This is a genomic window from Glutamicibacter sp. B1 (assembly GCF_039602135.1).
GTDB lineage: Bacteria > Actinomycetota > Actinomycetes > Actinomycetales > Micrococcaceae > Glutamicibacter > Glutamicibacter ectropisis.
In genome coordinates this window covers 2,638,954-3,100,326 of record NZ_CP125942.1, presented here as the reverse complement: position 1 = coordinate 3,100,326, position 461,373 = coordinate 2,638,954, and the positions used below count along the sequence as shown (strand labels likewise).

421 protein-coding genes, 2 tRNA genes, 3 pseudogenes and 3 riboswitches (2 of these 429 cut by a window edge) are annotated in these 461,373 nt (G+C 56.6%); of the genes and pseudogenes, 228 read left to right on the top strand and 198 right to left on the bottom strand.

Annotated elements, in window-relative coordinates:
- The 7 genes in view from QMQ05_RS14530 to QMQ05_RS14500 are tightly spaced (at most 40 nt apart) and all read right to left on the bottom strand, a layout consistent with a single transcriptional unit that may run on beyond the window.
- On the bottom strand, positions 1–994 hold the 5' portion of the coding sequence (locus QMQ05_RS14530; RefSeq protein ID WP_345471147.1) for an LLM class flavin-dependent oxidoreductase. It extends 53 nt beyond the left edge of the window; only the first 994 of its 1,047 coding nucleotides appear in the window; it begins with the start codon at positions 992–994; its stop codon lies off the left edge, out of view.
- A gap of 32 nt (positions 995–1,026) precedes the next feature.
- Positions 1,027–1,233 carry a tautomerase family protein gene (locus QMQ05_RS14525; RefSeq protein WP_345471144.1) on the bottom strand — a complete coding sequence of 69 codons (207 nt, stop codon included), beginning with the start codon at positions 1,231–1,233 and terminating at the stop codon, positions 1,027–1,029.
- 14 nt (positions 1,234–1,247) lie between these two features.
- Positions 1,248–2,732 (bottom strand): aldehyde dehydrogenase, encoded by a 1,485-nt coding sequence (locus QMQ05_RS14520; protein ID WP_345471142.1) that lies wholly within the window; start codon positions 2,730–2,732, stop codon positions 1,248–1,250.
- Positions 2,729–3,481, bottom strand: coding sequence for an alpha/beta fold hydrolase (locus QMQ05_RS14515; RefSeq protein WP_345471140.1), 753 nt, complete (start codon positions 3,479–3,481; stop codon positions 2,729–2,731). The genes QMQ05_RS14520 and QMQ05_RS14515 overlap by 4 nt, the downstream gene beginning before the upstream one ends.
- Positions 3,482–3,520: 39 nt before the next feature.
- Entirely contained in the window at positions 3,521–4,072 is a 552-nt protein-coding gene (locus QMQ05_RS14510; RefSeq protein WP_345471138.1) for an amino acid synthesis family protein, read from the bottom strand.
- On the bottom strand, positions 4,069–4,737 hold the full coding sequence (locus tag QMQ05_RS14505) for an amino acid synthesis family protein (protein ID WP_345471136.1): 669 nt from the start codon (positions 4,735–4,737) through the stop codon (positions 4,069–4,071). The genes QMQ05_RS14510 and QMQ05_RS14505 overlap by 4 nt, the downstream gene beginning before the upstream one ends.
- Before the next feature lie 40 nt (positions 4,738–4,777).
- On the bottom strand, positions 4,778–5,473 hold the full coding sequence (locus QMQ05_RS14500) for a GntR family transcriptional regulator (RefSeq protein WP_345471135.1): 696 nt from the start codon (positions 5,471–5,473) through the stop codon (positions 4,778–4,780).
- A 128-nt stretch (positions 5,474–5,601) separates the two neighbouring features.
- Here QMQ05_RS14500 and QMQ05_RS14495 point away from each other — a divergent pair, with 128 nt between their 5' ends.
- The 6 genes from QMQ05_RS14495 to QMQ05_RS14470 all read left to right on the top strand — a co-directional run bounded on the left by QMQ05_RS14495 (position 5,602) and on the right by QMQ05_RS14470 (position 14,738).
- Positions 5,602–6,576: a flavin reductase gene (locus QMQ05_RS14495; protein WP_345471133.1), complete on the top strand. Its 975-nt coding sequence runs from the start codon at positions 5,602–5,604 to the stop codon at positions 6,574–6,576.
- Positions 6,577–6,613: 37 nt separating this feature from the next.
- Positions 6,614–8,242, top strand: a complete 1,629-nt coding sequence (locus QMQ05_RS14490) for a BCCT family transporter (RefSeq protein ID WP_345471132.1) — start codon at positions 6,614–6,616, stop codon at positions 8,240–8,242.
- A gap of 74 nt (positions 8,243–8,316) precedes the next feature.
- Positions 8,317–9,147, top strand: a complete 831-nt coding sequence (gene fdhD / locus QMQ05_RS14485; RefSeq protein ID WP_345471131.1) for a formate dehydrogenase accessory sulfurtransferase FdhD — start codon at positions 8,317–8,319, stop codon at positions 9,145–9,147.
- A gap of 57 nt (positions 9,148–9,204) precedes the next feature.
- Positions 9,205–11,526, top strand: coding sequence for an FdhF/YdeP family oxidoreductase (locus tag QMQ05_RS14480; RefSeq protein WP_345471129.1), 2,322 nt, complete (start codon positions 9,205–9,207; stop codon positions 11,524–11,526).
- A 71-nt stretch (positions 11,527–11,597) separates the two neighbouring features.
- On the top strand, positions 11,598–13,061 hold the full coding sequence (locus QMQ05_RS14475; protein WP_345471127.1) for a nucleobase:cation symporter-2 family protein: 1,464 nt from the start codon (positions 11,598–11,600) through the stop codon (positions 13,059–13,061).
- A gap of 180 nt (positions 13,062–13,241) precedes the next feature.
- Positions 13,242–14,738: a DUF222 domain-containing protein gene (locus QMQ05_RS14470; RefSeq protein WP_345471125.1), complete on the top strand. Its 1,497-nt coding sequence runs from the start codon at positions 13,242–13,244 to the stop codon at positions 14,736–14,738.
- Between the two features lie 79 nt (positions 14,739–14,817).
- Here QMQ05_RS14470 and QMQ05_RS14465 read toward each other — a convergent pair whose 3' ends face one another.
- A complete protein-coding gene (locus QMQ05_RS14465) occupies positions 14,818–15,696 on the bottom strand; it encodes an SPFH domain-containing protein (protein WP_345471124.1) in 879 nt (292 codons plus the stop codon).
- A gap of 134 nt (positions 15,697–15,830) precedes the next feature.
- Here QMQ05_RS14465 and QMQ05_RS14460 point away from each other — a divergent pair, with 134 nt between their 5' ends.
- On the top strand, positions 15,831–16,820 hold the full coding sequence (locus tag QMQ05_RS14460; RefSeq protein WP_345471122.1) for an aldo/keto reductase: 990 nt from the start codon (positions 15,831–15,833) through the stop codon (positions 16,818–16,820).
- Positions 16,821–16,841: 21 nt separating this feature from the next.
- Here QMQ05_RS14460 and nirB read toward each other — a convergent pair whose 3' ends face one another.
- Complete coding sequence (gene nirB / locus QMQ05_RS14455; RefSeq protein WP_345471120.1) at positions 16,842–19,445, bottom strand: nitrite reductase large subunit NirB; 2,604 nt, start codon at positions 19,443–19,445, stop codon at positions 16,842–16,844.
- Positions 19,446–19,804: 359 nt separating this feature from the next.
- Between nirB and nirD the strand changes: the two genes are divergently transcribed.
- Both nirD and QMQ05_RS14445 read left to right on the top strand, forming a co-directional pair.
- Positions 19,805–20,200, top strand: coding sequence for a nitrite reductase small subunit NirD (nirD, locus tag QMQ05_RS14450; protein ID WP_345471118.1), 396 nt, complete (start codon positions 19,805–19,807; stop codon positions 20,198–20,200).
- Positions 20,197–20,325 carry a hypothetical protein gene (locus tag QMQ05_RS14445; protein ID WP_345471116.1) on the top strand — a complete coding sequence of 43 codons (129 nt, stop codon included), beginning with the start codon at positions 20,197–20,199 and terminating at the stop codon, positions 20,323–20,325. Before nirD ends, QMQ05_RS14445 begins: the two co-directional genes overlap by 4 nt.
- A gap of 86 nt (positions 20,326–20,411) precedes the next feature.
- On the opposite strand, the gene QMQ05_RS14440 is transcribed toward QMQ05_RS14445, so the two are convergent.
- From QMQ05_RS14440 to QMQ05_RS14430, 3 genes are read right to left on the bottom strand one after another with little or no spacing between them, the layout of a single operon-like run.
- Positions 20,412–21,878: an FAD-dependent oxidoreductase gene (locus tag QMQ05_RS14440; RefSeq protein WP_345471114.1), complete on the bottom strand. Its 1,467-nt coding sequence runs from the start codon at positions 21,876–21,878 to the stop codon at positions 20,412–20,414.
- Positions 21,875–23,989 (bottom strand): molybdopterin oxidoreductase family protein, encoded by a 2,115-nt coding sequence (locus tag QMQ05_RS14435; protein ID WP_345471112.1) that lies wholly within the window; start codon positions 23,987–23,989, stop codon positions 21,875–21,877. Before QMQ05_RS14435 ends, QMQ05_RS14440 begins: the two co-directional genes overlap by 4 nt.
- A gap of 1 nt (position 23,990) precedes the next feature.
- Positions 23,991–25,373 (bottom strand): MFS transporter, encoded by a 1,383-nt coding sequence (locus QMQ05_RS14430; protein ID WP_345471110.1) that lies wholly within the window; start codon positions 25,371–25,373, stop codon positions 23,991–23,993.
- A gap of 367 nt (positions 25,374–25,740) precedes the next feature.
- Between QMQ05_RS14430 and QMQ05_RS14425 the strand changes: the two genes are divergently transcribed.
- The 6 genes from QMQ05_RS14425 (at position 25,741) to QMQ05_RS14400 (ending at position 33,396) form a co-directional block, all read left to right on the top strand.
- A complete protein-coding gene (locus QMQ05_RS14425; RefSeq protein WP_345471108.1) occupies positions 25,741–26,226 on the top strand; it encodes a nucleoside deaminase in 486 nt (161 codons plus the stop codon).
- Positions 26,227–26,235: 9 nt separating this feature from the next.
- The gene (locus tag QMQ05_RS14420) at positions 26,236–27,720 is read left to right on the top strand and encodes an NCS2 family permease (RefSeq protein WP_345471106.1); all 1,485 of its coding nucleotides are present in this window, start codon (positions 26,236–26,238) and stop codon (positions 27,718–27,720) included.
- Positions 27,721–27,898: 178 nt separating this feature from the next.
- The gene (locus tag QMQ05_RS14415) at positions 27,899–29,410 is read left to right on the top strand and encodes a xanthine dehydrogenase small subunit (protein ID WP_345471104.1); all 1,512 of its coding nucleotides are present in this window, start codon (positions 27,899–27,901) and stop codon (positions 29,408–29,410) included.
- Complete coding sequence (gene xdhB / locus QMQ05_RS14410; protein ID WP_345471102.1) at positions 29,410–31,737, top strand: xanthine dehydrogenase molybdopterin binding subunit; 2,328 nt, start codon at positions 29,410–29,412, stop codon at positions 31,735–31,737. The genes QMQ05_RS14415 and xdhB overlap by 1 nt, the downstream gene beginning before the upstream one ends.
- 2 nt (positions 31,738–31,739) lie before the next feature.
- Complete coding sequence (gene xdhC, locus QMQ05_RS14405; protein ID WP_345471100.1) at positions 31,740–32,576, top strand: xanthine dehydrogenase accessory protein XdhC; 837 nt, start codon at positions 31,740–31,742, stop codon at positions 32,574–32,576.
- Between the two features lie 100 nt (positions 32,577–32,676).
- Positions 32,677–33,396 carry a hypothetical protein gene (locus tag QMQ05_RS14400; protein ID WP_345474770.1) on the top strand — a complete coding sequence of 240 codons (720 nt, stop codon included), beginning with the start codon at positions 32,677–32,679 and terminating at the stop codon, positions 33,394–33,396.
- Between the two features lie 100 nt (positions 33,397–33,496).
- Here the strand turns inward: QMQ05_RS14400 and purB are convergent, their stop codons facing one another.
- Positions 33,497–34,906 carry an adenylosuccinate lyase gene (gene purB / locus QMQ05_RS14395; RefSeq protein WP_345471098.1) on the bottom strand — a complete coding sequence of 470 codons (1,410 nt, stop codon included), beginning with the start codon at positions 34,904–34,906 and terminating at the stop codon, positions 33,497–33,499.
- Positions 34,907–35,045: 139 nt separating this feature from the next.
- Here purB and QMQ05_RS14390 point away from each other — a divergent pair, with 139 nt between their 5' ends.
- Together QMQ05_RS14390 and QMQ05_RS14385 are read left to right on the top strand one after the other, a co-directional pair.
- Positions 35,046–35,318 carry a hypothetical protein gene (locus QMQ05_RS14390; RefSeq protein WP_334121371.1) on the top strand — a complete coding sequence of 91 codons (273 nt, stop codon included), beginning with the start codon at positions 35,046–35,048 and terminating at the stop codon, positions 35,316–35,318.
- Between the two features lie 149 nt (positions 35,319–35,467).
- A complete protein-coding gene (locus QMQ05_RS14385) occupies positions 35,468–36,676 on the top strand; it encodes a hypothetical protein (protein ID WP_345471097.1) in 1,209 nt (402 codons plus the stop codon).
- A gap of 73 nt (positions 36,677–36,749) precedes the next feature.
- On the opposite strand, the gene QMQ05_RS14380 is transcribed toward QMQ05_RS14385, so the two are convergent.
- Entirely contained in the window at positions 36,750–37,136 is a 387-nt protein-coding gene (locus tag QMQ05_RS14380; protein ID WP_334121373.1) for a phage holin family protein, read from the bottom strand.
- A gap of 81 nt (positions 37,137–37,217) precedes the next feature.
- Here QMQ05_RS14380 and QMQ05_RS14375 point away from each other — a divergent pair, with 81 nt between their 5' ends.
- The 8 genes from QMQ05_RS14375 (at position 37,218) to QMQ05_RS14340 (ending at position 47,667) form a co-directional block, all read left to right on the top strand.
- Positions 37,218–38,333: a histidinol-phosphate transaminase gene (locus tag QMQ05_RS14375; protein WP_345471094.1), complete on the top strand. Its 1,116-nt coding sequence runs from the start codon at positions 37,218–37,220 to the stop codon at positions 38,331–38,333.
- Between the two features lie 121 nt (positions 38,334–38,454).
- Entirely contained in the window at positions 38,455–39,597 is a 1,143-nt protein-coding gene (gene pdhA, locus QMQ05_RS14370) for a pyruvate dehydrogenase (acetyl-transferring) E1 component subunit alpha (RefSeq protein ID WP_345471092.1), read from the top strand.
- A complete protein-coding gene (locus QMQ05_RS14365) occupies positions 39,598–40,575 on the top strand; it encodes an alpha-ketoacid dehydrogenase subunit beta (RefSeq protein ID WP_345471090.1) in 978 nt (325 codons plus the stop codon).
- 21 nt (positions 40,576–40,596) lie between these two features.
- Positions 40,597–42,012, top strand: a complete 1,416-nt coding sequence (locus tag QMQ05_RS14360; protein ID WP_345471088.1) for a dihydrolipoamide acetyltransferase family protein — start codon at positions 40,597–40,599, stop codon at positions 42,010–42,012.
- Positions 42,013–42,164: 152 nt separating this feature from the next.
- The gene (locus QMQ05_RS14355; protein WP_345471086.1) at positions 42,165–42,605 is read left to right on the top strand and encodes a carboxymuconolactone decarboxylase family protein; all 441 of its coding nucleotides are present in this window, start codon (positions 42,165–42,167) and stop codon (positions 42,603–42,605) included.
- 29 nt (positions 42,606–42,634) lie between these two features.
- Entirely contained in the window at positions 42,635–43,540 is a 906-nt protein-coding gene (locus QMQ05_RS14350; RefSeq protein ID WP_345471084.1) for a sigma factor-like helix-turn-helix DNA-binding protein, read from the top strand.
- 48 nt (positions 43,541–43,588) lie between these two features.
- Positions 43,589–45,091, top strand: coding sequence for a hypothetical protein (locus tag QMQ05_RS14345; RefSeq protein WP_345471082.1), 1,503 nt, complete (start codon positions 43,589–43,591; stop codon positions 45,089–45,091).
- A 14-nt stretch (positions 45,092–45,105) separates the two neighbouring features.
- Positions 45,106–47,667 carry a hypothetical protein gene (locus QMQ05_RS14340; protein ID WP_345471079.1) on the top strand — a complete coding sequence of 854 codons (2,562 nt, stop codon included), beginning with the start codon at positions 45,106–45,108 and terminating at the stop codon, positions 47,665–47,667.
- A 33-nt stretch (positions 47,668–47,700) separates the two neighbouring features.
- Here QMQ05_RS14340 and QMQ05_RS14335 read toward each other — a convergent pair whose 3' ends face one another.
- The 6 genes from QMQ05_RS14335 to QMQ05_RS14310 all read right to left on the bottom strand — a co-directional run bounded on the left by QMQ05_RS14335 (position 47,701) and on the right by QMQ05_RS14310 (position 55,695).
- Positions 47,701–49,758: a S9 family peptidase gene (locus QMQ05_RS14335; RefSeq protein WP_345471077.1), complete on the bottom strand. Its 2,058-nt coding sequence runs from the start codon at positions 49,756–49,758 to the stop codon at positions 47,701–47,703.
- A 144-nt stretch (positions 49,759–49,902) separates the two neighbouring features.
- Positions 49,903–51,378 (bottom strand): amino acid permease, encoded by a 1,476-nt coding sequence (locus tag QMQ05_RS14330; RefSeq protein ID WP_345471075.1) that lies wholly within the window; start codon positions 51,376–51,378, stop codon positions 49,903–49,905.
- 14 nt (positions 51,379–51,392) lie between these two features.
- A complete protein-coding gene (locus QMQ05_RS14325; protein WP_334121384.1) occupies positions 51,393–52,808 on the bottom strand; it encodes an aspartate ammonia-lyase in 1,416 nt (471 codons plus the stop codon).
- Positions 52,809–52,865: 57 nt separating this feature from the next.
- Positions 52,866–53,861 carry an asparaginase gene (locus tag QMQ05_RS14320; protein ID WP_345471073.1) on the bottom strand — a complete coding sequence of 332 codons (996 nt, stop codon included), beginning with the start codon at positions 53,859–53,861 and terminating at the stop codon, positions 52,866–52,868.
- Complete coding sequence (locus tag QMQ05_RS14315; RefSeq protein ID WP_058256495.1) at positions 53,858–54,562, bottom strand: FadR/GntR family transcriptional regulator; 705 nt, start codon at positions 54,560–54,562, stop codon at positions 53,858–53,860. Before QMQ05_RS14315 ends, QMQ05_RS14320 begins: the two co-directional genes overlap by 4 nt.
- Positions 54,563–54,744: 182 nt before the next feature.
- Positions 54,745–55,695, bottom strand: coding sequence for a beta-ketoacyl-ACP synthase III (locus QMQ05_RS14310; RefSeq protein WP_334121386.1), 951 nt, complete (start codon positions 55,693–55,695; stop codon positions 54,745–54,747).
- 247 nt (positions 55,696–55,942) lie between these two features.
- Here QMQ05_RS14310 and QMQ05_RS14305 point away from each other — a divergent pair, with 247 nt between their 5' ends.
- Positions 55,943–56,773 carry a metallophosphoesterase gene (locus QMQ05_RS14305; protein ID WP_345471071.1) on the top strand — a complete coding sequence of 277 codons (831 nt, stop codon included), beginning with the start codon at positions 55,943–55,945 and terminating at the stop codon, positions 56,771–56,773.
- 63 nt (positions 56,774–56,836) lie between these two features.
- A complete protein-coding gene (locus QMQ05_RS14300) occupies positions 56,837–57,397 on the top strand; it encodes a histidine phosphatase family protein (RefSeq protein ID WP_345471069.1) in 561 nt (186 codons plus the stop codon).
- Positions 57,398–57,498: 101 nt separating this feature from the next.
- Here QMQ05_RS14300 and QMQ05_RS14295 read toward each other — a convergent pair whose 3' ends face one another.
- The 6 genes from QMQ05_RS14295 to QMQ05_RS14270 form a co-directional block, all read right to left on the bottom strand.
- Positions 57,499–59,628 (bottom strand): hypothetical protein, encoded by a 2,130-nt coding sequence (locus tag QMQ05_RS14295; RefSeq protein WP_345471067.1) that lies wholly within the window; start codon positions 59,626–59,628, stop codon positions 57,499–57,501.
- 23 nt (positions 59,629–59,651) lie between these two features.
- Positions 59,652–60,047, bottom strand: a complete 396-nt coding sequence (locus tag QMQ05_RS14290; RefSeq protein WP_345471065.1) for a hypothetical protein — start codon at positions 60,045–60,047, stop codon at positions 59,652–59,654.
- A 250-nt stretch (positions 60,048–60,297) separates the two neighbouring features.
- Complete coding sequence (locus tag QMQ05_RS14285) at positions 60,298–61,467, bottom strand: acetyl-CoA C-acyltransferase (protein WP_345471063.1); 1,170 nt, start codon at positions 61,465–61,467, stop codon at positions 60,298–60,300.
- Entirely contained in the window at positions 61,464–62,114 is a 651-nt protein-coding gene (locus tag QMQ05_RS14280; protein WP_334121391.1) for a CoA transferase subunit B, read from the bottom strand. Before QMQ05_RS14280 ends, QMQ05_RS14285 begins: the two co-directional genes overlap by 4 nt.
- Positions 62,115–62,116: 2 nt before the next feature.
- The gene (locus QMQ05_RS14275; RefSeq protein ID WP_334121392.1) at positions 62,117–62,821 is read right to left on the bottom strand and encodes a CoA transferase subunit A; all 705 of its coding nucleotides are present in this window, start codon (positions 62,819–62,821) and stop codon (positions 62,117–62,119) included.
- Positions 62,822–62,985: 164 nt separating this feature from the next.
- Complete coding sequence (locus QMQ05_RS14270) at positions 62,986–63,441, bottom strand: VOC family protein (RefSeq protein ID WP_345471059.1); 456 nt, start codon at positions 63,439–63,441, stop codon at positions 62,986–62,988.
- A 68-nt stretch (positions 63,442–63,509) separates the two neighbouring features.
- Here QMQ05_RS14270 and QMQ05_RS14265 point away from each other — a divergent pair, with 68 nt between their 5' ends.
- From QMQ05_RS14265 to QMQ05_RS14235, 7 genes are all read left to right on the top strand, one after another.
- Positions 63,510–64,301: an IclR family transcriptional regulator gene (locus QMQ05_RS14265; RefSeq protein WP_345471057.1), complete on the top strand. Its 792-nt coding sequence runs from the start codon at positions 63,510–63,512 to the stop codon at positions 64,299–64,301.
- 105 nt (positions 64,302–64,406) lie between these two features.
- Complete coding sequence (locus QMQ05_RS14260; RefSeq protein WP_345471055.1) at positions 64,407–65,507, top strand: alanine racemase; 1,101 nt, start codon at positions 64,407–64,409, stop codon at positions 65,505–65,507.
- Positions 65,508–65,615: 108 nt separating this feature from the next.
- Positions 65,616–66,443 (top strand): phosphoribosyltransferase family protein, encoded by an 828-nt coding sequence (locus tag QMQ05_RS14255; protein WP_345471054.1) that lies wholly within the window; start codon positions 65,616–65,618, stop codon positions 66,441–66,443.
- Between the two features lie 31 nt (positions 66,444–66,474).
- Positions 66,475–68,016 (top strand): nicotinate phosphoribosyltransferase, encoded by a 1,542-nt coding sequence (locus QMQ05_RS14250; RefSeq protein ID WP_345471051.1) that lies wholly within the window; start codon positions 66,475–66,477, stop codon positions 68,014–68,016.
- A 46-nt stretch (positions 68,017–68,062) separates the two neighbouring features.
- Positions 68,063–68,683, top strand: coding sequence for an NUDIX domain-containing protein (locus tag QMQ05_RS14245; protein ID WP_345471049.1), 621 nt, complete (start codon positions 68,063–68,065; stop codon positions 68,681–68,683).
- Positions 68,684–68,744: 61 nt separating this feature from the next.
- Entirely contained in the window at positions 68,745–70,433 is a 1,689-nt protein-coding gene (locus tag QMQ05_RS14240) for a long-chain-fatty-acid--CoA ligase (RefSeq protein WP_345471048.1), read from the top strand.
- Between the two features lie 30 nt (positions 70,434–70,463).
- Entirely contained in the window at positions 70,464–71,090 is a 627-nt protein-coding gene (locus QMQ05_RS14235; protein WP_345471046.1) for a M23 family metallopeptidase, read from the top strand.
- 22 nt (positions 71,091–71,112) lie between these two features.
- Here the strand turns inward: QMQ05_RS14235 and QMQ05_RS14230 are convergent, their stop codons facing one another.
- Entirely contained in the window at positions 71,113–72,180 is a 1,068-nt protein-coding gene (locus QMQ05_RS14230) for an Lrp/AsnC family transcriptional regulator (RefSeq protein ID WP_345471044.1), read from the bottom strand.
- A 106-nt stretch (positions 72,181–72,286) separates the two neighbouring features.
- On the opposite strand from QMQ05_RS14230, the gene QMQ05_RS14225 reads away from it, so the two are divergent.
- The 3 genes from QMQ05_RS14225 (at position 72,287) to QMQ05_RS16955 (ending at position 75,190) form a co-directional block, all read left to right on the top strand.
- On the top strand, positions 72,287–73,528 hold the full coding sequence (locus QMQ05_RS14225; RefSeq protein ID WP_345471042.1) for a M20 metallopeptidase family protein: 1,242 nt from the start codon (positions 72,287–72,289) through the stop codon (positions 73,526–73,528).
- Positions 73,525–74,841: an MFS transporter gene (locus QMQ05_RS14220; protein WP_345471040.1), complete on the top strand. Its 1,317-nt coding sequence runs from the start codon at positions 73,525–73,527 to the stop codon at positions 74,839–74,841. The genes QMQ05_RS14225 and QMQ05_RS14220 overlap by 4 nt, the downstream gene beginning before the upstream one ends.
- A gap of 157 nt (positions 74,842–74,998) precedes the next feature.
- Positions 74,999–75,190 carry a helix-turn-helix transcriptional regulator gene (locus tag QMQ05_RS16955; RefSeq protein WP_350340387.1) on the top strand — a complete coding sequence of 64 codons (192 nt, stop codon included), beginning with the start codon at positions 74,999–75,001 and terminating at the stop codon, positions 75,188–75,190.
- Between the two features lie 58 nt (positions 75,191–75,248).
- Here the strand turns inward: QMQ05_RS16955 and QMQ05_RS14215 are convergent, their stop codons facing one another.
- The 5 genes from QMQ05_RS14215 to QMQ05_RS14195 form a co-directional block, all read right to left on the bottom strand.
- Positions 75,249–76,844, bottom strand: coding sequence for an ABC transporter ATP-binding protein (locus QMQ05_RS14215; RefSeq protein WP_345471037.1), 1,596 nt, complete (start codon positions 76,842–76,844; stop codon positions 75,249–75,251).
- The gene (locus QMQ05_RS14210; RefSeq protein WP_345471035.1) at positions 76,841–77,638 is read right to left on the bottom strand and encodes an ABC transporter permease; all 798 of its coding nucleotides are present in this window, start codon (positions 77,636–77,638) and stop codon (positions 76,841–76,843) included. The genes QMQ05_RS14215 and QMQ05_RS14210 overlap by 4 nt, the downstream gene beginning before the upstream one ends.
- The gene (locus tag QMQ05_RS14205) at positions 77,635–78,567 is read right to left on the bottom strand and encodes an ABC transporter permease (RefSeq protein WP_345471033.1); all 933 of its coding nucleotides are present in this window, start codon (positions 78,565–78,567) and stop codon (positions 77,635–77,637) included. Before QMQ05_RS14205 ends, QMQ05_RS14210 begins: the two co-directional genes overlap by 4 nt.
- 6 nt (positions 78,568–78,573) lie before the next feature.
- Positions 78,574–80,235, bottom strand: coding sequence for an ABC transporter substrate-binding protein (locus QMQ05_RS14200; RefSeq protein WP_345471031.1), 1,662 nt, complete (start codon positions 80,233–80,235; stop codon positions 78,574–78,576).
- Positions 80,236–80,366: 131 nt separating this feature from the next.
- Entirely contained in the window at positions 80,367–80,975 is a 609-nt protein-coding gene (locus QMQ05_RS14195) for an NAD(P)-dependent oxidoreductase (protein ID WP_058256476.1), read from the bottom strand.
- Positions 80,976–81,058: 83 nt separating this feature from the next.
- On the opposite strand from QMQ05_RS14195, the gene QMQ05_RS14190 reads away from it, so the two are divergent.
- Both QMQ05_RS14190 and QMQ05_RS14185 read left to right on the top strand, forming a co-directional pair.
- Positions 81,059–81,442 carry a winged helix-turn-helix transcriptional regulator gene (locus QMQ05_RS14190; protein ID WP_345471028.1) on the top strand — a complete coding sequence of 128 codons (384 nt, stop codon included), beginning with the start codon at positions 81,059–81,061 and terminating at the stop codon, positions 81,440–81,442.
- Positions 81,443–81,516: 74 nt separating this feature from the next.
- The gene (locus tag QMQ05_RS14185) at positions 81,517–82,653 is read left to right on the top strand and encodes an acyl-CoA dehydrogenase family protein (protein ID WP_345471027.1); all 1,137 of its coding nucleotides are present in this window, start codon (positions 81,517–81,519) and stop codon (positions 82,651–82,653) included.
- Positions 82,654–82,676: 23 nt separating this feature from the next.
- Here the strand turns inward: QMQ05_RS14185 and QMQ05_RS14180 are convergent, their stop codons facing one another.
- From QMQ05_RS14180 to QMQ05_RS14155, 6 genes are read right to left on the bottom strand one after another with little or no spacing between them, the layout of a single operon-like run.
- The gene (locus tag QMQ05_RS14180; RefSeq protein ID WP_345474768.1) at positions 82,677–83,381 is read right to left on the bottom strand and encodes an NUDIX hydrolase; all 705 of its coding nucleotides are present in this window, start codon (positions 83,379–83,381) and stop codon (positions 82,677–82,679) included.
- Between the two features lie 58 nt (positions 83,382–83,439).
- Positions 83,440–83,673, bottom strand: coding sequence for a ferredoxin (locus QMQ05_RS14175; RefSeq protein ID WP_345471026.1), 234 nt, complete (start codon positions 83,671–83,673; stop codon positions 83,440–83,442).
- A gap of 8 nt (positions 83,674–83,681) precedes the next feature.
- Complete coding sequence (locus QMQ05_RS14170) at positions 83,682–84,911, bottom strand: NADH-ubiquinone oxidoreductase-F iron-sulfur binding region domain-containing protein (protein WP_345471025.1); 1,230 nt, start codon at positions 84,909–84,911, stop codon at positions 83,682–83,684.
- The gene (locus QMQ05_RS14165; RefSeq protein WP_345471023.1) at positions 84,908–85,477 is read right to left on the bottom strand and encodes a ferric reductase-like transmembrane domain-containing protein; all 570 of its coding nucleotides are present in this window, start codon (positions 85,475–85,477) and stop codon (positions 84,908–84,910) included. Before QMQ05_RS14165 ends, QMQ05_RS14170 begins: the two co-directional genes overlap by 4 nt.
- Positions 85,470–86,405 (bottom strand): FAD:protein FMN transferase, encoded by a 936-nt coding sequence (locus tag QMQ05_RS14160; RefSeq protein WP_345471021.1) that lies wholly within the window; start codon positions 86,403–86,405, stop codon positions 85,470–85,472. Before QMQ05_RS14160 ends, QMQ05_RS14165 begins: the two co-directional genes overlap by 8 nt.
- A gap of 2 nt (positions 86,406–86,407) precedes the next feature.
- Positions 86,408–86,770, bottom strand: a complete 363-nt coding sequence (locus tag QMQ05_RS14155) for a hypothetical protein (RefSeq protein WP_345471019.1) — start codon at positions 86,768–86,770, stop codon at positions 86,408–86,410.
- 274 nt (positions 86,771–87,044) lie between these two features.
- Here QMQ05_RS14155 and QMQ05_RS14150 point away from each other — a divergent pair, with 274 nt between their 5' ends.
- The gene (locus tag QMQ05_RS14150; RefSeq protein WP_345471015.1) at positions 87,045–87,824 is read left to right on the top strand and encodes a 3-hydroxybutyrate dehydrogenase; all 780 of its coding nucleotides are present in this window, start codon (positions 87,045–87,047) and stop codon (positions 87,822–87,824) included.
- 13 nt (positions 87,825–87,837) lie between these two features.
- On the opposite strand, the gene QMQ05_RS14145 is transcribed toward QMQ05_RS14150, so the two are convergent.
- Positions 87,838–88,899: a YeiH family protein gene (locus tag QMQ05_RS14145; protein WP_345471012.1), complete on the bottom strand. Its 1,062-nt coding sequence runs from the start codon at positions 88,897–88,899 to the stop codon at positions 87,838–87,840.
- Positions 88,900–88,971: 72 nt separating this feature from the next.
- On the opposite strand from QMQ05_RS14145, the gene QMQ05_RS14140 reads away from it, so the two are divergent.
- Positions 88,972–89,898, top strand: coding sequence for a LysR family transcriptional regulator (locus QMQ05_RS14140; protein ID WP_345471011.1), 927 nt, complete (start codon positions 88,972–88,974; stop codon positions 89,896–89,898).
- A gap of 122 nt (positions 89,899–90,020) precedes the next feature.
- Here the strand turns inward: QMQ05_RS14140 and QMQ05_RS14135 are convergent, their stop codons facing one another.
- Complete coding sequence (locus QMQ05_RS14135; RefSeq protein WP_345471010.1) at positions 90,021–91,358, bottom strand: MFS transporter; 1,338 nt, start codon at positions 91,356–91,358, stop codon at positions 90,021–90,023.
- A 152-nt stretch (positions 91,359–91,510) separates the two neighbouring features.
- Between QMQ05_RS14135 and QMQ05_RS14130 the strand changes: the two genes are divergently transcribed.
- Genes QMQ05_RS14130 through QMQ05_RS14120 form a run of 3 tightly spaced genes read left to right on the top strand, consistent with a single transcriptional unit; the run spans position 91,511 to position 95,025 of the window.
- A complete protein-coding gene (locus tag QMQ05_RS14130) occupies positions 91,511–92,383 on the top strand; it encodes a shikimate dehydrogenase (RefSeq protein WP_345471009.1) in 873 nt (290 codons plus the stop codon).
- Positions 92,383–94,236: a bifunctional sugar phosphate isomerase/epimerase/4-hydroxyphenylpyruvate dioxygenase family protein gene (locus QMQ05_RS14125; RefSeq protein WP_345471007.1), complete on the top strand. Its 1,854-nt coding sequence runs from the start codon at positions 92,383–92,385 to the stop codon at positions 94,234–94,236. The genes QMQ05_RS14130 and QMQ05_RS14125 overlap by 1 nt, the downstream gene beginning before the upstream one ends.
- 18 nt (positions 94,237–94,254) lie before the next feature.
- Positions 94,255–95,025: an IclR family transcriptional regulator domain-containing protein gene (locus QMQ05_RS14120; RefSeq protein ID WP_345471004.1), complete on the top strand. Its 771-nt coding sequence runs from the start codon at positions 94,255–94,257 to the stop codon at positions 95,023–95,025.
- 15 nt (positions 95,026–95,040) lie between these two features.
- Here QMQ05_RS14120 and QMQ05_RS14115 read toward each other — a convergent pair whose 3' ends face one another.
- Both QMQ05_RS14115 and QMQ05_RS14110 read right to left on the bottom strand, forming a co-directional pair.
- Positions 95,041–96,282, bottom strand: coding sequence for a PLP-dependent aminotransferase family protein (locus tag QMQ05_RS14115; RefSeq protein WP_345471002.1), 1,242 nt, complete (start codon positions 96,280–96,282; stop codon positions 95,041–95,043).
- 223 nt (positions 96,283–96,505) lie between these two features.
- Positions 96,506–96,895, bottom strand: coding sequence for a helix-turn-helix domain-containing protein (locus QMQ05_RS14110; RefSeq protein ID WP_345471000.1), 390 nt, complete (start codon positions 96,893–96,895; stop codon positions 96,506–96,508).
- Between the two features lie 380 nt (positions 96,896–97,275).
- Between QMQ05_RS14110 and QMQ05_RS14105 the strand changes: the two genes are divergently transcribed.
- The 3 genes from QMQ05_RS14105 (at position 97,276) to QMQ05_RS14095 (ending at position 99,546) form a co-directional block, all read left to right on the top strand.
- On the top strand, positions 97,276–98,451 hold the full coding sequence (locus QMQ05_RS14105; protein ID WP_345470998.1) for an NAD(P)-dependent malic enzyme: 1,176 nt from the start codon (positions 97,276–97,278) through the stop codon (positions 98,449–98,451).
- Between the two features lie 163 nt (positions 98,452–98,614).
- Complete coding sequence (locus QMQ05_RS14100) at positions 98,615–99,079, top strand: hypothetical protein (protein WP_345470996.1); 465 nt, start codon at positions 98,615–98,617, stop codon at positions 99,077–99,079.
- Between the two features lie 65 nt (positions 99,080–99,144).
- Positions 99,145–99,546, top strand: coding sequence for a DUF4262 domain-containing protein (locus tag QMQ05_RS14095; RefSeq protein WP_345470994.1), 402 nt, complete (start codon positions 99,145–99,147; stop codon positions 99,544–99,546).
- 78 nt (positions 99,547–99,624) lie between these two features.
- Here QMQ05_RS14095 and QMQ05_RS14090 read toward each other — a convergent pair whose 3' ends face one another.
- Positions 99,625–101,136: an amino acid permease gene (locus QMQ05_RS14090; RefSeq protein ID WP_434063151.1), complete on the bottom strand. Its 1,512-nt coding sequence runs from the start codon at positions 101,134–101,136 to the stop codon at positions 99,625–99,627.
- Between the two features lie 170 nt (positions 101,137–101,306).
- Here QMQ05_RS14090 and QMQ05_RS14085 point away from each other — a divergent pair, with 170 nt between their 5' ends.
- Positions 101,307–102,152 carry an HpcH/HpaI aldolase/citrate lyase family protein gene (locus QMQ05_RS14085; RefSeq protein ID WP_058256455.1) on the top strand — a complete coding sequence of 282 codons (846 nt, stop codon included), beginning with the start codon at positions 101,307–101,309 and terminating at the stop codon, positions 102,150–102,152.
- Positions 102,153–102,288: 136 nt separating this feature from the next.
- Here QMQ05_RS14085 and QMQ05_RS14080 read toward each other — a convergent pair whose 3' ends face one another.
- The 4 genes from QMQ05_RS14080 to QMQ05_RS14065 form a co-directional block, all read right to left on the bottom strand.
- Positions 102,289–103,770: an alanine/glycine:cation symporter family protein gene (locus tag QMQ05_RS14080; protein ID WP_345470992.1), complete on the bottom strand. Its 1,482-nt coding sequence runs from the start codon at positions 103,768–103,770 to the stop codon at positions 102,289–102,291.
- Positions 103,771–103,950: 180 nt separating this feature from the next.
- Complete coding sequence (ykgO, locus tag QMQ05_RS14075; RefSeq protein ID WP_074439888.1) at positions 103,951–104,073, bottom strand: type B 50S ribosomal protein L36; 123 nt, start codon at positions 104,071–104,073, stop codon at positions 103,951–103,953.
- A complete protein-coding gene (locus tag QMQ05_RS14070) occupies positions 104,074–105,150 on the bottom strand; it encodes a GTP-binding protein (protein ID WP_345470989.1) in 1,077 nt (358 codons plus the stop codon). It abuts the gene before it with no gap.
- 100 nt (positions 105,151–105,250) lie between these two features.
- Entirely contained in the window at positions 105,251–106,108 is an 858-nt protein-coding gene (locus QMQ05_RS14065; RefSeq protein ID WP_345470987.1) for a fumarylacetoacetate hydrolase family protein, read from the bottom strand.
- Positions 106,109–106,323: 215 nt separating this feature from the next.
- On the opposite strand from QMQ05_RS14065, the gene QMQ05_RS14060 reads away from it, so the two are divergent.
- From QMQ05_RS14060 to QMQ05_RS14040, 5 genes are all read left to right on the top strand, one after another.
- Positions 106,324–106,965 carry an ABC transporter permease gene (locus QMQ05_RS14060; protein ID WP_058256451.1) on the top strand — a complete coding sequence of 214 codons (642 nt, stop codon included), beginning with the start codon at positions 106,324–106,326 and terminating at the stop codon, positions 106,963–106,965.
- 52 nt (positions 106,966–107,017) lie between these two features.
- Complete coding sequence (locus QMQ05_RS14055) at positions 107,018–108,220, top strand: ABC transporter ATP-binding protein (protein ID WP_345474766.1); 1,203 nt, start codon at positions 107,018–107,020, stop codon at positions 108,218–108,220.
- Positions 108,217–108,945, top strand: coding sequence for an ABC transporter permease (locus QMQ05_RS14050; protein WP_345470983.1), 729 nt, complete (start codon positions 108,217–108,219; stop codon positions 108,943–108,945). The genes QMQ05_RS14055 and QMQ05_RS14050 overlap by 4 nt, the downstream gene beginning before the upstream one ends.
- Entirely contained in the window at positions 108,942–109,919 is a 978-nt protein-coding gene (locus QMQ05_RS14045) for a glycine betaine ABC transporter substrate-binding protein (protein WP_345470981.1), read from the top strand. Before QMQ05_RS14050 ends, QMQ05_RS14045 begins: the two co-directional genes overlap by 4 nt.
- A 368-nt stretch (positions 109,920–110,287) precedes the next feature.
- Positions 110,288–110,836 carry a YceI family protein gene (locus QMQ05_RS14040; RefSeq protein ID WP_345470979.1) on the top strand — a complete coding sequence of 183 codons (549 nt, stop codon included), beginning with the start codon at positions 110,288–110,290 and terminating at the stop codon, positions 110,834–110,836.
- Positions 110,837–110,961: 125 nt separating this feature from the next.
- Here the strand turns inward: QMQ05_RS14040 and QMQ05_RS14035 are convergent, their stop codons facing one another.
- The gene (locus QMQ05_RS14035) at positions 110,962–111,366 is read right to left on the bottom strand and encodes a DUF4190 domain-containing protein (RefSeq protein WP_345470977.1); all 405 of its coding nucleotides are present in this window, start codon (positions 111,364–111,366) and stop codon (positions 110,962–110,964) included.
- A gap of 233 nt (positions 111,367–111,599) precedes the next feature.
- On the opposite strand from QMQ05_RS14035, the gene QMQ05_RS14030 reads away from it, so the two are divergent.
- On the top strand, positions 111,600–112,211 hold the full coding sequence (locus QMQ05_RS14030) for a LysE family translocator (RefSeq protein ID WP_345470975.1): 612 nt from the start codon (positions 111,600–111,602) through the stop codon (positions 112,209–112,211).
- Positions 112,212–112,266: 55 nt separating this feature from the next.
- Here QMQ05_RS14030 and QMQ05_RS14025 read toward each other — a convergent pair whose 3' ends face one another.
- Both QMQ05_RS14025 and QMQ05_RS14020 read right to left on the bottom strand, forming a co-directional pair.
- Positions 112,267–113,448, bottom strand: coding sequence for an MFS transporter (locus QMQ05_RS14025; protein ID WP_345470973.1), 1,182 nt, complete (start codon positions 113,446–113,448; stop codon positions 112,267–112,269).
- 34 nt (positions 113,449–113,482) lie between these two features.
- Positions 113,483–114,187, bottom strand: a complete 705-nt coding sequence (locus QMQ05_RS14020) for a metal ABC transporter ATP-binding protein (protein ID WP_345470971.1) — start codon at positions 114,185–114,187, stop codon at positions 113,483–113,485.
- 53 nt (positions 114,188–114,240) lie between these two features.
- On the opposite strand from QMQ05_RS14020, the gene aztB reads away from it, so the two are divergent.
- Genes aztB through aztD form a run of 4 tightly spaced genes read left to right on the top strand, consistent with a single transcriptional unit; the run spans position 114,241 to position 118,463 of the window.
- Positions 114,241–115,110: a zinc ABC transporter permease AztB gene (gene aztB, locus QMQ05_RS14015; RefSeq protein ID WP_345470969.1), complete on the top strand. Its 870-nt coding sequence runs from the start codon at positions 114,241–114,243 to the stop codon at positions 115,108–115,110.
- Entirely contained in the window at positions 115,107–116,354 is a 1,248-nt protein-coding gene (locus QMQ05_RS14010; protein ID WP_345470967.1) for an ABC transporter, read from the top strand. Before aztB ends, QMQ05_RS14010 begins: the two co-directional genes overlap by 4 nt.
- Positions 116,351–117,274 carry a metal ABC transporter substrate-binding protein gene (locus tag QMQ05_RS14005; RefSeq protein ID WP_345470965.1) on the top strand — a complete coding sequence of 308 codons (924 nt, stop codon included), beginning with the start codon at positions 116,351–116,353 and terminating at the stop codon, positions 117,272–117,274. Before QMQ05_RS14010 ends, QMQ05_RS14005 begins: the two co-directional genes overlap by 4 nt.
- 19 nt (positions 117,275–117,293) lie before the next feature.
- Positions 117,294–118,463 (top strand): zinc metallochaperone AztD, encoded by a 1,170-nt coding sequence (gene aztD, locus QMQ05_RS14000; RefSeq protein ID WP_345470963.1) that lies wholly within the window; start codon positions 117,294–117,296, stop codon positions 118,461–118,463.
- Between the two features lie 74 nt (positions 118,464–118,537).
- Here aztD and QMQ05_RS13995 read toward each other — a convergent pair whose 3' ends face one another.
- From QMQ05_RS13995 to QMQ05_RS13985, 3 genes are read right to left on the bottom strand one after another with little or no spacing between them, the layout of a single operon-like run.
- Positions 118,538–119,170, bottom strand: a complete 633-nt coding sequence (locus QMQ05_RS13995) for a LutC/YkgG family protein (RefSeq protein ID WP_345470961.1) — start codon at positions 119,168–119,170, stop codon at positions 118,538–118,540.
- A complete protein-coding gene (locus QMQ05_RS13990; protein ID WP_345474764.1) occupies positions 119,167–120,618 on the bottom strand; it encodes a LutB/LldF family L-lactate oxidation iron-sulfur protein in 1,452 nt (483 codons plus the stop codon). The genes QMQ05_RS13995 and QMQ05_RS13990 overlap by 4 nt, the downstream gene beginning before the upstream one ends.
- Before the next feature lie 17 nt (positions 120,619–120,635).
- Positions 120,636–121,400, bottom strand: a complete 765-nt coding sequence (locus tag QMQ05_RS13985; protein WP_334121442.1) for a (Fe-S)-binding protein — start codon at positions 121,398–121,400, stop codon at positions 120,636–120,638.
- A 147-nt stretch (positions 121,401–121,547) separates the two neighbouring features.
- Here QMQ05_RS13985 and QMQ05_RS13980 point away from each other — a divergent pair, with 147 nt between their 5' ends.
- Both QMQ05_RS13980 and QMQ05_RS13975 read left to right on the top strand, forming a co-directional pair.
- Entirely contained in the window at positions 121,548–123,224 is a 1,677-nt protein-coding gene (locus QMQ05_RS13980; protein ID WP_345470958.1) for an L-lactate permease, read from the top strand.
- Positions 123,225–123,250: 26 nt separating this feature from the next.
- On the top strand, positions 123,251–123,958 hold the full coding sequence (locus QMQ05_RS13975) for a FadR/GntR family transcriptional regulator (RefSeq protein ID WP_345470956.1): 708 nt from the start codon (positions 123,251–123,253) through the stop codon (positions 123,956–123,958).
- Between the two features lie 68 nt (positions 123,959–124,026).
- Here the strand turns inward: QMQ05_RS13975 and QMQ05_RS13970 are convergent, their stop codons facing one another.
- Positions 124,027–124,650: a TetR/AcrR family transcriptional regulator gene (locus QMQ05_RS13970; protein ID WP_345470954.1), complete on the bottom strand. Its 624-nt coding sequence runs from the start codon at positions 124,648–124,650 to the stop codon at positions 124,027–124,029.
- 146 nt (positions 124,651–124,796) lie between these two features.
- On the opposite strand from QMQ05_RS13970, the gene QMQ05_RS13965 reads away from it, so the two are divergent.
- The 5 genes from QMQ05_RS13965 to QMQ05_RS13945 all read left to right on the top strand — a co-directional run bounded on the left by QMQ05_RS13965 (position 124,797) and on the right by QMQ05_RS13945 (position 130,789).
- Positions 124,797–126,146: an MFS transporter gene (locus tag QMQ05_RS13965; RefSeq protein WP_345470952.1), complete on the top strand. Its 1,350-nt coding sequence runs from the start codon at positions 124,797–124,799 to the stop codon at positions 126,144–126,146.
- A gap of 11 nt (positions 126,147–126,157) precedes the next feature.
- Positions 126,158–126,898: a tyrosine-protein phosphatase gene (locus tag QMQ05_RS13960; protein WP_345470951.1), complete on the top strand. Its 741-nt coding sequence runs from the start codon at positions 126,158–126,160 to the stop codon at positions 126,896–126,898.
- Positions 126,855–128,714: a glycoside hydrolase family 3 protein gene (locus QMQ05_RS13955; protein ID WP_345470950.1), complete on the top strand. Its 1,860-nt coding sequence runs from the start codon at positions 126,855–126,857 to the stop codon at positions 128,712–128,714. Before QMQ05_RS13960 ends, QMQ05_RS13955 begins: the two co-directional genes overlap by 44 nt.
- A 259-nt stretch (positions 128,715–128,973) precedes the next feature.
- Positions 128,974–129,744 carry an SDR family oxidoreductase gene (locus tag QMQ05_RS13950; RefSeq protein ID WP_334121454.1) on the top strand — a complete coding sequence of 257 codons (771 nt, stop codon included), beginning with the start codon at positions 128,974–128,976 and terminating at the stop codon, positions 129,742–129,744.
- Positions 129,734–130,789: an L-idonate 5-dehydrogenase gene (locus QMQ05_RS13945; RefSeq protein WP_345470948.1), complete on the top strand. Its 1,056-nt coding sequence runs from the start codon at positions 129,734–129,736 to the stop codon at positions 130,787–130,789. Before QMQ05_RS13950 ends, QMQ05_RS13945 begins: the two co-directional genes overlap by 11 nt.
- A 73-nt stretch (positions 130,790–130,862) precedes the next feature.
- Here the strand turns inward: QMQ05_RS13945 and QMQ05_RS13940 are convergent, their stop codons facing one another.
- A complete protein-coding gene (locus QMQ05_RS13940) occupies positions 130,863–131,414 on the bottom strand; it encodes an OsmC family protein (protein ID WP_345470946.1) in 552 nt (183 codons plus the stop codon).
- 29 nt (positions 131,415–131,443) lie between these two features.
- Positions 131,444–131,564, bottom strand: a riboswitch (SAM riboswitch).
- Between the two features lie 138 nt (positions 131,565–131,702).
- On the opposite strand from QMQ05_RS13940, the gene QMQ05_RS13935 reads away from it, so the two are divergent.
- Positions 131,703–134,918, top strand: coding sequence for a DEAD/DEAH box helicase (locus QMQ05_RS13935; protein WP_345470941.1), 3,216 nt, complete (start codon positions 131,703–131,705; stop codon positions 134,916–134,918).
- Positions 134,919–134,931: 13 nt separating this feature from the next.
- Here QMQ05_RS13935 and QMQ05_RS13930 read toward each other — a convergent pair whose 3' ends face one another.
- The 3 genes from QMQ05_RS13930 to QMQ05_RS13920 form a co-directional block, all read right to left on the bottom strand.
- Positions 134,932–135,375 (bottom strand): MarR family winged helix-turn-helix transcriptional regulator, encoded by a 444-nt coding sequence (locus tag QMQ05_RS13930; protein WP_345470939.1) that lies wholly within the window; start codon positions 135,373–135,375, stop codon positions 134,932–134,934.
- Between the two features lie 94 nt (positions 135,376–135,469).
- Positions 135,470–136,462 carry an NAD(P)-dependent oxidoreductase gene (locus QMQ05_RS13925; RefSeq protein ID WP_345470937.1) on the bottom strand — a complete coding sequence of 331 codons (993 nt, stop codon included), beginning with the start codon at positions 136,460–136,462 and terminating at the stop codon, positions 135,470–135,472.
- Positions 136,456–137,778, bottom strand: a complete 1,323-nt coding sequence (locus tag QMQ05_RS13920) for an enolase C-terminal domain-like protein (RefSeq protein WP_345470935.1) — start codon at positions 137,776–137,778, stop codon at positions 136,456–136,458. Before QMQ05_RS13920 ends, QMQ05_RS13925 begins: the two co-directional genes overlap by 7 nt.
- Before the next feature lie 101 nt (positions 137,779–137,879).
- On the opposite strand from QMQ05_RS13920, the gene QMQ05_RS13915 reads away from it, so the two are divergent.
- Positions 137,880–138,830 carry a LysR family transcriptional regulator gene (locus QMQ05_RS13915; RefSeq protein WP_345470933.1) on the top strand — a complete coding sequence of 317 codons (951 nt, stop codon included), beginning with the start codon at positions 137,880–137,882 and terminating at the stop codon, positions 138,828–138,830.
- A 35-nt stretch (positions 138,831–138,865) separates the two neighbouring features.
- On the opposite strand, the gene QMQ05_RS13910 is transcribed toward QMQ05_RS13915, so the two are convergent.
- The 7 genes from QMQ05_RS13910 to QMQ05_RS13880 all read right to left on the bottom strand — a co-directional run bounded on the left by QMQ05_RS13910 (position 138,866) and on the right by QMQ05_RS13880 (position 145,825).
- The gene (locus QMQ05_RS13910) at positions 138,866–139,564 is read right to left on the bottom strand and encodes an AEC family transporter (protein WP_345474762.1); all 699 of its coding nucleotides are present in this window, start codon (positions 139,562–139,564) and stop codon (positions 138,866–138,868) included.
- Between the two features lie 8 nt (positions 139,565–139,572).
- Complete coding sequence (locus QMQ05_RS13905; RefSeq protein ID WP_345470931.1) at positions 139,573–139,797, bottom strand: AEC family transporter; 225 nt, start codon at positions 139,795–139,797, stop codon at positions 139,573–139,575.
- 17 nt (positions 139,798–139,814) lie between these two features.
- The gene (locus QMQ05_RS13900) at positions 139,815–140,756 is read right to left on the bottom strand and encodes an AEC family transporter (RefSeq protein ID WP_345470929.1); all 942 of its coding nucleotides are present in this window, start codon (positions 140,754–140,756) and stop codon (positions 139,815–139,817) included.
- Positions 140,757–140,884: 128 nt separating this feature from the next.
- Positions 140,885–142,213 (bottom strand): enolase C-terminal domain-like protein, encoded by a 1,329-nt coding sequence (locus tag QMQ05_RS13895; protein WP_345470927.1) that lies wholly within the window; start codon positions 142,211–142,213, stop codon positions 140,885–140,887.
- 3 nt (positions 142,214–142,216) lie between these two features.
- A complete protein-coding gene (locus QMQ05_RS13890; RefSeq protein WP_345470924.1) occupies positions 142,217–143,818 on the bottom strand; it encodes an aldehyde dehydrogenase (NADP(+)) in 1,602 nt (533 codons plus the stop codon).
- Between the two features lie 36 nt (positions 143,819–143,854).
- Positions 143,855–144,793, bottom strand: coding sequence for a 5-dehydro-4-deoxyglucarate dehydratase (kdgD, locus tag QMQ05_RS13885; protein WP_345470922.1), 939 nt, complete (start codon positions 144,791–144,793; stop codon positions 143,855–143,857).
- A gap of 132 nt (positions 144,794–144,925) precedes the next feature.
- Positions 144,926–145,825, bottom strand: a complete 900-nt coding sequence (locus QMQ05_RS13880) for a LysR family transcriptional regulator (RefSeq protein ID WP_345470920.1) — start codon at positions 145,823–145,825, stop codon at positions 144,926–144,928.
- Positions 145,826–145,975: 150 nt separating this feature from the next.
- Here QMQ05_RS13880 and QMQ05_RS13875 point away from each other — a divergent pair, with 150 nt between their 5' ends.
- The 5 genes from QMQ05_RS13875 (at position 145,976) to QMQ05_RS13855 (ending at position 151,334) form a co-directional block, all read left to right on the top strand.
- Complete coding sequence (locus QMQ05_RS13875; protein WP_345474760.1) at positions 145,976–146,977, top strand: tripartite tricarboxylate transporter substrate binding protein; 1,002 nt, start codon at positions 145,976–145,978, stop codon at positions 146,975–146,977.
- Positions 146,978–147,028: 51 nt separating this feature from the next.
- Complete coding sequence (locus QMQ05_RS13870; protein ID WP_058256419.1) at positions 147,029–147,601, top strand: tripartite tricarboxylate transporter TctB family protein; 573 nt, start codon at positions 147,029–147,031, stop codon at positions 147,599–147,601.
- A gap of 21 nt (positions 147,602–147,622) precedes the next feature.
- Positions 147,623–149,158, top strand: a complete 1,536-nt coding sequence (locus QMQ05_RS13865; protein ID WP_345470918.1) for a tripartite tricarboxylate transporter permease — start codon at positions 147,623–147,625, stop codon at positions 149,156–149,158.
- A complete protein-coding gene (locus QMQ05_RS13860) occupies positions 149,155–149,547 on the top strand; it encodes a universal stress protein (RefSeq protein WP_345470916.1) in 393 nt (130 codons plus the stop codon). The genes QMQ05_RS13865 and QMQ05_RS13860 overlap by 4 nt, the downstream gene beginning before the upstream one ends.
- 428 nt (positions 149,548–149,975) lie before the next feature.
- Positions 149,976–151,334 (top strand): gluconate:H+ symporter, encoded by a 1,359-nt coding sequence (locus tag QMQ05_RS13855; RefSeq protein ID WP_345470914.1) that lies wholly within the window; start codon positions 149,976–149,978, stop codon positions 151,332–151,334.
- Positions 151,335–151,443: 109 nt separating this feature from the next.
- On the opposite strand, the gene QMQ05_RS13850 is transcribed toward QMQ05_RS13855, so the two are convergent.
- From QMQ05_RS13850 to QMQ05_RS13840, 3 genes are all read right to left on the bottom strand, one after another.
- A complete protein-coding gene (locus QMQ05_RS13850; RefSeq protein ID WP_334121470.1) occupies positions 151,444–152,130 on the bottom strand; it encodes a FadR/GntR family transcriptional regulator in 687 nt (228 codons plus the stop codon).
- A 70-nt stretch (positions 152,131–152,200) separates the two neighbouring features.
- Positions 152,201–153,334 (bottom strand): L-talarate/galactarate dehydratase, encoded by a 1,134-nt coding sequence (locus QMQ05_RS13845; RefSeq protein ID WP_058256414.1) that lies wholly within the window; start codon positions 153,332–153,334, stop codon positions 152,201–152,203.
- 186 nt (positions 153,335–153,520) lie between these two features.
- Entirely contained in the window at positions 153,521–154,513 is a 993-nt protein-coding gene (locus QMQ05_RS13840) for a 2-hydroxyacid dehydrogenase (protein WP_345470910.1), read from the bottom strand.
- Positions 154,514–154,787: 274 nt separating this feature from the next.
- On the opposite strand from QMQ05_RS13840, the gene QMQ05_RS13835 reads away from it, so the two are divergent.
- The 14 genes from QMQ05_RS13835 (at position 154,788) to QMQ05_RS13770 (ending at position 167,023) form a co-directional block, all read left to right on the top strand.
- The gene (locus QMQ05_RS13835; protein WP_345470908.1) at positions 154,788–156,362 is read left to right on the top strand and encodes an ABC transporter substrate-binding protein; all 1,575 of its coding nucleotides are present in this window, start codon (positions 154,788–154,790) and stop codon (positions 156,360–156,362) included.
- A 65-nt stretch (positions 156,363–156,427) separates the two neighbouring features.
- Positions 156,428–157,426: an ABC transporter permease gene (locus QMQ05_RS13830; RefSeq protein ID WP_345470906.1), complete on the top strand. Its 999-nt coding sequence runs from the start codon at positions 156,428–156,430 to the stop codon at positions 157,424–157,426.
- A 2-nt stretch (positions 157,427–157,428) separates the two neighbouring features.
- Positions 157,429–158,418: an ABC transporter permease gene (locus tag QMQ05_RS13825; protein ID WP_345470904.1), complete on the top strand. Its 990-nt coding sequence runs from the start codon at positions 157,429–157,431 to the stop codon at positions 158,416–158,418.
- Entirely contained in the window at positions 158,418–159,479 is a 1,062-nt protein-coding gene (locus tag QMQ05_RS13820) for an ABC transporter ATP-binding protein (RefSeq protein ID WP_345470902.1), read from the top strand. Before QMQ05_RS13825 ends, QMQ05_RS13820 begins: the two co-directional genes overlap by 1 nt.
- Entirely contained in the window at positions 159,479–160,558 is a 1,080-nt protein-coding gene (locus QMQ05_RS13815; protein ID WP_345470900.1) for an ABC transporter ATP-binding protein, read from the top strand. Before QMQ05_RS13820 ends, QMQ05_RS13815 begins: the two co-directional genes overlap by 1 nt.
- Before the next feature lie 73 nt (positions 160,559–160,631).
- A complete protein-coding gene (locus tag QMQ05_RS13810; RefSeq protein ID WP_345470897.1) occupies positions 160,632–161,429 on the top strand; it encodes a dioxygenase family protein in 798 nt (265 codons plus the stop codon).
- 389 nt (positions 161,430–161,818) lie between these two features.
- The gene (locus tag QMQ05_RS13805; protein ID WP_058256408.1) at positions 161,819–162,136 is read left to right on the top strand and encodes a bifunctional 3-phenylpropionate/cinnamic acid dioxygenase ferredoxin subunit; all 318 of its coding nucleotides are present in this window, start codon (positions 161,819–161,821) and stop codon (positions 162,134–162,136) included.
- Positions 162,137–163,279 (top strand): NAD(P)/FAD-dependent oxidoreductase, encoded by a 1,143-nt coding sequence (locus tag QMQ05_RS13800; protein ID WP_345470895.1) that lies wholly within the window; start codon positions 162,137–162,139, stop codon positions 163,277–163,279.
- On the top strand, positions 163,276–164,532 hold the full coding sequence (locus tag QMQ05_RS13795) for an MFS transporter (RefSeq protein ID WP_345470893.1): 1,257 nt from the start codon (positions 163,276–163,278) through the stop codon (positions 164,530–164,532). Before QMQ05_RS13800 ends, QMQ05_RS13795 begins: the two co-directional genes overlap by 4 nt.
- A gap of 2 nt (positions 164,533–164,534) precedes the next feature.
- The gene (locus tag QMQ05_RS13790) at positions 164,535–165,047 is read left to right on the top strand and encodes a DedA family protein (RefSeq protein ID WP_345470891.1); all 513 of its coding nucleotides are present in this window, start codon (positions 164,535–164,537) and stop codon (positions 165,045–165,047) included.
- A gap of 54 nt (positions 165,048–165,101) precedes the next feature.
- Positions 165,102–165,590: an Lrp/AsnC family transcriptional regulator gene (locus QMQ05_RS13785; RefSeq protein ID WP_334121483.1), complete on the top strand. Its 489-nt coding sequence runs from the start codon at positions 165,102–165,104 to the stop codon at positions 165,588–165,590.
- A 199-nt stretch (positions 165,591–165,789) separates the two neighbouring features.
- Entirely contained in the window at positions 165,790–166,035 is a 246-nt protein-coding gene (locus QMQ05_RS13780) for a hypothetical protein (RefSeq protein WP_334121484.1), read from the top strand.
- Between the two features lie 259 nt (positions 166,036–166,294).
- The gene (locus tag QMQ05_RS13775; RefSeq protein WP_058256402.1) at positions 166,295–166,669 is read left to right on the top strand and encodes a hypothetical protein; all 375 of its coding nucleotides are present in this window, start codon (positions 166,295–166,297) and stop codon (positions 166,667–166,669) included.
- 165 nt (positions 166,670–166,834) lie between these two features.
- Positions 166,835–167,023 (top strand): hypothetical protein, encoded by a 189-nt coding sequence (locus QMQ05_RS13770; RefSeq protein WP_058256401.1) that lies wholly within the window; start codon positions 166,835–166,837, stop codon positions 167,021–167,023.
- On the opposite strand, the gene QMQ05_RS13765 is transcribed toward QMQ05_RS13770, so the two are convergent.
- Both QMQ05_RS13765 and QMQ05_RS13760 read right to left on the bottom strand, forming a co-directional pair.
- Complete coding sequence (locus QMQ05_RS13765; RefSeq protein WP_334121485.1) at positions 167,020–167,241, bottom strand: LapA family protein; 222 nt, start codon at positions 167,239–167,241, stop codon at positions 167,020–167,022. The genes QMQ05_RS13770 and QMQ05_RS13765 overlap by 4 nt on opposite strands.
- Positions 167,238–167,891, bottom strand: coding sequence for a TetR/AcrR family transcriptional regulator (locus tag QMQ05_RS13760; RefSeq protein WP_058256399.1), 654 nt, complete (start codon positions 167,889–167,891; stop codon positions 167,238–167,240). Before QMQ05_RS13760 ends, QMQ05_RS13765 begins: the two co-directional genes overlap by 4 nt.
- Positions 167,892–167,997: 106 nt before the next feature.
- Here QMQ05_RS13760 and QMQ05_RS13755 point away from each other — a divergent pair, with 106 nt between their 5' ends.
- The 5 genes from QMQ05_RS13755 to QMQ05_RS13735 all read left to right on the top strand — a co-directional run bounded on the left by QMQ05_RS13755 (position 167,998) and on the right by QMQ05_RS13735 (position 173,622).
- Positions 167,998–169,425, top strand: a complete 1,428-nt coding sequence (locus QMQ05_RS13755) for a flavin monoamine oxidase family protein (protein ID WP_345470885.1) — start codon at positions 167,998–168,000, stop codon at positions 169,423–169,425.
- A gap of 3 nt (positions 169,426–169,428) precedes the next feature.
- Positions 169,429–170,301, top strand: a complete 873-nt coding sequence (locus QMQ05_RS13750) for a universal stress protein (RefSeq protein ID WP_345470883.1) — start codon at positions 169,429–169,431, stop codon at positions 170,299–170,301.
- Between the two features lie 114 nt (positions 170,302–170,415).
- On the top strand, positions 170,416–171,939 hold the full coding sequence (locus QMQ05_RS13745) for an APC family permease (RefSeq protein ID WP_345470881.1): 1,524 nt from the start codon (positions 170,416–170,418) through the stop codon (positions 171,937–171,939).
- A gap of 76 nt (positions 171,940–172,015) precedes the next feature.
- Positions 172,016–172,420 (top strand): low molecular weight phosphatase family protein, encoded by a 405-nt coding sequence (locus tag QMQ05_RS13740; protein WP_345470879.1) that lies wholly within the window; start codon positions 172,016–172,018, stop codon positions 172,418–172,420.
- Between the two features lie 17 nt (positions 172,421–172,437).
- Positions 172,438–173,622 (top strand): MFS transporter, encoded by a 1,185-nt coding sequence (locus QMQ05_RS13735; protein ID WP_345470877.1) that lies wholly within the window; start codon positions 172,438–172,440, stop codon positions 173,620–173,622.
- A gap of 14 nt (positions 173,623–173,636) precedes the next feature.
- Here QMQ05_RS13735 and QMQ05_RS13730 read toward each other — a convergent pair whose 3' ends face one another.
- On the bottom strand, positions 173,637–174,125 hold the full coding sequence (locus QMQ05_RS13730; RefSeq protein WP_058256393.1) for an Lrp/AsnC family transcriptional regulator: 489 nt from the start codon (positions 174,123–174,125) through the stop codon (positions 173,637–173,639).
- A gap of 226 nt (positions 174,126–174,351) precedes the next feature.
- On the opposite strand from QMQ05_RS13730, the gene QMQ05_RS13725 reads away from it, so the two are divergent.
- Positions 174,352–174,558 carry a helix-turn-helix domain-containing protein gene (locus QMQ05_RS13725; RefSeq protein ID WP_060702575.1) on the top strand — a complete coding sequence of 69 codons (207 nt, stop codon included), beginning with the start codon at positions 174,352–174,354 and terminating at the stop codon, positions 174,556–174,558.
- Here QMQ05_RS13725 and QMQ05_RS13720 read toward each other — a convergent pair.
- A complete protein-coding gene (locus QMQ05_RS13720; protein WP_345470875.1) occupies positions 174,555–175,331 on the bottom strand; it encodes a MerR family transcriptional regulator in 777 nt (258 codons plus the stop codon). The genes QMQ05_RS13725 and QMQ05_RS13720 overlap by 4 nt on opposite strands.
- Before the next feature lie 539 nt (positions 175,332–175,870).
- Here QMQ05_RS13720 and QMQ05_RS13715 point away from each other — a divergent pair.
- The 6 genes from QMQ05_RS13715 (at position 175,871) to QMQ05_RS13690 (ending at position 181,166) form a co-directional block, all read left to right on the top strand.
- Complete coding sequence (locus QMQ05_RS13715; RefSeq protein ID WP_345470874.1) at positions 175,871–176,689, top strand: hypothetical protein; 819 nt, start codon at positions 175,871–175,873, stop codon at positions 176,687–176,689.
- A 66-nt stretch (positions 176,690–176,755) separates the two neighbouring features.
- Positions 176,756–177,409, top strand: coding sequence for a peptidyl-tRNA hydrolase (locus QMQ05_RS13710; protein ID WP_345470872.1), 654 nt, complete (start codon positions 176,756–176,758; stop codon positions 177,407–177,409).
- A gap of 114 nt (positions 177,410–177,523) precedes the next feature.
- Positions 177,524–178,456 (top strand): formimidoylglutamase, encoded by a 933-nt coding sequence (gene hutG / locus QMQ05_RS13705; protein WP_345470870.1) that lies wholly within the window; start codon positions 177,524–177,526, stop codon positions 178,454–178,456.
- Positions 178,457–178,651: 195 nt separating this feature from the next.
- Complete coding sequence (locus QMQ05_RS13700) at positions 178,652–179,533, top strand: metal ABC transporter substrate-binding protein (RefSeq protein WP_345474759.1); 882 nt, start codon at positions 178,652–178,654, stop codon at positions 179,531–179,533.
- On the top strand, positions 179,530–180,285 hold the full coding sequence (locus QMQ05_RS13695; protein ID WP_345470868.1) for a metal ABC transporter ATP-binding protein: 756 nt from the start codon (positions 179,530–179,532) through the stop codon (positions 180,283–180,285). Before QMQ05_RS13700 ends, QMQ05_RS13695 begins: the two co-directional genes overlap by 4 nt.
- A complete protein-coding gene (locus QMQ05_RS13690) occupies positions 180,282–181,166 on the top strand; it encodes a metal ABC transporter permease (RefSeq protein WP_334122984.1) in 885 nt (294 codons plus the stop codon). Before QMQ05_RS13695 ends, QMQ05_RS13690 begins: the two co-directional genes overlap by 4 nt.
- Positions 181,167–181,170: 4 nt before the next feature.
- Here the strand turns inward: QMQ05_RS13690 and QMQ05_RS13685 are convergent, their stop codons facing one another.
- A complete protein-coding gene (locus tag QMQ05_RS13685; protein WP_058256385.1) occupies positions 181,171–182,136 on the bottom strand; it encodes an HNH endonuclease family protein in 966 nt (321 codons plus the stop codon).
- Between the two features lie 216 nt (positions 182,137–182,352).
- Positions 182,353–183,030: a metal-dependent transcriptional regulator gene (locus QMQ05_RS13680; RefSeq protein WP_058256384.1), complete on the bottom strand. Its 678-nt coding sequence runs from the start codon at positions 183,028–183,030 to the stop codon at positions 182,353–182,355.
- A 188-nt stretch (positions 183,031–183,218) separates the two neighbouring features.
- Here QMQ05_RS13680 and QMQ05_RS13675 point away from each other — a divergent pair, with 188 nt between their 5' ends.
- On the top strand, positions 183,219–184,121 hold the full coding sequence (locus QMQ05_RS13675; protein WP_345470863.1) for a ribokinase: 903 nt from the start codon (positions 183,219–183,221) through the stop codon (positions 184,119–184,121).
- Between the two features lie 290 nt (positions 184,122–184,411).
- On the opposite strand, the gene QMQ05_RS13670 is transcribed toward QMQ05_RS13675, so the two are convergent.
- The 4 genes from QMQ05_RS13670 to QMQ05_RS13655 form a co-directional block, all read right to left on the bottom strand.
- Positions 184,412–185,368: a carbohydrate kinase family protein gene (locus QMQ05_RS13670; RefSeq protein ID WP_345470861.1), complete on the bottom strand. Its 957-nt coding sequence runs from the start codon at positions 185,366–185,368 to the stop codon at positions 184,412–184,414.
- A gap of 125 nt (positions 185,369–185,493) precedes the next feature.
- Positions 185,494–186,282 carry an ATP-binding cassette domain-containing protein gene (locus tag QMQ05_RS13665; protein ID WP_434063150.1) on the bottom strand — a complete coding sequence of 263 codons (789 nt, stop codon included), beginning with the start codon at positions 186,280–186,282 and terminating at the stop codon, positions 185,494–185,496.
- A gap of 2 nt (positions 186,283–186,284) precedes the next feature.
- On the bottom strand, positions 186,285–187,331 hold the full coding sequence (locus QMQ05_RS13660; protein ID WP_058256380.1) for an ABC transporter permease: 1,047 nt from the start codon (positions 187,329–187,331) through the stop codon (positions 186,285–186,287).
- 38 nt (positions 187,332–187,369) lie between these two features.
- Positions 187,370–188,476, bottom strand: a complete 1,107-nt coding sequence (locus QMQ05_RS13655) for a substrate-binding domain-containing protein (protein ID WP_334122987.1) — start codon at positions 188,474–188,476, stop codon at positions 187,370–187,372.
- A 156-nt stretch (positions 188,477–188,632) separates the two neighbouring features.
- On the opposite strand from QMQ05_RS13655, the gene QMQ05_RS13650 reads away from it, so the two are divergent.
- The 4 genes from QMQ05_RS13650 (at position 188,633) to QMQ05_RS13635 (ending at position 193,684) form a co-directional block, all read left to right on the top strand.
- Positions 188,633–189,631, top strand: coding sequence for a LacI family DNA-binding transcriptional regulator (locus QMQ05_RS13650; RefSeq protein ID WP_334123014.1), 999 nt, complete (start codon positions 188,633–188,635; stop codon positions 189,629–189,631).
- Positions 189,632–189,725: 94 nt separating this feature from the next.
- Positions 189,726–189,956: a putative quinol monooxygenase gene (locus QMQ05_RS13645; RefSeq protein WP_239543862.1), complete on the top strand. Its 231-nt coding sequence runs from the start codon at positions 189,726–189,728 to the stop codon at positions 189,954–189,956.
- Positions 189,957–190,145: 189 nt separating this feature from the next.
- Positions 190,146–192,761, top strand: a complete 2,616-nt coding sequence (locus QMQ05_RS13640; RefSeq protein ID WP_434063149.1) for a GH32 C-terminal domain-containing protein — start codon at positions 190,146–190,148, stop codon at positions 192,759–192,761.
- Between the two features lie 110 nt (positions 192,762–192,871).
- Positions 192,872–193,684 carry an oxygenase MpaB family protein gene (locus tag QMQ05_RS13635; protein ID WP_345470856.1) on the top strand — a complete coding sequence of 271 codons (813 nt, stop codon included), beginning with the start codon at positions 192,872–192,874 and terminating at the stop codon, positions 193,682–193,684.
- 6 nt (positions 193,685–193,690) lie between these two features.
- Here the strand turns inward: QMQ05_RS13635 and QMQ05_RS13630 are convergent, their stop codons facing one another.
- Positions 193,691–194,170, bottom strand: coding sequence for a DUF6328 family protein (locus tag QMQ05_RS13630; RefSeq protein ID WP_058256375.1), 480 nt, complete (start codon positions 194,168–194,170; stop codon positions 193,691–193,693).
- A gap of 168 nt (positions 194,171–194,338) precedes the next feature.
- On the opposite strand from QMQ05_RS13630, the gene QMQ05_RS13625 reads away from it, so the two are divergent.
- Positions 194,339–194,731: a hypothetical protein gene (locus QMQ05_RS13625; protein ID WP_345470853.1), complete on the top strand. Its 393-nt coding sequence runs from the start codon at positions 194,339–194,341 to the stop codon at positions 194,729–194,731.
- A 94-nt stretch (positions 194,732–194,825) separates the two neighbouring features.
- Here QMQ05_RS13625 and panD read toward each other — a convergent pair whose 3' ends face one another.
- The 4 genes from panD to QMQ05_RS13605 all read right to left on the bottom strand — a co-directional run bounded on the left by panD (position 194,826) and on the right by QMQ05_RS13605 (position 198,290).
- The gene (gene panD, locus QMQ05_RS13620; protein WP_058256373.1) at positions 194,826–195,248 is read right to left on the bottom strand and encodes an aspartate 1-decarboxylase; all 423 of its coding nucleotides are present in this window, start codon (positions 195,246–195,248) and stop codon (positions 194,826–194,828) included.
- Positions 195,249–195,358: 110 nt separating this feature from the next.
- The gene (hutH, locus tag QMQ05_RS13615; RefSeq protein ID WP_345470849.1) at positions 195,359–196,900 is read right to left on the bottom strand and encodes a histidine ammonia-lyase; all 1,542 of its coding nucleotides are present in this window, start codon (positions 196,898–196,900) and stop codon (positions 195,359–195,361) included.
- A 179-nt stretch (positions 196,901–197,079) separates the two neighbouring features.
- Positions 197,080–197,631 carry a DUF3060 domain-containing protein gene (locus QMQ05_RS13610; protein ID WP_058256371.1) on the bottom strand — a complete coding sequence of 184 codons (552 nt, stop codon included), beginning with the start codon at positions 197,629–197,631 and terminating at the stop codon, positions 197,080–197,082.
- 296 nt (positions 197,632–197,927) lie between these two features.
- The gene (locus QMQ05_RS13605; protein WP_345470844.1) at positions 197,928–198,290 is read right to left on the bottom strand and encodes a hypothetical protein; all 363 of its coding nucleotides are present in this window, start codon (positions 198,288–198,290) and stop codon (positions 197,928–197,930) included.
- Between the two features lie 382 nt (positions 198,291–198,672).
- Between QMQ05_RS13605 and QMQ05_RS13600 the strand changes: the two genes are divergently transcribed.
- Positions 198,673–199,182 (top strand): Dps family protein, encoded by a 510-nt coding sequence (locus QMQ05_RS13600; RefSeq protein ID WP_038990915.1) that lies wholly within the window; start codon positions 198,673–198,675, stop codon positions 199,180–199,182.
- 82 nt (positions 199,183–199,264) lie between these two features.
- Here the strand turns inward: QMQ05_RS13600 and hutU are convergent.
- A pseudogene (gene hutU, locus QMQ05_RS13595) lies at positions 199,265–200,942 on the bottom strand (urocanate hydratase).
- 198 nt (positions 200,943–201,140) lie between these two features.
- Between hutU and QMQ05_RS13590 the strand changes: the two are divergent.
- A pseudogene (locus QMQ05_RS13590) lies at positions 201,141–201,482 on the top strand (LD-carboxypeptidase); the annotation flags it as partial.
- Positions 201,483–201,533: 51 nt separating this feature from the next.
- Positions 201,534–202,169, top strand: coding sequence for a hypothetical protein (locus QMQ05_RS13585; protein ID WP_345474754.1), 636 nt, complete (start codon positions 201,534–201,536; stop codon positions 202,167–202,169).
- Between the two features lie 195 nt (positions 202,170–202,364).
- Here QMQ05_RS13585 and QMQ05_RS13580 read toward each other — a convergent pair whose 3' ends face one another.
- The 4 genes from QMQ05_RS13580 to cobA are packed head-to-tail and all read right to left on the bottom strand — an operon-like array spanning position 202,365 to position 206,248.
- Positions 202,365–203,138: an IclR family transcriptional regulator gene (locus QMQ05_RS13580; protein WP_345470841.1), complete on the bottom strand. Its 774-nt coding sequence runs from the start codon at positions 203,136–203,138 to the stop codon at positions 202,365–202,367.
- Between the two features lie 41 nt (positions 203,139–203,179).
- Entirely contained in the window at positions 203,180–204,088 is a 909-nt protein-coding gene (locus QMQ05_RS13575; protein ID WP_345470839.1) for a carbohydrate kinase family protein, read from the bottom strand.
- Positions 204,089–204,134: 46 nt separating this feature from the next.
- Complete coding sequence (locus QMQ05_RS13570) at positions 204,135–205,232, bottom strand: uroporphyrinogen-III synthase (protein WP_334123004.1); 1,098 nt, start codon at positions 205,230–205,232, stop codon at positions 204,135–204,137.
- Positions 205,229–206,248, bottom strand: coding sequence for a uroporphyrinogen-III C-methyltransferase (gene cobA, locus QMQ05_RS13565; protein ID WP_345470836.1), 1,020 nt, complete (start codon positions 206,246–206,248; stop codon positions 205,229–205,231). Before cobA ends, QMQ05_RS13570 begins: the two co-directional genes overlap by 4 nt.
- A gap of 296 nt (positions 206,249–206,544) precedes the next feature.
- Here cobA and QMQ05_RS13560 point away from each other — a divergent pair, with 296 nt between their 5' ends.
- The gene (locus QMQ05_RS13560) at positions 206,545–207,219 is read left to right on the top strand and encodes an alpha-ketoglutarate-dependent dioxygenase AlkB family protein (protein ID WP_345470834.1); all 675 of its coding nucleotides are present in this window, start codon (positions 206,545–206,547) and stop codon (positions 207,217–207,219) included.
- 24 nt (positions 207,220–207,243) lie between these two features.
- On the opposite strand, the gene QMQ05_RS13555 is transcribed toward QMQ05_RS13560, so the two are convergent.
- Positions 207,244–208,185: an endonuclease/exonuclease/phosphatase family protein gene (locus QMQ05_RS13555; RefSeq protein ID WP_345470832.1), complete on the bottom strand. Its 942-nt coding sequence runs from the start codon at positions 208,183–208,185 to the stop codon at positions 207,244–207,246.
- A gap of 143 nt (positions 208,186–208,328) precedes the next feature.
- On the opposite strand from QMQ05_RS13555, the gene QMQ05_RS13550 reads away from it, so the two are divergent.
- Entirely contained in the window at positions 208,329–209,555 is a 1,227-nt protein-coding gene (locus QMQ05_RS13550) for an MFS transporter (RefSeq protein WP_345470830.1), read from the top strand.
- Positions 209,556–209,558: 3 nt separating this feature from the next.
- On the opposite strand, the gene QMQ05_RS13545 is transcribed toward QMQ05_RS13550, so the two are convergent.
- Positions 209,559–209,984, bottom strand: coding sequence for a VOC family protein (locus QMQ05_RS13545; RefSeq protein WP_345470828.1), 426 nt, complete (start codon positions 209,982–209,984; stop codon positions 209,559–209,561).
- Between the two features lie 191 nt (positions 209,985–210,175).
- On the opposite strand from QMQ05_RS13545, the gene QMQ05_RS13540 reads away from it, so the two are divergent.
- Positions 210,176–210,251, top strand: a tRNA-Ala gene (locus tag QMQ05_RS13540).
- 97 nt (positions 210,252–210,348) lie between these two features.
- On the opposite strand, the gene QMQ05_RS13535 is transcribed toward QMQ05_RS13540, so the two are convergent.
- From QMQ05_RS13535 to QMQ05_RS13490, 10 genes are all read right to left on the bottom strand, one after another.
- Complete coding sequence (locus tag QMQ05_RS13535; protein WP_345470826.1) at positions 210,349–211,083, bottom strand: N-acyl homoserine lactonase family protein; 735 nt, start codon at positions 211,081–211,083, stop codon at positions 210,349–210,351.
- A 131-nt stretch (positions 211,084–211,214) separates the two neighbouring features.
- Positions 211,215–211,841 (bottom strand): hypothetical protein, encoded by a 627-nt coding sequence (locus QMQ05_RS13530; protein WP_345470824.1) that lies wholly within the window; start codon positions 211,839–211,841, stop codon positions 211,215–211,217.
- Between the two features lie 480 nt (positions 211,842–212,321).
- Positions 212,322–213,839, bottom strand: coding sequence for an HNH endonuclease (locus QMQ05_RS13525; protein ID WP_345470822.1), 1,518 nt, complete (start codon positions 213,837–213,839; stop codon positions 212,322–212,324).
- Positions 213,840–213,977: 138 nt separating this feature from the next.
- Positions 213,978–214,400 (bottom strand): cupin domain-containing protein, encoded by a 423-nt coding sequence (locus QMQ05_RS13520; protein ID WP_345470820.1) that lies wholly within the window; start codon positions 214,398–214,400, stop codon positions 213,978–213,980.
- Positions 214,397–215,170, bottom strand: coding sequence for an IclR family transcriptional regulator (locus QMQ05_RS13515; RefSeq protein ID WP_345470818.1), 774 nt, complete (start codon positions 215,168–215,170; stop codon positions 214,397–214,399). The genes QMQ05_RS13520 and QMQ05_RS13515 overlap by 4 nt, the downstream gene beginning before the upstream one ends.
- Before the next feature lie 31 nt (positions 215,171–215,201).
- Entirely contained in the window at positions 215,202–216,506 is a 1,305-nt protein-coding gene (locus tag QMQ05_RS13510; RefSeq protein ID WP_345470816.1) for an MFS transporter, read from the bottom strand.
- A gap of 96 nt (positions 216,507–216,602) precedes the next feature.
- Positions 216,603–217,847 (bottom strand): M24 family metallopeptidase, encoded by a 1,245-nt coding sequence (locus tag QMQ05_RS13505; protein ID WP_345470813.1) that lies wholly within the window; start codon positions 217,845–217,847, stop codon positions 216,603–216,605.
- Between the two features lie 184 nt (positions 217,848–218,031).
- The gene (locus QMQ05_RS13500; RefSeq protein ID WP_345470810.1) at positions 218,032–218,817 is read right to left on the bottom strand and encodes a creatininase; all 786 of its coding nucleotides are present in this window, start codon (positions 218,815–218,817) and stop codon (positions 218,032–218,034) included.
- 15 nt (positions 218,818–218,832) lie between these two features.
- Entirely contained in the window at positions 218,833–219,270 is a 438-nt protein-coding gene (locus QMQ05_RS13495) for a nucleoside deaminase (protein ID WP_345470808.1), read from the bottom strand.
- The gene (locus tag QMQ05_RS13490; RefSeq protein ID WP_345470806.1) at positions 219,267–220,856 is read right to left on the bottom strand and encodes a purine-cytosine permease family protein; all 1,590 of its coding nucleotides are present in this window, start codon (positions 220,854–220,856) and stop codon (positions 219,267–219,269) included. The genes QMQ05_RS13495 and QMQ05_RS13490 overlap by 4 nt, the downstream gene beginning before the upstream one ends.
- Before the next feature lie 177 nt (positions 220,857–221,033).
- Here QMQ05_RS13490 and QMQ05_RS13485 point away from each other — a divergent pair, with 177 nt between their 5' ends.
- Positions 221,034–222,500, top strand: coding sequence for a PucR family transcriptional regulator (locus QMQ05_RS13485; protein WP_345470804.1), 1,467 nt, complete (start codon positions 221,034–221,036; stop codon positions 222,498–222,500).
- A gap of 21 nt (positions 222,501–222,521) precedes the next feature.
- On the opposite strand, the gene QMQ05_RS13480 is transcribed toward QMQ05_RS13485, so the two are convergent.
- Positions 222,522–223,100, bottom strand: coding sequence for a GntR family transcriptional regulator (locus QMQ05_RS13480; protein ID WP_345474752.1), 579 nt, complete (start codon positions 223,098–223,100; stop codon positions 222,522–222,524).
- 206 nt (positions 223,101–223,306) lie between these two features.
- Here QMQ05_RS13480 and QMQ05_RS13475 point away from each other — a divergent pair, with 206 nt between their 5' ends.
- Genes QMQ05_RS13475 through QMQ05_RS13460 form a run of 4 tightly spaced genes read left to right on the top strand, consistent with a single transcriptional unit; the run spans position 223,307 to position 228,322 of the window.
- Positions 223,307–224,524 (top strand): sarcosine oxidase subunit beta family protein, encoded by a 1,218-nt coding sequence (locus QMQ05_RS13475; protein ID WP_334123722.1) that lies wholly within the window; start codon positions 223,307–223,309, stop codon positions 224,522–224,524.
- 9 nt (positions 224,525–224,533) lie between these two features.
- Positions 224,534–224,833 (top strand): sarcosine oxidase subunit delta, encoded by a 300-nt coding sequence (locus QMQ05_RS13470; RefSeq protein ID WP_345470801.1) that lies wholly within the window; start codon positions 224,534–224,536, stop codon positions 224,831–224,833.
- The gene (locus QMQ05_RS13465) at positions 224,830–227,727 is read left to right on the top strand and encodes a sarcosine oxidase subunit alpha family protein (RefSeq protein WP_345470799.1); all 2,898 of its coding nucleotides are present in this window, start codon (positions 224,830–224,832) and stop codon (positions 227,725–227,727) included. The genes QMQ05_RS13470 and QMQ05_RS13465 overlap by 4 nt, the downstream gene beginning before the upstream one ends.
- Positions 227,720–228,322, top strand: coding sequence for a sarcosine oxidase subunit gamma (locus QMQ05_RS13460; protein ID WP_345470797.1), 603 nt, complete (start codon positions 227,720–227,722; stop codon positions 228,320–228,322). The genes QMQ05_RS13465 and QMQ05_RS13460 overlap by 8 nt, the downstream gene beginning before the upstream one ends.
- A gap of 8 nt (positions 228,323–228,330) precedes the next feature.
- Here QMQ05_RS13460 and QMQ05_RS13455 read toward each other — a convergent pair whose 3' ends face one another.
- Both QMQ05_RS13455 and QMQ05_RS13450 read right to left on the bottom strand, forming a co-directional pair.
- Positions 228,331–228,561, bottom strand: a complete 231-nt coding sequence (locus QMQ05_RS13455) for a hypothetical protein (RefSeq protein ID WP_345470795.1) — start codon at positions 228,559–228,561, stop codon at positions 228,331–228,333.
- Positions 228,562–228,565: 4 nt separating this feature from the next.
- Complete coding sequence (locus tag QMQ05_RS13450; protein WP_345470793.1) at positions 228,566–229,747, bottom strand: S8 family serine peptidase; 1,182 nt, start codon at positions 229,745–229,747, stop codon at positions 228,566–228,568.
- Positions 229,748–230,101: 354 nt separating this feature from the next.
- Between QMQ05_RS13450 and QMQ05_RS13445 the strand changes: the two genes are divergently transcribed.
- Both QMQ05_RS13445 and QMQ05_RS13440 read left to right on the top strand, forming a co-directional pair.
- Positions 230,102–231,313 carry an NAD(P)/FAD-dependent oxidoreductase gene (locus QMQ05_RS13445; RefSeq protein ID WP_345470791.1) on the top strand — a complete coding sequence of 404 codons (1,212 nt, stop codon included), beginning with the start codon at positions 230,102–230,104 and terminating at the stop codon, positions 231,311–231,313.
- A 47-nt stretch (positions 231,314–231,360) separates the two neighbouring features.
- Complete coding sequence (locus QMQ05_RS13440; protein WP_345470789.1) at positions 231,361–231,789, top strand: universal stress protein; 429 nt, start codon at positions 231,361–231,363, stop codon at positions 231,787–231,789.
- Here QMQ05_RS13440 and QMQ05_RS13435 read toward each other — a convergent pair.
- Positions 231,786–232,109, bottom strand: a complete 324-nt coding sequence (locus tag QMQ05_RS13435; protein WP_345470787.1) for a CHY zinc finger protein — start codon at positions 232,107–232,109, stop codon at positions 231,786–231,788. The two genes, QMQ05_RS13440 and QMQ05_RS13435, sit on opposite strands and share 4 nt — an antisense overlap.
- A 170-nt stretch (positions 232,110–232,279) precedes the next feature.
- Between QMQ05_RS13435 and QMQ05_RS13430 the strand changes: the two genes are divergently transcribed.
- Positions 232,280–233,659, top strand: a complete 1,380-nt coding sequence (locus tag QMQ05_RS13430; RefSeq protein ID WP_345470785.1) for an MFS transporter — start codon at positions 232,280–232,282, stop codon at positions 233,657–233,659.
- Positions 233,660–233,713: 54 nt separating this feature from the next.
- Here QMQ05_RS13430 and QMQ05_RS13425 read toward each other — a convergent pair whose 3' ends face one another.
- The gene (locus tag QMQ05_RS13425; protein ID WP_345470782.1) at positions 233,714–233,989 is read right to left on the bottom strand and encodes a hypothetical protein; all 276 of its coding nucleotides are present in this window, start codon (positions 233,987–233,989) and stop codon (positions 233,714–233,716) included.
- A 146-nt stretch (positions 233,990–234,135) separates the two neighbouring features.
- Between QMQ05_RS13425 and QMQ05_RS13420 the strand changes: the two genes are divergently transcribed.
- Positions 234,136–234,684, top strand: coding sequence for a hypothetical protein (locus QMQ05_RS13420; RefSeq protein WP_345470780.1), 549 nt, complete (start codon positions 234,136–234,138; stop codon positions 234,682–234,684).
- Here QMQ05_RS13420 and QMQ05_RS13415 read toward each other — a convergent pair.
- Entirely contained in the window at positions 234,650–235,576 is a 927-nt protein-coding gene (locus tag QMQ05_RS13415; protein ID WP_345470778.1) for a LysR family transcriptional regulator, read from the bottom strand. The genes QMQ05_RS13420 and QMQ05_RS13415 overlap by 35 nt on opposite strands.
- Positions 235,577–235,715: 139 nt before the next feature.
- Between QMQ05_RS13415 and mmsB the strand changes: the two genes are divergently transcribed.
- From mmsB to QMQ05_RS13390, 5 genes are all read left to right on the top strand, one after another.
- A complete protein-coding gene (mmsB, locus tag QMQ05_RS13410; protein WP_345470776.1) occupies positions 235,716–236,639 on the top strand; it encodes a 3-hydroxyisobutyrate dehydrogenase in 924 nt (307 codons plus the stop codon).
- Positions 236,640–236,641: 2 nt separating this feature from the next.
- A complete protein-coding gene (locus QMQ05_RS13405; protein WP_345470774.1) occupies positions 236,642–237,763 on the top strand; it encodes an alcohol dehydrogenase catalytic domain-containing protein in 1,122 nt (373 codons plus the stop codon).
- A complete protein-coding gene (locus QMQ05_RS13400; protein WP_345470772.1) occupies positions 237,756–238,820 on the top strand; it encodes an ROK family transcriptional regulator in 1,065 nt (354 codons plus the stop codon). The genes QMQ05_RS13405 and QMQ05_RS13400 overlap by 8 nt, the downstream gene beginning before the upstream one ends.
- A 68-nt stretch (positions 238,821–238,888) precedes the next feature.
- Complete coding sequence (gene ppgK / locus QMQ05_RS13395) at positions 238,889–239,698, top strand: polyphosphate--glucose phosphotransferase (RefSeq protein ID WP_345470770.1); 810 nt, start codon at positions 238,889–238,891, stop codon at positions 239,696–239,698.
- Between the two features lie 6 nt (positions 239,699–239,704).
- Entirely contained in the window at positions 239,705–240,520 is an 816-nt protein-coding gene (locus tag QMQ05_RS13390) for an HAD family hydrolase (protein WP_345470768.1), read from the top strand.
- 49 nt (positions 240,521–240,569) lie between these two features.
- Here the strand turns inward: QMQ05_RS13390 and QMQ05_RS13385 are convergent, their stop codons facing one another.
- The 9 genes from QMQ05_RS13385 to QMQ05_RS13345 form a co-directional block, all read right to left on the bottom strand.
- Positions 240,570–240,893: a carboxymuconolactone decarboxylase family protein gene (locus QMQ05_RS13385; RefSeq protein WP_345470766.1), complete on the bottom strand. Its 324-nt coding sequence runs from the start codon at positions 240,891–240,893 to the stop codon at positions 240,570–240,572.
- A 9-nt stretch (positions 240,894–240,902) separates the two neighbouring features.
- On the bottom strand, positions 240,903–241,760 hold the full coding sequence (locus tag QMQ05_RS13380; RefSeq protein WP_345470764.1) for an aldo/keto reductase: 858 nt from the start codon (positions 241,758–241,760) through the stop codon (positions 240,903–240,905).
- A 2-nt stretch (positions 241,761–241,762) separates the two neighbouring features.
- A complete protein-coding gene (locus QMQ05_RS13375; RefSeq protein ID WP_345470762.1) occupies positions 241,763–242,194 on the bottom strand; it encodes a cupin domain-containing protein in 432 nt (143 codons plus the stop codon).
- A 44-nt stretch (positions 242,195–242,238) separates the two neighbouring features.
- Complete coding sequence (locus QMQ05_RS13370) at positions 242,239–242,757, bottom strand: SDR family oxidoreductase (protein ID WP_345474750.1); 519 nt, start codon at positions 242,755–242,757, stop codon at positions 242,239–242,241.
- Positions 242,758–242,760: 3 nt separating this feature from the next.
- Positions 242,761–242,904, bottom strand: coding sequence for an SDR family NAD(P)-dependent oxidoreductase (locus QMQ05_RS13365; RefSeq protein ID WP_345470760.1), 144 nt, complete (start codon positions 242,902–242,904; stop codon positions 242,761–242,763).
- Between the two features lie 141 nt (positions 242,905–243,045).
- The gene (locus QMQ05_RS13360; RefSeq protein WP_345470758.1) at positions 243,046–243,927 is read right to left on the bottom strand and encodes a helix-turn-helix transcriptional regulator; all 882 of its coding nucleotides are present in this window, start codon (positions 243,925–243,927) and stop codon (positions 243,046–243,048) included.
- 66 nt (positions 243,928–243,993) lie between these two features.
- Complete coding sequence (locus QMQ05_RS13355; RefSeq protein WP_345470756.1) at positions 243,994–245,202, bottom strand: amidohydrolase; 1,209 nt, start codon at positions 245,200–245,202, stop codon at positions 243,994–243,996.
- Positions 245,203–245,215: 13 nt separating this feature from the next.
- Entirely contained in the window at positions 245,216–245,935 is a 720-nt protein-coding gene (locus tag QMQ05_RS13350) for a hypothetical protein (protein ID WP_345470754.1), read from the bottom strand.
- Positions 245,936–245,944: 9 nt separating this feature from the next.
- Positions 245,945–246,691 (bottom strand): DUF5058 family protein, encoded by a 747-nt coding sequence (locus tag QMQ05_RS13345; protein WP_345470752.1) that lies wholly within the window; start codon positions 246,689–246,691, stop codon positions 245,945–245,947.
- A gap of 242 nt (positions 246,692–246,933) precedes the next feature.
- Here QMQ05_RS13345 and QMQ05_RS13340 point away from each other — a divergent pair, with 242 nt between their 5' ends.
- Complete coding sequence (locus QMQ05_RS13340; protein WP_345470750.1) at positions 246,934–247,899, top strand: Lrp/AsnC family transcriptional regulator; 966 nt, start codon at positions 246,934–246,936, stop codon at positions 247,897–247,899.
- A 55-nt stretch (positions 247,900–247,954) separates the two neighbouring features.
- On the opposite strand, the gene QMQ05_RS13335 is transcribed toward QMQ05_RS13340, so the two are convergent.
- Positions 247,955–248,374 carry a hypothetical protein gene (locus QMQ05_RS13335; protein WP_345470748.1) on the bottom strand — a complete coding sequence of 140 codons (420 nt, stop codon included), beginning with the start codon at positions 248,372–248,374 and terminating at the stop codon, positions 247,955–247,957.
- 361 nt (positions 248,375–248,735) lie between these two features.
- Between QMQ05_RS13335 and QMQ05_RS13330 the strand changes: the two genes are divergently transcribed.
- Entirely contained in the window at positions 248,736–251,462 is a 2,727-nt protein-coding gene (locus QMQ05_RS13330; RefSeq protein ID WP_345470746.1) for an aminotransferase class I/II-fold pyridoxal phosphate-dependent enzyme, read from the top strand.
- A 73-nt stretch (positions 251,463–251,535) separates the two neighbouring features.
- Here QMQ05_RS13330 and QMQ05_RS13325 read toward each other — a convergent pair whose 3' ends face one another.
- From QMQ05_RS13325 to QMQ05_RS13305, 5 genes and pseudogenes are all read right to left on the bottom strand, one after another.
- Positions 251,536–252,768: a serine hydrolase domain-containing protein gene (locus tag QMQ05_RS13325; protein ID WP_345470744.1), complete on the bottom strand. Its 1,233-nt coding sequence runs from the start codon at positions 252,766–252,768 to the stop codon at positions 251,536–251,538.
- On the bottom strand, positions 252,758–254,383 hold the full coding sequence (locus QMQ05_RS13320; protein ID WP_345470741.1) for a biotin carboxylase: 1,626 nt from the start codon (positions 254,381–254,383) through the stop codon (positions 252,758–252,760). The genes QMQ05_RS13325 and QMQ05_RS13320 overlap by 11 nt, the downstream gene beginning before the upstream one ends.
- 216 nt (positions 254,384–254,599) lie before the next feature.
- Positions 254,600–256,003 carry an NAD-dependent epimerase/dehydratase family protein gene (locus QMQ05_RS13315; RefSeq protein WP_345470739.1) on the bottom strand — a complete coding sequence of 468 codons (1,404 nt, stop codon included), beginning with the start codon at positions 256,001–256,003 and terminating at the stop codon, positions 254,600–254,602.
- A gap of 294 nt (positions 256,004–256,297) precedes the next feature.
- A pseudogene (locus QMQ05_RS13310) lies at positions 256,298–257,559 on the bottom strand (ISL3 family transposase).
- Between the two features lie 633 nt (positions 257,560–258,192).
- Positions 258,193–258,504: a putative quinol monooxygenase gene (locus tag QMQ05_RS13305; RefSeq protein ID WP_027020518.1), complete on the bottom strand. Its 312-nt coding sequence runs from the start codon at positions 258,502–258,504 to the stop codon at positions 258,193–258,195.
- A 107-nt stretch (positions 258,505–258,611) separates the two neighbouring features.
- On the opposite strand from QMQ05_RS13305, the gene QMQ05_RS13300 reads away from it, so the two are divergent.
- Positions 258,612–259,553 carry a GlxA family transcriptional regulator gene (locus QMQ05_RS13300; protein ID WP_345470736.1) on the top strand — a complete coding sequence of 314 codons (942 nt, stop codon included), beginning with the start codon at positions 258,612–258,614 and terminating at the stop codon, positions 259,551–259,553.
- Between the two features lie 421 nt (positions 259,554–259,974).
- Here the strand turns inward: QMQ05_RS13300 and putP are convergent, their stop codons facing one another.
- Both putP and QMQ05_RS13290 read right to left on the bottom strand, forming a co-directional pair.
- Positions 259,975–261,480, bottom strand: a complete 1,506-nt coding sequence (gene putP, locus QMQ05_RS13295; protein WP_345470734.1) for a sodium/proline symporter PutP — start codon at positions 261,478–261,480, stop codon at positions 259,975–259,977.
- A gap of 107 nt (positions 261,481–261,587) precedes the next feature.
- Positions 261,588–262,577: a LysR substrate-binding domain-containing protein gene (locus QMQ05_RS13290; protein WP_345470732.1), complete on the bottom strand. Its 990-nt coding sequence runs from the start codon at positions 262,575–262,577 to the stop codon at positions 261,588–261,590.
- Positions 262,578–262,801: 224 nt separating this feature from the next.
- On the opposite strand from QMQ05_RS13290, the gene QMQ05_RS13285 reads away from it, so the two are divergent.
- The gene (locus tag QMQ05_RS13285; protein ID WP_434063147.1) at positions 262,802–266,320 is read left to right on the top strand and encodes a proline dehydrogenase family protein; all 3,519 of its coding nucleotides are present in this window, start codon (positions 262,802–262,804) and stop codon (positions 266,318–266,320) included.
- 70 nt (positions 266,321–266,390) lie between these two features.
- On the opposite strand, the gene QMQ05_RS13280 is transcribed toward QMQ05_RS13285, so the two are convergent.
- Positions 266,391–266,990: a hypothetical protein gene (locus QMQ05_RS13280; protein ID WP_345470730.1), complete on the bottom strand. Its 600-nt coding sequence runs from the start codon at positions 266,988–266,990 to the stop codon at positions 266,391–266,393.
- A 163-nt stretch (positions 266,991–267,153) separates the two neighbouring features.
- Between QMQ05_RS13280 and QMQ05_RS13275 the strand changes: the two genes are divergently transcribed.
- Positions 267,154–267,705, top strand: a complete 552-nt coding sequence (locus QMQ05_RS13275; protein ID WP_345470728.1) for an acyl-CoA thioesterase — start codon at positions 267,154–267,156, stop codon at positions 267,703–267,705.
- A gap of 3 nt (positions 267,706–267,708) precedes the next feature.
- Here QMQ05_RS13275 and QMQ05_RS13270 read toward each other — a convergent pair whose 3' ends face one another.
- Positions 267,709–268,320: a phosphoribosylanthranilate isomerase gene (locus tag QMQ05_RS13270; RefSeq protein ID WP_345470726.1), complete on the bottom strand. Its 612-nt coding sequence runs from the start codon at positions 268,318–268,320 to the stop codon at positions 267,709–267,711.
- Positions 268,317–269,303 (bottom strand): acyl-CoA thioesterase, encoded by a 987-nt coding sequence (locus tag QMQ05_RS13265; RefSeq protein ID WP_345470724.1) that lies wholly within the window; start codon positions 269,301–269,303, stop codon positions 268,317–268,319. Before QMQ05_RS13265 ends, QMQ05_RS13270 begins: the two co-directional genes overlap by 4 nt.
- Positions 269,304–269,393: 90 nt before the next feature.
- Here QMQ05_RS13265 and QMQ05_RS13260 point away from each other — a divergent pair, with 90 nt between their 5' ends.
- The 3 genes from QMQ05_RS13260 to QMQ05_RS13250 are packed head-to-tail and all read left to right on the top strand — an operon-like array spanning position 269,394 to position 274,699.
- Positions 269,394–271,136, top strand: coding sequence for an ABC transporter ATP-binding protein/permease (locus QMQ05_RS13260; protein WP_345470722.1), 1,743 nt, complete (start codon positions 269,394–269,396; stop codon positions 271,134–271,136).
- Positions 271,133–272,893, top strand: coding sequence for an amino acid ABC transporter ATP-binding/permease protein (locus tag QMQ05_RS13255; protein ID WP_345470720.1), 1,761 nt, complete (start codon positions 271,133–271,135; stop codon positions 272,891–272,893). Before QMQ05_RS13260 ends, QMQ05_RS13255 begins: the two co-directional genes overlap by 4 nt.
- 39 nt (positions 272,894–272,932) lie before the next feature.
- Complete coding sequence (locus QMQ05_RS13250; protein ID WP_434063146.1) at positions 272,933–274,699, top strand: FMN-binding glutamate synthase family protein; 1,767 nt, start codon at positions 272,933–272,935, stop codon at positions 274,697–274,699.
- On the opposite strand, the gene QMQ05_RS13245 is transcribed toward QMQ05_RS13250, so the two are convergent.
- The 4 genes from QMQ05_RS13245 to QMQ05_RS13230 form a co-directional block, all read right to left on the bottom strand.
- Positions 274,696–275,760 carry an enoyl-CoA hydratase/isomerase family protein gene (locus tag QMQ05_RS13245; RefSeq protein WP_345470718.1) on the bottom strand — a complete coding sequence of 355 codons (1,065 nt, stop codon included), beginning with the start codon at positions 275,758–275,760 and terminating at the stop codon, positions 274,696–274,698. The genes QMQ05_RS13250 and QMQ05_RS13245 overlap by 4 nt on opposite strands.
- 53 nt (positions 275,761–275,813) lie before the next feature.
- A complete protein-coding gene (locus QMQ05_RS13240) occupies positions 275,814–276,719 on the bottom strand; it encodes a LysR family transcriptional regulator (protein ID WP_058256948.1) in 906 nt (301 codons plus the stop codon).
- Between the two features lie 46 nt (positions 276,720–276,765).
- Positions 276,766–277,026, bottom strand: coding sequence for a hypothetical protein (locus QMQ05_RS13235; protein ID WP_345470714.1), 261 nt, complete (start codon positions 277,024–277,026; stop codon positions 276,766–276,768).
- Positions 277,027–277,163: 137 nt separating this feature from the next.
- Complete coding sequence (locus tag QMQ05_RS13230; protein WP_176715434.1) at positions 277,164–277,637, bottom strand: Lrp/AsnC family transcriptional regulator; 474 nt, start codon at positions 277,635–277,637, stop codon at positions 277,164–277,166.
- 100 nt (positions 277,638–277,737) lie between these two features.
- On the opposite strand from QMQ05_RS13230, the gene QMQ05_RS13225 reads away from it, so the two are divergent.
- On the top strand, positions 277,738–279,120 hold the full coding sequence (locus tag QMQ05_RS13225) for an MFS transporter (RefSeq protein WP_345470711.1): 1,383 nt from the start codon (positions 277,738–277,740) through the stop codon (positions 279,118–279,120).
- Between the two features lie 60 nt (positions 279,121–279,180).
- Here QMQ05_RS13225 and QMQ05_RS13220 read toward each other — a convergent pair whose 3' ends face one another.
- The 3 genes from QMQ05_RS13220 to QMQ05_RS13210 form a co-directional block, all read right to left on the bottom strand.
- Positions 279,181–280,173, bottom strand: a complete 993-nt coding sequence (locus QMQ05_RS13220; protein WP_141686393.1) for an LLM class flavin-dependent oxidoreductase — start codon at positions 280,171–280,173, stop codon at positions 279,181–279,183.
- A gap of 121 nt (positions 280,174–280,294) precedes the next feature.
- A complete protein-coding gene (locus tag QMQ05_RS13215) occupies positions 280,295–280,498 on the bottom strand; it encodes a cold-shock protein (protein WP_028268826.1) in 204 nt (67 codons plus the stop codon).
- Positions 280,499–280,790: 292 nt separating this feature from the next.
- Entirely contained in the window at positions 280,791–282,308 is a 1,518-nt protein-coding gene (locus QMQ05_RS13210) for an MFS transporter (protein ID WP_345470707.1), read from the bottom strand.
- A gap of 130 nt (positions 282,309–282,438) precedes the next feature.
- On the opposite strand from QMQ05_RS13210, the gene QMQ05_RS13205 reads away from it, so the two are divergent.
- Positions 282,439–282,996 (top strand): TetR/AcrR family transcriptional regulator, encoded by a 558-nt coding sequence (locus QMQ05_RS13205; protein ID WP_345470705.1) that lies wholly within the window; start codon positions 282,439–282,441, stop codon positions 282,994–282,996.
- 14 nt (positions 282,997–283,010) lie between these two features.
- Positions 283,011–284,267 carry an MFS transporter gene (locus QMQ05_RS13200; RefSeq protein WP_345470703.1) on the top strand — a complete coding sequence of 419 codons (1,257 nt, stop codon included), beginning with the start codon at positions 283,011–283,013 and terminating at the stop codon, positions 284,265–284,267.
- A gap of 15 nt (positions 284,268–284,282) precedes the next feature.
- On the opposite strand, the gene QMQ05_RS13195 is transcribed toward QMQ05_RS13200, so the two are convergent.
- Together QMQ05_RS13195 and QMQ05_RS13190 are read right to left on the bottom strand one after the other, a co-directional pair.
- Entirely contained in the window at positions 284,283–284,939 is a 657-nt protein-coding gene (locus QMQ05_RS13195; protein WP_345470701.1) for a trimeric intracellular cation channel family protein, read from the bottom strand.
- A 62-nt stretch (positions 284,940–285,001) separates the two neighbouring features.
- Positions 285,002–285,541: a DUF1697 domain-containing protein gene (locus QMQ05_RS13190; RefSeq protein ID WP_345470699.1), complete on the bottom strand. Its 540-nt coding sequence runs from the start codon at positions 285,539–285,541 to the stop codon at positions 285,002–285,004.
- 75 nt (positions 285,542–285,616) lie between these two features.
- Between QMQ05_RS13190 and QMQ05_RS13185 the strand changes: the two genes are divergently transcribed.
- Positions 285,617–287,566 carry a S9 family peptidase gene (locus QMQ05_RS13185; protein ID WP_345470697.1) on the top strand — a complete coding sequence of 650 codons (1,950 nt, stop codon included), beginning with the start codon at positions 285,617–285,619 and terminating at the stop codon, positions 287,564–287,566.
- Between the two features lie 19 nt (positions 287,567–287,585).
- On the opposite strand, the gene QMQ05_RS13180 is transcribed toward QMQ05_RS13185, so the two are convergent.
- Both QMQ05_RS13180 and QMQ05_RS13175 read right to left on the bottom strand, forming a co-directional pair.
- Complete coding sequence (locus QMQ05_RS13180) at positions 287,586–287,987, bottom strand: RNA-binding S4 domain-containing protein (protein WP_345470695.1); 402 nt, start codon at positions 287,985–287,987, stop codon at positions 287,586–287,588.
- 40 nt (positions 287,988–288,027) lie between these two features.
- The gene (locus QMQ05_RS13175; protein WP_345470693.1) at positions 288,028–288,384 is read right to left on the bottom strand and encodes a hypothetical protein; all 357 of its coding nucleotides are present in this window, start codon (positions 288,382–288,384) and stop codon (positions 288,028–288,030) included.
- Positions 288,385–288,477: 93 nt separating this feature from the next.
- On the opposite strand from QMQ05_RS13175, the gene QMQ05_RS13170 reads away from it, so the two are divergent.
- The 3 genes from QMQ05_RS13170 (at position 288,478) to QMQ05_RS13160 (ending at position 292,353) form a co-directional block, all read left to right on the top strand.
- The gene (locus QMQ05_RS13170) at positions 288,478–290,895 is read left to right on the top strand and encodes a Tex family protein (protein WP_345470691.1); all 2,418 of its coding nucleotides are present in this window, start codon (positions 288,478–288,480) and stop codon (positions 290,893–290,895) included.
- 145 nt (positions 290,896–291,040) lie between these two features.
- Entirely contained in the window at positions 291,041–291,541 is a 501-nt protein-coding gene (locus tag QMQ05_RS13165; protein WP_334123911.1) for a ferritin, read from the top strand.
- A 125-nt stretch (positions 291,542–291,666) separates the two neighbouring features.
- Positions 291,667–292,353 carry an SH3 domain-containing protein gene (locus QMQ05_RS13160; protein WP_345470689.1) on the top strand — a complete coding sequence of 229 codons (687 nt, stop codon included), beginning with the start codon at positions 291,667–291,669 and terminating at the stop codon, positions 292,351–292,353.
- Here QMQ05_RS13160 and QMQ05_RS13155 read toward each other — a convergent pair.
- Positions 292,350–293,015, bottom strand: a complete 666-nt coding sequence (locus QMQ05_RS13155; RefSeq protein WP_345470687.1) for a response regulator transcription factor — start codon at positions 293,013–293,015, stop codon at positions 292,350–292,352. The genes QMQ05_RS13160 and QMQ05_RS13155 overlap by 4 nt on opposite strands.
- Before the next feature lie 405 nt (positions 293,016–293,420).
- On the opposite strand from QMQ05_RS13155, the gene QMQ05_RS16975 reads away from it, so the two are divergent.
- From QMQ05_RS16975 to QMQ05_RS13135, 3 genes are all read left to right on the top strand, one after another.
- A complete protein-coding gene (locus tag QMQ05_RS16975; RefSeq protein ID WP_434063145.1) occupies positions 293,421–298,514 on the top strand; it encodes a choice-of-anchor G family protein in 5,094 nt (1,697 codons plus the stop codon).
- A gap of 120 nt (positions 298,515–298,634) precedes the next feature.
- Entirely contained in the window at positions 298,635–299,390 is a 756-nt protein-coding gene (locus QMQ05_RS13140) for a DUF5819 family protein (protein ID WP_345470681.1), read from the top strand.
- Positions 299,381–300,454 carry an HTTM domain-containing protein gene (locus QMQ05_RS13135; protein WP_345470679.1) on the top strand — a complete coding sequence of 358 codons (1,074 nt, stop codon included), beginning with the start codon at positions 299,381–299,383 and terminating at the stop codon, positions 300,452–300,454. Before QMQ05_RS13140 ends, QMQ05_RS13135 begins: the two co-directional genes overlap by 10 nt.
- An 81-nt stretch (positions 300,455–300,535) precedes the next feature.
- On the opposite strand, the gene QMQ05_RS13130 is transcribed toward QMQ05_RS13135, so the two are convergent.
- The 3 genes from QMQ05_RS13130 to QMQ05_RS13120 all read right to left on the bottom strand — a co-directional run bounded on the left by QMQ05_RS13130 (position 300,536) and on the right by QMQ05_RS13120 (position 303,701).
- A complete protein-coding gene (locus tag QMQ05_RS13130; protein WP_345470677.1) occupies positions 300,536–301,918 on the bottom strand; it encodes an NAD-dependent succinate-semialdehyde dehydrogenase in 1,383 nt (460 codons plus the stop codon).
- 266 nt (positions 301,919–302,184) lie between these two features.
- Complete coding sequence (mgrA, locus tag QMQ05_RS13125; protein WP_345474744.1) at positions 302,185–303,231, bottom strand: L-glyceraldehyde 3-phosphate reductase; 1,047 nt, start codon at positions 303,229–303,231, stop codon at positions 302,185–302,187.
- A 332-nt stretch (positions 303,232–303,563) separates the two neighbouring features.
- Positions 303,564–303,701 carry a hypothetical protein gene (locus tag QMQ05_RS13120; protein WP_345470675.1) on the bottom strand — a complete coding sequence of 46 codons (138 nt, stop codon included), beginning with the start codon at positions 303,699–303,701 and terminating at the stop codon, positions 303,564–303,566.
- Between the two features lie 152 nt (positions 303,702–303,853).
- Between QMQ05_RS13120 and QMQ05_RS13115 the strand changes: the two genes are divergently transcribed.
- Positions 303,854–304,645: an alpha/beta fold hydrolase gene (locus tag QMQ05_RS13115; protein ID WP_345470673.1), complete on the top strand. Its 792-nt coding sequence runs from the start codon at positions 303,854–303,856 to the stop codon at positions 304,643–304,645.
- Entirely contained in the window at positions 304,642–307,212 is a 2,571-nt protein-coding gene (gene hrpB / locus QMQ05_RS13110) for an ATP-dependent helicase HrpB (protein WP_345470671.1), read from the top strand. The genes QMQ05_RS13115 and hrpB overlap by 4 nt, the downstream gene beginning before the upstream one ends.
- Positions 307,213–307,278: 66 nt before the next feature.
- Here the strand turns inward: hrpB and QMQ05_RS13105 are convergent, their stop codons facing one another.
- Together QMQ05_RS13105 and QMQ05_RS13100 are read right to left on the bottom strand one after the other, a co-directional pair.
- Positions 307,279–308,511, bottom strand: a complete 1,233-nt coding sequence (locus QMQ05_RS13105; protein WP_058256796.1) for an acyl-CoA dehydrogenase family protein — start codon at positions 308,509–308,511, stop codon at positions 307,279–307,281.
- Positions 308,512–308,612: 101 nt separating this feature from the next.
- Positions 308,613–309,302 (bottom strand): TetR family transcriptional regulator, encoded by a 690-nt coding sequence (locus QMQ05_RS13100; protein WP_345470668.1) that lies wholly within the window; start codon positions 309,300–309,302, stop codon positions 308,613–308,615.
- Between the two features lie 158 nt (positions 309,303–309,460).
- On the opposite strand from QMQ05_RS13100, the gene QMQ05_RS13095 reads away from it, so the two are divergent.
- Positions 309,461–309,892 carry a hypothetical protein gene (locus QMQ05_RS13095; protein ID WP_334123863.1) on the top strand — a complete coding sequence of 144 codons (432 nt, stop codon included), beginning with the start codon at positions 309,461–309,463 and terminating at the stop codon, positions 309,890–309,892.
- 104 nt (positions 309,893–309,996) lie between these two features.
- Positions 309,997–310,179, top strand: coding sequence for a hypothetical protein (locus QMQ05_RS13090; RefSeq protein ID WP_334123862.1), 183 nt, complete (start codon positions 309,997–309,999; stop codon positions 310,177–310,179).
- A gap of 101 nt (positions 310,180–310,280) precedes the next feature.
- On the opposite strand, the gene QMQ05_RS13085 is transcribed toward QMQ05_RS13090, so the two are convergent.
- Together QMQ05_RS13085 and QMQ05_RS13080 are read right to left on the bottom strand one after the other, a co-directional pair.
- The gene (locus QMQ05_RS13085; RefSeq protein WP_345470665.1) at positions 310,281–311,726 is read right to left on the bottom strand and encodes a DHA2 family efflux MFS transporter permease subunit; all 1,446 of its coding nucleotides are present in this window, start codon (positions 311,724–311,726) and stop codon (positions 310,281–310,283) included.
- A gap of 61 nt (positions 311,727–311,787) precedes the next feature.
- Complete coding sequence (locus tag QMQ05_RS13080; RefSeq protein WP_345470664.1) at positions 311,788–312,786, bottom strand: PhzF family phenazine biosynthesis protein; 999 nt, start codon at positions 312,784–312,786, stop codon at positions 311,788–311,790.
- A gap of 227 nt (positions 312,787–313,013) precedes the next feature.
- Between QMQ05_RS13080 and QMQ05_RS13075 the strand changes: the two genes are divergently transcribed.
- Positions 313,014–314,108 carry a mechanosensitive ion channel family protein gene (locus QMQ05_RS13075; protein ID WP_345470663.1) on the top strand — a complete coding sequence of 365 codons (1,095 nt, stop codon included), beginning with the start codon at positions 313,014–313,016 and terminating at the stop codon, positions 314,106–314,108.
- Positions 314,109–314,199: 91 nt separating this feature from the next.
- Here the strand turns inward: QMQ05_RS13075 and QMQ05_RS13070 are convergent, their stop codons facing one another.
- A complete protein-coding gene (locus QMQ05_RS13070) occupies positions 314,200–314,835 on the bottom strand; it encodes a YqaJ viral recombinase family protein (RefSeq protein ID WP_345470662.1) in 636 nt (211 codons plus the stop codon).
- A 73-nt stretch (positions 314,836–314,908) separates the two neighbouring features.
- Positions 314,909–315,109 (bottom strand): thioredoxin, encoded by a 201-nt coding sequence (locus QMQ05_RS13065; RefSeq protein ID WP_345470661.1) that lies wholly within the window; start codon positions 315,107–315,109, stop codon positions 314,909–314,911.
- A gap of 189 nt (positions 315,110–315,298) precedes the next feature.
- Here QMQ05_RS13065 and QMQ05_RS13060 point away from each other — a divergent pair, with 189 nt between their 5' ends.
- The 3 genes from QMQ05_RS13060 to QMQ05_RS13050 all read left to right on the top strand — a co-directional run bounded on the left by QMQ05_RS13060 (position 315,299) and on the right by QMQ05_RS13050 (position 318,624).
- On the top strand, positions 315,299–316,039 hold the full coding sequence (locus QMQ05_RS13060) for an ABC transporter ATP-binding protein (RefSeq protein ID WP_345470659.1): 741 nt from the start codon (positions 315,299–315,301) through the stop codon (positions 316,037–316,039).
- The gene (locus QMQ05_RS13055; RefSeq protein WP_345470657.1) at positions 316,036–317,361 is read left to right on the top strand and encodes an FtsX-like permease family protein; all 1,326 of its coding nucleotides are present in this window, start codon (positions 316,036–316,038) and stop codon (positions 317,359–317,361) included. The genes QMQ05_RS13060 and QMQ05_RS13055 overlap by 4 nt, the downstream gene beginning before the upstream one ends.
- A gap of 204 nt (positions 317,362–317,565) precedes the next feature.
- Positions 317,566–318,624, top strand: a complete 1,059-nt coding sequence (locus tag QMQ05_RS13050; RefSeq protein ID WP_345470655.1) for an ABC transporter substrate-binding protein — start codon at positions 317,566–317,568, stop codon at positions 318,622–318,624.
- Between the two features lie 3 nt (positions 318,625–318,627).
- On the opposite strand, the gene QMQ05_RS13045 is transcribed toward QMQ05_RS13050, so the two are convergent.
- Complete coding sequence (locus QMQ05_RS13045) at positions 318,628–319,422, bottom strand: MBL fold metallo-hydrolase (protein WP_345470653.1); 795 nt, start codon at positions 319,420–319,422, stop codon at positions 318,628–318,630.
- Between the two features lie 20 nt (positions 319,423–319,442).
- Here QMQ05_RS13045 and QMQ05_RS13040 point away from each other — a divergent pair, with 20 nt between their 5' ends.
- From QMQ05_RS13040 to QMQ05_RS13025, 4 genes are all read left to right on the top strand, one after another.
- The gene (locus tag QMQ05_RS13040) at positions 319,443–320,492 is read left to right on the top strand and encodes a FecCD family ABC transporter permease (RefSeq protein ID WP_345470651.1); all 1,050 of its coding nucleotides are present in this window, start codon (positions 319,443–319,445) and stop codon (positions 320,490–320,492) included.
- 26 nt (positions 320,493–320,518) lie between these two features.
- Positions 320,519–321,586 (top strand): FecCD family ABC transporter permease, encoded by a 1,068-nt coding sequence (locus QMQ05_RS13035; protein WP_345470649.1) that lies wholly within the window; start codon positions 320,519–320,521, stop codon positions 321,584–321,586.
- A gap of 3 nt (positions 321,587–321,589) precedes the next feature.
- Complete coding sequence (locus QMQ05_RS13030) at positions 321,590–323,494, top strand: ATP-binding cassette domain-containing protein (protein WP_345470647.1); 1,905 nt, start codon at positions 321,590–321,592, stop codon at positions 323,492–323,494.
- 149 nt (positions 323,495–323,643) lie between these two features.
- Positions 323,644–324,723, top strand: coding sequence for a tellurite resistance/C4-dicarboxylate transporter family protein (locus tag QMQ05_RS13025; protein ID WP_345470645.1), 1,080 nt, complete (start codon positions 323,644–323,646; stop codon positions 324,721–324,723).
- A 70-nt stretch (positions 324,724–324,793) separates the two neighbouring features.
- On the opposite strand, the gene QMQ05_RS13020 is transcribed toward QMQ05_RS13025, so the two are convergent.
- The gene (locus QMQ05_RS13020) at positions 324,794–325,270 is read right to left on the bottom strand and encodes a MarR family winged helix-turn-helix transcriptional regulator (RefSeq protein ID WP_345470643.1); all 477 of its coding nucleotides are present in this window, start codon (positions 325,268–325,270) and stop codon (positions 324,794–324,796) included.
- Between the two features lie 104 nt (positions 325,271–325,374).
- Here QMQ05_RS13020 and QMQ05_RS13015 point away from each other — a divergent pair, with 104 nt between their 5' ends.
- Positions 325,375–327,225, top strand: coding sequence for an ABC transporter ATP-binding protein (locus tag QMQ05_RS13015; protein WP_345470641.1), 1,851 nt, complete (start codon positions 325,375–325,377; stop codon positions 327,223–327,225).
- Here QMQ05_RS13015 and QMQ05_RS13010 read toward each other — a convergent pair.
- Positions 327,222–327,707, bottom strand: coding sequence for a MarR family winged helix-turn-helix transcriptional regulator (locus QMQ05_RS13010; RefSeq protein WP_345470639.1), 486 nt, complete (start codon positions 327,705–327,707; stop codon positions 327,222–327,224). The genes QMQ05_RS13015 and QMQ05_RS13010 overlap by 4 nt on opposite strands.
- A 204-nt stretch (positions 327,708–327,911) precedes the next feature.
- On the opposite strand from QMQ05_RS13010, the gene QMQ05_RS13005 reads away from it, so the two are divergent.
- Positions 327,912–329,021 carry a glutathione S-transferase C-terminal domain-containing protein gene (locus QMQ05_RS13005; protein WP_345470637.1) on the top strand — a complete coding sequence of 370 codons (1,110 nt, stop codon included), beginning with the start codon at positions 327,912–327,914 and terminating at the stop codon, positions 329,019–329,021.
- Positions 329,022–329,030: 9 nt separating this feature from the next.
- Here QMQ05_RS13005 and QMQ05_RS13000 read toward each other — a convergent pair whose 3' ends face one another.
- Positions 329,031–329,357: a hypothetical protein gene (locus QMQ05_RS13000; protein WP_345470635.1), complete on the bottom strand. Its 327-nt coding sequence runs from the start codon at positions 329,355–329,357 to the stop codon at positions 329,031–329,033.
- A 99-nt stretch (positions 329,358–329,456) separates the two neighbouring features.
- Here QMQ05_RS13000 and QMQ05_RS12995 point away from each other — a divergent pair, with 99 nt between their 5' ends.
- Entirely contained in the window at positions 329,457–330,362 is a 906-nt protein-coding gene (locus tag QMQ05_RS12995; protein WP_345470633.1) for an RNase H family protein, read from the top strand.
- A gap of 79 nt (positions 330,363–330,441) precedes the next feature.
- Here QMQ05_RS12995 and QMQ05_RS12990 read toward each other — a convergent pair whose 3' ends face one another.
- A complete protein-coding gene (locus QMQ05_RS12990) occupies positions 330,442–331,893 on the bottom strand; it encodes an APC family permease (protein ID WP_345470631.1) in 1,452 nt (483 codons plus the stop codon).
- A gap of 263 nt (positions 331,894–332,156) precedes the next feature.
- Here QMQ05_RS12990 and QMQ05_RS12985 point away from each other — a divergent pair, with 263 nt between their 5' ends.
- The 10 genes from QMQ05_RS12985 (at position 332,157) to QMQ05_RS12940 (ending at position 346,096) form a co-directional block, all read left to right on the top strand.
- Positions 332,157–333,317, top strand: coding sequence for a serine hydrolase domain-containing protein (locus tag QMQ05_RS12985; RefSeq protein ID WP_345470628.1), 1,161 nt, complete (start codon positions 332,157–332,159; stop codon positions 333,315–333,317).
- Positions 333,318–333,362: 45 nt separating this feature from the next.
- Positions 333,363–334,151, top strand: a complete 789-nt coding sequence (locus tag QMQ05_RS12980; protein WP_345470625.1) for an SGNH/GDSL hydrolase family protein — start codon at positions 333,363–333,365, stop codon at positions 334,149–334,151.
- Positions 334,152–334,252: 101 nt separating this feature from the next.
- Positions 334,253–334,350: riboswitch (glycine riboswitch) on the top strand.
- Positions 334,351–334,515: 165 nt separating this feature from the next.
- Positions 334,516–337,362: an aminomethyl-transferring glycine dehydrogenase gene (gcvP, locus tag QMQ05_RS12975; RefSeq protein ID WP_345470623.1), complete on the top strand. Its 2,847-nt coding sequence runs from the start codon at positions 334,516–334,518 to the stop codon at positions 337,360–337,362.
- Between the two features lie 12 nt (positions 337,363–337,374).
- Positions 337,375–338,502 carry a glycine cleavage system aminomethyltransferase GcvT gene (gcvT, locus tag QMQ05_RS12970; protein WP_345470622.1) on the top strand — a complete coding sequence of 376 codons (1,128 nt, stop codon included), beginning with the start codon at positions 337,375–337,377 and terminating at the stop codon, positions 338,500–338,502.
- 60 nt (positions 338,503–338,562) lie between these two features.
- On the top strand, positions 338,563–338,943 hold the full coding sequence (gcvH, locus tag QMQ05_RS12965) for a glycine cleavage system protein GcvH (RefSeq protein WP_345470620.1): 381 nt from the start codon (positions 338,563–338,565) through the stop codon (positions 338,941–338,943).
- Entirely contained in the window at positions 338,943–340,265 is a 1,323-nt protein-coding gene (glyA, locus tag QMQ05_RS12960) for a serine hydroxymethyltransferase (RefSeq protein WP_058256768.1), read from the top strand. Before gcvH ends, glyA begins: the two co-directional genes overlap by 1 nt.
- Before the next feature lie 187 nt (positions 340,266–340,452).
- On the top strand, positions 340,453–341,862 hold the full coding sequence (locus QMQ05_RS12955; protein WP_345470618.1) for an L-serine ammonia-lyase: 1,410 nt from the start codon (positions 340,453–340,455) through the stop codon (positions 341,860–341,862).
- A 427-nt stretch (positions 341,863–342,289) separates the two neighbouring features.
- Entirely contained in the window at positions 342,290–343,648 is a 1,359-nt protein-coding gene (gene mgtE / locus QMQ05_RS12950; RefSeq protein ID WP_345470616.1) for a magnesium transporter, read from the top strand.
- Between the two features lie 67 nt (positions 343,649–343,715).
- The gene (locus QMQ05_RS12945) at positions 343,716–344,825 is read left to right on the top strand and encodes an NADH:flavin oxidoreductase/NADH oxidase (RefSeq protein ID WP_345470614.1); all 1,110 of its coding nucleotides are present in this window, start codon (positions 343,716–343,718) and stop codon (positions 344,823–344,825) included.
- A 140-nt stretch (positions 344,826–344,965) separates the two neighbouring features.
- Positions 344,966–346,096: a hypothetical protein gene (locus QMQ05_RS12940; RefSeq protein WP_345470611.1), complete on the top strand. Its 1,131-nt coding sequence runs from the start codon at positions 344,966–344,968 to the stop codon at positions 346,094–346,096.
- Positions 346,097–346,196: 100 nt separating this feature from the next.
- Here the strand turns inward: QMQ05_RS12940 and QMQ05_RS12935 are convergent, their stop codons facing one another.
- Complete coding sequence (locus QMQ05_RS12935) at positions 346,197–347,396, bottom strand: CPBP family intramembrane glutamic endopeptidase (RefSeq protein WP_345470609.1); 1,200 nt, start codon at positions 347,394–347,396, stop codon at positions 346,197–346,199.
- A gap of 243 nt (positions 347,397–347,639) precedes the next feature.
- On the opposite strand from QMQ05_RS12935, the gene QMQ05_RS12930 reads away from it, so the two are divergent.
- The 3 genes from QMQ05_RS12930 to QMQ05_RS12920 all read left to right on the top strand — a co-directional run bounded on the left by QMQ05_RS12930 (position 347,640) and on the right by QMQ05_RS12920 (position 350,995).
- Complete coding sequence (locus QMQ05_RS12930) at positions 347,640–348,782, top strand: YibE/F family protein (protein WP_345470607.1); 1,143 nt, start codon at positions 347,640–347,642, stop codon at positions 348,780–348,782.
- Between the two features lie 69 nt (positions 348,783–348,851).
- The gene (locus QMQ05_RS12925; protein ID WP_345470605.1) at positions 348,852–349,856 is read left to right on the top strand and encodes a metal ABC transporter solute-binding protein, Zn/Mn family; all 1,005 of its coding nucleotides are present in this window, start codon (positions 348,852–348,854) and stop codon (positions 349,854–349,856) included.
- 20 nt (positions 349,857–349,876) lie between these two features.
- Positions 349,877–350,995, top strand: a complete 1,119-nt coding sequence (locus QMQ05_RS12920) for a CDP-glycerol glycerophosphotransferase family protein (protein WP_345470604.1) — start codon at positions 349,877–349,879, stop codon at positions 350,993–350,995.
- 7 nt (positions 350,996–351,002) lie between these two features.
- Here the strand turns inward: QMQ05_RS12920 and QMQ05_RS12915 are convergent, their stop codons facing one another.
- From QMQ05_RS12915 to QMQ05_RS12900, 4 genes are all read right to left on the bottom strand, one after another.
- Positions 351,003–352,493: a gamma-aminobutyraldehyde dehydrogenase gene (locus QMQ05_RS12915; RefSeq protein ID WP_345470602.1), complete on the bottom strand. Its 1,491-nt coding sequence runs from the start codon at positions 352,491–352,493 to the stop codon at positions 351,003–351,005.
- Positions 352,494–352,536: 43 nt separating this feature from the next.
- On the bottom strand, positions 352,537–353,982 hold the full coding sequence (locus tag QMQ05_RS12910) for an NAD(P)/FAD-dependent oxidoreductase (protein WP_345470600.1): 1,446 nt from the start codon (positions 353,980–353,982) through the stop codon (positions 352,537–352,539).
- 217 nt (positions 353,983–354,199) lie between these two features.
- Positions 354,200–354,577, bottom strand: a complete 378-nt coding sequence (locus QMQ05_RS12905; RefSeq protein WP_345470599.1) for a hypothetical protein — start codon at positions 354,575–354,577, stop codon at positions 354,200–354,202.
- A gap of 16 nt (positions 354,578–354,593) precedes the next feature.
- Positions 354,594–356,516 carry a primary-amine oxidase gene (locus QMQ05_RS12900; RefSeq protein WP_345470597.1) on the bottom strand — a complete coding sequence of 641 codons (1,923 nt, stop codon included), beginning with the start codon at positions 356,514–356,516 and terminating at the stop codon, positions 354,594–354,596.
- A gap of 125 nt (positions 356,517–356,641) precedes the next feature.
- Here QMQ05_RS12900 and QMQ05_RS12895 point away from each other — a divergent pair, with 125 nt between their 5' ends.
- The 4 genes from QMQ05_RS12895 to QMQ05_RS12880 all read left to right on the top strand — a co-directional run bounded on the left by QMQ05_RS12895 (position 356,642) and on the right by QMQ05_RS12880 (position 361,248).
- Positions 356,642–357,229 carry a TetR/AcrR family transcriptional regulator gene (locus tag QMQ05_RS12895; RefSeq protein WP_345470595.1) on the top strand — a complete coding sequence of 196 codons (588 nt, stop codon included), beginning with the start codon at positions 356,642–356,644 and terminating at the stop codon, positions 357,227–357,229.
- A 111-nt stretch (positions 357,230–357,340) separates the two neighbouring features.
- Positions 357,341–358,261: a helix-turn-helix domain-containing protein gene (locus QMQ05_RS12890; RefSeq protein ID WP_345470593.1), complete on the top strand. Its 921-nt coding sequence runs from the start codon at positions 357,341–357,343 to the stop codon at positions 358,259–358,261.
- 115 nt (positions 358,262–358,376) lie between these two features.
- Positions 358,377–359,807, top strand: a complete 1,431-nt coding sequence (locus QMQ05_RS12885) for an APC family permease (protein WP_345470591.1) — start codon at positions 358,377–358,379, stop codon at positions 359,805–359,807.
- Between the two features lie 28 nt (positions 359,808–359,835).
- Positions 359,836–361,248: an aldehyde dehydrogenase family protein gene (locus QMQ05_RS12880; protein ID WP_345470589.1), complete on the top strand. Its 1,413-nt coding sequence runs from the start codon at positions 359,836–359,838 to the stop codon at positions 361,246–361,248.
- Between the two features lie 75 nt (positions 361,249–361,323).
- Here QMQ05_RS12880 and arr read toward each other — a convergent pair whose 3' ends face one another.
- Complete coding sequence (gene arr, locus QMQ05_RS12875; protein ID WP_345470587.1) at positions 361,324–361,734, bottom strand: NAD(+)--rifampin ADP-ribosyltransferase; 411 nt, start codon at positions 361,732–361,734, stop codon at positions 361,324–361,326.
- 141 nt (positions 361,735–361,875) lie between these two features.
- Here arr and QMQ05_RS12870 point away from each other — a divergent pair, with 141 nt between their 5' ends.
- Entirely contained in the window at positions 361,876–362,688 is an 813-nt protein-coding gene (locus QMQ05_RS12870; protein ID WP_345470585.1) for a shikimate 5-dehydrogenase, read from the top strand.
- Between the two features lie 96 nt (positions 362,689–362,784).
- Here the strand turns inward: QMQ05_RS12870 and QMQ05_RS12865 are convergent, their stop codons facing one another.
- The 4 genes from QMQ05_RS12865 to QMQ05_RS12850 form a co-directional block, all read right to left on the bottom strand.
- Complete coding sequence (locus QMQ05_RS12865) at positions 362,785–362,952, bottom strand: hypothetical protein (RefSeq protein WP_345470583.1); 168 nt, start codon at positions 362,950–362,952, stop codon at positions 362,785–362,787.
- Between the two features lie 64 nt (positions 362,953–363,016).
- Positions 363,017–363,490, bottom strand: a complete 474-nt coding sequence (locus QMQ05_RS12860) for an HtaA domain-containing protein (RefSeq protein ID WP_058256751.1) — start codon at positions 363,488–363,490, stop codon at positions 363,017–363,019.
- A 176-nt stretch (positions 363,491–363,666) separates the two neighbouring features.
- A complete protein-coding gene (locus QMQ05_RS12855) occupies positions 363,667–365,034 on the bottom strand; it encodes an aspartate aminotransferase family protein (protein WP_345470580.1) in 1,368 nt (455 codons plus the stop codon).
- 7 nt (positions 365,035–365,041) lie between these two features.
- Positions 365,042–366,544, bottom strand: coding sequence for a CoA-acylating methylmalonate-semialdehyde dehydrogenase (locus QMQ05_RS12850; protein ID WP_345470579.1), 1,503 nt, complete (start codon positions 366,542–366,544; stop codon positions 365,042–365,044).
- Between the two features lie 134 nt (positions 366,545–366,678).
- On the opposite strand from QMQ05_RS12850, the gene QMQ05_RS12845 reads away from it, so the two are divergent.
- Positions 366,679–368,196 carry a PucR family transcriptional regulator gene (locus QMQ05_RS12845; RefSeq protein WP_345470578.1) on the top strand — a complete coding sequence of 506 codons (1,518 nt, stop codon included), beginning with the start codon at positions 366,679–366,681 and terminating at the stop codon, positions 368,194–368,196.
- A gap of 71 nt (positions 368,197–368,267) precedes the next feature.
- Positions 368,268–370,043, top strand: a complete 1,776-nt coding sequence (locus tag QMQ05_RS12840; protein WP_345470576.1) for an HNH endonuclease signature motif containing protein — start codon at positions 368,268–368,270, stop codon at positions 370,041–370,043.
- Between the two features lie 29 nt (positions 370,044–370,072).
- Here the strand turns inward: QMQ05_RS12840 and QMQ05_RS12835 are convergent, their stop codons facing one another.
- The 3 genes from QMQ05_RS12835 to QMQ05_RS12825 form a co-directional block, all read right to left on the bottom strand.
- Entirely contained in the window at positions 370,073–371,131 is a 1,059-nt protein-coding gene (locus QMQ05_RS12835) for an ImmA/IrrE family metallo-endopeptidase (protein ID WP_345470574.1), read from the bottom strand.
- A gap of 163 nt (positions 371,132–371,294) precedes the next feature.
- Positions 371,295–372,674, bottom strand: coding sequence for an aspartate aminotransferase family protein (locus QMQ05_RS12830; RefSeq protein ID WP_345470572.1), 1,380 nt, complete (start codon positions 372,672–372,674; stop codon positions 371,295–371,297).
- Entirely contained in the window at positions 372,671–373,138 is a 468-nt protein-coding gene (locus QMQ05_RS12825) for an Lrp/AsnC family transcriptional regulator (protein WP_345470570.1), read from the bottom strand. Before QMQ05_RS12825 ends, QMQ05_RS12830 begins: the two co-directional genes overlap by 4 nt.
- Positions 373,139–373,352: 214 nt before the next feature.
- On the opposite strand from QMQ05_RS12825, the gene QMQ05_RS12820 reads away from it, so the two are divergent.
- The 8 genes from QMQ05_RS12820 (at position 373,353) to rpsN (ending at position 379,135) form a co-directional block, all read left to right on the top strand.
- A complete protein-coding gene (locus QMQ05_RS12820) occupies positions 373,353–374,576 on the top strand; it encodes an ABC transporter substrate-binding protein (protein WP_345470568.1) in 1,224 nt (407 codons plus the stop codon).
- Positions 374,577–374,620: 44 nt separating this feature from the next.
- Positions 374,621–375,754 (top strand): ABC transporter ATP-binding protein, encoded by a 1,134-nt coding sequence (locus QMQ05_RS12815; protein ID WP_345470566.1) that lies wholly within the window; start codon positions 374,621–374,623, stop codon positions 375,752–375,754.
- Positions 375,751–376,653, top strand: a complete 903-nt coding sequence (locus tag QMQ05_RS12810; protein WP_345470564.1) for an ABC transporter permease — start codon at positions 375,751–375,753, stop codon at positions 376,651–376,653. Before QMQ05_RS12815 ends, QMQ05_RS12810 begins: the two co-directional genes overlap by 4 nt.
- A gap of 1 nt (position 376,654) precedes the next feature.
- On the top strand, positions 376,655–377,449 hold the full coding sequence (locus tag QMQ05_RS12805) for an ABC transporter permease (protein ID WP_345470562.1): 795 nt from the start codon (positions 376,655–376,657) through the stop codon (positions 377,447–377,449).
- Between the two features lie 139 nt (positions 377,450–377,588).
- Entirely contained in the window at positions 377,589–378,089 is a 501-nt protein-coding gene (locus QMQ05_RS12800; RefSeq protein WP_345470560.1) for a MarR family winged helix-turn-helix transcriptional regulator, read from the top strand.
- Positions 378,090–378,417: 328 nt separating this feature from the next.
- Entirely contained in the window at positions 378,418–378,654 is a 237-nt protein-coding gene (gene rpmB, locus QMQ05_RS12795; protein ID WP_022874360.1) for a 50S ribosomal protein L28, read from the top strand.
- 1 nt (position 378,655) lies between these two features.
- Positions 378,656–378,826, top strand: coding sequence for a 50S ribosomal protein L33 (gene rpmG, locus QMQ05_RS12790; RefSeq protein ID WP_022874359.1), 171 nt, complete (start codon positions 378,656–378,658; stop codon positions 378,824–378,826).
- 3 nt (positions 378,827–378,829) lie between these two features.
- Positions 378,830–379,135 (top strand): 30S ribosomal protein S14, encoded by a 306-nt coding sequence (gene rpsN, locus QMQ05_RS12785; protein WP_022874358.1) that lies wholly within the window; start codon positions 378,830–378,832, stop codon positions 379,133–379,135.
- 91 nt (positions 379,136–379,226) lie between these two features.
- Here the strand turns inward: rpsN and QMQ05_RS12780 are convergent, their stop codons facing one another.
- From QMQ05_RS12780 to QMQ05_RS12770, 3 genes are read right to left on the bottom strand one after another with little or no spacing between them, the layout of a single operon-like run.
- Positions 379,227–379,820, bottom strand: a complete 594-nt coding sequence (locus QMQ05_RS12780) for a DUF1992 domain-containing protein (RefSeq protein ID WP_345470555.1) — start codon at positions 379,818–379,820, stop codon at positions 379,227–379,229.
- On the bottom strand, positions 379,817–380,341 hold the full coding sequence (locus QMQ05_RS12775) for a GNAT family N-acetyltransferase (RefSeq protein WP_345470553.1): 525 nt from the start codon (positions 380,339–380,341) through the stop codon (positions 379,817–379,819). The genes QMQ05_RS12780 and QMQ05_RS12775 overlap by 4 nt, the downstream gene beginning before the upstream one ends.
- 15 nt (positions 380,342–380,356) lie before the next feature.
- Complete coding sequence (locus tag QMQ05_RS12770) at positions 380,357–382,276, bottom strand: FAD/NAD(P)-binding protein (protein WP_345470551.1); 1,920 nt, start codon at positions 382,274–382,276, stop codon at positions 380,357–380,359.
- A gap of 282 nt (positions 382,277–382,558) precedes the next feature.
- On the opposite strand from QMQ05_RS12770, the gene QMQ05_RS12765 reads away from it, so the two are divergent.
- From QMQ05_RS12765 to QMQ05_RS12680, 18 genes are all read left to right on the top strand, one after another.
- A complete protein-coding gene (locus QMQ05_RS12765; RefSeq protein ID WP_345470549.1) occupies positions 382,559–383,665 on the top strand; it encodes an amino acid ABC transporter permease in 1,107 nt (368 codons plus the stop codon).
- Complete coding sequence (locus QMQ05_RS12760; RefSeq protein ID WP_345470547.1) at positions 383,662–384,468, top strand: amino acid ABC transporter ATP-binding protein; 807 nt, start codon at positions 383,662–383,664, stop codon at positions 384,466–384,468. Before QMQ05_RS12765 ends, QMQ05_RS12760 begins: the two co-directional genes overlap by 4 nt.
- A 37-nt stretch (positions 384,469–384,505) precedes the next feature.
- Positions 384,506–385,471 (top strand): ABC transporter substrate-binding protein, encoded by a 966-nt coding sequence (locus QMQ05_RS12755; RefSeq protein WP_345470545.1) that lies wholly within the window; start codon positions 384,506–384,508, stop codon positions 385,469–385,471.
- Complete coding sequence (locus QMQ05_RS12750; protein ID WP_345470543.1) at positions 385,471–386,568, top strand: LLM class flavin-dependent oxidoreductase; 1,098 nt, start codon at positions 385,471–385,473, stop codon at positions 386,566–386,568. The genes QMQ05_RS12755 and QMQ05_RS12750 overlap by 1 nt, the downstream gene beginning before the upstream one ends.
- Positions 386,565–387,596, top strand: coding sequence for an LLM class flavin-dependent oxidoreductase (locus QMQ05_RS12745; RefSeq protein WP_345470541.1), 1,032 nt, complete (start codon positions 386,565–386,567; stop codon positions 387,594–387,596). The genes QMQ05_RS12750 and QMQ05_RS12745 overlap by 4 nt, the downstream gene beginning before the upstream one ends.
- Entirely contained in the window at positions 387,593–388,921 is a 1,329-nt protein-coding gene (locus QMQ05_RS12740; protein WP_345470539.1) for an LLM class flavin-dependent oxidoreductase, read from the top strand. Before QMQ05_RS12745 ends, QMQ05_RS12740 begins: the two co-directional genes overlap by 4 nt.
- Positions 388,918–389,889 (top strand): ABC transporter substrate-binding protein, encoded by a 972-nt coding sequence (locus QMQ05_RS12735; protein ID WP_345470537.1) that lies wholly within the window; start codon positions 388,918–388,920, stop codon positions 389,887–389,889. The genes QMQ05_RS12740 and QMQ05_RS12735 overlap by 4 nt, the downstream gene beginning before the upstream one ends.
- Positions 389,890–389,911: 22 nt before the next feature.
- Positions 389,912–390,907 carry an SDR family NAD(P)-dependent oxidoreductase gene (locus tag QMQ05_RS12730; protein WP_345470535.1) on the top strand — a complete coding sequence of 332 codons (996 nt, stop codon included), beginning with the start codon at positions 389,912–389,914 and terminating at the stop codon, positions 390,905–390,907.
- A gap of 174 nt (positions 390,908–391,081) precedes the next feature.
- Entirely contained in the window at positions 391,082–391,366 is a 285-nt protein-coding gene (locus tag QMQ05_RS12725; RefSeq protein ID WP_028268375.1) for an HU family DNA-binding protein, read from the top strand.
- Between the two features lie 272 nt (positions 391,367–391,638).
- Positions 391,639–391,923 (top strand): HU family DNA-binding protein, encoded by a 285-nt coding sequence (locus QMQ05_RS12720; protein WP_028268375.1) that lies wholly within the window; start codon positions 391,639–391,641, stop codon positions 391,921–391,923.
- A gap of 153 nt (positions 391,924–392,076) precedes the next feature.
- A complete protein-coding gene (locus QMQ05_RS12715; protein ID WP_345470532.1) occupies positions 392,077–392,685 on the top strand; it encodes a hypothetical protein in 609 nt (202 codons plus the stop codon).
- A gap of 44 nt (positions 392,686–392,729) precedes the next feature.
- Positions 392,730–393,335 carry a copper resistance CopC family protein gene (locus QMQ05_RS12710; protein ID WP_345470530.1) on the top strand — a complete coding sequence of 202 codons (606 nt, stop codon included), beginning with the start codon at positions 392,730–392,732 and terminating at the stop codon, positions 393,333–393,335.
- Between the two features lie 91 nt (positions 393,336–393,426).
- A complete protein-coding gene (locus QMQ05_RS12705) occupies positions 393,427–393,960 on the top strand; it encodes a copper chaperone PCu(A)C (RefSeq protein ID WP_345470528.1) in 534 nt (177 codons plus the stop codon).
- Positions 393,941–395,104, top strand: coding sequence for a Dyp-type peroxidase (locus QMQ05_RS12700; protein WP_345470526.1), 1,164 nt, complete (start codon positions 393,941–393,943; stop codon positions 395,102–395,104). Before QMQ05_RS12705 ends, QMQ05_RS12700 begins: the two co-directional genes overlap by 20 nt.
- 103 nt (positions 395,105–395,207) lie before the next feature.
- Positions 395,208–397,262: a cytochrome c oxidase assembly protein gene (locus tag QMQ05_RS12695; protein WP_345470524.1), complete on the top strand. Its 2,055-nt coding sequence runs from the start codon at positions 395,208–395,210 to the stop codon at positions 397,260–397,262.
- The gene (locus QMQ05_RS12690; protein WP_345470522.1) at positions 397,255–398,004 is read left to right on the top strand and encodes a hypothetical protein; all 750 of its coding nucleotides are present in this window, start codon (positions 397,255–397,257) and stop codon (positions 398,002–398,004) included. Before QMQ05_RS12695 ends, QMQ05_RS12690 begins: the two co-directional genes overlap by 8 nt.
- A gap of 149 nt (positions 398,005–398,153) precedes the next feature.
- Positions 398,154–400,058: an NHL domain-containing thioredoxin family protein gene (locus tag QMQ05_RS12685; protein ID WP_345470521.1), complete on the top strand. Its 1,905-nt coding sequence runs from the start codon at positions 398,154–398,156 to the stop codon at positions 400,056–400,058.
- Positions 400,059–400,174: 116 nt separating this feature from the next.
- Complete coding sequence (locus QMQ05_RS12680) at positions 400,175–401,425, top strand: MFS transporter (RefSeq protein WP_345470520.1); 1,251 nt, start codon at positions 400,175–400,177, stop codon at positions 401,423–401,425.
- Positions 401,426–401,434: 9 nt separating this feature from the next.
- On the opposite strand, the gene QMQ05_RS12675 is transcribed toward QMQ05_RS12680, so the two are convergent.
- The 8 genes from QMQ05_RS12675 to QMQ05_RS12640 all read right to left on the bottom strand — a co-directional run bounded on the left by QMQ05_RS12675 (position 401,435) and on the right by QMQ05_RS12640 (position 408,145).
- Positions 401,435–402,457: a hypothetical protein gene (locus QMQ05_RS12675; protein ID WP_345470518.1), complete on the bottom strand. Its 1,023-nt coding sequence runs from the start codon at positions 402,455–402,457 to the stop codon at positions 401,435–401,437.
- Positions 402,458–402,523: 66 nt separating this feature from the next.
- Positions 402,524–404,068 (bottom strand): helicase HerA-like domain-containing protein, encoded by a 1,545-nt coding sequence (locus QMQ05_RS12670; RefSeq protein WP_345470516.1) that lies wholly within the window; start codon positions 404,066–404,068, stop codon positions 402,524–402,526.
- Between the two features lie 18 nt (positions 404,069–404,086).
- On the bottom strand, positions 404,087–404,854 hold the full coding sequence (locus QMQ05_RS12665; protein WP_345470514.1) for an amino acid ABC transporter ATP-binding protein: 768 nt from the start codon (positions 404,852–404,854) through the stop codon (positions 404,087–404,089).
- Positions 404,841–405,506, bottom strand: a complete 666-nt coding sequence (locus tag QMQ05_RS12660; RefSeq protein WP_345470512.1) for an amino acid ABC transporter permease — start codon at positions 405,504–405,506, stop codon at positions 404,841–404,843. The genes QMQ05_RS12665 and QMQ05_RS12660 overlap by 14 nt, the downstream gene beginning before the upstream one ends.
- Before the next feature lie 83 nt (positions 405,507–405,589).
- Entirely contained in the window at positions 405,590–406,399 is an 810-nt protein-coding gene (locus QMQ05_RS12655; protein WP_176715427.1) for an amino acid ABC transporter substrate-binding protein, read from the bottom strand.
- Positions 406,400–406,486: 87 nt separating this feature from the next.
- Complete coding sequence (locus QMQ05_RS12650) at positions 406,487–407,416, bottom strand: AEC family transporter (protein ID WP_345470509.1); 930 nt, start codon at positions 407,414–407,416, stop codon at positions 406,487–406,489.
- A gap of 70 nt (positions 407,417–407,486) precedes the next feature.
- Positions 407,487–407,557: transfer RNA gene (locus tag QMQ05_RS12645), tRNA-Gly, on the bottom strand.
- A gap of 96 nt (positions 407,558–407,653) precedes the next feature.
- Positions 407,654–408,145: an SseB family protein gene (locus QMQ05_RS12640; protein ID WP_058256715.1), complete on the bottom strand. Its 492-nt coding sequence runs from the start codon at positions 408,143–408,145 to the stop codon at positions 407,654–407,656.
- Positions 408,146–408,256: 111 nt separating this feature from the next.
- On the opposite strand from QMQ05_RS12640, the gene QMQ05_RS12635 reads away from it, so the two are divergent.
- Positions 408,257–409,963: a fumarate hydratase gene (locus tag QMQ05_RS12635; RefSeq protein ID WP_058256714.1), complete on the top strand. Its 1,707-nt coding sequence runs from the start codon at positions 408,257–408,259 to the stop codon at positions 409,961–409,963.
- A gap of 176 nt (positions 409,964–410,139) precedes the next feature.
- On the top strand, positions 410,140–410,481 hold the full coding sequence (locus QMQ05_RS12630) for a hypothetical protein (RefSeq protein WP_345470506.1): 342 nt from the start codon (positions 410,140–410,142) through the stop codon (positions 410,479–410,481).
- Positions 410,482–410,491: 10 nt separating this feature from the next.
- Here the strand turns inward: QMQ05_RS12630 and QMQ05_RS12625 are convergent, their stop codons facing one another.
- Entirely contained in the window at positions 410,492–411,361 is an 870-nt protein-coding gene (locus QMQ05_RS12625; RefSeq protein WP_345470504.1) for a M15 family metallopeptidase, read from the bottom strand.
- A 215-nt stretch (positions 411,362–411,576) separates the two neighbouring features.
- Between QMQ05_RS12625 and dcd the strand changes: the two genes are divergently transcribed.
- The gene (gene dcd / locus QMQ05_RS12620; RefSeq protein ID WP_345470502.1) at positions 411,577–412,158 is read left to right on the top strand and encodes a dCTP deaminase; all 582 of its coding nucleotides are present in this window, start codon (positions 411,577–411,579) and stop codon (positions 412,156–412,158) included.
- A 66-nt stretch (positions 412,159–412,224) separates the two neighbouring features.
- Here the strand turns inward: dcd and QMQ05_RS12615 are convergent, their stop codons facing one another.
- Positions 412,225–413,529, bottom strand: coding sequence for an MFS transporter (locus tag QMQ05_RS12615; protein ID WP_345474743.1), 1,305 nt, complete (start codon positions 413,527–413,529; stop codon positions 412,225–412,227).
- A 243-nt stretch (positions 413,530–413,772) separates the two neighbouring features.
- Between QMQ05_RS12615 and QMQ05_RS12610 the strand changes: the two genes are divergently transcribed.
- Genes QMQ05_RS12610 through mnhG form a run of 6 tightly spaced genes read left to right on the top strand, consistent with a single transcriptional unit; the run spans position 413,773 to position 420,085 of the window.
- Positions 413,773–416,742 carry a Na+/H+ antiporter subunit A gene (locus QMQ05_RS12610; RefSeq protein WP_345470500.1) on the top strand — a complete coding sequence of 990 codons (2,970 nt, stop codon included), beginning with the start codon at positions 413,773–413,775 and terminating at the stop codon, positions 416,740–416,742.
- Positions 416,739–417,188: a Na(+)/H(+) antiporter subunit C gene (locus QMQ05_RS12605; protein WP_022874324.1), complete on the top strand. Its 450-nt coding sequence runs from the start codon at positions 416,739–416,741 to the stop codon at positions 417,186–417,188. Before QMQ05_RS12610 ends, QMQ05_RS12605 begins: the two co-directional genes overlap by 4 nt.
- Positions 417,185–418,786: a Na+/H+ antiporter subunit D gene (locus tag QMQ05_RS12600; RefSeq protein WP_345470497.1), complete on the top strand. Its 1,602-nt coding sequence runs from the start codon at positions 417,185–417,187 to the stop codon at positions 418,784–418,786. The genes QMQ05_RS12605 and QMQ05_RS12600 overlap by 4 nt, the downstream gene beginning before the upstream one ends.
- A gap of 8 nt (positions 418,787–418,794) precedes the next feature.
- Positions 418,795–419,430: a Na+/H+ antiporter subunit E gene (locus QMQ05_RS12595; RefSeq protein ID WP_345470495.1), complete on the top strand. Its 636-nt coding sequence runs from the start codon at positions 418,795–418,797 to the stop codon at positions 419,428–419,430.
- Complete coding sequence (locus tag QMQ05_RS12590; RefSeq protein ID WP_058256707.1) at positions 419,427–419,693, top strand: monovalent cation/H+ antiporter complex subunit F; 267 nt, start codon at positions 419,427–419,429, stop codon at positions 419,691–419,693. Before QMQ05_RS12595 ends, QMQ05_RS12590 begins: the two co-directional genes overlap by 4 nt.
- On the top strand, positions 419,693–420,085 hold the full coding sequence (gene mnhG, locus QMQ05_RS12585) for a monovalent cation/H(+) antiporter subunit G (RefSeq protein ID WP_345470493.1): 393 nt from the start codon (positions 419,693–419,695) through the stop codon (positions 420,083–420,085). Before QMQ05_RS12590 ends, mnhG begins: the two co-directional genes overlap by 1 nt.
- A gap of 63 nt (positions 420,086–420,148) precedes the next feature.
- Here the strand turns inward: mnhG and QMQ05_RS12580 are convergent, their stop codons facing one another.
- Positions 420,149–420,400 (bottom strand): DUF4235 domain-containing protein, encoded by a 252-nt coding sequence (locus QMQ05_RS12580; RefSeq protein ID WP_058256705.1) that lies wholly within the window; start codon positions 420,398–420,400, stop codon positions 420,149–420,151.
- A 73-nt stretch (positions 420,401–420,473) separates the two neighbouring features.
- A riboswitch (TPP riboswitch) is annotated at positions 420,474–420,597 on the top strand.
- A gap of 63 nt (positions 420,598–420,660) precedes the next feature.
- On the opposite strand from QMQ05_RS12580, the gene QMQ05_RS12575 reads away from it, so the two are divergent.
- Both QMQ05_RS12575 and QMQ05_RS12570 read left to right on the top strand, forming a co-directional pair.
- The gene (locus QMQ05_RS12575) at positions 420,661–421,281 is read left to right on the top strand and encodes an ECF transporter S component (protein ID WP_334121821.1); all 621 of its coding nucleotides are present in this window, start codon (positions 420,661–420,663) and stop codon (positions 421,279–421,281) included.
- Positions 421,278–423,605 carry an ATP-binding cassette domain-containing protein gene (locus QMQ05_RS12570; protein ID WP_345470490.1) on the top strand — a complete coding sequence of 776 codons (2,328 nt, stop codon included), beginning with the start codon at positions 421,278–421,280 and terminating at the stop codon, positions 423,603–423,605. Before QMQ05_RS12575 ends, QMQ05_RS12570 begins: the two co-directional genes overlap by 4 nt.
- Here QMQ05_RS12570 and QMQ05_RS12565 read toward each other — a convergent pair.
- Positions 423,602–424,477, bottom strand: coding sequence for an aminodeoxychorismate lyase (locus QMQ05_RS12565; RefSeq protein WP_345470488.1), 876 nt, complete (start codon positions 424,475–424,477; stop codon positions 423,602–423,604). The genes QMQ05_RS12570 and QMQ05_RS12565 overlap by 4 nt on opposite strands.
- A 254-nt stretch (positions 424,478–424,731) precedes the next feature.
- On the opposite strand from QMQ05_RS12565, the gene cls reads away from it, so the two are divergent.
- On the top strand, positions 424,732–426,141 hold the full coding sequence (gene cls / locus QMQ05_RS12560) for a cardiolipin synthase (protein ID WP_434063200.1): 1,410 nt from the start codon (positions 424,732–424,734) through the stop codon (positions 426,139–426,141).
- Here the strand turns inward: cls and pabB are convergent.
- The 5 genes from pabB to QMQ05_RS12535 all read right to left on the bottom strand — a co-directional run bounded on the left by pabB (position 426,128) and on the right by QMQ05_RS12535 (position 429,918).
- Entirely contained in the window at positions 426,128–427,234 is a 1,107-nt protein-coding gene (pabB, locus tag QMQ05_RS12555) for an aminodeoxychorismate synthase component I (RefSeq protein WP_345470485.1), read from the bottom strand. The two genes, cls and pabB, sit on opposite strands and share 14 nt — an antisense overlap.
- Positions 427,209–428,144, bottom strand: a complete 936-nt coding sequence (locus QMQ05_RS12550; protein WP_345470483.1) for a hypothetical protein — start codon at positions 428,142–428,144, stop codon at positions 427,209–427,211. The genes pabB and QMQ05_RS12550 overlap by 26 nt, the downstream gene beginning before the upstream one ends.
- Complete coding sequence (locus QMQ05_RS12545) at positions 428,131–428,640, bottom strand: low molecular weight protein-tyrosine-phosphatase (RefSeq protein WP_345470481.1); 510 nt, start codon at positions 428,638–428,640, stop codon at positions 428,131–428,133. Before QMQ05_RS12545 ends, QMQ05_RS12550 begins: the two co-directional genes overlap by 14 nt.
- A 91-nt stretch (positions 428,641–428,731) precedes the next feature.
- Positions 428,732–429,355 carry a LysE family transporter gene (locus tag QMQ05_RS12540; protein WP_345470479.1) on the bottom strand — a complete coding sequence of 208 codons (624 nt, stop codon included), beginning with the start codon at positions 429,353–429,355 and terminating at the stop codon, positions 428,732–428,734.
- Positions 429,352–429,918, bottom strand: coding sequence for a MarR family winged helix-turn-helix transcriptional regulator (locus QMQ05_RS12535; protein WP_345470477.1), 567 nt, complete (start codon positions 429,916–429,918; stop codon positions 429,352–429,354). The genes QMQ05_RS12540 and QMQ05_RS12535 overlap by 4 nt, the downstream gene beginning before the upstream one ends.
- A 78-nt stretch (positions 429,919–429,996) precedes the next feature.
- Between QMQ05_RS12535 and QMQ05_RS12530 the strand changes: the two genes are divergently transcribed.
- From QMQ05_RS12530 to pulA, 3 genes are all read left to right on the top strand, one after another.
- Positions 429,997–432,195, top strand: coding sequence for an MMPL family transporter (locus QMQ05_RS12530; protein WP_345470475.1), 2,199 nt, complete (start codon positions 429,997–429,999; stop codon positions 432,193–432,195).
- 227 nt (positions 432,196–432,422) lie between these two features.
- The gene (locus tag QMQ05_RS12525) at positions 432,423–434,024 is read left to right on the top strand and encodes a DEAD/DEAH box helicase (RefSeq protein WP_345470473.1); all 1,602 of its coding nucleotides are present in this window, start codon (positions 432,423–432,425) and stop codon (positions 434,022–434,024) included.
- A 403-nt stretch (positions 434,025–434,427) separates the two neighbouring features.
- Positions 434,428–440,097 carry a pullulanase-type alpha-1,6-glucosidase gene (pulA, locus tag QMQ05_RS12520; RefSeq protein WP_434063199.1) on the top strand — a complete coding sequence of 1,890 codons (5,670 nt, stop codon included), beginning with the start codon at positions 434,428–434,430 and terminating at the stop codon, positions 440,095–440,097.
- A gap of 179 nt (positions 440,098–440,276) precedes the next feature.
- Here pulA and QMQ05_RS12515 read toward each other — a convergent pair whose 3' ends face one another.
- Entirely contained in the window at positions 440,277–440,585 is a 309-nt protein-coding gene (locus tag QMQ05_RS12515; RefSeq protein ID WP_345470469.1) for a PLD nuclease N-terminal domain-containing protein, read from the bottom strand.
- Positions 440,586–440,758: 173 nt separating this feature from the next.
- Between QMQ05_RS12515 and dnaK the strand changes: the two genes are divergently transcribed.
- From dnaK to QMQ05_RS12495, 4 genes are all read left to right on the top strand, one after another.
- Entirely contained in the window at positions 440,759–442,612 is a 1,854-nt protein-coding gene (gene dnaK / locus QMQ05_RS12510) for a molecular chaperone DnaK (RefSeq protein ID WP_345470467.1), read from the top strand.
- Between the two features lie 13 nt (positions 442,613–442,625).
- Positions 442,626–443,207 (top strand): nucleotide exchange factor GrpE, encoded by a 582-nt coding sequence (locus tag QMQ05_RS12505; protein WP_334121808.1) that lies wholly within the window; start codon positions 442,626–442,628, stop codon positions 443,205–443,207.
- An 86-nt stretch (positions 443,208–443,293) separates the two neighbouring features.
- Positions 443,294–444,262 carry a DnaJ C-terminal domain-containing protein gene (locus QMQ05_RS12500; protein ID WP_345470464.1) on the top strand — a complete coding sequence of 323 codons (969 nt, stop codon included), beginning with the start codon at positions 443,294–443,296 and terminating at the stop codon, positions 444,260–444,262.
- A 177-nt stretch (positions 444,263–444,439) separates the two neighbouring features.
- A complete protein-coding gene (locus QMQ05_RS12495) occupies positions 444,440–444,808 on the top strand; it encodes a heat shock protein transcriptional repressor HspR (RefSeq protein ID WP_231733600.1) in 369 nt (122 codons plus the stop codon).
- On the opposite strand, the gene QMQ05_RS12490 is transcribed toward QMQ05_RS12495, so the two are convergent.
- Complete coding sequence (locus tag QMQ05_RS12490; RefSeq protein ID WP_345470460.1) at positions 444,805–445,431, bottom strand: GNAT family N-acetyltransferase; 627 nt, start codon at positions 445,429–445,431, stop codon at positions 444,805–444,807. The two genes, QMQ05_RS12495 and QMQ05_RS12490, sit on opposite strands and share 4 nt — an antisense overlap.
- Before the next feature lie 51 nt (positions 445,432–445,482).
- Entirely contained in the window at positions 445,483–446,340 is an 858-nt protein-coding gene (gene trmB, locus QMQ05_RS12485; protein WP_345470458.1) for a tRNA (guanosine(46)-N7)-methyltransferase TrmB, read from the bottom strand.
- A 129-nt stretch (positions 446,341–446,469) separates the two neighbouring features.
- On the opposite strand from trmB, the gene QMQ05_RS12480 reads away from it, so the two are divergent.
- Entirely contained in the window at positions 446,470–446,880 is a 411-nt protein-coding gene (locus QMQ05_RS12480; protein WP_345470456.1) for a YccF domain-containing protein, read from the top strand.
- A 185-nt stretch (positions 446,881–447,065) separates the two neighbouring features.
- Entirely contained in the window at positions 447,066–448,148 is a 1,083-nt protein-coding gene (locus QMQ05_RS12475) for a ribonuclease HI (protein WP_345470454.1), read from the top strand.
- A gap of 65 nt (positions 448,149–448,213) precedes the next feature.
- Here QMQ05_RS12475 and QMQ05_RS12470 read toward each other — a convergent pair whose 3' ends face one another.
- The 3 genes from QMQ05_RS12470 to QMQ05_RS12460 all read right to left on the bottom strand — a co-directional run bounded on the left by QMQ05_RS12470 (position 448,214) and on the right by QMQ05_RS12460 (position 450,664).
- Positions 448,214–449,398 carry a TerC/Alx family metal homeostasis membrane protein gene (locus QMQ05_RS12470; protein WP_345470452.1) on the bottom strand — a complete coding sequence of 395 codons (1,185 nt, stop codon included), beginning with the start codon at positions 449,396–449,398 and terminating at the stop codon, positions 448,214–448,216.
- A gap of 272 nt (positions 449,399–449,670) precedes the next feature.
- Positions 449,671–450,138, bottom strand: a complete 468-nt coding sequence (locus QMQ05_RS12465; protein ID WP_345470450.1) for a GNAT family N-acetyltransferase — start codon at positions 450,136–450,138, stop codon at positions 449,671–449,673.
- Positions 450,139–450,157: 19 nt separating this feature from the next.
- Positions 450,158–450,664 carry a DinB family protein gene (locus QMQ05_RS12460; RefSeq protein WP_345470448.1) on the bottom strand — a complete coding sequence of 169 codons (507 nt, stop codon included), beginning with the start codon at positions 450,662–450,664 and terminating at the stop codon, positions 450,158–450,160.
- Positions 450,665–450,832: 168 nt separating this feature from the next.
- Between QMQ05_RS12460 and clpB the strand changes: the two genes are divergently transcribed.
- Complete coding sequence (gene clpB / locus QMQ05_RS12455) at positions 450,833–453,421, top strand: ATP-dependent chaperone ClpB (RefSeq protein WP_345470446.1); 2,589 nt, start codon at positions 450,833–450,835, stop codon at positions 453,419–453,421.
- Between the two features lie 65 nt (positions 453,422–453,486).
- Here clpB and QMQ05_RS12450 read toward each other — a convergent pair whose 3' ends face one another.
- On the bottom strand, positions 453,487–454,155 hold the full coding sequence (locus QMQ05_RS12450) for a septum formation family protein (RefSeq protein WP_345470444.1): 669 nt from the start codon (positions 454,153–454,155) through the stop codon (positions 453,487–453,489).
- 221 nt (positions 454,156–454,376) lie between these two features.
- On the opposite strand from QMQ05_RS12450, the gene QMQ05_RS12445 reads away from it, so the two are divergent.
- Both QMQ05_RS12445 and QMQ05_RS12440 read left to right on the top strand, forming a co-directional pair.
- Complete coding sequence (locus tag QMQ05_RS12445; RefSeq protein WP_058255132.1) at positions 454,377–454,595, top strand: DUF3073 domain-containing protein; 219 nt, start codon at positions 454,377–454,379, stop codon at positions 454,593–454,595.
- 191 nt (positions 454,596–454,786) lie between these two features.
- The gene (locus QMQ05_RS12440; protein WP_345474742.1) at positions 454,787–455,677 is read left to right on the top strand and encodes a Sir2 family NAD-dependent protein deacetylase; all 891 of its coding nucleotides are present in this window, start codon (positions 454,787–454,789) and stop codon (positions 455,675–455,677) included.
- Positions 455,678–455,713: 36 nt separating this feature from the next.
- On the opposite strand, the gene QMQ05_RS12435 is transcribed toward QMQ05_RS12440, so the two are convergent.
- From QMQ05_RS12435 to QMQ05_RS12410, 6 genes are all read right to left on the bottom strand, one after another.
- The gene (locus tag QMQ05_RS12435) at positions 455,714–455,986 is read right to left on the bottom strand and encodes a hypothetical protein (RefSeq protein WP_345470441.1); all 273 of its coding nucleotides are present in this window, start codon (positions 455,984–455,986) and stop codon (positions 455,714–455,716) included.
- 109 nt (positions 455,987–456,095) lie between these two features.
- Positions 456,096–457,235, bottom strand: a complete 1,140-nt coding sequence (gene purM / locus QMQ05_RS12430; protein ID WP_345470439.1) for a phosphoribosylformylglycinamidine cyclo-ligase — start codon at positions 457,233–457,235, stop codon at positions 456,096–456,098.
- Positions 457,236–457,315: 80 nt separating this feature from the next.
- Complete coding sequence (gene purF / locus QMQ05_RS12425; protein WP_345470437.1) at positions 457,316–458,839, bottom strand: amidophosphoribosyltransferase; 1,524 nt, start codon at positions 458,837–458,839, stop codon at positions 457,316–457,318.
- Positions 458,840–458,943: 104 nt separating this feature from the next.
- On the bottom strand, positions 458,944–459,270 hold the full coding sequence (locus QMQ05_RS12420) for a hypothetical protein (protein ID WP_058255031.1): 327 nt from the start codon (positions 459,268–459,270) through the stop codon (positions 458,944–458,946).
- A 4-nt stretch (positions 459,271–459,274) separates the two neighbouring features.
- A complete protein-coding gene (locus QMQ05_RS12415) occupies positions 459,275–459,655 on the bottom strand; it encodes a sterol carrier family protein (protein ID WP_345470434.1) in 381 nt (126 codons plus the stop codon).
- Positions 459,656–459,736: 81 nt separating this feature from the next.
- Positions 459,737–460,711 carry an asparaginase gene (locus QMQ05_RS12410; protein WP_345470432.1) on the bottom strand — a complete coding sequence of 325 codons (975 nt, stop codon included), beginning with the start codon at positions 460,709–460,711 and terminating at the stop codon, positions 459,737–459,739.
- 136 nt (positions 460,712–460,847) lie between these two features.
- Here QMQ05_RS12410 and purD point away from each other — a divergent pair, with 136 nt between their 5' ends.
- Positions 460,848–461,373, top strand: the beginning of a protein-coding gene (gene purD / locus QMQ05_RS12405) for a phosphoribosylamine--glycine ligase (protein WP_345474740.1). Its footprint extends 761 nt past the window's final position; only the first 526 of its 1,287 coding nucleotides appear in the window; its start codon is at positions 460,848–460,850; its stop codon lies off the right edge, out of view.

The window sequence follows — 461,373 nt, the reverse complement described above, 5'->3', positions numbered from 1 at the left end:
TCTTCTCTTCATGGCTCATCGCATTGTCGCTCCAGAAGCTGTATTCGCTGACCCCGAGCTCTTCGTAGTGGCGTAGGCGATCCACCACGACCTCCGGGGTGCCGATCATGGCCGTTTGGTGCAGGGATTCGGGGGTGAATTCTTCACGACCGGCAAACTTTTCTTCGGGGCTTGGTTCGATAAAGCCGTTCACCGGCTGAACCTTGTTGCCAAAGACCGCGTCGAAGGTGCGGTAGAACTTTTGGATGCTTTCGGCCGCTGGACGCCAAGCCTCGGGCTCTTCAGCACTGTGCACATAGGTGTGGCGCAGCACCATGATGTCGGGGCGTTGCGAAATCTCAGGGTGGGCTGCGATGGCGGTCTCGTACTTTTGGACCAAGTCGTCGACTTCTTCGTCGCCCTTCATCAATGGGGTCACCATGACATGACAACCATTGGCTACCGCATAATCGTGCGATTCTGGGCTGCGGGCGGCGACCCACACCGGAATCTGCTGCTGTTGCGGCTTAGGCACCGACGTGGAGGTCGGGAACTGCCAAACGTCGCCATCATGCGCGTAGTCACCTTCCCAGAGCTTCTTCACCGCGGGAATCAGTTCCTGCATGGCCGCCCCGCCGTCGGTGGCTTTCATGCCTTCGGTCATCCGATCGAATTCATACTGATAGGCACCGCGGGCCACGCCCAATTCTGCGCGGCCGTTGCTGATGATATCGAGCAATGCCAGTTCGCCTGCTGCCCTAATGGGATTCCAGAACGGGGCGATGATGGTGCCTGCGCCCAAGCGAATGGTGGAGGTTTTGGCAGCGAGATAGGCCAGCTGGGGGATCGGGTTTGGGGAGACCGTGTACTCCATGGAGTGGTGTTCGCCGATCCAAACCGTGGAGAAGCCACCAGCTTCGGCCATTTGGGTCAGCTCAACCAGATTTTCGAAGTGTTCTTGGTGGCTGATGGTGTCGTCGTAGCGTTCCATATGGATGAACAATGAAAAGCGCATGGTGATCCTTCCTTCTTTGCTGCTGTCTTGCCTCAGGCAGTGGCCTGGGTGTTATTACGTTCGGCGATGGTTTGGTTGGTCCTGGACCAGTGCTCATGTTCGATTTCGCGCACGATCACGGTGATGTTCTCCGGTGCCGCATCAACCGTGTCTTCGGCGGCTTGATGCAGGGCAGAGATCAGGGCACGCAATTGTTGCGGGCTGCGACCCTTAGCGATAGAAACGTCGATCAATGGCATGGGTGGCTCCTTGACTAGCTACGCATCACGAAGGGATCGGCCACCGGGGATTCATCGGTATTGATCCAGACGCTCTTGAGCCGGGTGTATTCATTCATGGATTCCAGCCCATGTTCGATGCCAACGCCCGAGGACTTGAAGCCCTGACGTGGGGACATCGGCGACATGGCGCGGTAGGTGTTGACCCACACGGTGCCGGCTTCCAATTTGCGAGCCATGCGATGGGCGCGGGCCAGGTTCTGCGTCCACACCCCGGCAGCCAGTCCGTACTCGGTGTCATTGGCCATGGATAGCAGTTCGTCTTCGTGCTCGAAAGGCATGATCGCTGCGACCGGGCCGAAGATTTCCTCACGCACCACACGCATGTCATTGTTCACGTCGGTCAAGACCGTGGGGGAGAAGAAATACCCGGGCAGTTCCAAGCCCGCAGGACAGGTGCCACCGGCAAGCACCGTGGCGCCTTCATCCGCGCCGATCTTCACATAGGAGGACACCTTCTCCAGCTGGTCGGCGAAGGCCAGCGGGCCCAGCTCGGTGGAATCCGAGAGTGGGTCGCCAATAACAATGGACTTGGCGCGTTCGGTGACTCTTTCCAGCAGTTCGTCGTACACCGACTTGTGCGCAAAGACGCGGCTGCCGGCGATACAGGTCTGCCCGGCCGCTGCGTAGATTCCGGCCACCACACCCATGGCTGCGTTGGACACGTTGGCATCGTCAAAAACGATGTTCGGACTTTTACCACCCAGCTCCAAGGTGCAACCGATGAATCGGCTGGCGGCCTCGGCAGCGATCTTCGACCCGGTAGCGGTGGAACCGGTGAAGGAGATCTTGGCCAGCAGCGGATGCGAGACCAACGCGGCGCCGGCCTCGGCCCCGAAACCGGTGACCACATTGATCACTCCCGGTGGGAATCCCGCCTGGTCGGCCAACTCGGCGAGTAAGAGCACGGTGCGTGAGGTGTATTCGCTGGGTTTGATCACCACGGTATTGCCGGCGGCCAGCGCCGGGGCGATCTTCGAGGTGGTCAGGGTCAGCGGCGAATTCCATGGAGTAATCGCACCGACTACACCCAGCGCCTCGCGCTGTGTGTAGTTCAGGATCGCCGGGTTCATGCTCGGAATCTGGGAGCCCTGCACCTTGTCGGCCAACCCGGCATAGTAGTAGAGGTACTCGGGCAAGGTCGCCAGCTGGCCACGCATTTCACGTAGCAACTTGCCATTGTCCAAGGACTCGTAGCGGGCCAGCTTCTCGGAGTTCTCGCCGATCAGATCGCCCAGCCGGCGCAGCAGGTGTCCGCGAGCGGTGGCGCTCAGTGCGCTCCACGAGTCGGAAGTGAAGGCCTTGTGGGCGGCTTTGACGGCGCGGTCCACGTCTTCGGCATTGCCGCGGGCGACCTCGTAGAGCTCGTCGAGGGTTGCCGGGTTGGTGCTGGTGAAGAAACGATCTTCGCTGGGAGCGACGTGCTCGCCATTGATGAAATGCATGTAACGCTCACTCATGCGTGTTTCCCTTCGTTGTCGCTGAAAAAACTGTTCAATTCCGTGGCTAGGGCCAGGGGGTTCTCGACCGGAAGCATGTGCCGTGCGCTGGGGACGATGCGCAGCCGCGAATTAGGGATGGCTGCGGCTAGTCGGCGGGACATTTCAGGCGTCGATCCGGGATCCAGCTCGCCGGTAATCGCCAGTGTTGGCTGGGTGATCGCGGCCAGTTCCCCGGCGATCTCACGGTCACCGCGGGCGAACACCGCGTAGGCGTGCAAATAAGATTCCAGGTCGTTGCCCGCCATGATCTGGCGCGTGTCTTCGATCAGTTGCGGGTCCACCGCGCTCGCCGAAGCCGGAAACCAGCGTTCGATGGCACGGTCCACTCCCTGTGCGAAATTCGTGCCGGCAGTGGCTAGGCGTTCCTCTACCGCAGCGGCTTCTTCGACGGTGCGCTGGCATACCGAGTTGACCGCGGACAAGGTTAGTACCCGCTCGGGGGCGAAACGTGCCAGATACTGGGCGATGAGTGCTCCGAGTGAAAATCCCACCAGGTGCACCGGCTCACGGGTGTTAATGCGTTCGAGCACATCGGCGGCCATACTCGCAAGGCTCTGTGCACTGCGTAGCGGTGGGCGTGCCCCGTGCCCCGGCAGGTCCAGGGCCACTGACTCACGTCCTAGGTGCTCGCGCAGTGGCCCCCACATGCTCTGGTCCAATCCGACCCCATGCAGGAGCAGAACCGGTGGCTGCTTGGTGCTTGTCATACGTGCTTCGCTCCTTTGGGTGATGCGCAGTGCGCAGTATTACTGCTCGGTGCTCAGCGCGGCCAAACGTTCCTGCGGGCGACCACGGGTGGCGCCGGCCAGCGCGATCAGGATTTCGCCGGCGTGCGGGGCATCAGCGATCTTGACCTCGACGCTCTGGTGATGCGAACGGATCGTGGCATCGGTGAAATGCTTGAGCGGGATATCAAACTGCACCCCGGCCGGCCCACGCTTTTCCACGGCGGGCAACAAGGTCGTGGCCTTAGCCGCGTCGCGGAAGTGATTACCGAACTTCAAGGTATGGATCAACGCCGATCCATGCTCGATCTCCCCATCCAGGCCGACGATGGCCGCCTTGCCGTAGGCCTCAAGTGGGGCACCCAAAGCTTCGATCACCCGAGGGGCTAGCAACGCACCAAGATCCGAAGCGACCGCATCGATTCCTGGGTTCAGATCCTCAACAAAACCCTGGCCGGCCCAGGGATTCTCAATCACGGCGGCGACAATGGCTACACGTGCTACAGGGTCTACCGGACGTCCGCCTTCGGTGGCGATCTCTTCGACAATGGTCACTAGCTTGCGGTAGTTCATAGTTGGATTCCCTTCAATATTTCGGAAGTGATGGTGCGGTCGGTTGTTCGATCGCCGATTCGTGCATGTGGTCTGGGTCCGCTCGACGCCGCGGCAATGACGGCAATTTCTCCGGCATGCGGTGCATCGGACAAGAAGAGTTCGAGCGTCTGGTAATGGGTGCGGGTCGCCGCCGCACTCTTGTGCCACATCGGCACACGCAGCGTTTCACCGGGAACACCGCGGCCGTCGACAAAGCAGATGATCGAGCTGCCATCGAGGGCTTCGCGCAAGAGGTTGCCAAAGAACGGCGTGTGGATCAAAGCTCCGGCATGTTCCAGTTCTCCGTCGCTACCCACCAGTGCGGCCTTGCCGAAAGCCTCTACCTTGTCTGCGCCACCCAAGGCATCCAACAGACGATCTGCCAGTAACTTGGCGAGCAAGGGGGCGATCGCTTCGGTCCGTTCGGACAGATCCTGCGAGGTGCCGGTGCCGAGCCAAGGATTGGGAATCACTGCGGTGGCAATCGCGCGGGTGATGACACCTAGCTCGTGGTGCGGAACTTCTTCGACCGTGCACGAGATCTTGCGCAAACTGATAGCTTGGGCCACGTCCTGGTAGTCATCAAGCGTCGATCTGCTGCTCAAGTCAATGAGCTGCGGTGGTTGGGCCAGTGGAGCATTCATCTGCTATTCCTTTGCGTGGCTAGTGTGGGACTATGCCGGACTATCCCGGGTGTTCTTCGTCTTCTTTGAGCGCGGCCAGGGCCGCCGATTGGCTTGAAGCATTCACGTGTCTGCGCATCACCAGCTCCGCGGTCAACGGATCCTTAGAACTGATGGCGTCGATAATTGCCTGGTGCTCGTCTTGAGAGTTCTGCAAGCGCCCGGGCAGACTCAGGGTCTGCGAAACGATGCGATGGTAGGCCAGCTGGTTCATCAACAGGTCGTAGTGTTCGGACAGTTTTCTGCTGTCTGCCCCGGCGACCAGGGTGCTGTGAAACTCGTGCACCAATTGTGAATAGAGCTCGGCATCGCCGCGTTCAACCGCCTGGTGGCTGCGGGCAACATTTTCTTTGAGCTGTTCTAGCTCGGGTACCGCGCCCCGCCTGGCCAACAGGCCTGCGGCCAATCCTTCGAAGGCTTCTTTCAGCGAGAACATCTCGTGAATTTCGCGCTGGGTAGGTTTCCTGACGAAGGTGCCGACCCTGGCACGTACTTCGACCAACCCTTCGCGCTCCAGTTGTTTTAACGCTTCTCGGATGGGGGTGCGACTGACCTCAAAGTCTTGGGCCAGGGCCGTCTCAGCCAATAAGTCGCCAGGCTGAACAACCCCGGTGACGATCATTTGGCGCAGTCGGGCCAGCAGTGGCGTTTCTGGGGCGCTGGTGGTTTTTGATCCCACAGGTGAACTCTCTTGCATACAAGAACTCTAACCACAGATTTTCATGTATGCAAGAGAGTTCTTGTCAATCTGCATGAATTCGCTGAATTCAAGAGAATTTTTAAAAATGTGTTGACTGGATCACAGGCTTTGCTAGCATTTCTTGCATGCAACAAATCGTAAATTCACTTCAGCCCCTCAAAGAATCACTAGTTAGCGCTTGGGAGGTAGCCTGGGATCAGGGCCGCGTCGACGCCCTCGACGAGATCTTCCACGCAGACTTTCGACGCATCAGCAAAAAATCCAAAAATGTCAGCAGCCTCAATGAGCTCAAGACCGAGATCATGGCGGTGCGTGAAGCCTTCCCTGACCTGGTAACCACCATTGACCACCTGCTCGTGGACGAGAACGAACAGTCCATCGCGATCTTCTGGCACACCACCGGCACATTCATCAACGACCTACAGGGCGTACCGGCCACCGGCAACACCGTGGAAACCCGGGGCTCGAACCTTATTCAGATCCAGGACGGCAAAATCATCACCGAGCAGGTGACCTGGGACCAAAGCGAATTACTCGAAGATGTCGGTGTCCCCTCGCTCAAGTCAGCTTTTGAGTCCGCGGACGATGAAGTGGTCGTCGACGATCTGTCCGGCGTGCCGAAGCTCGACGAGCTCAAAGGCTTCAACCGCCAATTCATCACCGGGGTCACCGTGGTGACCACCAAGGACGAACACGGCAAACCTCGCGGGCTGGCCGCCAATTCCTACGTGTCGGTTTCGCTCGAACCACCACTGGTGCTGGTCTGTGTACAAAAGACCACCAGCACCTATGCATCGCTGTTCAAATCCACGCACCTTGGCATCAACATCATGAGCAATGGGCAACGTGACACCGTGGGCACCTTCGCTTCCAAGGGTGATGACAAGTTCGCCAACCTGGATTGGCATCAGGGGCCGAACGGCAGCCCGCTGATCGACGGTTCGGCAGCCTCCATCGAAGCAGAGATCAAAGAACGCTTCCAAGCCAAGACCCACACGGTGTTCATCGCCAAGGTCAAGCATTCCGAGGTGGCCGCCCTCGAACCCATGGTCTACAAGGCCGGACGGTTCTACGACGGTGCCGAACTAACAGCTCTATAGCCGGAAGATTCCTGAAAACCAACGAAGTGTGAGAGTCATGAGTACCGAAATCAACGAAAAGCAAGAAGGGCCGAACAAAGGCCCAACGCTCACCGGCGGCACCTTGCGTCGCGCCGCCGACAAGAACGAATCGAAACAGGTCTACAAGCGACTCCAGCGTCCGGGCAGCGTCCTGTTTATCTCGCTGTCGTTGATCGTGGTGTTTGTACTCTGGGCCGCCATCGCGCCACAGCGTCTGAACGCGCTGATGTCCGGGGCCTCCACCTGGTCGGCGCAGTACATTGGCTGGAGCTACCTGTTGGTAACGCTCGGCTGTATCGTCCTGATGCTCTTCCTGGCCTTCTCACGTTACGGAGGCATCAGGCTGGGCAAAGATGCCGATCGTCCCGAATTCACCACCTGGGCGTGGATCGCGATGATTCTCGGTGCCGTGATGGGCATTGGGCTCATTAGCTACGGCGCGGCCGAACCCATGAGCCACTTCATGGTTCCACCGCATGGTCGAGCCGAACCCGAAACCATGGATGCAGCGGTACTGGCCCTGCAATTCTCCTACTTCGACTGGGGCCCCAACGCCTGGGCGCTGTTCGGCGTCTTCGGCCTAGCCATTGCCTACTCCACACACCGCCGAGGCAATTCAGGTCTCGTCTCGGTGATGCTGCGACCGGTGCTGGGCAAATCCATGGACGGATGGCTCGGCAAGATCATTGACGTGTTCACCGTGCTGGCCACGCTTTTTGGTACGACCACCTCACTGGGCTTGGGAGCTTCACAAGTCGCCGAGGGACTGAACAGCCTCTTTGGGATCCCCACCGACCTGTTCGTCAAGATCGTGATCATTGCTGGCGTGACCATCGTCTTCACTCTTTCGGCCCTCTCCGGGGTGGGCAAGGGCATCAAATGGCTCAGTCAGGGCACCATGATCGGGGCCGCGGTGATCGGCATCTTTGTCCTGGTTTCCGGTCCCACCGGATTCATTTCCAACATCTATTTCCGTTCCATGGGGCAGTTCCTGGGCGAATTTCCTGCCGTGGCGTTGCTGACTCCCTCGGGTGTTGAAGACCTGCAGTGGATGCAGTGGTGGACCTACTTCATGATGGCCTGGTGGTTGAGCTGGGGTGCCTTCGTTGGTATTTTCTTGGCACGAATTTCCAAGGGTCGAACCATTCGTGAATTTGTCTTTGCCGTGATGGGCGTCCCGTCCCTGGTTTTCAGCGTCTGGTTCAGCATTTTTGGTGGCACCTCGATCCATCAGCAGATGAGCGGCAACTCGCAGATCGGGCAGGCGACTTTGCAAGATACGAACAGCACGTTTTTTGCCATGCTGGCCGAACTGCCCCTACCGGAAGTGACTTCCGCGTTTACGATCATCCTGGTGGTGCTGTTCTTCATTACCGGGGCGGATTCAAATACCTACGTGTTGGGAACTCTGACCTCGGGAGGCAATATGTATCCCAAGCGCCCGATACTCACGGTTTGGGGGCTGCTGACCGGTGTCTGTGCGATCGTCCTGCTGCTGGTCGGTGGTCTCGAAGCCCTACAGCAAGCTGCGATCCTCTCCGCTGTTCCCTTCACGGTCATCGTGACCTTGCTGGGGATCTCGCTGATGCGTGAGCTGCAAAGTGACACGCGCCTGCCGGTGGTCGCAACAGTGACCGAGGAATAAGTCGACACACGGTTTTTGCCAGCGGTGTGCGAGTATTGGCCAGAGTATGCAAACGCACCGCAAGGAGCAAGTTCATGGGCCGTAAGATCGTTCGCCGTCGCATTATCCGGGCAACCCGCGAGGGTGGCTGGCGGGTGCGCGAAGAAAAACTGGCCGGCGAGGAGCCGCTGGAAATCCGTTTCGGGCACACTTCCTACACCACCTCCATGCGCACCCCGGGCGACGACTTTGATATGGTCGCAGGTTTTTTGGTCGGCGAAGGGGTGATCCGTGCCTCCGAAGAACTGCTCTCGCTACGCTACTGCGCCGGCACCGACGAAGAAGGCAACCAGACCTTCAACGTGATCGAGGTGCAGCTCGGGCCCGGGGCCACACCCCCGGATCTGGCCAAGTCCCGCAATGTGGTGACCAGTTCGGCCTGTGGAATCTGTGGCACCAATTCGATCGACGAGGTGCGCAAAAAGGCCGGGTTCGCCCTGGATGCGCAGACCGGGATGATCGAGCTGGCGACCCTACTGGATCTGCCCGATACCCTACGCGAATCCCAGAAGCTGTTCTCTGCCACCGGGGGAGTGCATGCGGCGGGGCTGTTTTCCACCAGCGGTGAATTGTTGATCCTGCGCGAGGATGTGGGGCGGCATAATGCGGTAGATAAGGTGATCGGCGCGGCGCTACGTGCCGGGATGCTGCCGCTGAAGGATACGGTGTTACAGGTCTCGGGTCGGGCGTCCTTCGAACTGGTTCAAAAGGCTGCCATGGCCGGGATCGGAGTATTAACTGCGGTCAGCGCCCCCTCGTCCTTGGCTGTGGATTTGGCTGAAGAAACCGGGTTGACCTTGGCAGCCTTCTCCAGAAGTTCTAGCGTGAACATATATACACATGCGCATCGGGTCAACAGGGCGTAGCCTTGTAATATGTGATCTGGATATCAGTACCGATCGCGTTACACACAGGAGGGTCTCTTGCATCGTTCGGCACCTAAAAAGGACATCAACGAAGATGAACTGAAGGTCAGCGAGCCAGCCCATGCTGCCGCCGGGCTTAAAGCAGTCATGGTTTCCATGGAACGTGGCTTCAGCCAGGCAGGACCGTCGCGCACCCTGCGCTCGATGCTCCGGGTCAACCAGCACGGCGGCTTCGACTGCCCGGGCTGCGCCTGGCCCGAGTCCATCACCGAGCGACGCAAGCCCGCCGAATTCTGCGAAAACGGTGCCAAGGCCATCGCCGAAGAAGCCAGTGCACGCACCGTCACCCCAGAATGGTTCGCCCAGCACCCCATCGACGTGCTCAAGGACAAAACCGAATACTGGTTGGGCTCCCAGGGCCGGATCACCACCCCGATGATCATCCACGAAGGTGAAAGTCACTACCAACCCATCAGCTGGGCCGACGCATTTTCGACGATCGCCCAGCACGTGCACGCCAGCACCCCGGAAAAATGCGTGTTCTACACCTCCGGGCGCACCGCCAATGAGACCGCGTTCATGTACCAGTTGCTCGCGCGCTCGCTGGGCACGAACAACCTGCCGGACTGCTCAAATATGTGCCACGAATCCTCGGGTTCGGCGCTGAACCCGACGATCGGCATCGGCAAGGGCACCGTCTCACTGGAAGACTTCGAACACACCGAGCTGATCTTCGTGGTCGGGCAAAACCCGGGCACCAACCACCCACGCATGCTCTCCGCCCTGTCCGACGCCCGCAAACGTGGCGCCCGCATTGTGGCGGTCAACCCGCTGCCCGAGGCCGGCTTCTTCGGCTTCAAGGACCCACAGACCGTGGGTGGCATGCTCGGCAAGGCCGAACCGGTAGCCAGCGACTTCCTGCAGATCAAGGTCGGCGGCGACCTCGCGCTCTTCCAAGCCTTCGGACACCTGTTGCTGGAAGAAGAGGCCAAAAACCCCGGCAGCGTGGTCGACCACGAATTCATCAACCAGGTCACCGACGGATTCGACGCCTACCGCCAGGCACGCGCAACCCTGGACTGGGAGGCCACCGAAGAAGCCACCGGGCTGGGCCGGGCGCAAATCATCGAGATCGCGCAACTACTGATCAAATCCAAAGCGACAATCATTTGCTGGGCGCTGGGCCTGACCCAGCAGCCGCACTCGGTGCCGACACTGAAAGAAATCATCAATCTGTTGCTGCTGCAGGGCAACTTCGGCAAGCCCGGCGCCGGGGCCTGCCCGGTGCGTGGCCACTCCAACGTCCAAGGCGATCGCACCATGGGCATCTGGGAAAAACCGACCGAAAAACTGCTCGCCTCGATCGACAAAGAATTTGGCATCAGCTCACCACGAGCCCACGGCTACGACTCCACCGAAACCCTGCACGCCTTCGAAAAGGACGAGGTTGACGTATTCGTTTCCATGGGCGGAAACTTCGCGCTGGCCAATTCGGACACCGAAGCGCTGGAAGCGGGCATGCAGCGCGCCAAGCTGACCGTGCACGTTTCTACCAAGCCGAACCGTTCGCATGTGGTGCATGGCAAGACCTCGCTGATCCTGCCCACCCTGGGTCGTACCGATAAGGATGACAAGCACCCGGGCGGCCCGCAGTTCCTCTCGGTGGAAGACTCCATGTCGGTGATCAAGTCCACCCGCGGGCGGCTGACCCCGGTCTCCGATCACCTGCTGGCCGAACCGGTGATCGTCGCCCGCATGGCCCAAGCGATCCTGGGCGAGGACCACCCGATTGACTGGCGCGCCATGGCCGAAGATTACGACGTGATCCGCGACCACATCGAAAAGGTGTTGCCCGGGTTCGACGATTTCAACCGGCGCGTGCGCGATAAGAACGGTTTTGTGCTGCCCAACCCGCCGCGTGATACCCGTTCCTTCGCCACCGACATTGGCAAGGGCCGCTTTACGGTCTCCGAGTTTGAGTCCCTGCATGCACCCGAAGGTCACCTGATCTTGCAGACCATGCGCAGCCACGACCAGTACAACACCACCTTCTATGGGCTCGATGACCGGTACCGCGGTATTAAGGACGGCCGCCGGGTCATCCTGATCAACCCCGAAGACCTGGAAGCCACCGGGTTTAAGGACCGCGACCTGGTGGATGTGATCTCCACCTTCACCGGCACCGAACGCCGCGCCAATCGTTTCCGGCTGGTTTCCTACCCGACCGCCAAGGGTTGCGTGGCCGCCTACTATCCGGAGGCCAACGCGCTGGTGCACCGCGATCTGGTGGCCCGCGAATCCAATACCCCGGGCTTTAAGGCAATGATGGTGCGCTTCGTCGAACATACTCAACAACCCGGCGCAACCTTGGACTCCTAACCCAGGGGCTTGTCGGCCTCTTCGGTGGTGATGCGGGAGAATTAACAGCAACCCCACCGAAGAGGACCCCCATGAGTGCCATCAGTGCAAGACCCGAAGACGAACGCTTAAGCCCTGGCCGCACCGTGGCCTACGGCTTCCAACACGTGCTGACCATGTACGGCGGAATCATCGCCCCACCCCTGGTGATGGGCAACGCCGCCGGTATGGATACCGCCCAGGTCGGCGTGCTGGTGGCCTGCTGCCTGTTTATCGGCGGGCTGGCCACCATCCTGCAGACCCTAGGCATTCCGTTTTTTGGCGCCCAGCTTCCCCTGGTTCAGGGCACCTCCTTCTCCGGGGTCGCCACCATGATCGCGATCCTCAACGCCGACGGTGGTATGCCGGCGGTCTTTGGCGCGGTGCTCGCCGCGGGAGCGATCGGCATTGTGATCGCCCCATTCTTCGCGAAACTCCTGCGCTTCTTCCCGCCGGTGGTCACCGGCGTGGTCATCACCATCATCGGTGTCTCACTCTTCCCGGTCACCGCTGACTGGGCCATGGGCGGCTCGGCGGCCGGCGAAAACTACGGTTCGATGAAAAACATCGCGCTAGCGGCGATCACCTTGGTGATCCTGCTGGCCCTGTCCAAATCCGGGGTCCCCGCGCTTTCGCGCCTCTCAATCCTGCTCTCCATCGCCCTAGGCACGCTGGTCGCGGTCTTCATGGGCATGGCCGATTTCTCTCAGGTGCTTACCGGTGAAATTTTCGCGGTGCCGACCCCCTTCGCTTTTGGGCTGCCGATCTTTAACCTCAGCGCCATCATTTCGATGCTGATCGTCATCCTGGTGACCTACACCGAAACCACCGCTGACATGCTCGCGGTCGCCGAAGTCACCGGTTCAAAGGTGGATTCGCGCCGCATCGCCAACGGCTTGCGCGCCGACATGCTCTCCTCCACGGTCGCCCCAGTCTTCAACACTTTCACCCAGTCCGCCTTCGCGCAAAATGTCGGACTCGTCGCGATCACCGGAGTCAAGAGCCGCTTCGTGGTGGCCGCCGGCGGTGGAATCCTGGTCATCTTGGGCCTACTTCCGGTCCTCGGCCGAGTCATCGCCTCCATCCCGCAGCCGGTGCTCGGTGGCGCAGGCGTGGTGCTCTTCGGTTCGGTGGCCGCTGCCGGAATCCGCACCCTGGCCAAGGCCAAGGACGACAACTTCAATATGCTCATCATCGCGACCTCGCTGGCCTTTGGTTGTATCCCGATGGTCAAGCCTGACTTCTACGCGGCCTTCCCTAACTGGGTCGGCACCATCTTCCAATCGAGCATTTCCTCGGCGACGATCATGGCCGTTCTGCTGAACATCATCTTCAACGAGCTATCTTGGGGCCAGAAGAAAATCTCCCAGCGCACCATCTACAAGTACCAGCTCGACGCTTTGTCCGACGGCGATCACCTGATCGATGGCAAGCTCTACGATCACCAGGGTCTGGAAGTGCAAATCATCGCCGAGCAACCCGGTCAAGCCGGCGATCGGCCCATGCCTCAAGGCTGACCTCCGGCGCGTGCGCTTTCGAACTTTTCGACCTCCTAAGCGCACGCTCCATCCTGCTTTTTCAGCCTTGATCACCCCGTCAACCCGCCCCTGACCTGAAACATCAACGTGTTCTAAAAGTTATCCACCCGCAACCAAATAATCGAAGACATATTCGACTAACAGGCGTAAAATAAGAATATGTCCGAAACAACGATCCCCACACCAGAGAACCCCACCCCAGAACACCACGACGCGTTCACCGCCGTGATCAAAGGCATGGAAGCCACCCTGGCACAGATCGAAGAACACGGCACCACCAAAGAATGCTTAGCGACCATCAACCAACTCGAAAACGCGATCTCCTCCCTGCACTACCACCAAGCAGCCCTCGCCCACCAAACAGAGATCACCATCGTTCAAGAAAACACCGAACGCGGAAACTTCAAACAACTCAACCGCGGCGCCGCAGCAAACATCGCCCTCGCACGCAAAACAGACCCCCACGGTTACAGCGAATACCTAGAGAACTGTCGCATCCTCTTCAACGACACCCCACACCTGGCCGCAGCCTACAGTCGTGGGGAATTCACGGAAGCGCAAATGCGGGCCATCCTCACCCCACTAGCCCAGGTCAAAGCCCGCCGCCGCACCGAATTTGATGACCTCTACGCCCAAAACCCACACATGTTCGCCAACCTGGGCACCAAGAAAATCAGTGACAAGGTCAAAGACTTCACCCTCACCTACGCCTCGGATGATCAGTGCAAAGAGCAAAAGAGTGCGGAAGAGCAGCGTCGTATCAAGTTCACACCCCACCCGTCGACCGGGATGATGAGCATCCACGCAGAACTCCCCCTGATCGCAGGGATCGCCATGAAGAACGCGGTGAAAACCAAGTCGAAGAGTTTGAAGTCTGTGGGAGATGAACGAACCCGGGCGCAGATTGAAGCGGACTACCTCGCGAGTTTCTGCACTCACCCGGAAGCCAAAGTCCCAGTGCAGGTCAGTGTTGGGTTGATCATGACCGATAAAACCCTGTTCTTGGGTGACCGGCAGCCAGCCTACCTTGAAGGATACGGGGTGATCGCACCCCAGTACGCCAGGGAGCTACTTGCTGGTGAAGAGATCCTGAACAATATGACGTTGGCGGAAATGGCGACCACCCGGCCGCCAGCGTTCATCAACGCCCTAGAAGCCACCGCAGAACTGGTTCGCTTGTATACGGCTCCAGGGGACAAAGAACTGGTCGCGATGGATTCTAAAGCGCGGATCTTCCCGGAGAAACTCAAGAAGTTCATCAGGATGCGTGACCGAAGGTGCCGCACCCCCTTCTGTGACGGAACCATTGAAGAGATTGATCATGTGACCCAAGTGTATTTGGGTGGGCATACGTGTGTGACTAACGGGGATGGACGCTGTAAGTTCTGTAATCAGGCGAAGGAAACCCCGGGATGGCAAGAGTTTGTCCTCAGTGACGGTTTGCATAAGTTGAAGATCGCGACCGGGATGGGGCCGACGTATCATTCCACGGCGCCACCGGCGACGGGGTTCGCTCATCAACCCTATAAGCAGTGCATGAGTGAAGCGGAGTGGGTGCAGACCTTTGAGGCCTGGTTGAATCAGCCACCAGACCCAGGCAGTGAACCGCCCGGAAAAGATGATGGTCCGCCGGATGTTGAAGACCTCGCAGCATAACCATGCTCAATAGTGGGTTGGATACACGAATCGCCCCAGAAAAGACCTGGGGCGATTGGTACCAAACAGTAAAAACTACTTATTGTTTATTCTCACCGGTCATGGTGATTGGTTGAACTCCAGAATTTGGGAAACATCCAATTGGACTCTGATTAGATTCCGCGACAATATCCAAGCACTTAGAAGTCAAAGTTTCAGAAGTCAAAGACTGTTCGAGGATCTTGTTGGCTTCAGCTTCAGCAGTACTGGTCTGCTTGCGTTGTTCAGCCACGCGCGTCTTGGCGGCTTCGGCCTGAAGCTCGTTGATGCGATTCTGTGTTGGCTCATCAAAGTTAATGATCGGCAGGGTGACCGAACGGATCTCAATCTGAGTCTTCACCTTGGACTGCATCTTTTCCTGCACAGACTTGGCCAGACCTTCAAGATCCTGCCCGCCTGATGATGGTTCGGTATAGGCCAATGGATCATAGGTCGCCATGACTTCGTTCAAGGTCGCGCGGAAGTTTCGATCCACAAGATTCGACTGAATGCCCTCGAAGGTGCGGTAGTCCAGGAATACGTCCATGGCGTCATCGGTCTTGAGCTGCCACTGAATCGAAGCATCAACGTTTGCGCGACCGTTATTGCCCAGACGCACTGGGATGGCGCTGTCTGCAGAGTAGACATCGTTCTGTACTGAGCCATCGAGCTTCTCAACTTTTTCCCATGGCCACTTCAAGTGGAAACCGTTGCTTACCACCGAGGTTGGCTTACCCAGCGCAACCTTCACGCCAACGGTACGTGGCTGGACGATAGTGGTTGACATAACCGCCATGACGACCAGAGCAACAACGAAGACACCGATGCCGCCGGCTATTGTCCCGCCACGGTACTTTTCTTCTTTCTTCATTGCTTTGCCCGCAAAGGCAACGACTAAGCCGATGATGGCAATTACAAGTGCAAAAATCGTCGGAAACATGATCTCCTCGGTGTTGTGATGACACTGAATATTCTATCGAATAGATCATAAAGTGATTGGTTGAAACGCCGAATGTGTCAAGAATGCGAATACATCATCGCAGCCGATGCAGGTGACGCACTACACTCGGACGCATGCAACAACGAGAACTTGGACGAACACACCGCAATGTATCTGTCATCGGTTTGGGCACCTGGCAACTAGGTGCCGACTGGGGATCAGTCGAAGAATCTGAGGCTTTAGCGGTACTAGATTCCGCCTATGAAGCCGGAGTGAACTTCTTTGATACGGCTGACGTCTATGGCGATGGGCGCAGCGAACAGCTGATCGGCACATGGCTGAAAAACAACCCGGATGCCAAGGTCACCGTAGCCACCAAAATGGGGCGAAGAGTTGAACAGCTACCGGAAAACTACCACTTGGACGCATTTCGGGCATGGAACGATCGATCGCGTGCCAACCTTGGGGTAGACACCCTCGATCTTGTTCAACTGCACTGCCCACCAACTCCTGTGTACAGCAACGAAGCAACCTACGATGCGCTGGACACCATGGTAGATGAAGGACGCATGAGCAATTATGGCGTCTCGGTGGAAACCGTAGAGGAAGCTTTGGCCGCCATTGCTCGGCCGAATGTGGCGACGGTGCAGATCATCATTAACGCTTTTAGGCACAAACCACTGGAAGTAGTTCTTCCGGCAGCTCGCGAGGCCGGCGTCGGCATCATTGCGAGAGTTCCACTGGCAAGTGGCCTGCTGACCAACCGATACAACCTGCAGACCGAGTTTGCCAAGGACGATCACCGAAACTTCAACCGTGATGGTTCCGCGTTCGACGTAGGGGAGACCTTCTCGGGTGTTGATTACGCGACAGGTATTCAGGCGGCCGGGCAGTTCGCGCGGTTGGCGGCGGCAGAAGCCCCCGACGCGACCAGCGCTCAAGTAGCGCTCGCTTGGCTGGCAGCACAAGAGGGGATCAGCACGATCATTCCTGGTGCTCGCAACCCAGAACAGGCGCGAGCCAATGCGGCGGCGGGTGCACTGGAAATTTCCGAAGGTTTTAGCGCCTCGGTGCGCGATCTATATGATTCGATGCTGCGCGCACTGATCCACCCGCGCTGGTAACAACGCGGGTGGATCAGTGGCCTAGTGCTGCGGGGCTCCGACCGGGATGCTGGCACCTAATGCCACCGGCTCGGCGGGGCGTCGCTGGCCACGTTCGGAAACATACTCCAAATCGGTATCAGGCTGCGCGGTGTTCACGAAGGAGCGGAAACGCTTGAGCTTGACCGGATCGGCTAAGGTCGCAGCCCATTCATCCTCATAGTTGGCCACGTGCGCTTCCATCGCCGATTCCAGCTCCGCGGCCAGGCCCAGAGAATCTTCGACGACCACCTGCTTGGCGCGTTCCAAGCCTCCATCGAGGTCTTGCAACCAGTGGGCGGTGCGCTGGAGTTTGTCGGCGGTGCGGATGTAGTACATCAGGTAGCGATCGATGTACTTGAAGAGCGTGGCATCATCCAACCCGCCGGCCAACAGCTGGGCGTGGGCCGGGTTGGCGCCGCCGTTACCGCCAACGTAGAGGTTCCAACCCTCGGCGGTGGCTATCACGCCGATGTCCTTGGCGCGAGCCTCGGCGCATTCGCGGGCACACCCCGAAACGCCCATCTTGAGCTTGTGCGGTGCGCGCAGGCCACGGTAGCGCAGCTCCATCTCGATGCCCAGCGCCGTGGAATCGAGCATGCCGTAACGGCACCACGAGGAACCAACACAGGTTTTGACGTTGCGCAGCGACTTTCCGTAGGCCTGACCGGATTCGAAGCCGGCATCGACCAGCTCCCTCCAAATATCGGGGAGCTGCTCCAGGCGGGCGCCGAACATGTCGATGCGCAGGCCACCGGTGAGCTTGGTATACAGCCCGTACCTCTGGGCGACGTCGGCGATCACGGCGAGCTTCTGCGGGGTGATTTCGCCACCGGGAATGCGCGGAACTACCGAGTAGGTGCCGTCCTTTTGCATATTGGCCAGCACGCGGTCATTGGTATCCTGCGCTCCGGCCAAACCAGCGTCCATCGGGTGCACCGAGGTCTGCGAGGAAAGGATATTGGCGATCACCGGCTTGCAAATATCGCAGCCCGATCCGGTACCAAAACGCTGCATGACTTCGCCGAAGGTGTGCAGGTCGGCCACCCGGATGGCTTCGTAGAGTTCGGGGCGGGAGAAGGAAATGTGCTCGCACAGTGCGGTGGAGACTTCGGCGCCGTCCTTTTTCAGCTGCGCTTCCATCAACTTCTTGATCATCGGGACGCAGGAACCACACTGGGTGCCAGCGCGGGTGCAGGCCTTTAGACCAGAGACCGTGGTGACCGGATCCTTGCCCTCACAGCTGCCGCAGCCCGAGACAGCATCACGGATTGCGCCGGCCGAGACGTTGTTGCAAGAACACAGCACCGCGTCATCGGGCAGTTCACCTTCGGGAGCTTCGCCGCCCAGCGCGCTGAGGTAGGCACCGGGTTCGCCGGGTAGTTCGCGTCCGAGCATCGGGCGCAGCGACTGATATGGGGTGGCGTCACCAACAAAGATGCCACCGAGTAGGGTCTTTGCATCCGCGGAGACGACGAGCTTTTGGTACAGGCCGCGGGGCGCGTCGGCGTACACCACTTCCAGGGCGCCTTCGGTGCGGGCAAAGGCATCACCGAAGCTGGCCACATCCACCCCGGAGAGCTTGAGTTTGGTGGCGGTGTCAAAACCGGTGAATTCGGCTTGGCCGCCGGCGAGTTGTTCGGCGACGATCTCAGCCATGGAATTGGCTGGGGCGACCAAACCTACGCAGAGGCCTTCGAAGTTCGCGACTTCACCCACGGCCCAGATGTGCTCGATATCGGTGGCACACTGCGCGTTGATGACCACACCACCGCGCGGGCCCATGGAAAAGCGTGGGGCCTGGCTGTCGGCATCATCCAGCGCCTGGTTGTAGTTGCGGATCAGCTCGTCGCGGGGACGCACACCAATGGACACCACGACCATGTCGGCGTCGATGACCCGGTCGTCAGCCATCAGCACCCCGGTGACGGTAGTGCCTTCGCTGAGCACTTCCTTGGGGTAAACCCCGCCGTGCACGGTGAAGCCGGTCTGGGCGATCAACCGGCCCATGGCCTGACCTGCGCCCTCATCGAGCTGGGTACCCATCAGCCATTTTCCACCGTCGATCACCACGGCCTGTGCGCCCAGCGCCTGGGCGCCGGCGGCAGCTTCTAGGCCGAGCAGCCCGCCGCCGATCGTGGCAACGACTGGGGTGCGACCCAGTGTGGTTTTTAGTTCCTCAACCTTCTCGGCGATGGACCACACATCTTCTAGGGTGCGGTACACAAAGGTGTGTTCATTGCCCGGGATCGGTAGGGTGGCGGCGTTGGAACCGGTGGCCAGCACCAATTCGTCGTACTCGAAGGTGCGCTGATCTTCGGTGGTGACGGTGCGTAGTTCACTGTTGATCGCTACGGCCTTGGCACCGGTTTCTAGGGTGACATGTTCGGCTTCCCACAAGGTGGCATCGCCGAGGGTCAGATCCACGCTGCGATCGGTCAGCGCCTTGGACAGGGCCACACGATCGTAGGGGAGGTGGGCTTCTTCGGTCAGCACCGTGATGTGCAGGTTCTGTGGGGCCCGGCTGGCTAGCGACTCGGTGAAGCGGTGTGCTGCGGGGCCGCCACCAATTACCAGGATGCGACGTTCGTTGTGTGTGGTACCCATGATCAAATTCGACTTTCGCCTAGAAACGAGCAGTAGCAGGTTGTTGGCTCCAGCCTAGAAAAGCGTTTTTGCCATGCAATTTCTCTGGTGTTTCCACCGATGTAAATCTCTCCCTCACCCCGATCAGGGGCGGTGAGAGTGACGAAACATGCTGGACTCATTGCTGAAAGTCTTAGGGTGCATCGGGAGGGAGCAACGTGGAAGTTTCGCGGAATTTCCGGTGCTATTGAGGTTTCACGGACGCAGATTGTGCTGTGAGTCAGGGTTTACTGATTGGCAATCGCTCACGGTGCTGGGCGAAACAACCGGCTCCTATGCTCGGTATATCCGCCAAAACCAACCAGTAAAGGACGCCGTTCATGAGCACGCAATTGATCGAAGAGACTCTGGAAGAAACTGGGACTCTGGAAGAAACGCTGAGCTTTGCGCCGGTATGCCGGAGCGAAGAACTCGAAACCGGCTGGGGTGAAGCATTGTTGCTCGACGGGGCCCAGCTGGCCCTCTTCCGCACCGAGAGCGAGAATTTTCATGCCACCTCGCACCACTGCCCAACCAGCGGCGCGAAGGTGATGGCCCGCGGCATCCTCGGGGACACCGTTGTGGATGGTCAAGCCGTGGCCACCGTGGCCTGCCCGCTGCACAAGGAGGTTTACCGTCTGGATACCGGTGCCTGCCTGAACGCTGATTCGCCGGCCTTGCCCGTGCACAAGCTGATGGAAGTTGAAGGCCAATTGTGGATGGAGCAGATCAAATGAGTCGCGAGATTGCAGCAGGCACGGAGCACAGCGTCGTTGAACACAGTGTTGTCGAGCACGGCAACGTTGAACACAGCGCGTGGCAAGGATGGTTTGAAGTCCAGGACCAGATACTTGCAGCGTAAATACAACACCATAGTCACAAATAAGAAAGCAGGAACGAGATATCTCGTTCCTGCTTTCTTGTTCCCGGCTTGTCGTTCCAGCCTGACTAGGTGAGTGCCGGGGCCTTGGCCAGCAGTTCCTCGATCTTGGACTTGCAACCACCACAACCGGTGCCCGCGCGACACGCGTCGCCAACCTGGGCCACGGTGGTGCAACCTTCGGAGACCGCGTGGGCGACCTGGCCATAGGTAGCCCCGGAGCAACGGCACAGCTGATCGTCATCACTGGGCAGGGCCGAACTAGGATCCACGGCCGGATCATCCAAACGCAGCAGCGTGGAACGATCCTGGGGCAGGGCGGTGCCACGCTCGTAGGCGAGAATCAGTTCCGCACTGGTCAGTGGCAACCCGATGCACAGGAACCCGATAACCACCTGGGCTCGGGTGACGACCTTGAGATAACGTCCAGCGGTAGGGTCGGCAAACACGGTGGCCTGCAACTGTGGGTCGTCCCAAAAACCTGCGCTGATATCTCCGGCGGCGGCGACCTCGATGCCCTGGCCCTTGAGCATGAGCACGTCGGATGCGGAAAAATCTGGGGTCGAGCTTTGCTCCGGTGAAGATAGGTGCTGGGCCAACCAGCTGGCCTGCGCCCACCCCGGGGCGAGCAGGCCGACTGGGGGCTGCCCGGCAACCTCGGCGCAATCGCCCAGGGCATAGATGCGCTGTTCGGTATCGGCACACAAGAACTCATTGGTTTTGATGCCGCGACCTACGGCCAGTCCGCAGCCTTCGGCCAATTCGGTGCGGGCGCGCACGCCGGTGGAAATCAGCAGGGCGCCACCGGGAATCTGCCCGTGGGTGGTGGTGACCAGGGCGGTGAAGCCGACATCGTCCTTGGCGATGCCGGTGGCTTTGACCCCGGAGATCACCTGGACTCCGGCATCTTCTAGACAGCGGGTGAGGAGTTTGCCACCGTCGGAATCCACTACGCGGCCCAGGGGTGCTGGGCCGTGGTGGATCAGGGTGGGCTGGCCACCAGCGGCGGCAATGGCCAGGGCCGCTTCAATGCCCAGGATGCCGCCACCGAGGATCAGGATCCGGCGGCCCTGGGCTAGGCAGCGCGCTAGTTTGTCGGCGTCGGCGATGGTGCGCAAGGCAAAAACGCCTTCGGGTAGGGCGGTATCGGCGTGCGGATCGAAGTTCAGCCCGTTCAGGCTCGGGATCATGGCGCGGGCCCCGGTAGCAAAAATCAGCCGGTCATAGGGCACTGCGTCTCGACCTCGGATCAGCACCTGACGTCGGGCACGATCCACGCCCGTGGCCTGGGCGCCGAGGTGTAATTGAATCCCGGCCGCTCTCAGGCGCTGTTCGTCAACCATGAGTAGATGATCGAACGCGGCGGCGCCGATGGCCAGTTCGGCGAGCAACACACGGTTATAGGCCAGATGTTCTTCGGCGCTGATCACGGTGATGCGGCAGGCGCCGGCGGTGACCGAGGGCATCAGCCCTTCGATCAGTGAGGCAGCCACCGGGCCAAAACCGATGATGACAATGTGTTCAGGATGCTTCAATTTTCCCCCTTGATCGGGTTCAGGCTCACCTGAGCATGTTTGAATTCGGGCATCGCGCTAAAAGGATCCACGCTGGGGTCGGTCAGTAAGTTGGCAGTGGACGTGCGTGGGAAGTGGAAAGGCAAAAAGACGGTGTCCAGGCGCATATCGGTGCTGAGTTTGGCGCGGGCGATCGTGGTGCCACGCTGATTGGACACCTCAACGAGTTGGCCATCGCTAATCTGGTGGGCCAACGCGGTACTCGGATGAATTTCCAGGCGTACATCCGGGGAGGTGGCTGCTAGCTCATCCACCCGTCGGGTCTGCGTCCCAGATTGGTAATGCTCCAATAACCGGCCGGTGACCAGTGAGATCTTCTTCGACGGTGAGGCCACAGGGGCATACACCGCGATCAGCTGCGCCTTGCCATCTTGGTGTGCGAAACGATCGAGGAAAAGCCTGGGGGTGCCATTGCGTGCGGCCGGATCGGTACTGATGGTGCTTCCCTCGGGACAAGGCCAATAGATCTTCGCCCCTTGATCCAGTTGCTCCCAATTCACCCCCGAGTAGTCGGAAATTCCTCCGGCCGAAGCGAGTTTAAGCTCAGCAAAGACCTCGGCGGCATCGGGCGAGAAGGTGCCCGGGGCCTGCAGTCGCTGGGCCAATTCGCTGAAGATCCACAATTCGCTCTTGGCTTGCCCCGGTGGGGCGATCGCGGCACGGCGGCGCAGGATCCGACCTTCTAAGTTGGTCATGGTTCCCTCCTCTTCGGCCCACTGCAAGACCGGCAGCACCAGGTCTGCTTCGGCAGCGGTTTCGGAGAGGAAGAAGTCGGCGACCACCAAGAAGTCCAGGCGACGCAGGGCAGCAAAAATCTGGTTGGCATCCGGGGCCGAAACTACCGGGTTGGCCCCGTGAATCATGAGCATGCGAGCCCCGGTGGCGGTACCCAAAGTGTTCAGTAGTTGTACCGCGGGGATGCCCGGGCCGGGAATGATCTCAGGATCCACGCCCCAGACTTTGGCGACGTGGGCACGGTGCTCGGGATCGGCAATCTTGCGATAACCGGGCAGCTGGTCACACTTTTGACCGTGTTCGCGCCCGCCCTGTCCATTGCCCTGGCCGGTGATGGTGCCGTAGCCGCCGGCCATGGTGCCGGGCAGCCCTAAGAGCAGGGCGAGGTTGATGGCGGCGCTGACGGTATCGGTGCCATTGGCATGTTGTTCGATGCCCCGCCCGGTGAGGATATAGACGGGGTGACCACCGTTTTTCGCCTCGCGGGCGGCGTGGGCCAGAGCTCTGGCGGTGCGTCGGATTTCTTCGGCGGGCACACCGGTGATGGCCGCGGTGCGTTCTGGCCACCAAGCGGCCACCGAGGCACGCAGGGCATCAAGCCCGGTGGTACGCGCGGCCAAATAGTCGCTATCAGCCAAAGATTCAGCCAGCACCACATGAGCCAAACCGAGCAGGAGCTGCAGGTCGGTGGCCGGGGTGGGTTGGAGGTGCCAGCCAGCCCCCTCGGCGGACAACTTAGCGGTGGCCGATCGGCGCGGATCCACCACGATCAACCCGCCGCGTTCACGCACGGTATCCAGGTGGCGGACAAAGGGTGGCATGGTGTCGGCAACATTGGAGCCGAGCATCAGGATCATGGCCGCGTCATCCAGATCCGCCAGCGGAAAAGGCATACCGCGATCCAAGCCAAAAGCCTTATTGGTGCCCGCGGCCGCCGAGGACATACAAAAGCGCCCGTTGTAGTCGATCCGTGAGGTCCCCAAAGCCAGCCGGGCAAACTTGCCCAATTGGTAGGCCTTTTCGTTGGTCAGTGATCCGGAACCGAACATGGCCACCGCGTCGGCCCCGGACTCACTGCGGATGCTCAGCGCCTTTTCGGCGATCAGATCCAGTGCACGATCCCAGGTAATCGGCGCAAAACTCCCATCACTTTGGCGCAGTAGTGGGGTCTGCAGGCGCTGCGGGTGCTCTAGGAGTTTGGTGGCGCTGAATCCTTTGCGGCACAGCGCACCGCCGTTGGTTTCGAAATCTCGTCCGCTCAAGACAAGCTGTGCACCCGAGTTTTCTAGGGTGATGCCGCACTGCAGGGCGCAATAGGGGCAGTGAGTGGCGGTCATTTTAGACTCCCTGTTGGGCGAAGAGGGTCCCGCGACGTGCGTAGTTGTACCAGGTCAGCAGCATCAGGCCGAGGTAGGCGCCGATGAAGACGATAAAGGCTGGGGTGTAGGAACCCGCGCCCGACATGGACAATCCCAGTGCCTGCGGAATGAGGAAACCACCGTAGGCGCCGATCGCGGAGATCAGTCCCAAAGCCGCGGCAGCCTTGCGGGAAGCCTGCGCGCCCTCGGAACCCACACCCAGGGCGAAGACCGCTGGGATCATGCGGTAGGTAGAACCATTGCCGATGCCGGTGGTGGCGAAGAGCAACAAGAAGAGCAAGAGGAACAACCAGAAGTTAGCCAGCGGCAAGGTCAAAACCACCAGTGCGGTAATCAGCGCCATGGCGGCTAGGGCGATGACGGTGATGCGGGCTCCACCCATGCGGTCGGCGAGTTTGCCACCGTAGGGGCGGGCCAGAGAGCCAACCAATGGTCCGAGGAAGGCCAAGGTGATGGTGGCGGTACCCAAAGGCAGGTGTGAGTAGGCCGGGAAGGTATCAACGATCAGTTTCGGGAAGACCGCGGCGAAGCCGATGAATGAGCCGAAGGTCCCCACGTACAGGCAGGCGATGATCCACAGGTGCTTTTCTTTCAGGCAGGCGATCGCCCCGCGCACATCTGACTTGGCGGAGGTCAGATTGTGCATGCAACGCCAGGCACCCACCGCGGAGATGAGGATTAACGGAATCCAGATGATTCCCGCCAGTGGCAGTTGCAAGGATCCGGCGGCAAAGATGGTGATGGCGATCGGGACCAGTAACTGGGCGACGGCTGCGCCGAGGTTTCCACCGGCCGCGTTCAAACCTAGGGCCCAACCTTTCTGGGCTGCCGGGTAAAAGTGGGTGATGTTAGCCATCGAGGAGGCGAAGTTGCCTCCGCCAAAACCGGTCAGTGCAGCGAGCAGGAGCATCACAGCGAAGGGGGTGTTCGTGTTAGCTAATGCGAAAGACAGACCGACCGCCGGGATCAACAGCAGTAAGGTCGAGACGATGGTCCAGTTACGTCCGCCGAAGCGGGCCACCATAAAGGTGTAGGGAATGCGCAAGGTGGCGCCGACGAGGCTGGGCATGGAGATCAGCCAGAAAAGCTGTGAGGTGCTGTAGCTGAATCCGGCTGCTGGTAAGTAGATGACCACGATGGCAAAGAGTTGCCAAATGCTAAAGCCAAGGAACTCGGCGAAGATCGACCATTTGAGGTTTCTTCCGGCGGTGCCCTGTCCTACGGTGTGCCAGAAGTGTGGGTCTTCCGGAGCCCAGTTGTTGATCCAGCGTCCTGGGCTGATATCGAGGGCGGGTGCGGTGTCGGTGCGTGTTGGCGTTCCGGGGTCTACTTGTGAGCTCACGGCATTTCTTCCCTTCGCAGATGACTGATGCTTAGAGCATGGCAAAGCGGTATTTCGCGAAGGTGCGGAGGTTGTTGCACCGAAGGGAATTTAAACTCACGGGTGCTTTTGGCTCGGCGATAAAGATTGGTAATCCGTTGGAAACGCAAAAAATGGCTAATTATTCATAATGTGAAAAAGCAATCTCAAAATTGATTGCTTGATTCACATCACACTGCTAATCTCGTATCTGTCTATGGCGGGCACCCACCCCTGGGTCGCTATCTACCGGGCGTGCAACTGATCAATTCAGCAGTCGAGTACGGTCGGAATATCACCGGTTACCGGATGACGTATCGTGCTTGGCTACAGCATGAGGAGACACGCGATGAGCGTTCATACCACTGGCCAAGATTATCTTTCCATGGCCATTAATCTTGCCACCGAAAACGTCCACAATGCCGGAGGCCCTTTTGGCGCCGTGGTCGTGACCCCCGATGGGCAGGTTTTTGAAGGAGTCAACCGGGTCACCGCGAGCAATGATCCCTCGGCTCACGCTGAAGTGGTGGCCATCCGCACCGCGGCCGCAGCACTGGAGAACTTCGATCTGAGCGGTTGCGTGCTCTACACCAGTTGCGAACCATGCCCGATGTGTCTGGCCACCTCCCTGTGGGCCCGTATCTCCAAGGTCTACTACGCCGCCGACCGTCACGATGCCGCCAAGGCCGGCTTTGACGACGCGGTGTTCTACGAATATTTTGAAGAAAACTCCAACCGCGCCCTGATGCCCGTGCAACACTTTCGCGACGAAGCAGTTGAACACCTCAAGCCCTTTGAGGCTTGGGACCACATGGATACCCGCATCGATTACTAGGCGCTCGCCATGACAACGCTCAGCGATAAGCACGACGTTGCCACCTCCGCCCCAGAAAACGGCGGGGGTAAAAAATTACTGGACTCACTGTTCAGCATCAGCCAACGTGGGTCCACCCTCTCACGAGAAGTCCGTGGCGGACTGGTCACCTTCTTCACCATGGCCTACATCGTGATCCTCAATCCGTTGATCATCGGTGGATTCAGCCCCGAAGCGGCCCCAGTGGATGTGGCAGGAAACTATTTACCCGCGGCTTCAGTCGGGGCGATGACCTCGCTGACCGCGGCGGTAATGACCATCCTCTTCGGGCTCATCGCTAACCTTCCCTTCGCCCTGGCCGCCGGACTGGGGATGAACTCCTTCCTAGCGGTCTCGGTGGTCCAAGAAGTGACCTGGCCCGAAGCCATGGGCCTGGTGGTGATCAACGGCGTGCTGATCGTCCTATTCGGAATGACCGGCATCCGCACCGCCATCTTCCGCGCCATTCCCAAGGACCTGAAGGCAGCGATCACGGTGGGCATCGGCCTGTTCATCACCTTCATCGGTTTTGTGGACTCCGGATTTGTCACCCGCACCGAAGCCGGACCACCGGTCCAACTGGGGGAGAGCGGGTCGATCGTTTCCATCCCGACCATGATTTTTGTGCTGGGACTGTTGATCATGGGTGCGCTGGTGGCCCGTGGGGTGCAGGGCGGAATCCTGATCGGCATTGTCATCTCCACGGTGTTGGCGGTGATCGCCGAGCAGGTCTTCAAAATTGGGCCCAGTAGCGTGGCGAACCCGCACGGCTGGCACCTGAATATGCCGGTGCTGCAGGGCAATATTGTGTCGCTGCCGGATCTGTCGCTGGCCGGTCAATTTGACCTGTTCGGCTCCTTTAGCCGGATCGGGGTACTGGCCGCCACGATGCTGGTCTTCACCCTGGTCTTCACGAACTTTTTCGACGCCATGGGCACCATGACCGGCCTGGCCAAAAACGCCGGACTATCAAACAAGGACGGGACCTTCCCGCGGCTCAAGGCCGCCTTCGTCATCGAGGGTTTGAGTGCCGTGGCCGGCGGTGTGGGCTCCAGTTCATCTAATACGGTGTACGTTGATTCCGCCGCTGGCATCGGTGAAGGTGCCCGGACCGGCCTGGCCTCGATCATCACCGGGCTGTTGTTTATCGGTTCCATGTTCTTCACACCGCTCACCTCGGTGGTGCCCATGGAAGTGGCAGCCGCCGCACTGGTGTTGGTCGGAACCATGATGTGCGCGCAGATCCGGGAGATCAATTTTAAGCGGTTCTCTAGCGCCATGCCTGCCTTCCTGACGCTGATCACCATGCCGTTGACCTATTCGATCGCCAATGGCATCGGGGCCGGTTTTATTGCCTGGGTGGTGGTGAATACCGCGGCCGGACGGCACAAGAAGGTTCATCCGCTGATGTGGATCGTGGCCGTCGGCTTTTTGATCTACTTCGCCAGGGGACCGGTCGCACTCCTATTGGGATAGTGTGATCCGGGCTATATTGGAGTCCATCACGGGGAAGAAAGAGAAGCTACTCATGGGTGAATGCATCGCCTGGTCTAAGGGGCAGATCGCGCACGGACACTAAGCGCGGTTGTTTCCGCACAGTATCCACAACATTCACGATGCGCCCGAAAATTCGGGTGCAGGAGGTGTCCACGGCATGAGTGCCAACAATTCTCCCACCACTAATTCCCAACCTATCGGTTGCCATATCACCGTGAACGGCAACGAACTGGACTTTAATGGTCCACCACATTGCAACGCACTGGACTTTCTGCGCAACCAATCCCTGGTCGGCAGCAAGGAAGGTTGCGCCGAAGGTGAGTGCGGTGCCTGCGCGATCTTGGTGGCGCGCAGTGATACCGAAGGCAGCCGATGGACCTCGGTGAACGCCTGCTTGATTCCCGCCGCGGCACTGGACGGGCAAGAAGTCATCACCGCCGAGGGGCTGGGCACGGTGGATCACCTGCACCCGGTTCAGCAAGAGATGGCCGATCGCGGTGGCTCCCAGTGCGGGTATTGCACCCCGGGGTTCATCTGTTCCATGGCCGCCGAGTACTACCGGCCCGAACGCGGGAGCGGCGAGAATTCTGGCCACTATGGAGGCGAACACGAATGCGGACCCAACGGGTTTGACCTCCATGCCCTGTCCGGAAACCTCTGTCGGTGCACCGGTTATCGCCCGATTCGCGATGCCGCCAACGCACTGGGGGAGCCTGCCGCCGATGATCCGGTAGCCATTCGCCGGGCAAGTAGCGCTCCGTCGCCGGTGGCCACCGATCTGTCTGCGGCGGATACCCCCACCGGCGAGCTTGGGCGCTTCCGCCGTCCAGCCAGCCTGAACGAAGTGCTACAGATCTTGGCCGATGAACCAGAGACCACCGTGGTTGCCGGTAGCACCGACTGGGGTGTGGACGTCAATATCAAGGGCGCCCGCGCTCGCAGTGTGCTGGCCATCGACCGGCTCGAAGAGTTGCGCCAGCTGCGTTGGGAGGATGGCTTCCTTGAGCTCGGCGCGAGCCTGACCCTGAGTGAAATCGAACGCCAACTGGCCGGTCGAGTACCACTACTAGGCCAGCTCTTTGGGCAGTTTGCCTCCCGGCTGATCCGCAATTCGGCCACCATAGGAGGAAATCTCGGCACCGGTTCGCCCATCGGTGATACCCCGCCGTCCCTATTGGCCCTAGAAGCACAATTGGTGCTCACCAGCATCCACGGCCAGCGGTTGGTGGAACTGAGCGAGTACTTCACCGGATACCGGCAAACCGTGCGTGCCGCCGGCGAGCTGATCACCGCCATTAAAATTCCGCTACCACTGGCCACACATACCAGCTTCCAGAAAATCTCCAAGCGACGCTTTGACGATATTTCCTCGGTAGCCGTGGGCTACGCGCTGAACGTCGTGGACGGGAAGATCACCACCGCGCGCATCGGTTTAGGTGGGGTGGCGGCGACACCACTGAGGGCGCTGGCCACCGAGGCCATGCTGGAAGGCAAACCGTTCACGCTCGATACCATTCGTGCCGCGGCCACAGTGATGGCCGGTGAAGGAACACCCATGGATGATCACCGTGCCAGCGCGAAATATCGCACGGCCATGCTCGGCTCATCCCTGGAACGCTTTTATGCCCAACAACTAGCGGTGCAGAATTCAGAAAAGGAGACGAACTGATGAGTCAGCTCTCCCAACGACCAGCACAAGCCATTGTTGGCCAGCGTCACCGCCACGAATCGGCGGCCGCTCATGTCACCGGAACCGCCCTGTATACCGATGATTTGGCCCAACGACTCTCCGGGGTCCTGCACGCCTATCCGGTGCAATCCACCCACGCCCACGCAAAAATCCTGAACCTTGAGGTGGCCGGGGCCATGAATGTTCCCGGCGTCGTACAGGTGATCACCGCGGCCGATATTCCCGGGGTGAATGATCAGGGTGCCAAACATGATGAACCACTGTTGCCGGTCGATGAAGTGATGTTTTATGGTCAGCCGGTGGCCTGGGTGATTGGTGAAAACCTAGAAGCTGCCAAGGCCGGAGCCAAAGCAGTTTCGGTGGATTATGAACCATTGGAATCCTTGATCACGATTCACGATGCCATTGATGCCGACAGCTTTCATGGCATCCAACCGGTCATCCAAAAAGGCGACTGGGACGCCGGGTTTGAGCAGGCCACTCACGTATTTGAAGGGGACTTCGAGTTTGCCGGGCAAGAGCACTTTTATCTAGAAACACAGAATTCACTGGCGCTGATCGACGAAAGTGGGCAGGTGCTGATTCATTGTTCAACCCAGCACCCCACCGAAACACAAGACATCGTCTCGCACGTGCTCGGGGTGCCAGCTCACGAGGTCAGCGTGCAGGTCATCCGCATGGGTGGCGGGTTTGGCGGTAAAGAAATGCAACCGCATGGTTATGCCGCCGTGGCTGCTCTGGCCGCCAAATTGACCGGACGCCCGGTGAGGGTTCGACTTGACCGCACCTTGGATATGACCATGACCGGTAAGCGTCATGGCTTTTATGCCACCTGGAAGATCGGTTTTGATGATCAGGGCCGGATTCTGGCCCTGGATGCGTCACTGACCGCGGATGGCGGCTGGAGCCTAGACCTTTCTGAACCGGTACTCACCCGAGCCATGTGCCATATTGATAACGCCTACTGGATCCCCAATATTCGGGTTTCGGGTCGGGTGGCCAAATGCCATAAGACTTCGCAGACCGCGTTCCGTGGATTTGGTGGGCCACAGGGCATGTTAGTGATGGAGGATATTCTTGGTCGCGTCGCACCACAATTGGGAATTGAGGCCAGGGAACTGCGCCGACGCAACTTCTATATCGAAGGCCAAGACACCCCGTATTTCCAGCCGGTGCGTCACCCCGACCGGCTCGAAGCGGCCTGGCAGCAGGTCCTAGATTCTGCCGAGGTGGCTGACCGGGAAGCCGAGATTGCCAAGTTTAACGCGGCTAATGAATACAGCAAGCGAGCCTTGGCACTGACTCCGGTGAAGTTCGGGATCTCCTTTAACCTCACCGCGTTCAACCAAGGCGGAGCCTTGGTGCTGGTGTACAAGGATGGGTCGGTGCTGGTTAACCACGGTGGCACCGAAATGGGACAGGGACTGCACACCAAAATGTTGCAGGTAGCCGCCACTAGCCTCGGGGTTCCACTATCTCGTGTGCGTCTGGCCCCAACCCGGACCGATAAGGTACCCAATACTTCGGCGACCGCCGCAAGTTCGGGCAGCGATCTCAACGGTGGCGCCGTGAAAGATGCATGTGAGCAGATTCAGGCGCGACTGGCCCAGGTCGCTGCCGGAAAGTTCGGGGTGCCCGCCGCGGATATTCGTTTTGCTCACGGAAAAGTCAGTGCGCTGGGCAAGAGCGAAGAGCTTGAGTTCGATGATGTGGTGCGCGAAGCGTATATGCAGCGCATTCAACTTTCGGCTGCCGGATACTACCGAACCGAGGGGCTGCATTGGGATTTGGCACGCATGACCGGAAGCCCGTTTAAGTACTTTGCCTACGGTGTCGCCGCGAGCGAAGTGGAAGTGAGCAGTTTTGATGGCTCCTATGTTGTGCGCCGGGTCGACATCGTGCACGACGTGGGCGATTCCCTCTCGCCGATGATTGACCTGGGGCAGATCGAAGGTGGTTTTGTGCAGGGGACCGGCTGGCTGACCTTGGAAGACCTACGATGGGATACTTCCAACGGGCCGGGGCGCGGACGGGTCGCCACCCAAGCGGCCAGCACCTATAAGATCCCCAGCTTCTCCGAGATGCCTGAAGTCTTTAATGTTGCTCTGTTGGACAAGGCCCATGAAGAGGGAGCGGTCTACGGATCCAAGGCCGTGGGAGAGCCACCATTGATGTTGGCCTTCTCGGTCCGTGAAGCCTTGCGCCAAGCCATCGCAGCTTTTGGTGCTCAGGGGCGCTCGGTAACCTTGGCTTCGCCGGCCACTCCGGAAGCGGTGTTTTGGGCTATCGACGCGGTGCGTGAGTAATCATGGAATCGTGGATTGATACGGTTGCCAGCCTGCGCCGGAAGCGTCGCGCCGGGGTGCTGCTGACGATCACCGCGGTGCGAGGTCATGCTCCACGTGAAGCTGGGGCCAAAATGGTGATCACCGAGGACGATACCTTTGGCACGGTAGGTGGCGGCAACCTAGAAATGGTGGCTATCAACCGTGCCCGAGAAATGATTAGCCAGCGGGCCACCGGACCACAAGTGATGGAACAACGGCTGAATGACAAGGTGTCGGCCACCTATGGCCGGCAGTGCTGTGGTGGGGAAGTGAAGCTCTTGTTTGAACCCTTGCCCGTGCCAGAAACGGTGGCCATTTTTGGGCTGGGCCATGTAGGCATGGAATTGGCCCGCATTCTCGCCCGCCACCCCATTGACCTGTATCTCACGGACTCGCGCCCGGAAGCCGTCGCGGCGGCGGCATCGCTGCAGCCCAGTGTTGCTACGGTGAAGGCTCAGGTAGCGGTGATGGGTGAGCAGGTGCTGGATATCTTGCCAGAAGGTAGTCACGTGTTGATCATGACCCATGATCATGCCGAGGATTTTCACCTGTGCGATGCGGCGCTACGCCATGCTTCGCTCGGTTCCATTGGACTGATTGGATCCAAAGCTAAGTGGGTTCGTTTTCGCAAGAATTTGGGTGCTAGTGGACATGACGAGCGGCAGATTTCTCGGATTCAGTGTCCCATTGGGATCCCGGAGGTGACCGGCAAACAGCCCGCTGTGATCGCGGTGAGCGCCGCCGCGCAGTTGATGCAGTTGCTCGCGGATCCTATACCGCTCAAAACACACAGTAACGAGATACAGTTGCACGCCTAACTGCACTGGGGGAACTAAGTTCAAGGACCAAGAGTTTAACAGGATAGACGCGGGAATACAGCCTGCCGTTTCCCCTAGATGAGGAGTGACAGTCGTGTCAATGTTCAACAAATTGATCCGCAAGGGCAAACAGATGGCCAGCGAATACATGCGTGAGCAACTTAATGACGGCAGCTCCAATTCGTCGCAGAAATCACGAGGTACAACGACCGCATATTCTCAGCAACAGCATTCTGGTTATGGGAACCAGAATTACTCGAACTCAAGTTCAGCCACTGCTGGGGTCTCCCGCGAAGATCAAGTTGCGATCGAGAAGTACCGGTACATGCTACGTACCGCTCCACCACAGGATATGGAACGAGCCCATGCCGAAGCCTTCTCGCGTTTGACCCCGCAACAACGGGCGCTGTTGCGCGATGAACTTTCCGAACAATTACCGGTTGCCGAACGCCCGGTGAGCGATCAGCCCCAAGATTTGGCCCGATCCGCGACACGGGCCGAGGTATCTCGGCCTGGTTTCATGGAGCGGATTCTGAGTTCCGGTTCGTCACGCTCACGCATGGCTGGTGGTTTGGCTGCCGGCGCGGGAGGACTCGGCGTAGGTCTGCTCGCTGGCGTCGCCGGAGCTTTTATCGGCTCCGCGATTGCTGGCCCCTTGCTGGAAGGCTTCGCCGGTATCGGTGAAGAACTCGGTTCCATGGCCGAAGGGCTGGGCGATACGGTTTCTGGTGCAGGGGAGCAGATCTCCTCGGCAAGCGAGGGACTTTTTGGAGATTTCCTTGGCGGGGTCGGCTCAGATTTTGGTGACTTCGAGTTCTAAACGTCTCTTGAGCCAGTTGGTACGTGCTGGAGAACGCTAGTTTAACGTGGTGTGCCTCGGACAAAAATGTCCGAGGCACAACACGTTAAAGAGGGGTTTCTTACTTCTTCAGGTGGTCAACCAACTGCGAAGCAATGCCGTTGTAAGTGCCCGGAGTCAACGACTGCAGGCGCTGCTCGGCCTCTGCCGACAAGCCCAGCTCGCCAACAAATTCCTTCAGGCGGGCTGCATCCACGCGGTGACCGCGGGTCAGGTCCTTCAGACGCTCGTAAGGGTTGTCCATGCCTTCAACACCGGCGATAGCCTCGGCGCGCATGACCATCTGGATGGCTTCGGCGAGAACTTCCCAGTTGTGGTCCAAGTCGTCAGCCAGTACGGCTTCGGCAACGTCCAGACGATCCAGGCCCTTGGCAACGTTCGAGATCGCCAGAACCGAGTGGCCGATGGCGGTGCCGATGTTGCGCTGCGAGGAAGAGTCGGTCAGGTCGCGCTGCCAGCGGCTGGTGACCAGAGTGGCGCCGAGGGTGTCGAGCAGGCCGTTGGAGATCTCCAAGTTGGCTTCTGCATTTTCGAAGCGGATTGGGTTGACCTTGTGTGGCATGGTCGAAGAACCGGTGGCGCCTGCCACTGGGATCTGTGCGAAGTAGCCGATGGAGATGTAGCTCCACACGTCGGTGCACAGGTTGTGCAGAATGCGGTTGAAGCGGGCGATGTCTGCGTAGACCTCTGCCTGCCAGTCGTGGGATTCGATCTGGGTGGTCAGTGGGTTCCAGGTCAGGCCCAGGTGCTCGACGAAGCTACGGGAAACCTGCTGCCAATCAGCTGCTGGAACCGATGCGTAGTGAGCAGCGTAGGTGCCGGTGGCGCCGTTGATCTTGCCCAAGTATTCGGTCTTTTCAATGCGATCCAGCTGGCGGGTCAGGCGCCATGCCAGAACTGCCAGTTCCTTGCCCAGGGTGGTTGGAGTCGCTGGCTGGCCGTGGGTACGCGAAAGCATTGGAACTTCGCGGGCGTCTTCGGCCATCTTGGTCAGCTGTGCAACAAGGTCGCGGGCTGCTGGAAGCCACACGTTGTTCACGCCACCCTGTACGCCCAGTGCGTAGGAGAGGTTATTGATATCTTCCGAGGTGCAACCGAAGTGAACCAGTGGCTTGAGGTTGCCAATGCCGATAGCTTCAAGACGGTTAGCGATGTAGTACTCGACAGCCTTCACATCGTGAACGGTCACTGCTTCGATCTCTGCCAGTTCCTTCACGGAGTCTGCATTGAAGTCGGTGACGATCTTGCGCAGGGCAGCCTTCTGCTCATCGGTGAGCGGTGAGGTGCCTGGAAGAACGGAGTTGTCGGTCAAGTGGATTAGCCACTCAACTTCGACGTGAACACGATCGCGGTTCAACGCCGCTTCGGAAAGGTAATCAACTAGCGGTGCCACGGCGCTACGGTAGCGTCCGTCAAGGGCAGTCAGTGCCAGGGGTTCATTAGCAAGGGAAGTACGCGCAATCTCAGCCATACTCATATTCTTCCATCCCTTGCTCGTCATCACATCTTTTACTTCACGACGCTTTCCACATCGGGCAACAATCCAGTGCTGACTTTTTATCCGCGCGCCCATGATGAGGAACAGAATTCGAATGATGAGGAGCAGGAAAATGATGTTCTCAGCGACGTTGGACTCGGCGGCTTTTCAGCTGGACGATGCGCAAAAAACTACACGCTTTGCCATCACACAACTTGATTCCATTGGCTTGTTGACTTGGAAATCCTCGGCCGGTCGAGCGTTCTACGAGAAAGTATTGGAACTCAGCGAGTGGTTAGAAGGACTAGATCGTCAGTTGGTGGAAGCAGAAGCTTATCTCAGCGCAGCGACCCGTGAAATCCAAGAACTCGAGCTACAGATCTTGAAGCAGAAATTGGCCTCCTGACCATGGGATATGACGTCAATTACAACCAGTACGATTACGCCAAAGCGCATGAAACCTGTCAACAAGTCTCGCGCGAGATCGCTGAAGTTCGTGAGCGGGTGCTTGGTGCGCAGCGAACAGTATCCAAATGCCAAAGCGAATTATTCGCTATGAGTGCGAGCGTGGGAATGGTGGTGCGTAGTCCCAGCTTGGATGCTGTGGATAGAGAACTGCGGGTAGCCATGATGCAGGCTGGTTCTTTGGCAATCGAGAGTCAAGAGCTCACCTTGGCCATGGGGCAGGCCGGACGAAATTACGAGGCAGCCGAAAATAGGGTAGAACACCAAGTCCTTGCGTCTTCCTTGGTGCAAAAAATTGGAGAGGTTTTCCAAAGGATCAAGAACAACAAGATGCGTCCACCCACAGAGAATATGGAAACCATCCTGCGCATGTTAACGATTCTTCGTCCCGATCTGACGCTGGGATGGGGAAAGAATTTTGGGGACCAAGTTGAGCTTCAGACCAAGGAGATCACAGCCTTCATGCGGCATTTTAGTTCGCGCCGAGATACCGAGATAGTGATTACAGAGCAGGATCCCATGCAAGAAGTGAACGTGGATGGAGGAATGGAAAGCTACTTCGAATTACATCGCATGCTCGAAGATCAAGGACCTGAGGAAAACGGAAAATTCATGGTTGTGGAGGTCGATGAGAACACCTTCGCGGTCATCATTCCTGGCACTCAAGACCGAGATGGAATGAAGAATCCTTTTGATGAGTGGGGAATCTCTGATGGGTTGGGTCTTGATTCTGAGAACTATGTGGATGTCATTGCTGATGCCATCGAAGCTAGCGGCGCACAGGAGGGCGACGAGATCATCTTGTCTGGATACTCGCAGGGCGGAATCCACGTCGCGCAGCTAATGAAGAACAAATTCTTGAACCGCAAATACAAGATGAACAAGATGATCACACTAGGTTCACCCATCGGCGGGATCGAGATCCCCGACCATGTTCGAAGCCTGTCGGTTGAAGATGACAAGGACATGGTTCCGGGAACAGATGGAACCCCCAATAGAAATCGCGGAAGAAATCATTTCACGACGATCTTTGATGGGCCGCGGGAACAGGTGAAGCCGCTGCTCAAGGAGGACACCCTGTTCGGGCCACCGCACCAGCTCAAGAACTATGGGGATCATCTGCGCGAGTTAGACGAGAACCCTAAGCCTGAGATTCGTGAACACCTGCGACGGTTTCGTCTGCCGAAGACTCCACTAAAAACTCGGAAGTTCAAGATCGAACGAGTTCCGCGCAGAATGAATGAGGAACAGCGCGAAGAAACTGAGCGAAAGCTCAAGAAGATGGCTCCGCCGCACTGAGGATCGTCGAAACAATAAAAGAGCAGTTCAGTTGAACTGCTCTTTTATTGAGGCATGAAGACTCTCTGCGTTGTTAGTCCCTGTCGCTCTTGACGAACAGGCCCAAAACGGCCGAGACAATCGAGATGATGATGGTGCCGGCAATGGCGTCCCACCAGAAGCTCTGAATAGAAAGCTCAATCGGGGTGAAGCTGGTCAGCCATGAAGTGAGTAGGAGCATCAGGGCGTTGATCACGATTGTGAACAATCCCAGAGTCAGACAGGTGATTGGCAAAGAAAAGAACTTGACGATAGGACGTACCAAGGCGTTGACCAAACCGAAGATGACTGCCACAACGATGTACGCAACAGCCGTACTTGCTGCGCCGTCGCCGACAGCATGAATCTGTAGACCGGGAACGATCCAAACAGCCGCTGCGAGGGCCAATGCATTAATGATGACTCTAATGAGGAAGCTCATGCTCTAACTCTGTCATAAAAAGCTGAGATAGGAATGTGGAACGGATGTAGCCAGCCCGCAAATCAGGGATACGCTTTAGACATGACTGAGAATCCGGTGACCCAAGACCAGGTGCAGCCACGCCCCGTCGTTGCACGTTTGCCAAAATACGCTGCAGGCAAGCCGCCAGCACCTGTAGAAGGTATTACTGCCTACAAGCTGTCATCGAATGAGATCCCTTTCGGGCCTCTGGATACTGTGCATCAGGCGGTAGTTGAGCAAAGCAGCTTGAACCGCTACCCAGATCCGCTCTCGTCGAAATTGCGTGAAGCACTTTCTGATTATTTGGACGTACCTGCCGAAGACATTGTCACGGGGGCTGGTTCACTGGGTGCCTTGACGCAGATCCTGACCACGTTCGCTGGGCAGAATGAAGACGGGATCCAAGACGAAGTGATCTACGCGTGGCGTTCCTTCGAGGCGTATCCCATTCTGGTTCAGTCTGCCGGGGCGCTCCCGGTGGAGATTCCAGTGTTGGAGGATGGGCGTCATGACCTTGAAGCGATGATCGCGGCGGTGAATGAAAACACTTCTGTGATCTTGCTGTGCACCCCGAACAACCCCACCGGGCCCATCTTGACTCAGGCTGAAGTTGATGACTTCTTGGCTCGGGTGCCTAAGAACGTCCTGGTGGTTCTCGATGAGGCCTACATCGAATTCGTGCGTGACGAAAAGTCGGTGGACGGTGTTCATACCTATAACGAACATGAGAATGTCGTGCTGCTCCGGACCTTTTCCAAGGCCCACGGATTGGCGAACCTGCGCGTGGGCTATTCGGTCGCGCATCCTGCGATTACCAATCATCTTCGCGTGATGGCAACGCCATTTGCTGTTTCTAGTATTGCCGAGGACGCCGCGGTAGCTTCGCTCTCGCAGATTGATCGTGTGCTTGAACGTGTTGATTCATTGGTCCAAGAACGTGAGCGCGTGGTCGCTGCGCTGACGGAGCAGGGGTGGAAGATCCCGCAGACGCAGGCGAACTTCGTTTGGTTGCCGCTCGGGGAGAAGACTTCCGAGTTCGTTGAACAGGCAAATGCGGTGGCGCTTTCGGTGCGCGGGTTTGCCAATGAAGGTGTGCGAGTATCCATCGGTGAAGTGGAAGCGAATGATCGATTCATTGAACTGTGCAAGGAATCACTGCATTTGGCGCAGAGCTGATTGGGGCTGTTATCTCGCGTTTTAGCAGTGAATGGCTATAGGCTTAGAAATTAGACAAGCCGTATATGTCCCGTGCGGAATGTATTCCGTGTGGGGCATATTTATGATCAAAGGAAGATATATGACGCGTGCTGCGACTCAGGCGACGGAGTCTGATCTAATTCAGATCTTGACTCCGGACGGCCAGCGTCACTCCCACGAAACGTATGATGCGTATCTGGGTGACGTTGATGATCAAATGCTCCGCGGTTTCTACCGTGACATGGCATTGACCCGCCGATTCGACCAAGAAGCCACAGCACTGCAACGTCAGGGTCAGCTGTGTCTCTGGGTTCCCTTGCGTGGCCAAGAGGCAGCACAGATCGGATCGGGGCGAGCAACCCGCCCGAATGACTACATCTTCCCGACCTATCGTGAGCATGGTGTGGCGCTGACTCGCGATGTCTCTTTCTCTGAGATGCTTCGTCTCTTCCGCGGTATCTCCGGTGGAGGTTGGGATCCACGGGAGAATAACTTCCACATGTACACCATGGTGTTGGCCGCCCAGATGCCACATGCTGCCGGCTATGCCATGGCGCTGAACATGGAACAGCACGGCTGGGACCAAGAACGTCGCGCTGCCGAGGGCAATGCGGTCGTGGCCTATTTCGGCGACGGTTCATCCACCGAAGGCGAAACCCACGAGTCGATGGTCTTCGCCAGCTCCTTTGAAGCGCCCGTAGTGTACTTCTGCCAGAACAACCAGTGGGCCATCTCGGTACCATTCGAGGTCCAGTCCAAGGTGCCACTAGTAAAGCGTGCAGCCGGCTACGGCATGCCGGGCATTCGCGTTGATGGCAATGATGTTTTAGCCGTTCTGGCTGTGACACGTTGGGCGCTGGAACACGCGCGCAGTGGCAAGGGGCCGGTCCTGATCGAAGCGGTGACATACCGCTTGGGTGCGCACACTACCGCGGATGATCCCACCAAGTACCGCATGAGCGAAGAAGAGAAGCAATGGGCGCTGAAGGACCCGTTGATCCGTCTCGAAACCTACCTGCGCGATAACAACCTTGTTGACGACGCATTCTTTGAACAGCTCGCAGAAGATGCCGACGCGATGGCAGCCAAAGTCCGTGAGGACGCCATGGCATTCCCGGTACCACCTCTAGCCAAGTCCTTTGAACAGGTGTACGCAGAAGCGCACCCGCTGATCAAGGAAGAGCTGGCATGGCATTTGGAATATGAAGCAGGATTCGCGGATGCGGCCGAGGGAGAGCAGTAAATGACCACCACAATGACCCTGGCCAAGGCCCTCAACACCGGCCTGGACAAGATCCTGGAATCCAACGACAAGTCGCTGCTCATGGGTGAAGACATCGGACGTCTCGGTGGCGTCTACCGCATCACCGATGGACTGATCGACAAGTACGGCTCCCACCGAGTCATCGATTCACCCTTGGGCGAAGCCGGCATCGTTGGTACCGCAGTGGGCATGGCGCTGCGCGGATTCAGCCCACTGGTAGAGATCCAGTTTGATGGCTTCGTTTTCCCAGCCTTCAGCCAGATCACCACCCAGCTGGCCAAAATGCATGCCCGCTCGGAAGGACGCTTGACCGCACCGGTAGTCATCCGTATTCCATATGGTGGCGGCATCGGTTCCATTGAGCACCACTCGGAATCGCCCGAAGCACTCTTCGCCCACACCGCAGGCCTGCGCATCATCACTCCGTCCAATGCACACGACGCCTACTGGATGATCCAACAGGCAGCTACCTGCCAGGACCCAGTGATCTTCTTTGAACCCAAGCGCCGCTACTGGCTCAAGGGCGAAGTTGATACCGAGAACCCAGCCTTGGACGCGTTCAAGGCACAGGTAGTTCGACCGGGTACCGATGCGACCATCGTGGCCTACGGTCCGCTGGTTCCCATCGCCCTGGCTGCGGCAGATGCCGCGTTGGAAGATGGACGAAGCATCGAAGTGATCGACTTGCGTTCAATCTCCCCGATCGACTTCGACACCATCACCGAGTCGGTGCTGAAGACCGGCCGACTGATCGTTACCCATGAGGCCCCAACCTTTGGTGGCATCGGCGGAGAAATCGCGGCCCGAATCACCGAGCGAGCTTTCCTTTCCTTGGAAGCTCCGGTACTTCGTGTGGGTGGATTCCACATGCCATACCCGGTATCCAAGGTGGAGTCCCAGTACCTGCCTGATATCGACAAGTTGCTCGAAGCCCTCGACCGGTCATTCGCTTACTAAAGCGGAACCCAAGGAGTAGAAATGACTGTTTTTAACCTCCCCGATGTGGGCGAAGGCCTGACCGAAGCGGATATTGCCTCGTGGAAAGTCCAGGTGGGTGATACCGTCGAGGTCAACCAGATCTTCGTCGAGATTGAAACCGCAAAGTCGCTGGTTGAGCTGCCTTGCCCATTCGCCGGCGTCGTCACCGAACTTCATGCTGCCGAAGGTGACACCGTCCTGGTGGATCACCCGCTGATTAGCATCGACCAAGAAGGTAACGCCGAGCCTCCCACCGGTGTGCCTGAACCGGTAGAAGCATTGAATACCGCAGCGCCACAGGCCTCGGAAGAGCCTGGCCCACTGGTTGGTTCCGGCCCCACCGCGGATTCGTCGGTGCGTCGGGCGCGCACCAGCCGCCCGGCTCCGTCAGCGGCCGGCGCCCGTACCGCAGCGGTACGAACTTCCGGTGCTGCCTTGGCCGACAGCATTACCCGCCGTGCCCAGTCTTTGGGGACCGTGGTTCGCGAAGAAGTTGACCGTCGTAAGCCTGCGGTGGCGAACTTTGTGGACCGGGTACTAGCCAAGCCACCAGTACGCCGTCTAGCCAAGGAACTGGGCATCGACATTAATGATGTTGTCGGTACCGGAACTCAAGGCGAGATCACTCGCGACGACGTGAACAGCTACCAGGCTCAGCGCGAAGCCGAACATGCTGCAGCACCAACGTACTGGGCTCACGGACAGCTGTCCGATGCCCGAGTGGAGCGCACCCCGGTGCGTGGTGTCCGCAAGGCGACCGCTAAGGCGATGGTTGACTCGGCATTCACCGCACCGCACGTGTCCATCTTTGTTGATGTGGATGCTAGCCGCACCATGGAGTACGTACAGCGTCTGAAAAAGTCCCGCGACTTCGAAGGCATCAAGGTCTCTCCACTGCTGGTGTTGGCTCGTGCCGTCATTTGGGCTGCCGCCCGCAACCCATCGGTGAACGCGAGCTGGGTAGAAACCGAGAACGGTGCGGAAATCCATCAGAAGCGCTTCATGAATCTGGGCATCGCCGCGGCCACGCCTCGTGGCCTGTTGGTTCCAAACATCAAGGACGCCCAGAACCTAAACATGAAGGAACTGGCCATTGCACTGAATGATTTGGCTACCACCGCTCGTGCAGGCAAGACTCGTCCCGAAGATATGCGTGATGGCTCGTTGAGCATTACAAATATCGGTGCACTGGGGATCGACACCGGTACCCCAATCATCAACCCGGGCGAGGTCGCCATCGTCGCTTTCGGCACGATTCGCCAGAAACCGTGGGTCGTTGATGGCGAAGTGGTTCCACGCTGGATCACCACCCTGGGCGGTTCCTTCGACCACCGTGTGGTGGATGGGGACCTTTCCGCCCGCTTCATGGCCGATGTGGCATCGATCTTGCAAGAACCAGCCATGTTGCTTGACTAGCAATTGTTGCTCGACTAGCAGTGAACGCTGACACCCCGAGGGAAAACTTTTCAAAAAGTTTCCCTCGGGGTGTCACAGTTTAAGCCCCTGAAACGACGTACTAAGTGAGGGCACAAACGTGCCTTGAACTTCAACAACAGGGGAGCGATGTTATGCGCATGAACTTGAGCAAGACCCACAAGAAGGGCTACGCAGCAGTCTTAGGACTGGAAGCCTACGCCAGTTCTTCGGTGCCTAAAGAACTCTACGAGCTGGTCAAACTACGTGCTTCGATCCTCAATGGATGCTCTTTCTGTACCGACATGCATTCGCATGACGCGATGAAAATGGGCATCCCAGCCGCCAAGCTCTTCGCAGTGGCTGCCTACAACGATTCTCCACTGTTCAGCGATGCGGAACGTGCTGCCCTGCGGCTGACCGATGAAGTGACGCGACTGGATGCCGCGCGCGGGGTTAGCGATGAGGTATTCAACGACGCGGCCGAAGAATTCAGCGAAGAAGAAGTCGGAAACCTGATCTTGGCCATTGCCACCATCAACGTCTGGAACCGCATTGCCATCACCACTCAGCTTGAACCACCAGTACGCGGGTAATGCCACACGCTGCTGATACGATCGGGCGCGTGGACGAACCAGAAACGGGCAGTGCGTTGGAGCAGTGGCTTGAGGCCAAGCCCCGGCTGACGATGCTGGCCTACAACATGCTTGGCGTGTGGGCTCAAGCCGAAGACGTGGTTGCCGCAGTAGGCGAGCAAGTCGTCAAACTTGAGCCCCATCAGGTTGCCAACGTGCAGAATTGGCCTGGGTATCTGACCACGCTAACGACGCGTCGCTCTATTGATGTACTGCGCTCAGCACAGCATCAACGCACCGAATATGTTGGTTCCTGGTTGCCTGAACCGGTGGATCAACGGACACTGCCCGAAGATTCGGCGGTTAATGATGCGATGCTGCGACTCGGAGTCCTACTACTACTCGAAGAGCTTTCGGCCCCGGCACGTGCCGCGTATGTACTGCATCATGCGTTAGGTTATTCAGCCACCGAAATCGCGCCAGTACTTGAAACCTCACCTGCTGCGGTACGGCAACTACTGAGTCGTGCGGCTAAAAAGCTACGCCAGGCCCAGAATCCACAGCATGATGTATCGAGTGTTTCGTCGATTCTGACGCAGATTGTTCAGGCCATACATCGTGCTGACCTGGACGCAGTCGTCAGCTTGCTGGCCCAAGATTCGGTGCTGTACTCCGACGGTGGAGGTAAGGTTCGTGCCGCACTTAATCCGGTTTATGGCGCACAACGTATTGCTCGATTCATGATTGGCGTGGAGCGTAAGAACCCGGACCGGCAGGTATTTATCGGCCAGGTTAACGGCGAACCGGCTTTGCTTTTTGCTAGGGACGGCCGAGACGACGTGCTCGTCATTGACATGTCTGGCGGGGCAATCCAACGGATATTGCAGGTCTCGAACCCTGATAAATTAGGCAAAATTGGCAGTGAATGGACGCTACTACCGATCGAGAGTTGCTGATGCCGAGGCGCGATAGTTAATCAACACTGTGTTGATACAGTAGGTTCCATGATTTTCAGCAGCCTTGGTCCATCACTTCGCCGCGTAGTTTTGATGGCTGGCGCCGTGGCACTCGCTGGAACCATGAGCCTTGGTTTGGCGGGTGATCCAGCACAGGGCGCGCTCTTGGCGCCTTCTGCTGAATCTCAAGAACCGGTATATCCTTCAGCTTCGCCCAGTGGCGAATCAGAAGATCAAGACAGCATCTTGATTCCTTCGGTGACTTCCCAAGAAGGAAAATTCTATTTAGCTGTCTCCGACGCCGCTATTGATGACATAGATTCACAAAAGATCATGGACGCGGTCCGTGAAGCAGTGGACGGGCAAAACGCAAAAATACTTCTCGGCGTCGACAAGAAGCCCAATAATCTCAAGGGCGCTAGCCAGCTGGTGCGTGGCATGCTGCTGTTTGGTGACAGCGACGCCATGAGCGATGACTGGCTGGAGAACGGAAAAACCAAGGGATACGTCGGTGAAGGATGGATTGCCATCGGCGTGATGCTCCCCGAAACCGTAGGGGGAGAGACTGAAGTCTATGTGGATCCCGGACGCAACGTAAAAGAAACCGAAACTGGGAGCAAAGATCGGATCCTAGAGGCTGGCGCAACGGACTTTGTTGCCGGAAACTACACCTCAGGAATCAGCGCCGTGGCGGTCTCCGCCACCGATAATCTGCGCACGCCAATGGACAAGAAGATCGTCATCAGCATCGTTGTGGGTGTGCTGGTGTTGATTGTTGCGGTGATCGTATTTTTCGCACTCCGGCAAAAGCGTCGACTGTCGCAACAGGTCGCGGCACAAAAGCGCACCAATCAGGCCGAAGGCTGGGAATCGACGATTCGCCAGGATCTCAACGCACTTCGTCGCATCCCCACGAATAGATTCGGGGTAGCAGAAAAGTACCAGAGTTCCAGGGCGCTACAAGAGATTCAGTTGGAAAAGGAGCGGGTCCTTGCTGAGCACGATGGAGCCGAGGACACTCTCATCTTGAGCGCAGATGAGCCGCATATTTCGCAGGCACAGGCGCAACGCCTTGAGCAAGAAGCTGAACATCTTGCTCTGTTGCGTCGGGCGGTTGAGCTGAGTCGTGCGTTGAGCGGTACTCAGAACAATTCCGTGAAGTCGTGGAACCAGATCATGGAGCAGCACCGCGGTGGATTGGAATTGTTGGTGCAGTTCCTTGACTTGGACGGAGCTTCGCAATTAGAAGTTTCCCCGCGTATTCGTACCGTACTGGTGACCCACACCGATGCGCTGGACCAGTTGCGTCAACGCACCAAATCAAATCCTGATTCAGGGCAAGCCAGTGAGCTATTGGAAGAGCTGTGGGTGCTACGTGAAGAGTTAGATTCACTCATTGATGGCGCACTGACACAGACTGGCAAGGCGCGGGTGAAACTAGATGCGAAGCTACAAGCCCAATTGGCTGCGTTCTTGCCAGCCGCTGGTGCTAAACCCAATGACCCACTTTCGGTGCTCCGAACCTTCGCCCCGGAAAGCGGGAAGAACTAATGGCGCTGCGGATAATGCACGACTCGACGGGCCGACGCTTGCGCCGCCCCATTCATTGGACGGCTTTTGTTGCCCTTGTCCTGGCCGTGGTCACTACCCTTCTTGGCATCCGCGCGGTGTTCGCTGTGCATGCGGCCAGCGTTCCAAAACCCTATGAAGTGAAAGTTCTTATCCAGGGGAAGCAAAACTTCAATATCACTCAAGAACGCGTTGATGCTGAACTGGCAGAGCATCCGGTACGTTCTTCGCAACCGCTCACCGTGATCCTCGAAGATCGTTGGCTCACTGGGGACGAGCTGCTACGCGGCCAGGTACCCGATGGGCAGATCATCATCTCCTCCAAGTTGGACAACCTTGATCCGAATATCCAAGACGTTCAAGAGCGTTTTAGTGGGGTCGGGTTGGCCGAAAACCTCACCAGTAGCAAAGAAGAGCATACTGATCTACGTTTCGGCATAGAGCATGCCTTCATCAAAAATGTGTCTGTAGGACACGGTGCCAAGGCAGTGGTCGCCGCTGCGCAAACAGCATCTGTGGTGCTGGATAAAACGGTGACCAGTTCGGTGATGTTCTGGTTCTCCGTGGTGGCCCTGAGCGCTATGCTGACCGCTGCTTTCCTTGCTTCGGCCCTGCGTTTCCGTTCCCGGTGGGAGTCTCGGCATCGTCGTTTGGTCGTGGCTCAGCGTAAGTTAGCCCGCGTAGTCCTGGACTTGGAGGCGTTGGAAGCAACGTATACCGCCACCGAAAAATCCAAGCGTCCCGAGGGATTCACCAAGGCTTGGACTGAACTGCAACGGCTTTCGCTCGCAGCCGCTCGCGTGGAAGATCCCTTGGTCAGTGACTTATTTGATCGCCAGCGGTGCTTGAGCAAGAACACCGGGAAGCAACTGACAGCTTTTGAAGCCACTGCCCGTAAGCTGACTTCACTAGCTGACAGCCTCATGGGTGCCGGATCAGTGCATGCGAAACTTGTTGGCACCGGGTCCACCTTCGACAAGCTCAGTAGCCCGATCAATGACGCAGCTACTGAACTGCTCATTCGCCTCGAAGACGCACCGGGCCGGATGGTATCGGGGGCAGATCTAGCTGAGCTTCGTCGCGCATTGGGAAGCCTATTGGATGCCGCCCAAGGCGAATCGAAACAGGCCAATGCCGTTCAGACGTGGAGCAGCGCCGAAAAACAATTGGCGGATATCACCGCGCGGGTGATTCGTGAATTGCGTCGTTACCCGCACGGCAAGCGCCCGCCCATCCCTGAGGTGACAGCGGAACATAACCAATTGCGTTCTTCCCTAGGGCTGCCACCATTGTCGCAAAAGGGTGCGTTGTATCAATTGCACGTGGCCAACTCCATGGCTCGTTCGATACTTGGTGACACGCTCGAAACTGACCAGAAGCAACCGCCAGCGGTAAAGAAAGCACCGGTGGACACGCAGTTTTGGGCCAAGATTTTTGGCACTCGCGCTGCGGGAAACGACGAACCGGGCAAGCTAGGTCGGATCAAAATTATTGGTCTGTTAGCGGTGTTACTGTGTGCCAGCCTAATTGCCTCCGGGATCATTGTCTCCTCGGTGACGAAGAAACCTCGAGCTACCTATGATGGGTCCGGCCAGGGCATGATCTTGGAGATAGATGACAAGTCTGGCTTGGTTGATGAGTCCGAAATTCGCCGCTATATGGAAGAAGATTTTGACGTTGAACAGCACCTGCTGGTTGCCGTTCGCGATGCGGAATCCTACCTAGAACTGCAGAACCGAGAAGGCTCAGAATTCCGAGAATCGACTCCACAAAGTGTGCAGCAAACGATTTGGCGCATCAAGAACGAATATAAGGACCGCTTAGATCCGGACAGCGCGGAACTTCCTGAAGATCTGACGATTATTCCGTTGCTGATTACCGATGAAGGTCAGGGCATTATGCCGGGACTTATTTCGGGCGCTGTCATCAGTGGGAAAGCCTCGTGGGGATCAACCACTGGTTGGGAGTATGGCAGCATTTTTGAATCTTCCTACCCTTCGATGGAAGTGGCTAAGGCTGCCGAAGATTTCGCGACGGTACTCAAGCGCGCCGGGTACGAAGAGCCGGATTACAACGCGGCATTGCTGTTCTGGATCCTTACGTTCATGTTCTTCTTCACCGTGCTGAATCTCGTCCAACTCATCAAGTACCTGCTGGGCGCAAGTTTGCGTTTGAACCGATTCTCGCGTGGTTCTCGGGCGCTGGGCCAGGCCCGGCGACAATTGGAACAGTTGGCACTGGGGCTGGAGGATTCGCAGATCAATGCGGTGGCCGTGTTGGGAGCTTCCGAGTCCGGGCGTGCAGATGAAGCTGGGCAGCGCCTGTTTGAACGTGCGCTGATGATGGCGTGGCGTGAAGCTGAGGAACTGTCCACGATGAGTCTGTCCCAGCGATTGAGTTCCGATTTTGGTGCGCGCACTGCGCATTTGCAACGGCTGGTGGCATTGCTCGATGAACGTGATGCGGATGTAGCTAAGCGCGCCAAGGACTTGGTGCTTGCCAGTCGTGGGGCTGGCGGGGATGCCCCGAAGCCAGTGAAGTTGCCGGGAGAACAATAACCTCGTCCCGGCAACTTAGCTGGTTGTCTTTACTTAGCCCAGAAGCTCCGGCAACTCTTCTGGAGCGTTGCCGAGGACCTTCTGGGAGAGGAACTCGGTGACCACTTGGTACCAGATCTTCGCGTGCTGCGGGCTGAGAATCCAGTGGTTCTCATCCGGGAAGTACAAGAACTGGTGTTCGGTGCTGCCGTCTTCCTTCTGCGGCAAACCGGAATCGGCGAGCAGTTCGTACCACAGGCGCAGTCCTTCTCCGATAGGCACACGGTAGTCTTTATCCCCGTGGATGACCAGCATCGGAGTGACGATATTGCCTATCGAATGATGTGGCGAATTTGCCTCACGCATTTCGGGGCTCATTTCGCGAGTCCAGTAGAAGGCTGCATCCGTGGTTTTGCCAAAGCCTTCTAAAGCCCACAAACTGGCGTGGGTGACAATAGCCTTGAAGCGGTCGGTATGTCCCGCCACCCAGTTGGCCATGTACCCACCGAAGGATCCACCCATCGCTGCAGTGCGGGTTTCATCGATGTCATCACGGGCTTCGGTCGCATCGGTGATGGACATGAGATCAGTAAACGGTTCTTGGCCCCAGCGTCCCCAGCCACGCTGGATGAAGTCCTGACCGTAGCCGGTTGAGAGGGCGGGGTCAGGTAAGAGGACCGCATAGCCTTGGGCAACTAATAGCCATGGGCTCCAACGCCAGCTCCAAGCGTTCCAGGATCCTAGCGGTCCGCCGTGGATCCACAGCAACAATGGTGCCTTGTTCTGGTCCGATGCCGATTCTGGTAAGGCTAGCCAAGCCCGGACTGTGGAACCATCTTCTGCAGTGGTGCTCACTTCGGTGAGGGTTCCGGGCAGCTCTGGGCGCTCTGTCGGGGAGAGCAGTTCGGTCAGCTCGCTGTAGTCTCCAGCTTCGAGTTCGTGCACATGAGTCAGGTTGACCGCCACCGGTTCAGCTGGGTACAGGTAGCTTGAGCGCAGTGCGTAGGCGGTGCGTGAATCACTACTGATGGTGACATCGGTGAAGCTGCCTTCGCCAGTAAGGCGGGTGATCTTGTCGTTGTAGAGGCTTAGGTGGAAGATCGGAGAATGTCCGTTGTCATCCGCGGTGAGCAACAGTGAACGGCCGTTGGGAACCCATTGAATATCGTTGACCCACCGGTCCCATCCGGCAGCGATCTGGTGGGTGGAGCCATCGGCTAGATGCATCAACCATAGTTCAAAGACCGGCGCTGTTTCCGCGGTTGAACGGTGCCAGCGAGCATAAACAAGTTCTTTGGAGTCTGGGCTGATCTTGCCCAGCGTGTATTCGTAGGTGTCATCCGGGGCTAACAGCAGATCTTGGGCACCGGTGTGTAGGTCGATGCGCATTAGGCCCGGGGCCATGGAAGCGCGGCCTTCAAGAACCTGCCATTCGGTGATCAGAAAGTCGCCGTTGGGTGCGACATCAAAGGCGGATTCTTCCAGATTGGCGCCAATGCCTACGGTCAGGTCCGTAAGTTCGGTGCGGGTAGCGTCGTGGGTTTCGGGGATTGAACCGACGTAGAAATGCGGGGTGGAAGGGCCAAGGTCGTGGTCCCAGAAACGCACGGGGTATCCGGTGTGGAGAATTGCCGAGACCTTCTTGTCCTTACGCGCGGTGCGCAGTTTTTCTTCGGCTTCAAGATCCTTGGCGCGACTGTGTCCGCTGGTGCGCAAGACAATGGTGTGCGGGGACTGCTCGCAGACGCGGAGGGATTGCACACCTGCCGGATGGGAGATGATCGGGCGCGCTTCACCTCCTTGAGCGGGAAGTAACCAACCTTCGGGCTTCGCGTCGTCTTTGCTTGAGCGTTTGGCGACGAACAGCAGGTCGCCGCTGGCAGTGAACTGGGGTTGGGATTCTCCCTGTTCTCCGAAGGTGAGCCTGCGTGCTGGGGTCTGGCCCTTGGGATCGATGGACCACAGCGCACTGTCGTAGCTAGTTTCATCTTCTGAGAGGGTGCTCAAGGTGGTGACCAGGCGCGTTCCATCGGGGGATAGCGCTAGACCACCGAGCCGTGGCATCGAGATGTACGAATCTAATTTATGAAATGAATGCTTAGAGTGTTCCACTTCACATATCTTGCCACTGATGGGCGTGTGAAACTACTGGAATTCGAAAATTACGTTGGACGACAAGTCAAAAAGTACCGGCCGGAAACACAACAAGAAGTTGCGATTCCGGCCGGTCTGGGATTGTCTGCGATCAATTCCTATTTATTGGTCCGCCGAGGCCTTCGCGTTCATGCGAGCCTGAGCCAGCTCATTGATCCGGCCACGGCACAGGTACCAGCCGCCGATGATCATCGGGATGATGATGACCAGGGACGCGATGGTCCAGGTGCCTACCGGGTTATCGAAGGCCATCATGATGAGCACCATGACTAAGAAGGCCAGGGTGACCCAACCGGAAATCGGTGCCAGCGGCATGCGGAAGCTTGGACGCTCCTGCTCACCACGCTTGGCCGACTTCACCAAAGCCATCTGGCACAGCACGATCATGCCCCACGAGGCGATGATGCCAATGGCTGCAAAGTTCAACACGATCTCGAAGGCAGCCGCAGGAACGACCGCGTTCAGTATCACGCCGAGCACTGCCACCACGGCAGTGATCACGATGCCACCGTAAGGAACGCCAGCCTTGTTCATGCGTCCGGCGAAGCGTGGAGCCGAGCCGTTCAACGACATCGAGCGCATGATGCGCCCGGTGGAGTACAAACCAGCGTTCAACGATGACAGCGCTGCGGTGAGCACCACCAGGTTCATGATGACATCCATGCCCTGCACGCCGATGGAACCAAAGAAGGTCACAAACGGTGACTCACCGGAGCTGTAAGCGCTGTAAGGCAACAGCAAGGAGAGCAGTACCAGCGAACCAACATAGAACACGGCAATACGGATGATGACGGTGTTGATAGCCTTCGGCATCACCTTTTCAGGGTTCTTCGCTTCACCGGCAGCGGTGCCGATCAGCTCGATGGACGCGTAGGAGAAGACCACACCCTGCATTAGAACCAGCACCGGCATCAACCCATTGGGCAACAACCCACCGTGATCAGTGATCAGCGAGAAGCCAACCTCGTGACCCTCAACCGGGGTGCCGAAGACGACGAAGTAACAACCGATAATCAAGAAGGCGACCAGCGCCACGACCTTGATCAACGCGAACCAGAACTCCATTTCGCCAAAGGCCTTCACCGAAATCAGGTTCATGGTCAGCACCACGGCCAGGGCCAGCAAGGCCCAGATCCACTGTGGCACCGCGTCGATCCACGCTACGTATTTGCCGAAGAAGCCCATGTAGAGGGCCACCGCGGTGATATCTACGATCGCGGTCATCACCCAGTTCAGCCAGTACAGCCAACCGGTGGCAAAGGCTGCCTTCTCGCCGTAAAACTCGCGAGCGTAGGAGACAAAGGAACCGGTGGATGGGCGGTGCATGACCAATTCACCGAGCGCACGCAGAATCAAGAAGGCAAAAAAGCCGCAAACTGCGTAGCTGATGACAATGCCGGGGCCGGCCTCGGCCAAGCGGCCACCGGCACCCATGAACAGGCCGGTACCGATGGCGCCACCGATGGCGATCATCTGCATCTGACGTGATGACAGGCCCTTGTGGTAATCATTGTCGCCGGCAGTGAGCGCGGCGTCAGGCACATGTGCCGCTGTGGCATGCGGGGTGGAATTATCCATAGGATTCCTTGGATCTAGTCGGAGAGGTTTGCGAGGCGCTCTGGGGAGAGCAACTCATTGAGGTCTTGGGCAGAGAGCAGCCCGCGTTCGAGCACTAGCTCGGCGACTCCGCGCCCGGTGTGCAAGGCTTCGAGGGCCACCGACGTGGAGGCCGCATAGCCGAGGCGTGGGTTCAGCGCGGTCACCAGGCCGATGGAGTTCTCCACCTCACGGCGTAGCGCTTGCTCATCAACGGTGATGCCGTCGATGCACTTTTCGGCCAGGGTCAAACAACCATTGGTCAGGTGCTTGAGCGAAAGGCCGATAGAGTGAACGATCACCGGTTCAAAGGCGTTCAGCTGTAGCTGTCCACCCTCGGCGGCCATGGTCACGGTCAAATCGTGGCCTACCACCTGGTAAGCGATCTGGTTAACAACTTCCGGGATCACCGGGTTGACCTTGCCAGGCATGATCGAAGAACCGGACTGCACGGCAGGTAGCTGAATGTCATTCAGGCCCGCACGTGGACCGGAAGACAGCAGGCGCAAGTCATTACAGATCTTCGAAATCTTCAGTGCCACACGCTTGAGCACACCGGAAAGGTGCACAAAGGCTCCTACATCACTGGTGGCTTCGATCAGATCGGGGCTGGTGGTCAGCGGCAGGCCGGTCAGTTCGCGTAGGTGAGCGCAGGCGGCCGCGGCGTAGCCGGCTGGTGCGTTCAGGCCGGTGCCGATCGCGGTGGCACCGAGGTTGATTTCGGTGACCAGGCTCAGCGACTCTGCCAGGCGTGCCCGATCCTCACCTAGGGTCACGGCCCAACCACGGAACTCCTGACCGACGGTCATTGGCACAGCATCCTGCAGCTGGGTGCGGCCCATCTTCACAACGGTGCGGAACTCTTTGGCCTTGGCATTGCAAGAATCTTCCAACACCTGCATCGCGGCCAGCAGTGGCTGGGTAGCGAAATGGGTGGCGATGTTCACCGCGGTCGGGTACGCATCATTGGTGGACTGCGACAGGTTCACATGGTCGTTGGGGTGCAGGTACTGGTACTCACCCTTGTTGTGGCCCATGATTTCCAGTGCGAGGTTGGCGATGACCTCGTTGGCGTTCATATTGGTGCTGGTGCCAGCACCGCCCTGAATCGGATCCAGGATGAACTGGTCGTGCAGGGAGCCTTGGGCGATGGACTCGCAGGCCTGGTCAATGGCCCGTGCGCGATCGGCATCGAGCAGGCCCAGATCATGGTTGGCACGGGCCGCTGCCTGCTTCACGCGCGCCAGTGCGCGGATCAGGTGCGGGTTGCCAGCCAGGGTGTTTTCGGTGATGTTGAAGTTATTTTTAGCGCGCAGGGTGTGCACGCCCCAATAAGCTTCCACAGGGATATCGAGGTCGCCAATCAGATCATGCTCGCTACGCGTTTCGCCGCTGAGCAAGGTTTCAGACATGGTGGATTGATCTCCAAAGGTAGTTGTTTGATGTGGTTGTTTGATGAAAACTGAAATCTAAAGGGCTGTCAGTACGCCCACTGGCGCACCGCCGCCCAACGCTGGGCTGCTGGCCAATTCGATAAGGGCTGCCGGCGCGGAATCGCCGAGGTGCTCTGTCAAAAGCTTGACGGTGATTGGCATGCGTGCCCGATCGCCGCCGTCGGCAATCTTGACGGCCAGTGCGGTGCCATCGGGCAGGGCCACGGCCTGGATGCCTTCAAATCCGTCCTTGGCTACCGCACCCGGGATGGCCCGCATCAGCGCGGTGACGTCGCGGCCCTCGCCGGCCACCAGCTCAGGGTAGGTGGACATGGCTGCTGCCACGCGGGCCTCAGGGGTGCCGGGTTGAGCGGTCGCCAGGCGGGCGAAGCCGCGGGCGAGGCCGTGCAGGCTGATCAGGTAGACCGGGGTGCCACAACCATCGGTGCTCACCCCGCTGATCTTTTCGCCGGTCAACTCTTCTACGGTGTCGGCCAGCAGCTGCAGCAGACGCTCGTCTTGCAGGTAGTTGGCGGTGTCCCAGCCCTTGAGCTCACTCAGTGCAGCTAAGGCGGCATGCTTGCCCGAGCAGTTCTGTGCCAGTTGGGTCGCGGTGCCACCGGCTGCCAGGAAGTCTGCCCGTTCGGCCACGCCATAGGGTAGATCGGTGGAGTTGCGTAGTGCGGTTTCATCCAGGTTGGCGGCGGCCAGGGTGGAGGTGGCCACCTGCTGGTGGATCGGTGCACCTGAGTGGCTGGCCGAGGCCAGCGCCAGCTGCTGATCGTTCAGTTCTAGTCCGGCGCGCAGCATGCCTACCGCGAACAATGGCTTGAGAGCCGAGCGGGGGTAGTAGGCGGCTTGGGGATCGCCCAACGAGGCACGTACAACACCTTGAGCATCGAGCAAGACCGCAGAGCCGTAGTGGATGGATTCCACGGCAGCGCCCCGAGTGGCTACGACCAAAGGTTCATGCTTTGGGAGTACCGGGGATTCCAGCGGGTTGCTTTGTGGCTGGGTTGGCGCGGGGTTCACTTATTGCTCCTGACGATGGTGGATACTGCCTGTTGTACTGCGGAAAGGTGATCGCTCATGGCTTGATTGGCGGCTTGTGGATCTTGTGCCTCGATGGCCCGGTAGATTTCCAGATGTTCGTCGTTGGACGGGTTGCGACGCCCGGCGACGAGGTTCACGGTTTCGGACTGGCGGGCCATGGCCTCACGGATGTCGGCCACCACTTTGGTGAAGACCGAGTTGCCGCTGGCTTGGGCGATGGCTGCGTGGAAGGCAGCGTCGAGTTCGACCCAGGCCGCCGCATCATCTTCGGCGGCCATTTGCTCGATCAGCCCGCTGATGCGCTCCAAGTCCTCGGTGGTACGCCGGGTGGCCGCGAGTGTGGCGGCTGGAATTTCGATGTGCGGGCGAGCCTCGAGCAGGTCATCGGAGGAGAAAGAGCCCAGTTTGAGTTCACGGGTGGGCCGGTGTGAAATGACGAAGGTGCCCCGGCCAGTTTCGGTGCGGGTTAGTCCCAGTGCGGCGCAGGAGCGTAGTGCTTCGCGGATGACCGAACGGCTGACCTGGTAGTCGGCGGCGAGGGCGGCTTCTGAGCCGAGTTTGCTCCCGAGCGGGATTTCCTGGGCTTCGATGGCAAGGCGGAGTGCGTGGAATACGGCTTCGGCAGCTGAGCGTCGTTGGATCGGCTGCTGTCCGGGTGTCCAGCTGTCTGACAGGTTCACGACTACAAGTGTGCGGGTGTGATGCACCCAACGTCAAGTCGAAAAATGCTGTGAGTGGGAACACTCAGGTCAGTGGAGCAGTCTTGATCCAAAGCGGCGCCTAGTCCGGAGCGGAGAGTTGCCCGTAAAACACACAATGGGTGCCACCGGCAACGCCGGTGGCACCCATTGTGGTGAATAACTTACGGGATCGTGATGATCTGACCGGCGTAGGCCAGACCGCCACCGAAAGCGAAGAGTAGGGTCTTGGAACCCGATGGCAATGGCTCATCGGAAGCCATCATCTTCGAGAGAGCCAAAGGCACCGACGCTGCCGACGTGTTGCCGGAGTACACCACGTCGGTCGCGACGCGGGCATTCGGAGCACCGATCTTGGCAGCCAGTGGCTCGATGATGCGAAGGTTAGCCTGGTGCAGCACAATGGCGTCCAGTTCCTCTGGCTTCATGCCAGCGCGGTCAATGATCGTCGAGGCGATCTTAGGAAGCTGGGTCACGGTCCAGCGGTACACGCTCTGACCGTTCTGTGCGAACTTCATATCGTTTTCGGATTCAATGCGCACCGCATCAGACAGTGAAGGAACCGAGCCCCACACTACTGGGGAGATGCCATTTTCTTCCGACGCGGTAATGATGAATGCGCCAGCACCGTCTGCGGTCAGAACGCAGGTGGTGCGGTCGGTGAAGTCAGTGTAATCGGTGAGCATTTCGGAACCGATGACCAGAGCGTTCTTTGCGCTGCCGGCAGCAATAGCTCCCTGCGCCAGGCCAACTGCGTGGGCGAAGCCAGCACAGGCAACGTTCACGTCGAGGGCGGCCGGGCCCTGCTCCATGCCCAAAGCGTTGGCAACACGAGCTGCCATGTTAGGGGAGCGGTCGGTCGCGGTGCAGGTAGCAACGATGATCATGTCGATATCGCTGGCTTCGATGTCGGCGGCGTTGCCCAGTGCCATCGTCGCGGCCTTGATAGCCATGGAATCTACAGTCTCAACACCCGTGCCCCAACGACGTTCCTCGATGCCGACGCGTCGGGTGATCCATTCATCGCTGGTTTCCACCAACTTTTCCAGCTCGGTGTTGGGGACGATGCGCTCTGGCTGGAAGTGGCCAAAAGCGACGACTTTGCTGCCCGTCATGGATATAGCTCCTATGTGGATTCAAATCTGCTCTTCTAAGGGTAGTCGTTTTGAGTGCTACTCGCTGTTCATATACCGCAGATTGCATTTATTGCGGGCAAGATCCCACATTCTTGCCCATTTTCGTTCGGTAATCGAGAAACGGAGATTCCATAAGACTTCACATCCGGTCGGTTCCTTGTTCACCTACTGGTTAGAACCGGGAAGTTCAATGAAATGAATAGCAGCAGACCGCGGGGAGGGATCGATGAAGCCACTAACAATCATTCATCTGAGCGACACGCATCTGCGCCCTGAAGGTCAGCTGCTCCATGGAAATATCGACTCCTGGGGGCGAACGGCCCAGGCCCTGCGAGCAGCAAAAAACTTCTCACCGGATGCCATCGTGGTGACCGGAGATATTGCAGACCGGGGCGCGCCGATCCATCCAGTAGCCGCCGCGATGTTCAACGATATCCAAGAAGAATTTGGATGCCCGGTGATCAGTATTCCGGGCAATCATGATCCTTCGGGAAGTGTTGGACCAGAGTTTAATACCCAACGTTTATCGACCGGGCCCTACCCAGCAAATACCGTGCATGAGATCGTGGGCTTGCGGATTATTGGGCTGGACAGCGCGGGCTTTCAACTGGCGCAAGGCGAGGTGGATGAGGCGCAGCTATCGTGGTTGCGATCATTGCTCACCGTGCCAGCACCGCTGGGATCACTCTTGCTGTTACACCACCCGCCGGTGGAAGCTACCAGTTCGGTACGAGCCGGACGAGGCCTCAAAGATCCGATGGCCTTGGCAGCAATCACCGCTGGTACCGACATTCGTGCGATCCTCTGCGGGCACTACCACCAGGCCACAACAAGCCTGTTGATCAATACTCCGGTGTTTATGGCACCGGCAGGTTCCTACAACATGAATCCTTTTGCTCCCGATGAAATCCTCGCAGAATCCGGATCAGGATTTGCGGTACTTCAACTGGGGCAAGACGCAATGAATTGGTTCGTTGCTTATAGCGACCAAGTCATGAGCACAACACAGGGTGCAGGGCACCCAAGATCGGTGCGCGGCCAACAGACCGCCAACTGATTAATAGCAAAACTTCGCACCCAAGATCAGGATCTTGCGGTGCACGCATGAAAGAAGAAGACGATGAGTGAACAGAAAATTGTATTAGTCCGCCATGGCCAAACCGAATGGAACAAGGCTGGCCGCTTGCACGGACGCAGTGACCTGCCGATGAATGACACCGGCGTGCGCCAAGCTCAACAGCTGGCAATTGACCTGTCAATTCAGGGACCATGGGCAGCGGTATATTCTTCCCCGTTGTTCCGTGCACTGCAGACAGCACAAATTATCGCCAACGGTATTGGCACCCGTGCATTGTATGAGAATCCCGAACTTATGGAGCAGGACTTTGGTGACTGGGAAGGCAAGCTGGTGGGGCATCCGGCCGATGAACAGCGCCAACTGAACATTGCTTCTGGAGAAACCGAACAGCATCTGGTTGAACGTGCAGTCAACGCGTTGTTCAAGATTTGCCAGCAGCATCCGGGCGGGAACGTTCTGGTGGTCAGCCATGGAGCACTGATCAGCTCCGTGCTCAGCGCATTGACCGAAGAAGCAGATCCGCGGGTTGCTAACGGAAGCTACCGTGAACTGGATTCGCAGTTACTTATCAACTACGTCTCCCGCGAACCGCTCTGGCACTAATATTCGCTAACTAATGAACCCGTTGGCCCCCGCAATGCGAGGGGTCAACGGGTTCATTAGTTGGACATGTGACTAGCTATATCTGCCAGTCGGAATCGTGTTTACCACCAGGTTGATCCGGTGACGGTCACGGTCGGCTTCCCATCGCTCCAATCAATGGTTCCCGAGAAGCTACGATCGAATTCCTCTTCGCTGTAGTCGATGTATTCGGTGTCATTACGCTGATACTTGAACGTCGCCTCGGAGCTCTTGAAAGAGTCCATGCCTTCAAGAGTTACCTCCGATGCTTGGGTCTTCACGGAGAAGGACTTCAAATCCTTATCCTGAAGCTCGCTGGGGCACCCCTCATTCAGGTTAGTTGGCACCGTGACGCAGGCAGTTGCAAACTCGTGCACCGCATCCAGTGCGAGTTCTGAAAGCTTGCCGGTCACCGTGGTGGTCAGCGTGACCGCTGCTTCCATATCATCGGGATGGTTAGCACGCAGTTCTTGAGCATCGACCTGAAGGTAATCAGTGTTTGCCGCCGAAACGGTGTAAATGCCGGGATAGACGTAGAAGTCACCACTGAAAGAAGAGCCAGAATCACCAAAGTAGGACTCTGCTTCAGAAAGGTGAACCGCTGACTTTCCAACGGTGACATCCGAAACCTGATCGGCGGAGATCTTCACTGGTACTAGTAGCGGTTCATTCAGATCCCACGTATCAAGCAAACCGTATTCTTTGTCCCCGCGGTCCACGGTGAAGACCTTCTCATGCTGTTCGCCATTGATGGCGTAAGTGGCTCGCACCGATGCGCCATGATTTGCCTTCGACAGCTGCTTAACATCGATGACTTCCAGACGCTGCTTGGCACCAGCCAGCACGTCATCGGTGAGTAGGGCACGCGACGCATTGTCGATTCCAGGATCCACCATTTCTGCTGCTTTTTCAGCCTTGCCGTCAGCAAGAAGATCGAGGTACTGCTCAACCTGTGCCTCGGGCTTGCGCTGAGAATTCAGGTAAGCCACCGCACCAAATCCCAGACCAACGAGAACTGCCAAGCCTAGAACACCAAAGCCAACAGCCTTGGCTTTCTTCTTGGAGGATTCTGAGGCAGGCTGAAGCGCCGGAGCCTCATTGACAGCCGTGGATGCTGAAGCGGTAGCCGAAGCTGCAGGCAGCACGGTGGTGTTCTGCTCGGCAGTAGCCGTCGGCATGGTTGTGGTGGGAGCAGCTTCGGGTGCGCGGGTTGCCTCAGTGGTAGGGGTCGTCGCCGGTACCACCGGAGCCTGAGACTGGCCAGAGATCCAGCGTTCTGCAGCGGGCTTGCCACCCAAAATTCCAAGGAGCGCCGGAGCATATCGGTAAACCTGAATCGGCAGAATTTCTGCGAGTACTGAAACGATCGCAGCACCGATGGCCAAGAAAATCACGGAGTACCAAGTGATGCCAAATGAAACACCTGCTGACATCTCACCCATTCCATTTGCGGTGATGTTGCCACCCAAAGATATGCTCGTCAGCCACGCAAGAATCATCCACAGAACCAAGGAGATGACTGGCAATTGCCAGGTTCGTTGCCAATTGATGCGTTCGGTACGAGTGCGCTGCACGCCGATCCTAATAGCAACCGCAAGAATCAATACAACGGTGAGAACGAGCAGCCAAGCACCCTTGCCATCGGCGAAATCCCATAGTCGATAGACCGAGGTGGGGATGGAATCTCCAGTGAATTCTTCCAACGCGGAGGCTACGCCAGAAACATTAGGAGCTAGAGCCCCGAGGAAAGCCAATGCTCCGAGGTAGGTGCCCAGGGTTCCCAACAAAGGGATCAACATGAGCGAGAAACTCCACGGCATGTCTTCGTCTTTATTGACTAGTGCCACGATGATCCCGACTACGGCAAAGAGTGTCAGTACGCTGACAATCAGGGTGATTGATTCGCGGGCCCCGTTCATTAACGGTGATTCGGAGCCGACGCGTTGCGGTGCCGTTGCAATGAATTGCGAGAAGAAAACGGTCAAGAGAACTGTAAAGAAGACGCCAGCATATCGTGGCGAAATTGTTGCGCTCAAGAAGCCCATTGACTCCATGGACAATTTGCCAAAGAGGGAAATAATCAAGAGGGCCAGTGCAATGACCATTGCGTGCAGCCCGGAGGTTACTGCGGCACTCTTCCAGCCACCCTTACGCACCCCACGGTTGAGCTTGCGCACCAGCAGGTAGTTCACCGCGCAAATGGCGAGAATCACAGTTATAGAAACCAGCGATAGTGCTAGCTGTGCTTCCCCGGAGAATCCAAATCCTCCGCCGGCACCAAAAATTTTAGGCCGCCGCCGAGCACTGCGCTGAAGAGCAGAATAAAAGCCTTGAACGAATTGATTTGGGAGGCCAGGCCCAAATCCGAGTCGGAGTAGCTACTGGTGCTGGAGCCGTTAGCCGAACTAGCCAGCGGAATCAGGAAACACAGGGCAAGGACGACACCGATAACGGCGATGCTCGCTGCTTGGAATCCGAGTAGTTTGAGGCTGGCTGGAGACTTGAGTTCCAGGACCGCATCCGTCAACTTTTTCAGCTGAGGATTTTGCCCAGCGGCGGGCAAGGACGTAGAGGGAGGTTTTGGAGGCGTTTGTGGCGCCTTTGATTCTTCCGGTTGTTGCAAATTATCCAAGGTTGTTCCTGACGTGGTGCGATGATGAATGTTTATTGGCTAAATTTTTCAATTTAATGTCGATCGAGTTGAAATTTGGCCTACAAATTTCATATCACAGAAGCAGGACAGGATGGCTGGGAGCTCGAAACTATGACGGGAATCAGTCCCGGAAATGATGCCTTTGTTACGTCAAGAACTCTGGGCATAAAAAGGCCGGGACCAGTCTCCGATGAGGAGCGCTGATCCCGGCGAGGATGCCGGTAGGTAATTAGAGTGAGCGAAGCACGACCGAGGTGCCCTGACCGCCACCACCACAAATACCAATGGCGCCGAGCGATCCTGCAGGCATCTGCTCTAACTGGCGAGCCAGAGTTCCAATAATGCGTGCACCCGAAGCGCCGATGGGGTGGCCCAAGGCGGTAGCTCCACCGTGGGGGTTCACGATTTCTTCATCCAGACCCAGTACCTTTGCCGACTGAACAACCACCGCGGCAAAGGCTTCATTGATTTCTACCGCCTTCAAGTCTTCGGCCTTAGCGCCGGCCTTTTGCAGTGCGGCGGCGATGGCGTTCGATGGTTGCTCGTGCAAAGTGCGGTCTGGGCCAGCGACAAACGCATGTGAGAGAACTTCAGCCAGCGCGGTGAGCCCCAAGCGTTCGATCGCAGCATCGCTGGCCAGAACCAGAGCCGCGGCACCGTCGGTGATTTGTGAGGAGTTTCCGGCGGTAATGCTGCCATCCTTAGCGAATGCAGGACGCAGTGCGGATAGAGAATCAACGGTAGTTGAATCGCGAATTCCATCGTCTTCGGAATACGTAGTCTCACCCTTACGAGTGGTAATGGTGAAAGGAGCAATCTCTCCTGCTGTGAAATCACGAGATGCCGCAGCGCGCTGATGCGAGGCAGCTGCCACCTTGTCCTGCTCCTCGCGGGTGAGTGATAACTTCACGTTGTGCTCTTCGGTGGAAACGCCCATTGAACGTTTCTCCGCGGCATCGGTCAAACCGTCGTATTCCAAGGTGTCAATCAATTCAATGGCACCGTATTTTGTTCCGGCTCGCGCACGCTGGACGTGCGGGGCCAAGGACATTGATTCTTGCCCGATAGCCACAACGATTTCGGCTTCGCCACTATTGATGAGTCGGGTGCCGGCAACCACGGCTTCCGCGCCAGAAAGGCACACTGCGTTGAGGGTGATCGCTGGAACGTTCAGTGGAATGCCTGCCCCGACGGCCGACTGTCGGGCAGGGTTCTGACCTGCACCACCTTGAAGCACTTGGCCTGCGAAGACGTGCTGGACCTCGGTCGGGTCAACGCCAGCACGCTCCAGGGCCGCCTTGGCAGCATGAGCACCGAGCTCAGTGGCTGGAACGCTGGCGAACACGCCATTAAATTTCACAAATGGCGTGCGGGCGTAGCCTACGATTTTGACGCTCATGCTTTCAGATCCTCCAGGATGTCGATGGCAAATTCTGCTGCCGTGATTTCTTTAATGGTTTCTACACTTTCGCCCGGGGCCACAGCACGCAAAGTGAGCTGTCCTTGTTCAATGTCGAACACGGCGCGATCGGTAATGATTCGGTCGACAACACCAACACCGGTGAGCGGCAAGTCGCAGGATTCTACAATCTTGCTCGTACCGTCTTTGGCGGTGTGGTCGGTGAGGACGATGACTCGGGGAGTGCCGGCAACAAGGTCCATGGCGCCGCCCATGCCTTTGACGAGCTTGCCAGGGATGGTCCAGTTGGCCAGATCCCCATTGGCGGCCACCTGTAGGGCACCGAGGATAGCGGTTTGCACGTGACCGCCACGGATCATGCCGAAGGAGGTCGCTGAATCAAAGAAGCTACCGCCAGGCAGAATGGTCACCGTCTGCTTGCCAGCGTTGATCAGGTCAGCGTCCTCGTCCCCTTCATAGGGGAAGGGGCCCATGCCAAGTAGTCCGTTTTCGCTTTGTAGCTTCACCGAAACGCCCTCGGGAAGGTTGTTAGCTACAAGGGTGGGGATGCCGATTCCGAGGTTCACATACTGACCGTCGGTTAGTTCACTGGCGGCGATGGCCGCCATCTCATCACGGGTCCACATCTCTAGGCCTCCTGACGGCTACGTACGGTGCGTTGTTCGATGTCCTTGACAGCATCGGCCTGCACCAGAGTTTGTACAAAAATGCCCGGGGTCTCAACCAAAGACGGATCGAGGTAGTCATCAAGGATGTGCTCGGCTTCAGCGAAAGTGTGCCGACCAGACATGGCCACCAGTGGGTTGAAGTTTTTAGAAGTCATCCGATAGCGCAGGTTGCCTTCGGTATCGGCCTGGTAAGCCTTAACCAAGGCGATGTCTGCAAAAATGCCGCGCTCTAAGATGGCCGGTTTGCCGTTGAATTCCATGACTTCTTTGCCTTCAGCCACCGGGGTGCCAACACCGGTTGGAGTGAAGAAAGCGGGGATGCCTACGCCGCCGGCACGCAAGCGTTCAGCGAGGGTTCCTTGAGGACAGAATTCCACGTCCAAGTCCCCATCGAGGAACTGTTGCGCGAATAGTTTGTTCTCACCTACATAGGAAGCCAAAACCTTGGAAACCTGTCGGTTTTCCAAGAGCAGGCCTAAACCTTTGCCATCGACGCCCATATTGTTGGACACGATGGTGAGGTTGGTAGCTTTTGAATCTCTCACGGCGGTGATCAGCCTGTTGGGGATCCCGGAGAGGCCAAAGCCTCCTACGGCGATGGTCATGCCATCTTTGATCACTGCGGCTAGTTCAGCTGCCGCGTCATCTCGAAACTTCGTTGTCATCGATATCTCCCTGCGTCCACTATGTGGAGTGCGGATGTGTCTTACTCCCAAGGTACGTAGTCGCAGATGAGCATTCAATAGTGATCAGGGCTTTGCCTGTGTATTGGTCGGATGGTGAAGAAAATTCTAGATAGCGTCCATAATATGAACGCTTCTGCCTTCATCTAAACGACGTCAAATTCATTGCCTTCAGGATCCGACATGCACACCGCAAAATGATCCATTTCGGCTCGATCCATCACGTGACGAATTTGCGCACCCAGAGCTACCAAACGCTCAGACTCCTGTGAGACTCGTGCCTTCCGCGTTTCAAAATCGACCCCTCGACCACCGCCCACACGAAGGTCAATGTGGAGTCGATTCTTGATGCTCTTTCGCTCCGGAACCTGCTGGAACCACCAGCGTGGGCCGTGTCCAAGTGGATCGATGATGGACTCTGGTAGTTCTCCCGCTTCTGGTTCCAGCTCTTCGGCCGGCACTCCCATGGCTTGCCAATATGTGTGCCACGTTGCATGCGGGGCTGGAGGTGGCTCAGGAATGTAGTGCAAGGCTTGGGACCAGAACGCCACCATCGTTTGCGGATCTGTACAGTCAACGACCAATTGCCAAGAAGTATCCATGCCCCACAGTATGCTCCCTTACACGGACACATACCGTTGAATGAACAAGCATCGTCCATAATATGGTCATGAGTAATTTACCGGCCGGAGCCCAAGTTGTTGGTCGGCTCGCCGCTGTACTTCGAACCGTGAGCACCTCCATGCCAGAGGGCATCACGACTACTGAGGTGGCTCGCGCGACTTCACTAGCGCGACCCACCGTGCACCGGTTGTTATCGGCACTGGTGACCGAAGGTTTCTGCGACCACGAGCACCGCACCGGCAAATGGCTGCTGGGGCCCGAGCTATATCTCATGGGAGCAGTAGCTGCTGAACGCTACGACATTAGTGAACTTGCCCGAGAGCACGTGACTGCGTTGGCTGAAGCCACCGGTGAAAGCGCCTTTCTCTCCGCAAGGCGTTCAGATGAAACCGTCTGCTTACTCCGGCAAGACGGCGCCTTCCCGATTCGTTCCTTTGTGCTGTACGAAGGTCGGCGATTCCCCTTGGGTGTGGCCTCGGCAGGTATGGCAATTTTGGCCTTCCTCCCTGAAGAAAGCATGAAACGCTATCTAGCTAACAGCTCGTTGGAAGCCGAATACGGACCGGCCCACAGTGCCAAGGAACTCAAGAAAAAAGTAGCTGAAACCAGGAAGCTTGGTTATGCAGTGAACCCTGGGCTGATTGTTGAAGGTAGTTGGGGGATGGGAGCTGCCGTCTTTGATAGTTCTGGACAACCTGCCTGGGCGTTGAGCCTGACCGGCATTCACACCAGGTTCGAAGCTGAGCGAAGAAAAGAACTCGGTGAACTGCTGCTACATCATGCTCATGAACTGTCGACCAAGCTCGTTAAGCGTTCCTCTCCAGTGGCGCGTCAGTGAACGCTTGGCGCATTGATAGAAACCTGAGGTAGTCTCTCTTCGGCGGAAACACCGACAGGCAGGACCGTCACCGCGACGCACAACAAGCATTAAGGAACGGTAGATTTGGTCCTCATCCCGGCTGGAATCAGTACGCCACAGATCATGATCGATGTGGTCCAACTGGAAAAGAACATCGACAAAATGGCTCACCGGGTGGCCAGCCAAGGTCTGAAACTACGTCCGCACGCCAAAACGCACAAGATGCCAGAGGTTGCCAGTCGTCAACTAGAGGCCGGTGCCGTGGGCCTGACCGTGGCCACCGTGGGTGAAGCGCTGAGCTTTGCCCTGCAAGGTGTGGCAAAAATCTTTATTGCCTATCCTCTGTGGGTCGATGAATCTCAGGCACAACGAATCCAAGAATTGATCAAACGTGCCAAGCTCAGTATCGGTGTGGACTCGGTGCAAGCTGTCGAGCAGATGGCTCGGATGCTCGGAGCCCAGGCATCGAAGATTCGCCTCATGATTGAAATTGATAGTGGACATCATCGAAGTGGCGTCAGTCCCCGAGATGCTTTGGCTATTGCTGAGTCGGCCCGCGATAGTGGAATGCGAGTCCAGGGTGTCTTTACTTTTCCAGGTCATAGCTATGACCCGGACGGTATCGACAAGGCCGTCAACGATGAGCATAAAGCTCTGGCTGAAGCTACTCGATTCCTGCGCGAGGCTGGATTCTCAATCAAGAGAATTAGTGGCGGTTCATCTCCTACCGCAGCACTCAGTGATAATTCAGTGCTCACCGAAGTGCGTCCCGGCGTTTATGTCTTTGGAGATGCCCAGCAGTTTGAACTGGGGCGAATTGGTTTTGATGAAATTGCCTTGAGCGTGGCCGCCACCGTGGTGAGTCGCCATGAGGGCAACGACCAGATCCCGCGCCGAATCGTCGTGGATGCAGGAAGCAAAATTCTTGGCGGTGACCGCCCTGCATGGGCCAGTGGTTACGGCCGAATTCTTGAATGCCCCGAAGCTCGGATTAGCGCCCTGTCGGAGCATCACGCTACCGTGACGTGGCCAGAAAACCTTGAATTGCCAGCTCATGGCACGCAGCTACAGGTGATTCCGAATCACGTGTGCCAAGCAGTCAACCTGGTGGATTCGGTACTTGCCGTGAACGCCGACGGAAGTTCCGAGCAATGGGATGTCGCAGCCCGCGGATTAAATTTCTGATTGCTGAATTGGCCTTTGACCTCTAAGAAGTAAAGCACGAAAGGTGTGGGATGAAAGATTCTTATCTTCAATAAACATCATGTGATGTTTATATGTTAGGCTGAATACATGATCAAGCCATACGCCACCGTCGCTACCGGATACACGGTCTACTCCGATGTCGAATTCATGAACTTTCCCGCCGGGGAAGCGCACTTCAAGATTGGTTCGGCTGCCCAAGAGCAGACTCCAAGCCACATCATCATCACCGGTACCGACGCCAACGACTACATGCGTGCCGGCCTATGGATTGACTACGCACACCAACACGGGCACAAGGTCAGCGCAGTGATCCCATACCTGCCAGCAGCCCGCGCCGACCGCGGCGAACCATTTGGGGCCAAGGTCTACGCCAACATGATCAACTCACTCGAAGCAGACCAAGTGATCTGTTTTGACCCGCATTCCCCGGTGATCACCACCCTGATCAATAACCTCACCATCATTGATCCAGCCGATTCCCTAGCAAAATGGCTGCAGCTTTTTGGCCAGCGCTACGACGGCATCATCGCCCCTGATGCGGGAGCCGTGGACCGTGCGACTAAAGCAGCCAAGACGTTTGGAGTGCCGTTGTACAAGGCCGGCAAGAAACGAGACTTCGAAACCGGAAAACTCACCGGATTCCACTGCGAAGAACTTCCGGCAGATGGGCACTACCTAGTTGTGGACGACATCTGTGATGGCGGAGGAACCTTCAGAGGCATGGCCGCAGCTACCGGGCTAGCCAAAGAAAACCTCGACCTCTGGGTCAGTCACGGAGTATTTTCGGGTGCCGCCGGTGAACTGACCAAACACTACGGGAAGATCTTCACCACCGACTCCCACCCAGGCCACAACAACCCCGAGGTCAACGCCAGCGTTCTGCCGATCGCCTCAATCATCCCGGCCTACCTCTAATCTTCTTACCGCGAAATTTCCAGGAGAGATCATGAACTTGCTCGCCCCCACCATCACCGCACCATCGGTCACCGCGCCACTATTCCTCACCGATTGCTACAAACTGGGCCACAAAGCGCTCTACCCACAAGGCACCACCACGGTCTACTCGAACTACACCAACCGTGCCTCACGCATTGAAGGAGTGGATCACGTGGTGCACTTCGGACTCCAAGCATTCATCCAGTCCTACTGCGTTGAAGCCTTTGCACCCTTCTTTGCCGCCAGCGAGGAAGAAGCCATCAACGAGTACGAAGAAACCCTGGTCAACGTGCTCGGACCAGAACACGGCATCGACACCAGCCACATCCGTGCCCTACACCAGCTGGGCTACCTGCCATTGATCTTCCGCTCATTGCCAGAAGGCACCCGCGTGCCCTTGCGAGTACCAAGCTTCACCGTGGAAAACACCCTTCCGGACTTCTTCTGGCTGACCAACTACATCGAAACGGTGCTCTCGGCAGAAATCTGGCAGGCATCAACCTCGGCAACTACCGCAGATACTTACCGACAATTGCTCAACGCAGCCGCCGAACGCACCGGCGGCGACCTTGGCGCAGTCAACTGGCAATTACACGACTTCAGCTTCCGTGGCATGGGCGGTGCCCACGCGGCGGCCATGTCCGGGGCGGGGCACCTGCTCTCGTTCACCGGCTCGGATTCGCTGGCCACTATCGACTGGGTGAAGCGCTACTACCCATCCCTTCCAGGCAGCGAAAATGGCCAGATCCTCGGCTCCATCCCAGCAACAGAACACTCGGTGATGTGTGCGGGGATTGCCCACGACAATGAACTGGCAACCTTCAACCGCATCCTAGATCAGCACCCTGCCGGGAATGTGTCGGTCGTTTCGGACACCATGGACTTCTGGAGCGTGCTCGGCCAAATCCTTCCAACACTCAAGAACCGGATAATGGCCCGCGAAGGCAAACTCGTGATCCGACCCGATTCCGGAGACCCCGCAGATATCATCTGCGGCACCCGTAGCAATCAGGAACTGGCGCTCACCGCGGAAGGAAAAACCCCAGAGAATGACCCGGCCTACTTTGGTGCGGTTCAGCTCTTGTGGGATGTTTTCGGTGGCACCATCAATGCGGCAGGCTATAAAGAACTGGATCCACACATCGGACTGATCTATGGGGACTCCATCACTCCCGCACGGGCCAGGGACATTACCGAGCGTCTAGAGCTAGCAGGGTTCGCTGCATCAAACATTGTCTTTGGCGTCGGCTCGTACACCTACCAGTACGTCACCCGTGACACTTTCTCATCGGCAGTCAAAGCCACCTGGGCACAGATTGACGGTGAAGGCTATAACCTGCTCAAAGACCCGGTCACCGATTCGGGGATGAAAAAGTCAGCCACCGGACGCTTGGCAGTAAAGCGCGACGAGCACGGTGAGCTGTATCTGGTGGAACGAGCCAGCGAGCACGATGAAGCAGAGTCGTTGCTGCAGCCAGTGTGGAAGGATGGTCAGTTTGTGAAGGTTCAGTCCTTCAAGGACGTTCGCACCGTTTTGGGCAACATCGCCTAGATGCCTGGTACTTCAGTGTGCGTCGACGGCACCTAAGATGGGAGACATGCCTAACCAGCCACTCATCTCTATCGATGCCGTACCGCTAATTGTCGTGGATGACGCACTGCATGTAGTCACAGCGCAACGCGAGTGGGATCCCTACGCCGGGCAACATGCGTTGCCCGGCGTACTACTCAACGCTCATGAAAGGCTCCGTGAAGCGGTGGCCCGTGCATTGGCAGATAAAGCCGGAGTGAGCGAAGACGTCACCCCGGAACTAGTCGCGGTTTTTGATGACTTTGAACGTGATGAGCGTGGCCCCACGCTGTCCATGGCTCACCTGGTGATCCTAGGTACCTTGCCGCAAGATCCGAGAATCAAAGCCGAGCCGCTGACGGCATTGCCAACGCTTCCCTTTGACCACAATGCCATCATCGCCCGTGCCGCCGGCATGCTGCTGGACTCCTTGTGGGTCAACCTTCCACTGACCCGGTGCCTGTTGGGCGAGCAATTCACCACCGCTGATGTCGTGGCCAGAATGAAGGAGCTCGCGGCAGCTGCTTCACGGCCCGAACCGGTAGTGAATAATGTGGGCCGGGCTCTGGCCTCAAACAAGGCCGTGCAGAAATTGCCGGCGATTGCGGTGGGCACAGGACGGCCACCGGCGAGCTGGAAATGGGTTTAACCTGTCCTGCCACGCGAAAAATAATCGCATTGCTACCGACGCGTAGGGCATGATGGGAGCTATGGAGAAAAGCGCTGCGCCCGCATGGGTGGCTAACTATCAGCCAGGTGTCCCATCGGAGATTGTCCTGCCCACCGAACCGCTGAGTCGCATGTTCGAAAACTCTGTGGCCCAAGCCGGCCAGAGCCCAGCCGCAGAATTTTTTGGGCGACGCACTAGCTATGCGCAGCTCGGCGAACAGGTAGCGCAGGCGGCCGAAGGGCTGCGCGCCCTCGGGGTCAAAGCCGGGGACCGCGTCGCGTTGATCCTGCCGAACTGCCCACAACATGTGGTGGCCTTTTATGCAGTCCTGCGCCTAGGAGCGGTGGTGGTGGAACATAATCCGCTGTACACCTCCCGGGAGTTGCGTCACCAGTTTGAAGACCATCAGGCACGCGTCGCGATCGTGTGGGACAAGGTCGTGGCAACCTTGCAAGAATTCCCCAAGGACGTACAACTTGATGCCATCGTGGCAGTGAACCTGCTTGATGCCTTCCCACCGCTCAAGCGCATGGCACTGAACCTGCCGGTGAAGAAGCTTCGCGACACCAAGGCCTCGCTGACCACCCGCACCTCGGGAACCACATCGTGGAAAGACCTGCTCGCCGGCGGCCCGCTGGATGCCAACCATCCGCACCCAGATGTTGATGATCTAGCGGTCATCCAATACACCTCCGGCACCACCGGGCACCCCAAGGGAGCCATGCTCACCCACTTCAACCTGTATTCCAACGCATTACAGGGCGAAGCATGGATGCTCGGCGCCAAAGAACGCGAGGAAATCCTCTACGCAATCCTGCCCATGTTCCATGCTTTTGGCATGACCCTGTATCTGACTTTCGGCGTGAAAAAGCAGGGACTGCTGGTCCTCTTCCCGAAGTTTGATGCACAGATGATCTTAGATGCCTGGAAGAAATCACCGGCTACGGTGTACTGCGCTGTGCCACCAATTTACGAACGGACCGCGCTGGCAGCCAAGGAGCGTGGCCTGTCGCTCAAGAGCGCCAAATTCTGTATTTCCGGGGCGATGAACTTGCCTGACCACGTGGTTGAGCTGTGGGAATCCATGTCTGGCGGACTGCTCGTTGAAGGCTATGGCATGACCGAATCCTCCCCGGTGGCACTGGGCAATCCCTTCCACCCCAGCCGCCGCACCGGAACCATCGGCGTACCCTTCCCCTCAACGTTGATGAAGGTTGTCGAAGTTGATGATCCAACCAAGGAAGTAGCCCCGGGTGAAGCCGGCGAACTGCTGATCAAGGGTCCTCAGGTGTTCCAGGGTTATTGGAATAACCCCGAAGAAACAGCAAAAACAAAGACCGAAGACGGGTGGTTGCGTTCGGGCGATGTGGTCACCGTTGATCAGGACGGGTTCACTCAGGTGGTAGACCGGGCCAAGGAACTGATCATTACCGGTGGTTTCAACGTCTCGCCCACCGAAGTGGAAATAGCTTTGCGTCAGCATGCGGATGTGGTTGATGCAGCGGTCTTCGGTAAGCCTTTGGCTCGTGGTGGTGAAATGGTGGTGGCCGCGGTGCAGTTGGAACCAGGAGCCGAACTCAATGAGGACGCACTTCGCGCGCATTGTCGTGAGCTGCTCGCTGCTTACAAGGTGCCCAAGCGTGTGGTTCAGGTGGAAGAGTTGCCACGCTCGTTGCTCGGTAAGATCTTGCGCAAACAGGTCAAGGATGAGCTGACCGACAGTGTCTAGGCGGCCAGCGCTCGGAGGTTAGCGGTGGGTATGAACCCCGCAATAGTGTTGCAGTATCCATTCACCGGCCGTTGGCTCGTGCAAAACAGTCCTGCAAATCGAGTACCCAGCCACGGGACTAACCTATTTGCCTCGTCCTTAGCCATTGATTTTGTCCCGGTCTATGAGCATGGACGAACCGCTCCGGTGGCCATCGGGACCTGGCTGGGCATGGAGGATTCAGCATGCTTTCCCGGTTTCGGGACGCCCATTCTGGCGCCGTGCGTCGGGACAGTTATTGCCGCGGACGATTCGATGCCGGACCATAAAGCCCATCGCGGACTTGCCTCGGTTAGCTACGCGCTGACCCAACGCCAGCGGCTCGCCCAGGGATGGCAGGGGCTCGCCGGGAACCATGTGATGATTCAAGCCAATGGTGCGATCATCGTGCTGTGCCACCTACAACAGGGCAGCATTACAGTCGAGTTCGGGGACGCGGTTGCCCCAGGCCAGGTTCTGGGACGTTGCGGTAATTCCGGGAACAGCACCGAACCGCATGTGCATGTGCAAGGAATTGACCGCCTTCCGGTGCAATCAGCCAAGGCGGTGCCCCTGCTATTCGCCGGCAAGCTACCGCGCAACGGGCAGATTCTCCAGATACCCGGTACCGGTGTCTAGTTCAGAATCAGGACCTGTTGGTTCAGAGCGGAAAAGCCGGGAAGACCGGTGCCCCGGTGCGCCGGCCCAACTCGTCCAGCTGCCAGCCCATGCGCTTGACAAACCGGAAGGTCACCGAGCTCTCTGAGAGGGACAGCCCCTCGATGCGCTCGACGACCTGCCGTTCGATCTCGAAGATCTCCTGCGGTGACTGCACCCACAGCACGAACGTGAAGTTGGTAGCCCCGGTGGTCGATGCGCAGTATCGCAGATCCGGAAAGCCACGTAGCGCCCGGGCTGCGGCATCATGCAGCGTGGGCGGCAGCCAGCAGAACCATTGGCAACTGATTGGCTGCCCGACCAGCGACGGGGCCACGTCGCAACGTAGCGACACCCGCGGATCGGACAGGATCCGGTTCAGCCTCCGGGACACCGTGCTCGGGTGCAAATTTAGTTCCTCTGCAATGTCGCTGACGCTGGCCCGTCCATCGCGCACAAGTAGCGGCAGCAACTGTTCATCCCCCTGGCGCATTCCCGGGCCTTCCGCCTCGGAGGACCGTTCATAAGGCCGCAGCGCCCGGACAGTCGCGTCATTGAGGACGTTGAGCCGCCATTCATGGCCAGCGAAGTGCGTGCGGGTGCACAGGATGGTTTCCTGGCGGGCGAGCCCTTCCAGCGCGGCGATGCGCGGCTGGATGTGCTGCATAAGATCCTCGATATCGGGCGCAAGCACCGTGAGGATGCTGTCCCAATGACGGGCCGGGACCTCGATCGATACGACCTCGGGAATTTGTGTGAGTCGTTTCAACAGCGCCTGCTGTGCCCCGGGTTCGGCTAGTTGCGCAATGAAGGCAGTCACCCCGGCGCCGCTAGATCCGAACGGAACCGCGGTGCACCAGGCCAGTCCCTGTTCGGACATTTCCTCCCAGCGCTGGGCCAGGGCCGCGGGGGACCGGTGAAGCGCGCCACCCAGAGCACGCCAGGACGCGCGCGGGGCGATTTGCAGAGCCTGGATCAGTTCGCGGTCTTCGGCGAGGGTCATTTTCAGGGCCTTTAATTGCATGCATGAATGCGACTTGTTTTTGATATTTTCTGCAACGATACCGGACATTAACCCATAATTTGATCAATGTTGACGGATTTCTTTGGATAGGAATGCACGTTTGAACGCGCACCTATACTGATCTGGGCAGAATTTGACGTCAAAGGAACGTGACATGGAATACCTCAGGGAAGCAACGGAGATCGAGACGGAGATCGTGGCGCTACGCCACGAACTGCACCGCCATCCGGAGGTTGGATTGCACCTTCCCGGTACTCAGCAGCGCCTGCTGGCGGAGCTGACCAAGCTGCCGCTGGAAATCACGCTGGGCAACACTTCCTCTGCGATCACCGCCGTGCTGCGCGGCGGGGCAGCACCCGAGGGCGATGTCCCGGCGGTGCTGCTACGCGGGGATATGGATGGTCTGCCGGTGGCCGAGGAAACTGGTCTTGGGTTCGCATCGGAGAATCCGCAGGCCATGCATGCCTGTGGCCACGATGCTCACATGGCCATGGTGCTGGGTGCCGCCCGGTTGCTGAGCGCCCGGCGCGAGCATCTGTCCGGGGATGTGGTCTTTATGTTCCAGCCCGGTGAGGAGGGCAGCGACGGCGCACGCCACATGATCGATGAAGGCGTGCTCGACGCAGCAGGACCACGGGTCTCCGCGGCCTACGCGCTGCATGTTTTCTCCGCCCGCATCCCGCAGGGGCACTTCGTGGTGCGCAAAGGGCCGATCATGAGTGCCTCAGACACCGTGATCTTCACCGTCAAGGGCCGTGGCGGCCACGGCTCGGCCCCGCAACGCGCTGTGGACCCGGTGCCTGCCGCGGCGACCATGGTCCTGGCGCTACAGAGCATGGTTACCAGGCGCTTCGACTCCTTCGATCCGGTGGTGCTGTCTGTCGGCATGATCCGCGGCGGAGACATCGAGAACGTAATCCCCGACTCCGTGGAAATCCGCGCTACCGTGCGCACCTTCAGTGCGCACAACCGCGAGCTGATGCACACCGCCATCCCGGAAGTGCTGCACGGGGTGGCTGCCGCGCATGGAGTCACGGTCGATCTCGACTACAACCTGCTCTATCCGGTCACCATGAACGATCCAGCTGAAGCCGAATTCGCCGCGACGACCGCCGGTGAACTGTTCGGCCAGGACCGGGTGGTCGACGCCGAGCACCCGCTCAGCGCCTCGGAAGACTTTTCCAAGGTCCTGGAGCAGGTGCCGGGGGTCTTCATTCCGCTGGGTGCGACCCCGCGGGGCGCCGACGTGGACCAGCTGCCGGACAATCATTCTCCGCAGGCAACCTTTGCGGACGACATACTCAAGGACGGGGCCGCCCTGCTGGCGACCCTAGCACATCGCAAGTTCGCCGGGTTAGCCTCGGCGCGCATCACTCAGGAAGAAGCCACCAGATGAGTACCTCTTCAACCCCGGCTGTGGGCGGGCAGACCGTCGGACGCGACCGCCGCACCACGCGCAAGAACCTGCTTGGCATCGGCATGGGCAACCTGCTGGAGTGGTATGACTGGAATGTCTATGCCTCTTTCGCCGTCTATATCGCCGCACACGGCTTCAACAACGAAGACAAGACCTCGGCGCTGCTCGCGGCGTTGGGTGTCTTCGCGGTGGGCTTCATTGCCCGTCCCTTCGGTGGCTTCGTCTTCGGCTGGATCGGTGACCGCAAGGGCCGCAAATTTTCCATGACCCTGGCGATCCTGCTCGCCTCGCTGGGCAGCGCGGCCATCGCGCTGATGCCCAACTACCAAAGCGTGGGGATCTGGTCCTCGATAATGCTGCTGGTCGCTCGTCTGGTTCAGGGCCTGGCCCATGGCGGAGAGCTGCCCTCCTCTCAGGTCTTCCTCTCCGAGGTGGCTCCGAGCAAGCGCCGCGGTCTGTGGTCCAGCTGGATCTACGTCTCCGGTACCGCGGGCATCCTCGTTGGAGTATTGATGGCAGCGGTGCTGAACATGACGCTGTCCGCACAACAGCTTGATGCTTTCGGCTGGCGCATCCCGTTCGCGCTGGGCGCGCTCGCCGGGCTGTACACCCTGTACCTGCGCCGCAGCATGGAAGAGCCCGAGGCTTTCAAACAGGTGGCCGAGCAGAAGCCTGAACAGCGCCGGGGCATCGTCGCCCAGGTGTGGGAACACCGCCGATCCGCGCTTCAGGTCATCGGCATGACCGTGGGTGTGACCGTTGCCTACTACGCGTGGGCCATCAACGCCCCGACCTTCGCCAACACCCAGCTGGGCATGGACCGCGGTCTAACCCTCTGGGCAGGGGTGATCGGCAACATCGTGCTGATTGCCGCGTTGCCGCTGTGGGGCATGCTCTCCGATCGACTGGGCCGCAAGCCGGTGATGATCATCAGCGCTGCCGGAACGTTGGTGCTGTACTATCCGATCATCTGGTGGCAGCATAACGACTTCCTGGTGCTGGTGCTTAGCGTATCGATTATGTCGGCGATGCTGGCCGGCGCGTTGGCTATCATGCCCGCGCTGTTCTCCGAACTGTTCCCGCCGCAGGTGCGCACCTCCGGCATCGGGTTCCCCTACGCTTTCGCCGTGGCGGCGTTCGGCGGAACCGCGCCGTACGTGCAGACGCTTGCGTCTTCCGCCTCGTTCAATTTCTTCCCGGTCTATACCATGGCGCTGCTGGTGCTCTCCATTCTGACGGTGCTGAGCCTGCCCGAAACCAAGGGCAAGGACCTGAACGCGATGGCCGGATAGCGCCGGCCGTCGCGAGCGGCCCGCCAACCTCCGGAGAACCAATCTCGGGGGCTTGGCGGGCCCGCGTGCGTTAATGCTCGGCACGAAAATAGGTCTCAATCTCACCGGCAGCTGATCTCTGATCTCTGATCTTGTCGACGTACGAATTGCGCGCGGGATGACGCAGGATGATGTGGCTTCAGTACTTGGGGTGACCCGCCAACGCGTATCAAGAATGGAACAATACGATTCCAACCCGCGTCTAGAAACCATCAGACGGTATGCCAATGCAGTTGGTGCACGAATCGAATCGCAAGTCAGCATCGACGATGGGCACGAAAATCAGAGAGATGCCAAGATGGCAGGCTGAACTTGAATGAGGTCTTGGCAAAAGCAGTTCCAAGGCGCGTGCTGGTAGATAGAAGGAATCAGCGCAGTCTCGGCATCGCCGCCAGCAGCTTCTTTGTGTACTGCTCTTGCGGTGAACCAAAAATACTCGCTGTGGCACCCTGTTCGATGATCCTGCCCTGGTGCATGACCGCGACGTGATCGCTCATATGTTCAATCACCGAGAGATCATGACTGATGAACAGATAACTGGTTCCAGTCTCCAACTGAATCTGATCCAACAGATCCAAAATCGTCGCCTGAATCGAGACATCCAACGCCGAAACAGGCTCATCCAAAACCAGCACCGAAGGCTTGGGTGCCAAAGCCCGCGCGATGGCTAAGCGTTGCCGCTGACCACCGGAAAGCTCTCGGGGATTGCGCTCTAGCAATCCAGGGGATAATTCAACCTGTTCCAGCAGCTCAGCCACCCGAACCCGGTACTCGGCTGCGCGCTTGGACTTTCCCCGGCTCAGCGCATCGGTCAACAACTGGCCGACCGAATACCGTGGATCAAAGGAGCCGAGCGGGTTCTGATAGATCGCACCCATGTGTACACGTAGCTGTTTGCGTTGGGGCTCATGGAGCGGGGCGAAGCGCTCGCCGAGCAGGTTCACTGTTCCAGAATCTGGTTTCTGCAAACCCAACACCATGCGCGCGGTCGTAGTTTTCCCGGACCCTGATTCACCGACCAGACCCAGGGTTTTGCCCTGCGGCAAGTCGAAGCTCACCTGCTCAACAGCGACGTGCTTGCCAAAGCTTTTCGAAAGGTTGGTAGCGCTTAACGCCAACGGCCCGGTTGGGGTTTGCCGCTCGGGCACTGACGGTCTTGGTGCACCGGTGATCGACAGTGGAGCGAAGCGGGGAACCCCGGAAGGTACAGCCTGCAAGAGCTGACGGGTGTACTCGTGCTTCGGATGGTTCAAGACCTGGGCAGTGGGTCCGGACTCAACAATTTCACCGTGACGCATCACCGCAATCTCATCGGCCAAGTGGGCTACCTGGGCAAGGTCGTGGCTGATCATGAGCACCCCACGACCCTGCTCCTTGAGAGCGCGTAATTGTGCGAGTACTAGCGCGGTGAGCTGTGAATCTAAGGCAGTGGTCGCTTCATCGGCGATCACTACCTGAGGGTTTCCGGCCAGCGCTTGAGCGATGAGTGCGCGCTGGCGCATTCCTCCAGAAAGCTCGGTGGAGCGTTGCCTGGCACGCAGCTCGGGGTCGGGCATGTTCACCGAGGCCAAGACTTCGTGCACCCGCTGTACTCGTTGTGCTTTGGAGAGTGAACTATGTTCCTTGAGCCCATCGCCAATTTCTCGGCCCACTGGGCGTAGCGGGTCCAAGGCCATCAGCGCATCTTGCAAGATCATCGAGATCGTGTTGCCTCGAATCTTCTGCCAGTCCGAATCGGCCAGGTTCCGTGCATCGCGGCCGCAAATGGTGAGTTCGCTGGCACTGACCTGTCCGCCGGAAAGTCCAAGCAGGCTACGTGCGGTGACAGACTTACCGGAGCCTGATTCTCCGACCAGCGCCAGCACCTGGCCAGCACTTACGGTCAAGGAAATGTTTTTCACCGCGGGTGCTCCGTCGAAACTGACCGACAGATCTTCGAGCGTAATCAGCGTCTGCTCACTCATAATGACTTCACCTTTCCGCCCAGGGCTCGGCCGATGACAGTGGCCGAGACGGCTACCGCGACGATGGCTAGGCCGGGGAAGAGGCTCATCCACCAGGCCAGGTGGAGGTAGACTCGGCCGGCGGAGAGCATGGCTCCCCATTCTGGAGCTGGCGGGGCGGTGCCCAGGCCCAGGAAGGACAGGGCGGCTGCCCAAATCACGGCTTGACCGATGCCCAAAGTCACTAGGGCCATCAGCGGTTTGAGCGCATTGGGAATCAGGTGGTTGCGGACCTTGAGCCAGCTGCTACGGCCTAGCACCGTAGTGGCCTCAAGCATTTCCGAATTCTTCAGGCTACGGATTTGGCTGCGGACCAAGCGCGCGTACCCCGGAGCCGTGGACAGGCCAACAGCTACGATGGCCGGGCCAACACCTGGACCGGTGAAAGCGATGATCAGCAACGCCATGAGCAACGAGGGGATCGCGTAGAGCGCTTCGAGCACTCGCAGAATTACTTCATCGAGCCAGCGTGGGGACAAGGCGGCCACGGTGCCCAAAACGATGGCCAGTCCCATGCCCAACGCGGTAGCAGCTAAACCGATGGCCAAAGAATCACCAGCACCGTGAATGACGCGGGTGTAGATATCGCGTCCGGACTCATCGGTGCCGAAGAAGTGCGCAAAGCCCGGCTTCTGGAAGGCCTGCGTCGGGTTGATCGCCAGGGGATCACTCGGTGCGAGAAGCCAGGGGACTAGGGCCATGACCAACCACAGCAGAATGACGATGGCCGAGAAGATCTTTGCGCACCGGCTCATCGTTGCTCACCTGCCGGGTTAATGATTCGTTCAAGACCTTCGGCCAGGGCCATCACGACAATGTACACCAGCGCGGAGAACAGGGCGATACCGGTCACCATCGGAATATCCCTGGCCAATACGGCTGAGAGTAGCGAGCGTCCCAGACCTGGGCGAGCGAAAATTGCTTCAACCACCACGGCACCGGACAACAGGGAAGAAAACGCCCATCCGGTCAGGTTGAGCGCAGGCAAGGCAGCATGGCGTAGACCATGACGCCAAAAGAGGGTGAGTCGGCTTTCACCACGTGCTCGGGCCGCCAAGGCAAACTGGCTGCCCAACGCTTCACTCAACGAGTCACGCATCAACTGGGTGAGGAAACCAGCAAGTGGCAATGCCAAGGTCAGCACCGGAAGCACCAGACCTTGTGCTGAACCATTATCAACCGCAGGGAACCAGCCCAAGGCCGAGGAGAAAAGCATGATCAATACCGCGCCGAGCCAGAAATGGGGGACCGCGGCAGCGATGATTTCCAAGAGGTTGCCCAACCAGCTACCAAAACGACCTGCATTACTTGCCGCAGCTGCGAAGCAGAGGGCCAACAGCCACGCCAGAGCCAGGGCGAGCAGTGAGAGCCACAGGGTGTTGGGCAATACCTCACCCATGACTTTGGTGACCGGTTCTTTCAGCGAATAGGAAGTGCCAAAGTCCAGGGTGACCAGTTTGCCAAGGTACAGCAGGTACTGGGTGAAGACCGGCTGATCCAAAGCGTATTCTGCGCGGGCGGCGGCCAAGGCTTCGGCCGAAGCCTGAGAGCCCGGGCCGCCCATAATTGCTTCGGCTGGGTCACCGGGGATCAACCGGATGGCGATGAAGATGGCGGTAGCCACCAACCACAACACCACCAGTGCTCCGCCGATCTTGCGCCCAGCCCAAGCAATTGTGCCCATCAAAGGTTACTGATCTAGGAAGGTGTCGAAGTAGATCGGGGAGGACACCGCGGTGGTGGCACCAATGCCGTGGACATTCTTGCCGTAGAGGAAATGGTTCTGCTGATCGTACAGTGGCAACACGTAGTAGCCTTCCATCACGATCTTCTGTGCCTGCTCGTAGAGTGAGGCACGCTGCGCATCATCATTGGTTTCTTCGGCTTCGACCAGCAGCTTATCGAGCTTCTCGTTCTTCACCTGAGCGTTATTGGCGAAGTAGCCCGAAGGTGCTGGAACTGTGGAGTCGGAGTGGTAGAGCACGCGCAGTACCGATGGGCCGACCTTGGTGTAGGGCGCGGAGACCAGATTGTACTCATGCTCGGCCAGCGCACCGTACCAGCTGGAAAGATCCAGCAGGTCAATTTTCACTTCGAAACCTACGGCCTTGGCCTGAGCCTGGAACTGTTCAAAGAGGGACTGCTCGGCTGGGACCGACTGGTTGGTGGAGACCGGGAAGCGCAAGCTCAGGCGCTTGCCGTCCTTCACGCGGAAGCCCTGCTCGTCGCGTTCGCTCCAGCCAGCCTCATCAAGCAGGGTGTTGGCCTTGGCGGTATCGGTGGTGAACAGTGATTCCTCCGAGTAAGCCAGTGGCTCTACGGAGGACAAGAGTGAGTTACTGCGCTGGGCGGTGCCGAAGAACAGTGAGGAGACACCGGTGTTGGCGTCCACCGCACGAATGAAGGCTTCACGTACGCGCTGATCATCAAATGGTGCCTTGGAGCTGTTGAGCTCAATGCGGTTAGACGATCCTGGGCGTGGGGCATCAAGGTGGCCCAGCCCGGAGTCTGCGGCTGTGGAGATGGTGTCGGGCTGGGCATTATCGATGACGTCAACTTCGCCGGACTGCAGGGCTGCATAGCGAGTGGCGGCTTCTGGGATGAAGCGCCAGGTAATGCCATCGAGGTAGGCGGTGTTGCCGGTGCGCTTGGTGTCGGCTACTGGCAGCACGTAGTCATCGTTGCGCACCAGGTTGACGGCCTTCTGGTGTTCCCAAGACTTAACCTTGAACGGCCCGGTGCCTACCGGGGAAGCACAGTTGGCGCTCTGATCGCGTTCCAGGGCTTTAGGAGATTCGATGGCGGTCCATGGCATCGACAGGGATTCAAGCAGTGCGTTATCAGGAGCGGAAAGCTTGAGCACCGCAGTGAGTTCGTCCTTGGCCTCAACACTGACGACCTTGCCCACGGCGAGGTAGCCGGTGGAGGACGCGGTGTTGGGGTCCTTGAGGTGCTCGATATTTGCCTTGATGGCTTCGGCGGTGAGCTTGGTGCCATCGGTGAACTTGATGCCATCACGCAGGGTGATGGTGCGGGTCAGCCCGTCCTCGGAGACCTCGGAGCTCTCGGCCAGCCAAGGAATGATCTCGCCCTTGTCATTCTTGGTGAAAAGGGACTCCAGATATTGGCTGGCAACTAGGGCCTGTGGGTAATTTCCGCCAACATGTGGGTCAAGGCAGGTTGGTTCTGCATCGCCCGAGGCGTAGACCATGGTGCCGCCGGTGACCGGTGCTTTGCTTTGTGCCGTGGAATCGGAAGTGCCGGTTGAGGAGCAACCAGCTAGAAGAGCGCCGATTAGTGGCAGGGCGAAAGTGCCGGCCAGGATGCGCGAAGTGCGCGAAGTGCGTTGCATGGGAAGTGACTTACCTCGGTGTGCTAGTGGAATGACCACTCCAACTTTAGCCCTGTGCGGTGCATTCGTCAGATCGGCGCTTTATACGTCGTCGCAATGAATGCACCGCACGGGGAGAAAGAAGTGAGCTTCTACTTTTCGCTAGCTACGGTCAGGCGACGGTTTTCGTGAGCTGGGGTTTCGATTTCATCAAGGATCGCCACGGCGAAGTCCTGGCTCGAAACGAAGTCGCCGGCAGGAGAATCGGTGCCCTGGGTGTAGCTGCCGGTGCGGCGGCCTGGAGCGATGACTGGTGCTGGTGCAACAACGGTCCAGGTGATTCCGGAGACCGAGGTGAACATGTCATAGACTGCGGCAGCGGTCAGGGCCTCGGCTTTGTAGGCTTCTGGGAAATCTGGGCTGTCGACCAAACGAACACCGTTGACTTCGGTAGCGCCGGCGCCGCCAACCACAATCAGGCGTGCTGGGGTGAGGGTTTCGGTGATTTCCTCGAAGGCATCCAGGTATTCCTGGTGGTCGCCACCAGTGCGCGAAGGTGGCACGGAGATGACGATGACGTCGTTGTTCTTACCCAAGTCGCGGTAGGTGGCAGCATCGTTGAGCTCGGCTGCTACGGCAGTAGTTCCAGCAACTTCGGTACCTGAACGGGTGACAGCGGTGACTTCGTGGCCACGGGAGATAGCTTCGGCAACGACTTCTGTGCCGACCATGCCGGTGGCTCCGTAAACTGCGATCTTCATGGTGATTCTCCTGTTGATTGGTTGTCGTACAGCACGATGATATCCTTTTGATACTGACTACTACAACGAAACTAGGTTTCCTTATGGATAGCCATGAGTCATTTAACGTCTTCGTGCAAAACTGTCCTTCACGTGAAATTATGCAGCGCCTCGGGGATAAATGGACACCGCTGGTCCTATTAGCCCTAGCTGACGGGCCCCAACGTTTCTCTGAGTTACGCCAACTTATCGGAAGCGTCACCCCCAAGGTGCTCACCAGTACCCTGCGCACCCTTGAAAGAGACGGGTTAGTCAAGCGCACCGTCTTTGCCCAAGTCCCTGTCCGCGTGGACTATGAGCTCACCGACGTCGGGCACAGTCTCTTGGGGCCGATGGAAATACTGCGCCAATGGTCCGAGAGTCATGCATCCAAGGTGCTCAAGGCCCGAGACGAGTTTGATGCCCGTGAGGATTTAATCGGTAACTAACTCACCCCTTGAGCTGTCACTCAGGTCACATAGACTGTGGTCACTTAGAGTAACAACGGGCAAAGGAGCCGGTGGTGTTTGAAATAAGCGAAGATCAAAAATCGCTGATCGACATGGTCCATGATTTCGCAGAAACCAAGATCGCACCGATGGCCCAAAAATGGGATGAAGAACAGCATTTCCCCATTGATGTCTTAGCCCAGGCCGGACAACTGGGCATGGGCGGTATCTACGCCTCTGAAGAACACGGCGGCTCGGCACTCACGCGCAGCGACGCGGTGTTGGTCTTTGAAGAATTAGCCAAGGCAGACCCCACGCTCACGGCCTATATTTCCATCCACAATATGGTGGTGTGGATGGTCGATAGCTTCGGCAACGAGGAACAACGAGCCTCGTGGCTACCCGAGCTGATCACCATGGAACAACTAGGCTCCTACTGCCTGACCGAACCAGGCATCGGTTCCGACGCGGCAGCGCTGAGCACCCGCGCACGCAAAGACGGTGACGAATACGTACTCAGTGGAGTGAAACAGTTCATCTCCGGTGCGGGCAGTTCGGGACTCTACATCGTCATGGCGCGGACCGCAGATACCGGAGCCCGGGGCATTAGCGCCTTCTTGGTCCCAGCAGACCTACCAGGTCTGAGTTTTGGTTCTAATGAAAAGAAAATGGGATGGAAAGCTCAACCCACCCGTCAGGTCATTATGGAGGGCGTGCGTATCCCCGCCGAAAACCTCTTGGGGGAAGAAGGCCAAGGCTTCTCCATGGCTATGAAGGCACTGAATGGTGGACGACTGAATATCGCAGCCTGTTCCCTGGGTGGGGGCCAACTGGCCTTAGAAAAATCGGCTGCTTACCTTAAAGAACGTCAGGCCTTCGGTGGGCCACTAGCCAAACAAGAAGCTCTGGTCTTTAAACTCGCCGATATGGACATGGAACTTGAGGCGGCCCGTTCACTGTTGCGGCGGGCTGCTCGTGCCCTTGATGCCAAGAGCCCAGATATGGTTCGGCTGTGCGCGATGGCCAAGAAAGTCGCCACCGATGCCGGCTTTAATGCTGCCAACAGCGCCATCCAATTACACGGTGGATATGGCTACCTAGCGGACTACGGTATGGAGAAAATCTTCCGTGACCTGCGAGTGCACCAAATTTTGGAAGGAACCAATGAAATCATGTCCCTGATTGTGGGAAGGTCCCTACTCGAAGGCTGACTGAATTTTAGAGTGTCTATCTTTTAGGGGCGCGGCTTGGCAATCTCGGTGGCTCGCACCGGATGCGAGGAGTGTGAGTCCTGCGGATCCGGATGCACCGATTGGATTACCGACTGATCCGCGAGGATGGCATCCAGCGAGCCTAGCGCCATGGCATCTAGTAACGTGCGTTGGGTAGGGCGCATCATCTTTAACTCTCCGCGCTCAAGTCCAGCAAAAAGGTCCTCCGGCTTAGCCCACTGCGAGCGCACAGCTTCGGTTGTTTGGTGCAACGGGTCCTGGCCATCGGCGAGTGCCGCAACAAAAAAGTAGGTATCAAATCGTCGGGGAAATCCCACGGGAGTGACCCAATTAGCCCACGGTACGAGCTGGTGTGCCTCAAGACGTAGGCCGGTTTCCTCGAAAACTTCACGAAGCGCGGCGGCCAAGACTTCCCCAGATTTCTGTGGAGCTAGTGCTTCGCCCTGGTCCCAGGCCGCGGTGTTGGCCCAGCGCTGGGCATGGGCCGCGAGCATCGCATCATCAAAGCTTCCGGTGGTGACACTGTCGCTGTCCTTGGGATCTACTCGGCCACCGGGGTACACCACCATGCCTGCAGCAAAATCCATGGTGGACACTCGATGTTGCACGAAGACTTCAAGCCCTTGAGAATTTTCACGCAACATCAGCACACTGGCTGCGCGACGAATAGGAACGGTGTCTAGGGCTTCGTTGCCGGAGTTGCTCATGTCCACCAGTATGGACTGCTTGTCAGGCGCCGGCCAATATCGCTGTACCGTCGGCGCCCTACTGGTGCGTGTTGGTGCGCAACTTCAGTGCCGACAACGGGCACATTTTGACGGCTTCGTCGGCTGCCTCACGCTGATCTTCTGCCAGAATCACGGTGCCAGACTGGTGCCCATCAGCCCTGCGCGCCAAGGGATAACCCCACGGGTCGCTGGTGAGGTCTGTAGCTAATAATTCGATGCAGAGGCCTCGTCCCTGGCAGCGAGTCCAATCGATTTCTAGTTCTGCGCTCATGCTTGCTCCTAAAATTTGTGCAGGCACTGGCCACTGAGATGGGCCTGTAGTTCATCGTCAAATACGTGCAAGGCGCTGCTGGCCAAACGTGCCGTGGCATCGGGGTGATGGCAGGCCCCACGTCCGGTGACTAGTTGAGTCAGACGCTCGATCCGTCCGGTCAGCTGCGGGTCGGTGCTTCGGCGTGCCACCGCCTGCAGGTCGCGGGCCAAGGTCGGAAGACCAAACATGCACGGCCCACACTGTTTGGCCGAGGACTGCGCCAGATAATCCACAATTTTTGAAGCTCGGACCAGTGGGCAGGTGCCGAATCTGAGTATTTCGAGCACTCCGGCACCGACAGCTATTGTCGCTGGGTATTGTGTAGCGTCGGAGGTGGCAGAAAGTGAGATATCCAGATCTCTGGTGAACTGGCCGTGGAATCCACCGACCAATACGGCATGAATATCCTTGGTGGGAATCTGGAGTTGTTCTAAGAGCACCGAAAGGTTGCTGCCGCCGTGGACCTCGTGCACCTGATAGTGACCGGCATCGTGGATGCTCACCATGCGGCTTCCGGGATCCTCTTCGGTGCCCGCGGATCTAAACCAATGCGCCGAGTACCGGGCAATCAGGGCCAGATGCGCCAAGGTTTCAACATTGACCAAGAGGGTGGGAGCACCACCGAGTCCAAGATCACTCAGGTGCCATGGCTGATGGCGTGGTAGCGATGGGCCGCCTTCGAGGGAGGAAATCACGGCGGTGGCTTGACCGGCTAAAAAGTGGGAATCCGTGGCATGCAAGGTAACCGATCTTTCGCCTCGCTCGCTCATGGCCTGGAGCAACCGTGGATGCGAACCAGCTTTGGTCACAAGGTAACGCTCAGATGCCCCGAGGATTCGGGCGGTGAGTTCCATACCATCGAGGACCAGATGTGGAGCGTGGGTCAGTAGCATCTGGTCCTTGTAGCTCAACGGTTCACCTTCACTACCGTTGGCAATCAGAACCGGTGCCTTGCCCGTGCGGTTCACCGAACGTTGCACGGCAGCGATTTTCCGTGCAGTTGGGAAGGAACCACCGCCACGACCCGATAGCCCAGAGGCCTCCCACTGCTCCACAATTTGGGAGTCTTCAGCAGGTGATGGCAGAGGGCCGAAAGTATCTAAGTGCTGTGACCACGAAGCGTCGGGGCCGGCAGCTAACAGCCGCGGTTCTTCCAAGACACCCAGGTGTACCTTGGGGATGCTGGTGGTGCTCACAATTTCACTCCTTCACGAGCGAGTCGGCGGGTTGCCGAATGGTCAAGATAATTTGCGGTCAGTCGCCAGATGACTGCGGCCAGCACCAAGCCAATAGAGACGACGGTAGCTATCCGGTACCACAGGGTGCCGGCGTCAGTTCCGGTGCCTAAGCCGTGTGCTACTGCGATGGGCCACATGAGGTATGCGGTGAGGTGGATGCCGCGAAAGACGCGCTGGCTCAGGTGTCGACGCAAGAGTCCGGTCAGGGCGATGGCGATCATCAGCGAGAAGCTGACGGTGCCTAAGCCCTGCCAGAAAGGCCGGTAGTCTCCTAAGAAGGGAACAACAATGTCGATGATCTGCATTTTGGCGTAGGAGTCAGCCAGCAGGCTGAGGACATGTAGCATCACGAAGATTACGCAGAGCAGTGAAAAACTACGGTGGAGCAGGCTTTGGGTGTAGCGGGAAAGTCCGCCGAAGGCTCGGCCTGAACGCGCCATAATGCCAACGAGTAAGGTGCCGGTCAACAACAGCAAGCTGATCATGCCACTGGTACGAGCCACCGACCACATCAACTCATCCATGGGCACTCACCTTGGGGTGACTTGTGGCTTCTCTGGGCCAGCGGGAGGTAGCGTGCACTCGGCCTTCTAGGTCCACCAAGCGGGCTGCAAGCTCGAGAGATTCCAACCAATCTAGGGCAGCAGTGCCTCTGACGATCCCTGCGGTGCTGTAGGTATTAGCTTCCAGACAGGTGGGTGCTGCCACGGTAATGCTTGCGTGCACCGGATGCGCGGGCAAACCAAAACGTGGGTCAAGAATATGGTGCATCTGCAATCCGCGGTGGCTCCAACGACGCTTTTGGGTGCTGGAGGTGGCCAGCGAAAATCCGGAGTGCAAAGAGATCTGCTGTGATAGGGCATCATCGGTATCTTGAACCAGGATCTGCCAGGGCTGCTGAGCTGTTCCTGCAGTGGCAATGTCCCCGCCGAGGCTCACCAGCACAGCGGTGTCCAACTCTTCTGCCACCTCGGCGGCACACCAGTCGGCGGCCATGGCTTTAGCAGTGGCTCCCAGGTCGAGAAAGGTGCCAGCAGGCAAGGTCAGCTGCGTTCCGTGCAGTTCAATTTGGGGCCAGAGGATTGGGCGTAGCACGCGTTGGGTGATGTTTACGTCTTTGATGGTGGTCTGCGGCAGCAGGTCAATATCTCGGTCATAGCCCAACTCAACAAGATCGGCGCCGAGCAACGGATCAATGTCCCCGTCACTGTTCTTTGCAGCTTGCAAGGCACCGTCGATGAGTGCAGCGAGGGTGGGGGAGACATGGGTATTCTGCGCACCTGAGTGTGCTAGTTGCATAAGTTCTGAATCCGGGCGGAACCGGCTACTGGCCAGTTCAACCTTGGCGAGTACCGAGTCAACCAGTGCTTTGGCAGCTGGTAAGGCGGAATCGTCTTCCACCGTTAGCTCGGCCTGCAGGCCCCAAATTATCCATGTAGTTTGTGCGCTCATGATTATGAACCTGAAGACCTTCCGCTGACTGAACCACCTGATCCTTGGGAGACACCGGAGTCACTTTGGGTACTGGAATCGCTGGACTGACTCGAAGAGTCGGTTGTTGAGTCCGAGTCCGTACTCGAATCTGATCCGGTGGTTGAATCGGATTCGACTTCTTGGCTTTGGGTGTCTTGAGATGAAGAGGTTGAGCTCTCGGTGCCGCTTTCTTGGGTGGTCGAAACTACCGTCTCGGACGCAGTGCTTTGCTCATCTTGTAGCGCGGTGACGGAGACCCCAAGACCGACGACCGCGACGCTGGAGGCGGCGACAGCGGCGGTGATCCTTCTGGATTTCCGGCGATGTAGGTGCAGGGGGTTCATGGTGGCCCTTTACGAGGATTAGTGGTGTGTTTGTATTTTGATAATCCCAATCCAAGCTTTGATCATGCCCTGTCATTTTTAGCTAGAGCCTATGAATATTTGCACTCAAGACGGGCCGTATACCCGCCCTCCTGTGCATGAACGCACATTGACCTGCGGAAACTGCACAGCGAGAAATCGTTGACCCTAACTGTGGATTAGCCATAACTTGGCAGAGAGCATCCCAGAAGAGGGTGTTTGCCACCATGGCGCGCACGAAGGGATATCACCGAAGATGACTGAACAAACTCAATTCGCAGCAAGCAACAATGACGGGTTGCAAGGCCGACGCGCAGTGGTCACAGGTGGTGCCAGCGGAATTGGCTTCGCCTGCGCTCAGGCCCTAGCACAAGCAGGGGTCACCGTCACGATCGCGGACTTTAACGATCAAGCCGCCCAGGAAGCAGCGGATGCTTTGGGCGGTAAGGCGTGGGCAGTGGACCTCTCAGATACTCAAGCGTTGGAACAAGCCAGTATTGATACCGATATCCTGATCAACAACGCAGGTATTCAGCGTGTGGCAGCCATTCACGAATTTGATCCTGAAGCGTGGCGACTGATTCACAGGCTCATGCTCGAAGCCCCTTTTTTGCTCATTCGTGCCGCGTTGCCTGGCATGCGCGAACGCGGTTTTGGGCGGATCATCAACATCTCTTCGGTCCACGGGTTGCGTGCCAGTGCCTTCAAAAGTGCCTATGTTTCGGCCAAGCACGGTCTCGAAGGGCTGTCTAAAGTCACCGCACTTGAGGGCGCCGACTATGGGATCACGAGCAACTGCATCAATCCGGGATATGTTCGTACGGCTTTGGTAGAACAGCAGATTGCGGATCAAGCGAAATTGCATCAGATCCCGGAATCTGAGGTGGTTGAAAAAATCATGCTTACCGAACCAGCGATCAAGCGGCTAATCGAACCCGAAGAAGTCGCCTCATTGGCCACCTGGCTTAGTTCCACTGCCGCGGGCATGGTCACCGGTGCGTCTTACACCATCGATGGCGGTTGGAGTGCCCAGTAAAAGGTTCTAACCCTTAGGCCGGCGAGAAGAGTAGGGTTCCGCTGGCAGCGACCGTAATGATGATGAGAGTGGCGACTAGGCCTAGGAGTAGCGACTTCATGCCTGCACTAAAGATGCTGCGCAGGTGCACGCCGAGACCCAACGCGGACATTGCTGCAGAGAGCAGTAGCGTTTGCACGGTGGACGCAGAGGTGAGGAATCCTTCGGGAAGATCAATTGTCGTGCGTAGCACTACGGCGGCGAGGAATCCAAGAATGAACAGTGGTACCAACGGTGGAGTCTTCTCACCTTGAACTTTGTGCTTGCCTCGCAGATATACCCCTACGCCGGCAACTACTGGGGCGAGCAATAGAACTCGGGCCAATTTTACCGTTACTGCCACGGCCAAAGCCGCCGCTGAGACAGATCCTGCACCGGCCACCACTTGGGCTACTTCGTGGGTGGAAGCCCCAACGAGCATGCCGATACCTCGATCATCAAGTCCCAGAAACAGACCAAGGGCTGGCATGGCCGGAATCATAAGGGTTCCAAAGAGGACGACCAGGCCCACGGCCGTTGCTACCTCGTGTTCCTTTGCCTTCACGGTTCCTTCGGCGCCGGCCACCGCGGCAGCGCCACAGATGGAGAAACCGATGGCAATCAGCAGGCGTTGCTCCAGATCCAGGCCCATGAGTTTTCCTATCCATGCTGTGAGTAGGAAGGTGACGACTACCGAGAGAACTACCACCAGTAGGACTCCTGGGCCCAAAGCAATGATGGAGCCAAGTGATAACTGGAATCCTAGAAAGATAATGCCCAAACGCAATAGCTTCTTGGCAGAAAAGCCAACCCCCGCCTCAAAAACATGAGGCACCGGCGCAAGATTGCGCCACAACGCCCCCAGTACGATCGCCATGAGTAGCGCGCTGACCGAGCTGAAGAAATGGTTAATCAGCATGCACACGGCACCCACTGCCAAGCACAGGATAATCCCTGGGGTGACTTCGGTGAAAAATCGCTTCCTTGCTGATGCTTTGGTGGACGCGGTGGTATCCGTTTCGAAAGAAGCACTGGTTGATCCGGAAAGGTTGTTCATAGCAACTATTCTTCGCCCGATTGCCTATGAGCGGTATTCACATCCTGACTATCGCAGGCATATGATCATGATATGGATAGCGATGTGACGGTACGTCGGAGCTTGGCGCATTGGCTCCAATTTTCATCCTTGGAGTTATTGGTTGGTATCGCAGATCATGGGAGCCTAAGTGCTGGTGCGCGAGCGACCGGCATGGCACAATCCAATGCTTCACGGGCGTTGAAAACCCTTGAACGTCGTCTGGGATATTCCTTAGTCACCAGAAAAACGAGCGGGTCAACGCTAACTGCAGAAGGAGTGCTGACCGTTCAATGGGCTCGCGAAGCGCTCGCCGGACTCAACGTATTTGCAGCAGGTGTGCGTTCTTTGGCTGAGCATGGCCAGAAAGAGTTGGAGTTTGGCGCGAGCATGACGGTGGCCGAATACTTGGCACCTTCATGGATCGGAGCGCTGCACGAACAATTGCCTCAGGTGACTCCACGGATGAGAATCATGAATTCTCACGACGTGATCCAGGCAGTGGAACATGAAGAGTTGAGCCTCGGCTTTGTTGAAACACCGGACTTACCAGCTGTGCTCAAGAGCCGCGAGGTATTCCGCGATGAAATGCTGATCGTCGTTTCACCAAACCACCCTTGGGCTGTGCGAGATAGCCCGGTCACCGTGGAAGAGTTACAAGAAACAGCACTGATTGAACGTGAAAAAGGCTCAGGGACCAGAGCCTTTCTTGATGCTTTGACTACGGCCCAGCGAGCCGAACCGATTGCAGAATTTAATAGCAATGCGACCATCTGTCAGTTGGTAGCCGGTGCGATGGGCCCGGCCGTACTCAGCCACCTCGCCGTTGAAAGCCAACTGGAACAAGGCATCTTGGTCCAAGTGCCGATTGCTGGCCCGCCGCTGACACGTGAATTGCGGGCCATCTGGCGGGAAGACCGGATTCTGAATTCAAACCAGTCAGCACTTCTAGATATAGCCCTGAGCAAGCAACCGAAATAGTGGTGGTCAGGCTACTTGTCTATCGGCTCAGTTTTAAACGGAGAACCCCGGACCACGCGTGACACAACTTTTGGAAGGTGCCGCGCGGTCCGGGAATAGAAGGATTCTCTTCAAGAGAGAGTTTAGGAAACCTTCTCGATGGTGTGACCCAACTGCTTGGTGGGCACACGGTAGGTTTCACGTGCGGTCAGTGCGGAGAGCGATGCAATCACCGCGATGACTGCAGTAAATATGCTGATCTGAATCCAGCCGTTGGCCTCGAGACCGCCCAGGGCTGCAACGATGGATGGTGCGAAACCTGCCATGAGGAAACCAAGCTGGGTACCAATAGCCAAGCCAGAGAAACGTACCTGCGAGGAGAACATCTCGGCGTAGAAACTTGGCCACACAGCGTTCGCTGCAGCGTAGGCGCAGGAGAAGACCAGCACGGACAGGGTGAATTGCAACAACGCGTTGTCGGACTCCATAGAACGCAAGTAGAACGGCATAAAGACTGCAGACCCCAAGGCCCCATAAATGAAGACGGGTTTACGGCCGATCTTATCGGCCAACATGCCAAAGAGTGGCTGCGTAATCAGTGCGCCGATGTTACCGGCAACAACCAGCCACAGGGTGATGGATTCATCCATGTTGCCGATGACCTTGCCATAGGAAATGGCCAGGGTGCCATACACAGTGGAGACGGCTGCAATGAAGGCGCACAACACAACGCGCAGAACGTCTTTCCAGTAGAAACGCAGCAGAACCGCTAGAGGAAGCTTGGCGATCTCATTGTTCTTCTTGGCCTCTTCAAATTCCGGGGTTTCGTGCAGCGAGCGACGGATGAAGAAGGTAATGATCACGACGACTGCAGAAAGCCAGAAAGGGATACGCCACCCAATACCAAATTTGATCTCGTCAGGCAGGGCAACTACGGGAATGAAGATCATGGCCGCCAGAATCTGGCCACCCTGGGTACCAGTCAGCGTCCACGAGGTGAAGAAGCTGCGTCGATGGTCAGGAGCGTGCTCCAATGACATCGATGAGGCGCCTGCCTGTTCACCGGCTGCCGAGAGCCCCTGGCATAAGCGCGCGAATACCAAGAGGATTGGTGCTAGCCAACCGACCTGTTCGAAGGTTGGAAGACAACCGATGAGGAATGTTGAGGCGCCCATCAGAATGAGGGTAAACATCAACACTTTTTGTCGTCCGAGGCGATCGCCAAAGTGACCCACAAAAATAGCTCCCACTGGGCGCGCTACATAGGCGAAGCCGAAGGTGGCTAGCGACATGACCGCGGCGTTGGTGTCTGCATCGGGGAAGAAAATGTGGGGGAAGATCAGCGCAGCGGCCGAGCCGAAGATGAAGAAATCGTAGTATTCGACGGCGCTGCCCATGAAACTGGCAATGGCGGCTTTGACCGGTGTTCGTCCTTGGCCGCCGGTGTCGGCTGATGCATTGGTACTGTGTGGCGATTGCATCGGTAACTCCTCGTTGAGCGTTCGTGAGGTGAAGATTTTTAGTAAGTGTTCGCTATGCGTACACTTGTTCGGAATGTGTTCATTGGATTACAGTAGATGTAAATCACATCTCAGGCAATACCTGAAGTAAACAAGAAGGGCTGCGGGAGAACATGAGTACACGTGCTGAGTCTTATCTGGTCGGTCTGATCGGTGACGGCGTAATGCCCTCGCTGACACCACCGATGCACGAACGAGCCGCCGAGGTGCACGGGTTGCATTACCTGTATCGGCCCATTGACCTCACCGAACTGAATCTTCCGGCAAGTGACATCGGTGAATTGCTGCAGGCCGGAGCCAAGCTGGGATTTAACGCCTTCAACGTAACCCATCCTTGCAAACAACTTGTTCTGGACCATCTTGATGACATCGCCCCGATGGCCAAGGCCATTGGTGCGGTGAACACTGTGGTGATCGACGAGGGGAAATTCATTGGGCACAACACCGATGCCTCCGGATTCGCCCGTGGTTTAGAAGAAGGACTGCCGAACTCCAAAAAACAAAAAGTTCTTCAGCTCGGAGCCGGGGGTGCAGGAGCCGCCGTGGCCTACGCCTTGCTAGCTTCGGGAACGCAAGAGCTGCACATCGTTGATCTTGATGAACAACGAGTCACCCACCGAGTTCAAGAACTGCGCAAAAACTTCCCTCAGGCCTCAATTCACGCAGCAACTCCCGCCCAGGTGTCGCAGCTCTTGAGCGAAGCTGACGGGCTGCTCAACGCCACCCCGATCGGCATGCATCATCATCCCGGACTGCCGTTGGATATTACGGCGCTGGAACCACGCCACTGGGTCGCCGATTGCATTTACCGACCCGTAGACACCGAACTTATTGTTGCCGCCCGAGACCTTGGATGTCAGGTCCTCGACGGGGGATACATGGCAGTCGGCCAAGCAGTCGACGCCTTTGAAATCATCACTGGCATTCGGCCAGAAACGCACCAGGTACGTGAACACCTGCTGGAAATGCTGGAAAAAGGACTGTAATGCGCACTTCGATAGCGACGGTATGCCTCTCAGGAACCTTAGAAGAAAAACTCCTCGCTTGTGCCAAAGCTGGCTTTGATGGAGTTGAGATCTTTGAGCAAGACCTTTTGGTCAGCCCGATGTCGCCCGAGGAAGTCAAAGCTATGGCCGACCGGTTGGGGCTGAGCCTGGACTTATTTCAACCTTTCCGCGATTATGAAGGCGTCACCGAAGAACAACTACAAGCCAACCTGCATCGGGCCGAAGCAAAATTTCAGCTCATGCAGCGACTGGGCATCGACCTGATGCTCCTGTGCTCCAATGTCGGCACCGCCACCATCAACGACGATGACCTCTTTGTAGATCAAATTCGACAGCTCTCTGATCTCGCTGCCCAATACGATGTGCGGATCGCTTATGAAGCGTTGGCCTGGGGAAAGTTCGTTGATACCTATCAGCATTCGTGGGACATCGTGAAGCGCGTCGACCGGGCCAACGTAGGAATATGCATTGACAGTTTCCACATTCTCTCGCGTGGTGATGACCCCGCTGAGATTGCAACGATTCCTGGAGAGAAGATCTTCTTCGTCCAGCTGGCCGATGCTCCGGTGCTCACCATGGATATCCTCTCCTGGTCTCGTCACTACCGTTTGTTCCCCGGTCAGGGTGGCTTTGCCCTGGACCAGTTCATGGCAGAGCTCGTTCGTTCAGGCTATGACGGAATTATCTCTTTGGAAATCTTCAATGATGTTTTCCGTCAGTCCAATGTTGAACGCACCGCCGTTGATGGGCTGCGTTCCTTGCAGTGGTTGGAGTCTAAGACAGCGCAGCTTTTGAGCTCTACGGGAGAGCAGTACGCGCTGGAGCTCAAGATGCTGCCGGGAATTCAGGATGCCACCGGTTTTGACTTCGCCGAGATTCGAACCGAAGATCCTGAACGTGTTGCTGGAATGCTGGCTCAGCTTGGCTTTAATTTCAGTGGACAACATCGTCGTAAACCCGTGCAATTGTGGAGCTCGGGCGAAGCGAAGATCATTATCAACTCACAGCGCAGTCGTGGCGTGGAGGCGGCGGTTTCAGGATTTGGTGTTCTTGTGCCAGATCCCGGGACCAGTGCCCAGCGTGGGGAGGCTTTACTCGCCACGAAGGTACCCCGCCAGCAGACGCACAACGAGCAAGAGCTATCCGGTTTTCTCGCGCCGGATAGCACCGAAGTGTTCTTCAGCTCGCGGGCCAATACGAGGAACTGGGTCCAAGAATTTGAAGATGCCGGCCCAGCACCAACTACTGATGCCAACGGTCCAATCTTGAGCATTGATCACATCAATCTTGCTCAACCATGGCAATGCTTCGATGAATCAGTGCTGTTCTACTCCAGCGTATTGAACCTTAAAGCACGCCCTGGAACCGAAGTTCCCAGCCCGATGGGGCTAGTGCGTTCGCAGGTACTTTCAACGCAGGACGCTGGTGTTCGGCTGGCCCTGAATATCGTTCCTCAAGGGCTGGAAAACGTCATTGAGCGCAACCACGAGTACCCAGAACACGTGGCCTTGCGAACCAACGACATTATTGAAGTTGCCCGTACCGCCCGCGCCCGTGGCATGGAATTCTTGCAGGTTCCGGCTAACTACTACGAGGACCTCGCAGCACGCTTCGATATTGATTCACAACTGCTGGAGACGCTGAAATCACTGCACTTGTTGTACGACCGCGATGAAGCAGGGGAGTTCCTACATTTCTATACCAAGACCCTTGGCAACATGTTCCTTGAGGTAGTTGAACGTCGTTCTAGCTACGATGGGTACGGGGCGCCCAATGCGCCGGTCAGGCTTGCTTCTCAATTTGAGAGCAATCGCTGGAGTAGGAATATGTAGAGCTGGGGAGAATCAACAGTGACAGAGCGGCCGGATTATTTCGTTAAGTCAGCGGAAAAGACTCTGGCCGTGTTGCTGGCATTTTCAGCAGGAAATTCAGAACTGACGGTGTCCCAAGTAGCTACGGCCACGGAACAGACCCGAGCCTCTGCCCGTCGATTCTTGCTCACCCTCGTTGACCTTGGGTACCTGCAGGCTCACGGTAATGCCTACCGGATGACCCCACGTGTCTTGGATATCGGTGCGGCCTACCTGTCGGGGTTGACTTTGCCCCAGGCAGCCGTGGGGCACCTGCAGTCTTTGGCACGCGAACTCGAAGAGACAGCTTCGCTGTGTGTTCTTGAAGGCCAAGATGCGCTCTATGTTGAACGGGTGGCGGCGCCACGCCTTCATTCTTTGAATGTCTCCATTGGCAACCGACTGCCAGCTTGGGTGACTTCCATGGGACGTGTGCTCATCGCGCAGTTGGAGCCTGCTGAACAAGAAGCATTCCTGCAGCAAGTAGAACTGCAAAAATACACGGAGCACACGGTGTCCAGCATCAAAGACCTGAAAAAGGAACTGGCACGTGTCCGCGAACAAGGTTGGGCACTGGTTAACCAAGAACTGGATGAGGGCCTGCGGGGCTTGGCGGTCCCGGTGATTCGTGGTGGCAAGCTTCTTGGCGCGCTGAATATCTCGGTGCAAACCAGCAGAAATAATCCCGACTATATTCAAGAACAGCTCTTGCCTAGGCTTCGAGACGCCGCCAAAGACATCGCTGATGACTTTGGCGGGCGTCTTGGCTAAAGAACCGCTTGTAGGTTAGTTGCCGTTCGCTTCGATGGCGGTGGCCAATAAGCCTGAAAGGCGCTGAACACCTTCTGCAATGGTGGCTTCATCGACCGAGCAGAAAGCTAGGCGTAGCTTGTTATCGGCTTGACCGCTTGGGCTGAAAGCCGCTCCCGGAATGAAGATCACTCCGGCCTTCACACCCTGCTGGAGCAACTGGTAGGTATCGATGCCTTCAGGCAAAGTCAACCAGATAAAGAATCCGCCTTCGGGTCGCGTATAACTGATCCCATCCGGCAGGTGAGCGGCCAAAGCTTCGAGCATGGCATCACGACGGGAACGGTAGAGATCGTTGTACTTGGCGATCTGGCCCTTCCAATTGTGCTCATTGAGATAAGCACTAATGATCATCTGGTTCAGGGTCGGTGGGCACAGGGCTACCGCTTCACCGGCCAAATAGAACCTGCGGAAGAGGTGGGTTGGAACAGCAGCCCAGCCGATGCGCAGTCCTGGGGCAAAGATCTTAGAGAAAGAACCCATGTAGATGACGTTCTCTGGATCCAAACTGCGCAAGGTGGGCGCTGGCTGACCGTCGTAGCGCAGCATTCCGTAGGGATTGTCTTCGAGAATCAGGATGCCTTCTGCACGGCAAATATCAACGATTTCTTGGCGGCGCTCGGCAGCGAGCGTGATGCCAGACGGATTATTAAAGTTTGGAATGGTGTAGAGGAACTTGATGCGTTCGCCCGAAGCGCGTAGCTCGGAGATTCGATCGCGTAGGGCCTGGGGAATCAGGCCATTCTCATCGGTGCCCACGGGACGTGCGGTGACTTGGTAAGCCTCGAAAGTGTTCAGCGCACCCACATAGGTAGGATCTTCGCACAACACGGTATCACCGGGGTTGCAAAAGACTTTGCATGCCATGTCCTGCGCAGATTGTGAACCGTTGGTGACGACTACGTCCTCAACTTTGACGTTGGTGATTCCTTCAGCTGCCATCACGTCCAGGATCTGCTCACGCAGTTCTACGGTGCCAAGACCTGAACCATATTGCAGGGCTTCGGTGCCCTGTTCGGTGATGATGCGTTGGCTAATTTCGCCGATTTTCTCCAGCGGCAACAACTGCAAAAACGGATTGCCGCCAGCTAGGGAAACCAGCGACGGGTCCAAAGATAGTTCGAAGACGTCGCGTACGGCGGACTGCTTGATGCCCGCCGCGCGGTCAGAGAGTAGTGCCTCATGTGCTGTGGCGAGGGATTGCGGTGCGGCGGTCATGGTCCTCCTTGGCCAAGGCTCCTACATTTGCCGGAGCGGGCTCCTCGCGTTCGGGATCCGAGCGAAAGTGTGTTTTCGAATAGAATACTTTGGTATTCCAACAGGAAAACTCTTGCTTGGCAAGAAGTCGGGGACGGTGAATCCCAAACTCTTAGTCTCCACTATGACAATCGACGGAGAATCTCACCTGGTGACGCGGTAACCCTGTGCTCTTTGAGCGTTATTATTTTTCGGTGCCCGAACGGGAATCTAGCCAAGCCTGGATGGCACTCGGACGAATTCGTCGGTGCGTTCCACGGTATTCCACCGGGATGGTCCCAGCGTCGGCGAGCTTACGCAGATAGCTATTAGAAATCCCAGCCATCTGTGCCGCCTGAGACGTGTTGAGCAGCAATTCTGGGGTGCCGATACTGACCGACTCGCCCAAGGCAAAACGCGAAAGCACTTCGATCAGCGCCTCATGCGCTTCGCGCGGAAGTTGCAATGCCGTTCCATTAACAAACACCGTGGTGTCATTTGATTCGTCCAGCGCGCGCTTCAGCTTTGCGGTGGTCTTTTCGTCCAATGCCTCAAAAGTGCGGACCCTGCCCAGAGCTGAAGTCGGTGATGCCATAAAACTCATTTTGCCCGAGATGCTCGATTACTGCACGTAGCGCTGTCGTTCTGGGGGCAATGCTACGCGAAGTCATAATGCCTTAAATCGACGAAAGGGGGTTGAATTGCGACAAACGGTTCCCGTATGGTGGAAACTGTAGGTCTAAAGAAAGTACTGACCAGCCATCTTCCGGCACACCACGAGGGAGCCTTCAGCCTTACCCGGCGGAGCCCATCTGGGAACTGTGTACATGGAAGCCTGATGCCCTCCTTAATTGCGTGTGGGTCAAGCTCCGTTGCGGTCGGATGAATGGTCATGCGCGTTCCTACGCTCTGCCACCAATTTCGTGGGTACTGCGTTTTCGTCATTCAGAACTTTCTTGAAAGAAGAGCAATTCAATGTCTGTTGAATCCACCAAAGACCTGTCCACCATTACCGACGCAGAAGTATTTGACGCCCACATTGGCGGCAAACTCACCGTTCAGTCACAGATGCCACTGAACACCAAACGCGATCTGTCGATTGCATACACTCCCGGAGTAGCCAAGGTTTCCCAAGCAATCGCCGATGATCCAGCCAAGCACTCCACCCACACTTGGGCTTCACGCCTCGTGGCTGTCGTTTCAGATGGAACCGCGGTCCTAGGTTTGGGGAACATCGGGGCAGCAGCGTCGCTGCCAGTGATGGAAGGTAAGAGCGCACTGTTCAAGGAATTTGGCGGGCTGGATTCGATCCCGCTGGTGCTCAACACCACCGACGTTGATGAAATCGTCGAAACAGTTGTACGGTTGCGCCCAAGCTTTGGAGCAGTCAACCTGGAAGACATCTCAGCACCACGTTGCTTTGAAATTGAAGAGCGACTGATCGAAGCGCTAGACATTCCAGTCATGCACGATGATCAGCATGGCACTGCGGTCGTTGTCTTGGCTGCGCTCATCGGAGCAGCACGCCAGACGAAGCGAGATATCAGCTCGTTGAAGGTCGTCGTTTCCGGCGCGGGCTCGGCCGGTGTTGCCGTCACCAACCTGTTGCTCAAGGCCGGCGTCGCTGATGTGATCGTGCTCGACTCGCGTGGAACTATTCACCGCGAACGCGATGATCTGAACCCGATCAAGGCAGAACTTGCAGGACGCACCAACCGGGAAGATGTCATGGGCGGTCTTGCTGAAGCCTTGGATGGAGCCGACGTGGTCGTTGGACTGTCCTCGTCCACTTTTGACGAGGCTGCCGTGGCCAAGATGAACAAGGACGCCATCATCTTTGCACTCTCGAACCCAACGCCTGAAATCATGCCAGATGTTGCGAAGAAGTTCGCCGCGGTCGTAGCTACCGGCCGTAGCGACTTCCCGAACCAGATCAATAACGTTCTGGCCTTCCCAGGTATCTTCCGCGGCGCGCTGGACTCGGGCGCTAAGAAGATCACCGAAGGCATGAAGATCGCGGCCGCCCACGCTATTGCTGATTTGGTTGGTGATGATCTAGCAGAGGACTACATCGTGCCATCGGCCATCGATGAGCGAGTGATGCCAGCTGTAGCTGCGGCTGTGGCTGCTGAAGCTCAGTCCGCTCAGTAGTTCCGCTCAGCACCGGCGAACGGGGCTGCTTACAACGCGTTGCCTATAACCATGAGGTTATAGGCAACGCGTTTTTGTTTTCCACACTTCGCTAACTTCAGATCTCGGACGTGTTTTCTGGCGATGAAACTGGCTGAAAGCAAAGCATCCTAGGAGGAATGCCGTGGAAGACTTCGAAAACCTCGATCTATGGATCAAATGGACCCAATCTGAGAACGAACGAACAGTTCTGAACCTCAGGGCCGAAATTGAAGAGTACGGGTACGCGTTAATCGCGTTTCGTTTGCCGAACCAACAACAATTCATCGGTACGACCCTGGGGCTGAGTTGGGAAGAACATCCAGAAATTATCAGTATGGCCGATGACGCAGAGGAGGTTTTAGCTCTGCTGCAGCATCTAGCGGATGAGGTCATCGTTCACGGTCGAATCTTCGAGTCAGGAACTCAGAGTACGACTTTTTTCAAGGAAGTACGATTCCTCGAATTTGACCTTGATCTGAGCGTATTGGGCTTTATTGACGAGGTTCTTCAGGGGCTCAATCCGGAATGGATCATGTGCCAGGTATCGACCAACCCCCGACTGATGAACGCCGAAGATACTGAGCTGGTGTCTCGCAATGTGGCCTAAAGACTCACTAGCGGCGTTGAGCCAGAGCGGAGGGCATCGTGTGTGACATCTGTGATGGCATGAGCATGGAAGAAGCCGATGCGAGAACCGACCAGTGTATTCGGGACTACGGGCGGCAGGTACTTTTTGTGGAACCAGATAGGTTTAGCCACCCCTATGCCTACACCATCGGGCTCAGTCTCGTAGGGCATCCAGAATTTCTGGTGAGAGGACTGAACCGTCAACAAAGCATGCAAGTGCTCAATGGGCTTTCTGGCGCGGTGCTGGAACACAATGAAGTGTTTGCCAACGGCCAAACGTGCCGCTGGGATGAAAATACGATTCTGTACTTCTCAAGAATCTCGTCAAAAATCAGGGAGGAAGCCCCCTGGGCCTATAGCCGATACCGTGACGGCATGCGCCTATTGGAAGTATTGTTCCTTGGCCGGGATATTCCCTATAGCTGTCTATCGCGAAGACTGAACTAAGGACTTATCGAAAGCAGAAAACCGGGGTTGTCCTTGAAAGGGACAACCCCGGTTTTCGGTGGAGAGGATTCAGATGCCTTAACCCTGCTTTGAAGCTAGGTAGGCAGCGGCCTCGCGTTTCTCTTCAGCAACGCGTTCCTCATGTTCACGGCGCAGCTGGTGATGCTGAGGATTATTGCGTAGCAACAGGTATCCCACACCGACGATCACAAACCAGACGGGCGTTGCAATCAATCCGGCCAGAGTATCGGCATCACGAGTGAAGGCCCACAGAAGGAATACGAAGAAAGCCATCACAACATAGGGCATAAAAGTGCCACCAGGCATCTTGAAGACCGACTGATCGTGAGCCTGCGGGCGACGCTTGCGGTACACCAAGTAGCTGACCAAGATGATTGTCCAGACAAACATGAAGCACAGCGACGAGATCGTCGTAACAATCGAGAAGCCGGTCGACTTATCCAGACCAAAAATCAGCAACACGATCGAGCTGAGCAACACGACACCGGAGAGGAACAACGCATTGCGTGGAACCTGACGGCGGGTTAGCTTCGCGAAGAGTCTTGGAGCATTGCCCTCGGTAGCCAAACCGAAAACCATACGCGAAGTGGAGTAAATTCCGGAGTTCGCCGAGGAAGTGGCAGAGGTGAGCACCACGGCGTTGACCAGGTGGGCAGCTGCTCCCAAGCCAGCCAGCGAGAAGAGCATCACGAATGGCGATTCATCAGCGGTGAAACGGTTCCATGGAACGACAGACATCAAGATGACCAGCGAGCCAACGTAGAAGAGCAGGATACGTACCGGGATGGCGTTGATGGCCTTGGGGAGGTTGTGCTCTGGGTTCTTGGTTTCGGCAGCAGCGGTACCAACCAGCTCAATGCCAACAAAGGCAAACACGGCAATCTGGAAGCCCATAACAAAGCCCATGACGCCGCCACCGAAGAAACCACCGTCGACATTGAACAAGTTCAGGAATGAGGCCTGAGCCCCATCGTGTTCAAATCCGGTGAAAATCATGATCAGGCCGATGACAATCAAGACCACAATGGCAACGATCTTGATGAGTGCAAACCAGAATTCTGTCTCGCCGAATCCGCGTACTGACGGGAGGTTCAACAAAATCAGGAGCACAATGACGGCTAGCGCGGGGATCCAAAGCGGAATGAGCGGGAGCCAATAGGTGACGTAAACCGAGGCAATGACGATGACATCGGCTACACCAGTAACGATCCAGCAGAACCAGTAGGTCCAGCCGGTAAAGAAGGAAGCCCAAGGGCCGAGGATGTCTCCGGCGAAGTCAGAGAAGTTGCGGTACTCGGTGCGGCTGAGCAGCAGTTCGCCCATAGCTCGCATCACGAAGTAGAGCATGAATCCGATGACCATGTAGACCAAGACGACCGACGGTCCAGCGACAGAGATGGTTTTTCCGGAGCCCATGAACAGGCCAGTGCCGATGGCACCGCCGATGGCTAGGAGCTGAATGTGTCGGTTAGACAGCGCTCTTTTGAGCTCGGGTCCATTCTCTGCGGGGTGAGTAGATTCTAAATTTGCCACGCAGGGTCCTTTATCGTGCGGCTTCTTATGAAGCATATGTCGTTGTGGTGACAGGTTCGCGTGGAACCACAATGAGTGACATTACCGGAAAAAGTTCTGTCACTTGTAATTGGCCTCACATGAGACTGTGTCCGTCAGCTCAATTGAGGCAAATAGTGTACATGCCTAGTGGAAGCCTCGAGGCCCGAGTGAGTAGTCTGGGAACTATGGCATTTCGAAATCGTCGAGCAGCGGCTCTCCCAGCAAAACTGTCCCGTTCCTGGCTTTTGGTGAACGCAGCAAAAGAGGAGGATTTCGCCCCGGCTCTCGCCTGTGAAGCCGACTCGGTCATTTTCGACATGGAAGCTGCCGTTCCCGATGACAAGAAACTTCAAGCACGCGACAATGTAGTCCGCGCGCTGTCCAATGGCATGACCGCATGGGTGCGTGTTAATGGCATTGATACCGACTTCTGGGCCGATGACCTCGCAGCACTTTCCGATGCCCCTGGTCTGCGCGGAATCATGCTGGCCATGACCGAGCAACCAGAACAGGTGACCTACAGCGCCATGCGACTGCGTGCAGGTACCCCGGTTCTGGCACTGATTGAAACTGCGCTGGGTATCGAGAACGCAACCTCCATCGCTTCGGCCCCGGGCACGTTCCGACTGGCCTTCGGTGTGAATGACTTCCGTAAAGACACCGGTGTTTCCGATGACCCGATGGCTCTGGCTTATGCACGTGGCAAGCTGGTCATCGCTTCACGTGTTGGAAAGCTACCAGGTGCCATCGATGGTCCGCCACCGGCTGGATCCGATGCCGCGAAGGTTACCGAAGAAACTCGTGTCACCGCGTCAATGGGTATGACCGGTAAGCTCTCGCTGTCGCCAAGCCATGTTGATGGAATCAATGCTGCGCTGGCACCAAGTGAAGACGAACTGTCCTGGGCGATGGAACTTCTTGAAGCTCACGCCGCTGGCGCTTCGGTGGGCGACGGCTCGTACCTGCCACGACTTGCCCGTGCACAGAAGATTGCGGATCTCGCAGACTCCTACGGTTTGTGGAACGCATAAATAGTCTTCGTTAGCTCGGAAAGTGAGCTAGCAGAAACGGTCCCGGTGTGAATCTTGAAATTCAAGATTCACACCGGGACCGTTTGTTTTAGTCACCAAGAGGGGACAAGCGCCTCCGCATCAATACGATGCGGTATTAGGCTCCACGTTTGTGAGCAGAACCCACTACGTCACCGGACTTCCACTCGTTCCAACCCTCTCGGTCCTTCATGAAGTCCTCGATTTGGGCCTTGTTGGCTTCCAACTTTGGATCATGTTTCAGGTACCAGCGTGTTTCGCGGGCAATCAGGCCAGACATGATGAGCAAGCCCAGCAAGTTCGGCAGGGCCATCAGTCCGTTCATCATGTCGGAGAAGTTCCATACGGCGGTCAGTTCGGTGGTGCAACCGACGAAAACGATCAGCGAGAAAACGACACGGAACGGCATCACGGCTCGGCGACCGATCAGTCGCTCGATGTTGCGTTCGCCGTAGTAGCACCAACCTAGGATGGTCGAGAAGGCGAACATGACAAGGCCTAGGGTGACTACCCAGTGACCCCACTGGCCCGGTAGGCCATGGGTAAAGGCTTCGCCGGTCATGAGCGCTGCCGAGACTTGCTCCCCGGTGGCTTCATCGATCTTGTTCCAGGTACCAGTAGTGATGATGACCAAACCGGTGCAGGTGACGACAATAATCGTGTCAATGAAGGTTTGCGTCATCGAAACGAGGCCCTGACGGACCGGGTGAGTGGTTTGGGCTGCTGCAGCCGCGATGGCGGCCGAGCCCATGCCGGACTCATTGGAGAAGATGCCACGAGCAACACCATATTGAACAGCAATGATGATGGCTGAACCGGTGAATCCACCAACGGCTGAGGTTCCGGTGAAGGCATCGGTGAAGATTTCGGCGAAGGCAGCAGGGATTCCACCGACGTTAGCAATCAGGATGTAGATCGAGGCAGCCACGTAGAACACGATCATGACAGGAACGAAGCCTGCGGTGACTCTACCGATGGATTTGATACCGCCGACGAGGACGGCCAGAGACAAAACCGTGAGTACAAGGCCAGTAACCCAAGGGGTCACTCCGAAGGAATTATCCAAGTTAGCTGCAATTGAGTTGCCCTGAGTCATGTTGCCAATGCCGAAACAGGCAAGGGTTGCGGCGATGGCAAAGAACAATGCCAAGAACTTACCGAAAGGTCCCTTGATGCCACGTTGCAGGTAGTACTGCGGGCCGCCAGACTTTTCGCCGGCTGCGTCGGTGCCACGGAAGCGAACGCCGAGGTAGGCTTCTGAATATTTGGATGCCATGCCGAGCAGGCCGGTGACCCACATCCAGAACAATGCGCCGGGGCCACCGATGCCGATCGCCGTAGCAACACCGACGATATTTCCGGTACCCACAGTTGCTGCGAGAGCTGTGGTGAGAGCCTGGAACTGAGAGACGTCGCCTTCCGCGTCGTCGTCTTTGCGCTTGAGCAGGCCGAGCCGTAGAGAGGCGGCAAGTTTAATGAATTGCAGTCCGCCTAAGCGGATGGTCAGGTACAGGCCAGTTCCCAGAAGAAGTGGGATGAGGCAGTACGGTCCCCAAATGACGGAAGAAATATCCCCGAAGAGAGTTCCCAGAGCGTCCATGTAAACAACATCCTTTGTGCGAGTGACTGACAAAGTGGAAACTTGTGGTCCCCATGTCAGTCATCCTAGGCGAGAGTGAGACGTGTGTCACTGATTGGGTTGATGGGTTATTGGTGGTCATGACCGTTAAATGCGCATATCTGACCTTCAGCAATCGTGAAGATCAGATATGGCGAGAAGTTATCCTTGGCGAGCTTTGAGCCGAGGATTCTTTTTATTGATGACAAAAACGCGTCCGCGACGGCGGACAACCTGAGATCCTGGGGCGTTCTTGAGTGCGCGTAGTGAATTGCGAACCTTCATTTATTCACCTCCTTGCATGTGATTGTTTGATGCTGTCGGAGGAGCTGTGGTGATAAGTTCCTGAAGTTCCTCTTCGGTGACCTGACAGTCTTCGAAGACCTTGGTGATTTGCGTAGATTCATGTTCCGAGCCGTAAAGCAGTAACTCGGAAGCGGCGATTTCGGCTGACCATGAGCCGGTATTTTCCATCCAGATGCGTGGGCCAGCGCCGCCAATGGCTACTCGTTCGCTCAGTGCGCTAGCTACCCACAGTCGGCCACGCAGGCAGGTGCAAGAAGCGGCTAGTTCTGAGAGTGCTTCACGGAATCGCTGTGGGTGTAGAGGGCGTTCGGCATGCAACCGGATGGGTACTCGACCCGATGCGCTGTAGCGCGGGAAGGGTGGAATATGACCAGCTTGGGTTCTTTGGTGGACTGCCTCATAACTGAAAGATCCAAGCGTGTTCTCGTGGTGACATACGGTGGCATGCGGGGCTAAATGCTGGGCAAGTTCCAGTCCAGTAGAAAAGTCTGCGCCACCATCGCGTCGTGGGCTATCCTTTGGCTCGAGGAGCTGGGTTTGCATCCCTTCAACGGGAATTAGAGTGTCAGCCTGCATCAGTTCGGTGAAGAAGTATTCTCCCGGGGTGCGAAGGTCTTGTTCCATTGAACTAAAGCCTGACTCCCAGAGCGTATGTCGATCCCACATTTGGTCTTCAAGGTCAGTTGGGTCAAAGGACAGTACATTGCTGTCAATTTTGATTCCTGTGGCCTCCAACTTTTCGGCGAGAGTTTGAAGCACGGATCCGCTGTGCCACGTTGCGGGAAGCCCGAGGAGCATTATGGCATCAGGATCCCGTGGTGCCAGACGTTGGATGGAAGGGAAAATCTCGTATTTCACTGCGCAACCGATGCACGGGTGCTCAAGTACTGCCTCACCATATTCCGCCGGTGCATTGCCTGAAACTCTGCGCACCAAGCGGTTTCCTTCGATGAAGTCATAGGAAAGAGTTACAGCCTCAGGGTGGTGGTGGAGGAGGTGCTTGAGCCCTGCATCACGGCAAGAAGTGTCGAGGGAGGAAAGAACGATAATTTTCACACCAGCCACCATATATGAGAATCGTTCTCAATAACAAATGTGATGACGGTAGAAAAGTGGGCCTTCCGGATTATCCGGAAGGCCCACTGGGCAAACACGACTAGTTCTGGGGTGCGTGGAAAGTCGTACGCGCAACACCCAGACCATCAATGCGAGTCTCCAGTACATCTCCGTGCTTAAGCCATGGATGACGACCGTTTTCATCGCGGCGTCCCAGAGCTACACCAGCAGGAGTGCCAGTGAGGATGACATCGCCAGGCTGCAACTCATTGAAAGTTGAAAGATAGGACACCAGATCGGTTGCTGAGAAAATCAAGTCGTCGATGCGTCCTTCCTGAACCACCGTGCCGTTCACTGCACTGGTAATTGTGGCTTCAGGATTCAACTCATCAGCGGTCACCAACCACGGGCCGAGGGGCGTGGAATGATCCCAGACTTTGCCCTGCAACCATTCCTGAGTGCGGCCCTGAAAACCGCGCATGGAAACGTCGCTCGACACAGCATAACCGGCGATGTGCTTCGATGCGTCTTCCTGACTAATTCGTCGGCCAGGGGTGCCAATAATGATGGCTAGTTCAGCTTCGTAATCTACCCGATGATCTTCCACTGGGATCTCTACCGCGTCGTTCGCACCGCACAACGATGAAGCGAACTTGGCAAAGACGGTGGGGTACTTGGGTAATTCCTCGCCAACCTCGGCCGCATGGGACTTGTAGTTCAAACCGATGCAGTAGATTTTCGAGGGGTTCGGAATCAATGGCGCATAGTCGGCTTCGCCTTCGGCAATAGATTCACCCACGAGGGCACGGGCGATGACTTCTTGTTGGGTTTCCTGATCGAGTCGCAAGAAGCGTTGGACCGTATCGAGGTTGTCCAGATAAAAAACTCTGCCATCTTCGATGACGGCAGCCGTAGTGTGTCCGGGTTCGCTGGTGAGACGGAGGGTAGCAAGTTTCATGATTCTATCTCACTACATTTTGGCCCGAATTCACACCATATTTCAGCTCCCCACCAGCATTGTTTTATCCAGTAAAAACGGGTGTACGACGCATTGTTGACCGGGCGGAATCTTGGTGACTTAAGTTACCCCCGGTAAACTCAAGGCAAGAACAGGTCAGTTTTACTGTCCTGAGACCGATCTAGATACGTAACTAAAGTGAAGTAGGTTTTAATGTGGGTGACTATATTGGCGAGCGATATCGCCATATTTTCTTCGCCTCGTGGCAGCACTTTTCGCTTGTCGTCCAGTGCCTAATTCTGGCAACGATCATTTCTGTGCTTATTGCCGTCTTGGTCTACCGAAATAAGACCCTTTCCGGCATCGCCAACTCCGTGAGCGCTATCGGCTTGACCATTCCGTCCTTTGCGCTGATTGGTTTGCTGATTGTTCCTGCAGGTTTTGGTGTTCTCCCAGCAGTGATCGTAGTAACCTTCTTTGCCGCATTGCCCATTCTGCGCAATGCCATCGTTGGCCTGAACAATATCGAACCGTCCATCGTTGAGTCCGCTAAAGGCATCGGGATGAGTCGACTGAAAACCCTCGTCTCTGTTGAATTGCCTATCGCCTGGCCAGTAATCCTGACCGGTGTTCGCGTCTCGGCTCAAATGGTGATGGGCGTTGCCGCGGTGGTTTCCTACGCGCTGGGCCCGGGCCTCGGAGGATTTATCTTCCAGGGCCTCTCTCGACTTGGCGGTGCCAACGCCCTTGAATCTGTCGTAGTCGGCGTCGTTGGCGTCGTGATTCTTGCGCTCATTCTTGACTTGATTTTGCTCGGCATCGGCCGACTGACTACCCCGCGAGGTATCCGTGTCTGAAAATAAGAATTCCGAAACTTTGACCGCCCAAAATGTCACCGGCGCGTCAATCATGCTCGAAGAAGTTACTAAGACTTACCCGGGACAGAAGAAGTCTGCGGTCGGTGGACTCACCTTGGAGATCCCCGCAGGCTCCATCGTGATGTTTGTTGGACCATCTGGCTGTGGCAAAACCACGACCTTGAAGATGATCAACCGATTAATTGAGCCCACCAGCGGAAAAATTGTGATCAACGGAGAAGACGTCACCGACATGAACGGTGACGAGCTACGCCGACGTATCGGTTACGTCATCCAGGCCGGTGGTCTTTTCCCACACATGACCGTGGCCACCAATATTGCTATGGTTCCAAAAATGCTGGGGTGGTCCAAGGAAAAGATCGCTGCTCGCGTTGATGAACTGCTTGAATTGGTGTCGCTGGATCCCGATCTTTACCGTGACCGATTCCCGAAGGAACTCTCTGGTGGTCAGCAGCAACGTGTTGGCGTGGCTCGTGCTCTAGCCGCAGACCCACCCGTTTTGCTCATGGACGAACCATTTGGCGCGGTCGACCCAATTACCCGCCAGCGTCTCCAAGACGAGCTGCTCAATATCCAGTCCGAGGTCCAGAAGACCATCGTTTGTGTCACCCATGATTTTGACGAAGCAGTGAAACTGGGCGACTGGATCGCGATCTTCAATGAGGGTGCGCAGTTGGAGCAGTACGATTCTCCAGAAAGAATCCTGGCCAATCCTGCCAGCGAATTCGTGGAAAACTTCATCGGTTCCGGTGCTGGTCTAAAACAGCTGACCTTGACTCGCGTTAATGAAGTGAGCCTGGAAGAAGCCATCACCACCACCCCTGGCAAGAACGCTTCTGATGTCCTCTCGCAGGTGCAGGGTGCTGGTCGTAAATATGCGGTAGTGCTTGATTCGCGCGGTCGCCCATTGCGTCGTTTGGACCGCCGGCAGCTTTCTCGCGCGGAGATCATTGATGGCACCTATGATCAGAACCTGCCCGTGGTTGGCGAGCAGGCGACCTTGAACGATGCGCTGGATACCATGCTGGTGGCGAGCTCGGAATCGGCACTGGTCACTGGACGCCGTGACGTGCTTCAGGGAGTCATTACGGTTCAGACCGTCATGGAAGCTATCGCTGCGGCCAATGGTGCGCACGACGCGGATCATTCCGCGCCGGTAGGCCTGAACTCAGGGGCTATCAATGTTGTTGACATCGACAGTGAAGCCACCAAACCGGACGGTGAAACTGCATGAATACCGAAAAACGAACCCTGATATGGCAGATTGTTGCCATTATCGCGGCTTTTGCGGTGCTCATGATCTGGTTATTAACCGCTGATCTGACCGAGACTGAACGTCAGACGTTGGATCCGGCCACCATCTGGGGGTACACCCTAGAGCACCTCAAACTCACCGTGATTTCTACGGTGATCGTGCTGATTATTGCTATCCCGCTGGGAATTTTGCTAACTCGTCCGAGCCTACGCCGCGCTGCACCAGTTGTGCGGGCCATCGCCAACTTCGGACAGGCAGCCCCTGCTATTGGTGTGATCGTCTTGCTGGCGTTCTGGCTAGGGTTTGGTGCAAAGACTGCGATTGTTTCCTTGGTTATCTATGCCATCCTGCCAGTGCTTTCCAACACGATCGTGGGTCTGCAACAAGTGGATCAGCGCATCGTCGAAGCTGGGCGAGGCATCGGCATGAGCCTCATGGCTGTGCTCTTCAAGGTTGAGTTGCCGCTGGCGGTGCCGGTCATGCTTTCAGGCATCCGTACGGCTCTGGTACTGCTCGTGGGTACCGCCACCTTGGCAACCTTCATCAACGGTGGTGGTCTGGGTATCTTGATCACCACCGGCGTCAACCTGAACCTCAATGTCGTATTGATTACCGGCTCGATATTGGTCGCACTACTGGCCTTGACCATTGATTGGCTGGGTCGCGTTGTCGAACAGGTTGCACGACCGAAGGGACTGTCATGAAAAAATCAATGAAACTGTCCTTGATCTCGATTGCAGCAGTGATCGGATTGACCGGTTGTGGGCTGAGCCCGTCAACGGGAACCGTACCAGCAGTAGGACCAGGCAAGATCCATCCCGTCGCCGATGACGCGGGGCAGACGAAGGTGACGGTGACATCCAAGTCCTTCACCGAGCAATTGCTCATCGGTAAGATCACGGTTATCGCTATGGAAGCTGCAGGTTACGATGTCACAGATCTGACGAACGTGCCTGGTTCTCAGCCGGCACGACAACTGTTGCTCACTGGTGATGCCAGCCTTCTCTGGGAATACACGGGCACCGCATGGCTAACTTACCTTGGGCATGAGGAACCGGTGGTCGGTGAACAAGCTCAGTGGGAAGCGGTGAAAGATGAAGACCTCTCCAACGGTATCGACTGGGGAGATCCTGCACCACTGAATAACACCTACGCGTTGGCCATGAATGAAGAAACGGCTAAGCGCTTGGGGATCACTAAGCTCTCTGAGCTCAAGGACGTTGATCCTAAGGATCTGACCTTCTGTGTCGACCCAGAGTTTAATTCACGTCGTGATGGACTGACACCGATGCTGAAACACTATGGTGTAGATCGTGGTTCCCAAGTACCAGAGAGCAATATTGGTCTGTATGACGTTGGGGCTATCTATCAGGCGACAGCCGACGGGGCTTGCAACTTTGGCGAAGTCTTCACTACCGATGGCCGAATCAAGGCCTTGAACTTAACGGTCTTGGAAGACGACAAGAAGTATTTCCCGAGCTATAACGCCGCCCCGGCGTTTAATGGCGAGTTCCTCAAAGCGCACCCTGAAGTCGAAGGCATCATGGCACAAATTGCTCCGTTGCTTACCGATGAGGTTTTGATGGACTTGAACTACCAGGTGGATGTGGTTGGTCGTGAACCAGCCGATGTTGCCTTTGAATGGATGGTCGAGCAGGGACTGGTTTCCAAGCCTTGATCTGTCGCTCGTGATATAGCGACCAAGTAAAAGCTGAACTCCGACGTCTTTGTAGGTCGGAGTTCAGCTTTTGTTGATAAAGGTTCATGCGCGGTTGGTTCTTTTGGCATCGAGTTGTTTGCAAGATGGAAGTGCGAAGGTTTTTTGTTCGCTTGCTTGGTGTTGGACTGGTGGTTCTTGGTTGTGGCTCAAAAAATTTTTTGTAGCTAAAGACTCAGATCAACATGGGATTTTGCGCCAAAAAGTAGGACAGAAATGAGATTTTTTGAGAAAACTTGTTGACGCTTCAACTTAATTGGTGCAATACTGGTCTCAGCAAAACAAATTGAAACGTCAACTACATGTTGGCGTGACGAAAGGATTTAGACATGGCTGCAACTGCATTGACCGCTGGTACCTGGAACCTCGACGCATCGCACTCGGAGGTTGGCTTCTCGGTTCGTCACGCCGGCATCTCCAAGGTGCGCGGTAGCTTCACCGAATTCGATGCAACCCTGAACATCGGTGAAACCCTGGAAGCTTCCAGTGTTGAAGCAACTGTTCAGATCAACTCGGTGAACACCAAGGACGCAAACCGCGACGGTCACCTCAAGAGTGCTGACTTCTTCGATGGCGAGCAGTTCCCAACCATGACCTTCAAGTCCACCGGAATCAAGGGTGGCGCTGAGGAATTTGTCTTGGTCGGCGAACTGACCATCCGTGGCGTAGCCAAGGAAGTTGAGCTCGAAGTTGAGGTTGGCGGCCAGGCTGTCGACGCCTTCGGTGCAACCCGCGCAGGCTTCTTCGCTTCCACCACCATTTCCCGCAAGGAATTTGGCATCACCTGGAATGCGGCTCTTGAAGCTGGTGGCGTTCTGGTCAGCGACAAGGTCAAGATCGAAATCGACGCTTCCTTCGTGCTTCCAGCAGAAGCCTAAATAACTTCCCGAGAGCCGTCATGGGGTTGACGGATTTAGGGCCGATACCGACGAAGCCTCCGAACCAAATCTGGTTCGGAGGCTTCGTCGTTAAGTTCTATTTTTCAAGCGGCATGCCACTGAATTTAGAAGTCGTAAGTATCGTAAGACTCGTAGGCTGCATCTGGAACAAAGATTGCCAGCAGGATGAATCCGATGAAGCACAGGATTGTGATAGCCGCAAGAATTGTTCCGATCCAACCGGTTACTTTGCCGACCGTTGCAGCGGTGTTGAACTCACGTTCTGCGCGCCTGGCCTTGACGATAGCGATTGGGCCAAGAACGATGCCGAGAACAAAGAGCGAGAGAATGCCTAGGATCATGGAAGTCTGCGCTAGCTGGTTGCCTTCAAGCTGCGACTGCGCTGAGTAGCCTGGGTAGCCGTTCTGGTACTGCGTCTGCTGTGGGTACTGGGCATACTGCTGGTTCTGGCCCTGGGTTGGCTGCGCAGAAGTGTAAGGGTTCTGTGGTTCGCCGTTTGGAGTGGTCATTGCCGCCTGCTTTCAAACTTGTTTGGTCAGTCTATTAAAACAATGCTTGGGTCAAATCTTTAAAAACTGAAGGGAATGTTCCGGTTAGTTTACGACGCATAAACCAGCAACGACAGGGTCGTTTGCTAATTCATGATGAGAGCCTGCGTGCGTTTCGTTGATCTGTGAGCAAGATTCTAAACTTATTCATTATGACTTGGGCTTCGTTTTGCGCATACCTTGGGGTGTGCGTGATGGTGACACTTTCTCCTGGACCAGATACTTTCCTTGTCCTGCGCTTTTCATTGGTGCGGCAGGTGTACGGAATTGTTGCAGCGCTAGGAATGATGGTGGCCATTTTTGCTTGGGCTACTTTGGCTGGAGCCGGAGCGGCATCGGTGATCCAGCGGTATCCAATCGTTGAAATCGTCATCGCGTTACTTGGCGGCTTGTACTTGGTCTATCTAGGATGCTCCGGATTCATCAAATCTCGAGCAGTGGCTAAGGCAGACAGTGCGATCGCGCGGGTAGAAACACGCAACGGGCCACGCCGAGAAGGGCACTCCATAGTCAGGTCTTTCGGAGCCGGGCTGCTTTCGGCCGCGCTAAATCCGAAACTTGGGCTGTTGTTTCTTGCAATGATGCCAAGTTTTATCCCAAGTGGATCCAATACCTTCATCTGGGGGATGGGGCTGGGGGCCATCTTCGCTTCGGTGGGATTCATATACATGTTGCTTCTCAGCGCGGTGGCATCAAAAGCGATGCACTGGTTCAAGCGACCTGAGATTGCGCTGCGCCTTGAATGGACGGCCTGTGCTGCGCTGTTCCTCATGGGCATTGGGGTGCTTATTAGCGCGTTTAGATAAGGGCATTAAAAAAGTGCAACAAGCTGTTACATTGATGTTTTGAATGTGGCTCGCCTCAGCGGCTGGGGTGCTTCTCTCCACTGTTCTTGGTCCATAGCGCATGGGTGGTAGTCGCGAGAATGACCAGTGCCGCGCTGGCGATCAATCCGTAACCAAAGATCTGTGCATAGTGCCCTTGCTCCGCGAGGGCTGCAGTGAGGTACGTGGCAATTGAGGCTCCGACAAAGAGCGAAAACACGAAGAACGATACCGTGGTCGCTCGTGCGGTGGGAGCGATGTCGGTAGCCCATCCCTGCATTGATGAATGCATGATGGCGTTCGTGGCGCCCAAGAGTAAGGCGGTAATTGTGTACGAAGCGGTTGAGGGCCAGAAAGCGGAAGGCAAAAACGCTCCGCACAATACCAAGCCACCGCAGCCAATGAGCCAGGTCCTCGAGAATCGGCTCACCAGGGAACGCATTAATCGGGCACCTAAAATCACGCCGAGGGCAAAACCGCATCCCAATAGTCCTGCCAGCTCTAAAGATATACCGGAGTGCTGCAGAGCTGGAACAACGTAACTTAGTAGGCCCATGAGCAAGCCACCTTCGAGGAAGACGATGGCGTACAGCGCTAGATTCATCGGTCGTAGGGCTGCTGTCAGGCTAAAGGCTGCGCGGGTATGCTCAGGTTCTTGCACCCGACGCAAAGCGTGCAGCGCTGCAGCACAACCCAAAGCTGGTAGTGCAAATACCAGACGCCAATCAAGATAGGTGGCTATGGAGCCAGCGGATACGGTCGCCAACGTGGTGCCGAGTGAAGAATAGATTTGAAGATCCGATAGCCCTCGGGCCCGGTGAACACCTTGACGAGTATCGCCGAGCAGGGTCAATAGTGTCGGATAGAGTGCGCCGAACATGAGCCCGGTGAAGCAACGTGCAACAAGCAGTGGTACATAGTCGCCGAACATAATGCTTGCCAATGCACCCACGCCGGCACCCATCAACGCCAGACGGAGAACCAGTAGTCTGCCGAAGCGATCGCTGACTAGACCCCATAGAGGTTGCCCGATGGCATAAAACAACGAATATGCCGCAATGAGTTGCACCGCTTGTGCAAAGGCTAACGAGGTACCTAAAGATAAGGCCAGCAACATTGGTGGTGTGCCGTAGCGATCAAAAAACGAAAGAAAACCAATGAAGCGCAGTGCCGAATCGGGAACGGAGTGTACCGGTGTCCGGGGGTGCCGCTTTGTCATGGGAGTCCTTCAAGAATTGCTTGGGCCTACTCACCTATGTAAACAGATGCATCCCCAAATTCAGTGACTGACTGGCCTGACCTGCTTGCGTGGTGGATGCGGGAGGTCCCGCCTGATTCTCCACGACCTGACCATCACGCAAGGCGATAACTCGATCTGCTAACCCCTGCGAGTCGTCATCGTGGGTCACGAGCACCACCGCCGTTCCACGACTGGCTTCGGTACGCAGGATTTCATGAATTGTGTCGCGGCTGGCCGCGTCCAGTGAGGCTAGCGGTTCGTCAAGAAGAAGTAGGGGAGAACTTTGCGCCAGCCCTTGGGCAAGGAGCGTACGTTGTCGCTGCCCACCAGAAAGCTCGGTGAAACTACGACGTTCAAATCCCTGTAGCCCCACGCGTTCCAAAGCATCCTTCACTGTTACTTTCCGCTGGGCACGGGAAGTACGAGTGCGCCACGTCCCCATGGAAACCACATCTGCAACGCTCAAGGGAAGTCCCACGGGAATGTTAGGCCGCTGGACGACTAGCGCCACCGGCGCGGTGCGTTCGACTCGACCGTGGCTCGGAATGTTGATCCCTGCCATGAGCTCTAACAACGTTGATTTTCCTGAGCCATTGGCACCGGTAATGGCAAGAATTTCACCAGCATGTACCGAGAGGGATACATCGTGCAGTATCTGGTCGCGCTCATAGGAGAAACATGCTGAGTCAACGCGAATCAAAGGAGGGGTACTAGTCATGGCCCTAGTATAGCAATTGATAATGATTCTCATTTAACGTTACTCTTGTCGTTGTGTTCATCAATCCCTTCGCATCCGAGTTCATGGAGCGCGCCCTCATTGGCGGAAGTTTAGTTGCCATTATTTGCGCAATTGCCGGCACCTGGGTAGTCATCCGCGGCATGGCATTCCTTGGAGAAGCCATAGGTCACGGCATGCTTCCCGGCGTAGCCTTGGCCACCGTCCTAGGATTCCCGGTCATGATCGGAGCCGGCATCAGCGCGGTAGTCATGACCGGTGTACTCGGGGCAATGCAACGAAAAGGAAAGCTCTCCTACGACACCAGTATCGGTCTGGTTTTTGTAGGCATGCTCTCCTTGGGAATCATCATTGTTTCCCACTCACGTAGCTTCGCCACCGATGCCACCAGCATGCTCTTCGGTGACATTCTGGCCGTCTCCACCTCGGATCTAACCCTCCTCGTTGTTGCTCTGCTACTGAGCATTGCCATCGCCACAAAGTTCCATCGCGCCTTTGTCGCCAGCGCCTTTGATATCCGCATCGCACAAACCTTGGGACTTCGGCCCGGGCTGGCACAGATCATGTTGGTCGCTCTGGTCGCCCTAGCAATCACCGCATCTTTCCGATCGGTTGGCACACTCTTGGTGATTGGAATGCTGCTGGCTCCGGTCGTGGCAGCCAAAGTTTGGGTCACCCGGATCCCGGTCATCATGGTGCTGGCTGCAGTCATTGGGATGCTCAGTGTTCTGGGAGGACTGCTGATCTCCTGGTACGCCCAAACGGCCGCCGGCCCATCAATCTCCTGCCTGGCCATCACGTTCGCAGGGCTCTCTGCGCTGGCCCGTCGAATGATTGTGCGAAACCAAGATACACACCACAAGACATCCAAAGACCTATCCCCACAAAGTGAAAGTGCCAAATGAAGTCCAAGATCAACGGATTTACCGCAGTGCTCCTCAGCGGACTCCTGCTGACCGGGTGCGCGTCGACTCCGTCGGCTCCAGACGAAGAAAGCTCTGCTGAGCCCGCGGACCACGGTGCCATAGAAGGTGCCCAAGAAATGGCCGAAGCGCCGCTGCACCTAGTAACCATCGACGCCACGGGCAAGACAGGAATGTCGGATCTTCTAAGTGGCGAAGAGACCGACTTGTCATCGCTTCCAAATATCAAAAATTTGGATACCGACGGACGCTATATCTTTGCCGATACCAATAAAGGTGTCGACATCGTAGACAGCGGAATGTGGAGCTGGAACCACACCGATCATTTCCATTACTACCGTGCCGCTGCTCAAGAAGTCGGCCACGTAACGGGCCAAGGGCCGGTGCGGATCATCGGCGGACCACTGTCTACCGCAGGTAGCACCGGAGTATTCTTCCCCGAAACGGGCAAGGGAATATTGCTCAATAACGCCGAGCTTGCTCAGGGGAGAGTCGCCGAACAGTTCAGCACCGAGACAACCGCCCACCAAGGCATTCTGGCTCCCCTCGGGGAAGGCGCAATTCAAAGCGAACCGGCAAGTGGCTCAACCCCAGCACAGGTGTACTACCTAGATGCTCAAGGTCAGCGGGTCGATGGATCGACTGCCGAATGTGCCAACCCCACCGATGCCACGCAGACTGCTGCAGGACTTGCCATCGCCTGTGAACAAGGAATTGTGGTTGCTTCAGAGACAGAAGCCGGTGGCCTTGAATTTGCCCTGGTGAAGTACCCCAAGGGAACTAGTGAAGATGAACTCGCGGTAGATCTTGACCACCGTAAATCGCGACCCGTCGTGGCTGCGGTGGCTGGCGATCGTGGCGCGTGGGTTATCAATACCCGAGATCTGACGATCAATAGAGTGATGACCGATCAGAAGCTACTCAAAGTTGTTGCCGTCGGCGATACCGAGGGTCACGTGGTGGCCCTGGATGATCAAGGCTGCGTACAGGTGTACTCGACCAATGCCGACAAAGTGATCGGCACTACCGAAACATTGCTGAAGAAGACCCTGAAAGATCCAGTGGCCATGGACAGCGTGAACCTCGTTCTTGATGCCCAACGCGCTTATGTTAGTGCGCCGGCTGAAGAGCAAGTCTATGAAATCGACTTCGCCGATTCAGCACGTATTGCCCGAACACTGACCCCCAGCGTTGCTCCAACGTGGATGACACAGGTGGGAAATTGATCAGTCGCAAGAACAATCCGTTCAAGACTCTATCCGCCCTGTTGTTGGTGCCAATGATCTTGACCGGTTGTGCAGCAACAGCCCACGAAGATCAACAGCCCAGCGTCGTGGTGACCACGAACATCCTTGCGGACGTCGTACAGAACCTTGTCGGCGACCAAGCACAGGTTCACACCTTGATGCCGGCCAACGTTGATCCCCACTCCTTCGAGATTTCAGCCCAACAAGCCGCCTTACTCAACGATGCAGACTTGGTCGTTTCCAATGGGCTCAACCTAGAAGAGGGGCTGCAACACCAGCTGGAAGCGGTCGATGCTGCAGGCAAGGAGCACTTCGTTGCTACGGACCACGTGCAGGTACTTAATGTTTCTGGATCTAGTGGAGCCGCTGACCCACACTTTTGGACTGACCCAGTACAGATGATTGACGTGGTTGATGCCTTAGCTTCAGATCTTCAGGAGCTTCCCGGCATCCAGGCAGAACAACTGAATGAAGACACCCAGTCCTATCGGGGCGAGCTGACTGAGCTGGAACAACAGATGGCTGACTCCTTCAACCAGATTCCCGAAGAATCTCGCGCACTGGTGACCAATCATCACGTCTTTGGATACCTCAGCAAGCGCTTTGGCTTTCGCACCGTAGGAGCGGTGATCCCCTCGGGGACCACCCTAGCTTCGCCGAGCGCAGCCGATATGGCTTCGCTGGCAGAAGCTATCCGCACGTCAAAGGTTTCAGCGATCTTTGTTGAATCCGCTCAGCCCGACAAATTGGCTCGTGCCCTGGCAGACGAAGCAAACATCGATGTTCAGATCGTGCACCTGTATTCAGAGTCGCTGACCTTACCGGGCGAACCCGCCGACAGCTACCTAAAGATGATGCAAGTCAACACCGAAAAAATTACCCAAGCATTGCGCAACTAAGCGCAGTAAGAAAGGAATCATGAATCTCATCTCTCATCGCACCCTCAAGGTCGGCTCATCCCTAGCCGTCCTCGGCCTGCTGGCCACCGGATGCTCGGCGCAGAGCGCAGCCGACTCCACCGACGCATCCACCTCGCCACGAGTTGCAGTGACCTACGCCAATGGTGCCGCGGTCTTAGATGGCAAGAGCCTCGAAGTGCTCAAAACCTTTGACACCGAAGAATTCACCCGACTGAATTCCGCTGGTGATGGTAGAAACTTCCTGCTCACCACCTCCAAGGGATTCCAGGTGCTTGATGCCAGCACCCCTGAGCTGACCGAAGCGACTTTCGCTGCCTCAGCTGCCGGACACGTAGTTCCACACGCAGGCAAGACCGCCCTTTTTGATGATGGCAGCGGAGTCACCACAATCTTTGACACCGATAAACTGGCCGAGGATGAAGGAAAACTGCCCGAGGTAGAGACCATCGAATCGCCAGCTCACCACGGTGTTTCCGTGGCAATGGAAGATGGAACGGTACTGACCACCATTGGCGATGCTTCCTCGCGCACCGGTGTGCAGCAGCTTGACGCCCAGCATAAGAAGATCGCCGAAAACACCGACTGCCCGGCTGTTCATGGTGAAGGAACCGCTGCCGAAGGCCGCGCGGTGTTCGGGTGTGCAGATGGGGCACTGGTATTTGCTGACGGAAAATTCACCAAGCTCAGTGCACCGGATGAGTACGGTCGCATGGGTAATGCCTATGTCTCACACACCAGCGCATTGGTGATCGGTGACTACCAGAATGATCCTGACGCAGAAGGAAACCTGCTGCACCAGATCACCCTGATCGACACCGCGAAGCCTAGCTACCAAGTTGCCGATTTGCCTGATGGAATTGAATACACCTGGCGCGGGGTCGCTCGTGGCCCTGAAGATCTCGGTTACCTTCTGGGTACCGACGGTAAGATCCACGTGATTGACCCGAGCACCGGAAAGATCACCCGAAGCATCGATGCCATTGATGCGTGGGAAGGCCCATCGCAGTGGCAGGAAGCCCACCCAGCGTTGCGCATTGACGGTAACACCGCCTACGTCAGCGAACCAGCTAAGAAGACGGTGCATGCCATCGATCTAGAGTCTGGCAACGAGACTGCCTCCGTGGTGCTGGACACCGAGCCTAACGAATTGGCCGTGACCACCAAATAGCGTCTGCAGCAAAAAGTGGCCGCTTCTCTACCCCAAAAGCGGGGGAGGGAATCGGCCACTTTTCGTAGGTCGTACTACAGGCCGCGAACCATCAGCACGTCTAAGGTGCGTGGACCATGGACGCCTTCGACACGTTCCAGCTCAATATCACTGGTGGCCGATGGGCCAGAAATCCAGGTCAACGGGCGGGTGATGCTCAGTCGTGGCATGGCCTCGGGCAGTAATTGCACGATTGTGGACACTGGCACGATGCACACGTGGTGATCGGGGACCAGTGAAATCGCGCGACGCCCCTGATCGGGTTGGCCATCGAGGATGATGGTTCCCGACTCGGCAACCGAGACCGCCGAAGAAGTGACCACTGCGCTGGTGGCATCCAGCTCGGCCACGCTCAAACGAGCCCCCGGGGCATCCAGTCGAAGTTCTACTTCGGAACCTAGCGCAGAAAGCCACCGTGCATCCAAACCCTGCGGGTAAACCACGCTGCTGGCGTCCTTGAGCTTGGAGGCCACAAAATCAGGAATCTGCTCGGCCTCAATGACGTCAACACCAGCCTTGTAGTCCACCAAGCGGTCGACCAACAGTTCAATGAGCTGCTCTTGGCTCATCGTGGACGTGGTGCGGTATTCACGAGGAACTTCTTCGGTGACCGGAGTATCGGCCAGAGCCGTACGGATGCGGCCTAGGATTTCTTCTTTCGCGCTCACTTGGACTCCTTCTCGTCGCTCCACCAGTCGCGGAAGGACTTGTTCGGTGGGGCTGGAATGTCGCGGCTCTGAGTCCACCCGGCGGCGATGCCCGGCAACTTCTTGATCTTCTTATCTTTGCCGGCAGCCAAACGTCCCAGCGGTAACGCCTTTTCGAGCAGACCAATATTCTTGCCCTTACCCAAGGCCCAGGAACCACCCTTCATCAGCAGGTCCATCTGGGTCGGGAGCTTGTGCTTCTCACGCTTAGCATCCACGTCTTCACCACGTAGGTGCACGAGGATTTCAGGAATATTGATCTTCACTGGGCAGGCTTCATAACAAGCACCACACAGCGAGGACGCGTAAGGCAGGGAACCGTTTTCTTCGACCTCAATGCCGGTGAGCAGTGGGGAGAGGATCGCGCCGATCGGGCCGGGGTAGGTCGAACCGTAGGCGTGGCCACCGGTGCGCTCATAGACTGGGCACACGTTCATGCAGGCCGAGCAACGAATGCAGTTCAGCGCCGTGCGACCGAAGCGGTCCGCCAGTGCACGGGTACGTCCGTTATCAAGCAACACAATGTGAACGTTCTGCGGGCCATCATCTTCGGTGACACCGGTCCACAGCGAGGTGTAAGGGTTCATGCGCTCGCCGGTGGAGGACCGGGGGAGTAGTTGCATGAAGACCTCAATATCTTCCCAATGTGGCAGGACCTTTTCGATGCCCATGACGGTGATCAGGGTTTCGGGCAGGGTCAGGCACATGCGGCCGTTGCCTTCGGATTCCACAACGCCCAGGGTGCCGGTATCGGCTAGTGCGAAGTTGGCACCGGAGATGGCGACCTTGGCAGCAAGGAACTTCTTGCGCAGGTGAGCGCGGGCCGCTTCGGCTAGCTTGGCTGGTTCATCGGTGAGATTCGGGTCAACCACCGGCATCTCTTTGAGGAAGATGTCGCGCACTTCGGTGCGGTTTTTGTGGATGGCCGGGACCAGAATGTGGCTTGGCTTATCGTGGCCCAGCTGAACAATGAGTTCGGCGAGGTCGGTTTCGAAGGCATCGATGCCTTCGCTTTCTAGGTGTTCGTTCAGGCCGATTTCCTGGGTGGCCATGGACTTGACCTTGACCACCTCGGTAGCGCCGGTTCCACGGACCAGATCGGTGACGATCTTATTGGCTTCGTCAGCGTCACGAGCCCAGTGGACCACACCGCCGCGGGCGGTGAAGTTCTTTTCGAATTCCAGTAACCGTTCCTCGAGGGTGGCCATGGAATTGTTCTTGATGGTGCTGCCGGCATCACGCAGTGCTTCCCAGTCGGGAAGTTCACCGACAACCTTCAGACGCTTATCGCGGATGCTGTGGGTGGCGTGGCGCAGGTTCTTGCGCATCTGGGTGTTGCCCAGTTCGCGGTGTGCAGCCTTGGGGAAGGGTTCTTGCTCGAACAGGTTTCCCTGTCCGCCGGCAGGCATGCCGAGGAATACCTGAGTCACAGTGACACCGTCTCTTCCATGGTGCTGGCCAGGATGTCGGCCAGGTGCAAGGTCTTTGGCTTGGCGCCGGTACGTGAGAGGCCACCGCCGATGTGCATCAGGCAGGAAGCGTCGCCGCCGGAGCACGCGGAGGCACCGGTGGAGCAGATGTTTTTCACCTTGTCTTCGAGCATTGCCGAAGAGACATCAGCGTTCTTGATGGAGAAGGTGCCGCCGAAGCCGCAGCACTGGTCGGCTTCTGGTAGTTCGTTGACGGTGATGCCGCCGACGGTCTTGAGCAGATCCAGCTGACGGTCGCCCAAACCTAGCGAACGCATGCCGTGGCAGGAAGGGTGGTAGGTGATGGTTTCGGGGAAGTAGCTGCCCAATTGTTCGGCCGCGTTGGTGATGCCCAGAACGTCAACCAATAGTTGGGTTAGTTCATAGGTGCGCGCGCCGACTGCCTTGGCTCGTTCTTTGAGTTCTGGTTTGCCCAAGCGATCAGCGAGGTAGGGGTGCTGGTGCTTGACCGAAGCAACGCAGGAGCCCGACGGGGCAACCGCGACGTCATAGTCTTCGGTGTCAAAGGCGTTGATGTGGTTTTCGACAACGGGCAAAGCTTCGGGCATGTAGCCGGAGTTCATGTGCATTTGCCCACAACAGGCTTGCGCCTTCGGGAAAATTACTTCATGACCCAAGCGTTCCAGGATCTTCACGGTCGACTTGGCTGTTTCCGGGTACATAGCGTCCACGATGCACGTGGCAAAGAGAGCTATTCGCATAATAAATGACTCTTTCAGGTGTGGTCTGACCATACTATGCGACAAGTTTTGCAATAGTCAAGACTTGTTGTGATGACACTCACGTTGTACTCTTGGTGGTCGGACCACATATGGTCAGACCAACACTCGAGCAAGGACGCCCACACCGTGTTTACTCCCTCCACCGAACCCATAGCTGGGAGCGTTGCGATCTCTGCACTGATCGCGCTGATTCCCCTCCTCACATTTTTTGTACTGCTAGCAGTGATCAAAACCAAGGCCCACTGGGCCGGTTTGGGATCATTGGCGGTAGCCATCATCGTCGCCATCCTGGGCTGGAAAATGCCGGTCGGCATGGCCCTAAATTCAGGAATCATGGGCATGGTCTTTGGCGCCTTCCCGATCGTCTGGATCGTGGTCATGGCCATCTTCCTCTACCAAGTCACCGTGAAATCTGGTCGCTTTGAAGACCTACGTCGCGTCTTTGACGTTATCGGTGGCGGGGATGTGCGCATCCAAGCAGTACTGATCGCTTTCTGTTTCGGTGGACTCCTTGAAGCCCTTGCAGGCTTTGGTGCCCCGGTAGCCATTACCGCCACCATGCTCTTGGCCCTCGGGCTCTCGCCCTTGCGCGCAGCCTGCGCGGTGCTCATCGCTAATACCGCTCCGGTAGCCTTCGGCGCTGTGGCGATTCCCATCACCACCGCCGGTGCCCTGACCGGTATTCCAGCCAAGGAAATTGGTGCCGTCGTTGGCCACCAGTCACCGCTGCTGGCATTGTTTGTTCCCACCATCTTGGTGCTGATTCTCGATGGCTGGCGCGGTGTGCGTCAGGTCTTGCCTGCCACCATGACCATTGGTATTTCCTTCGGTGTCGCTCAGTGGCTGTGCTCCACTTACTTCTCGTATGAACTCACCGACATTGTCGCCTCGCTGGTTGGCCTGGCTGCTGCTGTGATCCTGCTTCGCTTCTGGAGCCCGAAGGGTGCCGAGGAAGCTCGCGCCCGAGTACTGACCCCCGAAGCGGCAGCAATCCCTGTAGAGCAGGGAAGCAAGCTGCATGTCGGTAACACCTGGATGGCGCTGTTCCCATACCTCTTGGTGATCGTGATCTTCGGTCTGGCCAAGCTGTGGAAGCTCGGTATCGATATCCCAGCATGGTTGGCTAGCACCGACATCAAGTTCGGTTGGCCAGGACTACACGGTCATGTGGTTGATGCCAACGGTCAGGCAGTCTCCTCGACCATGTACACCTTCTCCTGGCTGTCCTCACCGGGTACCCTGCTGCTGATCACCGGCGTGATCGTAGCCTTTGTTTACTCGCGCAATACCGATGGCGGCAAGTATGCAATGACCTTCGGTGAAGGCCTAGCTGAAATCGGCAAGACCATCTACAACATGCGTTTCGCCGCGCTGACCATTCTCTCGGTCCTTGGCTTGGCCTACGTGATGAACCTGTCCGGACAGACTATTACCGTGGGAACCTGGCTGGCTGGTGCCGGCGGATTCTTCGCCTTCCTCTCACCAATTTTGGGCTGGATCGGCACCGCGGTGACCGGTTCGGATACTTCCGCCAATGCACTGTTTGCTAAGTTGCAGCAGACCGCTGGCGTGAATGCGGGCATCGATCCGCACCTGCTGGTAGCTGCCAACACCTCCGGTGGTGTGGTCGGTAAGCTGATCTCCCCGCAGAACCTGGCCATCGCCGCAACCAGTGTGAAGATGGAAGGCCAGGAATCGGTGATCCTGAAGAAGGTTGCCGGTTGGTCTCTGGGAATGCTGCTGGTGCTGTGCTGCCTGGTTTACCTGCAGTCCACTCCGGTGCTTTCATGGATGCTTCCTTAGCCAAGTGAACGGCTAAAATAGATCCGATGCCAGTAAACCCAGCTCCGCGTGCGTACCAGATTGTTCTTCAAGCTATTGAGGAAGATTTGCGCACTGAGAAGTTATTCGTGGGAGATCAACTTCCCGGTGAACGTGCGCTCGCGGAGCAACATGGGATCTCCCGTGCTTCGGTACGCGATGCCATCCGTATCCTTGACGTGATGGGCATCATTAAGACTTCCACGGGGTCCGGTCCGAATTCCGGGGCAGTGATTGTCTCCAATCCTTCGGCCGGAATTTCTCAAGCCTTGCGCCTGCACCTGGCGGCCAAGGGGATCAACGTGCGCGAGATTGTTGAATCCCGCATCCTGCTAGAAACCTGGGCAGCACAGATGAACCCGCGAGATCCCATCCACGCGCAACAGGTGATTGACCGCACCGCGGTGCTGATCATGCGTATGGATGATGCCCAACTCTCGCGTGAAGCCTTCCACCGCATTGACGCGGAGTTCCACGTCTTGCTCGCCTCCATGGCTGGCAACGCTGTGGTGGAATCCATGATGGAATCGCTGCGCAACTCCATTAGTGACTATGTTGCCGCGTCCATTCCAGATGATGAATCATGGCAACCGATCGTCAGGGTCCTGCGTCGTCAGCACAAGGCCATCCATCATGCCTTCGCTACCAACCAGCGCGAGCGCGCAGCTCAACTGCTCGAAGAGCACATCAACTGGTTCTATTCGCAGACGCGCTAAAAAGTTCGGCCCCTTGTGGGCCCTTATTTTTTTGCCCGCGGAGGCCAATGCCCGACGATGATTAGTCGTTATCCATGGGTCGGCGGCAGCGTGCGCCCGGAGAATGCACGATAGGCGGCCGCGATCGAGGTTTCGAAAGTGCCAGCGTAATCGATGAGGTCCGGAGCCTGCCCCCACTGCGCGCGAAGACCGTCATTCAGGGCCAGAATATGCAGGACCATGGGCAGTGGTTGCTGATCGGGTAGTAGTTCGCCGCGCTTAATGCCTTCGGCAAATAGTGGAACCAAGCGTTCGACTGCCAAACGGAGTCGACCTTCAAGGTGCGCGGTGGCGGGGTTATTTTCGATCATTCCGGCACCACTGAGCATGGCGCGGAAGCGTAAATATTCTGGTTCGGCGCAGGCGGCTTTTACCGAGGCAATGAGCGCGTGCAAGAATTCGGCCACCGAATCAAAGCTGCCGGTCACCGGCGCGTAGACCTCTTCGCGGCGCTCAATAACAGCCAGGAAGAGTTTTTCTTTTGAGGGGAAGTGGTGGATCAATCCGGCGTCGGTCATGCCCGCGTCTTTGGCGATATCGGCGATGCGAGTGCCTTCGTATCCGCGTCGAGCAAAGCGGCGAACCGCCGCGTCTAGGATTCTTTCGCGGCGCTCTAGGCCCCGCTGGACTCGACCGTCGACTGTTTGTTGCATGGGGTCATTGTGTCATGTGCCGGTGAAGAGTTAGGGGTCAGAAAGTTAACCAAGTGGTCACTAGGTTTTATTTTTCGCGTCGTTTCGCACTGTTCCTATTGATGTTGTCGCCACTTCGCGCCATCATTCATTCGAAAGGATCCGGAATGCCACGCAACACTGCTGCCCCGCCCGCACAGCGTTCATCCATCAGGAAAATCTCCCTGTTGGCATTGATTGAATTCGCCACCTTCGGCGCGCTGGTCGCCCCGATGGCCGCCGCGCTGTCACTGAAGGTGCTCGAACTGGTCCCGAGCAGCCAAAAAGAAGCATCCGTTGCACTGGTCACCGCGGTCGGCGGTGCCACCGCGCTGATCACCAACCCATTGTTCGGTGGGCTCTCGGACCGCACCAGGAGCCGATTTGGCCGGCGCCGCCCCTGGATTTTTGGTGGCATCCTGGTAGGTCTGCTTGCCTCGGGACTGATGTTGGTTTCTACCAGTATTCCAATGCTCGTCATCGCTTGGGCGCTGGCTCAGGCCGGATACAACGCCGTCTTCGCCTCACTGAACGCGATGCTCGCCGAGCAAATCCCGGATCATGAACGGGGCAAAGCCTCCGGGATCTTCGGAGCCGCCTCGGCACTTGGCCCACTCTCGGCTTATGCGATCGCGGCGCTGGGGGCAGGCAGCCTGCCGGTCATGTTCTTAGCGATGCCGGCACTTGCCGCGGTCATCGTCGTGATCACCTGCCTGATCGTCAAAGATCCACCGCCAACAAGCGCGAGCACCCCGCGGATGAGCATCTCAGCCATCTTCACCTCCTTCATCTTTGACCCACGGCAAGCCCCGAATTTCGCCTTTCTCGCCCTACAACGTTTCATCATGCAGACCGGTTACACGCTGGTGGGTGGCTTCGGACTGTTCTTCATCATGCTCCGACTGAAGATGCCGGTGGAAGACGCGACGCGGCTATCGCTGATGACCGCCATGTTTTCCATGGTGCTCATGGCGACGGTGTCGTGGGCGGTCGGCATGTTTGTTTCGCGTCGCGGATCCTACGGCGGCACGCTGTTCGTCTCGATCGGCCTGATGATCACCAGCCTGGTACTCACCGCATTCACCGATGATCTGACGGTGTACCTGCTGGGGGTCGCGTTGTCCGGCATTGCCATGGGTGGCTACTACTCGGTTGACCTTGCCCTGGCGATGCGCGCACTGCCTAAGGGGAATGAAGGTAAGTTCCTCGGGATTTTCAATATGGCCAAGACCCTGCCTCAAACCATCGCCCCAGCCATGGCGCCGGCGCTGTTACTGATCGGCAGCGGGGATCCAATTGCTGGGGGAGAGCAGAACTACCTGGCGCTCTACCTGTGTGCGGCCGCCGCCGTGTTGCTCTCCTGCCTCGCGGTGATTGGCTTCCGCACCATCCTCTCCGCCCGGGCAGGCGAGATCGAGGATACCGAGCCAGCATCATTGTCCGTACCCGAGGCGGCCCCGGTCGCTGAACGAATCTAAGGAACCATCTCATGCATAATCCAACCACCCTTTCACTCGACGGCCTGGTCAATTTCCGCGACCTGGGCGGAATCACCACCGCACACGGTACGATCCGTCCCGGGGTACTCTTCCGCTCGGAATCAGTCTCCGACCTGAGTGCGACTGGCCGACAGGACCTTGCCTCGGGAAGTATCCGCACGGTCATCGACCTGCGCAGCGAAGCAGAAGTGCAGCGAGCTCCTGGCCTGGCTACCGATTCACTGACCCCGCGCCTGGTCGCCCTGCCGTTGCTCGACGGCGCGATGCCCACTTCAGTAACGCAGTTGCCAACGCTTGAAACCATCTATCAGCAGCTCGTGACCGAGAGCGGCGCGGCGTTCGCCCGGGCTGCAGGCACCGTCGCGGATGCCGAAGGCGGGGTGCTGATCCACTGCACCGCGGGCAAGGACCGGACCGGACTGGCCGTCGCGCTCACCCTACTGGCCGTTGGCGCCGACCTAGATCAGGTGCGAGCCGATTACATTGTCTCCAGTCAGCATCTTGCCGGTGCCTGGGCAGAGCGAATGCTTGCCGGGGCTCGCGCCCACGGTGTGGAAATCCCGGACACCGAAGCGGCCCGCGAGCTGATCTTCGGGACCTCCCAAAACGCTTTCGACGCGGCCATGGATCGGGTTTACGAGGGCTTCGGCTCGGCCCAGGGCTATCTGCTGAGACACGGATTGTTAGATGACCAGCTGGAGCGCTTGGCTGTACGACTGGTGGAAAGCTAAACACAACGACACCATGAAGACAAGTACCAATGTAGAAACCATTGAACACCTCGTACAGCGCATGACCCTGGCCGAAAAGGCCGGCGCCCTGCTCGCCGCACGGATCATGCTGAACCCCGACGGGAGTGTCTGGGAAGGCCGGGAGGATCAGTCCCCGTGGGGATTCACCCCGACACGCGAGTTGATCGTTGAACGCATGATCGGCCACGTCGGCCTGATGAATACCCCCAGCGTGCGCGCACTGGCTCAATGGAACGTCGCGCTGCAGGATCTGGCGGCGCAGACCCGGCTGGGCATCCCGGTCTCGGTCGGTGCCGACCCTACCCATGGCCGGGCGCGCAACGCGCAGGTCAGCCAGTCCGGGGCAGGGTTCAGTGAAATCACCGAACCGATCGGCCTGGCTGCGACGGCCGACCCCGACTTGGTGGAGGACACCGCGCGCATGATGGCCCGCGAGTTGCGGGCCGTAGGCATCCACATTGCGGTGCATCCCATGGCAGACCTGGCCACCGAACCGCGGTGGGCGCGGGTCTCCGGGACCTTTGGCGAAAGCCCCGAACTGGCCGCCGAAATGACTGCAGCCTTCGTGCGCGGGTTGCAATCCGGCGGCGCACAGGATCGCGTGCTTGCCACGGCGAAGCACTTCCCGGGCGGCGGACCACAGCGCGATGGCTGGGATTCGCACTTCGAAAAGGGGAGCAACACCGTGTATCCCGGCGGCCGGTTCGACGGCCACCTGGAACCGTTCGCCGCGGCGATTCGGGAAGGCGTGGCCATGATGATGCCCGGGTATGCCGCACCTGTGGGTACCGGTTTTGAGGAGGTTGGCTTCGCGTTCCAGCACGGCATCATCACCGAGCTGTTACGAGAACAGATGGGCTTCGACGGGGTGGTGGTCACCGACTTCAACATCGTCACCGGAATGCGCGTGCCGAAGCTCGGCCTTGAACTGCCGGTGCGTGCGTGGGGAATGCTCGACGTGCCGCCCGTGGAACGTGTCGGCATGCTCTTCGCCGCCGGGGTCGACCAGCTGGGCGGGGAAGATGACCCGTCGCTGATCCTGCAGGCGGTGGAGCGTGGGCTGGTCACCGAGGAACGTTTGGATCTATCGGTGGCGCGGGTGCTGCGTGATAAGCAGCGCCTGGGTCTGCTTGATGGGTTGCTCGGCGAACCTGCCGAAGACTCGAATGAGAACATCAGCGTGAGTGGACTGATTGGTGGCGTGCTGCCAGCAGAGCAGATCGGTCAGGTAGTTGCGACGGCAGAGAACTTGGCGCTGGCCCGCAAGGTGCAGGCTGCCTCCGTCATCGCGCTGGCCGGAGCGCCGCTGCAATTGCCGGCCCGGCCGAAGCTCTACGTTGAGGGCATCGATCCAGAGGTGGCGGCCCGGTTCGGCGAGGTGGTTGAAGATCCGCGACTGGCGGACGCTGCGATCCTGCGCATTGATGCGCCCTACGATGTACTTCCGCCAGGGTCGATGGAAGCGCACTTCCACCAGGGAACACTGGAATTTTCGGCCGATACCATCGTGCATATCACCGAGATTGCCTCCATTGTGCCGACCGTTCTTGATGTGTTCTTAGAGCGCGCGGCGGTGCTGACACCCTTCACCGAACTGCCGTTGGCGGCGTTGTTCGGGACGTTTGGGGTGTCGGACGAGGTGCTGCTGGACGCGGCCACCGGCGCCGCCAATGTGTCAGGCAAACTGCCCTTTGATATTCCGCGCTCGGATGCGGCGGTCCGCGCTGCGCGGGAGGACGTGCCCTTCGATACCGAAGACCCGGTGTACCGCTTCGGGCATGGACTGAGCTGGTAGCGTTTTTCGATGATGCCCGGGGCCATTGCGGCCCCGGGTTTCTGACATTAATGGCTCTTTTCTCGATGCTTTTTGCTGACCTAATAGCAGAGAGCACTATATTTCACAGGTTCATAAATCCGACTTTTAGGTGTTACGCGCATCATAAGTCTGATATGTTTTGAGAGAGCGACGGGGCTACTTTTCGGATGTACGCGCTGGGTTACCCCAGCGATGAGTTCCCGTCGATGTACCATCGACACTTCATGCGAGGGAATTCATGAGTCAACTATTTGACCTAACCGGACGACTAGCCCTAGTAACGGGCTCATCCCGCGGCATTGGCCGCGAACTTGCCGGTGCCCTGGCCGACGCTGGCGCCACCATCATCTTGCATGGCCGCGACGAGCAACGACTAGCCGAAACCGCCGCCGACTTCAGCACCCGCTACGGCGCTGACCGAGTCCACAGCGTCTGCTTTGACGTCACCGATGACGCCGCAGTTCGTGAGAACATCGCCGCCATTGAAAAGAACATCGGTTCCATCCGCATCCTGATCAACAACGCAGGAATCCAGCACCGTGTTCCGATGCTCGATCTAGAAGTTGCTGACTGGCAGCGAGTTATCGATACGAACCTGACCAGTGCCTTCTTGGTGGGTCGCGAAGTCGCCCGTGGCATGGTTGAACGCGGCGAAGGCAAGATCATCAACATCTGCTCGGTACAAACCGATCTGGCTCGCCCAACCATTTCTGCCTACACTGCAGCCAAGGGCGGCCTGCGCAACCTCACCCGCGCCATGACCGCCGAATGGGCAGCTTCAGGCCTGCAGATTAACGGCATCGCGCCGGGCTACATCCACACCGAAATGACCCAGAACCTGGTGGACGATGAGAAGTTCAACTCGTGGATTCTTGGACGTACCCCAGCTGCTCGTTGGGGCACCGTGGAAGATCTGGCTGGACCAGCAGTATGGCTGGCTTCGGATGGTTCTAACTACGTCAACGGTCAAACCATTTTCATCGACGGAGGCATGAGCGTTGTCGTCTAATACCTTAGCCACCAGCACCGTAGCCGTTGTCGCTCACGCCGCTGGTGACCTACGCATTGAGCCGATCGACTTGGCTGCACCGGCTGCCGATGAAGCCCGCATCGCCATTGCCTATGGCGGTATTTGCGGATCCGACCTGCACTACTGGAGCCATGGGGCTGCCGGCGAATCAATTCTCAAAGCCCCGATGATCCTCGGCCATGAGATCGTCGGCACCGTGCTTCAGGCAGCAGCCGATGGCACCGGCCCAGCAGCCGGAACCAAGGTTGCCGTACACCCGGCCACCCCTGGGGAAACCGGCGAGCCATACCCATCAGAGCGCCCAAACCTCTCGCCTGGATGCACCTACCTCGGCTCGGCGGCCCGTTACCCGCACACCGAGGGAGCTTTTGCCCACGAAGTGAATCTGCCAGCTCGAATGCTGCGCGAACTTCCTGAGGGCCTGTCATTGCGTGATGCAGCTTTGGCGGAACCAGCGGCAGTAGCCTGGCATGCGGTGTCGCGCGCCGGGGATGTTGCTGGCAAGAAGGCCTTGGTGATTGGTGCCGGCCCAATTGGTGCGTTGGCTATCGCGGTGCTCAAGCGTGCTGGAGCCAGTGAAATTGTTGCAGTAGATATGCACGAGAAGCCACTGGAGATCGCAACTCAGCTCGGTGCCACGTCCACTTTGCGTGCCGATGACCTGGAGGCCATTTCGCAGGTGCGTGCAGACGTGGTGATTGAGGCCAGCGGTAACTACCGCGGCTTGGCCTCAGCAGTACGCGGTGCTGTGCGTGGTGGACGCGTCGTCATGGTTGGCCTGCTACCAACCGGTGAACAGCCAGCTTTGATCTCTTTGGCGATTACCCGTGAACTGGAACTGGTTGGTTCCTTCCGCTTCAACGATGAAATCGATGAGGTACTTGCGGCTCTCGCCGATGGTTCCTTGCAGATCTCCGCTGCGGTCACCCATGAGTTCCCGGTGGCTGACGGTCTTGAGGCGTTTGAAACGGCCAAGGATTCCTCAAGCTCGGGTAAGGTTCTGCTGAACTTCCTAGACAAGTAGACCTGAGCTAGTTAAAACGCGGGGGTGGCCTTCCATTTGGAAGACCACCCCCGCGTTTTTGACTTAGGCCAGGCTAGTTAGCTTCGGTAACCTGCACCGAAGTGGTCACTGGGACCGGATTGGCGAAGAGATCAAGCACCGGGCAGTGAGCATCCACGGCTTGGCGCAGTTCTTCGTAGCGTTCGGCAGATTCTGGCCCGGCGATCTGCACCTTGAGATCTATCGAGGAGAAGCCAGGGCGGATCGAGGTATCAATGCCGAAGAGCCCGCGAACATCAAGCTGCCCGTCGGCGGTGATCTGTACATCGTCTACCTGGATACCTAGGTTCTGAGCATAGAGCCGGTAAACCACGACTTGGCAAGAGACCAGTGCCGCCAGCGCATACTCGACAGGGCTGGCTGCGACGTCGCTACCGCCGAGTGCTGCTGGTTCATCGACACTGAAGGTGTGCTTGCCGGCTCGGATGTTCGTGGCTACAGAATCAAAACCTTCGCCCTGAACGCTGAAGGTCAATTGAGCGCTGTGCGGTGCAGCCGAAATTCGTTCGCCCCACCCGGCCCCTGCTTCTTGCAGGCGCTGTGCACGGTCTTCGGCGACGGAAAGAGTGGTGGTTGCGTTAGGCATGGGGAGTTATCCCCTTTCTGGCGCAGGGGCGCCATCGTTTACGCTCTTGGATTTCAAGAAGCGTCGAATCTTCACCTGGGGCACCCCGCACAATGGCCTAGAGGGTTGCCGTCCACTCAGCCAGGGCTGTTATGAGCGGAACTCGTGATTCAGTACTTCCTTTCTAGCTGTCGAAACCACGCTCAGTAAAGTATCCACTTAACGTTTCGTCATGCCCGTCCTGTCTCTGCCCGTCGATAGGATGGAGGGTAGCAATCTGCTGAAACGCACTACCTATGGATGGCGAACTTGGAATTCCAACTCGACTACGAATCACTGGATTTACTGGTGACCGACGACGAACTTCGTGCAGGGCAGATGTACTACAAAGCAGGCCTAGTCCACGATGTCTACCGTTATCACGAAGGCAGAAGTGTACGCGTCACTGGTGTCGTCGTGGGCCGCGAAGTGTTGGCATCCTTTCGCCTTGTTAGCGATAGCATCGAATTCGATGGATATTGTGATGGCCACCCGGGCCAGCGTTCCTGCTCCGATATTGCCGCGCTACTTTTAGAGATCGTCAATGACGAATATGACCCATTGATCATTTCAGAAAGTGAAGCTGACCCATTCGCTTGGCGGCGTAACGCCATACCCCAATGGGAGCGCAACCTCAATCGACTATTACCGGTGGAGCAAGACGAAGAGGAGATCGTCGAGGAACCGCTGGGCTTGATCCTGAAATTCATCAGTACCCCTCGTTATGGCAGTGATGACTTGCTGACCCTTCAAGCTCGGCCTGCTAAACGCGGTGCCAAGAGCCCTTGGGTGCAGTCAGGAGTCAGCTGGAAATCTGTAGCTTTTGACGAACGCTTTCCTCGTGCACAGCGCCGTGCTGTTATGGAATTGAATCGACTGCGAGAGCAAGCTCAAAAGCAGAAATTCGGCCACGTGTGGGATGCCACAGACTGGGTCTCCCTGATGGAACTGCCCGGCAAAGACCTATTAGACGCATTTGCTGAGCTACGCGCAGCTGGGGTTGAGATCATCAATGGTCTGACGTCAGGCAAAGTAGCAGTGACCTTTAGCGAGGCCCAGGCTCACGCATACTTGGACATGCGTCGTGGTGAAAATGGTCTAACCGTTGAAGGGATCCTTAAGGGACCTGAGCCGGAGCATACGCACTTGCTGCCCATTGGCAATCCACCGACTCTCCTTGCATACTCGGTCAGGGCCTTGGACAAGTCCAAGGATTGGGGACTGGCAGAATTTGCCGAACCAGTTTCACCTGAACTCGCCACCTTCATGGCCTCCGGCGTGCAGTTCATTCCATCTTCAGATGTGGGACGTTTTGAAGAGTCCCATCTGGAACGCATGCGACAGTTGGCACCACTAAAAAGTGCCGATGTTTCTTACGATATTCCTGCAGCACCCCGCCCGGCACTTCGACTGCGAGTATCGAGCAATGCGGAGTCGGTGAGCCTGCACTACACCTGGAAGTACCCAGCTAAAGCGAGCAGGCAGCGAAGCGTTGAAAAAGAAATCATCGACTCGATCAATGACAAACTAGGCGACGACTCTTCGCTAGGACCCATCAACTCTCGTGGGATCTATGAAGATCGGAAACTGTCCATCGACGAGTCCATCGACTTCATGCTGTACACCCTGCCCTTTTTAGAAGAACATCCAGACATCCTGATCGAAGCCAACAATGACTTGCCCGAGTATCGGCTCATTGATGCTCCGGCCACGGTGAACATTGAAGCTGGCGAAAATACCGGAGACTGGTTTGACCTAACGGTCGAGGTCACGATCGATGATATTAAGGTGCCATTTGCGCTGCTACTTTCTGCGCTAACTTTGCATCTGGACTATCTCATCCTTGATGACATGACCGTCATTCCCATCGCTAGCGAAGATTTCGCGCAACTGCGACAGCTGATCGACGAAGCCGGCGAACTAGGCAAGGTCGAAGGCAATACCATTCGAGTTCACAAGTTGAGCATTGACTGGTGGCAGGAGCTACTGGACCTGGGCATTATCGAGGCTCAACATAGCCAGTGGTTACAGAACATGAATGAACTTTCCAGTGGTGAAGAGCTCCAAAAGGTAGAGCTACCAGAGAGTTTTAGAGCCAGTCTGCGTCCCTATCAAGAACAGGGAGTGGCATGGCTGAACTTCTTGAGAACCCACTCGTTGGGTGGCGTGTTGGCAGACGACATGGGCCTAGGAAAAACCGTCCAGCTGTTGGCTTGCCTTGAACAGGCTCGTATAGAGAACCCGGATCAGAAATTCCTCGTGCTGGCACCGACCTCCGTGGTCGGGAACTGGATTAATGAGGCACACCGCTTCGCGCCACAACTCAAAACGCGTGGGATAACCTCCACCTCAAAGAAGTCTGGGCAGAGCGTTGCAGAGCAGTTGGGTGATGCCCAGCTGATCGTTACCAGCTATGCAATCTTCCGCCTGTCCTATGAAGAGTTTGAAGCTGCCGGCTTCTCAGTACTGATCATGGATGAAGCCCAACAACTGAAGAACCATACTTCCAAGGGATACAAACAAGCCCGACAGCTACCCGTTCCGTGCAAGTTTGTTGTGACTGGTACTCCGATGGAGAACAACCTGATGGAGCTGTGGGCCCTAGTTTCCCTGGCAGCTCCAGGTCTCCTAGGTGGCCACAACGCGTTCAAGGACAACTACCAGAAGCAGATTTCCGATGGGGATAAGGAACGGCTGGATCGGCTCAAGAGCCGTTTGCGTCCTTTTGTCCTTCGCCGTACCAAGGAACAAGTGGTCCCTGAACTCCCTGCCAAGACGGAACAGATTCTGGAAGTGGAGCTGGAACCAAGCCATCGCAAAGCATATGACCGCCGTTTCCAACGAGTGCGCCAAGAAGTCCTGGGGTTGGTTGATGATGTTGATTCCAACCGGTTCAAGATCCTGCAGTCTCTCACGTTGCTACGTCAGCTAGCTCTAGATCCCTCATTGGTCGGTGAAGGTGAGGGCGCCAGCGCCAAGCTGGAATTGCTGCGCGAACTTATGAGCGATGCCGTGTCTGAAGGCCACAAGGTCTTGGTATTCAGTCAGTTCACTAGCTTCCTGACTAAGGCGAAAGCTGTGGCCCAAGAACTAGGAATCGATCATGGGTATCTTGATGGATCAACAAGCTCCCCTAAACGAAAGGAACTGATTGACGGGTTCACCGATGGTGACTTCCCGATCTTCTTCATCTCACTGAAGTCTGGTGGTTTTGGTATCAACCTCACGGCTGCTGACTACTGCATCTTGTTGGACCCGTGGTGGAATCCCGCAGCCGAGGCCCAAGCTATTGACCGAGCACACCGCATTGGTCAGCAGAACCCTGTGTATGTTTACCGCTTGGTTGCCAAGGACACCATTGAATCAAAGGTCTTGGCACTGCAAGCAAAGAAGACGCAACTGTTCCATGATGTTCTAGGTGCCGAGGGGCAGGCAGGGCAGCAAGCAGCCCTGAGCGCAGATGACTTCTTGGCCTTGATGGAATAGCCGAGGCTAGTAGCTAGACGAGTTCGTCGAATCTGATATTCAAACGATGCAAGAGTTCCCCAAAGTTCTGTAGTTCGCTTTCTTCCCACTCGGTGAGCTGCTTACGTAGCTCTTGACGCAAGGTGTTCCCGCTATCGCGCCACTTCTCATGAGCCATGGGCGTTGCGGAGACGAGCTGAGCACGACGGTCTGAGGGATCCTGCGTGCGATTCACCAGATTGAGGGATTCTAGCTGCTGAACCAAACGCGAAATTGTTGCTTTATCAAGACGGAGTTTTTCAGCCAAAGCACCCTGCTGCTGCGCATCATCACGGATCACTAACGACAAAAGTCGGTATCCGGGCGCCTGCAAGTCTGGGTGTACGGCCTTGGCACGCCGAATGATCATGTCCCTGGCGTGCAGAAGTATCGCAGTGAACTCTTCTTCAACCATTTGCAGCAGCTTTTCATCTTGCATGGGCACCATTCTATGGAGTGCACCGCGCCAAGGCAGAATTTTCCTGACGCGGTGCCTCAAATGTGAATTAGTGGCACATGATCAAAACTCGAGTTCAACTCTCTGCGCCAGCTGCCGTGACTAACTGCGAGCGTTGAGTTGCGTAGTCATCGATGTTTTTACAGATTTCATTGACACGCGGCTCAAAGGTGATTTTGGCATGGCCTGAATAATGCGGGGTAGCGATCACTTGTGGGTGAGCCGCGAGCCGTTGGGTCAGCTCGGGAGCTACCTTATTGAGCGGAGCTTCCCACCAAACATCTAATGCAGCGCAACCGATGCTCTTGCGTTCCAAAGCAACCAGTAGGGCCTGGGCATCAACAATTGGCCCACGTGAAACGTTGATGAGCAACGCATCTTCACGCATGAGACCAAATTCCTTTGCACCCAGCAAATTCTGGGTTTCATCCGTCAGCGGCAATCCTAGAATTACCACGTCACTGGACTCGAGAAGCAACGGTAAGTACTCCATGGACTTGACCCATAACAGGTTTTCGTCGGCTTCAGCCGTGGCTGATATGTTGCGACGAACCGCTACAGATTTCGCCCCCAAAGCAGAGACGGCCGCAAGAGTCTGGCGTCCTATGCCGCCCATCCCGATGAAACCGATAGTCAGATCCTTAAAAGTCCGGAACATGGGGACAGTTTGGTCGGTAGCCACTGTTTTCCATAGTCCATCGCGTAGTTCATTGGTGACTTCGAACAAACGACGTTCGTGAGCGAGGATGACCATCAGAATGTGCTCGGCGATGGACCGTTCGTGATGAGACGTCGTAGCGACCCGGGTCGTCTTTGGCAGGGATGCCAAGGCCACCCGGTCCGTACCCGAACCCGTGACATGTACTAGGCCCGCCTGGCATCGTTGGGCATCTTCGGGTGACAGCTTGGCACAGACCAGCACATCAGCTTCGGCAATCTGTTCTGATTGATCCTCGCTGGGCAGGCCTGCGATGAAATGCCATTCGTGCTCTGGCACTAACTGACGGAAGCGTGATTCGAAGCGGGACACAATAGGATCGCTGACCACGATCTTGAGCGGGTTTACCATCTTGGGCTCTTCAGCTCGTAGCTAGGATCGATGGATTGCATGTAGCCGGTGTCGTTCCGCTGGCGAAGTCCGCTGTCGAGATACTGCTGGTGCATGCGTTCCAAGGCCTGAGGGTCCAATTCGATTCCAAGACCCGGTGCTGTGGGGACTTTGACGCGCCCTTCTTGAATGCTCAACACGCCAGGCACAATGACATCGTCTTCTTGGCGCTTCCAAGGCCAGTGAGTGTCGCACGCATAGTCGATGTTCTCGGTCGCTGCAGCAAGATGGATCATGGCAGCAAAACTGATGCCAAGATGCGAATTAGAGTGCATCGAAAGACGCAACCCAAAGGTTTCTGCAAATCCGGAAAGCAATTTTGACCGGCTAAGCCCACCCCAGAAATGATGATCCGAGAGCACAATATCGATGGCCTTGGCATCCATAGCCGGTGGGAGATCAGCAAAGGAAACCACACACATATTGGTGGCAATAGGCAGAGAAATTTCTGCGCGCACCGCGGCGTTATCTGCAATGCTCAAACAAGGGTCTTCGAGATATTCGAGTGAGGACTCTAGCCGGTGTCCAACGTTGATAGCGGTTGGCACGCTCCACACTCCATTGGGATCTAGTCGCAGCGGAATGTCAGGAAATTCCTTGTGCAAAGCTTCAATCGCTGCGGCCTCTTGATCTGGAGGGAACACCCCACCCTTGAGCTTCAGGGCACGGAATCCGTAGTCGTTGACCATGATGCGAGCTTGAGCGACGATTCCTGCAGGGTCCTCGGCGGGTCCCCATTTATCAGGTTCTTGTCCGGGGTGGGCCGCCCATTTGTAGAAGAGGTAGCCGCTGAAATCTACATGTTCCCGTACAGCCCCGCCGAGTAGTGTGCTCACCGGCAGGCCGAGGATCTTGCCTTGGATGTCGAGACAGGCAACGTTGAACGCGGAGAGCACACGATCATCAAGTGAGGTGGTGGTGACCATGCCACCGGTTCCGTGCCCACCTTGGCCGTCATCTTGGCGTAGTGAAGCTGATACCAGACGGGAGATCACGTTGAGGTTGAAAGGATCAGCGTTGATCAGTTCTTCGGCTGCTCGGCGCAGACGATTCACGTGCACTTCATCGCCATAGGTTTCGCCTAGGCCGTAGTGTCCGCTGTCCGTGTGGACCACGATGATGGCACGCAACGCGTACGGTTCATGAACGCCCACAGAGTTAAGCAACGGAGGGTCAGCGAAGGCTACCGGGGTGACCTCGATTTTTTGAATCCTACAGAACGGTTGCTGATCTGGCAGGTCTTGGCTGAAGACTTGTTGCGTCGTTGCATCCAACATGAGCTACTCCCTTGGTCGTCTGGGTTTAGAATCACCTTAGAAGCCCAAATTGATACCTGTCCAAGCTAACTTATGCAATCAACGATTCAAGGAGAGCATTGATGTTTTCGCTCATTCAACTGGAGTCGTTCGTCGCTGTCGCTGAAGAACTCCACTTCGGTGCCGCCGCTGAACGATTGAACATGACTCAGCCTCCGTTGAGTCGACAGATCCAGCTGTTAGAACGCGAACTGTCTGCCAAGCTCTTCACCCGAACCTCGCGCAATGTGCAGCTCACCGCAGCTGGAGAAGTCCTATTGCCGAATGCACGCCGTCTCTTGGACTTGAGTCGTCGAACGAGTATCGAAGTCTCACGTGTATCAACCGGTGATTCCGGGTCGGTGGTCGTTGGCTACACCTCGGTGGCAGGACAATCGGTCTTGCCAGCATTGTTATCCACGGCAGCACGCCACCTGCCAGATGTCACCTTGGTTTTGCGTGAAGCTGTCTCCATTGACCAGCTCGATGCACTGAGCAGCGGAAATATTGATGTTGGTTTGTTGCGTCCGGTGGTTACTAGACCGGGCGTTCAATCGTGTCTGGTGAAGAAAGACCGTCTTGTGGTGGCCCTGCCGTCGGGACACCACTTAGTCACCGGCAAGGGTGTACTCATCAAAGAGCTGGTAGGGCTGCCATTGATGATGTATTCAACGAACGAAGCGCGGTACTTCTACGATCTGGTGATTCGGCTATTTGATTCTGTAGGTAGCAAACCAACTATCGCCCAAATCGCGAGCCAGATTCCTGCGCTGATGGCACTAGTGGCGGTGGGACTCGGTGTCTCCCTCGTACCAGCCAGCGCAATGGACTTCGCCCCGCCTGGCGTGGTGTTTGAGGAGCTAACTGGCCCGGACGGACTACAAGACTTGAACCATTCGGACATTTTTATTGCGTGGGAAGAAGGCTCGGTGAATCCTGCTGCTCAACGCTTGCGCGAGGTTTTTATTGAGTCGTTGGAGACTGTTGAAGGGTCGAGCATTCCGGAGAACGCGTCGTTGCCAAAGAAGTCGTGAGTTGTTCAAAACAGCCCGGCAAGTTCTCCGCAGGGCTAAGGGTGCAATAAACCTGCAAAGGCCAGCATCACTGGAATACCCAAAATCGTGGTGACCAATACGGTGTCCTTCGCAATAGTAATTCCTGCGCTATACCGGTCTGCATTGACGAAAATATTCTGCGCGGTAGGTAGAGCGGCCATGATGACCGCGATATATTGACCCGTGGAATCAAGCCTGAAGACCCAGGCGGCCAGCGCCCACGCCAAGAGCGGATGAGCCACGAGTTTGAGCCCGGCGGCAACCCAGACTTCGGTACGTCGCTGCGTTGACTTCTGAAGAGGCTTAGAGCCCACCAATGAAATGCCGAAGCCTAAGAGCATGGCCGGAATCGATGCTCCAGAGAGCAATTCGATAGGAGTTAGTAGCAACTGCGGTGGCATCCAATGAAATATCGAACAAGCCAGGCCTGCGGCCGAAGCGATAATCATCGGGTTAGATAGGGTTCGCACCAGCACGCTTTGTCCACCGGGTTCTTTACTGCTGGTCGCTTTCTCCATCATCGACAGTGACACGGGCGTCATGATGGCCATCTGAAATAGAGCCACCGGTGCCGCTAGGGAAATATCTCCCAACGCGTAGAGGGCGATGGGTAACCCGAGGTTTCCGGCATTCACCGTTGATGCCGCCATCGCGCCGATTGTTCGTTCACCGGCCGAGCGCTTGAATAACCAGCGTGAGAGTAAATAGAACAGTGCAAAAATTACGCTGGCAGAAAGCCCCGCGCGATAAAAAGTTGTGAGCCTAAAGCTTCTTGGGGATTGGCTCCAGCAATCGTGGTGAACAGTAGAGCAGGGGAGGCGATGAAGAAAGTGAGTCGGTTGAGGATCATGCGCCCTTCAGGACCAAAGATGTTTTTCTTTGCAGCCCAGTAGCCAATACCGATGATGGCCCATATACCGAAAAATCCTTCAAAGACACCAAACATGAGACGAGTTTGAACTCCTAGCTCAACAGGAACGTTGCTAATAATGCTACCGGGATGGACAAGAAGGTACTGGCCAGGATTACTTCCCGAGGCACAGTAGGCTTCAAAGAAAACTGTTGACTGAACAAGAGAACATTCTGCGCGGTAGGCAACGCTGCCATCACCACAACTCCCGTAAGTTCTATTGATTCAAGGCCGAAAACGAACCTTCCCATGTTCCACGCGACACAGGGCATGACAACAACTTTGAACGCACTGCCCAGCAAAACTTCTGGCCGGCCATCCTTTTCGGCCAAGGGCTTTTGACCGTACAAAGACATGCCAAAGGCCATCAGTAAGAGCGGAATCGAAGCATTACCCAGCATTTCCAAGGGGTCATGTAAAACTTCGGGAAGCTTGAGATGGAAGAAGGAAAAACAGGCACCTATGGCTGTGGCGATAGTTACCGGATTGGCAATAGATTTAAGAATCGTTCTGCCCAGCGGTAACTCTTGAGTCGCTGGATTGAGCTTGCGCGATACCAACGCGAACATGCATAAATAGGCAGGCGCGATGACAAGCAACTGGGCTATCAAGACGGACACTGCGGGGGTCGTGCTGCCCACGGCATAGAGCGCCAAGGGTATACCGATGTTCCCTGCATTAACGTAACTCGTGGCCATGGCGGCCGCTGGGAGATCGTGGGCAGGGGTCTTCAGAAATACTCTGGAGGACACCGCAAATAGTGCACCGGTCAATGCAGCGGTGAGCAAAGCAATGGGGGTGAAAACACCGAGCACCAGGCCTAAGTCAGCATCGGCCAAGAGGATGAACATCAGAGCAGGATTGGTGATGTAAAAAATCAGTGGTGTCAGCCCGGAGGAAATGGCTTGGCGCTTACTTGGGAGAAATTTTGCGGTGGCGAGTCCTACCCCAATCAGAATGAGGACTACCGCGAAACCTTGCATCACGCCTTGCATTTATTCTCCTGCTTGTCCTTCTGGGTGCCCGTACGAGTACAGGCAGAGAACACCGCGGGGACGGCTGGGTCAACATTAGATGTTGGCCCAGCCGTCCCCATGGCGCTCATGTATTCAATATCAATTTTTTAGCGAACCAGTGCCGGGCTCTTGGAATCAAAGCTCCAACCCGGAATGAGATATTGCATTGATACCGCATCGTCTCGTGATCCTAGACTGTGCTCCAAGTAGAGCTCGTGTGCTTCGTTCACGCGTTCGCGGTTCAACTCCACACCCAGACCAGCACGCTGCGGAACCTCAATCTGACCATCTCGGATTTGCAGTGGTTCTTCGGTTAGACCCTGCCCATCCTGCCAAATCCAGTGAGTATCCAAGGCAGTGATTTCGCCCGGAGCAGCCGCACCAGCCTGCGTGAACATCGCCAAGGAAATATCGAAGTGGTTATTCGAATGAGATCCCCAGGTAAGACCAAATTCATCGCAGAGTTGAGCCACGCGCACGGAACCAGACATAGTCCAGAAGTGTGGATCTGCCAGCGGAATGTCAACCGCATTGGTGCGCACCGCGTGCGACATCTCGCGCCAGTCGGTAGCAATCATGTTGGTTGCCGTCTGTAAACCAGTGGCACGACGGAACTCACTCATGACTTCACGTCCTGAGAAGCGACCTTCCGGACCACATGGGTCTTCAGCGTAAGCGACGACGCCACGCATCCGCTTTCCTAGACGGATAGCGTCTTCTAACAACCAGCCGCCGTTTGGATCTAAAGTAATGCGAGCATCAGGGAAGCGTTCCTTGAGTGCGATGACTGCATCGACTTCAGTATCGCCTTCCTGAACTCCACCCTTGAGCTTGAAGTCTTTGAACCCGTAACGCTTCTGGGCAGCTTCAGCTAAACGAACCACGGCCTGTGGCGTCATCGCCTCCTCGCGACGGATCTTTTCCCAATCATCGGCACCGTTAGGTTCACGAAGGTAAGGAAGGTCCGTGGCGTCAGGGTTACCCACGTAGAAGAGGTAGCCAAGCATTGGTACCGCGTCGCGTTGCTGGCCGTCGCCAAGCAGTTCGGCGACCGGAACTGAGAGGAACTGACCGTGCAGATCTAAGAGGGCTGACTCTACTGCGGTCACCGCGTGAACGGTGGTGCGCAAATCAAAAGTCTGTGCTCCACGTCCACCCTTGTCGCGGTCTGCGAAACGGCTGGAAATCTGACGCAACAGGGAACGGTACTTAGCTACCGGTGCACCGTTGATCAGCGCCCCGGCTTCTTCAATGGTGGAGCGGATGGCTTCACCACCGGGTACTTCACCCAAACCGGTGCGTCCCTCAGAGTCGGTAATGATCACGATATTTCTAGTGAAGAAAGGACCGTGTGCGCCGGAGAGATTCAGCAACATGGAATCATGACCGGCAACTGGAATGACTTCTACCGACGCAATAGTTGGTTGTGCACTCATGCGTTATTCTCCTGCAAGCTTCAGCGTGCCATCCACGCGACGATTCAATTTCCACGGGTTATCGGTAGCCAGTGGTTGTGGCAGCAGAGCTTCGGGGAAGTTCTGATACGCCACTGGGCGCAGGAATCGTTCAATGGCCAGGGTTCCCACTGAAGTGGTTTGCGGTGCAGAAGTGGCAGGGAACGGACCACCATGAACCATGGCGTCACCAACTTCAACACCGGTTGGCCAACCATTGATCAAGATACGTCCTGCTTTGGTCTCCAAAATCGGGAGTACTTGGGCAGCTGCTTGATGATCCGAATCGTTCAGTTGCAAGGTAGCAGTGAGCTGACCTTCCAACTTGGACAGGGTGTTAGACAGTTCTTCAGGGCTGTTATAACGAATCACGAGGGAGGCGGCACCAAAGATCTCTTCTTGAAGCACCGGATTGTTGACCAGTTGCTTAACCCCCGAAGCAAAGATCGCAGGGGCCGGCGCATTTTCACTCTCACCCTGTGTGCCACGACCCAGCAGTTCAACACCGTCTTGGCTTTCCAGCGCAGCGACGCCTTCACTCCACGCGGTGTAAATGCCTTCGGTCAGCATAGTTTGTCCAACGCTGGTTGCGGTAACCGGAGCGATGGCCTTTGCAAAAGCATCCCCAGCGGCACCGGAAGGGACAAAGACGAGACCGGGCGCGGTGCAAAGCTGGCCCGAGGAACCGGTGACGGATCCCAGATAAGCCTTGGCGTGGCCTTCTGGATCTTCGGCAAGGGCACCTTCGAAGAAGATGACCGGGTTGATGGCGCTCATTTCGGCGTAGACCGGAATCGGTTCTGGTCGTGCCGCCGCGGTAGCCATCAGCGCGGTACCGCCGGAACGAGAACCGGTGAAGCCAACTGCCTTGATCGCTGGATCGGCTACCAGGGCCTGTCCGATGGACGCGCCTGGGCCGTAGACCAGGGAGAAAACACCGGGGTGAAGACCGGCATCGGCGACAGCCTGAGTGATGGCACGACCAACGATTTCACTGGTACCAGGATGAGCATTGTGTGCCTTGAACACTACCGGGCAACCCGCAGCCAACGCTGAAGCGGTATCACCACCGGCCGTGGAGAACGCCAATGGGAAGTTGGAAGCGCCAAAGACTGCTACCGGACCCAGAGGAATCTTGCGCTGACGAATATCTACGCGTGGCAGGGGAGTGCGATCTGGTAGTGCCGGGTCGATTCGAACGCCACGGAAGTCACCTTGGCGGACCACCTTCGCGAAGAGACGCAGCTGGCCGGTGGTGCGTCCGCGCTCGCCGTTTAGGCGTGCTGCGGGTAGACCGGTTTCGACCATGGCGCGTTCAACTAGTTCTTCACCTACCGCCTCGATGTTATCGGCGATAGCTTCCAGGAAAGCAGCGTGCTTTTCTGGATCCAATGCACGGAAGGAATCAAAAGCTTCGGCAGCTGCCGTGGTGGCAATTTTCAGCTGGTCGGTATCGATCAGGCTGTAGCCCGGTTCTAGTGGCTCGTTGGTGGCAGGGTTGTAACCATTCACGGTGCGGCCGGTGCCTGTGGTTCGTTCACCAGCGAGAATCGACTGCCCGGTGAGTTGCTCGGTGTTGGTAGTCATGGTGCTCCTTGCGATTCGAATGATTGCCGGTTCAGTTTAGAGTGCGGCTCCGGCAGGGACGATGCCTGCCTTCTGGATCAGTGCACTCAGATCTGCCAGGTCCTGTTCGGTCAGATCTTGCAATGGTGGGCGTACCGAACCGGAGTCGCGGCCGATGGCCTTGAGGCCACCCTTGACGATGGAGACACCGTAGCCCTTGACGCGATCGCGAATTTCCAAGTAAGGAAGGACGAAGCGGTTGAGCTTTTCGTTCACTGCCACGCGGTCCTGGGCACGGACGTCCTTGTAGAAATCTAGAGCAAATTCCGGAACGAAGTTGTACATCGCCGAGGAGTAGGTGCTCATGCCCAGTTGCAGTAGTGGCAGGGCAAAAGTTTCTGCGGTAGGTAGGCCACCGAGGTAGAACAGGCGGTCACCGTTCTTGGCGTACACCTTGGTTAGGTGTTCGATGTCGCCCAGTGCGTCCTTGAAACCGATGAAGTTTTCGTGGTTTTCAGCCAGACGTGCCACGGTGTCAGCACCGTAGATGGCGTTGGCGCGGTTGTAGACGATGACACCGGTCTTGGTGGATGCGCAGATGGCCGAAACGTGCTGGTACAGGCCTTCCTGATCACATTCGGTCAGGTAAGGAGGCAAAAGCAGCAGACCTTCAGCGCCAGCTGCTTCCGCGTCCTTGGCGTTCTGGATGGCTTGCTTGGTGGAGCCACCAGCCGAGGCAAGAACTGGCACGTTGGAGCCGGCTTCTTCGACAGCCATCCGTACTACCTTGGCTGATTCTTCCGGGGTGAGAGTGAAGCCTTCGCCGGTGCCGCCGGCTGCGAACAGGCCTGCTACGTCGAAGCTTGACTGCCAGGACAGGTGCTTGCGGTAGGCAGCTTCATCGATTTCCAGGTTTGCATCAAATGCGGTGACTGGGAAAGAGAGGAGGCCGTCTTTGAGCTTATCGGCGAGTTCTGCAGGGGTGTACTGAGCCATGAGAGTTTTCCTTTGCTTCGTCTTTCACGTCCGGAGGACAGTGGAAAAGAATTGAGTGTTGATCAGTTATTACTCTCAGCGTAGGAACACTCAGTGATGCCTGTCCAAGCCCATATTTGTATTGTTTGATACCTAGTCGGCATCATTGCCGTGAAGACTGTCTCTGACAATGTTGATCAATCGATCTAAGGCAGGGTTCTTTGATGTCCTGCTCCAGATCGCATGCAGTTGCACTGGATCTTCGCGGAGCTCGGGTAAGCGCAGATAGCTCACGCCAGCAACACCCAGGAACTTGGCGCTTTCTGGAACAAAGGCGATTCCGCGGCCGGCTGACACTAAGGCAATCATCGTCAAGATCTGGCTCACGGTATGGCGTACATTCTTATGCTCAACATCGATCAGGCGGACGACAAGATCATAAAAGTAGCGTGCCTTGGTGGGTGAATGCATGATCAGGTGTTCATCGCGTAAGTCTTCAAAGGTTATTTCGTGCTTGGACTGAGCAAGCCGGTGACCGGAGGGAACCGCTGCAACGAGTCCTTCTGAAAACAGCAACGTGGATTCGAACAGTGAATCATCAAAGGGTGGGCGGGCCAGCCCGAGGTCGAGGTCTCCGTCTAGCAACGCCTCGACCTGTTCGCTGGTGACCATTTCCGCGAGCTCCAAGTGCACCTGCGGCATCTGCGTGGAGATTTCACCGAGCAATGGGCCAAGGAGGCTGAACCCTGAAGCGGCAGTAAAGCCAATGCGCAATTCGCCGAGCTGTCCGGCGGCGATGCGTCGAGCGTTATCTGGTGCGCGTTCCGCGGCAATGACTAAGCGTCGGGCATCTTGCAAGAAGGCATGGCCAGCTACCGTGAGGGAGACTCTACGATTATCGCGCTCCAGTAATTCAACCCCCACCGTGCGTTCTAGCTTCTGGATTTGGCGGCTCAAAGGCGGCTGAGTCATGTTCAACCTTTCGGCCGCGCGACCGAAATGTAGTTCTTCTGCCACAGCAACAAAGCTTCTAGCCTGGTCCAGCGTAAACATTCAATACCTTCCGGGAATCATTCCATGCACATTCAGCCTTGGACATGCATCACTTCCAGTTTCTAGGCTATATGCGTGACCAGCAAGGTGACTTATCTCACGCGAGATATGGATCTGGGTCACACTCACTCGAACTCGCAGGAGAAAATCATGAAGAACCGTATGACTCGTCGCACGATGCTTGGGTTAACCGCAGCCGGTGCCGCACTGGCACTAACCGCCTGTGGCGGAAACGTTGGCGCAGGAAGCAAAGATTCAGGAAGCTTCCCTTCCGGCCCAGTGACCATGACCGTGGGTCAAGCCCCCGGCGGATCAACGGATTTGATTGCACGCGCTGCTGCCGAGGGGATGGCAGATTCCTTGGGCACCTCCATGCCTGTCGTTAACAAGCCAGGCGCCAATGGTGCACTGGCCACCAAAGAGGTTGCTGCCATGGAACCAGATGGCCAGAACCTAGTCCTGCTGAATGCTTCCCTGATCACCATCACGCCATTGGCAGTTTCGGAAGACGAAGCGGTTTCCCTTGATGACCTCGACGTGCTGATGGGGCTCTCCCAGGATGACTACGTGATGGTCGCCAGCACTGCCTCCGGTGTCAAAAACCTTGATGACATCAAAAACAGCAAGAAAAAGCTTTCCTTTGGCACGACCGGTGTGGGGACCGGTTCGCAGTTAGCTCAGGAACTCCTACTGGCCCAAGCTGATATCGAAGGCACCACTGTTCCGTTCGATTCTGGTTCACCGGCCTTGACCGCCGTGATGGGTGATCAGGTACAGGTATCCACCGTTCAGCTCGGTGAGGCAAAACCACAGATTGATGCCGGTGCCGTCACCCCCATCGTTGTCTTTTCCAAGGAACGCAATGAGTTCCTGCCAGATGTTCCAACCGCCATCGAATCCGGGTATGAGGTACCGGTGTCCCAGTACCGTGCCATTGCGGCTCCCAAGGGTTTGAGCGATGACGTCAAAGAGAAGCTAGTGGCTTCGATCAAGGACGCCACCGCGACTGACACTTACAAGTCATTTAACGAAAAGAACCTTTTGAGTGCCCATGAGATCAGCGGCGAAGAGGTCGTTTCAGAATGGACAGAACTGGCTGCGACTTACAAGAAGTTGACTGAAGAGCACGGGATTTCGCTCACCGGAAAGTAATCGGCTAACTCCGCTACGTAACGCGAAAGCGAGAATCTCAGGATGAAACTAATGGACGCGAAACACGCGCGGCACTCTGCCGAGGACAAGGCTGTTGAAGCAAAGACCGATCAATCCATAGAGCCAGAAGAAGCGCTAACGCCTGAAGAACTAGCCGCGCAATGGGAAGCCGAATCACCGGAACCTGCTGGCCCGATTGCCAACCTAGTCTCCTCCCTGGTGGTTTTGGGCTTGGGCATCGTAGGCATGGTGCTATCGGTCGGGCTTGGGCTGGGTAGTCCAGCCGAGCCAGCTGCAGGCATGTGGCCCTTTATTATTTCGCTCATTGCTTCGGTGATGGCCATCGCGCAGATCATTGTTGGTCGACGCGGAGGCAAAGATGGCGAGAAGTTCAGCGCGCTGAGCTGGTACGCCGCCATCGGATTCGGCACGCTGCTGCTCATGGTGGTGCTAATGCCACTGATCGGTTTCGAAATCCCATCATTGTTGCTGTGCTTCGTTTGGATGCGATGGCTTGGTGGCGAGCGGTGGAGATCAGCCACGATCTATTCGATCTTGATCGTTCTCGCCTTTTACGCCATCTTTATCGCGGCTTTGGGCACGACGATCCCTCGACTTTTCTAAAGCACGTAAAGGCTTATTCGCATGGAATTCTTTGGACCGGTCTTAGACGGCTTTAACGTCGTCTTGGATCCTACTAATCTCTTGTACTGCCTGCTGGGCGTCGCGGTCGGTATGCTCATTGGCGTACTGCCCGGTTTGGGCCCAGCAGCAACTATCGCCATCTTGTTGCCGATGACTTATGGGGTTGAACCCGTCACGGCGATCATCATGTTGGCTGGTATTTTCTACGGCGCCCAATATGGTGGAACGATCACTTCGGTACTTCTACGACTACCCGGTGAAGCCAGCTCGGTGGTGACCGTCTTTGACGGTTACGTCATGGCTAAACAGGGCAGAGCCGGTGCAGCACTGGGTATTGCTGCCATTGGCTCCTTCATTGGTGCGACGATCTCAATTATCGGACTGACCTTCCTAGCCCCTCTGGTAGCTAGATTTGCACTGGACTTCGGCCCACCGGAGTACACGGCCTTGGCCATGTTGGGCATTCTGCTGGTGGCCACCATTTCGGGCGGCACCAAGATCAAGGCAATTATCGCTGCCGCGGTGGGCTTGTTCCTCGCGACCATCGGTCGTGATGGTTTCACCGGGGCCGAGCGTTTCACCTTCGGCAACCTCTCGTTGGCTGATGGCATTGACTTCGTGCCGATTGCGATGGGCCTGTTTGGTGTTGGCGAGATTCTTTATAACCTTGAAGAACGCCACCGGGCGGCGACTGCACCGGTGAAGGTCTCGAATGTTTGGCCTAAGGGCAAAGACATTAAAGAAGCTTCCGGGGCCATAGGCCGTGGCTCTGTACTCGGATTCTTCTTAGGCATTCTTCCAGGTGGCGGCGCAACCATCGCTTCCTTGGCCTCCTACGCAATGGAGAAAAAGACCGCGAAGGATCCCTCCCGCTTCGGCAAAGGTGCCATCGAGGGCGTGGCAGGTCCAGAGTCAGCAAACAATGCGGCAGCGACCAGCTCGTTTATCCCCTTGTTGACGCTCGGCATCCCTGCCAACGCCACCATGGCCATCATCTTTGGTGCCTTACTCATTCAAGGTGTCACACCAGGACCTCAGCTGATCAATAATGATCCGCAGTTGTTCTGGGGCGTGGTGAACTCGATGTACATCGGCAATATTCTCTTGCTCATTATGTCCATCCCGCTCATCGGCATCTTCGTGAGGATCCTGCGCGTACGTGCTGCGATCCTCGCACCGATTACCGCGTTGATCACCATGCTCGGTGCGTACACGATCCGAAATTCAATGTTTGACGTACTGCTGGTGGTGTTCTTTGGCGCTATCGGTTACCTCATGAAAAAATTTGGATTCGAACCTGGCCCGCTCGTTCTAGCTTTCGTCCTTGGCAGCTTGCTTGAATCAAACCTTCGCCGTTCGTTGCTTGTCCTCGAGGGTGACCCGATGGGATTCTTCACTCGACCAATTTCAGCGACGTTGCTCGTTCTGTTTATTGTTGTTGCCGTGTGGCCAATTGTTAAAGGCGCCATTGATAAGCGAAAGAATTCCTCGCTCGCTGCCTCGGTTACCGAAGAAAAGTTAAAGGAAAACGCATGAGCATCATCGTCGGATACATTCCTTCAAGTGTTGGCGAAGCCGCCGTCGCGGCAGCGATTAGCGAAGCAAAGCTGCGCGATGAGACTCTGCTCATCGTCAACTCTTCTCGCGAGGGCTCTCTCGTAGATAAAAACACAGCTTCAGAAGAAGATCTCGCGCGTGTACTGGACTCAGCCCTGAAAGCTGGAATTGAAGCTAAGGTCATTGAATCTACCTATCGTGATGATCTGACAGAAGAATTCCTCGGACTAGCTGATGAGCATCAGGTTTCGTTGATTGTGATTGGTCTGCGTCAGCGCTCTCAAGTTGGGAAGTTCATCATGGGCTCCCAAGCCCAGAGGATCTTGCTGCAGGCCGAACACCCGGTGCTGGCGGTGAAGGCTTCCTAAGCTATTCACCTGACCCGACCAGCAGTTTTTGTAGGCCGTGAACCACTACTTAAGGTAGTGGTCCACGGCCTACTTTCATGTCAAAAAGACTTCACTGTCCAATAAGAATAGGTCAGCTATTCATGTGAGCCTGATCACAATACTTACCCCTGTCAGCATTGGTTTCATTCGAACCGTAGATTCTGCAGCGGGGGATGAAACCCGTGATTCCGGGAGTTTGGGGTTAGGTGGACGATGTGGAAGGTTGCACTAATGCCGACTGGGTATCAATGAATGCGGTTCGAGTCTTGGACGGGATGGATTGAACTCACTAACGTGATTGCTGGCACAAAGAGCTATGCGCCAGTTCACTTTTATGAATTGCCTTCGCAGCCTATTCGGTGCCCCTACAACTTTTCTTCTGACCGTCCACCCGATTGGAGCCACCTATGCCATTGCTCATCGTTGCGCTGGCTGTCGTTGTGCTGCTGATCCTCATGATGAGGTTCAAACTCAACGGCTTTATCTCCCTCATTCTTGTCGCTACTCTCGTTGCTTTCTGGGCCGTGGCCACAAACTCGCTGACTATCGATGGGCAACCGGCTGGTATTGCAGACATCCCAGACATCATCGCTGATGGGCTCGGTGGGCAACTGGGCGGTACCGCTATCGTCATTGGCCTAGGCGCAATGATTGGCCGTGTCATGGGCGATGCTGGGGCCGCCCAGCGTATCGCCAAGAAGATCCTCTCCGTCTTTGGCGAACGAGGTGTGCAGTGGGCCATGGTCATCTCCGCCATGCTCATTGGTGTCACCATGTTCTACGAAGTTGCCTTCGTGATTCTGGTTCCGGTGGCCTTCACCCTGGTTCGTGCCACCAAGGTCAACCTGTTGTGGGTCGGCCTGCCAATGTCGATCTCGCTGTCCACCATGCACTCCTTCCTGCCACCACATCCGGGCCCCACGGCAGTAGCAGGTCTCTACAACGCTTCGGTGGGTCTCACACTGGCCTACGGCCTGCTCATCGCAATCCCTGCCGGTGTAGCCATTGCGATGGTCTGGCCCCGACTAGCATTCGTGCGCAAGATGAACCCTCAGATGCCAACAGGTCTCTTGGCGGAAAAAGAATTCAAGGACGAAGAACTGCCATCCACAGCGATGTCCTTCATCGTTGCGCTACTACCGATCGTGCTCATCGCTGGTTCTGAAGTGGCTCGCATGACGTTGCAGCTCAGTGAACCGGTAAATAATCTCTTGGAATTGCTCGGCTCGGCAGAAATCGCACTGCTGATTGCCTTGATTGTCGCCATCATCGCTTTTGGTCCGATGAGCAACCGAACCATGAACCAGGTTGCCAAGTCGATGAGCGAAGCGGCTCGTGCGATGGCCATGATCCTCTTAGTGATCGGTGCAGGTGGTGCGTTCAAGCAGGTGCTCGTATCGGCTGGTATCGCTGACTACATCGCGCAGACAACCTCTGGTTGGAACCTTAGCCCGCTGATCCTTGCCTGGCTGATCGCAGTGATCCTGCGTATTGCTTTGGGCTCAGCCACCGTAGCGGTATCAACCGCCGCAGGTATCGCGGCCCCTCTGGTCGCCGCGACCGGTGCGTCTCCAGAACTGATGGTTCTGGCCACCGCTTGTGGCTCGATCGCCTTCAGCCACGTCAACGATCCTGGCTTCTGGATGTTCAAAGAGTACTTCAACCTCAACGTCGGTCAGGCATTAGCCGTGCGCACCACCTATACGACCACACTGGCGGTGATCGGGCTGCTCGGAGTTTTGCTCCTGAGCCAGTTCATTTCCTAAATAAGAAAAGAAGTAAAAAGCAGTGAGCCCCGAACGGAAATCCGTTCGGGGCTCACTGCTGTTGGTGAACTGCCAGGGAGACTATGAGGCGTTCAGAAAAACTGAAGCGTTAGGCTTCGGCCTGCAGTCGTTTCATCGAATTGGATAGGTGGATTCTCATGGCAGCAGAAGCCAGCTGCGGGTTTTGGGCGGCGATAGCTTCGTGGATGGCGCGATGCTCCGCAGCCACGGCATCAAGCCTTCCTGAAGAAACAGAGTCAGCTGAATCCATTCGCCGCCGAGGCATGGCAATCATGGCCGGGCCGAAATTCTGGACTGCCTGGCTGAAGTACGGGTTACCGGTGGCACGAGCCACCGCTAAATGAAATTCAAAGTCGCAGCTCATACTCACCGACGCATTGCCCAATGAAGCTTCGAAGCCCTCAAGTGCTGCATCCATGGCGTTCAGATCTGCTTCGGTAGCCCTGAGTGCTGCGCTGGCTGCAGCTTCTGTTTCAAATCCCAAGCGGTACTCGATCAGCTGACGCCGTTCCTCTAAGGTGCGTGGGATGTGAGTCTGCGATTCAGGCGTTGCTTCAGGGGGAGGGGTGAGCGCGAAACTGCCAGCGCCCCGGCGAGTGTAAATCAGTCCTTCGGCCTGTAGGCGCGTGATGGCCTCACGGACTACGGTGCGCGAAACACCGTGGGAGGCGATCAGTGTATTTTCGCTCGGCAGTTTTTCGCCAGCGGCAATATCTCCGGAGCTGATTCGTTCACGCAGGTGGTCAACTAACGAAGAAGCCAAATTCGGTTTCATGGACTGCATCCTTAAAGCATAAGCTCCGGTGTCCGCGTGATGCGGGCACCGGAGCCGGTTAGTCATATAGTTATGCGCGGCCGAATTCCACGGTCTCGGTGGTCCAAGCACGTGCTTGGTCGCTGAAGGTGAAGCCCAAACCTGGACGATCTGGAACGATCATGCGACCTTCCTTGGTTTCCAGTCGTTCGTTGAACAGTGGGTCCAGCCAGTCAAAGTGCTCTACCCAAGGTTCACGTGGGTAGGTGGCTGCCAGGTGCAGGTGGATTTCCATTGCGAAGTGCGGAGCCAGATCCAGTCCAGCCTGATCTGCAAGGGTGGCCAGGCGCAGGAACTGGGTGATGCCACCAACGCGTGGGGCATCTGGCTGAATGATGTCGCAGGCGCGTGCGGCGATCAGTCGTTCGTGTTCTGCAACGGAAGCAAGCATTTCACCGGTGGCAATGGGCGTATCCAAGGCGGCGGCGAGGGCTGCGTGACCTTCTGCGTCGTAGGCGTCCAGTGGTTCTTCGATCCAAACCAGATCAAACTGTTCCAGCTTGCGGCCCATGCGTAGTGCGGTCGCGCGATCCCACTGCTGGTTGGCATCAACCATCAGTGGTACGTCATTGCCGATGTGTTCGCGCACTGCTGCGACGCGGCGCAGGTCTTCTGCGCTATCGGGCAGGCCGACCTTGATCTTGATGCCGCCAATGCCTTCTTCAATGGACTGGCTGGCGCGTTCCTTAACCTCTTCGATGGAGGCGTTGAGGAATCCGCCCGAGGTGTTGTAGGTACGCACCGAATCGCGGTGCGAGCCCAAGAATTTGGCCAGTGGTAGGCCAGCGCGCTTGGACTTCAAGTCGTAGAGCGCAATGTCGAGGGCGGCCAATGCCTGTGTTGCTACACCGGAACGACCCACGGAAGCGCCGGCCCAAAGCAGCTTGGTGTAGAGCTTGGCAATGTCGTTAGGGTCTTCGCCGATCATCGTTTCGGCAACTTCCTTGGCATGTGCGTACTGGGCTGGTCCACCTGCTCGCTTGGAGTAGGAGAAACCCATGCCTTCGAAGCCCTGCTCCGTGGTGATTTCTGCGAACAGGAAAACAACCTCGGTCATTGGTTTTTGGCGGCCGGTGAAGACCTTGGCATCTGAGATTGGGGTGGCCAGTGGTAAGCGTGCGGTGGAGAGCTTGACGTGGCGGATGGCGTCTGGAGTGTAAGTCATGGAAAGCGTGCTCCCGGGGTGAGGTGGATAACTTCTGAACTTATCGTATAAGTTATCAACTTATCTCACAAGTGATTTTTGAGGAGTATTTTGCAACGTTTTTCACCAGCTTTTCGCGAGCAAGAAAGCGCCCCGCCTGACCTGTACTCGGCAGGCAAAGCGGGGCGTGGCTAATGAATTAAATAGCTAGGAAATGGGGGTGATTAACTCGCGCTTCTCCAGATAGGTGCGCAGGTTGTTCAGTGTCAACGAGGCCATGTCGGCGCGGGTTTCATGGGTGCCGCTACCCAGGTGTGGCAAGAGAACGACGTTATCTAGCTCTAAGAGTTCCGCAGGGATATGTGGTTCCTTTTCGAAGACATCTAATCCAGCACCGGCAATGCCACCGGAACGCAGTGCTTCAACAAGCGTCTGCTCATCAATGACGGTGCCACGGGCGATGTTGATGACAAATCCTTGCGGGCCGACGGCTGCCAGGACCTCTTGATTGACTAGCTTGGCCGACTGTGGCCCGCCGGCGGCGGCGACGATCAGCACGTCGGTTTCGGCTGCCAGGTCCACTGCAGATGAGTGGTACTGGTAGTTGACGCCGGGTTTCTGGTTTCGGTTGTGATAGTGGATTTCACACCCAAACGCTTCTAAACGGGTGGCGATGGCTTGGCCGATTCGTCCCAGGCCGAGGATTCCAACTTTTTTACCGCTGGCACGAGTAGCTAGTGGGAAGTTTTGGCCGGCAGCCCATGAGCCGCTACGGACAAAACGTTCGGCGGCGCCGAGGCTACGCAAAGTAGATAGGTAAAGGCCCAGGGCGGTATCGGCAACGCAGTCGTTGAGCACGTCAGGAGTATTGCTTACGACAATTCCGCGTTCGGAGGCTTGCTTGGTATCCGTAGCGTCGTAGCCAACACCGAAGTTAATGATGGCTTCCAGATTTGGCAGCTGAGCCATGAGTTCACTATCCACTCCGATGCGCCCGGAGCAAACGGCCACACGAATATTCTGGCCATGGGAAGCAATTAGGGCCTCGCGTTCTGGCCCTGAGTCCGGGAGAACGAGGCTGGCAAATTCAGACTTAAGACTCTCGGCTACGGTCGGGTTTACCGGGCCAACTCGGAGGATCTGTTCGCCGGTGATCGGGGTGCTCTGTTCTCGCGCTTGAGCGCTGGTATATGTCGGCATACCTGCATCGTAGGGAGCGTGATCAATTCACGTCCAACACGCAAATTAGATGAATCAATGCCCTTGAAGCATGGATGATCAATGAGGCGCGGAATGTAGCGTAAGTCACACTTTTGCTACTGAGAGGTAATGACGAAGTGCGCCTCGCGGACGGTTGTCACGGACGGGCAAGTCCTTGACCCAACTCAAAGCCCGGTCAAGGCTGTGGATACGAACTTTTGCGGATTTCCCGCTTGATCCACACTGCACATCGCACCGTCGCGAAGGAATCACAATGAACAATCGAAGCACTCGCTCCCGCCGCCTCCCATTGGCCCTGGCCGCCTCAGCACTCTTGGGCACCACCGCCCTGTCCGGTTGTTCGGTCGCCAATTCTCAAGAGAGTGCCTCCGGGGGATCTTCAGCTCCCAGCGACACCCTGCGGGTGGTGCTCCAACAGGAACCACCAACCTTGGAAGCCTGCGAATCCAACCTGACCAGCACCGGCGTCGTCATCCGTTCGACCATCACCGAACCATTGATCGAAAGAAATCCAACCAGTGGCGAACTGGAACCCAAGCTAGCCACCGAATGGTCCAGCAAGGACGATCAAACCTGGACGCTCAAGCTACGTGAAGGCGTTAAGTTCCATGACGGATCCGACTTCACCGCAGCAGATGCCGTGGCCACCATCGACCGCGCCGTCAACTCCAAACTCGGCTGCAACGTTGAAGGCTACGTCTTCGGCGACGATGACCTGAAGCTCAAGGAAGTCGATGACTACACCGTGGAAGTCACCGCAGCTAAGAAAGACCCGATTCTTCCACTGCGCCTGTCCTTCCTTGAAGTGGTTCCAGAAGAAACCTCAACCACCGAAAAGGTCCGCGAACCCATTGGCACCGGCCCCTACAAGCTCGATGAATGGCAAGCCGGCCAAAGCATCAACGCCAGCGCCTTCGCCGACTATTGGGGAGATGCGCCAGAATTCAAAAAGGCCACCTACCAGTGGCGCTCCGAAGGAAGCGTGCGCGCTGCCATGATCACCTCAGGCGAAGCGGATATTGCCACCGGCCTGAGCCCAGAAGACAACATTGGTGACTTTGGGGTCTCCTACCCGAATAACGAAACCGTGGCCCTGCGCATGCATGCGGACACCGCGCCCTTTGACGACATTCGTATCCGCCGTGCCGTGAACTACGCGATCGACAAGGAATCCATCGTCGCTTCACTCTATGGTGGACGCGATACGGTGGCCGCCCAGCTGGTTCCCGCCGGCGTCGTGGGACACAGTGATGACCTTCCGGCTTGGGAGTACGATCCACAAAAGGCTAAGGATCTCGTTGCCGAAGCCAAGGCTGCCGGCACTGATGTTTCGGCACCGATCAACTTCGTCGTACGCACCGCCCAGTTCCCCAAGATTCAAGAACTGGCTCAGGTGATCCAGGAACAGCTGACTCAGGCCGGACTGACCGTGAACCTGAAGATGCTCGAAACCAGCCAGCACTTGACCTACCAGGTTCGTCCGTTCCCTACCAATGAGGACGGGGCGATCATGCTGATGACTCAGCACGGTAACCAGGCCGGTGACGCAGCATTTACCGTGGACCAGTACATGACCAGCAAGGGCGCCCAGTCGGCCTTCGGTACCCCGGAACTGGACAAGCTCATTGAAGAGGCTGACGCCGCCACCGGAGATGATCGTCAGGCTGCCTTTGAAAAGGTCTTCAAGTACCAGAATGACGAAGTGGTGCAGTTTGCGCATATTGCCCACCAAACCGGCATGCTCGGCATTTCCAAGGCAGTATCTTACGAGCCAAATTCCTCCAGCGGCGATGAACTACGCCTCGCCGACGTCACCGTGGCCAAGTAATCAACGCCAACTGAAAGTACAGCATCATGCTTACCTATTTGCGAAAAAGGATAACCGCCTCCGCGTTGCCGCTAGTTGTGGTCATCATCGGCGTCTTTGCCTTGGCCCGCATGACCGGTAACCCGGCGGCACTCTACCTACCGTTGAATGCCACCGACACCATGCGTGAGGAATTTGCGGCACGCAACGGGCTGGACCAGCCGATCTTGGTGCAGATGGCCCAATACTTTGGTGGGATCTTCCGGCTAGATTTTGGCACCTCCATGCGTACCGGAGAAGACGCGGCCACCATGGCCCTACGTGCCTTCCCGGCAACCTTGCAACTGGCCGCTACGACGATGATCATTGCCATCTTGCTGGCCGTAGTTGTTGGCTCAGTGGCAGCCATGAAGCCCAATGGAATCTTGGATCGGTGCAGTTCCTTCATCTCCATGACCGCTGCTTCCATTCCGGATTTCTGGCTGGCCATCGTGGGCATCTGGGTTTTCGCGATCACCTTGGGCTGGGTTCCAACATCCGGTGTGGTCGGTGCGGCCGCCTGGTTCCTTCCGGTAGCCACCTTGGTGATGAGGCCCTTCGGCACGCTGGTTCAGGTGATTCGTGGAGCCATGGTTTCAGCCCTCTCCGAGCCGTACATCAAGCTGGCTCGTTCCAAGGGAGCCACCGAGTACCGGGTCATTGGTCAGCACGCCCTGCGCAATGCTGCAGCGCCAGGTTTGACCGTGGCCGGCGACCTGACCGTTGGCCTGGTCAACGGTGCAGTGGTTGTGGAGACAATCTTCGGTTGGCCCGGCATTGGCAAGCTCATGATCGACTCCATCATGCAACGAGATTTCGCCGTGCTTCAGGCCTGTGTGCTGCTCACCGCGGTAGCAATCTTCATCCTGAACATCCTGATCGATCTGGGCTACGCACTACTGGACCCACGAGTGCGGCCAAGTGCCGGTGCCCGTAAACGGCGTAAGGCTCGGGCCGCCCAAGGACCCACCCAAGGATCAGATCCACGCACGCCTCAACTCGTTGGTGCCAGCATGGCCACGACCGAAAGCTTAAGGGGGAACTAGACATGGCAACACTTAAACAAGCCACACAACTGACAAAGGGCAAGAAGCGCAGTGACAGCCGAGTTTCGATGTTGACCATGCTGCTACGCGACCGCTTTGCTACCGTTGCTGCCATCTTCTTGACGTTGGTGGTGCTCACCGCGATCTTTGGACCGGCACTGATGGGGGATCGCGCCACCGCGCAGGACCTGATGTTCATGAACAAGGCCCCCTTTGATCCCGCCAATGGGTGGCTCTACTTCCTAGGGTCAGACTCCTTGGGTCGTTCGGTACTCGCCCGCATGGTGGTTGCTACCCAAACCACCCTCTTGGTGGCCGTACCAGCAGTGTTGGTGGCCTTGATCCTCGGATCCTTGTGGGGTGTTTGGGCTGGATACCACCGCGGCCGGCGCGAAGCAGTGTCAATGCGGATCGCGGACATCATCATGTCCTTCCCTTCACTACTTCTGGCAGTGGTCGTGCTGTTTGTGTTCAACCCATCGGCAGCCAATATCGTGCTCATTCTGGCCATTACCCGCATCCCCATCTACCTGCGTACCGCGAGGGCAGAGTCTGCAGAATTGCAGTCACGCACCTTCGTTGACGCTGCCCGAACCTTCGGTACCAAGCCCAACTCGATTATCTTGCGGCATGTGATCCCCGTGGTCACGCCCACCCTGTTGACCCTGGCCACGCTCGAATTTTGTTTTGTGATGCTGGCAGAATCCTCGCTGTCCTTCCTGGGCATTGGTATCCAGCCACCGGATGTTTCCTGGGGCTTGATGGTCGCTCAAGGACGTCAATACCTGCAGACCGCGTGGGGGCTATCCATCCTTCCAGGCCTGGCGATTGTGCTCACCGCGGTGGCCGCCAATGTGTTGGCAGCATGGATGCGCATTGCCACCGATCCTGCTCAGCGTTGGCGACTGGAATTGGATCGCAAAAGCACCAAGGCCTTTGAGAAAGCTACCCGCCAGGCGGCCAAAATGCAGGTCAAGAAAGGCAACGACTAATGATGACCGAAATGTTAGAACCAGTGGCCAAAGAGCAAGCAAAGGACGAGGCAGTACTACAGGTCCAAGGCCTAGATGTTGATATCCGCACTCCTAAGGGAACTGTACGAGTCGTTAGTAACGTGGGGTTCAGCGCTCGCCGAGGCAAGACCCTGGCCCTGCTGGGGGAGTCGGGGTGCGGAAAATCGATGACCGCAAAGGCCATTGCTGGCTTGCTTGATCCGGTGGCATCCGTTGCCGGTGGCAAGGCCTATCTGGATGCGCAGGACCTGTTCTCCATGAACGGCAAACGGCGTCGTGCCGTTGCCGGTGAAGGGTTGGGCATTGTTTTCCAAGATGCGCTAGCTGCCCTGAACCCGGTCTACACCATCAGAACCCAGCTCGGTGAGGCCTTCCGAATTCATCGAGGGGCAAGTAAGAAGCAAGCCAAAGCTGAAGCCATCGAGCTGATGCGACGGGTGGGAATTCCGGAACCGGAAACCCGTGTGAACTCTTACCCACATCAGTTCTCTGGGGGTATGCGTCAACGAATTCTGATCGCTATGGCCGTGGCATTGAGCCCTAAACTGCTGATTGCTGATGAACCGACCACGGCACTTGACGTCACGGTGCAGGCTCAGATCATGCAGCTTTTGCGTAAGCTGCGCAGTGAAGAGCAGATGGCCGTAGTGCTTATTACCCACGACTTGGCAGTCGTCGCCGAAGAAGCTGACGACGTGTGCGTGATGTACGCCGGCAATGTGGTGGAGCAAGGTAGCGTCCAGCGAGTTTTTGCCCAGCCAACACACCCATATACCAAGGGGCTGCTGTCCTCGGTACCCACCGATGCGCACCGTGGCCAGGGACTGACTTCCATTCCGGGTAGCCCACCGGAGCTGAGCAAAATTCCTTCAGGCTGCGTCTACCAAGATCGCTGCCCACTGGCGGCGGCGATATGCCGTGAACAGCGCCCAGAGTTGCGCGAAACCGGTCCGGGACAACGCTCGGCCTGCCACTTTTCGCAGCAAGTGGCAGAGATGAAGCCTAATGACGACCCAGCTCTCGGAGAGGACGCACGCTGATGAGTATCCAGACGCAGGCCATGTCTGAACGAACTGTCCTTGAAGTTCAGGACTTGGCCAAAACATTCCATGTTGCTTCAGGTGCTTCCGGAACCCGCGAGCTCAAGGCCCTGGACGGGATCAACCTGAGTGTTAAACGCGGCGAAACTCTGGGGCTGGTGGGTGAATCCGGTTGCGGTAAGTCCACACTGGCTAGGACGCTGATGATGCTCGAGCAACCCGATGGCGGAACGGTCCGCTTTGATGGACAGGACCCCTTTGCCCTACGCGGCAAGTCGTTGCGGGACTGGCGCCGTCGGGTGCAGATGGTTTTTCAGGATCCTTTTGCTTCGCTCAATGCCCGGATGACGGCAGGGCAAATCATTACCGAACCCTTTGCTACGCACAAGGATTTGTATCCCACCAAGGCTGCCCGCAAGCAGCGGCTAAATGAGCTGCTGGAACTGGTCGGACTGCGCATTACCGATGCCGATAAGTCGCCGCAAGAATTCTCCGGTGGACAGCGTCAGCGTATTGGCATTGCTCGGGCTCTTGCCTTGGGGCCGGATTTGATTATTTTGGATGAGCCGGTCTCTGCATTGGATCTTTCGGTCCAGGCGCAGGTATTAAATCTGCTCAATGATCTTCAACAGCAACTCGGTGTCAGCTATATCTTCATTTCCCATGATTTGTCGGTGGTCCGCCATGTCACTGACCGGGTGGCCGTGATGTATTTGGGGCGCATTATCGAAACGGGTACGACGCAGCAGGTCTTTGATTCTCCGTTGCATCCTTACACGGCCTCGCTGATGTCTGCTTCGCCCAAGCTGGACCCGGCGTTGCGACCAGCGAAGCGCATTGTTCTGCAAGGTGAATTGCCCTCTCCGCTAGATCCGCCTTCGGGTTGCCGCTTCCGAACCCGGTGTTGGAAGGCTGAGTCGATTTGTTCCGTTGAACGTCCGGAAAGCCGTGTGCGAGAAGCCGATGGCAAGATCTCTCTGGGCATGCCGGCGATGGGTGTCAGTGAAGAGCAGCAGATCGCTGAATGTCATTTTCCAGTGGAATCGGCTGCCGAAGCTGGTTTGGCGGTGAGTGCCTAGAACACGTTAGGGACCGGAGTGAGAGTTATCTGTTTTTATTGACGCTTCAAGTAAATGCTGTTATTTTGGAAGCATGACACAGCAGGCAGATACCCCTCCGGTCCTATTCCTAAGCCACGGTGCACCACCCTTGGCAGATGACCAGCAGTGGACACAGGAACTGGCAAGCTGGTCAGATTCTTTCGAAAAGCCCAAGGACATTTTGATGATCTCAGCGCACTGGGAAAATGCTCCGGTGACGCTCAGCGCAACCCAGGTCAAGAACGAACTCGTTTATGATTTCTGGGGCTTTGACCAAAAATACTACGACGTTCGTTATGACGCACCACTGGCCCCGGACCTGGCCAACGAGGTTCAACGACTCACCGCTGCTCACGGCCACCACGTAGCCCGCGACGAATCACGCGGGTTGGACCATGGAGCCTATGTACCGCTCAAGGAGATGTTCCCGGAAGCGGATGTGCCCGTAGTTCAGATGTCCATGCCGACACTGGATCCAACCGGCCTCTTTGAGCTTGGAAAGAGCCTCGCCCCGTTGCGTGATCGCGGGACGTTGATTGTTGGCTCCGGGTTCACCACCCACAATTTACGTTGGTTTAACCCGTCGGCTGGTTCCGATGCTGCGCCGCCATCTGCCTCCAGCGAGTTTGATCATTGGGCCGAAGAAGCGATGGCTCGCGGAGACGTGGATTCCATCCTTGATTTCTTGCACAAAGCCCCGGCGGCTCGTGAAGCGCACCCACGCTCGGAGCATTGGGCGCCGTTGTATGTTGCGTTGGGCGCGGCCTACGCATCAGGAGGAATTGATGCTCAAACGGCTATTGACGGTTTCTGGTTTGGGCTTTCAAAGCGCTCGTGGACGTTGAGCTAGTCCTCAATGTTGATGGGTGACATGGATGCAGGGTTGCTGATCCAATAAGAAGGTAGCCCAGATTTTGGGCAACTGACCTCACGGTAATTCAAGGACAACCCTGAGTATTGCTGAAGCCACGGCATCGGTCCTTCGCTGTTGGTGGTAGCCACTGAAGAAGCTCAGCCAGATAATTCGTGAAGACCGTCTTTGCAGTGTTCAAGAAAATGCTGTTACTGGAAAAGCCGTCTGAAGCTGGAACCTCTGCTTAGCGCATGGGTTCCTCCGGCATAGCCCCGACAAACGGGGAATTAGCGCGAAAAGCATCACGATCGTGATCTGCCAGCTAGGTGCTAAAGATAAATAGGTGACAAGATAGGTTCATAAGTAATGAGCACTAAGGAGTCATCGTGAGCTACCGAGTCGGTCCCGTAGATCTAGTCCCAGAAGGCGAATCACTATTAGTAGATTCAAAGGACAGCGGGGCAACCGAAGACATTGCGATCTTCCACGCCGAAGACGGTAACTTTTACGCTCTGCAAGATGAATGCACCCATGAAGTTGCTTCCCTGTCTGATGGGTGGATTGAAGACTGCTCGGTAGAGTGCCCCATTCACTCCTCAACCTTCGACCTGAAAACGGGCCGGGCACAGTGCATGCCAGCCACCGTAGATGCCCGCACCTACACAGTGAACGTTGTTGACGGTTTTTTGGAGCTCGACATCTAGATGCCCTCCGTACATATCATCGGCGGCGGTGTCGCCGGCTACACGCTGGCCCGAGAACTGGTGCAAAAGAACTACACCGGCACCATCAGCATCAGCGATTCACAGGGACTGCCCTACGACCGGCCACCGTTAAGTAAATCGCTACAGGTAGAGCCCTTCGCTCCGATCGCTTGGTACGTCGAACACGGCATCAGCCTCTTTCAAGAAGATGTACAGGAGCTAGCTCTCCCCACGACTGAAGATGACTGGATAGTCCTCGCCACCGGAACCACCCCAACGCTTCTGCAGGTTCCCGGAGCGCAGTACGCCCATACCCTGCACACCGCGGCTGATGCCACCGCTCTAGCCCAAGTGCTGGACTCCGCAATGTTCGGGGTGCAGGTGATCGTGATCGGCGCAGGACTGATCGGTGCCGAATTCGCTTCGACAGCCAGCATGTTCGGTGCGCAGGTCACTCTGATTTCGAATTCGAATGCTCCGCTGGCACCCGTTCTGGGCCAACAGCTCGCCGAACAACTGCATGCAGATCATGCTCAACGAGGCATCAAGACCATCACGGGCACCGTAAATAGCATCGGGGCTGACCACGTAGTCGTTGACGGTGAACGCCTTGAAGCTGCCCTGATCGTCAGCGCTATCGGAGTCGAACCAGAAACCACGCTGGCAAGCAACCTAGGTCTAAGCGTCGAGGATGGCATCGTCGTTGATGCTCAGCAGCGTTCAATCAGCCACCGGCAGGTTCTGGCTATTGGCGATGCAGCCCGAGTACAGGGCGAACCTCGAGCAGTGCACTGGGAAGCAGCCATGGAAGACGCCGCTCAGGCTGCCGCCACCATTATGGATGCTGCCCCGGTACAGCGTTCGGTGCCTTGGTTCTGGACTGATCGTCACGAGATGCATGTGGAAACGGTCGGCGAGTTTAGCAAGGTGGCCACGACCATCACCCGAGAAAATCGTCGAGGCAAACTGCAAACAGTTTTTGGTTTGGATGAGCACGGCACGCTGGTGGCCGCCAGCATGGTTGATGGAGGCCTGATGGCCAAGGCCGTGAAACGTCTGATCGCACGAGGCATCACGCCGAGCATTGAACAACTCGAAGACCCAAGCGTGGGTCCTCGCGTACTAGGGCGGGATGCACGATGAGCACAGCTGAACCAGCGAAAATCCCACTGGCTTTGCAGGTGCCCACCCAACGCGTCAGTCGCGGGTGGATCGCGGCCGTCGTTACCGTACAAATCGGTATTAACGTCGGGTTTTTTGCGCCCATCCAGGTATTGCTCGGCCTACATGCGGAGCAACTTGATGCGAGTCAAAAAGGTGCGATCCTATCGTTGGTCACCGGTGTTGGCGCAGCAGTCTCGCTGGTAGCTAACCCACTTTTTGGTGCGCTCAGTGATCGCAGCACCTCAAGATTTGGACGCCGAATCCCGTGGGTTTTCTGCGGAACAATTTGTGGTGCGTTGGCGCTGTTGCTGATGTCCACAGCTCACACGGTCGGGGTATTGGTCCTCGGCTGGACGCTGATGCAAGCGGCCGGAAATGCTGCGGTGGCAGCCATCTTTGCCGCCATCCCTGACCGGGTGCCAGTAGAACAGCGTGGCGTGGTTGGCGGTCTGGTTGCCTTGGGTCAGACCTGTGGTTCACTGATCGGTGCAGTCATTGGCATGGTCGCTGCGGGCAACCTGGTCTTCGGCTACGCGCTGGTGGCTCTGGCTGTTGCTATTTGCGCTGTGCCTTTTGTGCTGATGCGCCAAGATACTCCCTTGCCTAAGGGAGCCCTAGAACCGCTGAGCACCGCACAGTTTTTGCGTAGCTTCTGGATCAACCCACTGAAGCACAAAGATTTCGGCTGGGCCTGGTTGACGCGATTCCTGTTGTACTTAGGAAGCCAACTCTGCCTGGTGTATTTGCTGTTCTTCCTGCAAGACGCCATCGGCCATCCCAACCCTGCACAGGGCGTATTAGTACTGACAGCCATCTATGCCTTCTGCGTGATCTTCTCCTCGGTGATTTCCGGCAAGCTCTCGGACCGCGATGGACAACGTAAAAAGTACGTCATCATTTCATCAGTGATCGTCGCTGCAGCCGCAGGCGTATTGGCGGTATCCTCCACCTTCACCATGGCTATTATCGCCGCCGTTCTGTTGGGGATCGGATTCGGCGCCTATCTCGCGGTCGACTTTGCTTTGCTCACCCAAGTACTTCCTACCGCGGATTCGCGCGGTAAGGATCTGGGCATGATCAATATTGCTAATTCACTGCCACAGGTGGTTGCCCCGCTGGTTGCCTGGCTGACGGTGACGTGGCTGGGCGGGTATCCGACACTGTTCCTGAGCTCGGTTGTGGTGAGCCTGCTGGGTGCGTTGCTCGTGCGCAAAATCAAGAGTGTTCCGTAACCATGGCTGAAACAATTTCCTGGCTGATCAACGACGCGCCATTTGGTGTGACGTTTATCTTCTTCTTTTTCGGCGCTTTTATCAGGGGCAACGCAACCTATTGGGTAGGTCGAGGGATCGCCAAGGGGGTGGAGCATACTCGCTTCCAAAAGCATCTACATGGCCCGGTGTACCGCAAGGCTCAAAGATTTATTGGGCGGTGGGGAGTGTTCGCCGTACCGCTCAGTTTCCTCACCCTTGGGATTCAGAGCGCGGTTAACGCCTCCGCTGGGGTGAGCCGGATGCCGTTACGACGCTACTTGCCGGCAGTGGCCTTCGGTGCGTTACTGTGGTCTGCGATCTACACAACGGTAGGAATGGCGGTCTTTTATGCGTGGCTGGCTCTGGATTGGCCATGGCTTGTCGGTGGCCTGATCCTGATTGGTCTTGTGGTTTTCGTCGTGCTTCGAATGCGATCCCGCAAGCGGTCCACGACCGAGAATCCGAATCCGGAATCTTCCCAAATCAACAACTAAGCGGTCGTATGATGATGTCACCGACCCTTGAATCTAGAGAGCAGGTGCGACGTTATGTCGTTGAATCTATCGAAGCGCGAGAACCGCACCGTGCAACTCGATGAGATTGACCGCAAACTTCTGGCACTGCTCAGCAAGAACTCTCGGAGGACCAACAATTCCCTAGCTGAAGAACTCGGAATTGCGGCTTCGACATGTCTTGCACGGCTGAATGCTCTACGTGATTCCGGAGTAATATCCAGGTTCACCATTGAAGTGGACCCGCAGGTTTTAGGGCGCGAGCTTGAAGCGTTGATCTTCGTGAAAATTCGTCCAGGTGCACGTCACCTTATGGCCAATTTTGCTAATGAGATGAAAACGAAGCCTGGAGTGCGTCAACTGTTTTTCCTCGGCGGTGCTGATGATTTTGTCTTGCATGTGGCCGTGCGCAACTCGGCAGATGTCAGGCAGTTTGTCCTTGATAATCTTTCGGCGAATCCTGCAGTAGCAACCACACAAACTTCACTTGTCTTTGAACATGGGCAGGGCTCCGGAGAGTTCTAGCTCCATACGTAACCCCTTGCTGGCCAGAATTTTCTAGTAGCTGCCAGCGACGCCTCTGGGCGCTCTTCGAAGAAATATGCTAAACTTGATGTTCTTCTCTGAACGATACTGCGGTTCTTCGGCCGTCGAAGAAGATTCTTCGACCAAACGATCGAGCCAAATGCAGCAGTGAATGAAAAATGGGGAGGTAGAGAAGACGATGACTCTGGAAACTACGATTCTTACTGCAGTGGTGACTCTGATTGTTTTATCAATCGTGAGCGTCATGATGGTGATCCGTTACAAGAACGAACACCAGGCTGAAATTCGCCAAGCCTTGGTGACCAAGGCGCACAAGTACGGTGTTGCTTCACCTGAAGACCTGTCTAACCATGATCTGAGTATTCAGATCCGCGAGGCCAAGCGCCAGCAAAAGAACAAAAACAACGATTTGAAGACGGCATAAACAGATTAAAGTTTTTGGAATGACCCCGGGGAAATGATTCCTCGGGGTATTTCATTGCTGAAAGTGCAACATCCTGGTGCTATCTTCTATCTGGCCTATGCTCCCTGTCACCCAAATGCTCCATTTGGCCCCGGAATCATGCGGATTGCGTCACAAGCCTATGTGCGGTTGTCGACAAAAGGGTTCCGAAGATAAACCGTTTCAGAAATGATTGATATGGCTGGAAAGACGTGATGGAAATTAGCGAGGAGCAACAGTAATGGCAACGATCCCACTAGGTGAAGATATTCTCTTGGTCCGCCATGGAGCGAATATCGTTAAGCTTCGCCAGGATCGTAAGAACCGTGCAACCATTGCTTTCCTTCGTGACGGTCAGACCGATTCCGCGTCCAACGTGTCGACTGTTGCCGCGCCTGCCTTGACCCCTGCTGCGAGCATCAGTAAGGGTGCAGCAAAGTACCTGAACGATGAGGCTGAAGTGAGCCGCGGAGAAGTGCGCTCGCTGGTCAAGATTTCCTTGGGCTTTAGCGCCGTGATGGGCACCGTCTTCGGCGGGCTACTTTTGGCGCTCTACAAAGTTGGCGGAAATGAAGCTATTCAGTCACTGGCCTACATGGGTGGCGGCGTCCAGTAGTCTTCTACGACTCAATCTAGTAGCGAGAATCCAAAGCAATTTGGGTGCTCGCTATTTTTCTATCCTCAATCAGCAAATCTGCACCACGGCGCATGATCATAAGTACTCGTTTTTCATCTCTGCTCGGCATAGGATGGCGGCAACCGGAAGAACAAGGAGCAGGTCATGCGTTTTGTTTTGGAAGTCAATTTTGATACCGAGAATATGCAGCTCAAGCCGATGGAGGAGCTCCAACGGATCTTGAGTGACTGGTCCCAACGCGTAGCCATGTATCCGTTGGAGCCCGGTGCCCAAGAAGATGTCTTCGACTCACAGAATGAAGAAGTCGGAGAATGGGCCATTCTCGATGATTAACCTCGTCGTTTAGAGAACCAACCAATGGCGTAACCTGCTGCCAGCGTCACCAATAAAACTAACCACAGCGGCGCTGCGGTGTGGATGAAGAAGAACTCCACGCGCACATAGGTAAGGTTTTGCAGGATGAAAACCAGAGCGACAATCACCAGAATGATGGCCGTCCATTGTTTGGAATTTAGGGCAAAACGAGCTGGCTTGCGCTCATCATCATTCATGATGCCCTCCCCGTGGCTAAGAGTCCGGTAATCATTGCCGACAGTCCACGCTGGAAGGAATCGTCGCTGGTATTGATCTGAGTATTGCGTTGCGCCGCCACTGCTTGGGTGAAGTGTGGAGTCAGATCTTGATGATTGGTTGTATCAAAAATATCGTGCGGTGCAGCGGTGTCCATTGCGGAGCCGAAAATAAATGATTCCAATGCGACGATCGTCGGTATGATCTCGTTTTCTGCCAGACCGTAGTCTTCCAGGGCCTGCGCTACTCGTTCGTACATGCCTAAGGTGCGAGGGGAATCGGACACGGGAAGCACCGCGATGATAGGGATTAACGGGATGTGTCGCGCGAAGATGTTGCGGTAGTCAGTCGCCCATTGCATCAGTGCGTCTTTGAGTGGCGTTGTATCAAAAATCGTGACGTCAATGTCGGTCATCACCAATTCCTGAATCCACTGCATGAGATCATGCTTCGAATCCACATGGTTATACAAGGCGGACGGGGAAACCCCTAGTGACTTGGCGAGACGTTGCATGGTGAAAGACTCATACCCGTCGTCGGAAACCAGTTCTAGTGCGTTTGCGGTGATGCGTTCTCGTGTGAGTACCGCTTTACGTGGTCTACCAGCGCGCCTGGTGCCCGATTCGGCCATGCGTTTAACTTCCTGACGTGGGTTGCTTCACAAGTCGATGTTCTTCCCCTATGCTATATGACAAGTAAATGAACCGAATTCATTTTATTGTTTGAGGGAGTAGTTCATGGAACATCTGGAACGCGACGTAGTAGTCATCGGCGCCGGACCATCCGGTCTGACCGCGGCCTACGAGCTGAGCAAAGCAGGCAAAACCGTAGCCGTACTCGAAGCGCGTGACCGCGTCGGCGGACGTACCTGGACCGAAACCATGGACGGGGCCACCATCGAAATCGGTGGACAGTGGATCAGCCCGGACCAGACAGGCCTCTACTCTCTGATCAACGAACTCGGCATCGAAACCTTCGAACGCTACAAGGCTGGTAAGAGCGTTTACCTCAACGAGCAGGGCGAAGCCATTGTTTATGAAGGCGAAGACTTCCCTGTTGCTGAAAGTACCGTCGCCGAAATGAACAAGCTGATCAGCCTCATGAATGAACTGGCAGCACAGATGAACCCCGACAAGCCATGGGAACACCCACAGGCCGAAGAGCTCGATAAGATTTCTTTCCATCACTTTTTGCGTCAGCACTCTAACGATGAGCTAGCTTGCAACAACGTAGGGCTGTTTATCGCTGGCGGAATGCTGACCAAACCAGCTCATACTTTCTCGGCGCTCCAAGCTGTACTGATGGCTTCCTCTGCAGGATCCTTCGGCAACCTCGTTGACGAAGACTTCATTCTTGACCGCCGAATCGTTGGCACCATGCAGGGCGTTTCCAAGACCGTTGCAGAACGCCTGGGCGAAGGGATCGTCTTCCTGAACAACCCAGTACTCAAGTTGGAATGGTTTGACGGTGGCGTGGTGGCTCACGGCCAGTCGGTGACCGTTTCGGCTAAGAAAGTCATCCTGGCGATTCCACCAAACCTGTACTCCCGCATCACTTACGTTCCTGCCTTGCCACGCAAGCAGCACGTCACCCACCAGCACCAGTCCATGGGCCTGGTCATCAAGGTGCACGCTGTTTATGACACCCCATTCTGGCGTGAACAAGGACTGTCCGGAACCTGTTTCGGACCCGACGCACTGGTACAGGAAATCTACGACAACACCTACACCGGCGAAAGCACCGGCACGCTGGTGGGCTTCATCTCCGATGCCAAGGCCGATGCCATGTGGGAATTAGATGAAGAGGCTCGTCGCGCTGCGGTGCTCAAGGGACTCGCCGCCTACTTGGGAGAAAAAGCCCTGGATCCGAAGGTCTTCTACCTCTCAGACTTCGCAGCCGAAGAGTGGACCCGTGGCGCCTACGCCACCAGCTACGACCTTGGCGGCCTGTACCGCTTCGGACCGGCACAAAACGACAATGTCGGACCGATCTACTTCTCCTCCTCTGATCTGGCCGGCGAAGGTTTCCAGCACGTGGATGGCGCTGTACGCATGGGGCGACGCACCGCAGCACGCATCATCGCCACACTGGATGGCACCAGCTATGACGAAAGCTACGACGGTGTGCAGACCCTGACCGAGATCGATCAGAAGGTCAGCGCCTAGATCATGAAATTGCTCGTAGGCTATACGGCCGATGACCGTGGTGCCGAGGCTATCGAACTGGCTAGCGCGTTAGTTTCCGGTACACCCGAAGCGGCCTTAGAAATCGCCATCGTGTTGCCCGCGACCGCACCCTTCAATGCTGTCTACCCGGGTGGAGACCACGGATACTCCAGTATCCTCTCCGCCCAGGTAGACCAGTGGGCCGAACAAGCCCTAGCGATGGTGCCCGCAGGAATCAGCGCGAGTGTTGTCGCCCGATCAGTGTCATCGGTGGCCGAAGGGCTCATCGAGCTGGCCCAAGAACACCAAGCCGACGGCATCGTTCTAGGCGGTCGCAAACGACACCGGGCCGGATTCTTCCTGCCTGGCGCTATTGCCAACGCACTACTGCATTCCTCGCCGGTGGCAGTATTCATGTCCTCGCCGCCGGCCCTAAAAACCTTGAGGAATGCTCACGGGAAACTCACCAGGCTCACCGCCTTTGTGGGAGACTGCCCCGGAGCCAAAGACGTCATCGAACAGGCAGCCCGAATCGCTACAGACAGAGCCCTGCCACTACGCATTGCCACTCTAGTTTTGCCTTTTGATGTTCAAGATCCAGAACGCGATCTTGAGGCGCATGTTCAGAGCACTCGCGCCTACCTCGCTGAACTCACCGGATCCATGAACCTGGATGTCAGCATCGAAGTGGTCGTCGGACGCAATTTGGATGAAGCCACCGCACAGCTGTCCTGGCAACCCGGCGACCTAGCATTGCTCGGCTCGGCAAGGTTGGCCACCGACCGCAAACTCTTCATTGGGCCTAAAGCCCAGCGCATCCTAGGCAATCTGTCCGTCCCTATGGGAGTCATCCCCAACCCCGGATCAAATAGTTAGCCGCTACGAGTACGCACTCATAACGGGCAACAATCTTCAAAGCACTGATCGAAAGGTGGCGCGGTACTTCTGACCGACGCACTCTCGCCTCACTAAAGCAAAAGGTAAACCAGCATGTCGCAAGATCAGAAGCAGGATATCCAACCTGCTGCCGCCGAAAGCGGATTGCACGATAAAGGCCTTTCCAAGGGCACCGTCGGGGTGCTCGGCCTCGTAGTCATCGGAATTTCTAGTATTGCTCCGGCCTATACGCTCACCGCGGGACTCGGCGCAACGGTGGCCGAAGTTGGTACCAGCTTGCCAGCCATCCTGCTGGCCGGATTCCTGCCCATGCTGCTGGTGGCCTTAGGCTACCGCGAGCTGAATAACGCGATGCCCGATTCGGGGACGTCCTTCACCTGGGCTACCCGTGCCTTTGGCCCGATGATCGGTTGGATGGGAGGTTGGGGATTGATCGCCGCTACGGTGATCGTGCTTTCCAACCTCGCTGCGGTCGCCGTGGACTTCTTTTACATCCTGCTGGCCCAGCTAACCAGCCACCCGGAGATCGCGGATCTGACCAATAACTTGTGGGTCAATATCCCCACCACCTTGGTCTTCATTGCCGCTGCATCTTACATTTCCTACCGTGGCCTCAACGCCACCAAGGCCTTCCAATATGGGTTGGTTGGATTTCAGATCGGCGTACTGTTGCTCTTCGCGATCATGGCTTTCACCTCGGACCAGCCCTTCGATAAAACTCCCATCACCTTAGAGATGTTCAACCCTGCTGGCGTTGAAAGTTTCTCTGCCTTTGCTGCAGGCATTTCTTTGTCGATCTTTGTCTTCTGGGGATGGGACGTTACCCTGACCATGAATGAGGAAACTACCGACCCCAAAAAGGTGCCAGGCCGTGGAGCAACGTGGACCGTACTGCTGATCATGGCACTGTATGTCGCAGTGTCATTAGGAGTGCTCTACTGGGCAGGTGTCGGAACTACCGGTTTGGGTGCAGGTAATCCAGCGAATCAAGAATCCATCTTTGCCGTGCTCTCCGGCCCGGTCATGGGGCCACTGGCCTTGCTGATGTCCTTGGCAATCCTCTCCTCGTCGGCAGCTTCCCTGCAGTCCACCATGGTTTCACCGGCACGAACACTGCTGGCGATGGGGTACTACAAGGCACTGCCTAAGAGCTTCGCAAAGATCTCACCACGTTTTATGTCCCCATCGGTCGCAACCTTCGGAGCGGCAGCTGCGGCCGCAGGTTTTTACGTCATCACCCGACTAGTCTCAGAAAATGCCCTGTGGGATACGATCACCGCGCTTGGCCTGATGATTTGTTTCTACTACGGCCTGACTGCCCTAGCCTGTGTGTGGTATTTCCGCGGTGAACTCTTTGCCAGCCCACGAAACATCATTTTTAAGTTCTTGGCCCCACTAATTGGCGGCGTGGTCTTGCTCGTGATGTTCTTCGCCACGGCCTTCGAATCCATGAACCCGGATTATGGGTCAGGGTCAAATATTGGGGGAGTAGGTATGGTCTTCATCCTGGGTGTTGGTGTGCTCTTACTGGGCGTTGTGCTCATGATTTGTATGCGGATCACCCAACCTGCGTTCTTCAGAGCCGAGACCATCAAGACCCATAAATTACTCAAGTAAATAACCCCTGTAATCTTCCGATGAATCATCGGTAGCGAACCACCTGTGAGTACGTCACAGGTGGTTCAATAGGTTCATGGCTAACTCGGTACTTTTTATTTGCTCACGCAATGCTGGCAAATCGCAGATGGCTGCCGCATTGATGGACTACGTCTCTGGTGGAAAAATCACCAGCTATTCGGCAGGCACCAATCCCGGTTCGGGGATTAACCAAGAATCGGTAGCTTCTTTGGCACAAAGCGGTGCGGATATGTCCCAAGGCACGCCCAAGGGCATCGACCCGAAGGTGGTTGAACAAGTCGACCGGGTCATCATTCTTGGCACCGATGCTCATCCGCAATTGGATCCATCCGTCAAAGCCGAGCGATGGGTTACCTATGAGCCGAGCGAAGACGGGATCACCGGAGCTGAACGCATGAACATCATCAGAGATGAAATCGCAGAACGAGTACGTGGTCTGTTCCACGAGATGGAGCAGTAACAATTTCACGAGGACTCTTGAAGACCGGCACCACACCGTGGTGGTTGCCGGGCGTCTGTCTGGTGCTCACCGGATGGTGCGCCAACCAATACGTCTCCCTTATTAACTGGTACCAGCAATTTCGCGGCCTCAGCGAATTTGAAGCCATGCTGGTCATGGGTAGTTATCTGGCCGGCATGATCCCCGCGCTGGCATTTGGTGGCCCGTTAGCTGATCGATTCGGACGCAAACCTTTTTCGCTGATTGCCCTGGCGAGCTCAATTCTTGGTTCGTTGGTGATGGCGGCCGGAACGCTGAATGTCGCCGGGCTTTATGCAGGTCGTATTTTCACTGGCTTTGGTATGGGCTTGGCCATGGTGGCCATTACCAGCTGGGTGAAGTTGCTCAGCCCCGGGCCAGCTGGCGCCACGCGAGCCGCCCTGTGCACTTCTCTTGGATTTGCGGTGGGTCCGATCGTTTCGGGCATCATCGTTGGCATCAGCGCACATCCGGAAATAGCGTACGCAGTACATGCAGTCACTGCGATCGCTTGGCTGGTCTTTCTGGCTGTGGCCAGTGAAGAACCAAAGATTCACGTGCCAGGTGGCAAGATACTTGGTGGCGAGACCACGTTGGAAAATCGGCGCCGGTTCTATTGGGTGGTTTTGCCTTCTGCGCCATGGGTCTTTGGCATGGCAGCTACAGGTTTTGCGGTTGTTCCGGCCCTCAGCGATGGTGCTGGCGGATCAAACTTGTTCTACTCCACGGTGGCCGTCGCGGTGACCATGGGCATGGGAACCATCATCCAACCCTTTGTGCGACGGTTCAATGATGTCCGAAAAGTCTCGTTGTTAATGGCCGGGTTGAGCACCGCACTTGTGGCATTGCTACTGATGGTGGCCGTCTCGTTGACCGGTTCCGAGATACTGGGAGTATTGGCATTTATTGTTGCCGGTTCCGCCAATGGAATCCTGCTGGTCGCCGGGCTGAGTCAGGTCCTCGATCTGGCAGGCTCAGCAGACGTGGGCAAATTGACCGGGCGTTTTTATATGGTCTGCTTCATCGGTTTCACGTTCCCTACGCTCTTTGCTTTGTGGCGATTGATCGCCCACCCAGCACTGTTCATAGGGATTTTGGCAGTACTCTGCCTAGCATCGATGGCTATGGTCTACCGCGCCCGCAGACACCTGTCCGAGGTCAAGCTCGAAGAAGTTAGCAGCTAATTACCACTAAGAAATTAGTGCTTGTCTTTGCTCAGCTTTTTCAGGAGTTCAGTGGTTCGGTATGGAATCACGTCACGCAAAATCATCGACGTGGACGTGCGAGTAATGCCAGGGCAGAGTCGAATTTCTTCACTGACACGGTACAGGTCATCGGGGTCAGTGGCGGAGACTCGAATCAAAAGATCGGTGTCTCCTGCTGGCGCTACGCATTCGAGGACTTCTGGAATCTGGCGCAGTGCAGCAATAGCTTCGTTCAGTGCAGCCTGATTCAGCTCGGCACTGACGAATGCGCTGACGCCGCGACCCATGGAAGCTGGCAAAATACGAGCCGTGTTTGGGCGCAGAGCCCCTGAATGAGCCAATCGCTCCAAACGAGTTTGCACTGTGCCACGAGCAAGGCCGAGCTGCTGCGCGAGCATCATAATGGGCACACGTGGGTCAGCGTCGAGGGCCAAAAGGATACGTCGGTCCGTTTCATCGAGCTGATACGTATCCGAATTCATGTGCTTGTCTCCTGTGACAGGTTGTGGTGCGCGAGCGTAAGTACCTTCTACACATTTTAGTCAATATGACCAGTTGACCCCAAATGTGTTGCACGGACTGACCGATATTGTTGCAGGACGAGCTGAATCGATAGTCCGAATGGATGTTGTAGCGCTTAATCGTCCTTTTATGCACATAACCGTGCGCTGACGCTCATTCGACAGCCAATCACAGTACCCTGTTCATATGAGGTTTTTGCGGTTGGAAGATGTGGCTGAGGAGCTAAATGTAAAGCTTCCGCAAGTTCGCGCCCTGGTTAAAAGCGGAGAACTGCCGGCCATCCAAATCGGTGGACGTGGGATGTGGCGTGTTGAGCGCGTTGAACTGGAAAACTACATCCAGCAACGCTATGCCCAAACACGCGAAGAGATCGCCAACGACTCGCAATCCTAGATCTCTGTTGCCTTGATGACATACGCTTTCAAAGCATCACACACGAACTGCGCGTGACCGCCATAATTTTTGGCGAACCGGTCATCGGCGACGTACATCTCTGCCAAAGAAATAACGTAGGTGCGACGTTGTTCCGGATCAGGGGAATCCAAAGGAGTCCCGGGTACTGAGCGCAACCAGCGAACATGTCGTCCCGCCAGATTTAGCGCTATCTCACTTTCAGGATCAATCTTGTTGGCCCCGGCGTCTACCCATGCTTGGTTCAATTCCTTTACCTGCGCAAAGAAGTCGGATTGCTCTTCTGCGTTCTTGCTTCGCCACCACTGGTTCGAAGAGTTGTAGGCTTCAGACCCCCAACGCTCAACGACTTCTTCCTTGTACTGATCGTTAAATCCGTCAAAACTCGTCTCGGGTTTCATGTTCTCTCCATTCTCTAATGCTGAAATCGTGTGTTCCAGCGCCCGAATCTGCCGGTCAATGGTGCGACGCTGCACTTGTAGTTGCTGAATATGATTGGCCAGAGCCTCACGTTCATCGCGTTGCGCTTCTAGGATTTCGGCGATGTGTTCCAGCTTCAGACCCATGTCTCTCAGAAGCAGTATTCGCTGTAATCGGATCAATTGATTTTGCGTGTAAAAGCGGTACCCATTTTGGGCAACGTGATCCGGCACCAATAAGCCGATGTGATCATAATGTCGCAAGGTGCGACTGCTAATTCCAGCAACCCGAGAAACGTAGGAAATCGAGTATTCCGTCTGTTCTGGATGCTGCATTGAGTGGTTCATAGTTCTCAAGCTACAGGTTGACGTTGCGTCAAAGTCAAGAGCCCAACTAGAACTCCTGTGAATCAAAGTGTGATTCAGCTCTCGTGGCAAAATGATGAGTTGAAAGAAAAGATTCTGTCGCTCATTGATCATATTGACTACTAGTAAAGGAGTCTGTTGCGCAAGATGAATTGTGTGTTGTTCAATGAATTTAGATGAAGTTGGAAAGGCTACCGCTGGACCAGCTACCACCTATAGCGATCGCCGACCACCTGCATCTGCCTCGTTGAACAAGCTTTGGCCACCCACGCCAGAGACCGGTGAAAGCATAACTTAGTGGCTCGTGAGCAACCCGATGAGGTTAAATGCTCACGAGCCATTGCTTTTCTCGACACGCTACTCGATCACCTTCTCCCAATTGTGCGAACGCCAGCGACAATGCCCTTTGATCTACTGTCGGTGCCAATTTTGTTGACATACCCCATGCCGTTCGCGTCAGGTTCGGCTCGCTCTGGAACAATGAACGCGTAAGAACTAGAAAGGGCGAAATGGGTTCAATGCGACGCGTCTGGCAAAACTGGTGGATGCAAATTGCTGGTGGCGTCTTGATCGCGGCCATCGTTGTGATGCCATGGTTGTGGATCGGTGAAGAAGATCATTTGATCTTGCCTCTTGCCAGTAACGACGCTCTTGGATTGATCGTTGTCTTCGCCCTAACTTCATTGCTGGGCAGCTGGCTAGTTCGCCGAATCGGGCGGGGAAGAACTGGCTTCGCTGTAGTGAGTGCGGTCGGCTTATTCCTTGGAATGTTGGCTCTGGGCGCACAGGGAATTTTGGCCACTGACCCAGATGCTTTCAGCGGGAATCTCTCGCCGACGACGACGAGGCAGTTGTGGGTATTTGGCGGCCTGTTGGTCATTGGCCAGGCATGGTATTTTCTTAGTTCAAAGTTGCCACTGCCTGTCGCAACCTTGTTTTATGCAACGCTCACTGTCAGCGTTAGCTATTGGCTACAAATTGTCGCATCGCTGATCGCCGGGGCCCAGTCTTACTATATTTATCTTTGGTACGCAGGGCCTGTGGTCCTGGGCCTGATCCTTGGATTTGTCGGATTTCTTCGCGCGGTAAACCTGATCTTTTGGGTATTTGCCTTGGCGATTCAATGGGTGATGCCGGCCGTAATTGAGAGTTCTGCCAGAGCGATTCAGTCAGAAAAGACGAGCGGTCAAGCATTGAGTGAATTCGGCAGAGAATTTGCTTCGTCGCTTGGAGAAGTTGATTGGCAAACCCCGCTGATTGTCTCTCTTGCTACCGCTATGCTCACCAGCTTCATCATCGTGATTGTTCGCAAAGTGCGACACAGATAGCCTTTGAGGCTGGGATGCTTGCAGCGCCTGGGGTGTACGCCGAACGCTTCAACCTAGAATGTACTCATGGATGAACTGCGCGAACGCGATCCCGAAGAACTGGTCCAGCCCATCATTTTACGTATCGATAAAGAGGATCCATCGACTGAAGATGAAGGGCTCTCGGCGGTTTCTCGGGCAGCAGTCATCGCCTATCTGCAAGATCCGCACAACCCGGATTGGCAGCGCTGGGCATCCCAAGCCTTTGCCAAGTCGGTGCGCCGTGCAAATCCGAAGATGTTCGCCAAAGTCTTAGAAATGTTCCCGGAGCAAATGGTCAGTGAAGTGGGTAAAGCTCAGGCGGTCGGTCTGCCACCGCTTCCGGCAGCCAACCTTCCCAAGCTCATCGCCAAATTACAGGTATCTGGAACTGAGCTTCCCAAGAGCGATGAAATCTTAAACGCTAAGGTGAGCATTGCTGTAAATGATTCATTGGAGATGTCCACCGGAAAAGCTGCGGCGCAATGCGCACATGCTCTTTTCGCTTGGCTCACGGATTCTGATGGGCAAGGCATCGAAGAATGGCTCAAGGTTCAGGCGCCAGTGGGAATCCGTCACCTTTCACGCCAAGAGTTTGACGCGCTGTCGCACAAGGCCAGCGGCCCGGTGATCCAAGACGCGGGGCGTACAGAAATTGAACCAGGATCTACGACAGCTTTTGTCTACATCCAGGAAAGCTAGTTTGTCATTATTCAGGTGCTGTCCGGAATTCCGGACAGCACCTGAATAATTTTGCTAGAACAAAGAACGGTGTTCTGCTGTGCTGGACTTATGAACGAAAACGATAAGACAGCAATGATTCAAACCGATCGTGAAGCACCACGGTATTCGGGCAGGGTGGACGGTTCTGGGGCCCAGCACTTGCGCTGGCATCAGCTCGTTACTGCCCAACAATCTGGGGATATTCAGGATTCGGTGGCGCTGCTAGGTTTTTGTTCCGACGCGGGCGTTAAACGGAACCAGGGACGAGTTGGCGCTTCGGATGCGCCGGCAGCTTTGCGTGCGGCGCTGAGTCCCATGGCCATCCATAATCAGCGTGAGCTCGTGGATTTAGGAGACGTTGTTGTTGAAGGTGACGAGCTGGAATCTGGTCAGGAACGACTGGCTGGTGCGGTAACACAAACGCTGAACTCTGGTGCATTTCCCATTGTGCTTGGTGGCGGACATGAAACCGCCTACGGCACGGGCCTGGGGTTGTTGCAACATTTGGCAGATGACCGGTCAACGAGAATCGGAATATTGAACCTCGACGCGCACTTTGATTTGCGTGATGAAAGTCAGCGAACCAGCGGCACGCCATTTTTAGATTTGTATAATCAGACGGTTCAGCAGGGCCGGGATTTCCACTATGCGGTGCTGGGCATCTCGCGACCGGGAAACACCGTGGCACTTTTTAACAAGGCTGAGGAGCTTGGTGTTCCTTATCTTCTCGACGAGGATTGCGAGCCTGCCCAAATAATAGAGTTTGTCGATGCCTTCCTTGAGCGTATTGATGTTCTCTACCTAACGATTGATTTGGATGTATTGCCGGCTAGCGTGGCGCCTGGTGTTAGTGCTCCAGCAGGTTTTGGTGTCCCTTTTGAGCGGATCCTCTCGGTATGTCGCCAAGTGGTCGCTAGCGGAAAGGTTGTCGTTGCTGATGTCGTTGAACTGAACCCGCGCTATGACATTGACTCACGTACGGCACGCAGTGCGGCTCGACTTATTTACGAAATCGCAGTGGGGTAGGAGCGACACAGATTGATTGTTTGACCCCTCAAACATTATCCTATGAGTGAGCGAAGTAATTCGCTCATGGTGCCATGCAATGAAGCGGGCAACCGAAGTAAACCATAGGATTCGAGGGGATAAGTGGAAAAGGCGACGGGTCGACGACGACCAGTTCACTGGCTAGCACTTCTGTTCCTGCCGCTCATTGTCGGCATGAGTGGATGTGCTTCGGGTGATGAAACCGATGCTGAGCGCGCCGGGTTAGCGGATTCACGACCTGTCGTGCTGACGACGTTCACGGTGCTTCAAGACATTGCCCAAAACGTCGCGGGTGGTCATCTGCGGGTAGAGTCGATCACCAAGCTTGGCGCAGAAATTCATGGCTATGAGCCAACCCCAGATGATCTACGCAGAGCATCACACGCAGATTTGATCCTAGATAATGGGTTGAATCTCGAAGCGTGGTTTTCCCAGTTCGTTCAGGAGAATTCAGCGCCACATATCACCGTGAGTGACGGTATTGAACCCATCGGTATCGTTCAAGGTGAAGGAGCGGGGAAGCCTAACCCTCACGCTTGGATGAGCCCGGTCAATGTGCAACGCTACGTTGGCACTATCGCCAATGCGTTCAGCGAACTTGACCCTGATAATGCTTCGGACTATCAAGCGAATGCCAAGGCCTACCAAACAGAACTCCAGAAAGTTCAAGACGACCTGATGACGGCGCTGGAAGAAATTCCAGAACAACAACGCGTGCTAGTGACTTGCGAAGGAGCCTTCAGCTACCTGGCGCGCGATGCCGGACTGAAAGAAAAATACCTTTGGGCGGTCAACGCTGAGTCGCAGGCAACGCCGCGAAAAGTTGCCTCGGCCATTGATTACCTTCGAGATAACCACGTTCCTGCGGTGTTCTGTGAGTCCACAGTTTCCGATGCCGCCATGCAGCGGGTCGTTGAGTCCACCGACGCGCACTTTGGCGGAACCTTGTACGTTGATTCGCTTTCTGAGCCAGGCGGCCCAGTGCCAAGTTATCTGGACTTGATCACGCATGACACGCAAATCATCGCCAGCGCATTGAAGGGTCAAACATCATGAACACGCAGAGAAACCCTGAACTGGCTATCAGCGTCACTGACGCCACCGTGCATTACGGTCAAGTGCTCGCCCTAGATCATGCGTCCTTGCAGATGGGACACGGCACGGTTTGCGGGCTTGTGGGCATGAACGGATCAGGAAAATCCACCCTCTTCAAGACCATCATGGGGCAGATCAAGCCAGATACCGGAACCGTAAAAATTTCTGGAACCGATCCATTGCAGGCGCGAAAAAACGGCAAGCTTGCCTATGTGCCACAAAGTGAGGCAGTGGATTGGAACTTCCCCATTGCCGTGCGCGACGTCGTGATGACCGGCCGGTATGGACAGATGGGCTGGACTCGTCGTGCCAAGAAAAAAGATCACGCAGCCGTGAATGAAGCACTCGAACGAGTAGAACTCACGGACTATGCTGACCGGCAGATTGGGCAACTTTCCGGGGGACAAAAGAAGCGTGCCTTTGTCGCTCGATGCATCGCCCAAGGGGCTAGCATCATGCTCCTTGATGAACCGTTTGCCGGGGTGGACAAACGTAGCGAAGCAACCATCACTAAACTCCTGCGCGAAATCGCTGATGAAGGGGCCAGTGTGCTGATTTCGACGCATGACCTCCAAGCATTGCCAGACTTGGCTGATGAAGCTGTTCTGTTGATGCGAAAAGTACTCAAGCATGGACCCCCGGAAGAAGTCCTCAGAGCAGAAAACCTAGCCTTAGCCTTTGGACTAGACCCAATGAAACGAGACGCCTCATGAACCTCATCGAATTGCTTGCCGAACCGCTGAGCTACACGTTCATGATCCGCGCACTGTCGGTAACCATCATCGCTTCAGTGTTGTGCGCGCTACTTTCATGCTGGCTGGTACTGATCGGCTGGTCTTTGATGGGCGATGCCGTCTCGCACGCAGTGCTTCCCGGGGTGGTCTTGGCCTATATCGTGGGGGCGCCTTTTGCGCTCGGCGCACTCATCTTTGGGTTCCTGGCAGTGGCGCTGATCGGGGGAGTGCGAGATACCACCCGTCTGAAAGAAGACGCCGCCATCGGTATCGTTTTCACCACGCTGTTTTCCTTTGGTCTGGTACTCATCTCGGTAACTCCCAGCCATATCGACTTGAACCACATCATCTTTGGCAACCTTTTGGGAGTCTCCTCAACAGACTTGTGGCAAGTGCTGATTCTTGGGGCGGTAACCTTCTCAATTCTGATCCTCAAACGCAAAGACTTCACGCTCTACGCCTTTGACCAGACCCATGCCCATGCACTAGGGATGAACCCGCGACTGATCGGAGCTGCGCTATTGGGGTTGCTCGCCATGACCTCAGTCGTAGCGTTGCAGGCGGTCGGAGTTATTCTCGTGGTGGCGATGCTGATCATCCCAGGTGCCACAGCATTCTTATTGACCGACAAATTTTCCAAGATGCTCATCATCGCGCCGGTGGTGGCTGCGTGTGCTGGGATTCTCGGGGTTTACGTCAGTTACTTCCTTGATGCATCCACGGGTGGCATGGTCGTTCTTGCTCAGGGGCTGATCTTTACCGTTGTCTATCTCTTTAGCCCTCGTCAGGGGTTAATCGCTACGAGAGTTGCGGCTAGAGATCGGAGGAAATCTCTAGCCTCAGCGCACCGAGCAGCTTGAGACTTTAGACGCGCCAGCGGAGTTTTCCATTGGCATCGTACTTACAGGTGTACACCTTGCCCGACTTCGCTTTTCCGCGCTTTCCTTTATCGGCATTCTTGCAGTAGGAGCCGGGATGAACGGTGCCCTTAACCAGTGATGGGGATTTCTTAGGGGCTGACTTTTTCTGGGTGTTCTTCTTCTGATTCCCCGCCGGCTTGATGGCAGTAACCTTTGCACCCTTTTGGTTTCGGCAGGTGTTAAGAACCTTGGTCATAGCGTTCTTTTCGGCCTTAGTTACCGAGAGTGCGTACTTCTTCTTGACGCTGATCTGGGTGGCTACGTATTGGCAACGAAAGCTTTTATTTTTCGGTAGCCACTCGGCAGCGTTTTTGTCGCCTTTCTTGCGGTTGGCGGAAGCATCGGCAGCGATAAGGTTCAAAGGATCATTGGCCAAAGCTTGGCGTTGAGATTGTGAAAGTTGTTGTGCACCTGAGATCCAAGCATTTTTCAGCGCAACCACGTGATCGATGTCGACGCTTCCAGACTTGACCTTCCAGTTGATCTTCTTGCTGGTGTACTTGTCGTGCAAGGTGCCAGAAGCAACGGTGCACTTCTTACGGTCTTTGAACTTCACCTTGGACATATCGCGGGAAAGGGTGTCTTGACGCTCGTCGCATTTGTCGCCGTCATAGTCTTTCCAACCGTTGCCGAATTTCTTGTTTCGGTTATAGCCAGTGGCTGGGGCCTTACCTTTGACCGGAAGGGATTTAAGCATGCTCAGTGCTTTGGGCCCATTGAGTTTTGGGCCCGGATTTACCTTGTTAGATTTGGTTGAAGCAAGCTCAATGTGCAGCTCTTCACTTGAAGTCGACGTGGGTTCAAGTACATCGGAAGCTGAGACAGTTGAGTTATCGGTATCGGATGGAACGCTGCAACCAGTTAGTACTAGAACTGCTGCGCAGAGCAGTGCGAAGAGTTTCCTTGGCAAGGCAAAGTCTTTCGTGTGATGAAGGAAGCGAGTGATGGCCAAAAAGTACTGGTGAGTTACGCAGATTGAAAGGTTGAACTTTCCAGTATGTGAGGCTGATACTTACTCTAATCCAAAATCCGACAAATAAGCGTCGGGGTCATCGAAACCTCTGCTAGGTTCCAAAAGTTTTAGCCACCGCAACGGGGATATTCTGGCGAGTTAAGACAGCGCGCACTACGGCTTGAGGGACACCCAGACGGCGCTACTCGCGCGGGCACCTAGGCGTAAGGTTGGCTTTTCCCCTGCAACACGCACGTTGGTAGTCTCGGAAAAATCTTCGGCCGAGGTCACGTTGAGTTCCACGCCGACGTGAATTCCCTGATCCGAAAAATACTGGAGAAGTTGTGAATCGTCGTCTGCAATGCGTTCAACGATGACATTGCTTCCATCTCGGGCGTCGCTCAGATTGATAGCATCAGGGATGTTGACGCGCCCTTCCGCGTTAGGGATTGGGTCTCCGTGTGGATCTCGATTGGGATGACCTAGGAGTTCATCGATACGTGTCACCATGAAATCTGAAACCGCATGTTCTAAATTTTCAGCTTCATCGTGCACTTGGTCCCAACGGTAGCCGAGCATCTGAACCAAAAACGTTTCAATCAGTCGGTGACGGCGCACCATCGTCATCGCGTAATCGCGCCCCAATTCGGTGAGTGTGACGGCACCGTAGGGTGCATGATCGAGCAGTCCCTGCTGGCGCAATTTGCTCAAAGCCCCTGAGACTGTGGAAAGTTTCATTCCCGCTTTGGTCGCGATGACGCTGGCGGTGACTGGGTCGCTGGACCATTCGTTCAGTCCATAGATGATCTTGAGATAGTTTTGCGCACTATCTGAAAGCTGATTAACCGACACGCTTACTATCTTAGCCAGCTGTAAGTCTGCGGCGCTGATCCTCTCCACATCGATCAACGGCAAAGAAGCTGAAGTCGATGTTCAGGTCGCCGTGACGACCGTAGATGAGTAGTCTTCAAGTAAGCAGTATCAATTCAAGGTACCGGCACTTTCTGATGGCTGGGCGAAGAGAAGTAGAAGGACTAAACATGCAGCAGGACATCCAGGTCACTATCGTGGGCTCAAGCAACGTGGACATTACCGCGTTGATGGCACGTCTACCAGGGCCGGGAGAGACTGTGCTGGCAGATTCCTATCAGCTTTCGCCCGGCGGCAAGGGTGCCAATCAGGCACTGGCATCGCAACTAGCTGGTGCAGCTACAGAGTTCATCGGTGCGGTTGGCAAAGATTCGCACTCCGAGGTCGCGCTCGGCCAGCTCGATGAAGCCGGAGTGAAGCTCGACCGGGTGGCTCGTAGCTCCGAACCCACCGGAGTGGCGATTATCCAGGTCGACTCCGGAGCCGAGAACTCCATCGCAGTGGTCTCCGGAGCCAACGCCACCGTGAGTGAAGAAGCCGTGAAGTCAGCCGGAGCCCTTGAAGGCATCGTGGTCTTACAGGGCGAAATCCCTGCTTCCGGCATCAAGGCCGCCATGAATGCAGCCACCGATCGTATCGTGCTGAACCTGGCGCCAGTTATTGAACTTGAGCGCGACTACTTGCTCAAGGCGAATCCACTTGTGGTGAACGAACACGAAGCCGCATTGATCTTGGCGCAGCTTGATGGCAGTGAAACCATCAGCACCGAGAGTGAACCGGTGATTGCGCAAAAACTGATGGATCATGGATTGGCTTCGCTGGTCATCACCCTTGGTGCCAACGGTTGCCTCGTAGCTGAGCCGGATTCACAGATTCAACAGCTATCGGCAGTGAAGGTCAGCGCGGTGGATACCACCGGTGCCGGTGACGCCTTTACGGGTGCTGTGGCAGCCCGATTAGCCAACGGAGATGACCTGGCTCAGGCAGCAGAATTCGCCGGCAAGTTTGCCGCCCTGACCGTGCAAGCCCACGGTGCTCAGGCTTCCTATCCAAGGAACCTTGAAAACCTCTAGAACTACGAACTATGTAAGCCCTCAAGGGAGCCTTTGTGCTGAAATCCGAAATTCTCAACGCGCCGCTTAATGGTGCGCTGGCTACTTAGGCTTGCCGATGCCCTACGCACCGGTGAATCCACTCCCTCTGAGAATGTCATTTTGCATCACGGCGTAGCTTTCGAGTGCTCCAGACACAGCGGGTGTCTGCTTTTGCTGGTACTGGACTTCTTGAATCTTGGTGCTGGTCAAAGGCAGGCAGCACACACTCCTGCACTCATACCCTTTGAAGGTTTCTTAGGTTTCAGAAATCAACTGGCTCGTACATTATCCGCGGTGGCTTTATCCAGCTCTTCCAACAAGCCAGTCAGCTCTTCCAGAGTTGGTGGCATTGCTCCAGAATGACGCACCGCCAATGCTCCTCCAGCCACCGCGCCACGCCCGAGCTGTTCCAACTGTGTTGCACATAGCGCAGTAGTTCCTTGGGCCAGCAGACCGAAAAGCAGTGAAGACATGAAGGAATCGCCGGCGCCGATAGTATCGGCTACTTCACTGCGCACGGCAGGGATTTCTATTTGCTCGGCGCGAGTGGTTAGCACCGCACCGTCGGCCCCGCGGGTTAGCACCACCAGCGTTGGGCCGAGCTCAAGAATTGTGCTGGCCACGGCCTCCAGACCAAGCCCTGGGTATAGCCAGTGAGAATCTTCGTCGCTGAGTTTCACCACATCGCACGATGACGCAGTACGTTCAAATGTCGCCAGTGCCTTTCTATGTTCGCCGAGCAGGGCAGGCCGAATATTTGGATCATAGGTCACCAAAGCGTGGCCTTTGGCTTGGGATAAAATGGATGCGACCACTTCGGCGCCGGGCTCCAGAAAAGTACCGATGGATCCGGCGTGCACAATCCTTGGCATCGGGTCCAGCCAGTATGGTGCTAGGTCCCAGACGATATCAAATTCATAGCGGGCCGAACCATCGGTGGCCAATAGCGCGGTAGCTGAGGCTGTGCGGTCCAGATTTATGCACCCAGACCTTAACTTAACGTTGGCGGCGCCTAGATGGTCCTGAATTCTTGAGCCAAACTCGTCATCTCCCAGCGCTGTAAGTAATTCGGTGTCAACGCCGAGTCGGCCCAAACCAAAGGCCACATTGGCCGGCGATCCGCCGGGATGGGAAATGGTTCCCTGATCGGTCGCGACAATATCGATCAGGGCTTCGCCGATGACCAGTATCTTAGGGGAATCAGCGTGTGTGTGGGCGGTATTCATCAGGGATCTCTCTACTGTGCGACGTGTCGTGATGTTTTGGCGGAAGGCTATGGCCGAGAAGTAGGCACTGCACACGGCGTTTTCCGTGCGCAGTGCCCATGAATATTATTGGGCTTCGGTCGGCCTTAGGCGCTGGCTGCACCGGTCATGATCGCTACCGCGTCGGTCATGCTGTGTGACTGAGGTGTAATTGTGGCCGCGCACTTTCCCAGGCGCTGGATATGAATACGGTCGGCGACGTCAAAAACGTGTGGCATATTGTGGCTGATCAAGATCACCGGCAACCCACGCTCACGCAGATCACGCACGAGTTGGAGCACTTGATTTGATTCTCGCACACCTAGCGCCGCAGTAGGCTCATCAAGGACAACGACCTTGGAACCGAAGGCTGCCGCGCGAGCCACGGCAACCGCTTGGCGCTGACCACCGGAGAGGTTCTCCACCGGAACAGTGACATCCTGAAGGGTAGAGATGCCCAGGCGCGTCAGTTCTTCACGCGCCTGCTTACGCATCCCCTTGCTATCGAGCATTCGCAATACGCTGCCCAACAACCCGGGCTTGCGGGTTTCGCGACCTAAGAACAGATTGGATGCCACATCCAAGGCGGGAGAAACCGCTAAATTCTGGTATACGGTTTCAATCCCGTGAGCGCGCGCATCCTGCGGACGCTTGAATGCGACCTGTTCTCCGGAAACATAGAGCTCACCGGAATCCGGTACCTCGGCACCGGTCAAACATTTGATCAAGGTGGACTTTCCGGCTCCGTTATCACCGATGACCGCGAGTACTTCGCCAGGATATAGATCGAGGCTTACACCGTCCAGACCAACCACGCGGCCGAAGGTCTTGACCAGGTTGCGGGCCCGAAGGATTGGTTCGCGGGTATCAACTTTAGAAGTTACTGATTCAGTCATGGTCATGACTTCGCCTTTCGAATCCACTGGTCAACCGACACAGCAACGATGATCAAGATACCTACGGCTAGGGTTTGGTAGAGCACGTCTAGGCCGGCAAGCGACAGGCCGTTGCGGAAGACACCGACAATCAGTGCTCCGAGCAAGGTGCCCCAGACTGAACCGCGACCACCGAAGAGGCTGGTTCCACCGATCACCACGGCTGTGATTGAGTCGAGGTTCAAATCTAGACCCGCGTTGGGGCTCGCGGAATTAGTGCGGCCGATCTGCAACCAAGCGCAAATCGCTAAGACCGCACCAGCAGCGAGGTACACGCTCATCAAAACGCGGTTCACTGGGATACCGGCCAGACGGGCTGCTTCCTTATCGTCACCCACGGCGTAGACGTGTCGACCCCAGGCGGTCTTGCCAAGGATGTAGGCGATTACTAAGTACAAAGCCAACATGACGATCACGCCGGTGGAGATACGCACCGAACCGATCGGGAAGGTAGTCCCGGTCCAGGTCAACAATGCAGGCATATCACTGCCGCGGACCGTAGCACCGTGCGAGTAGAGCAACGTCAGGGCCAGATAGACGTTGAGGGTTCCTAGGGTGACGATGAATGGTGGCAGCTTGAAGCGGGTTACCAAGAAACCATTAATTGCCCCTGTCGCAAGACCAGCCAACAGACCGATCAGCAGAGCAAGAAGGGCGGGAATTCCCTGATTTACTGCCGTCTGCGCCATGACCATCGAGGCCAAGATCATGCCAGCACCTACCGACAGGTCAATGCCGGCTGTGAGGATAATTAACGTCTGTGCGATGGCGATCGTGCCAACCACCGAGACTTGCTGGGTGATTAGCGACAGGTTTTCTACGCGCAGGAAACGCTCGTTGAGTAGTCCGAAGACGATTACCGAAATAATCAGCACGAGTGCTGGGCTTAACGCTGGGTAGCGGTGCAGGGCTTGTCGTACCTTACCCAGTGTTGTTTGGCGGTCAAGGAATTCTTCGGCTAGGTCAACTTTCCCAGCGTTGGGGGGACTGACGGTATGTTGCTGTGTCACGATTAATCCTGATCTTTAGGTCGGTGCAATCCGCGGGGCTACTTGCCCCAGCAGATTTCTGATGCTTCCGCAGCGTCGATGCTCTCCACACCGCTCACCTTTTCTTCGGTAACCAGTTTGCTGCCGGTGTTGAAGAAGTCCAGGCCGTCGGAGGTCTCTGGCTTCTCGCCGGTTTCGGCCAGCTTGGTGATCGCTTCGACACCCAGCTCAGCCATCTTCACCGGGTACTGCTGCGCAGTGGCATCGATGATGCCCTCCTTGACGTTGGAAACACCCGAGCAGCCACCGTCGATGGAGACCACGAGGGTGTCCTTCTCCTTGCCCGCGGCCTTCAGCGCCTCGTAAGCGCCGGCAGCGGCTGGTTCGTTGATGGTGTAAACGACATTGATATCCGGGTTGGCAGCCAACAGGGTTTCCATTGCGGTGCGTCCGCCGTCTTCGGCGCCCTGGGATGCCTGGTTGCCTGCGATTTCGTAATCGCCGCCCTTGCCACCGGTGTACTTGCCCGATTTGGCTTCGTCGCCGTTGACCTTTTCGTCAGCGGTGTCGATGCCCAGGCCCTTGAGGAATCCTTGGTTACGGGTGTAGTCCACGGAGACGAGCTTGTCATCGAAGAGGTCGACCATGCCGATGACGGCCTTTTTGCCGTCCAGCTTCTCGGCGGTCCACCGGCCGATCTGCTCACCAGCGGCGAAGTTGTCGGTGGCGAAGGTGATGTCAGCGGCATCGGCAGGATCTGGCGGGGTGTCCAGTGCGATGACGTAGAGGCCGGCATCGCGGGCCTTCTTCAGCGCGTCGACCACCGAGGGGCCGTTCGGGGTGATCAAGATTCCCTTGTCGCCGTCGGAGATGGCGTTTTCGATGGCCTGGATCTGGGTGGCTTCGTCGCCATCGGATTTTCCGGCGGCCAGTTTCAGATCCACGCCGCTGGTTTCAGCTGCTTTCTTGGCGCCGTCCTGCATGGAAACGAAGAATGGGTTGGTGGTGGTTTTAACGATCAGCGAGACACCGACATTGCCGTCGTCCGATGCGTCTGCGGATGAATCACCCGAGCAGGCGGACAGCGACAGGGCGGCGAGCCCCAAGACTGCTCCTGCTGCCAACATGCGGGTGGTGCGGGTGCGACGAGTGGTAAAACTTGCCATTTGGTGCTCCTTTGCGAGTGGGCTTCACTGATGCCCTGACAACGTGATCATGTAGAATGTAAGCTGGATCACAAACGGTAGTCAATAGAAAGAAGAAAAGATTTGACAACGATGTCAAAACCCAGTGTCGGCGGCGGGGCTAAAACCCGCCCAACTATGCGACATGTGGCAGCTTTGGCCGGCGTTGGCATCAAAACTGTTTCACGCGTCATGAACGAGGAACCTGGAGTCTCTGAGTCCACCAGAGAGAAGGTTCTGCTCGCTTCAAAGCAGCTGAACTATGAATTGGATGTCACCGCAGGAAGCTTGCGCCGCTCAAGCAGGCGCACCCAAACGGTGGGCCTGCTGCTTCCCAGCGTCTCCAACCCATTCAGTGCCGAAATCCATCGGGCCATGGAAGATGCACTGAGCCTGAAGGGCGTAGCAGTTTTTGCTGCCAGCCTGGACGATGAGCCCGAGCGTGAAGAGGCGATGGTCCGCGCGTTCCTCGGGCGCCGTGTTGACGGCATGGTGCTCACGCCCATCGCGAGCAATCAGGCTCATGTGATCCCGGAGCACTCCCGGGACTTGCCGGTGGTTTTCATTGACCGCGAACCGGCAGGTCTTACGGCGGACGCCGTGGTGACGGACAACGCCGTGGGTGGCGCCAAGGCGGCACGGCATTTATTCGACGTCGGACATCGGAAGATTGCTTATCTCGGTGACCGAACGGATATCCAAACAGCGCGGGAGCGTCGCCGGGGGTTCATCGACGCGCTGGGTGAACTTGGTGTTTCGACAGCCAGTGTTCCCGTGAGGGAGAACCTGCATGATGTTGAAAGCGCCCGGCTTGCAGCCGTTGAAATCCTCACCTCCAGTGATCCGCCCACGGCCTTGTTCTCCAGCCAGAACCTTGTGACCTTCGGGTGCATGAGGGCCCTGCGCGAACTGGGGTTAAGCCACACGGTGGCACTGGTCGGATTCGATGACTTCACGCTCTCGGACATGATGGACCCGGGGGTTACCGTGATCGCCCAGCACCCGGAAAAGATCGGCGCGCTGGCTGCCGAGCGGCTCATGGCCAGGATTGAAGGCGATATCCAGCCGCCCAAAACCTACATTATTGAAACCACCTTGATTATTCGCGGCTCCGGGGAAATCCGGCCCGCAAGCTAATCGCCTCACCCGCTAGGAAGGATAATCCGTGGAGCAGAAGACCCTCTATGCAGAATTCACTGTCAAGGAAGGCAGTGAAGCACGCGTGGCAGAAATGATGAATGAACTTGCGCAGAAGGTGCGCGAAGAACCAGGGAATATCCTCTTCCTTCCCTACGTACGCGAAGAACGGCCACGCGAATACTTCGTCTTCGAGATCTACGCCGACGAGCAGGCATTCCAGGAGCACATTACGGCCGACTACGGTGCGGTCTTCAATGGCGAGCTCGCCGAGCATATCGAAGGAGACGCCTCGGAATTGACCTGGCTTCGCCCGGTCGAATAGCAGGTCATAGAGCCAGGACAGAGCCTCGCCAGCGGTGGCTGGTGGGGCTAATTTTCATGCAACAATTAGCCTCTGACCTGTAAAATAATACTTTTCGGGGACTCTTGAATTGTCTGCTGGACTTCGCTTACAGTCCTTGCTGTCGACAACGTTGTCCACAACGTCGCCCTTCAACCAGAGAGTCCAGCGATGCCTCAATGTACTGCTCGAACTAAGCAATCGATCTCGCTTGTCACCGCCGCCAGCCTGTGCTTGGGCGCGGGGCTAATCAGCGCTATGCCAGCTGCCGCCGCAGAACTGGGTGATGAACCCTACCGTCCCGGGATCCACTTCAGCCCAGAAAAGAACTGGATGAACGACCCCAACGGCATGGTTTATTACAAGGGCGTCTACCACCTGTACTTCCAGCACAATCCCAAAGGCAATGTCTGGGGAAATATGTCCTGGGGGCACGCCACCTCCAAGGACCTGGTGCACTGGGAACAACAGCCCCTGGCCATTGCGGGCGATGCAGAAGAAGACGTATTCTCGGGCAGCGTTGTCGTAGACGCCAAAAACACCTCAGGGCTTGGCACCGCCAAGAATCCGCCACTGATTGCCGTCTACACCAGCGCATACAAGGCAGGATCCGAACATGCCGGACTGCAAGCGCAATCCCTGGCCTACAGCCTGGATGACGGGCTGACCTGGACCAAATACAAGAACAACCCAGTGCTCAACCGCAACTCGGCCAACTTCCGCGACCCCAAAGTCTTCTGGTACACCGGCAAAGACGGCCAGGGCTACTGGGTGATGACGGCGGTGGAAGCCACCGATCACAAGGCAGTGCTCTACAAGTCCAAGAACCTCAAGGACTGGACCAAGCTCAGCGAATTCGGCCCGGCCAACGCCACCGGCGGCGTCTGGGAATGCCCGGATCTGTTCCCACTGGCAGTCGATGGCGACCCGAACAACGTCAAATGGGTCATGGTCATCAACATGAACCCGGGCGGCGTCTCCGGCGGTTCCGCCGGCCAATACTTCGTCGGCGACTTCGACGGCACCACCTTCACCTCGGAAACCACCAAGCCTGCGCCCACCATGCCGGAAGGCGAACTGCTGGCCGGGTTCAACGACGGCACCTACGACGGCTGGAGCGTCACCAACGATCCGAACAGCGACCAGGCAGGGCCCTTCGGAACCAAGCCAGTGGCCGGAACCGTTCCGGGGCAACAAGAAGTCACCGGCTACCAGGGCGCAGGACTGGTGAATTCCTTCCTTGGCTCTGACCAGCCAACAGGCACCATGCTCTCCGACCCGTTCACCGTAGACCACGACTACCTGAACTTCCTGGTCGGTGGCGGCAAGCATGCACGCGTCAGCGACAAGCGGGATAACAAGGCCCCGGGAGGCGACTTGCTCTTCGAGGGATTCGAAATCCCAGAAGGCTCCGACCTGTCAGAATTCGGCTGGAGTGGAACCGGCTCGCTGGTTCCAGAGAACCTGCCCTTCGCCGGCGGCGGCAACATGGCCATCGGTAGCCATGTCATCAACACCTGGGAAGCCGGCGGTGGCGGCGATGACCTGACGGGCACCGCAACGTCACCGGAATTCACCATCACCAAGCAGCGGATCGGCATGCTGATCGGCGGCGGACACCGGCGCAACGATCCAAGCCAAAAACTTGAAGTCCAGCTGATGGTCAACGGCGACGTGGTCCAGTCCCTGGCCGGTGACAACGCTGGTGCGATGAACTGGAAGTCCTTCGACACCGCCAGCTATGCAGGGCAGAAAGCCCAGATCCGGGTCGTGGACCAGGCCACCGGCGGCTGGGGCCACCTGACCCTGGATCACCTCGTGCAAACCGATGAAGAAGTCGTTCCGCGCTCCGATGAAACCACCGTCAACCTGGTGGTGGATGACAAGACGGTGCGTACGGCCACGGGTACGGACAGCGAGAGCCTGGACTTTGCCTCATGGAACGTGAAGGAATTCGCCGGCAAGCAGGCCCAAATCGAAATTGTCGATAACAACAAGGAAGGCTGGGGCCACATCCTGGCCGACGAATTCACCCAGTCCAATACTGCGGCCAAGTCATCCCTGGAGAACTATGACTGGCTGGACTACGGGCGCGACTACTATGCGACCGTGTCCTTCGGCAACATGCCACAGGACCAGCGCATCATGCTGGGATGGATGAACAACTGGGACTACGCCAACGACATCCCAACCTCGCCATGGCGCAGCGCCATGACGCTGCCGCGCAAGGTGGGCCTAACTCAAACCGCTGATGGTCCCCGTTTGACCCAGGCGCCAGTGAAACAGGTCAGCAAGCTCGGCGGCAAGCCGAAGTACTTGGAAACCAACAAGACCATCACCGAGGGAACCCGCACGCTGCCACAGCAAGCAGCTGGATCCATCGCGCAAGTCGACGTGGTCCTTGATCCCGGCACCGCCAAGACCTCGGGCATTACCGTTCATGGCGATGCCAACAGCTCCACGGTGATCGGCTACGACGCGGACAGCAAAAAGGTCTATGTCGACCGCAGCAACTCGGGCAATGTCGGATTCCATCCTGCCTTTGCCTCGGTTGAAGAGATGCCGGTCGAGCTGAACAGCAACGGGGAAGTGACCCTGCGGGTTTACCTCGACCGTTCCTCGGTGGAAGTCTTCGCTCAGAATGGCCAGCGAACCCTGACCGACCAGGTCTTCCCTAATGCGGGGGCCGACCAGCTTGGCGTCTTCGCCAACGGTGGCACGGCGAAGCTGAAGTCGCTGAAGGTGACCGAGCTGCAGCCGTCGATGTTCACCTCGGCAACGAACTAGGACAGCAGCTGCAGCAAACACGGTGGATGCTCTCACGTCGCACAGGACGTGGCAGCATCCACCGTGTTGCTTAAAGCCGCAGCACAGCCTCAAGATCTAGAATCGAGAACATGGGCCCGAACGCAGGAAAAACTGATGGAACAACCACTTTCTCTCGCGTTGCCCCAGAAGCCGGATTGCTGCTCGGGGCCGGACGAGCGATATTGATGCAACTGGCCCACCTCCAAATCGGCACCGCTATCGCCCAGCACTCCGACTTCGCCAGCAACCCGCTCAGTCGCCTCATACATACGCTCGGCTATATCTACGCCTTGAGCAACGGCACTGCCGAACAGCAACGCACGATGATTGATTACGTCAACAAGGCGCATCAGGACGTCCATGGAACCCGCAACGAAACCGCTGGGACTCCGGCCTATTCGGCCCTGGACCCCCGGCTTCAACTCTGGGTTGCCGCCACCCTCTTCGACTCGGCACGTGTCATAGCGGAGCAGATCTTGAGCGACGACCTCGCCCACGATGAAGGGCTATATCAGCACTATTCGCTGCTGGGTGATGCCCTGCAGATGCCGGTGGACTATTGGCCCGCAACGCTGCACGACTTCGACCTCTATTTGGAGAAGACGCTGGCAACGGTGAGAGTCACCGATCAAACCCGCCAGCTTGCCGAAGAACTTTTTACCGCGCCCGAGGCACCGTGGTGGATTCGAGCCGGCCTGCCGCTGATGCGGGACGTCACCATTGCCCAGCTGCCGGCAGCGGTGCGCGAGGCGTTCGGGTTTGAATTGGGCGAGAAGGTACTCCGGCGCAACAACAGGACAATTGCTGTTGTACGATTCGCCACCCGCTGGCTGCCCAGAGCGATCAGGCACCTTCCGATGAAGCTGATGCTCAGGCATGTGGATCGGATGAACCACAGCTAGCGCAGGTCAGTCAGCATCCTTCGCCTGTTTCGGACGCAGGATGCGCGGCAGTGCCACCAGCAGGAACAAGGTCACGACGACTAGCCCGCCGCCAACGGATGCGCCTAGTTGCCAGCCGAACAGTACCTGCAGGACAAACCAGACGCAGCCAGAGACCAGCAGGCCTACGCCAATGCCCACGATTTTCATCACAGCATGTCCGAGGCTGACTGTCTGTTCCTTGAGCCGCTGGCCGAAGAAAAATCGGTGGACTGCAACCGGGGTGATCATCAGGAGGATCAGCAGTGTCGCCGCGACCAAGAGCACGATGTAGATCATCTCTTCCGGCCGGTTCAGCATGTTGAATCGAGCTTGGAAAGGGAGAACTACCAGGAATGCTGCGAGGATCTGCACACCGGTTTGCATGACGCGCATTTCTTGGAGCAGTTCGTTCCACTGACGGTGCGCGGCACCATCGCTGGTGTCCGGGTGGGACCGTGTATTCATCGGAAAGACTCCTAGACTCGGCTCGGTGTGGATTGGCTTGCTACTGATCACTTGAACTATGTCAACACTAGGTCGAACAGGCAATAACCAAAGAGTGGGCACGTCCAAAATGTCGGAGCCGCAGCCTTCATTGGACACAGCGGGTTGGATAGAAAGGCAGCGAAGACGATGGCACAAGGTACCGGTTCCGAAGGAAGCCTTCCCGAATGGATGATTTCTTCCCAGATCTCCGTGGATGCTTTGGATATGCCCAGCCGAGGCATCAAATGGTGCGATTGCGGAGAGGACCATGAACTGACGGAAGACTTCGTTTTCAGTACTTTAATCGATATCGGCCTGCAGCCTACTCGCATGCTGACTCACCCGGAACTGGTCCAGGTCACCGCAGCGGTATGGAACTACGAAGAAGTCTGCCGCTTCTTCGAACTGGCGGTGGAAGATTCCGCCAAAGCCATACACGGTGGTGTCGACGAGTTCTACCCGCTTCGGCATACCCTGCAGATTGTCGGTTACTTCTCCAAGACCCGGCAAGGATGCCCCGAAACGGTCTGCCAGCTATAGGGTCTCGACTCTCATTTAATGCAAAAACGGCTTCATGGCAATGAAGTCCATTGCCATGAAGCTGTTGAGCGATCAAGCTGTTCCGCGTTGCTGGTTAGTGGCCGCGTAGCTGTGCGAACGGGGGAGTCTGCACATCCGCGGCGACAGCCTCGGCAGGATCATCACCGAGGTGGATGATGCGGTTGTCGGCATCCACATGGACCACGCTAGGGACGTAGCTGCGCGCCTCGGCATCTTCCATTTGCGCGTAGCTGATCAGGATGACCAGATCCCCCGGGTGCACCAGGTGCGCGGCCGCGCCGTTGATGCCGATAACCCCGCTGCCAGGCTCGCCGGCAATGGTGTAGGTTTCCAGACGTGCGCCGTTGGTGATGTCGACGATGCTGACCAGTTCACCGGGCAGGATATCCGAGGCTTCGAGCAGCTCGGAGTCAACGGTGACCGAGCCTACGTAGTGCAGGTCAGCCTGGGTGACAGTCGCCCGGTGGATCTTGGACTTGAACATGGTGCGTTGCATTAGATGATTCTTTCACGCGAGGTAAGTGGTTTCCCGGTATCCAAGTTTACGCCCCTTGCCCGCAGAAGCCTCAGCAATGTCCGGCACCCCACACAGTTGTCCTCGAACAGCTACTTCGCCAGATGGGGTTCCAGCACGCGATGCACTTCGCCGGTAGCCAGCAATTCGCAGGCCGCTTCCATCTCGGCAGACAGGAAACGGTCTTCGCCTGGACCTGCGACCTTGGTGCGCAGCAGCTCCAGCACGGCACCGGTGGCCGGCCCCGGCTGCAATGGCTTGCGCAGGTCCAGCGCACGGCCGGCAATCAGCATTTCAATGGCGAGGATGCGGCGCAGGTTGCCCACCGCGGTGCGCAATTTGCGGGCCGCATGCCAGCCCAGGGAAACATGGTCCTCCTGCATTGCCGATGACGGGATGGAATCCACGCTCGCCGGTACGGCCAAGCGCTTATTCTCGGCAACCAATCCCGCCTGGGTGTACTGGGCGATCATCATGCCCGAGTCCACGCCCGGGTCATCAGCCAGGAAAGCCGGCAGGTCGCGGGACCGGGCAGGGTCGAGCATGCGGTCGGTGCGGCGTTCGGCGATGGAGCCCAGATCGGCAACCGCGATGGCCAAGAAGTCCAGGACATAGGCGACAGGAGCGCCATGGAAGTTGCCGTTGGAGGTGACCTCGCCCGATGGCAGGACCACTGGGTTGTCGATGGCCGCCGCCAGTTCGCGGGTGGCAACCAGGCGTGCGTGGGCGATGGTGTCCCGCACTGCGCCGGTCACCTGCGGGGAGCAGCGCAGCGAGTAGGCATCCTGCACCCGGCCATCGCCTTCGCGGTGCGAGGCGACAATGGGGGAACCGGAAAGGAAGTTGTACATGTTCGCCGCGCTGCGGCCCTGTCCCGGGTGCGGGCGCAGCGGCTCGTGCAGTTCGGCGCGGAAGACCTGGTCGGTGCCCATCTGGGCTTCGACGCTCATGGCGGCGGTGGCATCGGCAATGTCTGCGAGCTCTTCGAGATCCGCCAACGCCATCAGCAGCTGGCCGAGCATGCCGTCCGTGCCGTTGACCAGCGCCAGGCCCTCCTTCTCCGCCAGTTCCACAGGTTCGAGTCCTGCCTCTGCGAGGAGTTCCGGCACGGGGCGCTGCACGCCCTCGCGGTCGGTGGCTTCGCCTTCGCCCATCAGCACCAGGGCACAGTGGGAGAGCGGGGCAAGGTCGCCCGAGCAGCCCAGCGAACCGTATTCACGCACTACCGGGGTGATGCCGGCGTTGAGCAGTCCAACCATGGTCTCCAGCACGACCGGGCGTACGCCGGTGCGGCCGGAGGCCAAGGTCTTGGCGCGCAGGAACATCAGCGCACGCACCACTTCGCGCTCCACCGGTTCCCCCATGCCGGCTGCGTGCGAGCGGATCAGCGAACGCTGCAGCTTCGCGCGGTCCTCGGGCGCGATATGGCGGGTAGCCAAGGCGCCGAAACCGGTGGAAATACCATAGACCGGGGTGTCGGCCGAGGCGAGGGCATCGATGTGGGAGCGAACCGTGGCCAGTTCTTCGAGGACCTGTGGCGCGATGCGGATCTGCGCGTTGTGCCGGGCTACCGCAATCACGTTATCGGCGGTTGCTCCAGTAAGGTCCAGGGTGACGAGTGGGGAAGCAGTCATGATGTTCAATCCGTTCTCTGCGCTGCAATGAGGTCTCTAATTCCCATTGTTCGGCAGAACGGGATGGCACGGCATCGATAATCGGGTCATCTGTCCGAAATGCCAGACAGCGCCACGGAGGCAGAAAGGAACGGACCGCAATTGGCATGCCAATCGCGGTCCGTTGAAAATTCCGGGTTCTAGAAGGTGATGCCTTCGAAGGCGTCCTCGCCGAACTTGTTCGACGAACCGTTGTCAGTGAACTTGGCGTTCTCGTTGAGGGATGCGGCCGAATTGCCGATGCCGCTAAAAGCTACCTGCTTGATGTTCTTGACCGCTGCGATATTTCCGTTGCCGCTTAGCTCGAGGTTCGTGATGTGCGGAGCGACGATCATGTTTCCGTCTCCAGAGACGGTGACGTTTTCACAATCACCGACGAGCTTGAGTATTTGGCCCATGTCGGCGATATCCATGCTGTCCGTGCATCTGACTTCGGTCGCTTGCGCATCGAGGAAATCATAGACGGACTGGAACGTGCTGTCCGCAGGTGATTTCGGAACATTAGGCGTGCCGGTAGCCGCGCCTTCCGAGGCCTTGGCGCTCGGGGTGACGGTACCTTCGATGGGACCAGCATTCTCCGGAGCCTTGGTCTCTTCGCTGGAGGATTCAATGCTCACGCAACCTGACAGCGCTACGGCAAGGAATCCAACCGTCAGCGGGCCAGCGAAGCGATTGGCAATTTTCGAGAACATTTACATCCTGTCAGTCGAACCGGCCGGCACATTCGGATACACGGTGCCTATATCCATTCTGCGTCGAACAGCAATTAATAACCAACGGGAGTGGCAGAGGAACGAACGAATATTCTCTAATGGTGATTGGCAGGTCCGAGACCAAACCCGAGAAGATCTGCTGGCGATTCTGCGTTGCAAAAAGAATAATCGCTTCACCACTTGCCCGGTGCAAGCAGTGAAGCGATTACAAGTGCCCAACTGGAGAATGGGCCACAATTCCGCGTGGCAGGAGTGTCTGCCAAGCTGCAAGTTCCCTAGAACCCCTCTTCCTGTTCTTGGGAACCAAACTGGCTTTCATTGTTGCCATACGCTTGGCCAGACTGGCTATCGCCCAGGGATTCCTGCCCCGGGTCGCTGCCGTAAGGCTGGCCCTCGTCCTTTCCGAATGATTCTTGGCCGGACTCTTCACCGTGACCGTAGGATTCTCCTTGGCTTTCGCCGCCGTATGATTCCTGGCCGGATTCGTTTCCGTCTCCAAAGGACTGCTGTTCTGACGGCTGTCTTTCAAATCCGCCATTGCTTCTTGAATCGAAATCTGAATTGGACTGGCTCTCGTAGCCTTCAGATCCGTTGTTGTCGAAGTTCCCGAACTGCTCGTTTGCATCCTGCTCAGACATGTCGTCCTCCGTGGATCGGTGATTCCTGACGTGCCTAGGGCTAGGTGCCTGAAGGTGCCTGCTCAAGCTTTCCGGGAAGCTCTGAGCAGCTGGCAACCTGCAGTTAATGCAATCCCCATGCAACTTAGCAGAGACAGGTCAACATCCACCAAGTTGTGCTGCGACTGGAGCTGGCTCCAGCCAATTCCGTGAATCCGAATGGCAGACAGCATGACTCGCCCTGGGATTGCGGGAGAAACTTGGCACGCGAAAAGAGAAAGCTGGACGTTGCCCGAAAGAAAGATCCATTCGTTCGGAATCGGGGTGCCAAGTCGATAGTGTCAAAAGTGGGACACCGAGAAAGGTCTTGCCCCAAGCGTCCGTGACAACGTAAGGAGAAGCATTGGCTAATTCGAAGAATACTCCAGCGAAGAAAACCGATCGCGAGAACGCAGAGAATGGCTTCGTGGCCCCTGAGGTGCTGCGCGATTCCTTGCAGACCGTGCTGGTCCAGCTGCTGGATCTGCAGTTGGTAGGCAAGCAGATCCACTGGAATGTTGTCGGTCCCAACTTCCGCGACCTGCATCAGAACCTTGACGAAATCGTTGATATCGCACGTCGCGGTTCCGACGAAATCGCCGAGCGGATGCGCGCATTGCATGCCACTCCCGATGGACTGGCGGCAACGGTCACAAAGTACACCAAGTTGGAACAACCGGTGAACACCGAAATCCTCACGACTAATGCAGTGGACATGGTTGTCAAGGCGTTGCAGACAACCGTGGGCGTCATGCGCGAGGTCCATGATCCGGTAGACGAGGCGGATCCAACTACGGCCGACATCCTGCACCAGTACATTGCGGATCTGGAACAGCAGGCATGGTTCATCAGTGCCGAAACCCGCAAGCCATAGTGCCGGAAGTGATGACCAGCAATTAGCTGACAATAGCTTGAGGCGCCACCTCGGTGGCGCCTCAAGCTGATTTAAAAGGGTGCTACTTCTCCTGCGCTGCCATCGGAATGCGCACTCCGCGCTCGGCGGCGACCTCGGCGGCACGTTCGTATCCGGCATCCACGTGGCGGATGACGCCCATGCCCGGATCATTGGTGAGCAGCGCTTCGAGCTTCGCGGCAGCCAGTTCGCTGCCATCAGCCAAGGAAACCTGGCCGGCGTGGATGGAACGGCCCATGCCGACGCCGCCGCCATGATGGATCGATACCCACGAGGCACCGGAGCTGGTGGCGGTCAGCGCGTTCAGCAGTGGCCAGTCTGCGACTGCATCCGAGCCGTCCTTCATGGCTTCGGTTTCGCGATATGGCGAAGCGACTGAACCCGAATCCAAATGGTCACGCCCAATAACAATCGGGGCTGAAACCTTGCCCTCGGCGACCAGCCGGTTGAAGAGTAGGCCGGCCTTGTGGCGCTCGCCGTAACCCAACCAGCAGATGCGTGCCGGCAGGCCCTCGAACTCGACCTTCTCCTCAGCTGCATCCAGCCAGCGGTGCAGGTGCTCGTTCTCTGGGGAATAGTTCCTTCAATGCCTCATCGGTGACGCGGATGTCTTCCGGGTCGCCAGAAAGTGCAACCCAGCGGAATGGGCCAAGGCCCTCGCAGAACAACGGGCGGATATAGGCAGGGACGAAGCCCGGGAATTCGAAGGCGCGGGTGTAGCCGCCCTTGCGCGCCTCGTCGCGGATCGAGTTTCCGTAGTCGAAGACCTCGGCGCCGGCATCCTGGAACTCGACCATTGCCTGGACCTGAGCGGCCATGGCTGCCTGGGCCTTCTTGGTGAAGCCGATGGGATCTGCTTTGGCTTCGGCGTCCCACTGTTCCATGGTGTATTCGGTCGGCAGGTAGCTCAGCGGATCGTGGGCCGAGGTCTGGTCGGTAACGATGTCGATGGTGAACTCGCCAGCCTGGTGGCGCTTGAGCAGTGCCGGGAAGACCTCTGCGGCGTTGCCGACGTAGCCTACGGACAGTGCGCGACCTTCGGCCTTGGCTGCCAGTACCTTCTCAAGTGCCTTGTCCAGATCCAGCTCCACCTCGTCAAGGTAGCGCTTGGAAACGCGGCGGCGCAGGCGGGACTCGTCCACGTCGATGATCAGCACCGCGCCGCCATTCAAGGTGACCGATAGCGGCTGCGCTCCGCCCATACCGCCGCAACCGCCGGTCAGGGTCAGGGTGCCGGCAAGGGTGCCGTTGAAGCGCTTCTTGGCAACCGCGGCGAAAGTCTCGTAGGTGCCCTGCAAGATGCCCTGGGTACCAATGTAGATCCATGAACCGGCGGTCATCTGGCCGTACATCATCAGGCCTTCAGCTTCGAGCTTGCGGAAATGCTCCCAGTTGGCCCAGTCGCCCACCAGATTGGAGTTGGCGATGAGTACACGTGGGGCCCATTTATTCGTCTTGAAGACCCCTACCGGCTTGCCCGACTGGACCAGCAAGGTTTCGTTCTCTTCGAGATCCTTCAGGGTTTCAACGATGGCATCAAAAGCTTCCCAAGAGCGGGCAGCCTTGCCGGTTCCGCCGTAGACCACCAGATCTTCTGGGCGCTCTGCAACTTCGGGGTCGAGGTTATTCATCAACATACGCAGGGGCGCTTCGGTGGCCCATGACTTGGCGTTCAGTGTGGTGCCTCGTGGGGCGCGGACGACGCGGGGTTCGTGACTCATGGACTTTCCTAACGGTGTAACGTGGCTAACTAATTCCATGATTGGTCATGAGGCGATCGATGAGTACCGTCCAATCGGTAGACCTGTCTGGTATTTCAGATCGGCCGCTTTATTGGCATGGCACGCAGCTGATCTTTTGATCCAGCCGCACCATGAATTTTTGGCCACAGGGCACGGCGTACATGCAAAGATGGCCTCATGAAGATTCGCTACCCACGGCCTTTGGAACCCGGTGATCTTATTGGCGTGACCTCACCCTCCAGCGGTGTGCCCGAAGAACTGGTTCCTCGACTGAACTTTGCCGTAGACAGGGTGCGCGATGCTGGTTTTGAGGTGGAGATAGGCCAATGCATGAATGGTTCTTCGCATGTGAGCGCACCGGCCGAGCAACGTGCCAAAGAGCTGATGCGAATGCTGTTGGATCCGTAAATCCGCGCCATCGTCCCGCCCTGGGGAGGCGAGATGGCCATCGACCTCATTGGGCACCTCGACTTCAACGCACTGGCTGAAGCGGAACCCACCTGGGTCGTCGGATTTTCTGATATTTCGACACTTCTGACACCATTGACGCTGCGTACGGGACTGGCCACCATGCATGGAAACAACTTGATGGATACGCCCTACCGAGTTCCGGAATCCTTAAAATCATGGATCGAGTTGGCATCGCTGCCCGAGGGCTCGGTGTTTAGACAATCATCGCCGGGCTACTTCAGGGCCAATGATTGGGACGACTGGGAAACTAATCCCCAAGTAATCGAGCATCACTACAACGGATCGGGATCCTGGCGACATTTGGACGGTCGCACGCAGAACGTGGATGTCACCGGTCGGCTCATCGGGGGTTGCATAGAAACCCTGAGCAACCTCACGGGCACCGGCAACCTAGATACGCGGGCGTTGCGTGGATCGCCGGCGCAATCATTGATCGTTTACGTGGAAGCCTCGGGCGTCGAAGCTACAACCATTTGTCGCCAGCTCCACGGCTTACGCATGGCCGGCTTTTTTGAGGGCGCCGAGGCGGTACTCATCGGTCGCACCAACGCCCCGGACTCACCGACACTGACCCAAGATGACGCGGTGCTTGATGCCCTGGGCCAGCTCGGCATCCCGATGATTGGCGATGTGGACTGTGGCCATGTTCCGCCACAGATGCCCATTATCAACGGCGCGCTAGGGCACTTGGTGTGCAATGGCGCAGAACAGTACTTGGATCAATATCTCGCCTAATCGCAACCTGACCAGCGAAGCTTCCTCACACCACGCCGCTGCCTTGATATAACTCCCCCGTCAGGGAAATAACATTGCCGATCGCCGCAGGGGCGTCGGATGCCCGCCACAAGAGATAAACCTTCGCGGGTTTTGCGTGATCGTGCTCGCCAATGTCATCGCACTGATGAATGCACGCCGAATGACACGAAAGACTCAGGCCGGACGCCGCCCCTGAATGCGCGAGGTCAAGGCGGTCGCGGTCGAGCGAATGTGGTTCAGCAGGATCTCGTGACGCTCTTCGGGGACCTTCTCAGCGAGGAAGGTGACCGCCACCGCGGCGACCGGCCAATCGTTCGCATCCCGGATTTCTACCGCGAGCGAGTGGAAATCCTCGGTGACATCCCCGCGCTCCACCGCATAACCACGTTGAGTGCATTGCTCTAGCTCGCGACGCAATTGCGAGTAGCTGGTGATCGAGGACTGCTCCACACGATCTGTGAAACTGGCGGCATTCGGGTACAGGGCCCGGACCTGAGATTTGGGCAGGGCTGCCAAGATCGCCCTGCCCGAAGCGGTCAGATGCGAGGGCAGGCGTACCCCCACATCGGTGACCAGCGAAGGCCGACCCTTGGCGCGTTCCTCCACAATGTACAAGACATCCGAGCCGTGCAGGATCGCCAGGTGGGCACTCTCGCCAACCTTATCCACGAGCTGGGCAATGAGCGGAGCCCCTAGCCGGGCCAGGGGTTCCTGACGGGTGTAGGCACTGGACAGCTCAAAAGCAGCAATGCCCAAACCATAGGACTTATCCTCCGGGTAATGGGTGACAAATCCCCGCTCGTTCATGACTGTGAGCAACTGGTAGACGCTGGAGCGCGGCAACTGGAGCAAGGAGGCGATCATCGCAGCCGGGGTAGGGTTCTTCCGGCTGGCTAAAAGTCGCAGGATCCTCAGGGTGTTATCGGCCGCTGGAACTTTGCTACCCACCAAGCCTCCTTAGGGTGAATCGGGAATTCTAGTATGCAACCCTAGGCGATGGTTTTGGCCATAAAGGACTGCAACTCTTCTAGGGTTGGCGGGTTGGCGCCAGCGCGCGCAACGGTCATCCCAGCACAAGCGGTGGCCAGCTCCAAGGCGGCCTCCAACTGCCCACGATCTAGTTTCTCGCCAGCTAGCAGATTCTGTGCCAGATCCCCGGTGGCGATGGCGTGCAATAATCCAGCCATAAAGGCATCGCCAGCACCAATGGTGTCGACGGTTCTCACCGAGCGCGAGGCAACCGCCACCTCACAATGCCGGGTGCGGGCTTCGCAGCCGCGGGCACCAAAGGTCATGACCGCCAAGGAAGCGCCGAGGTTCAACAGATGTTCAAGAACCCGGTCGGTATCCCAACCCGGGTATAACCACATGGCATCCTCATCGCTGAGCTTGACCACATGGGCCAACGAGCACAGCTTCTCAACATTGCCGATGGCCTGCGCACGATTTTCGACCAAGGCAGGTCGCAGGTTCGGGTCATAACTGCGTAGCTGCCCGGCAGGTCTTGCAGCAAATAGCTCGATGATCTGTTGGGCACTCGGGGAGCGGAAGGCTGCGATGGATCCGGTGTGCAAGAGTTGCGCGTCGTTTAGGGCCAGCTGCCCCATGGTGCAGTTCAGTTCGAACTCGTAGCTGGCATTGGCGCAACCATCGAGTACCACCGTGGCTGTGGAAGTCGGTGACTGGGACACGGAGCCCTCGCTCAGCTTCACCCCCGAAGCCTTGAGATGCTCCACGATCAGCTGACCGTGCTCATCGGAACCAACTTCGGTGGATAACTCCACCTCATGACCCAATCTGCCTAATCCCACAGCAACATTCAGCGGGGATCCCCCGGGATGCGCCTGAGAATTATAGATGTCGACCAATGCCTCGCCGGCAACCTGAATTGAAACCATAGCTTCGATCATAGGCATCCCGAGCGCAAAAAGCTCACCGGCACCACTAAACGTTCAGCCGGTAACCCCTTTTGATCACGGTGGTGATGATTTCCGGCTGTGGCAAGGCCCTACGCAGACGGCTCAGCGTCATGTCCAAGGCATGACGCGAACTGACCTCCGGCAGTGCCGCGCCCAACTCATCACGGGAGAGAACACTGCCCCCGGCCTCGATCAAAGCCCTCACCAATTCGGCCTGCCCCGGAGTCAACTCACAATTCTGGTCCTCGATCGATAGCGTACGCCCACGCAATTGCACCTGACCATGCACGGTCTGTGCTTGCAAGGTCCCCAACGACCCCAAATGCTCCACCAGTTGGCCGATCATCGCTCCCATGCGGTGGCGTTCGGGAACTAGCGGGCTGATGCCAGCTTCTTCCAGCGGCGAAGCGGTCACTGGCCCAACGGTGGCCACGGCCACCCGCTCGGCCAAGGAACGCTGCAAGGCCGGGAGCCGATTACGGGCATTCGCCGCAGCAAAGAGGGCATGCACGCTCGGGGCACTGGTAAAGGTCACCGCGTCAAAGTGCGCCGCACACAACCCCTCCACCAGTGCCGAAATCCCGGCGTCACTACTGGTGTCCTGCCAGCGATAGGGCTCGGCCTTAATCACCCGACGCGCGCCGAGCTCACGAAGTTGCTGCGGCAGGCCATGATCGGAATCCGCATGTAATTGCAAGGCCACCGTGGCCCCGGCAAGCTTGCCATGCAGCATTTCCAGCAGCGAAGAACTGCGCCCATCCTTGGCCACCCCGGCAGGTTCCAGCCCCAGGGCGCGGATCGAACCGTGGGCCTTGGCACCGCGCACATATAACTGCGACTGGCTGAACGCGGTAATCAAATCGTCGCCGATCCCGGCCGCTTCGGCGGTATCCAGCCAACGCCGCAGCCCGTAGGCCGTGGTGATCACGACGATCTGCGGGCGGGCTTCGATCAGCTTATGGGTCTGCGCCAGTAGCTGCTGCTCATCATCTAGGGGAGCGAGTCGCAGCAGCGGGGTGTGCGTGACCTCGGCTCCACGTCGTTCAAAGGCCTCGATGAGTTCGCTCGACCGTCGATCACTGGTCACCGCGATACGGAAACCGGTTAGGGGTTTAACAATCATGAGGCTGCCTCCAATAGTGCTCCGGCTTCGGCGCTGGCCCCCGACGCCTGGGCCAGCAGGGTCTGCGGCAGGGCAGCGACCTCACCAATTACAATCACCGCCGGATTCGAATGCGCTCGCGCCGCCGCGGCCAGATCCCACAGTGGTGCGTGCGAGGTACTTTGCACCTCGGTGGTTCCCGATTGCACAATGGCGCAGGGCATGTCCCGACTCATTCCCACGCGCTGCAAGCCGGCAACGGTCGCTTCGATCGTTCCCATGCCCATCAGGATCACGATGGTGCCACCGAGCTGGGTCAGCTGCCGCAGCTGATCTTCGCCCAGCGGGTCGTGCCCAGAGACTACGGTGAACATGGTGTTCACACCGCGCGCGGTCACCGGAATGCCGGCAGCGCCAGGCACCGTGATGCAGGAGCTCAACCCTGGAATCACGTGCACCGGGATGTTGGCAGCGGTGGCGGCGGCCACTTCTTCAAAGCCACGACCAAACACGAAGGGGTCCCCGCCCTTGAGCCTGACCACCTTGGCACCGTCGCGCGCGGCCTGAATCATCTGCGCTTCGATCTGCCGTTGGGTGAGTTTGTGATGCCCCGGTAGCTTGCCGGCATCAACGATTTTTGCCTGTGGAGCCAGCAGGGCCAGGTGCTCACTGGGCCCGAGCCGGTCCGCGAAAACCACCTGCGCTTCGGCCAGGGCTCGCACCCCGCGAAGGGTCATCAAATCCAGAGCTCCCGGACCGCCACCGAGCAAGGTGATCGAACCGGTGCTTTCTGCCGGGGTGGCATGCAACACCGGGATCTTGGCCGCGGCGAGCACCGGAGCAAAACGCTGCGGATCGTGATCGCAAATCACCAGTAGCCCTGCCTGCTCGAGGTAGGCCATCGCTTGGGGCGCATCTTGTGCGAGCAGGAGCTCACAGCCTTCGGCACGTAAGCGCTCGGCCGTGGTCTCACTAGCGGACTTGTCGCCAGCGAGCAGCACGACGCAGGAGGAAAGTTCGAGGTCTATGCCGATCATGATTGCTGCGATCCTTGCTGGTTTTCCCTGAATGACATGGGATGCTCCTTGGAATAAGTGGGTGCTTATCAGCGTAGAGCCCGCGCTTTTCCCGTAGGTATCGCAAATGTTTCAAACGGAATAACTCGGTTTTAGCCCAAAGATTAACCTTTTGGAAATGTTCGAGTCGGCGCGATGAAACACAAGGTCATTAACGTCAATACTGTTGCAAGGCACGAGGCCGGCAACCTGCCAAATTCAGTGAGCGAATACGCAGGAGCTTGCCGACCGATGCCTGCAACGGGCACGCTGGGTGCATGGACTCGCTCTTTGATGACAGCGCCTTGACCCGCACCGGGGGACAAGTGCGTCCCGGCGCGTGGCACCTGCCCGGTTGGCTATCCCCAGCCGCGCAGGATTGGATCGTCGCACGCTTTTTTCAGTGGGGACGCGGACCGGTACCGCCGCACCACACGCGCATTAATGGTCATCCCATGAGTGTGCAATCGCTGAGTTTGGGCTGGCATTGGAGCCCTAACCGCTATTCAAAAACCGCCGACGATCTCGGCGGTGCACCGGTGGCACCCATGGAACAATGGCTGGTGCGACTAGGACAGCAGGCCGTGGCCGAAGCCACCGGCGATGCCCAGTACGCCGCCAGCTATGTTCCCGATGCCGCGATCGTCAATTTTTATGATCATCACGCCACCATGGGCATGCATCAAGACGCCGAGGAACGCATCAACGCGCCGGTGGTTTCACTGTCCATCGGCGACTCGGCAACCTTCCGCCTAGGCAATACCGAAAATCGCAATCGGCCGTGGCAGGAGATCCGGCTGGCTTCCGGGGACCTGTTCATCTTCGACGGACCGGCGCGTTTTGCGTACCACGCGGTGAGCAAAATTCATCCCGGTACCGCACCGGCCGGGTGCCGTTTGGGTGCTGGTCGCATCAACATCACCCTGCGCCAAACCGGCCTGCCTGCCAGCTAGATTGCTAGCTTGCTTGCTAACAAGTTAACTATCAAGATCGATGGTGGCCTGCAGGGCATAATGATCCGAATCGCCGATGGCCGCACGTTGCAGCCCCGCGGAGCTGACCCCGCGCATCATGACGTGGTCGATCCCAAGCGCCGGGAAGGGGGAGCGCGGCCAGGTCATGGCCAGACCCCAATCACTGAATTTTGCTTCCTGCAAGGCCGCTGCCATTGGTGCAAAATGCCGGTCCGTGCTGGTGGCATTAAAGTCTCCGGCGGCCACAATCTTTTGAGACGTATCATCTTGAACGTACTGGGCCAGGGAGGCGAGCATGGCATCGCGTTCTTCGTGCCCGGTAGGTCGCGCCGATGCAGCATGCACCGTGTAGAGGCGCACCACGCCGTGATCGGTATTCACATCAACCCGCAGTGCGCGGTTCCATCCCAGCCCAAGATCCAGTGGTTGCGCATTCTTCAGTGGGTAGGAGCTCCACACGCCCACGGTGCTGACCATATAGCGGTAGGGGTGAGTGCTCGCCAGCTCTTCGCTGATCTGATCCTCTTGCCCCTCACCGATCTCCTGCAGCGTGATGACCTGGGCGCCGGCATCGGCCAGTTCCCGAGCTGCCTGCACGCCGGCCGACTCATGAACATTCTGCGTGGCGATCTGCAAGGCAGCCTGCGGTGCACGCTGGGCTGACGGGATAAATTGTGGCCCAAAAAGTACCGACCACACCACTACCGGAACCAGCAATCCGATAAAGCTGGCTCGGCCGCGCACCACGAGGGCAATGAGCAACAGCGCCGGGATGCCAAGTCCGGCCCAGGGTGCAAGATTATCTACGACCAGACCCAGACCCAAGACATCGGGGATCTGCTGGTGGAATACCATCAACACTGCCAGCGCTATGCAGAGCAGAATGAAGAAGATCCTCGCGATAATCAGCGAGGCCGAGAGGCGGTGGGGCGATGCATGAGACATAGGACTTAAACAGTGGCACAAAATACTGTGGGATTCGTAATTTTCCGCTGGAGAAGTACCGCGATGATTTGCCACAGTCACTACCATTGAAGAAGAGCGCCGAGGAAGCCGCCATCACGCACCAGCCAAGAATTGAGAACTGAATGACTGCCTACTTATCCGGCGGAAAACTACTACTGGCGATCCTCGCCCTGGCCATGGGTGGGTTTGGCATCGGCGTTACCGAATTTTCGATGATGGGCCTTCTCCAAGAAGGCGCCACTGACCTTGGTGTCAGCAACTCGCAAATGGGCCTCATGATCAGCTCCTACGCCATCGGCGTGGTGGTTGGCGCGCCGGTACTCACCGCGATCGCCGCCAAAATCCCACGCAAACGTGCGGTACAGCTGTTGATCCTCTTTTTCACTGTGGCGAACCTTTCCTCGGCGTTTGCCCCGGATTACAACACCATGGTGATCACCCGTTTCCTTGCCGGGCTACCCCACGGCGCCTATTTCGGTCTGGCCGGCGTGCTGGCTGGAAGCCTTGTGCCCGGCACCATGCGTGGTCGCGCCATTGCTTGGGTGATGCTTGGATTGTCGGTGGCCAACGTCGGTGGTGTCCCGCTGGTCACCATGCTCGGACAGCAAATCGGCTGGCGTTCCATGTTCTACGCTGTTGCACTGGTCGGCGTCCTGACCGCGGTCTTGATCACCCTCTTCGTTCCGTGGCGCAAGGCCGAACCTGGAGCTAGCGTGCGACGCGAACTTACTGCGCTGAAGAGCCCACAGGTGTGGTTGGCCATGGCTACCGGTATCGTCGGCTTCGGTGGCTTCTTCGCGGTGTACTCCTACATTTCCCCAACACTGACCGAAGAGTCGGGGCTGAAAATTACCCTGGTGCCGATCGCGTTGGCCCTCTACGGGCTGGGCATGGTCGTTGGTTCTCTGGTCGGTGGACGCCTCGCCGACTGGTCTGTTTTCGGTGCAATCAAGCTCTCCAGCGTACTGATGGCCGGGGCGATGCTGATCTTTGCCGCCGTGGCTACGTGGATTATTCCGACCATGATTATGGTCTTCATTCTTGGAGCTGTAGGTTCGCTCTTAACGCCAAGCCTGCAGACCTTGCTCATGGATTCAGCGCCACACGCTCAGTCCTTGGCAGCATCGCTGAACCACTCGGCACTGAATGTGGCCAATGCTTTGGGTGCTGCCTTGGGCGCCGCGGTGATTTCTGCTGGTTTCGGTTACCGTGCACCATCGGTTGTGGGTGCCGGGCTAGCTGTTCTGGGCCTCTTGATCGCTCTGATCACTCAGGCTCGTGCCAAGAAGATTGGCTTGCTCGTGGGCCGCGACGCAATCGCAGCCCACGAACGCACCGTCATCGACTAGCTGTTAGTCGCGTACGGCGGAGATGTTGAACATCCACACCACGCCGAACTTGTCGCGAAGCTGACCAAAGGAGTCGCCCCAGGGGGCCTTCTCCAGTGGCATTTCGATGGTTGATCCGGCGGACAGTGCTTCCCACCATTTGCTCAGCACTGCGTCGTCGGCTTCTTCGGTGGCATCGCTGCTCAACGCGATCACGCCATTGCCGGTCACGTTCATCTCCGGAGGAGTGTCCGAAGCCATCAGGTGAATGCCGCGCTCAATGAAAAGCGAAGAGTGCATGATCAGGTCCGCGGTTGCTGGGTTGCCGTCGTTCATGCCTTCTTGGAAGGTCATCATCGACAGTTCGCCACCCAGCGCTGAGTTGTAGAATTCCATGGCTTCGCGGGCGTCACCGGCGAAGCGAAGGTACGGGGTCATTCCTATGGCCATGAGATCGTGCCTTTCGCTGAAAATTTGGTGGAACCGATCGGCTCCGAGATCATTCTTACCACTGCCGGTCGACAATTAGAACACCTTTGATGTGATCAGGGTCTCCGAAGCCCAATTTGGTGTTTTCCGAGTCCTCCGGTAGAGTTTTATCTCGGTTCACCGGTAGAAATACCGGCGAGTCAAACTCTTTTGGGGGTATGGCGCAGTTGGTAGCGCGTCTGCATGGCATGCAGAAGGTCAGGGGTTCGAATCCCCTTACCTCCACCAAATCCAATAAAAATCTCCTGGTCAAGCGACCAGGAGATTTTTGTTTTGGTGTCGAAGTCGGGGTTCTTTGGAACTAACCTAAGATTTCAAAAAGCGTCTAACGTGTTGGCTTCAAGGCCGACGGACGGAAGGCAGTGTTGGCGTTCAGCCGAGACGCGGCGTTCGGATCGTGCGCGGATAGCAGCACGACGGGTCGTGTAGCGGCGAATGTCTTGATCTTTCGCAGTTGCTCGACAGCGAGGTGCGGGTCGCCATTCACCCCATCGGTTTGTTCTTGATCCAGTAACTCCTGGTCGTAGGTCACGTCCCCGCCCAATAGATAAGTTGCCTCGTCGGCGAATACCACCACCGACATGTGGCCGGGCACGTGTCCGGGAGTGGGAATACCGATGACCCTGCCGTCGCTCGTGATTGGGTAGGTCTTCTCCCAAGGCCCTAAGGCGGAATTTTCGAGTTGAAGCAGCTCAGGTTGGAACCCCTCGGGCCAGTATTGTGGTGCTGCCCCAAGAATTGTCGCGCTGAATTTCTTGCGGAAAGCTGCCCAGTGTTCTGCGGCGACGAGGATGCGCGCATCGGCCAGATCGGCGAGTCCGTCACCATGGTCGTGATGTAGATGGGAAACGACGACAGCCTGAAGATCTTTGGGCTCCAGTCCCTGTTGTGCCAGACGGGCACCAATTGATTCATCCGGAGATACGTTGATGTCGACATTTAGTTGGAAGAACGGGTGCCACCAAGGCAGGCCACTTTTCTTTGATGCATGGGGCGATTCGCCCGTGTCGAATAGGATCGGTCCATCCGGGTGCTGGATTCGATACGTATTGATAGGCAAGGGTTGTGTCCATTGCCTATCACCAAAAATCGCCTTGGCGCGGCGCAAGGGAACCGGTTTGTCCGCACTTTGATTGCGATGTGACGGTCGAATGCGGATTGTTCCTGTCTCAAGAATTGAAACACTTACACTCATGACACCACTCCGTTTGTATTTTCATGTGCGCCGCTTGGCGCGGGTTCATTTCCGAGGCCGCTTAATACAGCCGATTCCAAGTACTCGCTAAGTTGCGCGGCCAGCTCAGGCACGGTTACCTGAGGGTCCTGATCGAGCCAACGAATGACGGTCCAAGTTACGCCGGCAGCCAATGCTGAGGAGGTCATTTCTAGCGGAAGTGCTCCTGCCGCTAGCGCTGTTGATAATGGTGAGTGTGCTTGGAGTCGTGAGGTAACGAACTCGACTACTCGCTCCTGCACCAAAATGCTGCCTGGTCCACGCAATACGCAAGCGAAGAAATCTGAGTGTTCCGCTAGGCGCATCAAGATGACTGTGAAGTTCTCTCGCATCTGCTGATGGCGAGGAATCGTCGGGTCGTTGGTTAACCCCGTGAAAGCATCTTCAAGACGGGCCAATGCGGCTGCTGCAAATGCGGCGGGTAGGTCGTCAAAAGTCGCATAGAAGGTTGGGCGGGTCAGCCCTGCTGTTGTCACGACATCGGTGATCGTAATCTTGGTGGTTTCTGCACCAGAATCAAGCAGCTGAGTCACCGCAGTCAGCAAACGAATCCGCGACTTATTGGAGCTCGATATTTTACTCATGTAAAAAGTTTACATATGTAAATAAATGAAGGGCAAGTGCTGCTGTTCATTGAATGCTGGTTGTGGAGTTGAAGCGTCTTAGCGGCTCCGTGTTACCTAGGGGCTCGGATGGTAAAGAAGGGGTAATGCCTTGCAGTCTGCGGATAGAGACGTTGAGCCTTTAGTCGTCACTCGCCTCGTGCCGCATATTGTCAGTGATTTCTTGTTCGGCATGAATTTCAGGGGCAAGGTCAGCGGTTTAGTTCTGAGGTTTCTGCGGTACTTGATTGTTGGGTTTTATCGTGGTGGGGATCATTCTGACTTTGTAATACCGGAACAAACAGAGGATCTGAAGAATGTGCAGGTTCGTGGCAATATGTTGTCGCGGAATTGAGCATGTGCGTGCTCCACGCAGGCGTCATCGGGTCTAAACGATAGTTTGTGGATCGCCCCAGCTTGTTTCTGGGGCGATTCGTGTATCCAACTCACTGTTGAGCATGGTTATGCCGCGAGGTCTTCAACATCCGGCGGACCATCATCTTTTCCGGGCGGTTCACTACCGGGGTCTGGTGGCTGACCTTCCGGGTCTGGTGGTTGATTCAACCACGTCTCAAAGGTCTGCACCCATTCCGCTTCACTCATGCACTGCTTATAGGGTTGATGAGCGAACCCCGTCGCCGGTGGCGCCGTGGAATGATACGTCGGCCCCATCCCGGTCGCGATCTTCAACTTATGTAAACCGTTACTGAGGACAAACTCTTTCCATCCCGGGGTTTCCTTGGCTTGATTACAGAACTTACAGCGTCCATCCCCGTTAGTCACACACGTATGCCCACCTAGATACACTTGGGTCACATGATCAATCTCTTCAATGGTTCCGTCACAGAAGGGGGTGCGGCACCTTCGGTCACGCATCCTGATGAACTTCTTGAGTTTCTCCGGGAAGATCCGCGCTTTAGAGTCCATCGCGATTAGTTCTTTGTCCCCTGGAGCCGTGTAAAGACGAACCAGTTCTGCGGTGGCTTCTAGGGCGTTGATGAATGCTGGTGGTCGGGTGGTTGCCATTTCCGCCAACGTCATGTTGTTCAGGATCTCTTCACCAGCAAGTAGCTCCCTGGCGTACTGGGGTGCGATCACCCCGTACCCTTCAAGGTAGGCTGGCTGCCGGTCACCCAAGAACAGGGTTTTATCGGTCATGATCAACCCAACACTGACCTGCACTGGGACTTTGGCTTCCGGGTGAGTGCAGAAACTCGCGAGGTAGTCCGCTTCAATCTGCGCACGGGTTCGTTCATCACCAAGAGATTTCAGGCTCTTCGACCTGGTTTTCACCGCGTTCTTCATGGCGATCCCTGCGATCAGGGGCAGTTCTGCGTGGATGCTCATCATCCCGGTCGAAGGGTGGGGTGTGAACCTGATACGACGCTGCTCTTCCGCACTCTTTTGCTCTTTGCACTGATCATCCGACGCGTAGGTGAGGGTGAAGTCTTTGACCTTGTCACTGATTTTCTTGGTGCCCAAGTTAGCGAACATGTGTGGGTTTTGGGCGTAGAGGTCATCAAATTCGGTGCGGCGGCGGGCTTTGACCTGGGCTAGTGGGGTGAGGATCGCCCGCATTTGCGCTTCCGTGAATTCACCACGACTGTAGGCTGCGGCCAGGTGTGGGGTGTCGTTGAAGAGGATGCGACAGTTCTCTAGGTATTCGCTGTAACCGTGGGGGTCTGTTTTGCGTGCGAGGGCGATGTTTGCTGCGGCGCCGCGGTTGAGTTGTTTGAAGTTTCCGCGTTCGGTGTTTTCTTGAACGATGGTGATCTCTGTTTGGTGGGCGAGGGCTGCTTGGTGGTAGTGCAGGGAGGAGATCGCGTTTTCGAGTTGGTTGATGGTCGCTAAGCATTCTTCGGTGGTGCCGTGTTCTTCGATCTGTGCCAGGGTGGCTTCCATGCCTTTGATCACGGCGGTGAACGCGTCGTGGTGTTCTGGGGTGGGGTTCCCTGGGTTGGGGATCGTTGTTTCGGACATATTCTTATTTTACGCCTGTTAGTCGAATATGTCTTCGATTATTTGGTTGCGGGTGGATAACTTTTAGAACACGGTGATGTTACAGGTCAGGGGCGGGTTGACGGGGTGATCAAGGCTGAAAACTTCGGGCAGTGAGGGCTATCGGTCAGCTTCGTGGCGGATCTGCACGGCGCGCTGACGGGAACCAAAGTTCGAGAAATCAGCGGTACCAGGAGGTCCCCATACGGTCAGCACGCGCAGTTCGGAATCGCCGATGTTTCGCAGGTCGTGATCAACTCCAGCATCGGCCAAAACGCTGTCGCCGGGGCCAAGATCGTAGGTATGATCGCCGACGCGCATCCGGGCTTGCCCTTCAATGACTTGATAGAACTCCTGCAGGGCACCTTCGGCTTCGTGTCGGTGCATCCCCTCGAAACCGCCAGGTTCGATCACCCAAGTCTGGATCGCCACAGGCATCCCGGTCTGGCCAGCGAAGTGATGGGATACGCGCAAAGGTGAGCCGTCATGCATTTGGTAATCGAAGGCGAACTCGTCGCGAGCTTCGTAGGGGAGCATGCTCATTTTTCCTTTCGGTGTCCTAGGCGGGTGCTGATTTGATCGGCGGCGGAGACGGTGTGCAGGCAGAGCTGCTCTAGCTCCTCGGCGCCGACGCGGTAGAACGGGGCGGCGATCATGGCGCAGGCCACCAGCTGGCCGCGGTGGTCAAAAATGCCAGCGGCCACGGCGACTTCCTCGGCTGAGGTCTCGCCGTAATTCACTGCGTAACCACGTTCGCGAACGGTTTCCAGCCGGGCGAGGTAGGTATTGATCGGCATCTGGGTGAGGTCGATGCTGCCCTCGGTCAGTAGCTTCTCGCGGTACTGCGGATCTTCGTAGGCCAAAAACAACTGGACCGATGCGCTCAGTGCAGTGCGATAACGTGAGCCCATGACCGAGGTGTGCTTGACCAGACGGGGTGAAGGCAGCTGTTCCACGGAGACCGATTCGCTGCCTTCCCAGATGTTGAGCACCGCTGTCTCTTGGGTGGCCTCGCGTAGGTCTTCCAGGATCGGATACGCGACGCGGCGCACGTCCAGGTTCGCCAAGAGTGGCCCGGCGATCGCAATCAGGCCTAGGCCGAGGCGATACTTGCGGGTCTGCTCGTCGCGTTCGACCACGCGTTCCTGCTCCAGGGTGGACAAAATGCGTGACACGCTGGACTTGTGCAGGTTGACCTGTTCGGCGATCTCGGTGACGCCAACGATCGGCTGTTGCACGGTGAAGCAGCGCAACACATCCAGAACATTGACGATCACCGACGCGCCTCTTGGCTCGCTGCGTGCTTCGCTCATTTTGCCTCCTGAGTTGCTCGTATCCTAGGGATCAGCCTAATGGTTTGCGACTGGTTTCCACCGAGGAAGCCACGGCAACCAGCGAAATCACTGCGGCGGCCATGAGATACCACCCCGGGGCGATCACGCTGCCGCTGGTGGCAATGAGCAGTGTTGCGATGAAGGGTGCGGTACCTCCAAAGAGCGCGTTTGAAAGGTTAAAGGAGACGGCAAAACCGGAATAACGCACCCTGGTCGGGAACATTTCGGCTAGGAAGCTAGGTAACGTGCCATCGTTCAGTGCGAGCATGGCGCCAAGTGCGATCTGCACCAAGATGATCAGCAAGAAGCCGCCGGTTTCAAGGAGCAGGAAGGCCGGCACGGTAAAGAGGACGAACAGAATCGACGCGCTGATCAAGACCCGTTTGCGGCCGAAGCGGTCGGAGAGCATGCCGGTGAGGAAGATGAAACCAATGTAGGTCAGCAAGGCGATGGTCGTCGCTAGATACGAACCGGTCGCGTCCAAGCCCAGCTCCTCGGAGAGGTAGGTGGGCATATAGGAGAGGATGACGTAGAACCCCACGGCGTTCAGGAGCACCGCGCCGCTGGCCTGCAGTAGTTGCCGCCAATGGTTTTTGATCAACGAGCCGACCGGTGAGCCTTCTGGGGCGGAAGCTGCCGAGGCCTCAATAAATGCGGGGGAGTCCTCCAGTTTGGTGCGAATATAGCGTCCGATCAAACCAAGGGGAGCAGCCAGCAAGAAGGGTAAGCGCCAGCCCCAAGATTCCAGCGACTCAGCGGATAGTAGGCTCGTCAGCCCGGCGGCCATGAGCGAACCGGCGAGCAGACCGGTGGCGGTGCTCGCGGGAACCACCGCAGCGTAGAGTCCGCGCCGATTGGCGGGAGCATATTCGACCAAGAAAGCTGAGGCACCGGCGTATTCACCGGCCGCCGAGAAGCCCTGGACCAGGCGCAGCACCAAGAGTAGCAGTGGGGCGCCGATCCCGATCACCGCGTACCCCGGGAGTAGTGCGATGCAGAAGGTTGCTCCGGTCATTAACAGGATCGAGTAGGACAGGGCCTCGCGTCGGCCAATCTTGTCGCCCAAGTGTCCCCAAATGAAACCGCCGATCGGACGCACCATAAAGGAGATCGCGAAGACACCAAAGGCCATCAGCAGTCCGGCCTGTGGGTCATCGCTGGGGAAAAATACCGCAGCGATGGTCACTGCAAGATAGCCGTAGGCGGCGTAGTCGAACCATTCCACGAAGTTGCCGATGAAGCTGGCCGCGATGACCTTGCGCCGGGTCTGGCGGACTTCTTGGGTTTGCTGGGTCTGCTGGGTTTGCTGCGTCATGGGGTCCACTTCCAAGGGGGGTGTGGTTAAAGACAGGGCTGGTGGTTAAGCACGGGGTGGGGCGGGGTGTTCCCGCCCCACCCTGTGGAGTTTGGCTTAGATGATGTTGTTCTCTGGTCCGAAGCCGAACTTGGTGATGTTCTCGGCTCCGTCTTCGCCCACGACCAGGATGTCGTGTTCGCGGTAGCCGCCGGCGCCTGGCTCGCCGTCCATGACGGTGATCATTGGCTCCATGGAGACGACCATGCCCGGCTCGAGTACGGTGTCGATGTCCTCGCGCAACTCCAGGCCGGCTTCGCGTCCGTAGTAGTGCGAGAGGACGCCGAAGGAGTGGCCGTAGCCGAAGGTGCGGTTAGGCAGCAGGCCGTGGGAGATGTAGATTTCGTTCAGCTCGGCGGCGATGTCCTTGCAGACGGCGCCCGGCTTGATCAGTTCCAGACCGCGCTTGTGAACCTCCACGTTGACGTTCCACAACTCTAGGCTGCGCGCATCCGGCTCGCCGAGGAATAGGGTGCGCTCCAGTGCGGTGTAGTAGCCCGAGGTCATCGGGAAGCAGTTCAGCGAGAGGATATCGCCTTGCTGCAGCTTGCGGGTGGTGGCCCAGTTGTGGGCGCCATCGGTGTTGATGCCGGACTGGAACCAGACCCAGGTGTCGCGCACTTCGCGGTGTGGGAAGGTCTTGGCGATCTCGTGCACCATGGCCTCGGTGCCGATCAGCGCGACTTCGTATTCGGTGATGCCTTCGCGGATGGCGGCCTTGATGGCTTCGCCGCCCAGGTCGCCGATGCGGGCACCGTGCTTGATGACCTCGATCTCCTCGGCGGACTTGATCATGCGCTGGCGCATGGCATCCTGCGAGACGTCCACCAGGGTGGCGCCGTCGAAGGTGTCGGCGATCTGCTGGCGGGTGCGGCCGGGCAGGAAGTCGTCCTCGACGCCGATCCGGGAGGCCTTCACGCCATCGCGCTTGAGCGCTTCTTGTAGGCCGTAGAAGAAGTTATCGCGCTTCCAGTCGGTGTAGACGATGTTATCGCCGTAGCTGGTGCGCCATGGCATGCCGGCGTCGATGTTCGCGGTGACGGTGGTTGAGTTGTTTGCGGTGACCACCAGTGCGTAGTTGCGGCCGAAGGTGGTGTAGAGGAAGTCCGAGTAGTACTTGATGCCGTGGTAACTGGTCAGGATTGCAGCGTCCAGGTTCTTGGCGGCCATGATCTGGCGCAGGCCGGCCAGGCGGCGTTCGAACTCTGCATCGGAGAAGGTCAGCTGTTGCTTGGACCCGTTGTGCAGGGTCTTCAGGCGGGCCAGGTCGGAGACGTTGGTGGCGATGTTGGCGGTAGTCATGGTTGTGGCTCCTTGTGGGTAATCACGTGTAGAAAATCATGTGTCAAGGTGGCCGGCCCAATCAGATGGATTGCGAGGATTCATGGGAATCGCCGGAGCTAAACAGCTAGTGTTGCGTTGAGTGCAACGCTGTTGCATTCAGGTTATGTGTGGGCCGTGTCACTGTCAAGCAGTATTTTTACGATCAGGTAAGCACCGATGGCTCGGCCAATTCACCGCGCAAGGCGTGGGCGATCGACCCGGTGATGGCATCAAGCAGTAACTGCCCCCGATCGGCCGTGGCACCGGTGGCGCTGGACAGGCACCCGCTGTCGGGGGTGCGGGCGGGGTCTTCGGGGAAGATGTCGTACGCGGTTAATGTGGCCGGCGGGTGGTTTTCAACCCGCGACATATCCACTAGGTGCGGGCGCAGCAGGAGCATGAGCGAGGTCTCTAAAACACCGCCATGCTCGATGTCCCATCCCAAAAAACCCTCCGGGAAGACCCTGGCCAGGGTGTCATCGTCCACAAAATCCCAATAGGACAGCAAGACGGCGCGGGCACGGGATCCTGCGCTACGCATCTTCGCGGTCGCGTTATCGATCCCTTCATAGAGGAACTGGTAGTTCTCAAAATGCCCATTGAGCACCACGATGTTCTCAAATCCCTGGGTCATAAAGGAGGAGACTACGTCCTCGGTCAGTGCCATCAGGGCGGTGGCGCCCAGCGAGGTGGTGCCGGTGCGGTGGTTGCCGCCGCCGGATCGTGGTTGGGATTTATAACCGTAGGAGAATCCCGGGGCCACCAGCGCCCCGAGCTTCTGGGCCACCGCTGCGGCGATGTCCTTCGAGAGCATCGCGTCTACGCCCAATGGCATATGTGGCCCGTGCTGCTCGGTGGCGCCGGTAGGGATGATCAACGTCGAACCTGGTCTCGCGGCATAAGCGGCATAGGTCGACGCATCGAGCTCGTCGATAAAAACCGAGGTCATGATGTGGTCCTTTCTTCAAGGGGTGTGGGCGATGTCTTCGTCCCACAGCTGCGGCTCGGCGACGATGAATTCGGCCATGAGCTCGGTGGCTTCGGGATCGTTTAAGACCTGCACCTGCACACCGCGGGAGCGTAGCCAATCGATCTCGCCGGGGAAGTTGCTGGCTTCGCCGATCACAACGCGGGGAATTTTGAACTGCACGATCGCCCCGGAACACAGGGCGCACGGCGCGAGCGTGGTGTAGAGCGTCAGCTCCCGGTAGTCGGTGCGACGCCCGGCGGCGCGTAGTGCGCTGATTTCGGCGTGGGCCGTCGGATCGGCGTCTTGTACGCGGCGGTTATAACCGGTGGCGATCACCGTGTCCTGATGGGCCAGGACCGCGCCGATAGGAATTCCGGCATCGGCCCGGCCATCTTTGGCAGCTTGCAGGGCGGCCAAGTAAACGTTGTTCACTTCAGCGTCACCTGCGCCTCGGGCTCTGCCTCTGGTGCTGATTCTGGTGCTGATTCGATGACCCGCTGGTCTTCGCAGAGTTCTTGGGCGCTGCCGTGTTCGGCCAGGAACTGTGCCTCGCTCACATCGACCTTGAGGCCCAGAGGTACGCCTGCGTTGATGCGCTGGCGGAAGCGGAAGGAGCCCATGATCAGGTACAAACCACCACTGGTCAGGGTGCCAGCCAACCAGGACAGATCAATCCCGCCAAGGGCCTTGGCACCGGGGCCTTGCAAGAGCGGCACCGAACCGTGCATGAACACCCAGGTCATGATGATGCCAGCGCCGAAAGCGATGAAGGCCGAGACGTTGATGGACTTGAGCTGCGAAGACTTCGGATCAACAAAGAGGTAGGAGAAGTCCTTATGCTTACGCTCGAAGATGAAGTAGTGCACCGCCATGATGCCGCCCCAGGTGGCCACCCAGCAGGCGATGGCGCCGATGAAGTTGTGCAATAGTTCGGCGAAGTCATGGGCGAAGAGGAAGAGGATGACTGCGCCCATGGCCAAGAAGCCCACGAGGATGGAAATCTTCTTGCGCGAGACCTGGATATCCAGGGCCTGCACTGCGACGCCGAAGGTGTACATATTAATGATGTTGGTGGCGATCGGACCGTGGATGACCAAGAGGATCACCGGAATGGACATCGCTCCGAAGCTTTCCACGATCAGTTGTCCGGGATCGGCGGTGCCATTTTTGGTCGCCAGGCTCGCGCCGAGCACACCCAACCAGACGACCGGAAGGAACTGACCCAGGACGCTGACCGAATAGAGTTTCCACGGGCGGATGCTCTTGGAGACGAAGCGCGAGTAGTCGGGTGCGTAGGTGTACCAGCCGATACCCCAACCGATGCCGATGGCGGTCATGATCGAGCTCATGGCGGCCAGACGTGGTAACCCTTCAAGCACGGCACCTTCAGGGCCGGCGTAAGCCCAATCAATATCCAGCTGGGTCCACGCCAAAATTGACATGGCGATGAGCACGATAATGGTCGGCGGCATGGTCAGGCGTTCGAACTTGGAGATCGCTTGATAGCCGCGGTAGCAGATGATGACCTGTAGGGTCATGATGACCGCAGCCACGAGGATGCGGATCAGCAGATTATCCTTGGTCGGATCCACCCAGCCGATCTGTCCGAACAGGGCTAGTACCAGGTCGAGAATGACCCAGGTGTTGATGGCCGACCAGCCGATCGCGATGACCGCCTGGATCGTGGCCGGTAGGTAGGCGCCGCGTCGGCCAAAGGCTCCGCGGGCCAGGAGCATACCGGTGGCGCCGGTTTTCTGGCCGAGCAGCACAAAGAACCCGAAGCCGAGCATGCCGATGACATTGCCGACCACGAGAACGATGATGGTGTCGCGGAAGCCTAGGCCAAGGTGAATGCCTAGGGCGCCGAGGATCCAGTTGATGGGGGCGACGTTGGCCCCAGCCCAGATCCAGAATTGTCCAATAAGTTTGGTGGTGCGTGCCGATTCTGGGATCGGCTGTAGTGAATCCTCAACCTGATGAGTTTGCTGCTCCGAACGACTCGGTATTCGTGCCGACATGTCGCCTCATTTCCTGAACAGTAGTTGTGGGGTTGATGAAAACTGTAGATTCATTTTGTGACCTGGGATATATGCACAGTGTCGCTTTATGTAGGGTAGTGGGTGTCACAGTGACACCTAGGCTGTAGTGGATCCAGAAGATCGGGGCAAAACTTGTTCATCCCTTTGCTAGAAATCTTGGAAGACCCGATATTTCGCAGCGCCCAGCCGCAGGTGTTGGCGGCGCGCAGTGCGCTGGAGGAATCAAAAGTTCGTTGGGTACATGCCTCCGAACTATTGGATATCGCCCACCTCTTGCGTGGTGGAGAACTGCTATTGAGTACCGGGCAGGAATTGTTAAAGCTGCGCGAAGAGGCTCAGGCCGCGCACGTGCTGGCGCTGAAGGAGCGCGGTATCGCGGCCCTGGTGCTCGAGCCCTATGCGCGCACCGCGCAGATCACGCCGCAGCTGATCGAAGCTGCCGAGCAGGCGAAGTTGCCGTTGATCCGTTTGCGGCACACCGTGCCCTTTGTGGACATTACGGAGCGGATCAATCGTTCCATCGTTTCGAAACAAGCGGCCACCTTGCAGCAAGCGGATATGCTTTCGCAGCGTCTGGCGCAACGCATCGCAACTTCCGGCCCCAATCTGAGCCCGCTATTGCAGATGATCGGCGACGATCTGGGGCTGACCGCGAGCCTGCAGTCTTTAGAAGGCCAAGTGCTGGTTGCCTCGGAAGGTGAACGGATTGCTACGCCGTTTAATGTGGCCACGGACGTGGTGGTCGGGGGAGATGTCGCAGCCCACCTGGTCGTTGAGTGCCGGCAGCCCGATCAGGCGGAGCATGTCTCGATGATCGTGCAGCGCCTGGGCTCGATCATCTCTTTGGCTTATGCCCAGCACCATCGGCCGAGCCGCGAGCAGTTGGCCAACCATGCGTTGATGCAGGCGATTATCGATGACGCCGGCGAGCATTACCTGGCCGAGCGCGCCTTAGAAGCGGGGATGGACACCGAAGCGCCGCTGTGTGTGGGAGTGGTACAGAGCCACGACATGGCCCGGCTGCGAACGCAGATCGAACGAGCGTTGCACGGCGAGGTGCGGCCAGGGTGCATTTCGCTGCACAACAATCGGCTGTACTTCCTGATCGAACTGGAGGCGCAGGGTGCTTCGCGGGCGCGCGAGGCTTGCATCCTCAGATTGCGTCAGGCTTTGGGCGGGCTCGCGATGGAGTGTGCGATCGGTCCGCTGGTGGGCTCGGTGACCCGCGCGCCGCTATCGGTGCAGCACGCCCTGCTGTTGGATCGTTTCGCTTCGGTGCGGGCTTTGGAATCTCGGGTTCGTGATGCCTCCGACTACGCGCTGGAGCGACTTTTTGCCCGGGTGGATAACGCGCCGGCGGCCAACGGGTTTGTGCAGGAAGTCATCGGCGATCTGATCGCGTGGGATCGTGCCCGGCAGGCGGATCTGGTGCCCACACTCTACGCCTGGCTAGCGACTGGTTGTAATGCCACGGCCACGGCGGCGCAGCTATATGTCGAACGCCAAAGCCTGCATAAGCGGCTGAAGAAAATCTTTACGCTCCTGGGCGGGGACCCTCGGCAGACCGGGACCATCTTGCAGCTGCATTTGGCCTGCCGGATTCAGCTGTCTCAGGAACGCTAGGGACGTGAAGTTAGAGGGGCGCTAGAGAACAGCGCGCACGGACTTTTCGAAGTGCACGATATGGTCTAGGGCGAAGGATCGGGCTTGGAAAGTATCGCCGTCGAGGATGGCCTGGAGCAGCGCGATGTGTTCGGAGATGTGCTCTTGCACGCTGGGTAGGCGTTCGAGGGTCATGCACCAGATGCGCGTGGCGAGGTTGTCCAGGCGGACCAGGGTTTCTTCGAGGTGGTGGTTGCCGGCGGCCTGATAGATCAGTCGGTGAACTTCCAGGTCGTTTTCCATCAGGGTGCGGCGCTGGTCGGCTCCGGAGAGTTGGCTGACCGCCAGCAGTGTTTTCTCGATGCCGGCGCGGGCGGCGCCACCGTGAAGGGCGGCGGCACGTTCGGCGGCCAGGGGTTCTAGGGCGATGCGCACCTCGGTGATGGCCGCCAGTTCGGTGATGTCCACGCGTGAGGCAAAGGTGCCTCGACGGGGGTAGGAATGGACCAGATGGTCAACTTCCAAACGCTTCAGGGCCTCACGTAAAGGGGTGCGCCCGATGCTGAGTTCTTGTACCAGTGCGGCCTCATTGATGGGTTCACCTGGGGCGATATCCATCATGATCAAACGGTCGCGCAGGATTTCATAGGCGCGATCGGACAGGGATTCATTCACCGGTTCCTCCTGGTGGGCCGTAGCAACTAAGTATTTTTCCTCAACCCATTGACCGGGCGATGTGTTCCATCATACAGTGAATCGCAGATTGATATATCAGTTGTCGGCAATTCATACATTCAAGCGATGCGATCGAAGATTGGAGATTCACTGTGGCTGATCTGCTGCCTGAGCACCCGGAATTTCTCTGGGCGAATCCAGAACCTAAAAAGTCCTACGACGTAGTCATCGTTGGCGGCGGAGGCCACGGACTGGCCACCGCATACTTCCTAGCCAAGAACCACGGCATCACCAATGTCGCAGTCCTAGAAAAGGGTTGGCTGGCCGGCGGGAACATGGCCCGCAACACCACGATCATCCGCTCTAACTACCTCTGGGATGAATCGGCCGGTATCTACGAAAAGTCCCTAAAGCTCTGGGAACAACTGCCCGAAGATCTGGAATACGATTTCCTCTTCTCCCAGCGCGGGGTGCTGAACCTGGCCCACACCCTAGGCGACGTGCGCGAATCCGTACGCCGCGTGGAAGCGAACAAGCTCAACGGCGTGGACGCCGAATGGCTGGACCCATCCCAGGTCAAGGAAGCCTGCCCGATCATCAATACCAGCGATAACATCCGCTACCCGGTCATGGGAGCGACCTGGCAGCCTCGTGCCGGCATCGCCAAGCACGACCACGTGGCCTGGGCCTTCGCCCGCAAGGCCAACGAAATGGGTGTGGACATCATCCAGAACTGCGAAGTTACCGGCTTCATCAAGGATGGCGAAAAGGTCACCGGCGTGAAGACTACCCGCGGCACCATCAACGCCGGCAAGGTCGCCCTAGCTGGCGCCGGACACTCCTCGGTTCTGGCCGAAATGGCAGGTTTTGAGCTGCCGATCCAGTCCCACCCGCTGCAGGCCCTGGTCTCCGAACTGTTCGAACCGGTACACCCGACCGTGGTCATGTCCAACCACATCCACGTCTACGTCTCCCAGGCCCACAAGGGCGAACTGGTTATGGGTGCCGGCATCGACTCCTACAACGGCTACGGCCAGCGCGGTGCCTTCCACGTGATCGAAGAACAGATGTCCGCCGCGGTGGAGCTCTTCCCGATCTTCGCCCGAGCCCACGTGCTGCGCACCTGGGGCGGCATCGTGGATACCACCATGGATGCCTCGCCGATCGTGTCCAAGACCCCGATCCAGAACCTCTACGTCAACTGTGGCTGGGGAACCGGCGGCTTCAAGGGCACCCCGGGCGCAGGATTCACCCTGGCCCACACCATCGCCCACGATGAAGCCCACCCGCTGAATGCACCGTTCAGCCTGGAACGCTTCGAAACCGGCCACCTGATCGACGAACACGGCGCCGCAGCCGTCGCACACTAGGAGTCAACCATGATGCTCATTGACTGCCCGCACTGCGGGCCACGCAACGAAAACGAATTCAGCTACGGCGGCGAAGCCCACGTGGCCTACCCCGAAAACCCAGCGGACCTCACCGACAAAGAATGGTCTCGCTACCTGTTCTACCGGGGCAATAAAAAGGGCATTTTTGCCGAACGCTGGGTTCACGCAGGAGGCTGCCGTAAGTGGTTCAACGCCCTGCGCGATACCGTAAGCTACGAATTTTTGGCCGTCTATGGCGCCGGCGAGGCGCAACCACAAATCGACACCCTTCAAGGAGGCACCCGATGAGCAAGCCACAGCGACTACCCTCGCAGTTGCGTACCCGCGCGAGGATCGATGAGAGTCAAGCGCTGAGTCTGAGCATCGACGGCCAGCAGATTTCGGCCTTCCGTGGAGACACCGTCGCCAGCGCCATGCTCGCCAATAACATCCGCCAGTGCGGTGAGTCCCTGTACCTCAAGCGTCCGCGCGGCATCCTGGCCGCCGGGGTAGAAGAACCCAACGCGCTGATCACCGTGGCCGCGAAGCATGCCGGTGAAGTTAATGAATCCATGCTGCCTGCAACCACCGTGCAGGTCACCGACGGAGTAGAGGTCAGCCTACTGTCCGGTTTGGGTGTGCTGGATCCAGACACGGATCCCGCCTACTACGACCACGTGCACGTACACACCGATGTTCTGGTGGTTGGGGCCGGTCCTGCAGGTTTGGCTGCGGCCCGTGAAGCTTCGCGCTCCGGGGCCCGCGTGACGCTGCTCGATGAGCGTCCCGAAGCCGGCGGCACGCTACTAGATACCGCAGGTGAAACGATCGACGGCCAGGATTCCACCGAGTGGATCGCCGGGGTCGTTCAAGAATTGGCGCAGGCCGAAGAGACCACCCACTTACAGCGCACCACCGTGTTCGGATCCTATGATGCGAACTACTTCGTGGCAGCCCAGCGTCGCACCGTACACCAAGATGGCCCAGCGGCCCCCGGTGTTTCGCGTGAACGCATCTGGCACATCCGTGCCGGCCAGGTGGTTCTGGCCACCGGCGCCCACGAGCGTCCTGTGGTCTTCGAAAACAACGACCGCCCCGGCATCATGCTCGCCGGCGCCGTGCGCAGCTACCTGAACCGTTATGGGGTGCTCGCCGGGGAAAAGATCGCCGTGTTCACCACCAATGACTCCGCCTATGAACTGGTCAGCGACCTGGCTGCTTCCGGATCGGTCGTGGCAGTGATCGATGCGCGCTCCAGCATTTCCGCTGCGGCCGCCGAGGCCGTAGCTCAGGGCGTACAGGTCATTTCCGGATCCGTCGTGGTTGACACCGAAGCCGACAAAGCCGGAGAGCTGTCCGCAATTTTTGTGGCAGAACTGGACGAACAACGCGAACTCGGCGAAGTCACCAGGATCGAAGCCGACGTGCTGGCCGTGGCCGGTGGCTTCAACCCAGTAGTGCACCTGCACTCTCAGCGCCAGGGCAAGCTGAACTGGGATACCACCATTCACGCGTTCGTGCCGGAAACCGCCGTGGCCAACCAGCACCTGGCCGGTGCCATGACCGGACTTTTGGATACCGCCAGCGCGCTATCCACCGGGGCTGCCACCGGTGCTGCGGCCGCCACCGCCGCCGGTTTTGAGACCATCGCCCGGGTGCCGCAGGCACTGCCGGTGGCGCACGGTGAAACCCGCCCGGTCTGGCTGGTACCTTCGCGCTTGGGCGATGACGCAGCGAACTACAAGTTCCACTTCGTTGACCTGCAGCGTGACCAAACCGTGGCCGACGTACTGCGGGCCACCGGGGCCGGCATGCAGTCCGTGGAGCACATCAAGCGCTACACCTCGATCTCTACCGCCAACGACCAGGGCAAGACCAGTGGTGTGGCAGCGATCGGCGTGATCGCCGCCGTGCTGGGTATCGAAAACCCAGCCGAAATCGGCACCACCACCTTCCGTGCACCGTACACCCCGGTGGCCTTCGCAGCCCTGGCCGGTCGGACCCGCGGTCAACTCTTGGACCCTGCCCGCATCACCGCCATGCACTCCTGGCACCTAGAGCATGGGGCAGAATTTGAGGACGTGGGCCAGTGGAAGCGTCCTTGGTACTACCCACAGCCCGGTGAAGATATGCACGCAGCGGTCTACCGTGAGTCCAAGGCCGTGCGCGAATCGGTGGGCATGCTTGATGCCACCACCCTGGGCAAGATCGAAATCCGCGGTAAGGATGCGGCCGAGTTCCTGAACCGTATTTACACCAACGGTTACACCAAGCTGAAGGTCGGCATGGGACGCTACGGCGTGATGTGCAAGGCCGACGGCATGATCTTCGACGACGGCGTGACCCTGCGCCTGGCCGAAGACCGCTTCCTGATGCACACCACCACCGGTGGTGCGGCCGGCGTGCTGGATTGGCTCGAAGAGTGGCTGCAGACCGAATGGCCTGAGCTGGACGTTACCTGCACCTCGGTGACCGAACAGCTGTCCACCGTGGCCGTGGTGGGACCACGCTCGCGCGAAGTGATCGCCAAGGTGGCCTCCAGTGTGGACGTGTCCAATGAGGCCTTCAAGTTCATGGCCTTCCAGGATGTCACCTTGGATTCGGGGATTGAAGCGCGCATCAGCCGCATTTCCTTCTCCGGCGAGCTAGCCTTCGAAATTGCGATCCCGTCCTGGTACGGGCTCAAGGTCTGGCAGGACGTGTACGAGGCGGGCCAAGAATTTGGCATAACCCCCTACGGCACCGAAACCATGCACGTGCTGCGTGCCGAAAAGGGCTTCATCATCGTCGGTCAGGATACTGACGGCACGGTGACCCCACAGGATGCCGGGATGGAGTGGGTAGTTTCCAAGCTCAAGGACTTCGTGGGCAACCGCTCCTACTCGCGGGCCGATAACCAGCGTGAGGATCGTAAGCACCTGGTCTCGGTGCTACCGGTGGACAAGGACCTGCTCCTGCCTGAAGGTGCGGCCCTGGTTTCGGTAGAGGAATTGGCTGCCGAGGGCATCACCCCGATGGAAGGCTGGGTCACCAGCTCCTACAATTCACCAGCACTAGGACGGACCTTCGGTCTGGCGTTGATCAAGAATGGGCGCAACCGTATCGGTGAAACCCTGCGCACCCCGATCAATGGCCAACTGGCTGAGGTCACCATCGCAGAAACCGTTCTTTTTGACCCGGAAGGAAGCCGTCGAGATGGCTAGCAACACCTTGATTGAAGTTCGTGTATCGCCTGCGGCACACCTGACTGCGCTGATGAGCGAAGCCAGCGTGGCAGAAGGCTTGTCCTTGAGCGAAGTTGCCTTCACCACCCAGGTCTCGGTACGCGTGGCCCCGGGCAGCGCCGGTTATGACGCGGTGGCCGCGGCCACCGGTGTGGGCCTGCCAGAAAAGGTTGGTCAGGTCGCAGGCGAGGTCTCCGGTGTGAGCGTATTGTGGCTGGGCCCGGATGAATTCTTGGTTACCGCACCCGAGGATTCGTCGCTTGTTTCCACGCTTGAGACCGCTCTGGGAGAAAACCCGGGTCAGGTCGTGGACCTTTCGGCGAACCGCAGCGTGCTGGAACTATCCGGGGCGAAGGCCCCGCTGGTGCTACGCAAGAGCTGCCCGGCGGACCTACATCCACGGGTCTTCGGCGTGAACAAGGCGATCACCACCTCGCTGGCCAATGTGCCGGTCTTGCTATGGCGTACCGGTGAAGAAAGCTGGCGGATCATGCCACGCGCTTCCTTCACCGAGCACACCGTGCACTGGTTGATCGATGCGATGACGGAGTTCGCTTCCGACCCGGTTGACTGAGTCTCAGTTCACTGATCGCCCAGCGCCCGATAGGTGCGCTGGGCATCCACCGAGATGACCGCGTCGAGTGCGCGGACTTGCTCGGCTGCCTGCTCGCTGCCCTGACCAATAATTTGGCCCAGGGCAGCGAGTACCTCTTTAACTTCCACACCACAAGACTGCAGCTGGCCAATGATGGACTCGGGCTGGACCTGATTTGCCAGCGTGATCACGTAGATCTGCCGGTCGCTGCTGGACATTTCTTTAGCCTTCCGGGGTGCCGGGGGCTTGGGCAAGCCCGGCACCGGCGTCTTTAGCGGGCAGGGACACATCCCGGGCGTCAGCCACCAGCTGGTTCCACAACTCTTGAGCCCGCAGCCCGCTGGATTGTGCCAGCAGTGCGGCCACCCCGGCCACATGCGGGGTCGCCATGGAGGTGCCACTAATGGTGTTGTAACCCTTGGCTCCGGGCCAGGACGAATAAATGTTCACCCCGGGTCCGGCAATATCCACTTCGCCGCCCTCGGTATCCAGTGCTTGGGCGGAGAAATCGGCGACTGCAAGCTGGGAATCAAGTGCTGCCACCGCCATGATGTAGGGGCTATTGGCTGGGGCGCCCACAAATCCGGGGTTGCCGGCCGAGCGTTGGGCATTGTTTCCGGCAGCCGCAATGATCAACGAACCCAATTCCAGAGACCGTCGCCCGGCGGTGACATAGGGTGGGTGCACGGTTTTCACATCCGCGCCCAGGGACATCGAGATGATCTCGCACTTGTTTTCCAATGCCCAGTTAATGCCGGCCAGGATGGTTGAGTCAGAACCCGAACCATCGGCGCCCAAAACCTTGCCGGCAAAGATATTGGCTTCGCTGGCTACCCCGTAGCCGGGTCCTGTTTTTGGGGTGCGCGGTCCGCAGGAGGTTCCGATGCAGTGGGTTCCATGGCCGTGCCCGTCGCTGGCATCTTCGCCCTGGATAAAAGATTTGGTGGTGACCTTTCGGCCTGCGAAGTCCGGGTGGGCGGCATCAAAACCGGTATCCAAGACCGCCACATTAATGCCCTTGCCAGTCAAGGTACTCACATCGGCGCCCAGGGCCTGTAGGCCCCAGGTGAACTGTTCGGTATCAGCATAGGAGTCTTTGGCCGTGGTGGATTCGGGCAGGATCCGGTAGATCAGTTCTGGGACGACCGCTGGTGGCAACCGGTGCCCGGCGCAGCGTGCCTGGAAGTCTTCGAGCTGGTCCGCCTTGGAGGTGACCACCGCGATGCCCAAGGTGGGGAAGTACTCACTGATCGAATAGCCTTGTTCGCCCAAAAGTCTCGGGACTTCTTCTTCTCTGGCAGCCGCGGCGATGCCGGGAGTAGAAGCATCTGGTGCATCAAAGATGAGCACAAAACGGTCGGGAACTTCGGTGGCTGCCGTGCGTGGGGCGTGGGTGCTGAACATGGCGTGCTCCTTTCAGTTACCTCGCACTGTACAAGCAGCCTAGGACAATTCCCATGGTCGGGGGGAAAATCCAGTGAGTTTCTACCTTGGTCTCTTAAATGGCGAAAGACCCTAGATCCAGTCGTCCGGCTGGGGTTCAAGGGTCTCATCGCAACTATCCTTATGGCCATCAAAATCGTGCTGATTGCAGTGTGAAGCTGAGTTAGCTGAGCTGACCATGCGGGCGCATAAAACTTCATGTTTCGTACTACTGGGGGATCGGTGACGATGATGCTTGCCAATTCACCTCGCCGAGTGTGAGGATCAAAGTAGCGGTAATGACTACTGGATACGATCTAAGTAAGGGGCGTTCTCTTGGCTGAAGAATCGATAGTTGTTCTGGGTGCGGGACTGGCCGGGGCCACGACCGTTACCGAATTGCGAGAGCAAGGATTTACCGGGCCGATCACGCTGATCGGAGATGAATCCGAACTGCCGTATGAACGCCCGCCACTGTCCAAGGAATTCCTCCAAGGCAAGCAAAAGCCAGAAGACTTCACGGTGCACGATGCCAGCTGGTATCAAGAAAATGAGATCACCCTGCGCCTGGGCGTGAGCGCCATCAGTATTGAGACGGCGAAGTCGCAGGTGCTGCTCGCCGACGGTAGTGCCGTGGACTATGGCCGGCTGGTGCTGGCCACCGGTTCGCGGGCGAACCTTGGCGGGGATGAACCTTTTGCCGGCTACGACCTGCCCGGGGTGCACACCCTGCGCAAGCTATCGGATGCTAAATCCTTGCGGGCGGAAATCACCGATGGGGCACGAGTCTCGGTGATCGGTTCGGGATGGATCGGCATGGAAGTCGCCGCCAGTGCTCGCCAACTTGGGGCACGAGTGACCGTGTATTCCTCGTCGTCGCTGCCCCTGGCTTCGGTTTTTGGTGAGCGTTTTGCGCACCATCTTTTAGAGCTTCATCAACGCCACGGGGTAGATGTTCGCCAGGCCAAGGTGCAGGGGATCGAACAGGTGGCTGGGCAGTTACAGGTGCTCTCGGATCTTGGCTCCTCACCGGCCGATGTGGTGCTGTTGGCTATCGGTGCGGTGCCCAATATGCAGTTAGCACAAACAGCTGGGCTTGAGGTGGATCGTGGGGTGTTGGTGGATGCGTCCTTGCGCAGTAGCGACCCTCGAATCCTCGCGATCGGGGACATCGCGCAGGCTACCCATGCCGGTCTTGGCGAACGCCTGCGGGTAGAGCACTGGGATAACGCCATCCGGCAAGGTAAGCTGGCCGCCGCCACCCTGCTGGGCAAGGAAGAATCCTATGACTGGTTGCCGTATTTCTTCACCGACCAGTTTGATCTAGGCATGGAATATGTGGGACACAACGATCCCGGGGACGAAAGTGTAATTCGCGGTGATGCCGAGAGCGGCGAGTTCATTATTTTCTGGCAGAACGGGCAGAAGATCACTGCGGCTGCCAACGTAAATATTTGGGATGTTAACGATGACTTGCGCGCATTGGTCGGCCGCGAGATTCCTGCAGACCGACTCGCTGATACCGACATTCAACTCACCGAGCTGTAAACAAAAACAACGAACGTAGACGAAGAAAGAGTAGTAGGTGCGGGGTTATGGGGACCATTGTGGTGGGCGTAGAAGCAGGGATGCCATCGGGGGTGCTCGCCACCGCCGCTGATCTAGCTAAGCAACTGGGGGATCGGTTGGTCTGTGTGCATGCCCTGAGCGGAAGGTACGTGACCGAGAAGATCGCAGAGGGCGACCTATTAGAGTCCGCTGAACCGGTGAGTGAAGATTTGGCGTGGGAATTATCCCTGTCGATCACCGGCATCAACTTTGAGAGTTACGCGGTAGCGGGGGACCCTGCCAAGGTGCTGGCTGCCGTGGCTGAACAGCAGGATGCACGGATGATCGTGGTGGGTACCCGGCGCTCTGGCCTGCGACAAAAGTTCGCAGAGTTACTCGATGGGTCTATTGCGCTGGCCTTGGCGCAGAAGCAGGCACGACCTTTGCTCGTTGTACCCTTGGCTCGTTCGCACTAGAGCTCGAAGTACAGGTGCGCGTGGGCGCTACAGCCCGGGTTGAACAGTGCCTGACAGTGCGGGCAACTGGAGGCGGCGCGATATTCGTTGACGCTTAGTTCTCTTTGGCAGACCCCACACAATACGGCCGGCTGATCAAAACGATCTGCCGGCCAGGGCTGTGCCCGGTGGTCGGCCAACTCTGCATGGCACAGGTGGCAGGGGTAGTAGGTATCGCAGCAATAGTGTTTGAGCGCGATGACATCGCGTAGCTGGTGGTAGTGCGCGCAACGCGTTTGGTCATCCATCTGTACCCCACGCAAATTCGCGCTGTTGACCATGAAATCTCCTGCAAAAGTTGGTGGGCGTGTGCAAAAAAGCACGCCGAATGTGCACAATCTGTTTCCCACTATGCACCCTTTGGGCTATCTTTGGCGATGTGATCCGGGTCATACTCGCTGTTGAGGTTAGTTCCAATGGGGTAACTAGCAAAGGGCGGAAGGAACGCACTGTGGTCAGTGAAACGTCATCAAAATCTGAACGCAAGGGATTGCGCAGGGTCGTTGCGGCCTCCATGGCTGGCACCGTTGTTGAATGGTACGAGTTTTTCCTCTACGCCACCGCAGCCACCCTGGTCTTCAACAAGATCTTCTTCCCAGATAACGGCAACGACCTCGACAACATCATCAAGGCGTTCCTGACCTACGCAGTGGGCTTCATTGCTCGACCCATCGGCGGCATCGTTTTTGGCCACTTCGGTGACAAGTACGGACGCAAACACCTGCTGCAGGTTGCGATCGTTTTGGTCGGTGCCACCACCTTCCTCATGGGTTGCCTACCGACCTTTGATGCCATTGGTTATGCGGCGCCGATCCTGTTGATCGTGCTGCGCTTCTTGCAGGGCTTCGCGGTCGGTGGTGAATGGGGCGGCGCGGTCCTGTTGGTGGCTGAGCATGCACCAAATAAGGAACGTGGATTCTGGGCCTCCTGGCCGCAGGCAGCGGTGCCGGTCGGTAACCTGCTGGCCACGATCGTCCTGTTGGTACTGTCCTCAACCCTGAGCAACGAGGCGTTCCTCGCCTGGGGCTGGCGCGTGGGCTTCTGGCTCTCCGTGGTGATCGTGATCGTCGGCTACTACATTCGAACCCGCGTTTCAGATGCGCCGATCTTCAAAGAAGCCAAGGCTGAGTTGGAGCAGAATGCGGCCGCCGGATACGGTGTCGCCGAGGTCTTCAAGCGTTACCCACGTGGTGTTTTCACCGCCATGGGTCTGCGCTTTGGTGAGAACATCATGTACTACATGGTTGTGACCTTCTCCATCACCTATATGGCCACGCAGCTAAAGATGGATACCTCCACGATTCTGGGATTGATGCTGGTGGCTCACGTTATTCACGCCATCCTGGTTCCTGTGGTGGGTCGCTTCACCGATAGTCGCGGACGCCGTCCGGTCTACGGTGCCGGCGTCATCCTCATGGCCGTATGGGGCGTCGTGGCCTTCCCGATGTTCAACACCGCCAATGATGCGATCATCCTGGCAACCATCGTGCTGGGTTTGGCCGTGCATGCCCTGATGTACGCCGGGCAGCCAGCAATTATGGCCGAGATGTTCCCAACGCGGATGCGCTACTCGGGCGTTTCACTGGGCTACCAGGTCACTTCGATTGTGGCCGGATCCATGGCTCCGATTATCGCTACCTGGCTGTTGAAGGTGTACGGATCGTGGGTCCCGGTGGCTGGATACATCGTCTTCGCCGCGTTGGTGACCCTGGTAGCAGTCTTCTTCATGCGCGAAACCAAGGGTGCTGATCTAGGGGCGATCGATGAAGCTGACCGTCTGGCCGCCGGTGGTCAAGCATCCGCTAACCCACAGGTGAAGCTAAAGAAGTAGTTTCTCGCAGTATCCACATTCATGGCCGGCCCGACGGGGCTGGCCATGATGTCGTTAATTGATGCGGAGCAAGGCGCGTTCAGCGATGACCCCGGACAGCAGGAGCATCTGGCAGGCTAGTAGGCCCGGGATGTAGCGTACGTAGCTCTGCGGATTCTGAAGTAGCTCATCTTCGAGTAGCCATTGTGCGGTGAAGTAAGTGATGAGTGTGAGCGTGAGCGACACAGCGATGCTGATGAGCCGTTGCTTCTTGGTGGCTCCATGCCAGATCGGAATCTGGCCCATCTGTGATTCCTCATCGTTCTTTACTAGTCCGAAATACTTCAGCATGTTGCTCCTAGTCCTTGCCGTGCAAGAGACGTTTAGTCATTACATTGTTCTATTTTGAGCATAGCGAAGTCGTCAGAAGATCTAAATCATACTTTCGGATGAGCGTAGAATGATGATCTGGAATCCGGCCAGTGTCAGGAGTTCTTATGCAACCGTGCAGACTGTATATTCTTGGTGCCAGCGGCAGTGGAACCACCACGCTGGGCCGCGCGATTGCCGATGTCTGGTCTGTGCCCCATGCGGATTCCGACGATTACTTCTGGATGCCAACCAATCCTCCCTACACCCAACAGCGACCGGCGGTACGACGAGTCAAACTGATGCTGGAAGTATTTGCTCAGCGTCCAGCTTGGGTGCTCTCCGGCGGCATCAACGGTTGGGGCGAAAAGATTCTGCAACGTTGTGACGCGGTGGTTTTCCTCAGTCTCGATGCACCACAGAGGTTGCAACGTATTAAGCGGCGCGAGGCGGTTCGTAGGGTCGGTGAAGAAGTGGATACCGAGGCCTTTGGCGAATTTTTGGCCTGGGCGAGTCATTATGATGATCCAGAATTTCAAGGACGCAGTCGAGCACGACATGAGGCTTGGCTCAATACGCTGGAGTTGCCCGTGCTACGGCTAGATAGCTCACGGTCCGTACAAGAACTGCGTGACGCGGTGCTTAGTTGGGAATCTGATCTCCAAAGGGGAGAATGAACCAGGCGTCATTGGCAGCCGCATCATTTAGCGCTCGCACGGTCGCTTGAACCGCTTTGCTGCGCAATGCTTCCTCGCGGCCCACGAGCCAATATTCCGAGCGGTAACTGAATTGGTCGTGCAAGACCGGGATCAGGTTTGGGTAGTGCTTGGACAGGAAAACCGGAAGCAGACCGAGCCCGGCATGATTCATGGTGGCGGCGTATTGCACGGCAATGCTGGTCGAGGAGATCGAGCGATGCATCGGCGGTAGGTGGCTGGTCGCTTCATCGAGCTTATCCACCGTCAAAGCGGTATCGATGTAGTAGTTCAAACTGTGGCCGGCCAGATCCGAAAGCTGCTGTGGGGTGCCATGGGCCGCGAGATATTCGGCCGTGGCATACAGGCGCAATTCATAATCCATGAGTTTGGTCGATGCCGCCTTGCGCACGTTGGGTTGCCCAATCACGATTTCTAGATCCATGCCTGTGCGTGTCTGACGAGCTCGCGTTGTTTCCGAGACGATTTCGAAGACCAATTGTGGGTGCTTGGCCTGCAGTTTCGCCAGGGCAGGGGCTGCGAGGTGTGCGCTAAACGCATCGGGGGCCGCCAAACGCACATGCCCGGACAGGGCCGGTGAATCTTCTTCCTCGGTGCTAATGGCCGCCACCGCCTGTTCGATGGCTTCGGCACTGGCCATGGCCCGACGGCCCAAATCCGTCAGCTCCCAACCATTGGGAGTGTGCGTGAGCAGGTGGCCACCCATCGCCTTTTGTAATGCATCGATGCGCCGAGAAATCGTCGAATGGTTGACCCCGAGCACCGCTGCGGCCGCGGTGTAGCGGCCCAGCCGGGCGACGGTGAGTAGGGCAATCAATGATTCAAGATGACGGTAATCGATCTGGCGGTCCATGGAACCAGTCTGCCATGCCCAGTGTGCGCTAGCGCACACTGCACTTGCGTAATTGGTCTGTCACGAAGCATTGAGCATGCACAGTGGCTGAACCTACGCTGGCCTGAGAAAACAAAACTCAACGGTGAGGGGTAGTTTGATGAGCAACTATGCATGGATTGGCCTAGGCAATATGGGCGGCCCCATGACCGCTAATCTGGTGGCGGCCGGACATGCCGTCAAAGGTTTTGACCTCAACGAGCAGGCCTGCGAGGTAGCGGCCCAAGGCGGCGTAGAGATCGTCGGTTCCATCGCCGAAGCCATGGATTCAGCTGACGCGGTATTCACCATGCTTCCCAAGGGGCAGCACGTGCGCTCGGTCTACGAGGGGGAGTCGGGGATCTGGGCTAGTGCCACCGAGCAGATGCTGCTGATCGATTCTTCAACCGTGGATATTGAAACCTCACGCTACATCCATGAAGGTTCCGCGCAACGTGGACTGAACTTTGTGGATGCCCCGGTCTCTGGAGGAATCTCCGGGGCAGCGGCAGGAACCCTGGCCTTCATGCTCGGCGGCGAGGCAACGCTCATGGAGCGAGCTACCGAATATATAGCCCCGATGAGCGGGCGGACCATCGCCGCGGGAGCTGCCAGCATGGGCATCGCGGCCAAGATCTGCAACAATATGATGCTCTTTATCGATCTGATGGCCAGCGCCGAAGGATCACAGTTGGCCGAAAAACTTGGTCTGGATCCCAAGGTGTTCTGGGAGATCGCCTCCGTATCTTCGGGACGTTCCTGGGCGCAGCAAACCTGGTACCCGGTCCCCGATATCATCGACACCGCTGCAGCCAACAACAACTTTGAAGCCACCTTCCGCACGGACTTAGCCCGCAAGGACATCGGACTGGCCCTGGATGCTGGCGAAAGCACCGGGGTGCGACTACCAGCAGCAGCCCTGGCCAAGGACCACTTTGATGAACTGATCGGTCAAGGGCTTGGGGATAAAGACTGCTCACTGATTGTTAAAAACCTGTTGCCGGATGAGAAAGTCCGTGGCTGGAACCCACAGCAAGCGAGCTAACGATGAAGCTCATCCAGGCTGCTGTGCTGGAACAACGGGAGAACTCACGGCCCTACGTCCAGCATCGGCCCTTGACACTGCGTGAAGTCCAGCTGGATGCGCCGGGCCCCGGGGAAGTACTGGTCCGCATTACCGCTGCCGGCCTGTGCCACTCCGATTTGTCGGTGATCGATGGGAACCGGCCGCGACCGGTGCCCATGGTCCTGGGTCATGAATCCGCAGGCATCGTGGAGCAGGTCGGTGCAGGGGTAGACCTTGAGATAGGCCAACAGGTCATCTCCGTGTTCTTGCCACGCTGTGAAAACTGCGCTGCCTGTGCCACCGGTGGCAAACTGCCTTGTACCGCTGGCACCGAAGCCAATACGGCTGGCACACTGCTGACCGGCGCTCGCCGACTACAGGTCGACGGCCACAGTGTCCACCATCATCTGGGAGTCTCGGCCTTCGCGCAATATGCGGTGATGGATGCTCGCTCTGTGGTGCCGGTCGGTAATGACGTACCGCCAGAAGTCGCGGCAGTGCTCGGTTGCGCGGTACTCACCGGTGGTGGGGCCTTGCGCAATGCGGCACGGGCCACCGGCTCCGAAGACGTGGCCATTGTGGGACTTGGCGGGGTAGGCATGGCGGCCTTGTTGGTGGCCGTGGGACAACGCACCACCGGCACAATTTTGGCCATCGATGCTAATGAGGACAAGCTGGCGGTGGCGCTGGAGCTGGGCGCCGATCAGGCCTGTACACCGCAGGAATTGCGAGGGTGCACCGCGTCGATCGTTATTGAAGCAGCCGGGCATCCCAGGGCTTTCGAAACGGCTCTGGAAGCTACCGCCGTCGGTGGAACACTGGTGACCGTTGGACTGCCAGCGCCCGGAGCAATGAGCAGTATTGAACCGTTATCACTGACGGCCGGGGCACGAACCATCATCGGCAGTTATATGGGTTCTGCCCTGCCAGCCAAGGATATTCCCTACTATGAGGGGCTCTGGCGAGCGGGAAAGCTACCTTTGCAACAACTGGTACGGACCCGGCCCATGGCGGAAATCAATGAGGCCCTCGATGAACTGGCCGAAGGACGGTCGGTACGCCAAGTGTTGTTGCCGCTCGACGTAGGATTGAGGGGTGACTGATTCGACCGCAGGCCCACGGGCCCTGGCTACTCTGACCGATATTCGGGTATTTGATTACCTGTGTGCTGCCCCGGCCACTCGCACCCAAATTTCCGCGGATCTTGGGATCTCCAAGCCTACGGCCTCCCAAGCGATCTCTCGGCTTGAAGAAAATGGGTTAGCTACCGCAATTGAGCGCCCATCAGAGACCAAGCGCGGTCGAACTCCGGAACGCTATGCCCTGCGTGACGACTTCGGCCACCTGCTGGCGTTGTGTCTGCAAGCGGAAGCCTTGCAGGTGCGAGCCACTTCCTTATCGGGACGTGTTTTGGTTGACCGGATGTACCCTTTGACCCCGAAAAGCAGTGCAGCCGAGGTGGAGAAGATGGCTGCCACCGAGATCGCTCGGGTGCATAAACAGCTAAAGTCACCGCTGTTGGCCGCAGGAGTCAGTCAGGCGGCCCCGGTGTTGCGTGCCGAGGCACAACGAGTGGTGCCCACCGTTATTTTCCCTGCGTCGGGTGCTAACCTAGCGGGTCTTTTTGATGCTGAAATTCCGGTCATTTTGGATAATGACGTGAACTGGATGGCGCTGGCAGAGGCCTCGGAGACCGAGGGGTCGTTGATGATGGTGTACATCGGTTCAGGTTTGGGTGCTGGACTGGTCATCGACGGAAAGCTTCACCGCGGACGACATGGCACGGCCGGTGAGTTAGAGAATCAATTGCTGGGGGATAAGAATCTTCGCGAAGTCCTCGGTGAGGTTGGCATGTTCCAAACTCGCATTTTGTGGGAGCGTCTGGCGGATCAACGAACCTGGCCGGGGTTCCTCAAACCACTGAGTCAGGTGCTAGCTAACCTGGTGGGCTTTGTTGACCCGCAACAGCTAGTGGTGACGGGGCCCGCGGTGAGTGAAGAATTGTGCGCAGCGCTGGCCGAAGAGTTGAACGATAAGTTGTTGGTCCCGGTCTCGGTGCGTCCTTCATCTCTTGACGCGCAATCTGCTGCGCACGGAGCGATTGCCGGTGCGCGGGAAGTCGCCTTACTTAATCTTTGGGAAAACTACCGCGAACGTTGACCAAACGGCGGAAGCTTTATATCGTAAAGAGTCCTTAAAATTTCTTTGCAACGTTGGGGAGAATCCTGATGGCAACATCTGCCGCACCGGCATCCAAGTCGCAGTTCGCTGCCATCGGCCTTGACATGGGCGGATCATCGATCAAGTACGCCCTGGTGGGAACCGACGGAAAACTTGTCGAAAGTACCTTTAATAAAGCGCTCACCCCTGAAGGTGCGCATCCAGAGGCTGTCGCAGAGGTCATGGCGCAAATTATTCGTGACTTACAAGAAGTCACGGGCGAAGATCTCGCAGGTCTGCCAGCAGGCGTGACCGTGCCAGGCATCGTCATCGACGGCGTCGTGCATTCGGCAGCGAACATCGACAAGGCCTGGATTGGCCTGGATGCTACCTCCATGCTCAGCAAGGTGCTCGAGCGCGAAGTCTACCTACTGAACGATGCAGATGCTGCCGGTGTCGCCGAAGTCTACGCAGGAGCAGGGTCCAAGGATGGCCAGCCACTGAAGGGCAGCACCTTGTTGCTGACCTTGGGCACTGGTATCGGTTCTGCCTTCTTCCGCGATGGGGTACTGTTCCCGAACGTTGAATTTGGACACCTAGAAATCGACGGTTTTGACGCCGAAAGTAAAGCCGCGGCCCGCGTGATGCGCGAAGAAAACCTGAGCTGGGAACAGTACATTGCCCGCCTGCAGCGTTACCTTTCCCATGTGGAATTCTTGTGTAGCCCTGACTTGATTGTCATCGGTGGCGCAATCTCCGAGGATCATGAGCATTTCTTGCCTAAGCTGGATCTGAGAGCAAAACTCGTACCTGCAGAATTCAACAACGCCGCCGGAGTGTTGGGCGCCGCTCATCGCGCTATGCATCCTGGCAATTAGGAACCCATGCACACGATTGACCCGAACGCCCAGATCAAACTAGTAGCTGTCGACATGGACGGCACATTTTTGGACGGTGAAGGTCAAATCCCAGATGAAGCCTGGGGCGTGATTGACCAGTTACAACAGCGAGGCATCAAATTTGTGCCCGCTTCTGGACGTCAATTTGCGACCCTGCGTGATCAGTTCGCCCCACTGGGAGAAATTGCCATCATCGCCGAAAACGGCACCGTCGTGATGGATGGAGAGAACGAGGTTTTCTCCAACATTATCCAGACCTCGTCGGTCAAAGCGGTCATTAAGGCCGTGCGAGAGCAGGGCGCGTTAGATGCAGGGTTGGTCTTGTGCGGACGGCGTACCGCGTATGTCGAGCGCACGGATGATAAATTCATGCAGGCGGTGGCCCACTACTACCGAGCCGTGCAGGTCGTTGAGAACCTTGAAGAGGTTCAGGACGAGATCATGAAGATGGCAGTAAACGTGGGCTCCGGCAAGGTTCAAGAAATGGCTGTAGCGCTTGATGTACCACTGCAGGTCGTAATCTCCGGTAGTCACTGGGTTGATGCCATGAATCATGGAGTGCACAAGGGGCTAGCTTTAGGCGCCCTGCAGAAAGAACTGGGCATCAGCGATGACGAAACAGTAGTGTTTGGCGATTACCCTAATGATCTGGAAATGATCAAGGCTGCCACCTATTCTTTCGCGATGGCCAATGCCCATCCCGAGGTGGCGCAAGCAGCAAACTTCAGGGCTCCAGCCAATACCGAGCACGGTGTCTTGCAGGTCTTGCGCGCATATTTGGACGGGCGCACACGGCTTTAAATACTTCTGCCCTCCATGTCAGGAAATCTCCTGGCATGGAGGGCAGAACTTATTGTGCGTAGATGTCTTTGGCTAACCGAAGCGCTGCCCAAGCTTTGGGCCATCCGACATAAAACGCCGCATGGGTGATCACTTCAGCGATCTCTTCGGCCGTTACCGCATTTGCCTTTGCCAGACGTGGATGATGTTCTAAGGAACTATCGAGAATACCGCTGGAGAGCAACGCGGTCACGGTGACAATGCTTCTGTCTCGGGCCGGTAGCTGCGTGGTGCGACTCCACACCTCGCCGAAGAGCACATCGTCGTTTAATGCTGCAAATTTAGGTGCAAATTCGCCCATGGCGTCGCGCCCAGCAGTGACCTTTTCAGTCATGAGTCATTCCTACTTTCCGCTGTAGACAGGGAACATGCTGGAATCACCATAATCGCGTTCGTGAAGATCCTGCAGGATCTGCATATCTGATTCTGAAATCTCAAAGTCAAGCGCGGCATTGGATTTCATGTGCTCAGGATTTGCCGTCTTGGGCAGGGAAACGGTCCCCAGCTGGATGGTGTACTTGATGCACAACTGTGGAACAGTCACTTCGTAGCGTGAAGCGATCTCGTTGATCGTATCGTTGCCAAGAATCTCACCGTGTCCGATGGGGGAGTAGGCCTGAACAATGATGTTCTTCTGCTGGCAGAAGTTGATCAACTCCGTTGGCGTGTTTCCCGCATGGACCAGAATTTGGTTGACCTGCGGAGCGATTTCAGCGTTATCGATGATGTTTTGCAGATCTGATTCGAGGAAATTGGAGACGCCGATAGAGCGCAACTTTCCTGCCTTATAGGCCTCCTCTAGGGCCTTCCACGCCGCGAGATTACCATCTGAGAAGTCATCGCCGCGGAACTGATCCCAAGGCTGTGGAGCATGGATCAGCATGAGATCCATGTAGTCCAGCCCTAGCTTTTCCAAAGATTCATCAATCGCGGCGACTGCTTGATCGTAGTCCTTGATCTCGGCAGCAAGCTTTGTTGAGACGAAGAGTTCTTCCCGTGGCACTGCACTGGAACGTAGACCTTCTCCCACGCCTCGTTCGTTGCCGTAAGCCTGGGCAGTGTCGATATTGCGGTATCCAAGATCAATGGCGGAGCGCACCGCAGCTGGTGCGGCCTCGTCATCAATAAACCACGTTCCCAGACCCAACTTCGGTATGGTCACCGAGTTGGACAGCGTATAGGTTTCCTTCAAGATGCTCATAGTTATTCTCCCTTGGATGCTAGCTGCTGGTAGGTCTCATCACTTACTGGTTCAAGCCATTCGTTGCGCAGGCCTTCGCCCGGGGTGATGTAGGCAAGATGGTTGAACCACTGCTCAGCCTTCGCGCCGTGCCAGTGCTTGGTTCCTGCTGGGACGCGGATGACGGTGCCTGGAACCATGCTGATTGGTTCTTCGCCTTCGGCCTGGTACCAGCCGGAACCAGCGGTACAGATCAGGATTTGGTCTCCGCCGCCCTCTTGTCCGTGGTGAATGTGCCAGTTGTTGCGGCACCCCGGTTCAAAGGTGACGTTATGCAGTGGAACGCTGCCTTCGGCTAGTGGAGCAAGGTAACTTTGTCCGCTGAAGTATTGGGCAAATCCGTCATTTGGCTCGCCTTGAGCGAAGGGTTGGTCAAAAGATTTTTCGGTCATCATGATTCCTTAGTGGTAGTTCACCTAGATGATGTGTGAGGACAAGGTTAGAGTGCGTTTCCGCCGACGAAAGTACGGAATTCGGAAGGGTTTTGGTGCAGGCCAAAAATGGTTTCGGCGAGGGCCGCTGGTTCATGATCTGGCTCGGACGCCCCGATAGCGTGCGGAATGATCAGTTGGGCTACATGGATGCCCTCGGGAGCGAGCGCGCCATGGAGTATCTGGCCATACGCGGACTCAGCAGCGAAGGCTACCGAAGTGCCGGTGACGTTGCCGTTGGGACGGACCGCACTGCTGCCATTGATCAGCAGGATGGTCCCATCGCCACGTTCACGCATAGCGGGAAGGACATGATTTATTGCCGTGACCGGCCCGTAGACCGACTGTTCGATGGGGCCGATCAGATCTGCCGCCGAAGTTTCGAGTACCGGCTTCATGAAGTCACCGGCTGGCACCGGCGAGTACTGGAGCACCTGAATTTCTCCGAGCTCAGCGGCTGCTTGGGTCAAGGCATCGCGCAACTGCTCAGGGTTGCGGGCATCTGCAGCGTATCCACGAGCAGTAATGTTTTATTCATTCAGTGACGCGGTTAGCGAGTCGAGATGATGCTGTGTTCGTGAGATCAGCGCGATAGAGAATCCCGACTGACCAAATTTCTGTGCCACAGCCAGTCCCAGTCCGGGACCTGCCCCAATAATCGCCACGGTGCTCACAAAGATTCCCTCCATCAACAATTTTGTGTCTTACATTTTCACTGTAAGCACTGAAAATCGTTTCAGGGAGACCCTGTGAGTACCACTAACGGGAAGGACCCGGCTAGCCGGAACGCGGCCGCACAGCAGGGCTGCGAACCTTTAGCTTTGAGCTAGTGAACGTGTTGGTGCGCTCTGCTCACTGGTTATCCACGACGCCAGAAGCTGGATTCGTTCTGCCGAAGCGGAGCCCGGTTCCGGTGCATAAATCGTTAGCGTATAACCATGCTCCGATTCCATGTCCATACCTTCGAAGGCCAAAGTCACTTCGCCGACTATCGGGTGGTGGAAGGTCTTGACGCCGCTTCCGTGATGACGCACGTTGTGCTTACCCCAGCGAGTGCGAAATTCGGCTGAACGGGTGGATAGCTCACCGATGAGGTCATGGAATTCTTTGTTGTGTGGGTCGCGAGCAGCTTCGGTGGGCAAGATCGCCACAGTAATATCAGCCATGACATCCCACTGCGGATAGAACTGTTTCGCACGCTCATCAAGGAAAGTGTGCCGGGCAAAATTCGGTTCCTGACCCGGGACATCATAGAGCTGAGAATAGAAGGCCTTGCCTACCGGATTGGCCGCTAAAAGATCAAGACGTCCATTGCGGACGAATGCTGGCCCTGCGGTAAATCCTTCCAACGCCCACTGCAACCCTTGGCTAGGAACCCAGTGCTTGGAAGATTGACGTTTTACCGGACGGCCAATGGGACCGGCAGCATCTGCCAGGTTAAAGAGGTGCGCGCGCTCGGCATCATTCAGTAGTAGGGCCTTGGCCACGGCATCAAGTATTTCCCGGGAAGCTCCGCTGATGCCGCCACGTTCGAGCTTGGTGTAATACTCCACGCTCATACCTGCCAGTACGGCGACTTCGGTACGACGTAATCCCTTGACTCGCCGGTTGGTGCCACGCGGCAGTCCAACTTGTTCGGGAGTTACTTTCTCTCGGCGCGAGGTCAAAAACTCGCGAACCTCACTACGGGTGTCCATAGCTTCGATAGTAAGACACGAAGGAGGTACCGAGACAGTCTCTCTCGGTACCTCCTTGGCGCTGACCTAACGCCCCAGATAGTGCAGCATACCGGCCACAGCGGCACGGACTCCGGTGTTCAAAGCGCCACGGTATTCCGGCAAGAAGAACGGGGAGTGGTTTACTGCCGGAGCTGGATCTTCGGGGGACGCCCCGCCGAACATCCAGAAAACGCTGGGAACGTTAATGGCATCACCTAACGCACCGAAGTCTTCGGAGCCCATCGCAGGAGGAACCAAACGGATGTTTTCTGCTCCGAATTCTTCACCGAATACCGAGACCAACGCCTCGGTATGCTGCGGATCATTGAATAAACGCGGGAAGGTGTAGAGCTCGGTGATTCGAGGTTCAGGAGCGTTTGATGCGGCAGCTTCAGCATTGATAATTCGGCTCACCGCTGAGAGGACTTGAGCACGCACCGATTCGGTGAGGGTACGAATATTCAGGGTGAAAACAGCAGTGTCAGGGATGATGTTTTCCTTCAACCCGGCATGGAATGACCCGCAGGTCACAACCGCAGAATCCAAGGGGCTAAGCTCCCGAGAGGTGATGGTCTGGAGCCGGGTAATAATGTTGGCGCCCAAAACGATCGGATCAATGGAGTCCTGCGGTTGCGAACCGTGAGCCTGTTTGCCATAGAGCGTGACCTCTAATGAATCGGCCATAGCCATGGCTGATTCCGGGGTCACACAAATGTTTCCCGAAGCAAAAGGGAAAACATGCTGGCCTAGTACCACCTGAGGGTGCGGAACCTTATCCCACAGCCCATCGGCAACCATCGCAGCAGCGCCGGCGCTAGTCTCCTCACCCGGCTGGAAAATGAAGATTACCGTTCCATGCCACGCATCGGTGTTGCGCACAAGAATCCGTGCGGCAGCCAAGGCGCTGGCCACATGGGTGTCATGCCCGCAACCGTGCATGACCGGCACATCGGTACCATCAGCCAGGGTGCCACGAGCGGTGGAAGCATAGTCAACGTTGGTCGCTTCCTGGATAGGTAGTCCATCACTGTCCGCGCGGAAGGCGACGACCGGTCCTTCACCATTGCGCAAGGTGGCCACGACTCCGGTTGAGCCGCAACGGAAATGTTCAATTCCTATTTCGCTCAGGCTTGCTTCGATAAACGCGGCGGTATTGTGTTCCTGCATGGACAGCTCCGGACTCTGATGCAGGTGCAGGTAGTCTTCGTGAAGCTTACTGGTTTCGGCGTCGGTGAGCTGGATAGTCTTCAGCATTGTTCTAGGTCCCTTAGCTTTCTGTTGAGTAGGTGGTTTTGCGGTTACGCAACAACCAGGAGAAGAGGATGGAGCAAATCACTACGATGGCGGTGGCAAACATTCCCAGGGTTGGGGCCAATGGCACGAGCACAAAGTTCATGAGCAGGGCCAGCACGATGGCGATCACCGTCGGGCGGAAGGACTTCATGGCCACGATGCTTTGCACCAGCACCGCACCCATCAGTGAGGGCATGATGTACAGTCGGGCCACCTCAATGACGTCGGCTGGGATCAGCGACACCAACCAGGTACCCAGTACACCGACGAGCAACAACAGGCTGGTCAGGTGAACGGTGGCGGCGCCACAGATCGCCATGACCGCAGCTAGATCACCGCGTTTGGTACCAGGCTTGGCGCCGATGGTGGATTGAGCGACGATGGCCGCCGGGAGCAATTTATTGGAAATGTTCCCGATCATGAACGCCTGGTACATCGCGGCAGAACCCAGGATAGGGAAGTAGGTCAGAGGCTCGACGAACCAGAGCACCCCGAAGGTTCCGGCCACTGCCAGGAACGCCACCCAGATCATGGACCCGGTGATTTCCAAACCACTGAAGAAGGCAATGTAGATAGGGCCGATCAAGGAGAGCACCAGACCAATGAGCATGGTGTTCCGGCCATAACGGCTGGTTTGCTTCTCAAAACGTGCGATCGAGGCGTCGGCGCTGGAAAGTTGTGATGTCGTAGTCATGATGGATCCTTAAGCGGTGTGCAGGAAGTATGCGGCAACAATGGAAACGACGATGGCGATGCCTAAAGCCCATTCCTTCAGCCACTTAATGTGCAGGACTTTGGCAAGGTAGAGGCACAGCCCCATCATGGCGGCCGAGATGCAAACCAGTATCAGGTGCACATTGGATTTTGGAAGTTCAGCAATAGTCAGAGCGCTGAAGGCACCAAGCAGGGCTGCGGTGGGCACCAATGCCATGACGGCCGGATTGCGCTTGGAGAGCGTATTTCCACCCTTTTTCAGTAGTGGAGTCATGATCAGTGTGCAGATCATCCACATGGCTCCCGACAAGCTCATGGCCATGAAGGCCACACCGAAGACTTGCTGGGTGTAGCTATCTCCGCCTAGGGCCGCACCCATGGTGCTTGCAGAAATACTGGCCGAACCGGTCTCAGCAGCGGCCGATCCGATCAATCCGATACGGACTAGAACTGCTGGAGTGCCGAAGAGTGCCAGCAACGCGATGGCCACAAGTACCACGGCGAGGGAGGGGCCGATTGAGGCGACGGCGCCGGCGCGGAAAGATTCTTTGACTTCTGCCAGTGGCATGTCCACGTGCGGTGCGGCTTTCTTGACGGCCCGCGAGTAGAGAATGCATTGGACGAAAATGACCGCAAAGACTCCCAACGCACAGAACCAGAGGACGGGCGAATTAGCTAATGCCCAGATGTCCGTTGAAGCTGGATCACCTGCTGCCAAGATTCTTTGCGTGGTCATGTGAACTCCTTGTCTCGGGCACCGCTTAATGTGATGCGCGTCTCTATGGAAGTCAACGATCCGCCATTCTCAGGCGGCAAACAAGATCTGGCAGATTTAGCCAGATTTTTGTCGAAAATCCCCAAATCTATCGATCTATTGCTTCTAAAACGGGGAAAAGCGCAAGGGATAACGCGAAATAATAGAGTTCATTGACGAGATATTCCTTGCCTAATACAGAATTTGGCCTGAGAGTGGAACCTATGGCTGAGAATGAAGTGCTGAGCGAGGTTGAACAACGAATCGTCATTGCCTTACAAGCAGATGGCAGAGCAACATGGCGAAAGATTGCCAAGGTCATCGGCGAACCAGAAAGAACCGTGGCCCGCTATGGCTCTGCACTCCTAGACGAGGGGAAAATCAAGGTGGCTGCCATCGCCCACCGGAAAGCGGCAGTGATCGCTTCGCTCAAATGTGCGCCTGGCACCATTCCGGTCGCCAGTGAAGCCATATCCCAACGTGCCGACACTTCCTTCACCTATATGGTCACTGGTGAAAGTGATGTTGTCAGCGAACTTCACTACGACGGTGGTCTAGAAGATATTCTGACCCTGCAGCTGCCAGCGACACCGGGGCTCAGCAGCATCCAGATCTATCCGATACTGAAATACTTCAAAACCATCCGCGCCTGGCGGGCCGGAGAACTGAGCGAAGCGCAAGAAGCAGCGCTAAGACCCAGCGCCGGCAGTGAACTTACATCGTGGAATCCGACAGAAGCCATGTCGCCCAGTGACCGTTTGATTGTGGACGTGCTGCGCACTAATGGACGGGCGAGTATTGACAGTATTTCGCGGCAAGTGCGGATGAGCGAAACCTCGGTCTCACGCAGGTTGGATAGTTTGCTTCGCGGAGAACACATCAGCATCCGCACCCTTGTTGACCCGGCCTTGATGGGATACCGGGTTGAAGCCTTGTTATGGATTCAAGTCTCACCGGCAAGTGTGGATGCGCTAGGAAATATGCTCAAGACCCTGCCTCAGGTCCGCTATGTTGCCGCGGTGGCTGGAGACGCACAGCTCCTGGTGGATGTCACAGTAGAAAGCCAACGCGATCTCTACGAATTCATTGCAGCCACCAACTGGGGCGAGATGGTCCAGCTACGCACGTCAATGGTGCTCGGAGCGCGCAAACGTGGTGGACGCATGGTCGAAGAATTACCCCACAACTAAGCATGCCGTTGATCAACGAGGGCTCGATGACCGGTTTCCAAGCCGGTGGGGAGACCTAGTCTAAAAGCTCGCCGACGCCATGAAGATCTATCTCACCGATGCGCACAAGATGTAGATACTCGTCGGGTGCCTCGTGCTCGGCGGCTTCACGAGTGAAATACAGCCCCGAAGGCCGCGGAAAATCCATGATCCCGAAAAGCAGATTCCCTTCGTTATCTACGTCGTATTGCTCCAAAGTGGTATGCGTCAGATACAGGGGCAGTGCTGTGGTGATGACGCCCTTCTGGGCGTCTGATACTTTGCGTTCTTCCCAACTGACGTTTACGTGGGGGTACTTTTCTTCGAGGGCAATGCATTCTTGTTCAGTTACTACGATTCCAATGATCGGCTCGAAGTGTTCCAGATCCGGATACGGGCTGCTTTGCTCACCCCACACCACATAGACTGTTGCTTCCGGGGACGATTTTGAAGCCACTCGATTCTTTATACCGGAGAAGAGGGAACTCCAAGATGGCATAGAACTATTTTCTCCTTGAGAACCACAACAGCAATCAGGCCAATCATACATTTGTCGTGAAAGGTATCCGACAGGAAGACCTCGGCCACCGTCTGCTACGAAACAATTCATCTATTAGTGGTCGCCATTTTCCTTTGAACTTGGGCAAGGTAAATGCCAGATGAAACTTTGGCGTGTAGGTCAACAAACTACGTAATAAGCCAATTTTTGCCCCGCTACCGCCGGGTAGTGACATATTCTCGCTCTACTGAGTGCACTGAAGACGACTCAGAAGGTTAACAACCAGTTAACCAGGCAGGTGAAAGGAATACCGGCAACCGTGAGCAAGAGGTTGACCTTCGGGAAGAAACAGGCTGTTGCAACTCCAGAAAGTGCATGGCGAAAACGCAAAGACGCGTGGGAGCACCTTGGATACGTGCTGAGTGAGATTTCCTCAGAACATCAAGATGAACCCGGTCGCAAGGAACACGAATTGGAAGCCGGTCGATTACTGGGGCTCTTAGCCGCGATCGAACCATATTGGGCAAACCCCGGCTTGGACTATTTCAACGAAGTTGCTGGACTCATGTCCAACGGCCACTACGCCGACGCAATGCAACTGGTCTACCAAGCCAACCAGTCATTCAGGACCACGACTCAATACGTTGATCTTGAAGGTCACGAGGGTGCCCAGGTCGATCCCGAGGAGCTGGGCAGCGGTGCTCCTAATGGAACGAAACCCTATGTGCCGATGGTCGAGATCCTACTGCTGGACAATGGGCCAGCCGATGAGATTCAACGATTCACCGAGGAACTGGCAGCGCAACGACAGCGCACCGATCCCTTCCATTACAACTTTATTGTGGTGCCTAGCGTTGAAGATGCGCTGGCCGCGGTCCTGATTAATCCCAGCATTCAGGGCGTGGTGCTGACCGCCCGCTTTGAATTGACCACCCGACGCAGGCTCTCTTCCACCCTGCAAAAATTCATTACTAATCGCACCGCCGGATACTTTGAATCAACCCGGCAGATCCAGCGATTGTTGGATCTAGAAAAGATCCTCGACAAGCTGCACCCGCAGCTTCCGGTGTACTTGATCGCCGGTGTCGCCTTGGAATCCATTGCTCACGAAATCACCGGTCGATTCCGTCGCATCTTCTCGCGCAATGATGGCATGGATCTGCATCTCTCTATCGTTGCCGAAGTCATCGAGCGGTACCACACGCCGTTTTTCTATGCTCTGCAGAAGTATGCCAAGCGCCCTGGCGGGGTATTCCATGCCATGCCAATTTCTCGTTCCGGCTCGGTGCAGAATTCTCCTTGGGCCCGAGACCTTGTGGAGTTTTATGGCAAGAACCTCTTGCTGGCCGAAACTTCGGCAACTTCCGGCGGGCTGGACTCCTTACTGGATCCGAAGAGCTCCATCAAGGACGCTCATGAATTAGCTGCCCGTGCCTTTGGCAGTCACCGCACCTACTTCGTCACCAACGGCACCTCGACGGCCAACAAGATCGTGCACCAATCGATTCTGGCCCCGGGGGATATCGTCTTGGTGGACCGCAACTGCCATAAGTCCCACCACTATTCGCTGGTACTGGCCGGTGCCCACGTGAGCTATCTAGAGGCCTACCCGCTCAATGAGCACTCAATGTACGGGGCCGTGCCACTGCGGGAAATCAAGAGCCGGCTCTTGCAACTGCGTCGGGAAGGCCTATTGCACAAGGTCAAGATGATCACCCTGACCAACTGCACCTTTGACGGAATTATCTATGACCCACGCAGGGTCATGGAGGAATGCTTGGCCATCAAGCCAGATCTGGTTTTCCTCTGGGATGAAGCCTGGTTTGCCTTTGCCAGTTTCCATCCGGTGTACCGGCAGCGTACCGCGATGAGCGTTGCGAAGGTACTCGAAGAGGATATGGAAACTGCCGAATACCAACAACGTTATGCGCAGCAAGCGAAGAACTTACCTGCGCCCGGGACCAAGAATGAGCCAGACAATGATGAAGCGTGGCTCAACAACCGTTTGATACCGGACCCAGAGCAGGTTCGGCTACGTGTGTATTCGACACAATCCACGCATAAGACCCTGACTTCCTTGCGTCAGGGATCGATGATTCATGTCTTTGATCAAGACTTTGCGATGCGTAATCTCAACGCCTTCCGCGAGGCGTATATGACACATACGTCAACCTCGCCGAACTATCAGATCCTTGCCTCACTGGATATTGGACGCCGGCAGGCAGAACTGGAAGGCTATGCCCTAGTGCAGCGTCAGGTGGATCTGGCACAGTCCATTTGTCGCGCCATGGCGCGCAACACCTTATTGGGCAAGTACTTCCGGATTCTTGATTCCAAGGATCTAATCCCCGACGAATACCGGTGCTCCAGCAGTGCGATGCCGGTCCGTGACGGACTCGCTGCGTGGGATGAAGCATGGCAAAACGATGAGTTTGTCGTGGACCCATCGCGTTTGACCCTAGATATCAGCAGGACCGGCGTGGACGGGGATACGTTCAAACACCAGTACCTGATGGATGGGCATTCAATCCAGGTCAATAAGACCAGCCGAACCTCGGTATTGCTCATGACTAATATCGGCACCACCCGCTCGGCGGTGGCTCACCTGATCGAAGTCTTGGTAAAAATCGCTGAAGAGCTGGAACGTAAAAAACGTCTTGACGGGCGGGTCCTGGCCATGGGAAAGACATTGGACCCGGACCAGATCTGCATGCCGGACTTTAGCTTTTTCGCGCCAGAATTTGATACCGGCGGCGGCAGTGGGGACTTACGCAAGGCCTACTATCTGACCTATCAAGATCCTGCGACGCACTTTCTGTCCTCGACCCAGATTCGCGAAAGAATCGAGTCCGGTCAGCAGATCGTCTCTGCTGTGTTTGTTACTCCCTACCCGCCAGGATTCCCTGTCCTCGTGCCTGGGCAAGTAGTCACGGTGAACATTCTTGATTACATGGACCGGCTTGATACCCGAGAGATCCATGGTTATCACCAAGACCTCGGCTATCAGGTATTCACCCTTGAATCCTTGGAGGAACTGAACAAGTAAGACAGCTCGCGGAGGCGCAAAAACGGGGAAACACCTACTGATGTGGGTGTTTCCCCGTTTTTAGCTGCGGTTGTTATTCATGATTTGCCAGGTAGTTGGAGACCGCTTCAAACGCCCTGATGGTAGGGAAGAGCTTTGAAGCGTCCTGTGGCAATGGCCAACTGGAGAGCTTGACCGCGACCATTTTGGTGGCCGGATCCATGTAGATCATTTGGCCATGGATCCCCAACGCTACCGCCGCATTGGTGACCGGATTCGGGAACCAGATCTGATTTCGATACCGGCCCCCTGGCATCATATTGTCACTGGGCGACTGAGCGAACGCCTGCAGCTGCAATGGATCTGCGGTGTAGGTATCGGCCAGCCAAGCCTCGGAAACGACCTGTTTTCCGGTCAAAGCGCGACCGCCGTTGACATACATATGTCCAAAGCGGGCAAGGTCGCGCAAGGTGGCATTAAAGCCACCATCAAACATGCCGGTTCCGAACTGATCCACACCCATGACAAGGTCTTGTTGAGCACCAATTTTTGACCAGATGTAGTCCGAGAGTAGTTCTTGCATCGGCGCGCCACCAACAGATTCGAGAACCCATCCTAGAACGTCGGTTTCACACGAACGATACTCAAAAGGACCACCATGGGCGGACTTTGCCTGCAGCGTCCGCAAGAATTCGTACATGCCGATAGGCCCGATGGTTCCGTGCGAAGGGGCCCACCCGATGGCTTCCTCAAGCAGTCGGACTTCGGCACCCGGGTCTAGATACTCTTCCGAGAATTTAATCCCAGAACGCATATCCAAAATATCCCGCACACGCGCCCCGGCATAACCACTGGTGGCTAGCGCCGGCACATACTTGGTGATCTCTTGCTCCGGGTCTAACAGGTCCGCGTCAATGAGCGCACCTGCCAAGGTACCAACCAAAGTTTTACTCACCGACATCAGCAGATGATCGGTCAGCGAAGTCATGGTGTTGTAGTACTTTTCCCAGAGGATTCGGCCGTTGTGCATGATCAGCACCGCGTCGGTGTTTGTCGCGTGCATGACCCCGCGCACGGTCAACGCCGGATCGGTGATGCTGGCCTTCGCCACTTCCAACTTGCCCATTTTTTCTTCGGCCAAGTGCAATTTCACAATGGGGCCGTCACCGCGCGAGACCTTCACCGTGGGGTGAATACGAGCGATGTTCTGGAAGGAGCGTTTGATGTTCTGCGGGTACTGCCAGGTAGCGATGTTCAGCGCATTACTGGAGTCACCGGAGGTATTGGCCGACTCGGGTGCGGCGGCGTCGGTAGCCTCAGTCGCCATGCTCTGCCGTTGGAACGTCAATGCCCTTGTACTGAGAGCGGATAGAGGAGATGAAGTGCTTGGCGTCAATGCTGAGCTTTGTCTTCTTCTTGCCTTCGTATTGAAGTTTGGCCTTGGTGACCAGGACCCCAAGGTCGGCCCCTTTCCAGCGGTAGTCTTCCACACCATAGATGCGCAGGAAGAATGCTTCTTTATGAGATTGCAGTTGGTGCCAGTCCAAAGCGGCGCGAGAGAACTGTAGCTTCCCCCGCGAATCTAGGAAGTACTTTCCGGTACGTGGTGCGTGGGTGATGTATTGGAGAATGTCATCGGTTTCTTTGATGATCATGTGGCTCCAAATATCAGCTCCACTCATTTCTTCCCAGCGTTCGTTGATTTCATCAACGTCCAACTCAAATTCGACATCCAAGAATTCGAGGAGGTGGAAGAGGAACAGCGGCACATCGGCGTAGGCGCCGGCGGTGACGTTGGTGATGGCGCTGGCGCCGGAGATTCGTGGATTCAGTTCGCCGAGGTAGACCTCGTCGGTATCGGTATCAACCAGAACATCGACCTCAAAGAAGCCTCGGTAGCCGGCGCTTTCTAGGCCGGTGCCGACCTTACGAACCAAATCGATGGTGCGTGAACGTTGCGAATCGGTGAGGACATCTGGGTGCATTTCATTGCCACACCAGCCGCCCTTGTAAGGGGTGAGTTCTTTGTAACCGGCCAGTTCGGTCAGGATCGGTCCCACCACGGTGCCGCATCCGGTCAGGACGGCTTCTACGGCAACCGGCTGGTTATTGATCCGCTTCATGACCTTCAGCTCTTCGCCGATGATGTTCTTGGAGTACTGCTTCCACTGCTGCTTGGAGTCGATGAAGAAGGTGGTCTTTCCCGAATCGCCGTACGGGGTCTGGACGACCAGATCATCACCCAGCCCTGCTTCATCAGCCAGCGCCATGAGCTCATCGTAGGTCGATGCCTTGCCCAGGATGTTGGGGACCGATGGGGCACCGGCGGCGTTGCCGAGCTTGGTGGTGACAATCTTCGAGTCAAGTTCCTCGCGCAGGGCGGCGGAGGGCAGGATCAGGTCATAGCCCAGTTCCTCGCAGATGGCTTCGGTGTCCTCATCGAAGAACACCATGGCAATTTTGGGCCGAGGCCCGCCTGGGGTGCACTGGGAGTCGATGTATTCGCGAACTTCCGGGTTTTCCAGCAGCCAGTTGTTGATCTCTTCGGCGCTCTGGAACTCGATGTAGGGCTTCTCGGCTGGAGTGAAGACGCGAGGGTGGTGGCCATCCCAGCCGTCGTAGTAGGTGATGTAGCTGAACTTGCGGACCCAGCGGTCCAGGCCGAGCAGGTTGACCGGGGTAGCACCGAGGAAGAATATGGGGGTCTTGTTGGTGCGGAAGAAATGGCGGACTTCGCTCATGTTCTTCAGCTTGCGTTCAAAGGGCAGGACCTTGTTGGAGATCGCCTCTGGCATTTCCTGGTTGTAGGCGGCATCAACAGCCACGTTCGCGCTCAGATGATCTGTAGCGGTGCGTGCCTTGTGACGCAGCTTGTCCAGGTCGCTTGGCTTGGGCATGCGGGGACGAGAAGCCGGGGCGTGGGCTTCAAGGATATTGGCCATGATGTGTTGCTGTCCTTTGAAACTGTCTGAAGGAGGTCGAGGGCACGATAGAATGCGTGACAGTTTCATGCTCAATGCTGTCCGTGAGCAACAGAGACTTTTGCGATGAACGCGCGGTGAACATTGACCCCGCACCGTGGACTTTGGCCTATGACTAGGCAAAAGACCCGGATGCGGGGTCAATGGGCAGGCAACGTTACCGACTATTTCGACAGGCTAGCCAGCGATGGTGGCCGCAAAATCCGTTTCCTGGAATTCAAAACCTGCCTGGGCCAAGACTTCGCTGGTGACTTTTCGGCCGGTCAGGGCCACCCGCGCATTGGAGCCCATGACGGCGGCGCCAATCCTTGGCAGAACCGACCCGGTGGGCAGGCCTGGCAGTCCGGCGATGGATCGCAGGGCGGCCATGACTTCGGTATTCCGCAATGGCCAGGGACTGGTTCCATGTACCAAGCCGGCCGGGATTTGCGGCTCTTCTAGTCCGAGCATGCAACGGATCAGGTGCAGCCAATCTTGCAAGCCAATCCAGCTGAACCACTGTTGTCCGTTGCCCATTGCTCCGCCCAGGCCGGTATTCACCAGCATGTTCAGCGGACCGAGCAGCGGAGCATCAGGGTGCATCACCAGCGAGGTGCGCAGGATGTAGCGTTGCTCGGCGTTCACCTCTGCTTCATTAAAGGCCTGCTCCCATGCCGAAGCGACGCCGGTCATTTCGGGCAGCGCCCGGTGGTCGCTGGGGATGGGGCTGGATTCGGTCAGCTCGGCTTCGCCGGCATCGCCGAAGATCGCGGTGGTGCTCGACTGGATCCAGGTGGCCAGCTTCGGTGCCGAGGCCGCGGCCTGAGCCAGAGTCTGGGTGGAGGTCACTCGCGAGTCGGTGAGGGCTGCGATGTTGGCCGGGGTGTTGCGCTTGTCCACGCGCTCTCCGGCCAAATTGATCAGGTGGACCGGGTGGTCGCTGCGCAGCGCGCCGGTCCATGGTCCTTGGTGCACGCCGTCCCAGATGAACTGTTCGGCAGGGAAATCGGCCTCCGCCTTGCGGGTAAGCACCGCTACCGGCAGGCCTCGGCAGACCAGGTCGGCGGCGAGGTTGCGGCCGAGGAATCCGCGGCCGCCGGAGATCACGATCTGGGCATCGCGCTTGCGGTGCGCGGTGGGCGCAACGATCTTGTAGAGCCGTGCCGCTGCCACGGCGAAGTCCTTGCACAAGGCGTTGGCGACGGTGAACTTGAACGCCGTGGTGCCGGGCCCGGAGAGCTGGACGGTGAAAAGCACCAGGCAGCCATTCTCGTGTTCATCGACCTGCCAGCGCAGGGTCATTTCGCCTGCTGGCTGTGGCTGGGTGAACTCGACCATGCGTGTTTGATGATTGCGCCGGGTGATGGTTCCGGACGGTGCGGTGTTGCGGTGCAGCGGGCCGAAAACCTTGCCCGGGGCAAGCAGATCCACCTTGGTGCCAACGCCTCGCTGGTCATCGTGGACGACGAAGCCGTCAAAGCTTTTCATCCAGAGGCCCGTTTGCGAAAGGTTGCCGACGATGGAATAGACGGCTTTGGGATCTGCGGCCAGGAACTGGGTTTCGGTGCGCTGCCAGTGGGTGAATTTATTCTGGGTGCTCATCGTGGTAGTTCCTTCCAGCTCGGGACATCGGGCATAGCTCAAGGCTACTGTGCTCGCACCGGTTCAGCACCCACGACATCGGCGCTGAGAGCGGAACGCGGAATGTGAACGGTTGGGTGGGCTCGGCTGGAGTGGGTAGTGGACTAGGTGGTTTTCCATAAGCAGAAGACGCTTTCCGTTTATGGGAAACAACCAATGGCTTTCCTGGTCTTTCTCTGTGTTATCGCACTTCTTCGTAGCACCGCAGGACTCAGGGCTTTCAGTGTGCCCGTGCTGACGGCACAGGAAAGCGGCTCATCCCAATCGGGGGTGTAGGAGTTGGGGTCTGAAGCCGCCGGTCTCGAGCAGGCTTCGGGCGATGTAGTTGGTCAGGTTGCGGAACCCGAGTGCGGAGCCACGCAGGTGTTCGAGCCATCCGTTGAGCGCCTCGGTCGGCCCGTTGCTGGTGCCGGGTCGTTCGAAGTAGGCGAGCACGTCAGCGGCTCGCTTCTTCAGGGTCCGGCCCAGGGTGGTGAGCTCGGTGAGCACCTTGGGGACGCCGGCGCTGAGGTCGGTGATCAGCTTCTCCATGAGCTCGCGGCCACGTTACCGGTCCTCGTGGCGATAGGTGGCGATCATGCGCTGGTAGACACCCCAGGTCGCCTCGACCTCGACGTGAGCGTCATCAACGAACAGCGCGCGTAGCCTGTCGCTCGGCTTGTCGGTGAGCAGGTCCGCGCTGGTGTGCAGCGTGTGCCGCGACTTGTAGAGCGGGTCGTCCCTGAACCCACGGTGCCCGTGGATCGCGAGTTGGACCCGGCGCCGGCACCTGTCGAGGGCGTCACCGGCCAGGCGCACGACGTGGAAGAGACCCATCACCGTGACCGCGTCCGGGATCTCCTCTGCAGCGGCGGTCTTGAACCCGGTGAAGCCGTCCATCGCGACCACGTCGACCGCGTCACGGAAGGCATCGCCGCCTTCGACCGGCCCTCGACCATGTCCAGCAGCCTTGCTGTGCCGGCGCCATCGCGGACCGGGGTGAGGTCGATGATCACGGTGACGTACTTGTCGCCACGCCTGGTGTGGCGCCAGACGTGCTCATCGACGCCAATGACCTTCACGCCCTCAAACCGCGTGGGGTCGTTGATCAGCAGCCGCTTGCCTTCAGCCAGGACCGCGTTGTTGGCGGTGTCCCATGCGACCCCGATTCCCTCGGCGACACGGGCGACGGTGAGGTGTGCGACCACGATCCCGTCCAGCGCCCACCGCAGCCCGGTGCGCGAGAGCTTCGCGCGTGGCTCCGCCGCGGCGCTGGTGTCTTGGCGCCACACGTGTCCGCAGTCGGCACAGCGGTAGCGGCGCACTACAACTTCCAGCACGGTCGGTCGCCAGCCCAGCGGCTCCTGGGCCAACCGCCGGATCACGGTGTCACGAGCAGCGTCTTCGCTGCCGCACCGTCGGCACCACTGATCAGGTTCAAGTCGTTGTCCGGTCACGCTCAGACCGAGGCCGTCGAGTCGAGCGAAGGCGGTCAGGTCAGGGCGGCCGAAGCCGGCCGGCGGGGTAGCGTCGGACACGTCGAGGTCTTTCGGATGGATGGCGTAGGAACCTCCGTCGTCGGGAGACCTCGACGTCTATCTGCGGACCGACGCGCCCGGCCGACCTACACCGTCATCTGAGAAGACCCCTGAAACGTCTTCGACGACGACGGGACCGGCGAGGAGGAGGGCGCGGTGAGCTAAAGGAATGTAGCTTACTCGGCTTCGACGCCGCCGCAAGCTCCGGTGAAACGGTCGGTACTGGTCGGTCGTCGTCGGTCACCACCGGATGGCGGCGTCCCCCCACGCTCGGCGTTTGCGCAGGTCAGCGGCTCGTTCGCCCAGTGGGCGCATCAAGCGATAGACGCAAAGCCGACGTGATTCGGTCGTCGGTTCGATTCCGACAGGCGGCTCCGGGGAACAGCCCCTGCCCTGCGGAAACGCAGGGCAGGGGCTGTTCGGTTCTGGTGGTCGCGCGATGCGCTGGCCTCACGGCTCTGCCCGACACCGACGTCGCTCTCCTCTGCGACGGACCCCTCGCAGGCTGAGCGCTCGCGGCCGGCATCCTGTCCGTGTGCCGATAGGCCTCGCACCGCTCGGCAACGCAGCGTGGCGTTGCGTCGCGACCTGGCGACGGCTCGGCGGGGCGCGATGGTCTCGTGCGTTGGCTGACTACGGGAGCTTGGACGCGAGGACGTCGGCCGCCAGGATCTCGGGTGCTGCGCTGAGGAGGTGCTGGTTGGCCATCAGGGCTGCGACGATGGCGCCGTTGGCGTGGGCGTCGCGAGCGGCCTCGTCGGGGAATGCATCGAAGATCCAGAAGGTGTCGGCGTGGGTCCTGACCGCGAACCAGACAATCGTTCCTACTTCTTCGTTGGCGAGTGCGACAGCGCCGGCGAGCAGATCGGCGAGCGCGTCGTGCTGTCCATCGGCCGCGACGATCTTGGCGACGAAGGCATACGGAAGTGATGCGGGTGTTGACATGAGGGGTTCTCCTTGAAGTCGTGGTTCTTAGTGGTACGTGTTCAGCTTATGACGCGCGAGGGCCGGTGGGTAGTGGCGTATACGGCAGTATTGCTATTGTTTACGTCATGCGTATAGGACTGATCGCGATCGACGGCTGCTTCGGTTCGGCTATCGCGTCGATCATCGACATCGTGCGGGTGGCCGACGGAGCCCGCGGCGATGTCGACCCGCGGATCGACCCGATCGAACTCGCCATCCTTGGACCGAAACGGCGAGTGACCACGACGGCATCGATGACCCTGTCGGTGGACCACCCGCTGTCGGAGTCCGGAGAGTTCGACGTGGTCGTCGTCCCTGCGCTTGGAACCCTTACGGCCGCCGCTACCAAGGACGCCCTCCAGAGCCGAGATGCTCGTTCGGTCATCGCCTCGCTCGGGCGCCTCGACGAGGCGGCCACCCGGATCGCCGCGGCGTGCACCGGCGTGTTCGCTGTCGCCGAGACCGGACGGATGCATCATCGACGGGCGACGACCAGCTGGTTCCTGGGGCCGGAGTTCCTGAAGCGCTATCCGACCGTCGACCTCAATCTCGACACCATGGTCGTGGTCGACGGGAACCTCGTCACCGCCGGCGCCGCCTTCGCCCACATCGACCTCGCGCTCTCACTCGTGCGATCGATCAGCCCCGACCTGGCCCAACATGTCGCCAAGCTCCTCATCATCGACGAGCGTCCGTCGCAGGCGGCCTTCGTAGCCTACGAACATCTCCGGCACGAGGACCCGATCGTCGTCGAGTTCGAACGCTTCGTGCGCGCCCGCCTGGACGAACCGTTCAACGTCGCGTTCGTCGCGCAGTCGCTCGGCACCAGCCGGCGCACCCTCGAACGACGAGTCCGTGCGGCGCTCAACCTCACTCCGCTCGGCTTCGTCCAACGGCTTCGCATCGAACGAGCTCGGCACCTCTCAGCAACCACGGACCTCACCTCCGCCGAGATCGCGCTACGGGTCGGCTACGCGAACGCCGAGACTCTGCGCTCCCTCCTGCGCAGGGAGCGACGCCGTTCCTGACCTATCGCCATGCCTTAGAACCACCTCTCAGCACGTCGGGTCGACGCTCCTGCGTCGCCCCTGGACGCCCCACTCGACACGCCCGCAGCACAGGCCATGCGACGTGCCCCGGCTTCCCGGACGGTCGGGGTTGGGTGGCTATGATGTCGCTGCGTTCTCGTCGAGAGGATCAGCAGACCCGATCAGGGTCGATTGGGATGAGACGCGAAGGCGGTCAGGTCAGGGCGGCCGAAGCCGGCCGGCGGGGTAGCGTCGGTCACGTCGAGGTCTTTCGGATGGATGCGTAGGAACCTCCGTCGTCGGGAGACCTCGACGTCTATCTGCGGACCGACGCGCCCGGCCGACCTACACCCTCATCTGGGAAGAGCCAGGAAAGCTCCCCTGTCCCGGATTGGGGACAGGGGAGCTGACGGGTGCGGTACTAGGCGGTGACCTTCGAACCGACTTCCTTTTCCATCTCGCTGAATTCTGCGTCGATGGTCGGGTTCGGACGGTAGGTGGCTCGCGAGACGAGCCAAGCAACCACCAAGGCAACGATGAAACCTGGAACGATTTCGTACATGGCCGAGGAGAGCGGCTTGATGTTGCCCCAGATGAAGACCACGACTGCACCGGAAACCATGCCGGCGAAACCGCCAACGGCAGTGAGCTTGCGCCAGTACAGGGCCAGCAGGACAATCGGGCCGAAGGCCGCGCCGAAGCCTGCCCATGCGAAGGAGACCAGCTTGAGAATGGACGAGCCAGGGTCCAGCGCCAGCAGGGCCGCGATTACGGCCACCAGCAGCACGCCGGAGCGGCCCAGCATGACCAGGGCCTTGGGCGAAGCCTTGCGGCCGGTGATGTTGTAGAGGTCCTCCACCAGTGCCGAGGAGCAGACGATCAGCTGCGAGGACATGGTGGACATGATCGCTGCCAGCACTGCGGCCAGTACCAGTCCGGCAATCAGCGGGTGGAAGAACGTCTGGCTCAGCAGCAGGAAGACGGTTTCGCTGGTCGACTCATCCAGTGGATTATCGGCGAAGTGCGCGACACCGATGAACGCGGTGAGCACAGCGCCCAGAGTGGTCAGGAACATCCAGCCAATGCCGATGCGGCGAGCGGTCTTGGCCTCGGCAGGGGTTCGCAATGCCATGAAGCGCACGATGATGTGCGGCTGGCCGAAGTAGCCAAGGCCCCATGCTGCGGTGGAGAAGATGGCTACGGCCGCGAGGATCGCGCTGTTCTCGTTGAAGGACGAGAACAGGTTGAACGCATCGGGATTCATCTCGGTGATCTTGGAGCCGATATTTCCGATGTTGCCCATATTGATTACTGCGACGATTGGCACCGCGATCAACGCGGCGAACATCAGGAGACCCTGGACCATGTCGGTCAGTGATGCGCCGAGGAAGCCGCCGAAGAGGGTGTAGAGCAGGGTAATGACGGCAACAAAGAACATGCCGCTCAGGTATGGCCAGCCGAAGGATGCTTCAAAGAACTTGCCGGCGGCCACCATGCCTGAAGAGACATAGAAGGTGAAGAACACCAGAATGATCACGGCAGAACCGATGCGCAGCAGGTGCGCGTTATCCTTCAAGCGCTTTTCAAAGAAGCTTGGAATAGTGATGGCGTTCTCCGAAATGGCGGTGTAGGAACGCAGTCGCGGGGCGACAAACTTCCAGTTGAGCCATGCGCCGATGAGTAGGCCGATGGCGATCCATGCCTCGTGCAGGCCGCCGAGGTAGATGGCGCCGGGAAGGCCCATGAGCAGCCAGCCGGACATGTCGGAGGCGCCAGCCGAGAGGGCTGCTACCCAAGGTTTCAGGCCGCGGTCGGCCAGCATGTAGTCGTCGATATTGTTGGTTCGGCGATACGCGATATAGCCGATGCCAAGCATGGCGGCCATGTAAATTGCGATCGCAATCATCTGGAAGGTCTGGTCGGACATAGTTCCTCATTACCGTTGCTGTCCTGGATCGGTGCGATGATCCAGGACTCGGATTCAAGTGGTGCGAGTCACCACTATGACACGAATTATGCGCTTTGTCGCAAGTGTCATTTCTGTCTTGATGATGCTTTTTCCTCATCGACCGTATCGAAGTCTTTTGGTGTTGCCAAAATTACCAAGTCGTTTGCGTCACTCATTCCGGGCTGTGCGTGCAATGTGTTACGCACTGCCTGAATGCCCGGTGACTTGGCCGAAGAATGCCTCATTGCGGTGAAAATGGTGCGGGACGGGGCACCGGGTAAATCTATGGTGCGCAAGGTGCGCGCATTGGAGCGCAAGACCAGATCCGGCAACATCGCCACCGCGTTTCCGGTTTGCACCAATTCCACGTGCGCTTGCAGGTCGGCGGTTTCGTAGCGTAGGTCTGGTTCAAACCCGGCCAGCCGGCAGGCTTGTAGGGCCCAGTGCCGGCTCGCTGCACCGACGGGCTCAACAACCCATGGCAGGGTGGCCGCGTGCTCTAGCGAGGTGACGCGGTCGAAGTCCGCATTGCCTTTGGCGCCCAGTGCTGGCAGGGCGAGCCGGATGGCGTCGTGGGTCAGTACCCGCCGGTCAAGGTTTGCGTAGTGCGGGGCGGAATGGCCCGAGTATTGTTCGGCGACCACCAGATCAAAGCTGCGGCTACTGGTTTCCTGCAGGGCATCGGCCGGTTCCTGTTGGCTCATTTCCACTCGAAGTTCGGGGTATTTTTCGCGCAATTCTCTCAGCACTGGTGGCATGAGGGCCAGCATGGCGGTCTGGAAGACGGCGAGCCTGACGGTGCCGGCGATGGTGGATAGGGTGCCAGCTAGATCTGCTTCGGCATGTTCCATGGCTTCTAAGAGCGTTTCGGTGTGAGTCACCAAAAGCTGTGCCTGGGCGGTGAGTTTGAGGGTGCGCCCGGTGCGGCGTAAAAGCTGTACTCCGGCTTCGGCTTCGAGCTGGCTGAGCTGCTGGGAGACCGAGGACGGGGAGTAGCTCAAGGACTCGGCCACTTCGGCGATGGTTCCGCGGATGCTGAGCTCTCGAAGTAGTCGTAATCGTCGCAGTTCAAGCACTGGTTTTCCGCCGTTTCGTCGAGGTGAGAGTCAGGTGTATCCATACATTAGCAAAACCGAACAAATATATTCGGTTTTGTTCGCTTTTGCTTAACGCAACTTAGGTTCATACTCGAAATTGCACACAGCTTTTTGTGCGGGAACTACCGCAAAGAGAGCCATAACGACATTAACGTTCGGTGCCGAACTACGACTGAATAACTTTGCATCGAAGGGACCACTAAGTGTCTTCAATTTCCACCCAGCACACCGTGCCGGCAGCAGTCGACGCTGCTGGCAACCCGCTTACCTCTCCTGGCGAACTAGCCGAAGATGTCATCGCGTTGGTGCGCCGCTGGCTCGCCGAGGCGTCCAACTATCCTGTTGATGCGGCGGCTGCCAGACTGGCCGGTGTGCTCAAGGATCCCAACGGTTTGGACTTCACCGTGGGATTCGTCGACGGAGTCATCCGTCCCGAGGACCTGCGCGTGGCCGCAGCCAACCTCAAGCAGCTAGCACCCAAGGTTCCTAGATTCCTCCCGTGGTACATGCGCAAGGCAGTTGCCCTCGGTGGAATCATGGCACCAGTGATGCCACAGGTGGTGGTCCCCGTGGCACGCAAAGTCTTGCGCGAAATGGTGGGCCACCTGATTATTGATGCCTCCGAAGCCAAACTGGGTGGCGCGATCAAGAAGATCAAGCGCGAGGGCGTCAACCTAAACGTGAACCTCTTGGGTGAAGCCATCCTTGGTGAGGGCGAAGCTGCCCGTCGTCTGGAAGGCACCACGACCCTGTTGGCCCGCGACGATGTGGACTACGTGTCCATCAAGGTTTCCTCCACCGTGGCTCCACACAACCACTGGGCTTTTGACGAAGCAGTGGAACACATCGTGGAGAAATTGAGCCCGCTCTATGCGCTGGCAGCTCAAAGCCCCAAGAAGAAGTTCATCAACCTGGACATGGAAGAGTACAAGGACTTGGAGCTGACCATTGCGGTCTTCACCAAGATCTTGGCTCAGGATGAGTTCAAGGATCTTCCTGCGGGTATCGTGCTGCAGGCTTACCTGCCAGATGCACTCTCCGCGATGATCAAACTCCAAGAATTCTCCGCAGCCCGTGTTGCAGCTGGCGGAGCACCGATCAAGGTTCGCGTCGTGAAGGGCGCCAACCTGCCGATGGAAACCATGGAAGCGGACATCCATGGCTGGCCGTTGGCAACCTGGCACAGCAAACAGGATTCTGACACCAGCTACAAGTCGGTGTTGGAATACGCGCTACGCCCAGACCACGTGAAGAATGTGCGTATCGGCGTTGCTGGGCACAACCTCTTTGACGTGGCCCTGGCGTGGCTGTTGGCCAAGGCACGCAACGTCACCGAGGGTATCGAATTTGAGATGCTGTTGGGCATGGCCACCGGTCAGGCCGAAGCGGTCCGCGCAGAAGTTGGCTCCCTGTTGCTCTACACCCCGGTGGTGCACCCGCAAGAATTTGATGTGGCCATCGCCTACCTGATTCGACGCCTCGAAGAAGGTGCCAGCCAGGAAAACTTCATGTCGGCAGTTTTTGAGCTCTCCAAGAACGAGCAGCTCTTTGAACGCGAAAAGAATCGTTTCCTCGCTTCCTTGAACGCTATGACCGATCACGTTCCGGCACCACATCGTGTGCAGAACCGTCAGGCACAAGACCCGCAGCTCGCCGAGCGCATCCAGGGTTTCGCCGATGGATCAACCGAATTCTTCAATACTCCTGATACGGACCCTGACCTACAACAGAACCGCACCTGGGGACGCGAGATCCTGGCCAAGATGGAAGCTTCACCCCTGGGCAAGGACCTGGTGAAAGCCAACACCATTAATGCTGCCGGCGAATTGGATGAAGCCATCGCCATGGGCGTTGATGCCGCCGAGGAGTGGCAAGCACTGGGGTCGGCGAAGCGCGCAGAAATCCTGCACCGTGCAGGCCAGATCTTTGAAGAACGCCGTGCAACGCTGCTTGAAGTACTGGGCTCCGAATGCGGCAAGACCATTGACCAGGGCGACGTGGAAATCTCCGAAGCCATCGACTTCGCCCACTACTACTCGCAGCTGGGCCTGGAACTAGATGAGGTCGATGGGGCCAAGTTTGTGCCATCCAAGCTGACCGTGGTTACCCCGCCATGGAACTTCCCGATGGCCATCCCTGCCGGGTCGACCCTTTCGGCCTTGGCCGCCGGTTCGGCCGTGATCATTAAGCCAGCAACCCAGGCCGCCCGCGTGGGGTCAATGATGGTTCAGTGCCTCTGGGATGCCGGAGTGCCGAAAGATGTCCTGCAGTTGGTTTTTGTCGGTGACCGGTCGCTGGGTCAGCAACTAGTTTCCGATGAACGTGTGGACCGGTTGATCCTCACCGGTGGATATGAAACCGCGCAGCTGTTCCGTTCCTTCCGTAAGGATCTGCCACTGCTGGCCGAGACCTCGGGTAAAAACGCTGTGATTGTCACCCCGCATGCTGACCTTGATTTGGCGGCCCGTGACGTGGTGCAGTCAGCCTTTGGTCATGCCGGTCAAAAGTGTTCGGCAGCCTCGCTGGTGGTTTTGGTTGGTTCCGTCGCCGATTCTCGTCGCTTCAATAATCAGCTGATTGACGCGGTGAAATCCTTGAAGGTTGGCTACCCATGGAACCCAGAATCGCAGATGGGCCCATTGATTGGTGAACCCGGCGAGAAGCTCAAGCGCGGTTTGACCACCCTAGGTGCCGGCGAGCGCTGGGCCATCGAGCCGAAGCAACTTGATGATTCGGGCAAGCTCTACTCACCGGGTGTGCGTTACGGCGTGCAGCGTGGCAGTGAATACCACAAGACCGAATACTTCGGCCCAATCCTTGGCGTGATGACCGCACAGTCTCTGGAAGAAGCGGTAGAGATCGTCAACGAGGTGGACTACGGACTGACCTCGGGACTGCACTCACTGGATAGCGGAGAGATGGCTTACTGGATGGAAAACATCCAGGCGGGCAACATTTACGTGAACCGTGGCATTACCGGCGCGATCGTCCAGCGTCAACCATTTGGTGGCTGGAAGAAGTCGGCTATTGGCGCCGGCACGAAGGCCGGTGGCCCGAACTACCTCATTGGTATGGGTAGCTGGAGTGATGCACCGGTGAAAAACGGTGCAGCCCTCTCGCGTTTTGATGAGCAGTTGCTCAACGCCGCTGAATTGGATCAGGCGCCGACCCAGTGGCTGACTTCAGCCTTGGGCAGTGACAAGTACTGGTGGAACACCGAATTCAACCAGGCTAAGGATCGTTCGGGCTTGATCTCGGAGCGCAACGTCTTCCGCTACCGTAGTGTGGATGTCACGGTCCGCTTTGAGCAGGAAAGCAGTGGTCACGGACTGGCTGAGGCTCTGCGTGTGGTGGCTGCCGGGGTGACCGCCGGGTCTCGCGTGCGCCTGTCCTTGGACGCTGAGCTTTCTCGGGAGCTTCGCAACCTGTTGGCCGAGCACTCGGTGACCGTGGTGCGTGAAGATGCTGCACAGTTCGCTGCTCATGCCGCCAAGCTGGCTGCGAAGAATGGGCCAGACTCTGCTGCTCGTATCCGCTTGATTGGTGGATCGGCGAAGGTCGTGGCTGAAGCTACCGACGGCAAACCAGATGTTGCGATCTATGCGTCACCGGTGACTGCTGCGGGCCGGGTGGAACTGTTGCCCTTCCTTCACGAGCAGGCGGTATCGATCACCGCGCACCGTTTCGGTACACCTAATCACCTCAGCGACTCGTTGATCTAGTCTCGCGTATTAAATAAGGCAGCCAGCATTCCGTCGTGGAATGCTGGCTGCCTTATTTAGTGGCTGAAAACTACTTCTTGGCTTTCCAATATTTACGCACGAGGAAGTCGGCGAGGGCGGCCAATAGGGCCGGAATAATGTAGCGTCCTATGGTGGCTAGGACGAAGGCAGGTAGTGAGCCATGCTCGGAGGTCACCGATATGTGGGCGAGGAAACCCATGCCGATGGCAGCTAGTAGTCCGGTGATCCAGCCGGCCAGTGCCCGCGAGCGCAGCACAAACCAGCCGACTAGTGCGAGTACCGGCAATAGTAGGCCCCAGACCATGAAGTAGCCGGCATACTCTCCGGTGAGGTCCAGGGCTGAGACCATAAACCAGTCACCATATTCGACGGTATCAATCACCGGCAGTTTGAGCACGACATCGAGGACCTGTGAAAGCAGGACTAAAGCCATGGCAAAAATTTTGGTGTCCGTGCGACCTGGGAGGAACCAGAAGCTAGCAATGCCTACAGCTCGGATGGCCCATAGCGATAAGACGATTAGTAGGCTCCCACCGGTGATGTAGTGGGCGGTGGCCAGCATAGTGGAGCCGGCGATACAGACGATGAGTACAAGCCATACCCCGATCAGTCGGGCGGGCAGTTGTAACAGTGGTTTTTCTTCGCTCACTAACTCAACTCTAGTAAGGCTGGCTGTGCAAGTGCTGTTTTGGTGATCAGTGTGGCCCTAGGCTTCGCGATACGTGGACGGTTTTATGGGCAGAGAACTAAGTGAATGGGGAGGCTGGGAAGCAGGACTAGGCAGAAAAGTTACTCAGCGGTAATGTGATGGTATGCACATGATATTCCGAATTCTCATGGTCTTTTTTAATAGCAAAAAGGCCACACGCCTCTCCATGTTCGACACCAGCTCGGTGACCATGCGAGCCACCTTGACCGACATCGACTTCGCCGGTCACATCAATAACGGCATGTATTTATCGATCTTCGACTTGGGCCGCTTTGACCTGATGTTCCGTTCCGGTGTCTGGGACATCATGCGGAAAAACAAATGGACCCCAGTGGTCCAGACCGAAACCATCACCTTCCGTAAATCGGTACGCCTGGGCACCAAATTCTCGCAAGAGACCCGCCTGCTGGGCATGGATGATAAATGCATCTATTTTGAACAGCGCATCGTCGTCAAGGGAGAAATTTACGCCCGCGCATACATTGCCACGCGTATGACTTCCAAGAAGGGCGCCGTCTCTAACGAAGAGATTCTTGCTCAGGTGGGACTGCAAGTTCCTGAAGATCGCGTAGTGCCAGACTGGATTCAGCAGTGGCGTGAACAAGGAGCCCTACCGGGCTCGCGCAAACCAGCCCCACATAACTGGGTCCACTAAATTTCAGTGGCCTTTGGCGGCGTCAATGAACTGGGCGATCAGCGCAGGGTCTTTGACGCCGCGAGATGACTCAACTCCCGAAGAGACATCAGCCCCGGTGGCCTGCGAAAGGTCTAAAGCTTCTACAACGTTGTGCGGGTTCAGCCCGCCAGCCACCAGCCACTGCCGTCCGGAAGCTAATTCCCGGACCGCAGCGTAGTCCCAACTTTCGCCGCTGCCGGGAACTGAAGCGTCTATGAGCAATAAGTCTTCGCCCCAATCGGCAAACTGCTCGGGACCAGCATCACGGCGAACGGCGCGAATCACCTTAAAGCCTGCGTCGTGGGCGGCTTGAACATCCTCGGCAGAACGCTGACCGTGTAGTTGTACCCAACCAACCTGCGCCTCGGAGGCACGTTCTAGCACCGTAGGCAAGTCCTCCGAGTGGAATACCGCCACGGTGGCAATGCCCTCAGGAACCAAAGTAGCTAGCCGAGCAGCCTGCTGCGGGGAAACCTCACGAGCACTAGCGGTGAGTACAAAGCCAATCGCATCTGCACCATGCTCAACGGCCACCTGAACATCCTGTGCGGTGGACAGTCCGCAGACCTTTACAAAAGGTTCAACTCTACTCATGATGCACTCGATTCTACGAGGTGTACCGGGGTGTAACCACCGGGAGCGTTGGCCCTAATCGCCACGAGTTCACGGGCGTGATCCCATAAGCGTTGATCTTCGGCGCTGACCGGTACCCATGGTTTGACCGGAACCGCGGTCCCGGTTTCGTCACGGGTGACCATCACCGTGAGGCAATAGGTGGTCAGGTTCATCTCGTGAGTCTTTGGGTCCCCGGAGCGTACGTGTACCGCAATATGCATTCCCTTATTACCGGTGTACACCAAGCGAGCTTCCACCTCGACCAGATGCCCAATGAGCAGTGGCCTGTAGAAACGGATACCACCGGAGAAAACGGCAACGGTTTCTCGACCACAGTAGCGGGCAGCGCACAAGGCAGCAGCCTCGTCGATCCACTTCATCACGATGCCACCGTGAACCTTGCCGCCCCAGTTCACATCCGTAGGTGCGGCCATAAAACGAAGTAGGACTCGTTCGGCTGTACCCGCCTCGGTGTACTGCTGATCTTTCATCGACGCAACGATGCGTTCCCGAATATCAATGCGGGCTAGGGCATTCTGGCGTAGTTCAATTTCTCGCGGAGTACCAGGCATGAAATCGGGAACCGCGGTTGGTTTGCCACGATCATCCACCGCCACAAAAATCACCAGACAGTTGCTCGACGCCACGGGACGCAACTCGCGCGGATCCTGGAAGGACACCTCAGTGTGGATGTGCATGGAACTTCGTCCGGTATAAACCACCGAAGCAGTGACTTCAACAAGATCACCCGACTGGATGGGGTCTTCAAAATGAATATTGCCAACGTAGGCAGTGACACAATAGCTCGATGACCATCCAACGGCGGCAGCATAGGCAGCCTTGTCCACCCATTCAAGGACCGTTCCTGCGGGAACGTTTCCGGTGACATCGACGTCGGTAGGGGCTGCGAGGAATCGCAGGGTCACCGAATGGGGACGCTGTTTTAGCTCCGAGGTGCTCATGCACTCCAGTTTCGCCTACTTGCAGTATTACCGGCAATCTGTGACAAGCACCCTGCAGGTCATGCCCGGATCTGGCCTAGGATAGGGGGTGTGCGTAGGGTCTTTGGAATTTTTTCGGCAGCAACAACCATTGTCGTGGCGCTCAGCCTCATTGCCGCCGCCGGAAGTGCCGGACTCGTAGTCCTGATCGGCCAAGGATTTGACCGCCTCTATTCCGGTTCCACCCTTGATAGTCAGTGGTACATCGGTGTTGCTGGTGAGTTATTGGCCTTACTCGTTGCAACCTTTTTGATTCCCATCGTGATCTCTCGCGACAGCCAAGCCCTCACAAACTACCAGCGCTCTAAATTACTAAAGCACTACCTATCCATCGGTCCTCTAGCAGTACGCCGAGCCGGCGAAGGCGAACTGGTCCACGCGGCGATGGATTCGGTGGAACGCTCGGTCAAGTATCGTTCCAGTTTCATCGGACCGGCTAGTGCAGCGGTGGCCACCCCCGTATTGATCTTGTGCTTTATAGCACTCTTTATTGATCCACTCAGTGCGGTACTCATGGTGATCCCTACTGCGCTGGTTCCGGTGATTGTCCTTGGTTTTCAGCGCCGCTTCGGTTCTGCCAACGGCGAGTACCGCAGGGCTCAAGGAATCCTCTCGGCAACCTTCTTGGATGCACTGCGTTCCTTGAACATGCTCAAGCTCAACGGTGGCAGCGCATGGATGAGCAAGACCATCAACATGGCCACCGAACGTGTACGCCAACAGGTGATGAAATTACTGGCCCGAAACCAGCTGATCCTCTTGGTCATCGATTCGAGCTTTGCCGTGCTGCTCTTGGCCAGCGCCTCGCTGCTGGCTTGGTGGCGTGCCAGTAGCGGTGCAATCTCGCCAGGAGCCGCAGTTTCCCTCGTTATTCTTAGTTACCTGATGCTGGCACCGGTGAGCTATGTCGGCAGTTTCTTCTATATCGGAATGACCGGCAAAGCCGCAGAGAAAAAACTTGCCGAGATCCAAGAGATCTCGATGCACCCATCCATGGCTAACCCGCTTCGTGTGAATCTTGCTAACAATGGTCTATTCATTGAAAATCTTCGTGCCAGTTATACCGGTAGCGATCAGGGATTAGAAGATATCAACCTGCAATTTCCTGTTGGATCACGCACCGCTATCATTGGGGCATCTGGCAGCGGTAAAAGCACCCTGATTAGGGTGCTCCAAGGGCAACTTGAATCCACCACCGGGCTCATCCACGATGGACGACAACCGATGGGGCCAGCCACTCTCAAAGCAAACACCGCTGTGGTTGAACAACACGCCACACTCTTCGGTGAAAGCCTTCGTGAGAACTTGCAGCTTGCAGCACCCACGGCCACCGATGAACAATTACTGGCCGCCATCAATCAAGTCAATATGGCGTCCTGGCTGGCGCAGCAACCATTGGGATTGGATCAACCACTGGGCGAAGGCGGTGCCCGGCTCTCCGGTGGACAGGCACAACGCCTATCCTTAGCCCGCGCCCTACTAGCCAATCGCCCAATACTCTTACTCGACGAACCAACCAGCGCCCTAGACGTACACAGCGAAGCTGAAATCACCCGGACCCTGCGTGAACTCGATTCCCAGACCACCATCATTACCGTCACCCACCGGTTAGGACTATTGGCCGATTATGACTACGTGGTGGTGATGGATCATGGAAAAGTAATCCAGTCAGGAGCCCGCGAAGAACTGCTGGAACAAGACGGTTACCTCAAAGAAGCCATGACAAATCTGAACCAGCGCAAGAGGCAACTGCAAACGCGAGGGCTGCCTTCGATAGGGGAGGGGGAAGCATGAGCCAGCACAAGAAGCACACGTTCACGACCGTTCTGTGGCTCATAGGAACTACTAAAGACCTTTTAGCGCCACTGGCCTTGGCAAGTGTTTTTTCATGCCTGACCCGACTGATCTCCTTGAGCATCTACGTTCTGGCCGGAACTGGTCTGGTGAAAGTCTTAGGGCTTCACGAACTAGAAAGATTACAGTCCCTGGGATGGGGTTGGCTGGTGGGACTGATCTTCGTTCTGGGTCTGGCCAAGGGCGCACTGCGTTACCTAGAACAATACGTCGGTCATCGGGTCGCCTTCCTGTCCTTGGCACGACTACGCCGCAGAATGTATGCCGCCTTTGAACGCCAAGCACCCTTTAGCGCAGCGAGCAAAAATTCTGGAAGCCTTCTAGCCCGCGCCACCAGTGACATCGACAAAGTCGAAGTGTTTTTTGCGCACACACTTCCACCCGCGGTATCCGCAGTGGTGGTCAGCGCCCTGGCAACGTGGGGAACGTGGATCGAGTTTGGAGAACAGCCAGCACTGATCCTGCTTGGCGCATACCTCCTAGTTGGTGTCGTCATACCTGCCGTTGGAGTGCGCAGATTGCGCGCCAACGCATCCACCACTGCGACAGTACGTGGCACGCAAAACCAGCTTTTCACTGAAGCCATGGCGGGTGTGGAAGTTCTGCATAGCTTTCACGGCGGTAATAAGACATTACAGAAACTGCGCGCAAGCAATCTTGAAGCCAATGCCGCGGCACTAGGTACCGGCAAGATCACGGCGGTTCGCGCAACTCTGACTCAACTGATCATGTGGGGTGGCCTGCTGGCGTTGTTCATTGTTCTTGGTACCGCAGGGCAACTCGGCGCGCTCGTCGTAGTGGCGTGTGCCTTTATCACTTCCTTTGAAGCGGTACGCACCGTTGACGGATTCATCCTTGGCCTACAGGATTCGCTGGCAAGCGCTCGCCGATTGCACGCGACAGATACCTACAAGCCAACAATCACTGATCCTGCCAACGCTGTGGCGCTGCCCGAGTCAGGGGAACTGAAGATCCAGGACCTTGGGATCTCCTACGGTCCAAACAGCGTAGTACAAGGCGTAGACCTGCAACTGCAGCCTGGTGAAATGGTGGCCTTGGTTGGAGCCAGTGGTTCAGGTAAATCATCGGTTGCTGCGGCCTTGGTCAGAGCCATCGATTACACCGGAACTATCAGCTTTGGCGACGTTGATATCACCACGGCCAGCTTGGATGAGCTTCGTCAAAAGATCATCCTCGTCTCCCAAGAATCACTGATTGTGCGCGGCACGGTGCGCGACAATCTGCTCTTAGGACGGCAGGGCATCACCGATGAACAACTAATTTCAGTACTCGAAGAATTGGGCCTAGGCGACTGGCTGACCGGACAGAAATCAGGGCTGGACACCCGACTCGGAGACCGTGCCACACGACTTTCTGGTGGGCAACGCCAACGGCTGGCGCTGGCCCGTGCACTGATCAGGAAACCTGCCGTATTGATTATGGATGAATCAAGTAGTGCGCTTGATGCAGCCAGCGAGCACCTTGTTTTGCAGGCGGTAGAGCGGCGTCGCCTACAGGGGATGTCGGTAGTCATGATTAGCCACCGCCTCGCCACCGCAGGACAGGCACAACTGACAATGGTTATCGATAATGGCGTCGTTGCTGAAAGTGGGCGGGCCGCTGAACTGCTGGCTAGGGAAGATTCGCTCTTCTCACAGATGGCAATTCGTGAGGTAGATCAGATTTTGCTGGGCTAGATGCCTGACAAGTGAGCTAATAAATATTAGGCTCGCACCATGATGAGAATTGTGGTTCTGCTGTTCCTCGGCGTTCTCGCCACAGGGTTTGTCGTCACCGCGATCCTCGCCGGTACTTCCGGCGAATGGGTCTGGTGGATCTTGGTCGCGCTCACTGGTCTACTGGTGCTTCTTGGTATCCATGACCTCGTGCAGAAGAAACATGCGATCCTGCGCAACTTCCCGATTGTTGGGCATGCGCGTTATCTTTTTGAATTCATTCGCCCGGAAATCCAGCAGTACTTCATCGAGCGCAATACCGACGGTAAACCTTTTGACCGTGACACGCGTTCTCTGATCTACGCACGAGCCAAGGGCGCCGACAGTCACAAGGCCTTTGGTACTGAACGCGATGTGAATGCAGTTGGCCACGAGTACCTTCTGCAGTCGGTGGCACCCGTGGCGCCGCCGAGCAGCCAATTCCGAGTCAAAGTTGGTTCCAGCCAATGTACTCAGCCATACGAGATTTCACTGATGAACATCTCGTCGATGAGTTTCGGTGCCTTATCGGCCAACGCGGTGTTGGCCATGAACAAGGGCGCAGAAATGGGCGATTTTGTCCACGAAACCGGTGAAGGTGGACTGACTAAATACCACTTGGAATACGGGGCAGACCTTTTCTGGGAAATCGGCTCAGGTTACTTTGGCTGCCGTACCCCGGAAGGTCGTTTTAACCCAGAAACCTTTGCCGCCAAGGCCAAACTTCCCAACGTCAAGGGCATCACCATCAAGCTCTCCCAAGGTGCCAAGCCAGGTCTGGGCGGAGTGCTTCCAGCTGCTAAGGTCACCGCGGAAATCTCCGAAGCTCGAGACGTTCCGATGGGCGAAGACTGCATCTCACCAGCCAGCCACGCAGAGTTCTCTACGCCCCGCGAACTGATGCACTTTGTCGCAAAGCTCCGTGAGCTCAGTGGCGGTAAACCGGTGGGAATTAAGTTCTGTGTTGGCTCACGCACTGATGTCATGGCCCTGTGCAAGGGCATGCTCGACACCGGAATTCTGGTTGACTTCATAACTATTGATGGCGCCGAAGGCGGTACCGGCGCCGCACCACTGGAGTACGAAGATCATGTGGGTGCACCTCTGACCGAAGGATTAATGCTGGTGCACAATACCTTGGTGGGCGCCGGGCTCCGCGACGAAATCCGATTGGCTGCAGCCGGCAAGATCGCCAATGGCTCTGACATTATTAAGCGTCTGATCCAAGGGGCAGACTTCACCTTCTCAGCACGCTCCATGATGATGGCCACCGGATGCATCCAGGCACAACAGTGCCACACCAATCACTGCCCTGTCGGGGTGGCCACCCAAAACAAGAGGTTGATGCGTGCGCTGGATGTTGAAGATAAGGGGCACCGTGTTTACAACTATCATCGCCTGACAGTTACTGAATGTGCACAGATCATGGCTTCCATGGGATTGAGCAGCCCAACCCAGCTCAATACGAGGATGCTTCGTAGGCGTGTGAATCTTCAGTCCACACGGTCCTACGCTTCACTGTTCCACTGGCTGCGTCCCGGTGAATTACTTCATGATGCACCAGGTTCGTGGAAGGAAGATTGGGACGAGGCCGATGCTGATCACTTTGGTGAGCATGCACCCCTACACTTTGAAGAACCAGTGGGCGTAGGCATTGAACCAGCCAAGGTACGTGAACCTCAAGATGCGGTCAGCGCACCACGAATTGAGCCGAAAGATTCTGCCAAGGTGCGTCCGGTGCATGCTGATGTCACGCGTCCCGAAGGAAGGCCCGGCGCCGATAGCTAGAGCTCGGTACCTTCGGCCAACGAACGCAATGCCTGCTGGTCCACGTCACTGATGGAGGCGGGGGACCAGCGTGGGTTGCGGTCTTTATCGATGACCTGTGCACGAATTCCTTCGGCAAGATCAGGAAGATGCATCAGGTGTTCAGCCATGCGTAATTCCCTGTCCAAGGCGGAACGTAGATCCTGTTCGGTGCGCGCCTGACGGACTGTGTAGAACGCGCTAGTGATGCTGGAAGGTGAATTAGCTAAGATCAGCTGCGCTGCTTGTTGTGCAGCTGGATGCACCATTTTCTCTAGTCGTTCAAGCACTTCTTGTGGGCTATCGGCACTGAAAGCATGGTCAACCCATCCCTGGCTGAGTTCTAAGGCGTAGGATTCGGGGGCTCCGTGCAGTACTTCGATAGCTGAGATGATTTCACCTGCCGACAGTCCCACGAATTCATCAAGCTCATCCAGAATGTTTTCGGCGAAAGTATCGTTGACGATAACGTCAGCAAATCCTAGATATACCGCGTCGGCACCAGTGAAGGAGGCCGCGCTCATAGCGAAGTACTCACCAAAATATCCGGGAGTGTTCGCGAGCAGATGACTGCCACCCACATCAGGGGTGTAACCGATCTTTGCTTCTGGCATACCCATGGTGGCGCTCTGGGTCACCAAACGGACCGGAGCGTGCGAGGCCAAACCCACCCCGCCACCCATGGTGATTCCGTGGGCCAAAGTAATCAATGGCTTGGGATAAGTCGAGACCAGATAATCCAGGTCGAATTCCATCGACAACAGATCAATGAATTCTTGATGAGCTCCGGTCGTGACGGCTCGATGAAAATCAGCGATGTCCCCGCCGGCACAGAAAGCACGTTCACCACGACCAGTGAGCAGAACCAAAGAGATGGCAGGATCCTTCGCCCATAGCTTCAGCACACGAGTTAGCTCTGTGAGCATCTGCAAGGTCAAGGCGTTCAGCTTGGCAGGTCGATCCAGTTCGATATGCCCGATCGGACCGTACACCTTGGAAACAACATTGGTTGCCGTAGCGGCCGGCGTGCCGGTGGATTGCACGGATGACTCCTCAAGGTTTTTGGGGCACCCATGATGCCCTAGGAAAGTGAAGGTTACTGTGCCAAGATCTGGGCTAGGCGATCCAGAACCAAGGCGACCTTTGGCTTCTTCGAATTCTCTGGTTTCAACGCAAAGATGGATCGTGCTAGACGAATCTCGGGGGCATCAACAATTCGAATGTCCTTAGGCGCATTAGCCATCGCCAAATCCGGTACCAATGCTGCACCGAGTCCGGAAGAGACTAAACTCAGGGAGGCATTGAAGTCGTCGCAGTAGGCAGCCACCTGTGGGTGGATGTTGTATGAAGAGAAGAGCCGAGAAATCAATGTGGCATCGGAGGTTCCCGGGTGGTGGAAGATCCATGGCCATTCGGCTAGCTGATCAACGGTGAGCTGCGAGTCATCGGCGATGGGCCACGAAGCAGGAATAACGACACGGAATTGGTCATCACCCAACCAAGTACGTTCTAGCGATGCCGGCCAGGACAGTCCGCCGGGACCCACCTGGAAGATCAGCGCCAGATCAAGATCCCCACCGGTACCCAGACCCGCGACGGTTTGTTGTGGTTCACCGATCCACAACCTGAGGTTGATGCCCAAGGATGCCCAATCGGGAGCTTTAAGGATTTGTGGCAACGCGTAGGTGGCCAAGGAAGGGAAGATTCCCAGTTTGATCTCTTCAAGTGCCGTGTCATCGGTGGAGATCGTGGCAACGTCCGCCATGAGAGCATCAAGGTCAGTCAGTACGCGTTTGGCATGGCGAATCATGCGCATGGCTCCCGGAGTGGGAGTGATCGAACGGGCACCACGAACAAATAGGGTCGTCCCGGTGCTACGTTCTAGTGCTGTCATCTGCTGAGATACAGCACTGGCCGTGTAGCCCAGGCGAGATGCGGCCGTGGCAAAGGAACGATGCGCCACAACTTCTAGCAGTGTGCGCAGATGAACTGGATTAATCACTTCTAAAGTCTATGGCCTTTAGCCTAAGTTTTGCTTAGTCGCGTCCTCAGTCGTCATCCTCCGGGTCAAAGAGATCTTCTTCATCCTCTTCGGAATCGTCACTGGAAAATTCATTATCCAGATCATCTTCGGTTTCTAGGTCGTCATCGTAGAGGTATTGACGCTGGGCTAGCGGATCATGATTGCGCATGGTCTCGGGCATGTCGCTGGAGCCTTCGTAGGCCTGTGAATCGCGACCGTCGTCAGGCTCGTAGATGTCGTTGCCGAACTCGGGGGCAAACTCGGTCGGTTCAAATTCTCTGCTCATGACGTACTCCTTCGCTGATACGAGGGATCCGCCGTCGAAGTCGGGGGATGCTCCTCGTGACTTCTCGTAGCACCAGCGTAGGACCGTAAATCTCTAAACGAAAGTCTTGTTTTATTGGGCAGAAAGTGAATGACTTCTCAGTGGTCGTGCTCGGAATAGTGTTCAAGGAGGGGAGCAGAACGGTAGGCCAAATGTGTATGTAACGCGAAGGTTGTCTCCGAACGAGTCACTCCCTTGATGCGCAAGATTTGACGCAACGCCGACTGTAATTGGTGTGTGTCAGTGGCGATCAAACGAACCCACACGTCGCCGCGGCCGGAGGTCTCGTGGATTTCTAAGACGTTGGGGATCTGTCGTAATGCGGTGATCACCGTATCTAGATCACGGTGGTTTACTTCCAAGGTGACGAACGCAAGTACGTCATAGCCCAGCTTGCCGAGGTCAATGTCTCGACCGCCATCGCGGAGAATTTCCGAACGTTGGAGGCGTCGAAGCCGGGACTGTGCCGTGTTCCGGGCTATACCCACCTCATCGGCGAGTTCAGAGATTTGAATGCGTGGGTCTTTGATGAGCGCGAGCAATACTTTGAGGTCTACGTCGTCTAATCGCACTATATGCTCACTCCCGGTGCTCTCGAAGGCCACTATTTTGACCAAACTGCTCAAACTCTAACAAGAAAAATGCTTACTTGCTTTGAAAGCAGGGATATTAGTGGAAGAACGATCTGTTGTAGTAGACAAACTCAAGCAGAACGCTCAACTCACCGGTGGGGCAGCGAGTGGCCCCACCGGGAAAAAACTTTTCAGGACAATCCTGGACCCCAAGGCCTCAGCTACTTTGAAACCGGGAGTGAACGTGTCTGTCATCAGTGAACTGCGCATGCAGCCCATGCAACACCGCACCCTGTCTTGGAATCCAGGATTAACCACGCGGCTGGTCATCACGGTTGCGGTGAGCTTCCTGCTTTTGGTCGGAGCTAACCTCGCGACTCCGCTGTACCCGGCATTGCAAGCAGAACTCCACTTAGGCGCAATGGGAACCACCATCGCCTTTGCCAGCTACGTCTGTTCACTGATGTTCTTCTTGTGCACCGTAGGACACTGGTCTGATCACATCGGCCGCCGTGCAGCATTGGTCATCGCAGTACTCGTGTCCCTGGCGGGAACCTTCGTTTTTGGTTCAGCATCCAGCCTTTTTGAACTGTGCCTAGGTCGCGGGCTTCAAGGAACCGGCGTCGCACTAGCAACCGGTGCCAGCGCTGCTGCACTGCGTGAATTGCTTCCATCCAAGCCTGAATGGGCCTCCCGATTCACCCTTTTGGCATCTTCCGGCGGCGTAGCTTTTGGCCCGGTGCTAGGTGGATTGATGGCCAACCTGCCCGGTGGACGGAGCATCGTCTTTATGGTGCAGGCGGTCCTACTTTTTCTGGTGATGATTCCGCTGGTTACCCTCCAGGCGCGACCTGCCATTGCGATGGCCGAACGCGGTCAGCGCGGTAAGGCCTTGGCCCCGCGTCGTCTAGGGATTCCCAGTACCGCTCGTTCACAATTCTGGTTGGCCGCGCTGGTAGGTTTCTTGAGCTTTGCCATCTTCGGCTTTGTGCTCTCGCTGGCCCCGGGTTATTTTGCGGAAACCTTTGGGCTGAACTCGTTATGGGTCATTGGACTTATTGCCGGACTTCCCTTGGGCGTCTCGGCTCTGTCGCAAGTTGTTGTGCGTGGTGGAGCAAACCTCTTGCCTATCGGCTTGGCGCTGATGGCAATCTCAACCGTTTTGTTGGCGGTAGCCGCTGAACATGAAATCTTGATCCTCGCCTTGCTCGCTTTGGTGCTTGTCGGTCTAGGACAGGGGATGAGCTTCCGGACCGCCTTTGCCACCGCCGTTGACGCGGTCAGCGATCGTCAACATGCGCAGACCGTATCAACCATTTATCTGGTGACCTATCTGGGCAGTGCAGTTCCCGTGATTGCCTTGGGCTGGGCCGTGGGAGTCTTCGGTCAGGAAATCAGCATCTTGGTCTTTGCCATCTGCTGTTCTCTCTTAGCCCTGGGTCTGGGCTTGTGGGCTATGATTTCCCAGCGAACCACAAACTAACGTTAAAGCATTTGGTGCTCCCGGCAATTGCTGGGAGCACCAAATGCTTTAAAGACGTACTTACTTAGCCGTTGCCAGTGCGCTGGCTTCAGCGGTGATCATGACCGAATTCAGGCGGTCTTCTTCCTGCGTAGGGTAGTGGATGGTGATGAGCTCATCTGCCTGCGCCGCGGTGGCGAAGTGCTGCAGATATTCGGCCACCTGTTCTCCAGTACCCACTGCGGTGTAACGCATCATGTCGAGGATCTGCTCTGCCTGTGGTGTATCCATGAGCATATCGACTTCTGCTTCAGTGAATTCCTTCTTGGCGTTGCGTCCCAAGAAGCTCGCCACGCGGTGACGCTTGGCAACGTTGAAGACCTCATGAGCCTTTTCAGCAGTTTCTGCCGCAGCTACACCCACGCCAGCAATCACATAAGGCTCCGAAAGCTGATCTGATGGGGTGAATTCGTCGCGATAGACGCGGATTGCTTCATGCAACGCAGCTGGCGCAAAGTGCGAGGCGAAGGAATATGGCAGGCCCAACTGGGCCGCTAGCTTCGCACCGAAGAGGGAGGAACCCAAAATGTACAGCGGGACATTGGTTCCAGCGCCCGGAGTGGCCTGGACGGTGGGTACCCGTGATTCACCAGCGAGGTAGGCCTGTAGTTCCAAAACATCATGTGGGAAAGAGTCAGCTGCCGAAGGATCACGACGCAGTGCGCGCAGGGTGGTCATGTCGGTGCCCGGTGCACGACCCAAACCTAAATCGATGCGGTCTCCGTAAATGGTGGCCAGGGTACCGAACTGCTCCGCGATGACCAGTGGCGAGTGGTTGGGCAGCATGACGCCGCCGGAACCCAAGCGAATGGTTTCGGTGTGGTGGGCTACGTGGCTGATCACCAGTGAGGTAGCGCTAGAGGCGATGGTCGGCATGTTGTGGTGCTCGGCGTACCAGACGCGCTCGTACCCATGACGCTCAGCAGTTTGTGCCAGGCGGACGGAGGACTTGAAAGAGTCGGAAATGCTTTGCCCGGGAGCGACCGGGGCAAGATCCAAAATAGAAAGCTTCACGGTTAATGTAACCAGCGCGTGCAATGAAGTATTCCGGACGTGATCGGATTAATAAAAAAGATGGTCACCCACTGTTTGGGTGACCATCTTCGAAAAGTCAGGCGTTAGCCAAAGACCTTCTTTAGAGAGCGCGGATGTCTGCAGCCTGCAGACCCTTTGGACCCTCTACAACTTCAAACTCAACCTTCTGGCCCTCATCCAGGGTGCGGAAACCCTGGGTCTGGATGGCGGTGAAGTGAGCGAAGACATCTGGGTCTCCGCTGTCTGGAGCGATGAAGCCGAAGCCCTTTTCAGCGTTGAACCACTTTACGATTCCGGTTGCCATATTTCTTTTTGGTCCTTTCAGACGTTCCTCGCCAAATGTTATGGCGAGCTTGGTTGTAATCTACGCAAGGTCAGAATTCCGTGAGGAAAACTTATCCTGCGAAGCAGCCAAGTCATTCACTTCACGTCTAGAAGGGGCTCGCGTCAACCGAGGTGGTTCGACATTCACAAACTTCTAACGGGTACTTCGCGAATTACTTTGGAACTACACTGCCTAGCCTACGTGTTTGCCGTCAACAAATGAATAACTTTGAACCAATTAATCAAAAATTTGGGTAAGAGGTTCGTTGAGTTTACCGAATTACGGGTTTGATGACGCGAAATACGAGAATTGCAGCTACCAATGACAGGACGGCAGCGATACTTGAAGTAATAACTACACCGTGATCGAAGGCCTGTGCTGCGGACTGAATAAGTGCCTGCGCATCGCTGCCACTAACGGATGCAGCCACCTGATGCGACCCACCCAATGTTTCACGGGCGAGATCTGCCTGCTCTGTACTCAACGTAGTAGGAATGATCAGTCTCGAAGAGTAAACGGAATTCAGGATGGTACCCAGGACGGCAACACCGAGCACCGAACCAATCTCGTAGGCAGTCTCCGAAATAGCCGAAGCAGCCCCAGCCTTGGACGCAGGTACGGCAGCCAAAGTCATGTCATTCGATAGCGTCTCGGTCATGCCGATGCCGGTGCCCAAAATTGCGAAAGCCACCATGAGCAACAATACGTTCGCCTCTTCACCTGAGATCAATACCAAAAGGTAAGCAATCGCCGAGAAGATCAGGCCCAAGGCCATGATGTTCGGCGAACCGAAACGACGAGACAGCGCTACTGCTACTAGCCCGAAGAGCATGGTGAGTACCAGCCCAGGAGTCATCCAAAGCCCGGCTTCAATGGGGCTCATCCCAGCAATGAGCTGCAAGTGCTGGGAGACGAAGTAAATGAACCCAACCAGCGAGAACACGCCAATGAGGTTGACTACAAGGGCGCCGGAAAACGCTGCGTTCTTAAACAGTCGGACATCAAGCATTGGAGATTCTTGCTTCAACTGACGACGTACAAAGGTCACGCCACAAACGATGGCTAGGCCAACCGCGGCAACTAGGACGAACCATGGTGCCGTGGCGAAGGTCTTAATGGCGTAGGTGAAGGGCAACAGGGTAAAGATAATCAGCACGATCGATAACGGATCGACGCGTCCGGGGTTCGGATCCTTGGATTCAGGAACCAGAATCACCCCGCCAATCAGCAGTGGCAGAAGCATCGGTACTGCCATGAGGAAGACCGAACCCCACCAGAAGTGTTCCAGCAGCAGGCCACCAACAATTGGACCGAGCACTGCGCCGCCGGAGAAAGCTGCCGCCCACACTGCGACGGCGGTACGGCGTTCGTTGGCATCGGGGAAGATAGTGCGGATCAGCGACAGCGTTGCCGGCATGAGCATCGCACCAAAGATGCCTAGCAGGGCACGGGCCGCAACGAGCTGTGTGGCATCGGTAGCAAAAGCTGCCAAGGCTGAGACCACGGCAAAGCCTGTGGCACCAATAAGTAGTAGTCGGCGACGTCCAATACGGTCACCAAAGGACCCCATTGGAACCAAAAGACCAGCGAGGATCAAGGGGTAGACATCGATGATCCACAGCAGCTGGGTGCCGGTGGGGGATAGTGCGGAGGTGATTGCGGGCACTGCGAAAGAGAGGACGGTGTTGTCCACGGAGATGAGCAGTACCGGAAAAATGAGAACAGCTAACGCCGCCCAACGACGCGATTTGCTCAGTACAGTTGCGTGTTCGGTGATGTTTGAGCTCATGACTTTGCCCTTTAGGGTTTAGTGGTTTGACGGTGGCGATGGCCACCACTAATAACTGTACCGTCTGGACGGTATAGTTACAATGCAAGATAAGGTTAACTGAATCACCACCTCAATAGAACGGAGAGTCATGGCCCGCCCACCAGCTGCCCGTGGCAAAGTGCTGGACGCCTACATTTCGCTCTTGTGCGAAGAAGGGGAGCGCGCAGCAACACTTGACGCCACCGCAGCACGTGCTGGAGTCTCAAAGGGAGGCCTGCTCTATCACTTCGCATCAAAGGAAGCCTTAGCCGAGGCGGTCATCAATGCCTCTGAAGAACATGTTGTTCGCGATATCGAAGCGATGGACAACGCTAAAGAAGGTGCCTCCGCCTACTTCATTCGCACCAGTGCTGAAGTAGACACCGAATTGGACCGACACCTAGTTGCGCTGCACCGACTGGCTCAAGCAGGAGTTACGAATGCTGCCGACAAAATCGAGAGTACCAATGAACGCTGGTACAGGTGCATTCTCAAAGAATTGGGGAACAAGGACCTAGCTCATTTATTCATGCTGGCCGGTGAGGGACTTTACGCCGGTCTGGCAATTCCTGACAGCTGGTACCAACGTAATTTTGAAGGTGAGCTGGATTCATTATTAGAGTTGGTCTCAACGATCAAAAAGTTGGGAAACCTCAACAAACACTGAGCAGGAAGAATTCAATGGCGAAAGACAGCGTTTCTACTCCCATAAGAGGACGGATTGGGGCGCTGCTTGGCATCCTATTATTGGCGTTGTCTTTACGTGCGGCGGTCGTCTCTGTGCCACCGTTGCTCTCGCGCATTGAAGCCGATATTCCTTTTACCGAATTCACCACCGGTTTACTGGCTATGCTCGCGCCCATCGCGTTTGCAGTTTTCGGTCTGCTCACACCACGACTGATCAAGTCTTTCGGCTTGGAAAAGACACTGATCATCTCACTAGCCTTGGCAGTGAGCGGCCAGGTAGCTCGTGTGTTCATGCCTGAGGTGTACTCATTCCTAGCACTGTCGATCGTTACTCTCGCCGGCTACGGCATGGGCAATGTGGTGCTGCCACCATTAGTGAAGAAATATTTCCCGGAAAGAATTGGCCTGGTTACCAGCGGTTACGTCACCATGCTGGCAGTTGGTACGTGGATGGCACCGCAGTTTTCGGTACCGCTGGCAAACGTAGGCAACTGGCAAACGTCCATTGGCTCCTGGGCACTTCTCTCAGGCATCGTATTGATCCCATGGATGGTGCAGCTTTTTGCTGATAGGGGAGTGAAGCGTCCGGAACATGCGCCTAATTCAGGCGGTGTTGTTCACCCAATTGCCAAGATCAACCCATGGAAATCCAAAGTTGCCTGGGGCCTAGCCATTTACCTGGCTGGCAACTCCGCCCAAACCTACGTGTACTTCACCTGGCTGCCACCGTACCTACAAGACCGTGGGCTTGATGAACTGACAGCGGGAAATATGTTGGCGTTATTCGCCATTCTCGGTTTGCCGGTCAGCCTCTTGGTTCCTCTATGGGTTCCGCGATTGAAGCATCCCATCATCGCTGTACTGATCTTTACTGCTTGCTGGATTATCGGACACCTCGGTATTTTCCTCTCACCAACTCACAACACGGCGTTGTGGGTGTGTGCTGCGGGGCTCGGTCAAGGAACCTTTGCTATTGCCTTGCTGATGATGAATCTGCGATCTCGCACCACCTATGGTTCCGGTGTGCTCTCGGGCTTTGCCCAAGGGTTGGGTTACGCGGGTGCAGCCGTGGTTCCGATGCTCTTTGGTGTGGTGCAGAAAGCTACGGACTCATGGGGTGCAGCGTTCTCCATGCTGGCAGGCTGCCTTTTGGTCATGCTGATCGGTGCGGTCATCATCAACTCACCACGCACCATCGAAGATGATTTTCAAAGTACTGAAGATCTCGGCAAGCTAGAACGCATCGACTAGGCGAGAAGCAAAAACCTAGAAGTGACGTTGTGGACCATCTGACGTTGGCGGATTTTGAGTGGCGCGGTGCCAATGGCCAGCAGCTAATGGCACCGACCAGCCAAAACGTATGGATGCCACACGAATGAGGAACGCGAGGGCAGCGATCCCGGCGCTGACCGGAACGCTCATGATGTTCAAATGCCACGCGAGCACAGTGAGCCCCGCGCCAACCATGGCCGCCAACGCATAAATATCGCGCGGGTTAAAGAGGTCCGGGGTGACATTAGAAATGACGTCACGCAACAGGCCACCGCCAACACTGGTGATGACACCCAGTAACACGGCGGCCACCGGGTTGAACTGATGCTCCAGTGCCTTCAGCGTTCCGGTGACACAAAACAGCCCTAGACCAGCAGCATCAAAAAGCTGCACTAAGCGATGCAACTTTTGGACCGCAGGCGTGAAAGCGTAAACGCACAATGCCGCCAAGACCGGTGGAATGAAATAGATCGGGTGTTCAAAGGTCGCTGGTGATTCATTAAGAATTAAGTCGCGGACCACACCGCCACCTAAAGCACAGACGCCGCCCAAAAATACGGACCCCAAAATATCGAATCCTCTTCGGGCAGCCATTAACGAACCAGCGACGGCGAAGAAGAAGATACCGACGAGTTCAATCAGGATGTACATTCCAGAGCCTCAAGCGGGTCGGTGACGTATGAACAATGTTCCATTATTGCCTGTTGCTTCAGCTAGTGAAAAATCTTCGCAACCTTTACTAAGGTGTTGTGATTGCGAGTGGTCAATATCCGGTGCTTGGCCTGCGCTTGAACTACCTTCGCCACCGGATCTGTAGTGCTTGTTCCTTTGGAAGCAATCCACTGCACCGTTCGGCCAGTCACCAGAAAGCTGTGTGGCGCCGCTACGTCCTGAATCACTTGGCCTAGTTCTTGGGCATCGCGCGCACTATGACACAGGGTGAGATAACCATGGTGCGCTGTCGCTGGTTCGGGCAACGGTAGAGCAAAAGGCTGGGCCAACTCTTCGATTTCCGCTTCAGTAAAAACTAGCGTGGGAATCTCTCGCTGATAGTACTGACGCAACAATTCATTGCAGCGATTTTGAATTATCAAGGGATCGGAAATCTCGGAGGTTAGCACCACGTTGCCACTGGCCAGTAGCGTCTTGACCTCAGAGAATCCACCCTCTTGAAGCAAGCGTGTGAGGTCTTTCATCAGGACTTTTACCCCACCAACGTTCACGCCACGAAGGAACACGGCGTATTTGTTCATCTGCTTACCCTAGCTTCGGTGAATCATTCTTTGGGAGGGTCGTTCTGAACCTCAAAGATCGCTAGGATCAAGAATATGCCTATGCACTTGCCTTTCGGATCCTGGCCTTCAACAATTACTGCTCAAGACGTTGCAGCAGGAACGAAACCCCTAGGTGGTGCGTGTTTCTATAAGGATCAAATCATTATCCAAGAAGGGCGTCCTGCTGAAGGTGGCCGGATCACGCTTGTTGAATATGGCACCGACGGGCAACGAGGGCAAGAACTGATCAGGGCACCGTTTAACGTGCGTTCACGAGTCCACGAATACGGTGGATCCAGTTGGAAGATCATTGAATCTCAGAATGACGTGATCATCTTCGCGAACTTCACCGATCAGCGGGTGTACTCGGTGAACATCGGTGAACATGAGCCAACACCTTTGACCCCCGAGAGCACCGTTGATGGTGACCCGCAACTGCGCTTTGCGGAATTCATTCAAGGTCCCGAAGGTAGCGTCCTTGCCATCATGGAAGATCTTCGTGATGAGCCCGTACGCCATATTGTGCAAATCCCACTCGATGGCAGTGCCGCGGTAGACCTGGCAAACATCAGGATCTTGAGCGAGCCCGCACGATTTGTTGCTGCCCCACGGCTGAGTCCTAATGGGCAAAAACTCTCCTGGATCAGTTGGGAACACCCGAACATGCCTTGGGATTCCGCCTATCTTCACCTGGCTGAATTTACCGAAACCGGAATGCTCAAGAGCAAAGTGATTGCCGGTGGGGAAGAAGAATCGGTCATGCAGCCTGAGTGGTTGGATGATGATCGTTTGGCGTTCATTTCTGATGCCAGTGGCTGGTGGAACCCCTATGTGTACCAAAACGAATCTTCACGAACCACTCGTCTCGTTGACCGTCCCGCAGAATTCGCCGGCCCTTTGTGGCAAGTCGGCACTACGTGGTACCTGGTAGAAAACCCTCACACCCTCTTGTGCTCCTATGGTCGCGGGACCACCTCATTGGCCCGAGTGCATTCGGACACCGGTGGAATAGACGATCTCGATTTGCCCTTCACCCGCATCAGGCCAATGGGCATAAAAGTTGACTGGCTACTGGCTGGAACATCTTCGATGACGCACGGTGAGCAGATCAGCTTGATCAATCTCGAAACTCTTGAGCACCGAGCAATTGCCAGTTCCATTCAGGATTTGCCGCATCCGAGCATGTTGCCATCCGTGGAAGAATTTGAATGCAAAAATCTTGCCGGACAGTCGGTACATGCGTTGCTTTATCGCCCGGCCCAAGAAGGCTATGAAGGAATCACCGACGAATTGCCACCTTTCGTCACTTTTGTTCATGGCGGCCCAACCAGTCAGGCTTCGGCAACCCTCAACGCGGCGGTAGCCTATTACACCTCGCGTGGTATTGGAGTGGTGGACGTGAACTATGGCGGGTCAACCGGCTACGGACGTGAATACCGCAACCGTTTACGTGGAGCTTGGGGCGTCGTTGACGTTTCCGATACGGTGGCCGTGATCAACGCCTTGATTGGCCAAAAAATTGCTGACCCGGCACGCATCGGTATTGAAGGCGGAAGTGCGGGCGGCTGGACAGTGCTGTGTGCCTTGACGTTCTCGGATGTCTTTACCGCAGGAATCAGCCGATACGGGGTTTCTGATTTGGTAGGACTCGTTCAAGACACCCACGACTTTGAATCCCAATACATGTTCTCGTTGGTAGGACCCTATCCTGAGGCCGCGGACCTGTATGAGAAGCGTGCACCGATCAACCATGTTTCGAAGATTTCCTGCCCGGTATTGCTTCTGCAGGGAGACGAAGACAAAGTTGTTCCGCCAGCGCAGTCTCAGGTGGTTGCCGATGCGCTCGCCGAGCGCGGAATCACCCACGCCTACATTCTCTTTGAAGGAGAACAGCATGGTTTCCGGAAGTCTGAAAATATTGTGCGCGCATTAGAAAGCTCCCTAGCTTTCTATGCCCAAATCTTTAACTTCGAAACTGACGTTCCGGCCATCGAATTGTCATAGCGGCGGGTTGTAAACAGAACTACAGCTCGGTATCGGGGCCCTGCCAAGAAGAGCGCAAGTGATCCATTTCGCGACGGTCTTTCTTGGTGGGGCGTCCCGTGCCGCGATCTCGCACCGGAACCTGTGGGATGACGACTCGTTCACGTGGAGGCGTGTGGTCCAGATAGCATTTGGCGGCTACCGGAGCCGATACGCGCTTGGAAAGTAGACCCGTGACTTCAACGTCACGGTCAAAACCATCTTTGCGTACACGGATGCGGTCACCGGTAACAACAGTTTGTGACGCTTTGACCGGTTCGCCATTCAGGCGCACGTGGCCGGCGCGACATGCGGTCGTCGCTGCGGAGCGTGTTTTGTAGATGCGCACAGACCACAGCCAAGCATCGAGTCTGACTTTGCCACTGGTGGGAATTTCAACCATGGGAAAAGTTTAGAACAGGTACCGAGCTCACTTAGCGCCGTTAGTTACTTTCCGCTGTAGCTTGGTCGCAGGCGTTTTTGAGGCGTTCTTGCAGGGCAGCCGGTGCCTGGTCGCCAGAATCCGCGAGGTCATTGAGGGCCTGAACCATTTCTTCGGGTAGCCCGCCGCCTTCCACCGATTTCACGATGGACGATAGGACGCGCATTTCATTGGAATCTATGGTGCCGTCCTGTACAGGGGCACATGCCTGACGAACTATCTCTTTGCTGGCAGCATCCGTGAGCTGGTTAGCAGCATTTGAAGCGGTGTCCTGAACAATGGAACATCCGGCGCTAAGCATCGTTACCGATGCGATAGCAAACAGCGTTGCCGCTTTGCGAACATTAACTTTCCCCATGGATATTAACCCTAGTCATTAATGTTGAATTTCTGCTGTACGCCAACCGAGTCGATCATCTGAACTTTGAAGTCCGTGAGGCACAATTGATCGGTGAGTAGCGAGCAGAAGAACACGACCGATGACCGCAGCACCCAAGAGCGTATTTTCGCTCAGCTGGCGCAGGAACTATCCACCGAAACTACGGTCGCCATTTGGCAGATCAAAGCAACGGTAGAGCTCCTCGACTCGGGATCAACCGTTCCCTTTATTGCCCGCTATCGAAAAGAAGCAACAGGCATGCTCAGCGATAGCCAGTTGCGTTTGCTCGAGGAACGCCTGCGCTACCTGCGCGAATTAGAAGAACGCCGTGTCACGATCCTCGAAGCCATTAGCGAAGCTGGCAAACTCACCGATCAGCTTTCGGAAGCGATCGCGTTGGCGAGCACCAAAGCTGAACTTGAAGACCTCTACCTGCCGTTCAAGTCCAAGAGGCGCACCAAAGCACAGATTGCACGAGAAGCAGGTTTGGAGCCACTGGCAGACTTATTGCTTTCCACTCCGACGACGGATCCCCTTCAGGCAGCTACGGAGTACCTTAACGCCGAGGCCGGGTTTGTTGCTGAAACCGATGTCCTTTCCGGAGCCCGCTCTATCGTGACAGAACGCGTCTCTCAAGACGTGGCACTGGCCAGCGAACTGCGCGAGCGACTGTGGAGCAATGGCAAGATCAGTGCCAGTGTCGCCAGTACAGCCAGCGCCGAAGGTCAGGGAAAATACTCTGATTACCTGGACTACGTTGCCAACCTGGACCGTCTCCCATCCCACCGTGTGCTGGCACTCTTGCGTGGTGAGCGTGAAGGGGTACTAAACCTTCAACTGGCTGAAGCAGATCCTCGTGACGAAGATGCCTTGGCTCAGGCACGCTCGGGATATGAAAACGCGATTGCTGCGTCATTGGGCCTGAATGTTTCTACCGGAGCGGCCGCCGCTTCTTGGATTTCTCAAACCGTACGTTTGGCGTGGAAAGCGCGTTTGTTAACCCGCTTCGAATCAGACCTGCGCTCCAGACTATTTGAAGCAGCCGAAGACGAGTCAGTTAAGATCTTTGCCGCTAACCTGCGCGATGTCCTCTTGGCAGCCCCTGCAGGGAACAAAGCAGTCCTCGGCCTAGATCCAGGTCTACGTACCGGTGTGAAAGTCGCCGTGGTTGACCTGACCGGAAAGTCAGTTGAGACTGCCACTATTTACCCGCATGCTCCGGTTAAGAAGTGGGACGAATCGGTAGCAATCTTGGCCAAACTGGCCAAGAAATATGGCACCACTCTCATCGCAGTGGGCAATGGGACCGCGGGGCGTGAAACCGATCGTCTGGCCGCTGAAGTCATCAAGGTGCTTGGCGGTTCGGGGATTAGCAAGGTGATCGTCTCTGAAGCCGGAGCCTCCGTATACTCTGCATCAGAATTGGCCAGCCAAGAGCTGCCAGAAATGGATGTTTCTCTGCGTGGAGCGGTGTCGATTGCTCGCCGCCTCCAAGACCCGTTGGCCGAGCTAGTCAAGATTGATCCAAAGTCCATTGGTGTTGGCCAGTACCAGCATGATGTGACAGCGTCGAAGCTTGATCGTGCCTTGGACGCCGTGGTTGAGGACTGTGTTAATGCGGTGGGCGTTGACGTTAATACGGCATCACCAGCACTGCTCTCTCGCGTTGCCGGTGTTGGACCACTGTTGAGCCGCAATATTGTTGACCACCGAAACGCCAATGGTCCTTTTGCCACGCGTAAGGACCTGTTGAAGGTCCCGCGTTTGGGTGCGAAGGCGTTTGAACAGTGTGCCGGGTTCCTTCGTATCACCGGAGGGGAAGAAAAGCTGGATGCATCATCGGTTCACCCTGAAGCTTATGCATTAGCTAAAACTCTGCAGCAGAGCGCCGAAGCACAGGGCCGTCGGCTGGAAGAACTGAAGGTTCAGGATTTTGTGACGGAGCAGTTCGGCGAACCAACCATTCGCGATGTCATTTCTGAATTGCGCCGCCCAGCGCGAGATCCCCGTGGCGAATTCGTCACGGCTTCGTTGAAGGAAGGCGTTGAAACGATCAGTGACGTTAAGCCGGGAATGATTCTTGAAGGTACTGTCTCTAACGTTGCAGCCTTTGGCGCCTTTGTTGATCTAGGTGTTCACCAGGACGGTCTAATCCACGTATCGGCGATGAGCACCAAGTTCATCTCTGATCCACGTGAAGTGGTGAGCTCGGGACAAATCGTCAAGGTCAAAGTTCTAGACGTAGACACTAACCGTAAGCGTATTTCTTTGACGCTGCGATTGGATGATGAGCTTCCAGTAGCTGGCGAACCGACCAAGGGCGGCGCATCGAGGGAACGAAAGACCGGGAATGGTAGAGGTTCTGGGGCTCGCAACGCTAAGAATGAGAATTCTCAGAATCGAAGCCAGGGGAACCGCAATGGTAAGCCAGCGGCTTCGGGCAATACTGCCATGGCCGAAGCGTTGCGACGTGCCGGTCTGAACCGGTAGATTTCGACTGTTTCGGTTTACCTAACCTTTATTAGTATCGGCTACGTTAACCTGCTGTCAACGTGGTATGATTCCCTAATTCAAGTTGGACTAAGTGTGTCCAAACTTCGGTGACAAGGCAGAAAAATCGTTCTACTCTAAAGATATGGAACTTACAGGAAAACTGGCAGAAGCCTTCAGCACCCAAGTAACTCTCGAACTGACTGCAGCAACGGTATACCGTCAGCTAGCCATCGAAATGGACGTCATGAGCCTTCCGGGCATGGCTGGCTGGTTCCGCGCACAGGCTGGCGAGGAAATTGAGCACGCAGAAAAGTTCATGACCCACATGACCGACCGCTCCGCTCACCCAAAGATTGGTGAACAGCCATCGCCTGAGCTGAACATCAAGAGCGTTGCTGACGCTTTTGCAGCTTCGCTAGCACATGAGCAGAAGGTATCCGAAGCAATTCGCGAACTGTACCGCCTGGCTCAGACCGAGGGAGACATCGATTCCCTTCCACTGCTGCACTGGTTCATCGACGAGCAGATTGAGGAAGAAGCAACTGTCTCCGAAATCTTGGACCGCGTGAAGCTGATCGGTAACGACGGAAGCGGCCTGTTGCGTCTGGATGCGGAGCTTGGCTCGCGTCCATCGGACGACTAGTAGACAACGAAGCACACATCTTCTAAAAATGGAATAAACTTAGGGAAGCAGTCGGTGACTGCTTCCCTAAGTTTTTAATTGAGGTGGTCGTGAACCAAGTGGGCTTGCCACAAAAATCGGCTTTGATGTCGTCTGTAACGTTGACTCACAGGACGACTGCCTCGCTCAAACTGCGCAAGGGCGCGGGCCGACACTATGTTGTGCAGAGCAATCTGGCCCACGGTACAGAATTGGCCCTCATTGAAGTCAAAGGTTCTTGGGCCCATGTGTTTGTAGAAAAAACCTACGGGTGGCTACCTAATATCTATTTGGAACCTATCCCTACGGTTTTTGATGAGCCCGTCCCGGCTGAAGACGACGATGACAACGCTGAGCCAGTACTCTCTCGCTATTCGCTCATCGAAGCCACCCACGTCACCACTGCAACGCTCAACCTACGTAAGGGAAGTGGCACCGGATACCCGGTCTTAAAGGTCATTGACCAGGGGAGCAAGGTGCGCTCCATGCTTCAGCAAGGACTCTGGTCACAAGTCCAAGCCGGCAAACTCTTAGGCTGGGTTCCTAGCATGTATCTACAAGAAATCCCGGCGCGTCCAGCACGCGGTGGATTGATTGCAGTGCCGAACCAGCGAGCCTTGACTACCATTCGTCTTAACGCCCGCCGTGGACCGGGCGACCACTATTCACTGGTTCGGATTCTTCCTGCTGATACGGCAGTGATTATTGTGGCGCGCCAAGGTGCGTGGCGTCAGATCGACCGCGAAGGCGAGCAAATGTGGGTTCCGGCTAGTCAGTTACGTACTGTTTACTAAGCAATCTTGAGGTCTGCTGAAGTTACTAAGCCAGCTTCTGCCGCGATAACGGCTAATTGAACGCGATTTGAAACGCTCAGTTCATCCATGACGCGTGCAAGGTGAAGTTTGACCGACCCCTCAGAAATATGCGCAATACGGGAAATCTGAGCGTTCGTCAGCCCGGCAGCAACGAGCCGAACGAGCCCACGATCCCTTTCGCCGAGCTCCTGGAAAGCTTCTTGATGAATTGAACGGCGGGCTACTCGTGAAGTGGGGTCCCAACCGTCCGTGGGGGGAGCGAAAAGCTGATATCCGGCTACCAGCATCCGCAAGGCACTGGGCAACTCGGAACTAATCGAGCTTTTTGAAATCAAGCCTGAACTGCCGGCTTCATAAGCTAGAGCAATTTCATTGCGGTTATATCGCCCTGCCATAACAACAATTTTGGTGTCGGGGCTCTGTTCGGAAATCTCTTGAATAGCACCGTAGAGGTCGTGTCCGTCAGTCGTTGCCTCGAGCAAGATGACATCTGGCTTTAGCTCGGCTGCACCGCTGATGGCTTCTGGCATGGAGTCCGTGACTTGTTCTAGGACGAAATCTTCTGCGGTCGAAAGAACTCCCGAGATTCCAGCGCGTGAAAAGTAATCGCTGTCGGCCAAGTGAACGCGTATACGTGACATGCAAGAATCCTCATCTCAAGCAGTGCTTTCAGCATGGCGGGTTGCCCCAGTCCTACCCCTGCATAGCTGATGGTCAGCAGGTGAACTCAGTTTATAACCAATTAGCCAATTTGCTTGGCTTGATAGGTAACAATAAGACAACAATCGGAGAATATTAAATATGAGCAAAAAGTGAATTATGAGGTCAATACCAATTATCCCTTGAATTCATGCGGAAGTTTGATAATAAGTTACTCCTGAGTATTACCTGAAAGCTAACAAAAATAGCCATTTGGCCAAGAAATTTGACCTGAGTATGCAAAGAAATGGCTGAAAGAAACCTGTGAGCGGAGGGGGTGTGTCCGTAGAGTCAAATAGGGACTTTAACTAGGGTTCTAGATCACAACCTACTTTTGGAGGACAGTGGTGCAAGCAAAGAATTTGCCACCAGCCAAGGGCTCGAAGGGCCGAGCGACACGTCGAGTACTTGCCGGCGCAGTCGTGGCTAGCCTATTCGTGGCTCCAACCGTCACGGCTGCGTATGCCGCGCCGGCGGACGATTCCGAGGCTCTTGGTAGAGTCCTCGATCTTAACCTTCTTACAATTCCTGTTGCGGACGCTGGATTTGCGTACGCAGGTAATCCGAGCTCGCCAGGCGCAAAGCACAACCCACTGAATGTTCAGGCTCTGGGTGCTTTGAACTTGAACTTGGGGACAGGTCTGAGTAGCCTGCCACTTATTAACGGTGACGGCACGGGACTTCTGACCTTGGGTGAAGCAGGGCTCCTCAGCTCGTATGCTGAGACCCCTAGTTCTACGAGCGCAAAATCTGCAGCTGGAGCTGTTAGCTCAGATGGAACGATCGCCGTTGATTCTACAAATTCTGGTGATATGACTGCCAACGTTGATCTAACAAGGTTGTTGGATCAGCTTCAGGTTAGTGGTTTGACTGACCAGCTTGTAGATGAAGCTTCTTTGGAGATCGGAGCTCTCGGTTCAAAGGCGGATAAGACCGACGGAACCTTGACGACCGAATACTTGGTTGCAGGAGCGAAGGCTACCGTCAGCAGTCCTGCTGTTGGCGGATTGACCAATTCGCTGGGTACTGTCGTAGACGGCCTAGGCACAACGCTTAACACTGCTTTGTCGTCCGATGGTGTTCTTGGCACCATCACTTCGGGTCTCGAAGCTATCGACATTGATTTGCGCCCATTGGCGCGAATTGGTGTTACCGATGCTACCGTGGGGCTCGACGGAGTTGACGACGCCCTTGCGAAGGTCAAGACTGACGTCCTCACTGGTGTGATTACCTCGGATACCGGTTTGGTCAGCATCGACCTTGGATCGGGCGACATTAGCGTCGACCTTTCGAAGATTACTACTGGTGGACTGAACGGCAAGCCTGCAAACTATGAGGTCCTCAGCGACACTGCTGTTCAAGAAATTGCTGACGAGATTACAGCCGCTTTGTCGAACCTGGTCACCGATCTTCGAAACAGTCTTGTTTCCGCACTTGATGAGATCAAGATTGTCGTTGACCTTGGACTAGAAGCTAGATTGCTTGTGCCATTGGCTTCGGGTAATGCAACCGTCGAAGGTAGCGTTGCGAGCTTCCTGGGCTTGGTTTCTGAAAAGCCAACCACCAATGTTGATCTGACGTTGGCTGGATTGAACCTTGGTTCGTTGATCACCCCGTTGGCTAATGGAGTTGTCAGCGTTGTCGGTGGTACTTTGGGCACCGTTGTGAACCCTGTTATTGATGGATTGCCTGGCGTAATTACCGACGTTGTAAAGGGCGTCACCGATCCGCTAGAACCCGTTATCGAGGGCGTACTTAACGAAATCGTTGAGATTAAGGTCAACGAACAGGGAACTACCGTAATTGATGATCCAAGCAGCGATCCAGACTCAACTGAGGAAGCAGACTACGTTACTGCACTCTCAGTAGAGCTTTTGCCTTCCATGGGCGCTGAAGCCAACAAGGTTTCGTTCGCGCGTTCGGAAGTTCGTGCACTGGACGCAGCACAGACTGAAGCCCCAGTGGTCATTGAGACACCAATTGAAGGTCAGGAATTCACTGAAGGCAATCCAGTTGAAGTTTCAGGTACTGCTGAGCCAGGCAAAACCATCACCGTGACTCTCGACGGCGATGATACTACCGCTCAAGAAGCGGTTGTAGGCGATGACGGTAAGTGGACAACTACGTTTGAAGGCTTAGCCGAGGGTTCTCACACTGCTGTTGCTACCGATGGTGATGACGACGCAGAGTCGACAGATGAAGTCACCTTCAACGTTGCGCCGCCAAACACCACTGAAAACACGGCAGACAACACTGAGTTGAACACCGAAACCAATACCGGCGACAACACTGCGGTGAATACTGCAGACAACACCGCAGAAAACACGGATGCGAACACTGACGCAAACACGGATGCGAACACTGACGCAAACACGGATGCGAACACTGAGGTGAACTCGGCTGAGAATACTGCTGAGAACACTGACGCAAACACGGATGCGAACACTGACGCAAACACGGATGCGAATACCGACGCAAACACGGATGCGAACACTGAGGTGAACTCGGCTGAGAATACTGCTGAGAACACTGACGCAAACACGGATGCGAATACCGACGCAAACACGGATGCGAACACTGAGGTGAACTCGGCTGAGAATACTGCTGAGAACACTGACGCAAACACGGATGCGAACACTGAGGTGAACTCGGCTGAGAATACTGCTGAGAACACTGACGCAAACACGGATGCGAATACCGACGCAAACACGGATGCGAACACTGAGGTGAACTCGGCTGAGAATACTGCTGAGAACACTGACGCAAACACGGATGCGAACACTGAGGTGAACTCGGCTGAGAATACTGCTGAGAACACTGACGCAAACACGGATGCGAACACTGACGCAAACACGGATGCGAACACTGAGGTGAACTCGGCTGAGAATACTGCTGAGAACACTGACGCAAACACGGATGCGAATACCGACGCAAACACGGATGCGAACACTGAGGTGAACTCGGCTGAGAATACTGCTGAGAACACTGACGCAAACACGGATGCGAACACTGACGCAAACACGGATGCGAATACTGAGGTGAACTCGGCTGAGAATACTGCTGAGAACACTGACGCAAACACGGATGCGAACACTGACGCAAACACGGATGCGAACACTGACGCAAACACGGATGCGAACACTGAGGTGAACTCGGCTGAGAATACTGCTGAGAACACTGACGCAAACACGGATGCGAACACTGACGCAAACACGGATGCGAACACTGACGCAAACACGGATGCGAACACTGACGCAAACACGGATGCGAACACTGACGCAAACACGGATGCGAACACTGAGGTGAACTCGGCTGAGAATACTGCTGAGAACACTGACGCAAACACGGATGCGAACACTGACGCAAACACGGATGCGAACACTGACGCAAACACGGATGCGAACACTGAGGTGAACTCGGCTGAGAATACTGCTGAGAACACTGACGCAAACACGGATGCGAACACTGACGCAAACACGGATGCGAACACTGACGCAAACACGGATGCGAACACTGACGCAAACACGGATGCGAACACTGACGCAAACACGGATGCGAACACTGACGCAAACACGGATGCGAACACTGACGCAAACACGGATGCGAACACTGAGGTGAACTCGGCTGAGAATACTGCTGAGAACACTGACGCAAACACGGATGCGAACACTGACGCAAACACGGATGCGAACACTGAGGTGAACTCGGCTGAGAATACTGCTGAGAACACTGACGCAAACACGGATGCGAACACTGAGGTGAACTCGGCTGAGAATACTGCTGAGAACACTGACGCAAACACGGATGCGAACACTGAGGTGAACTCGGCTGACAACACTTCGGATAACACGAACGACAACACCGCGGACAACACAGAGCACCCAGTGGTGACTGTGCTGCCGAACGACGTTACTGAGGGTGATGACGTCAGCGTTATCGGTGACAAGTTCACGCCTGATGGAAACGTAAAGATCATCGTTCGCGACCCGAACACCGGCGAAGAGTCCGTGCGTGAGGGCGAAGCAACCGTTGACGAAAACGGCCACTTTGATTTCAAGTTTGATACCAAGGGCTTGCCAGAAGGTATCTACACCATTGAGGTCACGGATGAAGAAACCGGAAAGACCTTTACTGAGTACTTCCAGGTAAAGCCGCAGGATGCCGTTGAGAACCAAGTTAACATCGACATCACGCCGAACCGAATCATCAAGGGTGAACGCGGAACCGTAACTGGTAAAGAATTCACTGCAAACGGCGAAGTCAAGATCGAGCAGACCCCACTGGGCGAGACAACCTCAACCCTGGCCAAGGCTTTTGCTGCATCGCTACCTGACAACGTGACTGCCGACGACAATGGTGACATCAGCTTCGAGGTTGACTCTTCCGATCTTGAACTCGGTAACTACCTGATCGTGGCTACCGACGTTGAGACCAACGCCTACAGCTTCACCACGTTCACTGTTGTGGCTGACGATTCGACTGAAGTGAATACTGCAGACAACACCGCAGATAACACTGACGCAAACACGGATGCGAACACTGACGCAAACACGGATGCGAACACTGACGCAAACACGGATGCGAACACTGACGCAAACACGGATGCGAACACTGACGCAAACACGGATGCGAATACCGACGCAAACACGGATGCGAACACTGAGGTGAACTCGGCTGAGAATACTGCTGAGAACACTGACGCAAACACGGATGCGAACACTGACGCAAACACGGATGCGAACACTGAGGTGAACTCGGCTGAGAATACTGCTGAGAACACTGACGCAAACACGGATGCGAACACTGACGCAAACACGGATGCGAATACCGACGCAAACACGGATGCGAACACTGAGGTGAACTCGGCTGAGAATACTGCTGAGAACACTGACGCAAACACGGATGCGAACACTGACGCAAACACGGATGCGAACACTGACGCAAACACGGATGCGAACACTGACGCAAACACGGATGCGAACACTGAGGTGAACTCGGCTGAGAATACTGCTGAGAACACTGACGCAAACACGGATGCGAACACTGAGGTGAACTCGGCTGAGAATACTGCTGAGAACACTGACGCAAACACGGATGCGAACACTGAGGTGAACTCGGCTGAGAATACTGCTGAGAACACTGACGCAAACACGGATGCGAATACTGAGGTGAACTCGGCTGAGAATACTGCTGAGAACACTGACGCAAACACGGATGCGAATACCGACGCAAACACGGATGCGAACTCGACCGATAACTCGGGTGCAAACTCGGGCGACTCCGACAACACCAAGAAGGACTCCTCTAAGAAGGACAACTCCAAGAACGGCGGCCTAGCGGACACCGGTTCTAACGGAGCTCTCTGGATTGCTGGAGGCGCACTGGCTCTGGTATTGCTCGGTGCTGGCGTGACTGTGATCGCGCGAAAGCGTTCAGCATAGTCAAAACGTCGCTATAGGCGGAAATAGGAGGGGCATCCAAGTGATGCCCCTCCCATTTCGTATTCTTGTAGCAATCGTAAAAAAATACACGGGTGTTGAAGATTCGGAGACAATGGCCTGATGAGGCAACAAAAAACTAAGCCGAAACTGTTTACAGTCTTGGTGCTACTTATTGCGGGATTGGCTGCGCTAGGCCATATTGGTGCCACTTTGGCTTTCACAGGCCCTTCGACACCCATAAAAACGTCGCTACAACCGCAATTGAATAAATACTTCCTCGGTCCTTTAGATCAAGGGTGGAGTCTCTTTGCTCCAGGGCCATATTCGCAAGACGAATACTTCACAATGAGAGCCTGCCTTTCCTCGGCTGAAGTCTGTGCCAAAGGTAGCTCAGGTGGCGCAGAGTTCACAGAATGGCGTGATGTCACGGCAGAAGAAATGAAAAGCCGTGCTGGAAATATGTTTGCCAACCGTGAAACGAAACAATCCAAATCGATTCACGGCCGATTGTGGAGCGCGGCCTCAGATCTCAGTTCAAGCGCTCGCAAACAGATCGGCAACCCTTATGTTTTGGGCACGCCGGTCTTCGGAGTTGACCTAAATTCAGCGGAGGCACGCAAAAAGTATTCTTCTTCTGAGCTGAGCAACCTTCGGGCCTATAAACGAATGGAAGATACTGCAGTCGGCTTCGCCTCTTTATACGCAATTGAACAGTGGGGTGGCGCGTCAATGGTAGAGATCAAGCTACGCCGTGAACCTATCGTTCCATTCGCGCAACGGCATGATGAGAAAGCCACGACGAAGACTCGCGAAACCTACATCGGTTGGCGCGACACTAAGAAATTTGATGAATCGACGGTGTCAGTATGGAGCTAAATGAGCAACCGGTGGAGAACCCATCGATACGAGCTTGGATTGCGAAGAACAAAAGTTTCGGCTCCGATGCATTGAGTTGGATTTATCGTTGGTTTACTGAAAACCGAAACGCATCCTACGGCCTGGCAGTGATGAGAATTGCTTCAGGACTGTTTATTCTTGGCTGGCTTCTGTTTAACATTCCGGTTGCCGCAAAGATTTGGGGGCCTGGTTCGGCCTACTTAGAGCCTTATCGTTCAGTCCTCGGATATAAGTGGCCGTTGGATATTCTTCGCGATGCTGGCGTTGGGTTTTTTGTCTTCTGGTACGCGGTGGCAATTCTGTTGGCGATCTTGTTTGTTGCTGGTTGGCAAACACGAATCATCACGCCACTATTCTTCATTTTCTATACCGCGATCAATGCTCAAAATACACCGATTTCTGATGGTGGAAATTACTTCATCAGAATCATGCTGATCTACCTAATTTTTGCTGATCTCTCAAAGCGATGGTCGGTTGATTCATGGCTACGGCAGCGTAAAGGCAAAAAGAAGCGCGAATTTGAAGTCGTCACGGTGCTTCACAACATTGCCCTGTGCCTCGTCGTCGCTCAGCTTTGCCTGGTGTATCTAGAAGCTGGGCTTTACAAGGTTCAAGGCGACCTTTGGCAAAACGGAACGGCCATGTATTACCCTGTGAGTTCGGAAGCCTACGGTATTTTCCCGTGGCTTAGCGGGCTGATTACAGCGAACTCATGGATTGTTTCACTGATTACTTACGTGACCGTAGTCGCTCAGATAGCTTTCCCGTTTATGCTATTCCACAAGATCAGCCGGCGAATTGCCTTGGTAATGATTCTTGGCATGCACATTGGCATTGCGGTTGTCATGGGCCTTCCGTTCTTCTCGGGGATCATGGCTTCTGCCGATGCAGTGCTCGTATCTAGTGCAACGTGGATCATTATTCAGAAGTGGCTTGCAGCTAGATGGAACTCGATTTCTCCCTTCAAGAAGTCGCCTCAACCGGTCCAAGAGCCGGATGAAATCGCAGATGATGAACCTGAAAAGGCTTCGGCAACCGTTTGACGATTAAACAAACAGGAGGGGTGAACCACTTTTGTGGTTCACCCCTCCTGTTTGTCATCGAAGCGAAGTCGCTTCAGATCGTTACTCGCCTACATAGAACAGACGCTTGTTCACGAATTCGTCCATGCCTAGTGGACCCAGCTCACGGCCGAAACCTGAACGCTTCACGCCACCAAACGGCATCTCAGCACCTTCGGCGCTGGCCACGTTGACATTGGTCATACCTGACTGCAGTTTCTGAGCAACCTTGGAAGCGCGTTCCACATCCGTGGAGTGAACAGAGCCGCCCAAACCGTAGATGGTGTCGTTGGCCAGTTCAGTGGCTTCCTCATCGCTGCTGACCTTGTATACGACGGCTACTGGACCGAAGAGCTCTTCGTAGTACGCACGCATATCCTTGGTGATCCCGGTAAGGACGGCAGGGGAGTAGTAGGCTGATGGGCCATCATGCAGAACGCCACCAGCGTGCAAGGTTGCACCCTTGGATACTGCATCCTGAACCTGCTCATGCAGGGATTCCGCAGCTTTACGTGAGGAAAGCGGAGCGAAGGTTCCCTCGGCTTCTTCCATTGGGTCACCTGGCTTCAAGCCATCGGCGCGCTTGGTTAGTTCTGCAACGAACTCGTCGTAGATGTCTTCCATGACAATCATGCGCTTGTTCGAGTTGCAGGCCTGACCGGTGTTATCAATGCGGTAGCCCCACGCCGTATCAACGATGCCTGGGACATCATCGGAATCAAGGACAACAAACGGATCTGAACCGCCAAGTTCCAATACGGCCTTCTTGAGGTTGCGTCCAGCCTGTTCGCCGATAATGGCGCCGGCACGTTCGGAACCGGTCAAGGAAACGCCTTGGATGCGAGGATCAGCAATGATGGTGGAGATCTGATCATGGGTTGCAAAGACGTTGTTGTACACGCCCGCTGGAACGCCGGCTTCGTCCATGATTTCCTGGATGGCCAGTGCCGAACGTGGGCAGGACTCAGCATGCTTCAGGAGAATGGTGTTGCCCAGCATCAGGTTAGGTGCTGCGAATCGAGCCACCTGGTACAGCGGGAAGTTCCAAGGCATGATGCCCAGCAGCGGACCTACCGGGCGCTTCTGTACAACAGCCTTGCCGCCTGAGAACGACTTAATTTCCTGATCCGCTGCAAGGGTTGGACCCTCGGTGGCGAAGTATTCGAAGATCTCCTGGCAGAACTGTGCTTCGCCAACTGCTTCAGATAGTGGCTTACCCATTTCAGTGGTCATGATCTTGCCCAGTTCATCAGCACGTTCGGCGAAGAGTGCTCCGACCTTGGAGACAATCTTTGCGCGTTCGTTGATGTCGACGTCCTGCCACGACTCATAAGCGGACTGCGCGGCGGTAAGCGCCTGCTCAACTTGTTCGTCAGTTGCTGCGTCAAATTCTTCGACAACGTCTCCGGTGGCCGGGTTCAAGACCTTGTAGGTTGGGGCGCTCATCAATGCTCCTTCGTTTGTGCAGATTGGTCAGCGTAAGTCTTTATCTTGACGCTATCGAACTTCACCCAATAAATGAATGTAATTCACTTCATTGTGCGTCTTCTCCGAGCTTATCCTCAGAAATGAGTTTGAGCCAGTATGAAGAAGTAACTTTCACCCGTCGAAAACAGGACGTGTTATAAGCCCTAGCAAAGCCGTGGTCTCCCAAGTGAAAGCGGGGAAACCACGGCTATGAAAACGACTAATCGGCCGTATCTGGTTGCTAGTTAGCTGATTGCTGAGGCGCGCCACCAGTCGATGCCGGCGTCACCCTGGGCGATGTCAGCGATCTGGGACAACTCTGTTTCACTGAATTCAAGGTTCTTCAACGCACCCAGATTTTCGTCCAGCTGTTTAGTGGAAGAAGCGCCAATCAGTACGGAAGTTGCAGCACCATCGCGCAACAGCCACGCCAACGCCATCTGCGCCAAGGACTGGCCACGCTTCTGTGCGACTTCATTCAGCCGACGGACCTTGGTCAAGTTCTCCTCGGTCAACTGACTTTCGAGCGAACGACGTCCGCCCTGTCGTTCAACATCAGTGGTCGACAAATATTTGTCGGTCAGCAGACCCTGAGCCAACGGTGTAAACGCAATGGCGCCCATGCGTTCCTTTTCCAAGGTCTGCAACAATCCGTGTTCAACCCATGGATTGAGAATATTGTACGAAGGCTGATGAATGACCAGAGGCGTCCCCAGATCATTCGCGATCTGCTTTGCTTGCGCAGTACGTTCTGCGGAGTATGAAGAAATACCGACGTAGGTGGCCTTGCCCTGGCGTACCAAGGTATCCAAAGCGCCAATGGTTTCTTCTAGAGGAGTCTTTGGATCAAAACGGTGAGAGTAGAAGATGTCTACGTAGTCCAGCCCCATTTTCTCCAGCGACGCCTCACAAGAGGCAATAAGGTACTTGCGGGATCCGAAGGTGCCATATGGACCCGGCCACATGTCATAGCCGGCTTTGGAAGAGATGAGCAGTTCATTGCGGTAGGGCTTGAAGTCCTTGCGCATCATGCGGCCAAAGTTTTCTTCAGCCGAACCTGCAGGTGGCCCATAGTTGTTGGCTAGGTCGAAGTGGTTGATGCCGTGGTCAAAGGCATGTCGGAGAATTTCGCGTTGATTGTCGAAAGGTCGGTTGTCTCCGAAGTTCCACCACAGTCCCAACGACAGTGGTGGAAGACGTAGGCCCGAATCTCCGACGCGGCGGTAGCCATAGTGTTCATAGCGATCGGCCGCAGCGGTATAGGGGCGGTGTAGTTCTTTGGTGGCTGGCATTCGTTCGTATTCCACGAGGCACCTTTCTTGCAGCGTCTGTGCTGACTGGGCAGAGGTCAATGAGACTCCACTTCAGACTATGCCAAAAGGTGAACTGCCCAACATGTCCGTCGAGCAAATCTGCTAAATGCGTAATACCGCAACCGCCCCACAAAGCGGATTAGGCCTGCCCAAACTTAAATGAAGAACCGATCCGTCAGGCCAAGGAGGTAACGCCTGTACGAATCGGTTCTTCTAGATCACTCGCACCTTGAGAAGGTATTAACCACACTAGGAGCCGAGTCTTGAAACAAGCTGAGAGTCACGTGTGTTCTCACCTTGGAACGTGATGCCTAATAATTTGATGGCGGATCAGAAGCGGGGAAAGACTCGTCTTCCCATTCTTCGACAAGCTCCTCGTCGTGCTCGTCATGTAGTTTCTTCTCTTCATCGGGATCTGCAGGCTGCCCATTGGCAGGTTGCGTGTTCATCGTTTTCCCCCTTCTGAATCTAATCCAAGCCACGAGCAATCGCCGTGACCTAGTCGTGTATCTTCAGTCTTCACCTATTAGATGGGAATGTCGATAGATTCGGGCGAACTCTGATTTCGCCTTCCCCTTGGATTAGGGATTTAATCGAATACATGCCGATGATCAATAATCCTGTCGATGGTTCCGACATCTTTTTCGACGATGACGGAGCCGAGGGAGAGCCAATTCTTTTCCTGCACGGTTCAGCTTTATCTCGTTCCATCTGGCGAGGGCTGGGTTACACCAAAGCACTGGGCGAGGATCATCGGACCATCCGAATGGACTTGCGCGGACACGGCAAATCAGCGAAGTCTCATGATGTCGCCGAGTACACCATGGATAAAGTCGTTAGTGACATCCAAGCGGTCTTGCAACACCTAGGCCTGGAACGAGTGCACATCGTTGGGTACTCTTTTGGAGCCCGTACCGGGTTGCACCTAGCCATGACTCATCCAGAGCAGGTCATTTCGTTGATCATGCTCGGCGGCACTTACGAAATTACTCCTGGGGAAATCGGCAAACTCTTCTTCCCGGGCTATCTGGAAGTATTGCGCCGAGGCGACATTGAAGGCTTCGTCACCGGTCAGGAGACTGGTGGCAAACTGGATCCAGCAACCCGGTTGGCTTTCAAATCAAATGATCCGCTGGCACTGGCCGCGTATTACGAAGCTGCCGAGACCCTGCAAAATATTGATCTTGCTGACTTGGCCAGAATCAAGATTCCAACCCTGTTGCTTATTGGTACCCGGGATCAGCCACGCTTTGATCAAAACAAAATCATGGTGCGCACATTGCCCAACGCTCGAATGGTCGCCCTGCCAGGACGCACTCACGGTGGAACGCTGTATCCCATTGAACCAATCGTCAATGCCATACGCTCATTCTGGGCCGGGCGTCAGGCATGAACAGCGGCACATTTGATCTGGAACAGATCTCTTCCGGACTAGCCTTCGGTCCCAGCCGAGATGACCTTTACCAAGCATTGGTGGCGGACCCTAGCAATCCACTGGTGATTCAAGCCCCGCCAGGATCCGGTAAAACCACCATCGTTCCACCGATGGTGGCCAATGCACTGCGAGAAGCTGGTCTGACAGGGAAAATTATTGTCACCCAACCACGTCGCGTGGCAGCGCGCGCAGCGGCCCGAAGGCTTGCCCAGTTGGATGGTTCCACGCTGGGTGAAAAAGTCGGTTTTTCCGTTCGCGGAGAACGTGCGGTTTCCGCGAGAACTGAAGTGGAATTTGTTACTGCGGGTCTGATGTTGCGTCGATTGCTGGCAGACCCAGATTTGGGCGGTATCAGTGCGGTGATCATTGATGAAGTCCATGAACGTTCCATTGACACCGATTTATTGCTGGCAATGATCAAACAAGTCAGCGAACTCCGAGATGACCTCTGTCTCGTTCTAATGAGTGCGACCTTGCATGCCAAAGAGCTTGCAGATTTCCTCTCAACTGAAAAACCCGTCAGGATCATCAGCGCCCAGAGCGCACAGTATGATGTCGAGGAAATTTTTGAAAGCTACTCATCTACTCGTGTCACAGAATTCGGCATCAAAGATGACTACCTCAGGCATGTAGCTACCACCAGTGTGCAGTATTCTGCCAAGGTAAATGCCGCAAGCAACCATCCCGTGGACACCCTGGTGTTCGTACCCGGAGCGCGCGAAGTTCAACGTGTCTGTGCACAGATTTCCGCCAGCGGAATCAGGGCATTGGAACTTCACTCGCAAATTTCATCGGCAGAGCAAGATGCGATTCTCAACGAGCCTGAGGCTGGCAGCCCTCCACGGATCATTGTTTCAACATCCATCTCGGAATCGTCACTGACTATTCCTCGCGTCCATCTGGTCATTGATGCTGGTTACGCCCGAGAACCACGCCGTGATACTTCACGTGGACTCTCCGGGTTGGTTACTGTCGTAGCTAGTCGCGCCACAGCAACCCAGCGCGCTGGCCGTGCAGGACGTCTTGGTCCTGGTCAGGTGGTGCGCACCTTGGATCCGAAGACTTTTGCGGCTGCCCCAGAATATTCCACTCCAGAAATTCGCACCGGTGATTTGGTGTCAGCCGGCCTTTCTTTGGCAGCGTGGGGAACGCCCAGGGGAGAAGGCCTGGGGCTGTGGGAGGCTCCTCCTGAAACAATAATGGCGAGCGACGAGCTAGTGCTCAAAAGCCTGGGTGCTGTTGACGAATCGGGACGCATTACCGCCTCGGGCGAACAAATGATCAAGATTCCCACTGACCCTCGGACTGCACGCGCATTGCTCGAAGGTGCACCCGTATTTGGCGCGCAAGCAGCTGCAGAATCTGTCGCTTTATTAGCCAGCTCCGAGCGTATCGCCAGTGCTGATCTGCAAGAACTCTATGCCTTGGTGCGAAAACCGTCGCACCCAGCTCACCGCGCCTGGAAGCAGGAAACGGCGCGTTTGAAACGGTTAGTTGGTGACGGGGGACAAAGTCTGAAGGGGCAGCCAGAACAGGCAGGTAGCTCAGTGGCTGATGCCTTATCTGCTATCTGCGCTCTGGCCTACCCACAGTGGGTGGCGCGCAAGGTGTCCCACGATGAGTATTTACTCGCCTCGGGCACACGAGCAGTTCTTCCTCCCAAAAGCCAGCTAGCGCATGAAGAGTATCTGGCAGTGGTTGAAGTGGCTCGTACTGGATCCAAAGCCACCATCAGGAGTGCGATGGGCATCGACCTGTCGACGCTGCTTGAGCTGCTTCCGCACATGCATGAAAGTAGCGAAACGGCTGAGTTTGTGGATGGCAGGATCAGCGCACGCAAGGTGGAGCACTTCGGAGCAATTGAATTGTCCTCGCGTCCGGTGAAGGTCACTGAAGAGCTGGGAATGCAGGCAGTTGAATTAGCCGTGCAAGAGCAGGGGCTGGCATTCTTCGGGGAACAAGAAAGCTTTGATTCCCTACGTCGTCGTATGGCCGTGGCCTACCGTCTCTTAGGGGATCCCTTCTGCGCGGTGGATGAATCATCGTTGATTGCACGAAGCGAAGACTGGTTAGAACCGATCTTGCGTCAGGTGGCTAAAGGCAAAAACGCAGCTCAAGTTGATCTCCATTCGGCTCTGCGGACGTTGCTTCCATGGGAGCACGCCCACGATTTTGATGATTTGGTTCCGCAGCGACTTCAAGTGCCCTCGGGGTCCATGATCCGTATTGCCTACCCACCCGTGGGTGATCACGGCCCAGCAGTAGTAGCCGTCAAACTTCAAGAATGCTTTGGCTTGGATCAGTCTCCGCGCCTCGTGCGCGAAAAACTACCGGTCCAGTTTCATTTACTGTCTCCAGGAGGCTACCCGCTGGCAGTGACCGATGATCTGGTGAGCTTCTTTAACGGTCCGTACGCCCAAGTTCGATCCGAAATGCGCGGACGCTATCCCAAGCATCCTTGGCCAGAAAATCCTTGGGAGCATGTGGCCACAGCGAAGACGAAGAGACGACTGAATCAGCAGTAGGAAAAGACAACGCTCGGGGCCTTGAACTGAAAAGACCCCGAGCGTTGTGTTATTGAATTTTGCGGTTTATGCGAAAGCCGAGAACCCGGTAATGTCGCGTCCCATGATCAGCGCCTGAACAGTCTCGGTACCTTCATAGGTATGGATTGCTTCAACGTCAGCGAAGTGGCGGGCTACGCGGTTACTGGTGAGAATACCGTTGCCACCTAGTAGGTCGCGGGCGTTTGAGGCAATGGAACGAGCCGTACGCGTGGCCGTGTACTTGGCCAGTGAAGCCTGCGGACCGGTGAGCTCGCCGGTGGTTTCGCGTTTGGTTGCCTGCATGACCAGTACCTGAATGGTGGCAAGCTCTGACTGCATGCGTGCCAAACGTTCCTGCACAATCTGGCTGGCAGCCAGCGGGCGACCGAACTGCACACGCTGCTTGGCGTAGTTCACGGCCGACTCGTAGCAAGCGGTGGCATGACCTACAGCGGACCAAGCGACGCCCAGACGAGTAGCGAAGAGCACCCGCGAGGTGTCCTTGAAGCTCTTGGCCTCTGGCAACACGTCCTCATCAGGGACAAACACATTCTCCATACGGATATGAGCCTGCCAGATAGCGCGCAGTGACAGCTTGTTCTGGATCGTGGTTGCGTTGTAACCCTCGGCATCCTGATGGACGACAAAGCCACGGACCTTACCTTCATCATCACGGGCCCAGACAATCGAGACACCGCCGATGGATCCGTTACCGATCCATTTCTTTTCACCACTGAGTCGGTATCCACCCTCGACTTTTGTCGCACGGGTTTCCAACGACACTGAGTCTGAACCGTGAGTTGGTTCAGTCAAAGCAAACGCACCAGCCAGTTCACCGGTCAACATCGGCATGGCGTATTTCTGGATCTGGTCCTCGTTGCCGCAGAAAAGAACGGAGCGCAGTGCCAGACCACCCTGAACACCAACGATGGTGGCCACGGAACCGTCGCCTCGGGCCATCTCCATGTTGACCAGGCCAGCTGCAAGAGGGCTCATCTTCTCGTGGGAGTCTAGATTGAGACCGTCACGCAACAGGTCAGCGTCGCCCAGTTTCTTGATCAGATGAAGGGGATAATCGGCCTTATCCCAGTATTCGTGAATGTCGTTTTTGACTTCTTCAACGATGAACTTGCGTGCCTTGGTGCGCCAGGCTAGGTCTGCTGCATCAATATCGGCAAAGATTCCGGTGGGGTCAATGTTGACGTCTTCTGCCCACAGGTCGTACTCCGGTTCAACAACTCCGGTGGGAAATTCCAAACCGGTAGACTGCTCGGTCATCTCAGCGCTCCAAATTGGCTAGAGTGAAAAACTTTCATCTCTAGCCTAATGGAACGCAGTGTCATGTCAAGAAACTAGGTTTCATGGTGTGTGGTGCGTGTTTATTTGTTGCGCTCGGAGAGTGCGGCGGAAACAGCCTGCAAGATGGATTGCTCGTCGGCACCCGAATCCAACACGGAAACAACAACCGTTGGTGCCGGCGAAGTCTTGGTGGTTTGTTCGTTATCTTCTCCAAGCAGATCAGCGAAACGGTCAAGGAAAAGGCGCACATCATGAGCGAGCTTGCTACGGTCAGTGCTGTTTGAATCCTTGAGCCATGTTCTTAGATGATCATTGTGAATGGCCACCAGACCCGCGCTCACTCCCAAGCACAATGATTTCTCCGATGCTGTGTTGGCTAGGTTTCGACGAGAGAGAAACTCGTAAAAAGCGCGCTCATATCGATGGGTTGATACCAACTCTCGTTCACGTAACGACGGAACGGAGGACAGAAGCTTGTGGCGCAGTTGGGCACCTTCGGGATTAACCGTGTACTGGTCGAAGACCACGTGAGCTGCATCGATCAAGGTAGAAATCGCATCAACAGAGGAAGCCGCCAGCGTTGTCTGAACATGCGTGATGATCATTTCTTGGTCAGCGAAAACCATGTTCTCTTTTGAACCGAAGCGGCGAAAGAACGTGGAACGTGAGATCCCGGCAGCTGCCGCTAGTTCATCAACACTTGTGGCGTCGAATCCCTGAGAAATAAGCAGATCAAGTGCGGCCGGTGGTACAGCAGAAGAAGCGATCATGATTCACGAATTTAGCACGATTCTTATTCTGAGAAACTTGGAAGGCGCTAAGCACGCCGTCGAAATGATTGTGAACTGCCACCGCCATGACTACGCTAAACAGCAGAGCGTTCTTTTCCAGAACGCGTTTTTACTATTGGAAAGAGAAGTGGGAGTCCATGGGAATCTCGATCGCAAACGCCGCACTCCGATTAGTCAGCGGCGCGTTTATTCTCAACAGCGGTATCAACAAGCTACGCATTGACGAAGCCAGCGCCGCCGGATTGCAACAGATGGCAACCAACGGCGTGCCACAGTTGGCAGAGCTCGAACCATCAGTCTTCGGCAAAGTGGTCTCCATCTCGGAGATCTCGCTAGGAAGTGCACTGTTGCTTCCACTTGTGCCTTCACGTCTGGCCGGACTCGGCCTTGGAGCCTTCTCGGGAGTGCTGTTGTCTTCCTACTTGCGCACTCCAGGGATGACCGAATCCGATGGTGTTCGCCCAACCGCTGACGGTACGGCGCTAGCCAAGGACGTGTGGCTAGCAGGTATCGCTGTGGCATTGATCTTCGGTCGCAAGGCTGCCAAGAAAGCCAAAAAAGACAAGTAATCTTTGCGCCAACGCTTAGCCAGATGTTGGTGTGCCAGTACATTGATTTTGAAGACTGTGGTCTTCAGCGGTCGAATTTGGATAACAAACTAAGGGGAGAACCAATGGGTTTCTTAGATGATGCAAAGAAGAAGCTGGGCGAAGCAGTCGAGAATGCCAAAGAGTTCGCCGAGGACGCCACGGAGAGCATCAAAGACTTTGCCTCAGATGCTCAAGAAAAGATCGGCGAGAAGGTCGATGAATTCAAAAACGGCGACAACAACGACGGTCCTTCTAGCCAGGCTTAAGTAGCTAGCTATCAAAACGAACCCTGGCTGCTCAGTGGATTTCCACTGAGCAACCAGGGTTCTTGCGCATTTACCGCATCTGCGGATTTACTGATCCGTTGTTAAGCCTTTTTACCTGGATTCAGGAAAGCCACCACAAACACGGCGGCAACTGCAACGAATCCAGGAAGCAACAATGCCTGACCCAAACCAACGGATGTTGCTTCCATCAGCGTTGCAGGGTCCTTGGACCCTGCCTTTTCGATTTGTGCCTGAACCCGTGAGTCCATCATGACGGCAATCAGCGCGGAACCTAATACAGAACCAATCTGACGAGTGGTGTTGTAAATGCCTGATCCAGCACCAGCGTCGCGAGGCGTCAGGTCTCTGGTCGCAGCCAACGAAAGCGACGGCCAAATCATGGCCGAGCCAACACCCTGTACGGCCGACGGAATCAGCAGTGTCCACAACGCAATGTCGGCGTGCATCATGAACGCATAGACCACGGTAGCCCCACCGAACAGCAGGAAACCGGGAACAGCCAGCACACGCGGGCTGAGTTTATTGACCATCTTGCCCAGACGTGGAGCAAGGAAAATACCAACAACTGCCATCGGCGAAATCATCAGAGCCGATTCCGTAGGAGTCAGCCCGCGCACGTTCTGCAAGAAGAACACCATTGGCAAGCTAATCGTGGCAATGGTTAGCCCCATGAAGGCGATGGCCACATTGGACAGCGAGAAATTACGCACTGTAAACAGACGCAGCGGAACCAGCGGTTCGGACTTCGTCTTGCTCTGCCACCAAATGAACACCGCAAACAGCAGGACACCGGCAATGATCAAGTGCCACGAGGTGAACGGACCAATGAATGGCTCCCAATTGGTTGAGTCGCCTTCCTGAATGCCAAAGACCAAGCAGAACATGGCCACTGCAGATAGGGCAACGCCAATCCAATCAAAGGAATGTGCTTGCGGTTCCAAACGTGGAACAAATTTGAAGACCATCACCAAGCTGAGGACAGCGATGGGTAGGTTGATGAAGAAAATCCATTCCCAGCCCACCGAGTCAACCAGCAATCCGCCAGCAATCGGGCCAATCAACGAAGCGATACCAGCGACTGCACCCCACAAGCCCATGGCTGCACCACGGTGCTGGTAAGGGAAGAGACGAGTAATCATTGTCATCGCCTGAGGCGAGATCATCGAAGCGCCGAGACCTTGGACTGCACGGGCAGCAATCAAGGATCCGAGGGAATCTGACAGGCCGCACCAAAGGGAGGCGAGCGAGAAAATCACCATACCGATGAGGTAGATGTTGCGTGGTCCGAAGCGGTCACCCAAGCGTCCGGTGACCAGTAGTGGCACAGCAAAGGTAAGTAGGTAGGCGCTATTGACCCAGAGAATGCCAGAAATGTCGGCATCGAGTGAGGCCATGATAGACGGCATTGCGGTGGACACGATGGTGGTGTCCAGAAGGATCATGAAGAAGCCGATGACCAGTGCCCACAGGGCACGCCAAGCGGCTTTCTTATCAAAGTCAGGGGTGGGATTTGCAGTTTCAGGCACTGGTCAAGATTAGTGCTTGTTTAGCTGAAGCGGAATAGATAGTAAGACTATGAACGGGTAATTAGTCGAAACTCACATTGCCGGAAATGCGCGTTTCGACATCCCCGCTGACCCACACACCCTGTTCCGTGGCTTCAATATGCAAGATGGCGCTACGACCAACGCGGGTACCTTGACGCACCGTGTAGCGTTGCGGGGCATAGCCGGACTGGGTCAGCCAGATGCCAAAGGCTGCGTTCAAAGAACCGGTGGCAGGATCTTCTGACACTGCTTCACCAGCAACAAAGGCACGCACTTCGAAGTCTGCTGGAGGCTGCAATACCACCGAGCCAAAGCGTTCTTCGGAGCGTTCTAGGTCAGAGACATCCAAGGGACGCAATTCTTCACGCGTACCTGAAATGCGGGGCAGAACCGAACCCCGGGGTTGCCACACACCGTGGGCCACACTCGACGCCGTATAGGGGCCGATAACCCCAACTTCTAATCCTTGAAGGGCTTCGTAGTCTGGTTCGATACCCAGCACCACGTCAGCATCGCGCAGAACAAGGCCCGCAGGATGTGGTCCGTTGACCAGCCACTGATGATCCACCACGTCATCCTCGTGGATTCCTAGACCACTAATGGCCCACTGAAGAACGTCTGGTTCTAATGGTCCGGAGCGCGTCAGTGGGGGAGCGAGGAATGCGAGACGACGTGAGTGGCTGTCATTGCTTTCACGTTCTACTCGAACTGGGATGAGCCCAGCCTGGCACTGTTGAATCAAATCACCGGCAGGTCCCGGGACGCCACCGGACTCGAGCCAAGCATGAGCAGCACCAAGGGTCGGGTGGCCGGCAAAAGACAGTTCCGTGCTGGGTGTGAAGATACGGATCGCATAGTCGGCCTCTTCATGGGTGGGCTCGACAAAGAAGACCGTCTCAGCCAAATTCATCCACTGTGCGAAGTGTTGCATCTGGTCATCGCTCAGGCTGTCAGCATTGAAGACGACTCCGAGCCCATTGCCGTTAAAAGCAGTGGGCGCAAAAACATCAACCTGCTGATAAGCAAATGTTCGGCTCATACTTAGCATGGTGGCACATTAACCCTCAGGTTGATCGGGTATTACGTGGAAGGACGCGCAAAAGTCATCGATGCCTTCTGCCTAGGTACGAACGATTGCGCATCGTGGTTGTACCGACCCGGCAGTGAGCATCACCGTGATCAGAATCGCGTTGATTTGTGGCCTCCCTTGGGTGGCGGCAAGGTTGTGCACAGTAATTTTTTAGCGCCATATGACATCCTTAAAACATGTCACCTTCCCCCATTGAACCTTTAGACGAGACTGTCGAAGAAGTCATTAATGCTTCCAGCTTCTTGCCTGAATCTTTGCAATTCTGGGCGGTGCTCCTCCTCGGAGCAGTCGTCGCAGCCATTCTGGCTTTTGTTTTCAGTACGATTGCCCGTCGTACCCTGAAGCGCATTGGGGTAGAAGAAGCGGACGTGGAAGCCACCCGAATTCCGTTTTTCGGGTTGATTACCTCGATCGTGGCCAAGTCGGCTTTCGCGATCTTCTACCGGGACCGGGACTGGTACAACCCATGGCAATTCGTCATCCTGATCATCTTGGTGACGTTCCTGACCTGGTTCATCATCAAGGTAGTGCGCGTAGTTGAAGCCGGCATGATGTCCCGCTTTGAAGCGAAATTTGGTCCAGGGCGTCGACTTGCCAAGGTGCAAACCCAGGTGGGACTGATGCGCCGCGTACTGATCGCGGTTTTGTGCATCTTGGCCGTTGCCGCGGTCTTGCTGACCATTGAACAGGTACGGGCCTTGGGCGCTGGGCTTCTCGCCTCTGCTGGTTTGGCCTCGGTAGTTGTTGGTTTGGCTGTCCAATCCACACTGGCCAATGTCTTCGCTGGACTACAGGTCGCTTTCACCGATTCCATCCGCGTGGATGACACCGTGGTGGTCGAAGGAGAACGCGGCACAGTCGAAGAAATCACCCTGTCCTATGTCGTGGTGCTACTGCTTGATGGCCGCCGCATGATTTTGCCATCCACCTACTTCACCACCACACCATTCGAAAACTGGTCACGCCGTAGCACTGAGATCTCAGGAAACGTGGCTCTGCAGCTTAAACTTAACGCCCCAATTGCTTACTTGCGTCAACGCAGCACAGAGCTGCTTGAAGCCTCAGACCTGTGGGATGGTCGAAGCAACGAACTACTGGTGACCGACGCGCAAAACGGTCTCCAGACCGTGACGGTGTATCTTTCCGCTCGTAACGCCGGTGATTTGTGGAGCTTGCGCAACATGATCCGCGAGAAGCTTCTGGCTGAGCTGATGGAAAGCTACCCAGAATGCTTGCCTGATCCACGAATGATTCCCAACACCGGGGCATAGTTCAGAGGCAAGTTGCCGTCAAAACAAATGATCCTTGGACCCCAACTGTGAATGCAGTGGTGTCCAAGGATCTTTTGGGTTCTCGAAGTATCTAGAGACGAAGGGCTGCCGGGCCATAGTCGTTGTAGCGTTCTTGCCTAGCGGTGGCCTCACGAAGAGCGGCAATCAAGGATTCAGCCTTATCAATGAGATCTTGAATGAGCTCATCATCCCGCTCTACCCAGAGATACTCGGGCACTGCACGTACCGGAACAAAATCCTGATGCTCTTCCCAAACGAAGAGGGTCCGTTGCGCACCGATGACGTGTTGCTGCCAAAGAATCTGACGTAAATAGTTTTTGGGGATCTTCTTAAAAGGTTTGTTGGTGGTCTTGATTTCCGCTAAGACCGGAGCACCCATGGCATCAAAGCCAAGACCATCTGGGGTGGCTAGATGAAGTTTGGAGTGCTGAGCGTGAAAGAGCTGGGAAGAAGGGAAAATATTGAAGTTCTCCTGCACCCATGCTGCGATCACTGGTTCGCGTTTGCGTCCGTGATCGGTGTACGGATTACCGGAGAAACCATTGCCGTAGAGCTTGTCCCAGGCTGCGTTCTTGATGGATTTCTCGGTGGAAAGCTTTGCAACATCAGTTGCTGTGATGCCTTGCGCTCGTGCCCTAAGCCATTCGATGCGATTAGATGAATCAGCTAAGACACGCTGGAAACACTCATGTTCAACACCTGGCACACTTATCACCTGATCTATTCTTCCCCATAAACACAGCAGAACCGTGCATCTAAGGGTTCAAGGTCACGTGAGACTAGTCGCTGGCGCGCGCAATAGCGGCTAAAAGCTGTGGCAACGTGGGAGTATCGTGAGCTCTGAATTTTTCCTTGTTTTCCTGCAACAACCTGATCACCGGAGTGCTGGTGATGCCTAACTCTTCACCACGCTGAACCTGCTCCACCACATTGATTTCTTCTACCTGTAAGTCAGGTAGTAGTTTCTTGGCTCGAGCCACCGTTTGCCTCGTGCGGACGCAGGGGGCACAAAAAGGTTGTGTATACAGTTCCAATTTCATAAATGGCTCAAGAGCTCCTGAAGTACTGGTCTAAAGCAGTCTTGCTCCTACCGGGGGATGAACCCGGCCCAGCATGACTTCGCCCCATGCGCCGATGTCCTTACGGGGCAATATTGAAAACATTGAATCATGCTTGAAAATTCCTTTGGTCATCCGCCCGTCCTTCACGCCCAAAACCTCTATCGAAGCTTCGGTGCCACGACTGCTCTGAACGGTGTCAGCCTCGAAATCTCCCTCGGAGAGTCCTTAGCCATCATGGGACCTTCCGGATCCGGAAAATCCACTTTATTGCATGCCTTGGCGGGTATTGAGCTCCCTGATGCCGGGAGCCTAGCGCTCAACTTACCCGGGCAACCACCGCTGAACGTCCAAGAGCTGTCGGATAAGGCACGAACAAAACTGCGCCGAGGGTCCTTCGGCTTTGTATTCCAGTCGGGGCTATTGATTCCTGAACTCACGGCCGAAGAAAACGTGGCCATGGCTTTGATGATCAATGGGGTACCACGGGCAGCTGCTATCGCCCAAGCAGATCAGGCCCTGATAGCACTGGGGCTGGCAGGGATGGAACAGCGACGCATGGGCCAACTCTCCGGCGGACAGATGCAACGCGTGGCCATCGCGCGTGCACAGGTCACCGGCGCGATGGTCGTCTTTGCCGATGAACCTACCGGTGCCTTGGACTCTGCGACTGGTGCCGAAGTGCTCGAGACATTGTTGGACTGCACCGTGGGTCAAGGTAAGTCGCTGGTCATGGTCACCCACGATCCTTCGGTCGCTGCCCAGTGCGATCGCGTGGTGAAACTACAAGACGGTCAGTTGATCAGCGATAGCCGTCGTGGCACGCGTGTCTCGGGTGGGGATGTGCGATGAATATTTTGCACTTTGCCTGGCTGCTTGGACGCCCGGCCAAAACACGCCTGGCCCCACAAGTGCTCACCGTGAGTGCCTATGCGCTGGTGAGTGCGGTGATGCTCATTGTTCTGGGCGGAGCATATTCCTTCACCCGTTTTGAAGCCGAGGCGCAGGGAACCTATTTACCTCTAGCGGGCTTTGCGGTAGTGCTCTTGATCGTGCCACTCATGGTCCTCGGCTCGGCCGCAGCACGGCTTTCGGCGCGTGCTAATGATCGGGCGTTGTCTTCGTTACGTCTGCTCGGTGCCACCGGATCACAGATTCGTTCGGTGGCGATCCTTCAGGCTTCAGGTACTGCCCTGGCCGGGGCGCTCGCCGGTGTTGTCCTGTATTTGGCCTGCGCGCCGTTGGCATCGCTGATCTCATTTCAAGGTTCTCCCATTGGGACGGCCATTTATCTACCGGTGTGGGTGCTAGCGGCTGCAGTTTTCGCAGTTGTGGCGCTCTCGGCGATCAGTGCAGCCGTTGGTTTACGTAAGCTCATGATTACGCCGCTGGCCGTGGCTACCCGGCGCAGTGTCCCGGTGCCCAGTTGGATTCGAGCAGCGATTACCGTAGGCGGAATCCTGGTGCTCTCACTACTCTTCACTAACCTTTCTCAGGTTGCGCAGAGCATCGCAGTGGTGTTGATCGTGATCCTTGGCGGGTTTGGGCTCGGAATGTTGATCTTGAACCTCGTGGGGCCGTACCTGGTTTCTAAAGTCGCACAGAGCAAATTGAAAAAGGCCCAGACGCCACAGCAGTTGCTCGCCGCCCGGATGATCTTAGAAAATCCTGCGGAATCCTGGAGGCAAGTTTCGGGTGTGGCGATGGCTTCCTTCGTGGCGGTCATCGGTGGCAGCGGGGCCGCGATGATGAATGCGACTAGCGCCCAAGAACCCACCAACACTTGGTATGACTATTTACCTGCCGATATTTTGACCGGTGTTTTGCTGACGCTCGCGATTACCTTTATTTGTGTTGCTGCCTCATCGGCCATTACCCAGAGCGCTAGTACCTTGGACAGTGCCGAGCTGTACTCAGGACTGCACCGATTGGGCATGGATTGGGGCACGATGAATGCGGCTCGAGTGAAGTCTTTGATGGTTCCTGCGTTAGCCGCGTCCATTGCTTTTGCTATCGCTTCAACTTTGCTGGTTCTTCCTTTGGCGGGTATGGCAGTCATTTTTAGTCCGTTGACGGTGCTGACCGTTATTGCCGCCGTAGTACTTGGACTTGTTTTGGTGAGGATTTCTATTACCGTGGCTGAGCCGGCGCGTTTGCTGGCGTCAAGAGAATGAAACCTGTGGTCAAGAACGGAAAATGAACTGGAAGTTAATGCTCGTGTGTGGTTAGCTTCACTTCAAAGTTCGTGATTAGAGACGTTTCGTGTTGCGTATTGATCGAATCAACGCGTAATGTGGCATACGGCCCGGGTAGGTAAACCTAACCTATTCTAGGGCCGTATGTTTACGGAACCTCGCATAGTCTGGAATCACCGACCCATGAAAATTTCACGTCGCGCCGGGATCTTCGCCGCGTCCACCGCAATCCTTGCCCTGTCCCTGACCGCTTGCGGTTCGGCTAGTAACTCCGCAGATTCCTCCGCGGATACTTCGAGCAAGGCTTCCGAAGAATTCACCCCGGTCACCATCAAGAACATCTATGGTGAGACCACCATCGATAAGGCTCCAGAGCGTGTAGCAACCATCTCGTGGGTTAATGCTGACACCCTGCTGGCCCTTGATACCGTGCCGGTAGGCATGGACACCGATGCTTATGGTCAGAACGCGAACAACTCCACCACCTGGAAGGATGAGGCACTGGCTAAGCTGGATGCCTCGATCGGCTCTGATAACGCGCCAGTGCAGTTCGCTACCGGTGATGATCCGGACTACACCGCGATCGCTAAGACCAAGCCAGACGTGATCTTTGCTCCGTACTCGGGCCTGAAAGAGGAACAGTACAAGAAGCTGCAGGAAATCGCTCCGGTCGTTGGCCCAATCAAGGCAAACTACACCACTAGCTGGGAAGAGGTCACCGAGGCTGCCGGCCAGATGCTGGGCAAGGAAGACGAAGCTGACGCACTGATCGAGAAGATCGAGGGCGAGATGGCTCAGGTCGGCGAAGACAACGCCGTTTTGAAGGACACCACCTTCATCGCAGCTGACCTGTCCTCACCAGACACCGCCTACGTCTACTCCGAGGGTGATACCCGTCCACGCTTCCTCAGTGCACTGGGCATGAAGCAGGCGGACTACGTACAGAAGAACGCCACCAAGGACACCTTCTTTTACACCGTCTCACCTGAAAAGGTAAACGAGTGGGATTCGGACATTGTCTTCGCTTCCGCCATTGCCGGGAACACTGTTGAAGACATCGTCAAGGGTCAGCCACTGTACGGCCAGATCCCTGCCGTCAAGAACGACGCGGTAGCCCTGCCAGGCACCGACGAGGCAACCCTGTCGATCTCCGCAGCTTCACCGCTGTCCATCGAATGGGCTTTGAAGAACGTAGTTCCAAACATCGTGAAGGCTGCCGATAACGCAGCAGCAGCTAAGTAACCTTTAGCGATTCGACGCTAAGTAGTGCAATTGCGCTTCCAAGGAATGGCTCGCCGCGCCCACCAGGCGCGGATCCAGGTCGGGGTAGACGATCTCCAGCAAGTCAGCTGGAGTCGCGTCCGCCCCGGCCTTGCCGAGTTTCTGCAGGGCAACGCGTACTTGCTCCAACCGGGATTCTCGATGCTCAAGGTACGCACGCAACAACTGATGCGAGGTTTCGTGTTGTTGCCCGTGCGCCGGGTGCAGGGACATCTCGGGCAGGGCCAACAGGCGGTTCAACGAGTCAAGGTAATCGGCCAGGGTTCCATCGGGGTGTTCCAAAATGGTGGTGCCCCGACCCAGCACGGTATCCCCGGTGAACAACTGCGAATCTTGGGCCGTAAAGCACACGGAGTCCGAGGTGTGGCCAGGGGTAAAATGCACCTGAATACGTGTGCCAGCAGCGTTGATGACCTCATGGTCTTCCAACACGGGAGCGTCACGGCAATACTCGGCCAGTTTGGCTCGCACCGGTGCACCGGCCAGCTCACGCAAGCGGTCAATGCCGCCGGTATGATCCGCATGGCGATGGGTGATCAACACCAGCTGAATCTCAAATTGAGCCAGGGACTGCAGGTGCTCTTCCAACTCGGGCCCCGGGTCAATCAGAACCACCGGGGTTCCTGGTTCCAGCTGCGGGAGTGCCGGGTCGAACAGCAGATAAGAATTAGTCCCATCCAGCGTCATTTCCGAAGGATTATCGGCGGTCAACAGGCCGATACCGGGAGCAATGACGGTGGGCGAGGAAAGATGTGCCATAGCAATGAGTGTAGGAACCAATGACCGCGACTGAAAGTATGACGCGCCCGACGCCCGCGGCGACCGGCTATCGCTTGCCACGTAAGGTCTTAGCTCTACTGATCCTAGCGGTGTTTTTACTCGTGGCCATCGTTGCCTCGCTACTCTTCGGTGCCCGCTCGGTCTCGTTGAGCACAGTCAGTGATGCCCTATGGCATTTTGACCCCAACAATGGGGATCAGGGTGTGGTGGCCTCGCGTTTCGCCCGAACCGTCGGTGGCATTGTTGTCGGAGCAGCGCTCGGTTTGGCCGGTGCCGGACTGCAGGGACTGACCCGCAACCCCTTGGCCGATACCGGAATTCTGGGGCTGAACGCTGGCTCCTCAATGAGCGTGGTTCTAGCCATTGCGCTTTTTGGTGTCAGCTCACTGACCGGAATTATGGTCGCGGCCTTTATCGGTGCAGCAGTGGTGATGATTCTGGTCTACGTGGTAGCTAGCGTGGGGCGTGACGGGGCCACCCCGATCAAGCTGGCCCTGGGCGGCGCAGCGATGGCCGTCGGCGTGGGAGCCATTACCAACGCGATCCTCATGGTCTCGGATTCCACCCTGGACCAATTCCGCAAATGGCAGGTTGGCACACTCTCCAGTACACCTGTTGAGACCTTTATCGGTGCGATACCCATGGTGGTTATTGGTGCGCTGATCCTGCTGTCCACCGCACGCGTTTCCAACGCCGTAGCCATGGGGGATGACACCGCCACCGCACTGGGCTTCAACCTCGGTAGAGCTCGACTGCTCGGGTCGATCGGCGTGGTCATCTTGGCCGGTACCGCCACCGCTGTGGCCGGCCCGATCGCCTTCGTCGGTTTGATGATTCCCCATGCGGTACGCCTACTGGTGGGTTCCGATTACCGATGGTTGATGCCTGCCAGCCTGCTGGCTGGACCGATCTTGCTTTTGGTGGCTGATACCGTGGGACGCGTGATCGCGCCACCGAGTGAAATCCAGGTGGGCGTGATGTGCGCACTGATCGGTGGGCCACTGTTTATCCTGATGATGCGCAGCGGCATGAAGTCGGTGAGCCTGTGAGCACCAGCGAAATGACACGAACAACCATGAGCCAGCCAACCCCCAACGATCCTCAGCCGGTAGCAGCGAAAGCACCAAAAGCACCGGCCAAACCTGTCGCGCGCAAGAACAGGGTACTTCGCACCAGCCTGTGGATGTCCCTGGCCATCGTGGTCACCGTGCTGGCCTACCTCTTCTGGGGCCGAGACCGGTTACCAGCTACCGAAGTTCTGCAGGTGTTAAGCGGCCAGAGCGTGCCAGGCACCAGTTTCATCATCCTCTCCGACAGGCTGCCGCGAGTTGCCGTGGGCGCCTTGGCCGGCGCAGGTCTGGGCATCTCCGGTGCGCTGTTCCAACGCTGGTTGGGCAACCCACTGGCCAGTCCCGACGTCATCGGCGTGGGCTACGGTGCTTCCGCGGCCGCAGTACTGGCCATGCTGATCCTGGGCTATAACGACTGGAAACTCAACGTCTTTGCCCTAGCCGGTGGACTGATCGTCGCAGCCGTGATTTATTGGCTTTCGGCCTCCGGCAAGCGCACCGGGCCACGACTGATTCTGGCCGGTCTAGCCATCGGTGCGATGCTTCAAGCCCTCATTCAGTACCTGCTGTCCCGGGCAGAAATGAATACCGCCAGCGATGCCATGCACTGGTTGACCGGGTCCTTGTCTTCAAGCAACTGGAACAGTGCCCTGATTCTTTTGATCAGCCTCGCGGTGCTGGGCGTCTTCTTATTGCCCTTCGTGTTGCGCCAATTGAAGATGTTGGAGCTGGGGGAGGACTCGGCGGCCGCATTGGGCGTGAACGTCAACCAGGCACGAATACTCCTTGTTTTTGTTGCGGTGGCTATGGGCGCGATTCCCATTGCCATCACCGGCCCCCTCGCCTTTGTGGCATTCTTGGCCGGCCCGATCAGCGCGGCGCTGAGCCGCGGACCGATCAACATTCCGCTGGCCGGATTGACCGGAGCCACCCTCGTGATTGTGGCGAACTTCTTTGCCGCGAACTTGTTCGCAGATCTTGCACTGCCGGTAGGTGTCATCACCGGCGCATTCGGCGCACCGTTCCTGATTTGGATCTTGGTGCGCGCCAACTCAACCGGAAGCGGGGCATAACCCATGGCCACTTTGCAGGCTAGCGATCTTACATTGGCCTATGACAAGGTCACCATTGTCGATGAACTGTCTCTGGATATTCCTACCGGGCAGGTGAGCATCGTGGTGGGTGCCAATGGTTGTGGCAAGTCCACCTTGTTGCGTGCCCTGTCCCGCCTACTTAAGCCCTCCGGCGGGCAGGTGTTGTTGGACGGTGCGGATATCCATTCCAAGCCGGCTAAGGAAGTTGCCAAGACTTTGGGGCTGTTGCCACAGTCGCCGACCGCACCGGATGGGATTACCGCCCGTGAGCTGATTAGTCGTGGCCGCTACCCACACCAGGGATTGTTTAAGCGTTTCTCCACCGAGGATGAAGCGGCGGTGAACCGGGCGATGGAGTTGACCGGCACCACCGAATTGGCTGATCGTGCAGTGGATGAGCTTTCCGGTGGTCAGCGTCAGCGCGTCTGGATCGCCATGGCCCTTGCCCAGGAAACTGACCTGCTCTTGCTCGATGAGCCCACCACGTTCTTGGACGTTGCCCACCAGCTTGAAGTGCTGGATGTGGTCAGCGAATTGAACCGTACCCGCGGTATCACCGTGGTCATCGTGTTGCACGATTTGAATCTTGCAGCCCGCTACGCCGACTACCTGGTAGCCCTGCGCCACGGCAAGATCTACGCGGCGGGCCACCCGAATGAAGTGGTGACCGAAAAGACGGTCAAGGATGTCTTCGGCATGCCAAGCCGTGTCATTCCTGACCCAGTGGGTGGAACCCCGCTCGTCCTGCCCATCGGACGCCACCGCGTACTGCGTACCGAACAGGTCCTGGCCTCTCAGGGTATTTTCCGCAGTGAGCCCAAGGCACTGGAGCCAGAAACGGTATCGGCACCAGAGAACAATGACGGAGCCCAAGCAGCTGAGGGCGAGCAGCAGGGCCTGCGACCAGCCCATGAATATGTCCCAACCTTGGCTTTTGATACCACGGTGATCAATTCCCAAGTACTCTCGCCATCGTTCCGTCGACTGACTCTCAGCGGCAAAGACCTAGATTACTTTGGGACCAATTCTCATCCGCTGGATATGCGCATCAAGTTACTGCTGCCACCTGCTGGTGGTAGCGCGCTGACCGAAGAGATTGCCTCGATGCGTCCACAGGCAATGACCAGCCCTGCGGAACAAGAAGGTTGGTACCAGCGCTGGCTGTCCATCGACCCCGATACCCGAGGTTACATGCGCACGTACACGGTGCGTGCCTTCCGCGAAGCTGGGCACCGCGATAACAGTGGTTCAACCGCCGAACTCGATATCGACTTTGTGATGCATGGCCATGTGGTGGACGGCAAGCTTCAAGGCGGCCCGGCGACCGAATTTGGCGACCGTGCGCAGGTTGGTGACCAGTTACTGTTGCTGGGGCCGAACAAGTTCCTGTCCGACGCCAGCTATGGTGGCATCGAATTTCGTCCTGGAGAGGCCAGCCGGATTGTGTTGGCTGGTGATGAGACTGCTGCTCCCGCGATCTGCTCCATTCTCGAGTCCTTGCCTTCGCATGTCACCGGTCATGCACTGATTGAGGTGCCCGAGACTACCGACATTCTTGGCGCCTCAACTCGTTCTGGCGTTTCTGTGCAATGGTTGCCTCGTGGCAGCCATGCCCATGGTGAATTACTGCGTCTGGCCTTGAGCCAGGTGGTCGCCATTCCAGCCGCTGGTGTAGTGCAGACGAATGCAGAACCAGAAGATATTGACGTTGACTCACAGATTCTTTGGGAAACCGGGGCTGCGGATAATGCTCCGTTCTATGCCTGGATTGCTGGTGAGGCAGGAACGGTCAAGGAGATGCGCCGCTATCTTGTGAGGGAAGCCGGAATCGACCGGAAGCAGGTAGCTTTTATGGGCTACTGGCGTCATGGGAAAACCGAGAACTAAGATAACGCTCTAAAGATTCTGTTCAAGCTACAAGGGTATGACACTGATATTTCATCGGAGTCATACCCTTGAGCCTTTAGCGATGACCCTGAGCCTTCGCCAGATCTCGTGATTCCACTTCACTGAGCCAACAGTCGTACGCTGGATTCATGGACGATTGGCAAACCCAGCAAGAACCGGCTACCTCCAGACCTCGGGTTTTCCGTGACGTCCTAGAGAACCTGTCGCCAGGATATTTTGCCCTGACGATGGGCACCGGCATTGTCTCCATCGGCCTTCATGAGGCCGGATGGGACCTGCTCTCCAGCATCCTGCTGGTCATTGCCGCGCTTTCGTATCTAGTGCTGTGGGTGCTGTACATCTGGCGGGCAATTGCCTTTAGCCAAATTATGAAAGCCGAACTTCGCAGGCCGGAAATGGCCTTCGGATACTTCACCGTCGTCGCTGGCACCGATGTCCTCGCGGTGCGGTTGGACGCCGAAGGTTACAGTGCGCTCTCCATGGTGCTCGTGGCTCTGGCTGCTGTTCTCTGGTTCATCTTCGGCTATGTGTTGCCATGGCAGGTCTTTTTGACTCGGGACGGAAAACCGATCCAGTCCAGGGTCAACGGCACCTGGTTCATCTGGGCCGTGGCTAGCCAATCCTTGGCCATCGGCCTGAGCGTCGTCCAGTCGCATTTGCCGCAAGGACAATCCCTGATTGGCTTGCTAGCTGTGCTCAGCTGGTCGGTCGGCGTAGCACTCTATGCCGGTATCGCCATGCTGGTAATGCTCAGGATCTTGCACTTCGGGATGACGCCGAAAGAATTCGAACCACCGTACTGGGTGACCATGGGCGCTATGGCCATCGCCGTGGTGGCCGGCAGCAAGATTGTCGGCATGGAATCCACGCCAATGGTTGATGCCACTCGTGCGCTAATTGCCGGGACGGTGGCGGCCTTCTGGAGCTACTGCCTCTGGCTGATACCGTTCCTGGTGGGCGCTGGGGTATGGCGACACTTCGTGCATCGCGTTCCGGTAGCGTATACGCCAGCACTCTGGTCAATCGTCTTCCCCGTCGGAATGTTCGCCGTGGCGTCAATCAACCTGGGCAGGGTCGACTCGTTGCCGATAGTGGAAAGCATCGGGCACGGAACGTTGATCGCCGCAGTGCTGGTGTGGGCGGTGGTCTTCATCGCGATGATCCGCCACTATGTGCTGCTCGTTTGGCGCAGCCGCACCCGCGGCTAATTACTGATGCTCGTGTTCTTGCCGATCCTCTGGATGATTATTCCGGGCCTACGTCGTCGTAGCGCTGAAGTCAGTGGGAAGAACGCGGTTCCTTGCACGCTGTACGGGAAGGGCGCGGGTTTTCGCGGTCAAGAATTTCTAGCAGTCGAGTAAGTTCTTCGCGGTCGGTAGGTGGGAGTTTCTCGAAGTAGCCTTCCATGCTCTCTCTGCGCAACTGAGACATCTCACCTAACTGTGCCCGGCCACTGGGGCTCAACGCGATCAGGGTTGCTCGGCGGTCGGCGGGATCCGGCGTGCGAGTAACCAGCTGTTTTGCTTCAAGCTGGTCGACAACTTCAGTGGTGGACCGAGCAGCAATATGAAGTCGATCCGCCAACTGCGAGTTTCGTAGCCCTTCGGCATCGGCATGACCCAGTATGGACAGTACCCGTGACTGGTGTGGGGTGATGCCCATAGGAATCAGGCTCTCCCGCCAGCGGCCACGGATGACCCGTGAAGCCCGGAGGAAAAGATCTGCCAAGTCAGGCTTGGACTCTTCGTTCTGCATGGGATTAAGAATAGTGTGTTCTTCGGAACAATTTCAAGATGGAACCACATAGTGAGGTAACCTCTGTTATTCTTTGAGGGAAAGAAGACGACGAAGGGGGAGCTATGAGTGTCAATCCAATACCCGTGCACCCAGGCGGTGCAGGAAGTGCAACCGGTGGGCGGATGAAAAGCTCTGCGCAAGACAAGCAACGACTTGCTGAGCACCCGGTATCTCTGCGACGTGTAGCTGCGTTGTTCCGTCCCCACCTAGGATCGGTCATCGCAGTCATGCTGTTGATCGTGGCGTCCTCGGTTATTGGCCTAGCTCAGCCCTTCATTGTTCGTGAACTCATCGATGATGCCATCCCACACTCCAATATCCGGTTGCTCCTCGCTGGTGCCGGAGGGCTGGTGCTCATTGCCCTGATTACCGCGGTGCTTGAGGTGGTGCAGACATGGCGGGCCACCTTGATGGGGCAACGCGTGATGCACCGGCTGCGCACCGGACTCTTTACTCACCTGCAGAAACAGTCTCTGGGATTCTTCACCAACTCGCGCTCTGGTGATGTGCAGTCGCGACTGATCAATGACGTCGGTCAGATGCAGTCAGTGATTACCAATTCAGCAACGAGTATTGCTTCCAACCTGACTACGGTGGTTGCCACCGCAGTTGCCATGGTGGCCATCTCCTGGAAACTAAGTCTGATCTCTCTGATCGTCTTTCCTCCGGCCATCTTATTGGCCAAGCAGACAGCAAAGCTACGACGTGCTGTGACCGGCAAGCGTCAGCGAGAGATGTCGAATCTGACATCTCTGATTGAAGAACGCCTGAGTATTTCCGGGGTTCGCCTGTCCAAGGTGATGGGTACCGGTCCGGCGGATGCTCAAGCCTTTACTGAATCTAGCCACAAGCTCATTGACCTTGAAATGAAAAGTGCGCTGGCTGGACGCTGGCGTATGGCCACGATGAGTATCATCTTCGCTGCCATTCCCGCGGTGTTGTATTTGGCAGCTGGACTCCCTGTTACCGGAGACGGGATGAGCATCGGTACGCTGGTGGCCTTTACCGGCCTGCAGGCAGGAATCTTCCGCCCGGTGATGGGACTTATGCAGCTTTCGGTGCAGTGGGTCTCTGCGATGGCGCTGTTTAGCCGCGTTTTTGAATACCTCGACACGGATCAAGAACTTCCGGTGGCTAGTAACCCGGTGAAGGTCGATCCCGCTCGCATCAGCGGTGAAGTTGAATTGCGTGAGGTGAGCTTCCGCTACCCGCAAGCAACCAAGTCGACTTTGGAGAAGCTGAACCTACGTCTGCCAGCTGGCACGATGACGGCTGTCGTTGGTGCCACCGGTTCTGGAAAATCGACGCTGGGTTCGCTCCTGCCACGATTGTTGGATCCTACTTCGGGGCAGGTGCTGCTCGATGGAATTGATCTGAAGGACTATGACCAGCAAGGAATTGCGAGTGCCGTTTCGGTGGTGGCTCAAGAGAGCTACCTCTTGCATGATACCGTCCGGGCTAACCTCTTGTGGGCTGCCCCTGAAGCGACGGAAGAGCAATTGTGGCGAGCCCTAGAAGCTGCGCAAATTGCCGATCTCATTCGCAGCCTGCCACTTGGTTTGGAAACCGAAGTGGGGCAACGTGGCCACCGATTCTCCGGTGGCGAACAACAACGTTTGGCCATCGCTCGCACCATGTTGCGTGAACCAAAGGTTTTGGTGCTCGATGAAGCTACCAGCGCTTTGGATACGGTCACCGAGGCTCTGGTGCAGCAAGCGTTGGACGAGTTGGCGGTGGGCCGTACGACACTGTTGATTGCGCACCGATTGAGCACCGTGATGAGAGCTGATCACATTGTGGTGCTGGAAGATGGAAAGATCGCAGAATCCGGAACCTATGGCGAGTTGGTGGCTCTTGGTGGTCGCTTCTGGCGATTGGTTCAAAATAGCGAGCTGGCCGTACGCGCCAGCTAGCAGCTTGAGTCTTTCAGGCCCTGTCGTTCAATGGATTCAAGAATTTTAGGCAACGCGGTTTCTAATGCACGACGTTCCGTGGCATTCAGTGAATCAAAGAGGGTTTCACGCACAAAAGTCACATGACTCGGCGCAGCATTCCCGATGGTTTCCTGCCCGAGTTCGGTCAGCGCGATTTGATGACCTCGGCGATCGGTTTCATCGGAGCAACGGCTGATCAGTCCCTTTGCTTCCATGCGACGTAAGAGGTGGGAGAGGCGTGAGCGGTCCCAGCGCAGTTCCTCGGCAACATCGGCGGGACGTAAACTAGGAGTAGCTGCTTCGGAAAGTACTGCCAAGACCGAGTATTCACCGGACTGCATTTGAGAGTCGCGTACCAACTGACGATCCATGGCGCTAGGAAATTGCCAGAGGAACTCACGGATCGTACGCCAGAGGTCCTGCTCGCTCTGAGTTAGCCAGCGGGTCTCATCGCTCGTCATTTTCTACTCTCACCCTTTGCAGAATTTGTGGCCCAACAAATTTTGTTGACGCATCAATCATCTCGTGTAAAGTTTAATTTTGCAATATAAGGTGACGTGTCAATCAGATCGTTGTTCGAGTTGCCATGTTCAACGACTGCCAGTTGTCATAGGCTCGTGTTGGAGCGCAACACTGTTCGGCACCACAGATTTTGGAGGGAAAGAATGAGCGAGGAATATTCAACCAAGGGTGCCTATGTCACCGGCGGAGAATTCACCCGGGATACTAATTACATCCAAGATCGGATTGTCGCGGACACCAACCCGGCCAGTTACAGTAATGAACACAATGACAGCAAGATCGGGCACCCTCAAGCTGGTGTCTCACAAGGAGCTACGCTCTGGCCCGTAGAAGCAGGACGTTACCGTCTTGTTGCGGCACGCGCTTGCCCCTGGGCTAACCGCACCCTAATTGTTCGACGCCTGCTGGGCCTTGAAGACGCGCTGTCTGTCGGCCTGCCCGGGCCCACCCATGACTCGCGCAGCTGGACCTTTGATTTGGATCCTGACGGGAAAGACCCGGTGCTGGGAACCGAACGGATTCAAGAGAACTACTTTAAGCGTTTTGCCGACTACCCACGAGGCATCACCGTACCGGCCATCGTTGATATTCCCACCGGGGCTGTGGTCACCAACGATTACCCACAAATCACTTGGGACCTATCCACCCAATGGAAAGAGTTCCATCGCGATGGCGCACCAAACCTGATTCCGCAGGATCAACTAGAAGAAATGCTGCCACTGATCAAGCGCATCTTTACCGAGCTTAATAACGGCGTATATCGCGCAGGTTTTGCCGGTGACCAAAAGGCCTACAACGACGCCTACCAGCGCTTTTTTACCACCCTAGATTTCCTTGAAGAGCGACTATCCACACGTCGATTCCTCATGGGAGATCACATCACTGAAGCCGATGTCAGACTCTTTACCACCCTGGTGCGATTTGATCCGGTGTATCACGGGCACTTCAAAACCAACCGAAACAAGCTCATCGAGATGCCTAACCTCTGGGGCTATGCCCGCGATTTGTTCCAGATGCCAGGCTTCGGCGACACCATCGATTTTGAGCAAATCAAGGCGCACTACTATGTCGTCCACGAAGACATCAACCCAACGCAAATCATCCCGCAAGGACCAGCCCTGGAAAACTGGCTCGAAGCGCCGCAGCGGGAACATTTGGCCGAGAGTGGTCCTTGGTTAGATGGCACCGCACCAGATGAAGTACGCACCGAAGAGCGCGTAGCCACCGGCCATAACCCGATGTACCCGGCCTAAGCCAGAGAACTAAAAGTCAAACCCCTGAGCCTCACAAGCAGTCTTGAACGCTTCAACATCCGTGATCTCAGGGGTTTTCGACTCCTGTGTAGTGACTGCTTGACTAATCTGCTCGGTGCTCGATTGCGAACCATGCTGCGCTGCCTTGAGCATGTTCGTCTCGCCGATACCCTCGGGAGCATCTAACCCTCCGCCAAAATGAATGCAGGCTGCATAACCTTCGGGATCCTCTTCCCGCAGGGTATCCGTGGACGGTGCAGAACAGGCGCTGAGCAATAACAAGGAAGTCGTGGCTAGGAATGGCAAGATTTTCTTCACACCACCCATGGTAACCACAGTGCTACCTGATCAAATGCGAACAATGCCATAAAACTGACAGGGACATAGCCGGACCCAAGAACCGCTCCTGGGGTACTGGCGTGGCAGGATTGAACTATGACGATCATTGCTGCTGCAGATGGATCCGCCCTAGGTAATCCCGGACCAGCCGGTTGGGCTTGGTATGTGGATGAAGAGAATTGGGCCGCTGGCGGTTGGGACCACGGAACCAACAATATGGGCGAGCTCCAAGCTGTTTTAGAACTCTTTCGTGCCACCGAGCACCTGCCGGAAGAAGAGCTCAAGATCCTCTGTGATTCGCAGTATGCGATTAATTGCATCAGCAAATGGATGCCAGGATGGAAAAAGCGCGGCTGGAAAAAAGCCGACGGCAAGCAAGTCCTCAACCAAGACATTCTCAAAGAACTTGATGCGGCGATTCAAGGACGAAAATACAGTTTTGAATGGGTCAAAGGCCATGCCGGCCATGACTTGAACGAAGCCGCAGATGATCACGCGCGCGCTGCAGCCACCGCGCACCAGCAAGGCACCACCCCAGATGCTGGCCCGGGTTATACCGGTGGCGCTGGATCTGCCGCACCTGTCGAAAAAGAATCAGTGAAACCCGTAGCTACGCCAGCAGCGCCAGCTGCCCCTGCGCAGACTACTGACTTTGCAGCCACCGTGTATGAGCTTGAACGTGGATTCCTCGATCCACAAATCCGAACCAGCTTCACCGAGCTTAAAGACTTCCTACACCCGAGTTATCAAGAAGTCAGCAGGGATGGCGGACTACTGGATGTTGCCAGTATTGGCAGGTTGCTGGAGCGTGGATCCGCGCTGCCGACCACCGGACAGATGCAGGTTTTGGCCACCCGCCAGATCAGCGAAGACATGGTGTTATTGGCTTACCGGATGAAGCCAGCGGGCTCCGAAGTGCTTGTCGTCTCCTCCTGGTGGCAGCAAGGTCAGGGCGAATGGAAACTTCGCTTCCGTCAGGAAACTATCGAGCGCTCCGCTTAGCGCCGACAGGCTGAATCACATTTTATAAAGCTACGGTCCACCAAGAAAATCTTGGTGGACCGTAGTTTTTAGCGACTAATTATTTGTAGTCTCCAGGGTGAGTCTCAATGATGCCCTTCTTGTAATTAATGCGATTGATCAGCCACGTCAACGCCCACAGCGCCACGCCGATGAGCAACAGCAGACCAGCGATCTCATACTGCACCCAGTCTTCGCGAGAACGAGCCCACGGTCCGGCAAGGAACAAACAGAAGACGACGCCAAGAATCGGGATGATCGTTGGTGCGCGGAAGGCATCTGCTGGTGCCTTTTCGCGGCGAAGAACCAGCAACGACACGTTCACTACTGCGAAGACACAGAGGAGCAACAATGCCGTGGTACCACCGAGTGAGCCGACGATACCGTTCTCGCTGTCGAGGTTCACATAAGCAACCAAAGCGATCGCCATCACCGTGCTGAATAGGATGGCTACCCAAGGGGAGCGGCGGGTGGAGTGCACCTTGCCCAAGAACTGTGGCAGCACGCCCTGACGTGCCATACCGTAAAGCAAACGGCTGGCCATCAACATGTTCATCAGCGCGGTATTGACCACCGCGAAGACGGTGACAAACGGGAAAATAGCATCGACAGGAATGTTGGGAGCACCAATGCGCACCACATCCAGCAGGATGCCGGCATCCGGGTTCTTTGGGTTGAGCAGGTCGCCGGTAGGGATGACCATGATCACGGTGATGGCCACCAGCATGTAAATCACCGCGCACAAGCCCAGACCAATGAGCATGATCTTCGGGAAGATCTTATTCGGGTTCTTTGTCTCTTCAACCAGGTTTACCGAGTCTTCGAAGCCCACCATGGCGAAGAACGCAATAGCGGTACCCATGGTCACCGCCGCGAAAATGCTACGATCCGAGGGGGTTTCGAAGACCACCAGACGGCTTACATCGCCCTGACCCGAGGCAATGACAGCGAAACCGATACCGATGATTACGGCCATGATGGCCAGCGACACGATGGTCAGCACGAGGTTGAACTTCACGCTCTCACCAACACCACGCAGGTTGATCAACGCGAGGATCACGATGATGGCAATCGCTGCCCACATGCCGGCCTGCGGTGTGGTTGGTACTCCATCAATGAACTGGCCGAAGCCAATCAAGAGGTTTTGTCCCACCAAAGTTGCCGAAGTAGCGGCGCTGGTAATGCCAGAACAGGCCACGGTAAAGGCCACGATGAAGGTGACGAAATGGACGCCGAAGGCTTTATGCACATACAGTGCTGCGCCGGCGGCATGAGGGTATTTGGTCACCAGTTCCAAGTAGCTGAAAGCGGTGAGGGTGGCGATGGCGAAGGCCACCAAAAAAGGTAGCCATGCTGCGCCGCCAACCTGTCCGGCAACCTTGCCGGTAATAGCAAAAATACCTGCGCCGATAATATCGCCCATGATGAGGAATAGCAGCAGCTTTGGGCCGATCACCCGCTTGAGTTCTGAATCCTGGCTCGGGGTTACCGGCGAGTCACTATCCACAGTCATGCGATCGAGTTCATCTCCTTCAAATATTGGTGGCAAGCATGACAAACTTAGTGGTTGCGTTCAAGGTCGGCAAACCGCCTACCGGGCTGGCTCACAGACTCGCAGGTTCAGCGGTAGTAAAGGAACGATGAACGGTATTTGGCATTTGAACCTGTGACTTGACGTACGGATATCCCCAAAGGCGTGTCAAGGCGCGTCCATCGAGAATCATGGTGAATCCGACTAGGGTTAGTTGAAAAGGGACAAGCGGTTTAAGGATGTACATGGACTCGGTGATCAGCGAAGATTTCGCACCATTGGCTCAGGCTCTGGAAGCACGAGCCGCCGAAGAAGAAGACTATTCGGCGCAGCTAGCCGTTTATCACCGAGGCGAACTAGTCCTCAGCCATAGTGTGGGGGAGCACCTTGCTGCAGATTCCCTGACCTGCGTCTTTTCCTGCACCAAAGGTCTGAGTGCACTGGTCATCGCCCTACTGGTGCAAGATGGCCTGATCGATCCCAACGCACCGATGGTGACCTACTGGCCTGAATTTGGCGCTGGAGGCAAAAGCGCCCTGAGCGTCGGCGAAGTACTCAGCCACCAAGCCGGTGTCCTTGGAGTTCCCGGGGGAGTACCAAGCGAGGTATTGCTGAACTCGGCTGAATACGCCAAGGTCCTGGCCTCCATGCCAAGCATCTGGCCTTTGGGTCAAAACATTGTCGGTTACCACGCCATCACCATGGGCGTGCTCATGGAAGAACTGGTCCGCCGAGTCACCGGCAAAGAACTGCAAGAAGTATTTGAAGAGCGCATCCGTAAACCATTGGGCGTTGACGTCTATATCGGTCAAGATCCGGCCCTGGAACCGCGCTACCGCGACGTGCTCCCGGCCCTAGATGCGCCCACCGAATTCTTTGATCCATTCTCGCCAGGCGGCCTGGCCGTGAACTCCGCTTCCGGATTCGCACTGGCCGACGGCCCGGTATACAACTGGCACGAACTGGCCAATGCCGCGCAGGTGCGTGAACTTGGGCCAGCATCCATGGGCGGTGTCGCCAATGCTCAAGGTTTGGCCGGGATTTACGCAGCCTCCTTCGGAGCCGTTCCGGCACTTGGAGCCACCAGCGGATTCCTCAGCGAAGATACCTGGTCTCGGGTTTCTACCGAATTGGTCTATGGCCACGACCGAACCAATGGTCTGTTGCAGGCCTTCGCCCTAGGGTTCATGAAAGCCACGGCTCGAGTGAATTATGGATCCATCTTTGCCTACGGGCATGACGGGGCAAACTCTTCCTTGGCCTTCGCTGATCCTGCCTACCAACTGGGCTTTGGTTTCATTCCTTCGCGTAATGAAGGGGTCAGGGACACCGCCACCGGTGTGCAGCTCTCACAACTAGCCCGACAATTGATCCTGGCGAAGAACGCCAAAGCAAAAACCTACTAATCTGTCCAAATCGCAAGAGCATCAGAAATACGAAGTGGGATTGAAGTGAAGAAGTTTCTGGCATTAGGTGATTCATTCACAGAAGGCGTTGGCGACGTTGATCTGGGACGCCCCAATCAGGTGCGCGGTTGGGCCGACCGAGTCGCGGAAGTGCTTTGCACCCAAGGGGACTGGGAATACGCCAACCTTGCGGTGCGTGGCAAAAAGATCGGTCAGGTCATTAACCAGCAGCTCGACCAAGGGCTGTCCATGAAACCAGATTTGGTCAGCATCTATGCCGGCGGCAATGACATTCTGCGGCCCACAGCAGACCTTGACGCACTGATGCGTGGTTATGAAGGAATTGTCCGACGCTTCAACGAGGCCGGGAGCACCGTGTTGCTATTTACCGGTTTTGACACCGTTGAGTCCCCGCTGTTCTCCAAGACCCGTCCACGCACGGCCATTTATAACGAGAAGGTTCGCGAGATCGCCGATGCCCACGGCGCGATCATTGCCGATTACTGGCGGTGGCGAGAATTTTCGGACGTACGCTACTGGGCCGTGGACCGACTGCACATGAACGAACTGGGGCATGGCCTGATGGCCTCCAAGGTGCTCGAAGTATTAGCTGAGCACCAGGTCACTGATGATGATTGGTCGCAACTGATTCAGGCTCCCGTTCTTCCCGAATTGGCAGTGAACTCACGCGGTGAAAAACTCAAGGCTGAATTGGGTTGGGCAAGAGAACATTTAGCGCCGTGGATCAAGCGTCGACTGACCGGAACCTCCTCGGGAGACACGCTCTCAGCCAAGTATCCTCAGTACCTTCAGCTTTCCGCAGCCACGAATTAAACGTTTTGTGACGGTTTTTCTTCGTTAGTGTCTTTGACGTTCAGCGCGGGGCAGGTAACATGGTGGTGTGCTGCAGCTCTCTGACCGGTAGCACACGCCATAGACGGATGGCGGGAGAGTCCCGTTCACACCATGGACGGGCGCCGTAGGAGCAATTCCTCCCCAGGAAACTCTCAGGCCCCCGTACCGCCATCACGAGGCAACTCTGGAAAGTAGCCGGCCAGAACCGGTTCACCGAAGGTGCAAGCGCCCGGCTTAGTTGGCCGGACGTGTAAAACTCTCAGGTAGTGCAACAGGGATGGGGAGGCAAAGCGTCCTTCCTTTGGCATGCGCCAAGACAGATCCCCGTGGAGACTCCAGCACCATGACCGTCACGCAGACTTCGGCTTCAACAACAAGCGAATTTGTTTCTCGCCATATCGGCCCGCGTCCAGCAGATGTAGAGACCATGCTTCAGACTCTGGGCTACAGCAGCCTAGATGATCTGATCGATACCGCCGTTCCGGCAGACATTCGCCAAGACTCCATGCTGGATATCCCAGCCGCACTGAGCGAAACCGAAGCCTTGGCCCACCTGCGTGCGCTTGCCTCGAAGAACGTCATGAAGACCCAGATGATCGGCCAGGGCTTCTACGACACCATCACCCCAGCGGTAATCCGCCGCAACATCGTGGAAAACCCTGCCTGGTACACCGCCTACACCCCGTACCAGCCGGAAATCTCCCAGGGCCGCCTAGAAGCCCTGCTGAACTTCCAGACCATGGTCATGGATCTGACCGGTCTGCCGATCGCCAACGCCTCGCTGCTGGACGAATCCTCGGCCGCCGCCGAAGCAGTGCTGATGATGCGCCGCGCCAACAAGAAGAAGGCCAAGGGCAAGACCGTCCTGGACTCCAATATCTTCCCGCAGACCATCAAGGTCGTGCAGGGCCGCGCCGACGCACTGGGCTTCGAAGTTGAAGTCGCTGACCTGTCCGCTGGTCTGCCAGAGGGTGACATCTCCGGCATCCTGCTGCAGCAGCCAGGTAACAACGGCTCCATCGCAGAGCATGAAGGCATCATCGCCGCCGCCAAGGAAGCCGGCGCCATGGTCACCGTCATCGCTGACCTGCTGGCTCTGACCATGATCACCCCTCCCGGTGAGCAGGGCGCAGATATTGCCGTGGGTAACACCCAGCGTTTTGGTGTGCCACTGTTCTTCGGTGGTCCGCACGCAGCCTACATGGCTGTAGCCGATGGCCTGACCCGCTCCATGCCAGGACGCCTAGTTGGTGTTTCGGTGGACGACGCCGGAGTTCCTGCCTACCGTCTGGCACTGCAGACCCGCGAACAGCACATTCGCCGTGAAAAGGCGACCAGCAACATTTGTACCGCCCAAGCACTGTTGGCCATCTGTGCCTCAATGTACGCGGTGTACCACGGCCCAGCAGGCCTGAAGCAGATCGCTAGTCGCGCCAACAACCACGCTCGCGTGATTGCTAGCTCCCTGGTAGCCGGTGGATTCACCTTGGCTTCTCAGAGCTTCTTCGACACCGTAGTAGTCAACGTTGAGAACGCTGAGCAGATCATCTCGGCCGCCAATGAAGCAGGGATCAACCTGCGCAAGATCAACGACACCCAGGTGGGCGTGTCCACCGACGAGACCACCACCTCGGATATCGTCAAGACCCTGCTGGGCGTTTTCGGCGTGGAGCTTTCGGCCCCCGAAGGATTCGACATCCCAGCCTCCCAGGTCCGCACCAGCAACTACCTGACCCACCCAATCTTTAACACCATTTCCTCCGAGACCCAGATGATGCGTTACCTGCGTCGCCTCTCGGACCGTGACCTGGCACTGGATCGCACCATGATCCCGCTGGGCTCGTGCACCATGAAGCTGAACTCGGCTGCCGAGATGGAATCCATCACCTGGCCAGAATTCGCTTCCATCCACCCTTATGTTCCAGCTGAACAGAGTGTGGGTTGGCGTGAACTGATCACCGACCTTGAAGGCCGTTTGACCGCGATCACCGGTTACGCTGGCGTCTCCATCCAGCCCAACGCAGGATCCCAGGGCGAATACGCAGGCCTGCTTGCCATCTCCGGCTACCACGCATCGCGTGGAGAAGCCCAGCGCAATGTCTGCCTGATCCCTGCCTCGGCCCACGGCACCAACGCTGCTTCGGCAGTACTGGCTGGTATGAAGGTGGTCGTCGTGAAGACCGCTGCCGACGGCACCATTGACGCCAATGATTTGGATGCCAAGATCGAGGCCAACAAGGACGTACTGGCCGCCATCATGATCACCTACCCATCCACCCACGGTGTCTACGACGCCGACGTGCGTGTGGTCTGCGATAAGGTTCACGCAGCCGGTGGTCAGGTGTACATCGACGGTGCCAACATGAACGCCATGGTGGGTCTGGCCCAGCCAGGTAAGTTCGGCGGCGACGTGTCGCACCTGAACCTGCACAAGACCTTCTGCATCCCTCACGGTGGTGGCGGTCCAGGCGTCGGCCCAATCGGTGTCGGCGAGCACCTGCTGCCATTTTTGCCAGGCGATGCCTCGGGCAGCTACACCGAGCGCGATGGTGTGCCGGTAGTGGCCACCGCCTTTGGCTCGGCCGGCGTCCTGCCGATCTCTTGGGCTTACATTGCCATGATGGGCGGCGATGGTTTGACCGAAGCCACCAAGCACGCAATCTTGAACGCTAACTACATCGCTAAGTGCCTGAACGAACACTTCCCAGTGCTCTTCACCGGCAACAAGGACCTGGTGGCACACGAGTGCATCTTGGACCTGCGTGAACTGACCGCCAAGACCGGGGTCACCGCAGAAGATGTGGCCAAGCGTCTGATCGACTTTGGGTTCCACGCACCAACCCTGTCCTTCCCAGTGGCTGGCACCTTGATGGTTGAGCCAACGGAGTCCGAGGACTTGGGCGAGATCGAGCGCTTCATCGAAGCCATGATCACCATCCGTCAGGAAATGGAAGAAGTTCTCTCGGGCGTCTACAGCATCGAGCAGTCACCACTGCGCAACGCCCCACACACTGCTACCGCGGTGATCAACAGCAATTGGGATCGCAAGTACTCGGTAGAGCAGGCTGCTTTCCCGGTCTCCGGCTTGAAGTTCGATAAGTACTTCCCAGCTGTGGGCCGTATTGACGGCGCCGGTGGCGACCGTAACCTGATCTGCTCCTGCCCTGCTCCTGAAGCCTTCGAAGACTAGAAAGAGTTTGAGATGACTGAAACTACCCAAGAACTTAAGCACACCGCCCTGCATGCCCAGCACGCAGAACTCGGCGCAAACTTCACCGACTTTGGTGGCTGGGATATGCCACTGAAGTACGGTTCTGAACTGGCCGAGCACCGGGCAGTTCGTTCCACCGCAGGACTCTTTGACCTGTCCCACATGGGCGAGGTTTACCTCTCCGGTCCACAGGCCGGCATCGCGCTGAACACCGCGTTGGCTGGAAACTTCACCATCATGAAGGTGGGCAAGGCCAAGTACTCGCTGATCTTGAATGAAGAAGGCAAGATCATCGATGATCTGATCGTGTACCGCCTTGAGGAAGAGAAATTCCTCGTCGTTCCTAACGCTGGCAATGCTGATGTGGTGGCTGCAGCTTTGGAAGAACGAGTAGCAGGATTTGATGTTCAGCTGGATAACGCTTCGGCTCGCCAGTCCCTGATTGCAGTTCAGGGACCCAACGCTGAGGCCATCGTTGCCAAGCTGGCAGCGGATGAAGCAGTAGCCCAGAGCGTCACAGAACTGAAATATTATGCAGCGGCTAATCTGGTGCTCGGCGGTATGGACGTACTGCTGGCGCGCACAGGATACACCGGTGAAGACGGCTTCGAATTGATCATCGAAAATGAACAGGCCGCCGAACTGTGGAGCAAGATCATCACCATTGGTGCGGATTACGAATTGGTTCCGTGTGGCTTGGCCGCCCGCGACTCACTTCGTTTGGAAGCCGGTATGCCGTTGTACGGTAACGAGCTGAGCCTGGAACGAACCCCATTTGATGCGGGATTTGGCCCTGTAGTCTCCTTCAAGAAGGAAGAAGATTTTGTGGGTCGAAAGGCCCTGGAAGCCTTGCGAGAGCAGAGCCCAGCACGCAAGCTGGTTGGTCTGAAGGGTCTGGGTAAGCGCGCCGGCCGCGGTGGTTATGCCATCGTCAAGGACGGGGCCACTGTCGGAGAAATCACCTCCGGCCAGCCATCTCCGACCCTTGGTTACCCGGTAGCCCTAGGGTATGTGGATGCACAATTCAGTGAAGTTGGTACCGAGCTAGAGGTAGATCTGCGCGGTAAGACTTTGCCATTTGTCGTCGTCGAACTGCCGTTCTACACGCGAGCCAAGTAACGTTAAACATCAGTAGGGCCAAGCAAAACGCCCGCTTATTCCCTTGGGAGAGGAAATACCGTGAGTAAAGTTCTTTCGTCATTGCGCTACTCGGCAGAGCACGAGTGGCTGGACGCTTCATCCCCAGCTAAGGTCGGCATCACCCAGATCGCTGCAGACGCCCTGGGCGACGTGGTCTACGTGGACCTGCCAGAGGTTGGCGATGCGGTGACCGCAGGCGAAACCTGTGGCGAGGTGGAATCCACCAAGTCGGTTTCCGACCTGTACTCGCCAGTGACCGGCACCGTTGTTGCCATCAACGACGAGGCCGTTGACAACCCAGCAATCCTGAACGAAGACCCATACGGTGCCGGCTGGCTGTTCACCGTAGAGGTTACCGAAGAAGGTCCGCTGCTCTCTGCAGCAGACTACGCAAGCGCGAACGGTGGAGACGTCCAGTAATGAGCAACCAGACTTTTGAATCCCTAGCACCAGTGTCACTGACCCAGTCGCTAGCAGCCCTTGACCCAGAGGTCGCACAGCGCATCGACGCTGAACTGGCTCGCCAGCAGCGCGGTCTGGAAATGATTGCCTCGGAGAACCACACTGCTCAGGCTGTCATGCAGGCTCAGGGTTCGGTACTGACCAACAAGTACGCTGAAGGCTACCCAGGTCGCCGCTACTACGGTGGCTGCGAAGAGGTCGACGTCATTGAGACCCTGGCCATCGAGCGTATCAAGGAACTGTTTGGTGCAGGTTTCGCCAACGTTCAGCCTCACTCCGGTGCCCAGGCTAACGCTTCGGTCTACCACGCACTGGTTCGCCCAGGCGACACCGTACTGGGTCTGAACCTGGCACACGGTGGACACCTGACCCACGGTATGAAGCTGAACTTCTCCGGTCGCCTGTTCAACATCGTTCCTTACGGTGTGAACGAAGAGACCAACCTGGTGGACATGGACGAGGTCGAGCGCCTGGCCGTAGAGCACCAACCAAAGATGATCGTGGCAGGCTGGTCGGCCTACCCACGTCAGCTGGACTTCAAGCGATTCCGCGAGATCGCTGACAAGGTCGGCGCTTACCTGTTCGTGGATATGGCACACTTCGCAGGTCTGGTTGCAGCTGGTCTGCACCCATCGCCAGTGCCACACGCACACGTGGTTACCTCGACCACCCACAAGACCCTTGCCGGTCCTCGTGGTGGCATCATCCTGTCCAACGATGCTGAAATCGCCAAGAAGCTGAATTCCGCGGTCTTCCCAGGCCAGCAGGGCGGCCCACTGGAGCACGTCATCGCAGGTAAGGCAGTAGCCTTCAAGATTGCTGCTTCCGAAGAGTTCAAGGAACGTCAGCAGCGCACCTTAGCTGGCTCCCGCATTCTTGCTGAGCGTCTGAACCAGGAAGATGTTGCAGCTAAGGGCATCAGCGTACTGACCGGCGGCACCGACGTGCACCTGGTCTTGGTTGATCTTCGTAACTCGGAGCTTGACGGTCAGCAGGCAGAAGATCTGCTGGCACAGGTTGAGATCACAGTTAACCGCAACGCGGTGCCATTCGACCCACGCCCACCAATGACTACCTCGGGTCTGCGTATTGGTACCCCAGCATTGGCCACCCGTGGCTTCTCGGAGGCGGCATTCGCTGAGGTAGCTGAGATCATTGCTCAGACTCTGATCGCAGGTGCCGACGGCAATACCGCTGCCCTTCCAGAGCTGAAGGACCGTGTTCTGAAGCTCGCCGAGGCGCACCCACTGTACCCGGACCTGGCTAAGGTTTCCGAGTAACTTCTTCTTCGGAAGAGGCGGGCCCGGAAGGCGGAACATTCGCTTTTCGGGCCCGCAGTTTTTCACTTACAGAAAGTTCACCCAGTACCGCCTCATGCACGCGGATCAAGGGTGAGCCCTGACGTACCACACCATCTCTGGGGAGTGAGCACCCCGGATTACCGACGTTCTAAGGATGTGAGCTGCCATGTCGGTTAGCGTATTCGATCTTTTCTCGGTTGGCATTGGACCCTCGTCCAGCCATACCGTGGGGCCAATGCGTGCAGCGCACGCTTTTATTGCCCAAGTAATCCGTGAAGAGAAAATGGACGCCCTGGAAAAGATCCGGGTTGATGTCTACGGGTCTCTAGCTGCTACCGGTCGTGGTCACGGAACCTTTACCGCCATCATGTTGGGGCTGGAAGGTTTTGAGCCTGAAACGGTGCTCCCGTCCCAGGTTGATGAACGCCTGGAACAGATGGAAGCTACCGGTGTCCTGCAGCTGGCAGCGCAGTTAGGTCAGCGCAAGGACTTGACCTACGGCGTCGGTGACATGATCCAGCACCCTTTGACCGTGCTACCACGTCACACCAATGGTGTGAAGTTTGTGGCCCTTGATGCCCAAGACGAAGAACTAGTGAATGAAACCTTCTTCTCCGTGGGCGGTGGCTTTATCGTGCGCGAAGGCGCCGAAGAGCGTATTGAGAAGAACTTGGAAGAAAAGCTGCAGCAGCAGCCGTATCCTTTTACTACCGCAGCTCAACTGTTGGAGCATACAGAGACTACGGGTAAGTCTATTGCCCAGATCATGATGTCTAATGAGTTGGCATACCGTAGCCGTGAAGAAATCCGTTCCGGATTGATTCACATTTATCAGGTGATGGAAGACTGCAAGGACTCAGCTCTGGAGCGTACCGGGGTGTTGCCTGGTGGGCTGAAGGTTCGCCGCCGTGCCCCGGAATGGCATGAACGGTTGCGCAAGGAAGATAAGGACCGGGATCCTGTGTTTTGGCAGGAGTGGATCAACCTGGTGGCGTTGGCTGTTAATGAGGAAAATGCTTCCGGCGGCCGGGTGGTGACGGCACCGACTAATGGTGCTGCCGGTATTATTCCTGCGGTGTTGTTCTACGCTACGCATTATGCTCCGGGCGCTAAGTACTGGAATGAAGATGAGAAGCATGACGCTGTAGTTAATTTCTTGCTGACTGCTGGTGCTGTGGGTGTCTTGTATAAAGAGCAGGCGTCTATTTCTGGTGCTGAAGTTGGTTGTCAGGGTGAGGTCGGTTCTGCGTCGTCGATGGCGGCTGCTGGGTTGGCTGAGGTGCTGGGTGGAACCGCGGCACAGGTAGAGAACGCAGCCGAGATTGCAATGGAGCATAACCTCGGTTTGACCTGTGATCCTATTGGTGGTTTGGTGCAGATTCCTTGTATTGAGCGTAATGCGATTGCCGCTTCCAAGGCGGTGAACGCTGCGAAGATGGCGTTGATGGGTGACGGTGTGCATCACGTGACCCTAGACGAAGTAATCATCACGATGCGTGAAACGGGCAAGGATATGAGCGATAAGTATAAGGAAACGGCGATGGGCGGGTTGGCCGTCAACGTCGTCGAATGCTAGTCACTCGCTAAATCTTGTTTGAGGGAGGCCGGAAAATCCGGCCTCCCATCTCTCTCTTTAACACAAGATGTTTAATGTGAGATACGCCCTTGTTATTGGCCATTAGGCGACAACTTCTGATAGAACTAGCAATGTACGAAGCCTGAGACCACGCTTCGGAATCTTAGGAGGTGAGCTTCATGGACGGCAGTTCTAGTCGATCTATTTACCTACGAGCTCACCGCTTCCTTACTTCACGCTGAGCCTGAAAACCTTTCTTCAGGGCCTCGGTGAACGCCCTCGAGTTCGTAGCCTACCCACTATTGGTATGCGCCATTTCGTGCACGCAAATATTGACTGATTTATCACCCAGTTCCTGAGTGGAGAACGGTGAGTAGTTGCTTGTGAGGCCGAAAATTGCGCGCAACGAACGCATTGGACGACAACAATGTTCACCTTCGAATACGTAGACTTTTCAACTACTTCGCTAGAGATCCGCAGCCGCCTTACGAACGAGGATTTTCAGCCACTAGCCACCCTGCTACGGTCTCTTGATCTGGGACAGCTCATCAAACAAATTGAGGCGTTGAAAACTACCGACGCTGCAATTCTCTATCGGCTACTCGACAAAGAGCGCGCCTTAGAAGTTTTCCAAGACTTAGATACTGTAGTTCAAGCAGAACTCATCGAAAGTCTCCAGCAAGAAGCCGTGGTAGATGCTTTCGCCGCCCTTGAACCTGCCGATCGAGTTGCTCTGCTCGATGAGCTTCCAGCAACTGTCGCATCGCAACTACTTGTTGGACTAGACGCGCAGCAGCGTCAGGCCACCGCAGTGCTGCTCGGCTATCAAGACTCCAGTGTTGGACGGGTGATGTCGCCTCAAGTCATCACCACGCTACCTGATTTCACCGTAGGACAGACGCTAGAACGAATAACACCGCAACTTGGTGCAACGGAGCATGGCCACATCATCATGGTGGTTGACTCGACGCGTCGTTTCCTTGGTGCCCTGCGGCTCAGTGAGCTCCTTGGGCAGCCACGCAACCAGCGCGTATCTGCGATCAGCAAGGAACTACCTACAGCTCAGGCCGCGGAATCGGATATCCAAGCTGCCCGTCGAGCTGTAGACCGCCACTTAGACCTGATGCCGGTCCTAGATAACGAAGGGCGTCTGATTGGTGCGCTTCCCTTGAGCGATGCCATCGATCTATTGGAAGACGCCGAAGAATCACGCACTGCACGAAGCGCTGGAACTGAGCCTCTGTACCGTCCCTACCTTGGCACGCCTCTTCGGAAACTGGTGCGAGCCAGGATCGTCTGGCTACTCGTTTTGGCCATCGGCGCTACCTTGACTGTGAAGGTTCTTGCCACGTTCGAACAGACTCTAGAGTCCATGGTGGTCCTGAGCTTGTTTATTCCACTCATCGTTGGCATTGGCGGTAATACCGGTAATCAGGCAGCCACCACCGTGACTCGTGCTCTGGCCATGGGTGATGTGCGCGTGCGTGACTTGGGCCGTGTCATCTTCCGTGAAGTACGAATTGGGGCCTTGCTCGGGCTGTGCTTAGGAACCCTCGCCTTGATCATTGCTAGCGTGGCTTTTGAGCTGAAGGTTGGCCTGATCATTGGAATGACGCTCATTGTGTTGTGCGCCGTGGCGGCGGCCGTCGGCGGAGCTATGCCCATTATCGGAAAGTTCTTCAAAGCTGATCCTGCGGTGTTCTCGAATCCATTCATTTCCACCTTCGTGGACGCAGCTGGACTGATTGTTTACCTTAGCGTTGCGGTCATAGTGCTCGGTCAGTGACGTATCCAGCAGATGGACACGAATCTTGCCTCGGAATAAACGAGTCGACCCCAACGTCACAATAGGTATGCCTCAAAGCAAACTATTTTCTGAAGTCACCATCCCTACTAAGAGCGGAGCAGGACTGCAGCTTCGCAATCGTGTAGTCCTGCCTCCGATGTGCCAGTACGTGGTCGCACAGCGCGATGGCATTCCAACCACTTGGCAGCTAACGCACCTAGGTTCCATGGCGCACGGCGGTTTTTCCTTGATCATCACCGAGGCAACCGCCGTTGCGCCAGAGGGGCGTATCTCGGATCGAGACACGGGACTGTGGAATGAAGAACAGGTCGAAGCCTGGAAACCCATTACCCAGTACATTCGTTCCCATGGAGCAGCCGTTGGTGTACAGCTGGCCCATGCCGGTGCCAAGGCTTCCACCTACGGTTGGCTGGAAGACATTGAGGCAGCAGGAAAAGTTGGCAGTATTAGTGATGAAGACGGCGGTTGGGAAACTTTCAGTGCCTCGTCCACCGATATTTTTGGCCTCAAACCAGCAACGGCCATGAGCATTGAACAGATCCAAAAATCTGTGCAGGACTGGGCACGAGCCGCCCAGCGTGCCGACGTCGCCGGGTTTGACCTGATTCAGATTCACGCGGCCCACGGATACCTGATCCACCAATTCCTCTCACCACTAAATAACCAACGCACCGATGAATATGGTGGAAGCTTCGAAAACCGCACTAGGTACTTGCGTGAACTTGTCAGCGCTATTTCTGCAGTGTGGCCAGAAGATAAGGCGTTAGGTATTCGCTTCTCTGGCGAAGACTGGCTGGAAGGAGGATGGCGTCTGGAAGACACAGTGAAATTGGCGAAGGAAATGTATGACCTAGGAGTTCGTGCCTTCGATCTGTCCAGCGCAGGGATCGGCGCGTATGCCGGCCCGACCGGACCTGGCTATCAAGTGCCTCTGGCCCAGGCAGTCAAACAGGCTCTTCCGGAAGACGCCTTCGTTACGGCCGTTGGTGCGATTACCGATGCAATTCAGGCGGAGCAAATTGTCGTGACTGGACAAGCCGATGGTGTGAGTATCGGACGAGCGGCTTTGGGCAACCCGCAGTGGCCGAACCACGCCGCGCAGCAACTTGGTGCCAAGAAGGCTTACCCAGTGCAGTACTGGCGTGGTCGCTGGTAAAAGTTGAAGGGATGCTGACTTTCTTCCAAACCACAGGTTAGTTTCTGGTTACCTCTTCCAGCCACTGAATAGTGATGTTAGGTTAGAGCCACGGATCTAGTCGCAACGCGGCCAAGGGTCGCGTGCGGAAGGGAGTCAGCATGGCACTACGCGCGGATTCTAATGGAATCGACGCTTCGCTCTATCGAAGGAATGGTTCGTGGAGCACCGCTCTGGTGGACGCTTCACTGGGCACGACGGCCGCTCAAGAAGCTGCCGACCGGCTCCCGGAAGATGTTGCCAAATTGCTGAAGTCTCAACAAGCCCAGGCAGAAGATGTCCAAGCACTCATCGGCGCTTTAGATCCTGCGGAGGGTCTGCGAGCACCGGTTGCACGGTTTGTTGCGGTTCATGCTGGCGAAGTTGTTCTCAACGAAATCATTCCTGGACTCAAGGTTCAAAGTCCAACGGTGGATGTAGGACCATTCCCGAATTTCACCGCGTTGGCCCGTGCTCGCGGTGGTTCCTTTTCTTACCTGGTCGCTGAGGTCGGCAAGGACGGTGGCGAGGTCTATCTATATAACACCACGTCACCGGAACGTGTCACCAGCCAAGGAATCGTCGGGTTACCCGAAGAAATTCACCATGCCCGTAAGGTCCCCGGCGAATATGATCAGCCCAAGGCGCAGGCAGCCGCGGATGAAATGGTCCGCAGAAACGCAGACGAAGTGGCCGGGCTCATTAAAAAGATGGCAGCCGAGAACTACGTTCGACTGATCGTGATCTCCGGGGACATCAAAGCTCGAGAGGCAGTTATTGCTCAAATACCGGCAACCCTCAAAGAATATGTAGAAGTCATTGATTCGCACACTCGAACAGGTGGCGCAGACGTAAAGCAGGTAGATGCGCAGATCAGCAAACTGATCGAGGATGTGAAGAGTAAAGCCCTGGCTGATTTAGAGGCGAAAGTTGCTGAGCAATCGGGTAACGGTCGTTCCCTCTTGGCGGTCGGACTCGATGAAGTGGTGACCGCTTTACAGTCGGCCCAGGCTGAAACTGTTCTGGTTGGGCAGTACCAAGATGAGCATACTTTGCGTGCATTGAGTGCTGAACCTTGGCTTGCGCATCAGGATGGGGATGACCACGCAGAACTCGTGGCTGGCGAATGGCCGGCACCGGAGGTGCTCTTGCGGGCTACCGCTCTGACTGACGCCACGATCCGTTATGTTCCGGATTCTGTCATTCCAGATGGCGCAGGTATCGCGGCCTTGCTGCGCTGGGCTAAGTCCTAACACTGAATAAAAATGAGAATTGGGTTCGTTCCACAAAATCGTGGAACGAACCCAATTCTCCGTGTGACCCTGACCTAGCGCCAGATGATTACTTCTCTAACTAACGATCATGATTCTCTGGAGGAGTTCCAGATGTATCAGTTGGGGGAGCTGGAGGAGCTGCCGGGTATCCACCTGCCGGTGGGTATCCAGGAGCTGGTGGGTAGTTCTGCGGGTAAGGCGGTTGTGCCTGCTGAACCGATGGATCCATTGGGGGAGCCCAATAGGCCTGTGGCTGGTGATACATTGGCTGGGCCATTGGCCACGGCTGCAATAGTGGTGGCTTTGTCGCTGCAGGGATGGGTCCTGCCGTGCGAGCCACCTTGTTCTTATCGGACAGCTTGACCAAAACATACGTTAGTGCAGCAGTGAAAAGAACCGAGAAGATCAGGGACGTCGCGCTGGAGGATGAAGCATTCATATCAATTTGGCCCATCGCTCCGAGTAGGAACAGGAAGGTGTTATTGATGATGTGCATGGCCATTGCCGCTTCCAATCCACCGGTGCGCCATGAAAGATATCCGGCGGCGATGGCGAATGCGCTTACGTCTAAAAGACCATAAACGTCATAGAGGTGGCCGAAGGTAAACAGCGGCACAGGTAGAAGAATGGCAAAGAGGGGGTGCTTTAGCCAGCTACCGATGACCTGCATCATTGCGCCGCGGAACACCAGTTCTTCGGCAGCGCACTGTAAGGGCGTTAGCAAGATGACCAGTAGGGCGAAGAACAATGGATCTGCTGGGACTTTCGTTGGGCTCAGATCAGTTTGTTCTCCAACCCCGGCAGCCGATAAAGCAAAATTCAGCGCAAAATACGCGGCAAAAAGTAGGGCACTGGTGCCAATAGCTATCCCGAACCAGCGCCAGCGCAATTTTCCAGCGACGGAAATGAGTAATCCGACCGGTTTTGATCCGAGTAGGAGATAAGCCAGATAGACCGCGGGAATCATGATGATCAACGACGCCATGGTCATGGCGAACTCAATAGGCGACGTCATATCGAGCTCGGCTTCGATAGCCATCGAGTCTGTTGCCCCACTGGTGTCAGCTGCCCAGGTTGCTGGATTAACTAATGCGGCGACAAAGATAATCAGCATCGCAACGATAAGCAGTGCGAAGTAGAACCCGATTCCAGTTCCGGCAAAAGCTAAGGGACGCCACCAACGGTAGTCATGATTACGGCGCAACAGTCGATGGAAAGAAAAACTTTGTTCCTCCTTGGCCAGAGGCACCGGTGGAGGCAAGTAGTGTGGCGAGCTCATAGCTCAATTCTCTCGCTGATTCTTCCTAGCGACATGAACCTTACGGAGGATTTATTGATCATCCCAAGGTAGTCAGCACGGTGCTCTTAGACTTGGAACAGACGATTCGCCTTTATTGATTTGGAGTCAGACCCTGTGGGCCACCACCATGACGAACCGATTTTGCAAGATCCCCGACGCCGACGGAGAGCCTCAATAATCCTGTGGGCGTTGCTAGCGCCCATTGGCGTGCTGGCGATGGTTATGGTGATTGTCCTTTGGCCGCAAGGAACCTATAACAAGTTTGCCTTGGACGGCTCCATGGATACCGCCGGTGGCGCCACCATGGCTACCGGAACGGTAACCCGAAGTGAAGTGGAAACTTGTCCTTCGTCCCAAGGCTTAGAAGATGTGGGTGGCAAGACGCTGGAATGCACTGTCACTTACGTCATGCCAGCTTCGGGCGGAGCAGAGATCCAAATGGAGATTCCACCGGAAATGTTGCAATCGCGGGATGCTCGTCCCGGTGACACGCTACGTTACTTGGATCTTTCTCAGGTGGATACCACGAGCGGTAGTCCTTACGTTTTTGTGGACTTTGTGCGCACCTTGCCGATGGCTCTCTTGGCTATTGCCTACGGAGTCGTGGTCGTGCTGGTGGCTGGTTGGCGTGGTACCCGCGCGGTCATTGGTCTAGTTGGTGGCATTGCGTTCATGATCTTCTTTATGGTTCCGGCGCTCATTGAGGGCGGGAATCCTGTGCTGGTCGGACTGACCGGTGCCACGGCGATCATGTTTGTGGCGTTGTATTTTGCTCATGGGCTCAATGCGAAAACCTCAACAGCATTACTTGGAACACTCTTTGGTTTGGGCGTGACTGCCGCCTTGATTTTGTGGTTGACGGATGAGGCTGCATTGACTGGCGCTAACAGTGAGTCGGCGATGACCCTGTCGACGGTGGCACCGCAAATCTCCCTACCTGGTTTGCTGATCTGCGGTGTGCTGATCGGTGGCATGGGTGTGCTCAACGATGTCACCATCACGCAGTCAGCCACCGTGTGGGAACTGGCGGAAACCTCACCTAAGGCAACGGCTAAAGAATTGTTCTTCCGTGGGATGCGTATTGGTCGTGACCATATTGCTTCTACGGTCTACACCATTGCCTTTGCCTATGCTGGTGCGGCCCTGCCAATCTTGGCCATCGCGGCCATGAGCAATCAGGGATTTGGTGTGACTTTGAGCTCTGGGGAGATGGCCGAGGAAGTTATTCGGATTCTGATTGGTTCTATTGGATTGGTACTAGCAATTCCGGTCACCACGGCCATTGCGGTCATGGTGGTGAAGGCTACTGGTACGGGCGGAGCACATGGCAAACGGTCCTTGTATGCCACCAATGTAGACGCCTAGGTGCGAACGGTTCTCAAAAGTAATGTAGAATTGTTCTCAATAGCAACCCTGTTTAGATGGAGAACGCGCATGAAGAAATATCGCTCATTGCTTGCATTGGCCGTAGCTGTACCGGCAGCCGGGATGGTCCTCGTGGGCTGTGCGGGGAGCAGTGGCGAAGCGACTGAAGCAGATTCATCTGCGGTCAAAGTGGTTGCAACTACCAACGTGTACGGCCAAATTGCCCAAGCCGTGGGTGGCAATACCGTGAGCGTCAGCGAGATCATCACCTCGGCCGCCCAGGATCCGCACTCCTATGAGCCGACCACCCGTGACAAGCTCTCCATTTCCGAGGCAAACGTTGTTCTTGCAAACGGCGGAGGATACGACCCGTTCATGGATTCGCTGGTTCAGTCCTTGCCCAGCGATCAGGCCTCGAACGTCGAGTTGATTCACGCGGTGGACACTTCTCCTATTGCCAAAGAGCATGAGGAAGAAGAAGGACACGAAGACGAGAGCGCTGAAGAACATGCCGAACATTCCGACGAGGAATCACATGAAGGCCATGATCACGCAGGGTACAACGAGCACATCTGGTATGACCTAGATTCAATGTCTGCCCTGGCTGATGAGCTAGCGACGACCTTCGGCAAGGCTGACGCTGCCCACGCAGAGCAGTACACAAAAAATGCTGAAGAATTCAACGCCGGCATTAAAGACCTGCAGACCCAACTCAGCGACGCCAAGCTTGAGGGCAAAAAGTTCATCATGACTGAACCTGTTCCATTCCATCTTCTAGATGATGCTGGCATGGAGGATGTCACCCCTGAAGGTCTGAGCGAAGCCATCGAAGAAGGCGAAGGTATCGCTCCGACGACTCTCAAGAAAGCTCAGGACGAGCTGAAGGAGGGCAAGACTGATATTTTGGCCTACAACGTGCAGACCGAAGGTAGTGAAACCAAGACTCTGAAAAAGAACGCAGAGTCCGCTAAGGTGCCTGTCGTCGACTTCGCGGAAACCATTCAGGATGATTCCAACTACTTGGATTGGATGAAATCCAACATTTCCAACTTGGCTTCCGCGATCAACGGCTAACAGGTACGTAGACTACATGTATGGCATTGATTCCTTCCCAAATTAATCAGGCGACTGGTAAGGCACGCGCTTTGATCGCTGAGCGATCGGTGCGAGCAGAAATAGCCAAAGGCCAACGGGAAATACAACAAGCCGACCATGTAATTTTCTTTGCCGAAGGCCCCGGCCAATTCTACCAATTAGGTGTCTGGCTGGGGACCTTCGAGCGTCTTGCTCAACAGGGCCTGCGCATTGGCCTAGTACTGATGGATTCACTCTCCGCGCGACAAGCGTTGAAGGCCAGTGAATTGCCAATATTGTTCACGCGTTCCATAGAACAAATCGAGTCAAAGCTGCGTGACTGGAACACCAAGTCGATTAGCTACGTGAACAATGCCCAACGAAACTTCACCATGCTTCGCTTCAACGGGCCAGCGCATATTCACCTCAACCATGGTGAGAGTGAAAAAGCCTCGATGGTTTCAAACCAACTCAAAGCCTATGATTACGCCTGCGTTGCCGGTGAAGCAGCGGTAGAACGTATCACGGAGAATATTTCTCGCTTCGATTCTTCCCACCTAGTGCAGATCGGACGCCCCCAGCTCGATGCTCTTGAACCGGCCCCAGCATCGGAGAAGATCCGAGTCCTCTACGCCCCGACATGGGAAGGCGACTCGCAAGCAATGGCCTATTCCTCCGTCATTAAGCTAGGTGAAAGAATCCTCGCACAGCTGGTCAATGATGACCGTTTTGAAGTGCGCTTCCGCCCTCATCCCAAGACCGGCGATATCTCCGCCGAAGCGAAGAAGACCGTCGCAAGCTTACAAACTAGGTTCGAATCAACCCTGGATCCGGTTAGTGATGCCTCGCAATCCTTAGTCTGGGCCGACGTAGCCATCTGCGATACCTCCGCTATGGCCTACGATGCAGTGGCCCTCAACATTCCCTTACTGCTCGCTGCTGAACGGCCGAGCAAACTTCGTGACGGGTTGCCTATGGACCAACAATTGGGCAACGCCAACGGCCTGGCAGACCGCGTCGCGAAACTGGCTGCTGGTGGAGTCGCTGGACAACAAAAACAGCTGGCCCAGTACTTCTTCGCCACCACCGAGCCGGGGATGGCGACGAAAAAACTGAACCAGCTGCTTTCTGGACTGTAGCGGCTACCTACCGTTCTTTGAAAACGGTGTCCTGCCAACCGCGATGAGACGCAGGATCGTGGGACAACATCACGTGCTTGACGTTGGTGTATTCATCAAAGGAATACTGACTCATATCCTTGCCCATGCCCGAGGCTTTGTAACCACCATGAGGCATGTCAGAAACGATGAGGATATGCTCATTAATCCACACGCAACCTGCCTGGATCTGCGCGCTGGCCATCATCGCGCGATCCACATTCTTCGTCCACGCGCTGGCAGCCAAACCGTAAGGCGTGTCATTAGCCAGATCAATAGCTTCCTGATCGGTATCAAAGGGTAAAGCCACCAATACTGGTCCGAATACTTCGTCCTGAACAATTTCTGAATCTTGCGTGGCGCCAACTAGTAGCGTCGGGCGGTAGTAGAACCCCGCACGTTCCTCACGCCGTCCACCGGCCAGGACTCTGGCACCGTCTTGTTGAGCGCGTTCCACCATGGCTGAAACCTTCTCCAGGTGTGCTTCGCTAATGAGTGAGCCCATATCCGTATTTGGATCGCTCGGATCTCCTACCACCATTGATTCCATCAGCTGGGACACGCGGGAAGTGAATTTTTCGAATACGGAAGAATGCACATACGCACGCGTTGCTGCAGTGCAGTCCTGACCAGCATTAATGGTGGAGCCGGCAACTGCGCCGTGGGCCGCCGCCTCGATATCGGCATCGTCAAAGACGACAAACGGGGCCTTGCCACCAAGTTCCAGATGAACACGATTTCCACGTTCGGCAGCCATCGACATGATCTTTAGACCCACCGCGGTGGAACCGGTGAAGGAGGTCATTTTCACCAGGCGATGGCGTACTAGGGCACTGCCAACAGTGGGTCCATCGCCGCAGATCACATTGATGACACCATCAGGTAGGCCCGCATCCTTGGCTGCCTTAGCAAAAAGCATTGAGGTACCTGGAGTGAGCTCACTAGGTTTGAGCACAATGGTATTTCCTGCTGCGATGGCTGGTAGAACCTTCCAAGCAGCCATTTGCAGTGGGTAGTTCCAGGGGCTGATCGAGCCAATGACGCCGATAGCTTCGCGACGGATCATGGACGTCGTGTTTCCTGCGTAGTCGCCAGTGGCCAAACCCTGCAGGTTTCTGGCAGCACCAGCAAAGAAATTCACATTGTCGATAGTTCCAGGAACATCAAACTCTGTGGACATCCGAATGCTTTTACCGGTTTGCGCGGTTTCCACCTGCGCCAGTTCTGCGGCGTGCACCTCAAGTTCGCGGGCGAAAGCTAAGAGATGATCTGAGCGTTCCCCGGGGGTGAGCGCTGACCACGTCGTATACGCCTGGGCTGCGGCCTCTACTGCCTGATCTACTTGTTCAATACTGGCCGTGTCGACCTCAAGTAGGAGCTCGCCCGTGGCGGGGGAGACGCGCTGCAACAAAGGTCCCTGTCCGCGAACCTGTTGTCCGCTAATGAACTGGTGCCCCAGCGATGGGTTGTAGAAATCCATGGTTATTCTCCTTGGGGTGTTCAATTGGTGAGTGATTTTGTCATTAGGAATCGAACCCCATCCCGATCTTGTCCATGAGCTTCAAGAACAGGGGGCGTTTTCCTTCATTGTGATCAGCCTTGATCAGCTGATTTGTCATGACCTTGACTCCCAGCCAGGCTGCAGGCTCTGGCGGGAAAGCAATGGGTTTGGTGCGAACCATTTCCAGCTCTGTGAGTTCAGTTTTCTGACCAGAGAGCAGGTCCAGCATGACCTTGGCACCGAAACGTGTTGCGCCTACACCTAGGCCAGTAAATCCTGCACAGTAGGCAACCTTGCCACCGTGGGTGAGATCGAAGAAGGAGAAGAAGCGCGAGCAGGTATCGATGGCCCCACCCCAAGCATGGGAAAATTTCACCTCGGTCAGCTGAGGGAAACTTCCAAAGAAGTGGGCAGCTAACTTGTTGAATGTCGGCGGATTATTGTCGTAGCTGGAGCGTACTTTTCTACCGAAATGGTAGAGGGCATCGTAACCGCCATAGAGGATTCTGAAATGTCCTTCAGCATCAATCGTTGGCCGCGAATAGTGGAATCGGTTATTCATGTCGGCTAGACCAACCATCTTCTCCCAACCGATCGCTTTGCGCTGTTCTGCGGAGAGCGGTTCGGTCATCAACGCGTAGTCGTAGACCGGGATGATGCCGGATCGATGGCGAGCCAATAGCGAAGGGAAAACATTGGTTGCCAAGGCCACGCGATTTGCCGTGATCTGGCCGTCAGCAGTGAGTACTACTACTCCCTTGTCGGCATCTCGAAGTTCTAACGCGTGGGTATGTTCGTAGATTTCTACGCCGAGTTGGCGACAAACCCGCGCAAGTTCCCACGCTAACTTGGCGGGGTGAACCAGCGCGGTGGACTGGTGGTCCAATGCTCCAGCCAAAAAATCAGGTGAGTTGATGACGGATTTAACTTGCTGCTCATCAAGGAAGTCCACCCCTGGCGCCACGGACTCTTCGGCCGCCCACGATACCTGATGCGCTTCGGTAGCAACGTTGAGTACGCCCTGCCGCACAAAATCGACATCCATAGAGTACTTCTGGATCGTGGCCTCGATTTCATCGAGGTTTTGTGCGCCAAGCTGCGTGAGCAACGCATTTTCCTTGGGCAGGTGGTTTTCGCCGTTAGCTTCTCCATGAACGAGCGAAGCTTCGCAGAATCCGCCGTTTCGTCCAGAAGCCGCCCAGCCAATGCGCTGGCCTTCAATGAGGATTACCTGTCGTTGTGGGTCTCGTTCTTTGGCCTGCAGGGCGGTCCATAACCCGGTATATCCGCCACCAACGATAAGTAGGTCAGTGGTGATAGAACCATGCAGCGACGCATGAGGTTCTGGGCGTTGTTCGTGATCCAGCCAGTAACTTATGTGTTTTGCTGATTCCAGCGATTGTGCAATGAGTTCTGAAGACACTTCAGATTCATGGCGATCAAAAGTGAGTTGATATTGGGTACCCATGGTTTCTTTCCTTGATCAATAGCTGAGTTGTAAACGAGCTATTGAGTCAAAGGAACGACCATGGGGCCTTGAGGTTTTGTGGTTTGCTGGGCACACAGGATGCCAGTTGAGAGCCAGACGGCGATCAAGGCTTATCCCTCTTCTCAGCAAGATACCCGCAAATTGAATGTAATTCATTACTTATCTAATCCTGCGGATATTCACCTGTCAATAGAAATCAACAATGCGACGAGCCTCGGTGCTGAGCATGGCCAAGGAGAGCAGCGAAGAACATGACAACAAATTCGCCCACCGCCATGAGCAACATGAGACTCCCGTGCATCGAGGCATGCGCCGTAGCTGAATGATGATGGGTACCCAGCCACGGCATACCCAGCGCCATCACAACATGAAGCATTCCCATGACCGCGCTCATGACCAATAATTTCTGGGGTGCAGCGCCCTGCCAAACGCCCCACGCGCATTTGCCACACCACAGCGTCATCACTACCAACAACGCCATCCACCACAGTGAATGTGGAAGAAGGATCAGCGCAAACACATGGAGGAGGGCTAAGCCTCCGGCGGCCAATCCGAGCACGCGATGTGCAGACAATGGCCGCCGGGAATCGCTAGTCGTTATTGCCGCAACAGCCATCGGAAGCCTGAGTTGAGCAACAACCGTGTGCAGCAGGTGCAGGAACGTCGAGCACGGGGGAACGATCAAAGAACCCTTCGGGGCGGATGGTGAAGCCGACAGTGTCGACCGGCATCATTGGCCAGTCCTCGGTGCGCGGGAAATGTGTCAACGCGAAGGTATGCCAGAGGCTAATCTGCTCGCCATCGATATTCTTGTCATCCTCGATCCATGAGCCGATTCCGTCAACGCCAGGATTTTGATTCACGAAGTCACCGGTGGGGTAGCGGTGCGCCGCATCGCGTTTGGTCACCCAAAGTGCCTTCGAGGCGAACTCGGCACGGCGGTGGATCGAGGACCCCTCCGCGGCGAGCAACGTGGGCAGTCCTTGGGACATGAGCTTGTAGCCTACCGGCTTGCCCAAGTAGTTCTTTGATTCGGGGTTAGTTACTACCCAGGTGCGGCCAGCGTTGAGGTTATTCTCGCGTACCGCTTGCTGTTCAGTAGCTAAGACGGTGTGGCTGCGGGTAAAGGCATTGCCTCGAGGATTCTCGTCACTGATGGGTAGCCGAACGGCCTCTTCTTCGATGACCCGGCTAGGGCCGGAATCTAGGGCGAAGTCCAGGCGGGCTCCAAAAATGTGCTGATGGAAAGGAGCGCCAAGGCCGGGTGCCATTTCGGATGCGAAGCGATCATCGAGCATCGCCGAGGTGAAAACGATGCCCGTAGCCTTCGCCTCAAATTCGATGGTGCCATCGAGGTAGAGGTACCAGTAGAAGCCGTAGTCGTAGTTGCCCACGGTGGTGAAGAAGCTGATCACCAAGCGGCGGTTGCGTCGCGTGTATTTCACACCAGACCAATCATCAGCATGCTTGGAGAGAATGGATGCATCTTCCTCGTGCATGCAGATACCGTTGGTGATCGTTTGGGCGTTGCCATCTGCGTCGGTGACAACAGGGGAGATGTAGTGAATTTCGCCTAAGCAATCGCAGCCGAGTTCCAGCGAATTTGCCAGGCGACCGATGAGGTACTCGCCGGTGTCGAAGTAGTTTTGCCAGCTACGCACCGGTGAAGGGTCGCCGTAAGGGACCACCATTTCAGCGATCGAAGCGCGATCCAAAATGCGTCGGTTTACGCCCTTGTCGTTGAACCCGATGTTGTAGAGCACCAAACCTTCACGCATATCAAAGCCAACATCAAGGGACCACTTTTCCCACTCGACGTGATTGCCCTCGGTGACGGTGAAGCTCACGCCCTCGGGCTGAGTGATTTCGATGGGCTTTTGCGTGGTGCGAATCGGGCCAGTGAGGTCCGGGTCGGTGTAGTTACCGTGAGTTTCAGGCACTGGGACGATGTCAAGATCCAGGAGGCGGTCGACCTTCTGGGCGATGGTGTCGATGTAAACGACGAGTCCATCGACCGGGTGAGCCCACGCGGAGTCTTCGGCAAAGTCCTGTCGGAAGGCCAGCCCACGCAGGATGCGGCGTCCTGATTCGTCGGGGTATTCATTGTCATAGACACCGGCGGAAAGTGGCGCAACCCGGACCTGGGAAGGTACCAGATCGCGTTTGGCTAGGGCGGCAGACCATTGTGGATCCGTGCTGAGAATGGATTCAACCATTTCGAACTCTTCAAGCAATACCGGCATTTGCCCCACTTTTGAGGGGGCAAGGTTGAGCACAGATACTACGCTGCGCTCGCTCAAGTTCAGGACGATGTCCTGTGGCGAATTGGTGAGCTTGTCCAGGAGCATGATGCGGACAAATCGGCCGGGGCGTGATTCCTGCGGGTCTTCGAGTCCGAGGTAGGCGATACGCGTGTTCTCACCGAAAAGGCGATTCTCGACCAGGAGCTCTTTAGTCAGGGTAATTTCTGCTTCGCTGAGCAAAGTGAAATCTGTGGTCTCTTGGATGGGCATGCGCCAGACTCCTTCGAATGTGTGACCTACGTCAATTATTATTCTATGGATGTAGAGAATACGGAGGCGTTCAGTATTGCGCAACCCTTTGGGGTGAAGAAACTAAAAATAGATACTCTTGTGTCATGCCAAAAATCGTTGATCATGACCAGCGTCGGAAAGAGATCGTAGAGGTCACCTGGCGGTTCATTGCCCGCGAGGGCATCGACAAAATGAACCTTCGTGACTTGTCAGCTGCGGCCGGGTATGCCAATGGGGCCTTTAAGCCCTACTTCCCAACACGCGACGCGCTGCTGGTGGCGACCTTCAACTATGTCGCTGACGCTACGAACCGGCGAATTCAAAAGAACACGGCCGAACTTCAGGGGTTGGAGGCGATTCAAGCTTTCGCGCGCGAAGTGCTCCCGCTAGATGAGTTGCGTAGAAATGAAGCGCGCATTGCCGTTCATTTTTGGCACCTGGCCCTGGGGGATCTGAAATTAGCCGAGGTCAATGCAGCAACCATGGATCATTGGCGTACGATGCTCGATGACTGGCTCAAGCAAGTCTTCAGTAATGAAAACAACCATGTGCAAATGGCACGTGATTCAATGATCAGCTTCCTCATGGGTGCCCAAGTGGGCAGCGTATTGGATGCCGAAGTGAACACTGCGCCACTATTGGAGCAGCAGTTGCAGTACCAGCTGGAGCTACTGGCTACGTTGAGCCGGTAGGTTACAAAACGATTTTCTCGGGTTGCAGAAAATAGTGACAATCCGTGTTCCCGAGCGTACCCTCAAGTGTGACGCCTAGCACTTTATGTGGGCGTTATGGGGAGGGAACGTATGTATCAAATCCAGCACGTTGATTCGTTTACGGCGTGGTCTCGGCTTATTTCTGACGCTTTCGTACAGCTTCGAAGTGAACAGGTCACCGGTGGTCATTTCTCAGCATCGCTAGGCATGAATATGCTCGGCGATATCGGACTGATGCGAATCAACGCTCGCCCTCACGCGGTGCAACGAACCACCGACCTCACCAACAGCGGCGACGGTGAATTCTACAAAGTCTCCTACCAGCTTGATGGGTACGGATTGCTACTTCAAGACGGACGCGAGACCGTTCTAGCGCCCGGGGACTTGGCTATCTATGACACCCAGCGCCCCTATACATTGGCCTTTGAGAAGCCAGCCACGATCATTGTTGCCCTCATACCTCATCACCAATTTCGGTTGTCCACTGAACAGGTCGGGCAGGTGACGGCTCTAGCGCTGAAAAGTAACCATCCATTATCTGGAACTGTTGCACCGTTGATGAACCACTTAGGAACTAACTTGGCTCAATGGGATGAGTTTGGTGGTTATCCTTTGGCGCGAAATACCGTTGATCTCCTCGCTACCGCACTGGGTGGAGTTCTTGGCCTGGAAACAGTTGCTGATACTAAATCTAGGCAACGCGAAAAGATCACTGCCTACATCGATCATCACCTGGGTGACGTCGAACTAGATCCCGCTCAAATCGCTGCGGCCCACTTCATCTCGGTTCGCACTTTGCATTCGTTGTTTGAAAACCAGCCCTACAGTGTTGCTGCACTGATTCGCCACCGCCGGCTAACCGAGGCATCACGTTTATTGCGTGACCCTTTACTGTCAGCCCTCTCAGTTCAGACCATTGGCGCTCGCGTAGGTATCGCCGATGCTGCGGGTTTCAGTCGCATGTTCTCCAAAGAGTTTGGTTGCACTCCCGGCAAGTACCGTTCGCAGTAGTGAGACTTGGCGCACACTCGTGCGCTGGGAGGCAATGAGCCTGCACCCAATGACAACACGAAATCAGCGGTGCTAGAGATCCTAGAGAGCACAACTTATATCTTTGGGGGAACTTATGGCACTGGAACAGCGCACCTTATCGGTGCCAGCGTTGGTGGTCATGATCATTGCGGCAAGTGCTCCACTGACCGCAGTTGCCGGTGGCGTCACAACAAACTACGCCGTGACCGGCATGAGCTCTGTACCGCTGTCCTTCCTGCTGATAGGTGCAGTACTTCTGGTTTTCAGCATTGGTTACACCGCCATGAGTCGGCACATTCCCAACGCTGGCGCTTTCTACGCCTACGTGGCTGAAGGCCTAGGAAGAGTCTTTGGCGTTGGCGCTGCAATGGTGGCATTGGTCAGCTACAACCTCATGCAAATTGGCATCTATGGAATGTTCGGGTTCGCCGCTTCTTCCTTTGTGAACTCGACTTTCAACACCGCAATCCCATGGTGGGTTACAGCACTTGTAGCTTGGGCCGCCGTCGGGTTCCTCGGCATGAACCGAGTGGACTTCTCGGTTAAGGTTCTTGGAATTATCGTCGCCGCCGAATTCCTTGTTGTCGTTGTTTACAACTTCATGGCCTTCGCCTTGGCGCCACAAGCCCCACAACCCGAAGCTGCTTTCAACATCGCTGATGCAGTAGCCCCAGGTATGGGAGCAGTGGTCGCATTTACCATTGCCGCTTTTATGGGCTTTGAATCAGGAACCATCTACAACGAAGAAGTAAAGGATCCGCAGCGCACCGCACGTCGTGCCACGATGATTGCCATTGTCATCATTGCTTGCTTCTACGCCTTCTCGGCCTTCGCCGTTGCTGTTGGTGAAGGCGCAGATAATGTGATGGCTTCCTCGGCTGAAAATGGCCCCGATCTACTCTTTGTCTTCTTCGCTGCGCATGCCCCTACCTGGTTCGTGGACTTGGCGAACATTCTATTTATTACTAGTCTCTTCGCCGCACTACTGGCATTCCACAATGTCATTGCCCGCTACTTCTACTCCATGGGACGAGGCGGCGCCCTACCAAAATTCTTGGCCGTCACCTCTCGAACCACTCATGCTCCAATCGCCGGATCGATGGCACAATCTGTGCTCGGACTAGTGGTCATCGTCGTCTTCGCAGTGATCTCACGTGGTGAAGAACCAATGTATATCGTGTTCACGATGTTCACCTGGATGACCAACTCAGCAGCTTTTGGACTCGTCTTGCTCATGGCACTGACGTCCTTCGCTGTCATCGGATATTTTGCCCGGAACAAAACCAGCGACTCACTGATAACCCGAGTCATCGCACCGCTCATCTCAGGCATCGCCCTGTTCTATGTTTTCGCACAAATCATCATCAACTTCGATATCTTGCTCGGCGTTGAAGAACCAGGTGCGCTGGGATACGTACTACAAGGCATCGTCATCATCCCCGGAATTTTGGGATCGTTGGCCGCCTTGATAGTTCGAGCAAAGCGCAAGGAAACTCAACCAGCATCCGAATTATCCGTTTCATAAAAAATCTCAAGCACAAAGGAGTTGCACCATGGCCTACGCCAACGCTCAAGCCCTACTCGAAGCGATCCAGCCCGCCACCGGCGGAACCGAAATTTATGATCCTGCGACCGGAGAACTCGTAGGTCGAGTCGCCCAAAAAACCGGTGAGGACCTCGATGCCGCGGTAGCCAGTGCCAAAGCGGCACAACCAGGTTGGGACAAACTAGGACACGAAGAACGCAAGCGGTTGCTGAATGCGGCTGCCGACAATATTGAAGCCAACGCAGAAGCACTAGCCGAGCTGCTCTCCCGTGAACAAGGCAAGCCACTGAACGGTCCAAATGCTCGCTTCGAAGTCGGGGGAGCCGCCTCATGGTTGCGTGCTGCGACCGCCTATGAAGTGGAACCAGAAGTCGTGGTTGACGACGGAGAAACCTACGCCGCCAAGCACTATCGCGCGTTGGGCGTCGTTGGTGCCATTGGACCGTGGAACTGGCCAATGATGATTTCCATCTGGCAGCTCGCCCCTTCATTGCGGATGGGCAACACCGTGGTGATGAAGCCCAGCGAATACACCCCACTGTCTGTGCTGGCACTGGTACATGTCCTGAACGAAGTACTCCCAGCAGATGTACTGCAGGTAGCCGCTGGCGGACGAGACGTCGGCGAGAAACTTTCTGGCCATCCTGACATCGCCAAGATCATGTTCACCGGATCCACCAGAACCGGTAAAGCAATCATCCGTTCCTCCGCCGACACGGTGAAGAGACTGACCATGGAACTGGGCGGCAACGACGCAGGCATTGTGCTCGAAGATGCCGATCCGAAAGCCATCGCTCAAGACCTGTTCTGGGGCGCCTTCATTAATACCGGACAGACGTGCGCAGCGCTGAAGCGACTCTACGTACCTGAATCAATCTACGACGAAGTGTGCACCGAGCTTACCGCTGTCGCCAAGGCTATGCCGATGGGTGTCGGACTGGACGAAAACAACGTCCTTGGTCCACTACAAAACAAAGCCCAATACGACATCGTCGCTGACCTCGTCGCCGACGCCGTGAATTCGGGCGCCACCGTACTTCTTGGCGCAAACCCAGATGATCAAGCCCCAGGGTACTTCTATCCCACAACGCTCATCTCCGACATCGCACCAGATAATCCATTGGTGACCGAAGAACAGTTCGGCCCAGCATTGCCAATCATCAAGGTCAAGAACAGCGAAGAAGCCGTTGAACTGGCTAACTCCTTGGACGTTGGACTCGGAGCGTCAGTATGGAGCAGCGACCGGGCGAAGGCCCTAGAAGTGGCAGCCCAAATTGAGTCAGGAACCGTATGGATCAACTCTCACGGCACCATTGACCCACGGGTTCCCTTCGGTGGAGCCAAGCAGTCGGGTTATGGTCTGGAATTCGGTCTTGATGGGCTCAAGGCCCTAGCCCAGCCTCAGATCATTAAAGGCTAGTACTTAGGAATTATCGGAATAATCGGCGGTGTTCGAAGGACCATAATCGGTCCGTCGAACACCGCCGTCATTGTTTTAGTTGATGATCTCTCCACGCGAACTTTCGTTAATCCTTGCAATGCGATCGCGCCAGCCTTGTAATTCTTCGTCCGAAATCCGCTTCCAATCGTGAATTTCACGGATGACTTTCAATGCACTGGCACTGCGATATGAGCGCGTAGGATTGCCAGGGAACTTCTTGTCCGTGACGTTGGGGTCATCCTCAAAGTCGCCGGTGGGCTCCACTTCATAGACGTGCGGGCTACCGTCAATTGCTGCGATCTGAGCCGCCAACCCTGCACCATCAGATAACGCGGTGAAATAGATATGGTTCATGATGACCTCTGGGCGGTAATTCGAGGGGAACCCCGCAGTGAGCAGATCACCCGGGACTAACTTAGCCTTCGTCCCGTGATAAAACGGTCCACCATCACGTATTTCACTCATGAATCCAGAGCATATCTGAATGACTTCGCGCAGAAAAGACACCGGTAACTTCGCCATGCGTCGGCATGCAATACATAGGTCATAGATCTGTTGCGACGTATATTTGGGGATGAACCGCAAACACGCTTTGGAGGACTACTCGTGCCCATTTTGAATAAAGACATGACCCTGTGCATCTCGCTATCGGGGCGCCCCTCAAATATCGGGACCCGGTTCCACAACTTCCTCTACGAAGAACTTGGACTCAATTTCATCTACAAGGCGTTCTCCACCGAGGATCTTTCAGGTGCCATCGCTGGTGTGCGGGCCCTGGGCATTCGCGGTTGTTCTGTTTCCATGCCGTTTAAAGAAGACGTGATGAAACTGGTCGACGAGATTGAAACTTCGGCAGCCGCAATTGATTCGGTGAACACGATTGTGAACGTCGATGGGCGTTTGGTCGCTTCGAACACTGACTTTGAGGCCATTGCTACGCTGATTGCCCGTCACGAACTGAACACCCAGCACAGCGTCTTGGTGCGCGGATCCGGCGGTATGGCCAAGGCCGTTGTCGCAGCTTTCCGCGAAGCTGGATTCGAGGATCTCACCGTCCTGGCACGCAATGAAAAAGCTGGACAGGAGTTGGCGGATAAGTATAACTACAAGTCCGCGACTTCAAATCCTGCCCCGGGGCATCAGATCTTGGTGAACGTGACTCCTTTGGGCATGAACGGTGCACAGTCTGAGGTGCAGTCCTTTACCGACGAACACATCGCTGCAGCTGAAGCCGTCTTTGATGTTGTCGCATTCCCTAGCCAGACACCACTGATTATTGCTGCTCAGAAGGCGGGCAAGCCGGTGATTACCGGAGCTGAAGTTATTGCTTTGCAGGCCGCTGCCCAATTTGAGAAGTACACCGGACACTCACTGAGCGACGAGCAGGTCGCTCGTGCCTCAGAGTTCTCGCGCCAGTAACTAACCCTCATCCAGCGGACGATAAGTCTCTGCGTGAACATATGGCTGAGGCCAACACCAGATATTCGGTGTTGGCCTCAGCCATATGTTTTTCGATTACTGTTGCTCGTTTGAGTCGTTCTCATCTTCGGAGAGGAACTCCAAGGGTGCTGATTTTCGATTTCGCAGCACCACGAGGATGACCACTGCGAGGGCAACGACAAAAAGCACCGGAAGAATATAGAAAACGATCAGTTCGTAGGCATTAGGTACTAATGGGTTCACGAGCGAAGCCCCTCACTATTTATCGGACGTGTTGCTTGAGCGTTCGTAGCGACGCTCGGGCGTGCTAGCCGCGAAGTACGATTTCCAGATCTTCGAGCTGCTGGCCTGCTGGGTACTGTCCGTTGAATAGTTTTGAGCCTTCTTCGGTAAGGACCGCCGAAAAACGGGTCTTGATCAAGCCGAAGGCCCGAGACACGGTGGTTTCGGTCAGCTCAGCGATAGCAACGCGATCATTGGCAGTATCAATGGTCAGCGTGATGGTTTCCCCGTGGTTTTCCACGCGAGGTTCGTTCAACTCAAGTTTCATCATGCCCCCGTGCCCGGAGAAGGAAACATTGCCCTTGAACCAGACCTCATTATCAGGAACATCAGTAGCCGGTGAGGCGGGGAAGACCAACGAATTGCCCGCCTGCCACACACCGTTGCTTGCTTCGATACGACCATCAGCCAGAGAAGAAATATAACCAACGAACGAAGCCTTCAGGCCCCATTCCAGATGTGGTTGGAACGGATCGCCTACTGGCGCACCATTTACCATAATTACTGTCGTCCTCCCGCAGATGGCACAAAATGCTTTGTTGATCAGTATTTCATAACTCGCATAACTACTGGTGCGTGAGTTCACTGGTAGCTGATCATTACGTAAAGCATTCTGGTGCTGCCACAAAAGAGAACCGGCAGGATAGCTCGGGGCCATCCTGCCGGTTCACTGCTTTATTCGACGAAACTATCAGCGACGATCAGTGCCTGCTCCAGACGATCTAGTGCCTCGATCAGTACCTCGTCCTCAATATTCATCGCCGGAACCACGTGCAATCGGTTGAAGTTAGCGAAGGGGAGTAGACCTGCCTTCTTCGCTGCACCAACCACCTGGTTAATCTCGGGGCTGCTGCCGCCATAGGCCGCCAGCGGTTCACGAGTCTCCCGGTTTTTCACCAGTTCGATCGCCCAGAACACCCCGGTTCCACGGACCTCACCCACCGAAGGGTGATCCTTGGCGAACTGCGCCAGGCGCGGGCCAATGATCTGCTCACCCAAGCGTTTGGCATTCTCGACCAGGCCCTCATCCTCCATCGCGGTGATGGTGGCAACCGCCGCAGCACAGGCCAGGGGATGGCCAGAGTAGGTCAGCCCGCCGGGGTAGACCCTCTCACGGAAGGTTTCAAAGATTTCCGGGCTGATGGCCACACCGCCCAATGGAACATAGCCGGAGTTCACTCCCTTGGCGAAGGTCATCAGGTCTGGGGTGATGTCCCAGTGGTTTACCGCGAACCATTCGCCACTGCGCCCGAACCCGGCCATCACTTCATCGGCGATGTACACGATGCCATGCTTCTTAGTCAGCTCACGCACACCCTCAAGGTATCCGGGAGGTGGCAGATAAATGCCCGCGGTGCCCGGAATGGACTCGAGGATGATCGCAGCGATGGTTCCCGGGCCTTCGAGCAGAATCGTGTCCTCTAGGTGCTTGAGCGCCCGAGTGGTCTCCTCCTCAAGGCTCGTGGAATTGAAGTAGGAACGGTATGGGTAGGCAGGGAAGAAATGCACCACGCCGTCACTGGCATGATCCGAAGCAAAACGCCGTGGGTCACCGGTGATATTCACCGCCAGGTGGGTGCCGCCATGGTAGGAACGGTAGGCCGAAAGCACCTTGTGCTTGCCGGTATGTACCCGGGCCATCCGTACCGCATGCTCCACCGCATCGGCTCCACCATTGGTGAAGAAGATCTTGTTCAACTCACCTGGGGTGTGCTTGGCGATTAGTCGGGCCGCTTCGCTGCGTGCATCATTCACGTGCTGGGGTGCGATGGTCGCGATCTTGCCCGCCTGCTCCTGGATCGCTGCGATCACCTTGGGATGCTGGTGTCCGATATTCGTGTTCACCAACTGGCTGGAGAGGTCGATGAGCTTATTGCCCTCACCGTCCCACACGTAGGATCCCTCGGTCTTCAAGATCGTCATGGGGCTAAATGGCCCCTGCGCCTGCCAGGAATGGAAGACATGTTCACGATCCAGCTCGTAGGCCCGCTGGCCGGCGGCGATCTGCTTGCTGGTAATTTCTTCGGTCAATTGCTCGCTCATGATATTCCTAGTCGTTCTGTGGGAAGCCGAGGTTGATGCCACCGTGGCTAGGGTCTAGCCAGCGCTTGGTCACGACCTTATTGCGGGTAAAGAACTTGAAGCCTTCCGGTCCGTACGCGTGCTGGTCGCCAAAGAGCGAGGCCTTCCAACCGCCGAAGGAGTGGTAACCCACCGGTACCGGGATCGGCACGTTCACTCCGACCATACCCACTTGGATCTCGTCTTCAAAGCGTCGGGCCGCCCCGCCGTCATTGGTGAAGATCGCGGTGCCATTGCCATAAGGCGAGGAGTTGATGATCTCGATCCCCTCGTTGAAGGAGTCCACACGCACCACCGAGAGGACCGGGCCGAAGATCTCATCGGTGTAGATGGACATGTCGGTGCCGACCTTATCGAACATCGTCGGATGCAGGAAGAAGCCTTCACCCTCAGCATCCACGGTGCCGGTGCGACCATCGATCACCAGTTCAGCGCCGGCTTCAACACCAGCGTCGATGTAGCCGGCCACCTTGGCCTTGTGTTCCCCGGTGATCAGCGGTCCCATATCGCAACCGCGGGTTCCATCACCCACCCGCAGGGTCTTGGCACGTTCGGCGATCTTTGCTACCAGTTCATCGGCCATCGACTCCAAGGCTACGACCACCGAGATTGCCATGCAGCGCTCGCCGGCCGCACCGAAGCCGGCGTTGACGGCCATGTCTGCTGCCAGATCCAGATCCGCATCTGGCAAAACGAGCATGTGGTTCTTTGCGCCGCCGAAGGCTTGCACGCGCTTACCGTGGGCGGTGCCGGTGGAGTAGACGTACTGGGCGATCGGGGTGGATCCGACAAAGGATACCGAGTTCACGCGCGAATCGGTGAGCAGGGTGTCCACCGATTCCTTGTCCCCGTGCACCACATTCAGCACGCCTTCGGGCAGGCCGGCTTCGGCGAAGAGCTGTGCCAACCAGATCGATGCGGTGGGGTCCTTCTCCGATGGCTTGAGCACCACCGCGTTACCGGCGGCGATCGCCACGGGGAAGAACCACAGCGGCACCATGGCCGGGAAATTGAAAGGTGAGATGATCGCCGAAACGCCGACCGGCTGGCGCAAGGATTGAACATCCACCCCTGTGGAAGCATTCTGCGAGTATTCGCCCTTGAGTAGGTAGGGAGCGTTGCAGGCCAATTCCACTACTTCTAGTCCGCGGGCTACTTCGCCCAGTGCATCATCGAGTACCTTGCCGTGTTCAGCGGTAATGATGGCTGCCAGTTCGCCCTTGCGTTCGGCCAACAGCTGGCGGAAGTTGAACATGATGGCGGTGCGACGAGCCAAGGAAGTATCCCGCCACTTGGGGAAAGCTTCGGCGGCCGCGGCGATCGCTACCTCGGTGGTGGCTTTGGAAGCCAACTGCACGGTGCGGGCGACCTCGCCGGTGGCTGGGTTGTAGATTTTTCCGGTGCGCTCATCGGCCGAATAGGCCGCGTTGTTGATCCAGTGCTGCAGGGTATCGGTTAGCGTGGTGCTCATCGTGGGGTCCTTTCACGTTTATGGACGTATCTTCATTGGCTTGTCTTCATCATGGGTCATCACTATGAGCTAGAACACGGTCACTGTGTCATGATTTATTCAGGATCTATGACGGAGTGTAAAAAATGCTGACGGTGAGAGAAGTGCTAGAACTGCCGGTAGTGCAGGCCGCCGAACCACAAATCCTGTGTGCCGACGGACTAGATGCCGAGCTGCGCTGGGTCCACGTCACTGAATCCAGCGAAAATATCGAGCTTCTCTCCGGCGGCGAATTGGTGCTCAGCACGCTACGCAATGTCAACGACGTGCGCGCCTTCATCAGCGCACTGCGTGGTGCCGGGGTGGTCGCGGTGATCATCGAAGACACCAGTGGCACCAGCATCAACGCCTCAGATCTGGGCCTACCGGTCATCGTCCTGCGCCGCCGCACCCGCTTTGTGGCGATCACCGAGGTCATTCACCAACTACTCGTGGCCCAACAGCTCGAAGCCGTGCAATTCTCGCGCACCGTGCACGAAATCTACACCGAGCTGTCCCTGAGCGAAGCCGACGAAGCCCAGATCGTTTCGAGCACCGCGCAACTGCTGAACGCCCCGGTAGTGCTCGAAGATGTCCGCCACCGGGTGCTCGCCCACGCCCAAGCCCAGCTCGAAGACTGGATCAACCGCTCCAAATTTGTCGGCTTCCTAGAGCACACCGGGCGTGCCACCGGGGCAGAAGACTGGCTGCAAACTCCGGTAGGGGCTGCCCGGCGACGCTGGGGCCGGCTCATCATCCCCGCCGACCTGGCCGATGACGACCGGGCCGCGATGGTCCTGGAGCGCGCCGGACAGGCGCTGACCATTGCCCGCCTTTCCGGGCGCGACGAACGGGAGTTGCTCTACCAAACCCGCACCGCGACCCTGCACGAACTGGCCGCCGGACACCAGTACAGCGAAAAAGAACTCGCCATTCGCACCCAAGCCCTCGGCCTGGCCTCAGCGCCCTATTATGTTCCCGTGGTCATCTCCACCGCCGCCGCTGCCAGCGCCACCGAAACGCAACTGGCTGACCGTGCCCTGTTAGAAGTGCTCGATCAGCTCGCTGACACCCTGCACCTAGGCATCCTCGCTGGCCTGCTCAAACCCGGTTACCTCGCGCTGCTCATCCCGGTGCGCGCCCGCGAACTGACCGACTCCACCCTGCAAGGATTCACCCGCCGGCTGGCCGAACAACTTACCGATCCGGTCGCTATCGGCATTGGCCCCGAAGGTACGCTCGCGACCGCGATCGCCGGACTCGAACAGGCCTCCCAGGTCGCTGAAATTGTGCCGAACCTGCCCACCCGCGCCCGGCCCTATTACCGTTTCGCCGATCTGCGCCTGCGCGGGGTGCTCTCCTCGATGGGCAACGATCCTCGCCTGCGCACTTTCGCCCACGCCGAACTCGGCGCACTGCTCAACCCCCTCGATGAACCAGCCCTTGATCTGCTCGAACTCTATCTCGCGCACAGCGGCAACAAGTCCGCGTTGGCCAAGGCAGGCTACCTCTCAAGGCCCACCCTCTACGCCCGGCTGGCCAAACTAGAAGCCAAACTCGGCGTGGGGTTGGACTCGGCCGAATCCCGCGCCAGCTTGCAGGTGGCACTGCTCTGGTACCGCTTGCACGGCTGAGTGCCTCGCGTTATCCACAGTTCGATCCCGGACCGGCGGCCGACCCCTCGATCACCGGCATTCTGGGGGACATGAGCACAGCCACCGCCCAAGCCCTCGCGAATCTGTCCGTCGCGGCAGAACTGACCGCCTCGGCCACCGCTGTGCTCAGCGACCCGCAACTATCACCCGGGCATGCGGCCTGTTTTGGGATGCTGATCGAGGCGTTGGGTGCCGAACAAGCCCGTGCGCAAATCCACATGGCCCATGCGGTACGCCGCAGCGGTGCCCACAAGCTCGACCAACCATCCCTGCAAGCCGTCGCCCAAGCCGGCGCGGAGCCCACCGAGTCCAACTTCGCCGCCGCGGAAGGCCACACCACCGCCGGACGCACCGCCTTCCACTCGGCCCGTTCCTTCATGCAGGACTGGTTAGATATCCCGCGCAACATCGCCCACGATCGGCTGGTTCAAGCCGACTGCCTGATTGGCGGCGTGGACGATTCCGGTCAGCCGATCGACCCGTGGCTGACGGAACTGGCCACCGACTTTGCCGATCCGGCCCTTGATCCGCGCCTGGTGGCCGCCACCGCACTCAAACTGCACTCCACCCGCAAGGACTTGCCGGACGGTGCTGCCGGGGCGGAACAAAAACAGCAGCTGCAGTCCGATGCCCACCAACTGATCCACAGCGACCCTAAATCTGCGCGCAAACACATCGCCAACATGGTCGCCCAGGTCAAAGCCGGTAAACGTCCGCTCAAAGCACTGCTGGACGAAGTCGGTCTCTTCCGACGCGGTACCCGCCGTGGGTTGATCGAATACATTCTGCGCGTTCTTCCCTCCCAGGCCGCCGTGATCGAGGCCCATTTCGCTGGCACAGGTAACCCGGCCACGCAGGCCGGTGACCGCCAAGGTCTGCAGGAAGCTGAAGCTGAAATCACCGGCGAAAAGGGCGAGGGGTGGGACGATGATTCCACCAAACCCGACTGGGCCCGCGAAGAAGACGACCTCCCGCCTATTCCGGAACCTGCACAAGACTCTGCCTCCAACCCAGACACCGATCCAGACACGGACCCGGACTCTGCCGCCGACCCAGATGCCGATCCAGACACGGACCCACCTGAAATGGAATCGGATGTCGAGGCCGCAAGCACTCGGGGTGAATCCACCCCAGCCTGGGAAGACTTGAAACCCGAACGCCGACGACTCATCGGCCTCATGGCCCTACTTCTCAAAGATCATCGAGCGAGCGATCACCGAGCGGGCCAGCCACCGGGATCCAACCATGCGGGACTAGCTACCGCGCAGGTCAGTGTCATATTGGACTACGAGAAAATGCTTCAAGGGGCACCAAATTACGCGGTAAGTTCCTCCGGGCTCATGCTCTCACCGGGAGAAGCGCGCACCGCTATGTGCAATGCCGGAATCTATCCGGTGATTCTTAATGGCAAATCTCTGCCACTCGACTTGGGACGCACCCAACGACTGTTCACCAAAGCCCAAGGCCGAACGATCCGTGCTGCCTATCAAGGCTGCGCTTATCCGGGCTGCGCCATGCCCGTCGAACGCTGCGAGCTGGACCATCTTGATCCGTGGGAGAGGGGCGGATGCACCGACATCCACTCGGCAGCCCTGTGCTGCCCGGTCCACCATGTCGAGAGGCACTGCGGACTCTTCCACGCAGTCAAAATCCCAGGTTGCCGACCCATGGTGTTGTTATCACCGGACCTTGACCCCAAGCAAGAATTACGCGTCAACACCTACTTTATGACCCCTGAACAGGCCCTAGCCAGCGACGCGTTGGCGCAAGAGATGACCGCGAAATGGCGTGCAGGCACATTGACTGTTGAAATCGTCGAGCCCTAGCTAACGCTGCCCCGCCCCTCAAGCTACCGTTACAGTGCGCGCAGGTGACCGCGATGCACTTCTCCAGGCTCTTGCTGATTCTGCCCCGCCAACAGCACAAAAGCCTGCCCAAAAGTCAGTTCATGGATGTGCTGCTCACGCAGCCCCAACTCGCGGGCGATCACCGAGGTACTGGTGCGATGATCCAACTGCAGGGAGGGGAACACCAAGGAGAAGACTCGAGATGTCACCGGCTGCACGTCCGCCGGTGCCTCCAAAGACAACTCCTGGAAGAGCCAGCAATAAGTCTCGGCACTAATCACTCCGCAAGCCCGACTATGAGTGAGAATCACGCCGGCCGGCACCCCGAAGTGTTCTTCGAGCCTCAGCAGTTGCGGGATCTGCAACGAGTCGGACACCCGCACTTGTAAGGACAACGCCGGCAATAAAAGCTGCGCGGCAAATTGATCTGCTTCTAACTCTGCGGCCGCCAGTTGTTCGCCTTGCTCACCCAAGGAGGAATGCAAAAGCAGGTGTCCTAATTCGTGGGCGAGCGCGAAACGCTGGGCCACAGCGGACATCGAGGCTAGGAAGATGAAGGCCTGGCCGTCTTCCCAGAAGCTGAAAGTTTTCACCGCATCCAGCTCCGGTGGAAGGCTCAACACGCGAACTCCGTGCGATTCGAGCAGGTGCATCATATCGGGCAAAGCCCCGCAACCAAGATCCCAATCAAGACGCAATTGCACGGCTGCCTCGGCAAAGCTGTAACCGGTCAGGTCCGGTACTTCGGTCTCTGGTAAAGCAAAGTTTTGGGTGATCAGGCGATACAGATCAACGCCGGTGCGCCCGACCGCGGCCGCAGCACGTTTTTGCACGGTACTGGTACGTCGTGGGCTTCGGAAAAACATCCGTTCAGTATCTATGCCACAGGTTGCGGGCAGCGTGAAATAGGTGGGGGAGCAATCCAGCAACTCGGCTAACCGATGGCTGAGCTGCTCCGGGGCATGTGCCAGTTCCCGCTCATTGATGCCCAGTGACGTAGCCAGAGCAGAGCGGCTCAACGCTGCACGTTCCCGTGCAAGCCTGATTCTGGTCGGTTCCAAAGTCATGAGCTTCCTGCCATCTTCCAAAGGCGATCTACATCGTCTTAGTCCACAGACTAGTGGCCTATGACACAAAGCACCAATTGAGCGACAAACAGTGAAGATTTGGCGCTTCATATGACGCTGACGTGCAGATTTATGGCCCGCAGGTTTCTGCGGGCCATTAGCTCTAAATCTTGTTCGCAGCCTCACTGAGTACCGAACGGAGGATGGATTCGATCTGATCAAATTCCGGTTGTCCGATGGTGATCGGCGGGGCCAGCTGGATGACCGGGTCGCCACGGTCATCGGCACGACAATACAAACCCGCCTCCCACAGGGCAGGAGTGAGATAGCCACGCAGTAGACGTTCGGACTCATCGTCGTTAAAGGTCTGCTTGGTGGCTTTGTCTTTGACCAGTTCGATCCCGTAAAAATACCCGGCACCGCGCACATCGCCGACGATATCCAGATCGGTCAGCTTGCTCAGCGTCGCTTTGAAGTTATCCGCATTGTTCTTCACATTCGCGTTCAGCCCTTCGCGCTCGAAAATATCGAGGTTCGCCATGGCGACCGCTGCGGCCACCGGATGTCCGCCGAAGGTGTAGCCGTGGTAGAACGTGGTATCACCCTTGGTGAAGGGTTCAAAAAGCTTGTCGGAAACGACCATCACGCCCAGCGGCACGTAACCACTGGTCAACGCCTTGGCGGAGGTGATGATGTCGGGAACATACCCAAAGTCATTGCACGCGAACATCGATCCAATGCGCCCGAAAGCGCAGATGGTCTCGTCAGAAACGAGCAGTACGTCGTACTCGTCGCAGATTTCGCGCACCCGATCAAAATATCCCGGAGGCGGCGGGAAGCACCCACCGGAATTCTGCACGGGTTCCAGGAAGACCGCGGCCACGGAGTCCGGGCCTTCAAATTCGATGGCTTCTCGGATGCGCTCTGCGGCCCACAACCCGAAGTCCTTCTCATTGTCGGCAAACATCTCAGGCGCCCGGTAAAAATTGGTGTTCGGCACTCGGAAAGTGCCAGGCACCAGCGGCTCAAATGGAGTTTTCATATCCGGCAGGGAAGTGATGGCCAACGCGCCCTGTGGGGTGCCGTGGTAGGCCAAAGCACGAGAGATGACCTTGGTCTTACCCGGCTTGCCCTTCATTTTGAAATGCTGTTTAGCCAGTTTGAAGGCCGACTCCACCGCTTCACCGCCGCCGGTGGTGAAAAAGACGCGGTTCAGATCGCCCGGCGCATAGCCAGCGAGGCGTTCAGCCAGGTCAATGGCTGGTTCATGGGCGTAGGACCACAATGGCATGAAGGCCAATTTTTCGGCCTGTTTTGCCATGGCTTCGGCCAGCTCGGCCCGTCCGTGCCCGGCATTGACCACAAAAAGTCCGGCCAGTCCGTCGAAGTACTCGCGTCCGGCGTCGTCGTAAATCTTGTGCCCTTCGCCGCGCGAAATAATCGGGACCGGCGCCCCGTTTGAGATTCCGGAATGTCGGGCCATATGCATCCAGAGGTGATCGCGAGCTGCTTGCTGACGATCGGTGCCACGTGGTGTGTTCATCGTGTTCCCCAGTTGTATTCCTGTTTTTTCAGTGAAAGGTAGGTGAAGGTGTTGGTGCTGTGCACTCCGTGGATCCCGCGGATGGTTTCGATCACTCGCAGCAGGTCTTGGTCGTTGGAACAGATGACCTCGGCAAGGATGTCGGAACTTCCGGTGGTGACGACGCAGTAATCGACTTCGGGCAACTCGGCAATGCGATCAGCGGTGCCACTGATGTCATCGTCGGCGACGATTCCGATCATGGCCTGGCGGGTAAACCCCAGCTCCAAGGGATTGGTGACTGCGACAATTTGCATCACGCGACTCTCGACCAGCTTCTGTACGCGCTGTCGTACAGCGGCCTCGCTCAGGCCGACGGCTTTACCGATCGCAGCATAGGATCGGCGCCCGTCTTCCTGCAGCTGCTCGATGATCTCCTTGGAAATTTCGTCGATGGCCTGCGCTGAAGGCGAGGGTAACGTCATATCGACCTCCTCGGGTCTGTGGGCTTTGAACCGACCCTACAGGCACTGAATCAGTTGCGAAAGGGTTATTTTTGTAAGTTTCTCGTTTCGGATTCGTTAAATATCTGGGGAATCTTTTGTTTAGGTCTTGTTTGGGTTTTGTGTAACTGACAGGATGAACGTCATCACTTTCCGTATGTGACAGCTCACATTTCCCGAGGTTAGGACCAATGCCATGTCGCACTCGCAACGACTACCGCAAGATCCACAAATTCGCGCACTGGTGAAAGCCATGGGGCAGCGCAGCTTCTCCCGCCGATCCGTGCTGTCCACTGCCGGGGCACTTGGTCTGACCGGATTGCTCGCAGCCTGCGGTACCGGCGGAAGCAGCGGCACCAAAACCGAAGTGGCAGTCACCGATATTTCCGAGACCGATCCCACCGTGAACTGGGCCAACTGGACCCTGTACCTGGACTACGACGACAAAAAGAAGACCTACCCAACCCTGGATGCCTTCACCAAAGAAACCGGAATCAAGGTCAACTACGCGGAAGACATCGACGGCAACGACTCCTACTACGGCAAGATCCAGGGCCAACTGAAATCCGGCCAAGACATCGGCCAGGACATCATTACGCTCACCGACTGGATGGCTGGACGCCTGATCCGTCAGGGCTACACCCAGGAACTGAACCTAGATAACATCCCGAACTCGGCCAACCTCCTGCCCAGCTTGCAGAATGTCGACTTCGATCCAGGACGCAAGCACTCGCTAACCTGGCAGACCGGTTATGCCGGCATCGCCTGGAACAAGAAGGCCTATCCGAAGGGCCTGAAGAGCGTGGAAGACCTGTGGGACCCGGCGTTGAAGGGCCGCGTGACGGTCCTGGATGAAATGCGTGACACCATGGGTCTGCTGATGCTGCAAAATGGTGTGGATCTGACCGGTTCCTGGGGCGAATCGGAATTCGGCACCGCCATCGATACCCTGCGCCAAAATATCGAGAACGGGCAGATCCGTCAGGTCAAGGGCAACTCCTATAAGCAGGACTTCATTTCCGGGGACGCGATCGCGGGCATCGTCTGGTCCGGAGACATGGTCCAGATGAACTTTGAGAACGACGATCAATGGGAGTTCGTGATCCCCGAGGCCGGCGGCACCCTCTGGAGCGACAACCTCATGGTGCCTGTGGCCTCCCCACGGAAAACCAACGCCGAGAAGCTGATGGATTTCTACTACGACCCCGCGGTGGCTGCCGAAGTCGCCGCCTACGTGAATTACATTTGCCCGGTGGTCGGCGCCAAGGAAGAAATGGAAAAGATCGATCCGGACTTGGTGAGCAACCCGCTGATCTTCCCGACCGATGAGGATCTGGCTCATGCGCACGTCTTCCGCTCACTGGATGCGGATGAAGAATCCACGCTCAGCTCACAGTTCCAAGACGCGATCGGCGCCTAGGCCGGACTCACGGTCCAGAACAATTTTCAGGAAGTGATAGGGGAATGACTACCTTGGCAGAACGAACGACAAGTACCGTGAGTGCAGGTGCTGATCTGCACTTGTCGGGCATTTCCAAGCGCTTCGCCAGCTTCAGCGCGGTCGAAGATTTGGAGCTCCTCGTACCTTCAGGAACCTTTTTCGCGCTCCTGGGCCCATCAGGTTGCGGTAAATCCACCACCCTGCGGATGATTGCCGGGCTCGAAGCGCCCAGCGAAGGCAGCATTTCGATCGGCGGTCATGACGTCACCGCATTACCTAGCCACCGCCGCCCGGTCAATACCGTCTTCCAGTCCTACGCGCTCTTCCCGCACATGTCGGTGCTGGAAAACGTGGCCTTTGGGCTGAAGCGTAAAAAGGATAAGCAGGCGATGGACAAGGCGAAGGCCGGGCTGGAACTGGTGGAACTTTCGCACCTGGCCAACCGCAAACCCGCCCAGCTCTCCGGTGGCCAGCAACAGCGTGTGGCCCTGGCCCGCGCGTTGGTCAACCGCCCACAGGTGCTGCTGCTTGATGAGCCACTGGGTGCACTGGACATGAAGCTGCGCCGGCAGATGCAGCTGGAACTGAAAAAGATCCAGACCGAGGTGGGGTTGACCTTCATCCACGTCACCCACGATCAGGAAGAAGCCATGACCATGGCCGACGTTGTCGCGGTGATGAACGGCGGGCGGATCGAACAAATGGGCCCACCGCGCGAACTTTATGAACTGCCACGCACCGCCTTCGTCGCGAACTTCCTGGGCAAATCCAACCTGATGCGCGGTACGGTCACCGGCGAATCCGAGGGCATGCTCAGCGTGAACGTGGCCTCACACACCATCCTGTTACCCGCCAACCGGGCCGTGCAAACTTCGGGTGAGGTGGTGCTCGGGGTCCGACCGGAGAAAATTACGATCGACCGGGTAGCCGCGGCCGGTGCCAACCAGCTATCGGGCACCGTGATCGACGTGTCCTTCACCGGCACCACCACCGAATACTTGGTCGAGGTGGAGCAGGTGGGGCTGATCGGCACCTTCTCACAGAACCGCGGACAACAGCCCGCCCAAGAAGGCGACACCGTCTTTTTGGCCTGGGACGCCGAACACTCCTTCGGGCTGGCCGGCGATGAAAGCGTGAACGCGGGAGTCGAATCATGAGTGTGGAACTGCGCAGTAAGGACGAGATCCGCGCTGAAAAACGCAAAAACCGCACCGGGATTTACCTGATTTCACCGGGCCTGCTGGTCCTGACACTGTTCTTTGCCCTCCCCGTGGTGGTTCTGCTGGCGATGAGCTTGTACGTCAAACCACCCGGGGCGGAGATCGGCGAATTTGTTCCCGGCTTTGAACTGAGCAACTACGCCACCGTGCTCTCTGCCTACTGGCCAGAACTGTTGCGTTCCTTCTGGTTCGCGCTAATCGCCACGGTGCTCGCCCTGCTGATCGGCTTCCCGATGGCCTACCTGGTCGCTGTGCGACTGCGCGAACGAACCCTGCTGCAGGGCATTTTGCTGGTCCTGCTGATCGCCCCATTTTTCTCCAGCTTCATCCTGCGCACCCAGGCGTGGAAACAGATCCTGGCTGATGAAGGCTTCATCGCCCAAAGCCTGAAATTCATCGCGATCCTGCCGCCGGACGGGCACCTGACCGCCACACCTTTCGCAGTGGTCGCCGGCCTGACCTACAACTTCCTGCCATTTATGGTGTTGCCGATCTACGCGAACCTCGGCCGACTCGACACCCGCTTACTGGAAGCCTCCGCTGACCTCTACGCCAGCCCGATCACTTCCTTCACCAAAGTCACCCTGCCCCTGAGCGCCCCGGGCATTTTTGCCGGAACGCTGCTGACCTTCATCCCGGCCGCCGGCGACTACGTGAATTCTGCGCTGCTGGGTAATAACCGCGACACCACGATGATCGGACAGGTTATCGATTCACGGTTCTTTAAGGTCATCGACTACCCAGGGGCCTCTGCCTTGAGCTTCATTTTGATGATTTCGATCCTGATCCTGGTCACGATCTATATTCGCCGCTTCGGCACTAAGGAGCTGATGTAGCGTGAAAAACATTGGACGCTGGCTCATCCCAATCATTGGCGGCGCGGCCTTCATCTACCTGCTGGTGCCGATCGCCTATATCTTTGTCTTCTCCTTTAACGATGGCGGTCGAGCCAATCTGCAGTGGCAGGGCTTCACCCTGGATAACTGGCTTAATCCTTGCGGGGCGCCGGCGGTCTGCGAATCCTTGGTTCATTCCTTACAGATCGGCGTGGTGGCCACGGTGATTGCCACCGCTCTGGGCACGGGGATCGCGATCGGTCTGGTGCGGTACAAGTTCCGTTTCCGCAAACTCACCGATGTGCTGATCATCTTGCCACTGGCCACCCCAGAAGTGGTGCTCGGTGCCTCGTTGCTGGCACAATTTTTGAACCTGGGGTGGGAGCTAGGCTACACGACGATCGTGATCGCTCACGTGGTCTTCTGTATGTCCTTTGTAATCGTGACCGTGCGGGCCAGGGTGTCTTCGCTGGACTCGCGTTTGGAAGAGGCCGCCGCGGATCTTTATGCCTCGCCACAGGCAGCCTTCTGGAAAATTACCTTTCCCTTGTTGCTACCGGGGATCGTGGCGGCTGCACTCTTGTCCTTCGCCATGAGCTTTGACGATTTCATCATCACCAACTTCAACTCGGGATCCTTCCAAACCTTCCCGAAGTTCATTTACGTTTCGGCCACCCGCGGCATCCCGCCTCAGGCCAATGTGATCGGTTCGGCCATGTTCATCGTGGCGCTACTGGTGGTCATTATCGGCCAGGTGATCAGTTACCGAAGGAAGAAGCAGTTGGAGAACGCCTAGGAGCACGGGCCCGGGAACGGGCCCGTTTCTGGGTGTGCTGGGGCATGTTTTCGGCGGATACCTAGCTTGACACTGTATTGTCTACGAGACTGGTACCTTGATGTCCTGTTGCAGCAGGCCTTGAACGAATGGAAACTTCATGAGCGAAAATCCCGTGTGGCTCTCTCAGATGGAACGCGACGCCTGGTTGGGATTACAAACAGTCATGACCCTGCTTCCGGCGACCTTGGATTCTGACCTGCAAGGCTTGGAGGGCATCACGCTTTTCGACTATCACATGTTGGCCATGCTCTCCGAGGCCGAGGATCGGAAATTGTCGATGACCGATTTGGCGTCACATACCAGTGCTTCACTCTCGCGTCTGTCGCATGTGGTTAAGAAGCTGGAGAGTCGTGGCTGGGTCGTGCGTGAACAATCCGAGGAAGATGCACGTGTGAAAATCGCCTCATTAACGGATGCCGGGTGGGATGCTGTGGTGGCGATGGCGCCTCATCACGTGGCTTCTGTTCGAGCACTTTTGTTCGATCCCCTTGATGACAAGGACGTTAAGAATCTGGCAGCGATTATGCGCAAGGTAACCACCTCGTTGGACCAGGATCATTGGATCTTAAAGCCGGGCGCCACCGATTTGGAACACTGAGGAATTCTCGATAAGCTAATCAGGCGTTAATCGCGTGTGTTGTTGTGCCGTTTCACGGTGGAACAGCGACGCGTTGCCCGTAATACCGAATATCGTGGCCAACTGAGTACGGGGAAATTGCTCGACCGGTTGCGAAGTTCACCGACTTACATACTTTAAGGCTCTTCGGTTGGTTCTCACCCAGCCTGGTTACCTTCCTAGTGTGCAGTATTAACGGTGTTTCACTGGTTGGCGGGACTCATAACGCATCAAGCGGTGTCGATATTTAGGTATGGGCACTGTGCGCGAGTACCGCCGAATTTTACTACTAACTAACTGAGGAGTGATCATGGCAGCTGTTTGCCAGGTAACCGGTACTACTCCGGCCTTCGGACATAGCATCTCCCACTCGCACCGCCGCAACAAGCGTCGGTTCGATCCGAACATCCAGAAGAAGACCTACTACGTGCCTTCGTTGCGCCGCAAGGTGACCCTGACCCTCTCGGTCAAGGGCATCAAGCTCATCGATGCTCGTGGAATCGACGCTGTTGTTGCAGACCTGATTGCGAAGGGTGTGAAGCTCTAAGATGGCAAAGAAGGATAAGGACGTACGTCCGATCATCAAGCTGAAGTCCACCGCTGGCACCGGTTTCACTTACGTAACCCGTAAGAACCGTCGTAACGACCCAGACCGCATGGTTCTGAAGAAGTACGATCCAGTAGTCCGCAAGCACGTTGAATTCCGAGAGGAGCGCTAAGACATGGCCAAGAAGTCCAAGATCGCAAAGAACGAACAGCGCAAGGTCATTGTCGAGCGTTACGCTGAAAAGCGCCTCGAACTGAAGAAGACCCTTGTAGATCCAAATGCAACTGACGAGGCTCGTGAAGCAGCCCGCGTAGGCCTGCAGAAGCTGCCACGCAACGCTTCGCCAGTACGCGTTCGCAACCGCGACTCGATCGACGGTCGCCCACGCGGTACCTTCCAGAAGTTCGGTATCTCCCGTGTTCGCTTCCGCGACATGGCACACCGTGGTGAGCTTCCGGGCATCACCAAGTCTTCCTGGTAAGACCAGCAAGTCTCTAAACAAAAGCCGCCTTCCTTTTCGGAAGGCGGCTTTTGCCGTTAAACACGGGTTTCAGCAAGCTTGGTGTTAAGCGCTAGTTTTTGCGCTGCCACCAACGACGCTTTGCGGGTTTCTCCGGCGCCGATTGCTCGGTGCTGGTGCGGCGTTCTTGCCATTCGAGAACCTCAGCGGTGGCATCACGCAAGGCAGTAATCACCGGCGGGCCGCCTAAAAGTTGGCGTCGGGCCTCGATAATCCGGGCGTTAAAGTCCTCAATATGGGCGCGAACCTGGCTCGGCGTGGAGAATCGATCCAGAGTTTGCTGCATCTGCTCGTCTTCCACCCTCAGGGTCAATGCCGGTGGGCCCAGACCGGTAAGCTGTTCACGACGCATCATCGAGGAGAGCCACCAGTCGGGATCGTTATTGTTGGTGATGTGATCGATTTTCTGCCCGGCGAGAGCTAAATTCTCAAAGTCGCCGCGGGCAAATGCCTCATCGAGCACCGAATTAGCCACTTCCCAAGCCTCATCCTCGGCGTGTAATTGCAGGGGAGTCTTGTTCTTCACCACCGGTGCCATGCCGGTGGCCTGGGCGTATTCATCGTCCGGCAACTCGATGTCACCGGCTTGCTCCATTTGATACCGCGCAGCGTTCAACGCGGCATCCTTCTTCTGCGGGTCCTTCATACTCCTATGGTGGCACCAGCGCTGGTGGTCGGCAACTGCTTGGTGAAGGGCAGATGCTCGATGCTCTCCAGAGCGGCGTCAAGATCAAAATGTGGCTGATAGCCGGCGTTCAGATACAGCTTAAGCGCTTCTGGCTGGCGCGGTCCGGTGGTCAGGTAGATCTGGGTATAACCCAAATCAACCGCGGCGAGTTCTAATTCCACTAGAACGCGCCGAGCCAGACCACGACGCCGATGATCTTCGTGGGTCCAGATGCGTTTGAGCTCGGCGGTGTGCTGGTCGTAGCGGCGCAGCGCCCCACCAGCAACCGTCTGCCCAGCCTCTTCTAAAATGATGAATCGGCCAAGTGGGGCAGTGAATTCGTGGGCCGGGAAACGCTCAAGTTCCTGAGCGACCGAACCATTACGATCGCCATATCGCTGGGTATATTCCTCCGTGAGTCCGGCAAAGAGCGCAGAAAGACGCGGATCGCCGATCAACACGGTGTGTGCGGTGAGTGTGGCGGTGAGCTGAGTACTCATAGGTGTTTCTCGTTTCTACGCGATGCTGCGATGATGTTCCGCGATGGCTCCAGCTAACTCCCAGCCACTCATGGTCTTGGGGGCGGAAAGCAGTTCACGGGCGAGGGCATCGCTGTCGGCAAAAGGCGCCGAATTGGAGTGGGGACGCGAAAAGGCGCCCGCCTGGAAACGGCCCACCCCGGCGCCGGTGGCAAAGAGCCAACGGTAGATTTTTGAGTCGCGACCAATGACCTGGCGCAGTGAGGTGATATGCATTTTTCCTGAACCTCCAGGCTCTTCGGTGATCAGTCCTCGACGGAGCAAGGAGACCAGCAGGGGATCGTTGCTTGTTGAGATTCCAGTGGTGGGTAAGCGTGCTTCGATCAGCCACGGGGCGTGGATGGGACCGGCGAGGGTTTGCGCGCTGAATAACTGTTGCTCCGCGTCAAAACCAAAACTGGTTTCCGGGCCTAAGAACTTGATGAATCCGGCTCGATGTAGGGCAAGAAGTTCATGTAGCCGGTGGGCCGGTGGGCCCGAATCAACAAAGCTGAAGAAGCCGGGCCACCAGCTGGCCAGTTGGGTGCGACCCTCCTGGCTGAGTAGTTCGTGCACCAACGGTAGGGTGACAAAACTGCGCAGCAACCCAAAAAAGAGTGCCTGGAACTGTGAATGATCCGGTGAGTCGCGCAGCCGAAGGTCTTCTTCAATATGTGAGCGCACCATGGCATCGAGCTGTGTGTCAGCAAGCGCTCGCACCGGTCGAGGCACGGGCAACGGGAATTCGAGTTGTTCAAATTCCAGCCGGTGCTGTGGTGAGACAAACTTAGCGACGAGGCTGGCACGTTCGGGGGAGTACCAGGACACCGAATCGTAGGCTGCGTGGAAGTCGGCCCAGCTACCTTTCACATGCTCCTGGTGCGCGCTGAAGAGTTCACGGTAGTAGAAATACCCGGTTTCCTTGGCGATCAATGGCCAGATATGGGCGAAAAAGTCTAGCTCGCCATAGCGCTGATGCAGCTGAATGACCGCTTCCTCGGTGAGATAAGCACTGGTCAACGGGGCACTGGTGCTGCTGCTGATCTTGCTGTGATAGGGGACCCCGCGCCGAGACCCCACCAGTAGCTGAGGTTCCTGACCGCTAGGAATATACTCCAGGGCACCGGACTCGGTAGGTTCAAACCGACCGCCGCGGCCCTCAAAAAGCAGGACAAACAGGTCGGTGAAGGCCAGGCCCAATCCCGAAACCAACGCCCTGGTGCCAGCAGAAAGTTCGTGAAAGTCGATGTCGTTGGTGTAGCACGGTGCGATATAGCCCAAATGATCGGCACCGGCGGCATGAGCGGCAAGCTGAACACTGCGTTCATCCGCGTCCGACGCAACATCAAGATGGCCCTGGACGAGGACGACCTGATCGGCGAGGATCTCTTTCCCCGAGGCGAGAATCACCCGGTGAGTGCGTTGGCCCGGCAGGAGATCCACGGCCGTATCCTGATGGACTTCGATCGTGTCGGGCGCGGTGAAGGAAGCCTGCACCCGGGCGAAAAACCAGCGCAGGTAGCAGGACTGTAACCGGCGGGTCGGGAAATCACCGGGAGCTAGGTGTGCGACCTCGGCGCGAAGCAGTGGGTCGGTATCCAACAGTGCAGGCGCATCGGGTAACTGGCCGTCACGAATCAGTTGCACCCATTGGTCTAAGGCCGGTCCAGGTCTGGCCGGTCCGAGGCATTGGACCGAGTCGTCGGTAAACATCGAGACATCCGCGGCGCGCGAATTGAGTTTGAGCAGCGGGCTTTGATCTTCCCGCCAGATGCGTCCGGCCCCGGCAGGGAAGGGATCGACGACATGAAGGTGCAGCGTGGTGTCCTCCAGCAGGCTGCGATTGGCGCTGATGCGCTCCAGAATCATCGCAGTGCGTGGCCCGCCGCCGATAAAGACGATGTGTTGTTCGGTCATTGTTCTCCCTCCCGCCGCCGGTTCAGGGCGTGGAATCTGTGCTTAGCGCCAGATTAGGAGTGCTCGTTGCAGCGTAGCTAGTTCGCTGACTTGCAAGGACGCATGGGGGAACGACCAGCCACGCAAAGACACAAAACGAGATACAGCGCAGTCGTTGTTGGTGTCACGAATCGTCATTTCGTCACATCAGGTCTTTGGGTGAACCAGCGTGAATCGGCCAGATGCGTCGGCGCCTCACTGCGTTCTAGCGTGAGTCAAACACCGAAGATGAAGGAGGAAGAGATGCCACCTGCAGTAAAGACCACCGACGCGCACGCTGGGCAACAACCCGCCACCGAGGCTGTACAGGAGCCACGCGTCGCAGAGGACGATCAGGGCGAAGTGGCAAACAGCGTCGCGCCAAACAGCGTCGCTCCGAACAGTACCGCGCCGAACTACGCAGACTATGTCGTGGTGGCTGCCCGTCATCCGTGGCGTTGGGTGGGCACCGTGATCGTTGCCGCACTGGCCGCGGCGGTGCTGTATTCACTGGTGAGTAACCCACGCTGGGAATGGGGCGTAGTGGCTCAATGGTTCACCGCCGAATCCATTCTGCGTGGGTTAGGCCAGACACTGAAACTCACCTTGATTTCCGGCAGCCTCGGCTTCCTGCTCGGATTCATTTTGGCGTTGATGCGACTGTCGAGCTCACCGCTCTTTAGCTCGGTGTCGTGGACCTTCTCATGGATTTTCCGCTCCACCCCGCTACTGGTGCAATTACTGCTTTGGTACAACCTGGGCTACCTGTATGAAACGATCCGCCTCGGCGTGCCTTTCACCTCCGTCACCTTCGCCGAATTCCAAACTACGAGCCTGATCAGCCAGTTTGCCGCCGCCGTGTTGGGTCTGACGCTGAACCAGGCCGCCTACAGTGCGGAGATCATTCGCGGTGGCATTCTCTCGGTCGACCAGGGACAGATCGAAGCGGCCACGGCCTTGGGCATCCCACGGTGGCGTCGCTCCACCAGGATCGTACTTCCCCAAGCAATGCGCGCAATCTTGCCCACAGCCTTCAACGAGATCATCGGCCTGGTCAAGGGGACCTCGATCGTTTACGTACTGGCCTATTCGGAACTGTTCTATACCGTGCAGGTCATCTACAACCGCACACAGCAGGTGCTGCCGATGCTGCTGGTGGCGACCATTTGGTACATCGTGATCACCTCGGTGCTGAGCATCGCGCAGTACTACATCGAGCGCCACTACTCCCGCGGGGCACTACGGACCCTGCCACCCACTCCGCTACAAAAACTGCGCAGTTTTATCTCAACGCATGCGCCGATTCGTAGCACCGCATCGAGCACCGCATCGAGCACCCCATCAAATAACGCACCGAAAGGACAGTCATGAGCCTGGCAACGAACGAAGTCACTACCCGTGGCGCTATCGCCGTGCGATCGGTGGATAAGAGCTACGGCACCACACAGGTACTGCATGAGGTGAACCTAGATGTGGCCGCGGGCGAAGTGCTGGTGATCATTGGGCCCTCCGGCTCGGGCAAATCCACGCTACTGCGCACCATCAACCATCTCGAAAAGGTCGACCGCGGCACCATCAGCCTCGACGGGGAACTGATCGGCTACAAGGTGCGCAACGGTAAATTGCACGAACGACGCGAATCGGAAATTCTCGCCCAACGCACCGACGTGGGCATGGTCTTCCAGAACTTCAACCTCTTTGGTCACCTCACCGCACTGCAGAACATTATCGAAGCGCCGATCCACGCCAAGGGCATAACCAAGGCCACGGCGGTAGCCCGCGCCAAGCAGCTCTTGGCCCGTGTCGGGCTGGCCGATAAGGCCGATGCCTATCCGCGACAGCTCTCCGGCGGGCAGCAACAACGCGTTGCGATCGCCCGGGCGTTGGCCTTGGATCCCAAGGTGGTGCTCTTTGATGAACCGACCAGTGCGCTGGACCCTGAGCTGGTCACCGAAGTGCTCGAAGTTATTAAAGACCTCGCCAAGTCGGGGACCACGCTGATCATTGTGACCCATGAGATCGGTTTCGCCCGGGATGTGGCCGACCGGATCCTCTTTATGGATGGCGGGCGGGTCGTGGAGGAAGGGACTCCAGCGGAAATTCTGGGGAATCCGCGCAATGAACGCACCAAATCCTTCCTCTCCAGGGTCATCGAACCGGCCTTCAATATCTAACGCAACATCTACAGCATCACACTCAAGGACTCGCATCATGAAAAAGTACGTAGCAGTTTCGGCGCTCACCGCGGTAGGCCTGTTGACTCTGGCCGGTTGCGCCGACCCGGGAGCAGCGGCACCGTCGCCCTCCACCGACACCACTAATGCTGAAGGAACCACCTATAACACCTCGCCGGAGCAGAATCGTATCCGCACCGAGGTAGACCAAAAGCTCGCCGACGCGGTACCGGAGGACATTAAGAAGGACGGCAAGCTGACGGTGGCCACCACCGCTGGATCCGTCCCGCTCTCCTTCCACGCCACCGACGAAAAAACCGTGATCGGCACCGAAGTTGACCTGGCACAGTTGGTGGCCGACAAGCTCGGGCTCGAACTGGACTTGCAGGTCACCAGTTGGGAGAACTGGCCGCTCAAGACTGAATCCGGCGAATTTGAAGCGGTCTTCTCCAATGTCGGCGTGAACGCGGATCGCGTTAAGAAGTTCGACTTCTCCACCTACCGGGCCGCCTACATGGGCTTTGAAGCGAAGGCGGATAGCGATTTCACGGTGACGGGTGCCGATGATATTTCGGGAAAGAAGATCGCGGTGGGCTCGGGGACGAATCAAGAAAAGATTCTGCTGGCCTGGAACAAGGAACTAGAGGCCAAGGGCAAGGCCCCGGCTGAATTGCAGTACTACTCCAGCGAGGCCGACACCATTCTGGCGCTCTCCTCGGGACGCATCGACCTGAATATTGCACCCTACCCCTCTACGGTGTACCGCGAGAATCAGCGCGATGACCTGAAGGTCGTGGGCAAGATCAACGCCGGATGGCCCAACGAAACCCTGGTCGCGGCCACTACCAAGGCAGGAAATAATCTCGCCGAGCAGATCACCGCCGCGTTCAACGAGACGATCGCGGACGGTAGTTACGCCAAGGTGCTTGATCGCTGGAACCTGAGCGAAGAAGGCCTGAAGAAATCTGAAACCATCACCGCGTCGAACTACAAGGGTAAATAATGCGCTTCCAGGTTCTCGACATCATCCCGCATCAGGACGATCCGATCACCGGACTACAAGTAACGACCGCGCAACGCTTTGAGCAGGTGATCGAGACCGCCGTGCGCGCCGAAGAGCTCGGCTTCGATTCCTTCTCGGTAGGCGAGCGTCATGCCGGAGCGTTCATCTCCTCCTCACCGGCGGTAGTTCTTGGGGCGATCGCCGCACGAACGCAGACAATTCGGTTGCACACCGGGGTGATCGTGCTGTCCATCCTTGACCCGGTGCGCGTGGCCGAGGACTTTGCCACCGTGGATCAGCTCAGCCATGGACGCCTGGAACTGGGCATCGGTAAAGGCAACGAGGCAGCCCACTTCCCGATGTTTGGCAAAAAGGTGGAGGACCAGTGGGACTTGTTGGAGGAGAACTACGAGTTGCTCGCCCGGCTCTTCGCTCAGGACCCGGTGGACTTCACCGGAGGTTTTCGTACACCGCTGGAACAGGTCACCACCAGCCCTCGCCCCTTCCAACACAAGGTGCGTATCTGGCACGGCTCGGCGACCTCCTTGCGTTCAGCAGAACTTGCCGCCAAGCACGGGGACCCGTTGTTCTCCGCTAATGCGATCCAGCCTAAAGAGAACTACAAGGTGCTGATCGACCATTACAAAACTGCGTATGAACAGGCAGGGCACGATCTAGCCCACCGCTACATCGGTTCCGGAAGTGGGGCCGGTGGCGTGTACCTGGCCGACAGCACCAAAGCGGCGATCAAAGAATTTGGTCCGGTGTATGAGGCGCTGACCAGCCGCCGCGATGTGCCCGGGAATAACACCCCGTATCGCAGCATCGAGCACGCGGTTGAAGAAGGTCCGCTCTTGGTGGGTAGCCCAGAATTTGTGGCCGCGAAGATCCTGGATTATCACCGAAGCTTTGGCCATGATCTGCAGTCCATCTCACTGCCAACTACCCAGCCCTTTGAAGCCCAACTCCAGACCTTGGAGCGCTTCGCCAAAGAAGTCATCCCACTAGTTGATACCCAGACAACACTGTGGACGAAGCACGATCCACAGCTGAACAACACCCAAGAAAACACCCCAGAAAAGGAGTATGCACGATGAGCGATCGCTCCTTGCTGCTGGCCCTGAACCTTGACGGCGCCGGTAACGATCCGAATGATTCGGCTAACTACGCACAAGAGGCTGAACACGCTGGTTTCCACGCGGTCAGTTTCTCCGCCGACGGGCTGCTCGATGCGGTACAACGGGCCAGCTTCAGCGCACCGAAGACGCAGAGAATTGCGCTGATCCCCGTGATTGATGCGCTTTTTACCGAGCCCTTCCATACCGCCACCCAGCTGGCCAGCCTCGACATCATTTCTCGGGGCCGCGCCGGATGGATCCTAGAGACACAGAACGACTCGGTGCGGGCACAGGCAGTGGGCCGCGAACCCCTGCCCGTTCACGAGCTGAGTACCGAAGCAGCGGATGTCATCACCACCCACCGTCGGCTCTGGGACAGCTGGGAAGAGAACGCCGTCATCCGCGATGTCTCCAGCGGACGCTACCTAGATGCCAACAAACTGCACTACGCAGATGTTCAGGGAAAGAGCTTTTCGGTTAAGGGCCCGGCCATTACCCCTCGCCCACCGCAGGGACAACTGCCGATCATTGCCCCAGCACCATTGTTCACCGATGAGGGATTGCAGCACTGCCGCCTGAACGGTGCCGACGTGGTGAAACTCAATGGCGCGAATCTCGACGAACTACTGGCCCAAGCTCAGATCGCCAGTAGGAAGGGTGCGGTCGCCATTGACCTGGACGTCTACTTGGATACCGCAACCGAGACCGGGGCGCGGCGCTTAGCCGCCCAGGGCGTGCAAGCTACCGAACGCGCTGAATTCACCGGCACCCCCAAGCAGCTCACCGATTTCCTCACCAGGTTCGCTGAAGCCACCGCGAATCCGGGGGACCAACGCCGGCACCTCGTGCACCTGTTCCCAGGGGATCTGCGCGTGGACTCACAGGTACTGATCGAAGAAGTACTACCAGAACTCAAGCACAGCAATCTACTGGCACCTGTAGGAAACACCTTGCGTGAATCCTTCGGGTTGCCGGTGGCCAAAAATCGTTTCCAGGAGGCATCATGAGCAAGCAAAACCAACTACGATTCGGCGTCTTCTTTCAGGGCGTGAACTCCTCGACCATTTGGCGTAGCGAGGCCTCGGGCTCTCAGACCGACTTCGCCTCCTTCCGCCAACTCGCGCAGACCGCAGAACGGGGCCTATTCAGCGCATTCTTCCTCGGTGAAGGTTTACGCCTGCGCGAACACCTCGGGTCCATTCACGAACTAGATGTCGCCGGTCGCCCCGATGCCCAAACGATGCTTGCCGCCCTGGCCGCGGTGACAAGCAAGATCGGCCTGGTCGCCACGCAAAACACCACCTACAACGATCCGGCGGACCTGGCCCACCGACTGGCCTCACTGGATCTGATTTCAGGCGGCCGGGCAGCGTGGAACATTGTCACCACCCATAACGCGTGGACCGGAGCGAACTTCCGCCGAGGCGGGTACTTAGAGCATCACGAACGCTATTCGCACGCTGAAGACTTCGTGCGGACGGTGCGCCAAATCTGGGAAGGATCGCCGGTACATCACCGTGGTCGTCACTACGATGTGGACTACACCGGGACAATTCCGGCCAGTGCCCAACTGCGTCCGGTATTGTTCCAAGCCGGCGACTCGCCTGAGGGTCGCGACTTTGCTGCGAGGCAAACAGACGTCATTTTCTCGGCCCACGTTGGCCTAGAAGATGCACTTCAATTCCGTCAGGACATCAATGAGCGTGCCGCCAAGGTAGGACGGGCCGAGAACTCGGTGAAGATCATGCCCGGGGCAGAATTCATCATCGCCGAAACACCTGGCGCAGCGGAAGAAAAATACCACTGGGTGCGCGAGCACCAGATCGGTCCACAGCAGGCGTTGGCCTACCTCGAACAATTTTGGGGCACCCGGCTTGACGGCGTAGATCCCTATGGACCTTTGCCAGAATTCGACCCAGTGGTGGAGCGCAGTTCGGTCACCCGCGGCAGCGGTTTCCAAGGCGCGAAGTCTCTGGAACTGGCCAACGCATGGCGCGCAGAAGCCAAAGACAAGGGACAGAACATCATTCAGTTCGTCCGTTCGCGTTCCCACCGGGCCGATCACACCTTCACCGGATCCTACGACCAGATCGCTGAGCGCTTGGCACAGTATGCAGAGCTCGGCGCGGTTGATGGCTTCAACATCACCCCATGGCTGATACCTACCGGATTGGACGAGATCGTCGATCACCTGGTGCCGCGCCTGCAAGAACGAGGAATCTACCCGGAAGCCTACGCAGATACGCTGCGTGAAAACCTCGGTTTGAGCATTGATAGTAACCACGAACAACAGGCCATCAAGCCCTTGAGCACAGCACAGGAAGCCTCATGACATCTACGAACAGCCGTCGCGCATTCACCGCACTCACACTGGTGGGGCTGCTGACCCTCAGCGCCTGCGCCGACCCTTCACAGGCCACAGAAGAGAGCCCCATCCAGGCAACCACCGACGCTAAAACGGCCGCGCTATCGAGCCCGAATCAAGAACGCCCTGAGGTCGCGGTGAACCAAGAAGCGAAGAAACTGGTTCCCGAAAAAATTGCTGCCGACGGGAAGCTCACCGTGGTCACCGCCCCGGGCGCGGCACCGTTGAGTTTCTACGCGACAGATAACACCACGCCGGTGGGTAATGACGCCGATCTGGCCGCGGCGCTCGCCGATTCCTTGGGGTTGGAGCTAGAACTGGTTCCGGTGTCTTGGGCGGATTGGCCCTTGGGTGTTGAATCGGGCAAATATGAGGCGGCGATCAGCAATGTCACGGTCACCGAGGAGCGCAAGAAGAAGTTTGACTTCGCCACCTATAGAGAAGACCTGCTGGGGTTCTATGCCGATAAGGATTCGAAGATTGGGCCGATTGAAAAGGCCGAAGACGTTGCGGGGCTCAAGATTATCGTCGGTTCGGGGACCAATCAGGAGAAGATCCTGGTGGACTGGGATAAAGCCAATCAAGCCAAGGGCCTGAAACCGGTTGACTTCCAATACTATGACGATGATTCGGCCTCGACCCTGGCATTGCTCTCGGGCCGCGCCGACGCCAGCTTTGGCCCGAATTCTATTGGTGCCTACAAGCAGGCAACCGCCGGGGAGCTCAAACAGATCGGTTCCTTCCCCGGTGGTTGGCCGGACACCGCACAGGTCGCGGTGACCACCAAGAAGGGCAATGGTTTGGCTGAAGCTGCGGAGGTGGCGATCGACGGGTTGATCGCCTCCGGTGCGTACCAGCAGATCTTGGATAAGTGGGGTCTGAGTGAGGAAGGAATTACCGATTCTCGACTGAACCCACCTGGTCTGGCTAACTAAGGGCTGTAGTAGCGTTGGTGGCATGAATCATGCAGTGCGATTGGGTTCTTTAGAACAGTTGGGGCAGTCGGCGCCCAAGGCCAATATTCATGCCAACTTTGAGCGTTGGAAGGGGCTGGGCAACGGGAAAACAGCGGTGGTCACCGGCGCCAACGCGGGTTTAGGTTTCTTTGCCGCCCTGGGTCTGGCGGCCGCTGGTGCACACGTGATTCTTGCCTGTCGTAACCAGTCACGCGCCGAAAAGGCGATGGCTGCCATCCGCGCTCGGGTCCCGGAGGCGAGTCTTGAATTCATGCAGTTTGATGCCGATTCACTGCTCTCAGCCATGGCCTTGGCCGCCGAACTGCGCGGGCGCCACTTGGATGTTCTGGTGACCAACGCCGGGATGATTCGTACACCGGCAACGCGCGAAGTTGGACTGCTCGGTTTTGAGCGAACCATGACCACGAACGTGATTGGACACGCCCGACTCATCGGAGAATTAGCTGAGAAGTTCCGGGAAGACTCGTTGCGGTTGATCACCCTGGGATCGATGTCCACGTTGCTGATGCGCACCGATCCGTCCAACCTGAGATTGGAGAAGGATTACAGCCCGTACCGGGCCTATGTGCAGTCCAAGGCCGTGTTGCAGAGTTTGGGGATCGGGCTCGATCATCGACTGCGTCAGCTGCAATGGCCGGCGCGGTCGGTGACCGTGCACCCCGGGTATTCGATCTCGGGCTTGACCCCTACGATCGAGGGAATCAACGAACCAGACTTCGCTCAGCGCCTCAAAGGCCGCCTGCAGGGCAGTTTCGCGCAGGGCAAACACGAAGGTTCGGTGGCCATTGTTGAGGCGGCGCTGACCCAGGGACTGGAACGTTGCGCACCGGGGGTCTTCTTCGGGCCGCAGCTGACTTCCAAAGGCCGAATTTCGCTAGCCAGACCGGCAAAAGTCACTCGAAGCAAGGTGCTTCAGGACGCGGCGTGGGAGTTATTTGTGCAAGCGAATGAGGGACTCGATCCTTTCGCGCTCTAGGACCGAGGTGAGCTTTCACACCTGAATTCTTGCGAGGAATTGAGCGGAATCCGCGGAAAGATGCACTTTTTGTCGCCCAGAACTGGTAAGTTCATCACTGATAAGTCCGTGCGACCGTGCGGCGTTCGAGGCCCGGGATCGGGTTTTGGATCACTAGTCCAGGAGGACCATACATTGGCTATGAACCGTAGCGAACTTGTTGCTGCTGTTGCAGCGAAGACCGAAAACTCCCAGGTTGCCGTCAACGGTGTTCTGGATGCTGTGTTCGAAGTTTTCGTCGACCAGATTTCCCAGGGTGAAAAGGTCACCATCCCAGGTTGGTTGGCTGTTGAGCGCACCGACCGTGCTGCTCGTACCGGTCGTAACCCACAGACCGGTGAGGCTATCCAGATTCCTGCTGGTCACTCGGTGAAGCTGACCGCTGGTTCGAAGCTGAAGGCTGCTGTTGCCAAGAAGTAAGCTTCTTTAGGCTTGAACAAGGCCCATCTTCCACCCGTTGGAAGGTGGGCCTTGCGCTCTTAACGAAAGCAACCTGAGCGTGCATTGAGCCAAAAAATCATGCCGTTGGGCCAAGAAATCCGAAAGAAGATGAAAAAATCCCGGTATTTCGCCTGTTTTCGGACATTTCGGGCCTCAAGGTTTGATATGTTCTCACTGATAAGTCCGTGCGACCGTGCGGCGTTCGAGGCCCGGGATCGGGTTTTGGATCACTAGTCCAGGAGGACCATACATTGGCTATGAACCGTAGCGAACTTGTTGCTGCTGTTGCAGCGAAGACCGAAAACTCCCAGGTTGCCGTCAACGGTGTTCTGGATGCTGTGTTCGAAGTTTTCGTCGACCAGATTTCCCAGGGTGAAAAGGTCACCATCCCAGGTTGGTTGGCTGTTGAGCGCACCGACCGTGCTGCTCGTACCGGTCGTAACCCACAGACCGGTGAGGCTATCCAGATTCCTGCTGGTCACTCGGTGAAGCTGACCGCTGGTTCGAAGCTGAAGGCTGCTGTTGCCAAGAAGTAAGCTTCTTTAGGCTTGAACAAGGCCCGATTCCTCGCTGGAACTTCCCGGCGGGTGGATCGGGCCTTGTGCTTTTCTCCAGCGTTTGAGCCGATGTTCTACTTCGCGTAGAATCAGGCGTGCTTGATCACCCACCCAAAGAATAGGCTGAACCCCGTGCCACAGAAACCCGCAACCCGCGTCCTGCGCGGTTGGTTAGCGGCGAGTGTGTGCACCTGGACAGCCTTCGCGGCTCACGCGCACAGTGCACCAACACGCATGTCCTTGGTCGCGATGGGCCTGATCACCTGCGTTTCGGCAGTGATCGCCCTCTTGCTGGTAGGTAAGAAGTTCTCCCTGTGGGCCACCAGTTTGGTGGTGATCGCCAGCCAGGGCCTGTTCCACTTGAGCCTGTCGGTGATGAGCCACGACGCTACCGGTGTGCACGGCATGGAGCACGTGCAGCATACCGGACGTAGCCTCGAACTGGCCCGCGATATCAGCAGCCATTACTCACAGGCGCACACAGAGTCGATGCTCTACGCGCACGTCATGGCAGCAGTGGTCAGCATCCTCGTGCTCAACCAGGGCGAACGCTTATTGAACCTCCTGGGTTCGTACCTGAGCCTGTCAACGGCTCGACGCATACTTGCTCTGATCCGTCTTCAGATTCCTGAAGCCCCGGCACTTCCGGCCTATTTCCCACTGCGTTTTCAACTCAAGCTTGCGCAATTGGGAAGACTGCCCGAGCGCCGAGGCCCTCCTTGCTTCGTTCTTGCCGCCTAAGACACTAACGAAGCTCCCCAGCAGTGGGGATTGGAAGGAAAACAATGAAGAGCATGACCCTGCCCAAAACAACCTTGACCCGCCTGAGCGCCGTGATCTTGCTAGCGATCCTGGCCCTGTTCACCTCCATCACGGCCGCCTCTGCCCACGATGAATTGGTCAGCTCCACCCCGAAAGACGGCGCAACCCTGAAGGAAGCACCCGAGAAGCTCACCCTCGAATTCTCCGGTGAACTGCAGACCATGACCGGTGTTGAATCGACCAAGGTCGTGCTGAAGCAGGACGGCAAGGAAATTGAAACTACCGCCGCGACCAAGGGCAAAGTTGTCACGGTCACCCCTGCCAAGGAATTGGAAGCTGGCGAATACGACCTTGCCTTCCGCGTGGTCTCCTCTGACGGCCACCCGGTAGAAAACAAGCTGGCCTTCACTATCGAGAGTGCAAAGCCAACCCCATCGATGGTCAACGCACCGAGTGAATCAGCTCAGCCAAGCGAAACCGCTCAGGCTAGCGATTCAACCGAAGCATCCCAGAATCCAGTACAGGCCGCCGGTAGCTCGATGAGCCCGGTGCTGTGGGTTGTCATCGGCGTAGTGATCCTTGGCGGCGTGATCGCTGTTCTGGCCAAGTTCATGCGCAATAACAAGTAGCAACAACCTCACTTATATCCGGTGCGCCCAGGGCCACCGTGGCCTTTGGCGTGCCCGCACATTAGTGCCCACACCACGAAAGCTTGAGACGATGAAAACTAAATCAATGACCGCCCTTGCACTGGGTTTTGGACTGCTGCTGACCGGCTGCGCACAAAGCGCCCCAGCAACCGAGACAAGCACAGCTTCGGCGACGTCCACCACAGCACAACAGGGCACCCAAGCCCAAGCCTTAACCACCAGCGATACCTGGGCCAAGGCTGCTGAAACCGGGATGAGCGCGGCCTTCGGCAAACTGCACAATTCCGCGGACTACCCTGTGGAATTGCATCAGGTCACCGACGCACAGGGCGATGAAATCCAGATGCACGAAATGGCCGGAAGCGGCCAAGACATGAGCATGAAGCAACTGGAAGGCGATCTCGTGATTGCTCCCGGTGCCGAGGTCGAATTGGCGCCCGGAGGAAATCACTTGATGTTCATGGACCTGAAGGAACCATTGGTCGCTGCCCAAAGCATCACGTTGAACCTAGAGTTCTCCGATGGTTCAAGCACCACCGTGGATTTCCCGATCCGCAACTTTGATGGCGCCAAGGAAAATTACGATGAGCATGCCGGACACTAGTCTTCCGCGCCGCCTATTGCTGGGCAGCACCGCTGCAGCGGCAGCAGGCGGGCTGCTCACCGGTTTTGGAGCCGGTAGCCTGCGCTCGGCCCAAGCCACGACGCAGATACCTGACTCCGAGTTGGGGTACCGATCGTTCTACGGGCAATACCAGTCCGGGATCATCGATGCCCAGCAGGAGCATGCGGTGTTTATCGGCTGGGATATGCGCTGGCGCGAAGGATCAAAGAAGCAGCAACTGCAAGCCCTGTTGCAGATGATCTCCGACGATGCGGCACGGCTGATGAGCGGTCGGGGAGTGCTGGCAGATACCGAACCAGAAATGGCGCAACCACCGAGTGAACTGACCCTGACCGTAGGACTTGGCCAAATCCTGCTCGATGTGATCGGGCAGGGGACTGTGGGCAGCATGCCGGCGTTCGCCAACGATGAGCTGGAAAAGCAGTATCAGCAAAGCGACTTGTTGATCCAGTTCTGCTCGCAAGATCCCACGGTGCTGCATCACGCGGTGCGCGCGGTCAGCAAAAACCTGCGCCAACTGACGACCCAGCGTTTTGTGCAGACCGGGTTCATGCGCCCCATGCCCGGAGCGGATACCTTCAGGAATCTGTTCGGGCAAGTGGACGGAGTGAATAACCCGGCCAATGAAGCCCGAGAACAAGCGGTCTTTGGCGAGGGCAGATGGATCCCCAACGGCACCACGCTGGCACTGCGCCGCTTCGAGATGGATCTGGATCGGTGGGACGAAGTGGATGTGACCGGCCGAGATTTTGCCCTGGGCCGGCGCCAGAGCGATGGTTCACCGCTTTCGGGTTCCAGCGTGAATGACCCGGTGGATTTGACGGCAGAAAACGAGTTGGGCCTGCCTAGCATCGCGGCCAACGCCCACGTGGCCTTGGCTAAACCAAGCCACGGTGGCGAAACGATTCATCGTCGGGGCTATAACTTCGATGATGGGCAGCACGCCGGCTTACTCTTCGCCAGTTATCAGAGCGATCCGCGTAGCAGTTTCATTCCGGTACAACACCGTTTGGCCGCTGCGGATGCGCTGAACACCTGGCTAAAACCGGTGGGTTCGGCGCTCTACGCGATCCTTCCGGGGGTCGACGAGGGCGGCTACCTGGGCCAGCAGCTCTTTAGTTGAGCCTGATCGCCACCCCGCGACGGTGTGAGATGCACTGTAGCGGGGTGGCTTCGGCCCTTCCCAGCCTGACGGGCCGGGGCAAAAATGAGATGATAAGAAGGATATGGATACAGCACAGCGCACGGTTTCAGTCACCCGCTTCATCCTGCCTGGAGTGCTCGCCTCGGCGGTCGTCTTCCTGGCTGCGGTGATGTTCACCGGCATTGCCCGCCCGGCCGAATTGGCCGACCCGGGTGCCTTTGTGCGTTGGTCCCTGCCGATCGCTCGAGCGATCCACCATAGTGCCATGTCCGTAGCCATTGCTGCGCTAGTTTTTGCTGCCGCGATCCTTCCGCGCAGCACCAAGAGCACCCGCGATGTCCAAGGTGCCGATCATCCGGCCTTTACCCGTGCGATGAATATCGCTGCCGGGGCTGCCGTGCTGTGGACGCTGTCCGCGGCTTGCGTGATGATATTGACCTTCTGGGACCTGGCCGGCCTGCCTATCAACCTGGATGCGCAGTATTCCGCTGCGATCCTCGACTACATTCTTTCGATCACCACCGGCCGAGCCTGGGCCTGGATGGTAGTGATCGCGGCCGTGGTCAGTTCGCTCGCCCTGGCGGTGCGTTCAAAAACCGGGGTGGGCGCCACCGCGTTCTTCTCGCTCTTTGGCATCCTGCCCCTGGCCTTCATTGGCCACGCTGCCGGAGGCGATGACCACTTCGCTGCGGTGAACTCCATCGGATTACACCTGCTGGCCGTGGTCCTCTGGTTTGGTGGCATCATCGTGTTGGCCCTGCTCGCCCCGACCCTGACCGGTGAAGCTCCGGGGAAGACGCGCGGACAGGTGCTCGCCGGGGTGGTCCTGAAACGCTATTCGGCGCTGGCCGCCTTTGTGGTGTTTTTGATGATTGGTTCCGGGTTCGCCTCGGCGATCATCCGTATCACCAGCTGGGAACAGTGGCTGACCCCCTATGGCACCCTGGTGATTGTTAAACTGGTCATCACCCTGGCCTTGGGCGTACTGGGATTGTGCCACCGCCGCTTTGTGATTCCCAAGCTGTTGGCCGGTCAGTATAGTGCTTTGCGGGCCGCCTGGCAGATCGTGCTCGGCGAAGTCATTTTGATGGCCTCGGTGATGTCCGTGGCGACCGTGCTCGCTCGGACCGCACCACCAACCAGTGATGAAGCCCCGGCACAAACCACACCGGCTAGACTGCTCACCGGGTACGACCTGCCTCCTGCACCAGATGCCAGCAGCTGGCTGACCACCTGGCGGTTTGACTGGATCTGGGTGGCCGTGTGCCTGTTCGGGCTGACCGCCTACCTCTGGGCGTTTATCACCCTGGCCCGCCGCGGGGATAAGCCCAGCGTGCTGCGCCTGATCAGCTGGGTGGTAGGCCTATTCGCACTGTTCTATGTGACCAGTGGTGGCGTGGCGGTATATGGCAAGATCCAGTTCTCCACCCACATGGTCGACCACATGTCCTTGACCATGATCGTGCCGATCTTCTTGGTACTGGGCACCCCGATCACCCTGTTATTGCAGGTGTTGCCGGCACGCACCGATAATACCCGTGGGCCACGCGAATGGATCCTGTTCATCGTCCACTCGCGCTATTCCAAGGTCATCACGCACCCGATTTTTGCGGCTGTGAACTTTGCCGGGTCGATTGTGGTCTTCTACTTCACCCCGATCCTGGAACCAGCGATGCGCTACCACGCAGGCCACGAGCTGATGAACCTGCACTTCTTGCTCACCGGTTACCTCTTTGCACTGTCTTTGGTGGATGCCGATCCGGTGCCTAAGCGTTACCCGTACCCGATGCGTCTGGTGGTCCTGCTGGCCACCGTGGCCTTCCACGCCTTCTTCGGTGTGGCGCTGATGAGCACCGAAACCCTGCTGGCCCCGGACTACTTCGGCAATATGGGTCGCACCTGGGGTGGCACCGCGCTGGAGGATCAGGTGGTGGGTGCCGGGGCGATGTGGGCCATTGGTGAAGTGCCCACCCTAGTACTGGCCATCTTTGTGGTGATCTCCTGGTTGAAGCAGGACAAGAAGGACACCAAACGCTATGACCGGCAGGCCGATCGTGATAACGATGCCGAGCTGGAAGCCTATAACGCGATGTTCGCCCGCTATAAGCAGGCCGATAAGAGGAACCCGAATGCCTAAACCACTCATGGCTGCCCTACCGCTGGCCCTATGCACCGTGCTGGCGCTCAGCGCCTGCTCATCAACCCAGGCAGAAATGCCGGACGACGAAACCCATAAGATAGCAGCCCAAGGTACTGCTAGCCCCAGCCCGAGCGAAACTTCGCAGGAGATGACCACGGCGCAGGTGGCCACCACCGCCGGTGCGGTCATCGCCGCCCAATTAGGTTTCCCGAGCAGCGCCAAAATTCAGGGCAAGGACCTTGAAGCCTTGGCCACCGCGCCCACCGATACGCTCAAGGACATTGTGGTGTTGCCTGCCCAGTGTTCGACCCCGATTAATGACCTGAACTGGTCACCGGTGCAAATGGGCACCGAATCGGCCCGCACGGATTTCACCAATGAGAACCAAACGATCACCGGTTCGGTGGAGGTCGCGAAGCTCGGGGATGACGGAGAGTCTGCTTTAGAAGCGCACAATGCGAATGTGGCCACGATCTTGGATAAGTGTCAGTCGGTCAAGCTCAACGGCATGGACTACACCGAAACCCTGAAGTTCTCCGACCCTAAGGTTGAGGCTGCGGATTCCTCCCTGTACTACAGCCGGAACGGGGACTATGCGCAGAATTCGTTGGTGCTGATCAAAAAGACCAGCGAGTATGCGGTGATGGTTTCCTTCGTGTCTGCCACCGAACTCTCGGATACAAAGTTTAACGAGGTGGCCACGAACGTGATGAACGCGGCCATCTCGCAACTGCCCTAACCGAATACCCGTCGGAATACCTTGCGGAATAGAAGCCACGTCAGCGAGGTTGCACCTCAATGTTCCTTAACACCGTTTAGGACAGCACCACACCGTGGCCGATAATAAAGGTCTACCTGCCGTACCACGGCAACTGCGAAAGGATGAGAATGAGCGCAACAGAATCCGTCCGCGCCAATTACAAGGTACGCGCCAGCGAATTGCTGGGGCGTAACTGGCTGAATACCGGCGGTAAACAGCTGGACCTTGAAGCCCTGCGCGGTAAGATCGTGCTCCTGGACTTCTGGACCTTCTGCTGCATCAACTGCCTGCACGTACTCGATGAACTGCGCCCCTTGGAGGAGCAGTACTCGGACGTGCTGGTCACCGTGGGTGTGCACTCGCCAAAATTTGAACACGAAGCAGACCCAGATGCCTTGGCCGCAGCCGTGGAACGCTATGAAATCCATCACCCGGTCCTCGATGACCCAGAGCTGGTCACCTGGCAGGCCTACGGCGCCCGCGCCTGGCCAACCCTGGTGGTCCTGGACCCTGAAGGCTACATCGTGGCGCACCTCTCCGGTGAGGGCCACGCCCAGGGACTAGGCTCGCTGGTGGAAGAACTGATCGCCGAGCACGAAGCCAAGGGCACCTTGCACCGTGGCGACGGACCCTACGTTGCTCCTGAAGCTCGCGAAGGTGACCTGCGCTTCCCGGGCAAGGCCATCGCCTTGGAGAACGGCAACTTCTTGGTGGGCGATTCCGGCCACCACCGCCTGGTGGAACTGGATGCAAACTTCGAGGTTATCCGCACCATCGGTACGGGCACCAAAGGTTACGCCGACGGGGACGCTGACAGCGCACAGTTTAACGAGCTGCAGGGCCTGACCGCTCTGCCAGCCGAACTGGCCACCGAGGTGGGCTACGACGTGATCGTCGCCGATACCGTGAACCACCGACTGCGTTCGGTGAACCTGAGCACCGGTGCGGTAGGCACCCTAGCCGGCAACGGGGTGCAGCGCCTGCTGGATACCGAGAATGCCCGTCAGGAAGTTCAGCCAACCCAGCTGGGCACCGACGCCACCAACATTTCGCTCTCCTCGCCATGGGATGTGCTCTACCACCCATCGGGCAAGGTCATCGTTGCGATGGCTGGAACCCACCAGATTTTTGCTTTCGATCCACGTACCAGCGCCGTGTCGGTCTTTGCCGGCACCGGACTGGAAGGCCTGAACGATGGCAAGCCAGAGGAAGCCTGGTTCGCTCAGTCTTCGGGCCTGGCCTTAGATGGCGAGAACATCTGGATCGCCGATTCGGAGACCAGCGCGCTGCGCTGGATCGAGGTCGCCGAGGGTGAAGCGATCAGCGTGAATACCGCGATCGGTACCGGCCTGTTCGACTTCGGATTCCGTGATGGCCAGGCCGAGCAGGCCCGCCTGCAGCACCCACTGGGTGTGGCAGTATTGCCCGATCATTCGGTGGCGGTCGCCGACTCCTACAACGGGGCAGTGCGCCGCTTTGATCCGGCCACCAAGACCGTGACCACCTTGGCCAAGGGGCTCAAGGAGCCAGCCGACGTGCTGGTGGATACTTCCGTTGACGGTGATCCGGTACTGCTGGTGGTGGAAACCAACACCCACCAGCTGGTGCGTATCCCGATCCCTGCCGAGGCTTTGGTCGTTGATGAGGGCGCCAGCCAGACCCAACGCCCCAAGACCCGCGTGCAGGCTGGCAACCACGAGATTGTCGTGCGTTTTGCCGCTCCGAAGGGGCAGAAGCTCGATGACCGTTGGGGCGACCCAACCCAGCTGAAGATTTCTTCCAGCCCAGAAGAACTGCTTTTGGACGGCGGTGGAACCTCGGTTGGTCTGACTCGAACCCTCAAGCTGAACCCCGAGGTGGCCGACGGCGTACTGCACATTACTGCTCGTGCCGCAGCCTGTGATGGTGAGCCAGGTGGCGAGATCCCAGATCATGCGGCCTGCCACCTGTACCAGCAGGACTGGGGTATTCCGGTAGTACTGGATGCCGAGGGCGAGAGCGAACTATTGCTTGACCTTCGTGGCGTGAACTAAGCAACGCACACCGGTGTGAACCTCACAGCGGGGAATGCAGAGGAAACCTCAGCATTCCCCGCTGTGTCGCATTAGACTGGAATGCGGGAGGCACCGGAGGGATCCGGCGAGAGTTTATGGCAGCGAAAATGTTCCGGGCATTGGAAATTCCCAACTACCGGTTGTGGATCATCGGTGCTTTGGTCTCAAATATCGGCACCTGGATGCAAAGGGTTGCTCAAGACTGGCTGGTACTGACCGAACTCACCGACCACGACGCTGTCGCCACCGGCATCACCACCGGCCTACAATTCTTACCGGTTCTTGTCCTGGCACCCTATGCGGGACTGATCGCCGACCGATGCAATAAACGCCACCTGCTGATGGTGACCCAAAGCTTCATGGGCTTGTGCGCACTGATCCTCGGCGTACTGGTGGTCACCGACTCGGCCCAGCTGTGGCACGTGTATGTCCTGGCAGGATTACTCGGCGTGGGGGCCTCCTTTGACGCTCCGGCCCGTCAGGCCTTCGTTTCCGAGGTCGTCCCCAAATCTCACCTGGCTAACGCGGTGGCGTTGAACAGCGCCAACTTCAACTTGGCCCGCCTCGCTGGCCCCGGTATTGCCGGGGCAGTGATCGCACTGGTCGGCACCGGACTGGCATTTTTACTCAACGGTGCCTCCTTCCTCGCGGTGATCATCTCGCTGGTGTTCATGCGCAAGGATGCGCTACACCCCACCACACCGGTGGTCCGGGCCAAGGGACAGGTCCGCGAGGGGCTGAGCTACGTTAAAGGCCGCAAGGACCTGCTCCTAATCTTCTTCCTCGCCTTCATCATTGGCACCTTCGGGCTGAACTTCCAGCTCACCAACGCGCTGATGGCCACCGAAGTGTATGGCGTGGGCGCGGGCGAGTACGGCATTTTGGGCAGCATCATGGCGGTGGGAACATTTGCCGGGGCACTACTGGCGGCACGACGTTCGGCCCCGCGCTGGCGTTTCCTTATTGGCGGAGGCGTGTTCTTTGGCATCGCTGCTTTGGCTAGTGCGTGGATGCCCAATTACCTGCTCTTTGCGCTCATGCTCATCCCGGTCGGATTGGGCGCGCTGACCTTCCTTAACAGCTGCAACACTATGGTGCAGATGTCAGTGCCAGGGCAGTATCGAGCCCGGGTATTGGCCCTGTATTTGATGGTGGTACAGGGAGGTACACCGATCGGTTCGCCACTGGTGGGCTGGTTCGCTGAGCTTTTTGGTACGCAGATGGCCGTGTCCATCGGCGCGGTGCTGTCACTGCTGGCCAGTTTGCTAGCACTGTTCTTATGGCAAAAATTTAAGACCAATGCGGTGCCACTACGCTACCAATTCCGCGAAATGCTCGGTCGCTAAGATCGAGCGTTACTGTGCGACCTGTTCGCCACCAGCCACTGGAACCACTGAGACTTCGGTGGTGCTGGTCGTCAGGTCAGCGGTGAAGGAGTAGGTGTCCTTGACGGTTTTCTTTTCCTTGGCACCGGTGCGTAGGTCTTGCTCGGTGAGCGTCAGCGTAGCGGTGGTCTTCAGCGGTGAGAGTACCCACGCGCCGTTGTAGTAGCTGACATCGATCGTCGGATAGTTGTTAATGTTCCATTTGATCGTGGAGGAATCGACCCTGGCCGAGGTGTTGTAGGCGAACGGGCAGCCCGAAGGCATGAGGACCTGCTGGCTGGCGCATCCGTCAAGATATTTTTTGACCTGGGTGTTGATGGCAGCAACGAAGGCCTTGGTCGGCTGGGTTTTCAACGAAATCTCTACTGGATCTTTCGCAGGCTTTGTCACCACGACGCCACGAGTATCCGCGGAAAAGTTCTTGGTGCTAAAACTTGCATCGAGCACCGAAGGATAGAACACCGGCAGGGAACTGACCCCGGCCACCAGCGGGATCTTTTGCTCGTTCACGGCTACCTCATTAACCGTGTTCGCCTTGATCTTCACACTGGGCAGGGTGGAAGGTTCAAACTCCCACTGATCAAAAAACAGCCACGACTTGCCTGCATGACGCAGGGTGTAGGTGGACTGTTGCTCCACGCCCGTGGCCTTGTAATGAGCGGTGACGGTGCGCAGTTCACTGTCACGCTCCACTTCCTGGGGCTTATCAACGCTGAAATCAGTAATGCCGGACTGCGTGCGTTTGAGCACTTCACCGTTCAGGGCCACCGCGTCACCCTCAGGGACCTGCGCTTTCATTAGACCCAAGGCTTTGGCCCCTTCACCATCGGCGAGGTAACGCTGCAGGAGCTTGACCTCGTGTGAAGGGGAAAACAGGGTGCGATTAGCGATAATCACGCCGGCAACAGCCAGAACGAGCACCGCCACCGCAGCAAGGGTCCAACGAAGGGCCAAGCGGGTGGCGGTGATCGGCGTGGAGTTAGGAGTTTTCATCAGTAGCTAGGCTATCTGGTTTCGGGCTCCAGACTCTAACTGGCAGGTAAAAAACGGCGGATCTTACTAACGACGGCGACGCTTTCGGTTGCCAAACATGCCTCGCAGCAGTTCGCGCCCGATCATTGATGCAGCATCCATGGCCATGTCCATCATGGGATTTGGTTCGGCCTTTGGCGCGCGCTGCTGTCGAGGTGCCGGAGCTGGTGGAGCTTCGACTGGTGCCTGAGGTTCTGGAGCGGTTTCTGGCACCGCACCCTGTGCCTTAGCTTCGAGCATCTCACGAGCGGACTCACGGTCTACGGCGGTGGCATAGCGCGAGGCCAAAGGGGAAGCCTTCAAATTGGTATCCACTACTTCAGCCGAGGCCGGCCCGATGACCGATCCTGGCGAAGACATCTTGGTCCAAGCTACCGGGGTCGGGGCCCCCTTTTCACTAAGCACCGTGATCACTGCCTCGCCAACACCCGCCTGGGTGAGGGCCTCTTGCAAATCAACACCATTTTCCGGGAAGGTCTTGATGATCTTCTTCAGCGCACTTTGATCCTTGGCGGTGAACACGCGCACCGCATGCTGAATACGGTTACCCAGCTGGCCGAGTACTTCATCGGGCAGATCGGTAGGGGACTGGGTGATGAAGAACAACCCCACACCCTTGGAACGAATCAAACGCACCGTATTGATAATGGCATCGGTGAAGGCCTTGGTAGCGTCCTTGAAGAGCAGGTGCGCTTCGTCAAGGAAGAACACCAGCTTCGGCTTGTCCAGGTCGCCGGCTTCGGGCAAGTCTTCAAAGAGGTCTGCCAAGAGCCACATGAGGAACGTCGAAAACAGCATGGGCTGTTTATTCACTGAGGGCAGTTCCAAGACGTTGATGACGCCGCTACCGTCTTCGCGAACCTGCAAGAAGTCGGCGGTATCAAACTCCGGCTGTCCAAAGAACTGATCCAACCCCTGGGTCTGCATGATCGTAATGCCACGCAAGATCACCGACGCGGTGGAGGCAGAAACACCGCCAAGATTCTTCAGCGCTTCGGCACCAGCATCACTGACTAGGAAGCTGATGACGGACTTTACATCGCTCAGATCATCAAGTGGGAGTTTATTAGAGTCTGCGTAGTGGAAGATCAGCTGCAAGCATTCTTCCTGCGTTTCATTCAGTTCCAGGACACGAGCCAACAGGATCGGGCCGAAGGCATCAACGCTGGCACGCACCGGGGTTCCATGAGTTCCTTCACCCAAGGAAAGGAACTCGACAGGGTTGGCGCGAGGCGAGAATTCCTTGCCCATTTCAGCTAAACGAGCCGTGAGCTTTTCCGAGCCTTCGGCGGCCTGAGCTAGACCTGAGAGGTCGCCTTTAACGTCTGCTAAGAAGACCGGGACCCCGGCCTTGCTCAGTTGTTCTGCCATCAGCTGTAGGGTCACAGTCTTACCTGTACCGGTGGCACCGGCCACCAGACCGTGACGGTTGAGCATCTTCAGTGGCAACCGGATCGGTGCGGTTGGCTCTGGCTTACCATCAATCAGGGCTACACCGAGATCAAGGCCGTCCGTAGAAAAGTTGTAGCCTTCGACGAGGCTGGTCAGCAATGCATTTGTATCCTGGGTCATAGCAGTACTCTATGCTTTCTAGAACGGGTGCAAAAGACGTTGAACGAAAGCTTGGGTACGAGGATTTGTTGGGGTCGACAAAACTTGGTCCGCTGCCCCAGATTCCACGACGACACCGCCGTCCATAAAAACGACCGTGTCGGCCACGTCTCTGGCGAAGGCTAACTCGTGCGTTACCAGCACCATGGACCAGCCCTCTTGGGCGAGTTCCTTGATCACGCTGAGCACCTCACCGACGAGTTCGGGATCAAGCGCGCTGGTGGGTTCATCAAAGAGCAGCAAATCCGGTTGCTGCATCAGGGCACGAACAATTCCCACGCGTTGCTGTTGACCACCGGAGAGCGAATTCGGGTAGGCGTCAGCCTTCGCTCCCAGACCAACTCGGTCTAAGAGCTTGCGGGCTTCTTCGAGAACCTGATTCTTAGGGCGTTTCTGCACCTCGATAGGTCCGATGGTGACATTTTGTAGCACCGTAAGATGCGGGAAAAGATGGTGGCCCTGGAAGACCATCGCCGAACGTTCCCGGAGAATCTGCGCCTGTTTGGTTTTGGTCTTGGCATCGAAGTTCACCTGCGGTCCACCGTGGAAAGCGACGGTTCCCACGTCAGCGATTTCGAGTCCGTTCAAGCACCGCAATGCGGTCGTTTTGCCTGAACCCGAAGGGCCGATGAGCGCAACAACTTCACCGGAGTGGACAGTAAAATCAATGCCCTTGAGAACTTGGTTCTCACCAAATGCCTTGTGTAGGCCGGTGACGCTGAGCAAGGTTGAGCTATTTTGCGACATACTTTTCCAGCCTTCCTTCAACAGAATTTTGCAGGGCGGAGAGCAACAGACAGATCACCCAGTAGATTGCGGCCGCTTCACAGTACAACAGCATGAACTCATAGGTTGATGCCGTGATTTCCTGGGCCTTGCGGAACATTTCGGTGACCAGAATGGTCGAAGCAAGTGAGGTGTCCTTCACCAGTGAGATGAAGGAATTAGACAGTGGTGGGATCGCCACGCGGGTGGCCTGCGGGAGAATCAGCCGGTAGAGGCTGCGCGTGCGCGACATGCCTAGGGTGTAACCCGCTTCCCACTGCCCTGCAGGAACGGAGAGGATTGCAGCACGAATAATTTCGGCCGCGTAGCCACCGATATTCAGGCTGAAGGCGATGATTGCACTGGGCAAAGGATCAATGGTGATCCCCAATGAGGGCATGCCATAAAAGATGACGAATAACTGCACCAACAGGGGAGTGCCGCGAATAATCGAAATGTAGACGCGGGCAATGCCCGAGAGCACCGGGTTCTTGCTGATCCGCATCAAAGCTATGACCAAGGCGATCGCCAGCCCAAGGGCAAAACTGATCAGCGCTAGGGGAATAGTTGCGGTGATTGCACCCTTGGCCAAGGGCCAGAGCGAATCGATAAATAACTGCCAATTCGAATCCATGAGCTACCTTCGAGACAAACGAGACTGGCCCCACGCTGGGTACGTGTGGAGCCAGTCTACTGTTTCACTAGGGAAAGTGTCGGCTATTTGCTGACGTCTTCGCCGAAGTACTTTTCGGAGATCGTGGCTAGTTCGCCGTCAGAGCGCAGCTGATCCAAGGCATCATCGATCGCTTTCTGCAGATCCTCGGAGCCCTGGCGCATCGTCACTGCTGATTCGCTCTTGTCCGCGGATTCAGCGGCAATCTTGATGCTGTCATCGGGGTTAGTCTTCTGGGAATCCAAGAAGGTCAGCTTGTCATTAACCGTGGCATCCACACGACCCTGCTTGAGCAAGGTGACTGACTGGGCCCAGCCTTCTACTGGTTCGATGGTCGCTCCGGCAGCCTTGGCCGCTTCGTAGAAGCTACTGGTCAGTGACTGCGCGGTCTTTTTGCCCTTAAGGGAGTCGAAGGAAGTGATGTCCGTGTTATCGCTCTTGGTCACCACGACGCCCTCAGAAACGGTGTATGGCTCGGAGAAGAGATACTTCTTTTCACGCTCTGGGTTGATGGCTACCTGGTTGGCGATCACGTCGAAGCGTCCGGCATCAAGACCCGCAAAAATTGCATCCCACTGAGTTTCCTGGAACTTGACCTCAACGCCCATCTTTTCACCGACGGCCTTGATCACATCAACGTCGTAACCGGTCAGATCGCTACCTTCGTGGTAGGAGAACGGGCGGTAGGTTCCCTCGGTGCCAACGGTCAAAACACCGGCGTCCTTCACCTTTTGCAGAGCCGAACCGCTCTGTTCAGAAGTGGATGACTCGGTGGAGCCACCGGAAGAACCGCAGGCGCTCAGGGACAGGGCAAGAACTGCGGCGGTAGCCAACAAAGGAATGGTGCGCTTCATGATGACCTCACTCAAAGGGGGTTGATTGTGCTCTACTCCTAGCAACAGTCTAGAGACACCCGCTTATTCCGACGGTCAAAAGTTACACTAAATTCCCAAGATGAGAGCCAGCACCATCATGAGAGGTATAGCGCAGATGGTGGTGATCAGCACCGTATCTTTGGCCACGATGACCCCATGGTTATAACGAGAGGCCGTCACGAAGATATTTTGGGCTGTTGGCAGGCCAGCCATGATGACCGAAGCCACCAGCATTTCGCCACGTAGTCCGAACACTAGATAAGCAAATACCCAAGCTAGCGCCGGATGGATCACGAGTTTGGCTGCGCTACCGATGAGCACATCAGCGCGTCGTGCCGATTTCTTCTCCAAGGGTTTGGAACCAACCAATGAGATACCGAAGGCCATGAGCATGCACGGAATGGACGCCCCAGCAATCAGATCAATGGGTTCAAGCACAATGGAAGGCAACTTGAACCCGGTCAACGCCACAACAAGCCCGAGCATTGAGCCAATAATCATTGGATTTTTCACCGTCGCTAGCAACAACGCCAGTGGGGTGGTGCGGTGGCGCGAGGTAGTAGCGTCAAGCATTGCCAGATTGATCGGCTGATATAACGCTAACTGGAACAAGATAATGGGTGCTGCAAATGAAGCGTCACCGAGCACGTAGAGGGCGATGGGCAGGCCAAGATTCGCTGAGTTCACTGTAGAAGCAGACATCGCGGCGATGATTCGTTCCGAAGCTGATCGCTTCAGCCAGCGAGTGGTGACCAGGTAGTAGATCACCGCGGTCAGGGCCGCTGATATCGCAGCCACCCACAACAGTGGTCCCAATACTGCAACAGGATCTGACTCTGCCAGGGTCGTAAAGAGTAGGGCAGGCGAAGCGACGAAGAAGGTCACTCGACTCAGGACATGGCGACCTTGCTCGCCCAACACCCCGGTACGTCCCACCAGATAACCAACTGCAATGACCACCCAGATGATGGAGAAGCCTTCGAGGACACCTGTCATCGTGCTCCTTCGTAGTGACCTGAGAAAACGAAAACGTCGGGGCACCTGGTGGTACCCCGACGTCAATGCGAGCGGGCGACGGGAATCGAACCCGCGTATCGAGCTTGGGAAGCTAGCGCTCTACCATTGAGCTACGCCCGCAGGTGCTCCGAGCGGCCTATTGACGGCTCGGGCAAGAAACAGCATATCCCACGAATATGACCCGTCGGTAAACGGCGCGAGTAATCGTGGCGAAAGTTACGATTGATCTTCAGATTGCTGATTTAGGATCTGCTGTTGCAAGATGGCTACGCCGTCAGCTGGAACCTCAAAGCTCAGTTCATCGCCCGGATTCACAACAAATCCGGTGTTCTCCAGTGCCCGCACCACAGTGGCACCCTGCACCTTAACCCCATACGGGGCCTGATCGATATAACTCGATGGAATGCGTTCAAGAGTGGTGAACAGTGCCACCACGGCTTCACCGGTGGGATTGGTCAGCATCATCGGCTGAGCGTTTTTATTCTCTCCGGTGACTTCTTCGCGGGAGAGGAAGTACACCTCGGCGCTCATGAAGGCACCAATCACGGAGCCGGAGAGCTCTGGTTTGTTCAGCCCAGCCTGCAGCATCATTTCGAAGTGCGTTTTTGGCTTGGCACGGTACTGATCCATGGGTGTTTCGATGATCGCATCTGGAGTTTGTTCCGGATCTTGACCATCGCGTGGCGCAGGCGTGTTCTCGGTGCTCATGTACTACAGCATGTCGCGATAAAGGCTCAGGTGCAAACGGCGAATGCGGGAAATTCGGGGTCAAGGCCTAAAATGAGAGATGAGCACCCACGATTGAATCAAGGACTGAGCATGCCTGAATTCCGTTATGAGGATCTTCTGCCAATTGGCGAAGATACTACCCCGTACCGCAAAATTTCCTCCGAAGGCGTCGAGGTCGTCGCCGGTCCGGATGGGAAAAACTTCCTGAAGGTCGCGCCAGAGGCATTGGAGCAGCTGGCCGAAACCGCACTGCACGACATTTCGCACTATCTGCGTCCGGCCCACCTGCAGCAGCTACGCAACATCCTCGACGATGAGGAAGCCAGCCCGAACGATAAGTTCGTGGCACTTGACCTACTGAAGAACGCCAACATTGCCGCTGGTGGCATCCTGCCGATGTGCCAGGACACCGGTACCGCAATTGTGATGGGTAAGCGCGGACAGCGCGTGCTGTCCGAAGAGCAGGATGAGATTTCGCTATCGCGCGGTATCTACAACGCCTACACCAAGCTGAACCTGCGTTACTCGCAGCTGGCGCCAATCACCACCTGGGAAGAGAAGGCCACCGGCAACAACCTCCCAGCACAGATCGATCTGTACGCCAACACCAAGGACGGTGCTGATACCAGCTACAAGTTCTTGTTCATGGCTAAGGGCGGTGGCTCGGCCAACAAGTCCTTCCTGTACCAGGAAACCAAGGCTATTCTCAACGAGAATGCCATGTTGAAGTTCCTCGACGAGAAGCTGCGTTCCTTGGGCACCGCTGCTTGCCCTCCGTACCACCTGTCCATCGTTATCGGTGGTACCAGTGCCGAAATGGCGCTGAAGACCGCCAAGTATGGTTCGGCCAAGTACCTGGACTCGCTACCTACCGAAGGCGCGATGACCGGCCGTGGCTTCCGCGATACCGAGCTGGAAGAAAAGGTTCTGGAACTGACCCGCCACTTCGGCATTGGTGCACAGTTTGGTGGCAAGTACTTCTGCCACGACGTTCGCGTGGTTCGTTTGCCTCGCCACGGTGCTTCGATGCCAGTGGCCATCGCAGTGTCTTGCTCGGCTGACCGCCAGATGCTGGCCAAGATCACCGAAGAGGGCCTGTTCGTGGAGCAGCTGGAAACTGATCCAGCACGTTTCATGCCAGATGAAAACCACCCAGCCATTGCTGCTCACGGCGATGAAACCGATGGCGTCACCGGTACCGGTGGCAGCTCCGTGGTGAAGATCGATCTGAATAAGCCAATGGACGAGATCCTGGCTGAACTGACCAAGTTCCCAGTCAAGACGCGTCTGTCGCTGACCGGTCCGCTGGTGGTGGCCCGCGATATCGCGCACGCGAAGATCAAGGAACGTCTGGACGCTGGCGAAGAGATGCCACAGTACCTCAAGGACCACCCGGTCTACTATGCAGGTCCTGCAAAGACTCCGGAAGGAATGCCTTCGGGATCCTTCGGTCCAACCACTGCAGGTCGCATGGATTCATATGTAGATCAGTTCCAGGCGGCTGGCGGTTCGATGGTCATGCTGGCCAAGGGCAACCGTTCCAAGCAGGTCACCGATGCATGTAACACCCATGGTGGTTTCTACCTAGGTTCCATCGGCGGCCCAGCAGCACGACTGGCTCAGGATTGCATTAAGAAGGTCGAAATCCTCGAGTATGAGGAATTGGGCATGGAAGCAATCTGGAAGATTGAGGTTGAGGACTTCCCAGCCTTCATCGTGGTTGATGACAAGGGTGAGGACTTCTTCGCTGAAACTCTGAAGCCAACCTTTACCGGCATTCCGGTTCGCGCGAAGTAATTTTCGTTGCTCTCAGGGCTGTCAGTAGTTTTTATACTGCTGGCAGCCCTTTGGCGATTCTTAGCCGATGCACAGGGCTAAATAGGGGATAGCAGAGGCATTCTCTTCTATGGGTTCGGTAGAATTTAGGTTGCTTCGAACGCGCTGGAAGCATCAATGGGATGAAGGGTAGAGCTGTGAGACGACTGCTGGTCGTGAATGTGCTGCTTGGCATCCCTGGAATTATTTACTACTGGATGCTTAGCCTGATGGTGCTCCGGGACCCGATGACCACATGGGGTAGAACAGTACGTGATCTGTATGAGACACACTCAATTTTGCCGGTTCAAGTTGTGCTGGGCCCACCTTTAGCCATCGGCACGATTATTTGGGTGCTCTCCAACGTGAACCTTGTTTATCGAAGGAAACGCGCCGGGTCCTGCCAGAAAGCCAGCGGTAAGTTTTGGCACTGGTTCATTGCGCTGGTGGCGTCGTTGATTCCAACCGCGGTGTTCTTATGCATTGCCGCCTTTTTCTAGGCGAAGCACTTTATTCGGTGAAGCCGAAACCCCAGTCACGGTAGGGTGGCAGGAATCGTAGAACCAGAAGGTCGTCTTCCTTCACTACGCCGTGCCCGACTTCTTCGGAATCCTTTGCTGACTCTTTCTCCGACTTATCCGAAGAATCAGATTCCTCTTCCTTGGCTACAGTGGATGCTTCGGCTTTAGGTTCTTCGAGTGACTTGCTGAGCATCTGGAAATACTCTTCGTAGGTTTCCGCACCAGATTCGGCTAAGGCCTTGGCATGTTCTTTGCCAATGTAGCGCACATGCCATGGCTCATATTTGTAACCGGTGATCTCTTCCTTACCCTGTGGGTAACGGATGATCAGCCCGTAGTCACTGGCGTGTTTCGCAATCCAAATACCGGCAGGCGTTTGGCCGAACTCTTCCTTCAACTCGGCCCTACTGTTGGTGTATCCCAAGTCTGCCGCTAGTCCCAGTTGGTGTTCGCTGGTACCTGGGCGGGCGGAAATACGTTCCGCGTAGGCTGTTCCGTACTTGGACTGGTACTGATTAAAAAGTGCTGCCTGTCGTTCATAGGAACGGTACGCACTGAGCAACTTAATGGAATGCCCAGCGGCGCGAGCATCAGCGATCAGGTCTTCGACTGCTTGTGCAGCTTCTGCGCGCAAAGTCAGTCCGGTACCGCCAACACTGACTAATTTTGTTGGGGTGTAATCTTCAGGCGAGAGCTTGGTGGTTGGGTTAATAAGGGCCAGCATGCTTGAAGCGTCGGAAAGCTGAGCGCTTTCAACGGCAGGTAAGTCTTCGGCAGGAGCAGCCAAAGATGCCGGAGCAGCAGAGAGCAACAGGGCCGAAGCAAGTACGGTGCCGGTCAGCGCGGAGGCTAGACGCATGATGTTATTAACCCTCGTGTCGTGAAGTGATGATGGGGCACTAACCCCACGTTAACGATAGCTGGAATTTCTGGGGAAGTAATGGGAAATCCGTCACTGCCTCAGTGAACAAAACATGACTTTTCGCTAATCAGCGATCGGCCCGTTGATAAGAAAACCTACATATTTGCTCGAAGAGTTCAACGATTGGGCATTCTCACGATAAATTTGAAGGCGTGTTGTATTCAGATGGTGACATTCGTCGAGAAATAGCGTCCGGTGAGATTGGGCTTGAGCCCTATGACCCGAATATGGTCCAGCCCGCATCCGTGGACGTTCGTATTGACCGGTTCTTCCGGTTGTTCGACAACCACAAATATGCGCATATCGATCCATCGGTGGAGCAAGATGAGCTAACCCGTCTGGTCGAGGTAGACCCGGATGAACCGTTTATTCTCCACCCCGGAGAATTTGTCTTGGGCTCCACCTATGAAGTCGTGACCCTGGGACACTCCGTAGCTGCACGTCTGGAAGGTAAGAGCTCATTGGGCCGCCTCGGACTGCTCACCCACTCCACCGCCGGGTTCATCGATCCCGGATTCTCGGGTCACGTGACCTTGGAACTTTCCAATATGGCGACCTTGCCCATCAAGCTATGGCCAGGATCGAAGATTGGCCAACTGTGCTTCTTCAAGCTCACCTCGGCCACCGAACACCCCTACGGTTCCGGACCCTATGGTAATCGCTACCAAGGACAGCGAGGGCCGACAGCATCACGCAGTCACCTGAACTTCCATCGAACAACTATCGCGAACTAAACGCGAGAATGGATCGGCCCGCAGGGGCCGATCCATTCTGCATAACTGCACAATCCGAACAGCAGCCTAAGCGTTAGATTCTCGTGGTGATCGAATAGGCAGCAATAGTAGTAGGCCAAGCGCTAGGACGACGAGAATGCCCAAGATGCCATAACGTTGAGCACTGCCGGTAGCGACCAGCGGGGTAGCCAAGGCAATGGCCAGGCCGAATAGTCCGGGAGCCAGGAATGAGACGGCTCGGCCCGTGGTGGCATAAAGTCCAAAGAGCTCACCCTCTCGACCTTCAGGGATCAAGCGTGCCAGATACGAGCGCGATGCTGCCTGGGCTGGCCCTACGAAGAGGCACAGGAGCAATCCGAAGATCCAGAACCCGCTGGCTCCGGGGGAGAAGAAGACGCCAGTGCCGGCTACCAAGAGACCGATCAGTGAACCGCAGATGACCATCTTTGGGCCCAATATGTCATCGAGTCGTCCACCGAGAACTGCTCCGAGGGCAGCCACCAGGTTGCCGACGATCGCAAAAATAATGACATCAGAGGCTGCGAAGCCAAAGGTTCCGGCTGCGATGACGCCGCCGAAAGTGAAGATGGCTGCCAAGCCATCGCGGAACACCGCTGATGAGCAGAGGAAGAACAGCAGATTTCGGTCGCTGCGCCACAGGTTCTTGATGGTGGTGAACAGTACCTTGTATGAATCTTTAAGTGGGATCTTCACCGCGCTGGATGCAGCTGATTCAGGGATGATGAAAAACAGTGGCAGGGCAAAGACCAAGCACCAGGCGGCCGAGAAAAGTGCAATCAATCGTAGGTTCAGGGAATTTTCGGTGGACGCACCGGGCCACTGAACGATCGGCTCAACAAAGCCGAAGAGCACCAGTGCCAGGGCAAGGATTCCGCCAACATATCCCATGCCCCATCCAAAGCCAGAAACCTTTCCGACGGTGGCTTTGGTGGAGATCTGATTGAGCACGGCGTTGTAGTTCACGCCAGCGAATTCACTGACCACTGACATCAAGGCGATGAGAATGGCGCCGAACCATAGGTACTGTTCGCTTGGGTAAACGAAGAAACAGGCCGCGCACACGGCAACAAGGATGAGCGTATTGACGACAATCCATATTTTCCGTCGCCCTGCGGCATCAGCCCGTAATCCGGTCACCGGCACTAATACGGCGATCGCTAGGCCACCTACGGTCAGTGCCTGAGAGAGCACCAATGAGGCGTGGTCCTTATCGCCAAAGAGATCGCTGGTGAGATAGACGGTGAAGACGAAGGTGATCATGACGGCGTTAATGGCCGCCTGACCCCAGTCCCAGCTTGCCCAGGCCCAGGTGTACTTGTTGAGCCACTTATCGCTGACCGGCGGTGACATCGGCTGATTGATTGACATGGTCGCATAGTACCTGTTGCAAGAGAACGGTTAGTGAAACTCCCACGGAATTTAGACATTCCTGTGTAACAGTGCAAAATCAGCTGATCGCGGAAACGATAGAAAATATTCCTCTAACGACACATTCCACGGAATCGATACCCCTCTGGCTGATAAAATTGCAGGTGCAGACTATTTTTCGTGGTCATCGCACTCTGCCCAACCGCCAGTCGACAGAGGAGACGCGTGCTAGTAATTCTCACTGCGCTGTTCGTGACCGCTTTTTTGTGCCCAATCTTATTCCGGGTGCTTAAACGAAATGCCTTTTATGTGGTGGCGGTCGTCCCTGCAGTGGGATTCATCTGGTTGCTGACTCAGCTTCCCACAGTCCTTGCCGCCGATAATTCCTTGGCTAACGGTGCACCCAACGCGCCACCGTCCATCAGCATTCAATGGATCCCCGGTCTGAATATCGGGTTGAACTTCCGCATGGACTCACTCGCGGCAACGATCTTGCTGCTGATTCTCGGTGTCGGCGCCCTAGTGCTGTTCTATTGCGCCCGCTACTTCAAGAATGATGACCCGCAAATCGGTGGCTTCGCCGCCAAAATGGTGGCCTTCGCCGGTGCCATGACCGGACTGGTCACCGCCGATGACGTCATCATCATGTTCATCTTCTGGGAAATCACCAGTGTGCTTTCCTACTTGCTGATTGGCTTCAATCAGGCGCTGATCACCGCTCGACGTTCGGCCATGAACGCACTGATCATCACCACCCTAGGTGGTTTGGTCATGCTCGCTGGGATCTTGATGATCGGTGCGACGGCAGGCAGCTACCAGCTCTCTGAAATCATGGCCTCCGCGGACCAGCTGGTTTCCTTGGGAACCTACACCGATGTAGCTGTTGCCTTGATTATCGTGGGCGCGATTTCGAAGTCGGCCTTGGTGCCTTTCCACTTCTGGCTTCCCGGCGCGATGGCCGCTCCGACACCAGTGTCCGCGTACCTGCACGCCGCAGCGATGGTGAAGGCCGGCGTCTACCTGATTGCCCGAATGGCTCCCGGCTTTGCGGACACCAACTTGTGGGCTCCAATGACCGTGGGTATCGGTATTCTGACCATGATCATTGGTGGCTTCCGTGCGCTAAAGCAGTATGACCTCAAGCTGATTTTGGCTTTTGGAACCGTGTCTCAGCTCGGCTTCATCATTGCGATCTTTGGCTTTGGCACACCCGAAGCCGCATTTGCCGCGTTGGCCATGACTCTGGCACACGGTCTGTTTAAAGCGACCCTGTTCCTCAGCGTGGGCATCATTGACCACAACACCGGTACGCGTGATATCCGAAAGCTCAGCGGACTACGTCGAGCAATGCCGATCCTCACCGTCACCGCCGGTATCGCAGCTGCCTCCATGGCAGGTGTCCCACTGCTCTTTGGTTTCGTAGCCAAAGAAGCGGTGTATGAATCAGCGCTTCATCTTGATACTCCGTGGGGCTGGGCTGCCCTTGTCGGGCTCGTGCTCGGCGCCGGTTTGACCATGGGTTACTCACTGCGCTTCTTCTTCGGAGCTTTCGGCGTGAAGAAGAAATCGGTACCGGCCCTGATCTGCAAGGCACCGACCCTGATCTTCTTGGCGCCACTACTGGTGCTCTCAGCACTGACACTATTCCTTGGCCTCTACCCGCAGCTGGTCGAACCACTGATGATTCACTGGTCCGCAGCACAAGGCGGTCCAGGGAAGATGCACCTGCTGGCATTCGCAGGGCTGAACCCTGCACTGGGGCTTAGCGCAATTTCGGTGAGCCTTGGTTTGATCTTCTACTGGATCCGCCGCCGTAGCGATACCGGCGCACCACTGCGTCGCATGACAATCTCGGCCGAAGAAATTTACCGTATGTCGGTGAACGTGTTGGACATGGTCGCGATTTGGATTACCGGTCGTACCCAGCGAGGTTCCTTGTCCTTCTACCTCGGCGTGATCCTTGGTGTGGTCTTGGTGATCCCACTGGGCATCGCCCTGACCGTTGCCACTCCATGGCCATCAAACTGGATTATTGCTGATCATCCGGCCCAGATCCTGATCGGCGTCATCATCATTGCCGGAGCCGTGGTGGCCATCATCGCACCAAAGCGTTTCATGGCTGTGCTCATGGTTTCGGTGACCGGCTACGGCATGGTGGCAATTTTTGCGTTGCAAGGGGCACCAGACTTGGCGCTCACGCAGCTACTGGTAGAAACCATCGTGTTGGTTTCATTCGTGCTGGCTCTGCGCGCACTGCCCAAACGTTTATGGGGTGGGATCAAACGCATCAAGTGGGGTCGTGCCCTGATGGCGATCGCCCTGGCCGTGATGGTCATTTACATTGCTATCGCTATGATGGCAGCCCGTCAAGAATCCAGCATTTCGCTGGCATGGCCTGACCTGGCGTACTACGAAGGCTATGGCAAGAACATTGTGAACGTGGCCTTGGTAGATATGCGTGTGTGGGATACCTTCGGGGAAATCACCGTGCTGGCAGCTGCCGCCACCGGTGTGGCCTCACTGATCTTCGCCGGGCGTAGCTTTGGCAGCCGAGTAAGGGCTCAAGATGTGGCTCCGGGCAGCATCGATTCGGGATCCGAAGCCATGGGTGGCAAAGAATCCAAAGAAGTGGCGCTGCGTATTGCACGACGCTTTGCCTCCAGCGACAACCAAGATTGGTTGATGGCCGGTAGCACCCTGGTGGCTGAACGACGTTCCATCATTTTTGAAGTCGTCACTCGTTTGATGTTCCACTCGGTCCTCGTGCTCTCGGTGTATACGTTGCTCGCCGGGCACAACACCCCAGGTGGTGGTTTTGCTGGAGGCCTGATCGCAGGTCTGGCATTGACCATTCGTTATCTGGCAGGTGGGCGTATTGAACTTTCAGAATCTATGCGCATTGCACCGGGCATGCTAATCGGTGGAGGCATTGCACTCGCTGGCCTAGCTGGCATTGTGCCGCTGTTGCTTGGCGATGAAATTTTCACCATGTACGCCATGGAATTTTGGTTCTTTGGTGATCAGAAGTTTGTCACCTCCACGGTGTTTGATATCGGCGTATATCTGGTGGTTCTGGGTCTGGTCCAAGACGTCCTACGCTCACTGGGCAGTGAGATCGACGCCCTCTCTGAAGGACGTAGCCCAATTGACCGCCACGATTTTGTCGAAGCATCACAGACAGGAGTTGGACGATGAGCGTGAACATCACCTTTCTCGTGATTACCGGGGTGCTGTTGGCGGCCGGATTCTATCTGGTGCTGGAACGAACCCTGACCCGTGTGCTCTTGGGCATCATGCTGCTTGGTAATGGAATTAATCTGCTGATTCTCACTAGCGGTGGACGTCGTGGTGTGGCACCGCTCTTCCAGTCCGGGCTAGCTGCCGAGGAATATTCGGATCCGTTGCCACAGGCATTGATCCTCACGGCCATCGTCATCACCTTCGCAGTGACTGCGTTCTTGCTAGCCATGATTTATCGTTCATGGACGCTGACCAGCGCCGATGAACTAGCCGATGACACCGAAGATATTAAGGTCTCGCAGAAGACCGCCTACGACGAAGAGGAAGACTCGCCAGTGGCAGAGGATACGACCGAATTCGTTGACGAAGAAGGCCGCCCAGTGCGCGAGGGGGAAGAGTGAATTTTCTTGATCTAGCACCCTTAGCAGTAGTCCTACCCATTATTGGTGCGGGCGCCGCGTTCTTGGCCCGTCGGCAAGTGCTCTTACAACGCCTGATTACGATCGGCATTCTGTGCCTGACTCTCGTTCTCGAAGCTGGGATGTTGGCAGCGGTCTGGGGAGGCGAAAGCTACGCCATCCACATCGGTGGTTGGGATTCACCATTCGGCATCGCCCTGATGGTCGATGGGTTCAGCGCGTTCATGCTGCTGATTTCTACCCTTGTCTCGCTGGCCGTGTTGTTCTTCGCCACGAGCCAGGGGTTGGCCGATGGCGATGAACCAGGCCCGGTGTCGGTGTTCCACCCGGCCTACCTGATCCTTCTTGCTGGCGTGTCCAACGCCTTCTTGGCAGCCGACCTCTTCAACCTCTATGTCGGATTCGAAATCCTGCTCACCGCCAGCTACGTCTTGCTGACCCTGGGCGGAACGGCTGAACGTATCCGCGCCGGTACCACCTACGTGGTGGTGTCGGTGGTTTCCTCGGTGATCTTCCTGATGGCCATCGCAATGACCTACGCGGCCACCGGTACGGTGAACATGGCTGACCTTGCGGTGAAGCTACCCGATCTAGACCAAGGGCCACAACTGATCCTGCACGTCCTGCTGCTAATTGCCTTCGGCATTAAAGCGGCCGTGTTCCCGCTGTCCCTGTGGCTTCCGGACTCCTACCCGACGGCCCCGGCCCCGGTGACCGCAGTGTTCGCAGGGTTGTTGACCAAGGTGGGTGTTTACGCGATTGTGCGTACCGAAACCTTGCTCTTCCCGGGCGGCGCGGTCAACGCCGGGCTACTGGTCGTGGCTACGCTGACCATGGTGATCGGTATTCTCGGTGCGCTGGCACAGACGGACTTCAAACGTATGTTGTCCTTCACCCTCACCAGCCACATTGGCTACCTGATTTTTGGAGTCGCTGTTGGGGGACCGCTAGCGATCGCCGCGACCATCTACTACGTGGGGCACCACATCATTGTGCAGACTTCGCTATTCATGGTGGCCGGTCTGATTGAACGTCGTGCCGGAAGCTCAAATGTCACCAAGCTTGGCTCGCTGGCAAAGCTTTCCCCGGCCCTGTCGTTGCTCTTCTTCATTCCTGCCATCAACTTGGGCGGTATTCCACCGTTCTCAGGGTTCTTGGGGAAGTTCGGATTGCTTCACGCGGCAGTGCAGGATGCTGACCCACTGACCTGGGTGGCAGTAGGAGCCGGGCTACTGACCAGTTTGTTGACCCTCTTGGCGATCATTCGTGTGTGGGCTCGTATCTTCTGGCGCCGTGCAGCCGATGCTGAGGCCCCAAATCCAGAACTCGTGCACGAGGCCGCTCAAGTGGCCGCTGAAACTGCCGCTGGTGGTGCGCAGAACCCTGGCTTAGGTCTCAAATTGGCGCGAGAATTAGAAGCAGAATCTTTGCCATGGGGTATGCGCTATGCGACCGGGTCACTGGTGGTCGCTGGTATTGCCTTGACCGTATTTGCGGGACCAATTTTCGAATTCTGTGAACGCGTCGCCGCACAGTTGATCGCCCGCGAACCGTACATTAGTGCGATCCTGTCATTCTGATTGGAGGGATGATGCCGACTAAGAACATGCAACCTCGTGATCAGCGTATTGATGATGCGCTAGATACCTCCGGTGTGCGCCACCGGGCTACACTCAAACAGGAATGGCCACTGTTGGCGCTGCTGATTTTTGTGTGGTGCGCACTGTGGCAAGATTTTTCGCCAGCAAACCTGATCTTCGGAGTCATTGTTTCGCTGGTCATTGTCACGCTGTTCCCGTTGCCTCCGGTGGTTCTTTCGGGCCGAGTAAACATTTGGTACTGCGTGCAGCTATTCATTTGGTTCATTGGGCAGGTCTTTGTGGCCAGCTATCAGGTGGCACGCCTGGCGATCTTCCGAGGCAAAAAAACACGCAGTGGAGTCATTGCGGTTCCCTTGCGTACCGACTCGGACTTGATTGTTACCACGGTGGGCCACGTCTTGACGTTGATCCCAGGATCCTTCGTCATTGACGTGGACCGCAGCTCATCAACACTGTATTTGCACTACATCAATATTGAGTCAAAACAGGACATGGAGCGCGCCCGGGAAGCCGTGCGTGACATCGAACGCCGGATGATTATGGCGATTGGCAGCCATGATGAATTTGATGCGATCAAGCACGAATGCGGACCGAATCTGATGAGAATGAAGGGCAAAAAATGATAGAAATCGTGATGTGGATTTGTGGCATCATGTTGGGTCTAGCGTCCATCGCCTGTGTCATCCGTGTGGCAAAGGGACCATCGATTCTTGACCGCGTTCTGGCTTTGGACGTGATGCTCCTGATTATCTCGGTAGCCCTGTGCCTAGAGATGATCTACAACAAACACACTGACTTCCTACTCTTTGTGGTGGCCGCCTGCACCTTGGGCTTCATTGGTTCGGTGACGGTCTCGCGCTACGTCTCTGACCAGAGGAACGCATAATGGAAATGTTCCTCGACATTCTCGTGGCAGTATTACTCATCCTGGGTTGCCTGATGTCCTTGATCGCTGGCATCGGTCTGCTGACCTTTCCAGACATGCTCACTCGAATGCACGCAGCCACCAAACCCCAGGTGCTCGGGTTCTTACTGATCTTCACCGGGCTCGCGATTCACCTGCGCAGCTGGGCAGTGGTTCCCGTACTCGCCTTGGCGTGGGGAATGCAGCTGCTCACGGCCCCGGTATCAGCGCACATGATTGGTCGTTCTGGTTATCGAACCAAGCACGCAGCAAAGGACTCACTCTACGCTGATGAGCTGAAGCTCGTGGTCGATAAGGTCAGTAGCATGCCAGCTACGGGTGTTATTGAAGTACCGGAGGAAGAGAAGAAGTAATATCCACGGTAGAAGCAAGCAACGGGCATCCCACCATTGGTGGGATGCCCGTTGCTTTAAGTACTACTTGCTTAGACGCGCAACAACCTTGTTGGTGCCGCGGTCAGCCAACACCTGAATGGTGGCAGCGACAATGGATGAGAAGATTGCGAATCCAAGAGCCTGACGCAACGAAGCCTCGGCGGCCTCTTCGCTACCCTTGCGGGGAGCCTTGTTTCCGGTAAAACCCTTCCACAACTGATCAACTAGCTTACTGCCGACAAAACCGGCGGCAATCGAGATACCCGTGGTAGCAAGTTTCTGCACTGTATTCATCTTGCCCTCGCTTCAACGTAGTGACTTATCGTTCCTCTGCCCAGCATACCTGCGGTATGGTGGGGGAGCAGTAATTTTCCGACAGGGGAGCGTCAGACTTCATTTGTGAAGTCGCAAGACGCTGAGAGTGCGATGGATCGCAGACCCTCGAACCTGCTCCGGTTAGTACCGGCGAAGGAAGTCGAGCATCTCGGATGCGGATAGGACGCAGTGCGTCCAAAATCCGTGCATCTCCCCTCCTTGATATAGGAGGACCACTAATGAATCAAGCAGTAGCCAAGCAGCGTACCGGTTGGCGCGTGGTTGACATCGTCACCGCATCGGTCATCGCCGTCGCCTCGGGCGTCATCTTCTGGGCCTGGAGCGCAGGGTACGGGTTGTTTTCCCTAGCCTTCGTCGCTTTCCCACCGGCATCCGCATTGCTCACCGGTGTCTGGCTCTTCCCAGCAGTACTCGGCGCACTGATCATCCGTAAGCCCGGAGCCGCACTGTACTGCGAAATGCTGGCGGCAGTCATCGAAGCTCTACTGGGTTCGCACTACGGCCTGACAGTACTCATCTCCGGGTTCGTTCAGGGACTCGGCGCCGAACTGGTGTTCGCGGCGGTGCGATACCGCAAATGGAACCTTAGCGTTTCCCTGCTCGCGGGCCTGTTCTCCGGACTCTTTGCCGGCATTTCCGAGGCATACATCATGGCCTACTACGTTGAATACACTCCTGCGTTGAAGATCTTCCACGTGATCGCTACCGGGATCTCCGGCCTGATTGTTGCCGGCTTGCTGTCCTGGCTGGCAACACGTGGCCTGGCCAAGACCGGTGCGTTGAGCGCATTGGCTAGCCGCCGGGCACATCTTGAAACTGGAAAACTGGCGGCAAAATGAGCTCGGTAGTGAGCGCCGACGCCAAAGCAACGACTAGGCGTGGTACCGAAATCACTGCCAAAGGATTTCGATGGCAGCATGCCGAACGAGAGCGTCCCGCTATTTCCGGACTGGATGTTCAGATTCCTGCTGGTCAAAAAGTCTTGCTAGTAGGTCCCTCAGGGGCAGGCAAATCAACTCTGTTGCACGCCTTGGCGGGCTTGCTAGAAGTAGATGAATCCGAACAGATCTCTGGTCAACTACTCATCGACGGGTCCGATGCGTTTGCCCGAGAGCATCCGGTAGGACTGATGCAACAGGATCCGGAGACGCAGGTGGTACAAAGCCGTGTTGCGGACGATGTAGCCTTTGGCGCCGAGAACCTTGCAGTAGATCCTCAAATCATTCGCCAACGAATCCCTGAAGCCCTGGAGGCAGTTGGCTTGGGGATGCTGCCCATGGATCATCGCACGCAGGAATTATCCGGTGGACAAAAGCAGCGCCTAGCTTTGGCCGGCATCCTTGCGATGCAACCGGGACTGATGTTGCTTGATGAACCCACCGCTAACGTGGATCCCGAGGGCATCCGCCCCTTACGCGATGCAGTACTCAACGCAGCCCAACTAAGTGGTGCCACACTGATTGTGGTTGAACACCGACTAGATGCCTGGGCTGAGCATATGGATCGAGTGATCGTGCTGGAACCTGGCGGAGGCGTCGCCCACGACCTAGATCCGCAGCGACTCTATGATGATCAGGAGCTGCGAACGGAACTCTCGCAGGCCGGGTTATGGGTGCCGAACTACCAGTTAGAACTGACTGAGGCACAGACTAATCCCCAAGAGCAATTGCTTGAAGCTCATGATCTGATCAGCGCCCGTACCGCATCATCAGCACGGACACAGAAGGTGAACCTGAAGGTCCGTGCCGGCACAGCGACGGTGATCCGCGGGGAGAACGGTGCTGGGAAATCTACCCTGGCCTTGACCCTGGGCGGATTGTTGGAACCGGTAGCAGGTGAGCTGCAGGCTACCGAATCGTTAGCCAATGGCTTGGGAAATTCGCCCTTTAGCTGGAAGGCTGGGGCGCTGATTGCGCGCATCGGATCGGTGTTTCAAGAACCAGAGCATCAATTTGTCACCCAGAGTGTGCGTGAAGAGTTAGCTTTCGCTCCCTTGCGAGCTAAAGCCAGTGGCGGTCAGGAGCTAAAGTACGATGCGCAGCAGGTTGATGCGCGCGTTGATTCTTTGCTAGCTCGGTTGGGATTACAACATCTTGCTGATGCGAATCCTTTTACCCTGTCGGGAGGGGAGAAGCGTCGACTGTCCGTGGGTACCGTCTTGGCTGCTGCCCCTGAGGTGCTCATCCTTGATGAACCAACGTTCGGGCAGGATGCTAATACTTGGCGTGAGCTTGCTTCCCTGCTGGTGGAACAACTGCATCTTGGCACCGCGATTATTGCGGTGACTCACGATGAACACTTGGTCAAGGTGCTCAACGCCCAAGAGATTCACCTGTCGGCCCTCGCAGACCAAGCACCCGCGAAAACTCGTGGCCCGGTTCTTGATGCGCCAGTGGGTGATAGTTGGTTGGCGAAGATTAACCCACTGGCCAAACTGGGTGCTGTTGCTGCGGCAACCCTGCCGCTGATTACTACCCTGGATTGGGTTTCTGCGCTGGTGATCATTGTGGCGACCTTGGTGGCTTTCCCACTGGCAGGATTGAGTCCGGCTAGGTTCTTCAAACGGGCCTGGCCCTTGCTCATCGCAGGGGTGGTGGCCGCCTGGGGTATCGCCTTGGTCGGACAGGACAGCGGAGAAGTCTACGCCCAACTGGGGATTTTCAGTATCACCGAAGGCTCGGTTCAGGGTGGTATCGCTACCGGTCTGAGAGCCTTTGCCCTAGCACTTCCGTGTATCTTGTTGCTGGTCAGTACCAACCCCAGCGATTTGGGTGGAGCCTTGTCACAACAACTGCGAGTGCCACATCGATTTGTGCTTGGAGCGTTGGCTGGCATGCGCCTGCTGGGTTTGATGGTGGAAGAATTCTCTACCCTCGGCTTAGCCCGACGAGCCCGTGGGGTAGGAAACTTTGGGACCTTTACCCAACGAATCGGTGCGAAGCTGGGTCAGTGCCTTGCACTATTGGTGCAGGCTCTTCGGCGTGCTGGGCGTCTGGCGGTGACCATGGAAGCAAAGGGCTTCGGGATTGGTCCGCGGACGTGGATGCGCACGGCTACTTTTACCGTGAAGGATGCTGCAGTTCTGTTGGTGGGCCTACTGCTAGGGGCCCTGGCTGTAGGTGCGGCCATGATGGCCGGTACCTACAACCTTGTTTGGGGTTAGCGGATTGCGTCGCTGAGGGCGCTGAGCTCTTCGTGGAGCTCGGCGTCTAGACGCAATGGCTTGGCATCGATGGTGCGTACCGGAGTGAGCAAACGAATCGACGAGACCAGCCAGACGCCATCTGCCTGGTAGAGATCTTCGGGACGCAACGGTCCGTACCCCAATTCCCAACCATCTTGTGCGGCGGCATCAAAAATGGCGCTTTGCGTGGTGCCGGGCAGAATGCCGGTTTCAAGCATGGGGGTCAGCAGACGCTTGGTTTCACCATCGCGCTGGGCCACCAACACGGTGGAGGTCGGTGCTTCGAGCACGATGCCGTCAGCCGAAGTGAAAATGACATCGTGGGCGCCGTGCTTGCGGGCGTAGCGTAGAGCCGCCATATTCACGGAGTAGGACAGGGTCTTTGCCCCCATCATCAGCCACGGGGCGCGTTCAGCAAGCTTTGAATCGTAACCGCGGTCCAGCAACAATACGTCAACACCGGTTTCGCGTTGTTCCTTGCCCAGCGCTGGAGCTGGGGTGACAGTCACCCAGCAGATCGCTGGGTCCTCATCGTGTTCCCCACGCGCTGCGATGAGCTTGACGACGGCTTCTTCGGCACCTCCATTGGCATCAAAGTCGGCCACTGCAGTATCTACTGCCGCGTACCAGCTGCGTGCATCGGGAATGATCAGGTCGGCGAGCTCGGCTGAGGTGGCCAAGCGGGATAGATGAGCCTCAAATTTTCGCACTGCTTGGTTGGTGTAGAGCATTGATTCGAAGACACCATCACCACGGGTGACTCCCTGCGCGGTCACTGGAAGTTGCGGTGCGGTAATGTCGGCCAAGTAGCCTGCCGGATAGGCCGGATCCAAGAATACAAGTGAGCTCATACCTACAGATTATCGAACCCTTGGCACTTCCGTGACCTTTCTATACACGTAAGTTCAGACAAGGTGGTGAATCTTAGATAAGCTAGGCGGAGGAATTTGAGCTGTCTTACGCAGATCAGAGCCGGAAATAGCGACGATCATCGTGCGTAACCAAGGGGTGTTCCATAGTGTTGCCGAGTAATGAAGTACTGGTACAAATCGGTGGCGTGCTGTGGAGCATTCTGGTCGCAATCGAACTCGCGGTCCGTTACTTCATGATTGGTATTGTCCCGGGCAACCGTCGGCCCACTACTGCCATGGCCTGGTTGTTGGCGATTTTCTTCCTTCCTGTAGTTGGACTGTTGGCCTATTGGCTCTTTGCTAATCCACGCCTTTCTCGCCGCCGGCTAGAAAAACAGCAGCGCGCCCATGAACAGATCATGGATGCCACCCGGCACATGCAAATGCCCGAGGAATTCCACTCTCAAGAAGAGTGGGTTGAATCAGCGGTGATGCTCAACCGAAACCTTGGCGCGATGCCCCTCGAAGGCGGAAACAGCGTCAAGGTTATTTCTGACTATCGCTCCTCCATGGAAGCAATGCGGGAGGAAATCGATAAGGCGACTCGCTACGTGCACATCCAGTTCTACATCATGGGTGATGACGAAGAATATGTCGGGCCGGTGCTGGACGCTCTGGAACGGGCCGTGCAGCGCGGGGTGCACGTACGCTTGCTCTTTGATCACCTGGGAACCCTACGTGTTAAGGGTTACGGAGAGCTGAAGAAACGACTGAATAAGTCGGGTATCAACTGGCGTCCGATGCTACCTATTGACTTGATTGGCCGACGTTGGCGCCGCCCGGATTTGCGTAACCACCGCAAGATCTTGGTGATTGACGGTGAAATTGGTTTCACCGGAAGCCAGAACCTGATTGAGCCTGGCTACAAGCGCAAGTCCTCGCACAAGATCGGCCGTGAATGGGTCGAAATGATGCTTCGCATCGAAGGTCCACTGGTACGCAGCTTGGACGTGACTTTTGCTATCGACTGGTGGCAAGAGGACGATGACCAAGAAGTGCTGATGGATATGAACGAGGCACGGCACCCCCTGGCCTATGAAGAGCGTCCCGGGGAGACCTTGGCTCAGTTACTTCCTAGTGGTCCCGGCTTCGGCACGGAAAATAATCTTCGTTTGTTCAACACGCTGATCTATTCGGCTTCGGAGCGATTGGAAATCACCAGCCCGTACTTTGTTCCTGATGATTCCCTGCTTTATGCGATTACCACAGCGGCACAGCGTGGCGTAGAAGTAGAGCTATTTGTCTGTGAAGAAGGGGATCAGTTCCTGGTTCACCATGCACAGCAGTCCTACTACCAACAACTTCTAGAAGCCGGAGTGCGCATTCACTGTTACCCGGCGCCGATGGTGCTACATACCAAGTGCTTTACGGTGGATGATGATGTTGCCGTGGTGGGCTCCTCGAACATGGATATGCGTTCGTTCAGTTTGAACATGGAAATCTCAGTCATGCTCTTGGGCAAAGAGATGGTCAATGCCGTAAACGACGTACAAAATCACTATCGTGAAATCTCTTCAGAAATCACGCTGTCACAATGGCGCCGTCGTCCTCGCATGCAACGGTGGATCGATAACGTCGCACGCTTGACTGCTACCTTGCAGTAGACAACGGGAACGTTGCTCCCAGTGCTTGAAGTACGCCGCGAGACTTCGTGATAACTTCTTCCCACTCATCTTCGGGCACTGAATCTGCCGTAATGGCTCCACCAAGCCCAAGAGATAGTCGCCAGGACCGGTCTGGAAGTTTATCGCAGACCAACGTGCGGATGACCACCGAGAAATCTGCTGCGCCATCGGCACCAAGGTAACCGACAGCACCGGAATACAAGCCGCGAGCTCGATGATCTTCTAACTCGTCCAAGATGTTCATGGTGGACAATTTTGGTGCACCAGTCATGGACCCTGGAGGGAATGCCTCGCGCAGAGCATCGGCTGCAAGCTCTGGAGATTTTAGGGTGGCATCAATGGTGGAGACCATCTGGTGGACCGTGGCGTAGCTTTCCACCGAGCACAGGCGAGTGACCCGTACGGAGCCTGGCACCGCATGATGAGACAGGTCGTTGCGCAATAGATCAACGATCATGATGTTCTCGGCCCGGTCTTTTGGATGCGTGGCCAGATCGTGTTTTAGCGCGAGATCACTTTCTTCATCAGTTCCGCGTGGCCGGGTGCCCTTGATCGGTTCGGCGCGTAGTTGAGCGTTCTTGGAGAGGGCAAGAAAACGTTCGGGCGAGATACTGGCGACCTCAAGTTTGGGTAGCCGAAGATAGTGGGCGAAGGGTGCTGGGCTTGATTGGCGCATGCGACAGTACGCCTCGAACGGGTTAAAGTCTTCAACCTGTGCTGTCAGTTCGGTGGTCAGACAAACCTCATAGGTGTTGCCTTCATAGATTTCATGCTGAGCACGACGAATCTTCTCCTGATAGCCGGCGGCGGTGTCAGCACAGGTGAAGTGTGGAACGCAGAGATCCTGGCCGGAACGTTGTTGCGGCGGATTGCCCAGCACAATGGTGATTTCCGCGTCCGGCTTGTTGATGCTGTGCAAGTGCATCTGCCCGAGTTCATGGTCAATAATGACCACGGTGTCAGGAGCGAAGAACTGCGCATCTGGCCGATTCACTCCGGGCGAGATTTCGGCGCTGAGATTGCTGGCCCCGACCTCTTGTTTCAGCTCATATCCTAAATATCCAACCCACATGGGGAAGGGGATAGTCGGTGTGCAGGGCCTCAACAGGAGGCCACTGATTTTGGAGTGAATCAAAAAAGTTTTGGCCTAGTTGAAGGCTCGCACCTTCGAGCTGGATTGTTGCTCCCTTGGCATCACCCATCAACAGTGGTGGCTGTTGCTGTGTGGAGAAGGCAAGGAGGGAATACCTATTGCGTCCCAGCGGGTCTTCTAGATGTTGGCTGGTGGACTCTAAGAGCGCAGCATGCGGCATGTGCACGGTGATCGCTTCAAAGAGTGCTGCAGCGTCTGCTGGTGCTTGGTAGCTTTGCCGGAACTTCGGCGCGTTACTGCCATGGGAGCTCGCCAAAACAAGCTCGGCAATAGTAGAGGGTAAGAAACGGGAAGATTCGAGCAAGGCCGTTAGCGGATGACTGCGCGTTGAGGTGTCGATCCTCAGGTTCGCATGATGTTGGGGCGAATGTTCGAGGAGATAAGTATGCTCTTGAGCAGCCCATGTGTCCCAATAGGGCCTGTAGGTTTGACCGTCGCGCGTTAGAGCTCGTTCGCGTCGAAAATCTTCGGGTGCGTCTAGCCAAATACCGAGATCAATGAACCCAAGAGTTTGATCATTGAGTGCACCCACCCCCTCGATGATCACAATCTCACCCGGAGCAAAAGACTGCTGTGGGCCTACAGAGTCAGTAGCCCAATCCCAGGTGGGGTAGGTTACCGGTTGCCCAGAAGCCAGCGCTGGGAGAAGCTGAGCGTAGAGTTCGCAGGCGCGGCCAAGGCCGTGCCACCCATGGTAGAGGTCTTCGAGGCGCAACACAGCCACGGTTGAGGTGGTTGCAAGGTGTTGCGCTAGATCTGATGCGAAAGTGCTTTTGCCTGAACCGGAGCGTCCATCAATGGCAATAAAAGTTGGTCTAGCGGTTTCCACGAGAAGCGATATTACTCCGCACGTAATCTACAAGGGCTGGCAGGGAAGCTGAGATGAGTTTCCAGGTCTCACGGAAGTCACCGGCATCCCCGTACCAAGGATCGTAAACGCCTTGACGTTCATGTGGTGCGTTGGCTGTCTGCGGATCAAAGGACCGGAACATCCGCAGTTGTGGACGTTGTGAAGGATCAATGTCCGCTAGCTCCGGGACCAATTCTTCGAAGTGGTCGGTGTCCATGGCCAGAACAAGATCCATGTCGGCCAGTTCGTCAGCGTCAATCTGGGCGGCGACATGTTCTGAGGCGTCCAATCCGTGACTGTGCAGGATGCTGGCGGCGCGCTCATCAATAGGATTGCCGACTTCACCGTCGGTGATGGCGCGTGAGAGTACCTGTACCTCGTTGACGTCTGCGTTTTCCAGGGCGTCCTTGAGCATGTACTCGGCCATAGGCGAACGGCAGATATTTCCCGTGCACACAATCATTATCCGGAACATGGCATCAGTCTATGGGCACAAACGCTTTGGGGCGATAGCTACGCGCCCGAAAGTCGGGCATAAATCGGTAACGATTCTGAGACGAAACTCTTTAGTGCATGAGTAATAGCAGCAGTGCAACAAGAATAAACAGGACACCAAAGAGGATATTGAGCATTTTTGCGCCACGGTAGGTGGCGGTAAAACGCTGGAAAGTACGGGCGGTACCGGCAAAGAAGAAGTACATGACTAGGATGTCAACGGCGATGACCGTGCCGATATACAACGCATATTGGCCGAGTAACGGCTGATCTGTGTTGATGAATTGTGGGGTGAAGGCCAAGAAGAAAACGATGGCTTTGGGATTGAGCAGGTTAACGAGGATGCCGCGACTCACCATAGAACGGCGGCTCAATCGATGCCCGGTTGAGGTTCCGTCTGATGCTACGTCGGGTTTGGACAACAGCATACGGATCCCCAAATACACGAGGTAGGCCGCACCGGCGTAGCGGATGATGGCAAAAAGCGTGGGGCTATTTGCTACAAGAATTCCCACACCGGCCGCAACAATCACCACGTGGATCAGCAAGGCGATTTGCTGGCCCAAGATGCCCCAAATCGAAGTTCTCCAGCCCTGGCGCATCGAATTATTCATGGTGTTGATGGCACCAGCGCCGGGCGTGAAGCTAATGACGATGCAGGCAGTGAGCAGGGAAAACCAAAGTGAAAGTGTCACCGGTCAATGCTATTGCCCATAGGTGGGTTCTGAAGATTCGCAGGACTTTGGGTTACGGCTTCTTCTCGGGCGCTGTCCACACCGGCAATGGCATCTGTCATGAAGCGGGTGATGATCTGCAGTTCGTTCTCGTTGTAGTTGCCGATGACTTCCATCATTTTCATCCCTAAGGGCATGAACATTTCACGACCTTTGGTCCAGGCTTTCTCCGTCGGTGAGATGCGCATGACCCGTCGGTCTTGATCGGAACGCAGGCGTTCAATTAGGCCGAGACGGGAGAGTCTATCCAGCATAGCGGTGGTGGCCGGAGAACTGAGTTGCAATTCATTGCTGAGGTCTTTGGGAGATGGAAGTGCTCCGCGTTGCTGGTATTTCATGATGATGGACAGGGCATTCATGTCCGTTCGGTGCGTGCCGAATTGCGCGCCGGTGGATTCAACATACCGGTCGCTCGCTTGGCTGAATTCTTGAAGGAGCACCACCAGATGCTGGTAGTCACTTGCAGTCATAGCCGTAATCTTATTCCGTTTTGATATCTGCTCGACAGAAGATACTTCCATCATGGAAATATCTCGGATAGTGTTGGTCCTGCATCGAAGCGCGGTGCGAAGAGCCTGACCTATGAATGAGGGAACACAGTAGTGTCACAACGCGAGCAGTTCAAAAATGGGTTATTGGCGAAGGGCCGTGGAAAGAGCAATGCTCTGAGAGCATGGATTTACGCGATCTTGATTGTCCTGTGGCTTTGTATTGCAGGGCTCGGCGGTCCAACTTTCGGGAAACTTTCGCAAGTCCAGACCAATGATCAGACTGCGTTCCTTCCAGCTACTGCGGAAGCTACCCAAGCCCTTGGATGGCAGAAGAAGTTCCTGACCACTGACGCAATCCCCGCCGTCGTCGTCCTGACCGGAAACGATGTGCTTGATGAATCTGACGTCAGGGCGCTCGCCGAAAATCTTAGTGAGTTCACCTATCTCGATGGGAAAGTGGCAGGGCCTTTTCTTTCAGACGATGCGCAAGCTGCTGAACTGCTCGTACCAATCTCGGGCGATACGAAAGCAAAATTAGCCGTTGAGGAATTGCGGTCCTTGCTTGCTGACCAAAAACCAGAAGGTACCACAGCGTATGTCACGGGCCCGGCCGGATTCAGTGCCGATCTAGCTGAAGCTTTCGGCGGAATTGATGGAGTATTGCTAGGGGTAGCACTAGTAGCGGTTCTGGTGATCTTATTAGTTGTCTACCGTTCGGTGCTCTTACCACTTGTCGTGCTGATGACCTCGATGGTGGCCTTATGTGCCGCAATCGTCAGTGTGTACTTCATGGCATCTGAAGGTTGGATTCGATTAGACGGCCAAGCGCAAGGTATTTTGTCGATCCTTGTCATTGGTGCGGCTACAGATTACTCGTTACTTTTTGTTGCCAGACATAAAGAAGCGTTGATAGCCGGTGCTAGCAAATGGCAGGCAGTGTCCACTGCGTTGAGGAATTCGCTAGAGCCGATTGTCGCTTCGGGTGGCACCGTTACAGTTGGTCTTCTTTGTTTGCTCTTCTCGGACCTGAATTCCAATAAAGCATTAGGTCCGATCGGTGCCTCGGGTATTGTTTTCTCGATTATTGCCGCCTTGAGTTTCTTGCCGTCAGTACTCGGTCTTCTGGGCCGAGCGGCCTACTGGCCGTTTGCCCCAAAAAAGTTGGGAGAGCATCAGCAAGTGGAGGGTGAGGTTGGATTATGGGGCAAGATCGCCAAATTCGTAGCCAAGCATCCTCGTCCGATTTGGATGATCACGATTGTCGTTTTATTTGCCGGAGCACTTGGTGTTACCCAGCTCAAGGCACATGGGGTACCTCAAAGTGAATTGGTGGTTGGTGGTTCTGAGGCCAAAGACGGACAAATAGCCCTAGGCCAACACTTCCCGGGAGGAACCGGGTCACCTGCAACCGTCATCGTAGACGAAGCGAACGCTCAGACTGCCTTAGAAAAAGTTTTTCATGTTCAAGGAGTCAACTCAGCGTATTTGCAGGCCGAAGATGGCGGCCCTGCCATCATTGAACGGGGTATTGAGCCTTATGAAGTTCAGGGGCGGAACCTCATCTCCGTCACGCTTTCTGATGCGGCCGACTCGGATGAGGCTAAAGAGAGCATTGTCCGGTTGCGTCAAGCCATGCATCAGGTCAACCCTCAAACGTTGGTAGGTGGCACCACTGCTACTCAGATTGATACCAATGCAACGGCGCAAGCGGACCTGAATAAGATCATCCCCACCACTTTGGCAGCGATCTTTGTAATTCTGATGTTGCTACTGCGCTCAGTTTTGGCTCCACTGCTCTTGATGCTGAGCACGGTGTTGTCCTATGGAACGGCTATGGGCGTCAGCGCGCTAGTTTTTAATAACGTGTTCAACTATGTTGGCGCAGATCCCTCCGTGCCGCTGTTTGGATTCGTTTTTCTTGTAGCACTTGGTGTCGACTACAACATTTTCCTCATGACGAGAGTGCGTGAAGAATCAAAGAAATGGGGTACCTACGCTGGCATGAGGCGAGGTCTACAGGTCACCGGTGGCGTTATTACCTCAGCTGGCGTTGTGCTTGCGGCGACCTTCGCAGCGTTAGGGGTTGTACCCATCATGTTCCTTGGACAGTTAGGATTCATTGTTGCTTTTGGCGTGCTGTTAGATACTTTCATTGTTCGTAGTCTCTTGGTTCCTGCTTTGGTCGAGGAGATAGGGCCAAGGGTCTGGTGGCCTTCCAAAATGTCGCGCAAAGACACAGCCATGAAGGCTGAGAACGTGGGCAAAGTCTCCGGTGATTCAACACCGATGCGCAGATCATCACAGACCTAAACGGCTTCGACACTGTAGAGTAGATACTTGTGCAAATCCGAGAATTATCGGTTGCATGCGTCGACGGTTTAGATTTCCCCTCCAGTTGAAGACACAGAATACTTCCGTGCGGATTCACTGGTGGTTGCAGACCATAGTTCTGGTCTAGCGCGAAGTGGACTTCCTCCTGGCTCGGCGTGCCCCAGCGTCTTATTTTGAGGCGTGCGAATCAGAGAGAAAGTTTGAATATGTCCGTAACTTTTAGCGCCCTTGGCGTGCCTGAAAACCTTGCGAATGTCCTTTCCGAGAGCGGAATCGAAACCCCATTCCCGATTCAGGAAGCTACTTTGCCTTCAACCTTGGCCGGTGGCGATGTTCTTGGTCGTGGACAGACCGGATCCGGTAAGACCCTGGCATTCTCCTTGCCATTGGTAGCTCGTTTGGCTCAGCGCCCACAGCGTCGTAAGGCCCGTTTCCCACGTGCACTGATCATGGCACCAACTCGCGAATTGGCAACCCAGATCGCTAAGACCGTGGATCCACTGGCGAAGGCCACGGGGCTGCGTACCACCGTGATCTACGGCGGCGTGGCACAGAGCCGTCAGGAAAAGGCAATGAACGACGGCGTTGATATCGTCATCGCCTGCCCAGGTCGTCTTGATGATCTGATCAAGCAGAAGATCGTCGACCTGTCCCAGCTTGAAATTTCTGTTCTGGACGAAGCCGATCACATGGCGGATATGGGCTTCCTTCCAGTGGTTCGTCGCATCATGGACCGTATGCCAACCGGCATACAGCACATGCTGTTCTCCGCTACCTTGGATAACGGTGTGGACAAGGTGGTCAAGCGCTACCTGAGCAACCCAACCATTCACTCGGTGGATGCTCCTGAAGCTGCCGTGAACACCATGGAACACCACGTATTTGTGGTTCCAAGCGATGATAAGAAAGAACTCATTCGCGTTCTAGCTCAGGGCACAGCTCGTCGCATCATGTTCATGCGCACCAAGCACCACGCAAAGAAAATGGCAGTGACCTTGTCCAAGGCCGGCGTACCTGCGGTAGACCTTCACGGAAACCTTTCGCAGAACGCTCGCGACCGTAACCTCGCAGCCTTCGCCTCGGGCGAGGCCAAGGTTTTGGTTGCTACCGACGTTGCAGCTCGTGGCGTGCACGTTGATGGTGTGGAACTCGTAGTTCACATTGACCCACCTGCAGAGCACAAGGCTTACACCCACCGTTCGGGCCGTACCGCACGTGCCGGTTCGGATGGAACCGTCGTGACTATCTGCACCCCCGACCAGCAGGGCGACGTTGTCTCCTTGCTGAAGCAAGCTGGCCTGAAGGTACCTTTTGAAAAGGTGAGCCTGGATTCGCCAGTTGTTGCCAAGGTAGTTGGCGAAGTTGCTGAGCATGTTCCATACGTTGCTCCAGTGCAGCAGAAGCGTAACCCAGCGAAGAAGAAGCCTGCTGGCGAAACTTCGAACGCACGCGGTGGCCGTGGTGGCGGACGCAATGCCCGTGGCGGCAAGCCTGCCGGTGAGGCACAGGGCCGCGGAGGAGACCGCCGCCGTTCAGATCGTTCCGGTGCATCGAACCAGTCGGAGCGTCCAGCACGCGAATCACGCGGTGCTAACGCCGAGCGTCCATCACGTGGTGCCAACTCCGAGCGTCCTTCACGTGGCGCAAACACCGAGCGTCCTTCACGTGGTGCCCGCGGTGCTAACGCGGACCGTCCAACAAACTCCTCGCGCTCAGCACGATCCGGTGGTCGCAATGCTGCAGGTGCCGCAGGTGGCCGCTCACGTGGACCACGCCGTGCATCAAGCCCTGCTACCGGCGGGCGCTAAGAACTAGTACCCAAAAGAAGCCCCAGACAGCCAAAAGCTGTCTGGGGCTTCTTTTTGGTGGTGGGGTTCCGGGCGGATCGGAAAATGACAATTGGAGACTTTTACACCAGATTGTGCAAGCGTTTCCTATGTAAAAAGTTGGAAAAATACTGAAAAGTTTGCTGTTTTCCCTGTATCTGAGTGTAAATGTTGGAAACGCTTGCACTTGATGGAATTCGCTCAGTAGTGTGGGCTGAATCACTGGCGAGCCAGCTCTTATGGCTTGCCGCTCGCACCTTCGAATTCAATGGAGCATTTCGTGAACAGCAAAAGCGCTGCTTCCTCCGTGCGCAGTCAGCCACTGCCACCAGGCCTTCATAAACGTAGTTGGCGTCGTTGGGTCACCGCCTTGGCCGCAACCCCGATGCTGGCGCTCGCACCCATGGCGCCACTGGCTAGTATTCCTGCCGCAGCAGATGAAACTTCTGTGACTCTGGCCGGTTCTTTTCAGTCGTTGTTGGGATGTTCCGCTGACTGGATGGCTGACTGTGAAGCTACCAGTCTGCAATCCACGGACCAGGAAGGGCAATACAGCCTGGAAGTGGAAGTTCCGGCGGGGAACTATGAATACAAAGTAGCGTTGAACAAAAGCTTTGACACGTCTTATGGACTGGACGGGGGAGAAGAGAACATTCCCCTAGCACTGAGCGCGGATAGCCGATTGCGCTTCACCTTTGATACGGCTACGGGGCTGACGCAGGTTGTGCCACTGGACCTTCGCGGAGAATATTCCGATACTGACGCCGATTTGGTCTCTGCGCCGGTCAGGCAAGCCGGCTCTGGTGAGCAGTTTTATTTCGTCATGACAGACCGCTTTGCCAATGGGTCAACGGCTAACGACACCGGCGGTTTGGAAGGCGATCGGCTAACCACCGGGTTTGATCCGACGAACAAAGGATTCTTTGAAGGCGGTGACATCGCAGGCTTACGCTCCAAGCTTGACTACATCCAAGGCCTTGGCACCAGCGCCATCTGGCTCACACCCAGTTTTAAGAACATGCCGGTTCAGGGTAGTGGTGATGATGCCAGCGCCGGATACCACGGCTATTGGGTCACCGATTTCACTCAGATCGACCCACATCTAGGCACCAACGAAGAACTCTCCGAACTGATCGATGACGCCCACAAACGTGGCATCAAGGTGTATTTCGACATCATCGTGAACCACACCGCAGATCTCATCGATAATAAGGAAAAGAAGTATTCCTACGTTGAGCAATCTTCCGTTCCCTATAAGGACGCTCAGGGCCAAGCCTTTGACCCGGCGGACTACGCAGGCAGTGATACCTTCCCAGAGCTAGATGCTTCCAGTTCCTTCCCCTATACCCCGGTTGTTTCTGATCAAGTCAAGAAGGTCCCCGACTGGCTCAATGATCCAACGCTCTATCACAACCGCGGGGACTCAACATGGGAAGGCGAGTCGGTCACCTACGGCGATTTTCAAGGTCTTGATGACCTCATGACCGAAAATCCTAAGGTCGTCAACGGTTTCGCAGAGGTCTACAAAAACTGGGTGGACTTCGGAATTGATGGCTTCCGCATCGACACCGCAAAACATGTGAATTTTGAATTCTGGGAACAATGGACCAAGCAAGTCCAGGACTATGCTCGGGCCCAGGGTAAAGATGACTTCTTCATGTTTGGCGAAGTTTATGATGCCGATGCAAAGAAGCTTTCGCCCTACGTGCGTAAGACGGAAATGAATTCCGTCCTTGATTTCACGTTCCAATCTGCTGCTGCCGGTTTCGCGGGAGGCAATTCAGCCAAGACGCTAAGCACGCTGTTCTCGGCGGATGACTATTACACCACGGCAAATACTTCTGCTGATGCGCTACCAACTTTCCTCGGTAATCACGATATGGGGCGCATTGGGTACTTCCTGAACAACAGCAACCAGAAACTCAAACGTGATGAACTGGCCCATGAGCTGATGTTCCTGACTCGTGGCCAGCCGGTGGTTTACTACGGTGACGAACAAGGATTTGCAGGCACCGGTGGAGACAAGGACTCTCGCCAATCACTGTTCGCTTCTCAAGTCTCGGACTATCAGAACCAAGAGTTGATTACCGGCGAAAAGCTCGGAACCCAAGATCGTTATGACAGTGATTCTCCGTTGTATCAGCACATCGCGGCCCTCTCTAAACTTCGCGAATCAAACAAAGCGCTGAAGGGCGGGGCACAAGTAGAGCTATACGCCCAAGATTCCAAGGGAGTTTATGCTTTCTCGCGTGTGGACCGTGACGAGAAAACCGAATATTTGGTGGCCCTGAACAACTCGGAGGAATCCGCTGATGTTGAGTTGTCGACTCTGACCTCCGACGCAAGTTACTCAGCGCTCTATGGCGCGGAGGACAAACTCAGCAGTGCTGTGGACGCGAAACTCAACGTGACAGTGCCGGCGCTATCTGCAGTGGTTTATAAGGCTGACAAGAACGTAGATAGTGCTGCCTTCACACCTGAGATTTCCGCTCCAAAATCTGGGGCCGGGCTCAGCGGCGTATCACCCGTATCCGTGGATCTAGGCGAACAGGCGTGGGCTGAAACAAGCATGTCGTGGCGCGAAGTAGGCACCGAGAAGTGGCACCTACTGGGCGTGGCAGAAGGCCACACCCCGCGAGTCTTCCACGACGTTTCATCGCTATCACAAGGCACCTTGGTGGAATATCGCGCCGTGAGTACCAATGCCGCAGGTGAACACAGCGCAGCTTCCACCTATGCTTCCGTGGGCAACGACGTTTCCGGGTTCGCGAAGGAAAAACCGGTTGAATCGGATATCTCCATGGTTACCGTGCCAGGAAGCCATAACACCGAAATGGGTTGTGTCACCGACTGGGATCCGGCCTGCGAGGCAGCCAAACTCACTGAACAGCCTGGTGGGGTCTACTCTGGCGAATTCGATGTCCCAGCAGGGGACTATGAATACAAGGTAGCCATCAACGGATCATGGGATCTGAATTACGGCGCTGGTGGCATTGTCGGTGGTGACAACCTCAAATATTCTCACGAAGGCGGGACCATCAAGTTCTTCTTCGATCCACGCAATAACATCGTACAAAGCGATCAGCAGGGTCCGATGATCACCTTACCGGGAAGTTTTCAAGACGAGTTGGGCTGTAAATCCGACTGGGATCCAACCTGCCTCGCTACTTTAATGGCGGACGGTGATGCTGACGGTACCTATGAATTCACTACGGAGAAGATCCCGGCTGGTACCTACGAATTTAAGGTGTCACACAACTTCGGGTGGGACGAAAATTATGGCGTTGACGGTGCCGCCGGAGGTGCTAACTACAGTCTCTCGGTGACCGAAGGGAAGCCGGTGAGCTTCAGCTATGACTCGAAGACTCACCTGCTGCAGATTGGTTCTGACACCCATACAGTCGCCGGCGTTGGTCAAACGAAAGCGCAGTGGATTTCTGCAGACACCCTGGTCATTCCTCGTGATTTGGGTAGTGGCGAGAGGTATGCCCTTTACGCTTCCAAGGACGCCAGCTTGAAATTGGACGGTGAAGAGATCTCCGGTGCGAAGCCAATCGAGCTCAAGGAAACTATTGGTGGGTTGAGTGAAGAACAACGCAAGAAGTTCCCTCACCTTGCCGACTACCGTACCTTGCGTGTTGAGCTAGAGCGCGAAGACGTAGCCTCTGCATTGCGTTCACAACTGGCCTTGGCACGATTTGATGGCGAAGGGGATACCCAGAAACTCACCGCCTTCACCGGAGTTCAGAGTGCTGGTGTCATTGATGATCTCTATGCCAAGGCACTTGAAGATGTAGAACTCGGCGTGAGCTTCACCGGGAAACGCCCTACTTTCAGGCTCTGGGCTCCCACGGCCCAAAAAGCAACACTGCTGATTACTGACAAGAAGGAGAAGGCCGCCCGATACGCTGCTAGCTATTCGGAGGACAGCGGTGTGTGGACGGTGAAGGGCAAGCCTCAGATGGCTGAGGCGAAGTACCGTTGGGAAGTCCAGGTGTTCGTCCCGGAAACCGGCAAGATTGAAACGAACATCGTGACGGATCCTTATTCGGTAGCACTCACGACTAATTCCACTCACTCGGTGGCGGTGAGCTTGGACGATCCTCACCACCAGCCAAAACAATGGCGTAAGGCCAAAGCCAAAAACGTCGAAAAAGACGTGGACCGCAGCATCTATGAACTGCAGATCCGTGACTTCTCGATTTCAGATGCTTCGGTGCCCGAGAACCAGCGGGGCCGCTACGGAGCGTTTGGAGCCAACGGAGCCGGGAGTAAACAGCTCAAACAGCTTTCTGAGGCCGGCCTGACTACCGTTCACCTGCTGCCAAGTTTTGATATCGCCACCATCGAGGAGGAACAGTCGCAACGTGTTGAGACGGACTGTGATCTGAAGTCGCTGCCGGCAGCCTCAAGTAAACAACAAGAGTGCGTTACTGCCCACGGTGATGAAGACGGATTCAACTGGGGCTACGACCCCTTCCATTTCATGGCTCCGGAAGGCTCGTACGCCACGAACCCTGAAGGAGCGAACCGTGTCGAAGAATTCCGCTCAATGGTCGGTTCTTTGCACAGCATGGGGCTAGAAGTAGTGCTTGATCAGGTGTTCAACCACACGGCAGCTTCTGGTCAGGCCGATCGCAGTGTGCTCGATAAGATCGTGCCCGGTTACTACCACCGACTTGATGCCACCGGGAAAGTGGAAACCTCGACCTGCTGCCAGAACCTAGCTACGGAACACGCTGCGGCGCAGAAACTGATGGTTGATTCCCTGGTGGTGTGGGCCAAGGACTATAAGGTTGATGGATTCCGTTTTGACCTCATGGGCCACCACTCGCGAGAAACTATGGAAGCTGTACGCAGCGCATTGGATGAACTGAAACCGGGACGCGACGGAGTGGATGGCAAGTCCATTTACCTCTACGGCGAAGGATGGAATTTTGGTGAAGTGGCGGACAATGCTCGCTTCTATCAAGCCACTCAGGGTCAATTGAACGGTACCGGCATCGGGACCTTTAATGACCGACTGCGCGATGCCGTTCATGGTGGCAGTCCTGTTGACTCATCCTCAACATTCCGTCAGGGCTTTGGCACCGGCTTGGGCACGGATCCCAACGGCAACAAGGTGAATGGGAGCACCGAGGAAGCGTTGAAGGATCTCGGCCACGAAACTGACCTGGTGAAGCTCGGCTTGGCCGGCAACCTGGAAGGTTTCGAATTCCTGACTTCGGATGGCAGCGTGCACCGGGGCGATGAATTGGATTACCGCGGAGCGAAAGCGGGCTACGCCTCGCAGCCGGGGGAGGTGATCAACTATGTTGACGCGCACGATAACGAAACGCTCTACGACCTCACTGTGCTCAAGTTGCCACGAGATACCTCCATGGAAGATCGAGTGCGAATGAATACTCTCTCGCAGGCGACCGTAATGTATTCACAAGCTGTTCCGTTCTGGCATGCCGGAACCGAGTTATTGCGTTCAAAGTCTTTGGACCGAAATTCCTATAACTCGGGGGACTGGTTCAACCGCATCGACTTCTCCGGCGTGGAGAATACTTTTGGCTCCGGGCTTCCACCCAAGGCGGACAACGGTGAGAAGTGGGATCTGATGGCTCCACTATTAGAAGACCCTGCGCTCAAGCCCGATGTCACGGCGATGGCTAACGCTGAAGGGGCAGCTTTGGATTTGCTACGGACTCGTAAGGAGGTAGGTCTGTTGCGTTTGGGCTCAGCTGATCTCATCGAGCAAAAGGTGAGCTTCCCGCTGGGTGGGTCCGAAGCCGAACCAGGAATTATCGTGATGCGTATCGACGATACCGTGGGCAAGGATGCTGACCGCAAGCATGATGGGGCCTTGGTGCTCTTCAATGCCTCGCCGAAGGAGAGCACGCAGACCCTTGAGGAATTAGTAGGTCACGATTATTCGCTCGCTAAGGCGCTCTCGGGTGGAAGTGATGACCGGGTGAAGTCGACTTCGTTCGACAGTGCCACCGGTGAGCTGACTATTCCGGCGCGCACTGCGGCGGTGTTGGTGGAACCTCAGGGCTCGGCCAAGTAGCAGTACATGGGAGCATTCCAGATGGATCATCTGTCAGCGGCATCTGGATGAGCGTGTTGACTGATGACCTGATTGAGTCAGTGCGGCAATCGAGGTTTTCATTGCCAAAGCGTCCATGCTGACAGCGAACAACCCGCTCTCGTTTTCGCGAGAGCGGGTTGTTTCATTGTGTCTGTAAATCAGTTTTGGGGGTCTTTGCGACGACCAAAAATGAAGTAGGAAAGGCTTCCCAGTACGTTGAGGCAACTGACCACGGCCCACAGGGGTTTTGGCCCTCTTACCAGCCGAGCGGGGCGTCGACGAAGATCGCGCAAGGCTGCAATCATCAAAGTCAGTTCGATAATTCCAGCGGCGACTACAGCTATTTGGGTGCGGCGATCCAGCTCCCGAAATGACCGTTTTTTCGGATGGTTGAGGCGGTGAGAACCACTGGTAGTTTGTCCTTGAATGCCTTGCGTGTCCTGTGTCTGAAAATTATTTTTCGGCATGGGAATCATTCTTGCACTTTGTTCGTTGAAGAAGACAGAACGCAAAGTTGAGTGAGGTTGGCTCAAGTTAATTTGACAGTCGAAAGCGGCTGAGTAAACTTGAGTCCAGAACGCTCAATCAGGATAAATATCCTCAGCGTTAGTACTTTCAACCAAGGCAAAGGAGAGCCATTATGTCGCGTGCCGTAGGTATCGACCTAGGAACCACCAACTCCGTAGTTTCCGTGCTCGAAGGTGGTGAGCCAACCGTTATCGCAAACGCGGAAGGCAACCGTACTACCCCGTCGATCGTTGCTTTCTCGAAGAGCGGCGAAGTCCTGGTTGGCGACATCGCCAAGCGCCAGGCAGTGAACAACATCGACCGCACCATCGCATCGGTCAAGCGCCACATGGGCACCGACTGGACCATTGACGTTGATGACAAGAAGTACACCGCGCAGGAAATCTCCGCACGTACCCTGATGAAGCTGAAGAACGACGCCGAGGCTTACCTGGGCGAAAAGGTCACCGACGCAGTGATCACCGTTCCTGCATACTTCAACGACGCTGAGCGCCAGGCCACCAAGGAGGCCGGCGAGATCGCAGGCATGAACGTCCTGCGTATCGTCAACGAGCCAACCGCTGCTGCACTGGCTTACGGCCTGGAAAAGGGCAACGAAGACGAGCTCATCTTGGTCTTCGACCTCGGTGGCGGTACCTTCGACGTCTCCCTGCTCGAAGTTGGCAAGGATGACGACGGCTTCTCCACCATTCAGGTGCGCTCCACCGCTGGTGACAACCGCCTCGGTGGCGATGACTGGGACCAGCGCATCGTAGATTGGCTGCTGGCACAGGCCAAGGCTAAGGGTGCAGACCTGTCCAAGGACAAGATTGCCCTGCAGCGTCTGAAGGAAGCTGCTGAGCAGGCTAAGAAGGAACTGTCCAGCGCTACCAGCACCAACATCTCCCTGCAGTACCTCTCGGTCACCCCAGAAGGCCCAGTGCACCTGGACGAGCACCTCTCGCGTGCAAAGTTCCAGGACCTGACCAAGGACCTGCTGGAGCGTACCCGCAAGCCATTCAACGATGTCATCGCAGAAGCAGGCGTCAAGGTTTCGGATATCGCTCACGTGATCCTCGTTGGTGGTTCCACCCGTATGCCAGCCGTTGCTGAACTGGTCAAGGACCTGGCCGGCAAGGAAGCTAACAAGGGCGTGAACCCAGATGAGGTTGTTGCCGTGGGTGCAGCCTTGCAGGCAGGCGTTCTGAAGGGTGAGCGTAAGGACGTTCTGCTCATCGACGTCACCCCACTGTCCCTGGGTATCGAAACCAAGGGCGGCGTGATGACTAAGCTGATCGAGCGCAACACCGCAATCCCAACCAAGCGTTCGGAGACCTTCACCACCGCTGAAGACAACCAGCCTTCGGTATCCATCCAGGTCTTCCAGGGCGAGCGCGAGTTCACCCGTGACAACAAAGCTCTGGGCACCTTCGAGCTGACCGGTATCGCACCGGCTCCTCGTGGCATCCCGCAGGTTGAGGTCACCTTCGACATTGACGCCAACGGCATCGTGCACGTCTCCGCTAAGGACAAGGGCACCGGTACCGAGCAGTCGATGACCATCACCGGTGGTTCCTCGCTGTCCAAGGATGACATCGAGCGCATGGTTCAGGAAGCTGAAGCACACGCCGAAGAAGACAAGAAGCGCCGTGAGGCAGCTGAGACCCGTAACGCCGCTGAGCAGGCTGCCTACTCCGTAGACAAGCTGATCAAGGACAACGAGGACAAGCTGCCAGAAGAGGTCAAGACCGAGGTTCAGGCCGACGTTGACGCTCTGAAGGCTGCCCTGGAGAAGCAGGACAACGACGACGAGGTCAAGACCGCGTTCGAGAAATTGCAGGCTTCCCAGACCAAACTGGGCGAGGCAATCTACGCTAACGCACAGGCTGAAGGCGCTGCTGCCCCTGAGGGCGAGCAGGCTCCAAACGCTGATGAAGACATCGTCGACGCCGAGGTCATCGACGAAGACGAAGCCGACAAGAAGTAGGGAGTTAGGGAATATGTCCGAGGCACAGGACCAGAACGAAAACTCCGGCCAGGAGCCGGAGAACCAGCAAGAGGCTGCCGAGACGCAGCCAACCGCTGACGCCCTGGGTCAGGCCGAGGCGATCCTGAACGAGGCTGGCGCCGGCGTGGACGACTCAGCTGCACAGCAGGAAGAAGCCAGCGCCGGTGAAGCCGAGCTGCGCAACGACCTACTGCGACTGCAGGCCGAATACGTCAACTACCGCAAGCGCGTTGAGCGTGACCGGGCAGTGGCGCGTGAAAACGCCGTCCAGTCCGTGCTCAACACCCTGCTTCCGGTGCTCGATGACATCGATGCAGCCCGGGCGCATGGGGACTTGACCGACGGCCCGTTCGCTTCGATCGCGAACAAGCTGGACACCATCTTGGCCCAGCATGGTCTGGAGCGCATCAACGAGGCCGGTGTGGAATTTGATCCAAACATCCACGAAGCACTGCTTCGTCAGGCTGTCGCGGATATTCCAGCCGACCACGTAGGGCAGGTGCTGCGCACCGGCTACCGCAAGGGAGCTGTCATCTTGCGTGCAGCTCAGGTGCTGGTAGCAACCGGCGAATAGCCACGAATAACACAATCTGAAACTGCCCACTGCCGAGAGATCGTCAGTGGGCAGTTTCGAATTGGCATTGAAAGGACGGGGCCCTGATGGCAAGTCAGGACTGGATCGAAAAAGACTTCTACGCCATTCTGGGCGTCGCCAAGGACGCCAGCGAGGCGGACATCAAAAAGGCGTACCGCAAACTTGCACGCAAGTACCACCCGGATACCAATCAGGGCGATGCGGCCGCTGAACAAAAATTCAAAGACATTTCCGAAGCGCATTCGGTGCTCGCCGACAAAGAAGAACGCGAGCAGTACGACGCCATCAGCGCCATGGGCTCCGGAGCACGCTTCTCAGCTGGCGGACCGGGCGGAGCACCGGGCGGTCAGGCCGGCTTTGAGGATATCTTCTCCAACCTCTTTGGTGGGGGAGGCTCTGCACGCTCACGCGGTGGACAGCCCGACTTCTCCGACCTCTTCGGCGGGGGCGGTTTTGGCGGCGGTGGTTTCGGCCAGAGCGCACCACCACGTAAGGGCGCTGACCGCACGGCTAATACCTCGATCTCCTTTGCTGGATCCATCAAGGGAACCACCATTGGACTGCGCGAGCAGAACGGCGAAGTCATCGATGTGCGCATTCCCGCGGGCATCAAGGATGGACAGTCCGTCCGCGTGCGTGGCAAGGGCCAAGCCGGAGCTGCTGGCAATGGCGACCTGCTGGTGAAGGTCAAGGTCACCGAGCATCCATTCTTCAAACGCGAAGAGAACAACATCCGCATCCATGTCCCAGTGACCTTTGATGAAGCGGTGCTGGGAGCCAAGATCCACGTGCCAACCTTGGACGGGGAAACGGTAGCGATGAAGGTTCCTGCAGGCTCTAACTCCGGTCGTACTTTACGCCTGAAGGGTCGTGGCGTGAAGACTTCCAAGGCCACCGGCGACTTGCTGATCACCTTGGATGTCGTGATCCCGCAGAATCTGTCCGATGAGGCAAAGAAAGCGGTGGAAGATTTCGCTGCTGCCACGGCAGGCGAAGATCCACGCGCAGACTTGGCTGCCAAAGCCAAACTCTAAATCGGATCGGTTCTTAGCTTCCCCGACATGGCCTCGAAGTGGCATGGCGGGGAAGCTAGACTCAATGACTAGAGGCTCTGTATCTAACAAGCCAAGTAGAAAGGTGGTCGAAGCAACGTGAACGGGGAGTACCTGCGTCCTGTCTTCGTCATTTCTGTCGCCGCTCAACTGGCCGACATGCATCCGCAGACACTACGTCAATATGACCGGATTGGGTTGGTCTCACCAAGCCGTCAGTCCGGTAAACAACGACGCTACTCTCAACGCGATGTTTCTCTGCTCCGCCAAGTACAGGCGTTGAGCAAAGATGGCGTCTCCCTCGAAGGCATCAAACGCATCCTTGAGTTGCAAGACCAGGTTGCCTACCTGCAAACCGAGGTCAACGACCTGCGCAACGAGCTCAGCGCGGTACGTGCCGGTCAAACCCGCATCTTTGCCGCCGGCACCTCCGGGGGAGACGTAGTATCTCTGGCACGCGGTATGCGTCCGGAACGCCGCGAACCGACGGTGACACTGTTTACTACTCGACGGGCTATTGGCCGCTAGATTCGGCCATGGCGTGCTAGCCGCGCCTGTAGGTTGGTTCGCACGGCGGGCCACTCATGCGGAAGAATCGAGAAGATCACGGTATCGCGCAGCGTACCGGTGATCGGATCGTATTTGTGATTGCGCAGGACACCATCCTGTTTGGCCCCCAAACGCGCGATGGCTGCTCGCGAGACTTCGTTGTGCCAGTGCGTGCAGAACGCGACTGAGAAACAATCCAGCTCTTCGAAGGCTCGCTGAAGCAGCATGAATTTTGCTGCAGGGTTGATACCGGTGCCTTGAACCTCAGGGGACAGGTAGGTTGAGCCGATTTCCGCGCGGTGGTTCGACTCATCAATGTTCAGGTATGTGGTGGCACCGACCGCCTTGCCCGTAGACATATCAATAATCGCAAAAGGCGCCATTTCACCAGCCGCCTGCAGGGCCAAGCGCTTCTTGATATCACCGAGCATGTCTTGGGCAGAAGGTACCGAGGTGTACCAGATTTCGTCTAGCCCTCCGGTAGTGACAACCTGTGCTAAGTCATCAGCATGCTCGGGTGAAAGTTGTTCCAACCGCACGCCGGCGTATTCCATCGTGGGCGTCTGCGCGTAGTCATTGATCTCGGATGAGGTAAGGGCCATGGAATCCATCCTATGGATTCCATGGCCCTTACCTGGCGTTAATCTGCGATATTAACCGACACGCGTGTAGGCCAAGTCGAAGACCAGACGTCCAGCTTTGAGTGCCTTGCCTTCAAAACTGGTCAGAATGCGACGTTCAAAGCGCGGTGCCCAGCCACCTTGTTCATCAATGAATTCAGGCTCGGGGTCAAAGCCTTCCATACCCTCGCGGCGAACCTTGGTCAGGTTGCTGGCTTCACCGGCGAGGTTGCCCGGGTGCTGGTTCTGGAAGTCTGCGTGTTCTTCAAGAACTTCACGCATCTGTTCTGCGTAGTTGGACCAGTCGGTGGCCAGACGCAGAGTACCGCCGGGTTTGAGGACCCGGGAGACCTTGTCGAGGAAGGACTTCTTGATCAAGCGACGCTTATGGTGACGAGGTTTGTGCCAAGGGTCGGAGAAGAAGATCCAGATTTCGTCGGCACTATTTTCACCAAGCATCACGTCCAGAACCTCTGGAGCGTTCGCCTGAACGGCACGAACATTGCTAATTCCAAAGGACTCGACCTTCAGCATCAACTGGGCCAGTCCTGGACGATACACCTCAACGGCGAGGTAGTTACGTTCCGGATCATCCTTGGCAGCGTTGGCAATGCACTCGCCTAGACCGGTACCGATTTCAACGACCAATGGTGCGGTACGGCCAAAAGCTTCGGTGGGATCAAGATGGAAGTCATCAGCAACCGAGGTGTCAGCAATCTTGCGTGGAGGCTCAATCACGTACTGATCTGCGTTGCGCTCCCAAGCACTTGCCCGGCGACCTTGCAGGCGGTTTCCACGACGGACAAAAGAGACCGGCTCAGCCCTGAAAAGTGCGGGGTCTCGTGGGGACGACGCCTGGGGTTGCTGCTGTTCTTCGCTCGATTCGCTCATGATGATTAATTCTAGACGAGCATTGGCACTCTCATAGGGCCGATGGATAGGGGATTGGCCACGTGGATCAGGGAAGAATCGGGGATTATCCCTATGGTTCAGTGATGCGAAGTCGGTGAGACTGGTTATATGACTGATTTAGTGCGCGGTATTCTCAACATAATTTGGTTGGTGTTTGGCGGACTTTGGCTCGCCTTGGGATACGTTCTGGCTGGCATCATTTGCTGCCTGCTGATCGTGACCATTCCCTTCGGCATTGCTTCGTTCCGCATCGCAGGTTACGCCCTGTGGCCTTTCGGACGGACGGTGGTTGACCGAGGTCCTGTCGGAGCATTCTCCACCCTGGGCAATGTTATCTGGGTAGTCTTCGCTGGAATTTGGATTGCTATCGGGCACGTCCTCACCGCAATTCCGATGTTCGTATCGATCATTGGTATCCCGCTGGGCATTGCGAACTTGAAAATGATCCCGGTTTCACTGATGCCACTGGGTAAAGTGATTGTCCCATCCGACTACTACATTGCAGGCATGAGGCGCTGAGCAGTCACCGGGACAGTACTCCGGGGTAGAATGACCGATCTGGAACATCTTTCTACAGCGTTCGAGGTCGGCCTTCGTCCATGTCCACAAAGTGCCCTCGGCCGGTGCTGTGTTGTGTAGAGTCAACGCTGTTTACAGGCGCGAGGGTTTCGTAAAGTGTCGGTCTGTATTGAGACCATCGTGGCATGAGCATGAATGTCGTAGACGAAGGTGCATTATTGAGACGCCCGTTGCGTGAAGCGGGACTTCCCCTAGTGCCTGATGCGGAGACCATATCAAAACCGATACATGCCTCGGTCATTTCTTGGACGATGCCTGAAATCGCGGACGATGAAGGTACGGTCCACTACATATTTGTCATCAGTCATGGCGAGGGTAGCTTTAGTTCGCACGTGGGTTCCACCGATGCGCCAGCACCATTGCCAGTCATGTTGCGAGAACTCGAACAACTGGTGGATGAGCATCGTAGCCAAACTTGGATTTGCGTTCCGAACCGATACTTCAACATTGCCCGAGTTTTCTCCGAAAGCGGTTTTGTAGTGACTCGCGGAATTAATCGTATTAATCGTGCGGCGCGAGAAGTGGAAGATCAGGTCCAATACGTCAAAACTTCCCTTGTTCAACGTGCCCGTAGACGAAATCAACTACGGGATAGCCCAAGGCGTGAGCGACATCGAAATCATAATTTGCCTCCACAACAGGAGCCTATCCAGTGGTATCCCGAATACTGGTCAGTCAGTCAGGCCGCGCCCATGCATCTAGAGATTGGCGTCGATGCTTCTGCGGATTTCGACGGTGCTGGTGCTGTGGCTATGATTACTGGGCATGGCGACACCGTGGTGTATGCCGGAGAGTTCTCCGGGCATATAGGAATTCTCGAATTCAGGGCAGTGATCGTTGCCCTTGAGTATTTGCAGAACACCAACGTACATAGCGCCGTAATTCACATTGATTCGTTGGATGCTTACCGCGTCATCGAAAAATTGGTGGGAGCCGGGCGATACCTTGACGGCTATTGTGGAATCAGTGAGGAGCTGTGCGTAGAGTTCTTGACCGCGTGGCAGGCTTGCAGGGCTTCTGTCGAGGTGGTGCGCCATCGAGGCCATGCAGGTTTGAATTACAACGAGGCAGCCGATGAGTTGGCATGGATTGCGCGAATGGCGTCGAGGTATCCTCGCGAAAACGTTGAGCCTGAATTGATTGAACGTATTCAGTCGATTCAGCAATTCATTCAGGACTCCAACCAAAACGCGCTCCTTTCTCACTGAAACTCTGTGAAGAACGAGTAAAGCAGGCGCCCTGATCGGACGCCTGCTTTTGAGCGGTGATTGGGCTAGCTCTTGAGATACTCATCGTGCTGGCGATGAGCTTCTTTAACCTCTTCGCGGATCTTGTCCACGTCCTTGGCCTTGTCGCGGTATTTCTTCTCCATGGTTTTCACCAGCTCTTCCTCGGCTACCAACGCGCGGTAGATACGTTCGCGTTCACCTGCGTCTGCGGTGTAGGTCAGATCGTTGTAGCTTTTAGCGTGTCGGCGAAGGTTGCCGATGGCAGTCTGCGCCTTGCCAGCCTTGCTGAACAAAGACGCCAGGACAGTGACAACAAGGACACCAATAATTACTGTCAGTGAAAATCCAGTGCTGATCTCGATGACTTTAACATGTTCGCCGTTATTGACGAATGGCAGGTTGTTCTCGTGTAGCGCATGCAAGATGAGCTTCACGCCGATGAATGCCAGGATGGCGGCAAGCCCATAGGACAGATAAATGAGGCGGTCGAGTAGCCCATCAAGCAGGAAGTACAGCTGTCGCAGACCCATCAGCGAGAAGGCCGTGGCGGTAAAGACGATGTAGACGTTCTGAGTCAGTCCAAAGATCGCTGGGATCGAATCCAACGCGAATAGAATATCCGTACCACCGATGGCCACCATCACCAACAGCATGGGCGTTAGGACCTTCTTGCCGTCCACTTTGGTGAATAGTTTGTCGCCGTCATAGGTGTCGGTGGTGTGGAAGAGCTTCTTGGCAATGCGGATGATGAAGTTATTTGCTTCATCAGAATCATCGTCTTTCTTCAGCAGGTTTCCTGCAGTCAAGAGCAAGATCAAACCAAAGAGGTAGAACACCCAAGCGAATTGGTTGATCAAGGCAGCGCCAACGAAAATGAAAGCGGTCCGGGCAATCAGCGAAAATACGATGCCGAAGAGCAACACCTTTTGCTGGTCTTCACGCGGGACGCGGAAGCTGGCGATGATGATCAAGAAGACAAAGAGGTTATCAACCGATAACGCCTTTTCCGTGATGTAACCAGCAAAGTATTCGGCGCCCATATCGATGCCACCGAAGATTAAGACGACGATGCCAAACACCAGTGCGATTCCGACATAAAGGCTGGACCAGATCGCTGCTTCTTTAAGGCTGGGTACGTGAGCCTTGCGAATATGGAAAAAATAGTCGAAGGCAAGAAGAGCAAGAACGACGGCCACTGTAATGGCCCAGATTAAAGGAGAAACTTCCATAGGGGTTTCCTACTTTCGTAAGGCGCGCAAGCACGATATCGAGTAAGTCTCTTCACCAGCCCGTAGGCCGGCCGCTAAACCCGGTGGATCTATGAAGATCTACGTATTGACGAGTTTAGCGCTTAGGAATACTCCCTTACATACTTCAAGCCTAACTTGATCTGGTCTATTGAGGAAAGAGGTCCTCTTCAAATTTCGCTGTGATCTGTAATGTACTTCGTTGCCCAACAATTAGATAGCGGTTGAGGGCTTTTCATAGATTCGTAGCAGTATCAAAGTGTTTTTCGCATCTTGATGCTGGTGGTCTCGTAGCCTAAGGATTCGTAGAGTCCGCGAGCCGTTTTGTTGAAACCGAATACATTCAGGCCCAAAGTCTGTCCTCCGTGAGAGCGGGCATAGTCTTCAGCCAAGATCATGGCTTGACGGCCAAAGCCGTGGCCACGGTGCTCTGCTTCAACGACGATGTCCCACACCCACCAGGATGTTGGATCCCCGGAAGTGTCCTGACCGACCCACAAATAGCCAACGTCACCCAAGACTTCGTCTGCCAATGTGAAGACTGCGTTTGTTAAGGTCGCCTGACCTTCAGGAAAAGAGTGTGTCATCGTGCTCTGTGCACTTTCCTTAGCCTGTTCCTCTGGAATGCCTGTCGCGATCAGGTCGGTAATGTATTCGGAAGTGCTTCTACTGAGCCAAGAAGAGAATTTTTCTGATGGTAATGGAATGAGAGTTAGAGCCATATTCGAATCTTATCTTTGACTACGATGCCGAAGGCTTTCGAGCTGCCAGGATCTGTTCTCGCAGAATGTCAGCATGACCGCAGTGTTGAGCCAATTCACGCAACATGTGTAACAACACCCAGCGCACTGGTAGCGGACCACGGCGGTTTCCAGGAAAGATATCGTCTCCTGTTTTCCCCTTAAGCACCTGCCGGGATTCTTCGATAGCCCGAGCGTAGCTGTGTTGTATTGATTCAATGGTGTCGGATGCCTCCAAAACGAAAGATTCGTCTGGAGTGGCAACGAGACCCAAGTCGGATCGGCTCGTACCGGTGGCAGCTTCGCCAAACCAGACTCGTTCCACAAACGTCGCGTGCTTGACCAACCCGAGCAAAGTGGTTTTTGAATCAACCAATTTCGCCCGAGCTTCTGACTCTGAGAGACCATCGAGACATGTCATGAGTATTTGACGGTGCTCATCGATGAACGCCTGGATCATGGAGTGGTCGTCGAGTGAATAAATGTCGGCTGAATCTGGGGTTGCCATGCCTCATCCTAACCTGAAGGGGTGTGAGGAACTTCGCGCCATTGTCCCGTCAATCAAGATCAAAAATTCTTTGAAAATGGTGCTCTGAGTGGAATAAGATGGCTACGTACAGAGTTGAGTTAAGTACACTCAAGTTTATGGGTTCACCCAGTAAGAGAAAGGATGCGCGTGGACACCAAACTCACCACCAAGAGCCAGGAGGCTCTCTCAGCTTCCGGTATGAACGCCTCGACAGCAGGTAATCCGCAGATCGAACCTGCGCATCTACTCAAGTCTCTACTGGATCAGCGGGACTCCGTAGCTGTTGCCCTGCTGAAAACGGCTGGGCTTGATGTTGATGCACTTTCCGTCCAGGCAAGCGCGGCAATCAACTCATTGCCTTCAACCTCAGGTAACTCTGTAGCTCAGGCACAGTTCTCCCGTCAGTTGTTGCAGGTCGTCAGCAACGCTCAGGAAACTGCGACAGAAATGGGCGACACCTATGTTTCCACCGAACACCTTTTGATTGCTCTCGCCGCAGACCAGACCAAGGCCGGCGAAGCAATGCGAGAGTTCGGAGCAACGCGGGAACTACTTGTCGGAACTCTGCCCACCATCCGTGGAGACCGCAAGGTAGATAACCCGAACCCCGAGGCCACTTTCCAGTCCCTGGAGAAGTTTGGCACCGACATGACCGCGCTCGCCCGTGCCGGCAAGCTGGACCCCGTCATTGGACGTGACCGCGAAATTCGGCGCGTAGTACAGGTGCTCTCTCGCCGTACCAAAAACAATCCAGTGCTCATCGGTGAACCAGGCGTAGGTAAGACTGCCGTCGTTGAAGGTCTGGCCCAGCGAATGATCGCCGGTGACGTTCCGGAGTCGTTGCGTGGCAAGACGCTGATCTCCCTGGATCTGGGCGCTATGGTCGCAGGCGCCAAGTACCGCGGTGAATTTGAGGAGCGTCTCAAGGCAGTGCTGGAAGAGATCAAGTCCTCGGATGGTCAGATCGTGACATTCATTGACGAGATCCACACCGTCGTTGGAGCCGGTGCTTCCGAAGGTGCCATGGACGCGGGCAATATGCTCAAGCCCATGCTGGCGCGTGGTGAGCTGCGGTTGATCGGTGCAACCACCCTGGATGAGTACAGGGAGAACATCGAGAAGGACCCAGCGCTGGAACGTCGTTTTGCGCAGGTGTACGTAGGGGAGCCAAGCGTTGATGACACTATCGCCATCCTGCGTGGGCTGAAGGAACGCTACGAAGCTCACCACAAGGTGTCCATCGCTGACTCCGCCTTGGTAGCTGCTGCCTCCCTGTCTAATCGCTACATCTCGGGACGGCAACTACCAGATAAAGCCATCGACCTTGTTGATGAAGCCGCCAGCCGCCTGCGCATGGAGATTGACTCTGCCCCGGAGGAAATCGATGAGCTGCGCCGTGAGGTGGACCGGCTGACAATGGAAGAACTGGCGCTGTCCGATGAGACAGATCCAGCCTCCGTGGAACGCCTAGAAGCCCTGCGCAAGGACATGGCCGACAAGAAGGAAAAGCTCGATGCGATGAACTCGCAGTGGGAGTCCGAGAAAGCTGGCCTGAACCGTGTTGGTGATCTAAAGGTCAAGCTCGATGAGCTTCGTGGGCAGGCAGAGAAGGCTCAACGTGAAGGTGACCTAGAAAAGGCCTCCCGGCTGCTCTACGGCGAGATCCCCGCTCTGCAGAAGGAGCTAGACGCTGCTGCTGCAGCTGAGGCGGATCGCTCTGCTCAACCGAGCATGGTTGCCGAGGAGGTTACCGCGGATGACATCGCTGAAGTGATTTCGGCCTGGACCGGCATCCCAGCTGGGCGCATGTTGCAGGGTGAAAGCCAGAAGCTGCTGGATATGGAAGAGATCATCGGTCAACGACTGATGGGCCAGAAGCAGGCTGTGGCTGCCGTCTCTGATGCAGTGCGTCGAACTCGAGCTGGGATCGCGGATCCGAACCGACCCACCGGTTCATTCCTCTTCCTAGGACCTACCGGCGTAGGCAAAACCGAGCTGGCGAAGTCCTTGGCTGACTTCTTGTTCGATGACCCCCGGGCCATGGTGCGTATCGACATGTCGGAATACTCCGAGAAGCACGCGGTCTCTCGACTAGTTGGTGCCCCTCCGGGATACGTCGGATATGAAGAGGGCGGACAGCTCACCGAGGCTGTGCGTCGTCGCCCATACTCGGTGATCCTGCTCGACGAGGTCGAGAAGGCTCACCCAGAAGTCTTCGATATCTTGCTACAGGTGCTCGATGATGGACGTCTCACGGACGGACAGGGTCGCACGGTGGACTTCAGGAATACCATCCTGATCCTCACCTCCAACCTGGGCTCGCAGTTCTTGGTGGATCCAACCTTGGACGACGATGCTAAGAAGAATTCGGTGATGAATGTCGTCAACGCGTCATTCAAACCGGAATTCTTGAATCGTCTGGACGAGGTGATCCTCTTTGACCCGTTGAGCATTGAAGAGCTGGGCAATATCGTCAAGCTACAGATCGACTTGCTCTCCGAACGTCTGGCAGAACGCCGGTTGACCCTGGACGTGGATCAGGCTGCTAGTGAGTGGCTAGCACTAACCGGTTACGACCCAGCCTATGGGGCTCGACCACTGCGTCGTCTTGTGCAGCGCGAGATCGGAGACCGGCTGGCCAAGGAGATCCTTGCCGGCGCGGTGCAGGACGGGGACACCGTTCAAGTCTCACTGGATGAACTAGGCGACCAGCTGAAAGTTCAAAGGAAGAGCTAGTTACGAGAAACGAGGGTGTGAACAGAAATCTGTTCACGCCCTCGTTTTCATGTATTGAAATCTAATTAGCTCTCATTTGTTTCCTCAGCCTTTGGGCTTTCTTCATCAGAAGTTTCATCTTTAGATTTCGTAGCATCGTCATTTGTTGCGTCATCTGACGCATTTGCAGGCAAAAGAGAGGTACGGACATTTCCCTCAGACAGACTCAAGAAACAAGAAACAGCACGGTCACCCTGTCCCCAGGTGCTCTCTGAAGGGCGTGAGAAATGGTAAGTCCAAGTGGAATCCAACCCCGCGCTCGGGTCCAAGGAGACTGACTTGCATAGGTCTTCTGACTGGTTCAGTAGTTCCGTGGCACCAGGGTAGTTAGTACCCGAGACTTCAAAAGAACCGATCATCTGAGCGTTATGCGCCGAGTCGCAAGTAACCACAGTCTGGGTATCTAGAGGCGAAGTAAAGCCGCGCAGACAATCACCCAACTGCAGCTGAGCAGGGGGCATTTCGGTGGCAATAATCCCGTCCAGACCGGGGTTTTCGTTGCGTTCAACGTTGTTCGCAACGGGCGAAGCCGGGGGATCTATGATGCGCAACACCACGAAGACCACGGCGGCGGCCAGTGCCAGGACGGCAATGATCAATAGGGCCCATTGGCCTCCGCGCCGCTTGGGCTTTTCTGGTTCGGGCTGCAACGGCGGTAAAGCCGCCTGCGGCTCGGGCAGATTTTCTTCCACCACCTGCTGAGCTCCTTCAGAGTCGGGGCGTTCATTTAATAGCCAGCTCAATACATAGTCGTTGGACTAATTGACAGTCTAGCGGTATCGGCGAGTGTTGCGTTCAGCGCTCGCCGGTGAATCATGTTAACCTTTAATTACGAAAGAACTGATCACATATTCGGGGGCCTTCATCTAATTAGATGGACCACCTCCCGACTCTACTGAAAAGAGGGGGTCACGCCATGGGGCGCGGCCGTCAAAAGGCTAAAGCACAGCGTCAGGCGCGAGACATTAAGTACTACTCGCCGTCTACCGACCTTTCGGCACTCGAACGCGAGTTGGGCGTTCGGTCCGAACATCATGCTCAGAACACCGAGCGTAATGATTCATCGTATGACGAAGAATATTCGGAATACGACGAGCTGACTAAGAAGTACTCGCGAGACGACGACGAGGATTAATATCCTTTTCTGAGGCCGGGAGTTTTTGGCTCGGAGTGCCACACCTAGGTAACGAAGTGGTACAGCTCTTCAGTACATTTTGCGACATGCCGCAACGACTAAGCTAAATTAGCTATTAGTCGTTGCGGCCTTTGTCGTGTCCAACAAGCATGAGGTGGAACGTGAGTAGCAAAGAAGAGTTAGCCATCCAGATGGCGCATCACTCGGCGATTCGCTCAATGCAACGCATCGTGGAGCAACAAGCTCCGGCTTCGCCAGAGGACGAAGCACGTGCTGGGGTGCAACAATTACTTGATGAGGGCGATGTACTGGTGGTCACCGGTGCCGGAGTCTCTACGGACTCCGGAATTCCGGATTACCGAGGCCCTAACGGCTCCCTGCAACGCCACCGTCCCATGACCTATCAGGAATTCCGCCATCGCCCAGAGGCGCGCCAACGCTACTGGGCCCGCGGCTATGTTGGCTGGCGCCACATGGACAAAGCCGAGCCAAACCAGATCCACCGACGCCTGGTGCAGTGGGAACAAGAAGGCAAGATCACTGGGATCATCACACAAAACGTGGATGGTCTGCACCAGCAAGCTGGATCGCAACGAGTCATTCCAGTTCACGGGGATCTATCCACCGTTCGTTGCCTGAACTGTGGTTACAGTGAAGACCGTCGCGACTTCGACATCCGCCTTGAGGCAGCTAATAAGGGCTATCTTGAAGCGGTCGAAATTGATCCTTCAGCGGTGAACCCAGATGGTGACGTGGAGTTGCCACAACACTTGATTGACCAGTTCGTGATGGTTCGTTGCCTGAACTGTGGTTCCTACGCGCTGAAACCCGACGTGGTGTACTTCGGGGAGAGCGTTCCTGCGGAGCGCAAAGAACTCATGGCTGCGCTCGAAGCCGAATCGAAGGCACTGCTAGTCCTTGGATCATCCTTGGCCGTCATGAGTGGATACAAAGTCCTGCTGAATTTCGTTAAACGTGAATTACCGGTGGCGCTGATCACCAACGGTCACGTGCGAGGAGAGCAAAAAGCTACGTGGCGCTGGCGAGTTCCGTTGGAGACGGCGCTAAGCCAACTGGACTAGAGCTATTGCTGTGCGGCCATGTTGCTTTGCCGAGAACTAGTCCAGCTTGCCGAACTGACCTATCTCGTCTGGGGAGACCTTGACTGGCCTAGACGACATGATGAGAAGCACAATTCCGACAGCAAAAACGGCGAGAGCAAATCCTAACAGCGTGCTGTCTTGAGAAGTTGCTGGGCACCCTGCGGAGCTATCATCAATATCTGGGCAACTACGCCATGGCTGTAGAAACATGACACCGCTACCAAGACCGCCGGCGCAGATCAGCACAAGCCCTAGGTAGAGCCGAATTGTCTTTTTGGACAAGCTCATGGTTCATTCATACCTGATCATCAACAACGCAAGAATTGCTCTGGTTAAATGACTACTGCGTCGCACCGAAACTCGGTGCGACGCAGTATCATACCTGCAGGTGCGGTGACTACTTGGCGTAGGCTCCGGTCAGCAGCACAGCGCCACCGTCCACGCCCTTGGCGCCCTGAACGAAGTCCAAACCAGCCTCGGAAGCCGATGGATCCAGGTTCTCAACCTGACCCATGACCCAAGCGCCCATGCCAGCCTTGTTCAGCAGCTGCACAGCACGATCAGCAACTTCCTGATCAACGATGGCTACCATGCCAACACCGAGGTTCAGGGTACGCTCCAGATCCGGCTGAGGCACGTTGCCCAACTGCGCGATGGTGGAGAATACTGCAGGCAGTGCCCAGGTGGAGCGGTCTACGCGAGCCATCAGACCCTGTGGCAACACTCGAGCTAGGTTGGCGGCCAAACCGCCACCGGTGACGTGGCTGAAGCCATGCACACCGAAGTTCTCACCGTCGTTCAGTTCACCGATCAGATCCAAGCAAGCGCTGGTGTAAATGCGGGTCGGAACCAAGAGTTCCTCGCCCAAAGTCTTGCCGAATTCAGCAACCTCGCGGTCCAGTTCCCACTTGGCGTGTGCAATCACGCGACGCACCAGCGAGTAACCGTTAGAGTGAATGCCCGAGGAAGCCATGCCGATCACGACATCGCCAGCCTTGACGCGCTCTGGGCCCAGCAGCTGATCCGCTTCGATGACACCGGTGGCAGCACCGGCAACATCGTATTCGTCTTCTGCCAATAGGCCCGGGTGCTCAGCGGTCTCGCCGCCGACCAGCGCGGTGCCAGCGAGCTGGCAACCCTCGGCGATACCGCGCACGATGTCAGCGATACGCTCCGGGACGACCTTGCCGGTGGCGATGTAGTCGGTCATGAACAGTGGCTTGGCACCCACTACGACGATGTCATCAACCACCATGCCGACCAGGTCCTGGCCGATGGTGTCGTGGATATCAAGCTTCTGGGCGATAGCTACCTTGGTGCCCACACCGTCGGTGGAGGTGGCCAGATAAGGCTTCTTGTAACCGGTCAGGAAGGAGACATCAAAAAGCCCGGCGAAACCGCCAACGCCACCGACGACACCCGAAGTATGCGTGGCCTTGATCGCGCCCTTCATCAATTCAACGGCACGGTCACCGGCCTCAACGTCAACGCCGGCACCGGCATAAGTGATGGAAGTTGGCTGATCATTGCCGCTCATGGCAGAGGGTTCCTTTTCTGTCGTGAGCACCGGTTCTCCGGTGCCGCTTGCAACGAGGTAAGTGGGGGTGGAGGGTCGGTTTAGCTGACGTTTTCGAATTCGGAATCTGGACCGGGCTCGCAACCTGGCTGGTTGCTACGCTCCAGCAGGTTCTTACCGCGACGTTCCTCATTAGGCAGCGCGATCGGGTAGTCGCCGGTGAAGCACGCGGTGCACAGGCGTTCGCGTGGCTGACGGGTGGCTTCAATCATGCCGTCTTCGGAGATGTAGGCCAGGGAATCTGCACCAATGGAGGTAGCAATCTCATCCACTGCAGCACCGTTAGCGATCAGCTCGGCGCGTGAGGCGAAGTCGATGCCGTAGAAGCATGGCCACTTCACCGGTGGGGAGGAGATCTTCACGTGGACCTCGGCCGCGCCGGCTTCACGCAGCATGCGCACCACGGCGCGCTGGGTATTACCGCGCACGATGGAGTCATCGACTACGACAACACGCTTGCCGCGCAAGACGGTTTCAAGGGCGTTGAGCTTGAGCTTGATACCCAGTTGACGCAGCGTCTGTGATGGCTGAATGAAGGTACGACCCACATAGGCGTTCTTCACAAAACCGTGGGTGAACGGAATGCCGGATTCCTCGGCGTAACCAATGGCAGCTGGGGTGCCGGATTCTGGCACGGGGATGACGATGTCAGCTTCCGCGTTATTCTCGCGGGCCAACTGGCGGCCCATCTCCACACGGGATTCGTAAACCGAACGGCCGGCAATGGCAGCATCCGGACGAGCGAGGTAAACATACTCGAAGACACAACCCTTAGGGGTTGCTTCTGCGAAGTGAGTGGAGCGAACGCCGTTTTCATCGATGGCGATCATTTCGCCTGGCTCGATTTCACGAATGAATGATGCACCCACGGTAGCTAGTGCAGGCTGCTCGGAGGCAACAACCCAGCCACGGTTCAAACGGCCCAGCACCAGCGGACGTACGCCGTGTGGGTCGCGCGCTGCGTAGAGGGTGTCTTCGTTCATGAACACGAAGCAGAAAGCGCCCTGGATCTTTGGAAGCAGTTCCATGGCGGTCTCTTCCAACGACTGGCCTTCAGCGCCTGCCAGCAGTGCGGTGACCAAGGCGGTGTCGGTGGTGTTGCCCTGAGCGATTTCGCCGCGGACCTTGCCGCCTTCGGCCTGTTGCTTAGCGGTTACCATGTCGGCCAGGTCAGCCGAGTTGGTGAGGTTACCGTTGTGCGCCAGGGCGACGGTGCCGGTCTGGGTTGGCCCCAAGGTTGGCTGCGCGTTGGCCCAGTGGCTGGCACCGGTGGTGGAGTAACGGCAGTGGCCAACAGCCAACTGTCCGTGCATGGAGTTCAGGGTGTTCTCATCGAATACCTGAGAGACCAGGCCCATGTCCTTGTAGACATTGATGCGGGCGCCATCGCTGGTAGCGATACCAGCTGATTCCTGTCCGCGGTGCTGAAGTGCGTAGAGTCCGTAGTAGGTAAGTTTTGCAACCTCTTCGCCAGGAGCCCAAACGCCGAAAACGCCGCATTCATCCTGCGGCCCCTTCTCGCCTGGAAGCAGGTCGTGATTTAAGAGTCCGTCGCCACGCGCCATGTCAGTTATTCTCTCATGTTCTGGATTGGTCGACACCGACCGTTTGTGTGGTGGTGGCAGCCATGTGCGCGGCCGCCCGCTTTTCAGGGGAAGGGAAAAGCTGCCTAGCCTTGTTGTCCGCTGGAGTCAGTATCCTCGGCCAGAGGAACTGCCAGATGCTTAGTGGATTTACGTGAGGTGAAGCGATCGATGATCACAAACACCAACGCTCCGATACCCACCCCTAGTCCAGCACCGAACATTGCAAAGAATCCGGAAGCTGATGCACGGGTGTACTCCTGCGAGGGTTCGCCAAGCAAACCAATGACCAATCCAATCAGTGCGCCGAGTACGGCGAAGGTCAAAATGAATGGCCAAAACTTGGGTGCCGAGTGAATTTGCACTTCGACACTTTGATCTGCAGATGTCGGGGTAGCGGGGTGTTGCTCCATACCCTTAAGGGTACTCAATAAGTGGTAGGTGCGCGGACAAGTCTGCCCTAAGTCCGGAGGCATGCAATTGCCCAGTTTGTAATGCTTCGGGCCACGAGGTTCGCCCTGTAGCTAGTGAAAGCCAGAGTTCAGCAGGCATTTCGACTACATTTGGTGGGGTGCCGCGGGTATGTCGTGGCCCAGCTATGCACTGAGTCACACCAAAGGGCGGAACGCGCACCTCAACCGAATTGCCCTCGGCACGAGAGGCTAATTCTTCCAGCAAGTAGCGAACTGCCATTGCCATGACAGGACGAGCTATTTTTCCTTGTCCTTGCGTGGTTCCAGCCCACTCGCGCACCGCTGCACGCCCACTGGTTTCATCGACGCGTCGCTTGATTGCCATTCGGTGATGTATCTCTTTCTTTCGATGACATAAAACTGTCATATTCGACTGAAATCGTGCTTGGAAGCCGACCTATAAGATTCAGAAATCTATCCCAGTCAACTGTAGTTCAGGTGCGCGTGCCCCAACATTCGTTCCCTGAGGTTGAAACCGCTGACGTAAATCAAAATGGTCAGCGTCATTGATGGCTGAAAATTTATGCAATAAGGATAGTGCTAGAAGATCGGTTCCGCGCGAAGATCCGTCGAGCATCTTGATGGCCACTGTCACCGAGTTGGGAGCGGCCATGACAAGCACGCCTTCAGCGCCAAGCTTGGCGATGGCACCGGTTTGTTTGATGACTTCGGTATTGGGATGTCCCTGTCCGCGAACCGCCCAGGGGTGTAATCGCATTGCGGTGACGACGCGCCGGGCTGCTGGCTCTTGAGAAATGATCAACTGCTGGAATCCTTGTGCAAGACTCATCAAAGACATCTGAACTGCTGGCGCACCACAACCATCAACACCGGTGAACGGTAGCGGACCACAATATTCTTCGAGGACTTGACTCGCCATCTTTTGAACCGGGTGTTCTGGATCTAGATAGTTTGAGGTGCGCTCACCCATGGCTTTCGCTGCGAGCAGGAACCCAGCATGCTTTCCCGAACAGTTGAAAGCCAATGTGGACTTCGGCAGGTTCTCAAGTGTCATTTGAGTTCGAGTCGCTGAATCAACCGGCCACGAGTCTGGGCACTGTAGGTCAGATGAGCTTAGTCCTACCGAGTCGAGCATTCGCCTAGCCACGTCTTGGTGAGCGAAGGTGCCAATGTGGCTGGCGCAGGCCAAAGCCACTTGTTCATCGTTCAGTACAGCGCCACAGCGTATTGAGGCGATGGCTTGAAATGGTTTCACCGCAGAGCGAGGGAAAACCAAAGCATCGGGGTTGCCCAGCGATAAGAGCGGAGACCTGTCTGTGCCCAGAACTACGGCGATGCCGTAGTGCCGGGACTCGGTGATGCCGTTTCGACGCACCTGCACTAGCTGCGCGCAATCAGAAATATCCAGTGGCCGATCCATCTCTTCAGTTTATTCATGACAACCGAACATTGGCCTGTTTCAGTGGCAAGAAGAGTCGCTGATGCAGTCAACAGCACATGTTCTGGCGATGTCATAGACACGATTGACCATCGATTTCTCCGGTAAACTCGGGCGAGTGAAGGTACTGGTTATTGGCCCAGGCGGCCGTGAGCATGCAATTGTCCGAGCACTCAGTGCAGACCCCTACGTCAAAGAAGTCCATTGCGCCCCCGGCAACGCCGGCATCGCACAAGACGTCACTACCCACAACATCGACGCGCAGGATCCTGCCGCTGTTCTCGAACTCGCTCGCGAACTGGCCAGTGAACTCGTCGTTGTTGGCCCCGAAGCCCCACTAGCAGCCGGTGTCGCCGATGCCCTGATTGAAGCGGGTATTCCAGTCTTTGGTCCAACCAAGGCTGCTGCGCAACTGGAAGCCTCAAAGGCGTTTGCCAAGAACGTCATGGCTGCCGCAGAAGTGCCCACCGCGATGGCCCACGTGGCCACCAATCGTGACGAGGCCGCCAGCGCTCTGGATGATTTTGGTGCACCTTATGTGGTGAAAGACGATGGTCTGGCCGCTGGTAAGGGTGTCGTAGTGACCTCTGACCGTGATGAAGCACTGGAGCACGCTGAAGCTTGCTTTGCAGCCGGAGGCACCG

What these genes read in the sequence shown, in the direction of transcription:
- QMQ05_RS14180 (WP_345474768.1), bottom strand. Translation starts at nt 83,381, where the DNA reads ATGAGCAACTCCGGCAACGAAGCCCTAGACACCGTTCCTATTCGTCGC.
- QMQ05_RS12760 (WP_345470547.1), top strand. Translation starts at nt 383,662, where the DNA reads ATGAGCCTGGCAACGAACGAAGTCACTACCCGTGGCGCTATCGCCGTG.
- QMQ05_RS13480 (WP_345474752.1), bottom strand. Translation starts at nt 223,100, where the DNA reads ATGATGGATATCGCCCCAGGTGAACCCATCAATGAGGCCGCACTGGTA.
- QMQ05_RS14155 (WP_345471019.1), bottom strand. Translation starts at nt 86,770, where the DNA reads ATGAACCCCCTGCACCTACATCGCCGGAAATCCAGAAGGATCACCGCC.
- QMQ05_RS12690 (WP_345470522.1), top strand. Translation starts at nt 397,255, where the DNA reads ATGCCTAAACCACTCATGGCTGCCCTACCGCTGGCCCTATGCACCGTG.
- QMQ05_RS13450 (WP_345470793.1), bottom strand. Translation starts at nt 229,747, where the DNA reads ATGTTCAGCACCCACGCCCCACGCACGGCAGCCACCGAAGTTCCCGAC.
- QMQ05_RS12680 (WP_345470520.1), top strand. Translation starts at nt 400,175, where the DNA reads ATGGCAGCGAAAATGTTCCGGGCATTGGAAATTCCCAACTACCGGTTG.
- QMQ05_RS12910 (WP_345470600.1), bottom strand. Translation starts at nt 353,982, where the DNA reads ATGGGTACCCAATATCAACTCACTTTTGATCGCCATGAATCTGAAGTG.
- QMQ05_RS14305 (WP_345471071.1), top strand. Translation starts at nt 55,943, where the DNA reads ATGAAGCCACTAACAATCATTCATCTGAGCGACACGCATCTGCGCCCT.
- QMQ05_RS12890 (WP_345470593.1), top strand. Translation starts at nt 357,341, where the DNA reads ATGTATCAAATCCAGCACGTTGATTCGTTTACGGCGTGGTCTCGGCTT.
- arr (WP_345470587.1), bottom strand. Translation starts at nt 361,734, where the DNA reads ATGAGTGAAATACGTGATGGTGGACCGTTTTATCACGGGACGAAGGCT.
- mmsB (WP_345470776.1), top strand. Translation starts at nt 235,716, where the DNA reads ATGAGCAACTATGCATGGATTGGCCTAGGCAATATGGGCGGCCCCATG.
- QMQ05_RS12955 (WP_345470618.1), top strand. Translation starts at nt 340,453, where the DNA reads ATGTCGGTTAGCGTATTCGATCTTTTCTCGGTTGGCATTGGACCCTCG.
- QMQ05_RS12765 (WP_345470549.1), top strand. Translation starts at nt 382,559, where the DNA reads ATGCCACCTGCAGTAAAGACCACCGACGCGCACGCTGGGCAACAACCC.
- QMQ05_RS12650 (WP_345470509.1), bottom strand. Translation starts at nt 407,416, where the DNA reads ATGACAGGTGTCCTCGAAGGCTTCTCCATCATCTGGGTGGTCATTGCA.
- QMQ05_RS14150 (WP_345471015.1), top strand. Translation starts at nt 87,045, where the DNA reads ATGACTGAACAAACTCAATTCGCAGCAAGCAACAATGACGGGTTGCAA.
- QMQ05_RS14215 (WP_345471037.1), bottom strand. Translation starts at nt 76,844, where the DNA reads ATGAGTGAGCAGACGCTGATTACGCTCGAAGATCTGTCGGTCAGTTTC.
- hutG (WP_345470870.1), top strand. Translation starts at nt 177,524, where the DNA reads ATGATTCAAACCGATCGTGAAGCACCACGGTATTCGGGCAGGGTGGAC.
- nirB (WP_345471120.1), bottom strand. Translation starts at nt 19,445, where the DNA reads ATGGGTACCACACACAACGAACGTCGCATCCTGGTAATTGGTGGCGGC.
- putP (WP_345470734.1), bottom strand. Translation starts at nt 261,480, where the DNA reads ATGTCCGACCAGACCTTCCAGATGATTGCGATCGCAATTTACATGGCC.
- QMQ05_RS12925 (WP_345470605.1), top strand. Translation starts at nt 348,852, where the DNA reads ATGAAGAAATATCGCTCATTGCTTGCATTGGCCGTAGCTGTACCGGCA.
- QMQ05_RS13760 (WP_058256399.1), bottom strand. Translation starts at nt 167,891, where the DNA reads ATGGCCGAATCGGGCACCAGGCGCGCTGGTAGACCACGTAAAGCGGTA.
- QMQ05_RS13700 (WP_345474759.1), top strand. Translation starts at nt 178,652, where the DNA reads ATGAGTGGATGTGCTTCGGGTGATGAAACCGATGCTGAGCGCGCCGGG.
- QMQ05_RS13015 (WP_345470641.1), top strand. Translation starts at nt 325,375, where the DNA reads ATGAGTGTCAATCCAATACCCGTGCACCCAGGCGGTGCAGGAAGTGCA.
- QMQ05_RS14105 (WP_345470998.1), top strand. Translation starts at nt 97,276, where the DNA reads ATGTCTGTTGAATCCACCAAAGACCTGTCCACCATTACCGACGCAGAA.
- QMQ05_RS14415 (WP_345471104.1), top strand. Translation starts at nt 27,899, where the DNA reads ATGAGTGCCAACAATTCTCCCACCACTAATTCCCAACCTATCGGTTGC.
- QMQ05_RS13055 (WP_345470657.1), top strand. Translation starts at nt 316,036, where the DNA reads ATGAATATTTTGCACTTTGCCTGGCTGCTTGGACGCCCGGCCAAAACA.
- QMQ05_RS14445 (WP_345471116.1), top strand. Translation starts at nt 20,197, where the DNA reads ATGAGTCGCGAGATTGCAGCAGGCACGGAGCACAGCGTCGTTGAACAC.
- QMQ05_RS13905 (WP_345470931.1), bottom strand. Translation starts at nt 139,797, where the DNA reads ATGTTTGGTGTCTTTGAAGGATTTTTCGGTATATGGGCCATCATCGGT.
- QMQ05_RS13640 (WP_434063149.1), top strand. Translation starts at nt 190,146, where the DNA reads ATGCCTCAATGTACTGCTCGAACTAAGCAATCGATCTCGCTTGTCACC.
- QMQ05_RS14080 (WP_345470992.1), bottom strand. Translation starts at nt 103,770, where the DNA reads ATGGACGCTCTGGGAACTCTCTTCGGGGATATTTCTTCCGTCATTTGG.
- xdhC (WP_345471100.1), top strand. Translation starts at nt 31,740, where the DNA reads ATGGAATCGTGGATTGATACGGTTGCCAGCCTGCGCCGGAAGCGTCGC.
- QMQ05_RS12445 (WP_058255132.1), top strand. Translation starts at nt 454,377, where the DNA reads ATGGGGCGCGGCCGTCAAAAGGCTAAAGCACAGCGTCAGGCGCGAGAC.
- QMQ05_RS13870 (WP_058256419.1), top strand. Translation starts at nt 147,029, where the DNA reads ATGGACGCGAAACACGCGCGGCACTCTGCCGAGGACAAGGCTGTTGAA.
- QMQ05_RS13135 (WP_345470679.1), top strand. Translation starts at nt 299,381, where the DNA reads ATGGAGCTAAATGAGCAACCGGTGGAGAACCCATCGATACGAGCTTGG.
- QMQ05_RS12475 (WP_345470454.1), top strand. Translation starts at nt 447,066, where the DNA reads ATGAGCATGAATGTCGTAGACGAAGGTGCATTATTGAGACGCCCGTTG.
- QMQ05_RS13115 (WP_345470673.1), top strand. Translation starts at nt 303,854, where the DNA reads ATGCCGATGATCAATAATCCTGTCGATGGTTCCGACATCTTTTTCGAC.
- QMQ05_RS12755 (WP_345470545.1), top strand. Translation starts at nt 384,506, where the DNA reads ATGAAAAAGTACGTAGCAGTTTCGGCGCTCACCGCGGTAGGCCTGTTG.
- QMQ05_RS13800 (WP_345470895.1), top strand. Translation starts at nt 162,137, where the DNA reads ATGCCCTCCGTACATATCATCGGCGGCGGTGTCGCCGGCTACACGCTG.
- QMQ05_RS13820 (WP_345470902.1), top strand. Translation starts at nt 158,418, where the DNA reads ATGATGACCGAAATGTTAGAACCAGTGGCCAAAGAGCAAGCAAAGGAC.
- QMQ05_RS12860 (WP_058256751.1), bottom strand. Translation starts at nt 363,490, where the DNA reads ATGGTAAATGGTGCGCCAGTAGGCGATCCGTTCCAACCACATCTGGAA.
- QMQ05_RS13265 (WP_345470724.1), bottom strand. Translation starts at nt 269,303, where the DNA reads ATGAGCACCTCGGAGCTAAAACAGCGTCCCCATTCGGTGACCCTGCGA.
- QMQ05_RS12655 (WP_176715427.1), bottom strand. Translation starts at nt 406,399, where the DNA reads ATGAAGCGCACCATTCCTTTGTTGGCTACCGCCGCAGTTCTTGCCCTG.
- QMQ05_RS12885 (WP_345470591.1), top strand. Translation starts at nt 358,377, where the DNA reads ATGGCACTGGAACAGCGCACCTTATCGGTGCCAGCGTTGGTGGTCATG.
- QMQ05_RS13575 (WP_345470839.1), bottom strand. Translation starts at nt 204,088, where the DNA reads ATGGTTTCAATTCAGGTTGCCGGCGAGGCATTGGTCGACATCTATAAT.
- QMQ05_RS12545 (WP_345470481.1), bottom strand. Translation starts at nt 428,640, where the DNA reads ATGTTCCGGATAATGATTGTGTGCACGGGAAATATCTGCCGTTCGCCT.
- QMQ05_RS13925 (WP_345470937.1), bottom strand. Translation starts at nt 136,462, where the DNA reads ATGGTAAACCCGCTCAAGATCGTGGTCAGCGATCCTATTGTGTCCCGC.
- nirD (WP_345471118.1), top strand. Translation starts at nt 19,805, where the DNA reads ATGAGCACGCAATTGATCGAAGAGACTCTGGAAGAAACTGGGACTCTG.
- QMQ05_RS14165 (WP_345471023.1), bottom strand. Translation starts at nt 85,477, where the DNA reads ATGGATGAGTTGATGTGGTCGGTGGCTCGTACCAGTGGCATGATCAGC.
- QMQ05_RS13025 (WP_345470645.1), top strand. Translation starts at nt 323,644, where the DNA reads ATGGACGATTGGCAAACCCAGCAAGAACCGGCTACCTCCAGACCTCGG.
- QMQ05_RS14035 (WP_345470977.1), bottom strand. Translation starts at nt 111,366, where the DNA reads ATGACCACTCCAAACGGCGAACCACAGAACCCTTACACTTCTGCGCAG.
- QMQ05_RS13865 (WP_345470918.1), top strand. Translation starts at nt 147,623, where the DNA reads ATGGAATTCTTTGGACCGGTCTTAGACGGCTTTAACGTCGTCTTGGAT.
- QMQ05_RS14505 (WP_345471136.1), bottom strand. Translation starts at nt 4,737, where the DNA reads ATGAATGCTCCACTGGCCCAACCACCGCAGCTCATTGACTTGAGCAGC.
- QMQ05_RS14235 (WP_345471046.1), top strand. Translation starts at nt 70,464, where the DNA reads ATGAACCCCGCAATAGTGTTGCAGTATCCATTCACCGGCCGTTGGCTC.
- QMQ05_RS13840 (WP_345470910.1), bottom strand. Translation starts at nt 154,513, where the DNA reads ATGCCGACATATACCAGCGCTCAAGCGCGAGAACAGAGCACCCCGATC.
- QMQ05_RS13120 (WP_345470675.1), bottom strand. Translation starts at nt 303,701, where the DNA reads ATGAACACGCAACCTGCCAATGGGCAGCCTGCAGATCCCGATGAAGAG.
- QMQ05_RS12935 (WP_345470609.1), bottom strand. Translation starts at nt 347,396, where the DNA reads ATGAGCTCGCCACACTACTTGCCTCCACCGGTGCCTCTGGCCAAGGAG.
- QMQ05_RS13605 (WP_345470844.1), bottom strand. Translation starts at nt 198,290, where the DNA reads ATGTCTGAGCAGGATGCAAACGAGCAGTTCGGGAACTTCGACAACAAC.
- QMQ05_RS13340 (WP_345470750.1), top strand. Translation starts at nt 246,934, where the DNA reads ATGGCTGAGAATGAAGTGCTGAGCGAGGTTGAACAACGAATCGTCATT.
- mgrA (WP_345474744.1), bottom strand. Translation starts at nt 303,231, where the DNA reads ATGCCAGCCACCAAAGAACTACACCGCCCCTATACCGCTGCGGCCGAT.
- QMQ05_RS14495 (WP_345471133.1), top strand. Translation starts at nt 5,602, where the DNA reads ATGCAACAAATCGTAAATTCACTTCAGCCCCTCAAAGAATCACTAGTT.
- QMQ05_RS14195 (WP_058256476.1), bottom strand. Translation starts at nt 80,975, where the DNA reads ATGAAGATCGCAGTTTACGGAGCCACCGGCATGGTCGGCACAGAAGTC.
- QMQ05_RS13765 (WP_334121485.1), bottom strand. Translation starts at nt 167,241, where the DNA reads ATGAATGATGATGAGCGCAAGCCAGCTCGTTTTGCCCTAAATTCCAAA.
- QMQ05_RS14225 (WP_345471042.1), top strand. Translation starts at nt 72,287, where the DNA reads ATGGAATACCTCAGGGAAGCAACGGAGATCGAGACGGAGATCGTGGCG.
- QMQ05_RS13570 (WP_334123004.1), bottom strand. Translation starts at nt 205,232, where the DNA reads ATGATTGTTAAACCCCTAACCGGTTTCCGTATCGCGGTGACCAGTGAT.
- QMQ05_RS12815 (WP_345470566.1), top strand. Translation starts at nt 374,621, where the DNA reads ATGACTACCTTGGCAGAACGAACGACAAGTACCGTGAGTGCAGGTGCT.
- QMQ05_RS13075 (WP_345470663.1), top strand. Translation starts at nt 313,014, where the DNA reads ATGTCACCTTCCCCCATTGAACCTTTAGACGAGACTGTCGAAGAAGTC.
- QMQ05_RS12640 (WP_058256715.1), bottom strand. Translation starts at nt 408,145, where the DNA reads ATGAGCACCGAGAACACGCCTGCGCCACGCGATGGTCAAGATCCGGAA.
- QMQ05_RS14420 (WP_345471106.1), top strand. Translation starts at nt 26,236, where the DNA reads ATGACAACGCTCAGCGATAAGCACGACGTTGCCACCTCCGCCCCAGAA.
- QMQ05_RS14475 (WP_345471127.1), top strand. Translation starts at nt 11,598, where the DNA reads ATGAGTGCCATCAGTGCAAGACCCGAAGACGAACGCTTAAGCCCTGGC.
- QMQ05_RS12705 (WP_345470528.1), top strand. Translation starts at nt 393,427, where the DNA reads ATGAAAACTAAATCAATGACCGCCCTTGCACTGGGTTTTGGACTGCTG.
- QMQ05_RS12590 (WP_058256707.1), top strand. Translation starts at nt 419,427, where the DNA reads ATGATAGAAATCGTGATGTGGATTTGTGGCATCATGTTGGGTCTAGCG.
- QMQ05_RS13860 (WP_345470916.1), top strand. Translation starts at nt 149,155, where the DNA reads ATGAGCATCATCGTCGGATACATTCCTTCAAGTGTTGGCGAAGCCGCC.
- QMQ05_RS13190 (WP_345470699.1), bottom strand. Translation starts at nt 285,541, where the DNA reads ATGAACAAATACGCCGTGTTCCTTCGTGGCGTGAACGTTGGTGGGGTA.
- panD (WP_058256373.1), bottom strand. Translation starts at nt 195,248, where the DNA reads ATGCAACGCACCATGTTCAAGTCCAAGATCCACCGGGCGACTGTCACC.
- QMQ05_RS12810 (WP_345470564.1), top strand. Translation starts at nt 375,751, where the DNA reads ATGAGTGTGGAACTGCGCAGTAAGGACGAGATCCGCGCTGAAAAACGC.
- QMQ05_RS13920 (WP_345470935.1), bottom strand. Translation starts at nt 137,778, where the DNA reads ATGTTGGATGCAACGACGCAACAAGTCTTCAGCCAAGACCTGCCAGAT.
- QMQ05_RS13390 (WP_345470768.1), top strand. Translation starts at nt 239,705, where the DNA reads ATGCACACGATTGACCCGAACGCCCAGATCAAACTAGTAGCTGTCGAC.
- QMQ05_RS12465 (WP_345470450.1), bottom strand. Translation starts at nt 450,138, where the DNA reads ATGGCTCTAACTCTCATTCCATTACCATCAGAAAAATTCTCTTCTTGG.
- QMQ05_RS13550 (WP_345470830.1), top strand. Translation starts at nt 208,329, where the DNA reads ATGACTGCCTACTTATCCGGCGGAAAACTACTACTGGCGATCCTCGCC.
- QMQ05_RS14300 (WP_345471069.1), top strand. Translation starts at nt 56,837, where the DNA reads ATGAGTGAACAGAAAATTGTATTAGTCCGCCATGGCCAAACCGAATGG.
- QMQ05_RS12770 (WP_345470551.1), bottom strand. Translation starts at nt 382,276, where the DNA reads ATGACCGAACAACACATCGTCTTTATCGGCGGCGGGCCACGCACTGCG.
- QMQ05_RS12820 (WP_345470568.1), top strand. Translation starts at nt 373,353, where the DNA reads ATGTCGCACTCGCAACGACTACCGCAAGATCCACAAATTCGCGCACTG.
- QMQ05_RS12800 (WP_345470560.1), top strand. Translation starts at nt 377,589, where the DNA reads ATGAGCGAAAATCCCGTGTGGCTCTCTCAGATGGAACGCGACGCCTGG.
- QMQ05_RS12470 (WP_345470452.1), bottom strand. Translation starts at nt 449,398, where the DNA reads ATGGAAGTTTCTCCTTTAATCTGGGCCATTACAGTGGCCGTCGTTCTT.
- QMQ05_RS13140 (WP_345470681.1), top strand. Translation starts at nt 298,635, where the DNA reads ATGAGGCAACAAAAAACTAAGCCGAAACTGTTTACAGTCTTGGTGCTA.
- QMQ05_RS14130 (WP_345471009.1), top strand. Translation starts at nt 91,511, where the DNA reads ATGAGTACACGTGCTGAGTCTTATCTGGTCGGTCTGATCGGTGACGGC.
- QMQ05_RS13725 (WP_060702575.1), top strand. Translation starts at nt 174,352, where the DNA reads ATGAGGTTTTTGCGGTTGGAAGATGTGGCTGAGGAGCTAAATGTAAAG.
- QMQ05_RS14210 (WP_345471035.1), bottom strand. Translation starts at nt 77,638, where the DNA reads ATGAGCCGGTGCGCAAAGATCTTCTCGGCCATCGTCATTCTGCTGTGG.
- QMQ05_RS14175 (WP_345471026.1), bottom strand. Translation starts at nt 83,673, where the DNA reads ATGAGCGCAGAACTAGAAATCGATTGGACTCGCTGCCAGGGACGAGGC.
- QMQ05_RS14520 (WP_345471142.1), bottom strand. Translation starts at nt 2,732, where the DNA reads ATGAGTGAGCGTTACATGCATTTCATCAATGGCGAGCACGTCGCTCCC.
- QMQ05_RS13675 (WP_345470863.1), top strand. Translation starts at nt 183,219, where the DNA reads ATGCAGCAGGACATCCAGGTCACTATCGTGGGCTCAAGCAACGTGGAC.
- QMQ05_RS14085 (WP_058256455.1), top strand. Translation starts at nt 101,307, where the DNA reads ATGGCATTTCGAAATCGTCGAGCAGCGGCTCTCCCAGCAAAACTGTCC.
- QMQ05_RS14010 (WP_345470967.1), top strand. Translation starts at nt 115,107, where the DNA reads ATGAAGTCCAAGATCAACGGATTTACCGCAGTGCTCCTCAGCGGACTC.
- xdhB (WP_345471102.1), top strand. Translation starts at nt 29,410, where the DNA reads ATGAGTCAGCTCTCCCAACGACCAGCACAAGCCATTGTTGGCCAGCGT.
- QMQ05_RS14470 (WP_345471125.1), top strand. Translation starts at nt 13,242, where the DNA reads ATGTCCGAAACAACGATCCCCACACCAGAGAACCCCACCCCAGAACAC.
- QMQ05_RS12505 (WP_334121808.1), top strand. Translation starts at nt 442,626, where the DNA reads ATGTCCGAGGCACAGGACCAGAACGAAAACTCCGGCCAGGAGCCGGAG.
- QMQ05_RS14525 (WP_345471144.1), bottom strand. Translation starts at nt 1,233, where the DNA reads ATGCCATTGATCGACGTTTCTATCGCTAAGGGTCGCAGCCCGCAACAA.
- QMQ05_RS12830 (WP_345470572.1), bottom strand. Translation starts at nt 372,674, where the DNA reads ATGAACACACCACGTGGCACCGATCGTCAGCAAGCAGCTCGCGATCAC.
- QMQ05_RS13895 (WP_345470927.1), bottom strand. Translation starts at nt 142,213, where the DNA reads ATGAGTGCACAACCAACTATTGCGTCGGTAGAAGTCATTCCAGTTGCC.
- QMQ05_RS13035 (WP_345470649.1), top strand. Translation starts at nt 320,519, where the DNA reads ATGAGCCAGCCAACCCCCAACGATCCTCAGCCGGTAGCAGCGAAAGCA.
- QMQ05_RS14500 (WP_345471135.1), bottom strand. Translation starts at nt 5,473, where the DNA reads ATGCAAGAGAGTTCACCTGTGGGATCAAAAACCACCAGCGCCCCAGAA.
- QMQ05_RS13100 (WP_345470668.1), bottom strand. Translation starts at nt 309,302, where the DNA reads ATGATCGCTTCTTCTGCTGTACCACCGGCCGCACTTGATCTGCTTATT.
- QMQ05_RS14220 (WP_345471040.1), top strand. Translation starts at nt 73,525, where the DNA reads ATGAGTACCTCTTCAACCCCGGCTGTGGGCGGGCAGACCGTCGGACGC.
- QMQ05_RS14090 (WP_434063151.1), bottom strand. Translation starts at nt 101,136, where the DNA reads ATGCTTCATAAGAAGCCGCACGATAAAGGACCCTGCGTGGCAAATTTA.
- QMQ05_RS14490 (WP_345471132.1), top strand. Translation starts at nt 6,614, where the DNA reads ATGAGTACCGAAATCAACGAAAAGCAAGAAGGGCCGAACAAAGGCCCA.
- QMQ05_RS14125 (WP_345471007.1), top strand. Translation starts at nt 92,383, where the DNA reads ATGCGCACTTCGATAGCGACGGTATGCCTCTCAGGAACCTTAGAAGAA.
- QMQ05_RS13360 (WP_345470758.1), bottom strand. Translation starts at nt 243,927, where the DNA reads ATGGACACCCGTAGTGAGGTTCGCGAGTTTTTGACCTCGCGCCGAGAG.
- QMQ05_RS12625 (WP_345470504.1), bottom strand. Translation starts at nt 411,361, where the DNA reads ATGCGTCTAGCCTCCGCGCTGACCGGCACCGTACTTGCTTCGGCCCTG.
- QMQ05_RS12635 (WP_058256714.1), top strand. Translation starts at nt 408,257, where the DNA reads ATGCCTGAATTCCGTTATGAGGATCTTCTGCCAATTGGCGAAGATACT.
- QMQ05_RS14135 (WP_345471010.1), bottom strand. Translation starts at nt 91,358, where the DNA reads ATGCAATCGCCACACAGTACCAATGCATCAGCCGACACCGGCGGCCAA.
- QMQ05_RS13940 (WP_345470946.1), bottom strand. Translation starts at nt 131,414, where the DNA reads ATGCCTAACGCAACCACCACTCTTTCCGTCGCCGAAGACCGTGCACAG.
- QMQ05_RS13815 (WP_345470900.1), top strand. Translation starts at nt 159,479, where the DNA reads ATGAGTATCCAGACGCAGGCCATGTCTGAACGAACTGTCCTTGAAGTT.
- rpmB (WP_022874360.1), top strand. Translation starts at nt 378,418, where the DNA reads ATGGCAGCTGTTTGCCAGGTAACCGGTACTACTCCGGCCTTCGGACAT.
- QMQ05_RS13780 (WP_334121484.1), top strand. Translation starts at nt 165,790, where the DNA reads ATGACTCTGGAAACTACGATTCTTACTGCAGTGGTGACTCTGATTGTT.
- mgtE (WP_345470616.1), top strand. Translation starts at nt 342,290, where the DNA reads ATGTTCACCTTCGAATACGTAGACTTTTCAACTACTTCGCTAGAGATC.
- QMQ05_RS14140 (WP_345471011.1), top strand. Translation starts at nt 88,972, where the DNA reads ATGGATAGCGATGTGACGGTACGTCGGAGCTTGGCGCATTGGCTCCAA.
- QMQ05_RS12920 (WP_345470604.1), top strand. Translation starts at nt 349,877, where the DNA reads ATGGCATTGATTCCTTCCCAAATTAATCAGGCGACTGGTAAGGCACGC.
- QMQ05_RS13965 (WP_345470952.1), top strand. Translation starts at nt 124,797, where the DNA reads ATGCCACGCAACACTGCTGCCCCGCCCGCACAGCGTTCATCCATCAGG.
- QMQ05_RS14190 (WP_345471028.1), top strand. Translation starts at nt 81,059, where the DNA reads ATGGATAGCCATGAGTCATTTAACGTCTTCGTGCAAAACTGTCCTTCA.
- QMQ05_RS13005 (WP_345470637.1), top strand. Translation starts at nt 327,912, where the DNA reads ATGAGCGAGGAATATTCAACCAAGGGTGCCTATGTCACCGGCGGAGAA.
- QMQ05_RS12825 (WP_345470570.1), bottom strand. Translation starts at nt 373,138, where the DNA reads ATGACGTTACCCTCGCCTTCAGCGCAGGCCATCGACGAAATTTCCAAG.
- QMQ05_RS13345 (WP_345470752.1), bottom strand. Translation starts at nt 246,691, where the DNA reads ATGACCACGCAAAGAATCTTGGCAGCAGGTGATCCAGCTTCAACGGAC.
- QMQ05_RS14460 (WP_345471122.1), top strand. Translation starts at nt 15,831, where the DNA reads ATGCAACAACGAGAACTTGGACGAACACACCGCAATGTATCTGTCATC.
- QMQ05_RS12490 (WP_345470460.1), bottom strand. Translation starts at nt 445,431, where the DNA reads ATGGCCCTTACCTCATCCGAGATCAATGACTACGCGCAGACGCCCACG.
- QMQ05_RS12440 (WP_345474742.1), top strand. Translation starts at nt 454,787, where the DNA reads ATGGCGCATCACTCGGCGATTCGCTCAATGCAACGCATCGTGGAGCAA.
- QMQ05_RS12710 (WP_345470530.1), top strand. Translation starts at nt 392,730, where the DNA reads ATGAAGAGCATGACCCTGCCCAAAACAACCTTGACCCGCCTGAGCGCC.
- QMQ05_RS14045 (WP_345470981.1), top strand. Translation starts at nt 108,942, where the DNA reads ATGAAAAAATCAATGAAACTGTCCTTGATCTCGATTGCAGCAGTGATC.
- QMQ05_RS13030 (WP_345470647.1), top strand. Translation starts at nt 321,590, where the DNA reads ATGGCCACTTTGCAGGCTAGCGATCTTACATTGGCCTATGACAAGGTC.
- QMQ05_RS14270 (WP_345471059.1), bottom strand. Translation starts at nt 63,441, where the DNA reads ATGGATACTTCTTGGCAATTGGTCGTTGACTGTACAGATCCGCAAACG.
- QMQ05_RS12990 (WP_345470631.1), bottom strand. Translation starts at nt 331,893, where the DNA reads ATGACTGTGGATAGTGACTCGCCGGTAACCCCGAGCCAGGATTCAGAA.
- QMQ05_RS13380 (WP_345470764.1), bottom strand. Translation starts at nt 241,760, where the DNA reads ATGAGCATCTTGAAGGAAACCTATACGCTGTCCAACTCGGTGACCATA.
- QMQ05_RS14255 (WP_345471054.1), top strand. Translation starts at nt 65,616, where the DNA reads ATGATCAAGCCATACGCCACCGTCGCTACCGGATACACGGTCTACTCC.
- QMQ05_RS13415 (WP_345470778.1), bottom strand. Translation starts at nt 235,576, where the DNA reads ATGGACCGCCAGATCGATTACCGTCATCTTGAATCATTGATTGCCCTA.
- QMQ05_RS13740 (WP_345470879.1), top strand. Translation starts at nt 172,016, where the DNA reads ATGGCTAACTCGGTACTTTTTATTTGCTCACGCAATGCTGGCAAATCG.
- QMQ05_RS12730 (WP_345470535.1), top strand. Translation starts at nt 389,912, where the DNA reads ATGAATCATGCAGTGCGATTGGGTTCTTTAGAACAGTTGGGGCAGTCG.
- QMQ05_RS13325 (WP_345470744.1), bottom strand. Translation starts at nt 252,768, where the DNA reads ATGGCGACTGAGGCTACCGACGCCGCCGCACCCGAGTCGGCCAATACC.
- QMQ05_RS14310 (WP_334121386.1), bottom strand. Translation starts at nt 55,695, where the DNA reads ATGACGGGCAGCAAAGTCGTCGCTTTTGGCCACTTCCAGCCAGAGCGC.
- QMQ05_RS13425 (WP_345470782.1), bottom strand. Translation starts at nt 233,989, where the DNA reads ATGCTGAAGTATTTCGGACTAGTAAAGAACGATGAGGAATCACAGATG.
- QMQ05_RS14145 (WP_345471012.1), bottom strand. Translation starts at nt 88,899, where the DNA reads ATGAACAACCTTTCCGGATCAACCAGTGCTTCTTTCGAAACGGATACC.
- pulA (WP_434063199.1), top strand. Translation starts at nt 434,428, where the DNA reads ATGCTGGCGCTCGCACCCATGGCGCCACTGGCTAGTATTCCTGCCGCA.
- QMQ05_RS13845 (WP_058256414.1), bottom strand. Translation starts at nt 153,334, where the DNA reads ATGACTTACACTCCAGACGCCATCCGCCACGTCAAGCTCTCCACCGCA.
- QMQ05_RS13500 (WP_345470810.1), bottom strand. Translation starts at nt 218,817, where the DNA reads ATGACCTCGGTTTTTATCGACGAGCTCGATGCGTCGACCTATGCCGCT.
- QMQ05_RS13510 (WP_345470816.1), bottom strand. Translation starts at nt 216,506, where the DNA reads ATGACGCAGCAAACCCAGCAGACCCAGCAAACCCAAGAAGTCCGCCAG.
- QMQ05_RS12745 (WP_345470541.1), top strand. Translation starts at nt 386,565, where the DNA reads ATGAGCGATCGCTCCTTGCTGCTGGCCCTGAACCTTGACGGCGCCGGT.
- ykgO (WP_074439888.1), bottom strand. Translation starts at nt 104,073, where the DNA reads ATGAAGGTTCGCAATTCACTACGCGCACTCAAGAACGCCCCAGGATCT.
- QMQ05_RS12850 (WP_345470579.1), bottom strand. Translation starts at nt 366,544, where the DNA reads ATGAGCACCACGCTAACCGATACCCTGCAGCACTGGATCAACAACGCG.
- QMQ05_RS13630 (WP_058256375.1), bottom strand. Translation starts at nt 194,170, where the DNA reads ATGAATACACGGTCCCACCCGGACACCAGCGATGGTGCCGCGCACCGT.
- QMQ05_RS13665 (WP_434063150.1), bottom strand. Translation starts at nt 186,282, where the DNA reads ATGACTGAATCAGTAACTTCTAAAGTTGATACCCGCGAACCAATCCTT.
- QMQ05_RS14050 (WP_345470983.1), top strand. Translation starts at nt 108,217, where the DNA reads ATGAATACCGAAAAACGAACCCTGATATGGCAGATTGTTGCCATTATC.
- QMQ05_RS12735 (WP_345470537.1), top strand. Translation starts at nt 388,918, where the DNA reads ATGACATCTACGAACAGCCGTCGCGCATTCACCGCACTCACACTGGTG.
- dnaK (WP_345470467.1), top strand. Translation starts at nt 440,759, where the DNA reads ATGTCGCGTGCCGTAGGTATCGACCTAGGAACCACCAACTCCGTAGTT.
- QMQ05_RS12435 (WP_345470441.1), bottom strand. Translation starts at nt 455,986, where the DNA reads ATGAGCTTGTCCAAAAAGACAATTCGGCTCTACCTAGGGCTTGTGCTG.
- QMQ05_RS12660 (WP_345470512.1), bottom strand. Translation starts at nt 405,506, where the DNA reads ATGGATTCGAATTGGCAGTTATTTATCGATTCGCTCTGGCCCTTGGCC.
- QMQ05_RS13270 (WP_345470726.1), bottom strand. Translation starts at nt 268,320, where the DNA reads ATGAGTAGAGTTGAACCTTTTGTAAAGGTCTGCGGACTGTCCACCGCA.
- QMQ05_RS13300 (WP_345470736.1), top strand. Translation starts at nt 258,612, where the DNA reads ATGCGTATAGGACTGATCGCGATCGACGGCTGCTTCGGTTCGGCTATC.
- QMQ05_RS13490 (WP_345470806.1), bottom strand. Translation starts at nt 220,856, where the DNA reads ATGTCGGCACGAATACCGAGTCGTTCGGAGCAGCAAACTCATCAGGTT.
- gcvT (WP_345470622.1), top strand. Translation starts at nt 337,375, where the DNA reads ATGACTGAAACTACCCAAGAACTTAAGCACACCGCCCTGCATGCCCAG.
- QMQ05_RS14025 (WP_345470973.1), bottom strand. Translation starts at nt 113,448, where the DNA reads ATGACAAAGCGGCACCCCCGGACACCGGTACACTCCGTTCCCGATTCG.
- QMQ05_RS13040 (WP_345470651.1), top strand. Translation starts at nt 319,443, where the DNA reads ATGACCGCGACTGAAAGTATGACGCGCCCGACGCCCGCGGCGACCGGC.
- QMQ05_RS12410 (WP_345470432.1), bottom strand. Translation starts at nt 460,711, where the DNA reads ATGGATCGGCCACTGGATATTTCTGATTGCGCGCAGCTAGTGCAGGTG.
- pdhA (WP_345471092.1), top strand. Translation starts at nt 38,455, where the DNA reads ATGACGCGTGCTGCGACTCAGGCGACGGAGTCTGATCTAATTCAGATC.
- QMQ05_RS13530 (WP_345470824.1), bottom strand. Translation starts at nt 211,841, where the DNA reads ATGAGTAAAATATCGAGCTCCAATAAGTCGCGGATTCGTTTGCTGACT.
- QMQ05_RS13690 (WP_334122984.1), top strand. Translation starts at nt 180,282, where the DNA reads ATGAACCTCATCGAATTGCTTGCCGAACCGCTGAGCTACACGTTCATG.
- QMQ05_RS13850 (WP_334121470.1), bottom strand. Translation starts at nt 152,130, where the DNA reads ATGAAACCGAATTTGGCTTCTTCGTTAGTTGACCACCTGCGTGAACGA.
- QMQ05_RS12535 (WP_345470477.1), bottom strand. Translation starts at nt 429,918, where the DNA reads ATGATGGAAGTATCTTCTGTCGAGCAGATATCAAAACGGAATAAGATT.
- QMQ05_RS12750 (WP_345470543.1), top strand. Translation starts at nt 385,471, where the DNA reads ATGCGCTTCCAGGTTCTCGACATCATCCCGCATCAGGACGATCCGATC.
- QMQ05_RS13915 (WP_345470933.1), top strand. Translation starts at nt 137,880, where the DNA reads ATGTTTTCGCTCATTCAACTGGAGTCGTTCGTCGCTGTCGCTGAAGAA.
- QMQ05_RS13835 (WP_345470908.1), top strand. Translation starts at nt 154,788, where the DNA reads ATGAACAATCGAAGCACTCGCTCCCGCCGCCTCCCATTGGCCCTGGCC.
- QMQ05_RS13210 (WP_345470707.1), bottom strand. Translation starts at nt 282,308, where the DNA reads ATGAGCTCAAACATCACCGAACACGCAACTGTACTGAGCAAATCGCGT.
- QMQ05_RS13720 (WP_345470875.1), bottom strand. Translation starts at nt 175,331, where the DNA reads ATGCAGCATCCAGAACAGACGGAATACTCGATTTCCTACGTTTCTCGG.
- rpsN (WP_022874358.1), top strand. Translation starts at nt 378,830, where the DNA reads ATGGCCAAGAAGTCCAAGATCGCAAAGAACGAACAGCGCAAGGTCATT.
- QMQ05_RS13650 (WP_334123014.1), top strand. Translation starts at nt 188,633, where the DNA reads ATGCGACATGTGGCAGCTTTGGCCGGCGTTGGCATCAAAACTGTTTCA.
- QMQ05_RS13695 (WP_345470868.1), top strand. Translation starts at nt 179,530, where the DNA reads ATGAACACGCAGAGAAACCCTGAACTGGCTATCAGCGTCACTGACGCC.
- QMQ05_RS13985 (WP_334121442.1), bottom strand. Translation starts at nt 121,400, where the DNA reads ATGCGAATAGCTCTCTTTGCCACGTGCATCGTGGACGCTATGTACCCG.
- QMQ05_RS14380 (WP_334121373.1), bottom strand. Translation starts at nt 37,136, where the DNA reads ATGAGCTTCCTCATTAGAGTCATCATTAATGCATTGGCCCTCGCAGCG.
- QMQ05_RS13175 (WP_345470693.1), bottom strand. Translation starts at nt 288,384, where the DNA reads ATGGGGAAAGTTAATGTTCGCAAAGCGGCAACGCTGTTTGCTATCGCA.
- QMQ05_RS13825 (WP_345470904.1), top strand. Translation starts at nt 157,429, where the DNA reads ATGGCAACACTTAAACAAGCCACACAACTGACAAAGGGCAAGAAGCGC.
- QMQ05_RS13710 (WP_345470872.1), top strand. Translation starts at nt 176,756, where the DNA reads ATGGATGAACTGCGCGAACGCGATCCCGAAGAACTGGTCCAGCCCATC.
- QMQ05_RS13555 (WP_345470832.1), bottom strand. Translation starts at nt 208,185, where the DNA reads ATGTCTCATGCATCGCCCCACCGCCTCTCGGCCTCGCTGATTATCGCG.
- QMQ05_RS13315 (WP_345470739.1), bottom strand. Translation starts at nt 256,003, where the DNA reads ATGAGCACCCAGAATAAATTCACCCACTGGCAGCGCACCGAAACCCAG.
- purM (WP_345470439.1), bottom strand. Translation starts at nt 457,235, where the DNA reads ATGAGCGGCAATGATCAGCCAACTTCCATCACTTATGCCGGTGCCGGC.
- QMQ05_RS14400 (WP_345474770.1), top strand. Translation starts at nt 32,677, where the DNA reads ATGTTCAACAAATTGATCCGCAAGGGCAAACAGATGGCCAGCGAATAC.
- QMQ05_RS13205 (WP_345470705.1), top strand. Translation starts at nt 282,439, where the DNA reads ATGGCCCGCCCACCAGCTGCCCGTGGCAAAGTGCTGGACGCCTACATT.
- QMQ05_RS13900 (WP_345470929.1), bottom strand. Translation starts at nt 140,756, where the DNA reads ATGCAAGGCGTGATGCAAGGTTTCGCGGTAGTCCTCATTCTGATTGGG.
- QMQ05_RS12895 (WP_345470595.1), top strand. Translation starts at nt 356,642, where the DNA reads ATGCCAAAAATCGTTGATCATGACCAGCGTCGGAAAGAGATCGTAGAG.
- QMQ05_RS13755 (WP_345470885.1), top strand. Translation starts at nt 167,998, where the DNA reads ATGGAACATCTGGAACGCGACGTAGTAGTCATCGGCGCCGGACCATCC.
- QMQ05_RS12415 (WP_345470434.1), bottom strand. Translation starts at nt 459,655, where the DNA reads ATGGCAATCAAGCGACGCGTCGATGAAACCAGTGGGCGTGCAGCGGTG.
- rpmG (WP_022874359.1), top strand. Translation starts at nt 378,656, where the DNA reads ATGGCAAAGAAGGATAAGGACGTACGTCCGATCATCAAGCTGAAGTCC.
- QMQ05_RS13010 (WP_345470639.1), bottom strand. Translation starts at nt 327,707, where the DNA reads ATGACGAGCGATGAGACCCGCTGGCTAACTCAGAGCGAGCAGGACCTC.
- QMQ05_RS14095 (WP_345470994.1), top strand. Translation starts at nt 99,145, where the DNA reads ATGGAAGAAGCCGATGCGAGAACCGACCAGTGTATTCGGGACTACGGG.
- QMQ05_RS12775 (WP_345470553.1), bottom strand. Translation starts at nt 380,341, where the DNA reads ATGAGTACTCAGCTCACCGCCACACTCACCGCACACACCGTGTTGATC.
- mnhG (WP_345470493.1), top strand. Translation starts at nt 419,693, where the DNA reads ATGGAAATGTTCCTCGACATTCTCGTGGCAGTATTACTCATCCTGGGT.
- QMQ05_RS13790 (WP_345470891.1), top strand. Translation starts at nt 164,535, where the DNA reads ATGGCTGAAACAATTTCCTGGCTGATCAACGACGCGCCATTTGGTGTG.
- QMQ05_RS14325 (WP_334121384.1), bottom strand. Translation starts at nt 52,808, where the DNA reads ATGTCTGAAACCTTGCTCAGCGGCGAAACGCGTAGCGAGCATGATCTG.
- hutH (WP_345470849.1), bottom strand. Translation starts at nt 196,900, where the DNA reads ATGACTGCTTCCCCACTCGTCACCCTGGACCTTACTGGAGCAACCGCC.
- QMQ05_RS13610 (WP_058256371.1), bottom strand. Translation starts at nt 197,631, where the DNA reads ATGTTCTCGAAAATTGCCAATCGCTTCGCTGGCCCGCTGACGGTTGGA.
- QMQ05_RS14115 (WP_345471002.1), bottom strand. Translation starts at nt 96,282, where the DNA reads ATGACCGCCGCACCGCAATCCCTCGCCACAGCACATGAGGCACTACTC.
- QMQ05_RS14285 (WP_345471063.1), bottom strand. Translation starts at nt 61,467, where the DNA reads ATGAGCGTCAAAATCGTAGGCTACGCCCGCACGCCATTTGTGAAATTT.
- QMQ05_RS13215 (WP_028268826.1), bottom strand. Translation starts at nt 280,498, where the DNA reads ATGGCAACCGGAATCGTAAAGTGGTTCAACGCTGAAAAGGGCTTCGGC.
- QMQ05_RS13670 (WP_345470861.1), bottom strand. Translation starts at nt 185,368, where the DNA reads ATGAATACCGCCCACACACACGCTGATTCCCCTAAGATACTGGTCATC.
- QMQ05_RS14030 (WP_345470975.1), top strand. Translation starts at nt 111,600, where the DNA reads ATGGTGACACTTTCTCCTGGACCAGATACTTTCCTTGTCCTGCGCTTT.
- QMQ05_RS12945 (WP_345470614.1), top strand. Translation starts at nt 343,716, where the DNA reads ATGCCTCAAAGCAAACTATTTTCTGAAGTCACCATCCCTACTAAGAGC.
- QMQ05_RS14040 (WP_345470979.1), top strand. Translation starts at nt 110,288, where the DNA reads ATGGCTGCAACTGCATTGACCGCTGGTACCTGGAACCTCGACGCATCG.
- QMQ05_RS14205 (WP_345471033.1), bottom strand. Translation starts at nt 78,567, where the DNA reads ATGGGCACAATTGCTTGGGCTGGGCGCAAGATCGGCGGAGCACTGGTG.
- QMQ05_RS13750 (WP_345470883.1), top strand. Translation starts at nt 169,429, where the DNA reads ATGAAATTGCTCGTAGGCTATACGGCCGATGACCGTGGTGCCGAGGCT.
- QMQ05_RS13435 (WP_345470787.1), bottom strand. Translation starts at nt 232,109, where the DNA reads ATGGTCAACAGCGCGAATTTGCGTGGGGTACAGATGGATGACCAAACG.
- QMQ05_RS14275 (WP_334121392.1), bottom strand. Translation starts at nt 62,821, where the DNA reads ATGACAACGAAGTTTCGAGATGACGCGGCAGCTGAACTAGCCGCAGTG.
- QMQ05_RS12615 (WP_345474743.1), bottom strand. Translation starts at nt 413,529, where the DNA reads ATGTCACCGCCGGTCAGCGATAAGTGGCTCAACAAGTACACCTGGGCC.
- QMQ05_RS13795 (WP_345470893.1), top strand. Translation starts at nt 163,276, where the DNA reads ATGAGCACAGCTGAACCAGCGAAAATCCCACTGGCTTTGCAGGTGCCC.
- QMQ05_RS13950 (WP_334121454.1), top strand. Translation starts at nt 128,974, where the DNA reads ATGAGTCAACTATTTGACCTAACCGGACGACTAGCCCTAGTAACGGGC.
- QMQ05_RS12700 (WP_345470526.1), top strand. Translation starts at nt 393,941, where the DNA reads ATGAGCATGCCGGACACTAGTCTTCCGCGCCGCCTATTGCTGGGCAGC.
- ppgK (WP_345470770.1), top strand. Translation starts at nt 238,889, where the DNA reads ATGGCAACATCTGCCGCACCGGCATCCAAGTCGCAGTTCGCTGCCATC.
- QMQ05_RS13355 (WP_345470756.1), bottom strand. Translation starts at nt 245,202, where the DNA reads ATGCTGAAGACTATCCAGCTCACCGACGCCGAAACCAGTAAGCTTCAC.
- QMQ05_RS14055 (WP_345474766.1), top strand. Translation starts at nt 107,018, where the DNA reads ATGCTCGAAGAAGTTACTAAGACTTACCCGGGACAGAAGAAGTCTGCG.
- QMQ05_RS12580 (WP_058256705.1), bottom strand. Translation starts at nt 420,400, where the DNA reads ATGAATACAGTGCAGAAACTTGCTACCACGGGTATCTCGATTGCCGCC.
- QMQ05_RS13745 (WP_345470881.1), top strand. Translation starts at nt 170,416, where the DNA reads ATGTCGCAAGATCAGAAGCAGGATATCCAACCTGCTGCCGCCGAAAGC.
- QMQ05_RS12525 (WP_345470473.1), top strand. Translation starts at nt 432,423, where the DNA reads ATGTCCGTAACTTTTAGCGCCCTTGGCGTGCCTGAAAACCTTGCGAAT.
- QMQ05_RS13255 (WP_345470720.1), top strand. Translation starts at nt 271,133, where the DNA reads ATGAGCCAGCACAAGAAGCACACGTTCACGACCGTTCTGTGGCTCATA.
- QMQ05_RS13235 (WP_345470714.1), bottom strand. Translation starts at nt 277,026, where the DNA reads ATGAGCAGAGAATTTGAACCGACCGAGTTTGCCCCCGAGTTCGGCAAC.
- QMQ05_RS13635 (WP_345470856.1), top strand. Translation starts at nt 192,872, where the DNA reads ATGGGCCCGAACGCAGGAAAAACTGATGGAACAACCACTTTCTCTCGC.
- QMQ05_RS14425 (WP_345471108.1), top strand. Translation starts at nt 25,741, where the DNA reads ATGAGCGTTCATACCACTGGCCAAGATTATCTTTCCATGGCCATTAAT.
- QMQ05_RS12675 (WP_345470518.1), bottom strand. Translation starts at nt 402,457, where the DNA reads ATGAAAACTCCTAACTCCACGCCGATCACCGCCACCCGCTTGGCCCTT.
- QMQ05_RS12565 (WP_345470488.1), bottom strand. Translation starts at nt 424,477, where the DNA reads ATGAGCTCACTTGTATTCTTGGATCCGGCCTATCCGGCAGGCTACTTG.
- QMQ05_RS13785 (WP_334121483.1), top strand. Translation starts at nt 165,102, where the DNA reads ATGTCGTTGAATCTATCGAAGCGCGAGAACCGCACCGTGCAACTCGAT.
- QMQ05_RS13045 (WP_345470653.1), bottom strand. Translation starts at nt 319,422, where the DNA reads ATGGCACATCTTTCCTCGCCCACCGTCATTGCTCCCGGTATCGGCCTG.
- QMQ05_RS14200 (WP_345471031.1), bottom strand. Translation starts at nt 80,235, where the DNA reads ATGCAACGCACTTCGCGCACTTCGCGCATCCTGGCCGGCACTTTCGCC.
- QMQ05_RS13180 (WP_345470695.1), bottom strand. Translation starts at nt 287,987, where the DNA reads ATGGTTGAAATTCCCACCAGTGGCAAAGTCAGACTCGATGCTTGGCTG.
- QMQ05_RS14065 (WP_345470987.1), bottom strand. Translation starts at nt 106,108, where the DNA reads ATGAAACTTGCTACCCTCCGTCTCACCAGCGAACCCGGACACACTACG.
- QMQ05_RS13810 (WP_345470897.1), top strand. Translation starts at nt 160,632, where the DNA reads ATGACACAGCAGGCAGATACCCCTCCGGTCCTATTCCTAAGCCACGGT.
- QMQ05_RS16955 (WP_350340387.1), top strand. Translation starts at nt 74,999, where the DNA reads ATGACGCAGGATGATGTGGCTTCAGTACTTGGGGTGACCCGCCAACGC.
- QMQ05_RS14110 (WP_345471000.1), bottom strand. Translation starts at nt 96,895, where the DNA reads ATGGCATCACCGACTTCAGCTCTGGGCAGGGTCCGCACTTTTGAGGCA.
- QMQ05_RS14160 (WP_345471021.1), bottom strand. Translation starts at nt 86,405, where the DNA reads ATGAGCGCACAAACTACATGGATAATTTGGGGCCTGCAGGCCGAGCTA.
- purF (WP_345470437.1), bottom strand. Translation starts at nt 458,839, where the DNA reads ATGGCGCGTGGCGACGGACTCTTAAATCACGACCTGCTTCCAGGCGAG.
- QMQ05_RS13275 (WP_345470728.1), top strand. Translation starts at nt 267,154, where the DNA reads ATGCACATGATATTCCGAATTCTCATGGTCTTTTTTAATAGCAAAAAG.
- fdhD (WP_345471131.1), top strand. Translation starts at nt 8,317, where the DNA reads ATGGGCCGTAAGATCGTTCGCCGTCGCATTATCCGGGCAACCCGCGAG.
- pabB (WP_345470485.1), bottom strand. Translation starts at nt 427,234, where the DNA reads ATGTGGGTTGGATATTTAGGATATGAGCTGAAACAAGAGGTCGGGGCC.
- QMQ05_RS12995 (WP_345470633.1), top strand. Translation starts at nt 329,457, where the DNA reads ATGACGATCATTGCTGCTGCAGATGGATCCGCCCTAGGTAATCCCGGA.
- trmB (WP_345470458.1), bottom strand. Translation starts at nt 446,340, where the DNA reads ATGAGCGAATCGAGCGAAGAACAGCAGCAACCCCAGGCGTCGTCCCCA.
- QMQ05_RS12840 (WP_345470576.1), top strand. Translation starts at nt 368,268, where the DNA reads ATGAGCACAGCCACCGCCCAAGCCCTCGCGAATCTGTCCGTCGCGGCA.
- QMQ05_RS13320 (WP_345470741.1), bottom strand. Translation starts at nt 254,383, where the DNA reads ATGGCCAATATCCTTGAAGCCCACGCCCCGGCTTCTCGTCCCCGCATG.
- QMQ05_RS13880 (WP_345470920.1), bottom strand. Translation starts at nt 145,825, where the DNA reads ATGTTTACGCTGGACCAGGCTAGAAGCTTTGTTGCTGTGGCAGAAGAA.
- QMQ05_RS14280 (WP_334121391.1), bottom strand. Translation starts at nt 62,114, where the DNA reads ATGTGGACCCGTGATGAGATGGCGGCCATCGCCGCCAGTGAACTAACC.
- QMQ05_RS12900 (WP_345470597.1), bottom strand. Translation starts at nt 356,516, where the DNA reads ATGCCCATCCAAGAGACCACAGATTTCACTTTGCTCAGCGAAGCAGAA.
- QMQ05_RS13505 (WP_345470813.1), bottom strand. Translation starts at nt 217,847, where the DNA reads ATGACTACCGCCAACATCGCCACCAACGTCTCCGACCTGGCCCGCCTG.
- QMQ05_RS13730 (WP_058256393.1), bottom strand. Translation starts at nt 174,125, where the DNA reads ATGAATTCGGATACGTATCAGCTCGATGAAACGGACCGACGTATCCTT.
- QMQ05_RS13130 (WP_345470677.1), bottom strand. Translation starts at nt 301,918, where the DNA reads ATGAGCGCCCCAACCTACAAGGTCTTGAACCCGGCCACCGGAGACGTT.
- QMQ05_RS13855 (WP_345470914.1), top strand. Translation starts at nt 149,976, where the DNA reads ATGCCATTGCTCATCGTTGCGCTGGCTGTCGTTGTGCTGCTGATCCTC.
- QMQ05_RS13645 (WP_239543862.1), top strand. Translation starts at nt 189,726, where the DNA reads ATGATGAATGAACTTGCGCAGAAGGTGCGCGAAGAACCAGGGAATATC.
- QMQ05_RS14345 (WP_345471082.1), top strand. Translation starts at nt 43,589, where the DNA reads ATGATTTTCAGCAGCCTTGGTCCATCACTTCGCCGCGTAGTTTTGATG.
- QMQ05_RS14245 (WP_345471049.1), top strand. Translation starts at nt 68,063, where the DNA reads ATGCCTAACCAGCCACTCATCTCTATCGATGCCGTACCGCTAATTGTC.
- QMQ05_RS12420 (WP_058255031.1), bottom strand. Translation starts at nt 459,270, where the DNA reads ATGGAGCAACACCCCGCTACCCCGACATCTGCAGATCAAAGTGTCGAA.
- QMQ05_RS13890 (WP_345470924.1), bottom strand. Translation starts at nt 143,818, where the DNA reads ATGACTACCAACACCGAGCAACTCACCGGGCAGTCGATTCTCGCTGGT.
- QMQ05_RS13960 (WP_345470951.1), top strand. Translation starts at nt 126,158, where the DNA reads ATGCATAATCCAACCACCCTTTCACTCGACGGCCTGGTCAATTTCCGC.
- glyA (WP_058256768.1), top strand. Translation starts at nt 338,943, where the DNA reads ATGAGCAACCAGACTTTTGAATCCCTAGCACCAGTGTCACTGACCCAG.
- QMQ05_RS13520 (WP_345470820.1), bottom strand. Translation starts at nt 214,400, where the DNA reads ATGAGCATGCTCCCCTACGAAGCTCGCGACGAGTTCGCCTTCGATTAC.
- QMQ05_RS14375 (WP_345471094.1), top strand. Translation starts at nt 37,218, where the DNA reads ATGACTGAGAATCCGGTGACCCAAGACCAGGTGCAGCCACGCCCCGTC.
- QMQ05_RS14340 (WP_345471079.1), top strand. Translation starts at nt 45,106, where the DNA reads ATGCACGACTCGACGGGCCGACGCTTGCGCCGCCCCATTCATTGGACG.
- kdgD (WP_345470922.1), bottom strand. Translation starts at nt 144,793, where the DNA reads ATGGCTCAGTACACCCCTGCAGAACTCGCCGATAAGCTCAAAGACGGC.
- QMQ05_RS12915 (WP_345470602.1), bottom strand. Translation starts at nt 352,493, where the DNA reads ATGGATTTCTACAACCCATCGCTGGGGCACCAGTTCATTAGCGGACAA.
- hrpB (WP_345470671.1), top strand. Translation starts at nt 304,642, where the DNA reads ATGAACAGCGGCACATTTGATCTGGAACAGATCTCTTCCGGACTAGCC.
- QMQ05_RS13050 (WP_345470655.1), top strand. Translation starts at nt 317,566, where the DNA reads ATGAAAATTTCACGTCGCGCCGGGATCTTCGCCGCGTCCACCGCAATC.
- QMQ05_RS14390 (WP_334121371.1), top strand. Translation starts at nt 35,046, where the DNA reads ATGATGTTCTCAGCGACGTTGGACTCGGCGGCTTTTCAGCTGGACGAT.
- QMQ05_RS14435 (WP_345471112.1), bottom strand. Translation starts at nt 23,989, where the DNA reads ATGACCGCCACTCACTGCCCCTATTGCGCCCTGCAGTGCGGCATCACC.
- QMQ05_RS14230 (WP_345471044.1), bottom strand. Translation starts at nt 72,180, where the DNA reads ATGTCCGGTATCGTTGCAGAAAATATCAAAAACAAGTCGCATTCATGC.
- QMQ05_RS14510 (WP_345471138.1), bottom strand. Translation starts at nt 4,072, where the DNA reads ATGAACTACCGCAAGCTAGTGACCATTGTCGAAGAGATCGCCACCGAA.
- QMQ05_RS13970 (WP_345470954.1), bottom strand. Translation starts at nt 124,650, where the DNA reads ATGCAACAAACAGTCGACGGTCGAGTCCAGCGGGGCCTAGAGCGCCGC.
- QMQ05_RS12595 (WP_345470495.1), top strand. Translation starts at nt 418,795, where the DNA reads ATGATGCCGACTAAGAACATGCAACCTCGTGATCAGCGTATTGATGAT.
- QMQ05_RS13545 (WP_345470828.1), bottom strand. Translation starts at nt 209,984, where the DNA reads ATGGCCATAGGAATGACCCCGTACCTTCGCTTCGCCGGTGACGCCCGC.
- cobA (WP_345470836.1), bottom strand. Translation starts at nt 206,248, where the DNA reads ATGATCGGCATAGACCTCGAACTTTCCTCCTGCGTCGTGCTGCTCGCT.
- QMQ05_RS13955 (WP_345470950.1), top strand. Translation starts at nt 126,855, where the DNA reads ATGACCAGCTGGAGCGCTTGGCTGTACGACTGGTGGAAAGCTAAACAC.
- QMQ05_RS13975 (WP_345470956.1), top strand. Translation starts at nt 123,251, where the DNA reads ATGCCAGTAAACCCAGCTCCGCGTGCGTACCAGATTGTTCTTCAAGCT.
- QMQ05_RS14385 (WP_345471097.1), top strand. Translation starts at nt 35,468, where the DNA reads ATGAGTGCGAGCGTGGGAATGGTGGTGCGTAGTCCCAGCTTGGATGCT.
- QMQ05_RS13440 (WP_345470789.1), top strand. Translation starts at nt 231,361, where the DNA reads ATGGGGACCATTGTGGTGGGCGTAGAAGCAGGGATGCCATCGGGGGTG.
- QMQ05_RS12575 (WP_334121821.1), top strand. Translation starts at nt 420,661, where the DNA reads ATGAATCAAGCAGTAGCCAAGCAGCGTACCGGTTGGCGCGTGGTTGAC.
- QMQ05_RS13305 (WP_027020518.1), bottom strand. Translation starts at nt 258,504, where the DNA reads ATGTCAACACCCGCATCACTTCCGTATGCCTTCGTCGCCAAGATCGTC.
- QMQ05_RS12780 (WP_345470555.1), bottom strand. Translation starts at nt 379,820, where the DNA reads ATGAAGGACCCGCAGAAGAAGGATGCCGCGTTGAACGCTGCGCGGTAT.
- QMQ05_RS13250 (WP_434063146.1), top strand. Translation starts at nt 272,933, where the DNA reads ATGATGAGAATTGTGGTTCTGCTGTTCCTCGGCGTTCTCGCCACAGGG.
- QMQ05_RS13195 (WP_345470701.1), bottom strand. Translation starts at nt 284,939, where the DNA reads ATGTACATCCTGATTGAACTCGTCGGTATCTTCTTCTTCGCCGTCGCT.
- QMQ05_RS14465 (WP_345471124.1), bottom strand. Translation starts at nt 15,696, where the DNA reads ATGTTTCCGACGATTTTTGCACTTGTAATTGCCATCATCGGCTTAGTC.
- QMQ05_RS13930 (WP_345470939.1), bottom strand. Translation starts at nt 135,375, where the DNA reads ATGCAAGATGAAAAGCTGCTGCAAATGGTTGAAGAAGAGTTCACTGCG.
- QMQ05_RS13560 (WP_345470834.1), top strand. Translation starts at nt 206,545, where the DNA reads ATGGACTCGCTCTTTGATGACAGCGCCTTGACCCGCACCGGGGGACAA.
- QMQ05_RS12500 (WP_345470464.1), top strand. Translation starts at nt 443,294, where the DNA reads ATGGCAAGTCAGGACTGGATCGAAAAAGACTTCTACGCCATTCTGGGC.
- purB (WP_345471098.1), bottom strand. Translation starts at nt 34,906, where the DNA reads ATGGCTGAGATTGCGCGTACTTCCCTTGCTAATGAACCCCTGGCACTG.
- QMQ05_RS13525 (WP_345470822.1), bottom strand. Translation starts at nt 213,839, where the DNA reads ATGTCCGAAACAACGATCCCCAACCCAGGGAACCCCACCCCAGAACAC.
- QMQ05_RS13455 (WP_345470795.1), bottom strand. Translation starts at nt 228,561, where the DNA reads ATGTCCAGCAGCGACCGGCAGATCTACGTGATCACGCTGGCAAATCAG.
- QMQ05_RS14240 (WP_345471048.1), top strand. Translation starts at nt 68,745, where the DNA reads ATGGAGAAAAGCGCTGCGCCCGCATGGGTGGCTAACTATCAGCCAGGT.
- QMQ05_RS13875 (WP_345474760.1), top strand. Translation starts at nt 145,976, where the DNA reads ATGAAGAACCGTATGACTCGTCGCACGATGCTTGGGTTAACCGCAGCC.
- QMQ05_RS14020 (WP_345470971.1), bottom strand. Translation starts at nt 114,187, where the DNA reads ATGACTAGTACCCCTCCTTTGATTCGCGTTGACTCAGCATGTTTCTCC.
- QMQ05_RS14330 (WP_345471075.1), bottom strand. Translation starts at nt 51,378, where the DNA reads ATGGATAATTCCACCCCGCATGCCACAGCGGCACATGTGCCTGACGCC.
- gcvP (WP_345470623.1), top strand. Translation starts at nt 334,516, where the DNA reads ATGACCGTCACGCAGACTTCGGCTTCAACAACAAGCGAATTTGTTTCT.
- QMQ05_RS13165 (WP_334123911.1), top strand. Translation starts at nt 291,041, where the DNA reads ATGGAACTTACAGGAAAACTGGCAGAAGCCTTCAGCACCCAAGTAACT.
- QMQ05_RS12605 (WP_022874324.1), top strand. Translation starts at nt 416,739, where the DNA reads ATGAGCGTGAACATCACCTTTCTCGTGATTACCGGGGTGCTGTTGGCG.
- QMQ05_RS12855 (WP_345470580.1), bottom strand. Translation starts at nt 365,034, where the DNA reads ATGAGCGAGCAATTGACCGAAGAAATTACCAGCAAGCAGATCGCCGCC.
- QMQ05_RS13405 (WP_345470774.1), top strand. Translation starts at nt 236,642, where the DNA reads ATGAAGCTCATCCAGGCTGCTGTGCTGGAACAACGGGAGAACTCACGG.
- QMQ05_RS13060 (WP_345470659.1), top strand. Translation starts at nt 315,299, where the DNA reads ATGCTTGAAAATTCCTTTGGTCATCCGCCCGTCCTTCACGCCCAAAAC.
- QMQ05_RS13375 (WP_345470762.1), bottom strand. Translation starts at nt 242,194, where the DNA reads ATGATGACCGAAAAATCTTTTGACCAACCCTTCGCTCAAGGCGAGCCA.
- aztD (WP_345470963.1), top strand. Translation starts at nt 117,294, where the DNA reads ATGAATCTCATCTCTCATCGCACCCTCAAGGTCGGCTCATCCCTAGCC.
- QMQ05_RS14360 (WP_345471088.1), top strand. Translation starts at nt 40,597, where the DNA reads ATGACTGTTTTTAACCTCCCCGATGTGGGCGAAGGCCTGACCGAAGCG.
- QMQ05_RS12740 (WP_345470539.1), top strand. Translation starts at nt 387,593, where the DNA reads ATGAGCAAGCAAAACCAACTACGATTCGGCGTCTTCTTTCAGGGCGTG.
- QMQ05_RS13770 (WP_058256401.1), top strand. Translation starts at nt 166,835, where the DNA reads ATGCGTTTTGTTTTGGAAGTCAATTTTGATACCGAGAATATGCAGCTC.
- QMQ05_RS13350 (WP_345470754.1), bottom strand. Translation starts at nt 245,935, where the DNA reads ATGACTACGACATCACAACTTTCCAGCGCCGACGCCTCGATCGCACGT.
- QMQ05_RS14265 (WP_345471057.1), top strand. Translation starts at nt 63,510, where the DNA reads ATGAGTAATTTACCGGCCGGAGCCCAAGTTGTTGGTCGGCTCGCCGCT.
- QMQ05_RS13105 (WP_058256796.1), bottom strand. Translation starts at nt 308,511, where the DNA reads ATGACCGAGCAGTCTACCGGTTTGGAATTTCCCACCGGAGTTGTTGAA.
- QMQ05_RS13080 (WP_345470664.1), bottom strand. Translation starts at nt 312,786, where the DNA reads ATGAGCCGAACATTTGCTTATCAGCAGGTTGATGTTTTTGCGCCCACT.
- QMQ05_RS13420 (WP_345470780.1), top strand. Translation starts at nt 234,136, where the DNA reads ATGCAACCGTGCAGACTGTATATTCTTGGTGCCAGCGGCAGTGGAACC.
- QMQ05_RS13655 (WP_334122987.1), bottom strand. Translation starts at nt 188,476, where the DNA reads ATGGCAAGTTTTACCACTCGTCGCACCCGCACCACCCGCATGTTGGCA.
- cls (WP_434063200.1), top strand. Translation starts at nt 424,732, where the DNA reads ATGATTGGTATTGTCCCGGGCAACCGTCGGCCCACTACTGCCATGGCC.
- QMQ05_RS12695 (WP_345470524.1), top strand. Translation starts at nt 395,208, where the DNA reads ATGGATACAGCACAGCGCACGGTTTCAGTCACCCGCTTCATCCTGCCT.
- QMQ05_RS13470 (WP_345470801.1), top strand. Translation starts at nt 224,534, where the DNA reads ATGATGCTCATTGACTGCCCGCACTGCGGGCCACGCAACGAAAACGAA.
- QMQ05_RS12495 (WP_231733600.1), top strand. Translation starts at nt 444,440, where the DNA reads ATGCATCCGCAGACACTACGTCAATATGACCGGATTGGGTTGGTCTCA.
- QMQ05_RS13200 (WP_345470703.1), top strand. Translation starts at nt 283,011, where the DNA reads ATGGCGAAAGACAGCGTTTCTACTCCCATAAGAGGACGGATTGGGGCG.
- QMQ05_RS13090 (WP_334123862.1), top strand. Translation starts at nt 309,997, where the DNA reads ATGGGTTTCTTAGATGATGCAAAGAAGAAGCTGGGCGAAGCAGTCGAG.
- QMQ05_RS12665 (WP_345470514.1), bottom strand. Translation starts at nt 404,854, where the DNA reads ATGTCGCAAAATAGCTCAACCTTGCTCAGCGTCACCGGCCTACACAAG.
- QMQ05_RS13385 (WP_345470766.1), bottom strand. Translation starts at nt 240,893, where the DNA reads ATGACTGAAAAGGTCACTGCTGGGCGCGACGCCATGGGCGAATTTGCA.
- QMQ05_RS13460 (WP_345470797.1), top strand. Translation starts at nt 227,720, where the DNA reads ATGGCTAGCAACACCTTGATTGAAGTTCGTGTATCGCCTGCGGCACAC.
- QMQ05_RS12570 (WP_345470490.1), top strand. Translation starts at nt 421,278, where the DNA reads ATGAGCTCGGTAGTGAGCGCCGACGCCAAAGCAACGACTAGGCGTGGT.
- QMQ05_RS13515 (WP_345470818.1), bottom strand. Translation starts at nt 215,170, where the DNA reads ATGAGCGAAGCACGCAGCGAGCCAAGAGGCGCGTCGGTGATCGTCAAT.
- QMQ05_RS14365 (WP_345471090.1), top strand. Translation starts at nt 39,598, where the DNA reads ATGACCACCACAATGACCCTGGCCAAGGCCCTCAACACCGGCCTGGAC.
- QMQ05_RS12930 (WP_345470607.1), top strand. Translation starts at nt 347,640, where the DNA reads ATGGTGATTGTCCTTTGGCCGCAAGGAACCTATAACAAGTTTGCCTTG.
- QMQ05_RS13160 (WP_345470689.1), top strand. Translation starts at nt 291,667, where the DNA reads ATGTCGTCTGTAACGTTGACTCACAGGACGACTGCCTCGCTCAAACTG.
- QMQ05_RS13155 (WP_345470687.1), bottom strand. Translation starts at nt 293,015, where the DNA reads ATGTCACGTATACGCGTTCACTTGGCCGACAGCGATTACTTTTCACGC.
- QMQ05_RS12940 (WP_345470611.1), top strand. Translation starts at nt 344,966, where the DNA reads ATGGCACTACGCGCGGATTCTAATGGAATCGACGCTTCGCTCTATCGA.
- QMQ05_RS14355 (WP_345471086.1), top strand. Translation starts at nt 42,165, where the DNA reads ATGCGCATGAACTTGAGCAAGACCCACAAGAAGGGCTACGCAGCAGTC.
- QMQ05_RS13095 (WP_334123863.1), top strand. Translation starts at nt 309,461, where the DNA reads ATGGGAATCTCGATCGCAAACGCCGCACTCCGATTAGTCAGCGGCGCG.
- QMQ05_RS12480 (WP_345470456.1), top strand. Translation starts at nt 446,470, where the DNA reads ATGACTGATTTAGTGCGCGGTATTCTCAACATAATTTGGTTGGTGTTT.
- QMQ05_RS13775 (WP_058256402.1), top strand. Translation starts at nt 166,295, where the DNA reads ATGGCAACGATCCCACTAGGTGAAGATATTCTCTTGGTCCGCCATGGA.
- QMQ05_RS12685 (WP_345470521.1), top strand. Translation starts at nt 398,154, where the DNA reads ATGAGCGCAACAGAATCCGTCCGCGCCAATTACAAGGTACGCGCCAGC.
- QMQ05_RS12670 (WP_345470516.1), bottom strand. Translation starts at nt 404,068, where the DNA reads ATGACCCAGGATACAAATGCATTGCTGACCAGCCTCGTCGAAGGCTAC.
- QMQ05_RS13990 (WP_345474764.1), bottom strand. Translation starts at nt 120,618, where the DNA reads ATGCCTGCCGGCGGACAGGGAAACCTGTTCGAGCAAGAACCCTTCCCC.
- QMQ05_RS12880 (WP_345470589.1), top strand. Translation starts at nt 359,836, where the DNA reads ATGGCCTACGCCAACGCTCAAGCCCTACTCGAAGCGATCCAGCCCGCC.
- QMQ05_RS14515 (WP_345471140.1), bottom strand. Translation starts at nt 3,481, where the DNA reads ATGACAAGCACCAAGCAGCCACCGGTTCTGCTCCTGCATGGGGTCGGA.
- QMQ05_RS12515 (WP_345470469.1), bottom strand. Translation starts at nt 440,585, where the DNA reads ATGCCGAAAAATAATTTTCAGACACAGGACACGCAAGGCATTCAAGGA.
- QMQ05_RS12835 (WP_345470574.1), bottom strand. Translation starts at nt 371,131, where the DNA reads ATGACTTTGGAACCGACCAGAATCAGGCTTGCACGGGAACGTGCAGCG.
- QMQ05_RS13185 (WP_345470697.1), top strand. Translation starts at nt 285,617, where the DNA reads ATGCCTATGCACTTGCCTTTCGGATCCTGGCCTTCAACAATTACTGCT.
- QMQ05_RS13465 (WP_345470799.1), top strand. Translation starts at nt 224,830, where the DNA reads ATGAGCAAGCCACAGCGACTACCCTCGCAGTTGCGTACCCGCGCGAGG.
- QMQ05_RS14250 (WP_345471051.1), top strand. Translation starts at nt 66,475, where the DNA reads ATGAACTTGCTCGCCCCCACCATCACCGCACCATCGGTCACCGCGCCA.
- QMQ05_RS13585 (WP_345474754.1), top strand. Translation starts at nt 201,534, where the DNA reads ATGCATGGAAACAACTTGATGGATACGCCCTACCGAGTTCCGGAATCC.
- QMQ05_RS12985 (WP_345470628.1), top strand. Translation starts at nt 332,157, where the DNA reads ATGGACTCGGTGATCAGCGAAGATTTCGCACCATTGGCTCAGGCTCTG.
- QMQ05_RS13625 (WP_345470853.1), top strand. Translation starts at nt 194,339, where the DNA reads ATGGCACAAGGTACCGGTTCCGAAGGAAGCCTTCCCGAATGGATGATT.
- QMQ05_RS13715 (WP_345470874.1), top strand. Translation starts at nt 175,871, where the DNA reads ATGGGTTCAATGCGACGCGTCTGGCAAAACTGGTGGATGCAAATTGCT.
- QMQ05_RS13020 (WP_345470643.1), bottom strand. Translation starts at nt 325,270, where the DNA reads ATGCAGAACGAAGAGTCCAAGCCTGACTTGGCAGATCTTTTCCTCCGG.
- QMQ05_RS12460 (WP_345470448.1), bottom strand. Translation starts at nt 450,664, where the DNA reads ATGGCAACCCCAGATTCAGCCGACATTTATTCACTCGACGACCACTCC.